The sequence below is a fragment of the Flavobacterium sp. K5-23 genome (assembly GCF_023278045.1).
GTDB lineage: Bacteria > Bacteroidota > Bacteroidia > Flavobacteriales > Flavobacteriaceae > Flavobacterium.
On sequence record NZ_CP056783.1, the window covers coordinates 403,700 to 865,072 of the forward strand.

Genomic DNA, 461,373 nt, shown 5'->3' on the forward strand with positions numbered 1-461,373 from the left:
CAGATCAACATAAATTGTGAAAACCATAAATAAGTCCAAAAAATACTTATTCCAAACATGAATTTAGCCAAATCATGAATATGACTTGTATTAACATGTTCTAAATACCCTCTTGATTTTAAGTATAAAGTAACCATAGCAATCATAGTAATACCACTTACAAAGAAACTTGCAAATACATACCATCCAAATAATGTACTGAACCAGTGTGGGTCAATAGACATAATCCAGTCCCAAGACATAATAGACTCAGAAACGATAAAGAATACTAAAAATATAGCTGAAATATTGAAATTCTTTTTGTAAAAAGAATCGTCATTAGCTTCATCTTGAGCTAAACAATTTTTAGCAGAGAAATATCTGTAGATATTCCATCCTATTAAAAAGATAGCTGCTCTAACAATCCAAAAAGGAAAGTTTAAATATCCAGACTTACCTGCAATTAACGCATCATAGTTAGGACTATTAGGATCAGTAACCCCTTCACCTAACCATACAAATAGATGATTAAAATGTAATCCACAAAGAATTAAGAAGATAAAGAAAACTACAGAACCATAAGGTAAATAAGCTGTTATTCCTTGCATAACTCTAAATAGAACTGGAGACCAACCTGCTTGAGCTACTTGTTGAATAGCATAAAATGCTAAAACCCCCATTGAAAGCAACATAAAAAAGATACAAGCAACATAAAAAGCAGCCCAAGGCTTGTTTTGCAATTGGTGTAAAACGTGCTCTAAATGTTCAGTGTGTTCTTTGTGTTCTGCTACTGCGTCAACAGAGTGTTCGGCTGTTTCGCCATGTACTTCGTGTGAAGCTTTTGGAGCTTCTGCATGACTACCGTGACTTTCGGCAGCAAGCATTAATTCCACCTCTTTAATATCTTTTGGTGCAGTGTAAAAACCATATCCAATTCCTAATATACCAATGGCCATTAAGATGAATGAAAAAGTTTTTAATTTACTTGAAAATGTATACATATCTATTACGATCAGTTTGTTCAACAATTATAATTGGCTCTTAAGTTTTAGAACATAGTCAGCAACTAACCAACGTTCATGTACACTTAATTGATTTGCATGAGAACCCATAGCGTTTAAACCATAAGTTTCAACATGAAAAACACTTCCCTCAGTAATTACCCTGTCACTATAACTAGGTACTCCTAAGAATTTTTCTCTTTCCACTAATTTACCTTTACCGTTTCCAGATGCACCATGGCAAGTCATACAATAAATATCAAAAAGCTCTTTCCCTTTATCAGTATTTCTATCTGCTTCAGCTAAAGGAGATTTAAGATTCGCTTTCGCTAATTCATAACCTGCTGTTGAGTTTTCATATTCATAAGGTTCAAACCCTCTGTTGATCGTTCCATCAACAGGAAGCTGAGCTTCTTTACCATTTTTAAAAGCATTAGATTCTGAATAAGTTTCATAACCTGCAGACTCATACATATTAGGCATGTATTGATAATTTGGCGCTTTATTATTATGACAAGAAGCCACTAAGACAGTGATGCCTAATAATAGTGTTGTTTTATATATCTTTTTCATATCTAATTAATGCTTTTCAATTACGTTAACTTCTACAGCTCCGGTCGTTTTGAAAAAAGAAACTAATTCTTCTTCATTATTGTTTACGGCAACTTCCATTAAAAAATGGTCATCTGTAGTTCTTACATCAGGATTTTCAGCTTCTTTAAAAGGCCATAATCTACTTCTCATATAAAAAGTAATAACCATTAAATGCGCTGCAAAAAACACAGTCATCTCAAACATAATAGGCACGAAAGCCGGCATGTTTTCAATATAACTGAAACTTGGTTTTCCTCCAATATCTTGAGGCCAATCCTGAATCATTATATAGTTCATCATTGTTGTTGCAACCGTAATTCCAACGCAACCATATAAGAAAGCACAAATTGCTAATCTTGTAGGTGCAATACCCATAGCTTTATCTAATCCGTGTACCGGAAATGGAGAAAAAACTTCTTCGATATGATGATGAGCTGCTCTGGTTTTTTTAACCGCATCCATCAATATATCATCGTCATTATAAATGGCGTGTATAACTTTATTACTCATGATGTGAATCTTTATTTGCTTCTCTTTCTCTTTTGTAATTATCTCCTGATCCTTTTAAGATTGTTTTTACCTCTGCCTGAGCAATTACAGGGAAAGTTCTTGAATATAATAAAAACAACACAAAGAAGAAACCAATTGTTCCGATGAAAATTCCAATATCAACAAATGTTGGAGAGAACATCGTCCATGAAGATGGTAAATAATCTCTGTGTAATGAAGTTACGATAATAACGAATCTTTCAAACCACATTCCAATGTTTACTACAATTGATATAATAAAAGAGAACATTATACTTGTTCTTAATTTTTTGAACCACATAAACTGTGGAGAGAACACATTACATGTCATCATTGACCAATAAGCCCACCAGTAAGGTCCTGTAGCTCTATTCAAGAAAGCATATTGCTCATATTCCACTCCAGAATACCATGCAACAAACAACTCAGTAATATAAGCAACACCTACGATAGAACCTGTAATCATGATTACAATATTCATTAATTCGATATGTTGAACAGTAATGTATGCTTCAAGATTTGAAACTTTTCTCATAATAATAAGCAAGGTGTTCACCATTGCAAATCCTGAGAATACAGCTCCAGCAACAAAGTAAGGAGGGAAAATTGTTGTATGCCATCCTGGTATTACTGAAGTAGCAAAGTCCATAGATACAATCGTATGTACAGAAAGTACCAGTGGTGTAGCTAAACCTGCAAGTACCAAAGATACTTCTTCAAAACGTTGCCAGTCTTTTGCTCTACCGCTCCATCCGAAACTTAGTATAGAATAAATTCTTTTATTAAATGGAGTGATTGCTCTATCTCTTAACATCGCAAAATCAGGTAACAAACCAGTCCACCAGAATACTAATGAAACAGAAAGATAAGTTGATATTGCAAATACATCCCAAAGTAATGGCGAGTTAAAGTTTACCCATAATGAACCAAATTGATTTGGTATAGGTAATACCCAGTATGCTAACCATGGACGACCCATGTGGATAATTGGAAAAAGACCTGCTTGTATTACAGAGAAAATGGTCATTGCTTCCGCAGAACGGTTAATTGCCATTCTCCATCGTTGACGGAAAAGTAATAATACTGCCGAAATAAGTGTTCCAGCGTGACCAATACCAACCCACCAAACGAAGTTAGTAATATCCCAAGCCCATCCAACAGTTTTGTTTAATCCCCATGTACCGATTCCTGTAGACACGGTGTAAAATATACAGCCTAATCCCCAAAGGAAAGCTGTTAATGCGATTGTAAATACAATCCACCAATGCTTGTTTGCTTTACCTTCAACAGGTGCAGCTACATCAATAGTTACATCATGATAAGTTTTATCACCTATAACTAAAGGTTTTCTAATGGGTGCTTCGTAGTGAGACGACATAATCCTTTATATGTTTCTTAATTAATAATTTTTTGTACTAGGTATTTCTAACTTTAACGTGGTATATCACATTTGGTTTTGTTCCAACATGCTCTAATAAATGATACATTCTATCATCAGCTACTAATTCAGCAACTTCAGATTCCGCATCGTTTATATCTCCAAATTTCATTGCTCCGTTAGAACATGCATTTGAACAAGCTGTTTGGAATTCACCATCAACAATAGCTCTTCCTTCACGTTTCGCTTTTAAGATTGTCGCTTGTGTCATTTGAATACACATTGAACATTTCTCCATAACTCCTCTTGAACGAACGTTAACGTCTGGGTTTAATACCATACGTCCTAAATCGTCATTCATGTGGTAATCGAATTCGCTGTTTCCGTTATATAAGAACCAGTTAAAACGACGCACTTTATAAGGACAGTTATTAGCACAGTAACGAGTACCAACACATCTGTTGTAAGCCATCTGGTTTTGACCTTGACGACCGTGAGATGTAGCAGCAACTGGACAAACCGTTTCACATGGTGCGTGATTACAGTGTTGACACATTACCGGTTGAAAAGAAACTTGAGGATTATCTCCAGCTTTTTCCATTTCATTAAATGTAGATAACGAGCTAGATAAACCAGCTATGTTTTCTTTTCTTTCATTATCCCCTTCGAAAGTACTTTCAGAAGAATAATATCTATCAATACGCAACCAGTGCATATCACGACTTCTTCTTATTTCTGATTTACCAACAACAGGTACGTTATTTTCAGAATGACAAGCAATTACACAGGCACCACAACCAGTACATGCATTTAAGTCAATCGAAAGGTTAAAGTGATGTCCTACTGAACGATCAAATGAACTCCATAAATCAACTGTAGTTGCTTCTACTTCTTTATGATCTAAAGACACCATTGGCGCTTCATTCCATATTTTAGCATCTTTAGTATTGAAAATTTCCAAAGAAGTTTCTTTGATAATATCTCCTCTACCCATTAATGTTTTTTGACCTTGAACACAAGCAAACTCATGCTCTCCGTCAGCTTTTGCAAATGTAACAGATTGTACATCATTAAAACCTTTATATAGAGAATAGGCATTCAAACCTACCATCATTTCTTCTTTAAGAGCTGCTTTACGACCGTAACCTAAAGCTAAACCTATTGTTCCTACAGCTTGACCTGGTTGAACAATTACAGGTACATTCTCTAATTTTAAACCATCAGCAGTAGTAATAGTAGCATAACTTCCGTTTAAACCTCCGTTAGCAACAATTTCATTAGACATTTCTAATTTCTTTGCATCAGCGTTAGAAACAGTTACGTAGTTATCCCAAGATACTCTAGTGATAGGGTCTGGAAATTCTTGTAACCAAGGGTTATTAGCTTGTTGACCATCACCCATTCCTGTTTTAGTATACAATACTAATTCAAAACCATCAGCAGCTTTTGATTTCGACAAAGCACTTGCAGCAGAACTATAATCAGCTGAAGAAGCAGACACAGAAGGAACAGCTCCAACATGTACACCATCATGCAACACTTTGTTCCAAGACGAACCTGAAATCATAGATGAAGCACTTGCTTTAACATAATCATAATAAGTACCACCAATACCATTTAATGACATCAATACTTCTTGAAATTGTTTCGTATCAAACAAAGGACGAATAGTAGGTTGAGTCAAACTATAAGTTCCTTTAGTAAGACTTAAATCACCCCATGATTCTAAATAATGAGGAACCGCAGCAGCAACAGTACTAACTAAAGCCGTTTCATCTTCTTTCAAAGAAAAAGAAACTGAAGTGTTTACTTTTTTAAGACCTTCAACAAATGAAGCAGAATCTTCCAAAGTATAAACTGGATTAACTCCACTCATAATTAAAGTATGAACGCTACCCGCTTTCATATCCTTAATCAACTGAACTACTTTTTCGTTAGATCCTTTACGTATTTGTCTTGTTCCAGATGTACTGAAAGCTTCACTACCCAAAACTTGATTAATAGCTAAAACTAGTAATTGAGCGTTTTTGTCCTGAATACCAGAAACCAAAACACCTTTTGAACCAGCTGCTTTTAATTGTTGTCCTGCCTTAGTAACTTCTGCTTTAAATTTATCTTCTAAACTTACAGCAACAGAAGAACCTGTTACAATATTATATAAATGAACTAATGCTTGTTTTTGATTAGCAACCGACATCGGTACACGCTTATCAGCAGCAGCACCAGATAAAGTCATATTTGCTTCTAATTGGAAATGACGAGACATTTTTCCGTTTTTCGGAATTCTACCTTGAGCATATCCAGAGTCATATCCTCCACCTTGCCAATCACCTAGAATATCAGCACCTACAGAAACTATAAGTGATGCTTTTAAGAAATCGTAATCTACTAAAGCTCTTTCACCGTAAACAGTTTCAAAAGCATCTAAAGCTTCTGATGAAGAAACCGCGTCATAAACAACATGCTTAGCAGTTGGGTTTTTCGCAATAAATTCTGCAATTAACTTTTCAGTAGATGGACTAGCTAAAGTATTTGTCAATAATACTACTTGACCCGCTTTTGCTTTAGCATCAACAAGACTTGCTTTTAATTTTGAATCAACAGCTGACCAAGTTGAAGTTTTACCTTCAATTTTAGGTTCTTTCAAACGCATATTATCATATAACGACAATATTGACGCATGAACTCTTGCATTTGCAGAGAATTTAGCTCCATCAATAGAATTATTATCTATTTTAATAGGACGCCCTTCACGTGTTTTTACAAGAAGATTAGCAAAATCGAAACCATCGAAAACAGTAGTTGCATAATAATCTGCAACTCCAGGGATGATTTGTTCCGGTTGAAGTACATAAGGAATTGACTTATGAACAGGACCTTCGCAAGCTGCAAGCGTAGCTGCCGCAGTACTAAACCCAACGTACTTTAAAAAATCACGACGAGAAGTTGAAGAGGAAGCCAAAGCATCACCATTTCCTAAAAATTCATCAGTAGGAATTTCTTCAACGAATTCGTTATTTTTAAGCGCCTCAACAATAGAACTATTTTCTAGTTCTTCAACACTTTTCCAGTATTTTTTGTTTGATGACATTGTATATAAATATTAGAATCTTAATTATTATTTTTTTGTTTCAAGTTTGTTTTGTTTCAAGTTTCAAGTTTACAGAAAACCTGAAACTTGAAACTTAAACCTTAAACTTTTTAGTAATGGCATTTACCACATTCTAAACCTCCCATTTGCGCTGCAGTCAATTTGTCTACACCGTATTTTTTAGAAAGCTCTGCGTGAATTTTAGTGTAATACTCATTCCCTTCCATTTTAACATCGGTTTTTCTATGGCATTCAATACACCATCCCATTGTTAAAGGAGCAAATTGTTTTTGAATTTCGTAAGTTTCAACAGGACCGTGACAAGTTTGACATTCAATTCCCGCTACAGTAACGTGTTGTGAGTGATTGAAATATACAAAGTCAGGTAAGTTATGAATTCTAACCCATTTAACTGGCTCAGATTTCCCTGTATAAGTTTGGGTAGTATTATCCCAACCTACAGCAGTATATAATTTTTGAATTTGTTCGTCGTAGAAAGCTTTGCTGTACTCAGGAGTAGCAGTAGTTTCAGCAACTTCTCCAATGTTCTTATGACAGTTCATACAAACGTTCAAAGAAGGAATTCCTGAATTTTTACTTACTCTAGCAGCAGAGTGACAGTATTTACAGTTAATCTCATTATCACCAGCGTGAATTTTATGAGAAAAATGTATCGGTTGAATTGGCTCATAATTTTGATCCACACCTACCTGCATTAAAAACCCGTAAACGAAGTACCCACTCGCTAACAATAAGAATATAGAAGTCACTAAAACCAAAAATTGGTTTTTAGCAAACGCTTTCCATATTGGCATTGTAGCAACTTTAGGAGTAACCTCAATGTTATTTGCTTTAGCAACCTTAGTCAAGACTTTGTTCACTAAAAACAACATCACAACAAGCATCAACATCACTAGAGCAAGAGCACCTAATATAACGCTATTAGATATCCCGCTATCATCTCCAGAAACAGCACCACCAGGTACCGCACCAGCAGCAGCCGGAGCTTCTGCTTTTACTTCAGATGTATATGCAATAATATTATCGATATCTCCATCAGATAACTGAGGAAAACCGGTCATTACCGCTTTATTATTTTCTTCAAACACTTTTACAGCAGCAGCATCACCAGATTTGATTAATGCAGAACTATTTTTAACCCATTTGTACATCCAAGCCATATCGTGCTTATCAGCAATACCCCTAAGAGCAGGGCCCGTTGATTTAGCATCAAGCTTATGACATGCAGCACAATTTGCATTAAAAAGTTCTTTACCCTTTACCGGGTCACCACCTTGTGTAGCAGCAGCATCTGCAACTTCAGTTTCAGCAGCAGGAGCCGCATCTTGTGCAAATGAATTTAAGGAAAAAGCCAGCGTTAAAGCTAAGCCGAAAAATAATTTCCTTGAGATCGAATTATGGTTACCCACCTTTTTCATACAGTATAATGATTATCTACTAAAAATTGGCATGCTTTTTTCTATGTAAAATAGAATAAACACCCCGTTATTTTAAAACTCCGACAAAAATACGACTTAAGAACTATTCTCAAAACCTTAAAATAGTCTTAATTTCAATTTATATTAATTCTAAATAATATTTCTAATTTAGAATTGTCCATTAAGTAGTATTTTTGTCCAAAAACAATCACATTATGAGAATTTTAACACTGAGAAAAGTTGGCCTGTATGTTTTCACATTATTTTCAACCTGCTATATATACGCTCAGGATAATAACACAACAGTAAGTCAGGATCCAAAATTTGAACAGCTTTTAAATGAAAAGAGAAAGATAAACGCTTCAATTACTGTAAATGAACGTTATAAAATACAAACTTTTAGCGGAGACAGTGAAAACGCAAAAAGGACTTTTAACGATTGCAAACAAGAATTCAGAGACCTCGATGGTACAATTGTGTTCTTCGCACCTAACTATAAAGTTTGGATAGGTAATTTCAGAACAAGGATTGAAGCAGAACGAAACCTGAAAGAAATCAAGAAGAAATACAATAACGCACTCTTGATTAAACCAAAGAAATAAGATATTAAAAGAATCGAAAAAGGCAACCTATAACGGGTTGCTTTTTTTGTTTGATTACGTTTGTAGTAAATCTTGCGAGAGCGTAGTCAGAAACAATTATGCAGCCCACAAGAAAAATTTTACTCTATAGAAGAATATTTTTCATAGCTGGCTTTAATCCTAATCTATAATTGTTTCAGGACTTACTAGCGATTACAAGCTAAACAGGTTACATATATATATGATATGACACTGTTATTCAGGTTCATATAAGCGATAAAAAGAAGAAGAAAAACAATCAGCAATGAAGTGGCTTTCTTTGTCTTACATGACTTTGTTTGCGGGCACAGATTGCAAATCTACGCTATCATTACGGATGCATATCTGAACTATCCTCCACCTAACAATTACCAAATAACTAACCAATAAATAACCGAATTATCTTCAAAATTGATTGCATAACCTCTACTAAATCCATCTTTCCAATCATCAGGCATATGCCAAGAACCTTGATGATATTTTTCAGAACAACATTGTTTAGAATCCGATTCAATCAAATATATTGTATAAGTTTTATTTAACAAATTATAACTATTCTCATCAAAATCAATTACACCATAGAAATTCGGTATTGGAACTGCTCCTTGGCGCACTACTTGTGTTTTAAATTGCGCATAATTTTTAGTGATGCTCAATATATTTGAATCTCGGAGGTATTTATTTACGATATAATATGACGTATCTGAATATGTTAACTTCCTAGCAACTGAAATCAAAGAGTCAATTTTTACTTTGGATTCTTTCTGTTTAACAATGAATTGCGAAGGTGAATATTTAGACAAATAAGTATAATGAATCACATAATCAGATTTTACTTTATTTTCTTTTGGGAAATGTATTGTCAACCCTTTTGGGTATTCTTGTAATAATTGTAAATAGTCTCCTTTCCATTTAGGAGCTTGAGCAGATTTGTCTTGGCAGGATAAAACAAAAATGAGAGCAAAAAACATTAAATGTAAATTCAATTTACTCATAAATTATTTTTTAAAAGCTTGTATAATATCATACGTAAGTTGTAGAACAAAACCCGATAGTCCGGATTTGCAATCCGTGCCCACAAACAAAATAAAGTCCAAAACAAATCTAAGTCAAAATTATCAAAACCCTCAAATTACTTACAGACTGAAAACAAAAAAATCCCGATTGCTCGGGATTTTTAAATAAATATATTGAAAATTCTATTTCAATTTCTTTTTGATAGCTACCTCATGGTAAGCTTCAATAACATCTCTTTCTTCAATGTCGTTGTATCCTTTAATTTGGATACCACAATCATACCCTTTAGCTACTTCTTTCACATCGTCTTTGAAACGTTTCAGTGCAATAAGCTCACCTGTATGAACCACAACTCCCTCACGGATAATTCTGATTTTAGAGCTTCTTGCGATTTTACCGTCCATAACCATACAACCTGCAATAGATCCCACTTTAGAGATTTTGAATATCTCTCTAATCTCAGCAGTACCCAGAATTTCTTCTTTCATCTCTGGAGCAAGCATTCCTTCCATTGCATCTTTCAAGTCATCGATAGCTGCATAGATAATAGAATAGTAACGGATATCAATTTCTTCTTTATCAGCAAGCTGTCTCGCATTTCCAGCAGGACGAACATTAAATCCGATAATGATTGCATCAGAAGCAGAAGCTAACATAACGTCAGTTTCAGTAATTGCTCCAACACCTTTATGAATGATATTAATTTGAATTTCTTCAGTAGATAATTTAGAGAACGAATCAGATAATGCTTCAACCGAACCATCAACATCTCCTTTAAGGATCACGTTCAATTCTTTAAACTGACCTAAAGCAATACGACGTCCAATTTCATCTAAAGTAATGTGACGTTGTGTACGTACAGATTGTTCACGCATTAATTGAGAACGTTTAGATGCAATTTGTTTTGCTTCTTTTTCGTCTTCAAAAATATTGAACTTATCACCGGCAGTAGCTGCACCATCAAGACCTAAAACGGATACTGGAGTCGAAGGACCTGCTTCTTCTACAATATTCCCTCTTTCATCATGCATCGCTTTGATTTTACCATGATGCTTTCCAGCTAACATATAATCACCCACTTTTAACGTACCGTGTTGTACTAATATAGTAGAAACATATCCTTTACCTTTATCTAAAAAGGCTTCAACAACTGTTCCTTGAGCTGCTTTATTCGGATTAGATTTTAAATCTAAAACTTCAGCTTCCAATAATACTTTTTCTAATAATTCTTTTACTCCTGTACCTACTTTTGCAGAGATATCATGAGATTGGAATTTTCCACCCCAGTCTTCAACAAGTAAATTCATACCTGCTAATTTCTCTTTAATTTTCTCTGGGTTAGAGTTAGGCTTATCTACTTTGTTTATAGCAAAGATGATAGGAACTCCAGCAGCTTGTGCGTGAGAAATCGCCTCTTTTGTTTGCGGCATGATGTCATCATCAGCTGCAATTACAATAATAGCTATATCAGTAACCTGAGCTCCACGTGCACGCATCGCGGTAAACGCCTCGTGACCTGGTGTATCAAGGAACGCAATTTTTTGCCCATTATCTAAAGTTACTCCGTATGCACCAATGTGCTGTGTAATTCCTCCAGACTCTCCTGCAATAACATTTTCCTTACGGATGTAATCCAGTAAAGATGTTTTACCGTGATCGACGTGACCCATTACCGTAACAATAGGTGCTCTGAATACTAAATCTTCTTCTTTATCTTCAACAACTTCAATCGCATCTTCGATATCAACAGTAATGAATTCAACTTCATAACCAAATTCATCTGCAACAATTGTCAAAGTTTCTGCGTCAAGACGTTGGTTCATGGTTACCATGATTCCAAGAGACATACATGTTCCAATAACCTTAGTAATTGGCACATCCATCATGATTGCAATTTCACCTACAGTAACAAACTCAGTAACTTTTATAGTTTTACTTCCTTCGTCAATAGCTCTTTGCTCTTCATCAGATTTCTGACGGTGCGTATCTCTTTTATCTCTTCTGTATTTCGCCGCTTTAGATTTACCACCTTTTTTACCTTGTAGTTTTTCTAAAGTTTCACGGATTTGGTTTTTTACTTCCTCTTCAGTAGGCTCTACTTTTGCAACAATAGCAGGTCTGTTCCCTTTTACAAAACCAGGTCTAGAACTTCTATTGGCATTAAATCCACCACCACCAGTGTTTGGAGTGATTTTATTAGGATTAGGCGCTCCAGGAACACCAGTCGCAGGTCTCGGTGCTCCTGGCTTAGGAGCAATTCTCTTGCGTTTGTTTTTATTTGCAGCCCCAGCAGCTCCAGGTTTATTTGGAGTAATTTTAGGGTCTTCTTTTTTCTTTTTAGGTTTGTTGAACTGAGACAAATCAATTGTTTGACCCGTTAACTTAGTACCTGATAATTTTTGATACTGAGTAGCAATTGCTTCCTCAACCGGAGTTCCGTCAGCTGAAACTTCTTTAGCCGCAGCTTCTTTAGCTGGAGCATCCTTTGAAGGAACTTCTTTAGCAACTGGAGCTTCTGCTGCTTTTGGAGCTTCTTTCACTTCAGCAACAACCTCTTTTTTAGGTTCTTTCTTTGGTTCTTTTGGCTCTACAACAGCTTTTACTTCTTTTTTGTCTGAAACAGGTTTTTCAAGGGTTGGCTCTTTTTGCACTGGCTTCTCTACAGGAGCTTTAACTTCAGGAGTTTCTTTTTTCTCAACAACTGGCGTTACTGGAGTAACTTTCTTTGGATTAAGATCAATTTTCCCAACTTGAACAGGTCCAGTCACAACAGCTCTCGCTTTTATAACTTCTTGCTGTTTTAGTCGTTCCTCATCTTGCCTGCGTTTGTCTTCGATTTCTTTTTCTCTCTCAACACGCAAAGCCTCTTTCTCTTTTCTTTTCTCTTCCCCTACTTCTTTAGAAGCCTCTTTTTTCCCTTTGTCACCTGCAAATTGACCGCACAACACATTGTATACATCATCAGAAATTTTTGTGTTTGGATTTGCTTCAATAGCAATCCCTTTATCTTTTAGATAATCCACAGCTCTTTCCAAAGAAATATTCAATTCCCTTAAAACTTTGTTTATTCTAATAATTCTCTCTTCAGACATAAAACCTTTTTATTATTACCTTTTTTGTTTTTCCTTTCCCTAACCCACTCTGTGAAGAGAAGGAGCTGAAATTGGAACATTTTATTATTCAAGAAGCATAGAATTAACTATCAAATTCTTCTTTCAATATTTTCATTACATCTAGAATCGTTTCCTCTTCTAGGTCAGTTCTTCTTACTAAATCCTCTACATCTTGTTTCAAGATACTTTTTGCAGTATCCAAACCAATTTTCGCGAATTCTTCTATAACCCATCCTTCTATTTCGTCAGAAAACTCAGTCAACTCAACATCGTCTTCATCAGCAGTAACACCCGCAACATCACCTTCACGGATAACATCTAGTTCATAACCAGTCAAAAGACCCGCTAATCTAATGTTATGCCCTCCTCTACCAATGGCTTTAGAGACTTCTTCTAATTTCAAAAACACTTCAGCTCTTTTAGTTTCTTCATTGATTTTAATCGAAGAAATTTTCGCTGGACTTAATGCTCTTGTTATATATAATTGAATGTTACTGGTATAATTAATAACATCGATATTTTCATTACCTAATTCACGAACAATTCCATGAATACGAGAACCTTTCATTCCCACACAAGCTCCTACTGGATCAATTCTATCATCATAAGAATCAACAGCCACTTTTGCTTTTTCACCCGGAATTCTCACAACGTTTTTAACCATTATCAAACCGTCAAAAACTTCAGGAATTTCTTGTTCGAATAATTTTTCCAAGAACTTTTCAGAAGTTCTAGACATAATTATCTGAGGTTTGTTTCCTTTTAACTCAACACTTTCAATTATTCCACGTACGTTATCCCCTTTACGGAAAAAGTCAGAAGGAATTTGTTTCTCTTTTGGCAAAACGATTTCATTTCCTTCATCATCAACTAGTATAACAACTCTTGGACGTACATGATGTACTTCGGCAGTATAAATATCACCTACTAAATCCTTAAATTGCTTATATAAGTTCGTATTGTCATGTTCATGAATTTTAGAAATAAGATTTTGACGTAAAGCCAAAATAGCTCTTCTTCCAAGATCCACTAACTTCACTTCTTCAGAAACTTCTTCGCCAATTTCAAAATCAGGTTCGATTTTTCTTGCTTCAGTCAAAGTTATCTCAAGGTGATCTAAATCTAAATCATCATCAGCAACTATCACTCTTCTCTGCCAGATTTCCATATCACCTTTATCAGGATTGATAATGATATCAAAATTATCGTCTGAACCGTATTTCTTTTTCAATGCATTTCTAAATACATCTTCTAAAATTGCCATAAGCGTTACACGATCAATGAGTTTATTGTCCTTAAACTCCGAGAATGAATCGATTAATGCTAAATTTTCCATGCGAATTCTTTAATTAAAATGTTACTGTAACGATTGCTTCTTTTATATCTGCATAAGTAATTTCCTGTTTTTTCTGAACAGTCTCTTTACCTTTTCCTATCTTTTTAGGCTCTCTGGCTTCCCAAGACAAAATTACGAAATCATCATTAGCATCTACTAATTTTGCTTCAATAACTTCTGTAGCAGTTTTCACAATCAGTGTTCTACCTATATTTTTTTTATATTGCCTGATGTGGGATAATGGATAAGAAACCCCTGCCGAGGCAACTTCTAGAGAAAAATCTTGCTCTTCTCTATCAATATTATTCTCAATTGAACGACTGATATCAATACAGTCTTGCAAAGCCACTCCATTATCGCCGTCTAAAGTTACAATAACTTTAAAAGCATCCGTAATAGTCAAATCAATCAAAAAAAGCGATGGCTTCTCTGAAAGACTTTCTATCAACAACTTATTTACTTTTTCTTTAAATGTCATATTTTTATAAAAAGAGGGGACCGTTAGTCCCCTCATTATTTAGTTTTTAATAAATAACGATGCAAATATAGTGTTTTTTTACAAATCAAAAATAATTGATTGCAGTTAAAATATTTCTTATCTTTATAGTATTAAAAAAAACAAAGGTTTTTCCCATAATTTAATCACCCTAATTATGAAACGAATTCTAGTTCCCACAGACTTCTCAGAGCATGCCGAAAACGCCTTAAAAGTAGCCGCCCAAGTAGCTAAAAAAAACAAATGCGAAATATATTTGCTCCACATGTTGGAAATTCCAAGCCAATTGAACGACGCGATAACAGGAGCAAGTGGTATTCCAGAAGTGATGTTATTTATAAAAAAAGCACAACAAACCTTTGAAAAATTAAAACAACAAGACTACCTAGAGGGAGTCACAGTACACGAATCCATACAATTCGAAAGAGTATTCGAAGGAATTCTTTCTTTCAGCAAAAAGAACGAAATAGATTTAATCGTTATGGGATCTCATGGCGTTTCTGGAATAGAAGAAATTCTTGTAGGTTCAAATACTGAAAAAATAGTACGCCTTTCAGATTGCCCCGTTTTAGTCATTAAAAAAGACACTAAAGAATTCAAACCTAACCATTTTATTTTCGCTTCAGACTTCACTCAAGAAATAAAAAAACCATTTGAAAAAATGATTGAATTCGTTGAAATATTTGACGCAAAACTACTTTTAGTGATGATTTGCACACCAAATAGTTTCAAAACAACTGTTTTTTCAGAAAAAATAATGAAAGATTTTATAAGTGAATTTAAAATCAAAAATTATTCTATGCATATATATAACGATACAAATATTGAAAAAGGCATCCTCAACTTTGCAAATAAAACAAATGCCGACTTAATAGGATTGTGCACACATGGAAGAACAGGGTTAGCACACTTTTTTACTGGAAGTATAAGCGAAGATCTTGTAAACCACACCGCGAGACCTGTAATAACTTTCAAGATTTAAAAACAAGTGACACAAAAATTTTGCATCACAATAATAAGAAACAACGCAAACAATAAAAATTTGCATTCTTACTTAAACAAAAAAAAGCCTCTCAAATAAACGAGAGGCTTTTTGTTGGTCTACAAGGACTCGAACCTTGAACGACTGCACCAAAAACAGTTGTGTTACCATTACACCATAGACCAGTATGCTTTGCTTTACTTTCGTTTAGCGAGTGCAAATTTAATACAAATTTTAAGTTGCACAAGCTTTTAATCGCTTTTTCTTGAAAAAAAATTCACTTTTAACAAAAAAAATAAAACCTAATTAAAAAACACTCTCACAACCAATAGTTTAGCAAAAAACAATAGTTTCAAAGAAAATAATGTTAATGCATGTAACGTTAAGTAAAAAAACATTTTCTTTGTGACTCTTTAAAAATAAATAAATTAGTACATAAATATGGCGACATTCAATTTCAATAAATGGAATACGATATTAGGATGGTTTACATTTGGAGTAGCATTAATTACATACACCCTTACTGTAGAACCTACAATGAGTTTTTGGGATTGTGGTGAATATATAGCTACAGCGGCAAAACTAGAAGTTGGACATCCTCCTGGAGCTCCATTATACCAGATGATTGGTGCCTTCTTTGCAATGTTTGCCACAGATGATAAATACATTGCCTTAATGGTAAATATGATGTCTGTTTTTTCGAGCGCCTTTACTATATTGTTTATGTATTGGTCCTCTACTCTGATATTAAAAAAACTAATCACTCAATTTATTGTTCCAAACACAATAGACGAACAGCCAAAAGAATTAAATAAAAACAATGCAATAGCAATTCTAGGAAGCGCCTTAGTAGGTTCATTAGCTTATACTTTTTCGGACAGTTTCTGGTATAATGCCGTAGAAGCCGAAGTTTACGCTATGGCCTCTTTATTTATAGCTTTATTGTTTTGGCTAGGATTACGCTGGGAACAGGAAATGGATACTCCAAGAGGAAATAGATGGTTATTAGTCATTTCACTTGTTATTGGACTTTCGTTTGGAGTTCACTTTATGGCAGTACTGACCATCCCTTCTATAGGACTTATGTACTTTTTTAAATATTACAAAACCGTAACAGTTAAAAATTTCATCATCGCAAATGTTGTTGTAATTTCAATTTTATTATTTATTTTCAAATTACTGCTTCCTTTAACGATGTCATTCTTTAGCAAAACAGAAATTTTTACGGTAAACAGTTTAGGAATGCCATTTAACTCTGGAACAATTATAGTTAGCATATTAGCAATTGCTTTCTTTTATTTCGGATTAAAATACACTCAGAAAAAAGGGCATATTCACGCCAATACTCTTATACTTTGTACTTTATTTATCTTAATAGGATTCTCAACTTGGATGATGCTTCCTATAAGAGCAAATGCAAATACTGTAATTAACGAAAATAAACCATCAGATGCTGCTGAAGTTCTGGCGTATTACAATAGAGAACAATATGGAGTAAATCCACTTTTTTATGGTCCTCAATATACGGAGTCTTTTGTAGGTCTTGACGAGAACAACCCTTATATAGACAAGGCTCCTAACTACGAAAGAAATGATAAAACCGGGAAATATGAAATTGTAAATAATTTCAAAAATGCAGTACAGAATAGTGACGACAGCCAAAAAACTATTCTTCCAAGAATGTGGAGCACTGATCATGCAGAAAACTATATGAATTTTACTAATCCTCCGGCATTTAGAATAAACCCTAATTATCCTTACGAAGAGGATTTAGCTAAATACGGCATTGATGTAAATAAAATATCTGAGGAAGATTACAATAAAGCTATTGCTCAGCTGAAAAATGAAATCGAACAAACCGTATCTGAATTCAGACAAGCCTATGCCCAAAAACAAATCGACAATGATGGCTACGGTAAATTCTTAAAAAGCTATGGTGATTATTTAATTATAGAAAAACCAACCACTGCGGATAATTTGAGTTTTATGTTCGAATACCAATTTGGCTATATGTACTTTAGGTATTTGATGTGGAACTTTGTTGGAAGACAAAGTGACGTACAAGGAAAATACGACTATTTAGACGGAAATTGGATGAGTGGAATAACTTTCATTGATGAACTTCATTTAGGCTCCCAAGACAATTTACCCTCAGATGTATTAAACAATAAAGGACGTAATTTTTATTTCTTCTTGCCTTTCCTTTTAGGATTAATTGGATTGATGTATCATGCCGGTAAGGACAGAAAAAGTTTTTATGTTCTATTAACTTTATTCTTATTTACAGGTATCGCACTAAAAATTTACCTCAACGAAAGACCATTCGAACCTAGAGAAAGAGATTATGCCTTAGTGGGCTCTTTTTATGTTTTTGCTATCTGGATAGGCCTTGGTGTTTATTCCTTATACGAAAGTGCCCAGAAATACCTAGCTCCAAAAATTGCTGGTCCAGTAATCATTTGCGCCAGTTTATTAGCAGCGCCTATTCTTATGGCTTCCCAAAACTGGGATGATCACGATCGCTCTGGGAAATATACCGCATTTGCAATGGCTAAAGCATATCTTAATTCATGCGACCCAAATGCAATTTTATTCACGATAGGAGATAACGACACTTTCCCTCTTTGGTATGCACAAGAAATCGAAGGAGTGAGAACGGATATTAAAATCGTAAACACCAGTCTATTTATGACGGACTGGTATATTGACCAGATGAAGAGAAAATCATACGAGTCAGACCCATTACCTATTTCATTCACTCACGATCAATATGTGGGAGACAAACTGGATTATGTAGTACACATTCCAAAAATAGAAAGCCGATGGGACATAAAAGATTTTTTGACTTTTATCAAAAACCCTAAAGCGACTGTGTCTATGCAAAATGGACAAACATTGCGTTTTTACCCAACAAACAAAATCAGAATTCCTATTGACAAAGACGTCATTATAAAGAACAAGGTGGTGTCATCTAAATATAACGACTCAATTGTTCCATATATAGATATAGACATCAAAGGAAATGCATTGTACAAAAACAGATTGATGATGCTGGACATTGTAGCTAACAACAACTGGAAACGACCTATTTATTTCAGCGGAGGTGCATTTGACAACGAAGATTACCTATGGATGAAAGACCATCTTCAATTAGAGGGTATGGTTTATAAATTAGTTCCAATAAAAACTGCGATACCAAAAGACGGTAGCCCTCTTGATATGGGACAAATTGATTCTGATAAAATGTACGCTAATATTATGAAATGGGACTGGGGAAATAGCGAAAGTAACGCTATCTACCACGATCCAGAAACGAGAAGAAATAGTATTACATATAGAACTAATCTTGCCCGTTTAATGACCGTATTAATTGCTGAAGGAAAAAACGAAAAGGCAAAACAAATTATAGAGTTGGCAATGACAAAAATGCCTTTAGACAAATTTGGCTACTACTCTCTTGTGGAACCATTTGCAAAAGGGTATTATAAAATTGGTGAAAAAGAAAAAGCACATCAACTGCTTGAAAAGCTAATCAATAAATACAAGGAAAACTTAAACTATTACAGTAAGCTAAACCCTTCTGACCAAACGAGTATCGCCATCGATATCATATCTGACATTGAACGATACCGCAGTTTATTACAAGTGATGAAAGAAAGCGGAGATATGGATTATTACAATAAAAACAGAGTCCCTTTTAATACTTATGTTCAAATACTTGAACGTTTTGGGAGAGATAAAGAATAATTATTAAATAAATATTTCCTACAATATTAAAATGCAACACTAGTCAAATTAGTGTTGCATTTTTTTTGTTTCAACTTTTATTCTTTGTAATATTGAGTATGGGCTTCTATTGGATAAAAACAAACTTCCTAATTAAAAAAATCTTCTCAAATTACATTTGGGACAAGCCAAATAGTGAAAATAAAATCTACCTTACTTTTGATGATGGACCTACACCTGAAATTACTGAATGGGTTTTAAATCAATTAGAAAAATACCAAGCAAAAGCCACTTTTTTTTGCATTGGAAAAAACATAGAAGCAAATCCTTCCATTTTCGAGAAAATAATCAAAAAAGGACATTCAATAGGCAACCACACTTTTAATCATTTAAATGGATGGAAAACAACAACTAAAGTGTACCTAGAAAACATAAATAGATGTGAAGAAATTATCTCTGAAAATACATTTGGAATAGCTCCTTTAGTATCAAAAATATTCAGACCGCCTTACGGCAAAATAAAGCCTTTACAAACAGCCAAATTAAAAAAGGCAGGGTATGAAATAATAATGTGGGATGTGCTTAGTGCCGATTTTGACACCAGTATTACTCCTGAAAAATGTTTGGATAATGTAATTTCGAATATAAAACCAGGTAGTATAGTCGTTTTTCACGACAGCGTGAAAGCATTCAAAAATCTTGAATATGCTTTACCTAAAACACTTGAATTTATAAATAAAAATGGGTTTGTTTACGAGATACTATAAGAAAGTTAATTCACAACCTCACTAAAGAATTGTGCAGGCTAAATTTGTTCCTGAACTAACCCGATGATCGTGTTAGCATCTAGCTCCCCTGATTGTCTCCAAATCATTTGACCTTCTTTATAAATCATCAAAGTAGGAAGTCCTTTTATACGCAAGGCTTCAGCTAACTCTTGATTTTTATCAACGTCAATTTTTATCACCTTAGCTTTATCACCAAGAGCCGCAGCCACATCTCTTATTACAGGATGCATTGATACAGAAGATTCATTCCAATCTGTGTAAAAGTCAATTAACACAGGTACTTGTGCGCTTATAAGTTCTCCGAATTTTGACATAAAATCAACGAATTTAATTTTTAAATCTACAAAAAAATAGACACTAATTTACAAATGTAGTATTTTTAACCAATCAAGCCACATTCTTACCTTTTTTTAGTTCGATAACCGTGATTTCTGGCATAATTCCCACTCTTCCAGGATAAGCATGAAAGCCAAATCCTCTATTTACATAAATATACCTTCCCATATTCTCATACAAACCTGCCCACTGGGTATAAACATACTGTGCTAAACTCCATTTAAAATAACCTGGAATTTCTATACCAAATTGCATTCCATGCGTATGTCCTGATAAAGTTAAATGAAAGTGTTTATTATGATGTTGCACTTCATGCTCCCAATGACTCGGGTCGTGACTCATTAAAATTTTAAAATCTTCTTTTACAACATGCTGAGAAGCTTTATTGATATCTCCCGCTTTTTTAAAATTATGACCCCAGTTTTCCACTCCAATTAATGCAATTTTATCTTCTCCTTTTTGAATATAAGTATGTTCATTCAGCATTAATTTAAAACCTATCTGACCATACAAACCTTTTATTGCTTGAAAATTATCTTCCTTATCTTTTTCTGTAGGCCAAGTCACATACTCCCCATAATCATGATTCCCTAAAACAGAATATTTTCCATACTCATGTTTCTGGATTCTATTAAAGGTGTCGAGCCAAGGATGCATTTCTTTGGCATCTGTATTTACAATATCTCCCGTAAACAAAATCATATCTGAATTTTGTTCATTAACTAAATCGATCGCATAATTGATCTTTTCGGGATTATCAAAACTACCGCTATGCACATCCGAAATATGTGTAATTTTAAAACCATCAAAAGCATCCGGTAAATCCGGAAAAAAAATACGCTGTTTTATTACTTTGTAATTGTACTTCCCTACTGTTATCCCGTATATCAAAGACATAAATGGGATGGCGGCAATTCCTAGTCCTATCTGGCTGACAAATTTGCGCCTTGAAGAAAGAAATTCTGTATTGTTTTTTTCTAACAAATAACTTAATGAACCAGCTCCAATCCTGAAAATATCTTCCCCAAGAAGCAACAAAGTCAGTATCATTTTAGGAATATAGACAATCAGAAGCAAACCAGTTGTAAACATTGTCTGCTGTGTCTGACCTACAGAACGGTCAAAATTCGCAAAAGAAATAACAATAAAAAGCAATACTAAAACACTTAAAATTTGATACGAAACCAACACCCATCTTAGCTTCAATAATGTTTTCAAAGCCTGAAACGCATAAAGTTCTATAATAAGTAATATAAGGCTCAGAAAAAGCAATCGAAAAACCATTGTGTTTTATTTTTAGACAAAATAACAAATTAACAACAGACTATGTGCTTTTATTATCCAATATTTAACAAATTCAATTCCGTTTTTTTCTCATTAAACAATAAAGCTGACAAATTTCTTTGTCAGCTAAATCACAAAACATAGTAGGTACGTATATTTTTCTATTTTATTTACATATTCATTGAAAGGAAAGCTAGAATTACATTAACCGATCCATTTTAATTAACTACTAAATTTAAAGAAACAGTTAACATATTTCCACTTCCAGTAAAACGTTCAGCAAACACTTCTATATAATCGTTTGTAGTTAATTCCACAGTTGTTACTATAGGTATTGCAATTATATCAGAAGATGAATTTGAGTTGACATATACTTTAGATTGATTAATAACAGTACCGTTTTTTGCGATATAAACAATATAAGTTGTACTTGCCGCAGATGATTGAAACGAAAGTGCTCCGCTAACTGCAAAATAACGTTTCCTACTTCCTGTGTATTTTAACCTATTATTTAGAGCATCCGTTGAAAATCTAAATAAATTGTTTGAAGTAGTATTCCCAACTAATTTAATTTTAGTACTTCCAGAAAAAGTAGTAGTTACTCCTGAACCTACTGCATAATCAAAATTCACATCTCCAGTCGCTACAGCATCGTCCTCTCTTGGAATTCCAGCACAATTCACTCTCCATTTGTTATTAAAATTATACCCTGTAAACCCGCCAACTGTGTATGGTACAACAAAGGTTCCCGTAGTCCCAGTTCCATAAAAAACGATATCAGACATCTGGGCATTATTAGTTATTGTAGGGTTAGCTGAAACATCAACTCCTGTTTTACCAGAAGTAACATCCATAAAACCACCCACTTTTTGGATCATTCCAAAAGTACCAACATATTTTTCGTAAATACCCGCATTATTTCCAAACCAAGCCAGATTACTTAATAATAAAGTTGTTGCATTTTCAAAAATAATACCATTAGTATTACCTGAAAAATTAACAATACTAAAAAACACCATATTAAAATTTTTCAGTATACCAACATTTACACTATTAGCAATAATACAATCTCTTACCACCATAGTCTGTAAGTTAGAAGGGCTTAAACAATCAACATTAAACACTCTAGAACCTGCACCAGTAACCGCAATTGTAACAATTTTCACCGTACCCCCTTTTGCACCAACAAAAAGATCCCCTGATGTTTTAACTAATTTATCGACATTAGCATCTAATCCTGACACATAAGCATTATTTAAATCTATGGGTAAATTAAACGTGACGGTACCATTGATTTCATAATAAGTATTAGTGTCAAAAAGATATTTTGTACTTCCACCTGCCGCTAATTCAGTCGCTAGTACAGTTGCCAAAACATCAGTAGATTTGATACGTTTAAAAGCCAATCTCCCATCAGCACTAGAACTTATTTTTACCCACGAAGTCGTAGATGTATCATAATGATGAAACGCTTTTAAATCAGTATCATAAACCATTAAACCATTTGCAGGAGAAGCTATTGCAATTCTTTGCGCAGTAGTCATACGAGGTGTTAACATCCCTTGAGTTGTCGAAGACACATCTAATACTGAACTCGCATTAGGGGTAATTGTTCCAATACCTACTTGAGAATAAACATTCACAGATAGCATCATGAAAAACACAAAGCACACATGAAATACTATATTAAATAAGGTAATTTTTTTCATGATATTTAATTTAAAATTTATACTATTCCTTTTATTCTACATCTTCAATTCTATAATTCAAAATTACAATTAAAAATCGTTTATATGCATTTATCATCGATAAACTACACAAATTAGGCGTTATTTTAAGATAATTATTTTTTTACAATAGTTTTTTCCTACTTTTTGTGAATACTAAAAAACAAGGTCATAAAACTTATCTTATAAAATATTTCAATCCTAAGCCTTTTACAACCGTTTTCAATAGCATTCTCATTAAGGAACAGGCATTTAGAAATATTTTCGGGAGTTTCTTTAATATCTTTCTAAGTTTTGTACTTTTGAATTCTTAAGAAAATTAAAATATGTCACAACAAAAAAGACTTTTCCTCCTAGATGCTTATGCCTTAATTTTTAGAGGATATTATGCATTTATAAAAAACCCCCGAATCAATTCAAAAGGAATGGATACATCAGCAATCATGGGATTTATGAATTCCCTGATGGATGTAATAAAAAGAGAGAAACCGGATCATTTAGCAGTAGCTTTTGATAATGGCGGAAGTCAATTAAGAAACGAGATATTTCCTGAATACAAAGCGCATCGTGACGCCACTCCTGAAGCAATAAAAATTGCCCTACCTTATATACAAGAATTATTGCGTGCTATGCACATCCCTATTATAGAAGTCAAAGGATATGAAGCAGATGATTTAATAGGTACCATTGCTAAACAAGCAGAGAAACAAGACTATAAAGTATTTATGGTTACCCCAGATAAGGATTTTGCACAATTAGTATCCGAAAACATATTTATGTACAAACCAGCCCGAATGGGAAATGGAATTGAAATATGGGGTGTTCCTGAAGTTTTGGCAAAATTTGAAATAGAAAGACCGGATCAGGTAATTGATTTTCTAGGAATGATGGGTGATGCAGCTGATAACATTCCTGGACTTCCGGGCGTGGGAGAAGTCACGGCCAAGAAATTCCTGAAAGAATTTGGAACTATGGAAAACCTTTTGGCAAATACTGATAAGCTAAAAGGAAAAATGAAAGAGAATATTGAAGCTAATAAGGAAAAAGGGATTTTATCAAAAACCTTGGCTACAATACTTCTTGATTGTCCAGTAGTTTTTGACGAGAAAGATTATGAATTGTCAACACCTGATGTAGAAAAAACAGATGCTCTTTTTAATGAGCTTGAATTTCGAAGAATGGCAGAACAGTTTGACGCCATATTCAAAAAAGGAGGAACAGCATCAACTCCAGTAGTTGACGAAGCCAAATTATATAAAAAACCACAACCTAAAACCGAAGAGCAATTTGACCTCTTTGCAAGTGCCATTCCAAATGATGATTCAGAAATAACACACCATAATTATTTCAACACATTAGAGAACACAGAGCATTCTTACCAAATCATTCAGGGAAATTTAGGTGTAAAACTACTGTTGCAAAATTTAATGAATCAATCCTCTGTTTGTTTCGACACTGAAACTACAGGCCTTGATACCTTGCACGCTGAATTAGTAGGTATTGCTTTCTCTTTCGAAAAAGGGAAAGGATTCTATGTTCCTTTTCCGGAAAATCAAGAAGAAGCCAAAAGTTTGATTGCTAATTTTATTCCTTTTTTCGAAAATGAAAATATTGAGAAAATTGGACAAAATTTAAAATACGATTTAAAGATTCTTTCGAATTATGGCATAGTTGTAAAAGGAAAGTTATTCGATACTATGATTGCCCATTATCTGATTAATCCAGATATGCGACATAATATGGACATCCTTTCGGAGACCTATTTGAAATACTCCCCAAAATCCATTGAAACGCTTATTGGTAAAAAAGGAAAGAACCAAAAATCGATGCGGGAAGTCGAATTGGAAGAGATAAAAGAATATGCAGTTGAAGATGCCGATGTGACTTTTCAGCTAAAAGAACTATTCTCGGTTGAATTAGACAAAACAGAAACCAAAAAGCTATTTGAAGAAATTGAAATTCCGTTGGTAACCGTACTGGCAGATATGGAGAAAGAAGGAATCCGCCTGGATACAGATTTTTTAAAATCCTTGTCACAGGAATTAGGAAATGACATCAAAACATTGGAAGCGGGTATATACGAAATTGCGGGCGAAAAATTCAATCTGGCTTCCCCAAAACAACTTGGAGACGTTTTATTCGACAAATTAAAAATTGGAGGAACAAAACAAAAGAAAACCAAAACCGGACAATACGCAACGGGAGAGGAAGTCTTGAGTTATTTAGTAAACGAGCACCAAATTGTAAAAGACATTCTGGACTGGAGACAGCTGGTTAAACTGCAAAACACCTATGTTGATGCGTTACCAAACCAGGTGGACAAAGTCACTTTGCGCGTACATACTGATTATATGCAAGCCGTTGCGGCAACAGGTCGTTTGAGCTCAAACAACCCCAATCTTCAAAATATTCCTATTCGAACAGAAAGAGGACGACAAATAAGAAAAGCTTTTATTCCAAGAGATGAAAATTATTCTTTACTCTCTGCCGATTATTCTCAAATCGAATTACGCATTATTGCCGCATTAAGTGGCGAGGAAAACATGATTAAAGCATTCCTGAATAACGAGGACATCCATAAATCGACAGCTTCAAAAGTATTTGACGTACCGCTTGAAGAAGTGACACGCGAACAAAGGAGCCATGCAAAAACGGTGAATTTTGGGATCATCTATGGTGTTTCGGCTTTTGGATTAAGCAATCAAACTTCGCTTTCCCGTTCTGAAAGTGCCGCTTTGATTGAAGCCTATTACAAAACCTATCCGAGATTAAAGTCATATATCCAAGAACAAATTGAATTTGCCCGTGAAACCGGTTATGTGCAAACCGTGCTGGGAAGACGTCGTTATTTAAAAGACATCAACTCTCAAAACACAATGGTTCGCGGTGGAGCAGAACGTAATGCCGTAAACGCACCAATACAAGGTAGCGCCGCTGATATCATTAAAATCGCGATGATCAACATTCATAGAAGATTAATTGATGAAAACTGGAAAAGTAAAATGCTGCTTCAGGTTCATGATGAATTGGTCTTCGACGTTCATAACTCGGAATTGGATAAAATCCAACCAATGATAAAAAACGAAATGGAAAATGCATTTAAACTCGATGTCCCTTTAGTGGTAGAAATGGGAATAGGTAAAGACTGGCTAGAAGCACATTAATATTTTAAACCCAATATATTTAATAAACAGAAAACCCATTCTCACAAGAATGGGTTTTCTGTTTTAATTTAATTTTCTGGAAGACTCTCTTTCTTTCAACACTGTCTTAATCACAACCGTTTTATAAGGAATATCCTCTTCTTTGGACTCTAGTCTATCTATAAGAAGTTTTACAGCTACTTCACCAATTTCCACTCCGTGCTGACTTACGGTAGTTAAACTCGGAGACAATCTTCTGGAGGCAAGAATTCCATCGGCAAAACCAATAATGGAAAGATTGTCAGGTATAGAATACCCTTTTTTAAGACCTATTTTTAATGCTGCAACTGAATCATTCTCATCTAATGTAAAGACACCGTCAATTTTATTGTTATCAAATATGTTCTCAATCTTGTCATTAAGTCCTTCCTCAGTATCCGTTCTAAGGATTATGTTTTCATTAACGGGAATGTTATTGTTTTCTAGTGCTTTCAAATAGCCCTCTGCTCGTAGTTTACCAACGCTTAAATTATCTATAGAAGAAAACAAGGCAATATTCTTGCATCCTATATCAATTAAATGTTGCGTGGCATCCAAAGCCGAATCGAAATCGTCAACAACTACCTTATCACAATTCACTTCTTCGGCAATTCTGTCAAACATAACTATAGGCGTACCGTCATTTATTATATCTGCGATATGCTTATACTCTTGTTTTTTTTGGGCTTCTTCAGAAACTGACATTATAAATCCATCTATAGTTCCATTACTGAGCATATCTAAAGTGTGAATTTCCTTTTCTAAAGATTCATTCGAAATGCAGGTAATCACGTTATATCCGTTTTCATCAGCCACTTTTTCAATTCCGCTAAACACTTTTGCAAAAAAAGAGTTTAAAATATTAGGTATAATAACACCAATGGTTTTTGTTTTCCTGTTTTTAAGGTTCAAACCAATAACATTTGGTTTATAATTTTTTAATTTAGCATACTCTTTAATTTTTATTTTAGTTTGCTCACTTATTTCAGGACTGTCGTTTAGCGCTTTAGAAACTGTTGAAACAGATACATTCAGTTCTTTTGCAATTTGTTTAAGAGTCGCTTTAACTTTCATAAAATAATAGTATAGTTAGTAAATAAAAAATAATAGAAGCAAAAAGATGAAATTTTACCCTAAATAATTGAATGTTTCAAAATTAGGGAATAATTTAGAAAAACATCATTTCAAATGAATATAATATTTTATTTTAAGACTAAAAGGGATCTAAATGAATAAGAATATAATAAAGTAACAAATAGAAAATAAGGGTAATGAATCTATTTATAAATACCCATTTGATTATCAGTACAAAAGAAGCTTTAAAATAATCATTTAAGGTATTTGTATTTAAAATAATTAATTGTACTTTTGCAACCCCTTTATTGGGGATGGAATGTTTAATTAAAATAATATTATGGACGCATTAAGCTACAAGACACAATCAGCAAGCAAAGCCACTGTTACAAAAGAGTGGATCGTTGTAGATGCTGAAGGTCATAACTTAGGTCGTCTTGCTTCAAAAGTCGCTATGATTTTGAGAGGTAAGTACAAGCCAAGTTACACACCACACGTTGACTGTGGAGATAACGTAATCGTTATCAACTCAGAAAAAATTAACCTTACAGGTAACAAAATGGATGAAAAAACATACATCCGTCACACTGGTTACCCTGGAGGACAAAGAACTTTAACTGCTAGAGTATTGCAATCGAAAAACCCTGCATTACTAGTAGAAAAAGCGGTAAAAGGAATGTTACCAAAAAACAAAATTGGTGCTGAACTTTTCAGAAATTTAAATGTTGTTGTAGGATCTGAGCACAAACAAGGAGCTCAAAAACCTAGAACAGTTAACCTTAACGATCTTAAGTAATGGGAGTTATTCACAAAATCGGTAGAAGAAAAACCGCTGTTGCACGTGTTTATGTTTCGGAAGGAACAGGAGTAATCACTGTAAACAAAAAAGAATTCGCAACTTACTTCCCAACAGCTACTTTACAGTACAAAGTTATGCAACCAATGTCTATGACAGAAAATGCAACTAACTTTGACGTAAAAGTAAACGTTCACGGAGGTGGTTCAACTGGTCAAGCAGAAGCTGTAAGAATGGCATTAGCACGTGTTATGTGTGAAGTAAATGCTGAAAACAGACTTATCTTGAAACCAGAAGGTTTATTGACAAGAGATCCAAGAATGGTTGAACGTAAGAAATTCGGTCAAAAGAAAGCTCGTAAGAAATTTCAATTCTCGAAACGTTAATATTGCCTGTCTTGTTCAGATCTGGACGAGACTTATTGAATTTATTATTGAATTTAAAACAATGTTGTTGTTGCCTACCGAGGTAGGAATTAGTTTAGCATCTAAATGTATTTAGCCGAGCAATCGCCATTTATACATTGCTAATCAACAGAACGTAAACTAGTACAAAAAATGTCAAACAAAGTAGAAGTAAAAGAATTACTAGAAGCAGGTGTTCACTTCGGACACATGACTAGAAAATGGGATCCAAATATGGCTCCTTACATTTATATGGAGCGTAATGGTATTCACATTATCAATCTATATAAAACTGCAGCAAAAATTGAAGAAGCTAATGAAGCTTTGAAAAAAATCGCTGCATCAGGTAGAAAAATATTATTTGTTGCTACCAAAAAACAAGCAAAAGACATCGTTGCTGAAAAAGCAAAAGCTGCAAACATGCCTTACATCACTGAAAGATGGCCTGGTGGAATGCTAACTAACTTCGTAACTATCCGTAAAGCTGTTAAAAAAATGGCTACTATTGATAAAATGAAGAAAGATGGTACTTTCATGACACTTTCTAAGAAAGAGCGTTTACAAGTTGATCGTCTTCGTGCTAAATTAGAGAAAAATTTAGGTTCAATTTCTGATATGTCAAGATTACCAGCTGCATTATTTGTAGTGGATATCAAAGCTGAACACATCGCAATAAAAGAAGCTCAAAAATTAAACATTCCAGTTTTTGCAATGGTTGATACTAACTCTGATCCACGTGAAGTAGAGTTTGTAATTCCATCAAATGATGATGCTTCTAAATCAATCGATAAAATTTTATCTTTAGTTACAGCTGCAATTGTTGAAGGACTTTCTGATAGAGGTTCTGACAAAGAAGCTGACGCAACTGAAACAGTAGCTCCAGCAGCAACTGAGAAAGTAGCTCCAGTAGCAACTGAAACTGCAGCTCCGGCTGCTGAGACAGTAGCTCCAGCAACTGAAGAATAAATTAACATTTAAATTCCGATTTTAAGACTCCAAATTCCAAATAAAATTATAAACTAAGGTTGATGATTTAATAAACTTGGAATTTGGAATTTTAGAATTGGAATTTTTTTTATTATTACAAACACTAAAATTTAAATATTATGGCAACTATAACTGCTGCAGACGTAAATAAATTAAGAACAGCTACTGGTGCAGGAATGATGGACTGCAAGAAAGCATTAGTTGAAGCTGATGGAGATTTTGAATTAGCGATCGAAAACCTTCGTAAAAAAGGACAAAAAGTAGCTGCAAACCGTTCAGATAGAGAATCTACTGAAGGTGCTGCAATTGCTGTTGTTAACGCTGACAAAACTGCTGGTGTTGTTATCACTTTAAACTGTGAAACTGACTTCGTAGGAATGAATGAAAGCTTCGTGAAAATGGCTACTGAAATGGCTAATCAAGCGTTAAACTTTGATTCTAAAGAAGCATTTTTAGCTTCTGATTTTAACGGTATTACTGTTGCTGATAAATTAATCGAGCAAACAGGAGTTATTGGTGAAAAATTAGAAATCAGAACTTTCGAAAAATTAGAAGGTGAATTCGTAGGATCATACATCCACTCTGGAAACAAAATCGCTACTTTAGTTTCTTTATCTGCAAATGTTGCTGGAGCTGAAGAAGCTTCAAGAAACATCGCTATGCAAGCTGCTGCAATGTCACCTATCGCTTTAAACGAAGCTGGTGTTGATGCTGTAACAATTGAAAAAGAAATCGAAATTGCAAAAGATTTACTTCGTCAAGAAGGAAAACCAGAAGCAATGTTAGACAATATCGCTAAAGGTAAATTAGCTCGTTTCTTTAAAGACAATACTTTAGTAAACCAAGATTACATCAAAGACAACAAACTAAGCGTTGCTGCTTATGCTAAATCTGTTGATGCTAACTTAATCGTTACTGGTTTCAAAAGAGCTGCTTTAGGATAATTTATTCTAAAACCCATACAAAATCCCATTTCGAAGCAATTTGAAATGGGATTTTTTTGTCTAAACTACAATGAATAATTAAGTCCAAGCATAATATAACCCGGCATAATCGATACGATTGATTCCGTGAAAAAGCTTTGATCATAAGACGTTGATATAAGCTGGCTATTGTTTAGATTTAGCATATTACTCCCATTAAAGATTAATTTTAAATCTTTAACTACTACGTACTGAATATTCGAATTAAGAAAAAACACATTATTAGTATTAAAATTGGAATCTTGATTATCAATAACAAAACCTAGATCCCATTTCAATTTATTCTTGTTTTTACCTCGCAAAGAAAAAGCAAGTTGATGATTTATAGTTGCGTTACTAAAATTATACCAAACGAAAATATAATATATACCAATTTTGATAATTGGTTTTTTTATGTTATATTTGGACTATATTATAAAAGTAATCATGGCGCATGCAAAAATTTTGGTAATTAAGGAAACCGAAAAAGAAATAAAAAATCTGCTCAAACAATCTATTCCGTTTATTGGTCAACGTTTGAGAGTTCTGCTGATTTTGAAGCAAAACGAAAAAGTAGGGATTTCTAAACGTGAGGTTGCTAAATTAGCTGTGGTTGACCCTAATAGCGTTCAGAATTGGAGGACATTATACCTTAATTCTGGAATTGAGGGTTTGATGAAGCATCAAAAAACAGGTTTTAAGCCGTCGGCTTTTAATGCTATTGAACACAATATGTTGGAAACAAAACTCAACGACCCTCAAAATGGACTTCAAGGCTATGTTGAGCTTAAAGATTGGATTGAAAAAGAATCAGGGAAGACTTTCAATTACAATACGTTGCTTTATTATTGCATCAGGAATTTTAAATCAAGTGTAAAAGTAGCCCGCAAAAGTCATGTCAAAAAAGACGAAGATCAGGGAATCTCTTTTAAAAAGACTTCGGACGAATCTGTCAAGAAATAGCACTAAATACGGTGGGTGATTTTGACTCTGTAAACTTGTATTTTCAAGATGAATCGCGTTTTGGTTTGTTCACTCGAAACGGAAAATCAGTTACTGCTATTAGTGTTATACCAAACGAAAATATAATATATACCAATTTTGATAATTGGTTTTTTTATGTTATATTTGGACTATATTATAAAAGTAATCATGGCGCATGCAAAAATTTTGGTAATTAAGGAAACCGAAAAAGAAATAAAAAATCTGCTCAAACAATCTATTCCGTTTATTGGTCAACGTTTGAGAGTTCTGCTGATTTTGAAGCAAAACGAAAAAGTAGGGATTTCTAAACGTGAGGTTGCTAAATTAGCTGTGGTTGACCCTAATAGCGTTCAGAATTGGAGGACATTATACCTTAATTCTGGAATTGAGGGTTTGATGAAGCATCAAAAAACAGGTTTTAAGCCGTCGGCTTTTAATGCTATTGAACACAATATGTTGGAAACAAAACTCAACGACCCTCAAAATGGACTTCAAGGCTATGTTGAGCTTAAAGATTGGATTGAAAAAGAATCAGGAAGACTTTCAATTACAATACGTTGCTTTATTATTGCATCAGGAATTTTAAATCAAGTGTAAAAGTAGCCCGCAAAAGTCATCAAAAAGACGAAGATCAGGGAATCTCTTTTAAAAGACTTCGGACGAATCTGTCAAGAAATAGCACTAAATACGGTGGGTGATTTTGACTCTGTAAACTTGTATTTTCAAGATGAATCGCGTTTTGGTTTGTTCACTCGAAACGGAAAATCAGTTACTGCTATTAGTGTTAAGCCGATTTGTGCTTTCCAACAAGTTTTTAAATCAACTTGGCTTTCTGGAGCTTTTTCGCCCATAACTGGAGACCATTTTCAATTAATACTCCCACATTGCAACGCTGATAATTTTCAAGTTTTTTTAGATAATTTCTCAAAGGAAAATCCGAAAGAACTCAAAATAATGGTGCTGGATAATGGAAGGTTTCATAAGGCAAAAAAATTAATCATTCCTGAAAATATTGTTTTGGTTTTTCTACCACCATATAGTCCAGAACTTAATCCCGCTGAAAAAATGTGGGCAAAATACAAACGAGAATTTTCTAATAAATTTTATAATTCATTGGAAGATGTAGAAGATTTCATTACTAATGTCGTAAAAGCTACAAGCAAAAAAGAGGTAATGAGTATCTGTGGATATAGCTATGTATTTTTAGATAAAATTTGGGCCATATAATACATGTGTTTGGTATTAAGCCGATTTGTGCTTTCCAACAAGTTTTTAAATCAACTTGGCTTTCTGGAGCTTTTTCGCCCATAACTGGAGACCATTTTCAATTAATACTCCCACATTGCAACGCTGATAATTTTCAAGTTTTTTTAGATAATTTCTCAAAGGAAAATCCGAAAGAACTCAAAATAATGGTGCTGGATAATGGAAGGTTTCATAAGGCAAAAAAATTAATCATTCCTGAAAATATTGTTTTGGTTTTTCTACCACCATATAGTCCAGAACTTAATCCCGCTGAAAAAATGTGGGCAAAATACAAACGAGAATTTTCTAATAAATTTTATAATTCATTGGAAGATGTAGAAGATTTCATTACTAATGTCGTAAAAGCTACAAGCAAAAAAGAGGTAATGAGTATCTGTGGATATAGCTATGTATTTTTAGATAAAATTTGGGCCATATAATACATGTGTTTGGTATTATTCCCTTTTTGTTCTATGCTTCTTTGAATATAATTATAATCTACGCCAAATTGCACATCTGATTTTTTAAAATTAGAAATCACCTTCGTTTTACTGGTAAAATTACTTGATGAAAAAACATTATCAATACCATTGAATTGAGAATTACCAGTTGCATTTAAGTAAAACAAAGTGGTTTTAACGGAAAAAGGCAGGCGTTTAAATTTCATATCATAGGCTACCAATGCTCTTAAAGACGTAGTCCCTTGGGAATTGATCATCTGGCTTTCAATATAGTCAGACGCGTAACTAGTATTATTCGAAATTGAATTTAGTTCCTTAGTATACACAAGCGATGAGAAAAGAACGTTATTGTTTTTAGGATTAACGCTAAAGTATTGAAGTGAATAACTATTCTTAGGCACTATTCTAGAAAAATCCACTAAACTAGGCCTGAAAATAGTTTGAAAATCAAAGATCATACTAAAATCCTGGATTTGCGATAGGGTTAGTAATTGATGATCTAAAACGTAATTAAAAGTCAATTTATTAAAACCCGAAAAACTATATATCAAACTCATATTTGGTTCGTATCGAGTAAACCTATTTTCTGATTCCTGAAAGGTATTGTTTGAATTCGTAATATTTAATCCAAAAAGCGATTGTAACTTAGGACTCCAGTTTTTTAACCAAGAAAGCTTAGATTCCAAGGATTGATTCTTTAATTCGAAGTTTGCATTATAAGCAGGATTCTGAAAGATATTATTGTTTATTGAAGTATTATGAGTCAATAAATTTAATTTTAAAGTAAAAATGTTTGATTTTTTTGACAGCGAAAAAAAGTTGCAAAAACCAAAACTTCTGTCCTGATTTTTACTTTGTTGAAATAGCATATCATAACCGGAATCAAACAGTATATTTTGTGAAAACAAATCTAAAGACTGCTCATTTAAATCTGAACTTTGCTTTACTAAAATCTTATAATTAATCGTTTTTAACAACAAGGTTTGCAACCGGAAAACTTGTGCGAAACTTAAATTAGTATTGCTTTTTACATAATTAATTTCATTTACATCCCGCAATAACTCTTGATTGTCGTCATCTGAATTTGGCGTAAGGCCAGCCACATAGGATAAAAAAGTGGTTTTGGATTTATTAAATTCCCATTTAATAGAAGAATTGTTTAAGACATAAGAACCGTTTTTGTTTTCCAAAAATGAAATTCGCTTATCACTATCGCCTATATTAGTTTGCGTTTTATTGTTCTCTTCCATTAAATTCGTTTTATTGAAGATATGAGAAAACGTGATTTTGGCACGTGGAGAAATTAAACTAGTATAAGTGACACCTATGAAGGCATTTTTCTTTTCTTTAATGAAACTATTTGGATTCAGGAAAGAAGGAATTTCAACTTCTTTAGACTGATTATCCTCACTATCAATATTTGAAGCAACTCTCATTTCCCTGTAATCCTCTCGCGATATTGGTGTCTTGGCAATTGTATTGTAATCCGTTAAAATAGCTAAATTTCCTTTTTTAAAAAATTTAAAAGAATTGGAATGAAAACGAAGAGCATTATTGACTCCATAACCAAGTTCAACATCAGAAACCCACTTGTTTTTATACGCATCTTTCGTTTTAAGATTCAAAGCAACGCCATTATTCCCTCCAGCTGCTAGTGAAAAACCAGAATAGTTAGTTAGTAAATCTACGCCTTCTATCATTTCGGCACTGATGTTTTGAGTTGCCATTTGGTGTTTATTACCAAAAAACTCATTCCCATCGATAAGCACATTATTAATTTGTTGGCCTTTGTATAGCACTTTGCCGTCTTGGTCAACGTCAAGACCCGGAAGCTTTTTTATAACATCCTCAATTTTGTTTTCGGTACCATCAACAATCGCTTTTAAATTATACGAAATAGTATCTCCCTTAATTCGCATTGTTTTGGGTCTACTGGTGATCACTACATTCTGGAGCTGATTCGTTTCAGGAAGCAACACAAAACTTAGCGACACCTTTTCTTGAACTAATACAACTTCCATAACAGGAGTAAAACCAAGCTTCTTAATATTGAAAACATAGGATCCAGAAGGCAATACTTTATCAAAAACACCTTCGCTATTAGTTGTCCCAAAAGCAATTTGATTGTCCTCTTGACTTACAATTACAATCGCTCTGGAAACAGCTAGTTTGTTTTCATCGACAATTTTTATACTTACCGTATTTTGAGAAAAGAGTAAAACTGGGAAGAAAAGAAAAAATAAATATTTAAAACTCAAAATGGATATTTTATAAGAAATTAGAAATCAAAGTCTGATTCGTTTCCACTTTTACTGCTGTTGCAATGTTATTCCCATAAGTATAAGCCAGCACAACACCATTTATAAAAGGCAAATAACTAGGGCTACCCACAACTTTCAAGTCTTCTGTAAAATAAACGGTCAACTGCTGCTTATTAAATAGAGCTACCGCTTCATAACAAGAATAACCTAGTATTACCTTTTTCTTGTTAGTGAATTTCCATTGTACTACCTGAAGTTTCTCTGTCACTAAGTCATTGTTAATTTTCTTTACATAGGTATTTGTTTCGTAATCCTTAATCAATTTTACAGCTGAATAGGATTTTGACACAGACAAGTCCTTTGCAAATAAAACATCCCCTGCTGTTCCATTAGTATTGATCATTCCCTTATTTGTCTTCTCTTTAACTTGGAGCTTTATTTCAAAATAAACTTTATTATCCTGAATGGACATATAGGATTCCTCTTTAATACTTTCGCTTTGTTTTATTGCATTTGCTCTAATATAAGCGGGAAGACTTTTCAATGACTCTTCTTTAATAGTGTATTGTGTTTCGAATAAAATGGTAATGCCTGTTTGAGCATCGCTTTCAAAACAGAAAAAACTAAATAACACAAATAATAATACCTTTTTCATCTCTCTTAATGTTTTAATTATCCGCTTTAATGTGTACTGAATAGGTCTCGTGTTTCGCTCCAGATTCATCCGTATAGGATTTAGGTTTTAGCGCTTCAATTTTCATCTTATTCAACTTTTCTTTCGTTATAAAAGAAGCTTTTGCCGGAACTGATTCTAACTGTATCTTTTTATCAAAAAACTCGATTTTAGTTACATAGATCACTTTCTTTTTAGATTCGACACTCAAAACTAAACCCGGAATAGAGTTCATAGAAAAAGGACCATCGATAACAGGAATCTCCTGCGTGTACCAATATTGTATGGTGTCATTTGCAGCAGTCATAGCATAGGCTGATTTACAAGTATACCCATCAATCGCTTTGGTCTTTTTATCATAGTGCAATTCATCTTTTGCAAATGGTACTTCAATATAGTATTCATTATCGTCTACTTCAGCGCTTTCAACACTCAATTGCTTTGTAAAATCTTTCAAAACCCATACTTTAAAAGGCTTAAAGAAAGTCCCCGCATTTGTATATGTTGGAGTATTCTTCTCTTTTGAAACAATTACTTCTTCTTTTAAATTTACACTTTTAAACAAGGAAAAATCTCCATTATTTATGAGTTCAAATTTATTAGGTTTACTTAAAACCGTCCTAAAACCTTCACGATCTTCCTCCGGAAGCTGATTAAAAAAAGAATCTGAATACACTATTTTTTGTTCGTAAGTGATTTTGATGCTTTTTTGAGCGAATACTGAAATAGAAAATAAAGTCAAAATAACCAATACATACTGCTTCATAAAAGAGCTTTAAATTAGGATACCAAGTTATAAAAAAAACAATATAACCTAATATTTTTACTACAATAATTAAAAATATATTCAAGATTAATCTTACAATGCCTAAAACACTGGGTTGCTTAACTTTTATGATTCATAATTAGCAATTATGAAAAAAGCTAAAAAAATATTATTGGATCAGGTTTTGAGTGACAAGAAACATCGCTTATCAAAGTAGAGTAATCCTAACTTAAACTTTACTGGTTTCAAAAGAGCTGCTTTAGGATAAAGTCATTGCGAGGAACGAAGCAATCACACTAGTGAATTTCACAACCCACATTCATAAAAAATCCCATTTTGAAGCAATTCAAAATGGGATTTTTCTTTTATATTTGGAATTCAAAACAAGAATTATGGAAACTAAAACAAGATGTGGCTGGTGTTTATCAAGTGACTTATACAAAGAATACCACGATCAAGAGTGGGGTGTTCCTGTTTATGACGACACCACCTTATTTGAATTCCTTATTCTAGAAACATTCCAAGCCGGTCTGAGCTGGATAACCATCTTAAACAAAAGAGAAAATTTCCGCAAAGCATTTGACAATTTCGATTACAAAAAAATAGCACAATACCCCGAAGATAAAATCGAAGAGCTCTTACTGGATGCGGGTATCATTCGAAACAAACTAAAAGTCCGTTCAGCCGTTTCTAACGCGCAAGCCTTTATAAAAATTCAGGAAGAATTTGGCAGTTTTTCTACATACATCTGGAAATTCACCGACGGGAAACCCATAATCAACCATCGAAAAACATTGAAAGACGTCCCTGCCACTACTCCACTTTCGGATGAAATCAGCAAAGATTTAAAAAAACGCGGATTCAAATTTGTCGGTTCTACCGTTATTTACGCCCACATGCAAGCCACCGGAATGGTCAATGACCACGTTGCAGATTGCTGGAAACGAAATTCATAATTTATAACTCATAATTCATAATTTTCATTACATTTGCTTCACACTTTAGGGGTGTCTACAATAAAGTAGGCTGAGAATTACCCTCTGAACCTGATCTAGTTCATACTAGCGTAGGGAAAAGTAAGATGACTTCCATGTACATTTATGTACCGTTGTAGCCATTCCTAAAGTATAACTATATACTAAATCTATTAAGGAATGGAGCTAAAAATCAACCAACAAATCAAACAATTTCCTGCAGATGCGCTAAGCATTCAAGCCATGCTGGATATTGAAATTCCCCAAAAACAAAACGGCATCGCCGTAGCCATTAATAATACCGTAATTCCAAAACCTTCTTGGAAAACACATCTACTCAACAAGACTGACGACATTCTCATTATTTCCGCCACACAAGGAGGATAATTAGGCTGCTCGAGCGGGCTATCCGTTGCAAGTCCGCAGTCGAAAAACCAGAAAAACACAGTCGCAGCAATAGCTTCCTTTGGTCGCTTTCCTGTTCCTTGTTTTCTAGGTTATCGCCTTTACGGGCTTTCCACTACTATCCCTAGCAGAAAAAAAGAACATAGAAAATAGAGGAAAGAGAAAAGACTAAACTCGAAAAAACAAAACATAACACTATACCCTCAATCCTTCCCCCTCCTTCGGAGGGGGTTAGGGGGAGGAAAAACTTTAAGACTCCTAAAAATGACAAACGAAGAAAAAATATCAAGAACACCATTCCCCAATTCCAGAAAAATCTACGTCAACGGCGAAATCCACCCCATAAAAGTGGCGATGCGCGAAGTGATTTTAAGCGACACCAAACTGTCAAACGGCGGAATTGAAAAAAATCCACCTATTACTATTTACGACACATCGGGTCCTTTTACTGATCCAGACATTGATATCGATATCCGTAAAGGATTGCCGCGCATCCGTGAACAATGGATCTTAGACCGCAACGATGTGGAGGAACTAACCGAAATATCATCTGATTTCGGGAAAGAACGACTGAATGACGAAAAACTAAACCATTTGCGTTTTGAATATTTACACAAACCAATGCGCGCCAAAAAAGGGGCCAATGTTTCCCAATTGTATTACGCAAAACAGGGAATCATCACGCCCGAAATGGAATACATCGCCATTCGGGAAAACCAACGCATTGAGTTGTTAAAAGAGCAAACCAAAGCCATGCAATGCCAACATGCAGGTCACAGCTTTGGAGCCAACACACCAAAAAGCAAAATCACCCCCGAATTTGTTCGTTCTGAAGTTGCAATAGGACGTGCCATAATCCCAAACAACATCAACCATCCCGAAAGCGAACCGATGATTCTGGGACGTAATTTCTTGGTAAAAATCAATGCTAACATTGGGAACAGTGCCGTAACCTCAACCATAGAGGAAGAAGTGGAAAAAGCAGTTTGGGCTTGCCGCTGGGGTGCTGATACGATTATGGATTTGTCCACCGGAAAAAACATTCATGAAACCCGAGAATGGATTATTAGAAATTCTCCCGTTCCTATCGGAACCGTGCCAATTTACCAAGCCTTGGAAAAAGTAAAAGGGATTGCCGAAGACCTGACTTGGGAAGTGTTCCGCGATACTTTAATCGAACAGGCTGAACAGGGAGTTTCCTATTTCACCATTCACGCAGGAGTGTTATTGCGCTACATACATTTAACGGCTGATCGTGTTACTGGAATTGTTTCCCGTGGTGGTTCCATTATGGCCAAATGGTGCTTGTTTCACCACAAGGAAAATTTCCTTTACACCCATTTTGAAGAAATTTGCGAAATCATGAAACAATATGACGTCGCTTTTTCATTGGGAGACGGATTGCGTCCAGGTTCCATAGCAGATGCAAATGACGCAGCACAATTTGCCGAACTGGAAACTTTGGGTGAACTGGCTAAAATAGCTTGGAAACACGACGTACAAGTTTTCATTGAAGGCCCTGGTCACGTCCCGATGCACATGATTAAGGAAAATATGGACAAGCAACTGGAACATTGCAACGAAGCCCCATTTTACACTCTTGGACCGTTAACAACTGATATTGCACCGGGTTATGACCACATCACTTCCGCAATTGGAGCAGCGATGATTGGCTGGTACGGATGCGCCATGTTGTGTTATGTGACGCCAAAAGAACATTTGGGTTTACCCAATAAAAAAGACGTGAAAGACGGGGTGATTACTTATAAAATCTCAGCCCATGCTGCCGACTTAGCCAAAGGGCATCCTGGAGCACAATACCGTGATAACGCTTTGAGCAAGGCCCGCTTTGAATTCCGCTGGGAAGATCAGTTTAACTTGTCATTAGATCCAGATACCGCAAGAGAATTCCATGACGAAACTTTACCTGCTGAAGGCGCTAAAGTGGCACACTTTTGTTCGATGTGTGGTCCTAAATTTTGCTCTATGAAAATATCGCAAGAAATACGTGATGTCGCAGCTGCCGAAAAAGGGATGCAAGAAAAATCAGAAGAGTTTATCGAGCAAGGAAAAGAAATTTATAGCTAACAAAGAGACAAGAACAAAGAATATAGAGGATAGGCTTGAATTTCAGTCTATTTTCTATGCTCTATTTTCTTTCTTCTAACGCACATTACTAGAAAATGAAAGTAATTTCAAATCCAACTCCAGTCGAAAACGAAATCAAACTAATCCATTCTCTATTCGAGGAAGGCTTGGAGTTGTTTCACATTCGGAAACCTGATTTTAAGGAATTGGATATGAGACAATATGTTATGGCAATCGGGTTAGAGTTTTGTGATAGATTGGTATTGCACAGCCATCATCAACTAGCAGCTGAATTAGGGATTAACCGAATTCATTTTACAGAAAGCAAGCGCAAAGAAATGTCCTTAAGTGTTTTAAAACAATTCAAAGCCAATGGGTTTCATTTAACCACATCAACACATTGTATCGAAGATTTCAATGCTTTAGACAAAGTTTTTGAATCCGCTTTCTTGAGTCCTGTTTATAAGAGTATTTCGAAAGAAAATTACATCTCAAAAATAGATCTATTCGAAGCTGTTAAAAAAAGAACAAACCATTCCACCCAGCTCATCGCTTTGGGCGGAATAGAATCCATAAATGTCGAAAAAACATTAAGCAATGGTTTTGATAACATAGCACTATTAGGAACCATTTGGAATTCAGAAAACCCAATAAAAAATTATATACGATGTCAGAAAATCGTCCTTTCGTTTTAAGCATAGCCGGTTTTGATCCCTTGGCTGGCGCAGGAGTATTAGCCGATGTGAAAACATTTGAGCAGCATTGTGTTTATGGTTTTGCCATCAACACAGCTAACACCTTACAGACGGAAAATGATTTCCATAAAATACAGTGGACTGATTTGGATTTTGTTTTACGGTCTATAGAAACACTTTTTACAAAATATAAAATCAAAGCTGTTAAAATCGGGATTGTCCCATCATTGGATTACTTAAAAGCGGTTGTATTCGAAATAAAAAAACATTCTCCAAAAACCCTAATTGTCTGGGATACTGTTTTAAAATCAACAACCGAGTTTAATTTTTTGGAAGTTAAAAATCAGACTGATTTAATTGAAATTTTGAAACAAATTGATTTAATCACGCCCAATTATGAAGAAATAGTAAAATTGGACACGTCCCAAACAAATATAGAATTTATTGTAAAAAAACTTTCTGATCACTGTGCTGTACTATTGAAGGGAGGGCATCATCCAACAGAAATTGGGGTCGATTATTTATATACTAAAGACCGCTTTTTTAGGCTTTCGCCAAATAACACATTAGTAAATGAAAAACATGGCTCAGGCTGTGTACTGTCTTCCGCTATTGTGGCTAATCTAGCATCAGGACAAGAACTCCTTCTTGCCTGTGCAAATGCAAAAAAATATACCGAAAACTATTTATTGTCTAACTCAACCAAATTAGGATATCATTATGTATAATAAATTACAATACATCTCTCAAGGAAATACCGTCGAAGAACAATTATTAAACATCCACAAGGCACTAGACAATGGATGTGACTGGATTCAGCTACGATATAAAAACGGCTCACAACAAGAGCTACATACATTAGCCGAAAGGGTCAAGATAATTTGCGATGTATACCTGGCAAGTTATATCATCAATGACAATGTGCATTTAGCAGAAGAATTGGATGCTGATGGTGTTCATTTGGGTCTTAATGATATGGATACAAAAGAAGCACGTGCAATTTTAGGAAAAACAAAAATCATCGGAGGAACTGCGAATACTTTTGAGGACGTTGTACTACAAGTGAAAAACGGGTGTGATTACATTGGTCTAGGCCCTTTTCAATTTACGAAAACAAAAGAAAACTTAAGCCCCGTTTTAGGGCTGGCGGGCTACCATTCGATTATCGAAAGAATGAAAGCTCAAAATAACGAAATCCCAATCTTTGCTATTGGGGGAATTGAATTAGAAAACATAGACAGTCTTATGGAGACTGGAATTTATGGAATTGCAGTATCGGGTTTAATTACTCAAAGTAAAAGCCCGTCCCAACTCATAACACAACTAAACAACAAATTATATGACGGCATCAATGTTTAAAATAGGGGATAAAACGCTAGAATCTCGTTTGTTTTTAGGAACGGGGAAATTTGGTTCCAATCAACAAATGGAAGAGGCCATTCTGGCGTCTGGAAGCGAACTGGTAACGGTCGCGCTAAAACGAGTGGATCTGGAAACTGAAACTGATGCCATTTTATCTCATCTAAAACATCCACACCTCCATTTATTGCCCAATACTTCGGGCGCTAGAAATGCTAAAGAAGCCGTATTTGCGGCACAACTGGCAAGAGAGGCACTGGAAACAAATTGGCTCAAACTCGAAATCCATCCGGATCCAAAATACTTAATGCCGGACGCAATTGAAACCTTAAAGGCAACTGAAGAATTAGTAAAACTTGGTTTCATTGTACTCCCATATATCCATGCTGACCCCGTACTTTGCAAACGACTGGAAGATGTAGGAACCGCTGCAGTAATGCCCTTGGGTTCTCCAATAGGCAGTAATAAAGGGCTGAAAACAATCGATTTTCTTGAAATCATAATCGAACAAAGTAAAGTTCCAGTGATTATTGATGCCGGAATTGGCGCTCCATCTGATGCCGCCAAAGCAATGGAACTGGGTGCTGATGCCGTATTAGTAAACACTGCTATTGCCGTAGCTGGAAATCCAAAATTAATGGCAGAAGCGTTTAGGGAAGCGGTAATTGCTGGAAGAAAAGCCTATGAAGCTAAATTAGGACAACAATATAGACACGCAATAGCTTCGAGCCCATTAACAGCGTTTTTATACGAATAAAAATTAACCACAAAGTTCACAAAGAGAAGCGCAAAGCCCGCAAAGCTTTGTGAACCTTGTGAAAATACCTTGCGCACTTTGCGTTTAAGCTTATGAAGACATTTAAATCCGTTTTTGAACAATACGATTGGGATACTATTCAATCCAAGATATACCAAACCACCACAAAGGAAGTAGAGCAGGCTTTGGCTAATAGCAAAAGGAGTCTTGATGATTTTCTAGCTTTAATTTCTCCTGCTGCTCAACCTTACTTAGAACAAATGGCACAGGAATGTCATGAACTAACTAAAAAACGTTTTGGAAAAACCATCCAAATGTATGCACCTATGTATTTGAGTAATGAATGCCAAAACATATGTACCTACTGTGGTTTTAGTTTGGATAATAAAATCAAGCGAAAAACGCTTACGGATGCCGAAATAAAACTGGAAGTCGCGGTTTTGAAAAGCGCTGGATTTGACCACGTGCTTTTGGTTACCGGCGAAGCTAATTATACGGTAAACATTAATTATTTTCTAAATGCTATTGAACAGATAAAACAGCATTTTTCTATTATTTCAGTAGAAGTCCAACCGCTTTCAAAAGAGGAATACGAACGATTACACGAGGCAGGCGTTTTTTCGGTTTTGGTGTACCAAGAAACTTATCATCAGGAAGTGTATAAAAAATACCATACCAAGGGCAAGAAATCCAATTTTGATTATCGGCTAGACACTCCAGACCGAATAGGAAAAGCAGGGATCCATAAAATAGGATTAGGTGTGTTGCTGGGTCTTGAAGATTGGCGCACCGATAGTTTTTTCAACGCCTTGCATTTGGACTATCTGCAAAAAACGTATTGGCAAACGAAATATTCCGTTTCTTTTCCTCGATTGCGCCCGGCTGAAGGGACAGTTGAGCCTAATTTCATTATGGATGACAAGGATTTAACCCAACTCATTTGCGCGTATCGTTTGTGGAACGAAGATTTGGAGATTTCCATATCGACCCGGGAAAACGAGAAGTTTAGAAACAACATTATCCCTATTGGCACTACAAGTATGAGTGCAGGTTCCAAAACAAATCCTGGAGGTTATGCCGTTGATCCGCAATCACTGGAGCAGTTTGAAATTAGCGACGAACGATCTGTTGATGAAATTACTAAAATCATTACTGAATCAGGGTACGAACCCGTTTGGAAAGATTGGGACAGGACTTTTAGTCAAATGTCTTAAAGTCGAAGGTAGAAAGCCTAAAAGCTATAAAACTGCAACTTTTGACATTTGACTTTCGACTTTTAAACTTTATGACTTAAAAAAATGAGTGTTATTCAAGAATATTTACGTTATAACCGCCAAATAATGTTGCCTGAAATAGGCGATGCAGGGCAGGAAAAAATTAAAAAAGCTAAAGTATTGGTAATTGGCGCAGGTGGATTGGGCTGTCCTGTTTTACAATATTTAGCCCCAGCAGGTGTTGGTACAATAGGTATTGTGGATTTTGACCATATTGAAATGCATAATTTGCACCGACAAATTCTCTATACTGAAAACCAAGTAGGCCAAGCAAAAGCTTCAACTGCAAAAGAAGCGGTTCAAAAATTAAACCCGTTAATTAGTGTTCTTTCATTCGAAGAAAAATTGACTGCAGAAAATGCCATTTCCATTATATCCGAATTTGATATTGTTGTCGATGGATCTGATAATTTCAGCACCCGTTATTTAGTAAACGACACATGTGTCGCTTTAGGAAAACCATTAGTTTATGGAAGTATTCTAGGCTTTCAAGGCCAACTTGCGGTATTAAATCACCAAGGAAGCAAGAATTTAAGAGATCTATTTCCTGAAGCTCCGGATCCTAAAGATGTGCCTAACTGCAATATGAACGGAGTGCTGGGCACGCTTCCAGGAATTATTGGCACTATGATGGCTCAGGAAACGCTAAAAATGATTGTGGATTTGTCAATACTAAAAAACGAATTAGTGCTTTTCAACACCTTGAACTGGGATTTCACAAAGTTGAAGTTTTAGGAGAAGTATTCAGTTCCCAGTCGCAGTGTACAGTTACGATATGTGGTACAAAGAAGTAATTACACCAATTATGAGTATAAATAAGTCTAAACATTTAGACATTTTCTTTAAACATATAAGGAATGTAAGTTCATTTAAGTTGGACTATTTTGATTTCATAAATGGTATTCTTTTATCAATAAAAGAATATCTCACGCGAATCCTATCTTCTGCTATCTGAGAACTGCGACTGAAAACTGAACACTATTTACTCAGTATTTTCACAAACTCTTCTCTATCGATTTCCCTGCAACCCAAACTTTCCAAATGTGGATTATGCACTTGACAATCCAAAAGTTTATAATGATTGTCTTTTAAATGATTTACTAATGCTATAAAAGCCACTTTTGAAGCATTAGAAACTGTTGAAAACATACTTTCACCACAAAAAACGTGACCCATGTCGATGCCGTATAATCCTCCAACCAATTCCTCGTTTTGCCACACTTCGACTGATTTTGCAATTCCCATTTCATGTAGTTTACAGTAGGCTTCAGTCATAGCATTGGTAATCCAAGTTCCGTTTTGACCATCGCGCTTTATTTTTTGGCAATTAGATATTACGTCCCTAAAATTTTGATTGAAAGTAACGGTGAAAGTGTTTCTATTTAGAATGTTTCTCATACTCTTGGAAACGATTAATTCATCCAGAAACAGCACCATTCTAGGATTAGGTGACCACCAAATTATGGGGTCATCCTCTTCAAACCAAGGAAAGATTCCACTTTTATAAGCTAACTGTAAACGCTCAGGGGATAAGTCTCCACCTACTGCAAGTATACCATCATAATCAGCTTTATAAACTGGAGGAAAAATTAAGTCGTCGGATAAATAATACATGATTTTAAACTAAAATTTAAATCTTTACTTGTAAATTTGGAGTTACAAAATTACGTCTTATAAAACATTTGAAAAAAATATTCCAATGAAAAGAACATCTCTATTACTCTTCTTCACCTTTATTTTTTTTCAAATGTATGGACAAGGCCCTGATTCATTAGCAAAACCCCGTAAACTAAGTTACAAATCTTTTATTTTTCCAGCCCTTCTTACCACAAGTGGGATTGTAATGATAAATTCGGATTTCAGCAATAGACTTCAGGATCAATCCAATATTTTTTTTGGAGAAAATTTCAAAACAGGAACTGATAATTTCCTGCCCTTTGTTCCAATTGCCCAAATATATATGGGACCCGTTTTTGGTTTTAAACCAAAAGATAACATCTATAATCGAACTGTAGATTTGGCTGTCGCAAACACATTAACACTGGCTGTAGTTCAAGTGACTAAAAATCTAGTGCGTTATGAAAGACCGGATCAATCTAATAATTTAAGTTTCCCTTCTGGACATTCGGCTATTGCTTTTACTACGGCAGCACTATTATATCATCAATATAGAGATTCTAATATGTGGTACGCCACAAGTGGTTTCCTTTTTGCAACCGCTACTGGCGTACTCCGAATTGCAAACAATAAACATTTTGCTCCAGATGTGATAACCGGTGCCGGAATAGGTTTAGCATCAGGACTTTTAGTCTCTTATTACAATCCCATTCGAAACATCCGTTTTGGAAAAAACAAAAAAGCAACAGCATTACTGTATCCTCAAATTGGTAATCAAATTGGCCTGGGATTACTTGTCAGATATCAATAATCACAATTCAAAACGTTATAAACAAAAAAAGCCTTGAGAATATCAAGGCTTTTTTTTAAACTTACTTTTTTAATTAAAAAGGTAAATCGTCTGGCTCGTTTTCATTTAAACTAGTCGCTGGTTGAAAAGTCGCAGCAGCAGGCATTGGAGCAGATTGAGTAGGAGCATCAGCTGCCATTTTCTCAATTCTCCATCCTTGAATACTGTTGAAATATTTAGTTTCCCCTTGTGGGCTAACCCATTCTCTTCCTCTTAAATTGATTGAAACTTTTACAACATCACCTTCGCTATAACTGTTCAATAAATCACATTTATCTTGAGTAAACTCAATCATAATATGCTGAGGATATTGTTCTTCTGTAGTAACAACTAATTCTCTCTTTTTAAATGATGCACTAACTTGTTGTTCAGCGTTAACAACTTTTACTTTTCCTGTAACTTCCATCTTCGTTATTTTAATTGTTATTTAAGATTATTTTTTGGCAAGAAGCACTTTCCATGCGGAAAGAACGTCATTATCATTCAGATACTTTTTAGCTTCCTTATACACATTTTCCTGATCATCAGAGCTTAAAACGGCCTTAATGGAAAAATTCTGTTTTACAAATATACTAACTTCTTCTGTAGTGGGCAAGGCTTCTATATTTCCTAATTTACCCAAGTCATTTCCGTTAAAAACACTGCTTTTTTTAATTGCATCGGGAATGGCGTCAACACCTATCCCTAGTGTCACTAAAGGCTTAGGGACTTCAAAAAGCCCTTGATTTGATCTGGAATACCAGTTACCACCCAGTCTGGAAACTAAATCAATTTTATATTGATCAATCACTCCATTTTCGTCTAAAATAGCTTCGTCGATATGAATTCTTACGACTTCACAAAGAATTAAATTTCCCGCACCACCCTCAGTTCCCAGTGGAATAATTTGGCTTACTTTACACTCAAACTGCACTGGTGATTCTTTTACTCTAAACGGCTTCACAACATCAGAAGCAACAGGCGTTAAACCTGATTTGATAAACTCATCTACCCCATCAGCATATTCCGTACTTGCAAGCGATGTTTGTTGAACTATATCAAAATTAACCACATTGATCACCACTTCTTTCGTCGCTTCGCAATTGATTAAAGTGTGTTTTATCGAATTGTCACGAACCCTTCTCGCAGGAGAAAAAACAAGAATGGGAGGATTAGCACTGAATACGTTAAAGAAGCTAAACGGAGACAAATTTGGCGTTCCATTTTCATCTACTGTACTTGCAAAAGCAATAGGTCTAGGCCCTACAGAACCTTGTAAATATCCTTGTAATTTAGCCGTTTCAATACTTTTTGGATCAATACTAATCATGCTTTTTTTGTTTATCCTTAATTAGGTTCGTTATTTTACAAAAGTAAGGAATCCGATTAAGGATTAAAAGGATGATTCCTGATTTAATCATAAAAATATAAATTGAAACAGTAAATCAATTCTTTATACTAAAATTGAAATATTCCCATATATATTTCGTTATATTTATACCTCAAAATCTCATTTATGCAGTTTTCTGAAAGAAGGAATACAAGTCGTTGGATTATCATATTCGCATCTTTTTTAATCATTTCGTTAATCCTTTGGAATACATATACTTTTTTTCAAATATTCAAAAACGAAGAACGATTAAAAATGAATCTTTGGGCAAAAGCTCAAAAGACGCTTATTAATGCTGGGGAGAATACTGATGTTGAACTTCCGCTACAAATATTCAGTGACAATACTTCAATTCCAATTATATTGACGGAGAATGACAGTATTATAAATACGGTAAACATCGATGAAGAAATCGTTAATAACCCTCAAAGAGCAACTACCTTTTTATTAAATTTAAAAGGCGAAAACAAACCAATCGTAATAGAATATGTCCCAGGAAAATTTCAAAATTTATATTATGGGAATTCGGCTTTACTCAATAAACTAAAATATTATCCCGTCGCTTTATTACTCATCATTGTACTATTTGCCGCCTTAGTCTATAATTTTTACAGAAGCACTAAAATTGCTACTCAAAACAAACTTTGGGCAGGTATGGCAAAAGAAACGGCACATCAAATAGGCACGCCACTTTCCTCATTAATAGGCTGGGTCGAAATATTGAAGGCCGATAATGTGGAGGAATCGACTACCTTAGAAATAGAAAGAGACATTGCCCGATTGCAAACTATTACTGATCGTTTTTCAAAAATAGGTTCGGAGCCCATTTTAGAAAAAAAAGACATTGTACAAGAGACTTTTGATTCTTATAATTACTTGCTTTCCCGTTTTTCGAAACAAATTGAATTCAGCTTTGAAGGTCCAAAATCACCTATTTACATTATGCTGAATCCTGTTTTACATAGCTGGACGATTGAGAATTTAGTGAAAAACGCCATCGATGCCATGAAAGGAAGAGGCAAGCTGACTTTGAAAATAGAAAACGATAAAGACTCCGTTAAAATCAACGTAGAAGACTCCGGAAGCGGAATACACAAAAACCAGCATTCAGCTATCTTTGAACCTGGTTTTACCACTAAAAAAAGAGGCTGGGGACTTGGACTTTCGTTAACCAAAAGAATTGTAGAGGAATACCACAAAGGAAAAATAAAAGTATTGCATTCAGAAATGGGTAAAGGAACAACAATCCAAATCAGTTTTAAGAAAAGTGATTTAGTTTAATGGAACTCCTGACAAAGACACTTTTGAGAACATTGTCTTTCTAACTAATTTAGATTTACTCAAATAGTTTTTTACAAACAAAGCGTGCTCTTCGGCTTGCGCCAAAGTAGTTTCAATCGTCTTTTTAACCGATGCTAAATTTGATGCGTTTTCTTTCCCTATCGAACCCACACTGTAAATTTCTTTTTGACATTTAGCTAGTTTCGCTCTTGGCACTTGAATCATCGTATTAATGTCATCATCCGGAAAAGTAGGTTTAAACATTTTGTTTCTATAATGAATAAAATCATTCAGTAAAACAACGGCTTCATTCATTTCATTCACAATGGAATTCAATTTATCGATATTTGTGTTTTGTCTTAAATAAGTCAAACGCTCCTTTTTATTTTCGTGACGCTCTAGAATCATTGCGTTTTTTAGACCGTTTTTAGCTATTCGTTCTGCTGATTCAAACAATTGGTCGCTCTCTGACAAGGCGTTGTACTTCATAATTTCTTTCTCGAAGTCAAAATATTTCTTGGCTTTATTGATTTGGGTTTTACCCTCATAAAATTCCCCATTAGTAATGGGATAATTTAAAAATTGCCATAAATAATCAAATGGAATGTGAGAAGCAATTATTTTAGCAGGCTCAGACTTGAAATAAGCATTGTTCAGTTTTTTATAAAATGCATTATTATAAACATATCCAGAACCCCAAGTTGGGTCAAATAGAAACCAAGAGCCATCGACTTTTGCAGCGGTCCAAGCGTGAGCCAAGTTCCCCACTTTTCCGTCCTTTTTTGTGTATCCTTCAATTATATAGGATTCTATTCCAACTTCCTTAGAAAGCGCATTGAAAACGACGGCATAATGGATACAAACCCCTTTTTTGGTTTGTAATGTTTCCGATATTTTTTCCTGTATTGAATTGTCAAAATTGACTGTAGCTAAATTTGCTAAATCGTATCTTATAGTAGAGGCAGTCCAATAAAAAGCGGCCCGGATTTTATCCGTTTCTGTTTTAAAATTTGCATTAATGTATTTAGCAATTGACGCTATAGATGTTGTGGATTTATCAGGAATAGCACTCATTTTAGCATCAACCAAAGCATAATTGGCATTGGCCTGACCAAAACTTAGTAGCGAAAAAAAGAAAAAATATAGTATGCAGATGTTTTTCATATTATAGGAATGTAGGCTAATCCATAAAATTAAAAAGGGAATAGATTTTCACCTATTCCCTTTTTAACGAAAACCATACCAATTTATTTTATTTCTAAAATATTACAGGTTAGCTTTAATACTTTCAGCTATAGTTTCAAATTCTTCTTTTGACAAAGACACTTTATTTTGAAAACGCATTTCATCCATTTCATTCAATGGAATAAGATGAACGTGCGCGTGTGGAACTTCAAGCCCTACAACAGCCATCCCAACACGTTTACAAGGAACCGCTTTCTCCAGAGCAATAGCTACTTTTCTGGAAAAATGCATCAATCCCAAATAATGCGCTTCATCCATATCAAAAATCTTGTTTACCTCAAATTTAGGGATACAAAGCGTATGCCCTTTTGCATTTGGATTTACATCCAAAAAAGCCAGGTAATTATCATCTTCCGTAATCTTATAACAAGGGATTTCTCCGTTTACGATTTTGGTAAAAATAGTACTCATCTTTTTATTTTAAGGTTTTAGGTTTAGGATTTTAAAAATACAGACTGCAAACTGCGGCTGAATACTGATCACTGGACTTAGTCGCGTGAAATTTCTAAAATCTCGAATTTAAGCACTCCGTTAGGAACCGTAATTTCGGCTACATCCCCTACTGATTTACCTAGCAATCCTCTACCTATAGGCGAAGTCACTGATATTTTTCCGGTTTTCAAGTCGGCTTCACTTTCAGCAACAAGAGTATATTTCATTTCCATTCCATTGGACTGGTTCTTGATTTTAACATTCGACAAAACCAATACTTTAGAAAGATCAAGATGCGTTTCATCAATAAGCCTTGCGTTAGAATGAACTTCTTCCAGCTTAGCGATTCTCATCTCTAACATTCCTTGCGCTTCTTTGGCCGCATCGTATTCTGCATTTTCAGATAAATCACCTTTATCTCTTGCTTCAGCAATATCTGCAGAAGCCTTTGGACGCATCACACTTTTTAAATAATCTAATTCTTCTCTTAATTTTTTTAATCCTTCTGCGGTATAATAAGATATTGCGCTCATAATTTGGGTCGTTTATATAAATAGAAAAAATCCCATCAGGACGGGATTTCTTTCCACAAAGATACTATTAATTATTTTTAGTCTATAATTATATGTTAATCATATCTAAGTCAAAGTTAAATAATTTAAATTTGTTTCACTAATACTTTTTATTTATTTTGAATTATGAAAAAACGTCTCCTTTTACTTCTTATGCTCCCTTTATTATGGGCTTGTAGTAATAACAGTCCGAATACTAATAATCCGTATTTACCTAATTATACCTTCACGATAGACATCAACACTAACTTGCCTGCGTATTCCAGTCTTAAATTCCCTAGTAACGCTATTTATTATCCTGGCGAGGGCGTAAAGGGGATAATTGTTTTCAATACCGGTAGCGGATACAATGCATTTGATGCCGCCTGCCCTAATCAAACACTCAGTAGCTGCTCGACAATGACCATAAAAGGGATTAATGTAATATGCGCCTGCGACTCGGCTGAATACAGTTTATTTACCGGACAGGGTGGCTTACAATATCCTTTGAAGCAATACCGTGTGGAGGTAAACGGAGCTGTTATTCGGGTTTATAATTAATTAATTACAACTTATAACTCACTGAGAATAAAAACACTCTAGGCAACACATACGTTGTACGTTCGCTTATCATATAATCCGAAAAGGAATAATCATTTTTCAGTTTGTTATCCAATAAATTATTGACCGACAATTCAAAACCGAAAGGGCTGTTCTTTTTTTGATAGCGAAGCGCTGTATTGGCTATATCATAAAAATTACTCTGATTGTTATTGTTCGTGTTTTTCAAGTTTTCATACGACAATTTAAGCGTCCAAAACTTAAAGAAAGTAGCTTCGAAGTCAGAATTAAAAGCATCTGTCTCGAAATTTGATTTGGTTAAACCTGAAAACTGACTGTAGCCTTTATTGTATCCAACACTGAAATCTGGCCATTTCCTGTAGGCTGTTTTAAAAGTAATCCCAACATTTTGACTTGTTCTATCATTTGCAGTTGTGATTGCATTAACTGTTTGCAGGTAATTAAACCAACTTAAACGTGTATTTAGCTTAACACTAAAACGGTAGATTTTTTTAGTAAAAGATCCGTTAGCACTGTAATTCGTTTCAGGATTATCACTTAAAATGGGGATGTTAAACTGGTTTATTCCATCCAGCTCAATTTCGTTTCTAAAGGCTTTTATTTTCTTGGTGTAATTCAGCATTCCGTTCCAAGTAACTCCTCGATACATATTCATTTTTGAATACCTTAAACTGGCAGTATGGAATTTTTCATTTTGCAAAAGCGCATTCCCTTTGTAAACCAAATTATAATTTTGGAGCGTGAATTGATTCGCCAGTTGGCTTACTTCCGGAAAATCGTTATTAATTTTATAATTGAAATGCAAAGACTCCGATTTATTAAACTCATATTCACTGTCCCATTGCGGTTGAAAAAGGGTTTTGGACAATGTATAATCCGTTGCAACTTGATTTGTCGTCAAATGATACCAATGTAAATACAATCCAGGCTTATTCGTCCATTTTCCTATTCTAAACTTGTACTCCAGACCTACATAAGCGTCGTTTAATTGATACTTTACTTGATTCCCAAAACCGGCAAACGCAAAATCATTTACGGCATCATTTGTCAACAACTGTTTCTCAGCAGTATTAAAACGAGCCGTTGCAAAATTATTACCCACATTAGTATACAAATGATTGAAATTATTAAGAATCCAATAATGCTTGAACAAAGCATCCACACTATTCGTTTTTACCTTCTTGACCTGAGTAACGGTGTAGGTCAAATCATCCTGTAGCGGAATTAACCCTCCCAAGAACGGCTGATTCGTAAACCAGTTATTTTGCGGCCTGTTGTCATCATAAGCCTGATTGACCACAAAAGTGGTGGTGTGATGCAAGTTGTAGCTTTTATGCCACTCCATGTATTGTTTTATCGAAGTATTATCGGCTTTGGAAATACTTTCAAAGAGACTGGAATTGATGTTTGTAATAGAATTTATTGTTCGAGACAAGTCATTTGTGCTCGATTGGTATTGTGCGTTGTAATACCATTTTTCTTTTTTATTGGGCGAATAATCCAGTTTCACATTCCCTAATCCTAATACGGATTGATTGCTGCCGTTTTGTAATTTATTTTCGAAAGCAATACTGCTGTTATTCAAATACTCGTTATTGCTTTCCGTTTTTGATGCGGTAAACACTTTAGAAAATATACCAAAACCTGAAATAGATAACTTAGGCGAGGTATCGTGACTGAAATTTACGGCTCCAAATTGTGATTTATTCTCCACCACGTCCTTATTGTCATTAGCAAAAGAATACAAGTTAGTCAATGCTTTCCTGCCCGAAAGAAAAGAGCTCATTCCCCCGCCAAAACGCATTAAATCATCAAACGTAAAGGTTCTCTTCCCGATGTTGTTCCTATCACCTATGAAACTCAAATTGGTTTTGGGCGCATAATAAAACAAGGCGGTATGCCCCAGATAAAAACCGTTATCAGCGTTACCTACCTCAGCACCGGCCTCAACATCCCCAAAAACAAATTTCTTTTTCTCTTTTTTAAGTTTTACGTTTATTGCCAAGTCATCACTATCAGAAACCTGCTTCATAAAACCCACTTCGTTAAAGTTGTCAATAACTTCAATTTTATCCAGTGCATTCGCCGGAATGTTCTCGACCGCTAACTTCGTGCCTCCTCCAAAGAATGATTTACCCTCGACAAGCATTTTGGTCACTTTCTTTCCTTGTACCGTTACCCCACCGTTTTTATCGACCTCAACACCAGGCAGTTTTTCCAGGATTTCTTTCATCTTGCGTTCGTTTCCGTTGGCAAAACTTTTCACATCAAAAATCAGGGTGTCTTTTTTTATGATAATGGGTTTGAACTCGTGCTTAATGACAATTTCCTTGAGCTGCTCGCCTGAGGGTTTAAGTTTAAAATCGTGAGTTGCCACAGTAGTATTAGCCTCTAACATTACCATTTCCTCCACAAAACCAATATAGGAAACCGTGATTTCGTATTTTACCTCTTTGTCGAGTTCTAGTCTATAACGGCCCCTATTATCAGCAATGGCAAATTTCAGGCTTGCTTTTTCCTGCAATGGTTTGGCAATTACGTTGGCGGATTCCAGCGGCTTATTGACATCATCAGAAACCACACCGGTTATGGTATGGGTTTGGGAGTAAGAAATATTGGCAAAAAATAAAAATAGTAGGATTCTGAACATAAGGGTTAAGAGATGAATTTATTTGGAATTTGGTTGACAAGACTACATTGATGGTTTACATTCCCATTTGTACTTTCATCTTTTTATCATACTCTTCTTTTGGTATGGTTTTACCTTTTGGAAAATCTATAAAAACCTCCTTGCTGCATAGAACTATATTAGTGGCTAAATAATTATAATTGTCTTAGAGGGATACATTGAACTAATAAATATTTTGAAATTCATTCCGGTTAATTACTGTTTTTCTTTTCTATTAAATCATTCAATTCCTCTTCTTCAATTACTCTATATTTTTTTAATTCTTCAATGACAGTATCGTTTACATTCAATTGTATAGTTTTGGCTCCATAAACGGCATCTTTAGTTTGTAGTTCTAGAATCAATCCTGGCAAGTTTCCATAATTAAGCGGTCCATAAGGAAATGGAATTTGAGGACAATACCAAGCCGTAATAGGGTGTCTAAATGTTTTTTCTTTATGTACTACAATATTTTCCGTGGTGGCTTTGTAGCAAAGATAATTGTCAATTAATTTGGTTTCATTTAATAAAATCCAGTTATCAACTACTCCTTTTTTTTCTATATAATCACCAATTCCTATAGAACTTCCTTCTCTATATATCGAGTCTTTTTTAGTTAAAACTCTCCCTGAATAATTAATCTTTACATCCCCTAATTCTGCAGCTTTATCATCTGAATACATTTTCTTTTCTTTGACAAATAATGATTTTTCTTTATTGAATTTTAGTTTGAAATCAAATTCTTTAATTACAGAATAAAAATTTACATTCATTGACAGCATCATTTTTTCTAATTGGCTATCTTTATTTTCGGTAACGGTAACACTATAATTAACAACACCTCCTTTTAGCTGTGCATTACTGCTAACCACAACCATAAACAACAGTAATAATGTATATATTTTCATATTTTAAAGATTAAAATAAGCAAGTGGATATTAATAATAAATGACATCAAAAATTTAAATTTATTAGCAACAAACTATTTGAAATTTTCAAAACTTTTTATTGTAAAATCAGCGTATTCTTTCTCAGTAACAAACTTTCCTTGAACTGGTTTGTTCAAATTAATATTAGCCTTTTTAATATCAAATGTTACGCTTGTTGCATAAAAATAGCTGATTCCATTTAAACTTCCCTCAAGAACAAGTCCGGGCAAGCCATCTAAACCCAAAGGCCCAAAAGGGGCTGCAATCTCAGGAGCAAACCAAACGGTTGAGTTAAAAACCAGCTTTTTATTACGAATAACATCAAATTCTTCCCATTGACAATTTGCTTTATAACATTTGTAACCACTTATAGTTTTAGTTTCAGTTGAAATTTGCCACTTATACTGCTCAAAGGGCATAATGATATTTAGTATTTCACCAAACTCCTCAGTATGTTTAATCTTAGTACCCGCAATGATATCTTTATAATATTGGCCTTCTGCAAAAACTGCCGCTAATTGATAAGAAATATCATTATTCAGCTCTAATTTATCAATCATTTTAAAAACACTTTTACTTTTAGTGTAATACAATCCACATTCAATTTTATCAAATGCACTAATCATTTCTTCATATTGTAAATTTTTTGGAGAATTATTTACATTAACTTGTTGCATTTCTGCCATTTTATAAACAACATAATTTACAACATCGCTTACACCTTTATTATCATTCTTATCTTGACTACATACAACACTAATGTTAAAGACCAAGAGTATAAATACCAATGCTTTTAATTTCATAATAAATTTATAAAAAATAAACAAATTTGACAAAAATCAAATTTGTTTATATATTAATAATATAGAACTAGACTTTCATCTATGCTTCAGTGATTTTATTCTCTTGCATACATTTATCATAATTTATCTTATAAATCATTTGCCATTGAGCTGGGCTATAGCATCTGCCACTAGATGCTTCCGTTTCACTTGTTTTCTGCGCAGCAGTTGTAACGCAATCAGTAAACAAAATCTTTTTCTCACTAACTTCTTTAGTTCCCGCAAAACTTGTTGCACTAAACGCCACCACTGCAAGAGCGGTAAATACTAATTTTTTCATTTTTAATTCTGGTTTAAATTTATACTATTTTTCTTGGTTAACCATCACAAATATGAAAAAAAAAAAAAACTAAATTAAAGAATACGCTTACTATTTTAACGTTTATTTAACAAGTGAATATTTATACCTAAATTAAGGGAATTGCCGCAATTAACATAAACCACAACTGAGTCGTACATTTTCTTGAAGTGGCTTAGCAATTACGTTGGCGGATTCCAGCGGTTTATTAATATCGTCAGAAACCACAGCGGTTAGGGTATGGGTTTGGGAAAAAGAAATGTTGGCAAAAAATAAAAATAGTAGGATTCTGAACATAAGGGTAAAGAGATGATTTTATTTGGAATTTGGTTGACAAGACTACATTGATGGTTTACATTCCCATTTGTACTTTCATCTTTTTATCATACTCTTCTTTTGGTATGGTTTTACCTTTTGGAAAATCAATTTGGAGTTCTTTATCTTGCGAGATATGTATAGATGTCGCATAAAAAGTGGTCTCTAAATCTTGCACTTCTAATATAAGACCTGGCAAGCCATTAAAATATTTTGGGCCGTAGCTGTAAGGCAAACTTGGAGCAAACCAGGTTGTAATAGGTCTGTTCCTGTTTTCACCAGCTCTATTGACAAATTTGAATAGATAGATCGCTTTGTAACATAGATAATCCCCAATCATCTTACTCTCTGTTGTGATTTCCCATTCTAACTTTTTATGTGGTTTGTTAATTAATTGTCCGTTCTCTATACGCTCTATGGCCGTATTGGTGCTTTTATCATAAAAATAATCACTCCCGTTAGTCACTATAAAGGCCATCGATCTGGCAAATTTTCTTAAACTTCTATCTCCATCCTCAGTAATTAAATAACTGTCCAAAACAGAACTTGATTTTTCATTATTAAAACTCAACGTAACAGTTTGTTTGTTGGCAATTTCAATTGTAGCTGCATTTAATTCGTTGAATTCTGATTTTTTGTTATCTTCCCCATATCCTACTAATTGAATTTTATAAATCACTTTACCGGAAAGAGCTTGGCTGTAACAGCCCAACATTGTTGTTAAGGCGATATAAAAGAATAATATTTTTAATTTTTTCAATGTTATAAATTTTAATAAGTATTAATTAATTTTTGGAAAGATTTGATGTTTAAAGATAAACTGTATATCCGCTTTGCTTAATATTTGAATTTTTAAGCAATCTAAAACTCATTGAATTTGTCAAGAGCTTCGTCTATTTCTCTATCATTTAATATTTTTATTTTCTCTAACGATTTAATGTCAAAATCTAATTCGCTGTCAAGCTTTATACTTTTTGCGCCAAATACAACATTTCTTACTTGGAGTTCTAAAACTAAACCGGGTAAATTCCCATAGCCATTCGGACCATAGGGATAAGGTAATTCAGGGCAATACCAAGCTGTCACTGGATGGTTAAAAGTTTTTACGTCATTAATAACTTTTTTTACATTAGTAGCTTTATAGCACAAATAATTATCTATTAATTTTGTCTCATTACTTAAAACCCAATTGTTTTTTAAATTACCCTCTGTATAAATATTTTTACCCAATAAAACATTTTGAGATACTATTTTATCTTTTAAAGTGTAAACAATCCCCGAATAACTTGATGTTGCCAAAATAAAATTAGCAGAACCAGCATTACTATCAATTTCTAAATTTTCTTTAATTAAAAATTTAGAACCGTTTTTTGTTATAATTAATTGAAATGATACTTTTCCACAATCAACAATAGCGTTTTCAAAATAGCTCCTCAGCGTTGAATTATTTTTAAATAAATCTGGCTCGTTTTGAATTATCAACCCATATTCTACATAAATATTTTTCTCTTGTCCATAGCCAAGAGTTGATAATAAAATTGTTAAAAATAGAATTTTTATTTTCATATTCCGTATATTAAAACACACCTAAATCAATGAAATTGACGTGTTTATAAATTGCATTAATTTTAGTTATTATTATTCTTTTGTCAACCCCATACACATAAAATATACTGAATATGACATCCTAGACGCATCTTCTTTGCTGAATCCAGCAGCTCTAGCATCAACATATGCAACAAACTTTGCCGCATTACAATCTGTTATAACAAAAACTTTTTTCATAATTATTTTTTTTGCATTATCTGTGGCTCGCACACTCGCCATTGTAACTCCACTAAACGCTACCACTGCAACAGCGGTAAATACTAATTTTTTCATTTTTAATTCTGGTTTAAATTTATACTATTTTTCTTGGTTAACCATCACAAACATAAAAAAAAATAAAAACTAAATTAAAGAATAAGCTTACTATTTTAACGTTTATTTAACGAGTATATTCTATTTGCTTGTGTTTAGACAAAAAAAAATCCTGACAGCATAACCGTCAGGATTTTTACAATAAAAAAAGTTTCAACTTTAGAACTTTAACGTCAAGCCCAGAAGGAAATTAATTCCAGCCTGAGGATAATATCCTGCTCCTTCAATAGTTGTAATTTGGTTTGCATTGCTCCAGTTGTCATCATAGGTGTAGAAAAAACCATTAGACTCATATTTGTAATCAAAAACATTGTTTACCAATCCTGATAATAGTATTGATTTAAAAACAGACTTAGGTATAAACTCATAAGAAACATTCAAGTCGTTTACAAAGTAAGACTTTAGTTTAGAACCCTCTGAGTCGATATTCCCCATGTATTGCTCTCCAACAATTTTCGACAAAAATGACATTTGTAAATTAGCCATAGGCATATACGTAATGATGTTTCCAGCAATAAAATTAGGCGAGTACGCTATATTTGTGTTACCTAACGCTGTTAACATACCATCACGTTCAAAATGGAAATCTTTATTCTTATTAGTACTAATAGTAACATTAGGGCGAATGATTAAATTATCCAAAACCGCAACGGTAGCGTCAATCTCTAATCCTAAACGGTAACTGTCTCCACTGTTTTTGCGTATAGGTGCACCTACATCATCCAGTTCTCCAGTAAGAATCAGTTGGTCTTTGTATGCCATATAATACACGTTAGCATTCAATTTCACTTTTGAAGTGCTATGACGCAATCCCAGTTCAAAATCATTTAGTTTTTCCGGTTTTGGTGTTCCGTTTTTGTAATCAGTTCTATTAGGTTCGCGATTCGCTCTTGCATAAGAAGCATACAGTTGGTTTTTTGAATCAATATCAAAATTCACTCCTGCTTTTGGGTTAAAGAAATTAAAATTATCGTTTACCCTACCCGTTTCAACAGCATTAGCTTTGTAATGCACGTTTCTAACTTGTAAATCCCCAAAAAGACTCCATTGACCTGTCACTTGGTAATTTGCTTTCGCAAAAATGTTTCCGTCCGTTTTAGTTGCGAAATCATCATAATAACGATCTCCTAATTCGCTTTTTGAAGCATTACGAGCCCAAATCACTTTTCCAAAATGACTTCCTTCATATTTATTATATCCTCCTCCAAAAATCACATCCAGCTTTTCATCCTTGTAATTAGCCGAAAAAGTAGTTCCGTAGAAATCATTGTCCAACCATTTTTGACGAATTAAATCGGTTTTATTGATTGTTGTTCCGCCTATAACTATTGGAGTTAATCCATAAGCCGAGAATTTGGCGTTCTCTTTGTAGTTTTCATAATATCCTTTCCCTTTAGTGTAAAAAACCGCTAGGTTAGTACTCCAATTATTCGAAAATTTCTCATTCCAATGCAATTGCGAATGATCTTGTTGGTAATTATCGGTTTCATTATCGTAGAATCTGATTTTCCCAAACTCATCTGTAAACATTCCCGCAGTATTGAAGGTACGGTCATTTTCCAGTTTATCTAAATCCTCTAAACCATTCCATGACTGGTAGGTTTTTTCTTTTCCACCAAAAACCAATGCTTTGATTAAAGTGGTATTTCCTATGTAAGTCCCTTGCAAGAAATACGATTTTAAATCAGAACTGGCGCGATCAATAAATCCATCAGACTTTAAAGCTGACAAACGTCCAGCCAATTCAAAATGATTGTTTATTAAACCGGTACTGAATTTTACGGTATGTTTTCGAGTATTGAAACTCCCTATAGAATTAGAAATCTCCCCATTACTTTCTTTAGCATAACTATCCGTAAGCATGTTCAGGCTTGCGCCAAATGCTCCCGACCCATTTGTAGATGTTCCTACACCGCGTTGCAACTGTAAACTTTCAACAGAAGAAGCGAAATCAGGCATATTTACCCAATAAGTACCATGACTTTCGGAGTCATTGTATGGAATTCCGTTTATGGTAACGTTAACCCTTGTTGCATCGCTACCACGAACACGAATGCCAGTGTATCCCACACCATTTCCAGCATCAGAGGTAGTAACTACTGATGGAAGGTAATTCATTAAAATAGGGATGTCTTGGCCTAGATTTCTAAACTTGATGTCCTTTTTGTTTAGATTACTGAAACTTACAGGCGTTTTCTCAGTAACACGAACAGCCGAAACCAAAACCTCATCGAGTTTATTGATTTTAGTGGTGTCTTTTACTTGAGAAAAAGAAGATAGAGAACAGAAAATAGAAAATAGAAATAAGAAAAATGTCCTGTGATTTACACTTTTTTGCAACTTTGAGACTTTGCTCCCGAAATTTCGAGATTGAGACTTTGCAACTTTGAGACTAATAATAGTATTCATCCGTAAAAGATAATTACGAATAAAAGGGGCAATTATTCTTTTTGTTAATTGAATATTGATTGTTTCCTAGGACAAACAAATCGCATGAATGCAATAAATTTATCATTTTTTCCCTTGACAACATTACTCGTCCAGGTTCGTTGGGTATAATCTCAGCTCGTTATTTAGAGCACCCCTTTGAGACGGGGCAAATTTATAAAAGATTTTAAATAAAACACCTAATATAAAATTTAATATTAAACTTATTTAAAAGCTCGTTTTCTATTGAAATAAAACTAGGCTTTTGAAAGAATCGTTTTTAAATCTAAACCTTTAATGGGTTTATTCATATAGCCCTGAACAAATGGATAAACCATAGCCTTTTCCCTGTCACCATCAGAAATTGAACTTGTAACAATAACGACTTTTAAATTATGTGAAAATGAATTTAACCTTTCCAGCAGTTGGAAACCATCCATAACTGGCATATTTAAATCTAATAAAATTACAGTGTTCTCTAGTCTGCCACAATTCTCATTAATAAAATTTAAAGCAACATCCGATTTAACATAACTTGCTATTGAACTACTGTTGAAATGTTTTTTAATTTCGAATTCAATTAAAAACAACATTATTTTATCGTCATCTATCAATATAAAATTTGGATTTCCCATACTTAAAATTCTATTTTCACTGTGGTACCTTTACCTATATTACTTTCGATTTTAATTGTGCCATTGTGATTTTCAACAATCAATTTAGTCAAGTACAGTCCAATTCCTGTACCTGCATTCTCATGATGGTAGCGTTTAAACGGTTTGAAAAGGTTCTCTTTTTGAAAACCAGAGTCAAACCCAATACCATTATCCTTTATTAAGATAGACCTAATTCCTTTATCTAAATGAGTACTAATTTCAATATGCTTTATTATGTCAGGATTATCCGAAGCATATTTAACAGCGTTGCTTAAAATATTTTGCAAAATACTTTTTAAATGTATGACTGAAATTAAAAAAGTAGGACATTCAGAGAAATCAGCTTTAACCTCTATGTCCTTTTTATCAATAAGATAGTTAAGTTGTAAAATTACATCGTTAAAAACAGGCTCGATATTTTGTTCAATTTTGGCCTCTTTTGTTAAACTTTCTTTTTGTTTAATAACTGTAGTCAAACTATCTATCGTTGTTTTCATCAAATCTACACTGGCACAAGCGTAACCAATCATCTCAGAATTTAAATCCGGGTCAATATTCTCCTCTTTCATATGACACAGTAATCCTTCAAGATTTGTCAAAGGGCTTCTAAGATCATGGGAAGCTATTAAAGTCAATTGTGTTAATTCATTATTGTTTTCAACCAATTTTTTATCAACTATGATTCTTTTTTTTAATTCTAAAACTAATTTTTGGTTTTTATCAAATAAATTCTTCCCAACCTTGTTTAAAATGTTATTAAAAATAAAAGACAGAATCGATATCATCAAAACGGAAATTAATATTAAATAGAATATAGTTCTCTTCAAGTCATCCAAATGAATTGAATTATCATGTAACACGAAAACACGACCATATTCTTTTTTATCAAAATTAAGCAAAGACAATGATTTTGAAAAATAGTCAATGCCATTCAGTTTTAAAGTAGTTATTGAGTCTAATTTTATTTTTTCTTCAATTAAACCTTTATCAAATTTAGTTTTACTAGGAAGAGTTGACCAATCTAAAAGTAGGGTGTCTTTCCCTTTTATAAACAAACCAAACTTTTCAGTCTTATCTTTATCAAAATTTATATTAAAACCATTTTTCTTAGAAAAAAAAAGAAAATCCATATGGGTTTGCTTTGAAGTTTCTTCTAATATTTTATTAAAATTCTTCCCAACAACTACGTATCCCACAACTTTTTGAGCAGCATCCCGCACTGGTATAACTACTTTTAAAGTTACATTAGAATATGTTCCTGAACCAATATGAAAAAAGCTTGTTCCAGAATTAGAAGCTTTTTTAAATACATCTAGTTGAGATATGTTTTCGCCAAATTGATTTGGGAGGTGGTTTCTATATATTAGAATCCCTTTATCTGAAATAAAATTTAACAAATCGGGTTTTAAATCTAAATGCGTTTTTTTATAGGATTCTGAAATTTCCTGTAATTGCAATCGATTATTTGATTTTAAGGCCTCAATGACAGATTCGTTTCTACTCAATCTATCAAGATATAACTTTAGATTTAAAGCTTCTGATTGAATTTTATCTTCGAGCATCTTGTCAATATTTTGATACTCAAACGAAACCTCTTTTTCAATTGCAGTCTTTTGTAAAAAATAAATACTAATCAGCGATACCGATATAAAAGTAATCGCAAACAAAAAAAAGGGAATAAAAATAGACTTTTTAAGACCTCTAATGGCGACTAATTTTTTTAATATTTGCTTCAGGCTTCTCTCCATTTCTTTTTTTAACTCAAAAAGTATATTATTAATTGAACTACAAAAAACATTAATTATGATGCTTTTGATATTGATAAATAAATTACGTTTTTCAAATGTAAAACATATTTGAAACATATTATCCAAGAGAGCAATTTAACATATTTAGCGTTGAATATTCAAAAAAAAAAAAATACAGCGTAACTCTTATTTCACAATTAACAAACCAAATTAAGTAAAATAATCACATACTCCTAATTTTAATTGTTGTAATATCAATAAATTCATGTCATTATAGGCAATAAACATACGGGATTTTAAATAATAATTACAATCAAAAACACCTTAAATAATAAATTTATAATTCAACACTTTATATAAATTTCAAGTTACAGTTAATCCAAATCAGGTTTTTTTCTGTTTTGCTTAACCTGAGACACGTTTTTTTTATTTTTAATTCGCTTTCTAATGGCGGATTTTGGTATTTTAGTAGCCTTTCTTTCCTTGGGAATTATCAGTCCTTTTTTGATAAGTTCCAAAAACCGTTTGGTAACTATTTCTTTATTTTTAAGTTGGCTTCTGTCTTCATCACAATTTAAAATCAGGACTAAATCAGTGGTTAATCTAGTGGAAAGATTTATTTCAAGTAATGCCTTTTGATCTTCAGACAGTGTTTGCGAATTTTTCAAATCAAATGTCAAAACGACTTTCGACGAAACCTTATTTACGTTTTGCCCTCCGGCACCACTGCTACGAACGGCTTTATACTGTAATTCGGATATGAGTTTATGAATTTCCATTAGACTAACAAGTGCAATTAATTATTTTGGCTGATGTGTTGACTTTAATAAGTCATTGACATTTTTAACAGGATTAAAAGTTATCAAAGGCACTTGAACAAAAACTGTCAACCAGTTTGCCATAGCACCATTCCATAAACCCGGTAATTCGTACCCTTTTATTTTTTTTCCATTCATCTCTTTATAAACCACAAAGCCACTGTTATGATCTATATATTTATCTAAATCAAAAACTTCATTCTTATAATTCTTAATTCCGCAGACCAAATCCACCGGATTAAAATGTGTCGCGCTTGAAAGAATTTTTGCTTGATCTTCATTAGTCAAATCAACTTGGGTAGCCTCAACAATTTGGAGGGAAATTTTATCATTTTCATTTCGAACCCAAAACGGTCCGCCCCCAGGTTCTCCTTCATTTTTAACCATACCGCAAATTCGAATAGGTCGATTTAATACCGATTTAATCTTTGCAATTCTATTTTCAAAAGGCAAAGAATCAAATTCATCAGGCAAATCGATATTCAATTTGCCTTTTATAAAAAAAACAAGTTCGATACTGTTTTCGTGGTCAAACTCATTTGCATCTATTGCATCTAAATAAGCAAATATTTGTTGTTGTAATTCTATCAAAATTCCTGCTAATGCTTTTTTATAAAGTGCAATTTCTTCAATATTACTTTGTATAACATTATCAATGTTTTTAATAAAAACAACATCAGCATCTAACTTATTTAAATTTGCTATTAAAGCCCCGTGTCCTCCTGGTCTAAAAACCAATTTACCATTTTCGCCCCTAAAAGGCTCATTGTCTATACCCACAGCTATAGTATCAGTAGACCTACTTTGATACGAAAAATCAACTTCAATGGCATTACCAGATTGAATTTCAATCCCTTCTTTTACATCATTTATAATTGCTTCAAACTGATTTTGATGTTCTTCGCTAACTGTAAAATGCAAATGGGATTGATTATTTACACTAGAATAAAATGCTGTTTCATACAGCTGTTCTTCAACTGCTGTTGCAATATGTGAGCTGTATTTATGAAACGGGAGTACTCCTTTTGGTTTATTAGCATAATCAAAATAATCAGGAGCCAATAATAATTTTATAAAATAGTAGTTTTTATAATCCCTTTCAATGGAATCAAAATCAGGAAACTCTTCTTTTAATTTTTCATAAACGAAATCAAAAAAAGGCAATTTATCCATACCCACAATAAAAACAGGTAATTCACTGTCTTTTTTTCTATTTATATACGCATTGATGCTTTCGTTTAAAAAATCGAACTCATTTAAAAATGTTGTCAAAAAACTAAACATTCTACTGGCAGCTCCTGAAGCAGGAACAAATTTCATTAGTTTTAATTTTGAATTATTGGCATCAAAAAAAGCGGCTTTATTTTCAATCTCTAAAGTTGAAAACTTTTGTATTCCATCAAATAAAGTAGCAGGGTTAACTAATTCCGTTTTTGGGATTCCATTTTTAAAAATATCGAGTTGTTTTTGAATGTTTTCAACAGCAATTTCTTGATCGTATATTTGAACATACTCATTTGAAGAAAACCCCATTTCTTTGGCTTTGGCCAAGGAATCTATAATTGTAATTGCTTGTTGCAATCGAAATTCTTTATCTCCTGAAAGTGTGATAAATGGCTTTTTGCCGTCAATTAATGATTGTTTGAATACTGAAAACACAGAAGCTCTTCCTTCAGGTTTATCTCTTAAATCATCTTTTTCCCAGGGCACATCTATGTCCGTAAGAAAAAATAAATCGTATTGATGCTCTTTAGCTGCTTTTTCTAATACTGGATCACAATAGTTATAGTACAACTCTGAGAACACTTTGGTTACCATTAAATTAGTATCACAAAAAAGATACTTATTAGCCTGCGTTACTTTCTTGTTTTCTAGTTGGGTTTGACCATACGCAATAGGTAGCATATCATTAACATCACATATTTGCTGTTTATCATCCCATTTATTTTGTAGATATTCGCGCGCAAATTCAGGAACCCAGTCCGTTTTATAATATTCGGCGAGTTGAATAGCCAAGGTTGTTTTTCCTGTACTCTCAGGACCAAACATAGCTATTTTTATTATTTCAGACTGTTGCTGTTTAAGATTCTCTTCCATTCTATATAAGCTGAAATAGCTAAAATTGTAAATATTAAATACTGTAACGCTAACATCCCAAGTCCTCTATAGGCATATAATGGCGTCACAATTACATCTCCGATTATCCAAAGGATCCAGTTCTCGATTTTCTTGTTGGCCATATACCACATTCCTGTAAAAAAGATACCTGATGCCAGAATGTCAAAATAATTATCGATATGAATTTCATAATCGAAAATTCTATAAATCGCGAAAACTACAACAATTGTAATTAAAAACAAGACCACGCCTATTATTTTTTCTTTAGCATTTGTTCTTGTAATGGGCAATTCTTCAGTGTCATTTTCTTTTTTGTTCCATTTATACCAACCGTAAATGCTCATAATCGAAAAATAACCATTGATCATCATATCTCCTAGATAACCCGCTGTAAAAAGCAAATACACCGAAATAATTGTGGCAATTAACCCCGTAGGATAAACTAATATATTTTCTTTTTTAGCAAACAAAACGCTCAGGATTCCAAATACAAAAACTATAAATTCCAACACAATTTGGGTTGTACTGGCTTCTTTATATGCATTTAAAAAAAATTCAATCATTATTTATTCATTAAAAAAATTGATATTGTTTTCAAATGCCGTTCCTATGACAACTAAATCAGCTCCCGCAACATAAGCATTTTGAATTCCCTGCAAATCTACAATTCCCCCGCCAACAATTAATGGAATTCTGATGTTTTGAGCTACTAATTCAATCATTTCTAATGGAACCGCTTGTTTTGCCCCGGAACCCGCTTCTAGATACACTAATTTATTTCCCATCATTTCACCAGCCATCGCTGTCGCGAGCGCTAGATCAAGACTCGTTCTATCCATAGGTTTTGTTCCACTCACTCGCGCCACGGCCGTTTCGCTTCCGCTTTCAATAAGTAAGTAGGCTGTTGGGATTATTTCGAGTTGAGTTTGTCTTAAAACAGGCGCCGCTTTCACTTGATGTTCTATTAGATATTCCGGATTTCTTCCTGATAGCAACGAAAGGAACAATATCGCATCAGCTTCATTTGAAATCTGGGATGGGTTCCCAGGAAAAAGAACCATTGGCAAATTGATTTTTCGTTTTAATCGAATAATTAACTCGTCAATTCTATGGGATTCTACCAAGCTTCCGCCAATAAAAATATGAGTGGCGGGAGACTGGTTGATTTTAAGAATCAGATTGTCTAAATTCTCCCAAGCAATTTTATCCGGATCAAGAAGAATGGCAAGAAGCTTTTTGGACTCGGTTTTTGACTGGACTATTTCGTTATAAATGTTTGTCATTATTTGGTTCGTGGACAACACGGTTTTTTTACTGAATACTGTTTTTATTATTAATACTAGCTTGTAATGGAACGGTGCTTTTTACTGCTTTTTTTACTTAAAACTGAACACTGATTACTGTTTTCATTATAAATACAAGCTTATTATTTCACGCAGATAACATGGATTTAAGCGGATTAACACTAAAAACTGACCACCGATTACTGACAACTGATTACTGATCACTGAATATCGATCACTTTTCCTCAAAAGCATAAACAAGACCAAATCCTTCTATTTCTTCGTGAAATATATTAAAACCCTTGATTAAATCATCAAAATGAAGTTCTGCTTTAGTTTCTATATCTTCTAGTTCGAATGCTTTTACATTTATATGATCTTTGAAGCTGATGCCTTTCTCATTCCGAATTTTAAAAATGGCTTCTTTGGCTCCCCAAATTACCGTGAGTTTCTTTATGTATTCTTCACTATTATTTAGGTCCAAATAATCGAATTCTTGATCTACAAATTTATCAGCTATCTTGATGATTTTCTCCCTTTGCAATTCGATATCGATTCCTGCGGTTTCATCGCTTATAATAATAGCCGAAAAATGATGGGAGTGCGTAATCGAAATGTACTTGTCATCTGCGAGATGCGGCTTACCGAATTCGTCATAATACAAATCCAAATCAGTGTAGCCAGCTTCTTGCAAGAGTTTGCGAACGCTAAGGAAACCTCTTTGATGCATTTCGGATTTCATACCGTCAAGCCTGATTTGGTTTTTGTCGTTTAACTTCACTGTTTTAAATAAATCATCATAAGACTCGGTGATTTTCCAAATAAAAATTTGTGTAGAGGAATTAAAATGTATGGTTTTATGTAAAGGCATTTATTTATATTGAGTTATAAATTATGAATTATAAGTTCATAAAAGCGCTGATTTTGTTTTAGCCCCGATGGAAACGGCATCCCACGCTTTTTTTTGGCGTGGATATAGTGTACAGCGGGAAATTGCTCCTAACTATTACAAAGTCGTGGGTAAAAATAAAATTATTACGCTAATATTCAAAAGATTAAGACCTTAAACATTTCATAAATATTATAGAAATTGGTGTTTTTCTAAAGATATTGCGTAATTTTGCAAAAAATTTATAATTACAAATATACTATAAATGAGTACTACAACTATGCCTTTTGTGGCTTTCAAAGTAAAAGACATCTCTCTAGCGGCCTGGGGAAGAAAAGAAATTGAACTAGCTGAAGCAGAAATGCCAGGTTTAATGGCACTTCGTGCTGAATATAAAGACGAACAACCACTTGCTGGTTCTCGTATTGCTGGATGTTTACACATGACAATCCAAACTGCAGTTTTAATCGAGACTTTAATCGCTCTTGGTGCTGAAGTTACTTGGTCTTCTTGTAACATTTTCTCTACTCAAGATCAAGCTGCTGCTGCCATGGCTGCTGCAGGAATCCAAGTTTACGCTTGGAAAGGTTTGAACGAAGTGGATTTTGACTGGTGTATCGAGCAAACACTTTTCTTTGGTGAAGATAGAAAACCATTAAATATGATTCTTGATGACGGTGGAGATTTGACTAATATGGTTATTGACCGTTACCCAGAATTAGTTGCTGGAATTAAAGGTTTATCTGAAGAGACTACAACTGGAGTTCACAGATTATACGAAAGAGTAAAAGCTGGAACCTTACCAATGCCTGCTATCAATGTTAACGACTCGGTTACTAAATCAAAATTTGACAACAAATACGGTTGTAAAGAATCAGCAGTTGATGCTGTTCGTCGTGCAACTGATATTATGCTTGCTGGTAAAAGAGTGGTTGTATGTGGATACGGTGACGTAGGAAAAGGAACTGCTGCTTCTTTTAGAGGTGCTGGATCTATTGTTACAGTTACTGAAATCGACCCAATTTGTGCTTTACAAGCTGCAATGGACGGTTTTGAAGTTAAGAAATTAAACACTGTTGTTGGAAATGCTGATATCATCATCACAACTACTGGAAATAAAGATATCGTTCTTGGTTCTCACTTTGAGCAAATGAAAGATAAAACTATCGTTTGTAACATCGGACATTTTGATAACGAAATCGCTGTTGCTTGGTTAAACACTAATCACGGAGCTTCTAAAGTAGAAATCAAACCTCAGGTTGACAAATATACCATTAACGGTAAAGATATCATCCTATTGGCTGAAGGTCGCTTAGTGAACCTTGGTTGTGCTACAGGTCACCCAAGTTTTGTAATGAGTAACTCATTTACAAACCAAACTTTGGCTCAAATCGAATTATGGAAAAACAGTGCATCTTACGAAAATGACGTATACATGTTGCCAAAACACCTTGACGAGAAAGTAGCAATGCTTCACTTGGCTAAACTAGGAGTTGAATTGGAAACTTTACGTGACGATCAAGCTGCTTACATTGGTGTTCCAGTTGACGGTCCATTCAAACCAGAATACTACAGATACTAGGGAGTCATTGCGAGGAACGAAGCAATCTCACTATAATTTTCAAAACCCTTGCAGCGATGCGAGGGTTTTTTGTTTTAGTAATCCCGATAGCTATCGGGACAAAATAAAAGTGTTTTCACGGCTATCCCTCGCACAAACGACTACACTTTAAACACACAATCCACTTCTATACAGCTTGTCCAATAAAGAAGTACTTCTCTTTTTAATTACATAAAACAGATTCTAAATTATAGTATATTTGATAGGATTTCAATCGTAAAAACCAGTTTCGCATCTAATGAAAAACTACACACTCCTTTTATTCTTATTATTAACCACGGCACTTTTTGCCCAAGATAATCTTCGAAACGAATATCAGAAAAACCTGTTTGACGAGGCACAAAAACAACTTGAAGTTCGCGATTACGTAGCATCAGCAAGATTATTCACATTTGTTTATAATATGGATCAAAAATCTGAAATCTCTCAAATCGCCATACAAAAAGCAGATTCTTTAAAATCTATTTTTAGAAATAGCAAGGTTAATAGTTTAAAAGGGAATTGGAAATGGATTTATAAAGACGCGAATTGGGCTATCCGAGAAGATGGCTTAGTTGGAAAAATGATTACTATTAATACAGATGAGATCCTGTTTTACGAATTGTATCGTAAATCAAAAAAATGGCAGCTAGTAAAAACCGAAAAGATTGTTTTTTCCGAAAATCCAGAGTCACATTCTTTTACAGATTTTTTATATTCAAACAGCCAAGTTTGGGATTACAACATTAATGAAAATTCTGGGGAGTTAACAGCTTTTTATATTGGAGACAAAACAAAAGAAGGCTTTTCTGAAATGGTTTGCGGAAATCCAGTAATTTATTATTTTAAATTGCAATAAGCATTTAGTTAAACAATATAGAAGACAAGATCTACAATCATTTGTCATTTCAATATATACACTACAACAAAGAAGAATCAACCCAATCCATTTCCCGTCCAATCACCCTCTCATTTAGATAGAACTGAGGAAAGCGCACAAAAAAACCCGCTTCTTTCGAAACGGGTTTTATATTAAATTGAGAAATCAATTATGCTTCAACTTCGAATGGAAGTATAGAAACGTATGATTTGTTATCTCTTTTCTTTTGGAAGTGTACAACTCCATCTACTCTTGCGTGTAGTGTGTGATCTTTACTGATGTAAACATTTGCACCTGGATTGTGTTTTGAACCTCTTTGTCTTACGATGATGTTCCCTGCGATGGCAGCTTGTCCTCCAAAAATCTTAACACCTAAACGTTTTGATTCTGATTCTCTACCATTCTTGGAACTACCGACACCTTTCTTGTGAGCCATGACGTATTAGTTTTATATTGTTATTATTCTTTAGTATCTTCTTTCTTAGCTTTAGGAGCTTTTTTCACTTTTGGAGCTACTTCTTCAGTTACTTCAACTGCTGCTTTTTTAGGAGCTGCTTTTTTAGCTGATGTAGAAGATATACCTTCAATTACGATTTGAGTAAGAAACTGTCTGTGACCGTTTCTCTTTTTGTATCCTTTTCTTCTTTTCTTTTTGAAAATGATAACTTTATCTCCTTTTAAGTGTTGTAACACTTTAGCTTCTACAGAAGCACCTTCTATAGCTGGGGCGCCTAAAGTAATGTTTCCATTGTCATCCAATAAAAGAACTTTGTCAAAAGAAACTTTTGAACCTTCTTCATTAGATAAACGGTTAACATAAACCTTTAAGTCTTTGCTTACTTTGAATTGTTGCCCTGCTATCTCTACGATTGCGTACATAACAAATTGTTTTATTAATTTTTAAGGTTGCAAATATACAATTAAATATTTACTATCCAATCAGTTGTTGCAAAAAATATCAAAACTCTTTATTCCTTGATTTTAATGGGGTAAAATAATTAGATATCTAACATCCTATTCCTTTTTCATTTAACTACAATATTAGCAAATCCCGTCTTAATCCATTTAAAAATAACTATTTTTGACGTAACAATAGCGTTCATTTCACTACCTATTGACAATATAATTTTATTAATCCTCATGAAAAAATCGATAATGATATTAAGTTCTGCTCTTATGCTTGGCGGAGTATCTTCGGCTCAAAAAGTAGTTTTCGAAGAATACAATTTAGACAACGGACTGCATGTTATTCTACATAATGACAACAGCGCTCCTGTAGTTTCAACTTCAGTGATGTACCACGTAGGCTCCAAAGACGAAAACCCGGAACGAACAGGTTTTGCTCATTTTTTCGAACATTTATTATTCGAAGGAACAGAAAACATCAAACGTGGAGAATGGTTTAAAATCGTTTCTGCTAACGGAGGGACAAACAACGCCAACACCTCAGACGACAGAACGTATTACTATGAAGTTTTCCCTTCCAATAATCTAGAATTGGGTCTATGGATGGAATCAGAAAGGTTAATGCATCCCGTGATCAACCAGATTGGAGTAGACACTCAAAACGAAGTGATAAAAGAGGAAAAAAGATCCCGTTACGACAATCAGCCTTACGGAAACATTTTGTCAGTAGTTAAAGAAAATATGTTTAAAACTCATCCGTACCGTTGGACGACTATTGGCTCAATGGAACATTTGGACGCGGCTACTTTAGAAGAATTTAAAACTTTCAACAACAAATTCTACACGCCAAATAACGCTGTTTTAGTTGTTGCAGGTGATTTTGACAAAGCGAAAGCGAAAGAATGGATTCAAAAATATTTTGGCTCAATAAAAAAAGGGGAACCTTTAAAGAAACAAACTTTTATCGAGAAACCAATTACACAAACCATAAAAGCAACATACGAGGATCCAAACATCCAAATCCCAATGATTGTGGCCTCATACAGAACGCCCTCAATGAAAACTAGAGACTCCAGAGTGCTAGACTATATTTCAGCTTATTTAAGTGACGGAAAAAGCTCTAAACTATACAAGAAAATTGTAGACGAGAAAAAAATCGCATTACAAATAGGCGCTGTGGGCTTCAGCCAAGAAGATTATGGTATGTACATTTTATATGGCTTACCAATGGGAGGAAATACATCAGAAGATGTTTTAAAAGAAATCGATGAGGAGATTGTAAAAATACAAACGGAATTAATCACTGAAAAAGATTATCAAAAACTACAAAATAAATTTGACAATCAGTATGTGAATAACAATACAAGCATAGAAGGAATTGCTGAAAATTTAGCAAAATACCATATGCTTTACGGAGACATCAATTTAATAAATACTGAAATTGACCTTTACCACTCCATTACACGCGAAGAGATCAGAGAAGTTGCAAAAAAATACCTGAATCCAAATCAAAGATTACTATTAGACTACATTCCGTCAAAAGATCAGGCTCACAACTAATACATCTCTAAATCATGCAAAAAACAAGTATATTTATATTCATATTGTTCTTAACAGGAATTATGCAAGCACAAGACAGAACACAACCGAAACCAGGAAAATCTCCAATTGTAAACCTCAAAAAACCTCAAACTTTTTTCCTTGCAAACGGGCTTAAAGTTATGGTTGTTGAAAACCACAAATTACCTACAGCTACTTTCAACCTAACCCTAGACAACGATCCTTTTACTGAGGGAAGCAAAAAAGGGGTAGACGAGTTAACAAGTAGCATGATAGGAAACGGAAACCTGAAAATATCAAAAGACGACTTTAACGAAGAAGTAGATTTCCTAGGGGCAAATGTCAGCTTTAGTTCGCATGGCGCATACGCAAATTCACTTTCTAAATACTCTGGAAGAATCTTAGAACTTCTTTCTTACGGCGCATTAGAGCCCAAGTTCACTCAAGAAGAATTCGAAAAAGAGAAAGAAAAATTAATTGAAGGTATTAAATCCCAAGAAAAAAGTGTACCCGCAATTGCAAACCGCGTTATTGACGTATTAGCTTTTGGGAAAGACCATCCATCTGGAGAATTTACCACCGTAGAAAGTTTAAAAAACATCACCCTTGCAGATGTAGAAGTAAATTACGCAACTTATTTTGTTCCTGAAAATGCGTATCTCGTTATCATAGGAGATGTGAAATTAAAAGAATTGAAACCTGCGGTTGAAAAACTTTTTGGTTCTTGGAAAAAAAGAAGCACTCCGAAACAAATTTATTCTGCCCAGGAAAATGTAGCTTTCACACAAATCAATTTTGTTGATGTTCCAAATGCAGTACAGTCAGAAATCTCGTTGGTAAACACCTTGAATTTAAAAATGGGTGACAAGGATTTTTTTCCGGCTGTAATCGCTACCGCCATCCTTGGAGGCGGATACAACAGTTACCTAAACATGAACCTTAGAGAAACTAACGGCTGGACTTATGGTGCCAATTCGCTTATAGGAGCTGGAAAACACACTTCGAAAATGAAATCAAATTCCGCAGTACGTAATGCAGTTACAGATAGCGCCGTAGTCGAATTTGTAAAAGAAATAAAAAGAATCAGAACAGAAAAGGTATCTGAAGATATGCTGCAAACGGTAAAAGCGGGATACATTGGCCGTTTTGTAATGCAGGTACAAAAACCACAGTCGGTTGCCAGATATGCCCTAAACATAGAAACCGAAAACTTGCCTAAAGATTTTTATGAAAATTACATCAAAACCATCAATGCAGTTACCGCTGATGATGTGATGAAAGCAGCCAACAAGTATTTTCTAATTGAAAACACCCGAATCATAATTGCCGGAAAAGGACAGGAAGTGATTTCTGGATTGGAAAAACTTGAAATTCCCATGTTTTATTTTGATAAATATGGTACTTCAGTAGAAAAACCGGTTTACAATTAAATTGCTTTTTCATTATAACAAACAAGAGGCTGTCCGATAAAGACAGCCTCTTGTTTTATATAAACATCTTTTTAGACAGCTATTTCCTGGCCGACAAATAAACACCTATCAAGATGATAAACGCTCCTAAAAACTGAATTGGCGTAAGCATCTCATTATCCAATAATCCCCAGAAAAAAGCCACTACAGGAATCAAATAAGTCACCGAAGTTGCAAAAACAGGTGATGATATTTGGATTAGTTTAAAGAAAAGAATATTGGCGATTCCAGTCCCAACGACTCCTAAAATCATAATAAACCAAATAGAATGCTGCACTTTTTCAATATGTATTATCGAGGCAATATCCGAAAAATATAGAATGATTGAAGTGGGAAAAAGCAAAAACAAAAAGTTCCCTGTTGTTATACTTAACGGACTTAAATCAGACAAAAACCGTTTAATTAAATTTACATTGATCGCATAACATATCGACGCTATGATAACCAAAATTGCATAATAATAGTTTTGATCCGGATGGTTTATTGCTCCATTAAAAACAAGAAGTAAACTCCCCACAAGACCAATAATAACACCCCAGACTTGCCTTCTTTGGAAACTTACACCAAATACCAAGGCACCCAAAATCAATGTGTTTAATGGCGTCAGGGAATTCAGAATCGAACTCACGGAACTATCGATTTCTGTTTGCGCTATTGCAAAAAGAAATGCAGGCACAAAAGTCCCAAACATAGATGTCAATGCAATAAACTTCCATTTTTCTTTTAGAATCTTGGACAAACTTTTAAAACCTATCAGTAATAAAAAGAGAGCTGCAAACACGATTCTTAACGAACCTACCTGCAAAGCCGTCAAACCCACAAGTCCTTTCTTGATTAAAATAAAAGAGCTTCCCCATACTAAAGAGAGCACTAGTAGATATCCCCATTTTAATTGTTTCGATTCCATAAAAATAATTTTGCCAAAATTCTAATAATTTTATGGAATAGACCTCCTTTTTTCATTAATTTTGTATTCAAATTTAAAAAAGGATAAAACACTTAAAATCAAATCATAATGAATTTAATTAAATCTATTGCAACGATTACTATTGCTTGCCTTTTATTCGTAAGCTGTAAAAAAAATACTGAAGAAGCAACAAAAGAAACTGCTACTACAGAAACGGAAGCGCCAAAAGCAAAAAAAGAAATTGCTACCGAAAACTTACAAACTGCCAGTTTCTCTGTAGAAGGAATGACTTGCGCCGTGGGATGTGCTAAAACAATCCAAGAAGAATTGACTGAACTTGAAGGAGTGCAAACTGCAACAGTGGATTTTGACACAAAACTAGCCACAGTAACGTTTGACAAAACAACACAAACTCCTGAGACTTTAACTAAAGTAGTTCAAGCAACAGGAGACGGGAAAACATACACAGTTTCGAATGTAAAATCGTAAACTTCCCGATTAACTTTATAAAAAAAGCATCCGTCATTTTCATTTGACGGATGCTTTTTTTATATTTCTTGCTTATGTTTAAAAATCTTTCAAGCCAAAGCTTACAGATCAATTTAAACTTGAGAGTAGAAACTTATATGACCTTAAATTTCTTATATGTTTCAAATAAAATTTAATCAATTATTGCATTAAATCCTTTGCTGAATTTACATTACTTCCACTTCAGGGTTTCCATCAGTCTTTGCATATCGTTTTTAATGTAGCTAGCTGCCGGCATAATGGAATCAAAGTTGGGTTTTGCATAAAAATAAACCGAACCCGTAACAAAGTGTTTTGTGCTATCGGTTACATAAAATTGAGAATTTGTTGCCGCATTCCCTTCCACCTGATAAAACATACCGTACACTTTTTTGTTTGGATTCAAAAAAGGCTGTTCGAGAATATCATCTGCTTTTATGACATGCTCGTAAGTCAGCTTTTGGGCATCTCGCAATAATGTGTTGATGTCCTGATTTACGGGTTTGTAAGTCAAGTAAATTGTCGCTTTCATCTTTGGGTATGTGATAGTAAAACCGCAATCCTTCTCCCCTTTTATCACGGCATCAGCATTCATTTCGAATGTAAACGGACATTGATTTTCAAAAGCCATATATTTCGCCTCATGATAATCCAGACGTAAATAACCTGAAGGCTTAGGCAACACATCCTCTTTGCATCCAAAAGTCATAAACACAATGGACAATACTGCAGCAAAAGCGATAGTTTTTTTTAACATTTCTATTCTAAATTTATTTAATCTTTTATTTTTCAAAAGAAACATATTCCGCAATGATTCCCCTTCCTTCGGAGGGGGCTAGGGGGAGGAATTAATCTATGGTAACTTTTATTTGTTTTATACGTTTATTATCTACCGTCTCAATGACAAACATACAGTTTCCGAAAGTTATTTTTTGTCCCTTTTTCGGGAAGTTCCCTACTATTTCAAGGAGAAATCCGGCTAAGGTTTCAGCCTCTCCTTTTTTCATTTCGAATAAATTCTCATCAACATCTATAATCCTGTAGAAATCTTTAAGGTTTATTTTCCCTTCGAAAAGATAATTTTTGTCATCAATTTGAGAAAAATTGATGTGCTCGTCATCAAACTCATCGCTGATGTCCCCCACAATTTCTTCGATAACATCCTCTAAAGAAACTAATCCGGAAGTTCCACCATATTCATCAACAACAATTGCAAGGTGACTTTTCATATTTTGAAAATCCTTTAGCAAATTGTCTAGTTTTTTATTTTCAGGAACAAAAAAGGGCTTTCTAATTAAGGTTTCCCATTTGAAATCGGCTTTATTTATGTATGGAAGTAAATCCTTAACAAACAAAACACCTTCTATCTGGTCAATATTATCACGGTATACTGGAATTCTTGAATATCCCTTTTCTACAATTTTATCATAAATATCCGCAAAAGCTTCTCCTATTTCAATGGCAAAAATATCTATCCTCGGGCTCATTACCTGCTTTGTATCAGTGTTACCAAAAGACACAATTCCTTCTAATATTTTCTGCTCTTCAGATGACGTTTCATCAGCCGAAGTAAGCTCTAATGCCTGCGACAACTGATCTATTGAAAAACTGGTTTTTTGTTTCCCTAATTTGTTATGCAAATAAACAGTCGCTCCACGCATAGGAACACTTATTGGGGAAAGCAATCTTTCGAGCGTTGCAATAGGAAAAGCTATCATCTTGGCGAATTTGATATTGTTTCTACTCGCGTAAACTTTTGGTAAAACCTCTCCAAAAAGTAAAAGCAAAAACGAAACCACAATCACTTCCAGAACAAACTTCAAAACAGCTGAGTTTATTGCCGAAAACAAATTCTTGCCAACAAATGAAAATAAGATAACAACTCCAATATTGATAAAATTGTTTGCTACAAGAAGCGTAGCTAAAAGTTTTTTAGGTCTTTGCAAAAGATCTGCTAAGACTCTACCTTTTGAAACATCTTCAATTAAAGTTTCATCTAAGTCTTTTTGAGAAAGGGAAAACAAGGCCACTTCGGCACCGGAAACAAGTGCTGAACAAAGAAGTAAAGCAAATATTCCAATAAAACCATACACAAGATTTGTATCAATGGTTTGTAAAAAAATCAAACTGGGGTCTGGGTCCAAATTACATAAGATTAGTTAAACAATCAAAACGGCAAGTCGTTAATAGGCAAGTCGTTATTTTGTGGGTCAAAGTTAGTGTTTTTTGGCGATTCTAATTCGCGATTTTGTTTACTGTTTTCGCTATCCTTTTTAGTGGATAAAAAAGTAAATTCAGTTACTTGGATTTCTGAGGTATGTTTTGTCGTTCCGTCTTCTGCCTGCCATTGTCTTGACTTAATACGTCCCTCAACATAAATCTTATCTCCCTTGGACAAGTATTTTTCGCAAATTTCAGCTGCTTTATTACGTACAACTAGGTTGTGCCACTCCGTAGAAACGATCTTTTCATTGGTTGTTTTATTGATATACACTTCATTTGTTGCCAATTGAAATCTACCAATACAATTTCCTCCTTCAAAATAATGCATTTTTACCGCATCCCCTAAATGACCTATCAGCATTACTTTATTTAATGTCCCGCCCATAAAAAAATTATAATATTCATACCAAAGGTACATTTTTTTGGAATCCGATATATTCCTTTTCAATAAAATTATGAATCACAATTGGGAATGGAAATGTTTTTAAAACCGTACTATTTATCCCGTTGTCAATAACTCCTTTCAAGGTCACCTTCCAGAATTTAATATACAAATGCTGGTGCGACAATTTATGAATGATGCTTTTATCATTGTATTCCATCATACTAATGATTTCACATTCCTTAAAAAACTCATTTTGAATTTTATCAGAAATAAAATCAAAATCCTCTTCCTTCTCCGTTTCAATCAGTGGAAACTCATATAGATTGTGCCAAATCCCTTTAGCCGTTCGTTTTTGAATCACGGTATTATCAAAATCATCTTCAACAACAAGGTAATTAAAATAGCGATTCCTGACTTTTATCTTCTTGGACTTTACAGGCAAGCTGGCTACTTTGTTCTTTTGCAGTGCGGCACAACTATCATTAAAAACACAAACGCCGCAATCAGGACTTTTAGGAACACATTGCAGGGCTCCAAATTCCATTATGGCCTGGTTGAAAATGGCTGGATTGTCTTTTGGCATTAATTGGAAAGCTAGGGCAGCAAATTCTTTTTTGGCAGAAGCCGCAGCAATATCAGTTTCCACATCAAAATAACGCGACAAAACACGGAAAACATTACCATCAACCACAGGAACAACTTCATTGTAAGAAAAAGAAGCAATTGCTGCTGCGGTATATTCGCCAACACCTTTAAGTTTTAACAACTCATTATAGGAATTAGGGAAATTTCCTTGCAAATCAGTAGCGACATATTGTGCGGTTTTATGTAAATTGCGGGCTCTGGAATAATACCCTAGTCCTTGCCATAATTTTAACACCTGTTCTTCATCGGCTTTAGCCAAATCAAAAACAGTAGGAAAAGCATCTACGAAAGATAAAAAATACGGCGTTCCTTGAGCAACTCGAGTCTGCTGAAGCATAATTTCCGAGAGCCAAATTAAGTATGGATTTGTTGTGTTTCGCCAGGGCAAATCACGTTTATTTTGTAAATACCATTGTATTAGCGAATTAGAAAATTTCATTGTAAAATATTTGTTGACAAAAGTAAAAGTTTATGTGATTAAAATTTAATGAATTAGCTTGAATAATTGTTTTTTAAATTCATATATTTGCAAACTCAAAAAAATTATTACAAAATAATAAACAAGGAAAGAAAATGACGAAAGCAGATATCGTAGCGAAAATTTCAGAAAAATTAGGTCTTGAAAAAGGTGATGTACAAGCAACAGTAGAGACTTTTATGAATGAAGTTAAAAATTCATTAGAAACTGGAGATAATGTTTATTTAAGAGGTTTTGGAAGTTTCATAGTGAAAACTAGAGCTGAAAAAACAGGTAGAAATATTTCTAAGAATACAACAATTAAAATTCCTGCACACAACATTCCTGCTTTCAAACCAGCAAAAGTTTTTGTTGAAGGAGTAAAAATAAATAACGAAGCAAAATAATAATATTAATTAATCATAAAATCTACAAGATATGCCAAGTGGTAAAAAAAGAAAGAGACATAAGGTAGCGACTCACAAACGTAAGAAAAGAGCGAGAGCTAACCGTCACAAGAAGAAAAAGTAGTTTTAAACTACTTTTTTCTTTTTAAAAGTTCATTGAAATTTGGAAAATTCCAACTATTCCAAAAAGAGAAATTAAAATTCCAATATAAGCTACAAAATGTAAGTTGTATTGGAATTTGATTTTTTAAAATTGGAATTCGAGTTTTCCTCCCGGGTACAATACCTGTTAAAATTATTGTTTAATCCATCCTTACAATTCAGTTATGAGTTATAAGTCAAGAGTTATAAGTTTTTAAACTTTAAACCTGAAACTTTAAACCTGAAACTAAAAGTTCGGATAAAAATTTACAAATGAATAAAGAATTAATCATTAGATCAAGTTCTGATTTCGTAGATTTTGCCTTATTAAAAGATGGAAAACTAATTGAATTACACAAGGAAGAAGAAAAAAGCAACTTTCAAGTAGGTGACATTTTTGTCGCTAAAATAAGAAAACCTGTTGCTGGACTTAATGCTGCTTTTGTGAATGTAGGCTTCGAAAAAGACGCCTTTTTACATTATCACGATTTAGGACCAAATTTAGTTTCCCAACTGAAATTCATAAAACTTGTAAGCGCAGGTAAAATAAAAGATTTCTCCCTAAAAAACTTTCAGTTTGAAAAAGAGATAGATAAAGATGGTACTATTACTGATGTAATAAGCGCAAATCAATCTATACTAGTACAAGTTGTAAAAGAACCAATATCTACAAAAGGACCAAGAATTAGCGCTGAGCTTTCTCTTGCCGGACGTTTTATTGTTTTAGTTCCTTTTTCTGACCGTGTTTCGATTTCTCAAAAAATTGAAGACAAAAAAGAAAAAGACAGACTTAAAAAACTTGTTCAATCTATCAAACCAAAAGGATTTGGTGTTATTGTTCGCACAGTAGCCGAAGGCAAAAATACAGCCGAATTAGAAAAAGATTTGCAGAACCTGCTAAGCAGATGGACTGCAATGTGTAAAAAATTACCAACTGCTCATCATCCGTCAAAAATATTAGGTGAACTCAATAGAGCATCATCGATATTAAGAGACGTATTTAACGATACCTTTAGTGGTATTCAAATAGATGATGAAGAGTTGTACAACCAAACCAAGGATTATTTGCAAGAAATTGCACCGTCCAAACAATCAATTGTTAAGTTTTATCAGTCAAATGATACGCCTATTTTTGAGAAATACAACATAGAGAGACAAATCAAGACTTCATTTGGGAAAACAGTTTCCATGAGTAAAGGGGCTTATCTTATTATCGAACATACTGAAGCGTTACACGTCATTGACGTAAACAGCGGAAACCGTTCTAATAAAGCTACCAACCAGGAAGACACCGCTATGGAAGTCAATATGATTGCCGCTGCTGAAATCGCTAGACAATTGCGTCTTCGAGATATGGGTGGTATTATTGTAATTGATTTTATCGATATGTCTAATCCTGAAAATCGTAAAGTTTTGTTCGACTTCTTGAGAGAAGAAATGAACGATGATAAAGCGAAACATAAAATCTTACCTCCTAGTAAATTTGGATTAGTCCAAATTACAAGACAAAGAGTAAGACCAGAAGTTAACATAAAAACTAGAGAAGAAGATCCAAACGATGTTAAAGGCGAAATTGAAGCGCCAATATTAATTATCGACAGAATCAATTCTGATTTAGAAAGTATATTAAAAACCCACAAAGACGTTGTACTTAATGTACACCCATTTGTGGCAGCATACCTTACCAAAGGTTTTCCATCATTACGTTCAAAATGGTTTTTTGAACATAAGAAATGGGTGAAAATCATACCTCGTGACGCTTACACGTACCTTGAATATCATTTTAATGATAAACAAGGAAAAGAAATTAAAGAATAGATTCTGAAATAAATTCAGAATAAAAAACCGCCTTTCGTGAGATTGGCGGTTTTTTTGTGTCTTTTTTTCAGGAGCTATTTCCTGCTATTCGTTGCAACCTTTATTGTTTTAAAGAAAAACAATAAAGGGTTTCCACTACTATCAGGGCTAGGGAATTGGGCAAACAAAAACAACTATATTACTATTTGATCAAAACACACAATCATCTTTATCGAGAGAACTAACATTAATATTTATAATAAATGTTTATTGCTTACATTAGTAGCCTGACTGCGTAACAATACTAAATATGGTTTATTGTAACCGATTAAAATCAATACTATGAACTATTATTTGTTTTTTCTAGGACTCATCCTTCTACTAATTACTGCCTCCGATTTAATAAACACTTCTTTATCTGGGCGTGGGGCAGGTTTTATTTCAAAAAGATTATCCAAATCTATCTGGAGTACATTATTAATTATCAATAAAAAAACAGGACGGAAAAAAATTTTAGAACTTGGCGGAGCTGTCATTTTAGTTTCCATTCTTATTAATTGGTTGTTACTAATATGGATTTCTGCAAGCTTATTGTTTATTAGTAATCCTGACTCACTTATGAATGTCGAGACTAATACACCTACAACAGTGGTAAACAAGATATTTTACACCGGCTATACCTTATCAACATTGGGATTAGGCGATATGGAACCTGAAGGAAATTTTTGGGAATTACTTACTGCAATACTTTCATTTACTGGACTTATACTTATTTCAATTGCCATTACTTACTTAATTCCGGTCGTATCTGCTGAAATAACGAAAAGAAAAATAAGTGTTTATATAAATACTCTTGGTAGTACAGTGGAAGAAATCCTATTGAATTATTGGAATGGAAAAGATTTTAAAGACTTAGAACAACCTTTCATCAGCCTTGTTGATTCCATCATTTTACACGCCCAAAATCATAAAGCGTATTCTGTCTTGCATTTTTTTCATTCATCGGACAGAAAAGAAGCCTTTGTCCTCAATCTCACGAACTTAGATGAGACGCTTACAGTACTACTTTATAACATTTCTGAAGAACAACGACCTGCAAAAAACATCATAATTAGACTAAGAAAAGCCATTTCAAGCTATCTCATAACCTTACCGGCAACTTTCATTACTCCGGGTAAAGACACTCCTCCTATATTAATTCTTACAGCACTTGAAAATAAAGGAATAAAAATAATAACTGGTGAAACGGTAGATTTGAAATATGAAAAACTAAGAACCAGACGCAGATTACTATTGTCCCTCATTAAAGATGATGGATGGAAATGGAGCGACCTTAATTCTGGTGGCTACAATCATGAAATAAATATGAGCGATACTTATTAATCGGTTTTTTCAAGTATAAAAAAGAGAATGATTTTGAGTTTGTTAAAAGATTACTTCCTTTTATTTACAAAAAACCGCTTCATCAAGTCAGAAGCTTCTTCAGCTAAAACACCTCGAACTACAGTAGTTTTTGGGTGCAACTGCGTTCCCATTTTCTCGTAACCTCGATGTGTATCACTTGCACCAAAAACTATTTTCGAAATCTGACTCCAGTACAAAGCGCCCGCGCACATTTGGCAAGGCTCCAGCGTGACATAAAGCGTACAATCCTTAAGGTATTTACCCCCAAGATAATTAGCGGCAGCAGTAATGGTTTGCATTTCGGCATGGGCAGTCACATCGTTTAGTAATTCAGTTAAATTATGGCTACGAGCAATTACTTTATTATCAATAACAATTACTGCACCCACGGGAATTTCTCCTTTTTCAAAAGCCATTTCGGCTTCGTTCAAAGCTTTTTTCATGAAGTATTCGTCGGTGAAAGGATTTATCATAGTATAGACCGCGAATTCGCAAATTTTAATTCTTTGTGATTCTTCGCTTTTTTTGTAATTCTTTGTGAAACAACTTTTTTTATCGACTGTAAAAATACAATTTCAAATCGTACATTTGCTTTATGCCAAACAATTTACTTTTAAACATAAACAACCCAACTGATTTACGCCTACTTGATGAAGCTCAGCTTCCACAAGTAGCACAGGAATTACGCAACTTCATAATCGATATTGTATCTGTAAAAGAAGGTCATTTGGGTGCCAGTTTAGGAGTGATCGAATTGACAATCGCCTTGCACTATGTCTTTAACACCCCAGAAGATTTATTGGTTTGGGATGTGGGACATCAGGCATACGGACATAAAATCCTAACAGAAAGAAGAGAAAACTTTCACACTAATCGGCAACTTAACGGTATTTCTGGTTTCCCAAAAAGAAGTGAAAGCATTTACGATACTTTTGGCGTAGGCCACTCCTCCACTTCGATCTCTGCCGCATTGGGAATGGCAATCGCCTCCAATCTAAAAGGAGATTTCGAAAAACAACACATCGCGGTGATTGGAGACGCCTCCATAGCCTCAGGAATGGCTTTTGAAGGACTAAACCACGCTGGGGTCACTGATGCCAACTTACTGGTAATACTTAACGATAACGCTATCGGGATTGATCCAAGTGTGGGTGCTTTGAAAAAATACCTTACCGCAGTAAAAAACGGCAAGAACCCAAGACAGAACAATATGATGAAATCATTGAATTTTGACTATTCGGGTCCTATCGACGGGAATGATATTTTTGCAGTTATCAAAGAATTGAAACGGTTACAAAAAATAAAAGGGCCTAAATTCCTCCATGTCATAACCACTAAAGGTAAAGGATTAAAACAAGCCGAAGAAGACCAGGTGAAATACCATGCTCCCGGAAAATTTGACGCTAGCACGGGAGAAATTCATTTGAAATCAGAAGAAAATTTACCTCCAAAATACCAGGATGTTTTTGGCTTGACCATTTTAGATTTGGCTCTAAAGAATGAAAAGATAATAGGCATCACTCCTGCTATGCCTTCAGGAAGTTCGTTGAAATTTATGATGGACGCACTCCCTAAACGTGCTTTTGACGTAGGAATTGCTGAGCAGCACGCAGTTACTTTATCTGCAGGAATGGCGACTCAAGGAATGGTGGTTTTTTGCAATATCTATTCTACTTTTTTACAAAGAGCCTACGACCAAGTCATTCACGATGTGGCGTTACAAAACTTACCAGTTATTTTTTGTTTAGACAGAGCGGGCTTAGTGGGAGAAGACGGGGCAACCCATCATGGTGTATTTGACATCGCTTATTTGAGATGCATTCCTAATATGATTGTTTATTCTCCATTGAATGAAATTGCCTTGAGAAATATATTATACACCGCACAGTTAGGTTTAAATCATCCAATAGCTATACGTTATCCTCGAGGCCGTGGCCTAACAACCGACTGGCAAAAAGAATATAAAACAATAGAAATAGGAAAAGCGGAATGCCTTAAAGAAGGAACTAAAATTGCAGTATTATCTAATGGTGCAATCGGGAAAAATGTTTCTTTGGCTTTAGCCAATATGAATAACCCGGAAACCATTGCGCATTTTGATTTTGCATTCGTAAAACCACTGGACGAAAAGGAATTACATCTTATAATGAAAAATTTCAATTCCATAATAACACTTGAAGACGGTGCAATTACCGGAGGTTTTGGAAGTGCCATTCTTGAATTTGCTTCACAAAACAGTTACACAATCGAAATAAAAACATTAGGAATACCAGATGAATTTATAGAACATGGAACTGTAGCCGAATTACAACAATATTGTAAAATTGACGTTAAAAGTCTTGAAAACATTTTTTCGAAATATAAATAACAATATATTAGCACCCTTTTTAACAGCCTTGCAATGAAATTACTGTCCTTTACAATACTTCTTACATTAATCTTAATTTCAACAAATAGTTTCTCCCAGAAAATAATCACGACAATTGCAGTTCCTTCTACAAAGGACACTATCTCACATTGGACTAAAAAGAATCAATTAGGATTTGACATTTCTGAAATAGCTTTTCTAAACTGGAATGCAGGAGGAACAAGTTCTATATCCGGTTTATTCAAAGGAAAATTCACCCGTGTATATACTGAGGACAAATACAATTGGAAAAACGAACTTATAATTCGTTACGGCTTGAACAAACAAGATGGAATCGAAGTTAGAAAAACTGAAGATGCTTTTCAATTTAATTCTGCTTTTGGTTTTCGTAATGATACAGTTACTAATTGGTATCACACAGCCAAATTTAATTTCAATACTCAATTCACAAATGGATATTCGTATCCTAATACTGAAATAGCCGTTTCTAAACCTTTTGCACCAGCCTATATCTTCCTGGGAATTGGGGCTGAGTATGCAAACAAAGAGAAAAACAAATTGTTATACATTTCGCCTTTTACATTAAAAACCACATTAGTTCTTGACCAACGATTAGCTGATTTAGGCGCATTTGGAGTTAAGAAAGCCAGTTATGACGTTAATGGCAATTTAATTGTTATGGGAGAAAGATCAAGAAAAGAGCTTGGTTTTTTAGTGACGAGTTACTACAAAAAAGAAATCGCCAAAAATATCACTATTGAAAATCGCTTGAGTTTATATTCTGATTATATCAACAAATTCGGGAACATTGATGTTGATTACGACTTGTTATTAGAACTAGTTGTAAATGCTCACGTTAAAACTAATATTGGCGCTCATATTATATATGATGACGACATAAAAGCCAAAGAGAATATTGAGGGCAAACAGGTAACTGTTGGCCCAAAATTACAACTTAAACAAGTATTAGGAGTTGGATTAGTCTATGCCTTTTAGAAATTAATCCTTTTTTCGGCCATTAATTGTTTCAAACAATTTCAAAGCATTCCCATCAGTAAGCAACGAAATAAAATGACAAATATGTAGTAACCTCTTGTATAAATTTTCTTTTTCTTCGTGGTGCTTTTCAGGCAGCATTTTCAAAATTAACTTATCGTAATTAGAAGCGTTCCCATTGTATTTATTATTGTAAGCAGTAATAAATTTGTCTAGTAAGGTTTGAATTATCTGATAACCCACAATCTCTTTTTCAATTACCTCCCTACTTTGATAGATGTTATTCACACTAATATTGATAATATCATCCATTTGCGCTTTGTACTTACTTTTATCAGTTAAAGCATAAGGGAATTTTCCATTTAATATGGCTTCTTCATTTTCGACAAAAACTTTTACAGCATCATTTATCAAACTCCCTATTGCCAAAGCGCGTAAATAACTGATGCGATCTTCCTTAGTGGTCAAGGTTTTGTATTTTGAAGTATCAATACTGTCTTTTACTAATTTAATCAGGTATTCCAATGCAAAATCCTCCGAAACGAGTCCTAGATTTATCCCGTCTTCAAAATCAATAATTGTATAGCAAATATCATCGGCAGCCTCAACTAAATAAGCCAAGGGATGTCTTTCAAATCCAATATCTTTCCCTGATTTATTTGGGATCATCCCCATATCAGCAGCCACTTCCTGAAAAAACGTTTTGTCTGTCTGAAAAAAACCATACTTTTTATCAGCAATATTTGATGTTGGTTTTTTGGGCAAGCTCTCTTTTGGGTATTTCATAAATGCACCTAAGGTTGCATACGAAATACGAAGTCCGCCTTCAATCCCAGGACGACTCGCTGTAAGCACAGAAAAACCATTGGCATTTCCTTCAAAATCAATTAAATCTTGCCATTCTTTTTCGGTCATTTCATCTTCATACTTTCTCCCTTTACCAATAGAAAAATATTCTCCTATCGCCTTTTCACCGGAATGTCCAAAAGGAGGATTCCCAATATCATGAGCCAATGACGCTGCGGCAACTATAGCCCCAAAATCATTCATGTGAAAACCGTGAATTTCTTTTAAGTGTGGGTATTTTTCTATGATTATTTTTCCAACCAAACGTCCCAAAGAACGCCCAACAACCGAAACCTCCAAACTGTGTGTCAAACGTGTATGCACGAAATCAGTTTTTGACAAAGGAATTACTTGGGTTTTATCTTGTAAACTTCTAAAAGCAGCCGAGAAAATAATACGATCATAATCGACTTCAAAGCCTAATCGGGTGTCGTCTTGTTCAATACGTAATCGCTTGCTTGTGTCTCCTTGTCGTTTTAATGATAAAAGTTGTTCCCAGTTCATACTGTGTTTTTCGAAAGTGAATAATTGGATTATTTTTCAAAGATAGAGAAATAGCGATTACTAAAAATAGCTTTATTCTGATTTATAAAAGTATCATTAAAACAAAACAATTTATACTTAAAGCATAGTTTTATATCGAGTCGCTTTTGTAATAATGATTTAAACCAATATAATACTATTTGATAAATTGATACTCTACAAGTCCGTTTTTATCAAACACATTGTATTTTTACAAACGATAACTAGTAATAAAATGAATAAAAAAATAACCATATTAGGAGCAGGATTAAGTGGATTACTAACCGCCTACCGTTTGCAAAACAAAGGTTTTGATATCGAAATTATCGAAGCAAGAAATCGCATTGGCGGACGAATTCACACAATACATTCTGATACGGCCCAGGTAGAAATGGGCGCAACTTGGTTTAATGACATTCATATTAACTTCAGAAATATTTTAACGGAATTAGGAATCGAGTACTTTGAACAATTTATGCAAGGCACTTCGTATTATGAATCGTTATCAGATACAGCAGCACAAGAAATCCAGATTCCACAAAACAGTCCAAGTTACAGAGTTGCAGGTGGCACTAGCCTACTTATCGAAACTTTGAAAAACAAATTAAAAGCTGTTCCTATCCACTTAAACGAAACAGTTACCAGTCTAAACTTTGAGAACGAAAAAATCCAAATCACGACACAAAATCAATCTTTCGTGGCTGATTATGTGATATCGACATTGCCCCAAGCATTGTTTATAAATGACATTATAGTTTCTCCTACACTCCCAGAAAAACTGACTGACATAGCCCAAAACACCCATACTTGGATGCAAGATTCAATTAAAGTCGCATTTGTTTATGCAGCACCTTTCTGGAGAAACAAGAATTATTCAGGCACTTTATTTAGCAATGTGGGGCCTATTACGGAGTTTTACGACCAGTCTAATAATGTCTTAGATAAATTTGCGCTATGCGGTTTCATCAGCGCTGGAATGGAAATGTATTCCCAAACAGATCGTTTAGAAAAATTAAAAACACAATTAGTCAAGGTTTTTGGTCAGGAAGCTCTCAGTTATACGTCTTATCACGAAACGATTTGGGCGAAAGAAAAACAAACTAAAAGCACCAACCAAATTGGGTTTATGTATCCGCATCAAAACAATGGACACCCTTTATTCAGGGAATCCTACTGTGACAACCGCTTGTTTTTTGCAGGAACAGAAACCGCAAATCAATATCCCGGCTATATGGAAGGCGCTGTAATTGCAGCCGAAAATACCGTTAAAGCCATTTTGAAATTATAAATTCGTTATAAACAATGTCACTTATGCTTTACACTGGTCAACTTAATGAATTCATCCGATTAGCCGAAATTGACGCTACCAATTGTGATTTACTGAAAGAAAAAATCACTGAAGGATTAAGCGTGATTTGGACCACAGATGAATTAAAGATTAATGTTGACGGAAGCGAGCATTTGTTTCCGGCAAATTCGGTTTTATTTTTAACCGAATACCATAAAGTCGAAGTTTTAAAAGTCAACAAAGCCAGATTGATTCGGTTTAACAGGGCTTTTTATTGCATCGCTGATCACGATAGCGAAGTGGGCTGCAAAGGAATTTTGTTTTTTGGTGCGTCCCAGTTTCCAAAGATTTCAATTCCAGATGAAGAACTGGAGAAATTTGAGATTCTTTGGAAAATGTTTGCTATCGAAATGGAATCCAAAGACGACCTGCAAAACGATATGTTACAAATGATGTTGAAGCGCTTGCTTATTCTATGCACTCGCGTTTATAAAGAGCAAACAGAATTGACCACATTTGACAAAAAGCAATTGGACCTTGTGAGAGAATACAATTACTTAGTCGAGAGCAATTTTAAGACCAAACACCAAGTCGCTGATTACGCCGAAATGCTGAACAAAAGTCCCAAGACACTTTCTAATTTATTCAAGAAATACAACGAAAAATCCCCTTTACAGATTATTCAAAACCGAACCATCCTTGAAGCCCGCCGACTCTTGCGCTATTCTGACAAGAGCATCAAAGAGATTGCTTACGAAATAGGTTATGAAGACATTCAGTCTTTCAGCAGGTTTTTTAAAAAAGCGGAAGGAATCTCCCCTTCCGATTTCAAAAAGGCATTATAAAGAAGATCTTTTTTTAGGAGCTAATACGGCTATCCGCTTTATCTTTTATACTGAAATCCAGTATAAAAGGATGCCGCTTCTATCCGGGCTAGTACGATTGTGGGGCTAATTAAATTCTTTTTTAATCATTCTTCTAAAAAGATAATAAGGTAGAACTGGACCAAAACAATTACTTAGTGTTTTATTCACTTAGCGTTCTATTCTTTTCACTTCTATTGAATCTTTCTTCTCAAACTCTTTCCTTATATATACTAAACGTCATCCCGTAGCCCCGATTGAAGTGGAAATCCTTTTTATTTTTCCTTTATAAATAAAAAGATTAAAACGGAAAGTGGGAACAATGTAAATGAAACCACACCTGCTCTTGCTCCCAATTTAAAAAAAAGCACGCTTTTTTGACTAAAAAAAGACGTCAAGGGAATAATGAACAACTCTACGGGAAATGCGACCTAACTTCAAGCTTGGCTTTCATCACACCTTTGTACCATCAAATTGAAACAACAGGAATTATGAAAACAATACACACCATTATCGAAGGCTTTAAAACTGTTTTAGGCTTGAATGTTCCAAAAAAAACACCGCAATTAATTGCAATAACACAGGATAGTTTTTGTCAAAATTTGGCAATCACGGATTACTACTGTGACGAAAACAACTTATTCATATAATTATTAATTCAAAAAAAATGATACAACATTTAGACAAAACTAATTTTGACGCGACCATAAATACAAATGATGTAGTGCTAGTGGATTTCTTCGCTGACTGGTGTGGGCCTTGTAAAGCGTTACATCCTGCACTGGAAGAATTAGCTAAAGACTTTGATGGCAGAGCGGTAATTTCAAAAATAAACGTGGATACTAATCCAGAGTTAGCAGCGCAATTTAAAGTGAGAAGCATACCTGCTTTATTCTATTTTAAGAACGGAGAAATTGTGGGAACTCAAAACGGAGTACAAAGCAAATCAGTGATGACAAGTCATTTAACAAGTTTGATAAAAAGTTAATACTATGGGAAAGAAAATAAACATTAAAAATCTACCTACGGGATACCAATCCTTGATTTCAAACGGTAGACATGCAATTGTGGGCGACGAACCTATATCAAGCACAGGAACCGACTTAGGGTTCTCGCCAGAGGATTTAATTCTCTCTAGTATTGCAATGTGTAAAGTAGCTACTGTACGCTACATTGCCAGAAAAAACAACTGGAAAATAGGTCATGTTGATGGTGAATTTGAATTAAACGTTAAACGCGGAGAAGGTGGGAAACTATCCTCTCATGTTACTGCCAAAATTCAAATTGAAGGCGACTTAACCGCAGAACAAAAAACAGAACTACTTAAACAAGCTGATGCCTGTTACGTTCACCGTATGATTGAAGGGGAATGGAATATAGAAAGTGCCCAGGAATTAACAACCGAAGTGCTTACAGCATAATAAAGGCGGTTTTATAGTAAAACTGACTGATTTACAATTATTCAAATATAAAAAACAAACAAAATGAAAAATTTAAAATTAACATTAGTAGTAGCATTTATTGCTTTATTTTCAAACGGAATTTTTGCACAAGTAGATGCAATTGATAAAACAGGTTTAGCCATTGGAGGATACGACGTAGTGTCTTATCATAAAAACAATAAAGCCGTAAAAGGGAATGCTGCCGACTCAGTAAAAGTGGAAAAAACCACTTATTATTTTGCTTCTAAAGCTAATGCAAATGCTTTTAAAGCAAATCCTAAAAAATACTTACCACAAGTTAACGGATACTGCGCATGGGGTGTAGCCGAAAAAGATTCGAAATTCTCCATCAACCCTGAAACTTTTAAAATTGTAGATAATAAATTGTACTTATTCTTCAATGGTGATTTTAACGGGACTCAAGTAAATACATTAGAAATCTGGAATAAAGATGAGGCTAAATATGTAAAAATCATTGACAAAAAATGGGCAATGATTAAATAATAAATACCACCTCTATATACCACCACAGATTTGGACTCAAAGGGTTTTTCTTTTTAAAAGTGAAACCCTTTGTTGTGTATTAACAAATTAAGAAACATCCCGTACAAAAGGGCTTATTTCATTACATTTGAGCAGTTTTTCAAAACAATACAATTTTAAAACAATGAAAAAAATTCTCAAAATATCAGCTTCTATTATTCTTATCCTTATTCTCACAGTCTTAGCATTCTCGTATTTCACAAGCAAACCATTGCCTGTAGGACAACAAGGAATAAAAGCCGAAGAACTTACTAATAAAATTCAAGAAGCAATTAATCAAAAAGCTTGGGACACTACCGCTGCTGTTTCTTTTACTTTTAGAGGAAGTCATCATTATCTCTGGGATAAAAAACGCAATCTAGTGCAAGTGAAATGGGATAATAAAAAAGCACTTTACCATACTCAAACCCTAGAAGGTGTAGCTTATGAAAACGATAATAAACTGACCGACACACAAAAAACAGAAGCTATAAAAAAAGCGAATGACTACTTTAACAATGATTCTTTCTGGCTTATTGCTCCTTTCAAATTACGAGATGCTGGTACTACCAGAAGCATCGTGATACAGGATAATCAAGAAGCCCTTATGATTACTTATGACTCTGGCGGTAGTACGCCAGGAGATTCCTATGTATGGCTCGTAGATCAAAATTATATGCCAAAAGCATGGCGTATGTGGGTTAGCATTATTCCTGTGGGCGGATTAGAAACCAGTTGGGAAGATTGGAAAACATTCCCAAATAATCTAAAAATTGCTACAAGTCACAAAGGATTGATCAATTTAAAACTAGAAAATGTTAAAACCGGCATGTCTGTTCAAGAAATCAACAACGGGGTAGATCCGTTTACTGAATTATAATTTCTATAGAATACTGCAACTAAAATAAAAAAGGAAACAAGTATGTTTCCTTTTTTTATGCATTATCTAAACTGGTTTAGAATTGATATCTATATTTTGGCCACCTCATCAAAGGAATAAAACAATTTCATTTTTTGATTGAGTCTCTGTTTTTTAACTACATAGGTTTTCGAAAAGGAATCGTGCCAACCTCTTGGTACCGAACCTAAAAAGGAAACGAATTCAAAAGGAATAAATCTACATAAGGTACGTGTTAAAATCATTTGGTTGGTAGGCTTGTTCCCGTCAATCTGGACAACAATTGTTTTTGTAAAATATTTTGCCAGAGTTCTGGAAAAATAGATTTCAGTCAATCCATAATAAAGAATCATAATCAGTATGCTGTACACTGTGATTTCTTCCAGAGACAATGATTCCACCCATTCAGAGAGGGAATGTTTACCACTAACTTCAGCTATCAAGTTAAGTGTCGTTGCTATGCTCAGAATGACAATATATATAATTATTAAATCAATACTGAAATTTAGAAAACGTCTTCCTTGTGAAGCCAACAAATCATCTGTGATTGTAAATTCTTTACTTTTCATATTTTATATTTTTATAATTACAAAAGTCTTCCAATGGCAACTATCTCAAATATAGTGAATTATTCTTATAATATTAGTCGGTGTATTGAATAATTCTCAAGCCTTATTTTTAAGTAAAGACACTTAAAATAATTTTATTTTCGAATTTAGAAAAGAGAAATAGCGTGGAATTCAATCAAGACTAACTTCTGGATTCGCATTTAGATTTGAAGTGCTTAATGGCAAATAGATTTCGATTATAGAGTTTGGATCATTCCACTTAAAACGAAAATCATATCGTTCAAAATGGATAAAACCCGTTTTGGAATGAGGCTCAATTTTTAGCTCGGAATTTGGCAACACCTTTTTATAGATGTCATAAAGGGTGTTTTTAATTTCGTTCATATTTCCTTTATGAATAAAAGACACGAATTCCCCCTTTGGAATTTCTTTACAGATAAAATCATCTGGCAAGTTTTGTCCAGAAAAAGGAATCGCGGCCATATAGAAATAGTCCTCCATTATTTTATAGGTAATTCCAAATTTCTCCCAATCCCCCTTTTGCTGTCCTAAGTTCAACTTTTTTATTTCGGCATTAAATTTTATCCAATGGTTTTGGATAATACTGAAATTTTGAATTTGCGATGTTGTTAGTTTCACCGAAAGCCCACATGTGGATGTGGCTTCTAGTTGGGTTATAAGCGTCATTTGTTAGTGTTTAGTCCATTAAAATACATATATCTTAGTCGTGATTGCAATGGAAATCCTTTTTATTTTTCTTTATAAATAAAAAGATTACTTCACATTACTTTTAAATTTATAGGAGTTCAGTGAACTTCATTTGAAATGAAAACGGGGATTAGCTCCTAAAAAAAACAGCTACCAAAAAATTGATAGCTGTTTCTCTTTATTAATAATTCTTTTTTAATCGAATTTTAAAACAACTTCCGTCTGTTTTGCAAATTCTTCTTCCGTTTCTAGTTGTGATGCATTTTCTAAATATGTAATAGAAATCATCATTGTTTAAATTTTCCATTTTATGTGAATTGTTAATAACTACTTTAACGCCTTATAGCGTAAGAGTTATAAATTAATAATATCAACATTGACATTATATTTTCAAAAAAAACTTGGCAGAAAGATTTCGATTTTATACTTTTGAAGTATTAAAAAAGTAGGTGAGGTAACCTCATCATCTTTATATGACTTAATTAATAAAGCTTGCCGGCCGATTTTTATTAAGTTCACCAAGTTAGGGATATCATTGATGTCCCTTTTTTTATGCGCATTAGTTTTTTTCTCTACCTCAGCAATTGATTTAAAGTTATTATTATCTTATAAAAGGCCTCAATTAAGAGGCCTTTATATTCTATTTTCTAATTAAGACCCACACATTTCGCAATCATCAGGACCAGCATTTTTAGACAATTCAAGCATCGCTCTGTATTCGTCGGCGCTCATTGCTGCAGGCTCTACTGCTTCCACTACCATTGCAACAGGCTGTTCTTTAATTTCTATTGGTTCTGCTTTTTTATCGTTGTTCAATGTAAATTTAATGGCATCCACCGCGGCTTTTGTTCTTAAATAATACATTCCCGTTTTCAATCCTGACTGCCAAGCATAGAAATGCATTGATGTCAATTTAGAATAATTGGCATTTTGCATAAACAAGTTCAACGACTGTGATTGATCCACAAAATAACCACGATGGCGTGACATATCGATAATATCTTTCATCGACATTTCCCAAACTGTTTTGTACAATTCTTTTAAATCTTGAGGAATATCCAAGTCTTGAACTGATCCATTATTACGCATCAATTCTTGTTTCAACGTTTCGTTCCACAAACCACGCTCCACTAAATCGTGTAGTAAATGCTTGTTCACAACAATAAACTCTCCTGAAAGTACTCTTCTTGTATAAATATTAGAAGTGTACGGTTCGAATGCTTCGTTATTACCCAAAATTTGAGAAGTCGAAGCTGTTGGCATAGGCGCAACTAATAATGAGTTACGAACTCCGTGTTCTACCACTTCTTTTCTTAATGAAGCCCAATCCCAACGACCAGACAAATCCTCATCTTTCATTCCCCATAAATTGTACTGGAATTCCCCTTGAGAAATTGGTGACCCTTTGAAAGTAGAATACGGACCTTCTTCTTTTGCCATTTCCATTGAAGCGGTTACGGCAGCAAAGTATAAAGTTTCAAAAATTTCTTGATTCAGTTTTTTTGCCTCATCAGATGTAAAAGGCAAACGCAACATAATAAAAGCATCTGCTAATCCTTGTACTCCAAGACCAATTGGTCTGTGACGCATATTTGAGTTTTCGGCTTCTTTTACTGGGTAGTAATTTCTGTCGATAACTTTATTTAAATTTCTTGTAACACGTTTTGTTACTTTATATAAGGCATCGTGGTCAAATTTTCCGTTCTCTACAAACATTGGTAAAGAAAGAGAAGCTAAGTTACAAACCGCTACCTCATCAGCAGAAGTGTACTCCATAATTTCAGTACACAAGTTAGACGAACGAATCGTTCCTAAATTCTTCTGGTTTGATTTACGGTTAGCCGCATCTTTATATAACATATAAGGAGTTCCAGTCTCGATTTGAGATTCTAGAATTTTCTCCCACAATTCATGTGCTTTAATCGTTTTTCTACCTTTACCCGCTTTCTCGTAATCAGTGTACATTTTTTCAAATTCCTCACCGTAAACATCATACAATCCAGGACATTCGTTAGGACACATTAAAGTCCACATACCATCTTCCTGAACACGTTTCATAAATAAATCCGATGTCCACATCGCAAAGAATAAATCTCTAGCACGCATTTCTTCTTTTCCTGTATTCTTTTTCAAGTCCAAGAAATCAAAAATATCCGCATGCCAAGTTTCGATATAAATAGCAAAACTTCCTTTACGTTTTCCTCCTCCTTGATCTACATAACGTGCCGTATCGTTGAAAACACGCAACATAGGAACAATTCCGTTTGAAGTTCCATTAGTTCCACGAATGTAAGAACCTGTAGCACGTACATTATGAATAGAAAGCCCTACTCCTCCTGCTGATTGAGAGATTTTTGCCGTTTGTTTCAACGTGTCATAAATCCCATCAATACTATCGTCTTGCATAGCCAAAAGGAAGCAAGAAGACATTTGTGGTTTTGGAGTTCCTGAGTTGAATAATGTAGGCGTAGCGTGTGTAAAGAACTTTTTAGACATAAGGTCATAGGTCTCTAAAACCGACTCTAAATCATCCAAGTGAATCCCCACAGAAACACGCATTAACATATGTTGTGGTCGCTCTACAATTTTCCCGTTGATCTTAAGCAAATAAGAACGTTCTAAAGTTTTGAAACCAAAATAATCGTAATTAAAATCTCTATTGTAAATGATATGAGAGTTAAGAAATTCAGCGTTTTCCTGAATTACTTGATGCACTTCATCCGAAAGTAATGGCGCTTCCTGTCCATTTCTTGGATTTACATAATGATACATTTCGTTCATCGTTTCAGAGAACGATTTGGTAGTATTAGAATGTAAATTTGATATTGCAATACGGGCAGCAAGTTGTGCATAATCAGGATGTGCGATAGTCATTGAGGCAGCAGTTTCGGCTGCAAGATTATCAAGCTCAGATGTAGCAACACCATCATACAAACCTTCGATAACACGCATCGCCACTTTTACTGGATCAACTAGTTCGTTTAAACCGTAACACAGTTTTTTGATTCTATCCGTAATCTTATCAAACATTACTGGCTCCTTATGGCCATCTCTCTTTACTACATACATAAGTTTACTTTTTTTATTTATTGAAAAATTTAAAGATTGAAAAATGAATTTCAATATTCAAACACTGTGTTTCTTTTGTTTATGCTGAATTAACTTCAGTCTTAAGGAGCTATTCCCGCTATTCGTTGCAATCTTTTATTTTGAAAAATAAAATAAAAGGATTTTCACTGCTATCGGGGCTAAGCTAATTTACAAATTGGGCATTTAGGTAAACAATAGTTCCCAAAGCGCAAATTGATTTGCATTATTTTGTCGTCGATTTAAAAATCAGCGTCAAATGATATTTTTTGGGCATCACCATCTGTGTTCATCACACCAGATTTTTGGTATTCAGCCACTTTCTTTTCAAAGAAATTTGTTTTTCCTTGCAATGAAATCATATCCATGAAGTCAAAAGGATTGGCAGTATTGTATTCTCTTTCGCAACCTAATTCCACTAATAATCTATCAGCAACAAATTCTAAATACTGCGTCATCAATACCGCATTCATTCCTATTAAACTTACCGGAAGTGATTCAGTGATAAATTCTCTTTCAATATTCAAGGCATCAACAATAATGCTTCTAATTCTTTCTTTAGGCACTTTATTAACTAAGTGGTGGTTGTGTAAATGCACTGCAAAATCACAATGAACTCCTTCGTCGCGAGAAATCAATTCATTAGAAAAAGTAAGTCCCGGCATTAATCCACGTTTTTTCAACCAGTAAATAGAACAAAATGCTCCCGAGAAGAAAATCCCCTCCACGGCTGCGAATGCAATCAGTCTTTCAGCAAATGAATCCGATTCGATCCACTGTAAAGCCCAATCCGCTTTTTTCTTGATTGCAGGAAAAACTTCAAGTGCATTAAACAAATCATCTTTTTCCGCTTCGTCCTTTACATACGTATCAATCAACAAAGAATAGGTTTCACTATGGATGTTCTCCATCATGATTTGGAAACCATAAAAGAATTTAGCCTCGGCATATTGCACTTCATTCACAAAATTCTCAGCAAGATTTTCATTCACAATCCCATCAGATGCAGCAAAAAACGCAAGAATATGTTTCACGAAATAGCGTTCGTCATCACTCAGTTTATTGTTCCAGTCATTTAAATCTTGAGATAAATCAATTTCCTCGGCAGTCCAGAAACTAGCCTCCATTGATTTATAAAACTCCCATATATCATGATGCTTTATAGGAAAAATTACGAAACGATTTTTATTCTCTTGTAAAATTGGTTCAATTTGCGACATTGTTGTTGTTTGTTTTGTTGAATTTTTAATCATTCTGCGGATTACAAAGATTGTAAAATATTGCGGTTTTTGAAAGTCAAACTTATTCACAATCAGCCCTAGTTTTTAACAAATAGAAAAAAACGCATTGGTTTTTACTAAATGTCAATATGTTGATTATCAATATTTTGAAATATGCAAATAAGCGTGACAGACCGTAAACCTTAGGGTTTTACAATCTTTTAAAAAAGATGTTTTTGTATTATTTTAGAAATATTTTTTTTTGTTTTCATCAAATCAGTATTTGAGGAATCCATGAAAATATTTTTATTTATTATAGTTTAAGACTTATTGTTTTTTAATTCCTGAGCCACTTTATCAAGTTCAGCATACCAGTCTTCGCCAAATTTTCTAATCAAAGCTTCCTTGACAAATTTATATACAGGCACTTCTAACTCTTGACCTAAAGAACAGGCCGCGTCACAGATATCCCATTTGTCATAATTAACAGCGGCAAATTCTGTAAAATCTTTTACTCGAATAGGGTATAAATGACATGAAACAGGTTTTTTCCAGTCAATTAATCCTTGATTGTATGCTTGCTCGATACCACAAAGAGCGGTTTTTCCATCAAAAATCACATAAGCGCAATCTTTATCGTCAATTAGCGGCGTTTCAAGATCTCCATCAGTTCCTTTTACCCATGTACCTTGAGCTTCGATAGCCTCAATACCTTTTTTACGTAGAAAAGGCTTCACTATTGGATAAATCTCTTCCAGAATCTTAGTCTCCTCAAGACTAAGAGGTGCTCCAGCGTCACCATCAACACAACAAGCCCCTTTACAAGCAGACAAGTTGCATACAAATTCTTTTTCGAGTATATCTTCTGATACGATGGTTTTTCCTAATTGAAACATGCTTTTTTTATAATAACTATTGAAGCTACAAAGGTAGTATTTAAGTTGGGAAGTTGCAAAATAAAGAGCAGAGAGAAAAATGAAATACAAGACAAATAGCCCCTACCATCTCTCTTTGTGCGACTAATAGTACTAGCTTTCCTTTCTATCTAAGAAGACATTCGCTTTTTAACATAAACACTTCTTATTTAATGGATTCATTTCAAATAAAAACAATAATTCGTCCTCAATAAAACACTATTCTAAATAAAAAATAATTGTACTTTTGCCCAATAAAAATAAAAGAAAATGTTTGAATTAAGTTTTAATGAAATTGCAACTGTAGGAATGGTTTTATTTGCCGTAATCGACATCTTAGGAAGCATTCCCATTATTGTTGATTTGCGTACTAAAGTTGGACACATTCAGTCTGAAAAAGCTACAATTGCAGCCTTAGTCATTATGATTATGTTTCTTTTTATAGGGGAAGAAATGTTGAATATAATAGGAATTGACGTAAACTCTTTTGCAGTTGCGGGTTCTTTTGTTCTTTTTTTCTTGGCTTTAGAAATGATTTTAGGAATTCGTTTATACAAAGAAGAAGACGACTCTAAAACAGCTTCAATAGTACCCATAGCTTTCCCATTAATTGCAGGTGCCGGAACAATGACGACTTTATTATCTTTAAAATCTCAATACCACACTATTAATATAATCATCGCTATTCTACTGAATATGATTGTGGTTTACGTGGTTTTAAAATCGTCTTCAAAAATAGAACAAATGCTCGGTAAGTCAGGTTTAGGCGTGATTAGAAAGGTTTTTGGCGTTGTATTGCTTGCCATAGCTGTTAAATTATTCGGCGCTAATGTTAAAGGTTTGTTTGTCTAACTATTTTTTTTATAAATTTACCGCCAAATGCTCACTATCAAAGAACAATACCACTTTAGGAGATAATTAGTAGCAATACTATTTCCTGAAATATTTTTAAATAGTTGAACAAAAAAAACATCTTATGAAAATCTTTACCAACGTTTTAGTTTTACTTGCTTTATCGCTTATCGTTTTTAACATCACTCTATTGGATTTTAAAAACCCTTTTCAAGGTGATAGCGTTGTTGCATTTATTGGAATCGCAGCTTCTTTTTGTGCTGTATTGATTCTTTTAATTTTTAGAATGTCAAAAAAGATCGAAGAAAAAATGAACGACAAACTATAGTATGTTTGACGTTTTAATTATTGGCGGAGGCGTTTCAGGAATGTCCTGTGCTCTTGTTTTGGGTTCTGCTAAAAACAAACCTTTTACAACTGATAAAAAAATCGGGGTTTTCACCCACCAGAAAGCATCCTCACTTCAAGATGCTGTTTTCAACAATGCCTATGGAATTCCTGCAGGTAAATTAGGCTCAGAATTACTGCTGGAAAGCAAAAAACAATTGTCAGACAGTTACCCACATATCGTCCAAATTCCTGATGAAAAAGTGATTGCAATAGAAGGTCATTTTCCAGAATTTACAATTACTACAAATAAAAACACCTATAAAACTAAATCGATTGTTGTCGCTATTGGTGCCGCAAACACTTTTGCCATTGAAGGACTGATGCACTATGTAGAAGCGCATAAAAAGGCAAAACCGGAGAAACAAAGAATTCAATTGCAAAATACAGATCACGAGGTTACTCAAGGCGTTTACGTTATCGGAACTTTAGCCGGACATAGAAGCCAGTTGGCAATTGCCGCAGGAAGCGGTGCTGCTGTAGCAACGGATATTCTTACTTTATGGAATAATGGCACGCAAACTCACGTTCACGACAGCAATAGGTAGCCCAAAATTAGCTTATTAGGAAATTAATAGTAGATTTACCGTTTTTATAAATCAACACTATGTTTTCATTACTATTAAGCCTTACTAGATTAATCATTTTCATCACATACGTTTCCTTATTTTCTGTTATTTTTTATGTAGCAAGCTTTTTTTGGAGCGAGAAAACCACATCTCGAAACGGACTAATATTACGTGACTGTATAATAAAAACAACCACTTGGATTTTAGGAATCCGAACAACTGTTTATGGCGAAATACCCTTAATTCAGGGATTAATCGTAGCTAATCATCGTTCCTATTTTGATCCAATTGTAATTGTAGGCCATTTAAATGCTTTCCCTGTAGGCAAGAAAGAAGTTGCTTCTTGGCCATTAATTGGTTATCTCTGTAAAATATCAGGGGTTGTTTTTGTAGACAGAAAATGTCAAGATAGCCGCCAAGAAACTTGTGATAATATAAAAGAGATTATCAATAATGGCCATTCTGTGCTTAATTTTCCAGAAGGAACGACGCATATTTTACCTACAACAGTAGATTTTAATTATGGGTCATTCAAGACGGCTACAGAAATAAAAGCCGCAATTATTCCTATTGCAATAGATTACAAAGTAATATCAGATGCTTTTGTTGATGATGATACTTTTATTCCTCATTTCTTAAAATGTTTTGGAAAACTGACTACCGAAATAAAAATCACTTATTTCCCCCCGCTATATTCTGACGATGCTGAATATTTATTGAAGACTTCTAAAGAGATGATTGATAAGGAACTTATTCGATATAGAGAAGATTGGAATTCGAATACATAAAATAAAGTGTGATTATTTCAACACTGCTTTAATCATCACATCGTCCTTTAAGATAATTTCATAATAATTACTTTCACCATATAACTGTCGGGCGAATTCAGCCGAGAGATAGCGTTTTACTATTGCCTTACTTTTTGTTAATCTTAAATCCAGTCCGTTTTGTTGCAAGTATTTTTGAAAAGCATTAAAATACAAATCGGATGTTTTCATTTTAGCAACAAATCCTTCAAAAGACAAGCCATTAAAAGCTTTTCTGTCCTTATCTAATTGTTCGAATACAAACCTGCCTACAATTCCAGATTGCAATAGATATACAATGTGTTCACTGCCATGTTCCACTTCAAGAGGAACAAAAACATCAGGAACTATTCCGCCACCGCCATAAACAACTTTCCCTTTCGGGGTTTTAAATTTAAGGGTGTCGGCCACTTTTATGCTGTCTTTTTTATACAATTCCCCATTTTTAAAACGAGAATCCGATTCTTTAAAATAATCCTCATTCCCTTTGGCATACGGTTTTTGAATCGAACGGCCCGTAGGGGTATAATACCTCGCAATAGTCAGTCGAACGGCCGAACCGTCATCAAAATCCATTTCGCGTTGCACTAATCCTTTCCCAAAAGAGCGGCGGCCTACAATTGTCCCTCTGTCATTATCCTGAACTGCTCCTGCGAGTATCTCACTTGCCGATGCGCTATTTTCATTGATCAAAATCGAAACATTTCCGTTTTCAAAGCTTCCTTTTTTGGTTGCAAAAGTTTTTTGAACACTTCCTTTTTTGTTTTTGGTAAAAACAATCAATTGCTTGTCTTTCAGTAATTCATCAGCAATAGAAATGGCTTCTTCCATATATCCTCCGCCATTATCTCTAAGATCGATAACTAGTGATGTTGCGCCTTTTTGTTTTAATTTGGTTAAACCTGCCATAAATTCTTCATAGGTGGTTTCGGCAAATCGGTTTATTTTTATATATCCCGTGGTTGTATTTAAAAGAACCGCCACATCTACACTCTTTATTGGAATGACATCACGTCTAATTTTTACTTTTAATTTCTTGCCTTCTGATTTTCTGAAAATCGTAAGTTCAACTAAAGAACCTTCTTTTCCTTTTAGCTTCGAAAACAAACTGTCACTTGGCAATTTACGACCAAATAACTTGGTTTTATCGGCATATAAAATACGGTCGCCCGCTTTTATTCCTGCTTTTGCCGAAGGGCCATTTTCAACAGGTTTTATAATCGCCACTGAATCATTATACATATAGAAATTAACCCCTATTCCCACAAAGTCCCCTTTCATACTTTCCGCAACTTGCGATTGCATACTAGGTGGAACATATACAGAATGCGGATCTAAATGTCCCATAATATTGTCTACCGTAAGATTTACAATAGAATCTGTACTTACGTCATCAACATATTCCTTGTCGATAAAATCAATTAGTTTGTTGAGCTTTGTTCTGGAACTGTTTTTAACCAACAAATGATTTTGGTTTGAAAAATTTAATAATCCCCCAAGAAGCACCCCTATTGCGAGAGTTGCAAAGAGTACGATAGGCAGGTATTTATTTTTCATTTTCATTATTCTTCTAATACTGGAATATGTTCTACAACTATCCCCGCTTTAATCAAAAACTGAATCCCGGAATCATCACGGTAACCATTGTGATAAACCACTCTTTTTATCCCGGATTGATGTATCAATTTACTACACTCTTTACAAGGTGAAAGTGTAATATAAAGCGTTGCACCTTCACAAGATTGAGTAGATCGAGCTACTTTTAAAATAGCATTTGCTTCGGCATGCAAAACATCCCAACGCGTCAACCCTTCATCATCCTCACAACAATTTTCAAAACCAGAAGGGGTTCCGTTATAACCATCAGAAATTATCATTCGATCACGAACAATTATTGCTCCTACTTGTTTGCGTTTACAATAAGACAAAAGGCCCCATTCCGTTGCAATTCTCAGATATGCTTTATCGTATTTATTTAATTTTAACACTTCCATATTTCTATCTTAACCAAATTTTATTATCAATTATCATTGGTAAAACCACACCTATTATAAATGCTGACATTACTAAAGTCCAATCTCTTTTAGAGAATCTAAATACCGTTTGAACAATATAAGACAAAATCAAAACCACAAAAACCACGGCTATTTGAGCCACTTCTATACCTAAAGCAAATTCCCCTAATGGCAATAATTTAGATGTTGAAGATCCTCCAATAATCGATTTAAAATAACTCGAGAAACCCAATCCGTGAATTATCCCGAAGAAAAGGGTTATAAAAAACACTAGATTGATGCTTTCTTTTTTATTCGACTTACCAGCGGTAAACAAATTAAATAAAGCGGTTATCAAAATAGTAATTGGTATCAGTAATTCAACCACATTTACCTTAACAGCAATTATGCCAAAAACAGATAATATCAAGGCCAAAGTATGCCCAATTGTAAAAAGGGAAACTAATAGCACAATCCGTTTCCAGTCCTTAAAAGTAAACGGTACAGCCAAGGCTATTAAAAACAAAACATGGTCGTATGAATAGATATCCAGAACGTGTTTTAATCCTATTTGAAAATAAATCCAAAATTGTGACATAGGTATTTTATTAAATTGATAAAGGGGTTGTAAACTTACGATTTATTTTGAAAAAGACTGAATTGAACTTGTTAATCCTTAATTAAATTTCAATAAAAGCTACTGTTGTTAAAGAAAAATTAAAAAGAAAATTAATATTTTAAAAATTGAATTATCTTTGTCCAATATAAATAAAAAATTAACTATGTCATTTTCAGATTTATTTGATAGCGAATTCAAACAAAGAAATAAAGGTCACTTTTCTTCCATTGTAAGACTAGCATTAGCCGATGGGGTTTTTGCCCCTGAAGAAAAAGAATTTTTAGAGAAATTAGCTATTCGCCTGGAAATTTCTTCAGCAGAATATGAAGAAATTCTAGAGAATCCTTCAAAATACCCAATCAACCCTCCTTATTTATACGCGAAAAGATTAGAGCGTTTATATGACTTGGCAAGAATGGTGCGTATTGACCACATACTTGGTGACAAGCAAGAAGTTATGCTTAAGAAGCTTTGTTTAGGAATTGGTTTTACATCAGAAAATGTAGATTCTATAGTTGCTTCTGCTCTATCACTAGTAGACGAGAATGTAGATCTAGACGACTTCCTTTTGAAAATGCAAAAAGATGAATAAATAATAAAAAAGCTCCTGAAATTTTCAGGAGCTTTTTTTATGGTGTTTTAATATTTACTTAATTTAGCTTTAAGCATAAACTCCTCCGCTTTCTCAACCATATTGTGGCTACCACAGAAAAACGGGACACGTTCATGTAATTCAGTTGGTTGAATTTCCATAATTCTTCCAAAACCATCAGAAGCTTTTCCTCCAGCCTGTTCAGCTATAAAAGCCATAGGGTTACATTCATATAGTAAACGTAATTTCCCCTTAGGTGCTTTAGAACTTGTAGGGTAAATATAAATACCTCCCTTAATCATATTTCTATGAATGTCAGAAACTAAACTTCCTATATAACGAGATGTATACGGCCTGTCCTCTTCTTCAGACTGACAATATTTAAGATAATCTTTCACCCCTTGTGGAAAATGAACATAATTCCCTTCATTGATAGAATATATATTCCCATCTTTAGAAAACTGCATATCTGGATGCGATAAATAAAATGTTCCAATAGCTGGATTTAAAGTAAACCCATTCACACCGTGACCCGTTGTATAAACGATCATAGTTGACGTACCGTAAATCACATACCCTGCTGCAACCTGACTTGTACCTGGTTGCAAGAAATCCTCAAGTGTAACCGGAGTTCCTATAGGCGTTATTCTTCTAAAAACAGAAAAAATAGTCCCTACCGAAACGTTTACGTCGATATTTGAAGATCCATCAAGTGGATCCATCAAAACAACATATTTGTTATTATGACTATTGTCACTACCTTCAACTGTAATAAACTCATCGTTTTCCTCGGATGCGATTCCACATACAATCTCACGATTAATTAATGTCTGAATAAAAACTTCATTTGCGTAAACGTCCAATTTTTGTTGATCTTCACCCTGAATATTTTGTTCTCCAGCAGCTCCAATAATATCAACTAATCCAGCTTTATTTACTTTATAATTAACGACTTTAGCAGCTAGCCGAATAGAATTGATAATTCTGGATAATTCTCCTGATGAATATTGAAAAGCATTTTGGTTTTCAATGATAAATTCCCCTAGTGTTTTGTTGCGTTCTTTCATTAAGAAATCGTTGTAGTTAATTTGAAGTCACAAATATCGCTTTTTTTGTGAAAATGATTTGAATAATATTTACTTAGTTTATCACTATTGTATATTTGCTGATAAAAAAGCTTTAAAAATAGTTAATTTCAATCTTTCGAAACATATAAATCACAAATCCATGAATATAAGAAGAGGAAATCCTGAAGACATGAATGCAGTTCTAGGTTTAATACAAGAACTGGCTGATTATGAAAAAGAACCCGATGCCGTGTTAATAACTGCGAAAGATTTAATTCGAGATGGTTTTGGGGACATTCCTTTATTTCAAGTTTTTGTTGCCGAAGTTGACTCTGAAATTGTAGGTATTGCTTTGTACTATTACCGTTATTCAACTTGGAAAGGAAAAATAATTCATCTAGAAGACTTAGTTGTTAAAGAAAAAATGCGAGGAACTGGATTAGGACTTGCGTTGTACACTGAGATTATTAAGCAAGGTAAGAAAGACCAAGTGAAAAGAATCGACTGGCATGTTCTCGACTGGAACTCTCCTGCTATAGACTTTTATGAAAAATCAGGAGCAAAAGTATTAAGAGATTGGGATGTAGTACAAATGGATGAAATAGGTATTGATAATTTTTTACAAAATATCTAAAAAATTAAAAAGATGAGAGTATTTAAATTTGGTGGAGCTTCAGTAAAAGATGCCGAGGGTATAAAAAATGTATATGATGTTTTACAAAAAGTAGGATATGAAGATGTCTTGTTAGTTGTTTCTGCAATGGGAAAAACAACAAATGCTCTTGAGGTCGTTATAAAAAATTATTTTGACAAATCAGCTGAGCTACAATCTTCTGTCCAAGAGGTGAAAAAATACCACAATCAAATTCTTTTGGATCTGTTTGAAGACGATAAAAACGATGTTTTTCAAGCTGTCAAACTACATTTCTCTGATTTAGACTACTTTTTAGGCCATAACAAATCTCCAAATTATAATTTTGTTTACGATCAGATTGTAAGCTATGGTGAATTGATTTCTACAACTATCCTTAGTCATTTCATGAATTTTATGGGTATCAAAACACAATGGATTGATGTGCGTAATTTCATAAAAACTGATGCTAATTACAGAGATGCTGAAGTGAACTGGGAATTGACACAAAAGAATATTTCCAAAAATGTGAAAAGAAAAATTCTAAATATCACTCAGGGATTTTTGGGGTCTGATGAAAATAATTTCACCACAACTCTAGGTCGTGAAGGATCGGATTACACCGCTGCCATTTTCGCCTATTGTTTAAATGCTGAAAGTGTAACAATCTGGAAAGATGTCCCAGGGGTAATGAATGCCGATCCAAGATATTTTGAAAATGCCAGTTTATTAAACCAGATATCGTATCGTGAAGCAATTGAACTTGCTTTTTATGGAGCAACTGTTATTCATCCGAAAACATTACAGCCTTTACAAAAAAAGGAAATTCCTTTGTATGTTAAGTCATTTATAAATCCGTTATTAAAAGGAACAAGTGTTTCTAAAGGCGCAACTTTAGAACCCTTTTTACCTTGTTTTATAGTTAAAAAAAATCAGCTGTTAATCTCGCTGTCTTCTATAGATTTCTCTTTTATTATGGAAGACAACATCAGCGAAATTTTCTCTTTGTTCTCCGAATATAAATTAAAAGTGAATTTAATTCAGAATTCGGCTATTAGTTTCTCTGTATGTGTCGAAGACAAATTTGATAACTTCAAGGAATTGAATACTGTATTGTCAAAGAAATTTAAAGTTGATTTTACTGAAAACGTTACTTTATTTACCATTAGACATTTTAATGATAAAGCGGCAGAAATGGTTGAAAAAGGGAAGACAGTGCTGTTGAAACAAGTCAGTACTGAAACAATGCAGATTGTAACCCGTGATAACTAACCATCGCCAATAAGTACAAATTAAGCACAAACACTTATAGTTATTAAGAATATACTACTTTTGACATATAGACGTTTATCTCTTTATGTTTAAAAAAATAGTGCTTTTAATATTGACAATTTATTTTTCTGGGCTTCAGGCCCAGGAAAATAAATCGTTATACAAAGCCAAAAAAATCCGCTATTCTTTAGACAGTATCCAGATAGAAAAGGAGAGCCTCAACTCTGATTTTTTTAAATTACTTGACGCTGAAAACAATGTTATTGACAGTGTTTTCTACCAAATAAATTTTCAAAAAGCCACCCTGTTTTTCAAAAAAACATTCACAACAAAATCCGATTCACTTACGGTTCAATATCTTAAATTCCCCGATATTTTAACCAAAGAATACCGCATCTATGACGAGAGTCAAGTGGTAAGTAATGACATTAGCTCAGAAAAACTATATCAAGTTCAACCCAAAACAGTTAATACAAACGTCCCATTTGATGGATTAACCACTTCGGGAAGTATTACAAGGGGAATTACCATTGGAAACAATCAAAATGGTGTTTTAAACTCAAACTTAGATTTACAAATCACAGGAAAACTATCCGATAAAGTGAGCTTAAGAGCTTCCCTACAAGACAGCAATATTCCGCTGCAAGACGGTGGATATTCGCAAAAACTAGATCAGTTTGATAATATCTTTATGGAACTCTTTAGCGACAAATGGAATATTCGGGCAGGCGATGTGTTTCTGGAAAATCGAAAGACACAATTCCTCAATTTCAATAAAAAAGTACAGGGACTGGCCACCAGTTTTGATTTCGAAAATGAAAACAGCAAGTCTAATGTATTTGCTTCAGTGGCACTGGTCAAAGGACAATATTCAAAGAGCAATTTTGTGGGTTTGGAAGGCAATCAAGGACCTTATAAATTAAAGGGGCAAAATGGGGAGTTATATGTTCTGGTAATTTCTGGATCAGAACGTGTTTATGTAAATGGTCTTTTGTTGAAAAGAGGAGAAAACAATGATTACACCATTGATTATAATGCTGGGGAAATAAATTTCACCTCATTATTCCCCATTACTTCTGAGATGCGAATAGCAATAGAATATCAATATTCAGACAGGAATTACACTCGGTTTGTTACTTATGCTGGGGGAACAGTGGAAAGTAAAAAATGGAGTTTTGGCAGTTTTTTATATTCCGAAAATGATTTAAAGAATCAACCACTACAGCAAAATCTCTCTCAAGAGCAAGCTCAAATTTTAGTGAATTCTGGTGACAACCAAGATTTAATGGTAGCTCCATCCGCTTATGTTGACAGCTATTCGAATAATAAAGTATTGTATGCAAAACGAATTATAAACAACGTTGAAATATTCGAATATTCTAATAATTCTCTGGATGAGTTATACAATGTCAGGTTTAGTTTAACAGCACCACAAAAAGGGAATTACATACTCAAAAATGCAGCTGCCATAAGCAGAATTTATGAATACATAGCGCCCATAAACGGTGCTCCACAGGGAAATTACGAACCCGTAATTCAATTAGTAGCCCCTACTAAAATCCAAGTCGCTACCTTTTTAGGAAAATTTGCCCCAACTGAAAAAACAGCTGTGGATTTTGAAATTGGAATCAGTAATAACGATAGAAATTTATTTTCGAAAATTGACGATTTAAACAACCAGGGAATAAGCGGGAAAATAAACGCCAAACAAAGGTTGTTTTCCAATAAATGGAATGTTGACGCTTTTGCAAATTATCAGTTTACCCAAAAAGAATTTAGATCCGTGGAACGTCTTTATACCATTGAATTTGATAGAGACTGGAATTTAGGAACAGCCGCGATAGGGAATCAAAGCCTACTTATATCCGGATTGAATTTTAATTTAGTTCCGAAATCATCATCTACAAACAGAGGTTTTGTAAATTACCAATTTGAAAAACTAGATTTCTCTGAAAGTTTTTCAGGCAATAGACAAGTACTAAACGGACTTGTACAGCTAAAAAACTGGACCATTCAAAACCAAGGAAGTTACTTAAAAAGTGAAGGCGTTGTTGCGACATCAAAATTTATTCGAAACCAATCAAAAGTAAAATATCATTTTGATAAAAATTGGATCGGGACAAGCCAGCGATTGGAAGACAATCAGGAAAAATCGAATATGACAAGTCAATTTACTTCATTAAGTCAACGGTTTTCTGAATATGGTTTGTTTGCCGGACGAGGAGACAGTACTCAAGTATATGTTGAATTAGGTTTGTTGAAAAGAGTAAATGATAGTATAAAAAACGATCAGCTACAAAGAGTAAACAACTCTCAAACTTACTACCTTAAATCCAAATTAATACAAACGGAAAAAAGTGACCTTTCTATTTTTACAAATTACAGAGTATTAGATTTTGTAGATGCTACAAAGAAAAGTGAGCCTTCCTTAAATTCCAGAATGGTTTACAACGATCGTTTTTTTAATCAATTAATTCTAAACACAATTGCGTATGAGACCAATGCCGGAACGCTTCCTCAACAGGAGTTTACTTATCTTGAAGTCCCTGCTGGACAAGGTGTTTACACTTGGAACGATTACAACAACAATGCTATTCAGGAATTACAAGAATTTGAAGTTGCCCCGTTTATTGATCAGGCAAAATACATTAGGGTATTTTTACCTAATCGGATTTATGTAAAAACGCACCAAACAAAATTCTCTCAATCCGTAATTCTAAACCCTAATCAATGGCAAAATGAAAGCGGCTCTAAAAGAATACTGTCGCTTTTTTATAACCAAACCTCGTTTTTGATAGACCGAAAAACTATACGTGACGGCACTAATTTTGAGCTAAACCCTTTTAGTACTTCAAATGAAAATACACTTGGCTTGACTTCTAGTTTTAGAAACAGTTTGTTTTATAATAGGGGGAAACAAGCGCATTCCATAACTTATTCCTATATAAAGAATCAGACTAAAAACTTACTGTCAATTGGGTCTCAAGAATCTAAAAACAGTTCACATCAATTACAATATTCACACTTATACAAGAAGAGCTGGTTGTTTACCGCTTTTGCAAAAACCATCAAAACTTCGATTGCTTCTGAAAATTTTACTGAAAAAAATTATGATGTTAGCGGATATCAACTGGCTCCAAAAATTAGTTATTTATTTTCAAAAAGCACAAGTTGGGATTTCTTTTATGAACTACAAAACAAAGAAAACCAGATGGGCAATTTCGAAACCTTAACTCAAAATAGAATTGGAACTTCTTTTTCTTATGCTTCAAATAAAAACTTAACCCTTAATGGTGAATTTTCTTTTTATCAAAACAATTTCGAGGGCAATGAGTTCAATGCCGTAGGCTTTCAAATGCTTGAAGGACTTCAAACGGGACAAAATATGGTTTGGCGCTTTTTAATGCAAAAAAATCTAACTCAATTTCTGGATATCAACCTGAATTACCAAGGAAGAAAAAGCGAAACAAGTCAAACCATCCATACCGGAAATATTCAATTGAGGGCTTATTTTTAAACTAAAAAAGAGAGTTAAAAATCTATTGTTTTTAATAGCCTTTTAACTCTCTCTTCAAGCATTATCATATCCTTTAAGTAATACTGGCAAATAAATTATTCCATTGATATAATAACAAATTCACTTCTTCTATTCGCTTGATGTTCCGCTTCTGAACAATCAACACCGTCTGCACATTTATTAATTAATTGTGATTCACCATATCCTTTAGCTGTTAATCGACTAGCTTCAATGCCGTTTTTAATTAACCAATCTCTAGTTGATTTTGCTCTTCTATCTGATAAAACTTCGTTATATTGAGTAGTTTGGCGGCTGTCAGTATGTGAACGCACATCGATTTTTAATTTTGGATATTGTTTCATTACTGCTACTATTTTAGCTAACTCAAATGAAGCATCATTTCTAATGAAAGATTTATCTAAATCAAAATAGATAACAGGAATATTTAGTGTTTTCGCTAAGTCTGTTCCCTGACCTATTGGTTTTATACGCTTCTCTAGTTCCAAAGATAAAATTGATTTACCGTTAGATTTTGGAATTGTAAAAGTGCCCTCATTAGATTCAAAATCAATTTTCTCAGCCCTTACATAATATTTTTTACCGCATTCTACTTCAAAACTATAATTCCCCTTATTATCTGAAATATTTGCTTTTAAAAATTGGAAATTCTCGTCAAACAAACTTATTTTAGAGTCCGAAATTATTTTATCCGTTTCTTTATCCGTTATTGTTCCAATTAAATTCTGTTCACATAATAATTTTCTAGTTTCTGTAAACTTGTAAATATCATCATAGCCTTTTCCTCCAACTCTATTGGATGAGAAAAATCCGTTTCTACTTTCGCTATCGATCATAAAAGAAAAATCATCGTGTGTTCCGTTTATTGGAGCACCTATATTTTGAACTTTTTTGAAACTTAAATCATTTTCTATTTTGGAAACGTAAATATCCAATCCTCCTAAACCTGGTCGACCATCAGAAGAAAAATATAATTCGTTATCATCTGATATAAAAGGAAAAGTTTCCCTTCCTTCTGTATTTATAATGTCCCCTAAATTTTCAGGAGATGAGTAAGTCCCGTCTTCTTTAATGGTAACTTTAAAAATATCCGATTGTCCTTTTGTCCCTGGCATATTTGATGCAAAATATAACGTTTTATCATCTTTACTTAAAGCAGGATGAGCAACACTATATTGATCACTATTAAAAGGCAGCTCCGTAACATTCTTCCACTGTCCATCTATTAAAGAGGCCTTATATAATTTTAACAATGTGATTCTTTGATCGTCTTTCCCTTTTTTTCCATCTAGATAATTATTTCGTGTAAAATACATCGTTAATCCATCTCTAGTAAAAATGGGGGTAGATTCATGAAATTTTGAATTAATACTGTTTCCAAATCGTTCAGGTTTACTCATTGACCCGTCTGACTTCACTTCAGAAGAATATAAATTTGTAAAAGATTGATTAGTCCATTTAAATATTTTTTTGGAAACCCCACCAGTATCTCTTGCAGATGCAAAAACTAAATTATTGCCTATAAATGAACTACCATAATCTGAGAATTCAGAATTAATCCCAGCATCTGTCACATTAAAACGCCCTGAATTTTCTTTAATCTCTTCTAAGTAATTTTTATTGGAAACAAATAATTTTGCTCTTAGATCATTACCTGATTTTTTATTGAATTGTTCTAGCATTTTATCCGCCTCTTTATATTCACCAAGTGTCTTTAAGCATTGTGAATATCTATAAAAATACTCAGGCTCTTGTTCTTTGTTCATAGAAAAAAGTTCGGCATACCATTTTGCCGCTTTTTCTAAATCAGCATTAAAATAGTAGGCATTGCCTAATTTTTGGAACATTTTTTCATCCTTGTAACCACTCTCAGCAACACTTTCATATGTTGCTATGGCATCTATATACGCATATCGTTCGTATTTTTTATCTGCCGATGCTATACTCGCTTTTTGTCCAAATCCTTGGATTGAAAAAAGACAAATAAATACACTAAAAATAAAGAGGTTTCGTTTCATAATGTTAAGTTTAGAAAAATCTTGGTGATACAATTCTATCATATTTATTAAACAATTCATATCTCAAAAAGATTTCATGAGAACCTGAATTGAAATGTGACAAACGAGTAGTTTCTAAGTCATATCCATACCCTATAAACCATGAGTTTGACGCTTGAAATCCAACCATTGCACTTACTGCGGCGCTCCAACGATATGCTAAACCAGCAACAAATTTTTCATTGAATAAAAAATTAGCCGATAAGTCAACTTGTAAAGGAGCTCCTTGAACCCATTTAGTTATAACAGCTGGTTTAAATTTCAATTCACTACTCAAATCATACACCTTTCCGGCTGTTAGATAATAATGAAGTCTTTCTTTTGCTAAATAACTTTGAGCTCCATTCCCAGCATATTTATCAAAATGTTGCGTTTCTAATAAATTAGGTACTGATAATCCAATATACCCATTTGATGAGTACAAATAAAACCCAACACCTATATTAGGTGAAAATTTATTATCAATATTTGTATTTAAACTATTATCAGTTGTTAAATAGGTAAGCTTTTGAAAATCTACATTTAATAAATTAGCCGAAGCTTTTAGTCCAAAAGCTAATTTATAACTATCGGAAGTTTTAATATGATATGCAAAATCAACTGCAATATTGGTTTCGTCAGACGGTCCAATTTTATCATTAATTATAGAAATTCCTAATCCTACATTACTCCCTTTTATAGGAGTATTAATCGAAACGTTGTTTGTAACTGGAGCTCCGTCTAGTCCAACCCACTGAGTTCGATGTAAGGCAAACACACTCATTGATTCCCTAGAACCCGCATATGCAGGATTAATACTTATACTATTATACATATACTGAGTAAACTGAGCGTCTTGCTGGCCATACCCTAGACTTGTTATCAGTATGAATATTACTATAGCTATTTTTGTTTTCATGTTTTTCATTTTAAATACTTTCGAATATAAATACCTAAAGAATTTGATTATCTGTTAATATAGAAGTAACCTGCTTTTTGATGTGCATTTGCGCCACTATCCTTATAATTTAAGATATAGTAGTACGTTCCTTCTGGTAGTCCTTCTGATTGATTCACAGTTGTACGTCCTTCAGATATTCCTCTAAAAGCTATGTCGCTATTATTATAATGATCCCTTTCGAATACTTTTACCCCCCAACGATTAAAAATCTGTACGTTATTATCGGGATAACATTCTATTCCTCGAATATAAAACACATCGTTTTCCCCATCACCATTTGGAGACATCCCTGTTAAAGGATCTATTACACAACCAATAACACCTAATACAGTTTCTCCGTCATCAATATTATTAACATTATCAGATAAGTCATAAACAATTAATCCAGAATACGTTGTTCCTGTCACCTTTGCTTGATTAGATACACTTCCTTTGATTATATCAGATTGTTTAAGTGCATAAATAGCTGTGAAAGTAGTTGTATTAACTTCATCTACTCCTAATACTTGAATAGGATTTCCTTTCATTATTAGTCCTGGTAATAAGTCTGTAATAAAAACATTCGTTAAAGGAACATTACCTGTATTAGTAATAGTGAAACTGTACGTAATTGTTTCTCCCGCTTGAGCAAAACCATCCTTATTATTATCATTAAACACTCCCTTTTTAACCAAAGCAATACTAGGTTTCTCTAACAACGGAATAGTTATAATTGCAGGTATTAAACTCTCTAATCCTCCATTGTCTTTTGCAACAATGGTAAAACTCGTTTTAGAACCAATGAAATTAATATTAGGTGTAAACTTCAATATAGCTGCTTCCGCAGGAGTTAGTTCTTGACCAACGATTACAGGTATCCCATTTAAAGTTAACATCCCGGCTGCAGCATCAGGTAGCGATTTAATAACATAAGCTACTACTACTCCATCAATATCATTCCCTGTTAAAGGCGAAATAGATTGAATTTTCCCGTTTTTTTCTAAAACAGCGTTTGTGAAACTATTAGCTGTTGGTGGTTCATTACTCACTGTAAATTTTACTGTTGACGGAATACTAACATCGCCTTCATTATCAATTGCTGAATAACCAAAGCTTACAACACCTTTAAATCCTTTTGCTGGTAAAAACGTTAGTTGAGCAGCTTCAGCTAAAGTCAATACTTGATTTAATGTAACTGGAACACCGTTTAATAATAAAACTCCTTGAGTTGGATCAGGTAAAACAGTTATTTTAAAGTTGACTATTGTACCATCTACATCTGAACCTGTTAAAGTAGCGATCGCTTTTGGCGTACCGTTGTTTACTACACTTGGAGAAGATATTAATGTAGCAATAGGAATACTATTAGTTACATTAATAGTTACAGTTGCTTCATCACAGTTTGCAGGGTTCAACTTCTCACAGATTTGGTATACTATCGTGTAAGTTCCAACTGGAGTGTTTGCCGGTACGCTTACTATTCCTGTAGTAACATCAATACTTGGTACTGGTGCTCCAACAGTTTTTGGTGTAGCTCCGGCAGTAACCGTTAAGTTTACTTTTCCTATAACTACAGCCGTTCCATTCAATAGATCGGCATCGGTTGGATTTGCTCCCAATACGTTTCCGGCATTGGTGTTTCCTGTGGTTCCGTTTCCTGCTGCTATTGTATCTGAATTGGCCTTGATTGCCGCTGCATCTACTGTTATCGTAGCTGTAGCCGAACTGCAATTGCTTGGGTTCAACTTCTCACAAATTTGGTATACTATCGTGTAAGTTCCAGCTGGAGTGTTTGCCGGTACGCTTACTATTCCGGTAGTGACATCAATACTTGGTACTGGTGCTCCCACTGTTTTTGGTGTAGCTCCTGTTGTTACCGTTAGGTTTACGTCTCCAATCATTACTGCCGTTCCGTTCAATTGATCGGCATCGGTTGGATTTGCTCCCAATACGTTTCCGGCATTGGTGTTTCCTGTGGTTCCGTTTCCAGCAGCTATTGTATCTGCATTGGCTTGGATTGTCGTTGCACCTACTGTTACTGTCGCTGTAGCCGAACTGCAATTGCTTGGGTTCAACTTCTCACAGATTTGGTATACTATCGTGTAAGTTCCAAATGGGGTGTTTGCCGGTACGCTTACTGTTCCTGTAGTGACATCAATACTTGGTACTGGTGCTCCCACTGTTTTTGGTGTAGCTCCTGTCGTTACCGTTAGGTTTACGTCTCCAATAACTACTGCCGTTCCGTTCAATTGATCGGCATCGGTTGGATTTGCTCCCAATACGTTTCCGGCATTGGTGTTTCCTGTGGTTCCGTTTCCAGCAGCTATTGTATCTGCATTGGCTTGGATTGTCGTTGCACCTACTGTTACTGTCGCCGTAGCCGAACTGCAATTGCTTGGGTTCAACTTCTCACAGATTTGGTATACTATCGTGTAAGTTCCAACTGGAGTGTTTGCCGGTACGCTTACTATTCCTGTAGTAACATCAATACTTGGTACTGGTGCTCCAACAGTTTTTGGTGTAGCTCCGGCAGTAACCGTTAAGTTTACTTTTCCTATAACTACAGCCGTTCCATTCAATAGATCGGCATCGGTTGGATTTGCTCCCAATACGTTTCCGGCATTGGTGTTTCCTGTGGTTCCGTTTCCTGCTGCTATTGTATCTGAATTGGCCTTGATTGCCGCTGCATCTACTGTTATCGTAGCTGTAGCCGAACTGCAATTGCTTGGGTTCAACTTCTCACAGATTTGGTAAACTATCGTGTAAGTTCCAGCTGGAGTGTTTGCCGGTACGCTTACTATTCCGGTAGTGACATCAATACTTGGTACTGGTGCTCCCACTGTTTTTGGTGTAGCTCCTGTTGTTACCGTTAGGTTTACGTCTCCAATCATTACTGCCGTTCCGTTCAATTGATCGGCATCGGTTGGATTTGCTCCCAATACGTTTCCGGCATTGGTGTTTCCTGTGGTTCCGTTTCCAGCAGCTATTGTATCTGAATTGGCTTGGATTGTCGTTGCACCTACTGTTACTGTCGCCGTAGCCGAACTGCAATTGCTTGGGTTCAACTTCTCACAGATTTGGTATACTATCGTGTAAGTTCCAACTGGAGTGTTTGCCGGTACGCTTACTATTCCTGTAGTAACATCAATACTTGGTACTGGTGCTCCAACAGTTTTTGGTGTAGCTCCGGCAGTAACCGTTAAGTTTACTTTTCCTATAACTACAGCCGTTCCATTCAATAGATCGGCATCGGTTGGATTTGCTCCCAATACGTTTCCGGCATTGGTGTTTCCTGTGGTTCCGTTTCCTGCTGCTATTGTATCTGAATTGGCCTTGATTGCCGCTGCATCTACTGTTATCGTAGCTGTAGCCGAACTGCAATTGCTTGGGTTCAACTTCTCACAAATTTGGTATACTATCGTGTAAGTTCCAGCTGGAGTGTTTGCCGGTACGCTTACTATTCCGGTAGTGACATCAATACTTGGTACTGGTGCTCCCACTGTTTTTGGTGTAGCTCCTGTTGTTACCGTTAGGTTTACGTCTCCAATCATTACTGCCGTTCCGTTCAATTGATCGGCATCGGTTGGATTTGCTCCCAATACGTTTCCGGCATTGGTGTTTCCTGTGGTTCCGTTTCCAGCAGCTATTGTATCTGCATTGGCTTGGATTGTCGTTGCACCTACTGTTACTGTCGCTGTAGCCGAACTGCAATTGCTTGGGTTCAACTTCTCACAGATTTGGTATACTATCGTGTAAGTTCCAACTGGGGTGTTTGCCGGTACGCTTACTGTTCCTGTAGTGACATCAATACTTGGTACTGGTGCTCCCACTGTTTTTGGTGTAGCTCCTGTCGTTACCGTTAGGTTTACGTCTCCAATAACTACTGCCGTTCCGTTCAATTGATCGGCATCGGTTGGATTTGCTCCCAATACGTTTCCGGCATTGGTGTTTCCTGTGGTTCCGTTTCCAGCAGCTATTGTATCTGCATTGGCTTGGATTGTCGTTGCACCTACTGTTACTGTCGCCGTAGCCGAACTGCAATTGCTTGGGTTCAACTTCTCACAGATTTGGTATACTATCGTGTAAGTTCCAACTGGAGTGTTTGCCGGTACGCTTACTATTCCTGTAGTAACATCAATACTTGGTACTGGTGCTCCAACAGTTTTTGGTGTAGCTCCGGCAGTAACCGTTAAGTTTACTTTTCCTATAACTACAGCCGTTCCATTCAATAGATCGGCATCGGTTGGATTTGCTCCCAATACGTTTCCGGCATTGGTGTTTCCTGTGGTTCCGTTTCCTGCTGCTATTGTATCTGAATTGGCCTTGATTGCCGCTGCATCTACTGTTATCGTAGCTGTAGCCGAACTGCAATTGCTTGGGTTCAACTTCTCACAGATTTGGTAAACTATCGTGTAAGTTCCAGCTGGAGTGTTTGCCGGTACGCTTACTATTCCGGTAGTGACATCAATACTTGGTACTGGTGCTCCCACTGTTTTTGGTGTAGCTCCTGTTGTTACCGTTAGGTTTACGTCTCCAATCATTACTGCCGTTCCGTTCAATTGATCGGCATCGGTTGGATTTGCTCCCAATACGTTTCCGGCATTGGTGTTTCCTGTGGTTCCGTTTCCTGCTGCTATTGTATCTGCATTGGCTTGGATTGTCGTTGCACCTACTGTTACTGTCGCCGTAGCCGAACTGCAATTGCTTGGGTTCAACTTCTCACAGATTTGGTATACTATCGTGTAAGTTCCAACTGGGGTGTTTGCCGGTACGCTTACTATTCCGGTAGTGACATCAATACTTGGTACTGGTGCTCCTACTGTTTTTGGTGTAGCTCCTGTCGTCACCGTTAGGTTTACGTCTCCAATCACTACTGCCGTTCCGTTCAATTGATCGGCATCGGTTGGATTTGCTCCCAATACGTTTCCGGCATTGGTGTTTCCTGTGGTTCCGTTTCCTGCTGCAATAATGTCTGTTTTAGCACATATGGCTGGAATTAATTTAACCCCAATTGATTCAACTGACTCACACCCATTATCATCCCTTACTGTATATTTTAATGTTATTCCTGCTGCCAATCCTGAAATTGTAGTTGAAGTTGTATTTCCTGAAATATTTCCTGGATTAATAGTCCAGTTACCGGTCGGTAAGTCATTCAACACAATGCTTCCTGTTGCTAAAGCACAAGTAGGATGTGTTATAGTCCCTACTGTTGGCGCTGATGGCAAAGCATTTACAGTAACTGTCGTTGCTGCCGAAGCTGCACTTGGACAAGTTCCGTTAGTGCTGATAACCGTGTAGTCTCCACTTGCTGTGGCACTGTAGGTTGTACTTGTTGCTCCCGATATTAAAACAGCATCTTTATACCACTGGTTGCCTGTGGCTGCCGATGATGTTAAAACAACACTCCCGCCTGAACAGAATGTCGTTGTAGTTGTAGTTGATATTGTCGGGGTTGCAGGGCTTGCATTTACGGTAACTGTCGTTGCTGCCGAAGCTGAACTTGGACAAGTTCCGTTAGTGCTGATAACCGTGTAGTCTCCACTTGCTGTGGCACTGTACGTTGTGTTTGTTGCTCCCGATATTAAAACAGCATCTTTATACCACTGGTTGCCTGTGGCTGCCGATGATGTTAAAACAACACTTCCGCCTGAACAGAATGTCGTTGAAGTAGTAGTTGAAATTGTTGGGGTTGCAGGGGGTGTATTTACCGTTACCAATACAGAGGCTGAATTCACAGCGGAACAACTCCCGCTTTGGACAACGGCTCTGAAATAAGTATCCGCCGTAAGAGACCCAATGGTTGCTCCAGTTAAAGTAGTTGTTGTTCCTGCAATATCCACAGGTGAAGTAAAAGCTGCATCTGAAGCTTTTTGCCATTTTACTACTGAACCAGTATTTCCACTTAAGGTTATATTAGAAGGTGAACTACCTGCACAAATCGTTTGAGGCGCCGATAATGTCCCACCAACTGAACCCGAAATAACACTCAAAGTAACTTCTATATTAAAAGTTTTAGAACAGTTTGGGGTAACACTTGTTGTCGTAACTCCTGTTATTAATAATTTCTGATTGTTATTAGCAGTTGTTAAGTTTGAAGTAACAAAACTTGCAGATCCTGATCCATTAGCTACGACATTTGTTGCTGGGATTTGTGAAGCCCCATTGATAGAATAAGCTATCGTAGAAGTACTTCCATTCAACAACCCAGATAAATTGATGGTCGCTGGTGAATTAGAACAAACCGTAGAAGCTTGTGCTACTCCAGTTAAAGTAGGCAAAGCATTAACGGTAACTATTACAGTCTCATCAAGAGTTTCTGTACAAGAACCAAATGGGGATTTAATCGCTTTCACCGACAACGTAGTGTTAGCGGTAAGTACCGAAGAAGTTAAAGTAATATCAAATCCAGTTCCTAATACTGAAGATCCAGAATTAGCTCCTAATACATTATTATACAATTGGTATATTACACCATCTTGAGATTCTTCAACCTGAACATTGGCCACAACACTTCCTGAACAAACAGTAGTGTTGTCAGGATTTACAGTTTTATCTTTTAAAGGTTTTAAACAAACGATAGAGGTTGCATCAGACAATACACCTTCACAATTGGTTCCACTTGTAGCAGTTGCTGTTAATGTTCCCCCAGCATATAATGCCTGGCTATATATGTTATTTATTGTCCAAGTTCCGCCAACTACATTTACAGTAGCCAAAGTTGTTTCAGCTAAATCTTGAAAAACAGGATAGCCATCAATATATAATTTAATCGTGTTCCCAGAAGTACCCGTTCCAGAAACTGACGTAGTGTTTTCAACAATAGATTTTTCTGGTATAGAACTTGGAGTTATAGTTACTGCATTTGTTGTTAGAGTACCGACTACAACAGAGTTAGAAGCATCACTTAATGAAAGACAAGTTCCAATAGCCTTCGCGGTAATAGTACTACCTATAGCTATATTTATCCCTGATGATGCAGTCCAAGTGCTATTAGATGCAACAGTAGTTGTTCCCTCTAAAACTCCATTTTCAAACACTTGAATAGTAGTTCCAGCAGCTTCATTTGATTTTCCTGAAACACTAGTAATAGCAGCTGTAGAACATATTGGCCCATTGATTATTGGAGCATTCGCTTTTCTTGTTATTGTAGATGTAACTAGTCCAGTTGACACACATTTCCCAGGAGCAATTGCTATTAACGAAAGTGTTTGGCATTGGCGCCCTGATAGCATTAAACCATTTATTGTCCATCCACCTCCAGCAACTGTTGTGGCTGTGCCTACTTGAGCTCCATTCGAAGTAATGTATACTGCAACCCCAGCAACGTTATCAGGAAAAGCAACTGTACCAGAAATTGAAGTTGTATTTATGGTTATCGAACTAGTTGTAAAACTTGGATTCCCGGTTGTCCCTCCTGTAGAATAAAGACAGGATGGAAGATAATTGGAAACACACTTATTTGGCTCTTTAAATGTAAAATAATACATCCCGCTATTAAAACATTGTCCTGTTTTACATTCAAAAGAAACCATTTGATCTGCAGCGATAGTTGTAACAGGATTGGGAATATCCCACCCATATCCACTTGGAATTTGAGCAAGAGTAAAATCTGAGTTATACCATGTGAAAACTGTTCCAGTTGGAAAAGTATTTACAATATCAAATCCCTTATTCCCTGAAACTTTAGAAATAGTCACTAATGTACTAGTTTGTGAAGTACAGCTTGGAGCAACAGTAACAGGATTACAATTTGCAATAGAAACACCTTTTCCGGGAGCAGTAGCCGTTGCAGAAATAACTTGAGCAGAAGCAAGAGCAGGCGATATTCCAGATAAAGTCCAGACTCCTGAACTTACAGAAGTTGAACCAATGGAAACACCGTCTTTGTAAACTATAATCAAAGTTCCGTTAGCCTCTGTTGAAGTACCTGATACTGTAGTAGCGCCAATGTTAACACTTGATATACCTGGGCATTTACTACGATCAGGACAAACTACTCCGGGCGCACATGGAGTATAATTATCTACTATCACTCCAAAACAACTCTCTAAATTATATCCGCAAGTTGAATCATCTAAACCAGCTAAATCAGAAGCTGAATTAGGGCTACATAAAGTAGATTTATTGGCAGCCATATTATCAATAATGGCCATACGAACTGGGGTAGCAGTTGTTATTCCGAACTTAGTTGTTAAATCGTTGAAATTCACGAAAAAATCATAAAAATAGTCTGGATCCCCACAATTTGTTGTTAAAGCAATCGACTTCTGGTAATGTGAATTTAATGGATCTATATATGAAATAACTGGACTGCAATTCATATTATTCACATCGTAAACAAAAACACCAAACTTTGTGGCCAATACGATTTCGATTTCAAAACCAGGATTAGAACTTGAGTATTCTGGATCTTTATTAGGTCCCGTACCTCCAAATTTCCCGTCGGTATCAATTAAAATACTATAACTTTTTGCATTGGGAGCTGCTTTTCCCATCCTCATTCTAAAAAGCCAATTAGTTCCATCTAAATATGCCTGAACAGGATCTTCATCCCCTTCATCAACAAAATCAGTAAAACCACAATCAGGACCTGGACCAAGATCGCTTGTAGGTTCAACCATTGGAAAAATTAAGGAAACAAAGGGTATCTCACTTTGAGCCTGGTCATCAGTTGTAAAACCAGCAGAAGTAGCTGATGTATAACCATCACCATTAGGGTCTAACACTGTTTTACCACTCCCTGTTGCTGGATGAAAGATCATACCAGGAGTTTGGGCAATTAAATTATTAAAACTTAGAATGAAAAATAGGATGAAAAAATAATATTTTTTTATTTCAAGTAATTTTGTAATCATTTATCGTATCTTTTTAATAAAATTATTCAAGGCAAAAATGAATTATAGTCAAGAAAAATGGGCTTACCCGACTTCTAAACATAAATTTTAATCTAATATTAACATTTATTTTGCGAAAATATACATAATCTCTTAAAGATGAAACACAAAACGTTTTTTATTTAAGAATTTTCCGTGAAATTTAAAAAAATATAAATGCTTATTTTTGAAAAACAGGGCTATAATTATTTTCATAAAAAATGTAAATTTCAGCAGCAAAACAAAATCCTAATTAATGAATTTGAATACCACAAAAAAAACAATCTTAATCGCTCCTTTAAACTGGGGATTAGGACATGCTACGCGATGTATTCCAATCATCAAAGAATTAGAAAAAAATAATTTTATTCCAATTTTAGCCTCTGACGGTGCTGCTCTTGAATTATTACAACAAGAATTTCCACATTTAAAAACCTTGGAATTACCCTCCTATCGTATTGAATATGCTAAAAATGGGCGAAATTTTAAATGGAAAATGCTACAGAACATACCCAAAATAGCTATTGCAATTTGGAAAGAAAGAAAGTTAATTGAAGAATGGGTAAACCAATATAAAATAGATGGAATTATCTCTGATAATCGACTAGGGGTTTTTAATAAAAGTGTTCCAACTGTTTATATTACCCATCAATTGAATGTTCTATCAGGTGCAAGTAGTATTTTTTCAAGTCAAATACATCAACATTTCATCAAAAAACATAAAGTTTGCTGGGTTCCAGATATGGAAGGATTCAACAATTTAGCGGGAATTCTTAGTCGTCCAAAAAAGAAGTCTTTTGAAGTAAACTACATTGGTCCTTTAAGTCGAATGCAAAAAAAGCAACTCCCAATAGTCTTCGATCTGATGATAATTTTATCAGGCCCTGAACCGCAACGTGAAATTCTACAAGAAAAATTAATTATTGAACTTCAAAAATATAAAGGAAAAGTTGTTTTTGTAAAGGGACTAATGGAGAAGTTTCAAAAAAAGGAAGAATTAAATAACATTACTTTTTACAACTTTATGAATAGCGAACTTTTGGAAAAAACCATTAATGAAAGCGCTATTATTCTATGTCGTTCCGGTTACACTTCCATTATGGACTTGGCGAAATTAGAAAAGAAAGCTTTTTTCATACCTACACCTGGTCAAAACGAACAAGAATATCTAGCCGAAAAACTACAAAAAGAAGGATTTGTCCCCTATTCAACACAAGAGAGTTTTAATATTGAAAACCTTTCAGAAGTCAGCTTCTTTAAAGGGCTACCTAATTTCGATAAAACTATTGATTGGCCAAGTCTTTTTGAAGTATTTGATAAAAAATAAAGGCATAAAAAAACCGACTTTCTTATTTCAAAACGAATCGAAAGTCGGTTTTATATTAAGAAATAAATATTACTTTTTTTCGTTGTATTTTTCGTGTTTAATAGTCTTTGCATTGATCATGAAATAGACAGACTCTGCAATATTAGAACAGTGATCAGAGATTCTTTCCATATGTTTCAATGACATAATTAGATTAGTTCCTGAAACTACTGTTTTAGAACTGCTCTTCATCTCAGTAATGATGCCGTCAATTGAAACAGCCGTTTTTTCTTTAACATCAAAGTTCATAGCCAAAATTTCTTGGATCAATTTTTCATCCATTGTTTGAAAACAAACATTGGTTTTTATAGAAATTGATTCCACTTCCCTAGCGATTTCGGTAATATTAAACTTTTCTATTAATTCATGTTTTTTATTGATGTTCTTAGCCAATTTAATGATGCTCATCGACAAATCACCAATTCTTTCCACCTCATTACCCATGTGCATTGCTGACATAATAAAACGTAAATCGGATGCGACTGGTTGTTGTAAGGCAAAAACACTTTGACAAATGTCTTCGATTTTCAAATCTAATTTATCAATTTTGCTTTCTGCTTTTTTCACATCTTTCCTCTCGGAAATGGGTTCGAACAACAATACACCCATTGCTTCAAACACTTGACTTTCAGCAAGATTATTAATTTTTATTATTGTACTTCTAAGCTTTCCAAGCTCTATTTCTAAGTTTGATGCCATTTGAATTTTGATATTAAATTATAGATCTCAGATTTTTGTTAAACCTTTACCTATCTAAAATTGATATAGAATATTTATATTGTCGTTGATATTACTATCCAAATCTACCAGTTATATAATCTTCTGTTTGTTTTTTCTCTGGTTTAGTAAATATTGATTTCGTTTTATCGTGCTCAATCAATTCCCCCATATAGAAAAAAGCTGTCGTATCACTTACACGGGCTGCCTGTTGCATATTATGAGTAACAATTACAATAGTATATTGTTTTTTCAGTTCATAAATAAGCTCTTCCACTTTTGAAGTGGAAATAGGATCTAATGCTGAAGTAGGCTCATCCATCAACAAAACCGATGGTTGAATTGCTAACGCACGAGCAATACAAAGTCTTTGCTGCTGACCTCCTGATAATTCAAAAGCAGATTTTTTAAGCTTGTCTTTTACCTCATCCCAAAGCGCCACTTGTTGAATCGATGTTACAACTCGTTCCTCAATTGTGTTTTTATCTGTAATCCCGTTTACTTTCAATCCGTAAGCAACGTTTTCATAAATAGATTTAGGGAAAGGATTTGGTTTTTGAAATACCATCCCAACGTTCTTACGTAAGTTATCCACGTTCGTATTCTTATCGTAAATATCTTTACCATCCACAAGAATACTACCTGTCATTTGGGTATTATCGATAAGATCATTCATTCGATTAAGCAAACGCAAATAAGTTGATTTTCCACAACCTGAAGGTCCAATTAAAGCAGTGACTGTATTTTCTTTCATTGCCAAAGAAACATCGTGTAAAGCTTGAGTTTCTCCGTAGTAAAAGTTTATGTTGGTTGATTCTATTTTATGCATGTTAATTCATTTTTACTTTTTTTCCATAATATTTACGAAGGGCATTCGCCAATAAATTAGAAATTAATACAATTATTATTAATACAAGCGCTGTACCGTAAGCCATTGCTCTAGAAGCTTCAATATTAGTCCCTGAAGTTGAAATTACATATAAGTGATATGGTAATGCCATTGCTTGATCAAAAATAGATGTTGGCAATTTAGGTAAAAAATAAGCAGCAACGGTAAATAAAATTGGTGCCGTTTCTCCAGAAACTCTACCTATAGATAATATCAAACCCGTAATGATATTAGGAAAAGCTATAGGAAAAACAACCTTACTTGTAGTCTCCCATTTACTGGCTCCTAATCCTAAACTTGCTTGTCTAAAAGTGTCCTCTACAGCTTTTAATGATTCCTCAGTGGTTCTAATTACAACTGGTAAAACTAACAATCCTAAAGTTAAACCACCCGCTAATATAGAATCTCCAAACTGTAATTTATTTACAAATAACGACATTCCAAAAAGTCCAAAAACAATTGAAGGCACACCCGCAAGGTTGTTTGTCATTTGTTTGATGATTTTTTTAACCCAACCATCTTTTACATATTCATTCATATATATTGCGGCCAAAACCCCAACTGGAAAAGCGAATACCATACTTACCAATACCAAACAAAGAGTACCTATGATGGCGGGGAAAATCCCCCCTTCGGTCATTCCGTTTTTAGGCATTTCACTAATGAATTCCCAACTAATAACTCCAATACCTTTTACGACTATAAAAGCTAAAATCACGAATAAAAGCGCAACAACGGCATAGCTAGTAAAGCTAAAAATACCAAAAGCTATTTGTTGACTTAATCTTTTTTTTCTTGCTAAACGACTTTCTATACTCATCTTAATGTTTTTTATGTGATTTACCGTTAGTAACCATTTCCACTAACATATTAATCCCAAAAGTGATAATAAACAAGATACAACCTAGAGCAAATAAAGCTTCATAGTGTAATCCTCCATTTGGCGCTTCACCTAACTCCGCAGCAATTGTTGCCGGAATAGTTCTTACGGGTTCTAAAAAGGAATTAGGTATAACTGCTGCATTTCCCGTAACCATTAACACGGCCATTGTTTCACCTATCGCACGACCTATTCCTAAGATAGCTCCAGCTGTAATTCCTGATGCTGAATAAGGTATAACTACTTTATAGATTGTTTGCCATTGACTTGCTCCTAAAGCTAAACTAGCTTCTTTCATAGCGCGAGGCGTATTGCGCATCGCATCCTCAGAAATGGTGATAATTGTAGGCAAAGCCATAATCGCTAAAACAACACTTCCCGCCAAGGCCGTTTCTCCAACGGGTAAATTAAAAACACTTTGAATTAATGGCACAATAATTACCAATCCAAAAAAACCATACACTACCGATGGAATTCCGGCTAACAATTCGATTAATGGTTTTAATAAATTTCTTGTTCTCTTCTTAGCAATTTCACTAAGATAGACCGCTGCAGCTAATCCAATAGGCAAAGCCAAAAGAATCGCTCCAAAACTAACCCACAAAGTTCCATAAATTAAAGGTTTCACACCCATTTGGGCAATAGGTTGCGCAGTAGGAAACCACTCCTCACCTGATAAAAATTCGAACACTTTTATTCTATCGATATCAATCTCTTTCCCTACAAAACTTTTAGACTTATATTTATCCGAGAAAAAAGCGATAATCCCTGGAGTCTTAGCTATCAATTCATCTATTTTGGCTGGAAAGTATTCAAAATTCTCCCCTAGCTCCTCATCAGTGTAATAATCCGTTATATCAGATGTCCTGAATAAAACAATAGTCAGATCTTTACCTCCTACTTCTTTCCAGTTGGTGATTTTTTGATCAAAAATATCTTTTATTTGAGCAGGACTTAACTTTTCAACCGTATTGGATTTTTCAACCGCTAGTAAAAACCCTTCTTCTATTGGCTTTTTACTAAAAACTCCAGCACCTTCGATAAATAGAAAAAGGACAATTAAAATAACCGTAATACTAGTAGCGGCACTACTTAGCATCAATATGGATTCAATAACCTTCTCTTTAATCTGTTTAAAATTTGTTTTCAAATCAGTGTTTTTTATTTTTAGCAAAATTACGCTAGCTAAGGTAGGATAATGTTTTTACAGTATTAACCTTAGGTTAACTTAATGTTAAGGATTGAAATTATAAAAAAGTGATTAAAGATAACACAATATATAAAAATAAAAAAAAGCACCACGAAACTAAAGGCATCTGAATATTCAATTCAAACCATAAAAAAAGGCTGCCTTAAATAAGACAGCCTTTATTCATTATAAAAATTAACCTTTATTAATTCAACGGTACATAACCAATTTCAGAAACATTTTTTTGTCCTTCAGCAGACAATGCATAATCAATTAACGTTTTTACTTTTGCAGCATTAGTTTTGTTATACATATAGAACAATGGTCTAGAAATAGGATACGTTTTGTCTTTAGCGCTAGCCACAGAAGGTGCAACGAAAGTTTTCCCTTGATCATAAGATACTGAAAGTTGTTTCACTTCTTTAGTTTCATAAGCTAATCCAACATATCCTATTGCTCCTTTAGTTTGTCCAACTGCTTGAACAATTGCTCCAGTTGCAGGTAAACTCAATACATTTGTAGCATAGTTTTTCTTGTCCATTACCTCGTCTTTAAAGAACTCGTATGTTCCAGAAGAAGACTCTCTTGAATAAGCTACTATTTTCTCATCTGCTCCACCTACTTCTTTCCAGTTTTTGATTTCACCAATAAAAATTTTCTCTAATTGCTCACGTGTTAATTGACCTACTTTGTTAGCTGGATTTACAATAACAGCCAATGCGTCATAAGCAATAATCACTTGTTCGATTTCAGTTTTAGATTCCGAGAATTTTAATTTTTCCTCCGTTTTCAAATCTCTTGAAGCCATTGCGATATCAGTAGTTCCGTCAATCAATGCTGTTAACCCAACACCAGTTCCACCTCCAACAACAGTTACCGAAACCTCTTTATTAGCTTTCATCAACTCTTCTGCTTCTTTTTGCGCTAATGGTAATACTGTATCACTTCCTTTGATTGTTACTGATACAGCAGTTGCATTTGATTCAGTTCCTTTGTCTTCCGTTTTTGCTTTACCACAACTTAACATTCCTATTAAAGGCAACATTAAAAATAATTTTGTTTTATTCATGATCTTTGTTTGTTTATTTTTTTTACAAAAGTAAAGACTATATGTTAAGTTAATATTAAGTCAACATTATACAATCTTTATTCTTTAAACGATTTATATTTAAGTTTGAAAACAAAAAACCGCCTTGCAGCGGTTTTTAAAATCTTTATATTCCTATTTCTACTTGAAAACGTACAAACCAATTGTTGTCTACATTTCCACTATAGTTTTTTACATTATCATAAGAGAATTCAGTTTGAACTTTTAGTTTGTGACCAAATATATATTTTGACAAACCAATTGTGTATTCATCCACATCAGGACTAATAGTTTGAATTTCATCATCTACTTTTTGAGTAGAGAACCTTCCTATTACTTGAAAATTAGATGGAAAAAGGTAACTAAGTTGTGCGTCAACTCCGTGCCCAACAAAAACCGCTTGTCTCTTTGAGATGTCTAATGGATTCACGGTAATAGGATTATCAGCCATTCGAGACATATATGCTGCAGTAGCTGACCAACCATTGTATTTAAACATTGCATCAAAAAACAATGATTGCAGTGTTCTTGCATCAAATAAACTATTTCCTAGTTGTCCTTGTGCTCTTAATGCATTATTATTTTGACTAAAAGCTCCTGATATCATCAGTTTTGGAGTTTTCTCTCTCATCAAATCGGCTTCAAAGTTAGAACCGTTTTTAGTAAAAGCTCCTAAAGGAAATAACTCTACTTTACCAGTTAAAGCGATACCATCATCTTTTGTCTTAACCCAGTTTCTCCCTTCTCCTTTAGTAATAGCTCCTTTTAAAGAGTAAGAAAAATGATTTGGGCTTTCTTTCGAATAATCCAAAAATAAACCAAAATCACGATCGATATTAAACTTTGAGTTATTAATACTACGATCTGTAAGCTCTAATGAGTTTGAAGAAATCACACGTTGGTTATTTCCTGGTAATTTAGTTTGGCCAAATCCAATTGTCAAATCAGATGTGGGCTTGTAAAAGAAAACCCCGTCTAAAATTACATTTCCACTGTTCCCAACAACTACCGTTCCTATATCTCTTGCTGAAAAACCCAATTCCACTTTATACCCAAACTTAGGATTATAAACAAAACCGTCTAACTTTAGCCTCATTCTTCTAATTTCTCCTTCTACAACTCCGGACTCACCCTCTTCCTTTCCATAACCCACTCTACTTTGAACACGGAAACCAATATTCATTTGGAATAAACTATCAACTGCAGTAAATCCAAGTTTCTTACTTGAGTTAAGATATTGTGTTAAATCTGATTTTTTAACAACTGGCTTTTTTTCTACTGTACCTTCTTGAGCAGATGCAATCATTGCGAACATTAGCAGGGCACTTAATAAAAACTTTTTCATTTTAATAATTTGTTATTTTATTATTATTACGGTGCAAACCTACCGTTAATTTTATGCAACAATATTAACTAAAGGTTACCTTTCTGAAAAATAAACGTTACCAACCCACAACAAGATTTCCCTTAAAAAAACCTCAACGCCTCTATTTATGGGTAGTTACAAAGACAAAAACACTCCAACAATATAATAAAACTGATTCCACTAAAATTAACATTGACATTTATTTGTAGTTCATAAAATATGTATATTCTTACGCGATAAAAGTAACTAGTTTTAGAGAACGGTTTTTTTTTAGAATTTCAAAAAAAAAACTTCTTAAACAAAATGCTTAAGAAGTTTCAAAATATATTATATGAAAAAGATTAGAAATTAAACTGTGCTTGTAATCTCAATAAATTTCCTTGTTGTCTGTTATTTTTAAGAACACTATCTTCAAAAGTCCTGTCTGCAATAACCCAAGTAGCCACTAATTCAAACGCTTTGATTGGTTGCCATTCTATTCCCAATTCATAATCCCTAACGATATAGCTTCTGGCGTCTTTTTCGAATTTTTTCCCACCGTCATAGTATTGAAATTTAGCAAAAGGATAAATCAATTGATGATTTGGCATATCTAACTTATAATTTAAAGTTACATAACCCCCTTCTAAACTAGATACATCAACGGTATTCGTTTCCTTATTGTAACGAGGTCCTTTTCCAATATTATATTCTGCCTGAACTCCAAATGGTTTTGGATAAAGCACCATAGTAGCCGCAACCCTTTGATCTAAAGTATTTAGTTTATTAAGAGTTGTCACTCCTGTAGAAAGTTCGCTTCCAAAAGCCCATTTCCCTGTATACCCTTGAATACCTGGTTCAATAATTTGATTTCCTACAAGGAAAGGATAACTAACTCTCGATACTACATATAGGTTTCTATTAGCCTCAGTCTTGTTTGCCGTTTGACCGTTATACGCACCAAATGCAAATACTCCATAATCCCCAGATCCTTTATAACCATCCTTCACAAGCATAGCAAAACGATCTCTGATTTTACTTGGAGCCCAATAGAAGAAAGCCCCTAAATCTCTTTCATTGACAACCGCACTATTTAAGGCATCATTGCGATCCAGAGTTAATCTATTTTGACTTGATTGCAAGTTTTCAAATCCAAAAGGAACTTTACTCTGACCTATCCTTACACGATATTCTTTTTTAGCATCAAATGACAAATCAAAATACGCATCTCTTATTTGAAGAAAATTATTTACACCCGTTGCAGGTGAACTTGCAAAATCAGGTTGAATATAGAAATACACATTAGGATGAACTTGTCCCGAAAATATGATACGTCCCCTTCTAAGAAAAAGTCCGTTATTCGATTTTGCATCAGCCGCAGTCGAAGTAGTTCCCCAAGACTTGTCACATTGATCACAAGAAACTTTATCATTCGAAGAAAGTAAACCATTGTATCTTACCTGTGCATACCCTCTTATTGATATTTTATCATACCATAACTCTTTCTTTGGTTTGGCTTTCTCTTGTGTTTCTTTTACCTTATTTATAGAATCTAGAATACGAACCACCTCTTTTGTGATTTCATCTTTTTTTACTTCTTGTGCATTAGCTAATGAAACAAGTAATAATAAAGTAATAGTTGAAAAAATAATCTTTTTCATAATTATTAATAGTGTGTTAATTTTTTGCAAACTTAGGATAGCAATTCAATCCGTATGTTAAATTAACATTAAGAATTTGTTATTTGATATGCCGCAAGAACAAGCTAATCTGCTGTTCTTATATGTCTTACAAAAACAAGTGCTGTTTTTAAATTTTAACAATAAAAAAAAGACTTAAAACTAAGCTTCTATATTAAAAACGCATATTACAATACCCTTACTTGTCATTAATTTTTTTGAAAACAAGCAATGGAACTTTGGCATAAAATGAGTAGTTTACGGATTTACTTCCAACAAATATTTTATCAAGAAAACTTCTGTTCTGTTGCGTGAACATAATCAGCATTGAAGGTTTTAATCGTTTAATTACTGACTGAATATTAGATTGCAAACTCTCCACCATATTTAATGTTCCTATATGTAGTTTAACAGCAAATTCTGGGTATTTGTTTATATTATCTGTAATGTTTTGTAAATTAGGAACTACTGCTTTATGAGGTTTGAAATGTAGAATATCAACGCCTACCATTAATGGCGTGGCAAATTCCATTACTTTATTAAATTCAAAGTCAAAATTAAAAAAATCTGATGCGTAAAGGATGTTGGTTACTTCACTTCTTCTATAATTATAGGGAATTGATATAACTGGTACTGCGGAATGTCTAATTAAATTAGACGTATTTGACCCAAATATTTTTTTCATTTTCCCAGACCCTCTAGTGCTAATGCAAATAAAGCTGAATTTATTTTTAACAGCATATTCTCTAATATTACTATCTGTCAATACCGCACTTTTTATCACGCATTTATTACTTTTCGAATCAACCCCAATGCCTATGTATACCTTTTCCACGAATTGATTCAGTTTCTTTTGAATTTTTTCGGCTTCTTTTTTTTCATAAGCGGTAAATTCAGCATCACTCATCGAACTGAGATTTGAAACACTATAGGAATGAAAAAAAGTCAGTTCATATTCCTTTTGCGATGCCAGTTGAATGGCAAAACGCATAGCAGCTTTTGAGTTCGCAGAAAAATCGGTGGTAACAAGAATTTTTTCCATTGTGTTATTCTTTTACAATTTTAACAACCTTTCATTTATCTTTTACAATTCGTTTCTTTTATTAGCCATTAATGATGCGACAATACTTAGAAACAAAATAATTATAATTACTAAAAGAGCAATTTGTATTGGTAATTTGTAGAAATCAACCACTACCATTTTTAAACCTACAAAAATTAAAATCAAAGCCAAACCCTTTGACAAATATTGAAATTTATCCATCATTCCTGCCAATGCAAAATACAAAGATCGCAAGCCTAGAATGGCAAATACATTTGAAGTATAAACAATAAAATGGTCTTGTGTAATTGCCAGTATTGCAGGAATGCTATCTGCTGCAAAAATCAAATCAGTGGTTTCGATTAAAAGCAAGACTAAAAACAGAGGTGTCGCAAACCATTTCCCGTTTTGTTTTACAAAAAACTTTCCGCTATGCAGATCATTAGTAACGGGCATTATTCTTCTGATTATTTTTATTAATGGGTCTTTTTCAGGATCAATTAACTTCTCCTTTTGCACAAACATCTTGTACCCTGTATAAATTAGAATTGCCCCGAAAACATAAATAGTCCAATGAAATTTTTCGAGTAATGCTACCCCAGCAAAAATAAAAATAGCCCGCATTATCAAGGCTCCAATAATTCCCCAAAACAAAATTTTATGCTGATGTATAGTCGGGGTTTTGAAATAGGAGAAAATTAAAACGAAAACAAAAATATTATCTACACTCAATGATTTTTCAATCACATAACCGGTAAAAAATTCTAATGCTTTTACTTCCCCTTGCCAATAATAAATAAGCACATTAAAACACATGGCTAGTGTTATCCAAACCCCAGTCCAAATCAAGGCTTCTTTAATACTTACTTCGTGGGCTTTGCGGTTAAAAACACCTAAATCCAAAGCAAGCATCAACAATACAAATACATTAAAACCAATCCAAAAACTCAAATCCGTTTCCATATTCACCGTTTCTTTTGTCTAGTATTTAGACTATTAAAGATACGCTATTTTTCATTTGTCTTGTCGTATTATTTTTATTAAAATTCAATGTACCAAACAGTTACAACTAATCCAAATAAAAAAAACTTCCTAATCACAAAGACCAAGAAGCTTTTTTATATAGAATCCATTTTATACTAACCCAAAATAAATTCGTTTATTCGAATCAACCCATAAAACAATTGGATTGACTTTATTGTTTAAACTCTAATCTATGTCCAGGGACAAAATCTGAGAAACCACCGTTTTCATAAACCAAATTCCCATTTACAAAGGTATGAGTCACTTTAGAATGAAAAGTTTCGCCTTCTAATGGAGACCAACCGCACTTGTATAAAACATTCTCTTTACCAACGGTCCATGGCGAATTCAGGTCGACTAAAATTAGATCCGCAAAGTATCCTTTACGAATGAATCCTCTTTTTTGAATACCGTAGAGAATCGCCACATTATGGCTCATCTTTTCAGTTATCTTTTCTAAAGAGATAAGCCCTCTTCTATATAGTTCTAGCATCACATACAAGGAATGTTGCACCATAGGCGCTCCCGACATGGATTGAAAATAAGGTTTTTGTTTTTCTTCTAAAGTGTGTGGCGCATGATCAGTAGTAATAATATCAATTCGATCATCCAGCAACGCTTTCAAAAGTCCGTCTCTATCCTTCTCTGTTTTTATAGCTGGGTTCCATTTTATTAATGTTCCCAATCGCGCATAGTCTTTATCTGAAAACCATAGGTTTTGTACCGATACTTCAGTTGTAATATTCTTTTCTTTAAGAGGGATGTCATTTCTAAACAAATGTGTCTCGGCCTCGGTTGTTAAATGAAGAATATGCAATCTTGCTTTGTGCTTTTCGGCAATTTCAATGGCTCTTTTGGTTGATTGATAACATCCATCCCCGCTTCGAATTAAGGGATGACATTCTATTGGCACGTCCTCACCATAATTCGCCATATAAATTTCCTCATTTTCTTCTATAATTTTTTCCAATTCAGAATGAATAGCAATTATAGATTTGCATTTAGAAAAAAGTTTTTCCATCGTATTGGGACTATCTGCAAGCAAATTTCCTTTTTTGGTAAAATAAAGCCCGTCATCAGAAACTCCTATAAATTGAGTCGTATCCATTTCAAGCACCTCATCTAAATTGTCGTTGTTAACCCCTAAAAAAAAAGAGAAATTAGCCCAAGATTTCTCGGAGGCAATACTGAACTTTTCATCAAGAATCTCCGTGGTCAAGACATTTGGCACCGTATTAGGCATGCCAATAAAAGAAGTGGTACCTCCAGAGACGGCCGCCCTACTTTCAGAATAAAGATCTCCTTTATGTGTCAAACCGGGCTCTCTAAAATGAACTTGCCCGTCGATAATACCCGGAAAAAGATATTTACCGGTTCCATCGATAATTTTAGTTTCATCAGATACTGCTTCTGATAGATCTCCGATACTTTCTATAATACCATTTTGAATGAAAACGTCAGCAGTTTTAATTTGCCCTTCGTTTACAATATTGACATTTTTAATTAATGTAGAATTCCCCATGTTTTTAATTTTTTGAAATTTAGAATCTTAAAAACTCCCCTAGATTATTTCATTGCATCAAATGATAAATGTGTTGTAAACATAAATCCGTTATTATATTGGAATACTGGTTTTCCGTTTACCAATTTGCCTTGTTGCAAAATTTGCCCAAGATATCCCGCTTCCAATTTGATGTTTTTGTTCACTTTATACCCTAATAAGGCCGCCATTCTGTTTTGGTCGAAAACATTCGCTCCCACATTTTTACCAAAACCAACAAACACCTCGTCTAGTAAAATTATACTTACACTATTATTCTCAGAACTGCTTTTATAAACAGGAATTTCTGTTCTTAATCTGTAACGCATTCTGTTCATAAATACCCACTCCGTATTGGTAACGCCATTCAGGGTTGTGAATTTTTCGAGAAACCGTTGCTCTAATGTAAATCGATGGGAAACATCAACCTTGCCTATAGGGTTTTTTATAACCACCTGCTCGTAAATACGGTTTTCAGCAAATCTATTTGCATTAGGATAATCCCCATAAGGATGGGTATCCGCAAAAGCATAGCCCGCAATCAAATTCACCTCTTTTCTAAGAGAATAACTTATCCCCATTCTCAACAATCCTTGTTGTGGATTTTGCAAACCATCTAATCTACGCCATTGATATTCCCCTTGGAATGCAATTTTCTTATTTAACTTTAAAGTATTGGTAACTGCAATCCAACCTATACTATTATTATCAATAATTCTTTGATCTTGTGAATACAAATTGTTACTACAAACAACAGCAAACATTATAACAACCCAATTTTTTAACATTCTCATAAACGCTTTTATATAAAACGTGCAGCCTATTAAGAGCTGCACGTTTTGAAAATAATTTTTGTAATTTTATTTAGTACCTGATACAATCATAGTGTCATCATAAAAAGTCACTAATCCTGTAGTGATATCATGAGTCCCTCCTACAATTCCAATCTCCCCTTTTTCGATCATTTCTTTTAAAATTGGGCTGCGTTCCATAATAGCATTTACCGTTCTTTTTACATTGATGGTAGCCACTTTTTCCACAAACTCATTATTACTGGAACTACGATTTTCTGTTTCTGTTTTTTCGTCATAAACCGCAGGTTGGATTTTACTTAACAAAGCCGTTAAATTACCCATTTCTACGTGATCACATGCTCCTTTTACAGCTCCACATTTTGTATGTCCTAAAACAACAATTATTTTTGAACCTGCAACTTTACAACCAAATTCCATGCTACCCAGAATATCTTCGTTTATGATATTCCCTGCAATACGAACGCTAAAAACATCCCCTAATCCTTGGTCAAAAATCAACTCAGCAGATGTTCTGGAATCAATACAACTTAGAATTACTGCAAAAGGGTGTTGCCCATCTGAAGTTTCATTTGCTTGTTGTAATAAATTACGATTTGCTTTTAAATTGTTTGTAAATCTTTTATTCCCTTCTTTTAAAATTTCAACAGCCATTATTGGAGTAATTGCTTGTTGCATTTCTTTATTTAATGTTTTCATCTTAATTATTTTTAAGTTTTAATATATGTAATAACAAATTTTAATTTGCAATTTTATTGTTCGAAAATTTCTACAAAAACGATGCTTATTATAATGAAGGTGAAAATTTAATTTTTTCAACAGTAATATTTTTCGTTTTCGCATGGATTTCAAAATCTTTAATGATTTCTAAAACATCATAAGCTATAGATTTAGATTTAGAAAAATCAATAACCACTTTAGAATCTTCAGTGATCAAATCCAGCGTTTCTATAATACTTGCTTTATTGAAAAAGGAAACCTCTTGAGCTAGAACAATATGATGTACTACTTGACCGTCCTCATTTTTAACCCTATCCTTCAAATGATGTGAGTTCCTGTAACTATGACGTAACGTATAAAATATTCCAAAAAGAATTCCAACAGTAATTCCCTTAAGTAAATCAGTAGCTAATATAGCAACAACAGTCATTGTAAAAGGAATGAATTGTTCCCACCCTAATTTGTACATCTCTGTAAAAAGTGCTGGCTTAGCTAATTTGTATCCTACCATTAATAATATAGCAGCCAAACTCGCTAATGGGATCATATTCATCAAACTAGCGATAGTTACTGCGCTTATCAACAAGAAGAAACCATGAAGAATAGCAGACATTTTAGTTTTGGCTCCAAAATTAATATTCGCTGAACTTCGAACAATAACTTGTGTAATAGGCAAGCCTCCTATTAATCCTGAAACAATATTCCCTAAACCTTGTGCTTTTAATTCTCTATTTGTTGGCGTAATTCTTCTGTCTGGATCTAATTTATCAGTTGCCTCAACACAAAGTAAAGTTTCTAAACTACCAACAATAGCTATTACTATCGCAACTTTATAAACTTCAATATTAGTCAATGCTGAAAAATCAGGAAATGTAAATTGAGTTAAAAAATCACTAAACGAACTTGGAACTGGCAGTGAAACAACCTGTTTAGCAGATAAAGAATAATCTAATATTCCGTTTTGAAAGCAATAATTCATTAAAATACCAAATGCAACCACAACAATAGGACCTTGTATAATTTGGAAAATCTTATGTTTTTTCATTAAAACTTTATCCCAAAAAATCAAAATCGCTAAAGATATTGCACCAATAAGAACAGCGCCTGGCGTGATGAAATTTAATGCCTGCCCTATCTCTGACAAAGTATTCTGACCATCAGCTTGCATAAAAGCATCGTCCCCCATAGCGTCTTTATCCCAACCTAACGCATGCGGAATTTGTTTAAGAATTATTAACAGACCAATACCTGTAAGCATTCCTTTAATTACTGAATTTGGAAAAAAGTAAGCAACAAACCCTGCTTTAGCATATCCCAAAGCCAATTGAATCATTCCTGAAATAACAACAGCCATTAAAAACATTTCCCAAGACCCCAAAGTTGCGATTGATGTTAAAACTATAACGGCCAATCCAGCCGCAGGTCCACTAACTCCAAGTGGTGATCCACTCGCTGAACCCACAATAATTCCTCCAACGATTCCAGCAATAATTCCTGAAAACAATGGTGCTCCTGAGGCCAAAGCAATACCTAGACATAATGGCAAGGCTACAAAAAACACAATGATACTCGCTGGAAAATCATTTTTTAATTCTTTAAACATATTTTTTAATTCCATATGATCAATTAATTTTAAGGTTAACTTCTCAAAGATAGATAAATATCTATAATGATAGTAATACTATCTTAAATAATTGTAAAATGTTTTTTACTACATTTGTATAAACTAAACTTCCTTTAGTCATTGCTTAACACATACCTTTGGCAAACCCCAATAAACAGTACCCAAATGGAATTACAATTACAAATAAAAATGAATGAGGCCTTATACCTGCGTAATCCTGAGCAATCAGAGTTAGGTAAAAAGATAATCAAGCATAGTATTGTAATGATCCATGAAAATGGGTTTGAAGCACTTACCTTTAAAAAACTAGCAGAAGACATAGGAACCACGGAAGCGGGTATTTACAGGTATTTTGAAAACAAACACCTCTTATTAACCTACATTATTTCTTGGTACTGGAGTTGGGTAGAATACCAGATTCTTTTTCAAACAAACAATGTCAAGAACCCTACTGTAAAGCTTAAGAAAGTAATAAAAATATTAGCATCGGCTGTAGAAGACGATGACACTACAAGTTATGTAAACGAGAGTTTACTACACCAAATTGTAATTGCTGAAGGATCAAAAGTGTATTTAACGAAGCAAGTGGGAGAAGATAACAAGCACCATTTATTCAAACCTTACAAAGATTTATGTGCAGCAATTGGCGACTTAATATTAGAATGTAATCCAAAATACAAATACCCTAGATCATTAGCCACAACCATAATTGAAATGGCGCATTTTCAAAATTTCTTTATGAAAAACCTGCCTTCTTTAACTGATTTTGGAAAAAGTAAAGAAGACTCTAAAATCATAGCTTTCTTAAGCGATTTAGTATTCTCAAGCATCAAATAAGGAGTTGTTGTTTTTTCGAAAAATAGCTTTCTTAATATCTAAAAATGGAAATTATTTTTTCTCGGCCTTTTGTCTGTACGCCTTTTCTAATGTAAAAGAAAATTCAGATCCCTCTCCGTATTCGCTTTCAACATATATTTTTTCTTTATGGGCTTCGATAATATGTTTCACGATGGCTAATCCTAGACCAGATCCACCTTCAGAACGGGAACCACTTTTATTTACACGATAAAAACGCTCGAACACTCTTGGAATATTTTGTTTCTCAATTCCCTCTCCGTTATCGCTTATTCTTATTAATATTTTTTTCTTGGTTAAACTCACAACTGCTATTTCAGTAGTTCCATTTTCTTTTCCGTATTTAATTGAATTCACAATCAAATTCTCAACGATTTGCTGAATCCTGTCTTTATCTCCTTTTACAAAATGTGGTTTGATGTCACTACTTTCAAACTTTAAAGTAATATTCTTTTTATCGGCTTTCATTTCTAATAAATCAAAACCGTTTTGGATTAATTCCACAATATCAAATTCAGACATTTCCAGATTTAAATCCCCCACCTCAAGCTTGGCAATCATATCTAAATCTTCCACGATATAGATTAATCGCTCCACCCCTTTTTCGGCACGTTTTAAATATTTTTTTCGAATGGTTTTATCCTCCATCGCACCATCTAACAAGGTCGAAATATAACCTTGTACAGTAAATAAAGGTGTTTTCAATTCGTGAGAAACATTTCCAAGAAACTCTCTTCTATATTGCTCCCTAATTTCAAGCATTTCGATTTCCAGTTTTTTATCAGTCGCAAATTTCCTTACTTCTCTGGTTAAAGTCTCCATATCAGTAGTAATGGGCTGGTTGATGAGACTGCTGGATTCTAATAAGGATACGTCGTCATAAATTCTTTTTACTCTTCTATATATAAATCGTTCTACTCTATATTGTAATACTAAAAATGAAAAAACACCCATCCCTATAAAGAAGATTCCGGCAAACAACACTAATTTATCTCCTGAATTACGGAACAGCCCTGCAGCCAACATCGTCACAAACCCTGTTGAAAATAGACTGATATATAACGCTGATTTTATAGCGAACTTATAGGTTTTTTTAAAATTTAATTTCATTTACGCATTGCTTTTAATAGAAGATTTTAGAATTGATATGAATTTTAAACTTCAAACTTATAACCAACTCCTTTTATCGTTTTAAAAAAGTCCTCTCCTATTTTTTCTCGTAGTTTCCTGATATGAACGTCGATAGTCCTTCCGCCAACAACGACTTCATTTCCCCAAACTTTATCAAGAATTTCATCACGTTTAAAAACTTTTCCCGGTTTTGAAGCTAATAAATAGAATAATTCAAACTCTTTTCTAGGCAAAGCTATCTCGACATTGTCTTTAACTATTTTATACTCTTCCCTGTTAATTTCGATTCCGCCTACGTTTAGAGTTTCACTATCAATTTCCTTTTCCTTCAATCGTCTTAACAACGCCTTTACCTTACTAACTAATAATTTAGGCTTAATAGGCTTTGTGATATAATCATCCGCACCGGCATCAAAACCAGCCACTTGTGAATAATCTTCGCTTCTTGCCGTCAAAAAAGTTATGATCACGTGACTTAGCTCGGGAATTTTTCTAATGTTTTCACAGGCTTCCATCCCATCCATTTCTGGCATCATTACATCCATAATAATAAGGTCCGGCAATTCTTTTTTGGCTTTGGCTATAGCCTCTTTACCATTTTCAGCAGTAACAATTTGGTAGCCTTCTTGAGCGAGATTGTAACCTACGATTTCTAAAATATCCGGCTCGTCATCTACCAGTAAAATCTTTGTGTTTTTCTTTTTCATATACTGCAAATTATATTTTAACCATTGGATTACATCCTTTATAGTATCCAATGATTAGCTATTGCGAATGTAAATATAACAATTTATCTATCGTTAAAAAGCGGAGTTTACGCTAATTTAATATGGTAACCATTTGTTAATATTCGAGAAACAAAAGCATAACAAACCCCTTACCTCAACTTAACAAGCCGCTCTTTACTTTGCATAAAAATAAAAACAGAAATCAAAATGAAACTCAGAATACTAATTATTGCACTACTAATTTCAACACTTGCTTTTGCAAAAGGTCAAGGAACAATTACAGGTATACTAACTGAAAAAAACTTGAACAATGAAGGATTGCCATCCGCTAATGTATTGATTAAAGGCACTACTATAAGCACCAATACTGATGTAAACGGAAAATACTCCCTTACCGTTGCACCTGGAAATTACATTGTGCAATTTAGCTTGCTAGGTTACGAAACGGTAGAAGTAATGGTAACCGTAAAAGAAGATGAAGTTACTGTCATCAATGAAACATTAGTTTCGGCTAGTTACAACCTGGAAGCCGTAGTAATTAAATCCTACCGAAAAAAAGACACTGAAACCGCTTTGTTATTAGACCAAAAAAAGGCCGTGGAAATAAAACAGACGATTGGCGCTCAGGAATTATCTCGAAAAGGAGTAAGTGATGTGGCCACCGCGGTTACAAAAACAACCGGAATCACTAAACAAGAAGGTTCGGGAAATATCTTTGTGAGAGGTTTAGGAGACCGATACAACTCAACTACAATGAATGGCTTGCCTGTTCCGTCTAACAATCCAGAGAAGAAAAACATCAATTTAGAAATTTTCTCTACGGATATTGTTGAACACATCTCCATAGACAAGGTTTACAACGGTAAAATCTATGGTGATTTTGCAGGAGGAAATGTTGACATTGTTTCTAAAGATTATACTGGAAAGGGATTTTTAAAATTAGAAGTAGGGTCGAAAGTAAATACGAATGCCATTGCCGAAGATCACTTTACTCTTCAGGGCGGGATAAGCAAACTTGGATTCACTAACAAGAATATCCCAAGCTCCCCATTAACACAATACAATTACAACACACTTCAACTGAAGAGCTTTAGTCCAATTGCTAATTCATTTGGAATTTCAGGCGGAAAATCGTTTCAAGTAGGTACTGAAGGAAAACTGAGTTTCTTTGCAACTGCTGCATACGGAAACGATTACAGTTCAAAAAGTAACGGAACTGCAAAAGCGAGTGTTAACGGAAATGGCGTGGCCAACAAAAACTTTAGCAAATACAGCGCTTTAAATTTCGACACAAATACTACTGCAATGGCTAATATTGGTTACAAAATAAACAGTAACAATAAGCTTAACTATAACTCCGTATTTATAAACACATCCTCTCAATCTAAAGAGGAATACACCGGATACATTGTTGATATTGCAAACAATGGAAACGGATTAATCAGACGTTTTAATTATGAGAAAAATAGTTTGTGGATAAATCAGCTATTAGGGGATCACACGGTAGGTGAACGTTCAAAATTGAACTGGGGGATTTCATACAACAGCATTAATGGCGATATGCCCGACAGAAGTCAGAACATTTTCAGAAAAGAAGCAAACGGTTATGTTCTTTCCAGTGTTTCAGCCCCCGACAATCACAGGTATTTTCAAAAACTAAAAGAAGATGAATTAGCAGCAAATGCTTCTTATGATTATAAATTCAACAAGACAGAGCAGGGAGATTTCAATGGAAAAATAACCATTGGTTATAACGGTAGATTTAAAAACAGAGATTTTCAGGCAACTCAATTTAATTTTAAAGTGAACCAAGGTTTTACCAATACTGTTGTAGACCCTACTAATTTAGATCTTTTTTATAATGCTCAAAATTTAAACAACGGGGTTTTCTCAATCGCCACTTTTAGAGGAAACTCTCAGGTTTCAAATGCCTTAGACCCGCAAACTTATACTGGAGAACAAATCATCAATGGAGGTTTTATAAATACCGAATATAAATTCGAAAAACTTACAGCCGTATTAGGATTAAGAGCCGAATCTATTTCACAAAAAGTAGATTGGAACACACAACTTGGTGGAACAGGAAATGACAAATTAGAAAAAAATGCCTTCCTTCCAAGTGTTATAATGAAATATGAATTGAACGAAAAGCAAAATCTGCGTTTAGGATTTAGTAAAACCTATACATTGCCCCAATTTAAGGAGAGAGCCGCATTTGTTTATGAAGAAGTTTTACAAACAAAAATCGGTAATGAAAACCTATACGAATCGGATGATTATAACTTGGACCTTAAATGGGAAATGTTCCCGAAAAGTGATGAACTGATTTCGTTTACCGCTTTTGGAAAATACATCTTAAACCCAATGAATGAAGTTACTATTTCTTCTTCTTCAAATGACATTTCGTATGTTAACACAGGAGATTACGGATATGTTACGGGAGCGGAAGTAGAATACAGAAAACAACTTTTTGATTTTGACACAGAAAATTCCAAAAGCCTGTCTGCTGGTATCAATGCTTCCTATCTATACAGCAATCAGGAACTAAATGCCGAAAAAGTAAATCGTGAAACAAACTACCAAGTGGCTTTCACTAACTCAAAAAGCAAGTTTACTGGAGCTTCTGATTTATTATTAAATGCTGACCTTACTTTATTCAATGAATGGAATGAGAAAAACAGCAACCTGACAACGACAGTAGCCTACTCTTATTTTTCAGACAGACTAAATGCCATTGGAACAGACGGAAAAGGAGACTTGGTAGACAAAGCATTTGGTTCATTAGATTTCATCGCTAAATCTAAACTCAACAAGAAATTTGGATTAGGACTTGTTGTAAAAAACATCCTAGACCCATCAATAAACAGAGTACAGGAAAACGCAAATAATGAGGTAAACGTACTATCCTATAAAAAAGGAATCACATTGAGTTTAAACCTTAACTATCAATTTTAAATAATTAAAACCCATTATATATTAAAAGAGAGATTGTCAATAATGGCAGTCTCTCTTTTTTTTAAAACAATGTACCCAGCCAGTTTAACATTCTAAACTTAAGTTAACATAGCAACATTAAGCTAATATAGAATTAGCCTTTTATTAAACTAACAATCATATTTAGATAACACCTGAAAAGAACACTTACTACATCTTTGTACCAAGAAATTAAACAAAAAAATTTAACAAACAATCATGAAAAAATCAACCGTAAAATTATTTGGATTCCTTGCTTTAACTGCAAGTTTAATCACCAGTTGTTCCTCAAATGACAACCCTTCCGCTTCAGCATCTTTTGTTGCAGATGCAAACAATTTTAAAGGAACAATCACAAGTGGAGAAGTAGTTCTTCAGGCTGGAACAACGTACAAACTATCGGGTAAAATACAAGTTAACGACGGAGCAACTTTAACAATTCCTGCAGGAACTAGAATTGAAGGTACTGGAGGTACATCAGCTTACATCGCAATTGCACAGGGAGGTAAATTGAATGTAAACGGTACTGCTGCTAATCCTGTTGTAATGACAAGTGGATTAGCTGTAAAAAATGCTGGAGACTGGGGTGGATTAGTAATTTGCGGAAAAGCGCCTATCAACCGAGTAACAGGCGGGACTGGCACAGCACAATCTGAAGTTGCTGATTTAAGCTATGGAGGAACAATATCTAATGACAATTCAGGTTCTATCAAATATTTAAGAATCGAATATGCGGGAGCTGCATTCAATAGTGAAAAAGAATTCAACGGGGTGTCATTATTTGGAGTTGGATCAGGAACTACATTTGAATATGTAGAAGCAATTCACGGTGCAGATGACGGTTTTGAATTCTTCGGAGGAACTGTAAACACTTCTAACTTGGTTTCTATAGGAAATGAAGATGATCAATTTGACTGGACTGAAGGTTGGTCAGGAACAAACACAAACTGGTACGGAAAATTAGATTTCGGAAAGGGAAACAGAGGAATTGAAGCTGATAATTTTGAATTAGGGTTTTTAAACACTCCTATCGCTAATCCATCTATCACAAATCTTACACTTGTCGGACCTGGAAGTAGTGCTGATGCAACTATCTACACTGAAAATGATGCCTTAAAACTTAGAAGAGGAACTAAAGGTGTTTTTACAAATGTATATTTAAGCAACTGGAAAACAGGTTTCAACGTAGAACACGACGAAACAATTAGCTACATAGGAACTGCCTTAAAAGCGACAAATGTTAAATGTGATGCTGTCACAACGCATACAAAAGGAAAGAAAACAGACGCTAGTTCAGTTGATGTTTCAGCAATTGCAACGATGACAACAACTGCCACAGGAGCAGGAAATGGAATTGCTTCTCCAGTATGGGCTACTGGATGGGCTACTGGGTTCTAAAATCATAAAATTGACACAATTAAAGCACCTTTCTTGCGAGAGGTGCTTTTTGGCATACAATTTGAACTATTTTTTCATATCTTTACTATTCAAAACCAAGCTAATGAAAAAAAACTACTTTTATATTATCACTTTATTGGTTTTCCTTTTTTCCATAAATCTAACAGCGCAGGAAACTAAGCAACAACCAAGAACCCAAGAAACTTCAGTAATTGAAGGCTTGAACTTGTACCCGAATCCCGCGACTAATGGGAGAGTGTACATTTTAACAAAAAACGATTTGGAAAAAGAAGTCGTTATATTTGATGTTTTGGGCAAGAAAGTTTTACAAACAATGATAAGCTCAAAAGAACTAAACATATCAAATCTTATTCCTGGTGTTTATATTATTAAAATAACTGAAAACAATAGCACAGCTACCAGAAAGCTAATTGTAAGATAAAATAAAACCATAAAATTTAACAAAGCTCCAACTTCGATTGGAGCTTTTTGATTTAAGTACTTAAGTCTCGGGGTAAATATTCCAAAGGCTTCCCTAAATATTTATACCTTTGCCAAAAAAACACAATTCTTGATTACAGCCAGCGATATATTCACGATTTCGAGTCAAAAGCAATTTGAAAAAATAGCTTTGAAAGTTTTTCGTTTTCAACACGAGAACAACATAGTATATAGAGAATTTTGCGACTTATTGAAAGTGGAACCTCAAAAGGTAAAATCGGTACAACAAATTCCTTTTTTACCTATTCAGTTTTTTAAAAGCCACGCTGTGGTTTCGAATACAAACCAAGTTGAAGCAACTTTTACCAGTAGCGGCACAACCGGAATGATTACCAGCAAGCATCTCGTAACTGATGTTTCGATTTACGAGGAAAGTTACCGCCAAGGATTCTCCCAGTTTTATGGAAATATTGAAGACTATGTCGTTCTGGCGTTACTACCCTCTTACTTAGAGAGAGGAGGCTCTTCATTGATTTATATGGTCGAAGATTTGATTCAACTGTCTAACCGTCCCGAAAGCGGTTTTTACCTTCACAATCACGACGAACTAATCAAGCAACTTGTTGAATTAGACCAATCTGGACAAAATGTCATTCTTATTGGAGTTACTTATGCCTTACTCGATTTAATTGAAAAGCACAAATTTCAGTTGCAGAACACCATTATTATGGAAACCGGCGGTATGAAAGGCAAGCGAAAAGAAATGATTCGGGAAGAACTACACGCCCAACTCTGCGAAGGTTTTGGAGTGAAAGCCATTCACTCTGAATACGGAATGACTGAATTGCTTTCTCAAGCTTATTCTTTAGGGGAAGGTGTGTTTGAATGCCCTTCTTGGATTCAAATCTTGATTAGAGACACCGAAGACGCTTTGACTTATATTCCACAGGGAAAAACAGGCGGAATCAATGTAATCGATTTAGCTAACATCAATTCCTGTTCATTTATCGCCACGCAAGATTTGGGCAAAAAAAATCCCAACAACTCTTTCGAGGTATTGGGACGTTTTGATAATTCAGATATTCGTGGTTGCAACCTGATGGTTATTTAAACCACTCTCACTACGAAATAGTTTTTCTTTCCACTTTGCAACAACACGAACTGGTTGTTGATTAAATCTTTGTTCGAAAGAATAAAATCTTCCTTCACTTTTTCTTTATTTACTGAAATCGAGTTGGCAGTCAAAGCGCGTCTTGCTTCTCCATTTGATTTCAAAAACCCTGTTTTTTCGTTTAAAACAGCTACGATATCAATTCCGGCTTCAATTTCTGTTCTTGAAATTTCTGCTTGTGGAACTCCGTCAAAAACTTCCAGAAAAGTAGTTTCGTCTAATTCTTTTAAATCTTCTGCCGTAGCATTTCCAAAAAGAATATTTGACGCTTTAATCGCTTTATCTAATTCTTCTGCAGAGTGTACAAAAACAGTCAGCTCTTCGGCTAATTTGCGTTGTAAAACTCTTAAATGAGGTGCCACTTTATGCTCTTCAATCAAAGCATCAATGATCTCTTTGTCTAAAAAAGTAAAAATCTTGATATACTTCTCAGCATCTACATCAGTAGTATTCAACCAAAACTGGTAAAACTTATAAACCGATGTTTTATCAGTAGTCAGCCATACATTCCCACCTTCGGATTTACCGAATTTAGAACCATCCGCTTTAGTGATTAAAGGACAAGTCATAGCATACGCTTTTGCTCCTTCGGTGTTCATTCTACGAACTAACTCTGTACCAGTAGTGATATTTCCCCATTGGTCAGAACCACCCATTTGCAGCAGGCAGTTGTATTCTTTATGTAAATGATAAAAGTCGTATCCTTGAATTAATTGGTAGGTGAACTCGGTAAAAGACATTCCTTCTCCATCACCAGTCAATCTTTTTTTGACAGAATCCTTAGCCATCATATAATTCACCGTGATGCGTTTTCCCACGTCACGAGCAAAATTAATAAAAGACAAGTTTTTCATCCAGTCGTAATTATTCACTAAAACCGGAGCGTTTGCTTCTTTTGAATTAAAGTCCAAAAAACGAGACAGCACACCTTGTATTCCCGCTACATTGTGATTAAGAGTAGCTTCATCTAATAAATTCCTTTCATCCGATTTCCCTGAAGGATCCCCAATCATACCTGTAGCACCACCCACTAAGGCGATGGGTTTATGTCCAAAATTTTTCAAATGAACCAAAAGAATAATTGGCACTAAACTCCCAATATGCAAAGAATCAGATGTAGGGTCAAATCCTATATAAGTCGTTGTCATTTCTTTTAAGAGTTGCTCTTCGGTTCCTGGCATGATGTCGTGAACCAATCCACGCCATTGTAATTCGGAAATAATATTTTTCATTTTCTAAAAATCAATTTCCACAAAGATAGTTTTAATTGGATAATTTGAAAATCAATCGGTCTAAAAATCAAGTGTCAAACAATTTTAAAGAAACCGCACCAAAAATGCTATCGACCAAAATCCTTAGAATAAGTTAAATTAATTGATTATGACCAAATTCAATATTTAACACGAAATATTATCTTGTTAATTTAGTGTTAATTACAGGAAAACATCCTACTATAATTAATTACATTCGTGATGAATAACATTGGAGGCTAATTCGAATTTAAAAAATTTATAAATGAAAAATGTTTTTATTGCCCTATTATTTTCTAATTTTTTAGCCGCCCAACAAAGTATTAAGGTTACTTACGAACAAGTGACCATTTACCATGATAATTTTTTCAATAACTTTCAAGAACATGAACGTGAAACGATAAAAAAAATATTTACAACACCTCAACAGTTTGAATTAATCAATAACGGCGATTATTCGACATACGAAAGCTTGAAAGTAAAGGACAAAACTATACTCTCTAACATTCCTACCACAGATGAAGACATCAATCAAGGGACTATTGTCAAAATACCAAAAACCTATATTCTAAAAAATTACAGCAACAACAAAAGCTACACCAAAACCGAGATTGATGAGAAAGAATATTATACAGAAAGGCCATTCCCTGAGGATGAATTTATTTTTACATCTGACGAAAAGGTCATCGACAACTACAAATGCAAATTAGCCTACCAATTACCAAAGTTAAAACCAACAGATACCATAAAATATTGGTACACCCAAGAAATACCAGTTTTTGACGGCCCATATTATACGGCAAAAATTCCAGGATTGGTTATTAGATACGAAAGGAAACAAAGAGTGATTTATGCTACAAAAATCGAGTTTTTTGATAAAAAAATCATTCTTGATAAATTAGATAGAAAAATACCGTTAATTTCAGATATTGAATACGAAAAAATCAAGGAAGAAGATCTTAAACCAAAAAACTATACTGATGAGAATGGAGCGGTTCATACTAGAGAAGCCAGAGTTTATAAAGGAAATTAAATATGAAAACAATTAGAACAATCGTACTGCTAAGCTTAATATACACAAACAGTTTTGCGCAAAACACCATAAAGTTAACCTATCAGAACACTAATACCATTTCAAAAGAAAATCTAAGCTCTTTACCAAAAGAAATACAAGAAGTAGCTTTAATACAAATGCAAAATTCATACACAGCTTCTTATTTATTTCTACAGGGTGATGATGTGTTTTTTCTTAAAAAAAAGGAAGAATCTGAAAATAATCAGAAAGGAAAAATAGCAAGTAACGGAAATACAATTTTTAAGGACTTATCATTAACGGTTAATTCCCCAGAAATAAGAATTCAAAAAAATTCTAAAACCAACACCTATACCCATAATGAAAACAACAAACTAAATTCCGGTAATTTATCCAAAGTAATATGGAATATCACTACGAATAAAAAGAAAATTCTAGGATTTAATTGTACGGAAGCTATTGGTAAATACAGCACCAAAACAGTAACCGTATATTTCACAAAAGAAATAAAAGCAAAAGGAAGTCCTAACACTATTCCATTTATAGATGGGGTTGTACTCGAATATAGTACGGACAAACAATCAGGAATTGCGACAAAAATAGAGTACAAGCAACCAGCGATTAAAAATTTCTTTAAACAATAATTTTGTGAATCTAAAACAGCTCTTTTTTATACTTTTTCCGGTTTTTACATTTTCACAAAACCAGATTAAATTTAAGGTTTTTGATTCTAATCTAAACCCGCTGGTAAGAGCCATTGTAGTTGTTAACCAAAACGACAAACAAATTGGTTTTGGAACAACAAACAATGAAGGGTGGTTTGAAAAAGAATTATCAAACGGGAATTATCAAATTAAAGTAAGCAAGTTGGGATTTACGGCAACTGAGCTTTCTTTGGTTGTAGATAAACCAAATACTGTTGAATGTATCTTAGACGAGCTAGCCAACAAGCTCGAAACAGTAATCATAACAAGCCGCCCGAAGATAATGAAAATTAAGGGCGATACCATTTCTTATAATTTAAAAACTATTGTTGACGGTACCGAAAATAAAATAGAGGATGTTATTAAAAAGTTACCTGGTTTGAATGTCGATCAAGCCGGAAAGGTTTCCTATAAAGGACAGGAAATTGACAACATCTTGATAGATGGAAACGAGTTTTTTAATAACAAACACCAAATGGCCACTCAAAACATAGACGCCAATATGGTCGAAGGAATTGACCTGCTACTGAATCATTCCGGTTTTGCAGGAGAACGTTCCGGTGCTGATAAAGGCATTGCCTTAAATCTAAAAATGAAAGAAGGCTTTAAAAACAAATGGATTGGTGATTTTGAAATTGGTTCTGGAATAAATAATTCCTTAAAAATCCACAACAATTTATTTAAGTTCTTCAAAAAGGGAAATCTTGCCCTAATTACAGATTATAATAACATTGCTAAAACTCCTATTTCCATTGAAGATTACAATGAGATGCGAACCGTTTCGGATATTAATTCTAATAACGAATCAGTAGCCCAATTAGAAATGCCATCGTTCTTGAATCCAAACGGCTATTTTACAAAAAAGGAAAATACCTTTATAGGAATTAATTATACCTCAAGAATAGCTGAAAAATCAAAAATTACCATAACCAATATTTTTAATGTTGCAAATAGTATTGAATCCCAATTTAAGAATCAAACTAACCTTGGCGAAAGCAAAAACCAATTGTCGTTCTCCGATGCAAAAAATGCAACTTATGTTTTAAACAACACTAATCTTAAATGGGAATTTAACAAAAGTAAAAAAACGTATTACTCCTATGGGGCAGGTTTCACTCCTAATGTAGACGACGAAAACAACAATATATTTACTTCAAATGAAGTTGTTGATACTGACAAGACTAATTCCAATTTTAGCTTTTACCAACAATTTCAGGTCTTGTCCAAATTATATGAGAAAATAAATTACAAATTAAGTGTCAAACACAAATATGTATCTAACGATCAAGAACTACATTTGAATTCTAATATGTCTTTATTTGGCACTGATTTAGAACAAATCAATCAAAATTTCAAGTCCAAAAACAATTTCATAAATATAATTAATGAATTTTCTTTGGCCAGAAAAAGCAACTTGTTTAGCCTAAAAGTAAGCCTACTAAATACAGATAGTTCCTTAAAATCGTCTATAACTCAAAACAATGATTTCGACTCCAACTTAGATTTGGATAAAAAATCTATTCAAATTAATCCGTCGTGGATAAAAAGCTGGAGTTCAAAATTTCAGTCGACTATTGCGTCTAGAATTTCATATACAGATTTACAATTTTCAATTGATCGAAATTCATTTTGGAGATTTGAACCGAGTGTGAATTTGGGATACAATTTCAACATCCTAAACAAACTATCCTTTAATTATTCATTAAACCACGAATTACCATCGATTAACCAATTGCAGAACAATACGTTTATATCAGATTTTCAAACTTTGCATAATAATAGTTTAGTCTCCTTTAAACAGCTAATCCCTAGAAACGAATTCTCATTAGATTATCTAAATATAAACACTAAAACTCAAAGCGTATTTTTTTCTAAATTGACGTATAGCATTACTGAAAAATTTATTTCGAATAATGGAAACTATCAAAACAACTGGGCCGAGAATCAATTCATTATAACAAATAATCAAAAACTTCTAAATGGTATGGCTTATTATGATTTGAAATTTAAAAAAATGCCGTTTTCCATAAAAAACACATTTGCTTTTTTAAGTACTGATGGGTTTTCACAATTTAACGGCGTAAACAACAATGTGAAATCGCAAGTCCTCTCGAGTAAACAACAACTAATTTCTAACATAAAAAATGCTTGGATACAATTTGATCTTGGTTTCAATTTCAGGCAAACCCAATTCAATCAATCCATTAATTCTTTTTCAAACAAAACCGAAGCATATCAACTGTCCTTTAATTTACGCGGTAAAATCAAAGACAAGTTAAAATGGGATATAGGGATTAATAGAGATTATCAAAACTCAAGTTACACCTCAAACAGGATTGACTTCCTTAATTCCAATATTCAATACATCATATCCAAAAAGCTTAAATTAAGCTGTAATGGGTTTAATCTTTTGAATTTAGACAATAGCAAGATTGTAAAAACTAGTTTCAACGAAATTTATTTTACAGAAACAATCACTAAAATAATGCCTGGATATATATTATTTGGTTTGAATTATTCATACTAAAAAATCCAACAAACTAATTATCTTTACGAAATGGTATTAGTCACAGGAGGAACAGGTTTAGTAGGCGCTCATTTATTACTTCATTTGATTGAAAATGGGGAAAACGTACGTGCCATTTATCGAAAAACAGAAAGCATTGATAAAACGAAATCCTTATTCGATTTATACAAAAAATCAAGTTTGTTTGAGGCTATTCAATGGATGCAAGCGGATATCACGGACACCCCTTCTTTAGAAAATGTTTTTAGAGATGTTGACTTTGTCTATCATTGTGCCGCCTTAATTTCTTTTGATCCTAAAGAAGAAGATTTAGTTAGGAAAACTAATATCGAAGGAACGGCAAATATGGTGAATTTTTGTCTTGCCAAGGGAATCCAAAAACTATGTTATTTGAGTTCTATAGCTGCCCTTGGGGATTTGGCTCCCCACGAAAAAATAATCACTGAGGAAACCGAATGGAATCCCGAAAAACCACATAGCGATTATGCCATTTCTAAATATGGCGCCGAAATGGAAATATGGCGTGGTCAGCAAGAAGGTTTGGATGTTGTGGTTTTAAACCCGGGAATTATCATTGGCCCTGGTTTTAGAGAACAGGGAAGTGGAAAGCTTTTCTCGAAAGTAGCTAGCGGCATGTCTTATTATACTTTAGGCAAAACTGGATTTGTGGCTGTTACGGATGTCGTTCAAATCGCTTTCCAATTAATGAAAAGTGAAATGCAAAACGAGCGTTTTACCCTCATTGCACAAAATATTGTATTCAGAGAAGTGATCAATAGCATTGCTGACTCCTTAAAGGTCAAGAAACCCAGTGTTCATGCAAAACCGTTTCTCATTGAAATAGGATGGAGAATAGATTGGCTATTGGCAGTTGTTTTTAATCGAAATAGAGAGTTGACTCGCGCCACTGCAAAAGCATCTTATAGTGTTCAAGAATATTCTAATGAAAAAATCAAGACCGCAATAAAAAAAGATTTCATTGATGTACATCAGTACATTAATGAAATCTCTCGTTTATAATCTCGCTATTTATTCTTTTTTTAAACGTTCCCTTCTTTGTTTTATTTTTTCAGGAATCAGCTTTTTTAATGTTAAAGAATCTTTTAGTTTCAAATCAGCATTTTTCTTTTTCAACAATACTGCATTCTTCTTTTCCTCAATCTTGACCAATGAATCCGTCACAGCTTTTTCATTCTCAATTCGCTTCGTGATTTTTTCAAACATAATCTTATATTCTCCATAATTTGAAGCATAATAAACATTATTTTGAGCAAATTGAAGACTATCTATCTTGTACTTTTTATAAATATATTTTGAAGGGTTTATATTATTGGTCTCTAAAGAAGCAGGGTTTTGATATTTTATCGCGTCCAAAATAGTCAAATCATAAATAACTTCTTCCATCATCTCTTTTTCAATAAGACGTTCTGGCTTTATGATTCCTTCCTCTTTACAGCTTATAAACACTGCCAAAATCGTTAAAAGTGATAGTATTTTTTTCATTTTTTATCGGTCAAATAACAAACGTTTTCCTGCGCGTATTTCTTTTACTTTAAAAGCGGAATAAACTAATTGTCCGTTTACAAGAGTATGCGTAATTCTTGATTTGAATGTAAACCCTTCAAAAGGCGACCATCCACATTTAGCAAGAATATTTTCTTTCTTAACGCTCCATGGCAAACCTGAATTCACAATAACTAAATCGGCATAATAACCCACTCTGATAAAACCTCTTTTTTCAATTTTGAAAATTTTGGCTGGGTTATGACACATTTTCTCCACAATTTTCTCAATGCTTATTTTACCCTTGTGATACCCTTCAAACATAGCCACTACGGCATGTTGTACTAATGGCCCTCCAGAAGGCGCTTTTAGATACGGCTGTTTCTTTTCTTCTAAAGTATGAGGCGCGTGATCAGTAGCGATAACATCAATTCTATCATCAAGTAAAGCTTCCCAAAGCGCATCACGGTCTTTAGCCGTTTTAACCGCAGGGTTCCATTTTATTAGATTCCCTTTAGTGGCATAATCATCATTTGTAAACCAAAGATGATGCACACAAACTTCGGCAGTGATTTTCTTGTCTTCCAATGGGATTTTATTGGTAAACAAATCCATTTCTTTGGCAGTGGAAAGATGAAAAACGTGCAAGCGAGCACCTGTTTTCTTAGCAAGCGCTACTGCTTTAGAAGACGATATATAACAAGCTTCTTCTGAACGAATAAGGTGATGTGCCGTTACAGGTACATCCTCACCATATTCAGCAATATATTTTTCGGTGTTGTTTTTAATTGTCGTTTCATCTTCACAATGAACAGCGATTAACAACGGAGTACTGGAAAATATTTTCTCTAACGTAGCCTCATTATCAACTAACATATTTCCTGTTGAAGATCCTAAAAATATTTTTATTCCGGCAACATTTTTAGGATTTGTTTTTAGAACTTCTTCTAAATTATCATTGGTTGCTCCCATCATAAACGAATAATTCGCATAAGATTTTTGTGCCGCCAGTTGGTATTTTTCTTCTAATATTTCTTGGGTAACCGCATTAGGAACCGTATTCGGTTGCTCGATAAAAGAAGTAATCCCACCAGCTACTGCTGCTCTGGATTCCGACTCAATATCTCCCTTATGTGTAAGTCCTGGCTCTCTGAAATGCACCTGATCATCGATGGCACCTGGCATCAAATAATTCCCTTCAGCATCAATAATCTTACATTGAGAAGACTTGGCACTTATGCTTTCTGCTATTTCAACAATTAAGTCGTTCTCAATTAAAACATCGCCCTCAAAAATCACCCCTTCATTTACTATTTTGGCATTCTTAATTAAAACACAATTCATTGCAATTATTTATAAAGTATTTATTAATTTTTTTAATCTAAGAGCTATAACTCCCCATACGGCCTCCACTATAATAGAATTACTCATCTTAGAGACCCCTTTTGTTCTATCGGTAAAAATTATAGGAACTTCGGTAATATTGAATTTTTTACAGTAAGTTCTGTATTTCATTTCAATTTGAAAAGCATAACCCACAAATTTTATTTTATCCAAATTCATCTCCTCGAGTACTTTCCTTTTGAAACAAACAAAACCCGCTGTGGCATCATGAATTTTCATTCCCGTTATAATGCGTACATAAACAGAGGCAAAATAAGACATCAAAACTCGGCTCAACGGCCAATTCACCACATTTACACCCGTAACATAACGAGAACCAATTGCTAAATCAGCATTTCCAAAATGACAAGCATTATATAACTTTTCCAGATCATTTGGATTATGGGAAAAATCGGCGTCCATTTCGAAAATATATTCGTATTTTTTAGCCAAAGCCCATTTAAAACCATGCACATAAGCAGTTCCTAATCCGGCTTTTTCCTTTCTTTGTTCCAAAAATAACTGGCCACTAAATTCTTCTTGTAGTTTAATGACTTTATCTGCAGTATGATCTGGAGAATTATCATCAATTATAAGAATATGAAAAGGTTTATGCTGAGAAAGCACCGACCTAATAATGCTCTCGATGTTTTCAATTTCGTTATAGGTAGGAATTATAACAATACAGTCGTTCATATTTCGAGTAATTTCACGGCAAAAGTAACCTTTTTATCGCATTTGATTCATAATAAATTTATAATAAAAAGAATGAAACAAAAAATTAGTAAATTTGCCTCGCTATGACTGAATACGTACTTGATCCAAGAATCACCGAAAACAAAGACTGGGCTACACTTTTATTTGTGTTGTCATTCGCTATTATTGCCATCACTAAATCCGCTTTTGAAAGTCGGTTTAGAGATTTTGTAAACCTTCTTTTCTCAGATAAATACAATAAAGTTTACAGAGACAGCAGCCAAATCAAAAGTGGATTTACCATCTCATTATTTTTTGTACAGATTATTTCACTGGCTTTTTTCATTCAGCTTACACTGAATCTCTTTGGTTATGCCTCAAAAACAGATTGGATACTTTACATCCAACTCTCCACCTTTCTTATCTTCTTTATTTTTGCAAAATATCTAATTGAAAAAATTATTGCTACAGCCTTTAATATTGAGGAATTCATGGAGCAATTCAATCTTCGAAAGGTTACTTATCGAACGTATATCGGATTATTCATACTCCCAATCAACATTATACTGTTCTATTACGATAGTATTCCCAAAATAATTCCAATCAGCATCGTAGCTATAGTACTGATTTCAAACATAATAACCTATGTCGCTTCAATTAAAAACCATCAAAATCTAATATTCGGCAAGTTGTTTTATTTTATTTTATATCTTTGCACTTTGGAAATAGCCCCCTATTTTTTTATGTATTATTGGTTTACAAAAGGTAGCGCTTAGAAAAAGTTAAATATGAAAGTGAAAACAATTTTGGTGTCACAACCCGAGCCTAAAGTGGAAAATTCTCCATACTTTGAGCTCCAACAAAAGCATAAAGTAAAAATTGATTTCAGACCTTTTATTCACATAGAAGGAGTTAATGCTAAAGAGATTCGACTACAAAAAATCGATCTTAATCATTATACTGCAATTATTTTAACCAGTAGAAATGCTGTAGATCATTTTTTCAGAGTAGCTGAGGAAATGCGTTTCAAAGTACCAGAAGGATTAAAATATTTCTGCCAATCTGAAGCTGTTGCATTCTACCTGCAAAAATACGTTGTCTATAGAAAACGTAAAATTTACGTAGGACCTAAAGACTTCGCAGACCTGTCTCCATTGATTAAAAAGTACAAAGACGAAAAATTTCTTTTACCCGCTTCAGATCAATTAAATGCTGATGCTCCAATCACTCTTAATAACTTAAAAGTAGACTGGACTCAAGCTGTTTTTTACAAGACTGTAATGAGTGATCTTTCGGATTTAGCTGATGTTTATTATGATGTTTTGGCTTTCTTTAGCCCTACAGGAATAAAATCATTGTTTAAAAACTTTCCAGACTTTGAACAAAACAATACTAGAATAGCGGTTTTCGGTAGCTCAACTCAAAAAGAAGCATTAGACCACGGTTTAAGAGTAGATATTCTTGCACCAACACCTAATACTCCTTCAATGACAATGGCACTAGAAAAATACATTGTAGAAGCAAACAAAGGAGCTAAATAAATTTAGAACCCCTTTAAAATATAAAAAAAAACCATTCGTCAAAACGAATGGTTTTTTTATGCCTTTACCCCAATTAAAACCTCAACCCGTCAATAATTGTTCTTTTTTAATTAAATTTGGTTTTCAATTAAAACTAAATTTAAGGTTTTAGTTTCAAATAGTAAATTATGAAAATTAATTCCCTGCAAATAGAAATAGACGGTATCGATAAAGAAATTTTAAGATTTCTAATGGAAGATGCCAGAAAACCCATACTTCAAATTGCCAATAAAATTGGAATTTCAGGAGCCGCTATCCACCAGCGATTGCGCAAGCTGGAACAATCTGGAGTGATATCGGGATCTAAATTTGTGGTGAACCAAAAAGTACTAGGATACAACACTATGGCCTTTGTTGGGATTTACCTTGACAAAGCAGCCCGAAATCCAGAAGCCGTAAGAGATTTAAGAAAAATCCCCGAAGTATTGGAATGTCATTACACCACCGGAAATTGGTCCATATTGATAAAAATTATCTGTAGAGACAATGAACATTTAATGCAATTACTCAACACTAAAATCCAGGCAATCGAGGGCGTTTCCAGAACAGAAACCTTTATTTCTCTAGACCAACAAATTGACAGACAGATACAGTTGTAAAATTTAAATATTTCAAAAAAAATCCCAAATCCCAATTTATCAAGATTGGGATTTGGGATTTAATATATTGCTTATTAATTGTTTCTAATCTCTTCGGCTTCCACCCATATATATCGAAATATAATATAGTAAAGTAGCAATAGACCCAAGCGCGGCTACAACATAAGTTCTAGCAGCCCATTTCAAGGCGTCTTTTGCTCCAGCTTGTTCTTGCTGCGTCAGCATTCTTTTACTCTCTAACCAAGCTAAGGCACGGTTACTGGCATCATACTCTACCGGCAAAGTTACTATCGAAAACAAGGTTGTTGCAGCAAAAATTACAATCCCTATCAACAATAACTGTGGAAAACTTTTCATCATAAAAATCCCCGCAAGTAGAATCCATTGCATATAAGTGGACGCGACATTTACAACAGGAACTAATTTAGAACGCATTGTCAACCACTCATACCCTACAGCGTGTTGTACCGCGTGACCACACTCGTGTGCAGCAACTGCAGCAGCCGCAGCATTGCGCTGGTTGTAAACGGCTTCACTAAGATTTACCGTTTTATTTACTGGATTATAATGATCCGTCAACTGACCCGATACCGAAATCACACGAACATCCCGAATTCCGTTATCAGCAAGCATTTTTTCCGCAATTTCAGCGCCTGACATTCCGTTTTGCAAGTGCAATTTAGAATACTGCTCAAACTTACTTTTCAGCCTTGAACTTACCAACCAACTCGCGAGCATAATGGCTCCGGCTAATATTAAATAACTCATTCCCATATTTTCTTTTTTTTACTAGTGAAAGTTACGAAAGAAACATCAAATTTGGAACCAATTTTACAGAATGTCAAATTGGCATTATTGAAAACCAATTTCCAAAAAACAGAAATTCCAAATTCCAATCGAAACATATTTCATTGGAATTTGGAATTTATAAAACTACCCCACCAAGTTGATAATTTTTCCAGGAACAATAATCACTTTATTTGGCGTTTTACCATCTAATTGTTTTATTGTTCTTTCGTCTTTCATGATGATTTCCTCGATTTGGTCTTTGGTTAAATCCAAAGGCAATTCGATTGTGAAACGCATTTTTCCGTTGAAAGAAACAGGATATTCTTTGCTGCTTTCTACCAAATGTTTTGGTTCGAATACAGGAAATGTCACAGTCGCAATTGAACCTGTATTTCCCAATAACGACCATAATTCTTCAGCAATATGAGGTGCGTAAGGCGAAATCACAATTGCCAATGGCTCTAGAATAGCACGAGAATGACAACCTTGAGTCGACAATTCATTCACACAAATCATAAACTGGGAAACCGAGGTATTGAATGAGAAATTCTCAATATCATCTGCCACTTTCTTAATGGTTTTATGTAATGTTTTTAAGTTGTCTTTCGTAGGCACTTCATCATTGACAATCATATTGTGTTCATCAAAATACAAACGACACAGTTTTTTTAAGAAACCAAAAACTCCCGAAATACCTGCAGTATTCCAAGGTTTTGCTTGTTCCAATGGTCCTAAGAACATTTCGTACAAACGTAAAGTATCCGCGCCATATTCGTTACAAATGTCGTCTGGCGTTACCACATTGTATTTCGATTTAGACATTTTTTCAACTTCGCGAGAAACCAAATATTTTCCATTAGTATCAGTTATAAAAATGGCATCTTTATAATCACGATAAAGGGGATGATTTTTAAACTTCTCAATGTCTAATTCATTTGATGCATTAATTAAAGCAACATCAACATGTAAATCTTGGATTTTATATTCTAAATTTTCTTCAAGTTCCTCATTATCGAAATTAATTAAACCCAATTTACTCAATTCTTTTCCTGTAATAACCTGTCCAAGCATTGCCTTTTCAGACGAAATAAAAATTGGTACTTTATTTAAGGTATGAATTCTATGTACAAAAGCACTTGTTCCCAAAATCATCCCCTGATTGATCAGTTTTTTGAATGGTTCTTCCGTTGGAGCAAATCCTTTGTCTTTAAGGAATTTATTCCAAAAACGAGAATACAACAAGTGACCGGTTGCGTGCTCGCTTCCGCCAATATATAAATCTACGCTTTCCCAATAAGCCAATGCTTCTTTGCTTGCAAATTCGTTGTCATTTCCTGCATCCATATAACGCATCCAGTACCATGAACTTCCTGCCCAACCTGGCATCGTGTTTAATTCTAAAGGAAAAACGGTGTTGTTGCCCACTAAATTTGTTTCAACCACTTTATTATTAGCGGTATCCCAAGCCCACACAGTTGCGTTTCCTAAAGGAGGCAAACCGTCTTCTGTTGGTAAATATTTCTCTACCTCTGGCAATACAATAGGTAAATGTTTTGCATCAATCATTTGCGGCAAGCCATTTACATAATATACCGGAAAAGGTTCTCCCCAATAGCGTTGACGGGAGAAAACCGCATCACGCAAGCGGTAATTGATTTTTCCGTAACCTTGGTTTAATTTTTCCAGTTCTTCGATTGCTTTCTTGGTCGATTCTTTATATGTCAATCCGTTTAAGAAATCAGAATTGGCAATAATCACATTATCTTTCGAACCGTAAGCCGCTTCAGAAATATCCACATTAGCAAAAATGTTTTTTATTTCCTGCATTCCGCTTTGTCCTTTAAAGAAATTAGCAAAAGCATAATCTCTTTCGTCGCCACAAGGAACCGCCATTACGGCACCTGTTCCGTATCCTGCCAAAACATAATCCCCAATCCAAACTGGAACTGGTTCTTTGGTAAAAGGATGTTCAGCATAAGCTCCTGTAAAAACCCCTGAAATGGTTTTAACATCAGCCATACGTTCTCTTTCGGAACGCTTAGATGATGCTAGTATATAATCGTTTATTTTATCTAAATATTCTGGCGTAGTGATTTCTTGAACCAAAGGGTGCTCTGGCGCCAAAGTCATAAACGTAACTCCAAAGATTGTGTCAGGTCTTGTCGTAAAAACTTCGATATTAGCTTCGTGTTCTTTTAATCTAAAAGAAACCATCGCCCCAACTGATTTTCCAATCCAGTTACGCTGACTTTCTTTGATGCTTTCGCTCCAATCGATATCGTTTAATCCTTGCAACAAACGCTCTGCATAAGCAGAAATACGCATACTCCATTGGGTCATTTTTTTTCGAACTACAGTGAAACCTCCACGTTCCGAAACTCCATTTACGATTTCGTCATTAGCCAAAACAGTTCCTAATCCAGGACACCAGTTTACTTCGGTCTCTGCTAAATACGTTAATCTGTATTGCAACAAAATCTTCTCTTGGGTATCTTTTGCGAAAGCGCTCCATTCATTTGCTGAAAAGCTTTCAATAGCATCATCGCAAACTGCATTGACAGTTGAATTTCCTTCTTTTTCGAATAAAGCAATCAAGGTCGAAATATCTTCGGCTTTGTCGTTATCTTTATTGTACCAAGAATTGAATAACTGGATAAAAATCCATTGTGTATGTTTGTAGTAATCCGGATTTGAAGTTCGCACTTCACGACTCCAGTCAAATGAAAAACCTATTTTATCTAATTGCTTTCTGTATCCTGCTATTTGGTTTCCCTCTTTGTCAAATCCACCATCAATGTTTACACGAGTAGTATCCTCAGGACGTTGCCCTGTTTGAATGGCATATTGTTCAGCCGGTAATCCAAAACTGTCATACCCCATTGGGTGCAACACGTTATAACCTTGATGTCTTTTATATCTAGAATACACATCCGAAGCAATGTAACCTAGAGGGTGTCCTACGTGCAGTCCTGCTCCAGAAGGATAAGGAAACATATCCAAAACGTAATGTTTTGGTTTTTCGGAAGTATTAGACGCAGCAAATGTTTGATTTTCTGCCCAGTATTTTTGCCATTTGGCTTCTATTTCAATCGGATTGTACTTCATTATATAGTTTCAAAGTTGCAAAGCTGCAAAGTTTCTAAGGTTTTTTATTTTAATATCAAGATGGCAAATTTACGTTTATTGTACGAAAATTGAAACTTTGGACGTTATTAACTTCAAATAAAGAAATTCTTTATTATTTTTACCCCATAATTAAAGTAAACTATGAGTTCTTCATTTGATAAATTTCAAAAACGCAGGTTAATTTCCTCTTATTTTTCAGTAGTACTAAGCATTTTCTTAGTTTTATTTCTATTGGGGGTATTAGGGTTGTTCATTATAAATTCGAAAAAACTAGCTGACGATTTCAAAGAAAAAATTGCCATGACGGTATTTTTCAAGAAAGAAGCAAATGATAGTATCATGAAAGCTTTTGGAGCAGAATTAAAAAAAGCTACTTATGCAAGATCTAATGTATATGTTACCAAAGAAGCAGCTGCAAAACAGCACACTGACATAATAGGTGAAGATTTCATGACTTTTCTAGGTGAAAATCCTTTGCAAAACTCTTATGACATCCATTTAAAAGCGGATTATGTAGAGAAAGACAGCATCGCTAAAATCGAGGCTAATTTGCGTAAAAACGTAATGATTTCAGACATTGTTTACGACAAACAATTGGTGAATTTAGTAAATGACAATATCAAAAAAGTAAGTTTGTGGATTTTAATAATCAGCGGATTCCTTACTTTTATTGCTGTTTTATTAATAAACAGTTCTCTTCGACTTTCGATACACTCTAATCGTTTTATTATAAAAACCATGCAAATGGTAGGCGCAACAAAATCGTTTATTAGAAAACCATTTGTGATGCGTAGTATAAAACTAGGGATGCTTGGAGCAATTCTTGCAATCCTTGCGTTGATTGGAGTTTTAATTTATGTTGAAACAAACTTTCCAGATCTTGGAATCTTGGAAAACAAAATACTTATTGTTTTAGTATTACTTGCAGTTTTAGGAATCGGGATTCTGATTACTTGGATAAGCACTTATTTTGCAACTCAAAAATTCTTGAATTTAAGAACAGACGATCTTTACTAGTTAGCAACTTTAATATTTAACTAAAAAATATTCAGCATTTTATAGATGCTGAAATAAATACAGCATAAATGAAAAACAACGAACACAAACAAGAATTTCTTTTTGAAAAGATCAACTATAAAATCTTGCTTATAGGTATTGCCGTAATTACTCTTGGATTCATATTGATGTCTGGTGGAGGAAGTGATGATCCAAATGTATTTAACGAAGCCGTGTTTAGTTTTAGAAGAATTCGTCTGGCTCCCACTACGGTTTTAATTGGTTTTGGAATCACGGTTTATGCTATTTTAAAAAATCCAAAAAAGGCATAAATGACTCTATTACAAGCTTTTCTTATTGCCGTTATCGAAGGATTAACGGAATACCTTCCTGTGTCTTCCACGGCACACATGATTTTCACAAGTTCTTATTTTGGAATCCAGGAAGATGATTTCGTGAAACTATTTCAGGTTTCAATCCAGTTTGGAGCCATATTAGCCGTTGTCGTTTTATACTGGAAGAAATTTTTTGACTTCTCTACCCCAAAAACCGCCATCAATTTCTATATTAAATTAGCGAGTGCTGTGGTTCCCGCTTTAGTATTGGGAAAATTATTTGATGATAAAATCGAAGCGGTTTTAGGAGACCCCATTCCTATTGCCATTGTTTTGATTCTGGGAGGAATCATATTGTTATTTATCGACAGCCGATTCAGAAACCCAACAGTACACCAAGAACAAGACATCACTGTTAAAAAAGCGGTTACCATAGGTTTCTGGCAATGTTTGGCCATGATGCCTGGAACAAGTCGTTCAGCAGCATCGATTATTGGTGGAATGCAACAAGGACTAACACGTCATGCCGCAGCAGAATTTTCATTTTTCTTGGCAGTCCCTACAATGCTTGCCGTTACTTGCTATTCTCTTTTTCTAAAAACGTACGAAGTCTCTCAATTGAAAGGTTACGAACTTATTTTAAAATCGGATGAGAATATTAAAATGTTCTTATTAGGAAATGTAATTGCATTTATTGTAGCCCTTTTGGCTATTAAGTTCTTTATTGAAATCATTAAAAAATTTGGTTTCAAACCATGGGGATGGTACCGAATTATCGTGGGTACTTTTCTATTAATTTACTTTACGTACTTAAAATAATTTATCTTGCCTACTCCTGAAGAATATTTAAACGGCCAAATTTTATTGATTGACAAACCACTGACATGGAGTTCCTTTCAGGCGGTAAATAAATTAAAATATGCGTTGATTAACAAATTAGGACTTCCTAAGAAGTTTAAAATAGGTCACGCAGGAACTTTGGATCCATTGGCAACAGGGTTACTTTTAGTTTGCACCGGAAAATTCACTAAAAGAATATCAGAATTACAAGGTCAAGCCAAAGAATATACTGGTACCTTTTATATTGGCGCAACCACCCCTTCTTATGATTTAGAAACCGAGATCGACCAGACTTTTCCAACAGAACATATTAACGAAGCCTTAATTCACGAAACTGTGAAACAGTTCATTGGTGAAATTGACCAGAAACCACCCGTTTTTTCAGCAATTAAAAAAGATGGCGTACGTTTATATGAGCATGCACGTGCTGGAGTATCTGTTGAAATAGCAACTAGAAAAACGACGATTCACGAATTTGAAATCACTAGAATTGCTCTTCCTGAAATTGACTTTAGAGTTGTTTGCAGTAAAGGAACTTATATACGCTCCCTAGCTTTTGATTTTGGAAAAGCAATGAATTCAGGTTCTCACTTGATTGCATTACGACGCACGAAAATTGGGGATTACGACGTGAAAAACGCTATAGATGTAACTTTATTCGAAGATAGCTTAACGCCAAAAACGGAATAAAAAAAACACATAATTAATTCAATACGAATTAGTTATGTGTTTTTGATTAAAAATTAAAGTACTTTTACTCCATACTCTTTTGTCTAGATTGTTAGGTGTAGATATTTTAATAATTTGCTATGTTTTCTCCACCAAACAATAATGTAGACAAATAATCATAGATTTTTTCAAATAGCTTTCTCATAAGGATGTTTTATTAATTGTTAAACAATGTTTTGGACACCAATAAAAAAAGTTAGTTAAGTATTATAATAATTGATAGATTCGGTTAGCGTTTACTAATGTACAACTATTTTAGGGAAAAACCAAATCTAATCACTTAATAAAAAGAAACTTAGAACTATATTACGGCTTAATCATTTAAACCTTTAATGTCCAAAATCTAACCTTGACTTGCATTCCCTCAATTTTAATAAATAAATATTTACTTCATTTTAAAATTGTATTTTTTACAGAAAAGTAGCTATATTCGTTCTTTTAAATCCAAGTTTTAATTTGCTCTAAAACATCTTTAGTTCAATACAACAAACAGGTACGTACAAATTAAAAAATGACATAGCTTTTATTCGAATAAAATTATAGATTAACATCCCCAACTATTTTGAAGGCATTAAAAACAATATTATTACTATTATTCAGTGTGATCACTTTCGCACAAAACAACAAAAACACATACGTCCAGTTTGATGTTACAATTCCAATAACAGGAAATCCAAACAGAGATGAAGTTGACCCCTATACCAATAAATCAGGAAGCTGGTTTATCCCTGATGGAATAGGCAGCAAACTAGGATATGGATTGCATTTTAAAAAATGGGTGGCACTAGGAATTCACAGTGGCTTAGAATGGAAATTTACTGACCAATTAGTTGTCGCTCCTGTCTTTGCTAATTTTAGACTTAGTCCAAAAATTAATAAAGAAATTCTAATTTCACTTCAACTTGGATTGGGGAAAACATTCGCTTTAGGTCGGGGAGACTTAATGGGGGAATACAAGAAAATCAGCTTAGGCATTCAAACCTCCGATGGACTTTTATTATTTATAGAAGCGAGTAGCTATGGCATACCCATAAACAATCAAAAAGAAACCGGAAGCCTCAGCCTTGGAATTTCATTAATTAGTTTTTAAAACTTATTCGTCAAAACTTTGTAACAACTCTATAATTTCCTCCTGGGTAGACAAGCCTTTGTCGTGTAAATACCAAAGTTGCAAGTTGGCTTTTGCAGTTTCATCAACCACACCGTGTTCTTTTTTATAATCCACAATAAGATCCGTTGCCCCTTTTGGTCTTGGGCCCCATTGACCAAGATAGCCACCAGTTTCTTTATTGATTATAATTAGTTTAGGGATAGCCTTTGCTTTATTGGTCAAGAACAAATTCATCAGGTCTTCGTTTTCATCACGTAAAACAATTTTTAAATCAATCTTACCTTCGGATTCTGCAGCCATTTTTTCGAATATTGGAACAATTTGCGCAGCATCACCACACCATCCTTCTGAAAGAACAAGCCATATATAATCTTTTTCAAGAGACTTTATTTTGATAATGTTTTCCTCAGAAACTTTCATCGTTTTTTCCAAACGATTTAAACGCGTTTCATTCAAACTACTATAATGGGTTAAGGCTTCTGATTGTTCGTTACCAGTAGATTTCCCGTCTTTTAATAAATCAGAAACTATTTTTCTATATTCTGAATAAGAATAACTATTAAACAATGCTTTAGCTATCGTGGGTTTCATAATTATATTTTTGTTTCTAACAAAAATAACACAATTTCACCACTTAAAGTATGACTAAAGTCACATTCAGAAACAAAAAAATGTACTTTTATATCAAATTATAGAAAATGACTTTGAACACAAATTCAATTGGACTTGTACTCTCTGGTGGCGGATCAAAATGTTTAGCACATGCAGGAGCAATTAAATTTCTGGAAGAAAAAAACATTCGCCCTAATCTAATCGCTGGAACCAGTGCAGGGTCAATAGTGGGTACATTGTATTCCTGGGGAAAATCCCCCGAAGAAATTTTAGAGTTTTTTAAATCCATCTATTTGTTTCACTGGAGGCACCTTACTTTTAAAAAAGCAGGGTTTATTGATTCTGAATCATTTAAAGCTAATTTTCATTCTATTTTTAAGAATTCTGTTTTAGGAGAATTAAAAATCCCTACAATGGTTACAGCAACTGATATGGTAAGAGGTAATCTGAAAGTTTTTGGACCGGAAACAAAAATAGTCGATGCGATTTTAGCTTCTTCGGCATATCCGGGTGTTATGTCCCCGTATGAAATAAAAGGAAAACCGTATAGTGATGGCGGAATATTAAATCATTTCCCTACTGACATACTTCAGGGACAATGCGAAACAATTATTGGAATTTATGTCAGTCCGATACAAATAATCGAAGCCAAAGATTTAAATTCGATAAAAGCGGTAACTACAAGAGCATTTGATATCCTTTCAGCAAATTCAAATGTTCAAAAATTCAATATTTGTGATTGGGTAATTGAGCCCAAGGAACTAACGCTTTACAGCACTTTTGAAACCAATAGACTAAAAATGGATGCTATTTTCAAAATTGGATATGAAGCCGCTAAGGAATCTTATGAGAAACTAAATTTATAAAATTTAAGAGACACTATTTCAAAAAAAAAGAATATCCCTATATTTGCACAAAATAACACAACAAACACATGAAATATAAAAGAATTCTTCTAAAATTAAGCGGCGAAGCATTGATGGGCGAAAGACAATACGGTATTGATCCCGTTAGATTAGCTGAATATGCTGAAGAAATCAAAAAAATTCACGATAAAGGTGTTGAAATTGCCATCGTAATAGGCGGAGGAAATATTTTTAGAGGTGTAGCGGGAGCCAGTAATGGAATGGATCGCGTACAAGGAGATTATATGGGAATGCTTGCTACTGTCATCAACGGAATGGCCTTACAAGGCGCTCTTGAAGACAAAGGGATGCTTACCCGTTTACAGACAGCCTTAAAAATCGAAGCTATTGCTGAACCTTATATTAAAAGAAGAGCAGTACGTCACCTTGAGAAAGGAAGAATTGTGATTTTTGGTGCAGGAACAGGAAATCCTTATTTCACAACTGATACCGCAGCTGTACTTAGAGGAGTTGAAATTCATGCTGATGTAATCTTAAAAGGAACACGTGTAGATGGAGTTTATGATTCAGATCCAGAGAAAAATGCTAATGCATTAAAATTTGACACTATCTCATTTGAAGATGTATTGAAAAAGGGATTGAACGTAATGGACACAACCGCTTTTACTTTAAGCCAAGAAAATAAATTACCAATCGTGATTTTTGACATGAATAAAGTTGGTAACCTGGAAAAAATCTGTGAAGGAGAAAACATAGGAACAGTAGTAAATATATAGTTAGCAGCGTTCATTGTTCCGTTTATAGAGGAACTGATTCACTAACCACTAAATAAAAAGTTATGACAGAAGAAATTGAATTTATATTAGATAGTACTAAAGAATCAATGACAGGTTCTATAGCTCACTTAGAAAAAGAGTTTTTGAACATTCGTGCGGGAAAAGCTTCTCCAGCGATGTTAGGAAGTGTATTTGTTGACTATTATGGTTCAGCAACACCTCTTTCTCAAGTGGCAAAAATTAGTGTACCAGATGCAAGAACCATTACACTACAGCCGTTTGAAAGAACCATGCTACACACTATAGAGAAAGCTATTATGGTGGCAAATATTGGATTTAATCCAATGAACAACGGTGACTTAATCATAATTAGCGTTCCACCATTGACTGAAGACAGAAGACGTGATTTAGCAAAACAAGCAAAAGTGGAAGCTGAAGACGCTAAAATAGGAGTTAGAAATGTTCGTAAAGACGCTAATTCAGATATTAAAAAGTTAGAAAAAGACGGAACATCAGAAGACATTTGTAAAAGTGCCGAAGAAGAAGTTCAAAACTTAACCAATAGTTTCATCAAGAAAATTGACGAGCTTCTTGTTCATAAAGAAGCTGAGATTATGAAAGTGTAACTTTTCGTAATAAACATTTTTATCGAATTTTTTACAAAAGCCGAAATTATCCAAAGATAATCTTCGGCTTTTGTTTGTTAAGCTGGATTCAATTAAGATTTTAAAAAATACTTTTGTAAGTATTTTTACTCAATATAATTTGTTTACTTCAGAATAATACTGTTAATTTGCCAAAATTAAAAAATTAAAACCGTATGAGAAAAATTAAAACCTTGTTTCCTTCTTGTTTCCTTCTTGTTTCCTTCTTGTTTCCTTCTTGTTTCCTTCTTGTTCATTCAATGTGATTCTACAGAAAACATAATTAGCACCGCTGATAACCCCTATGTGACTTCAGAAAAAATAACTATTGACAAATTACTTTTGGAAATTCAAACCCAAACAATACTGAGCCATACCGAAACATTTAAATCCAATACTCAAGAAAGTATCTTAGAGAAAAATGGAAATAAAAGTAATTTGAATTTCACTAAAATAGTAAAAGGAAACGAATACACCACTTATCTACTTCTAGTTAACAGCTATTCTATAAAAAACCCTTATTTTATGTATTATGTGATTACAAAAAAGGATAGTACAGAAAAAGCAGGCTACTTAAAATTCATACCTGACACGCCCATTGATTCTATTAATGAAAAAACTTTTACGGGAAAAATCCAGATGCTTGACCTCAAGCATAAAATAAGGTCCGAAAGTATATTCATCAACGGACAAAATCAAAAACAAACTACTTCAACAACCGCTAGAACTGCAAGCGATTGTACAACAAAAGCATCGATAATATCACATAACTGTGAAAACGGTAAAAATCATAGTCCAGGTGAGCGTTGCGGTGATAAAATGTATTATGCATACTATGAAATCCTATTAGTTACCACTTGCCCTTTTGTAAGCGGGTACGATAACAGCGGCCCCGTACCTAATGAATTAATGATTGGTAATAATGTTGGGAGTGGTGGTAGTACACCTAATTATGATTATGAAATAAATATCTTTGAACAGCTTTTAAATGATGGACAAAAAGCGTGGTGGGATAACCCCGAAAACAATTTAGACAAGCAAAAAATCAGCATTTATTTAAATCAAAATCCTACTGATGAAGCAAAAGAAATTGCTTCTCATATGATTTCCCAAATGTACGGTAAGTTTGCAAAGAAATTTGATGTAGAGGCTTCATTGAATTCACCAATGAATATTGAGATATCAACCATTACGGATGCAACAACCGAAGGAGCAAAATTTAATTCGATCTACAAGTCATTAACCAAATCACCAGAGTTTAAAAGACTATTTCTTGATGTTTTTAAAGACAGTAAAAGAGATAATGTCAAATTTGAGATTGAGGAACATGTATATGAAGATAACGATCCAACAAAAAAAGAGGTAAATGCGACAACAAGTCAAGACCCAGTTACAAAAAATCTTATTATAAAAATAAGCAAACAAATATTGATAGCGGGAACAACTAAAAGCCAAACCAATATTGAAAATGCCAAAACCATTTTACACGAATGTATTCATGCATATCTTTTTGTTAAAGCCAATTATCCCGCTACTGGAGTTGATTTTGCGAAAATTTTAAACTCGATGTACCCGACTTATGATGAACAACACGATTTTATGTATAACCATATGATCCCCACAATGCAACAGGTACTTTTTGAAATTAGAGATTTGGTGACAACCGCACCAAAAAGAGCTAATTTGGAAATTTATCGTTTCTACGCAAGTTCTACTGCATCAAAGCCACTTCTATTTAATTGGCAGGAATATTACAAATATATAAGCCTTAGTGGATTGAACTTGACAAGTTGTTTCAAACAGGATTTTCCTGATCCATCTGAAGCACTAACTTTACACTTAAATTACATCAAAGCTGGTAAAGACGAATTAGACCGTTAATTAAACTTATAAAAAAATGAAAAACTTAGCACTTATATTTATATTTCTTTGTTACTGCCCCACTTATGGACAAGATATTGAATATATCAAAAAACTTGATACTGTTTATGTAAAGTTTAAAAAATCTACAAATCAAACCAAAGAAGTTGTGGCGGATTATCGTTTTTATACCATTAGGCTAGGTGAGGTTTCGGAGAGAACATCTTTATATTTTATTAAACCTTCTTTTGACGAAAAAGCTACAGACCAGATCAAAAAATATTTACCTAGAACAGAAAACAAATCATTTCTCAAGAAGCATAAAAACGATATTGTTGGAATTGATTTTTTTAAGAAATACGGTATTATAAAAAGTACATATGGAGCCTTTTCAGTAAATTGTGTCATTTATCTTATTGATTGCGACGAGCAAAAAAAAGGCGAAATTACTCTATATAGAGTTTCAATGTCTAGTTCTTATAGTATGGGTGAGTAGGTAAAATAAGTTTTTGAGCATTTCTAAAACCGCATCTATCAGTAAGTTAAAGTAGTCGACGTAAACCCAAACTCTACTGAAGAAGAAGTTCAAAACTTAACCAATAGTTTCATCAAGAAAATTGACGAACTTCTTGTTCATAAAGAAGCTGAGATTATGAAAGTGTAACTTTTCGTAAGTTTATATTTAAATCCGTTCCCTATGGCGAACGGATTTTTTTATTCCTATTTTTGTATAACAAAACTAGCGTATTCCCGTTTAGAAATAAATAGATTTTATGAAGCATTTATATGTATTGCTTTTCCTTTTTACTTGTTCTATTCAGGCCCAATTTCAGCTAAACGGAATTGTAAAAGATGCTGTTACCACAAAGCCATTACCCTTTGCAACAATTAGCATAAACGACGGAAAAAAAACCGTCACGGATGTAGATGGAAAATTCAGTTTTCAAACAATCAGCACTTCTTCTAGTTTTGATGTATCCTATGTTGGTTACAAACAAAATACCATTGCTATTTCAAAAGGCAAAAATTTCTATGTTGTAAACCTAAGCCAGAAAAAAAATGAGTTAGACGAGATTGTCATTAAATCTGACAATCCTGCTTTGTCCATTATAAAAAAAGCAATTGAAAACAAGAACAAGAACAATCCCCAAAAGAAATTAAGCAGTTTTGAATTCAAAACCTACAATAGACTTCTGGTAACAGCCAATCCTGATTCCATTAAGGGCCGAATTGATACTATTATGGTCCAAAAAACTTTTGGAAAAAAATTCGTTAAAATTGATTCCGCCAAATATAAATTTAAAGAAATCATCCGCAAACAACATTTGTTCCAAACGGAAAAAGTATCGCTATACCAATACAATCACAACAATTTAAAAGAAACCGTTTTAGGTACCAAAATGGCGGGTTTCAAACAGCCTGTTTACGAGATCATCGCTTTTAATTTACAATCCTTTTCTATCTACGACAGCAATTACGAACTTTTTGAAACCAAATATAACAGCCCAATAGCTAAGGACGCACTTCGGGATTATAACTACAAACTACTCGATACCGCTTCAATAAATGGACGAAATGCGTATGTGATTTATTTTAAGAACAAAAAGAAAAGAAAATCCTCCGGTTTAGAAGGGGTGCTGTATATCGATCAAAATAATTTTGCGGTTTCCAAAGCCATTATGAGAATTAGAGGAGTTCTTGACATAAGTGGCATCCATGAGTTCAAATACATTCCTGAAGAAGATATTTGGTTTCCTGTTCATAAAACCTTTAAAATTGCTAAAGGAAAAAATGATGACGACATTAAAATTCTAGGTGGCACGATTCAATTTGACGGAGACATAAAAGATAATTTCAAGGTTCGAAAAAAACAATCCACGGATTATACTTATTTACTGTCAGAATCTAATAATTTCGACATTCGTTATAATATTCCAATTGAAATCAATAAATCGGCAGTTGCTATCGAAATCAAAGACGATGCTATCAACAAACCCGATAGTTTCTGGAACACTTATAGAAAAGACAGCCTAGACAGCCGGAGTCTAAATACATATACCGCACTTGATAGCATTTCGATAAAAAAGAGAATCGAAAGCCGCATTCGTTTTGGAAGAAAAGTCATCAATGGCTATTTGCCGCTGGGCTTTATTGACCTCAACCTGCGTAAAGTTTTTAGTTACAATAACTACGAGGGTTTTAGACTCGGTGTTGGAGGTGTTACAAACGAGCAATTTTCCAGAAAATATAAAATCGAAGGCTATTCTGCTTACGGTACTAAAGATGGGGCTTTCAAATACAACATAGGTTTTTCCAGCAGACTTGAAAAATTCTCCAATACATGGATTGGCGCTTCCTATACTGATGATTTACGGGAAATAGGTAGTACCATCTTTCCTGTTGTGAAAAAACCTTTTAAAATTTATGATCCAAGACCCATAAACATAAGCACTTTTTATAATTATGTGAGTTGGAAAGCATTTGTGGAAACTAAAATACTCCCAAAATCAGAGAGTGTTTGGGAATTCAACCATGCTGTTGTTGACCCGAAATTTGATTACACTTATAATTTGAACGGTAAATTGTTCCATCAATACACTTTGACTACCGCTATGGTTTCGATACAATGGAATCCGTTTAGCGATTATATGCAAACCCCGACAGGAAGAATCGAAGTCGAAAAAAGATTTCCAAAATTCACTTTTCAGTTCACACAATCTTTGCCAAAAGTATGGGATAATGATTTTGAATACACTAAAATAGACTTCCGAACAGAATATGAGAAAAAATATTTAAACGGACAGAAAACAAGTTTGCTTTTTGAGGCCGGATATGCTCTTGGCGATATTCCTCTAACGCATCTGTATAACAATTCTCCAAATAACATTACCAAAGAAACCATTATTAAAAGAATGACTTTCGCAGGAAAAAATAGTTTTGAAACTATGTATTTCAATGAATTTTTCTCCAGTGAATTTGCGTTTTTCCAATTCAAACACGGTTTTAAAAGAGTGAAAATTTTCGAAAAAGTAAAACCATCTTTGGTACTGGTTTCAAGAATGGCTTGGGGAAATATGACCAAACCAGAACAACATTTGGGGTTAGAATTCAAAACATTAAACGACGGTTTTTTTGAATCCGGTATAGAACTAAATCAAATATTTAACGGACTTGGACTAACTGCATTTTATCGCTATGGCCCGAATCAGCTAAGTAAATTTGAAGATAACATCGCTATCAAACTGAGTTTTGTTCTTAATCTAGGATTGTAACTTAAGGTTTAATAATTAAAACAGATGGAACTCCTCTCAACCATTCGCTTCTTGAATCTACAAGTAATTTCCAGCTTTCAAAACTAACTAACATAAGATCTTGATGGTCTAAAAAGTTTGAATTCTCTTTATTGTTGTTAACAACATCTATGTTATTAGGATGATTTTGTTCAAGAGAATCGATAACACTTCTAATAACAAAATTAGTATTCACATAGCCATTCACATCCATAATGCGAATATGAGAATTATTATTAAAAATAAATTTCTGGGCATAATCAATTAAAAAAGCGTCTTCAGATCTAAGAATTGGAACAAAAACTTGTTTAACTTCTTGCAAGTCTTTGTCAATTAAAATCCCTAAAGGCATCTTGGTTTTAGAAACTATCTGTCTTGTTCTTTCATCGAAAGGAGAATTTTCAAACAATCCTTCTTTCCCCGTGAATTTATCAAGCAAGCGATCCGGATTGATAATTCTACTTGTAAAACCAATTACTTTCCCTAATAGTGTACCGTCAAAAATAGATTTACCAAGACCAATGAGCAGTAAATCAAAATCTCCCTGATTAGCCACCTCAGCAATTTCATTTTCAATGTCATAAGTCACCCTATAAATGGTGTCAATTTCCTGATTTAAAAGCTCTGATTCTTCGAAAATAGGCAGGAAACTGCTCTTTTCTTCATCTTCTAAACTAAAAGTATGTAACTCATCGCTTAAGGACAAATGCATCGCTGTTATAGTGGTTGCGCTTTTTTGTTTTTTAGTTAAACAATTAGCCAGTCTCAATAATGACTTCCCTTTTTCCTGACTTCCAAAAGAAATAAGGATTCGGAATTTACTCGAAATCGTATCGTCTTCTATAGATGCTTCTTCTTTATTTTTAAAAATATAATTGATCAAGTCTAGAGCGGGTCCAGTCATAAAAGTTGTCACTAACGCCATAATTACCATCATAGTAAACACCTCAGGAGTTAAAACTTTAAGTTCTAATCCAATGTTTAAAACAATCAACTCCATTAAGCCTCTAGTATTCATCAAAGCACCGATAGTCATACTGTCTTTCCAACTTTGCCCAACAAACCGAGCAGCCAAAGCGCTTCCTAAAAACTTCCCTACAACCGCAACAAGAATGATTGCTCCAGTCACTTTTAACAAATAAATATCGTTAATCAAGCCTATTTCAGTTTTCAATCCGGTATACACAAAAAACAGTGGCAGTAAAAGAATAACAGACACATCTTCTACTTTTTCAATAAATATCAACCTGAATTTAGATATATCAGGCATAATGGAACCCATCATAAAAGCGCCAAACAAGGCGTGAATTCCTATTACTTCAGTAGCATAAGAAGATAGAATTAAAAACAAAAAGAAAATAGCCAAAACTGGTTTACTTAAGCTTTCTTTAGAATTATACAAATCCCCAATTCTTTTAAGAAATGGTTTGACTATGAAAATCATGGTAATCACATAAATTAATGCTAGTGAAATCACATATAACGAACTTACGAAATCCCCTGCTTTTACAATGGCAATAACAACAGCCAGAAGACACCATGCCGTTATATCGTCAGCAGCGGCACAAGTGATAACAATCGCTCCAAGTCTGGTTTTATGAATTCCGCGTTCCTGGACAATCCTTGCCAAAACAGGAAAAGCAGTGATACTCATCGCAATCCCCATAAATAAACTAAAAGAAAGAAATTCAACTCCTTCAGGAGCAAATCTATTGTAAACAAAATAAGATAGACCTATCCCTAGTGCAAATGGTATTACAATACTGGCGTGACTAATAACAATAGCCTCGTTAGCTTTGTTTTTTAACACTTTTATATCGAGTTCCATACCTATAACAAACATAAAAAGTATAAGTCCTATTTGGCTTAAAAACTTCAGGTTTCCTAAAGACTCCACAGGAAATAAAGCGGCCGAAAACTCGGGGAAATACATACCCAATAATGAGGGTCCAAGTACAATTCCTGCAATAATTTCACCAATAACTGTGGGCTGACTAATTTTCTTGAAAATCCACCCAAAAAGACGTGCAACGAGAATAATCATTACGATTTGAGCTAAAAGAATGGCCAAAGGATCCTGAAAATTATGCTCCATAGAAGAAATAAAATCTCCCCACGAGCCCTTTCCTGACTCTGAAACGGAAATCGTTTCTTTTGCCTGTAATTCTTTTCCCCTTAGAATTATCAAATAAATTAAGGCTGTGAAGCCACCAGTTACACCTAAGTAAAAAATAGTGTTTTTATAGTTTTTCATATTTAATAAAATACAATTGATCTGCTTTACAAAACGCAAAGATGAGAAATTCTATAATACGTTCTACATGACTAAAATATACTTTTATTTGAAATATTGTAAAACCACAAAAAAGTACAATTTAGAGTCAAACATTTTTAAACAATTCATCTGTTTCCCCCGTGGTTTTCACTACATTTGCATCCATTTTTAGAGCATTTATGAAAAAGAAATTAAGAGTAGGTTTTTGGGAATTAATAGCCCGAATTGTACTTAAAAACAAAATTGTCATCCTAGGCGTTATTCTTTTAATAACCCTATTTTTAGCACTTCAGTGGAAAAACATACGATTTTCATTTACTGAAGCTAATTTACTTCCCGATAATCACATCATAAACAAAGAATACAATGCCTTTCTGGAGAAATTTGGAGAGGAAGGAAACCTGATTGTAGTAGGCGTTCAGGACGATGCTTTTTTTACTCCAAAAGCATTTGCCGCTTGGAATAAATTAATGACCGAAATAAAAGGCCAAAAAGAAATCGATCTGGTAGTTTCAATTAACGACCTGAAGAAATTACAAAAAAACGACAGCATTCAATCTTTCGAATTAATTCCTTTTGTTGACCAAAGTAAAATAGTAGACAGCAATTACCTGGCTTTTATCAAGAATGATTTATTTGAAAAAATGCCTTTTTACGAAGGCTTGCTTTTTAACAAAAAAAACGGAACAATTCGTTCAGCGATTTATTTGGATAAAGAAATCGTAAACACACCACAACGTAAAGATTTCATCATTAACTATTTTATTCCAAAAATAGAAGCTTTTGAAAAAGAGACGGGAATTGACTTACGTGTTTCCGGAATGCCATACATAAGAACACTGAATGCAAAAAGTATTACTGATGAGATAAGTTTATTCATTGGCGCATCCCTACTAATAACTTCTTTGATATTCTTTTTCTTCTTTCGTTCGTTTAGAGCAACATTAATATCAATTGTCATCGTTATTATTGGCGTGATGTGGACTTTTGGATTTCTTGGGTTATTCAATTTTGAAATTACAGTGCTTACCGCATTAGTGCCTTCGCTTGTTATTGTGATAGGAATTCCGAATTGTATTTTTCTGACCAATAAATATCAGCAAGAATATATTGCCCACGGAAACAAAGCCCGTGCACTTCAAAGAGTGATTACCAAAGTGGGAACTGCAACACTAATGACCAACTTGACGACTGCAGCCGGTTTCGCCACATTCATTATTACAAATAGTGAATTGTTAAAGGAATTTGGTATTATTTCCTCGATAAGCATCGTGGCGCTGTTCTTTTTGTGCCTTATTATTATTCCTATTTACTATAGCTACCAACCGGTTCCTAAAGAAAAACACCTGAAACACTTGAGCCGTAATTACACCAAAACCTTTATGGCTTGGATAGAAAAAATGGTGAAACACAACAGACGTCATGTTTATATCGTTGCTGTTATTTTATTTATCGTGAGCTCTTTTGGTGCTCTTCAAATAAAAACCTCAGGAAGTTTGATTGAGGATATGCCAAAAAACACTGGGTTTTATAAAGATATTTTATTTTTCGAAAAAGAATTTGAAGGGATAATGCCTCTTGAAATTACGATTGACACCAAAAGAAAAAAAGGTGTTATGAAGCTTTCTACTTTGAGAAAAATGGATGAACTTCAAAAGACTATCGAAGAAATTCCTGAACTTTCTAAACCCATTTCAATACTGAACTTGGTGAAATATTCAAAACAAGCTTACTATAATGGTAATCCAGAATATTATGAGCTACCAAGCTCACAAGAACAAAATTTCATTTTGAGTTATGCCAAGAACGCAACCAAAAACACTCAGGATAACATTATGAAAAGCTATGTGGATAGCACAGGACAGGTAGCCCGAATCACAACCTTTATGAGGGATATTGGGACAGGGAATATGGCTAATATAGAACAGAAACTTCTAGACAAAACCAATAAAATTTTTCCCGCTGATCGCTATAATGTGGTGATGACAGGTAAAGCTTTAGTCTTTGAGAAAGGCACAAAATACCTACTGGACAATCTAATCACATCACTGCTTTTTGCTGTTTTATTAATATCGTTATTAATGGTATTTATGTTCCGTTCCTTTAAAATGGTGGTGGTTTCATTAATCCCTAATTTATTGCCTTTAATGATTACTGCTGGATTGATGGGGTATTTTGGCATACCGCTTAAACCTTCAACTATATTAGTTTTTAGTATTGCTTTTGGATTATCTGTTGATGATACAATTCACTTTTTGGCACAATACCGTCAGGAATTAACACACAACAAATGGAAGATAAAAAAGTCGGTTTTTGCGACCATTAGGGAGTCCGGAATCAGTATGTTTTATACTTCGGTAGTTCTTTTTGCAGGATTCTCTGTGTTTATGCTATCGGATTTTGGTGGTACTATTGCTCTAGGTGGATTAATTGCGGTAACCTTAATTTTCGGGATGTTATCTAATTTAATGTTATTGCCTTGTTTGGTTTTAACTTTAAACAAATCATTAGCTAACAAACAGGAATTTATCGAGCCCAAAATTGATGTTTTAAGCAATATGGAAGATGACACAGACCTTTAATATTCTTTTATAAAATATCCCCAATTAGTGACTAACTTTTTGGGGCTGTTAAATATTTAGGCTATGATCTGGGTTTATTAAGACCGCGGTCATAAAGCACAATACTTCCCGCAACAGAAACGTTTAAGCTTTTTTCGGATTTGAATTTGACTAAATAATGACATTTTTCGATGGCTTTTTTAGAGAGACCATTGTCTTCGGCACCTAATAGGTAGACGCAACGCCTTGGATGTTCAAAAGTTTCTAAATCTACTGCATTATCATCAAGCTCCACTCCTACTAATCGGGCCCCTTTGGGCAGGTTTTTATAGAAATCTTCAAAGGTTTCATAATGAAAATACGGAATCGATTTTACAGCATTATGGGTGTCGCTGGATTGTTTTGCATAGCGATTCCCTATTGTGAAAATATAACTAGCGCCCAAGTTTTGAGCCGTGCGCCATAAAACGCCCAAGTTTTCAGGAGTTTTTCCGTTTTGTATTCCTATCCCGAAATACTCGGTTATAAAATTATCATTCATCCTGCAAAAATACAAACTGTTATGGCGTTTGTCAAATTTTTAATTTAATTAAAATGAAGTTGGAATTTGAGATTCCACTACGTCCTAGCCCAGATAGTAGCGGCATCCTTTTACTTTTTTTCTTTAAAAAAGTAAAAGATATAGCGGATAGCTGGAAATAGCTCCCGATTGCTTTGATTGACTTAATGACAATTAAAACAAATGATTTATATTTGCAGTTAGAATACGAGACAATTTTTAAATTCAACTATACACATAAAATGAGACACACAAAAGTTAAAGACTTACTAAACAGTACAACGACGCTACATGAAGTAAATGCAAAAGGATGGGTAAGAACTTTTAGAAACAATCAATTTATCGCTTTGAATGATGGTTCAACCATTAATAACATTCAATGTGTAGTCGATTTTGAGAATACTCCTGACGAGACTTTAAAAAGAATCACTACTGGAGCTGCAATTTCTGTAACAGGAACTTTGATCGAAAGTAAAGGTGCTGGTCAGAAATTTGAAATTCAAGTTAACAAACTGGAAATTCTTGGAGACTCAGATGCCGAGAAATTCCCGATACAACCAAAGAATAAACCAAGTCTTGATTTCTTACGTGAAAATGCACATTTACGTGTGCGTACCAATATGTTTGGTGCGATTATGAGAGTACGTTCCGTATTATCATTTGCAGTTCATAATTATTTTCAAGAAAAAGGGTTTGTATACGTTAATACGCCAATTATCACAGGATCTGACGCTGAAGGTGCTGGTGAAATGTTTAAAGTAACTGCTTTGCCATTTGACGGAACGCCAAGAACCGAAGACGGGAAAGTAAATTACAAGGAAGATTTCTTTGGGAAAGAAACAAATCTAACGGTTTCAGGACAGTTAGAAGGAGAGACTTTTGCTATGGCATTGGGACAGATTTACACTTTTGGACCTACGTTTAGAGCGGAGAATTCAAATACTTCTCGTCACCTTGCAGAGTTTTGGATGATTGAGCCAGAAGTGGCTTTCAATGATTTGAATGACAATATGGATCTTGCTGAAGATTTTATTCAGTATGTTATCAAATACGTATTAGACAAATGTCCAGAGGATTTAAAATTCCTTGAAGGAAGATTGCTTGACGAAGAAAAATCAAAACCACAAGCGGAAAGAAGCGAGATGGCTTTGCTTGACAAATTGAATTTTGTTTTGGAAAACAACTTTAAACGCGTATCTTATACGGAAGCAATTGACATTTTAAGAGAGTGCACACCAAATAAAAAGAAAAAATTTAACTATATCATTAACGAATGGGGAGCTGATTTACAATCAGAGCACGAGCGTTATTTAGTGGAGAAACACTTTAAATGCCCAGTAATCTTGTTTGATTACCCAGCAAACATCAAAGCGTTTTATATGCGTTTGAACGAAGACGGAAAAACGGTACGTGCGATGGATATTCTTTTTCCAGGAATTGGAGAAATCGTAGGAGGATCTCAAAGAGAAGAGCGTTTTGATGTTTTGGTCGAAAAGATGAAAGCATTAGGAATCGACGAAGAAGAATTATGGTGGTATCTTGACACAAGAAGATTTGGATCAGCAGTTCACTCAGGTTTCGGACTTGGTTTCGAAAGACTGGTTCTTTTTGTAACAGGAATGACAAACATACGTGACGTAATTCCTTTCCCAAGAACACCAATGAACGCGGAATTTTAGAACAAAGAATCTAAGTTGCAAAGTCGCTAAGATTCTAAGTTTTTTTTAGATAGTAAATAAAATAATTATAATTCGTCAACAAAAGTTACTTTGCAACTTTGTAACTTAGTAACTCAGTCACTTTTTTTATGCTAAAGCAATTCTTAAATTTAAAATTATCCCAGAAATTATCTCCACAGCAAATTCAGCTGATGAAGTTAATTCAGTTGCCTACGCAAGCTTTTGAACAACGTCTATTAGAAGAAATGAATGAGAATCCGGCTTTGGAAGCTGGAAGTGAAGAGGACGATTACGAAAAAGACGAATTCGAGAATGAAGACTATGATGATTACGATGAGTCGGAATCAGAAAGAATAGATGCCGAAGACATCAACATAGACGAATATTTAAGCGATGATGATTCGCCAGATTACAAAACCCAGGCTAACAATTACAGTGACGATGACGAAAGTCGCGAATCACCGCTTGCGGCCTCAGTTAGTTTTCATCAGGATTTAATCAATCAATTGAATACTTTTATATTGAATGATGAAGAACGTGATATTGCTGAATTTCTAGTGGGAAGTATTGACGATATGGGTTACATCCGTAGAAGTATTCCCGATATAGTTGATGATATGGCGTTTACTCAAGGTATTTATACTGATGAGAAAATAGTAGAACGAATGTTACATGTAATTCATGAATTGGAACCTTCAGGTGTTGGTGCACGCGATTTACAGGAATGTTTATTGTTGCAGTTAAAGCACAAAACACCTACGGAATCAGTGGATTTAGCAGTCGATATTATCGAAAATCAGTTTGACGCTTTTACAAAAAAACACTACGATAAATTATTACAAAAATACAATGTGTCGAATGAATTGCTAAAAAAAGCAATACATGAAATTGAGAAATTGAATCCAAAACCGGGTGGAGCTTACACTGGAAGTAACAAAGTCACTGAAAATGTAGTTCCGGATTTTGCCATTAGAATTGTTGAAGGCGAACTGGAATTGACCTTAAACGGAAGAAACGCACCTTCCCTGCATGTTTCCAAAGATTATCAGGAGATGATGCAAACCTATAAGGATTCTCGTGACAAATCAGGTGCTCAAAAGGACGCTGTTCAATTTATCAAGCAAAAACTTGATTCTGCCAAATGGTTTATCGATGCGATACGTCAACGTCAAGAAACCCTATTCGTGACTATGAATGCTATTATGCATTATCAGGAAGAGTATTTTCTTGAAGGGGACGAAACCAAATTGAAACCGATGATCCTAAAAGACATCGCTGATTTAGTTGGGCTTGACATATCAACTGTTTCTCGTGTGGCCAACAGTAAATATGTGGAAACACCTTATGGAACTAAGTTGATTAAAGAGTTCTTCTCGGAAGCCATGAAAAACGATCAAGGTGAAGATGTTTCTACACTTGAAATCAAAAAAATACTGCAAAATATTATCGAGGAAGAGGACAAGAAAAAACCTCATCCAGATGATCAACTTGCCGAATTACTAAAAGAAAAAGGCTATCCTATTGCAAGAAGAACCATTGCAAAATACAGAGAGCAACTTGACATTCCTGTTGCCAGGATGAGGAAGAAGATATAAATTATGATTTTCTAAAACCATTAAGAAATTGAGTTAATTAAGCTTTGCCTTGATTTATCTTAATTCCTTAATGGTTTTTTTACAGCGAATAAAAAAATGGCTAAACTGAATTACAGTTTAGCCATTTTTATTATACTACAGATTTAATTATTTCTCTTCTTGATCTTTTTTCATCGCGTGGTAATAGGCAGCACGACTTAACGGCTCATATTCTTCCGTTTCTCCCAGCATAACAAGTTTATCACTGTCGGATTTACGAAAACTGTAATTGGCAAGATTCCCGGTACGAGTGCAAACTGCATGTACTTTAGTCACATATTCGGCTGTAGCCATCAATGCAGGCATTGGTCCAAAAGGATTTCCCTTAAAATCCATATCTAATCCGGCAACAATTACACGAATCCCTTGGTTCGCAAGGTCGTTGCAAATAGTCACAATCTCATCATCAAAAAACTGAGCCTCATCTATTCCCACCACATCACAGCCTTGAGCCAAAATAGCAATATTTGCGGCAGCTGGAACTGGAGTCGAGCGAATTTCATTTGAATCATGCGAGACAACCATCTCGTCATGGTATCGAGTATCGATGGCGGGTTTAAATATTTCGACTTTTTGCTTGGCAAATTGCGCTCTTTTCAGGCGACGAATTAGTTCTTCGGTTTTACCCGAAAACATCGAACCGCAAATAACTTCGATCCAACCAAATTGTTCTTTATGATTTACTGTATTTTCGAGAAACATTTTGTCTTTTTCTTCCTTTTAAAATGAATAGTTTTTATTACTTTGTACCGTAATAAACCAACTTAAAAATTTTACACTTTTAGTTCGATTCAAAAGTAGAGAATTTTTATCAAATCGATGATTTACGAACGTTTATTTAATTAATAAAAAATCAAACAAAGGACACTTCTTTCTGAAATTTGACGCAAAAAAATAAAACATTTTAAAAAATACGCCTTACTCATTATAATTTCAAAAGTTATGAAAAAAAGATTGGAAGCCGATTTAATCAGCATTGCCCACAGAATATTAAAAATAAGAAATAAATCTGACATCAATCAATTGCATTTGGAAACCCAAAAATTATATGAAAAACTGTCGGTTTTACGATTTGTGGAGGAGCATTATGGAGAAATTAAACCTACCATAGGGTTAGAAAATATCGAAAATGAAATAGAAGAATTTTTTGATAACACTACTGAATTACCTGTTGAGACCGTTATTGAAATGACCGAAAGCAACATGGCACAAGAAATTGATGCGGAAGAGGAAGTTATTGTTGATGTTGTGGAAGAAACAATTGAAAATGAAGTTGAAGAAGAAACAATAGAAAACGAAAGTCCTATTACAGGTTTTGAAGCAGACTTAATGGAACTACAAATTGATCCAGAAGAAGCTTTGGAAGACGACATCACCTCTGAAAATCTAGAGGAAGAAAATGAAACTGAAACTGATGAAGAAATTGATGCCGTAGAATTATCAAATGAGGAGAGTTTGATTTTTGAGGAAGAAGTTGAAGAAACAGAAGACATAGAAGACATAGAAGAGAGTCTTGAAGAAGATAATGATAAATTTGAAACTGCAATTGACTTCTCAAAAGAAATAGAAACTACCACTAAACCGGAAGCTGTTCAAATTTCGTTTGAAGATTTATTAGGCGGAAATTACAACGACACTTTTTTCGTGAAAGTCGACGACGTAGAACCAGCCTTAGCTCCCATTGTGTTTGATGCTGTAGAAGAGGAAAAATCAGTTGCTGCTGAAACAAAAAAAGAAGAAAAAGATGCCAAAATCGTCTCTTTAAATGACAAACTTTCTAAAGGAATTGATATTGATCTTAACGATCGAATAGCCTTTGTAAAGCATCTTTTTGGCAACAATAGCGAAGATTACAACCGCGTATTGAATCAGTTAATTACGTTTGACAATTTCCATGAAACACGTAATTTCATAGAAGAAATGGTAAAACCGGATTATAATAACTGGGAAGGAAAAGAAGATTATGAAGATCGTTTTATGGAAATTATTGAAAAGAAATTCCTTTAAAATAAAATTTGGTCCTAGCTTTTGTAAAAATAATACAAATCGTGTTTAAACAATTATGTCAAAATTATATATCGTACCCACGCCAATAGGCAATCTCGAGGACATGACGTTCAGAGCCATCAGAATCCTCAAAGAAGTAGATTTGATATTGGCCGAAGACACGCGTACCAGCGGGAAACTCTTAAAGCATTTTGAGATTGGCACCCACATGCACAGTCATCATATGCATAACGAGCACAAGACTGTTGAGAATTTGATTTCGAGATTAAAAGCAGGCGAGAACATTGCTTTGATTTCTGATGCAGGAACTCCTGCGATTTCTGACCCAGGTTTTTTACTAACACGTGCCTGTATAGAAAACGGTGTCGATGTGGAATGTTTGCCTGGTGCTACCGCATTTGTCCCTGCTTTAGTAAACAGCGGACTGCCAAATGACAAATTTGTTTTTGAAGGTTTTTTACCTGAGAAAAAAGGAAGACAAACCAGATACCTCGAGCTTGCAGAAGAAACCAGAACAATGATTCTTTATGTTTCACCACATAAATTGGTAAAAACATTAGCTGAGTTCATCACTTATTTTGGTGAAGATCGACCAATTTGTGTTTCTAGAGAATTATCAAAATTACACGAAGAAAACGTGAGAGGAACCACTCGTGAAGTGTTGACCCATTTTGAAAAAACAGCTCCACGTGGAGAAATCGTTGTGGTTGTTGGCGGTAAACCGATCGTTAAAGAAGTTAAAAAAAGAAAATTCGAAAAAGACGAGCCAGAAGAAACAGAAGAAGTATAATTTATAACATATGACTTTAGAAACTTATATTACCCAATTAAAACAGTCTCCAAAAACTATTGCGTTTACTGAAACTATCGCAATAATAGAAGGAAATTATACTTTTACCCCAACAGCATTCCAAAACGGAAACCAACATAATGCGGCGGGTGAGAATTCAGGATCTTGCAAATTGTTTGCTTTCGCCAAATTGCAAAACCTAACACCCGAAGAAACATTAGCTTGTTTTGGCGGGTATTATTTTGAAGATGTTTTGAAAAACCCAGAAGGAAATGACCATCAAAATATTCGGAATTTTATGAAAACCGGATGGAACGGAATTCGTTTTGAAGGAGAAGCTTTAGAGAAGAAATAAAAAGTGAGGAGTGAATGGTGAAAAGTTATTTTAAATTTCATAATTTATTTCAATCATACAAATAAGGTCAATTACAACGTGCAAACAAAATCCTAATTCCTAAATATTATAATCCCAAATTAATATGCGTTGGACCCTTAAACCAAAACCTTCAGAGGAAAAGATTAAAAACTTAGCGCAAGCTTTGAACGTAGAAGATTTTGTAGCCACTTTATTAGTACAACGTGGGATTGAATCTTTTGAAGAAGCCAAAGATTTTTTTCGCCCTTCCCTATCCCATTTACACGATCCGTTTCTAATGAAGGATATGGAAAAAGCGGTAAAAAGGATTGAAGAAGCGATTGAAAACCAAGAAAACATTCTTGTTTTTGGCGATTATGATGTCGATGGCACCACTGCCGTTTCACTCGTTTCCTCGTATTTAAAATCCTATTACCCTAATATTGCCACTTACATTCCAGATCGTTATGCCGAAGGTTATGGTATTTCATTCAAAGGAATTGACTTTGCTGATGACAATGGATTCACATTAATTATTGCATTGGATTGCGGTATAAAATCTATTGAACATGTCGCTTACGCAAAAGAACGAAACATTGATTTCATCATTTGCGACCACCACAGACCCGGAAACACCTTACCAGAAGCAGTTGCTGTTCTCGACCCAAAACGGGAAGATTGTACTTATCCATATGATGAACTTTGCGGTTGTGGTGTTGGGTTCAAATTAATACAGGCTTTAGGAAGTAATAGAGGTCAAACTATTGCCGATTTTGTTCCTTACTTGGATTTAGTCGCTACCGCCATTGCAGCCGATATTGTTCCTATGACTGGAGAAAACAGAGTCTTGGCTTATTTTGGATTACAAGTAATCAATAGCGATCCTAGACCTGGAATCAAAGCTTTGATTCATCAAATAAAAAAACAAACCTTAGATATTACTGATGTTGTTTTCATCATTGCTCCCAGAATAAATGCGGCAGGAAGAATCAAACACGGAAACCACGCAGTAGAATTACTAACCGAATTTAATTTTGAACAAGCCCAACAGTTCGCCTCAGAAATTGAACAATACAATTCGGATCGAAAAGAATTAGACAAGCAAATAACCAAAGAAGCATTTTTGCAAATTGAAGAAAATCAAGAACAAGAACGATTCTCAACAGTTGTTTATCAGGAAGACTGGCACAAAGGAGTAATTGGTATTGTGGCTTCTCGATTAATCGAAACCTATTATCGTCCTACCTTAGTATTTACCAAAAGTGGAGATAAATACGCCGCTTCGGCACGTTCTGTAAAAGGTTTTGATGTTTATAATGCGTTGGAAGCTTGTTCACAACATTTGGAGCAATTTGGCGGACATATGTATGCTGCGGGAATGACATTAAAAGAAGAAAACTATGCTGTTTTTAAAGAAGCATTTGAGAAACAAGTTCAAGAAACCATTCATCCTGATTTGTTGACTCCAGAAATTGAGATTGATGCCGAGATAGATTTTTCAGACATTACACCTAAACTTTCTAGGATATTAAAGCAGTTTGAACCTTTTGGTCCTCAAAATATGACTCCGATATTTTTGACTAAAAATGTAAAAGACACAGGTTACCCTAAAAAATTAGGAGCCGATGATGAACATTTAAAACTGTATGTAAAACAAGGCAATTCGGAAGGAATGTCTGCCATCGGTTTTGGACTGGGAGAAAAATTTGAATTGACAACCCAACAAAAACCATTTCAGGCTGTTTATTGTATTGATGAAAACGAATGGAACGGAAAAGTCACTACCCAATTAAGATTAAAAAATATTAAACCATGAGTTTTGATAAAATAAAAAAGAAAGATCCCTACGCTGCTTTACGCTATAAAGAATTCAACACCTTTTTATTATTACGATTCGCTATGGTTTTTGCCTGGTCGATGCAATTTATCGTAATCGAATGGCAAGTTTACAGCATCACCAAAGATCCTCTTTCACTAGGAATTATAGGTTTAATGGAAGTAATTCCAGCAATTTCATTGGCATTGTTTGCAGGACACATTGTGGATCAAAAGGAAAAGAAAGGGCTGTTATTGAAATGTATTCTGGCTTTTTCGGTAATCAGTTTTGGTTTGTTTTTACTGACATGGCCAGCGGTTGTAAAAGATTATGCAACCCAAACAATATTGTATTCTATCTATTTCTTGGTTTTTCTAGGAGGATTAGTCCGAGCATTTCTTGGACCCACAATCTTTTCGCTATTGTCATTATTGGTTCCTAAAAAGGTGTATCCAAATGCAGCTACTTGGAGTAGCTCCGTTTGGCAAATTGCCTCAGTAGTAGGACCTGCTTTTGCTGGGTTTTCCATTACATTAATTGGAGTTCACTGGTCTATGTGTTCCGTTTTTATATGTTCCGTTTTTGCTTTACTTGCTTTATCTCAAATCGAAAAAAAGCCTATTTTAAATCCAAAAATTGGCGAACCTATAATGCAAAGTTTGAACGAAGGTATAAAATTTGTCTTCAATAACAAAACGGTACTTGGCGCCATAACACTCGATATGGTGGCCGTTCTTTTTGGGGGAGCGATTGCACTTCTACCTATTTTTGCCCAAGACATTTTAAAAGTTGGACCTGAAGGTTTTGGTTTTTTAAGAGCCGCTCCAGCAATTGGTGCCTTTATCACAATGTTGATTACGGCTTATGTCCCTTTGAGTAAAAATGCGGGAATGAAACTATTGACGGCTATTTTTGCATTCGGAATTTGTATAATTGTTTTTGGGCTTTCCACTATTTTTTGGGTATCGCTTTTGGCTTTGTTCTTCAGTGGCGTTTTCGATGGGATTTCGGTAGTGATACGCCAGACTATTTTGCAGCTAAAAACTCCGGATCACATGCGCGGAAGAGTGTCCGCAGTGAACTCGATGTTTGTGGGTTCTTCCAATGAATTGGGTGCTTTTGAAAGTGGGGTAACCGCTAAATTAATGGGCACTGTAACCGCAGTGGTTTTTGGGGGAAGTATGACGCTGTTAATCGTTTTAATCACTGGTATTAGTTCTAAATCATTCCGTAACCTGGACCTGACAAAAGATCTGGAAGAACACGAAAATCAAGAATAATCAGCACTTTTTTTAGTATTTGTTCATTAAAAAACACGCTCCTATATCCCGTCGATAAAATAATCTTTGGATTACTTAGCTACCGTGTGGACACAAATATATTTATACAGTAGAATAGAACGCAGATTTAACAGATTGTCACAGATTTTTTTAATTCTAACATGAAAAAGCCAACATAATTATCACACTTCAGTACACGACTTTTTCAATTAGCGGAAAAGAACAAATTTAAATCTGTGTTAATTTGTTCGATCCGTGCAATCCGTGTTCTATTTTCAGATGTATCCAGACGGCAGGATTACTTACCGACTATTTTTAGTCCTTTTTCATGTTTTTAATTTAGAATAAATCTAAATAATGTTTATATTTGTTTCATACACTCAAGTCATGGAAGAAATCGAACAGCTATATCACAATGATTTTGGAATTGCATTCTACTGGAAAAAAGAAAGCGAAACCATTATAGATAAAATACAACTGGTCTTTAGGGAAACGGGATTCTACTTTACCGTTTCAGAGCTAACTACTTTTGGCTCTTTAATTGACGACAGCCTGATAAAGAATAATTGCTGTGATGTTTGTGCATTGAAAAATAACTGCGCCAAATTTTTACTAAAAACACCCTGTTCCCAAATTGATCTGGCGGTTTCTGTCAGCGAATTAAAATCGATAAAGGATTTAGTGGAAGGAACACTTTTTAAAGTAAATTTGGGCGAATACCTATACGGTGCTGGACTAAACTAGCGTTCAAACTTTTTAATTTCGAAAGTCTCCCCATCAAAAACGCCATAGGTAAAATAGCCAATCCAGTCTCCTAGATTAACGTACTCAGAATTTTCACCTACAGATAATTTCATAGGCAGATGACGGTGTCCAAAAACAAAATAATTGTAATGTTTCGTTTCCAGTTTTCTTTTGGCATACAAAATTAACCATTCGTTATCTTCACCCAAGAAAGTAACATCTTCGTCTCCAGAAATCAGTTTGTTTTTCACCGAAAGGTATTGTGCTAAACGCACTCCAATATCTGGATGCATCCATCTAAAAAACCATTTTGAGATTGGGTTTGTAAAGACTTTTTTCATTCGTTTGTATCCCATATCGCCGGGACCTTTTCCGTCACCATGACCGATAAGAAAAGTTTTACCGTTAAAAGTAAATTCTTTATTGTCGTGGTAAACAGGAATATTAAGCTCTTTCTGGAAATAGTCTTCCATCCATAAATCGTGGTTTCCCACAAAAAAATAAATAGGAATTCCACTATCTCGAATTTCCGCCAATTTTCCTAAAACCCTCACGAATCCTTTAGGGACAACCGTTTTATATTCGAACCAAAAGTCGAACAAATCACCTAATAGAAAAATAGCTTCGGCATCTTTTTTTACTTCGTCTAGCCAAGCAACAAATTTTTGTTCTCTTGGGAAACTGAGTTCAGCCGTAGGCGCACCAAAATGCTGATCAGAAGCGAAATATATTTTTTTATTGTTGGATAATTGCATGAAACTATAGTAACTCGTTTATATTATCACTCGCGTACCATTCAGCAAAAGAAGATTCGGTTTCCTGAAGTTTTAAAGAAAAAAGTTTAATTCCTAAAGGCAAACGGCTTATTATTCTTTTTGAAAAATCAATAACCATATTCTCACTTGTAGGCTGATAATCTACTAAAATCACATGATGCCCACGTGTTTTTAATTCCATTGCCAACTCAACGTGAGGTGTTGTTTCATTAAAAACTGTTGCGTGATCAAACTGATCTACAATTTCTTCTTTTACAATTTTCTTTAAGTCGGAGAAATCGATAACCATTCCAAATTTAACGTTAGAACGATCCGTAATAGGAGAACCAATTACGGTTACTGACAATTTATAACTATGCCCGTGGACATTTTTACATTTTCCGTCATAACCATATAAGGCGTGACCGGTTTCGAAATTAAATTGTTTTGTAATTCTGATATTGCTCATCGAGGTATAATTTTGAATGCAAATTTAGTGAATTGAGACGACAAATAAGTCTCAAATGTTGGGTTTCCTATTCTCCACTGCCTAGCCCTGATGGAAGCGGCATCCCACGCTTTTCGGCGTGGATACAGCGGACAGCAGGAAAAAGCTCCTAAAATAAATTAGAGATACGTCCTAACTCTTATTTCTTGAACTGATTTAATGCGTTTTTAGTAAAGTCGGAAAGTACTAACTGACCCGAAACGGCGGCTCTTTCCAGTAAAAGAGTATCCCAATGAGAAGTTCCTTCCCAGATTACTCTTTTCATTTCGATCAAGGCTTCCGGATTATAAGAGGCTAACTTTGAAGTGAATTTTTCTAGCTCAATGTCCATTTCCTCTTGGTCTTTTAACACTCTTGCATACAATCCTTTTTCATTAGCCCAAGCAGCTGATTTCCATTCGTGCGCGGCTAAAGACATTTCGCTCATAGCCGTTTTCCCAATTTTACGAGAAACTGCGGGTTCAATAACAAACGGGCCAATCCCTATGGCAAGCTCCGAAAGTTTTATGGCGCTATCGACAGTCGCAAAAGCATAGTCACAAGCGGACGCAATGCCCACGCCACCGCCAACGGTTTTCCCGTGAATACGACCAATGATAATCTTAGAACAGCTGCGCATCGCATTAATTAAATGTGCAAATCCCGAGAAAAAAGCAGTTCCTTCCACTTGATTAGAAACAGCCAGAAGCTCATCAAAAGAAGCACCAGCACAAAAAGCTCCACTCCCAACACTTCGCAAAACAATTACGGAAACATCTTGGTCATTGTTTAGTTTTTGAAATTCAGCAGTTAACAAATCGAGTTGGCGACGGGGGAAAGAATTACTTGCCGGATGCCCGAATTCAACCGTTGCAATATTATTGTTTATCGTTGTTGTAAGTGTGCCATTTATATCTTGAACATTCATTTTAGTAGTTTTTATGTAAAGTTATAAATATTCAGATTAATCAATCCTTTTTTCGAAAAATTGAGAGGTGTTTTGTTTTAAATTTGTTTTTTGAGTACTATAATATATTATATTTGCGCCATAATTCTGGGGGATTAGCTCATTTGGCTAGAGCGCTTGCCTGGCAGGCAAGAGGTGATCGGTTCGAATCCGATATTCTCCACAATAAACAAAGGGGTTAAGACGTATTTTGTCTAACCCCTTTTTTTATGTGCAGAAAATTTGCAGAAAAAAGCAACCATTTAGTTCTTCCTATTGGCTAGATAATTAGGAATTATATTTTTTGCCAAGTAACATCGGCTTTAATTCCGATCTTTCAGAGTAAAATTCTTTTCGAAATTTATTTCTCCTCTTTTCATTTATTATTTTAAACAAATTGCATTTACTGCTAAATTTTGAAATTCATTTTAAACGTCTAATAAACTTAGCATACAACTCAAGAATTACAACTATTTCATGAAGCTTTTATATAATGACTTTCAAATTCACAACATCATAATGCCTTATTTCAATTTATCATTTTCATTTTACAATCAATATTATATATATATATTACAATCTTAACTATTACTGATTTTGTAAACATATTATTCTAACGATTCCCATTGCTTTAAATTATTGTTTAGCTTATAGATTCCTTTATCTTGTATGGAAATAAAGACAGAACCTGATTTATTTATTGTGATTTTATTAAGTTTAATTAAATCATATTTGGATAAGTTATAGTTGTAATTACTCCATATCAACCCCTTACTAGTGCTTCCGTACACACCCAAAAGTTCAGCTTGACTCGTAACAATAGTATAATAGTTTGAACCTTTAGCCACTACTTCTGAGGTTCCTGAAACGGGTAGGCCATTGTTTAGCGGCAAACAATCTATATTGGAAAGCCAATAGATTCCATCCCACCATCTATTCATTAACAAAACGTTATCGTCTGTGACATACATGTTTCCTGTTGTACTCCATCCTTGCCCAGCCTTTGTATAATCATTGGACACCCAGTCAACTCCCTTGTTATTACTCCTATGAATGGTGAATAAATAAGTCGAATAATAAACATTTCCAGTTTTATCAACAGCAATGCATTGGGACTGGTTATTTGTTTCAGTAGTTTTAATTCTTGACCAGTTTTCTCCATTAAATCTAAATAAAGCAAAAGCTGTTGCTGCATATATGTCATTCGAGACTCTATCAACGGCATAAGCTAAATAGGAAGAAGATTCATCAATTCTTTTTAAAGTCACCCAGTTTTTACCCCCATCAGTACTTTTGTAAATATTAGAATGGTCGCCAGCATACATAATATTATCAAATATCTCTAATTGAAATGCGTTCCTAAAAGTCATAGTAGAAACAAATTCCCAAGTTTTAGAATTGTCAGAACTTTTAAATAAATTATTCCCAGAATCTGTTAGATAAATATCTTCTGTATCATAATTAGACCAAATCTTACTATTCTTGTAATCTATTTTTGGAAAATAAACAATAACAGCATTTCCATATGATGTTCCTGCACTATTTGTAGCGTAAGCTCTAACAAAGTATCTCGAACCAGCTGTTAAATTATTAATAGTACTAGTAAATTTGCCAAGCCCAGTCCCTTCACTTGTGAAATTGTTAAATGTTGTCGGATCTGGGCTAGTGCTCCAACATAATCCACGAGATGTAACTTCAAAACCATTTCCATTAGTTACATTGCCTTCAATAATTGCTGAATTTGAAAAAATCCTAATAATATTTAATGTTTCAACAACTGGAATTGGCTCTTTAGCGAAATTAAGAAACTCTAAAACATATTTTTCAAAATCAGGAATTGAAACTGCAGATCCAATTTCATTATAACGATTCAATAAGTTAGTTCTTGTTTTTGAAAGGCTAATTTGGGCCGTAGATTTCACTAAGCTTTTAATAATCTCTTTATCATCTAATTTTCCATCTAATCTTATATCATTTGAAATATTAGCTAAGAGTTCCGTTAATTGACCTACACTTCTATTTCCTTGAAGTATGATTGAAATTGCTAATAACATAGCGTTTTCTTTATTATCAATAGATATATTAAGAGATTCCGAATCTTGCATCTGAGTATTTATAAAACCAAAAACAGATAATATCTCCACTTGTGCTTGGCTTTTTGACTCTTTGAAGCTCTTGCCCTGACTTATTAAATATTCAGTGCGTTTTTTTTCTAAATGAGTTAATACATTTACATTCACACTAGATTTATCCTTTAAATCTGATATCGCATATAGATTTAATTGTCCATCCGAAATACCACCGCTGACTTCATTGAAATAATAGCCATTAGCAGATATCTCTACATAGTCAGATGTAAGTGTTACATTTTTTAATTCAAAAGATCCTGAAATAGTTTCTATTTGAGAATTAAAAACCGTACCAGTTTGTTGATAAGAAGAATTCAGTGCAAATAACGAAATTGATGTTCCATTCACAAATGGTCCTTTCTGTACAAAACCTTTGATGTTTTTAACCACAGAATTAACAGAAGAATTATCGTCTGAACAACTTAACATCAAAAATCCCCCTAAAATAAATAAGCATAAAAATTTTTTCATAAAATGTGTGATTTATTTAAACCCTATCTAAACTAAATAAAACTACTTGGAACATGTTTTTCCGCATGAGTTAATTTATATTTTGGCTGTAATAGTTGCTGTAAATAGAGACTTTTTTTATCTATTCCACAATACCCACTTTTAGTGATATTTTAATTATTTCATAATTCCTTATAAATTAAATTCACTTCATAACCTTACTGTACATTAAAAATAATTTATTTTAAAAAAGGGTTGCCTTTTTAGGAAACAAAGAGCCTTTTAAGTGATAAATAAGATTTTCGAGTTACTTACTTAAAAACGAATATTAAGTCTAATAAACACAATCTTTATTATAGCTTTTAATGACTGTGAATACTTTAGAATAGCATTAACAAGATGAAATATTTGCATTTTAAACAATAACACACCCCTAACCCCTCTCAAGAGGGGAATTCGCCCCCGTTAATATTTAACCTTTAGTTGTTTATTAAGTAAATAAGTCGATAAGATTTAAACAACAAAAACCCCCGACGATGTCGGGGGTTTTTAAACTTAGTTAGCTTCTAATTAAAAGAAACCCATAGGTTTTTTGTCGTAAGAGATCAACATGTTTTTTACAACACGGTAATGATCTAAAGCCATTTTATGGTTTTCGCGACCAAATCCTGATTCTTTAACACCACCAAAAGGAGCGTGAGCAGGATAAGTATGGTATTGGTTTACCCAAACTCTACCAGCTTGAATAGCACGTGGAACTTGGAATAATTCGTGAGCGTCACGAGACCAAACACCTGCACCTAAACCGTAAGGAGTATCGTTTGCGATTGCAATAGCTTCTTCAGTAGAACTGAATGTTGTTAAGGCTACAACTGGTCCAAAAATTTCTTCTTGAAAAACACGCATATCGTTTGTTCCTTTCAATACTGTTGGTTGGATGTAATATCCTTCAGAAAGCTCACCTTCGTAGTTACCAGCGTCTCCACCAGCTAATACTAATGCACCTTCTTCTTTACCAATATTGATATAGTTAAGAATTTTTTCATATTGAGGCTTAGAAACTTGAGATCCAATCATTGTTTCTGGATCTAATGGATTACCCGTTTTGATAGCTCCCAAACGTTCTTGCATTCTTGCGATAAAATCCTCAGCTATATCTTCGTGTACTAAAATACGAGATGGAGCTGTACAAATTTCACCTTGGTTAAGTGCGAACATTAACGCTCCTTCAATAGCTTTGCTATAGAATTCATCGTCTTGATCTGCTACTGATGGGAAGAAAATATTTGGAGATTTCCCACCTAATTCCATAGTTACTGGAATAATGTTTTCGGCTGCATTGTGTAATACTTTACGTCCTGTTTCAGTAGAACCAGTAAATGAAAGTTTAGCAATACGCTTAGATGTAGCTAAAGCTGCACCAGCTTCTGCACCAAAACCAGTTACTATGTTCAATACACCTGGAGGTAAAATGTCACCTATAAGTTCCATTAAAGCGATAACACTAGTAGGAGTTTGTTCTGCTGGCTTAACAACTGCAGTACAACCTGCTGCTAAAGCTGGAGCTATTTTCCAAGCTAGCATTAACATTGGGAAGTTCCAAGGAATGATTTCACCAACTACTCCAATAGGTTCGTGCAATACGATACTTACTGTGTTTTTATCATGCTCCGAAATACTTCCTTCATCTGCACGGATAACACCTGCGAAATAACGGAAGTGATCAATACAGTAAGGAATATCTGCTGCACGAGACTCACGGATTGGTTTACCGTTGTCAATGGTTTCTAAAGTTGCTAGGTATTCGAAGTTGTCTTCCATTACTTGAGCAATTTTCAATAAAGCATTACTACGTTCTGTAGCTGAAGAAGTACTCCATGATGGGAACGCTTCGTGTGCTGCATCAAGTGCAAGATCAATATCTTCTTGTGTTGAACGAGCTGCTTGAGTAAATACTTTTCCGTCTACTGGAGATACATTGTCAAAATATTGTCCTTTTACGGGAGCTACGAATTTACCGCCAATAAAGTTCCCGTATCTTTCTTTGAATACAGGTTTTGTTACATTTGCCATAATTATTTATTTAATTTTAATTCTTAGTTAATGCTTGCGAAAACAAGCGTTGTGTAATTACAGTGCAAATGTACGCCAGCAACAAGCCTTCCTATTTATTGATTCGGCTCAATAACTTATGAAATCAGGTCAATGTGATTGTTTAGTCTAAAAATAAGCAAGTCAACATATTCAACTATTTGATTTTCATTGTTTTAATTAATTTGTTTTTTAATTCGAAATGAATACTGGACTAATTATAGCCGTTACTCAATCAATCATATTGAAGAGAGACTTAGTTTGGGTTACTCTTAGTTGATAAAACATAAAGACTCACCTATCAAACCAAAAAAATATTGCCAAAACCTATTTACTAAGAGAATAAAAAAACAAAAGATTCTAATTACAGAGAGATTAAAATATGTTGAATCGCGTTAAATAGATTTTACACAAAACACATTATAGAAATAGCCCTCGTATTATGGAAAGTATGCTTATCGCATCCATAGTACAAGGGCTACTTTATTTTACCAAAAACATCTCTGAATGTCACATATAAAATTTCAAAATATCTATTGGTTAAGAGATCAGTTTTTTTTGACTTTACAATTATAAGAAATTATGAATTCTTCAAATATCCATTTGGATTTATCACAAACTTCTTAGAAGAACCATCACTAAATGATTTGTAAGCATCTACACCTCCTTGAATTGGCACAACCGCAATATTCATTACAGATTGCACATCGATTCGATTCCAAAGAATTGCTTGCATCAAATCATAACTATAATTCATTACTGGAGCCATTCCAGTTGTCAAAGTCAAGGATTTAACCCATGCCTGCCCAAGAATTAGATCAAGCGTCCCATTTTTTGCACGCACTAGATCACTTCCTGGATCACTACCCACGTAAATTCCTGGGATTCCAATACTTCCTCCAGCTCGAGTAACATCCATAACATCATTTAAGGCTGTCTCAGGCATTTCTTTATTCGCGTTTTCACCATGTCCGTGGGCTTCATAACCTACTGCATCAACACCACAATCAACATGAGGAACACCTAGAATCGCTTCAATTTTATCTTTTAACGAACCTGATGTCGAAAGATCGATTGTTTCATAACCCGCTTTTTTAAGAACATCTAAACGTTCTTTATTTTGATCACCTACTATAACACAAGCTGCTCCTAGTAAACGAGCTGACATAGCCGCAGCTCGACCAACAGGTCCAGCGCCAGCAATATAAACAGTTGATCCTGGTTTTACCTTCGCTGAAACACAACCATGATAACCAGTCGGTAAGATATCTGAAAGAAATGCCAGATCGAGCATGCGCTCTAGCGCCTGATCTCTGTCTGGGAATTTTAATAAAGCAAAATCAGCATAGGGAACTAAACAGTATTGAGACTGTCCGCCTTGCCATCCACCTAAATCAAAACCATAGGCGCCAACTGGCGCTTGATCGTTTACGGTTTCACAAACTTCAGGATGCTGTGTCTTACAGCTTCTACAGCGTCCACAAGAAACGTTAAACGGGACAGATACAATATCGCCCACCGCTAAATGCAGCACATCACGACCAATTTCAATAATCTCTCCTGTAATCTCATGCCCGAGAACCGTTCCTGCAGGAACATCAAAACGCCCGCGGTAAATGTGCTGATCACTACCACAAATATTTGTAGCAATAACTTTTACAATAACTGCATGTTCAAGGATTTTTCCTTTAAATTCTCTTTTCGGAATAGGCATATCAACCATTTCTAGATCCCACGGACCTGCATACGTAATACTAAGATTTGTACTCATAACTTTAAAATTTAAATTTGTATAATTTTATTCTGTATAGGGTCAAATACCCTGAGGCTTGCCTCTTTCGAAAAAAATACTGATCCTTGGCCGCTAGCCTAAGTATCCAAATCCATAAGAGCCATAACGTTTCGTTGTTGCTGTCTAATATTGTTTGTTCAACAAGCATCAAAAAAACATTCGTTCAATCTTCCAAGTAAAGAATAGTGCAAAAATCCTTGTGTAATATGCAGGTATAGAACAAGGAGGTGAATAAGCGATTACCTGAAATCAACTACGTTTATTCTGATTCAATATTAATTCTTCGAGGTGTAGAGAATTATTTACTTTTGTTTGAATAATAGCCTTTTCGAAATAAAAACCAACATCTAAAAATCCAAATCATAGGCTGTCGAATTATTAAAAACTATCATAAAAACAGTTTCACAAATTAGAAACAAATCTCTAAATCAATATCTTATGTAGCTAATTTACAATGTATTATGTGTAAAAAAAAACAGTGTTAAATTATTCTTTAAACTGATATTTAACACCTCTATTTAGATTTATAAGAGGTATTAAGTCCTCTTTGCAAATAGTAACCATGACACTACTGTTGAAAGTTTAGATTTTGAATAATAAAAAACCTCAGGAGAGGTTTTTTGAATTTCATTTTTAACAAGCAGAATGAGACCGGTAAAAGCACCTAAATGTGGTAATTGCTAAACATAGATGGAGACCTCGTCCAGTGCTCAACGTTAGGTAATAGTCGAAAAACAAAAAAGAAAGTAGCTAAATTAACTGACTGCCGATAAACATATTCTTATCTCTAAAGTCAAAGTGAGATAGCATTAATCTTGGGTCGATAGTTAAAATAATTCATTAGAGTAGAGAACCTGTGATTACTCCTGCTCATAGGCGATTTCCATAATTTCAAAAATCCTATCTTCCTTCGCAAGCTTTAATATAGCCTTGTCACCAACTTTTTTGTTGATCAATAGTTTAGCAATCGGAGAAATAAATGAGATTTTCCCTTTCGAAATATCAGCTTCATCTACACCTACAATTTGATAGTTCTGAAGTTTTGTGTTATTGCCAATTTTTAAACTCACTAAGGCACCAAAGCGAATTTCATTTTTCGGTTGTGTTTTTAAATCTACTATTTTAGCAGTAGCTATTCGATTGTTTAACAATTGTAATTTTGCACTAATATGGTTTACTGCAATTCGCCTTTCATTTTCATTTGAATTTTCCAGGTTTTCTCTATCATTAATCAATTCTTGTTTTTCATTCAAAAGCTGATCCATACCAGATTGAGTAACATAATTTGTCACTCCTTCTGGCAAATCTGCTCTTGGCGGCACGATAGGAATTTCTTCCTGATCGTCCTCTTTTACAAATCCTCTACTCATGATTTACTTTATTTTAATAACAACTTTTCCTTTGGTTCGCCCATTTTTAACATAAAGCAAAGCACCAAGCGTGTCATTTAAAGGAAACACTTTGTCAATTTTTGTTTTGATTTTTCCTGATTCTACAAGTTTGGTAATTTCATTGAGTTGTTTTGCGTTAGCTCGCATAAATACCAAACTGTAATAAGCTGATTTTTGCTTAATCTGTTTTGTTATTTTTCGCCTTTTCCAAGCTAAAAATAACTGAGCAATTTTATTGAGCTTCATTCGGTTTGCAGTCTCTTTATCTACAGTACCAACAAGTGTTATCACTTTTCCACCATCTTTTATCACAGTGAAGGCCTCCTCAGTATATTGATTTCCAAGTGTATCCAAAACCATATCTACATCTTGAACAATCGCCGCATAATCAACCGTTTTATAGTCAATAACAACATCTGCTCCAAGCTCTTTTACCCATCCAATATTTTCTGTACTTGTGGTTGTGTACACGTAAGCACCAATAGATTTTGCATATTGAATGGCAAATGAACCCACGCCACCAGATCCTGCGTGAATCAAAACCTTATCACCAGCTTTAAGCTTACCTCGTTTCAAGGCTTGTATGGCTGTAAGTCCAACTAATGGTAAACTGGCAGCTTCCTCAAAAGTAATATTCTTAGGTTTTAGACTTATGATATTCTGATTTACAGCCACAAATTCTGTAAATGTCCCCTGCTTATTAACCTTTGAAAACACTTCATCTCCGATATTGAAATTAGTTACATTCTCACCTTTTTCCACAATAATTCCACTAACATCATATCCTAATGTTGCGGGCAATTGAAAAGTACTTACGCTTTTTAACTTTCCTTCAATTACTTTAATATCTAAAGGGTTCACGCCAGCAGCATAAATTTCAATTAGTACTTCATCTTTTTCAATGATAGGTTTTTCAATTTCAGAAGTTATTATGTTTTTTGAAATATCTCCGTAACCAACGAATTGAATTGCTTTCATATTCTGTTATTTTTTAATGTTTGTGCTTTCTTCTTTATTCAGTTTTAGAAATTTTAAACCAAGAGCCAAAAGAACAATTGAAATAGGAAGTATTACAATTTCCCATTTAAGGTTATCGATATTCACAAAGACTACCTCAAGAAATTTCACAAAAAGAATAATGACAATTACTTCGGCGAGCACATTTTTTAGATGACCAATATTTGGTGTTTTTATCCATTTTAGCACGTTTTTTTCGTCGTCATATTTTTTGTTTGAAATAAATAAGGTGTAAACACCATGTGCGAAAATGAAAAGTACCAAGGCTATTAAAAACGTATCTAAAGATTTTATAAGATAAGTAGTTGCTATATCTGCTGGATGTAGATGTGCCTTATCTTCTGGAATATAATTGAAGATGACCACTCTAAATGCATTCATGGTTTTTAAAGCACCTACTACAAAAAGTAGTAAAGAACCAAGTAGTGAGCCTATGATTGCTGTCCAGCTTACATAACGAAATAAAAAGAATATTTTTTTCATAATTATAAAGTTAATTAAAATCTTTTATTTAGACTATGATTAAAAGAATAAAACCCCGGAATTTCCGGGGTTTTTATTATAAACTTATGTTATAAAGTTTTAATTAAAAGAAACCCATAGGTTTTTTGTCGTAAGAGATCAACATGTTTTTTACAACACGGTAATGATCTAAAGCCATTTTATGGTTTTCACGACCAAATCCTGATTCTTTAACACCACCAAAAGGCGCGTGAGCAGGATAAGTATGGTATTGGTTTACCCAAACTCTACCAGCTTGAATAGCACGTGGAACTTGGAATAATTCGTGAGCGTCACGAGACCAAACACCTGCGCCTAAACCGTAAGGAGTATCGTTTGCGATTGCAATAGCTTCTTCAGTAGAACTGAATGTTGTTAAGGCTACAACTGGTCCAAAAATTTCTTCTTGAAAAACACGCATATCGTTTGTTCCTTTCAATACTGTTGGTTGGATGTAATATCCTTCAGAAAGCTCACCTTCGTAGTTACCAGCGTCTCCACCAGCTAATACTAATGCACCTTCTTCTTTACCAATATTGATATAGTTAAGAATTTTTTCATATTGAGGCTTAGAAACTTGAGATCCAATCATTGTTTCTGGATCTAATGGGTTACCCGTTTTGATAGCCCCCAAACGTTCTTGCATTCTTCCGATAAAATCGTCAGCAATATCTTCGTGAACTAAAATACGAGATGGAGCTGTACAAATTTCTCCTTGGTTAAGTGCGAACATTAACGCTCCTTCGATAGCTTTGCTATAGAAATCATCGTCTTGGTCTGCTACTGATGGGAAGAAAATGTTTGGAGATTTTCCACCTAATTCCATAGTTACTGGAATAATGTTTTCTGCTGCATTGTGTAATACTTTACGCCCTGTTTCTGTTGAACCAGTAAATGAAAGTTTTGCAATACGCTTAGATGTAGCTAAAGCTGCACCAGCTTCTGCACCAAAACCAGTTACTATGTTCAATACACCTGGAGGTAAAATGTCACCTATAAGTTCCATTAATGCGATTACACTTGTTGGGGTTTGTTCAGCCGGTTTAACGACCGCAGTACAACCTGCTGCTAAAGCTGGAGCTATTTTCCAAGCTAGCATTAACATTGGGAAGTTCCAAGGAATGATTTCACCAACTACTCCAATAGGTTCGTGCAATACGATACTTACTGTGTTTTTATCATGCTCCGAAATACTTCCTTCATCTGCACGAATTACACCTGCAAAATAACGGAAGTGATCAATACAATAAGGAATATCTGCTGCACGAGACTCACGGATTGGTTTACCGTTGTCGATTGTTTCTAATGTTGCTAAGTATTCGAAGTTGTCTTCCATTACTTGAGCAATTTTCAATAAAGCATTACTACGTTCTGTAGCTGAAGAAGTACTCCAAGATGGGAACGCTTCGTGAGCTGCATCAAGTGCAAGATCAACATCTTCTTGTGTTGAACGAGCTGCTTGAGTAAATACTTTTCCGTCTACTGGAGATACATTGTCAAAATATTGTCCTTTTACAGGAGCTACGAACTTACCGCCAATAAAGTTCCCGTATCTTTCTTTGAATACAGGTTTTGTTACATTTGCCATAATTATTTATTTAAAATTATAAAAGTGTAATTATTATTAAAATCCTTTGTTTTAATTACACTGCAAATGTATGGCGAGAGCCGAGTTCCGAAGTTATTGATTTAGTTCAAAAACTTATGAAAACAGTTCAACGTTGTTTTTGGTAGATTTTTTAATTTAAATACTACGCATAACTATCTCGTAATCAATAATATGCATTAATTAGAAATATCTGTTGGACTTGTTCCGAACTTATTTTTAAAGGCTATACTAAAGTTGGACAAGTTGTTATAACCAATATCGAGATAGATATCTGAAGCTTTCAGTTCTCCCTTTTGTAATAATTCTTTTGCTCTTTGTAGTCTTTTGTCTTGCAGCCACTTTCCAGGAGGCTCACTATATTCATGAGCGAAGTAACGTTTGAATGTTGACAGACTCATATTACATAGAAAGGCTATTTCTTCCAATTTTAGATTAGAGTACACATTGCTTTCTACTATATTTTTAAAAGGAGAAACCTCTTTAGATATAAGCGAGTGTAAATAAAACTCGAATTTATCGCCATATTTATTTAAGAGATAAAGCATGATCTCTTCAAATTTCAAAGATAACAAGGCATCGCTATAACTATGATTTGTATAAGTATTAGAAGATAAGGAGTCGATAAAAGCGGCAATATATTGGTCATTTTCAATAACAAAATAAGGAACTTCCTCTTTATGAGGCTTGATATTGTTAGTGTATTTACTTAAAAAATCGATTAGCTTTTTTTCTGAAAAAAAGAATAGTTTACAATAATAAATAGCTTCTGTATCTAATAACTCAGTCCACAGCCAATTTCCTTTTTTTAATAACAAGGATTGTTTGCTATTTACGGCCATGGAAGTATCAGCGAAATGAACTTGCTTTTTTCCCACTTGAAGAAAGCTAAACATATTCATACTTAGATTGACTTTGCTTTTTACAACATCGCTAGTCATCTTAAAATCATAAACAAATATGTCTTGAGGTGTATTCTTGTTCTGAAAATAAATTTCAGGAATGTTTTCTATTGGCATATTTTTTTTTCGTAAAAAGATAAATTATAATTACTAAAACTGATACACTAAAGCTTTTGGTTTGTTTACTAAGTTACGATATAGTTTCACAATTTTGTTTCAAGATGTAATCTAACAAAACGAGCTTTTTTATAAAAGCCTAATATTCAATTTTACCTACAGTTCGCATCACACGAACAATTTTGGATTTTCGATTGTTGATATAAGATGAAGAACCGGTTGCTTTATATTTTCGGGGGCTAGGTAGTATTGCAGCAATTCCGGCAGCCTGGATAGGTGTCAAATTAGCGGCATCTTTTCTATACCAATGTTCAGCTGCTGCCTGTGCGCCATAAACACCGTCGCCCATCTCTATACTATTAAGGTACACTTCCATAATGCGTTCTTTACCCCAAACAAGTTCAATTAGCACAGTGAAATACGCTTCGAGTCCTTTTCTAACATAACTTCTACCCTGCCAAAGAAATACATTTTTGGCGGTTTGCTGTGAAATGGTACTACCTCCTTTTATTTTACGTCCTCTTGAATTTCCTTTAAATGCCTTTTGCATAGCCGTAAAGTCAAAACCGTTGTGTCTTAAAAAAGTTCCATCTTCACTAGCAATGACGGCCTTTTGTAAATTCACGGAAATATTTTCCAAAGGTTCCCAATCGTGATTAAAATAAACTTCTTTCCCTGCAGATTTATTCTCTATCGCTCTAATCACCATTAATGGGGTGAATGGAACGGGTACAAATTTGAAAAGGACCACAAAAAACAAAGAGATTCCGAAGAACCACAATAACATTTTTAATAAAAAACGGCTTATTCTATTCATAGATGATGTTGTTTCTTTTTTGGGTGTTTTTTTATTTTTCTTAGGTACTACTTTGGTTGCCATTATATTAAATCTGCTAATTCTGTTCCAATTAAACTTCCTATTGCCACTCCCATTCCACCTAATCTGACACCGCAATATACGTTTTCAGATAATTGAGAAACAATAGGGCTCTTACTTTCTCCAATTCCCATAATTCCGCTCCAACGATGCTCTATTTTGAAATCATTGTTTGGCAAAATTACTTCTTTTAATAGTTGTTCCAATTTATTTTGAATCAATTCTGTTTGAGCAAAGGCGGTTGTGGTCTCCGCATCAAAATCTAGATTTCTACCACCTCCTAATAATATCCTGTCTCCAATGTTTCTAAAATAATAATACCCTCGATCCAGATGAAATGTGCCTTTGATATTGAGATCTTTAATAGGTTCGGTTATTAACACCTGCGCTCTGGCAGGTTTTACAGCACCGTTTGTCAATGTATTTGCAAATCCATTTGTTGCAAAGAAAACTTTTTTAGTTTTAAAACTGAAATCATCCAGTACAATCTCAACATTTTCACCTTTATCTAAAAAAGAAGTTACCGTTTGTTGATTTAAAATCAGAATATTTTCGGATACAGCCTGTTTCAAGAGTGCCTGCATCATATTACCGGTGTCGATTTGTGCTTCAAAAGGATTAAAAACCATATGTTCCTTAATCCCGTTAAACCCAAAACGGTCCGTTTCTTTGGCAAACACATCCGCTTTAAAAAGAGGTTTTAACAATTCATTTATATAAGGTAATTTATTAACGCAGTCATTAAAACAACTCTCGTCTTCCTTTAAAAACAATTCGTAACCTCCATAAGATTTAAAATCTATTGTCGCGTCTCCTAATCTTTTCCTTAATAACTGCAATCCCTTCCATCGTTTTTGAACGAGATTAAAAACCTCATCTTCAGAATGGGAATTTAAATCGTCTATAATTTCAGAAATACTTCCAAAACAGGCAAAACCGGCATTTTTTGTACTGGCTCCATGAGGCAACATCCCTTTCTCAAGAACTAAAATTTTACTGGCAGGGAATTTTTCGCGTAAGCGCAATGCTGCGTGCAAGCCAACTATTCCACTACCTACAATTGTATAATCGATATTTGTAAACCAATTCTTTAATTCCCAATAACTTAATTGCATTTGATATTTTTTTATAAAAATAATAAATAACTCCTATGAATAAAAGCAAAACATAACAGAAAACCAGAAACGACATTATTGACAAATAAATTATGTAAAAACTAATGTTTTATGAACTTAATAAATACTTTTTAATTTTTTTATGCGAATAATCTAAGAATTCTTCATTCCTATATATATTTTTTTATATTTGCTTTTATAACCCAAATCTCATAAAATGATAAAAAAATTACTCTCGATTGCATTAATTGCAGTCACCAGTACCTCCTTTGCCCAGGGAGGAGATTTCTGGAAGTCATCTACTCAAAAAAGCGGGTCCACCGTTTTTGAAAACAAAAAACAACTAAAACAAACCAGCTTATTCGACCTTGACATCAACGGTTTAAAGAAAGCATTGGCTAATTCTCCAAAAAGAAATGCGCTTTCTGGAAAATCAAGTGTAGTTGTATCTTTTCCAAACGGGGAAGGGAAATTAGAAAATTTCAGGATTGTTGAATCTTCTAATATGGATCCTGTATTAGCAGCTAAATACCCTGAAATCAAATCTTACGTTGGTCAAGGAATTGAGAACCCAACGGCAACGATTCATTTCAGTTTGTCTCCTCTTGGTTTACAAACGATGTCAATTAACGCTGACCAATCGGCTGTTTTTATCGAACCTTACTCAACTGATTTAAGCACTTATACTGTTTATAAAAAATCAGATAAAGCGGCCTCACTTTCAAAATTTGATTGTACTGTAATTGACAATGCAAAAAAAGACTTAAACACAGCTACTTTAAGACCAAATGCTGATGACGGAAACTTAAGAACTTTCAAATTAGCTATGTCGGTTACAGGTGAATACACCGCTTATTTTGGAGGTACAAAAGCATTAGCCCTTGCAGGTATCAACAATACTATGACACGTGTAAATGCTATTTTCGAAAAAGATTTTGGGGTTCATATGAATCTTATTGCTAATAATGATTTAGTTATTTACACTAGTGCTTCAACAGATCCATACTCAGCTTCTTCTTCAAAAGCAAACTGGAACCAACAATTACAAACTACTTTAACAAATGTTATTGGAAATGCAAATTATGATGTTGGTCACCTTTTTGGTGGTGATGGTGGAGGTGGTAATGCTGGATGCATCGGATGTGTATGTAAAAACCCAACAACGAGTGTTCCTTTAGGAAAAGGAAGTGGATACACTTCTCCCGGTGATGGTATTCCACAAGGAGACAACTTTGATGTTGATTATGTAGCACATGAATTAGGGCACCAATTTGGGGCTAATCATACGTTTACACATTCTAATCAAGTAGTGGTAGCTCAGGTTGAACCTGGAAGCGGATCAACTATTATGGGGTATGCTGGAATTACGGGTGCTACAGATGTTCAAGCGCATAGCGATGCTTTCTTTCATGCTATAAGCATTGAGCAAGTAACAAATTATGTAAAAAGCACAACTTGCCAAACTACTACCTTAACAGGAAACGCAGTTCCAACAGTAAATGCGGGACTTGACTACACTATACCAAAAGGAACTCCTTTTATGTTAACAGGAGTAGCTACAGATGCCAATGGTAATGTACTAACTTATGACTGGGAACAAATGAATACGGGAACATCGTCAACCACTTACCCAAGTGTTACAGCGACTTCAGGACCTGCGTTTAGATCATTTGTACCATCAGCTTCACCAACACGTTATTTCCCTCAGTTATCCACTGTTCAAACAGGAGCTACTTCATGGAAATGGGAAGCAGTGCCAAATGTGGCAAGAACAATGAACTTTAGACTGACTGTTCGTGACAATCACGCTGGCGGACCTGCAAATAATAGTGATGACGCAATAGTAACAGTAAATACTACGGCAGGACCTTTCACTGTCGATTCTCCTAATACAGCCGTTTCTTATGTTGGTGGTTCGACTCAGACAATAGCATGGAATGTTGCAGGAACAACTGCAAATGGTGTAAACGCTGCCAATGTAGATATCCTACTATCTACTGACGGAGGAAACACCTATCCGATTATCATAGCTGCTGCAACTCCAAATGATGGAACACAAGCCGTAACCATTCCTAATATTGCTGGAACACAAAACAGAATCATGGTAAAAGGAACTAATCATATTTTCTTTGATATTTCTAATACTGATTTTACGATTACTGGAGGAATAATTGATAATACTGCCCCTACAACACCTACTGCTTTATCAGCATCAGGAACAACAGAGACTACAACAAATTTATCATGGAACGCTTCTACTGATGATGTAGCCGTAACAGGATACGATGTATATCGAGGGACTACTTTAATGGCTACAGTAACAACTACTACTTATAATGTAACTGGTTTGACTGCCTCTACAGCTTATACTTTTTCAGTTAAGGCTAAAGATGCTGCAGGAAACATTTCTGCTTCCAGTAATGTAATAAACGTTACAACTGCTGCTCCTTTTGTAGATACAATTGCTCCTACAGCTCCATCTTCATTGGCCGCTTCAGGAACTACTACTACAACAACTAATTTAACCTGGACAGCATCTACAGATAATGTAGGAGTAACAGATTATGATGTATATCAAGGAACAACTTTAATAGCTACAGTAAACACTACTACTTACAATGTAAGCGGATTGACTGCTGCTACAGCATATTCTTTCTCTGTTAAAGCAAAAGATGCTGCTGGAAATATTTCTGCGTCTAGTAATGTTGCAAACGTTACAACTCCAGCGGTAGTTTTATCTTATTGTGATTCGAAAGGAAATAGCGTAAATGATGAATATATTGGAAAAGTACAATTTGGCACAATAAACAATCCTTCTGCCGGCGGAACAGGTTATAGCGATTTTACCGCTATTGGAACTGATGTGACAATTGGTACTTCTAACACTATTACGATCACACCTACTTGGACAGGGTCAGTTTATAGCGAAGGATATGCCGTTTGGATTGATTACAATCAAGATGGAGATTTTGATGATGCAGGAGAACTAGTTTGGTCAAAAGCGGCATCAACCACTAACCCGGTTTCTGGAACTATTACGATCCCAGCTTCGGCTACGACCGGAGCAACAAGGATGAGAGTTTCAATGAAATACAACGGAATCCCTTCTTCTTGTGAAACATTTTCTTATGGTCAGGTGGAAGATTATACGGTAACAATTGTTGCAGAAATAGTTGACACAACTGCCCCGACAGCACCATCAGCTTTAGCAGCTTCTGGTACTACTGAAACTACTACTAATTTATCTTGGACAGCTTCTACAGATAATATTGCTGTAGTTGCATACGATGTTTACATAGGAACAACTATACTAGGCACTGTAACGACTACATCCGCTAATGTCACTGGATTAAATCCTGGTACAGCATACTCATTCTCAGTAAAAGCAAAAGATGAGGCAGGGAATGTTTCTGCTTCAAGTAATGTAGTTAATGTTACAACTTTAACTCCTTTCGTTGATACAATTGCTCCAACAGCACCAACAACATTGACAGCTTCAGGAACTACAACGACAACGACAAACCTATCTTGGAATGCATCAACAGATAATGTTGGCGTAACAGCTTACGATGTGTATCAAGGAAGCACATTAAAAGCAACCGTAACAACTACATCTTATAATGTTACTGGATTATCTTCTGCTACCGCTTATACTTTTTCTGTAAAAGCAAAAGATGAGGCAGGAAATATCTCTGCTTCAAGTAATGTGGTAAATGTTACAACTTTATCTGCAACGCTTACATATTGTGCTTCACAAGGAAACAGTGTAGCAGATGAGAAAATTGGCAAAGTAGTTTTTGGGTCAATAAACAATACTTCAACTGGAGGAACAGGTTATACTGATTTCACTAGTAAGTCTACTAATGTAACTATTGGAACGTCTAATACAATTACCATTACACCGGATTGGACAGGTACTAAATACAAAGAAGGATATGCTGTTTGGATTGATTACAATCAGGACGGAGATTTTAATGACGCTGGCGAATTAGTTTGGTCTAAAGCAGCATCTACAACAACTCCGGTTTCAGGTTCGTTCACCATTCCTGCAAATGCTAAGTTAGGTACAACAAGAATGAGAGTCTCAATGAAATACAATGGGATTCCTACCGCTTGCGAAACGTTCTCTTATGGTCAAGTAGAAGATTATACTGTAAACATTACTTCTGTTTCTAAAGAAACTGAAACTTCAAGAAGTAGTATTTCAGATATTAAAGTATACCCTAACCCTACATCTTCTCTATTGAACGTAACTTCAGTTTCTGAAAATGCAACATACAGAGTTTACAATATGCTTGGACAAACGGTTATGAACGGTAAATTATCAAATGGATCAGTTGACGTTTCTATCATTAATGAAGGAAACTACATTTTAGAAGTAACCGACAAGGGTACATCTACAGTAAAACGTTTTATCAAAAAATAATTAAAACCAAGACTTAGTTTTCCTTCTTATGTAAAGAAGAATTTTCTAAGAATCATTAATACTAAAAGCTACCTCAATTGAGGTAGCTTTTTTTTTGGAATAAAATCAGTACTTTTAAGGTCTTGAAAAAATAATTTTATTTATGAAAAAACTACTTTTTACAACCCTAACTATGATGAGTTTAAGCGCTATTGGCCAAAATGTAATGTCGCCAGAAACCCTTTGGGAACTAGGCCGAGTTGCTCCATTAGGCATTTCTAAAGACGGAAAGAACATTGTTTACAAAGTAACCATCCCTTCGATTGAAGAAAACAAATCTAATTCTAAAACGTATACCATACCGGTTAACGGAGGAAATCCTACAGAAGTTGCCGAAACTAAAGATTTACTTAAAGACAAAAACATTTCCCCAGACGGGAAATACATAGTCTATAATGAAGAGGTAAAAATAAACAAGGTACACGGAAAAGATTTCTATCCTGAATTGGAAAAATCGGATGTACAAATCTATGACGGACTGGACTATCGCCACTGGGACACTTGGAACGAAGGTAAATTCAATCACGTTTTATACAAGGAAAACGTAGATGGTTCTGTAGGCACTGACATTATGGGTAATGAACCTTTTGACAGCCCACAAAAACCTTTCGGTGGTGACGAAGACTACATTTGGTCGCCGGGAAGCAAAAGTATTTTTTATGTTTCGAAGAAAAAAGCAGGAACACAATATGCTATTTCCACAAATACCAACATCTACGAATACAGCTTAGAAACTGGAAAAACAATTAATAGAACCGAAGATAATCTAGGCTACGATATGGCGCCACAATTTTCTCCTTCAGGAAATTTATCTTGGCTGCAAATGAAAAGAGATGGATATGAAGCAGATAAAAATGACATTATTGTTGATTTCAAAGGAATAAAAATGAACCTGACTGCTAATTGGGACGGTACAGCGGATAGTTTCTTATGGAGTAAAGACAGTGATAAAATTTATTTCATTGCTCCAGTTGACGGTACAAAACAGTTATTTGAAGTTAATTTTCCGGGACTTACAAGAATTGCAATAAATGTACACCAAATTACCAACGGGGATTTTGACGTGAATGATATAGTTGGGTTTTCAGGCAACAAAATTATAGTTACTCGTGCGGATATGAACCACGCATCAGAAATATTTTCATTCGACTTGAAGAAAAAAAGCTGGAAACAAATATCAAACGTAAATACAACAACCTACGATTCTTTGGCGTTAAGCAAAACCGTAAGAAGATATGTAACTACAACTGACGGAAAAAAAATGTTAGTTTGGGTTATTCTTCCTCCAAATTTTGATGCTACAAAAAAATACCCAACCCTTTTATATTGTCAAGGCGGACCACAAAGTGCTTTGACACAATTTTATTCTTTCCGTTGGAATTTCCAATTAATGGCTGCCAATGGCTATATTGTTGTTGCGCCTAATCGTCGTGGAATGCCAGGACATGGTGTAGAATGGAATGAACAAATAAGCAAAGATTGGGGCGGACAGGTAATGGACGATTACCTTTCGGCAATTGATGACGTTTCTAAAGAAAGTTACGTAGACAAATCCAGACTTGGATGTGTTGGGGCTAGTTATGGAGGATATTCTGTGTTTTATTTAGCGGGAATCCACAACAACCGATTCAAAACTTTTATTGCTCATGATGGTGTTTTCAACACACAAAGCATGTTTGGAACTACTGAGGAAGTGTTCTTTAACAACTGGGACTTTGGAGGTGCTTATTGGGAAAAAGACAATGCTGTAGCACAAAAAACGTATACTACATTCAACCCCGTAAATTTAGTGGAGAAATGGAGCAAACCCATTTTAATCATTCAAGGAGGAAAAGATTTCCGTGTTCCAATAGGTCAAGGTCAAGAAGCTTTTCAGGCTGCTCAATTACGTGGGCTTAAAAGCAAATTTATTTATTTTCCAGAAGAGAATCATTGGGTTTTAAAACCTCAAAACGCTCAGGTATGGCAAAGAGAATTTTTTAATTGGTTGAAAGAAACCCTATAATAAAGCGCTATACTGTTAAAGTTAGTTTCTACTGTAACAATACCGGCTTTTTACCAACAAATAATAAACATCTAATATTAAAATATGTATAATTTTCCAATCAAAAGTATATTTATTGCTACTTCGTTTCTGCTAGGAATGAATAGCATTTCAGCACAAGACGGTCTTGTGAATTCTCTAAAAGTAAATGCAAGCGAAAAAAGCAAAGAAAGCTTTAAATTTACTGATGTTATCAATCTTGCCAATACATCTATAAAAAACCAAGGTTCATCGGGAACTTGCTGGAGTTACTCGGCTAATTCTTATTTAGAATCAGAGATGATCCGTTTAGGAAAACAACCTGTAGAATTATCTCAAGTATTCTCGGCTCGTAATGCTTATGTTGAAAAAGGTAAAAACTATGTTCGTATGCATGGCGCTGTAACTCTTGGTGACGGTGGAGAATTACACGATGTAACCAATATGTACAGAAAGTACGGAGCTGTACCTCAAGAAGTATATACTGGATTAAATTACGGAACAGATAAAAACAAATTTGCTGAAATGGCAGGTATCACAGAAGCATTATTAGCTGCAGTTGTTAAAAATCCAAATGGTCAACTTACCCCAAACTGGGAAAAAGCCTATGCAGCAGTTATAGACTCTTACCTTGGCGAAGTGCCGAAAAACTTCAACTATAAAGGAAAAAATTACACTCCTCAATCTTTTGCAAAAGAAGTAGTAGGTATTAATCCTGATGAATATGTTGAGTTTGCTTCTTATTCTACTGAGCCTTATTACACAAAAACAATGATGATGGTTCCTGACAACTGGTCATTTGATTTAGTTTACAATGTGAAAATGAATGATATGACAACCATTATTGATAACGCAATTAAAAATGGATACACAGTGGCTTGGGCTTCTGACGTTAGTGAAAAAAGTTTTAGCTGGAAAAACGGTGTTGCATATATTCCAACAAAAAAGATTGATGATATGTCAACTGAGGAAAAAGAAAATATGTTCAATGGCCCTAAACCAGAGTTAGAAATAACAGAAGAGATGCGTCAAAAAGCATTTGACAATTACGAAACTACTGATGATCACGCAATGCATATTGTAGGAATAGCAAAAGATCAAACTGGCAAAGAATACTACATCGTTAAAAACTCTTGGGGAGCTACAAATGATTACAAAGGATATTTATACGTAAGCAAGAATTTTGTAAAATACAAAACGACATCGTTTATGGTAAACAAAGGAGGAATCCCAAGTGAAATTGCTAAAAAACTAGGAGTATAATTGAGCTTAAATGACAATTCTCGAAATAAAATTTTAGAAATAAAATTTTAGAATAGGCACAAAAAAACCTCGCTTTATAAGCGAGGTTTTTTTTATCTCTTCGACTACTTAGTCTAGATCATTCATTTTAAATGTATCCATAAAAGCAGTTGTGTAATCTCCTGAAATATAACGAGGATCATCCATTAACTGTCTATGGAAAGGAATTGTTGTTTTGATACCTTCAATAACAAATTCGTCCAAAGCTCTTCTCATCTTACTAATTGCTTCTTCACGTGTTTGTGCAGTAGTAATTAATTTAGCGATCATAGAGTCATAGTTAGGCGGAATTGTATATCCTGAATAAACATGCGTATCTAAACGGATACCATGTCCTCCTGGCAAATGAAGAGTAGTGATTTTTCCTGGTGAAGGGCGGAAATCATTATAAGGATCTTCGGCATTGATACGACATTCAATAGCATGCAATTGAGGTAAATAATTTTTACCTGAAATTGGCACACCAGCCGCAACAAGGATTTGCTCTCTAATCAAGTCATAATCTATTACTTGTTCGGTAATAGGATGCTCAACTTGAATACGAGTATTCATTTCCATAAAGTAGAAATTACGGTGTTTATCAACCAAAAATTCTACCGTACCTGCACCTTCATATTTAATAAACTCAGCTGCTTTTACAGCGGCATCACCCATTTTTTGACGTAATTCATCAGTCATGAATGGAGAAGGAGTTTCTTCAGTCAGTTTTTGATGACGTCTTTGTACAGAACAATCTCTTTCAGAAAGGTGACAAGCTTTACCGTATGAATCACCAACTACCTGGATTTCAATATGACGTGGCTCTTCAATTAATTTTTCAAGATACATCCCGTCATTACCAAAGGCAGCAGCAGATTCTTGACGAGCGCTTTCCCATGATTTCAACAAGTCTTCTTCTTTCATTACAGCACGCATTCCTTTACCTCCACCACCAGCAGTGGCTTTTAGCATTACAGGATATCCAAATTCTTTTGCAATTTGCTGAGCCTGTTCGAATGATTCCAAAATACCTTCAGAACCTGGTACACATGGCACACCTGCTTCTTTCATAGTGGCTTTAGCCGAAGCTTTATCCCCCATTCTGTCAATCATTTCTGGAGAAGCACCAATAAATTTAATTCCGTGTTCTTGACATATTTTTGAAAATTTAGAATTTTCAGAAAGAAATCCGTAACCTGGATGAATTGCATCTGCATTAGTAATTTCTGCAGCAGCAATTATATTTGACATTTTCAAATAGGACAAATTACTGGGAGGTGGTCCAATACAAACCGCTTCGTCAGCAAACCTAACATGTAAACTCTCTGCATCCGCAGTAGAATAAACAGCTACCGTTTTTATGCCCATTTCTTTGCAAGTTCTGATTACGCGAAGCGCAATTTCTCCCCTATTTGCAATTAATATTTTTTTAAACATCTTTTTTTAAATTTTAAATTATGAATTTTAAATTTTAAATTATTTCAAATGAAAAAAAGGAATTGTCATTCGAAACTTATAATTTAAAATTAATTAAGATGGATCAACTAAGAATAATGGTTGGTCGAATTCTACTGGCGACATATCGTCAACCAATATTTTTACGATTTTTCCAGAAATCTCTGATTCAATTTCGTTAAATAACTTCATTGCTTCAATTACACAAAGAACATCACCTTTAGAAATAGTATTCCCTACTTCAACAAACATAGGCTTGTCTGGTGCTGATTTTCTATAAAATGTTCCGATAATTGGAGATTTTACAATAATAAATTTAGACTCTTCTTCAACTGGAGCTGGAGCAGCAGCAACTGGAGCAACCGGCTGAGGAGCCACTGCGTGTTGAAGCATATTTTGTGCTGGCATTTGTTGAACATAAGTAGTTTCGGCTACATTACCTTCTAAAGTAGTTCGAATGGTGATTTTCACATCGTCCATTTCTAATTTAACTTCTGCAACACCTGAGTTTGCTACAAATTTGATTAGGTTCTGAATTTCTTTTAAATCCATAGTAATTTATTTTTAGTTTATTTTTATTTTTTATCGTACGCCCATTTTAGGTATATAGACCCCCATGTGAATCCACCTCCAAAAGCGGCAAAAATAATGGTATCCCCTTTTTTTAATAAATGTTCAAAATCGTTTAACACTAATGGCAAAGTTGCTGAAGTTGTATTACCATATTTTTCAATATTCACTAATACTTTTGATTCTTCCAGGTTCATTCTGCTTGCAGTTGCGTCAATAATACGTCTGTTTGCCTGATGTGGAACCAACCAATCAACATCTTCATTCGTCAGGTTATTTCTTTTCAAAATAAGCTCACTGGCATCCGCCATATTAGTTACGGCATATTTAAATACTGTTTTTCCGTCTTGGACAATGTTGTGTTTATTGTCTTTAACTGTTTCAAGGGAAGCGGGAAGAAGGGATCCTCCAGCATCAATCTTTAAGAAATCACGACCTACACCGTCACTTCTTAAATATTCGTCCTGTAAACCTAAACCTTCATAATTAGGCTCAAATAACACCGCACCGGCACCATCTCCAAAAATTATGCAAGTAGCTCGGTCAGTATAGTCAATAATAGAAGACATTTTATCAGCACCTATTAAAAGTACTTTTTTATATCTTCCTGATTGAATATAGGCTGAAGCTGTTGACATTCCGTATAAAAAACTAGAACAGGCAGCTTGCAAGTCATAAGCAAATGCATTAGTCGCACCAATTTCTGTAGCAACAAAAACACCCGTTGAAGCAACTGGCATATCGGCTGTTGCTGTAGCCATTATCAGTAAATCTATTTCTAAAGGATCAATATTTGCTTTAGCAAGTAAATCTTGAGCAGCTTTAATAGCCATAAAAGATGTTCCTTTGTCTTTATCCTTTAAGATTCTTCTTTCTTTTATTCCTGTACGAGAAGTAATCCACTCGTCATTTGTGTCAACCATTGTTTCAAGAACTTTGTTTGAAAGCACAAAGTCCGGAACATATGCTCCGACAGCGGTAATCGCGGCTGTGATTGTATTCATTTTATTCGATTATTTTTATCAAATGCAGGCACTTGAAAAATTTTTAAAGAGTTGAAAATTACGAAAAAATCTTCAATCTTATTTTTTTAAACCTTCTTATTTAACGAAAACGACAAACAACAAAAAAACTCTCACAAAAGTGAGAGTTCAAATATCATTTACAAAAATGTATTAAGCAACAGCTACAGACTTATCTATAACAACTTGCCCTCTGTAGTACATTTTCCCTTCATGCCAGTAAGCTCTGTGGTATAAATGTGCTTCTCCAGTGATAGGACAAGTAGCAATCTGTGCAACAGTTGCTTTGTAATGTGTTCTTCTTTTATCTCTTCTTGTTTTGGAGATTTTTCTCTTAGGATGCGCCATTTTACTATATTATTTATCCGTTAATAGTTTTTTTAATTTGTCCCAACGCGGGTCAATATTTTCTTCTTCTGTATTCTCTTTTTTATGTTCTTCTTCGTGTTCTTGTTGTTCTTCTAATACTAATTCCTTGAGTTTCGTTAGAGCTTCGGTTTTCAAAGTTCCATCTTCAATCCCAGGATGAACCCGTCTTAAAGGTATCGAAAGCACAATTGCTTCAAATATATATTGTGTAAAATCAACTTCAAATTCACCAAATGGCAGAATAAGTAATTCTTCATTTTCATCATTATATTCATCACCAAACCGGACAATCAACTTCATTTCCCCTTTTACAGGTAAATTAAAATCTTCTGCTGTTAAATCACAAGGAACATTGACAGTTCCTTCGTGTTTAAAAAACAACTCCAGCATATTGCTTTTTTTCTCCAAGACCACATTTACTTTGATGTCTGAATCCTGAAATTCGTTATAATCAAAGATTTCAAAGAACGAATTGTTTATTTGAAAATCAAAATGATGTTTTCCTAGCTTTAACCCTACAAAAGGTATTAAAAATTCTTTTCTCATATCCATTTCAACAACATTATGCCCTATCCCGAGGCTTCAGGATGGGAGTGCAAAGATATAAAATTATTGCAAATCCAATAACGTTATTCGTCTTTTTTTATTTACTGCTATTTTTCCCTTGTTTTTAAGGGCTTTTGACTGATTTCCATATACTGAGCTCTTGAACGATAAACATCCAAAGCAAGATATACAGCCTCTTTGAACGAGTTATAATCCGCCACACCCTTTCCAGCAATGTCGTATGCAGTACCGTGATCAGGAGACGTTCTTATTTTATCTAAACCCGCTGTGTAATTTACACCCTTACCAAACGATAAAGTTTTAAACGGAATCAATCCTTGATCATGATAAGTTGCAATAACAGCATCATATTTCTCATACTGATTACTACCAAAAAAACCATCTGCTGCAAAAGGCCCAAACACCAAAGTCCCCTTTTCGAATATTTTTTTCAAAACAGGTTTCAATATAACATCTTCCTCTTTACCTATAACACCACCATCACCACAATGAGGATTCAACCCCAAAACAGCAATTTTAGGCTTACTGATGCTAAAATCCTGAACTAAAGTACGTCTTACCGTTTCTATTTTTCGAATAATTAAATCCTCCGTAAGATGTGAAGCCACTTCGTTTAACGGAATATGATCTGTCAATAATCCAACACGTAAATTATCTTGCACCATTAACATTAACGCATCGCCTTCCAGTTCCTGATCTAAATAATCTGTATGCCCAGGGAATTTGAATTCTTCCGACTGGATATTATACTTATTTATAGGCGCAGTCACTAACAAGTCAACCAAGCCTTCTTTCAAAGCCTTAGTTGCCGCAACAAAAGATTTTATAGCAAACTCCCCTATCTTTTCATCGTTCTCGCCGGGATTTAAATCCACCCCTTCTTTCCACACATTTAAAACATTGATCTTACCCGGTAAAACCTGGTCTAATTTGTCTATCCCATGCAATACAACCTCAGAACCCAAGCCTTTTTTGATAAAAGACATTATTTTTACATTGGCAAAAATAACAGGTGTGCAAAGTTCAAACATACGCGAATCTTCGAATGTTTTTAAAACAACCTCGCTTCCAATACCGTTCAAATCTCCTATTGAAATTCCAACAATTATATTTTCTGCATTTTTCATAATGTCTTCAAGTTATTTATTGCTAATTTTGAAGTGCAAATTTAGTAAAATAAAACAAGAAATGTTTACAGGTATCATAGAAACCCTTGGTGTAATCAAGGAAATAAAAAAAGAGAAAGACAATATCCACATTACAGTAGAATCTGACTTTACTTCTGAATTAAAAATTGACCAAAGCGTAGCACACAACGGCATATGCCTAACCGTTATAGCCATAAAAGATAATTGCTATACAGTAACCGCTATTGACGAGACAATAAAAAAAACAAATCTTTCCAATTGGACAGCAGGAGACAGCGTTAACCTAGAGAGAGCAATGAAATTAGGCGACCGCCTTGACGGACATATTGTACAAGGACACGTTGACCAAATAGGTACTTGTATCGACATTCAAGAAGCAAACGGAAGTCATTATTACACGTTTGAATACGACGAAACATTAAACAACATCACAATTGAAAAGGGATCAATCACGGTAAATGGGGTAAGTCTGACTGTGGTAAATTCAGGAAAAAATATCTTTAGTGTCGCTATAATCCCCTACACACTTGAACACACCAACTTCAAAGACTTTCAAATTGGTTCAAAAATAAATCTTGAATTTGACGTGATTGGTAAATATGTATCCAGACTGTACTCCAACAAATAAATGTCGAATACTCATAGAAACAAAAAAACTCCAGCTTTAGACTGGAGTTTTTGTTTTTATTTGACGGGTGTAAATAAAATAAAACCCTAAAATTAACGCTACAATAAGAAAAAATACGATTCCATCATCAATTGGCAACCCAGGAGGCGGAGGTAAGTGCCTTCCGGTCGGACTTGGAGGATGCGGAGTAGTACCCCCAATAGCAAAGAACGTCCCAAACAGGAAAAAAATTAAGAAATAAAATTTGCCTGAAATCGTCTTCATATATTCAAAAATAAGCAATCAATAGCTTTAAAAAAAATTAATCTTTCAGCATTTCTCATAAAAACTCTTCTTTATAAGAAACCAAACGCAAAACACGTATTTAAATTTCATTAAAGCAAGGGAATTCATTAAAGATTATCAAATGCTAAACTTTGTTTTTTTTAAATAAAAAAACCCTTCCATTTTTCAATGTAAGGGTTTTCGTGGTCCCACCTGGGCTCGAACCAGGGACCACCTGATTATGAGTCAGGTGCTCTAACCAGCTGAGCTATAGGACCGGTTATGAGGTGCAATATTACTACATATTTTCAATTATTCCAAATGTTTTTTACTTAGTTTTTATGTTCGCATTAATAATTAATCAAACAAAATTGAAAACTACTGATTATTAGATTCCTACTAAATGAAAAAAATATTTTATTTTATCTCTTGACACAATTCAATCAATACACCATTAGTGCTTTTGGGGTGCAAGAAGGCGACCAACTTGTTGTCGGCGCCTTTTTTTGGTGTTTCATTCAAAACAACAAAGCCTTCGTTTTTCAATCGCTCTATTTCCGATACGATATCTTCAACATCAAAAGCAATATGATGAATTCCCTCTCCTTTTTTTGCAATAAATTTAGCGATTGGACTATCAGGATTAGTAGCCGCCAATAATTCGATTTTATTGGGACCGCTTTGAAAAAAAGAAGTTGATACTCCTTCGCTTTCCACTTCTTCGGATTTATAAGCTGGCGCGCCAAATAATTTTTCGAAAACTAAATTCGAAACTTCTAAATCCTTTACCGCAATTCCTATGTGTTCTATTTTTCTCATTATACTATTATGTTATTTATGGAATTTTTTGAAAAGCAAACTATACATTCGATTCAATGTCCTTTTATTCGAATACAAATTTAAACATTAATAATTCAAAATAAACACAGACTATTGCTAACGCTTATCAAATAACCCCAAAAACAATAAGAAGCCTCCCTAATTACAAGAACCGGTTCTCCTTCATAATATTTATACAAAAGTTTCAATTACAGTAAATATAATTGTTATTTTGTAGCTACAAATTCTGATTTAATATGTTGAAAAATATCCCTACCTATATATTCATACTTTTTACTCTTTTATTGACTAGTTGCGCAAAAAGGGGCTCTATTACTGGAGGAGCAAAAGATACAATCGCACCTGTTTTAAAAATAAGCTTCCCGAAAAATTACAGTGTCAACTTTAAAGGAGACGAAATCAAATTAGTTTTTGACGAAAACATCAAACTTAAAAACTTAAACAAGCAATTGATTATTTCGCCACCGATGGCGCACGAACCTATAATATCACCAACATCAGCAAGCAAGTTCATTACGATTAAACTGAAAGACACTTTACAAGCTAACACAACTTACAGTTTCAACTTTGGTCAAAGTATAGCCGATAATAATGAGGGCAATCCATACAATCAGTTCAAATACGTGTTTTCTACAGGAGACCATATTGACTCTTTGGCTCTTGGAGGCCGAATAAAAGATGCCCTTAATAAAGAAGTGGATTCTTTTGTATCGATACTGCTCTATGAAGTCAATTCTACTTTTAAAGATTCAGCTATATATTCAGCAAACCCAAGATACATTACGAATACCCTAGACAGTTTAAAAACGTTTAAATTAGACAATCTAAAAGCTGGGAAATACTTATTAGTTGCATTAAAAGATCGCAACAACAACAATAAATTCAATCCAAAAGAAGAAAAAATTGGGTTTATTAAACATTACATCAACATTCCGAATGATACTATATTCGAATTAGAGTTATTCAAGGAAACGCTTCCTTTTAAATCTTTCAAACCAAGTCAAGCATCCGGAAACCGAATGATTATGGGTTATGAAGGAAAAAAAATCACCTCTGACAGCAAACCAAAAATCACATTAAAAAACGGCAAAACGATTATTCCAACTCTCATTACTCAGTTACCAAAAAAAGATTCGATTCAAATATGGTTTAAACCAATGAAAGCCGATTCTTTAAATATCAATGTAACCAAAGACAAGTTTACAACTGATTATCCTTTTAAAATAAAAGAACTAAAAGCCGATACGCTAAGCATTTCTTCAATGCAGAATAACACTCTAAATTTCAGGGACAGATATACCCTGGAGACTACTACTCCACTCACAAAGGTTGACAATTCTAAAATTAAACTTACTAATAAGCTAGGTGTTTCTGTGGATTTCACCACTCAAAAAGATGAATTCAACCAGCGATTATACCTGGATTTCAAGAAAGAGGTGGATGAAAAATATACTTTTTCGTTTTTACCAGGTGCTTTTACTGACTTTTTCGAACAATCAAACGACAGCCTAACATATAAAATAACCACAAAAAACACAACTGATTATGGAAACCTTAGAGTAACGCTTCAAAACGTAAAACATTTTCCAGTCATTGTTGAATTGACAAACGATAAAGGAGAAGTTATCGCTTCAGAATATTCTGAAGAAAACACTACTATCGATTTCAATCTACTGGAGCCTGCTCTTTTTACTCTTCGACTCATTTATGACGAGAATAAGAACAAAGAATACGATCCTGGAAATTATTTAGAAAAACGCTATTCAGAAGAGGTAATTTACTTTTCAAAAGAAATAGATATACGAGCTAATTGGGATGTGACACAAGCTTTTGACCTAAGCATTCCTTACACACCTGAACCAAAAAAGAAAACGGATAAAAAATAAAACTATTTCAGTTCAAATGGGTCTTGATCATTTAAAAAACCCAGCTTTTCACGAACTTCAGTTAATTTAGATTTATCCAAGGTTGTTATATAAACACCCTCTTGTTCGTTTGGAGCTATTATATATTCACCCAAGTAATCCACGACTTGTGAGTGTCCTATATATTCATATCCATTCCCATCCGTTCCTATTCTATTGACACCAATGGTATAACTCATATTTTCAATCGCCCTTGCGGCTAGCAAAGTATCCCAAGCTTTTATTCTTATTTTTGGCCAACTTGCCACATAAATCAACAAGTCGTAATTCTCAACATTACGAGAAAAAACAGGGAATCTCAAATCATAACACACAAAAGGACAGATTTTCCAACCTAGATATTCCACAATCAATTTTTGGTTGCCACGAGAATAGACCTTGTCTTCACCAGCCAGTGTAAACAAATGCCTTTTGTCGTAATGTTGGATTTCTCCAGACGGGAATACGAACAACATTCTATTATAAAAATTAGCATTTTCTTCAATCACAACACTTCCCGTAATTGCCGCATTTTTGGCTTTCGCCAAAGATTGCATCCATATTACCGTTTTCCCATTCATAGTTTCCGCTACTTTGACTGGATGCATTGTAAAACCCGTAGTAAACATTTCTGGAAGCACGATTAGATTGACATCATCAGCAATCGCATTGATTTTATCTTCGAAATAGGCTTTGTTTGCGTCTGGATTTTCCCAGATTAACGATGATTGAATTAAGGCTACTTTCATTGTGTTTCTTTTTGAGATTTAAAATTAGTTCTAACAATAATTATTTCACTGTGATCTCATCTACAAATATAAATGCATCCCCGCCATAACCTTGATGCCATAAAGGAAGTTTGCCATAATTATATGCAATTACTTTGATGTATTTAGCAGCTGTTGGTTTTATTGTGCCTTTAAAATCCAATATTTTTATATCATATTCTTTAGGGTCTAATTCATTTTCGATGGTTTTCACCAAAGTAAAATTAACATTATCCTTTGAACTGTAAAACTCCACCTTTTTTGGCATTAAAATCCACGAACGGCTATCTTGGAGAAAATTAGCCGATAATTCAGTTATTTTTTGTTCTTTTTGTAAATCAATAACACACTCAAAGTCTTGGCTTTGATATCCTTGCCAGTCCCCTTTTTTCCAGTTTTCCGTGCCTAGTATTCCATCAATTATACCTTCATCTCCCCCTGCCGTGTATTGGGAGTTGAATTTAGACTGAATTGCTATGGTCCAATTGTTAGGTTTTTTGAAAAAAGTAGAAGAAACAATAGTACTCTTCACATTTGATTCATTGACACTATAGCAATAAACGGTTACTGATTTATCGATTTCAAAAGGAGCAACATATTCTTTAAAATCATTAGTATTTGTAAACGAATAAAATAATTTGCTTTTATTTAAATCATCGATAGCAATAGTCGTTTTGTTCTTAAACGATTTACTACTAGCATGAATTACAGGAACCGGATTGATCTTTTGATACTGAGAAGCGGCAATTTCACTTCTTTGGTTCAAACCAAAATATTTTGAAAACCCTTGATAATTTTCCGTTTTACTGGAAGTACCGTCTTCAAAGTTCACTTTGATGGAATCAAAATAAGGCTTAGTCAAACTCCATTCTGGGTTCCCTGGTGTAACGGCATAAATTCCCATTGCACTCAATACATACCAAGCGCTCATTTGCCCACAGTCTTCATTCCCTATTAATCCATCAGGCTCGTTTTTATAAAAATCATTTAATATGAAATGAACTTTTTCGGTGGTTTTTTCTGGTTTGCCTACATAATTATACAAATAGGCCATATGATGACTTGGCTCATTACCGTGAGCATATTGCCCTATCAACCCGGTAACATCAACTTGTTTCCTACCTGTAGTTTTAGCTTCGCTACTAAACATTTCATCCAGTTTTGCTTCAAATTTTTGTTTCCCTCCATATGCAGCTATCATTCCGGGTATGTCTTGAGGAACAAAAAAAGAATACTGCCATGAATTCCCTTCAGTATAATTGTTATTGACTTCTTTTGGGTCAAATGGCTTTAACCAACCCCCATTATTCTTTGGTCTCATAAATCCTGTTTTCCAATCAAAAACATTTTTCCAGCCTTGGGAGCGTTTCATAAAATACTGATAATCCTTTTCATTATTTAATAAAGTTGCCATTTGAGCAATACACCAATCATCATAAGCGTATTCAAGAGTTTTAGAAACACTTTCGTGTTCGTCATCCATAGCAATAAAACCGTTTTTCTTGTACGATTCCAATCCCAAATGATCTAGCATTGCACTGTGTTTTGACGCTTCATACGCTTTTTCGTAATCAAAACCTTTTATCCCTTTGACCATAGCATCCGCAATAACCGAAACAGAGTGATACCCAATCATGCAATCCGTTTCATTAGAGGCTAATTCCCAAACCGGCAATCTCCCACCTTGTTCGTATTGTTTAATAAAAGTATTTATAAAATCAGAGGTTCGTTTTCTATCAATTAAAGTGTACAATGGATGCGCTGCTCGAAAAGTATCCCAAAGGGAAAACACCGAATAATAATCAAAACCCTCCGTTTGATGTATTTGATTATCCCTTCCTCTATATTTTCCGTCTAAATCCTGAGCGATATTAGGTTGTGTCATCGTATGGTACAAAGCAGTATAAAAAACACTAAGCTTGTCTTTGTCATTTGAAGTAACCTCGATTTTTGACAATTCTTTATCCCAGAGTTGTTCTGTTTGTATTCTTACTTTATCAAAATCCCAATGTTCAATTTCGGACATATTAAGCTTTGCTCCTTCATGTCCAGTTGGCGAAAGTGACACTTTAATTTCTATTTTTTCTCCTTTAGTAACTTGTTTCGTGAAGCTCAAAGCTATCTCAGTGCCTGAAAAGAATTTTGAGTTTTGATTTCCATTCCCTTTTGTTTTAGAAACTGTCATAGGTTGATTGAACTCTATACGTGCATATACATATTGATCTCGCGCCCAGGCTTCACTCCTTCTAAGAATCTCGATGGTTTTGTTATCTATGATTCTAACCTCGCCATACAACAACTTGTCACGGTGATTGAGGTCTAAAATCACATTGGCTTGACCACTGTTATTAAAAGTATATTGATGAAACCCAACTCTTGTTGATGCAGTCAAAGCAACGTCAATATTGTGTTTATCGAGCTTTACACCATAATATCCCGCTGCAGCCTTTTCATTTAAATGAGAAAATTTAGAACCATATTCTTTATTATCGAAATTAGGCTCACCCATTGTTGGCATCAACATAATATCTCCAAAATCAGAAACGCCAGTTCCATTAAGATGGGTATGCGAAAAACCAAAAATAAAATTATCGCTGTAATGGTAGCCTCCACATCCATCCCAACTACCATCTACTCTAGAATCAGGGGATAATTGAACCATCCCAAAAGGAGCCGTTACACCAGGAAAAGTATGACCGTGTCCGCCCGTCCCTATCAATGGGTTTACATAGCTATGCAGGTTAGTTTGGGCTATTGAAGAAATTGAAACCAATAATAATGACAGACAAAATAATTTTCTCATTGTAAGAAGTTTGATATTCCAAATATAGAAAATATAAATAGCTATTCCTTGCTAATCTATCAATACCATTTATGGATGAGGAAGAAGAAATATAATTTACACTTTACTTAATGACACTCTAAGAATACTCTACAAAGGCTTAAATAATGTGATAGATTTCATTAACTTAATGATATTAAGCTTGAGCTAACCGGAATTATGACTCTTCATTTATAGCAAGTAAATTATTAAAATTAAATCTGAATTTTAATGAATTTCTTGCAGAATGCACTTGAAATTCACCTAACGAAAAACTGCTTTTTCCGTATTTAATCGTGACGCTACTTTTCTTAGTAAAGTCATTAGAATAATCGATTAAATTTGGATTAAATAAAATGTTCTCCAAATCAGATTTTACAACAAGTTTAGAACTTACATTGTTTTCATTTAAATACAATGACCATAAAAGGTAATCACATTCATTTAAATATTTTACGTATTCGCTTAAAAGCAACGATAGTTTTTCTTTGTCTTTTACTAAAAGCCTGAATTTTTCTTCATTCATTTTTCCTTCGTACCATCCTTTTTTTGAAAAATGCAAGTCAAATGTTTTTGGTGATGGTTGCCCAACTTCTGGTGGACAAACTTTAAACGCTTTTGACTTATTGGTTTTTACTGATAAAGTCGCATTGTTTTCAAGAAAAAAATCAACACCGCTTTTACTATGACCGCCACGTTCTCTTTTCTCAGTTCCTGAATATTTTACTGGCTTCAAAGGAAATAAATTCGGTTTATTAATTGTGTAATGCTCTTCAAAGGCTTTTAAAATTATCTTGTCAGAGTTGTTTAGCAATCTGTCATTGTTTATTCCTGAATCAAGTTCAAAAACATTACAAATGGCTAGTTCAACTGTGTCTCCAAGCAATGAATTATTTATTTTTTTTTCAACTTTTAATAATGACGGGAAATTTTCTCGATGTAATCTAATTTTATATCCTGCACGATTTGTATGTAATTGTAATTCAACAACCGTTTTTCCTTTATATTTTATTGTATTTGACTCAACCCATTCAGCTGCTGTTGGTTTAGTGAAAGTGAAATTTTTATAGTCGAATGTCAATTCAGGTAAATCATCTCTTTTTAGAATTTCGTAATGAAATGTTTTGTCTTTAAAATAAAGCCAACAATTATAGTCGCTAACTAAAGCGTAATCAACTATAATAGGCAACATTTCATCAATATGTTTTAGGCAAAATTCTTTAAAGTTTTTTCTTGAAATATCTTCTGTTGTTAAATGCCCAAAGAAATGATTAAAAGTCTCATCGCCTGCTTGCCCAACAACTTTAGGAGCAAACATTTTTCCGCTTGCTTGAAATGTTCTTACCGAAAAAGTTTCGTCATTTGCCAGTAAAAAATTGTGAGGACATCTTTTAATGAAAGAAGAAGTGAATTCTTTTGAATCCGATAAATATTGAATTGGTTCCCTTCCTGTGAAAATTTCAGAAATTATATTTGAACTGATAAATAAATCCAGTAAATCATCGTCAACTCTTTCTATAGATATATAGTTTTCAAGTTTATATTTTAAGCAAATTGCATATTGAAATGTGATGCCAAAAGTTTCATTGTTCATTTAGTTGTTTTTTTATAATAAAAATACGGATTTTCCATACTAACAGGGCTCTAAGGAAAGCTGAAGTTCTATTTTATATCGTAATCTTCAATTATAGTTCTAATTCCTTCTTGATAAGAAGTTACTTTAAAATCAGGAAATCTTTTCTTGAATTTTGATGAATCAAAAATATTATCAATAGCATAACGAGGAAGTAGTTCTTGCGTTTCTCTAATATTTGCATTAAATAATGAACCCACTTTTAATAGATAAGCATTCAAAACATCATACTTTATTATTCTGCCTAATTGCGCTGATATTTCATCTAGTATTCCTTTATAAGTTAGTCTGTTATCATCACAAGGAAGATGCCAAGTCTGTCCATAGGTTTCTAGAGTGTTTCCTATCAACGCCATTGCCTTACTTGCATCAGGCGTGTAGATTAAAGTTCGTAACACATCGTCTTTTAGGAATACTTTGGGTTTTTTACCTGCTTTAAGTTTTTCAAAAATGAGGGTATTCGTAATTCCTTTTGTTTTTCCAGGACCATAAAATTCCGGTGCTCTACATATCACAGCATTGATATCTTTTTCTTTTATGGCATTCAACAAAATTTCAGCAGCAATTTTTTTGGCGTTTCCTTTCTTACCAATAGAATTTAAAGGTGTGTTTTCATTTTGAATTTCGCTGTCTTGAGGATAAGCATAGGTATTGTCAAAGTAAACCAGTTTACAGTTATTAGCTTTGCATCCTACGATAACATTTTGCATAATTATAGGCCAATCTCTTATCCACACATCCGATTTATAAGGAAGACCAACAGTTAAATAGGCGATTTCAGCGTTTTCTAAAGCTTTAATAACATCTTCAATATTAAGCAAATCCCCTTTGAATAAGATATCATCCACATTAACTTTTTGAGGATTTCGTCCCACTAATTTTACTTCATTCGTGTAATTAGCCCGCAATTCTTTTGCTAATTCCTCACCAATTATTCCGTTTGCACCTAAAATTACTTGCATTATCAATTTTTTCATAAAAATAAGAAATATCACAATAGACTAAGTTCATTATATTAGCAAAAAAAAGGTTTTATGAAAAAGACACTATTCTTATGCACGATGTTATTCTCAATTATGATTTTTGGACAAGATAAGTCGGGAGCGAAACTTTTTTGGGGAAATTTACAAAAACAGTGTGGTAAATCTTTTGAAGGAGAGGTGACCGAAGGAGCTGCAAACGATACTTTTCGAGGCAAAAAACTACTAATGCACGTTCGTAATTGCAATGAAAATACCATTAGGATTCCGTTTTTTGTGGGAGACGACAAGTCAAGAACTTGGGTGTTAACCTATAAAAATGATCGCATCCAATTGAAACACGACCACCGTCACGAAGATGGATCAGAAGATGCAGTTACTCAATATGGTGGGACAACCACTAATTCTGGTTCGGCAACGCTTCAATTTTTTCCGGCTGACCAACAAACTTATGATTTAATTCCAAATGCTGCTGCCAATGTTTGGTGGATTACGCTGGATGAAACTTCGTTTACCTATAATTTAAGACGAATAGGTTCAGACCGACTGTTTACCGTGAAATTTGATTTGACAAAAATGGCTCCAACTCCATCGGCTCCTTGGGGATGGAAAGACTAAAATGTTTTAAAATTAAATTATTCCATAAAAAAACGCATCCAAATCAATGGATGCGTTTTTTGATATAATATGTTTTTTAATTACAGTGCTGGCACGGATTGCAAATCCTCGCTTCGGGTATTATCAGCTTTGCAATCATAGCTTACAGCTTATTGCGAACGAGTATAACCTAAAGCGATTGCGATAGCTTCAATACCACTTGGTTCATTATCATTTGAACTTACAACTAAGCCATTTTCTAAAATCTCATTTCTTTCAATCTGAATGGCTAAAGTTAAAATTTCATATTCCGTTAATTTAGGATAATTTACTTTTAATTCTCTTGCGATTTCTGCATATTTCCTAATTGATGTTTTCATTTAAATATTGATTTATATGTTATTATATTACTTTATGTGTAAAAATAAAATAAAATTTCTTTGCGGGCACGGATTAAAAATCCGCGCTATCGGGTACAAGAAAAATTATTATACCTTTTTAATTATTTCAGTTTTTAATTTAGATTTCAATATAAACCAAATCGGAATACTGAAAATTACTAGTAAACCAAAATTGAAATTTGTTTCTGTTTTAATGCGATGAGCAGTTAAAGCTCCAATTAAAATTCCAGTATAAAAAAGACCAAATATAATTGTTTGAATTGCTTTTTTTGAGAAAGTTAAATTCCCAATTTTAATTTGTTTAATAATTTTTAAGTTAGAAGTAATAAGTTATTATGTTTTCTCTTTTTTTTAAGTCATACTCTACAACGTTTTGCCACTTTGAGATGGCTGGAAGTTCGTAACCGCTCAATTTTAGGCTTTATGAAAACTTGATGCGAAACGTTAATTCCACTAAATTCCTACTAGCTAAAAATGGCTGTTACAGGCTGGTTATTTATTTATCGCAAATTCATCTTTCCCACGTAATATTATTTCTTTTGATTTTTTAATATTCTCCTCTGATTTAGTAATCAAATTCACGAAATTCACATTCAATTTTTCGTTTTTATTTTCAAACGGCTCAACAATAATTTTTAAAATATAATTTTCGTCAACTATAAAATTATTATAATCTGCATTCACTATAGCATTGTCAATTTTAAAGATTGTTGTCTTTGCTTTTAGGTTTGTATATTTAGCTTTTAAATTATTTAATGAAATTAATTTAGGTTTATATATTGATTTAGTTACTAAATAAAGTTGTTCGTGGTATTTTACATTTTCGATTTCAATATTTTTTTTTTCAACATTATAGGTTGCAATTTCATTTGGATTTATAGTTCTTAAAATACCTTCATTAATTAGCTTTCCATTTATAAAATAAGCCGGCTTTTTTTTATTCTCAATTTCGTTTTTGTATACAACGTTAATAATTGTGTCATTTTCAGAAATAATCTCTTGTTTTGTAATTCTCAATCCTTGAGCTTTTCCTGTCAGTTTTTGTCCGAAGCTATTAATTGATAAAAGTATTATTGCACTAAAAAGTATCTTTTTCATAATTTTCTTTTTTTACATTTGGTGTTAACTAGCCACTAACGTTTCGACACTTTGAGATGGCTGGAAATTCGTAAACGCTCAGTTTTCGGCTTAACGTAAACTTGATGCGAAACGATAATCCCACTAAATTCCAGCTAGCTCAAAATGGTGGTTATGCAACGTTTTCATTAGTTTTCGTATGAGTAATATTCATCTTTTAAGTTGTTTCTCTGTAAGATGATATATTCTTTTCGTAGCTGAATATTGTCATAAATTGGTTTTTTAGTTACAGTTCCATTGACATTTATCAATCCAATTTTGTTGTTCTGCTTGATTATAAAATATCTCCAATTTTCTGACGATTTAATTTCATCATAAATGTTTGGAATTATTGTTTCATTTTTCGAGTTTATAAGACCAAATTTATTTTCCTTTTTTATAATTTGAAATAAATTTTCACCCATTGCATGGTGTCTTAGAGTTTCAATTAATTCAATTTTTTCATCTAAGTCAATATTATTTTTTGAATTTTGGAGATCAATAATTTGCGCTTTATTATGTTTAGTAGCAAATATTTTATACTCGTCAACTGTGAAAAATTTATATTCTTCTAGAATTATATTTTTCCCATTATAATCATAAACGCCATTCAGATTATTTTCATTTTCGGTTATATAAAAGTCATCGTTTTCTGTTGAAGAAACGTTTTTATATTCTACTGGTATAATAATTTTTCCATTCGTATCACATAATCCGTCTGTTGAATTATTTTTACAGAGAATAAATCTATCATTTTTCCGTGCTAAGATAAATTTAAATTCTATAGGTACTAGTTCTTTATTTTCAAGAGAAAAAAGTCCATTCAAGTTATTTTTACGTACAATCAATCGTTGATTTTCATATTCTATGAAATCATATTTAAATGGAATTATAACGTTTTGTAAACTGTCCGTTATACCGAATTTGTTATTCCTTCTTTCAATAAATCTATTTTCTTCAATCTTCATTTTAGAATCTTGAGAATAAATTAATATTGATAAAAAAAGAAACAATATTGTTGGAATAGTTCTTTTCACTGTTGTCGTTTTAAAATGTTGCATAACTTGTATATACTCGCTACAAAGTAGCGCCTACACACCCCAAATCGGGTAGATTGGCGAATATTTGTTGCGATTATTGTTGTGCATTCTATGCCAAATATAATAAATAAATTACTACAAATAAGCAACTCTATTTTCTATAATATTTATTCTTAGCTCAAAATCTCTCGGATGAAGAAAGCAGTCAATGTTATTAAATTAAGATTTTTTTGTCATTTCGACCATCGGGAGAAATCACATAAAGAGAGCAACTAATGTGATTTCTCCTTCGTCGAAAGGACAAATTTATGTGCATTAATTACTTTTTCGGGTGAGGGATAACAGTGAAAATCCTTTTATGAAATGCAATGGAATAAAAGATTGTAACGCATAGCCCGACCGTAAGGCACCCCAAAAACAAAAAACGCATTCAAATAAATGAATGCGTTTTTTAAAACTATTGGCTTAAAGCTTTCGACTTTAAGACATTTGACTTTATGACTTAAATTACCCTTTCAAGCTTGCTGACATATACTCTCTATTCATACGAGCGATGTTTTCTAAAGAAATTCCTTTAGGACATTCTATCTCACATGCTCCAGTGTTAGTACAGTTACCAAAACCTTCGGCATCCATTTGGCTTACCATGTTTAATACACGATCAACAGCTTCAACTTTACCTTGTGGCAATAATGCATATTGAGAAACTTTGGCTGCTACGAATAACATTGCCGATGAGTTTTTACAAGAGGCAACACAAGCTCCACAACCAATACATGAAGCTGCATCAAAAGATGCATCAGCATCGTCCTTGTTGACTGGAATTGTATTAGCATCAATTGTGTTTCCTGATGTATTCACTGATATAAATCCTCCTGCATGTTGGATTCTATCAAATGAACTACGGTCAACAACTAAATCTTTTACTACTGGGAAAGCAGCTGCACGGAAAGGCTCGATTGTAATAGTATCACCGTCCTTGAACATACGCATGTGCAATTGACAAGTAGTTACTCCTCTATCTGGCCCGTGAGCTTCACCGTTGATGTACAAAGAACACATTCCGCAAATTCCTTCGCGACAATCGTGATCAAATGCAACTGGCTCGCCACCTTTGTTAATTAAATCTTCATTAAATACGTCAAGCATTTCAAGGAATGACATATCTGGCTCAATTCCGTCGATTTGATAATCAACCATTGCTCCTTTATCTTGGGCGTTTTTTTGACGCCATATTTTTAATGTAAGTTTCATTGTATTTTAGTTTATTAGCCAAAAGGCAAAAGGCAAAAGTTATACTACTTGCTTAATGACTTTATAAAGGCGTTTAACATTTTACTTTCTTCAGTAATAATTTGTGTTATCTCGTTAAATTTTAATTCATTTATAAAATTCAACTCTTTTGCAATAATAAATTGTGTTTCTAATTCAAATAAAGAACCTCTAGCAATTTTCAAAAAATGAACATAGCTTAAAGTCGAACTTCTACCCCATCCTTCAGCAATATTTGAAGGAATTGAAACAGCTGCTCTTTTTATTTGACTAGTTAAACCAAAAACTTCGTCTTTGGGAAAACCCTCTAAATTATTGTAAACAACTTTTACAAGTAAGATGCCTTTTTGCCAAATTAATAAATCCTTATATGTTTTAATATCACTCATTATCTTTTACTATTGGCTTTTGGCTCTTAACTTTCTACTTGTAATTTCTTTGAACAAGTTTAACGGCATCAAATACCAAAGCTTCTTTATGTAAAACAGCGTCACTTGGTTTTCCTTTGTATTCCCAAGCGGCAACGTATGCGAAGTTTTCGTCATCACGTTTTGCTTCTCCTTCTTCAGTTTGATATTCCTCACGGAAGTGACCTCCACAAGATTCGTTACGGTGCAAAGCATCTTTGGCAAACAATTCACCTAGCTCCAAGAAATCAGCAACACGAGTCGCTTTTTCTAATTCCTGGTTGAATCCTTTGTCAGTTCCTGGCACTTTAACGTCTTTGTAAAACTCTTCACGTAAAGCGGCGATTTCTACAATAGCTTCGTTAAGACCTTTAGCATTACGAGCCATACCTACTTTGTCCCACATAATTTTTCCTAATTTCTTGTGGAAATAGTCAACAGAATGTGTTCCGTTATTGTTCATAAATTTCTCAATTTGGTCTTTAACTGCTTTTTCAGCAGCTTCAAACTCAGGCAAATCAGTAGAGATAGTTCCCATTTTAATATCTGGTGACAAATAATCCCCGATAGTATATGGCAATACAAAATATCCATCAGCTAAACCTTGCATCAAAGCCGAAGCTCCTAAACGGTTTGCTCCGTGATCTGAGAAGTTTGATTCTCCAATAGAGAAACATCCTGGAATAGTAGTTTGTAAGTTATAATCAACCCAAGTTCCACCCATTGTGTAATGTACCGCTGGGTAAATCATCATAGGTGAAGTATATGGATCTTCATCTACAATTTTATAATACATCTGGAATAAATTCCCGTATTTACTTTTTACAATCTCAGTACCTAATTTAGTAACAAGTGCATTATCGTTAGAATCAAGTCCTTTTACAAAAGTTTGCTCTTTTCCGTAACGTTGAATCGCTGCAGCAAAATCCAAATAAACTGCTTCACCTGTTTTGTTTACTCCAAAACCAGCGTCACATCTTTCTTTAGCCGCACGAGAAGCAACATCTCTAGGTACTAAGTTACCAAAAGCTGGGTATCTTCTTTCTAAGAAATAATCTCTTTCCGCCTCAGTTAAATCAATTGCTTTTTTCTTTCCTTCACGGATCGCTTTTGAATCTTCGATATTTGCAGGAACCCAAATACGTCCGTCATTACGAAGAGATTCCGACATCAAAGTTAATTTTGATTGGTGATCTCCAGAAACTGGAATACAAGTAGGGTGAATTTGTGTGTAACAAGGATTAGCAAAGAATGCTCCTTTTTTGTGGATTTTCCAAGCTGCAGTAGCATTAGAACCCATTGCATTTGTTGACAAGAAGAAAACGTTTCCGTATCCTCCAGAAGCAATAACCACTGCATGAGCAGAATGTCTTTCGATTTCACCTGTAACCAAGTTACGAGCGATAATTCCTCTTGCTTTTCCGTCAACAATTACTAAATCTAGCATTTCGTGACGGTTGTGCATTTTTACTTTTCCACGACCGATTTGACGGTTCATTGCAGAATAAGCTCCTAATAACAATTGTTGTCCTGTTTGTCCTTGTGCATAAAAAGTACGAGAAACCAAGGCACCACCAAAAGAACGGTTGTCAAGCAATCCACCATATTCACGTGCCAATGGAACCCCTTGAGCCACACATTGATCAATAATATTGTTAGAAACTTCAGCAAGACGATGTACGTTTGCTTCACGAGCACGGTAATCTCCTCCTTTTACAGTGTCATAAAATAATCTATGAACTGAATCTCCGTCTCCTTTATAATTTTTTGCCGCATTGATTCCCCCTTGTGCCGCAATAGAGTGCGCACGACGTGGTGAATCTTGAAAACAAAATGCTTTTACGTTATATCCTAATTCTGCCAATGTTGCAGCAGCAGAACCTCCAGCTAGTCCAGTACCAACAATGATAACATCTAAATTACGTTTGTTAGCTGGATTTACTAAATTAATATGATCTTTATAATCTGTCCATTTGTCCGCAATTGGGCCATTTGGGATTTTTGAGTCTAATGCCATTATAATTGAATATTAATGATTGAAATGATGAAATAAAGCAATAAAAATAAATCCGAAAGGAACTACAAATGCAAATCCTAATCCGAAATTTTTCATTCCTTTAGTGTATTTATTATTTTGTCCTACTGATTGAAAAGAAGAACTGAAACCATGTTTCAAGTGTAATGATAACAATACAAATGATAAACAGTACAATGCAGTACGCACTGGGCTTTCAAATTTTTCAGCAAGTTCGTGGAAATATCTAGTCTCGTCTAACGGACCAAATTCCACATATTTGTATGCCATTTCCGGAACCCAGAAATCATAAAAATGTAGCCCTAAGAAAGCTAAGACAACTGAACCAGTAATAATCATATTTCTTGATACCCAAGAAGAATTAGCAGCACCATTGTTTTTCGCATATGCGATTGGCCTTGCTTTTCTGTTTTGAAAATCCAATACGAAACCCATAATAAAGTGAAAAATAACTCCAACGATCAAAATCGGCTGGATTACAAATTGCACTAATGGATTATTACCCATAAAATGCGAAATCGAATTGAAAGTAGAAGAACTAAAAACCGAAGTCATATTAATAAAAAAATGCTGTGCTAAGAACAGCATTAAAAAAATTCCTGAAAGCGCCATAGCAACTTTTTTAGCTATCGACGACTTCAATAATGCAGATTTTGCCATAAGATTTGAATAATTTGTTTTGAAAAATATCACAAAAATAGAGAAAACACGGCTGAACTACAACCTTATCGTTGTTATTTATAATGATTTTAAAGTGTTTTAATTCAACTAATAGCAGACTCAAAAACCGTGTCTTTATTGATTGATTGGCGATTAATATAAATTCCGCTCTTCTTTCTTCAAGTAATTAAGAAAATCAAGATGCGAAAATGTAACAAAATCAATGAGTTTCTAGTATAAATCCGACACATTTTTTATGAAAAGTCGTATCGGCATACAGACTCTTGTTCTCTTTACGGATCAAGCGTTCGAAGTTTGTGTTTTGTACCGTTAGGCTCTAAATGTTGGTAGTAATTAGGTTCAAAATTCATTAGCGTGCCGTAGGTACGCAACAAAACGATAGTATTGCGTACCTACGGCACGCTAAATTGGCTCCAATTCATGTAGTCTACCACTATTTAGTGCCTATAGGCACATTCGAACCCTCGATTCACACTCACAATTATAAAACGCGCAACAATGATAAAAAGTTTAACTGTATTTTTCCATGTATTTTTGAACTACTGAATCCGTGTTTTCGTTTCTGATTTTTTGTTGCAAATGAATAGGCTCCGAAGCTCTTACTTCGCAATTTTTTACTGCACAAGTTTCACATGTAACACCTACAGTTTGCCTCTGTAATGAAGGATTATCAATAAACTTAAACTTTTTCTTCATACTTGGGGTGATCATAATCCCCACTGAAATACTCCTTAAATAATCCTTTTTAAAAGGGTCTTCGGTTGCTGATGAAAAAACCAAATACTCATTATTACTGTTTTCATAATGCGAAATTTGCGCGTCTAAATAGTGTATTCTATTTTGCTCTAATGAAGCTTTTATTGTTTTCACAGATACCCATCGCCTACAATAATGCTCATTCATTTCATTAGCATGTGGTTCGTGCTGGTTCGTGATATGCAACTCTTTTTTTATTTGGTACTTATCTGATCCTATTTTATGAGACATTCGCAGGAAAAAAATATTTTTTAACTGAAAATCTTTGGGTAAAATATTCGTTAACCTTTGGTAAAAGGATTCTGGAGACACATTAAATCGCTCCATCAATTGAATCATTTCTTGTGGCTTTGGATCAGTCTTCAATAAAAACAAATTCAATTCTTCCACAAGTTGCTTCCTTGGCATTAACAATGCTCCAGCAAAATAAGAAGCATAAAAATTATTTAAAACCTGATCGAAATTTTCGAATTTAATCCAGCTAAATGTATATAACCTATTAGTTATCTCAAGGTAATTATAAGCTATTTCTTTAGCCAATATAAAGGCTTTTTGTTGTGAGTCTATACCTAAAGAGAGTAATAAGGTTTTACTTTTTGGCACATAAATAGAACGCAAATCCCCAAGCTCCTCTTGTTCCGAAAAAACGATCTCTTTTATAGTGTAACCATACTCATCAGTCAACACAGACATCAACTCTTCTAAAGAAATTTTAGTGTTAATATCGATATGAAACGCTTTAGAAAAATCTAGAACTTTCTGCTCCAAGTCTTCAAAATAATTATTGTGCGCTTCCTGATACGATCGCAAAGCAGCCAAGAAAAAACTTTCACGAGTTAAGTTATAATGTTGGGCAATCTCAATAATTGTACTGATAAACGCATTGACTTTTGCAGGTGCATTAGCAATAATATCTATCAAATCATTTTCTTGAATCCCAAAAATATCCAAAGGAATTTCTTTTAAAATACCCGATTTCAAAATCTCACCAATAGGCGCCAGATTACTATCTAACTTTAAAGAAACCATATGATCGTATGAAACTTCGAGCTTTTCAGCCAAAAGAATAATCTTATCCGTCTTTGGATATTTTTTACCTTTTTCTATTTCGTTCAAATACGACTTTGAAAGCTCTGTAATTTTGGCCAAACCAAACAATGACAAATCCTTATTAGTACGTGCTTGCTTGAGCTTAAGCCCAAAAATCAATTTGATATAATCCTTTTCTACGTTCATATTTCAAATATACGCCAAAAAATAAAAACAGCGATAAAAAGTTTTTTACATTTTTAGCGTACGTTCGCTTGTTTTATAAATAACTTTTCGTAACATTGTCATGTAAAACATTTTAACCATGAAACAAACAACCGAAACTTTCGAAAAAACATTAAGAATTAACGCTGGAAAAAATCAGCAATTCCCAGATGTACTAACCGAAGATGCGATGGAGTATTTAACTAATTTACACCATCGTTTTAACAGCAGCCGAATTGAACTATTAGAAGATCGCAAAAAACAACAACTGTTATTTGATGCAGGTGCTTTGCCAAGTTTCCCAATCGAAACAAAAAATATTCGTGATAACGAATGGCAAGCAGCTACAACTCCAAAAGATCTATTAGATCGAAGAGTGGAAATAACAGGGCCTGTCGATAGAAAAATGGTCATCAACGCATTGAATTCGGGGGCTAAAACTTTCATGGCTGATTTTGAAGACAGCACTTCTCCTACTTGGAGTAATTTAATGCAAGGACAACAAAATCTTAGAGATGCAGTGAACAAAACAATAAGTCTTGAGGATGTTGCAAAAAATAAAAAATACCAATTGAATGACGATACTGCTGTTTTACTAGTTCGTCCAAGAGGTTTGCATTTGCAAGAGAAACACCTATTGATCGACAACCAAGAAGCATCAGGTTCGCTTGTTGACTTTGGATTGTATGCCTTTCATAACTTCAAACAATTACTAAAAGACGGAACAGCTCCTTATTATTATATCCCAAAACTAGAACACTATCTGGAAGCGAGATGGTGGAACGAGGTAATTGATTTTACCGAAGATTATCTGGGAATGCAAAGAGGTACTATAAAAACAACGGTATTAGTAGAAACAATAACTGCCAGTTTTCAACTGGACGAAATTATTTTCGAATTAAAGGAACACATCGTAGGACTTAACTGTGGGCGTTGGGATTATATCTTTTCCTATATCAAAAAACTAAGAAACAACCCCGCTTTCATAGTACCAAACAGAGACCAAGTAACTATGACATCGCCTTTTATGAGTGCGTATTCTCAACTGGTAATTCAACGTTGCCACAAAAGAAATATTCACGCTATAGGTGGAATGGCAGCACAAATACCAATTAAGAATAATCCGGAAGCTAATACCATCGCTTTCAATAAAGTAATTGCCGATAAAGAAAGAGAAGTTAGAAACGGACACGATGGAACTTGGGTAGCACATCCTGACTTGATTCCTCTTGCAATGAAAGTATTCGATAGAGAAATGCCAACAAAAAATCAGATTCACATAAAAAGAGCTGATTTAGACATTACAGAAAGTGATTTATTAGAAGTGCCAATAGGAACAATTACTGAAGAAGGTGTTCGAAAAAACATCAATGTTTCCATTCTATACATCGCCTCTTGGCTTCACGGACAAGGAGCGGCAGCAATTCACCATTTGATGGAAGATGCGGCTACAGCGGAAATTTCGAGATCACAACTATGGCAGTGGTTACAAAACGGAGTCACTTTGGACAATAATAAAAAATTGACCAACAATTATTACCACCGTTTAGCAATGGAAGAATATGAAAAAATTAAAAAACTAGTTGGAGAGGATAGCCACGAAAATGGAGAATACAAATTAGCCGAACAACTATTAGACGTTCTGGTTGTCAACCCTAATTTCATTGACTTTTTAACCATTCCTGGTTATAAATACATTTAATAAACTATAACGACACCTAAAAACAATATTAAGAAAAATAGAAAACAGCATTGCGAGAATGGGAGCCGAAAAATTATGGTCGAAATTAAATTCTCAGGATTTTGTTGCTGGACTTGGAGCATTAACCGGAAATCAAGAGATTCAAGAAGTTGAAACTGGACTTGAAGCCATTTATTTGAGCGGATGGCAAGTAGCCGCTGATGCAAATGTTGCTGGAGAAATGTATCCTGACCAATCATTATACCCTGCTAATAGTGTTCCTTTAGTAGTAAAAAGAATCAACAACACATTATTGCGTGCAGACCAAATACAAGTTGTAAACGGGGAACAAAATAAAAAAGAATATTTAGTTCCAATCGTTGCTGATGCCGAAGCTGGTTTTGGTGGAAACCATAACGCTTTCGAACTAATGAAATCCATGATCGAATCTGGAGCAGCTGGAGTTCACTTTGAAGACCAACTGAGTTCTGCTAAAAAATGTGGGCACCTTGGAGGGAAAGTATTGGTACCAACACAAGAAGCAATTAACAAATTAGTTGCTGCACGTTTAGCAACTGATGTAATGGGAACACCTACATTAATTGTTGCTCGTACAGATGCTGATGCAGCAAATTTATTAACAAGTGATATCGACCCTAGAGACGCTAAATTCATCACAGGTGAAAAAACATCCGAAGGATTCTTCCATGTAAATTGTGGAATCGAACAAGGAATTGACAGAGGATTGAGCTACGCGCCTTATGCTGATTTAATTTGGATGGAAACGAGCAATCCTGATTTGGCTTTCGCCAAACAATTTGCTGATGCAATTCACAAAGTATTTCCAGGGTAAAATGTTAGCCTACAACTGTTCGCCTTCATTCAACTGGACTGCAAAATTATCGGTTGCTGAAATGGAAACTTTTAGAGAAGACCTAGCCGATATGGGATACAAATTCCAATTCATCACTTTGGCAGGATTCCACGCATTAAACACGAGTATGTTTGAATTGTCAAAAGCCTATAAAGAAAGAGGAATGGCAGGATATTCAGAATTGCAAGAAAGAGAATTCGCTTTACAAAAACACGGATTTAAAGCCGTTAAGCATCAAGGATTTGTAGGGACAACCTATTTTGATGCCGTACAAAATACAGTTACGGCAGGAAAATCATCTACAACAGCGATGAAAGACTCTACTGAAACTGCACAGTTTTAAGTGAAAAAAACCCGATTTCAATTGAAATCGGGTTTTACTATTTTAAATTATTTCACAACTACCAAGTCCACCGTTATTTTTTCCTTGCCTTTCGACAAACCAACTTTATACTGACCAATAGGCAAATAATATTTATCGTTTTTGGCAGCTTTTAACTTCAGCTCTTTGTTTTTCGCAGCCCATTTCTCAGCAATAGCTTTATCAAGGGACAAATCGTATTTCACATTATTCAATCCTTTAATCGCTTCAACTGTTTTAGTATAAACAATTACTTTATCCTCATTTTCAACAGTAATTGTAACCACACCATTATCCGAAGCATAAAACCAAAAATCAGTTTCTGGCTCATAGGCTTTGTCCCATTTGCTCCAGCTTGCACCCCAGCGCTCTGATTTTTTAATTTTTTCAGTTTCAAATAAATGAAGGCTTTTATTTGTGATTTTAGCATCTAACTGCTGAACCTGAGCTATACTAGTTTTATACAAAGAACGTCCGTGAGTCCCTACAACTAGGTCTTTGGCTTTCTTCTGAATTACTAAATCATGCACCGCAACATTAGGAATTCCTGTAGAAAAATCTTGCCATGAAGCTCCTTTATCCATAGAAATATACAAGCCATTATCCGTTCCCACATACAATATTGACTCATTTACATTGTCTTCAATTATTACGTTCACAGGACTTGATGGTAAATTACCTGAAATGTTTTTCCACGTGTTCCCGTAATCTTCTGAAACGAATACATAAGGAGTAAAATCATCATTTCTATATCCATTCAAAGAAACATAAACTCTTTCTTTCTTATGTAACGAAGCCTTAACTCTTGAAACCCATAAATCTTTTGGTAAATCATCTGATATTTTCGACCAAGAAACCCCTCCGTCCTTAGAAACATTTACAAGTCCGTCATCACTACCGGTGTAAAGCAAACCAAATTGAAATTCACTTTCGCTTATGGTTGTTAAAGTTCCAAAAGGAACATTTCCTTCTTTTTTTCCTTGAGTCAAATCAGCCGAAATAATTGTCCAATTATCCCCTTGATCCATAGAACGGTGTAAAAAATTCGACCCAAAATACAATATATCTTGATTATGAGAAGACAACAAGACAGGAGTCTGCCAGTTAAATCTAAAAGGGTCTTCTCCTTTTTTACTCATAGGTGTAATTCGGGACACCTTGTTTTTAGACCTATCTAACCTAGAATAATTCCCGTGCTGAGATCCCGCTATCACTATATTGGAATTTCTATTGTCAATTTGAATTTGCATTCCGTCACCCCCAAGAATTCCCTTATAAGGATATTCTCCATTTGCTTGCCAAGATGTGCTTTCTTTAAAATCATTTGGACCTACCCAAACACCATTGTCTTGAAGTCCACCATAAATATTATAAGGCTCTTCATTATCGACATTAATGGCATAGAACTGCCCTACAGCATTACTGTTGCATTTTACCCAATGCTTCCCATTATCATAGGATATATTTACTCCTCCATCATTTCCATTAATGATATGATTGGAGTTTTTTGGATTTATCCAAACCACATGATGGTCAGAGTGAACATTATCCCCGTCTATTGCTTCTATTGATTTACCACCGTCTTCAGAAAAAAGCAAAGGTACACCTGTTAAATAAATTCGGTTTTCATTTTTCATATCCACAGTGATATCCCCAAAATAATAACCATAACTATAATATAATCCGTCTATATAATCTGTATTGGTTTTATTCCATGAAGTCCCACCGTCTATTGACTTATAAACTTCGGCTCCTATCACTTCCGTTTCAAAAAGTGCCGCATTAGCATCTTTTGGCTTTTCCCCTTTAGCAGATGGTTTTTTATTTTGATTGTCTAAAATCGCATAAATTATCGAAGAGTTATATATCGCAATCCCTATTCTACCTACATTGTCATTATTAGGAAAACCACTTCCTGAAGTAGAAATCAATTGCCAGTTCTCCCCTGCGTCACTACTTTTATAGATACCTGAATTTTTTCCATTACCCGTAAAATGATGTGCTTTCCTCCCTTTTTGCCATGCCGTTGCATACATTATTTTAGGGTTATCGGTTGCGACATCCAAGTCAATCATTCCTGTTTCTTCATCAACAAACAACTTTTGATTCCAGGTTTTCCCGCCATCAATCGTTTTATAAATCCCTCTTTCTTTGTTTTTAGAATACAAATGTCCAGTAACTCCTACTGTTACTTCATTTGGGTTATTAGAACTAATTATTATTTTACTAATATGATGACTTTCTGGCAATCCCATATTTTCCCATGACTTCCCTTTATCAGTGGATTTTAAAATTCCAATTCCAGCATAGGAAGATCGAGAAGCATTTACTTCTCCGGTTCCAACCCATATCGTTCCCGTTTTCCAATCTACTGCAACTGAACCGCAATTTAGAGTTGGTGCCGTATCCATAACGGGCTCAAAACTGGTTCCGTTATTGTTCGTGTACCACAATCCCCCAGATGCATAAGCGACATAAAATTCAATAGGATTATCCGGATTTACAGCTAAGTCAACCACCCTTCCACTCATGATCGACGGCCCTACATTTTTAAAAGCAACATTCTGAAATAAGGATTGTTTCTGTATCTCATTTTGATTTAAATTCGTTTTGGACTCAGTATGAGCTTGGGATTGTGCCCATGCCCAACTCTGTGACATAGCAACCAATAGCAGAAGCGATTTTTTCATTTAATTCAATATTTTGGATGAAATTAATTATAAATTTAATAATTCGAAAACTTTATAGGGTAATTAACAACTATTCTTCTCAAAGTTATTATTTTTGAGTCATTAAAAGTAAAATCAAAAACGTTTTGAAACAGTCTTGATTCCAGAATAAATGAATAATTCAGAATCCACTCATCTTGTTTCATTTAACTAAAAAATATCTAAATATGAAATACCATCAAATTGACCGTGACTTATTTATAAAAAATCGCGCCAAATTCATGGCTCAAATGAAGCCTAAAAGTGTTGCCGTTTTCAACTCTAATGATATTTACCCAGTAAGTGCTGATAGCACCTTGCCTTTTGCACAACACCGTGATATTTTTTATCTGTCTGGCGTTGATCAGGAAGAAAGCATCTTATTGCTTTTTCCTGATGCTCCTTACGAACACCAAAGAGAAATTCTTTTCCTAAAAGAAACAAACGACCATATTGCTGTTTGGGAAGGTGAAAAACTGACTAAAGAGCGTGCCTTGGCAGTTACTGGAATCAAAAACGTAATTTGGTTACAGGATTTTGAGAAAACATTATTCGAATTAATGACACATTCGGATACGCTTTATATAAATACAAACGAGCATTATCGTGCCACTGTGGAAACAGAAACTCGCGAAGCCCGTTTTGTAAAATGGTGGAAAGAGAAATATCCAGCTCACGCAGTTGCCAAAAGTAATCCAATTTTACAACGCATTCGTTCCGTAAAAGAAAGTGAAGAAATCGATTTGATTCAGGAAGCCTGTAACATTACCGAAAAAGGGTTCAGAAGATTATTGTCTTTTGTGAAACCAAACGTAATGGAATATGAAATTGAAGCCGAATTAATCCACGAATTTGTCCGCAATCGTTCCAAAGGTTTTGCTTACACGCCCATCATTGCATCGGGTAACAATGCTAATGTGTTGCACTACATAGAAAACAACCAACAATGCAACCCAGGCGATTTGATTTTACTGGATGTAGGGGCTGAATACGCTAATTATTCTAGTGATATGACCCGTACGATTCCCGTTTCAGGAAAATTCTCCGACAGACAAAAGGCGGTTTACAATGCCGTTTTGAATGTTAAAAAAGAAGCTACTAAAATGCTTGTTCCGGGGACACTTTGGAAACAATACCATATCGAAGTTGGGAAATTAATGACTTCAGAATTACTGGGTCTTGGATTAATCGACAAAGCCGATGTGCAAAACGAAAACCCGGAATGGCCAGCTTATAAAAAATATTTTATGCATGGAACTTCCCACCATATGGGTCTAGACACCCATGATTACGGAATCTTAACGGAGCCTATGCAAGCCAATATGGTTTTCACCGTAGAGCCAGGAATTTACATTCCAGCCGAAGGTTTCGGAATCCGTCTTGAAGACGATGTCGTGATTCAAGAAACGGGTGAACCGTTCAACTTGATGCGCAACATCCCTATCGAAGTGGATGAAATAGAAAGCTTGATGCACACTTAAGAAAATAGAATAAAGAGAAAAGAATAAAGACGGTTCGCAGTAATGTGAGCCGTTTTTTTATGCACTGCCTTTTTTGGGCACATCCCGCCTCCGTAAACTCCGGCTGGGTCGGGCTGTTCGCTAGTAGTCCTCGTCCCTGAAAAACGGGACTGTGGGCTAGCCGCTGCCATCCCTTGCGCGCGCAAAACAGCGTTAATTATTCCAAAACCACAATTTCAAAAACAATCTAAAACTGTAACTTTATCGTAGCATTTACGTCTTATAGTAGATCAAAACCTTAAAGAGCCTTAAATTCTTAATGGTTCAAAAAAACAAATCATCTTTTAAAAATCAACATTATGAGAGCACACGAAATAGATTACGCCATTTTTGGCGAAGAAATGCAATACGTGGAAATAGAACTGGATCCTCAAGAAATCGTCATTGCCGAGGCAGGCAGTTTTATGATGATGGACAATCATATCCAGATGGAAACCATTTTCGGAGACGGGTCAGAGCAGCAATCTGGATTGTTTGGTAAACTTTTAAACGCGGGAAAAAGAGTTCTAACAGGGGAAAGTTTATTTATGACTGCTTTTATCAATCAAAACAATACCAAAGGGAAAGTGTCTTTTGCCTCACCCTATCCAGGTAAAATTCTGCCTATCGATTTAACCGAATTTCAAGGAAAATTCATCTGCCAGAAAAGCTCTTTCTTATGCGCTGCCAAAGGTGTTTCCGTTGGAATAGAATTCTCTAAAAAAATAGGTCGCGGTCTTTTTGGTGGTGAAGGTTTCATCATGCAAAAGATTGAAGGGGACGGAATGGCATTTGTACATTCAGGTGGAACATTAGCCAAACGAGAATTAAGAGCAGGCGAAGTGTTGAAAGTAGACACCGGTTGTATTGTAGGATTCACCAAAGATGTAGATTATGACATCGAGTTCATTGGCGGAATCAAGAATTCCGTTTTTGGAGGAGAAGGTTTGTTTTACGCCACACTTCGTGGACCTGGAACTGTTTATATACAATCATTACCATTCAGCCGTTTAGCCGACAGAATCATTGCTTCAGCACCAAAATCCGGTGGAAACAGCCGTGAAGAAGGTAGTTTACTAGGCGGATTAGGGAATTTATTGGATGGTGATAATCGTTTTTAAAATATAACAATTAATATAGAAACGGCTTTCAGAGATGGAAGCCTTTTTTTTGAAAACTAAAAACTTAAATGAACTTCTATGCCTTATATGGTTTGAAATTTATTCACCACTACTACCTAAAAAACTTATATCAACTTATATGACTTATATGGTTTAAAAAAAATTAAAACCCTAGTTTTGCAATCGCTCAAAAACGAAACAAAAAAGTGAATCAGATACAATTTAAAAACACAAGCATATCCTACTCGGATACTGGAAAAGGCACCGCAATAGTTTTACTTCACGGTTTTCTGGAAACCCAGAAAATGTGGGACAACTACATTGCGCCATTTGCCAATAAAAACCGAGTAATAACCGTTGACTTACTAGGCCATGGCAAAACAGAATGTTTGGGTTATGTACACAGTATGGAAGATAACGCCGATGCTGTTCATGCCGTCTTGGCTGAATTGCGCATCCGAAAAGCTATTTTCGTAGGGCATTCCATGGGCGGTTATGTGGCTTTGGCTTTCGCCGAATTGTATCCTGATACTGTAAAAGGAATGGTTTTATTGAATTCAACCGCAAAAGCGGATAGTGACGAACGAAAATTAAACCGAGATCGCGCCATCAAAGCCGTAAAACAAAGTTATAAGGGTTTTGTTAGTTTGGCTATAGCCAATTTATTCAGTGAAAAAAATCGTGAAAAATTGGTTGAAGAAATTGAAAACACAAAAAAAGAAGCCTTAAAAACTCCGCTTCAAGCCATTGTTGCCTCTTTAGAAGGAATGAAAACACGAGCTGACCGCGAAGCTTTATTACATCTTACTCCGTATCCAAAAATGTTGATTCTAGGCGAAAAAGACTCCGTTTTAGGCTATAAAGAAACCAAGGAACAAATAGAAAATACAGATGTAAAACTGGTCACTTTCCCTGACGGACACATGTCACATATTGAAAACCAAGAAGAACTGACTAAGGTATTATTGCAATTTTTCAAAAAAATATAATCCAATAACTTTGTATGCTATTGGCGAAACTCCCTTTACGAACTTTCCAGTTAAAAAACTTAAACTTTCTCTTCAAACGGAATCGTTTCGTCCAATATTTCTTTTAAAAGCAAAACAATTTGTTCTAGATAATTTGCCATTACAACATTATTAATAACAAATTCACTGTCTTTTTCTTCTTTAAAATTAAAAGGCAAAAATCCTGATTTTAAATTTTTGAAAGAAATAATTCCAGCTTCAATTGGTTTGCCGTTTGCTTTTTCTTCATACATAAACGCGTATGCAAGAACCTGAATTATTTTATCGTTTTTAATTTCTTCCGTTAATCCTTTCCACGTTTTCAAAGTCACACTGGACTTCTCTACTTTACCCGTTTTATAATCGATAATTCGGATAGTTCCGTTACGTTCTTCTATTCGATCCACATTCCCTTTTATCAATACAGGAAATGGCAAACTTGGGTGCGTTAAAGTCCTTTCAAAGGTTTCTTCCAAAGCAAGTATCTTAATGGCATCCCCAGATTTAATACTTTCTAATTCTACTTTCAAGAAATTAGAAACATTGCGTTTAGCCACTTCAAAAGCGAGTAAATTTCGACCTTTCTTAATCTCTCCTTCTTTGTAAACTTCCTTGAATTGTTTAAGAACCTCATCGTCTATTTGCTTAAAACAATTTTGAATATCGCTTTCTGAAATAAACTTTCCAATAAAAGGTTCATACAACACTTTTAAAGTTTCGTGAATGATGGTTCCAAGAGTATTTAAGGCGATATTTTCTTCCACTTCTTCAACTTCACTAATGCGTAAAATCTTTTGGAAATAAAACTGAATCGGATTCCTAATATAACTCGTCAATGCTGAAGGGGAAAAACCTTTTTCTGCAATTTCTTTCAATCGAGACATCACTGCCTCCGACTTTTCAATCACCATAGGCGTATAAGCCGTTTCTGGAAGAACCGCGTTATAAATCTCGTGCGTTAGGTTATGATTGTGTTGTTTTTCCACTTCTAACTGAGTGATAAACCTGCTTTTTTCCCCTGCATCCAGTCCTTCGCTTTCGGTGTTATACAGTAAATAAATGTTCTTGGCACGTTGTAACAAGTGGTAGAAATGATATGTATAAATAGCATCTTTTTCTTTGAAAGTAGGCAATCCTAATTCACGTTTAACATCATAGGGAATAAAAGAATTTTGTGATTTACCCGCCGGGAATTTCCCTTCATTCATAGAAGTGACAATAACAGTATCAAAATCTAGCACCCTGCTTTCTAACACTCCCATAATTTGTAAACCATTGAGCGGTTCTCCTTCAAAAGAGACCTCTGCCAAATCAATTACTTGTTTATAAATAGCATACAAAGTGTCAATCTTGTCAATATGATCGTGTATTGAGTAATAATTTATAAGCTTATTGATGACTTTAAAAATAGCAAATACAAAGGCTTTTGTAATTTTTTCTTCTTCATTATCATTACTCAAATTATTCTTTATAGTCAACAATAAAGTTGAAATGGTTTCTAAAACAGCTATCGATCCACTATCCCATTTTTTGAATAACAAAAGAAATAAATCCGTAGGTTCAGGATTCAATTCCATTACCTTTTGATGCGTAATAAACGTATAATTATTTTTATTTATAATATTGACTAGGCCTGAAGTATTGGCATATGGTTCCACTAATGGATGCGTTAAGATATCCAACACATCTTTGTAATACAACACATAACTTTTTGCGTTTCGAGACAAGGCATTGGTATGCATCTTGAATAATTTAGCAATCAGGATTTGAGCCGGATTATTTTTACTGGAATATCCCATAGTTATATTCAAAGCGCCAACGGTAGAAGGAAGTGAATATAAAAGAGGTACCAATACATTTTCTTCTCCAAGAACAACAGCCACTTTATCAAGTGAGGCCGTTGGATTCTCATTGATAATGTTTTCAATTATACTTCCTGCGATTTTAGCTTGACCAATAGTTTTAGGGGTTCCAATGACTTGGATGTTTTTTGATTGTGAAAAATCATCTACAATCCATTCAAAAGGATTGGACTTATAGTACTTCCAGTTGGCTTTAAATCGTCTTAAAAAAAGTCCCGCATCGTGATAAGGATCATTTAAAAAGGTTTGATCTGCATCCCAATATATTTTAGCTTGATCAGAAGCGATAAGGTGTTGTATAATTTTTTCTTCGGAAGCGTTTAAGGCATTGAATCCTGCAAAAACATATTGCTTATCAGCAACAGAATTAGAAAATGGAATTAAGTTCTCAACTGCTTGACGGTAAATTAATCCTTGATATCCGATTCCTTTTTTTAGTAAATGCGTGTATAACGATTGATAGTAATTAGGAAGTAATTTCCAAAAATCGATATAATTTTCGAGTAATTGGGTTTTATTCTCTACTTCAATTCCCCATTTTTTTATGTCCTCAATGTCTTTTAAGTAAGACAAAACATAAGTAGGGTCTAATAAGTAGCGGTCAATTTCATTAAAATCTTGTAAAAGCATTTTTGCCCAATTGGCAAATAACTCAAAAGATTGCTGGTTTGATTTCTCGGTAACGGATAAATAAACTTCATAGAATTCAAACAATAATTCTATAGGATCAACTGTACGAATAGCGGCAATATCTTGAATAAAATCCTCAATACTAATAATCTCTGGAGAAAGTATATTTGAACTTACTTGTTTTTTCAATGCTTCGATTAGGAAAATCTTAGCTCGTTTATTCGGTAATACTACAATTGTATTTGAAAGTTTATCCGAATAATTTTCGATTATAACTTGTGCGATTTTATCTAAAAAAGAAGTATTTATCATTTCATAAAAATAAAAAAAACGCCTCGATAAATCGAGGCGTTTTCCATAAATATTTTAGAAAAAATTATTCTTTAATTAAAGAAACTTCAACTCTTCTGTTGTTAGCTTTTCCTTTTGCAGTTTTGTTAGTGTCAATTGGTTTAGTTTCACCATATCCTGTAGAGTTTAATCTATCAGGTTTAATACCATTTTCAATTAAGTTATTTGTAACCGCAGCAGCTCTGTTTTCAGATAAAGTTTGGTTTAATTCATTACTTCCATCACTATCAGTATGTCCTTCAATCATGAATTTTGAAGTAGGATATTCTTTTAAGATTTCTTTAATTGCTACTAAAACCGGCAAAGTTTCAGGCTTAAATGTTGATTTTCCTGAATCAAACAATACAGTTCTACCATATGCATTTAATTTATCAATAGCTTCTTTAGTAACTTCAGGACAACCTTTATTTGCTACAGTTCCTTTTACAGTAGGACATTTGTCATCTTTATCAACAACACCATCTCCGTCAGTATCTGGCCAAGGACAACCTGCGTTTTCTTTTGGACCTGCAACAGTAGGACATTTGTCATCTTTATCAGCAATTCCATCTTTATCAGCATCCGGACAACCTTTTAAAGCTTTTAAACCAGCAACTTCTGGACAAGCGTCATCTTTATCAGCAACACCATCTCCATCAGTATCAGGACATCCGTTAAAAGCAGCTAAACCAGCAACTTCTGGACATTCGTCACTTGCATCAACGATTCCATCTCCATCAGTATCAGGACATCCGTTGAATTGTTTTAAACCAGCAACTTCTGGACAAGCATCATCTTTGTCATATATTCCATCTCCGTCAGTATCTTTTCCTCCAAATTTGAAGATAATACCCGCAGAATGTTGGAAGTGAGATGGTGCGTCAGGTGCTCCTGAAACATCTTCTCTATCTCCAAATGATTTCTTGTATGCAGTGTTTAGAGATAAACCAACAGTTTCAGTAAACCATAAAGTTAAACCTGCACCTGGATTTAAAGTTCCAAAACTACTATCTCCGAAGAAAGTATAACCTCCACCAACAGATAACGAAGGATCAATAACTTTAGATTTGATCAAGTTCATAAAGCTATAACTTACTCTACCGTCAATTCCGTAGTACATTAAATCTCCAGGATTGTTTACTACATAACCACGTGAATCATGTCCTACAGCTGTTGGAGCAAATCTCACATATTTATCAATTTTGTTTACAGAACCAGAAACTCCAAAAGAGAAGTTGTCTCCAACATATTTAGATACACTAAGATAAGATACAGAAGGAAGAATGTTCCAATTCTCTTTAACAGCAAAAGGTTGAGAAAAATGACGGTCTAACCACCCATTCCCACCACCAGCACTTGTTTTTGTATCTACGGCATTCGCTCCAAAAGAGATAGCCCATGGGTTGTTACTGTCTTGTGCGTGAGTACTTAAACCCATCACCATCATTACAGCAACTAAAAGTTTGTTAAGATGTTTCATACTTAATTTATTTAATTACAATTTAGTTAATTATAAACAAAAGTAACGCGTAATTTTTTAACTACAAAATCTATTGTTAAAAAAAACTTATAAAAAACACAAAAAGTGAGAATTATATAACGTTTAATGCCTTTCCTACCTCAATAAATGCATTTACAGCCTTATCTAAATGTGCTTTAGTATGTGCCGCTGACAATTGGACCCTTATTCTAGCCTTGTCTTTTGGGACAACCGGGAAAAAGAAACCAATTACATAGATTCCTTTTTTTAACAATTCATCCGCCATCGTTTGAGATAATTTAGCATCATACAACATTACAGGCACAATTGCAGAATCCCCTTCGACAATATCGAAACCTGCTTTTATCATTCCTTCTTTAAAGTAATTTGTATTCCACTCTAATTTATCCCTTAGTGTTGTGTCTTTTTCTAAAAGCTCAAAAACTTTAATGGAAGCCCCAACAATGGCAGGCGCTAATGAATTTGAAAATAAATACGGTCTAGAACGTTGACGTAACAATTCTATGATTTCTTTTTTAGCCGTAGTATAACCTCCCATAGCACCCCCTAGAGCTTTTCCAAGAGTTCCCGTGATGATATCTACTCTGCCCATTACTCCTTTTGCTTCTAGTGTACCTTTTCCCGTTGCACCAATAAATCCAGCAGCATGACATTCATCCACCATAACCATTGCATCATATTTATCCGCTAAGTCACAAATTTTATCTAATGGAGCTACAACACCATCCATTGAGAAAACACCATCAGTAACAATGATTTTAAAACGACTTCCAGCCTCGTTTGCCTTAATTAGTTGTTTTTCCAAGTCTTCCATATTACTATTTTCATAACGGAAACGTGCTGCTTTACACAAACGCACTCCATCTATAATAGAAGCATGGTTCAAACTATCAGAGATTATTGCGTCACCTTCACCAAATAAAGGTTCAAAAACACCACCGTTTGCATCAAAAGCAGCCGCATAAAGAATCGTGTCTTCTGTTCCGTGAAATTCAGAAATCTTTCTTTCTAATGTTTTGTGAATATCCTGCGTCCCACAAATGAAACGCACAGATGACATTCCGAAACCATGTGTGTCCATAGCATCTTTCGCTGCCTGTATCACTTCAGGATGAGATGATAATCCTAAATAATTATTGGCACAAAAATTCAAAACAGTTTCCCCAGTAGAAATTGTAATTTCGGCATCTTGCGGCGAAGTGATAATTCTTTCTTTTTTAAAAATTCCGTTATCTTCAATTGTTTTTATTTCGTTTTGAAGATGTTCTTTAATTTTTCCGTACATTTTTTATCTTTTTATAAATTTATTTATTTTGCGAATAATTCATTTTTACACTACAAATTTACTACATCGATTTGTTTTCCTATATAAATCAATGTTTTTTTTATGACTTTATACCCCATTAACTCAATTGCATATTGATAATTTTCTAGTTGCTTTTGATATTTAGCATTATGAACACCTGTTTTATAATCTAATAAATACACTTCGCTATTCTTTGTCAACACCATTCGATCTGGCTTTATCGTACCACCCTCTTTTTGAATAATGGTTTGCTCATTCAACACTATATTCCCCTTAGCAAAAAAGAATTCCAATTCCTTATGATTGACAATATCCTGAATCGTTTGAAAAACCAACTCTTTCTGACCATAATTTATCAATCCGTTTTCGATAGCTTTATCTACTGCCAATACTACGTCGTCTTTTGTTTTTACAAACGACAGTATTTCGTGTACCACATTCCCGTACTCGATTGATTCCTGTTGATGCGTTCCCCACATTAAAGCTTCCCGTTGGGCAATTTTTATGTTTTTTGGATCTAATGTTTCCCCTACTACTACAATCTTTTTTGAAGTGTCAATATGTTTAGAATTTGAAGATAGTTTTTTAGAATTTCCAAATTCGTATTCCAACTTATTTTCTTCGAAGTCTCCGTAATTCATTAAATAATTAATAAAGAAAGCCGACATATTATTAGTCTTCACTTCACCTTTACTTGTTAAATTCATATTCGAAATGACATACAACTGCTCTTCGGCACGGGTTAAAGCCACGTATAAAACATTGATATTATCCAGCAATTCTTCTTGCTTTTTTTGATCGTAAACTAATTTTGCTTCTTCCCCAAAACCTTCCACAGCACTACTGTTGTCTATCAAAACTTTAGGAAGGCCAAAATCCATTTCGGCAGCGTCTAGCCACAGTTTGTCTTTTGGTTTCCGACTGTAATCTTCTTCAGCAAAAGGGATAATTACAACTGGAAACTCCAATCCTTTTGATTTATGAATCGTCATAATACGCACCGCGTTATTCCCTTCCGGTGATGGAATACTGAATTTCTCCGCGTTCTTATCCCAAAAATTCAAGAAATCAGCTATTCCTGCTTGGTTCCTAACATCTCTCTCGAGAACTATGTCGAGAAAATACTGAACGTAGGCATTCCCCTCCCCAGCCCTCCCCGAAGGGGAGGGTGACTGAGTGGTTACTTTGTCTCTAGAAGAATTAGCCGAACCAAATAATTCATCATTATTTGGTTCTAACATCTGTGCTTGAACCTTAACAACTTCCGATAAAAAAAGATCTCGCTCCTTTAATTCTTGCCTTATTGTGTCTAAAACTTTGGAAATACTACCTATTACTTCTTCGTTTCGAAAACGAATAACTTTATAACCTAATTCATTTAAAACATTTGTTCTTTCTTGATCAAATAAAATTTGTTCCTCCGTAAAATGATAATCTCCATCAACCTCGACAATCAGTCTTTTTGACAAACAAACAAAATCAACAATATAATTATCTATCAAATGTTGTTGCCTGAATTTACTATTTAAAGCTTGCGTTTTAAGTTCAGCCCATAATATTTTTTCAGCCACAGTAGGTTCTTCTCTATGTGCAATTGCTTTTTCTATTAAAAGATGAGAATAATTCCCACCAGTCATATACCCTTTTTTACCTAATCCAGAATCACCATCAAAAACAGCTGTGTTTTTTACATTCAGTTTATCGACACTGTCTCCCCTTCCTTCGGAGGGGGCTGAGGGGAGGATAAATTTGGATATTATAATTTCTACTGCTTCATACAATGATTTTTTACGGATGTTCTGGAATGACAAGGAAATATCGAAACTAGTTAGCCAATTTTCGAAATCGACTTCTTGTTTTTGCTCCATCCCTTTGGCTATGAAATCATGAACAGGCAATTGATCCTGAATATTCTCGGCGATATAATGCAGGAAATAGGCTTTTGCTTCTAAGTCGGCATTGTTTTTCAGGTATTTTAATAAGTGAATAATCAATCGCACTTCGGTTGCGTTTTGAATCATCAATGTTTCTGATGATAACAGCGGAATGTTTTGCTCTGTCAAATAATTGGCAATGGCAATTCCCTGGTCGCGTTTACGCGTAAGAATCACAATGTCTTTGTATTCAAAACCTTCTCGAAATACTTTCTGGATTGTATTCAAAGTGGCTAAAACAAATAGTTCTGTTTTATCCAGCGCTTCTTCATCGTCTTCGGTTGTTTCTACTTTTGGAATAAAAGAAATATTAACATAACCACCGGTTTTGCTATTCGTTTTTTGATGGCTGTGATTTTCATACAAATCTTTATAATCAGGATGCTCAAATTCCCCCGAAACCAATTTAAAGAATTCATTATTAAAATCAATTACTTGTGAATAGCTTCGGTAATTTTTATCTAAATGTTCCAGTTTTTTATCTGGATTATTAAACGGATTGTTGTCTTTACTTAATTCAATAAATTGCTCCGCCTTTCCACCACGCCAGCGATAAATAGATTGTTTGGGATCTCCCACAATCATCAAAGTTCCCTTTTCGCCAAAATCATCTTGACCCGAAAGCGCATTGTCAATCAACGGAATCAGGTTTTGCCATTGCATCTCTGAAGTGTCCTGAAATTCATCAATAAAAAAATGGCGGTAACGCTCCCCTAATCGTTCATATATAAAAGGGGCAGGCTGGTTTTGAATTTCGCGGTGAATAATTGCGTTAAATTCGGTTATGGAAAGCACGTTTTGCTCTTCTTGAATTTTGGCCAATTCATTACTCACTGTATTCAATAAAGAAAGCGGTGTTATGTTTTTAAGAAAGGCTTTGTAGAAATCTCTTTTTTCGAAATTTTTATAGATCGTTACCAGGTTTTGGATTAACTCCGGAATCAGGTTTTCTATTAAAGCGCGGTCTTTGGCTGTTTTATTGATGGCAATATCATCAAATTCGTGAAAGGTCTTGTTTTTTGGGTTGAATTTCCCGTCTCGGATACTGATTAAATGATTTGGAAAAGTTCCTCTTGAGAATGATTTTAAATCAATTCCGTTATTATCTATTAAAGTCATTAAGCCTTCAGCTAACGAGCTATTTTCTTTATCTAAAACTTTACAGGTTTCTACTAGTTTCTTTTTTATTTCAACGAAATCGGAAATGGATTTATCGTGAAAATGGGTAATTTCATTGCGGTGGTTTTCATTCAGTACTAGACGACCTGTGTCTAGAATTTCACGCGAAATATCCCAAGACTTATCGTCATCGGTTTTTTCCATAGTGAAATCGATGAGCAACTTGGTCAAGGTTTCATCTTCTCCCGCTTGCGCAATGATGGCGTCTACGGCTTCGGTCAATAAATTCTCCGTGTCCAAAGTCACCTCGAAAGTCATGGGTAAATTTAAGTCGTGCGCAAAAGCACGAATCACTTTATGGGTGAATTTATCAATTGTCGAAATATCAAAAGCAGCATAATTATGAATAATGTGCTTGATGATTTGCTGGGATTTAGTTTTTATTTGGATAATTGAAAGCTCCGTGTCAATCGCTAAATCCTGCATTAAATCCTGTGCTTTTTGGGAAGGTTCGTCTTTGGCAAATTCAGACAGACTTCCTACGATACGGCTTTTCATTTCGTGTACCGCTTTATTGGTAAACGTAATGGCGAGAATATTTCTATAGGCATCGTTTTTATGGGCTACTAGAATAATTTTCAGGTATTCTTTGACAAGCGCATAGGTTTTACCAGATCCTGCTGAAGCGTCATATATGGAGAAAGAAGGTCTTTGCATCAAGATTTTTGATTAATGATATTAGATTTCTGATTTAAACATAATTCTTTAATACCCTAAAATACCTAGCCCTGATGGAAACGGCATCCCACGCTTTTTTGCGTGGATATAGTGTACAGCAGGAAAAAGCTTCTAAAAAACAGCTTAAATATTAGGTTGCTTTTAAAAATTGTTTGTTTAATGTTTAAAAGTAGTATTTTTGCACCATGGAAACAAATAGACAGAAAAAAATAGGTGGGGTTATCCAAAAAGATTTGGTGGACATCCTGCAAGGTGAAGTGAGAAAAAACGGAGTAGCTAATTTAATTATTTCGGTATCCAAGGTTACTGTAACTACAGATTTATCTGTGGCTACGGTTTATTTAAGCGTTTTCCCCCAAGACAAAGCAAAAGAAATTTTAGAGGCGGTTAAGTCAAATGCTAAAACAATAAAACACGATTTATCACAAAGAGTTCGTTTGCAATTGAGAAAAGTACCTAATTTGGTTTTCTTTATTGATGACTCTCTAGATTACATTGAAAAAATTGACAATGCTTTATCGAACAGAGATAATCCTATTGAAAACAGGGATCTTTTAGAGAAACGCAAGCTGATATAATTTGAATTTTCCCCTTTACATAGCCAAACGTTACATCCTAAGTAACAGTAAAAACAATGCCATAAATATCATCAATCGCATTGCGAGTATGGGAATCATTGTTGGCGCAATGGCTTTGTTTGTGGTGCTCTCCGTTTTTAGCGGACTGAAAGTTTTTAGTCTTTCGTTTACTAATGATATCGATCCAGATCTAAAAATAAGCAGCACTTTAGGGAAGTCATTTTTTATTACTCCAGAACAAGAGGCCGAAATCAAGAAAATCGACGGCCTTGCTTCGTATTCCAAAATTATTGAAGAGCGCGTCTTGTTTGTTTTTAATGACAAGCAAGAAGTTACTTATCTTAAAGGTGTCGACCAAAACTTCAATAAGGTCAACGACGTTAAAAAAACGCTATATAACGGACAATGGTTTGAACCCAATACCTACCAAGTGGTTGTAGGTTATGGAATTGCACAGAAGTTCTCGATGGGTTTATTGGATTTTAATAATCAACTGGAAGTTCTTGTACCAAGACCCGGAAAAGGCACTATCGAAAGCGCAGAACAAGCTTTTAACAAAAGTGATGTTTTCCCTATTGGAATTTACGCCATCAGTGAAGATCTGGACTCCAAATATGTTTTTGCTGATTTAGGTTTGGCCCAAGAATTACTGGAATACAAAACCAATCAGATTTCAGGAATTGAGATTAAAGAAAAAACCGGAGCTGATGAAAACGCCATAATCGACCAACTGAATACTATCTTCAAAAATAAAATTACCGTAAAAAACAGGGCGCAACTCAACGAATCATTGTATAAAATGTTGAACACAGAGAATATTGCCGTGTATTTAATTTTTACTTTGGTGATTGTAGTGGCGCTTTTTAACTTAATCGGGGCTTTGATTATGATGATACTAGACAAAAAAGGAAACTTAAAAACACTTTTTAATCTAGGAACTGAAATCAAGGATTTAAGAAAGATCTTTTTGCTTCAAGGTACTTTATTGAGTGTTTTTGGAGGGATAATCGGCTTGACTTTGGGAATTATTATTGTGTTGCTACAGCAACATTTTCAGTTGGTTATGATCACCCCTACGCTGGCTTATCCGGTAGTTTTTTCTATCGAAAACGTATTGATTGTTATGGGAACGATTGTTACACTTGGATTTATTGCTTCATTGATTGCAAGTAGCCGAGTGAGCAAGAAGTTATTGGATTAAATATAAAAACATTTTATGAACCATTAAGAAATTAAGGTCCATTGAGAATAAAAACAAGAATTCCACTAAATCACATAAGAGATTTAGTGGAATTCTTGTTTTGAGTTATTTTTATTTCTTTTGGTTAAACCACTTCATAACCAGCATAAGCCAGTTCGATCTCATTCAAAACCGCAAACAATTCCTCGGGGCGATCTAAGGTTACCAGTTGCTGCTTGAACGGTTTAAAAGAATGGATTCCTTTGAAATAATTTGTGTAATGTGGTCTGGTTTCAACAATCCCTAATCGTTCTCCTTTCCATTCCATAGCCCAAGTCAAGTGATTTCGCACAGCTTCCACTCTGTCAGCAACAGTAGGTTTAGCCAAGTGCTCTCCTGTTTTGAAGTAATGCTTGATTTCGTTGAAAATCCAAGGATATCCAATAGCAGCACGACCAATCATAATTCCGTCGATACCGTATTCGTTTTTATATTGTAATGCTTTTTCTGGGCTGTCAATATCTCCGTTACCGAAAATAGGCATGGTGATACGAGGGTTGTTTTTCACCCTGGCGATGTGCGACCAGTCGGAATGGCCTTTGTACATTTGGGCGCGTGTTCTAGCGTGTATGCTCAAAGCGGCTACACCTACATCTTGCAAACGCTCAGCCACTTCGTCAATATTGATAGAATTTTCATCCCAACCCAATCTTGTTTTTACCGTTACAGGCAAATCAGTACTGTCAATTACCGCTTTTGTCAAACGGATCATCAAATCCACATCTTTCAATACTCCCGCACCAGCGCCTTTACAAACCACTTTCTTAACAGGACATCCAAAGTTAATATCAATGATATCAGGATTAACAGTGGAAACAATTTTAGAAGACAAAGCCATCGCTTCCTCATCTCCTCCAAAAATCTGGATTCCAACAGGGCGTTCATAATCGAAGATGTCTAACTTCATTCGGCTTTTGATGGCGTCCCGAATAAGTCCTTCTGAAGAAATAAATTCCGAGTACATCATATCAGCACCATGCATTTTACACAACCTACGGTAAGGAGGGTCGCTCACGTCCTCCATAGGAGCAAGTAGTAAAGGGAAATCTGGTAATTCTATGTTGCCAATCTTGATCATCTGCTTAAATTTTTTGCAAAATTACAACATTTAAGCGAATGGTTGAAAGTAGAATTACAAAAGACTTATTAGTTAAGTGATTAGTTTGCTGTTTTGGGACTTTGAAACTGTTGAATTTAGACTATCTTTGCAGATTAATTGTCGATGTTTGACGATTGCGCGTGAGGGGTAGCAGTGAAAATCCTTTTCCTTTTTTCTTTAAAAAGGAAAAGATTGTAACGAATAACCCGACCCTTGTGGTCACGCCCAAAAAAAATTGATACCAAAACAAAATGAAGAAAATACGTAATTTTTGCATTATTGCACATATTGATCACGGTAAAAGCACATTAGCTGACCGTTTACTTGGTGCTACACAAACGGTTACGGCTCGTGAGGAAAAAGCGCAATTGCTTGACAACATGGACCTAGAACGTGAACGTGGAATCACGATAAAAAGTCATGCCATCCAGATGGAATATACTTATAAGGGAGAAGAATATATCCTGAATTTGATTGATACTCCTGGACACGTAGATTTTTCTTATGAAGTTTCGAGATCAATTGCGGCTTGTGAAGGGGCCCTTTTAATTGTTGATGCTGCTCAAAGTATACAAGCACAAACGATTTCGAATTTATATTTGGCTTTAGAGAATGACTTGGAAATTATTCCGGTTCTGAATAAAGTGGATTTACCGAGTGCTAATCCAGAAGAGGTTAGTGATGATATTATTGACTTGTTAGGTTGTAAACTGGAAGACATTATTCACGCTTCGGGTAAAACAGGTTTTGGTGTTGAAAATATTTTGGCAGCCATAATTGAAAAAATCCCACCTCCATCAGGAAATGTTGACGAGCCTTTACAAGCATTGATTTTTGATTCACACTATAATCCGTTTCGTGGAATTGAAGTTATTTTCCGTGTAAAAAACGGTCAGATCAAGAAAGGGCAAAAAATCAAATTCATGGCCACTGGAAATGAATATTTTGCGGATGAAATTGGGACATTAAAATTGAACCAAGTTCCGAAGCAAGTGATTTCGGCTGGTGATGTTGGGTATTTAATTTCGGGAATTAAAGAAGCCAAAGAAGTAAAAGTAGGAGATACGTTGACGGATGCAAAAACGCCAACTACCAATATAATTAAAGGTTTTGAAGATGTGAAGCCTATGGTTTTCGCAGGAATTTACCCTGTTGATACAGAAGATTACGAGGAATTGAGAAACTCAATGGAAAAACTACAACTGAACGATGCTTCACTTGTGTTTTTACCGGAAAGCTCAGCGGCATTAGGATTTGGTTTCCGTTGTGGATTCTTAGGAATGTTACATATGGAGATTATCCAAGAGCGTCTAGAGCGTGAGTTTAACATGACGGTAATCACTACGGTTCCTAACGTTTCGTACAATGCGTTTACCAAAAAAGATCCAGAAACTGCTTTGATAGTCAACAACCCATCTGACCTACCTGAGCCTTCTCGTTTAGACCATGTAGAAGAACCTTTTATAAAAGCTACTATAATCACTAAATCTGATTATGTAGGGAATGTAATGAGTTTGTGTATCGAAAAACGTGGATTGATTACCAATCAAACGTATTTGACTACAGAAAGAGTTGAGTTGACTTTTGACATGCCTTTAGCAGAGATTGTATTTGATTTTTACGACCGTTTGAAAACAGTTTCTAAAGGATATGCTTCTTTTGACTATACGCCTATTGGAATGCGTACTTCAAACCTAGTTAAAGTGGACATCTTACTGAACGCTACCATTGTAGATGCTTTATCTTCTTTAATGCACGTAGACAACGCCTATTCTATTGGTAAAAAAATGTGTGAAAAATTGAAAGAATTGATTCCGCGTCAACAATTTGATATTCCTGTTCAAGCGGCTATTGGTGTGAAAGTAATTTCACGTGAAACCATTAAGGCGTTACGTAAGGATGTTACCGCTAAATGTTACGGTGGAGATATTTCTAGAAAACGTAAATTACTTGAAAAACAGAAAAAAGGTAAAAAACGTATGAGACTTGTAGGTAATGTTGAAATTCCACAAGAAGCGTTTATGGCTGTATTGAAATTGAATGATTAAAAATTATTTTAAATTTTGAATTATAAATGAAACCTGGCGATGTAAAAATTGTCAGGTTTTTTTATTGGCCATAACCATTCTAATCTTTGTACCTTTGCACCTCAAAATATTATAATAAAAAATGATTGAAGATAAAAACCCACAACGTACCAGTATAGCACAATTAGGAGAATTTGGACTTATAGACCATTTAACGAAAAATTTCAAAATCAATCAACCTTCTACTTTAAAAGGCATTGGTGATGATGCTGCAGTTCTTGACTTCAAGGATAAAAAAGTAGTGGTTTCTACTGATTTATTGATAGAAGGAGTACATTTTGATTTGGCTTATATGCCATTGAAGCATTTAGGATATAAAGCTGTAGTTGTCAATGTTTCGGATATATGTGCGATGAATGCCAAAGCGACTCAAATCACCGTTTCCGTTGCGGTATCTAATCGTTTCCCATTGGAAGCTTTAGAAGAATTATTTGCTGGAATTACTCATGCGGCCACTGAATATAATGTTGACGTCATAGGTGGAGACACTACTTCATCACAAAAAGGTTTGATTATAAGCATTACTGCCATAGGAGAAGCTGATGAAGAAGAGATTGTATATAGAAACGGCGCAAAACAAACTGATTTATTAGTTGTTTCTGGTGATATAGGTGCTGCTTATATGGGGTTACAAGTATTAGAAAGAGAGAAACAAGTATTTCAAGTAAATCCTAACTCTCAACCTGACTTAGACGCTTATACCTATTTAATTGAACGACAATTAAAACCCGAAGCTCGCAAAGACATACGTACTTTATTACATGCATTAGAAATAAAACCAACCTCTATGATTGATATTTCGGATGGACTATCATCTGAAATTATGCATTTGTGTAAGCAATCTAATGTTGGATGTAATTTATACGAAGATAAATTGCCTCTTGACCCACAATTAATAAGCGTTTGTGAAGAATTCAATATTGACAGTACAACCGTAGCAATAAATGGTGGTGAAGATTACGAATTACTTTTCACTATCGCTATGGAAGATTTTGAGAAAATAAAGGCTAACCCTAATTTCTCTATCATTGGTCATATGACCCAAGAAAGTGAAGGAATCCATTTAGTTACCAGAGCGAATACAAAAATTCCTTTAAAAGCAAGAGGCTGGGACGCTTTGAGTGAATAAATAGAATAAAAAAAAGGTATTGATCAAATACCTTTTTTTTATTAAAACAACAATCCTTTATCTCTTGCCTTACGGACTAAATCTATATCGCTACCGTCAGGAATTTCTAATAATTCTTTTAAATTATGTTTTCTTACTTCAATAGCTTTGAGAGAAATAGGAATGTACTGGGGAATATCCATTGCCTTTGTTCCTTTAGACAAATGAAATAAAATCTGCTTGTCAAAGAGGTCAATCTCAATATTATTATCATGTGACTCTAACATCTTTATAACTGATTGACTATAATATTGACCATTTCTAACTACTTTATCAAAAGCAAACAACAATTCATCAAAAGTTAAATCATTCTTTATTACTAATCCACAAGGGTTTATATTTTGAATTATAGTTTTTATTTTAAAGAATTCAGTGAACATTGTAAGCAAAATAATTTTACAGTCCGGCATTACCTCTAAAATTAATTTTGCCAAATCCTCGCCTGAATAAATACCTTTCTCTTCATAAGAAGGCATACTAATATCCAAAAAAGCGATATCAAAAGGGACCGTATGCGGATCCATTATAATATGATAAGCTGACTCACAATCTTTTGCTTCTGCAAATGAATATTCATTGCGTTCTGGCTTGTATCTCGTAATCGCATTCTTATACCCTTGTATAATAAACGGGTGGTCGTCAACGATTAGAATATTATTCTTTTTGATTGCGTTTGCAGTCGATTCAGTTGTCATTTTAAGCAGGTATTTGTTTTTGTTCAATAGGGACTTTAACAGTTATAGCAGTTCCTTCTCCTATTTTGGCCATTAGTTTAAATTCACCATTGCATTCATTTGTTCTTGACTGCATATTCTCTAAGCCTATACCTTTTTTCTTTGTCAAAGTGTTAAAGCCAATTCCGTTATCAGATATTACGAGCACCAAATTATGATCTATCTTCTTTATTACAATTTTAATGGAACTAGCCTTAGCATATTTGTTAATATTCTGAAGGGATTCCTGAATGATGCGATACAAATTAATTTTAATGGAGTTTTTAATCAATTCCCATTTTATTTTAGAATCAATAGAAGAGATTAATTTAGAGGAAGAATACGTTTTTCTTTGTTCTTCAAATAAATTATCTACTATGGCTACGAAGTTATTAATTAATTCTGATTTTTCTCTACTCAAATCATGTGAAATTTCACGGATATCCTGCTCTATGTTTTTTAATTCTGACAAATAACTAATTCTCTGACTAATTGCAAAATCATCATTAAACCTGTTCAGACCATCTAGATTCATCCTAACGCCAAACATTCTTCCTAAAACACCATCGTGTAGCTCCTGAGCTACGCGCTTTTTCTCTTTTACCCTGTTGATTTCAATAGTGTTTTGTTGAGAAATCATTAGATTATAAATCTCCTCATTGGCTTGTTGCTGCTGTTGCTTGTAGAGAAGAACACGATTTTTGTTTTTTTGGGTTTTTATTATATAAAAAAACATCCCCAAAATGATTAAACCACTAAATACATAAACCAAATTCCGGTTCTGAACTTCTAAATTTGTGTTTTCGTTTTTAATTTGGTCTGTTTCATATTCAATACGGGCGAATTTCTCTCCCATACTTCGCTCCGTTTTTTGGATTTGATCATTTACTCGAATATAATTTTTAGTGTAATTCGAGGCATTATTAGGATCAACGACTGCTAATTGCTTTAAAGCAATTAATATATTATGAGGCACTTTATTATCTTTAGCTAACTGCAATGCTTCTTGAGAATATTTTAATGCATTAATAGAGTCATTAATTGAAGTAAAATATTCAGATAAATGAATCTTATTTATAAATATCTCGTTAGTTAACTGAAGATTTTCTCGTAAACTTAGTGCTTCTAAAAAGAGCTTTAACACCCCATCATTTTCATTCAATTGAAGTTTAGAATAGGCCAGATTGTCCAACAACATTGCATAAACATAGGGTTTATGCAGTAAAAGATTAGGTTGCTCCAAGCCTTTTATAAAATAAGCTTTAGCTATTTTATTTTTTTTAGCATTGAGAAATAGAAATCCTAAATTATTATAAGTAGATGCTTTTGCTTGAAACACCTCTGGTATTGCAGGATCATCACTTAAAGCAAGAGCCTTGTTATGGAAAAAAAGTGCATTGTCATACTCCTCCATTTCCCCATAATTAACCCCAAGTAAATTATAGGCGTCGTGAAAAATGTTATTAGCTTTCTTTTCGTCTTTAACTAGACGCAATACTTTAAAAACGGTTTGTTCGGAACCAAAAAAATCACCTGCTTTGTATTGTAAATTCGCTTTACTAATTAAAATCGTACTTCTATTTATAATATTACCTAATTTTTCTTGCATTTTATCAGCTTTGTTGTAAAACTGAAAAGAACTGTCAAATATGGATTGAGACTCATAATAATCCCCAAGGTAAGTATAACTTTTTATTAGATGAAGGGTGTCATTAGCACTTTCGGCTCTATTCAAAACCAAATGCACTGTTTTATTATAATTATCCAAATCGTTTATATTATAATAGCGATTGGCAATTTTAAACAAATTCACTCGATGCAAGGAATCATTATCTTGACTCAATACAATATCAAGTGCCTTTTGAGTATATTGTTTTCTAACTACTACATCTTCATTAAAATCATTTGCCCTAGAAAAATAGGCATCGAGACTATCGCCAGCTTTATAGTTGCTGTTATTTTCCACTTTATTCTTAGAACAAGAATAAAAAAGCAGGATCAGGAATAATGTTAAAAATATGTAGTAGTTTTTAATCAAAAGTAATTGGTTTATTTTACCAAAAATAGTAAAATAAACCAATTAAAATAAAAAAAGCCATCAATTAATTGATGGCTTTTTTTATTTAATATTATGATATTAGATTATTAATCTATTTTTACATTTCCTGAATTTGTAGCTTTTCCACCTACAATATCAATTTTTACATTTCCTGAATTTGTAGCTTTTCCACCTACAATATCAATTTTTACATTTCCTGAATTTGTAGCTTTACCTCCTACGATATCAATTTTTACATTTCCTGAATTTGTGGCTTTACCACCTACTATATTAATTTCTTCAGAAGTTGAGAAAGAAGTCATTACCATTACTAAAGAGAATAAACCGATTGTTGAGATTACTTTTTTCATAATATGGGGATTTTTATGTTTTTAAAATTTAGCTTTTACTTTATTTTTACTTTTTGATATTTGCGCTTATCGTTTAGTAAAAGTAGACAGAAGCTCTATATTTATCTTACAAAAACTTGTGTTTATGGTAGAATATAGCCGTTTGATAGTGAATGGATACCAAATTCGGGTAGATGAACTTTTTTAGATTTCTAAATAATCTCCTTGTGCAAAACCAGTAATAATAAGATCAATATTGGCTTTGTAAGATTTAGAAAAAGGGAGTTTTGAAGTAGTGTTTTTAATATAACAAGCCGCATTTCCAGTATGGATTCTAGAAATGTAATTCCTATTAACAATGTAGCTGTTATGAATCCTTATAAAAGGGAAGGACAATATATTTTCAAAATGCTTCAATGTTTTAAAGGCAGTAATCATTTCACCATTATTAAGGTGAATATCAGTAGAATTATTATCCGCCTGGAAATAACAAATGTCTTTAGCTTGAATGTATCTGTAATCACCGTATGATTTTATACAAAGTACTAATGGTATCTCTTCCTCTAACTTTTCAGACCGTTGTTGTGGCTGAAACTCCTCAACTAAACTCTGTTCAGGATTTGAAAAAGAATTCGGTTCAGGATCAGGATCCTGAGAAGACTGTTGCACCAGAACAATTTCCCCTTCATTAGTCGTTTTTTTAATCTTTAGGATTGATTTGACTAAATCGATTCGTTTCAATGGTTTTAAATGATAATCTTCCACTCCATATTGTATCGCTTCAAAAGCCAAATCTTTCTTTGAAGTAGTAATGATTATTTTAGGAATTACTTTTAGATATCTGTGCAGTTCATTGATAAGAGATAATGACAAATTGCTTTTTTTGTTAGCAGGGTCAATTTCTAGAAAAACTAATTTTGGAGTGTGTTCTAATATAAGATTCAACCCCTCCTCGTACGTATAGGCAGCAGCTACAAAAGTAAGCTCCGAAAAACTATCAGCAATGGCTTTTGTTTTCAAAACACTTTCTTGATCGTCGTCAATAATAATGTACGAATAGTTCATTTATGTCTTTTCCTAAATTTGATAGGCATATTAACATTACATTCTGAACAAATACACTTCAGAACATTAGGTGTTTATGGTAGTTTTGGGAAACTCATTAAATAAAATCATCGTTTTTAAAACATAAACAATCGATATTTCTTTTATTTAACATTTTAAAAATACAGCTTTAAGTGTTTTTTAAAACGCTGTTGTTCATATATATTAAACAAATGTTAATACATTATGACGAAGTGCTAATAAGTCCGACAAAATGCAAGAATCGTTGTTTAAATTATAGACTCTGAATTAAAAACATTTAAGAAATAATAAATTAAAAAAAATGTTGAGAAAAAATAAACCCACTTATATAAAAATCTTTAAATCATTTATTAAACTCAATGCTAAACTACCTTATTACCAGAATTAAAGAGCTTTAAAATTAAACCAAAAGTATTCTATTTTTTACTTATTTATCTTACTTTTACCCAAAAACAATAACTCTATGAAAAAACTATTTATTCTATTGTGTCTAACTTCTTTTTTATCTGGTTTTAGCCAAGAAGAAAAAACAATAGCTGCTAAAAAAAATGAATTGAAAGGGAATGCCCTTTTCTTAGTATTGGGCGCTGGTGAAATTACTTATGAAAGAATATTCAATGAAGACTCAGGATTTGGAGTTTCTTTGTTTTTTGTTAAAGAAGAAGATTTTGATACTCAATTTAGCTTAACCCCTTTTTATCGTGCTTACTTTGGAAAAAAGCAAGCAGCTGGTTTTTTTGTAGAAGGTTTTGGAATGTTAAACTCCGGAAATACAGGAAGCTATTCACAATACAACTCTGTGAGCCAAAATTACGATACTGTGAAAGGAAAACAATTTACAGATTTTGCATTAGGTTTCGGCCTAGGATCGAAATGGGTTCACAAAAAAGGGTTCGTTTTCGAAATAAATGGGGGTATTGGACGAAATTTATTTAACAGTAATAGCACTGAAGTTGTAGGACGCGGCGGCATAACATTTGGTTATAGATTTTAATCCATTATTATAATTAAAAATCCCAAACTCCATATTAAATGGAATTTGGGATTTTATAGTTAGATACTAAATCAAATTACATTTTCATTAACCAGTTTTTCATAGAAACTTCATTTTCTATAATCTCTTTCAACTCCGTAATTTTCACTCTATCCTGCTTCATAGTGTCTCTATGACGTATTGTTACTGTTTGATCTTCTATTGTTTGATGATCTACAGTAATACAAAATGGAGTCCCTAGAGCATCTTGTCTTCTATAACGTCTTCCCACAGCATCTTTCTCATCATAAGCAACACTGAAATCCCATCTTAGCTCATCAATAATTTTATGTGCTATTTCTGGCAAGCCGTCTTTTTTAACTAATGGAAGTACAGCTGCTTTTGTAGGCGCTAAAACTGAAGGCAGTTTAAGAACCGTTCTTGACGAACCGTCATCTAAAATTTCTTCTTTTAATGAAGTAGCAAATACAGCCAAGAACATCCTGTCCAATCCTACTGAAGTTTCCACTACATAAGGAACATAGTTTTTATTCAATTCAGCATCAAAATATTGCAATTTCCTTCCAGAAAATTGCTCATGTGCTTTTAAGTCAAAGTCAGTACGGGAATGAATTCCTTCTAATTCCTTGAATCCAAATGGGAAATTAAACTCAATGTCTGCTGCAGCATTAGCATAATGAGCTAATTTTTCATGGTCATGAAAACGGTAGTTTTCTCTACCCAATCCAAGTGATAAATGCCACTTTAAACGAGTTTCTTTCCAGAACTCATAATGTTTCATTTCGTCTCCAGGACGAACAAAAAATTGCATTTCCATTTGTTCAAACTCACGCATACGGAAAATAAACTGTCTTGCAACAATTTCATTTCTAAATGCCTTACCTGTTTGAGCAATACCAAAAGGCACTTTCATTCTTCCTGATTTTTGAACATTCAAGAAATTTACAAAAATTCCCTGAGCTGTTTCTGGACGTAAATACAAGTCCATTGCCGTATCAGCAGATGCACCTAACTTAGTACCAAACATAAGGTTAAATTGCCTAACCTCAGTCCAGTTTCTTGAACCTGATTCCGGACAAGCAATCTCCAGCTCTTCTATTAAAGCTTTAACATCCTCTAGATCTTCATTTCCAAGAGAACGACCAAGTCTTTCCAGAATCTCACGCTCTTTTGCTTTATATTCAACAACTCTGGCATTTGTAGTTACAAATTCCTGCTCGTTGAATGCATCACCAAAACGAGTTTTTGCTTTTTCAATTTCTTTGATTGCTTTTACATTAAGCTTTTCAGCATAATCTTCAATCAAAACATCCGCTCTGTATCTTCTTTTTGAATCTTTATTATCAATTAAGGGATCATTAAAAGCATCAACGTGACCAGATGCTTTCCATGTAGTAGGATGCATCAAAATAGATGCGTCAAGACCTACGATATTATCGTTCATCTGAACCATTGATTTCCACCAATATTCACGAATATTCTTTTTTAATTCTACCCCGTTTTGTGCATAATCATATACAGCACTTAAACCATCGTATATTTCGCTTGACGGAAAAATAAATCCGTACTCTTTTGCATGCGAAATTACATTCTTAAATATATCTTCTTGTTTTGCCATATTGCAAAAATATAAAAAGTGAACTTAAAAAAAAGGAATTAATTGAAGTTTGAAGCATTGATTTTCATATTTTTATAAATATATTATTCTTTTCTATGTTTAAAAACATTATAAATCTGTTTTTTCCAACTGTTTGCACAGGTTGTAATTCTTTTTTGTTATCCAATGAAAATGTAATTTGTACCATTTGCAGACATAATATTCCTTTGACAAACCACCATTTGAATTCTGAAAATGAAGCTTTCAAAAAATTTTATGGACGGGTACCTGTCGAATACGCTTCCGCTCTATTGTATTTTCATAAAAAAGGGATCGTACAAGAATTAATTCACAATTTAAAATACAAGGGTCAAGAAGAAATAGGCGCTGTTTTAGGAAATTGGTATGCCGAAGATTTAAAAAAAATGGAAATTTTAAAAACAGTCAACCAAATTATTCCCGTTCCATTACATAAAAAAAAATTAAGAAAAAGAGGCTACAACCAAGTCACAACTTTTGGGTATGCATTATCAAAGGAGTTAAATTTGAACTACAATGAGACCTTGTTATTTAGAAAAATATATTCTAAAACTCAATCCCAAAAAAACTTATTAGGCAGGACAGAAGGTATTGAAGCTGTATTTGATGTGTTATTCACGCCCGAAGATCATAACAAACACTTCCTATTAATTGACGATGTAATTACCACAGGAGCAACCCTTGAAGCATGTTCACGAGCATTGCTAAAAATCCCTGGAGCGAAAATCAGTATTGTTTGTATGGCAATGGCTCAATCTTGATTTTTTTTAAATAAATTATCAGTAAAACACATTAGAAACAAGCTTATTAATAACTTCAAAACAGCTTAATACTCTTTAAAATTCTTAATAGCTATTGTGAAATTTAGAGAATTTCAGCCTAAATTAATTACCCAATAGACATCAACTAATTATGTCATCAATTTAATTAATAGAATTATAACTAAATAGAATTTCCAATTCCAAAGTTAAATGTTTAAATTTGGATAAATTTTTATAAATCATTAAACAAACATATCATGGCTTTTGAATTACCTCAATTACCTTATGCGCATGACGCATTAGAACCTAATATTGACGCACGTACGATGGAAATTCATCATACAAAGCATCATAATGCATATACTACCAATCTAAATGCTGCTGTAACAGGAACAGATATGGAAGGTAAAACAATAGAAAATATCCTAATCAATCTGGATATGAAAAATGCTGCTGTACGTAATAACGGTGGTGGATTTTACAACCATAATTTATTCTGGACGGTAATGTCACCTCAAGGTGGAGGTCTGCCTAATGGTGATTTGATGGATGCAATTGAAAGTAATTTTGGATCTTTTGAGGAGTTTAAAGGCAAATTCAGCAAAGCGGGTGCTACACAATTTGGTTCTGGATGGGCTTGGCTATGCGTTCATAAAGGTGGAAAACTTGAAGTATGCGGGACTCCAAATCAAGACAATCCTTTAATGCCTGGAATAGGATGTGGCGGAACTCCAATTCTTGGAATGGATGTTTGGGAACATGCTTATTACTTGCATTATCAAAACAGAAGACCTGATTATATTGAAGCTTTTTTCAATGTTATTAACTGGACAGAAGTTTCAAGAAGGTTTGCTTCTGAAAAATAGTTAAAAAAAAAAATAGAGTTAAGAACATAGAGAATAGACGGATGAACTTTGAGTTTGTTCGTCTATTTTTTTTCTTAATGATCTAATCCTAAATGAAAAAGACTTTTAGATAATTGACAAATAGACTGAAAATTAATTCGCCTATTTAATGTCTTTATCTAAAAGTCTATTCTCCTTTTTCTTGACTTTATTCCAATAAAAAAGGTGGAATTCCTTCCACCTTTTTTGCCCCAAATCTACCATAAACTTAACCTACTAATGTTATATGGTGGAGTAAAATTATAATACTTCTATATTATTAACAAATATTTCAGTTGAATAACCTATAAAACCGTTGAGTAACTTTACTTGTCAGTCAATTAGTATGCTCTCGCATCCTTTCCCTCATAAAAGTTCATAAACGCACGGCTCACGACTCTATTCCCTCCAGGGGTAGGATAGTCACCAGTAAAATACCAGTCACCTAAGTTTTTTGGACATGCGATATGTAAATTCTCTACTGTTTGAAAAATGATTTTAACTTCAGCTTTAATTTCAGGAGAACTTAACATCTCAGCAATTTTATCAGAAACCTCTTGTGGCTGAAAAGGCGCATAAATTGCCGTTACATAATTTACAAGTTCAGTGTCTTTTAAATGCTCTTGAGCTTTACATTTTGCATACACTTCATCAACAATATGATAAAGATTTCTCTCTTTCAATAATTCCAACGCAGCTTTAAAAGCAATCAAGCCTTCCATTTTTGCCATATCAATTCCGTAACAATCTGGGTAACGAATTTGAGGAGCTGATGAAACAACTACAATCCTTTTTGGATTCAATCGATCCATCATTTTGATAATACTCATTTTCAGAGTAGTTCCTCTTACGATACTATCATCTATGATTACCAAATTATCTGTTGGTTTAATAACACCATAAGTCACATCATAAACGTGAGCCACTAAATCATCACGACTACTATCCTCAGTAATAAAGGTTCTTAGTTTGGCATCTTTGATAGCAACTTTCTCCGTACGTATTTTTACAGAAAGTAGTTCCTTTAAGCTTTCGGCAGTTAAAGTGTCTTTGTTTTGAAGAATGAAATTATTTTTTCTTTGATTCAAGAAATCTTGAGCTTCTTCAACCATTCCGTAAAATGATGTTTCAGCAGTATTTGGAATATAAGAGAATACCGTATTATCAGTATCTTGATCAATAGATTCCAGTACGGCAGGAAGAATCAGTTTTCCTAATTTTTTTCTTTCTTGATAGATTTCAGCGTCACTACCTCTAGAGAAATAAATTCTTTCAAACGAACAGGCTTTCTTAACTGTTGGAGTAAGAATCTCCTTCATGGAAACAGTTCCGTTTTTCTTTATAATTAACGCATTCCCAGGTTCAATTTCCTGTACTTTTTCGAAAGGAACATTAAAAACAGTTTGTATAACCGGTCTTTCAGAAGCTACTACTACAATTTCGTCATCTTGATAAAAATATGCTGGACGAATACCTGCTGGATCTCTAAACACAAATGCATCACCGTGACCTAAAAGTCCTGCCATAGCATAACCTCCGTCTAAATTTTTAGAAGCTCTAGCCAATATTTTAGCTACATCTAGTTTTTCAGCAATAATTGGAGAAGCTTCCCTTTTTGTTAATCCATTATTTTTACATTCCTGATACAAGTCAGTTACTTCATCATCTAAGAAGTGCCCGATTTTTTCCATTACGGTTACTGTATCAGCCATTTCTTTTGGGTGTTGCCCTAATTCAACTAAACTCTGGAAAAGTTCTTTTACATTAGTCATATTGAAATTTCCAGCCAAAATCAAATTTCGGTGCATCCAGTTATTTTGACGCAAAAACGGGTGAACACTCTCAATACTGTTTTTACCAAAAGTTCCGTAACGTACGTGACCTAAAAACAATTCTCCTAAATAAGGGATATTTGCTTTTTGCAAGGCTACATCATCTGAATATTCAGGATGCGAGGCCATTTCTTCATTAATTCTGTCATTAATTTGAGCAAAAACGTCCTGAATAGGTTGCGCTTGATTAGATCTCACTCGGCTAATGTATCGTTCTCCAGGTTCAACATCCAATTTTATGCTTGCAAACCCTGCTCCATCTTGTCCTCGATTGTGTTGTTTCTCCATAAGAAGATACATCTTCTGTATTCCGTAGAAAGCCGTACCGTACTTCTCTTTGTAAAATTCAAGCGGTTTTAGTAATCTAACTAAGGCTATCCCACATTCATGTTTTAAAGCATCGCTCATTGTATTGTAGTTGTTTGTTGTGTTGTTGTCTATTGCATTACCCTTTAACTATAATTGTATGTAGCAAAATTCGCCTTAGGGTTTCCTTATTTTTATTAAATCAAAAAGCCCCGTTACCGAGGCTTTAAAGCATTATAATTCTATATCAAACTGAGTCAATGATTTAAACTGCATCAATCTATTCAGCACATCGTTTTTCTCTAAACCAATCATTCTTTCGGTTCCAAATTTCTCCACACAAAATGAAGCCAAATTAGATCCATAAATAATTGCGTTTTTCATGTTTTCGAAAGATACATTTTCACTTTGTGTGATGAATCCCGCAAATCCTCCCGCAAAGGTATCTCCTGCACCTGTTGGGTCAAAAACTTCTTCTAGGGGCAAAGCTGGAGCAAAGAAAACCTCTTTGTCCTGAAAAAGTAACGCGCCATGTTCCCCTTTTTTAATCACTACGTATTTAGGCCCCATAGTATGAATTTTAGCTGCTGCTTTAACTAGTGAATACTCACCGGAAAGCTGTCTTGCTTCTTCATCATTTATTGTAATAACGTCTACACGTTTAATTACTTCCATTAATTCTGGCAATGCACAATCCATCCAAAAATTCATAGTATCTAAAACTACTAATTTAGGCTGAACCTCCATTTGATCCAAAACACTGCTTTGAACAATAGGATGTAAGTTTCCTAACATCACCACATCAGCATTTTTAAAATTCTCAGGAACTTTTGGCTGAAAATCTGCCAAAACATTCAGTTCAGTAACCAATGTGTCTCTTGAATTCAAATCATTATGGTAAAGACCACTCCAAAAGAAAGTTTTTCCTCCTTTTACAATCTCAAGACCGGAAATATCAATATTCCTTGTCTTCAATAAATCTAAATATTCTTGTGGAAAATCATCACCAACGACAGAAACTATAGCAGACTGTAGGTTAAAATGTGAAGCTGACAGACCTATATAAGTAGCAGCTCCTCCTAGAATTTTATCAGTTTTACCAAAAGGAGTTTCAATGGCGTCGAAAGCAACTGTTCCGACAATCAATAATTTGTTCATTTTTTGTATTTCGAATTAAAGTGCAAAGATACTTTATAAGTTTGAAAGTTGCAAAGGGTATGATTCGTAAAATTTTCTTAATTTATTAATCTGTATTCCATAGCATTACAACAACTTACGCTCTTCCATTTCATAAAAAGAATCGACAGAAAGTGTTGCGCTTTGCGAACCCATTACAGCTAATACATCACACCTTTCATTTTGAGGGTGATTGTTATGCCCTTTTATCCATTTAAAATCGACCTTGTGTTTTCTATAAACCACCAGAAGACGCTTCCATAAATCAGAATTTTTCCTGTCAACAAATCCTTTTTTTTCCCAACCAAAAACCCAGCCTTTCACAACTGAATCTACAACATATTTTGAATCAGAAACCACCAAGACTTTTGTATTTGGACTTTTAAGTTTCTCAAGTCCTACAATTACAGCAAGTAGCTCCATCCTGTTATTTGTAGTCAACCTAAAGCCTTCATAAAATTCTTTCTTATAAATCTTCCCCATCACTACAGTTTCCATCACTACACCGTAGCCACCTTTTCCAGGGTTTCCTTTTGCAGCCCCATCAGTATATATATGTACGTCGTGTAAATTCAAAGTTTATAAATTAGATGTTAAAAGCTTTTCAATCACTAAAGGAAAATGTTCCTGTTCTAATTCATGTATTTTCGCGGCCACTTCATCTGCTGATTCAGACCCTGATAAAAGAACAGTTGCCTGAAAAATAACATTTCCTTCATCATAATGATCGTTCACATAATGAATTGTTATACCAGTCTCTACATCTTTATTATCTACAACAGCCTGATGAACTCGTATTCCATACATCCCTTTTCCTCCATATTTTGGAAGTAAAGCGGGGTGAATGTTAATTATTTTATCCGGATATGCCGCGACAATATCTTCAGGGAATTTAAGTAAAAATCCTGCAAGAACTATTAAATCAGGCTTTATTTGATTTATTTTATGTAATACTTTACTTTCATTTAAGTCCTCTTTTGAGAATATCTCAACAGATACGCCATTCTTTTTTGATCTTTCTATTACCTTGGCATTTGCGTTATTTGTAAAAACCGAAACAACAACTCCCGTTTTGCCTTTTGCAAAATATTTGATGATATTTTCGGCATTAGAGCCCGAACCTGAAGCAAAAACAACTATTTTTTTCATGATAACATCTGTTAGAATAGTGCAAAAAAAAGAATAAAAAACGAAAATAAATAACATTAAGAAGTCTTTGTTGAAATAAAATTTTTAATTTAGTTGACACATTTATTAACTTATTGGTTGTTTTAAAATAAAGTTTTTTATTTTTGCCAACAAATTAAATTCTAAAATTAAAGATTATGTCAGACATTGCATCAAGAGTAAAAGCGATTATCGTAGACAAATTAGGTGTTGACGAAAACGAAGTTGTAACAGAAGCAAGCTTCACTAATGATTTAGGAGCTGACTCATTAGACACTGTTGAGCTTATCATGGAATTCGAAAAAGAATTTGACATTCAGATTCCAGACGATCAAGCAGAAAACATTGCTACTGTAGGTCAAGCTATTTCTTACATCGAAGAAGCTAAAAAATAATAAATTACACACCCGCCTACATTTTATGTAAGCGGGTGTTATTATTATTTTTAAAAAAATGAAAATTGAGATTGAAATTCAATCAAAAGATATTTATAATTTAAGACCCACTACTCTTTTGTAATATTAATACAGTAAAGAATACGTGGGTTTTATTTGTTTAAAATAACAAAATACATACGTTATGGTATTAAAACGAGTTGTTGTAACAGGTCTGGGTGCTCTTACTCCTATTGGGAATAGTATAGAAGAGTATTGGAATTCTCTTATCAATGGCGTTAGTGGAGCTGCTCCAATAACGTATTACGATACAGAGAAACACAAAACCAAATTTGCCTGTGAAATTAAAAACTTCAACATAGAAGACTACATGGATCGCAAAGAATCCCGTAGATTAGACAAATTTGCCCAATATGCAATTGCTTCTAGCGACGAAGCCATTAAAGATGCTGGACTTACAGATGACAACATTGACAAAGAAAGAGTCGGTGTTATTTGGGGTGCAGGAATTGGTGGATTGGAAACTTTTCAAGAAGAAGTTCTAAACTACGCTAAAGGTGACGGTACTCCACGTTTCAACCCGTTTTTCATACCAAAAATGATTGCTGATATCGCACCTGCACATATTTCTATGCGTAATGGCTATATGGGCCCTAACTACACAACTGTTTCGGCTTGTGCTTCTTCTGCAAATGCTTTAATTGATGCATTCAACTACATTCGTTTAGGAATGTGTGATGTGATAATTTCAGGTGGTTCAGAAGCCGCTGTTACTATCGCAGGGATGGGTGGTTTTAACTCAATGCAAGCATTGTCTACAAGAAATGACAGTCCGGAAACTGCTTCAAGACCATTTGACGCAACTCGCGACGGTTTTGTTTTAGGTGAAGGATCTGGTGCTCTAGTTCTTGAGGAATACGAACATGCTAAAGCACGTGGAGCGAAAATCTATTGTGAAGTAGGAGGTGGCGGAATGTCATCGGATGCTTATCATTTAACGGCTCCTCATCCGGAAGGAATTGGGGTAATTGCAGTAATGAAAAACACATTAAGAGATGCTGGATTAAACCCTGAGGATGTTGATCATATCAATACTCACGGAACTTCAACACCACTTGGTGATGTTGCTGAATTAAAAGCAATTAGTGCTGTATTTGGTGGACATGCAAAAAACATTAACATCAATTCAACTAAATCAATGACAGGTCATTTGTTAGGTGCTGCTGGAGCTATTGAAGCAATTGCTTCTATATTAGCTATGAAATATGGCATTGTTCCCCCTACAATTAACCATACTGTTGTTGACGAACGAATTGACCCTTCTTTAAACTTAACATTAAACATTCCTCAAAAAAGAGAAATAAATGTAGCCATGAGTAATACTTTTGGTTTTGGAGGTCATAATGCATGTGTATTGTTTAAAAAATTAGTTGATTAATACCTATGAGTATTTTCAGAAATATATTTTCAAAATCCCGTACTAAACAAGACGGGATTTTTTTTGATTCTATTCAAGAAATATTGGGATTCGCACCAAAAAATTTAAGCTACTACACAAAAGCATTTACCCATCGCTCTACAAATCGCATTGATTCTGAAGGGAAACCTATAAATTACGAACGCCTGGAATTTTTGGGTGACGCAATGTTAAGCTCTGTTATAGCCGCACATTTATTTAATGAAGTACCGCATGGAGATGAAGGGTATCTAACTAAAATGCGTTCAAAAATTGTTAGTAGAGAACACCTTAACGAATTAGGAAAAGATTTAAATCTTATTCGATTCATCGAGAGTAAAGTTCCTATCCAGCATTTTGGAGAAAACATCCATGGAAATATATTTGAGTCTTTAATAGGGGCCATATACCTCGATAAAGGATACACGTATTGTGAAAAATTTATTCAAAAAAGTGTTATAATTCCTTACGTTGACATTCCAAGACTGGAAGGAAAAGTAATCAGCTATAAAAGTCTGGTTATAGAATGGTGTCAGAAAGAAAAAAAACCATTTCATTATGACATTTTTGAAGATAACGCAATCGATGGTCAGCGCCTTTTTGGTGTAAAACTTAGTATTGACGACAAAGTAATTGCAAAAGCAAGAGCTACTTCTAAAAAGAAAGCGGAAGAAAAAGCATCACAGCGCGCCTATTTTGCGTTTCAAGAAAAAATGGATAAGAAATAACCTCTACTTCCTTAAGACTACAACGTTTTCGTTAGTAAGTTAACCTAAACATCACGTTTTGAAGCATAAATACTTCATTAGAAACACTATATTTACATCTTATTTTTTCACGAAATGGCAATTCACAAATTGGATCTTGGTGATTTTGATGAAATAGATTATCTTCTAGTTGCAATTCACACTACATTAGAAGATTATCGATTAGCCTATTTAATCAATCAAAAACTGGACATAAATCTCAGTAAAAACAAGGATGATATTCAGGTAAATAGTAAAGAAGGAGAAGCGAAATTTTCCAGATTTCATCATTACAACTCCGACAAGACTATTTCTTGGAACTTGATTCAAAACAGAAACGAGGTATTCCAAGAGAAAAAAGATTCCATTCAAAATTTATTTTCGGATACAACATTAGAAGTATCTACGAAAGTATATTTACTTCCCGAATTTAAAAAAGCAGATTATTTTTTAAAAATCGAAAATAATATTGAAATGATAGATCTGTCTATAATGAAAAAACTTTTAAATACAATTGATTCGATATCTACTGTTTATACCGTAGATATAAATAAAATAAAATCAAAAAACAATTTAATTTTTTAATACCAATGCTTACAAACAAAAAAACCAAAATTGTAGCCACACTTGGGCCTGCATGTAGTACCAAAGAGATCATAAAAGACATGATTGACGCAGGAGTAAATGTGTTTAGAGTAAATTTCTCACATGCAGATTATTCTGATGTTAAAGAAAAAATCAATATTATTAGATCCCTTAATGCAGAATTTGGATATACCACTGCTATTCTTGGTGATTTACAGGGACCCAAACTACGTGTAGGAGTTATGAATGACGGAGTAGTTGTTAATGATGGTGATTTAATCACTTTTACAACAGCCGAAGACATTGTGGGAACTGCCAAAAAAGTATTCATGAAATACAAAAATTTCCCAAATGATGTAAATCCAGGTGAACGTATTTTATTAGACGATGGAAAACTTATTTTTGAAATTGTTGAAACCGACAAGAATACAGAAGTAATCGCAAGAGTTATACAAGGTGGGGAACTAAAATCTAAAAAAGGTGTAAATCTTCCCAATACTAAAATATCACTTCCTGCAATGACAGAAAAGGATATTGCTGATGCAATTTTTGCCATTGGTCAAGAAGTAGACTGGATTGCACTTTCATTTGTAAAAACACCTAAAGATTTACAAGAACTTCAGGAATTAATATCAGAGCACTCTGATCATAAAATTCCTATTGTTGCTAAAATCGAAATGCCAGAAGCATTAGAGAACATAGATAAAATCCTGGCTTATTGCGATGCCTTGATGGTAGCCCGTGGTGACTTAGGAGTAGAACTTCCTGCTCATGAAGTTCCACTTGTACAGAAAGAATTGATTCGCAAGGCTAAAACTGCCCGAATTCCTGTAATTGTGGCAACACAAATGATGGAAACGATGATTTCAAGTCTTACTCCTACTCGTGCAGAAGTAAATGATGTGGCAAACTCAGTTATGGATGGAGCAGATGCAGTAATGCTTTCTGGAGAAACTGCAACTGGTAATTATCCCGTTCAGGTTATTCAAAAAATGACACAAATTATTGAAGCAGTAGAGGATTCTCCGCTAATTCAAGTGCCACAAAACACACCCCACATTAGAACTAAACGTTTTATCACAAAAAACATTTGTTACCATGCTGCCCTTATGGCAAATGACATTAAGGCCAAAGCAATTTGTACTTTGACCAATAGTGGATATACCGCATTCCAAATTTCAGCCTGGAGACCTTCGGCGCATGTACTGGTTTTTACTTCGAATAAAAGAATCCTAACCCAGTTGAATTTATTGTGGGGAGTAAAATCGTATTATTATGACAAAAGAGTAAGCACGGACGACACAGTGACTGATATAAACGAAATTGTAAAAGAAAAAGGATATGTAACTACTGGTGACTTTGTCATCAATTTAGCTGCAATGCCCATCAAAGAAAAAGGAATGGTGAACACCTTGAGAATTTCGGAGATAGAATAACACCAATTTATACAAGTTAAAATCCGCTTCGTTTTATTTTTAACGAAGCGGATTTTTTGTGCTTAAAAGAAAATTGAATTACATTTGATAAAAATAAACTTATTACCCATGAATTTCAGTTCGAAAAATCCTTTTTTAAATAATAAATCTTTTTCAGCTACAACGGCTACCAGAAAAGAAGAAGTGCACCAAGCCACCATTATTGACTACAATCAAGAAATGACAATGGCAGGAACAATCAACAAAACTTTACTTTTATTTTTACTGCTTACCGCATCAGCAATGGTGATCTGGTGGATGGCTTTTAATGGCCTAAACCCAATAGTACCGGCAATAGGAGGCGCAATAATTGGATTAATATTAGTAATGATTTCCGCTTTCAAACCTCATTTATCACCATATTTAGCTCCTGGTTATGCTTTATTTGAAGGTTTGTTTATTGGTGGAATTTCAGCAATTTTTGAAGCTCGCTACCCTGGAATTGTTATTCAGGCCGTAGGCGCCACTTTTGTGACATTTGCAGTTTGTCTGGGATTGTATAAATTTAAAATTGTAAAAGTTACGGAGCAATTCAAATCGGTTGTGATAGCGGCAACACTTGCCATCGCTACTTATTATCTTATCTCTTGGGTTGTTTCTATGTTTACCAGCTTCCAGCCGGTTCATCACGGTAATTCTATGATGAGCATTGGAATCAGTGTGTTTGTGATTATAATCGCGGCTTTGAATCTATTTTTGGATTTTGACAGAATCGAAAAAGGAGTTCAGGAAAAAATGCCAAAATATATGGAATGGTTTGGCGCTATGGGATTGATGATTACACTTGTGTGGTTATATATCGAATTCTTAAGATTGCTTTCTAAACTTTCAAGTAAAGATTAATTTCAGAAATATTTATAAAATCAAACCTTCTTTAATCGAGAAGGTTTTTTTTATACAACTGATTTTGTAATTAGTTAAGATCTAAAATTTAAAATCAAATTTGAGTTGCACTACAACAGACTTTTTAATCTCAGTGTTTAAGTTATTCAGGGATATTCCGAGCAATCGAACAGAATCTTTCATTCGCTCTTGATATAATAATTCTTTAACTGTTTCGACAATCAAGCCTTTATCAGAAATGAAATAAGGCAAGGTCTTACTTCTGGTTTGCTGGCTAAAATCGCTGTATTTGATTTTCAAGGTCACGGTTTTACCTGCAATTTTGTGCTTTTTTAATCTTCTTTCTAATGTCGAAGCAATCTTATCGAGTTGTTCAACCATAAATATTTCAGAAGAAAGATTAACATCAAAAGTATGCTCGGCCGCAACTGACTTAGTTATTCGGTCTGACTTGACTTCACTATTGTGTATCCCACGAACCACATTGTAATAAAACTTACCGGATTTCCCAAAATGCTTCTCTAGGAATTCTTCAGATTTTGTTTTCAAAATAGCCCCATTAAAAATCCCTAATTGGTACATTTTCTCGGTGGTGACTTTTCCAACTCCGTAAAACTTCTTTATGGGCAGTTCCTCCAGAAACGAAAGAACTTCATCAGGATTGACGGTTTTTTGCCCATTTGGTTTATTATAATCACTTGCGATTTTGGCCACAAATTTATTTACTGAAATTCCGGCCGAAGCGGTCAAACCTACTTCATTAAAAATTCGGAGTCTAATTTCTTCTGCCAATAAGCTTGCGCTAGGATTTCCTTTTTTGTTTTGGGTAACGTCCAGATATGCTTCATCAAGCGATAAAGGCTCGACTAAATCAGTATAATCATGGAAAATCTTATGGATCTTTTTTGATATTTCTTTATACCGCTCAAATCTGGGAGGCACAAAAATAAGATCAGGACAATTGCGCTTGGCCAAAACGCCACTTATGGCACTTCGAACACCAAACTTCCTTGCCTCATAACTCGCTGCCGAAACAACTCCTCGATTTTCAGACCCGCCAACAGCAATGGGTTTTCCTCTAAGAGCAGGATTGTCGAGTTGCTCTACAGAGGCGTAAAAAGCATCCATATCGATGTGTATAATTTTTCTATTTTGAGCAATCTCGGACATACTGCAAATTTATACAAAAACAACCACTTAGATACCTTCTAAAAAAATCTCAATGGAACAAAGATTTTTTATACATTTGGATTTCTTAGCCCAGATGGTAGTGGAAATCTTCGATTGATTAAAACTATTTTTTCTTTTAAAACAAGAGCGACCCAAGAAGCTCCTTTTTTTAAAATAGAAAAAAAGTTTTACGAATGAGAAATTGAAACGGATAGCTGGATTATGCTCCTTATTAAAACAAGCATACTCTTAAAAAAATGATAGAAATAGAACGAAAATTTTTGGTCACTTCTGACGCTTATAAAAAGGAGGCTTTTTCTCAAAAACGAATTGCGCAGGGTTATTTAAGCTCGATTCCAGAACGCACAGTTCGCGTGCGTATAAAAGGAAATAAGGGCTTCTTGACCATAAAAGGGGCCTCAAACAAAACAGGGATGTCGCGTTTTGAATGGGAAAATGAAATTCCAGTTGAAGATGCAAAAGAATTGTTGCTTTTATGCGAAAAAGGAATTATCGACAAAACTAGATATGAAATAAAAATAGGCAATCACATCTATGAAGTTGATGAATTTTACAGCGACAATGAAGGCTTAATTGTAGCAGAAATTGAATTAGACTCAGAATCCGAAAATTTTGAAAAACCGGAATGGTTAGGTGAAGAAGTAACTAAAGACAAGCGGTATTATAATGCGAGTTTGAGTACTAATCCATTTAAAAACTGGTGATTTAACATTATTGCTGTACGGCAATTGTAACTTTTAAAACTCCTTTACCCTTGTGGGCTGCAATATCAAAAAAAGCTCTTCTAGTTAAGTCAAGTTCTCTTCCTTTAGTAAAGGGACCTCTATCGATAACTTCCACGATAACTGACTTACCATTGACTTCATTTGTAACTTTTAATTTTGTGCCAAATGGAAATTTTCTATGAGCCGCAGTGTATTTATTATTGTCAAATCGAATCCCGCTAGATGTTTTTCTACCGTTGAATTTATCATGATAATAAGAGGCGCTTACATTTTTTTTATGCAGTTTGTATTTAGCATTGTCAACAACTAATGTATCTACTCCAGTTTCAAGTTGCACAGCGATAAGTTTTCCTTTCTTTACAGTGTCCTTAACTGCTAGATTTTTTTGGGTAACTGCCTTTTGTTTATCTGAACTTTGACTCTTTGCTATGGTTATAATAACAAGTAAAAATAACAGTGTTATTAATTTTTTCATATGTGTTTTGTTTTGTTAATGTAATATGAGATTGTAAATCTTCATTCGAATTAGTGACCTATAACATCCAGACCATTTCATTTTTCTTTCTTTCCAGGAACCTATTAAACAAAAACTATGCCTTGAAAAAAAAAGTCCTGAAAACAGGACTTTTTTACTTAGTTTCTAGAACCACATAGACCATGGAATTCTACTTAAAATAAGCACTAACCCTAAAGTGTAAAAAATAGAGAAAGTTTTAAATTTTGATTCAGATGTAGTTAGTTTTTTATGTTTCATCCAGCCAATAGTAATTAAAGTAATGGCTATGATATTGATTAATGGATGCTCTAATGATGTTAACCGTAAAGCTTTGTCAGACATTTGGCCTAATGAAGCAATCCCTAAAGGAGATACAACATACAATATCAAACCAATCAATAACTGGGTGTGTGTTCCTATTAATCCCAAGATTGCTATTTTCCTGTCTTTGGCAGTAAACTCTTTTTTGGAAGCCATACCTATAAATGAATTAATAACGGCAACAACTAAAAGAAGTAGTGCTATATAAGCCCAGCCGGAATGGAACATTTTAATAAATTCGTACATAAATTATTTTTTAGATTTTAACAAATATAAACAAAAAAGGCAAAAAAAAGCCCTCATTTCTAAATGAAATGAGGGCTGTGTTTTTTTAAACTAAAATTAGTTAAAAGTATATCTAACTCCAGTTTGAATTTGCCATCTTGATGAATTTAAACCTGAATCATCAATTTGATTAACATTATTTCCTGCAGCAGGGTTGTATCTAAATGTTGGAGTAGTTCCATCAGCTAAGAATCCAACTTGTTGCAACAACTGAACTTGGTCAAATCCAGTAAAGTATCTTTTACCCCAATCTTTATTTAAAAGATTTGTGAAGTTAAATACATCTGCTGAAAATTCTAAAGTATGTTTCTTATTACCAACTTTAATAATGAATTCTTGAGCGAATTTTAAATCAATAATATGACTTGTCTTTAAACGATCTCCATTACGTTCAGCATAAGTTCCTCTTCTACCTCTTAGGTAATCATTCCCTTCAATAAAAGCATTTAACTCATCCCATTGTTGTTGAGCGGTTAATCCACCAGTCGTATTAACTAAGTTAATTTGACTTTGAGTCGCAGGAACAAAAATTAATGCAGAGTTAGAGAATGAATCTTGTAATAAACGACCATTGTCATTATAAACATAACTAATAGGAGTTCCTTGAGCACCTTCATAAAACATACCAATTCTTGTTTTAGTGAATTTGTTCCATTTTAATGTAGCATTACCATTAGAAATAATTCTTCTACCTTGATCAAAATCAGATCTAGATAAAGCTAAAGCATTAGATCCATTTACAGACTCCGTATTATTCCATTGTGAACTATTTTGAGATGATGTAGCATCAAGTAAAACTGTAGACTTACCATAAGAATAAGTTCCAGAAATACTTCCATCAATAAAATCAGATCTGAAGTTTTTAGCTAAAGTAATAGCAGCATTGTATGCTTTACCTTCACTAGTGTTTGAAGCTAAATAAATCCCTAAATACTTGTCATCAACTCTACTAGCTCCATTATAACGTGGTCTTGTATCAGCACCTGTTAATGTAGTAGTTGAAGCTTTAATGTTTAAGTTTTCATATTGAATTGCACTGATATTATCATTGTAAGTTATCTCTGAAGTCAAAACAAACCCTAAAGGTAATTTTTGATCTACTGCAACACTTGCTTTAAATACTTGTGGTAATTTGAAATCTTTTGCAAACAAATCAACGTTACCACCTCTACCTCCAGAACCTGGACGAGGAATTGTTGCTGCAAGTGGAGCAATTTGACTTGCAACACTTGGATTAGGATTGAAAACTGGCATCTGAGAAGCAGTTGTGATTTGGATCGAACCTTGTGTAACACCATTGTTGTTATACGTTCCACCTGGCCATACTAAAGGTAATCTTGATGTAAAGATCCCTAATCCCCCTCTAATTTGAGTAGATTTTTTACCATTAACATCATAATTGAATCCCATACGTGGAGCAAAATGAGCTGAAGTAGCAATACCTTCACCTACAACTGCACCCTTTAAACTTTTACCAGCTGCACTTAATAAACCTGCAGTTCTAGTGTTGAAATCAACATTTGTTAATCCATCTTCCCAAACTGGTACATCAACTCTTACTCCGTATGAAACTTTTAAATTATCATTAAGTTTCATAGTGTTTTGAACATAAAAACCAAATTGTTTCGTTGAGAAATCAGCTGCTCCTAAAGAAGCATCCCCTTCACCACCAATTAATGAGTAGTTCATTAAAAATCTATTTGGTTTAGCGTTATTTAAGAAATCATTAAGGTTAGAAAATCTGTATGCACCATAATTATTTCCGAAGAAAACATTTTTAGCAGAAGAAAATTCATTGTGAGTTCCTAAAGTAATCGTATTCATTCCAGCACTAATTTCGAAATTATCCGAAATTGTAAGCACTTTTTGATTAAGTAAATTAGCTGTAGAAAAAGCTTCAGATCCAAAGAAAATATTTCCTGGTCCATCAACAATTTGAACTGTTGGGAATGGACTTCCTGACGCGTTTCTATCATCATCAACACTTGTATAAGCAACAACTAAGTTATTTGAAAATTTCTCTCCAAATTTAGAACTTAATTCTAAAGATGTTGAATTAGTAGTTGAATTAAACAATTGACTTCCGTTGATAAAGTTTATTGCAGTAGAACTAGATCTGTTTGGAGAAAAGTTCTCCGCTTTAACATAACTATGCTTTAACGATAGTTTGTGATTATCACTAATGTTCCAATCAAGTTTACCAATTAATTTATCACTTTTTAGAGTTCTTACATTGTTATTAAATGATCCTGGATCATAACCGTAACTTGCAAGTTTAGTTAATAACTCACCTATTCTATTTCCTGATGTACCTACATAAGTAGCAATGTCATAAGGTTGTGGTGTTTCATTATCTTGTTTTTCGTAATTGATAAAATAAAACAATTTATTTTTTACAATTGATCCACCTGCTCTAACACCATAAGTTTGTGCAGAGAAATCAGCTAGTTTTTGTCTACCGGCAGCTCCTACTAAAGAAGGAGGTGTTTTTCCAGCTAAAGTTTCATCTCTATTTAAAAAATAAGCTGAACCTTCGAAGTTATTTGTACCTGAACGAGTAATTGCACTAATAGCACCTCCAGCAAAACCAGAAAGTTTCACGTCAAAAGGAGCAACACTTACTTGAAATTGTTCAATTGCATCAATTGAAATTGGACTTACTCCAGTTTGACCTCCATTAGTACCATTAGATGATAATCCAAAAACATCATTACTTACAGCACCATCAATATAGATAGCATTGTATCTGTTGTTTTGACCCCCAATAGATAAAACATCATCACCTCTTAATTGAGCTTGTGGTGTTAATCTTGCGAAATCTGCAATGTTTCTAGATAAAGACGGCAATGCTTTAATTTTGTCAGAGTCAATTACTGTTTGAGCACCTGTTTTTTTAGAATTAAATACATTGTCTTTTATACCCTTCACTACAACTTCTTGTAATTCATTTGTCTTATCAGACAAAGCTACTTTAAAGCTCTTAGAATCACCTAACTGAAGATACACATTATTATCTTCAAATGTACTAAACCCAATAAACGATACTACAACAGTATAAGGACCTCCAACTCTCATATTTGAGATTCTGAAACTTCCATTAACATCTGTAGAAGCCGTATAACGAGTTCCAGATGGTGTGTGTGTAGCTAATACAGACGCACCCGGCAATGTTTGCCCTTCATTGTCATAAACACTTCCGTTTATTGATGACGTAGTGTTACCTTGAGCATTAATATTAGTATTTGCAAAAAGCATTGTTACTAATACCAAAAACAACTTAAATAAGTTTTTCATATTCTTTAATTTGAAATATTTCGGCAAAAATCTAACATTTTTCCCAAATATTTGTTAATTAATTGTTAACAAAAATAGACGCTGCTATAGCTGATTTAACATAAAAAACAATATTCACAGTAATATTGTTAAAAAAGTAATTAATTACTATTCACGCATAGTGTTTTTGAAATAAAACATGCGTTATGTTTAGTTTTTACAGACTATATTTGTTAATAAAAAAACCCAAGTGTTTATAACACAAAACCTTGACTTATGAAAAATCAAGGTTTTATATATTATAATCCAATAAAAAAAACAGGAATTAATTATTTTTCAAAAAATAATTCAATAAAAACTCAGTTGAACAATCGTGGTTATCCACCTTTTTAGTGTTTATTTCCTCTAAAATAGTGTTAGCCAATTGTTTTCCAAGCTCCACTCCCCACTGATCATAACTAAAAATATTCCAGATGATTCCTTGAACAAAAATTTTATGCTCATACAATGCAATCAACGACCCAAGTGACTTTGCGGATAATTTATCAATTAGTATAGTATTCGTAGGCTTATTCCCGTTGAAAACTTTAAAAGGCAAAAGAAATTTTGCTTTTTCAGCATCAAGCCCCTGTTTGTCAAACTCGGACTGAACCTGATCTTTTGTTTTTCCGTGAAGCAAAGCCTCAGTTTGAGCAAAAAAGTTTGACATCAGTTTATTATGATGATCAAGATTACCGTGTAATGGTTTTATGTATCCTATAAAATCAGAAGGAATCAGTTTTGTTCCTTGATGAATCAATTGGAAAAACGCATGTTGCGAATTAGTTCCCGGCTCACCCCAAATAATCGTTCCGGTTTGGTAATTCACGATTTTCCCGTCGCGGCCCACACTTTTACCATTACTTTCCATGATTCCTTGCTGAAGGTATGGCGCTAATTTTTGTAAATATTGGGTGTAAGGAATCAGCGCTTCACTTTCGGCACCAAAGAAATTATTATACCAGATGCTCAATAAGGCTAAAACAACAGGCATATTTTTATCGAAATCCGCCGTTTTAAAATGCGTATCCATTTCACTAGCTCCTTCCAACAATTCTTCGAAATTATCAAAACCAACAGCTAAACTTATAGTAAGTCCTACGGCACTCCATAAAGAAAAACGTCCGCCAACCCAATCCCACATAGGAAATACGTTTTCTGGATTAATTCCAAATTCCGTCACCTTTTGAATATTAGTCGAAACCGCCACGAAATGTTTGGCTACATCCTCTTGAGTTGCCGATTTTAAAAACCACTCCTTAATTGTTTCCGAGTTGGTTAATGTCTCCTGTGTTGTAAATGTTTTCGAAACAACAACGAAAAGAGTAGTTTCCGGATTTATTTTTTTAATGATTTCGTTTACATGATCACCATCAACATTAGAAACAAAATGAACATTCAAATGATTTTTATAATATTGTAAAGCTTCCACCGCCATCGCCGGACCTAAATCAGAACCTCCAATACCAATATTGACAATATCAGTAAAATATTTTCCTGTAAAACCCGTTCTTTTACCAGAAGTAATTTCCTCTGTAAATTTTCGAATATTATTCTTTACTTCATAAACTTCAGGAATAACATTCTGACCGTTTACATTGACAACCGAAGATTCTTTTGCTCTTAAGGCTGTATGTAGCACCGCTCTGTTTTCCGTCTGATTAATGATTCCACCATCAAAATACTCTGCAATTGCAGCTTTTAATCCCATTTCATTTGCCAAATCCAGCAAAAGAGACATTGTCTCGGGATTGATTATGTTTTTGGAATAATCTATCAAAAAGTCATTCCATTTAATATTGAATTTATCTATTCTTGAAGTATCAGTTTGAAACATTTCAGGCATTGAAGCATTTTGCATATCCTGATAATGCGCCTGAAGTTTTTTCCAGGCTACTGTTTCTGTTGGGTTTAATGTATTTAAAGCCATATTGTGATTAGAATTATAGTAGTAGTAACATTGATTGGCAAAAATACTGATTTTAGGTCGAACAGATAAATCCATTTCAATTATAACCAAATTAGGAACGAAAGTGGCTATATTTTAAAATTATGGACAAAAAAAGAACGGAATAGTATCAATTCATTACAAATTAATACTATTCCGTTCTATGTGATTTATTTATAAAGGCATTAGCAAATATAACAGCCCCATTATAAACTTATCCTTTTACAAATTAGCCACACTGTCTAATTCAAATTTAAGAGGAGTAATATATTTCATATAACGTGATTTATTACTTCCATTCATAGGTTCTCCGCTAGGTAATTTTAATTTTAAAGCATCTACCTGAACATTATTTTTCCAAAAACGATAACATACATGTGGGCCTGTTGCCAGACCTGTACTTCCAACTTTTCCAATTACATCCCCCTGATTAACATGTTGACCACGTCTAACCAAAATTTTTGACATATGTAAATATTGAGTAGAGTACGTCCCGTTGTGTTTTACTTTTACATAATTTCCGTTTCCGGCAGTATATCCTGTTTGCACAACGGTTCCTGCAGCAGTAGTGGTAATTGGCGTTCCTCTTGGCGCAGCATAATCAGTTCCTTTATGCGCTTTCCATCTTTGTTGCACAGGGTGAAACCTGTTAGTTGAAAATCGAGAAGAAATTCTACTGAATTTTATGGGTGTCTTCAGGAAAAAATTCTTCAACGTTTTACCTTCTTCATCATAATACTCCGTTTTTCCAGAAGAAGAATTTTGAGAATAAGGAAAGGCATAAACGATTTTCCCTTTATATTCGAAAAAAGAAGCTTCCATATTTTCCACTCCGTCATAAATAGAATCGTTAATATATCTTTCCGTAAAAGTAATTGCAAATCGATCCCCTCTTTTTAATTTAAAAAAGTCAATAGACCAGGAATAAATTTTAGTGATTTTATTGGCTAAGGCCGCTTCAACATGTGCATTCCCTAAAGTTTCAGACAATGAGCCTTTCAAAACTCCACCAATCGTTCTTCTCTTGATGGTAATGGGTTTGACTTTTTTATAAGCAACAACTGCGGAATCTCTAAAATCAAAAACAAAATAATTTAAAGCGTCAGGTTGATAGATAAGAACCTGAAGTTTATTTTTTCTGTCTTTAGACCTTAAGACAGTGTAAGGCTTATTGTACCTGATTGTCCTTACATTAAAAGTGTCTTTAACGCTTTGAACTATATCATAAACTTTTCTGTCCCCTATATTCTGCCTTTCTAAAATAGACCCAAAAGCATCTCCTTTTCTTACCGTATCCTGAACCACATTAAAATTGGCGTAATTAAACCCAAAATCGGATTTTTTATCGACCTTTATTACAATCTTAGAATCTAACTCTTCATTAAATTCATCATTAGACTTATTACATGATAATATAGATGCTAATACTATAATTATTATTAATACTTGTTTCAAACTAACTTTGTTTTTTTTGATTTTAACCTAAATTTCCACTCCCCAATTTGCTAATTCATCAGCGCTCCATAATTCAGGAAAAAATATTCGTCGTTGGTATTTCGGGTGCATGTATTTTTTCCAATCACTTCCACCAGTTGCTTCACCTGTTCCCTGACCACTATCAATATACTTTCTTGCTGCATTTAAATGCCCCATAACCCAAGTAATATTTACCGTATGGTCATAATGACGCATTGCTTTTATTAATTCAGGATTCTTCTGATCTGAATCAGGAAGTTGTTTGAACTTTTGCCAAATATTAATGGTGTTGTATTCCTCCATATGTCTAAGGAAAGCGTCCTTGTATTTTTTTTCAAACTCATCAAGTAAAAAAGATTTTTTTCCTGTATGGTAATCTTTTCCAGCGGCTTGCCAATATAAGTGTTCGAAAGCAAATTCATAAGGAGTGTTCCTGTCAATTGTCTCTCTATATCTATGATCTATAAGATTGATTAAATCCGTAGAAGAAAATTCTATTAAACGGTATTGTGCACTTTGAAAACCACTTGCTGGTGTAAGTGTGTTTCTAAATTTCATATACTGTTCCACTTCCATTCCGTCACCCATTATATCAAATGAAGTAGTCAACATATCAAAATAACGGCTGATACGCATTAACCTTTCGGTAAAAAATTCTGTTTTAATATCTTGAGCATACGAGATTTGATTCATTTCCCAAAGAATCATCTTAAATATCAGTTCATTAACCTGATGATACATGATGAAAACCATTTCATCTGGAAGTACAGTTCTTTGAATCTGAAGATTCAATAAAGCATCTGTCTGGATATAATCCCAATATGTAATTGGCTTAGACCATAATAACCCCTCAAGATGTGTTTCTGTTTTTTGATTTATGGCTTTATATTTAAGCTCAATATCATTTAAAATCGCTGCTGAATTATCAGTAATACTCATTATATTTTTATTTTGAACGGATTTTTTAATCCTTTAAATGCATCTAAATCTGCTTTTATGGACCCTATTGCAAGATCTGCTTTTATCCGTACGGGAAGCCTGTTTTCATCATCTGAAATCCAGACTGTTAAACTCTCCTGTTCTTTAAAAACACGCCCTGACTGTACCAGTGGTCTAAAGACCATAGAAGACACAACGCCAAATTTAGTCGTAATATCTTCACGACCTATGAATTTTAACTTAAATTTTGTGGTTTCTTCATCAAAAAACATATCAATAGCGATTGACTCTCCGGGTTTAATTTTATCAATATTGGGATAATTTCTTAAATAATAGAAAGTAGATAATATGTCTTGGGTGTTTTTAGGAATTACAAAAGTCTTTTCGTTTTTATTTTTGTAATCTTTTACCAGAATTTTATTGGCTGATTGATTAAAAAAACCTTCCTGGTTTTTAGTATACCCTCCTTCATTTATTTTTCTGACAAACTGATAAGGACTTTCGGTTTCTTTATCGATATAGCTTTCATACAAGTCGTCTACTTTGAAAAAGAAGCGAGACATTCCTGTTGTATACCCTTTACCTATTACGTGATAAGCTTTTTTTCCCTGAAACATTGCGTCTTTTACTTCAAGCGTAGCGTATCCCGCATTTACAAAGCCATAATGGATTCTAAATTTAAACCATTCCCCTGTATCATAAGCGTCAACATTACGGGAATCAAAACTTACGGTTAATATCAATATTAAGAATAGTACTATTTTTTTCATAATTTACTTTGTCTGTTTATTGACAGTAGTTGCAAATTTTATTCCAAATATATTAAAACAAAAAAACTCAGTCAAATAATGACTGAGTTTTTATGCTATTAACTAACCAAAAAACTATAAATTATGAAATTTATATCAAATTGAAAGGAAACCACCCCTTTCATTTTGCGAGTGCAAAGGTAGTCAACAAATCCAGTAATTGAAACGAAAAACAAAGTTTAACACAACATGTGCAAAACAATGCGTTGTTCATCGGTTATTTTTTCACATAATGTAAAAATAATCTACTTTTATAGCGTTCCTCGCAATTCTTGTTCTCTCTCGATTGACTCAAACAAAGCCTTAAAATTACCCGCACCAAAACCTTTAGCACCCATTCTTTGAATAATTTCAAAGAACAAGGTAGGTCTATCTTGAACTGGCTTAGTAAATATTTGCAATAAATATCCGTCTTCGTCTGCATCAACCATAATAGCTAACTTTTCTATTTCAGCCAAGTCTTCTTTCATCATATCCATATGCACACCTAATCTTTCAGGAATTGCTTGGTAATAAGTATGAGGTGGTGCTGATAAAAATTCAACTCCTCTTGCTTTTAATTGCGATACTGTATTGATAATGTCATCGGTTGCAATTGCGATATGCTGAATTCCAGGTCCGCCGTAAAAATCTAAATATTCTTCAATTTGAGATTTTTTCTTTCCTTCGGCAGGTTCATTGATAGGAAATTTAATTCTTCCGTTACCATTTGACATTACTTTACTCATCAAAGCAGAATATTCTGTATTAATTTGTTTGTCATCGAATGAAAGGAAGTTTACAAATCCCATAACGTCCTCGTAAAACTTAACCCAAGTGTTCATTTCATTCCAACCTACATTCCCAACCATATGATCTATGTATTTTAGACCTGTTGGTTCCGGATTGTAATCCGATTTCCATTCTTTATATCCTGGCAAGAAAACTCCTTTGTAGTTTTTACGCTCCACAAAAATATGAACCGTTTCTCCATAAGTATAAATTCCAGATCGTACTACTTCACCAAACTCGTCTTTTTCAACCGTAGGCTCCATAAAAGAACGAGCACCACGCTTCATTGTTTCTTCGTAAGCGCTAGTAGCATCTTCTACCCAAAGAGCGGCAACTTTTACTCCGTCACCATGCTTTTTCAAATGGTCGTGTAAAGGAGAATCCTGCGTTAAAGGTGTCGTTAATACGATACGTATCTTATCCTGTTTTAAAACATAAGAAGTTCTATCTCTCACTCCTGTTTCTAATCCTGCATAAGCCAATGATTGATATCCAAAAGCCGTTTTATAATAATGTGCTGATTGTTTTGCGTTTCCTACGTAGAATTCCACATAATCAGTTCCTAATAAAGGAAGAAAATCTTGTGCTCCCTCAAATATTTTTTCTAATCCGTATTCTACTGATTTTACTTCTTTTGCCATTGTGTTTATTTTTTATGTTTCGGATTTCTTTTATGATTACCGAAAATGTTGTTGATTATTCTAAAGCCCTAGCCCTGATGGAAGCGGCATCCCACGTTTTTTACGTGGATACAGCGGACAGCAGGATATAGCTCCTAATTATTGTTATAATCTAATTTTCTTAGTGAGACTACTCTACCCAAGATTTATAGTACTGTCCATCATCTAGTCCCATTGCTTCTTCAGTCACCATTAAGGGTCTGAAGGTATCCACCATTACAGCTAATTCCTCGGTTCCTATATGACCAATGCTACGCTCCATAGCTCCTGGTGCTGGGCCGTGTGGAATTCCTTTTGGGTGTAAGGTGATGTGTCCTTGCTCAATATTGTTGCGGCTCATAAAATCCCCAGCTACATAATACAACACCTCATCACTATCTATATTACTATGATTGTATGGTGCGGGAATTGCTTTTGGATGGTAATCGTATAATCTAGGTACGAATGAACAAATTACGAAAGTTGATGTTTCGAATGTTTGATGTATTGGCGGGGGTAAATGCACACGTCCAGTTATAGGTTCGAAGTTATGAATACTAAAACCATAAGGGAAATTATAACCATCCCAACCTACTACATCAAAAGGATGAGTTGCATAAACTACTTCATGCATCATTCCTTCTTTTTTTATTTTAATTAAAAAATCACCTTTTTCATCATGTGTTTCTAACTCGCTTGGTAATTTAAAATCACGCTCACAAAATGGTGAGTGCTCTAAATGCTGCCCTGACTCGTTTTTATAACGCTTAGGGGTATAAAAAGGCGCGTAAGACTCTACATATAACAGTCTGTTTTCTGATGTTTCAAAATCAATTTGATAAATCATTCCGCGAGGGATAATAAGGTAATCTCCATATTCGAATGGAATATTCCCCATCATGGTACGCAATTTACCTTTTCCTTTGTGGATGAAAATCATCTCATCAGCATCGGCATTTTTATAGAAATAATCTCTTAAGGATTTTTTTGGCGCAGCGAGCCCTACAATACAATCTTTATTTACAAGCATTGCTTTGCGGCTGTCAAGGAAATCGTCTTCGGGTTTTAATTCAAATCCTTTAAACAATAAAGACTTAATGTTTTTACCAATGGCGATTTTAGGCTCTACTGAATAGGATTTTGTGATTTCCTTTACTTGAGTAGGTCTATGAACATGATATAATAAGGCGGAATTTCCATGAAACCCTTCTGTTCCAAAAAGTTGTTCGTAATACAAACCTCCTTCAGGCTTTTCAAATTGTGTGTGTCTTTTTTGAGGGAAAGTCCCCAATTTATGATATAACGGCATAATTTTTTTGTTTATAAGTTGTACGTTGTAATACTTTGTTACACGCTAAATAAAACCAAAAAAAGTTATTCAGGATTTCTCTTGATTAGGAATTGAAGATATTCTAATAAACCGGTCCAATTAGTTTTCATTGTAACAAATATCGTGATTATTTTTAAATAATTAAAGATTAAAACCAAAATCCAGTACTTATTGTCGTAAACCCTTTACTTAATTCCGGAGACCATGAATATTTTATTTCTACAGGCCCTATCACTGTTTCGAGACCGTAACCTACTGCAAATCCAGAATATTTAGGAATAGAAATCCAATCTACAGTTGTAAAGATATCGTCACCGAGATTAGCGAAATTAGCAGAGAAATTCAAATGATTTTTTTTGTAAATCTCATAATCGACAGTAATAGTTGACTTTATATAACTATTACCCGCTAAACTCAAATAATCATAGCCATAAAAATGTCTGAAATTATTTATTTGATTATAGCCATATCCTCCTAAAACAAAGTTGAAAAAAGAAACACTGTCAGGACCAATTGAAAAACCAGCTTCGGTTTGTACCAATAAAGTGGTTTTGTTAAATATTTTTGTAGCAAATCCAGCATCTGCTTTTGCGATAGAAAACGGATTAAATTTATTAGTATAATCAGAAGAAAATAAATACGATTGAATATCCCCTGAGAAATACCAACCCTTTTTAGGAAAATATTTATCATCCATTGAATCAAATTTCAAATAGCTAAAAATACTGAGATAACTACTTCTGTCAATTACTGGAATATTACTTTCCAGTGTTTCTGATTTGATTTTCAAAAACTTTAACTCCGCCCCCACTCCGATTAAAAATCGTTGTATGAAAAAAGACTGAAAATACACCTGATTTGACAAGTCGTAAAAATCAATATTTATAGTATTCAGATTTAAATCATCTAGACTTGACGCACTTATTTCTTTAGTTACATTTTTATTAAACCGATTGTATCGCGATTTAAAACCTAAACTCAAATTAGAACCATTGTCTAGGCTGTAATCTAAATTATATCTAAAATTATCCCCTAAAATAACATCTAAAGAAGTGACATCGTTTTTAAAGAAGGTTTTCTTACGGGTCAAATTGATTAAGACAGCGCTTTTATACAATCCGTCAAAATGTAGCCCAAATTTCAAAAATGTTTTTGTTCTGTTTTCTTTTAAATTGATCTTCAAATCATCTCCATTTCCGTTTGCCTCAAGTGAATAATTAATGACCCTGAAATTTTGCGTGGCACTTATGTTGTCCATTCCTTTTTGCAAATCGTCATAGCTGATTTTTGACCCAGGTTTAAATCTTAATTTCCCAACAACATATTCTTTTGTATAATTATCCAGTTCATTACAGTATATGTTTTGAATTTGTAAACTATCCGCAACTAATTTCAACTTAGGCTTTCTGTACTTATTCCCTTCTGGAACCAGCTCTTTTATTTTTTCATAAACAGAAAAAGCCGCGTCTTCCCCTTTCCTAATAATTTCTTGCCCTTTATCGAATGATATCACTCCGTAATTTTTGATGTCTGGTTTTACATAAACATCCGTATCTAGGATTTTTTTACTCATTTCATCCATCGATTGAAGATTTGTAATCTGCACTAAAATTTTAGTAGCATCATTCAATTGATCCCTTAGATATAAATCATTTTGCACATCGACACCAATGACAATATCAGCGCCTAATTTTCTTATTTCTTCAATTGGATAATTATTAGAAACTCCACCATCCACCAGAAGCTTCCCATCAACTTCAACAGGGGTAAACAAGGACGGGAAAGCTGAACTAGCGGCCAATGCATGGACCAGATTGCCTTTGTTCAGCAAAACTTCCTCTCCTGTTTCAATGTTTGTCCCTATACACAAAAAAGGAATCGGTAATTCATTAAAATCCCTTACATGCCTTACATTTCGTGTAATTTTACTTAATAGATTAAAATTATACATCCCTTTTGAAAGCGCCTCTGGAATTCCAATTTTGAAATTATTAAAAGGCAGGACTAATGCGTAGAGCTCATCGTTTCTTTTTTCAGAGAAATTTTTGGTTGACCTCGGTATAAAATCATTCAGCAGTTCGTCAAAATTTGTAGTTTGAAAAATGGAGTCTATCTGAGTGGCATTGTATCCTGTGGCATAAAGTCCACCTACAACTGCTCCCATGCTGGTTCCTCCTATATAATCGATTTTCACCCCTGCTTCTTCAAGGACTTTTAAAACCCCGATATGCGCAAAACCCTTCGCTCCTCCACCACTTAAAACCAAGCCAATTTTAGGCCGATTTTGTTCTTGGGAAAACAAAGTCAAACAACTGAAAAACAAAATTATTAATAAACTATTTTTTTTCATACACCGTTAATAATCACATTATAATGATTGTCTTACTATTCAGAGTCATTGATAAAGGCATTCTAAAATATTTTTAAATTTGCAGTAAAAGAACCCAATTCCATGAGTTTCAATCACTCTTTATTTAGTGTTTTGTAAAAGTCGGTAATTTTTTTGGCTTTAGACACACCTATAACGCCGGAAATTTCCTTTTCGGATGCTAATTTCAATCTTTTAACACTTTTAAAGTGCTGGATTAAAGCCAGCATTGTTTTTTCTCCTATTCCGGGAATCGATTCAATCGAGGAATTCAAAGCCGCTTTACTCCTTTTGTCCCTGTGATGTGTTATTCCAAAACGGTGTGCTTCATTCCGTAACTGCTGAATTATTTTTAAGGTTTCTGATTTTTTATCCAGGTACAAAGGAACTGAGTCTCCAGGATAAAACAACTCTTCCAGTCTTTTAGCAATTCCTATTACAGCAATTTTTCCTCTCAAGCCTAATTCATCAATACTCTTTAGTGCCGATGACAATTGTCCTTTTCCACCGTCAATGATTATCAATTGTGGCAAGGGCTGGTTTTCCTCTAACAATCTTTTATACCTACGAAAAACCACTTCTTGCATAGATGCAAAGTCATCAGGTCCCTCTACTGTTTTTATATTAAAATGTCGGTAATCCTTTTTACTTGGCTTTCCGTCTTTAAAAACCACGCAAGCTGCCACGGGATTTGTACCTTGAATGTTGGAGTTGTCAAAACATTCAATGTGTCTTGGCTCAACTGGTAAGCGCAAATCTTTTTGCATTTGTGCCATAATTCGCTTCGTATGTCTGTCAGGATCCACAATCTGCAATTGTTTCAGTTGCTCAATCCTATAGAACTTAGCATTTCGAATCGACAAATCGAGAATTTGTTTTTTATCCCCAAGCTGTGGCACCGTGACTTTTATATTCTCTCCAAGATCTACTGTAAACGGCACTACTATTTCTTTAGACAACAATTGAAAACGTTCTCTTAATTCTATAATTGCCAGTTCTAATAATTCTTCATCGGTTTCATCTAATTTCTTTTTAATTTCCATAGTATGGGAACGTATAATCGCCCCATAGGAGATTTGAAGGAAGTTGACATAAGCGGCACTTTCATCAGATACGATGGAGAAAACATCGATATTAGTGATTTTTGGATTTACAATAGTGGAACGAGATTGATAATTTTCTAGGACTTCTATTTTTTCTTTTATTTTTTGGGCTTCCTCAAAACGCATCTCCTGAGCCAATTCAGTCATCAGTTTTTTAAAATCCTTCATACTGTCCTTGAAATTTCCTTTTAAAATTTCTCGAATGGCATCCACTTTTTTTTGATATTCTTCTAATGCTTCTAGTCCCTCGCAAGGCCCTTTACAATTCCCAATATGATATTCTAAACAAACTTTAAATTTTCCACTGTCGATATTCGATTTGTTCAAATCATAATTACAGTTTCGAAGCGGATACAGTTCTTTTATTAGCCCCATTATTGTATGTACTGTCTTGAAACTGGTGTATGGCCCAAAATATTCCGATCCGTCCTTAACCATTCTACGGGTAGCAAAAATGCGCGAAAAAGGTTCTTTCTTAATACAAATCCAAGGATAACTCTTATCATCTCGCAACAACACATTATACCGTGGTTGCAATGTTTTTATAAGGTTGTTTTCCAATAAAAGAGCATCCGTTTCTGTAGGGACAACTATATGTTTTATACTTACAATCTTCTTGACCAGCACATTCGTTTTTGCCGTGTCATGAATTTTATTAAAATAGGAGGAAACTCTCTTTTTTAAATTTTTTGCCTTTCCTACATACAAAATTTTCCCTTCCTTATCATAATATTGATACACGCCGGGACTGTCTGGTAAAGTTTGTATTTGAAGTTCTAAAGAAGGAGTTGTCATTATAGAATGCTGCTTTTTGATTTTTTTTCGTTCCTCAAAATTACAAATAAGAAATTCTAATTTAGGAAAACTACTCATAACTTATAATTCCTATCCTATAATTGTATAATTTTATCGTTTTTACTTACTATGAACAGTCCCGAACAAAAAATTATTACCATTTTAGGAGAAACTATTTTACCCGGAGAAAGCAAAACCATTAATATGGAAATTGCAAAACTCCATACGATGACCCCTCTTAAAATCCCCATTATTGTTGAGCGTTCTAAACTTGACGGTCCTACCGTTTTACTTTCGGCGGGATTGCATGGTGATGAAATTAATGGGGTTGAAATTGTTCGTCAGCTCATTACCCAAAAAATAAACAAACCAAAAACCGGAACAATAATATGTATACCGGTTATAAATGTTTTTGGTTTTATCAATCAAAAACGAGAATTTCCTGACGGTCGTGATTTAAACAGAATATTCCCTGGAAACAAATCAGGTTCCCTAGCCAGCAGGTTTGCCTATCATTTATTGAATGAAGTATTGCCTCATGTCGATTATGCAATTGATTTTCACGCAGGAGGTGCCAGTAGATTCAATGTATCACAAGTTAGAATTGCTCCTAACAACTCGGAATTGAAATCCTTGGCTGATGTTTTTCACGCCCCTTTTGCATTGTATTCAAAAAACATTGCTGGTTCTTATAGAAATGCCTGCGAAAAAATTGGGGTGAAAATGCTTTTATTCGAAGGGGGGAAGTCCATTGATTTGAATGAAGAAGTAACAAGACAAGGGGTAGAAGGCAGCAAGAGAGTATTAAGTCACCTTGGAATGTTAAGTGATCTTCAAAAAATTATAATTCCTGATGATGAAACCATCTATATTAAAAAATCGAGCTGGATTAGAGCCAAATATTCCGGAATGTTTCACAGTATCACTAAGGTAGGAAGTTACATTGAAAAAGGACAATTATTAGCGACGATTTCTGATCCTTACGGTAAAATTGAGCACAAGGTAAAATCACCAAATTCGGGGTATATTATCAACGTTAATGAAGCTCCCATTGTTTATCAAGGAGACGCTATTTACCATATTTCGAATAAATTAGAAGAATAATAAGCTAACATTTATCATGTTTTTTATCGTTTTATCTCAATAATTTTGAATAAAAAATTACTGAGCATGCAATTCTGGAAAAAACTATCTCAAACTGAAAGACAAGAACGCATTCAAAAAGCGTTAGATGAAAATGTAAATTTTGCAAAGGACACTTCCCTAGGATATCCCGCATCCAAATTAGACGGAAAAGTATTTAATAGTGACGCCCCTTTTTTGAAAGACGCACCAACTCTACAAACCTATGTAGCTAATCCCAATCACATTGGTTGCCATACCTTAGGCACTTCGGAAAAAGCATTCAAGGGAACCCAAGAAATGGAACGCGAGGTTTTGAATGTCCTTGCAGTTGATATTTTCAAAGCAGAACCTGATTCCTTTGATGGATATATCGCCCCTGGAGGAACCGAAGCTAATATTCAAGCTATTTGGATGTATCGCAATTACTTTATTTATAAACAAAATGCTAGGCCTTCTGAAATAGCCATTATTGCCTCCGAAGACACCCATTATTCCATACCGAAAGCGGCTAATCTACTAATGCTCGATTGGCTTAAAATCCCTATAGATTTCGAAACCCGTGTAATTGATATATTTGCTCTTGAAAATATCATTATAAACGCCAAAGAACGAGGGGAAAAATATTTTATCGTTGTTTCAAATATGGGAACTACCATGTTTGGTGCCGTTGACAATCCAGATGATTATATTCAAGTTCTGGAAAAACACAATTTAAAATACAAATTGCATATTGATGGTGCCTATGGCGGATTCGTTTATCCATTTAGCAACAAAAATTGTGACATCAATTTTGAAAACCCTAAAATCAGTTCTATAACCATTGATGCCCATAAAATGCTTCAGGCGCCATATGGTACCGGGATTTTCATATGCAGAAAAGGACTGATTGAAAATGTCCTGACCAAGGAAGCCGAATATGTGGAAGGCATGGACTTGACGCTTTGCGGAAGTCGCTCAGGGGCAAATGCCATAGCGGTTTGGATGATCTTATTTACTTACGGCCCTTTTGGATGGTGTGAAAAAATACGTGTTTTACAAATGAGGACGGAATGGTTGTGCGAACAATTGAAACAATTGAACATATCCTTTTTCAGAGAACCTTTTATGAATATTGTAACCATCCCAGCTCAATACATCACAAAAGAACTGGAAGAAAAATATGATTTAGTCCCTCAAAAACACGACAATGGGAATCAATGGTATAAAATTGTGATTATGGATCACGTTGAAGTAGATCATTTGAGTACTTTTATAACCGATTTAAAAGTTACCCTACATGATAAAAAAAGAATTACGATCGAAGTATAAATCATTAAGAAGCCAACTTTCAGAAACTGAAATAGAAAACAAGAGTTTAGAAATCGCAAACAAACTGATTTCACTTCCTATTTGGGAGAAAACTTATTTCCATATTTTTTTGCCTATTACAGAACATAAGGAAGTAAACACTGAATATGTTTTGCATTTACTTTCAGGTAAGGACAAGGAGATTATCATCTCCAAAAGTGATTTTGAAACGAGAGAAATGACTCATTTTCTATTAACGGACAATACAAAAATAAAGAAAAACGAATACAATATCCCTGAACCTGTTGACGGATTAGAAGTGCCTTGCAAAAAAATAGAAGTCGTTTTCATTCCACTTTTGGCATTTGACACAACCGGACATCGGGTGGGTTATGGCAAGGGGTTTTATGATAAATTTTTAAACGAATGTAAACCCGAAACTATTAAAATAGGTCTTTCTTTCTTTGAAGCTGAGGAATTAATTGAAGATATTTTTGAAAGTGATATAAAACTAGATTATTGCGTGACGCCAAATTCTATTCAATCTTTTTAATTTTGAATACGTACTTTCGCATCAGATAAAATCTAATATAAGTTATGAGAACATTTAAAAATTCAAGATTTGCTTTAACCGTTATGGCAATGCTATTTGCATTTTCAATATCAAACTGCAGTATTCACACTAGAACCAGCAGATCAACATATAAAGCCAAAAAACTTCCTCCTGGACAGGCTAAAAAAATATATGGTGGAAAAAGCGCTAAACGTTATGCTCCGGGGCATAACAAATAAAAAAAAGGACCTATTTGAAATATCAAATAGGTCCTTTTTTAATAATCTAAATAGAGAAAATTTACTGTTTATGAAATGCTTTTTTATTGAAAACAATTAAGATTCCCACACCCGTAGAAATTGCCATATCGGCAACGTTGAAAATAGCGTTGAAAAAAGTAAAATCCCTTCCTCCCCAAACAGGCAACCAAGAAGGTAAGATTCCGTGCCAAAACGGAAAATAAAACATATCAACTACCTTACCGTGAAAATATTTTCCATAAGGCTCCTCGGCAAATAAAGTAGCTAATTGTGAGTGACTATCATCGAATATCACACCGTAAAAGACAGAGTCTATTATATTCCCGAAAGCTCCCGCCAGAATTAAAGAAATGGCAACAACTAAATAGTTAGAACTGTGTTTTCTCTCCACAGAATCCCACAACCAATATCCAATTCCAGTAACGGCAACCAGTCTAAATAAGGTTAAAAACAATTTACCGTATGTCCCAGGTATTTCAGTTCCCCAAGCCATCCCTTCGTTTTCAATAAAAAGTATTTTAAACCATTTAAAAACTTCTACTTCTTCGCCTAAAATAAAATTAGTTTTAATAAATATTTTTGAAGCTTGATCAACGATTAAAATCAGGAAGATCAATAGATACGCTTTTCGTAATGACATTTTGTATTTTTTTTTAAGTGGCGTAAAAGTAATTATTTTATCAAAAAAAACGCTCCATTAGGAGCGTTAAATATTATATAATTGCAGTTAATTAACGTTGCAGGTTTTTAGCTTCGATACTCATAGTTGCATGAGGTACAATTCTAAGTCTTTCCTTAGCTATTAACTTACCTGTGACTTTACAAACGCCATAAGTTTTATTCTCTACACGGAAAAGCGCATTTTTCAAATCACGAATGAATTTCTCCTGACGGATCGCTAGCTGTGAATTTGCTTCTTTAGACATACTTTCGCTTCCTTCTTCGAATGCTTTGAATGTAGGCGATGTATCATCGGTACCATTATTCATGTCATTTAAATAGGCGCTTTTTATTAAATCTAAATCAGATTGAGCTTTATGTATTTTATTCAAAATTATCTCTTTGAACTCTGCTAAATCGGCGTCAGAGTATCTTTGTGCTTCATCTACCATATCCTAGTTATTTAGTAATTATTATTTTTGTTTTTACTTCGTCAAACTCAATTTCAGCACCATCAATTATATTGTCTTCAAAAACCAACTCTTCAGTTAGTGTTTCGGATTTAATGTATGCTTCATTGGCTTTTACCGCTTCCTCTAAAATGTCATTTTTTTGCAAATGCACTTTAATTTTATCAGTCACTTCAAATCCAGATTCTTTTCTAATATTCTGAATTCTGTTTACCAACTCTCTCGCTACCCCTTCTTTTCTTAATTCTGGTGATATGACAACATCAAGGGCAACTGTTATTCCATTAGAATTTGCCACTAACCACCCTTCAATATCTTGTGAGGTAATCTCAACATCTTCCAATGTTAAAGTTAAGCTATTTCCTGCAATTACAAGCTCTAAGCTCCCTTCCTTGTCCAATTGATTGATTTGATCAGCCGAAAAACCTTGTATTTCCTTGGAAATCAGCCCCATATCTTTACCAAAACGAGGTCCTAATGTTTTAAAATTAGGCTTGATTTGCTTCACTAATATCCCAGATGCATCATCCAAAAGTTGAATTTCCTTGACGTTTACCTCCGCTTTTATAAGGTCGGAAACGGCCTCAATTTCAAGCCTTTGACTCTCGTCAAGTACCGGTATCATTACCTTTTGCAGGGGTTGGCGTACTTTAATCATTTCCTTTTTACGGAGTGATAAAACCAACGATGAGATGGTTTGCGCTTTCTGCATTCTACTCTCTAACGATTTATTAACAAAGTTTTCAACTTGTTTTGGGAACTCTGCCAAATGTACACTTTCGTACTTTTCTGATTGTGTTGCCTGCGTTAAGTCTCTGTAAAGTTTATCCATAAAGAAAGGGGCAATAGGAGCACTTAGCTTGCTAATAGTCAGCAAACAGGTATATAATGTTTGATAAGCCGCGATTTTATCCTGCCCATAATCCCCTCTCCAGAAGCGACGACGACACAAACGTACGTACCAGTTGCTCAAGTTTTCCTGTACAAAATCAGAGATTGCACGGGCCGCTTTCGTTGGTTCGTAATCCGCATAATAACTATCTACGTCTTTTATTAAGGTATTCAGTTCCGAAATAATCCACTGATCGATTTCAGGTCTTTCATTTAATGGGATCTCAGCCTCTTCATATTTGAATCCGTCGATATTGGCATACAAGCTAAAAAACGAATACGTATTGTATAAAGTACCAAAGAATTTCCTGCGAACCTCAGCAATTCCTTCCAGGTCAAATTTCAAATTGTCCCAAGGATTTGCATTCGAAATCATATACCAGCGTGTGGCATCTGGACCATATTCTAACAATGTTTCAAATGGATCTGCAGCATTCCCTAAACGTTTGGACATTTTTTGTCCGTTTTTATCTAGAACTAAACCATTCGAAACAACATTTTTATAAGCTACTTTATCAAAAACTAAAGTTCCTATAGCGTGAAGTGTATAAAACCATCCACGTGTTTGATCCACTCCCTCAGCTATAAAATCAGCTGGAAAATCTTTATTATTGTCAATTTTGTCTTTGTTTTCAAAAGGATAATGCCATTGCGCATAAGGCATAGACCCTGAATCAAACCAAACATCAATTAAATCAGCCTCTCTTTTCATAGGTTTCCCAGATGGAGAAAGCAAAGTGATTTCGTCAACTACATTTTTATGCAAATCGATTAAATCATAATTCGACTCCGCCATATTCCCTATTTCAAACCCTTTAAAAGGATTTTCTTTTTGGAAACCTGCAGCTATAGATTTTTCTATTTCGTTATATAATTCTTCAACGGAACCTATTAAGATCTCTTCTTGTTTGTCCTCGGTTCTCCAGATAGGTAAAGGGATTCCCCAATATCTTGAACGGGAAAGATTCCAATCGTTTGCGTTTTTCAACCAATTCCCAAAACGTCCTTCTCCAGTAGCTTTTGGTTTCCAGTTGATCGTTTCGTTCAAGTCGAACATTCTGTCTCTAACTTCTGTGATTTTTATAAACCATGAATCTAAAGGATAGTATAAAATAGGCTTATCGGTTCTCCAGCAATGTGGATAACTGTGTACGTATTTCTCTACTTTGAATGCTTTATTTTCTTCTTTTAATCGAATGGCAAGCTCCACGTCAATAGAACGTTCCGGTGCTTCACCATCGTTATAATATTCGTTCTTAACATATTTTCCAGCATATTCACCCATATGAGACGTGAATCTACCTTGTAAATCCACTAAAGGAACCGGAATTTCGTTTTCATCTAATACTAATAATGGTGGAACTTCAGGAATGGCTTCTTTAGCCACTTTTGCATCATCAGCACCAAATGTTGGTGCAGTATGTACAATTCCCGTTCCGTCTTCAGTAGTTACAAAATCACCTGTAATTACTCTAAAAGCATTTTCAGGATTTTGGTATGGTAGAGCGAATGGCAATAATTGCTCGTATCGAATACCTACTAAACCATTCCCTTTTACCTCAGCGAGGATTTGAAATGGAATCTTTTTATCTCCAGCAGCAAAGTTTTCAAAATCTGAAACTTCAGTACTTTCAAAAAATCCTTTTCCAAATTGTTTCCCAACTAAGTTTTTAGCTAAAAGAACATTTGTAGGCAAAAAAGTATATTGATTGAAGGTTTTTACTAAAACGTAATCGATTTTAGGGCCTACAGTTAAAGCTGTATTTGAAGGCAAAGTCCAAGGTGTTGTCGTCCAAGCCAATATATGCACATCCCCAAAGTTTTGTAAAACTTCTGGCAATGTATTGTTAATAGCTTTGAATTGTGCCACAACAGTAGTATCCGTTACATCACGGTAACTTCCGGGTTGGTTCACCTCATGCGAACTTAATCCAGTACCCGCTTTTGGCGAATAAGGTTGAATGGTGTATCCTTTGTACATCAAATCCTTATTATAGATTTGCTTCAAAATCCACCAAACCGTTTCCATGTATTTGGATTTATAAGTCACATATGGATCTTCCATATCAACCCAATACCCCATTTTTTCAGTTAAATCGTTCCACACATCCGTGTAACGCATAACCGTTTTTTTACAGGCTTCGTTATATTCTTCAATGGAAATTTTCTTTCCAATATCTTCTTTGGTAATTCCTAATTCTTTCTCGGTACCTAATTCAACAGGTAAACCGTGCGTATCCCAGCCTGCTTTACGCTTCACTTGGAATCCTTTTTGTGTTTTATATCTACAAAAAATATCTTTAATAGCACGCGCCATTACGTGGTGAATTCCTGGCAAACCATTTGCCGAAGGAGGTCCTTCGAAAAATACGAATGGCTGGTTCCCTTCACGAGTGGTTACACTTTTCTCAAATATGTTTTCTTTCTTCCAAAAATCCAGTACTTCTGATGCTACAGTTGGTAAGTCAAGTCCTTTGTATTCAGTAAATTTTGTGCTCATTTTATCCTTTTCTTTAATCGAAGTGCGAAAGTAAGGAATTTTCAATAATTAAACACGAAATTCACGAATTGACACGAATTTTGTTTATAGTCATAAAACCGAAACCTCTTTTTCGATTAAGAAAAAACTTCCTTTAAAACGTCAAGGGATTTTGGTTTTCTAAAACCGTCCAAGTGAAGGCTGTAGTAATCAATTAGAATTTTTAAAACGATTTGCCTTTCAATCACGTGAAATATTTTTTGATCGTTATCGAATTTTAATCCTATGAGTTTTTTAAACAAATTCGTTTCGTGCTCCGTTAAGGAATTAATAGCGTGAAGCGGTGTAAAAACACCTTCAGTCATTTCGAAAAAAGGCATATCCATATCGGAAATATCGGGGTAAAAACCGAGGTGTTTTGTGGTTCCCAACATTAAAATTAAGTGGAAATTGGCAATTTCGTCATGATTGTCGAGCCAAAGCAAGGCTGCTTCTAAAAAATCAAAAAGCGACTCGTTTTTTTCTTCTTCATGTATCGAATGATGCAGGATTTCAGAAATGAACATCACAATCGTACTCTTGTAAATATCAGAATGAATAGACTGAAACGGAACGCTTAATTTAATTTCTTTGAAGTTTTCCAATGTTCCTTTATTCTTATGCACCGCCTCAATTTCAAGAATTGAAAGTGGCTGAAAATAAGCGATTTTTTGGTTTGATTTTCTACCGGAAAAAGCGTCCCTGACAAAATAAGATTTCAAACCATGAGATTGGGTAAAACACTTCACTATCAGCCCTTTTTCCTGAAATTTTATTGATGAAATGACTATGGCTTTGGTTTTGACTTGCATTATTATAATTAAAAAAATTAGAAAATTTAAAGATTGAAAAATCTATTCATCTCTAAACTATCTTACAATCATTACTTTTTTCACTTTGGTCTCCACACCGTCTTGCGCCGATATAAAAATCATATAAACCCCTGACGCTACTTTATATTTACCAAAGGCTGTAGTATCCCATTCTATTGTACCTCCTTCTGAAGTAGTTTCATGAACTAGATTCCCTTCGATATCCGTAATTTTAATATTGGCTTTATTTATCAAGCCAGATATTTTAACCGTTCCCTCATATTCAGGACGCACCGGATTAGGATAAACATAAACTTCATTCAAATCATCACTGGCACTCGTTGCGATTCCTTTAAAAGAAATCAACCCTTTAGCAGTTGCTATAAAAACCTCTCCAGTAAGGCTGTTGATATCAATGTCGTTTATAATGTTGCTGGGTAATGGCGAGTTGTTTATCGTAAAATGATATTTCGTTTCTTGCCCGTTTGCCGATACTAAAAACAATCCTGAATCAGCTGTTCCTATCCATTTATTATTAGATCCATCCACTACAATATCCGTAATAAACTGCTCATACAATAATTCTTGGGCTAAGTTGTCATCCAAAATAATAATGGGATTAGTAGTCATCTGACTCTCCGTTTGAAAATTACCAACATTCGGAAGAATTCTCAATCCTTTTGCCGTCCCTATCCAAAGCTGATTCCGATTATCTACAGCAACAGCTCTAACATCTCTTATAGGCAAGTTTCCGGAATCAGGACCAGCGGTGATTTTCTTGAACTTATTAGTGCTTTCATTAAATCCTATCAAACCATCTCTATACGTAGTCATCCATTTTGTGCCAAATTTATCAATTACCATTCGACCAAAACTATTGTCTTCACTCACATCAAGAATAGTACTCATACTGTAACTTTGCCATTGCCCATTGGTACGTAAAACTTTTAAACCGTTTTTTATTCGGCTATTAGTCACCCACAGATTTCCTGATTGATCAAATGCTGTTCCATTTATTCGAATATCGATATAAGAAGGCCCTGCAAAACTTAACGATTCTAATCCGCTATTGGTTTGATTGTATAAAATGGAAGGCACATCATTTACAATTTTTAATAAACCTGAAAAAAAAGAACTCACAAATACCTCATTCTCTTTATTAGGATTCACCGTAATTCGACTCAATGATTTCGCTCCTAAAACCTTCTCGTATGGAATATTTAACCACCCAGAAGCAGTATACTTACTCAGCCCATAGCTGTCTAAATCATAAGGATTATACGAAATGTCATAATCCCCATACGCCGCCCAAAGCGCATCGGAAGTCGTTTGAAGTGCAAAAACATTGTTTTTTAATGGGCCACTAGGTGTACTATTTTTAAAAGCAGAAGATGCTGTTATTGTTGTGGTTAACATACCGTTTTCTTTGGTACCAATGTAAAGTGTCCTTGCAATTCCAGTGGCGCAGCTAAAAGCAGAAACATTTCCTGGAAGTTGGTTTTTACTTATCTGGCGAACTAAAATCATTTGTTTATTATAAACATAAATATCCGCGGCAGTAGTTACAAACAAATACTCTTCTTTTGCTCTCATGTCTACAGACGGCAATGAAAGAGAGACAAAACCAACAAACGAATTCAACCCGTACCTATGTATATATCCAGAAGAGTTTATGGCTATTAACTCCGTGTCGAAAGTTTCAATACTCGACCAACTCCCTATTGCAATTTGTTGCCATTGTTGATAATCATTCAGGTTTTTTCCTTTTATGTCCGCTCTTCTAATTCCGAAGTTAGTTGCCGCATAAATAAATCCATTATAAACCGCAGTTTGCCTTACAATTATCTCCGCACCACCATCACCAATAAAATAAGTGTCTCCAAAAAGCAATGTAGCTAAATTGAATTGTACTATTCCAAAATCACATGACACGTAAACAATGCCCTCAAACTCCATAAAATGATTTATTTTTTTAAGGTTTGCCGGAAGTTGTTTATTGATAATATCAACCACTTTCAACATACTTCCATCGACTTCATTCACAACAATCATCAATCCGTTTTCATAACCCACAACAGTCTTATTGTACTGAGGACTGTAATGCAAGGAAGAAATAGTCTGGCCGGAAAGTCCGTCTATTGTATTTGTCGTTTTGATTTGGCCAGAAACAGTGCTTTTAGAAAATAGGGCGTTTTCTGAAGCCGCATATATTGTAGTGGATGAGGCAGAGACATCCTTAATGTCATTATATGAAAAATAACCCTTCCAAGATAAATTGCTTTGCGCAAAAATAAATTGTAAGGATAACAGCAGTAGAAAAGATAAAAAGCGTTTTTTCATTATTAGAAAACTTTGTATTGGCAAATATAACACAAACAGAAGAAATCACTTTTTGTTGTAATCAAAAAAAAGCCTTCTAACCAAAAGTAGGTTAGAAGGCTTCTTAAAATATTTAAAAAAGATTTATACTACCCCTTGAGCTAGCATAGCATCAGCTACTTTTACAAATCCAGCGATGTTAGCACCTTTTACATAGTCAACATAACCTGTAGAATCAGCACCGTACTCAACACATGAAGAGTGAATAGCAAGCATAATTCCTTTTAATTTTTCATCAACTTCTTCAGCAGTCCAGTTTAGTCTTAAAGAGTTTTGAGACATTTCTAAACCTGAAGTAGCAACTCCACCTGCATTAGACGCTTTTCCTGGAGCAAATAATATTTTTGCTTCTTGGAAAACTGTAACTGCTTCTGGTGTAGTTGGCATATTAGCTCCTTCAGCCACACAAATACAACCGTTAGCAACTAAAGCTTTCGCTTCGTCATCATTCAATTCGTTTTGAGTTGCACAAGGCAATGCGATATCTCCTTTCACTTCCCATGGACGTGCTCCGGCAACATATTTAGCATTAGGGTATTTAGTAACGTAGTCACTAATTCTTCCTCTTAATTCATTTTTGATAACCATTACGTGAGCTAATTTCTCAGCATCGATTCCATCTGCATCGTAGATATAACCAGCAGAATCAGAAAGAGTAACAACTTTACCACCTAATTGAGTCGCTTTTTCAGTAGCATATTGAGCTACGTTTCCAGAACCTGAAACAACAACTGTTTTTCCTGTAAAGCTATCTCCTTTAGTAGCTAGCATACTTTGTGCAAAATAAACTGCACCGTATCCTGTAGCTTCTGGTCTGATTAACGAACCTCCAAAAGAAATTCCTTTTCCAGTTAAAACACCAGTAAATTCGTTTCTTAATCTTTTGTATTGACCGAATAAAAATCCAACTTCTCTTCCTCCAACACCGATATCTCCAGCAGGAACGTCAGTATTAGCGCCAATATGTTTAGACAATTCTGTCATGAAGCTTTGACAAAAACGCATTACTTCATTATCTGATTTTCCTTTAGGATCAAAATCTGCTCCACCTTTTCCACCACCCATTGGCAATGTAGTCAAGCTATTTTTGAAAGTTTGTTCGAAAGCCAAAAATTTCAAGATGCTTAAGTTTACAGAAGGGTGAAAACGAAGACCACCTTTGTAAGGTCCGATAGCAGAATTCATCTGAATACGGTATCCTCTGTTCACTTGAGTTTCTCCTTTATCGTCAATCCAAGCTACTCTAAACATAATGATTCGATCTGACTCGACCATTCTTTCCAAAAGCATTTTGTTCTGGTATTTTTTATTTTTTTCGATAAATGGAATTACAGTTTCAGCAACTTCAACAACAGCTTGCATGAATTCTGGTTCATTTGGGTTTCTTTTAGCAACCGCTTCTATAAAAGTAGTAATACTTTGTGACATGACTATTAGATTATTAACGTTTAAGAAAACGTTTTCGTTAGTGAGTACAAATATACATTTTATAAAAATATTTTTGTTTTTTATTTCAATTTATTGATAGAATTATCTTTTTATTACCCAATCAATAATAATTCAGCTTTTGATACCGTTTAATAAAGACAAACGTTGTAGTTTTCTTAAGCAAATAAGAATATGTCTGCTTATTTTTAATTTTAATTGCAATGCGGGATTGATGTTTTTTATATATTTGTCGGGACCTGAAATTATAATCAAAAATGCTCAAACCTATAATCCTTGTTTTATTTGTTTTATTTGGCTTTACACAAAGTTCAAATGCACAATATGGCTTTTCCCATGAAATAGGAGTTATAGCTGGACCTGTAGCCTTTCAATCCGACTATGGCCAACGTTATCATTTTAAAACTAATGCTGGAAATACAGGTTATGGTATTGGAATAATTCATTATTTAAATTTTTCTTACGAAGCAGAGTGTAACTGTTATACTCCTGAAACCTATTTTAATGACCACTTTAAACTTAGAAGCGAACTTTCATACAATAAAACCGAATTAGAGCATTTTGGAGAATGGGTAAAGCCAGAGAGAACTTCTCTTGGAGCAGACCAGTTACGAGCAATGAAAGGAAGTACAGCTGTTACTAATATAGGTATGCAACTGGAATATTTCCCCTTAAGCATTAGACGTTTTACGGCAACCATAGGTAGTTTCGGGCCATTTATAAGCCTTGGAGGTCAATTTAGTTATTACAATCCAGAAGCACGCTCTTCCCTTGGACCTTTAGGAACTCCATTGACTACTTTCCCAAAATACTTAACTCCTACTGACAATCAACCATACGGTTTTACAAACGAAAGTGGCACAACCTGGTCTATAGTCTCAAGTGTGGGAACACGATTTAAATTAAGTCCGTTACGTGATTTAATGGTTGATTTAAGATTTCAATATTATTTTTCCAACTGGGTGGAAGGTTTAAATCCTAATCCTGCTATTTACAAAGAAAACAAAGCCAATGACTGGCTGGTATGGTTTAATGTAGGATATATCTATTACTTACAATAGCCCTCAAAATAAAAACTCAAAAGCCCCAAATCTACATTGTAGATTTGGGGCTTTTATTATTTAAGCCAAACTACCCTAGTGAAAAGGATAAGCCAGCATTTCAATTTTATATTATGCTAATGCTTGTTTTAGGTCTTCAATTAAATCATCGGCATCTTCAATTCCTACGCTCAATCGAACCAAGTCATCCGTAATTCCAATTTCTCTTCTTATGTCCTCTGGAATAGAGGCGTGCGTCATCAAAGCCGGGTGATTTGCCAAAGATTCCACACCTCCCAATGATTCCGCCAAGGTAAATATTTTTAATTTTTCAAGAAATTCAATTGAATCTTGTTTTTCTCCTGAAACGAAATTAAACGAAACCATTCCTCCAAAACCTCTCATCTGCTTTTTGGCAATAGTATGAAAAGGATGACCTGACAATCCTGGAAAATAAACCGTTTTTATTTTTGGATGGTTCCTTAGAAATTCCACCACTTTCAATCCGTTTTCACAATGCCTTTGCATTCTTAAATGAAGTGTTTTAATGCCTCTCAACACAAGAAAACTGTCCATTGGTCCAAGGGTTGCTCCAGTTGCAAATTGCTGAAAATACAATTGCTCTGCTAATACCTTGTCCTTTATAATTAAAGCTCCCGCAATAACATCCGAGTGTCCTGCTAGGTATTTAGTTGCTGAATGCATCACTACGTCTGCCCCTAAATCTAATGGGTTTTGTAAATAAGGCGTTGCAAAAGTATTATCTACAGCAAGAAGAATTTTCTTTGGAATAGTGATTAAAGCAATTGCTTCAATATCGGCTAATTTCATCAAAGGGTTTGTTGGCGTTTCTAACCAAACCAGCTTCGTGTTTTCGTTTATCAGTGACTGGAATTTCTCCATATCGTTCATATCTACATAATGGAATTTAATCCCTGAATCTTTATATATTTTAGTAAACATTCTATAGGTTCCACCATACAAATCGTCCATTGCAATGATTTCATCACCTGCTTTAAAAGAGCGCAACAAACAGTCTGTAGCCGCTAATCCTGATGAAAAAGCTAATCCTTTCACTCCGTTCTCTAAACTTGCCAATGCATTTTCTAATGCTGTTCTGGTAGGATTTGCTGAACGGCTATATACGTAATCACCTATAGGCTTCCCAGGACTTGTTTGGGCAAAAGTAGAAGTTTGAAAAACGGGAGGCATAACTGCTCCAGTACTTGGATCGTGATGCTGCCCGCCGTGTATTGCTTTAGTATTGAATTTCATAAATTACATAGATTAATTAGTCATATGGAGTTTACATTTTTCAACGGTGTTGCATTGCAATTCCGTTATGTTTCATTCACATAAACTATTGTTTTGTTTTAGTTTTATAAATTTACTTATTAATTCAGTCTTGACAAGGCACAAGTAGGTACCTTTGTGTTTAATTAACACTTTTTTTGAAATGAAAAATTATATTTTTTTAGTATGCTTACTTTTTTTAATGGCAGGATGCAAGAAAGAACTAGTTTTTGAAAATCAGTCATTTGATAAAAAAACAAGTTTGCCATGTCAGGAAAACTGTCCTCAAATAACATTAGAAATTCCCGTTGCTAAAGGCATCCAAATTGTAGCTGACAGCATCAACAACACGATATTTTCGGTAGTGAAAAATATCGTTTATTTTGGCGAAAAACCATATACCGTAACTGATTATGACGGACTGACTTCCTCATTCATTCATTCCTATGAAAAAATGAAGAAAGACTTTCCGGAAGACTCTTTTGGTTGGGAGGCCAAAATTAATGGCTCCATAAAATACCAGTCTGAAATGATTTTAAATATCGAAATCAATTATTACTCATTCACTGGAGGCGCTCACGGATACCAAGGTTTGAAATCTTTGCTCTTTGATCCCAATACAGGTAAATCCATTTCGAACAATCTTATTTTTAAAGAACCACTTGCTTTTAAGGCTTTCGCCGAAAAGAAATTCAGAGCAAAATACAACATTCCTGAAAACCAAAACATCAATGCAACAGGAATGCAGTTTGAAGATGATACCTTTCAAATTGCACAAAATATTTTCTATACAGACAAAGGTCTGCTTTTACTTTACAATCCGTACGAAGCCGCATCTTATGCAGATGGACCCCTAGAGTTATTTTTTCCTTATAATGAAGTGAATACTTATTTGCTTTTAAAATAATCTTGATACAACTGCTCCCCTAGCCCTGGTAGCAGTGAAAACCCTGACACTCGAAAAGCTATTTATTTCAGGCAGAAAAGAGCGACCAAAGGAAGCTCCTTTTAAGCCTTTGAAATAAAAGCTTTGAGAAGGAAGGTTGTAACGAATGACAGGATTAGCTTCTAAATAAATTTCCTGATACCCATCATTATCCCTAAATGTACTGCTTCGTGGTAATTGTTGAAATGTAAAGCATCGGTTGCGTTTTTAATGGTATAACCAGTCATAACAGTGAATTCAATGTAATTATTGAATGCCTGATTTTCAAAATCCATTTCAGATTTATTTATCGTTTCATGAAGAAATGAGCGTATTTCATCTACTTCTTCCTGACTGAAATCTTGCTCAGGTTTACTTCCTTTTTTATATTTACTGACCATTTCGTCAGGGATCATCATAGGTAATCCTGATAATTTATAAACCAGCATTTGCTGAACTACCACGGTATGACCTATGTTCCAGATTAAATTATTGCTGTATCCTTCAGGAATTTTATTGAGTTGTTCTAATGAATAACCATTTAAAAATTGAGTTAAAGTATCTCTATTGCTTCTTGTAATCTCAAAAATTCGCTTCATTTTTCTAAGTTTTTGATAAAAATAATCATTTTCAGTGTCAAATGAATTTTCTTTGTACCAATAAAATGCAACTTATTATGAACAAAATATATTATCTCGCTTCTTGCGATACGTGTCGAAAAATCATCAAAACTTTACCAAAAGACAATGATTTGGTTTTTCACGACATCAAACAAAATCCAATTACGGAAGAAGAATTAGAAGAAATGCACCAACTTTCAGGGAGCTACGAAGCGCTTTTCAGCAAAAAAGCACAGTTGTATAAATCTATGGATTTAAAGAACAAATCCCTGACTGAAGCCGATTATAAAAAATACATATTGGAACATTATACATTCCTAAGCAGACCTGTTTTCATCATTGACAATGCCGTTTACATTGGCAATACACAACAAAATATGCTTCAGGTAATGAAAGCTCTTGGGAATGTATAAAAGGAGTATTGCACTTTTTGGGGCCACTCTGGTTTCTATAATTTACGGAGTCACTTTTACTATTGCAAAAGATGTAATGCCTAAGTATATTGATGCTTATGGCTTTATTTTATTGCGTGTAAGTGGGTCAATGCTTTTGTTTTGGATCTCTTGGTTATTTATGCCAAAGGAAAAAATAGAAACAAAAGATTTTCCTAGAATTATTGCCGCCGCTTTCTTTGGAGTCGCTTTTAATATGCTTACGTTTTTCAAAGGATTAAGTCTTACTTCACCTATTTCAGCATCAGTGATTATGGTGACGACACCTATGATTGTACTGGTGCTATCAGCAATAATAATCAAGGAACGAATGCGGAAACGCATGGTTTCGGGCATTATTCTGGGATTAATAGGAACGGCATTTCTTATTCTTTATGGTAAATCAATAGGCAGTGCCACTAACGCAGCATTAGGGAATTCCCTGGTATTAGTCAACGCTTTGTCTTATGGTTTTTACTTGATTATCGTTAAGAAATTGATGGATAAATACAATGCTTTTACGTTTGTGAAATGGATTTACTTGATAGGATTCTTGATGGTATTGCCTTTTGGCTGGAGCCAATTTGAAATGGTAGACTGGACTATAGTTCCTACGGTAATTTACTGGAAAATAGGTTTTGTGGTGATTTTTTCAACTTTCATTACCTATTTATTAAACTTGCTTACCATGAGAGAATTGAGTCCTACAACTGTCGCTGTTTTCATTTATTTACAACCTGTATTCGCGACTGTTTTTGCCATTGGTTTAGGAAAAGACGACCTGAGTATAGTGAAAGTTGTTTCGGCAATTTTGATTTTCGCAGGGGTTTATCTTGTTACCCAGAAAACCTCCCCTAACCCTTCCGAAGGTGGGAAATAAACCTAAAAACGTGAACTTCTAGGATTAGTTGGCTTTTTATAAAAATGAAAATTCTATACTTGGAAATTAGTGACTAAACCAAATCACTGCATACTAAATACGGACCACTGACCACTTTTTTATTATCTTTGAACTCTTTTAGAAAAATATATGATACAATCAATGACTGGTTTTGGTAAAGCAACTTTGCAACTTCCAACCAAAAAAATAACAGTAGAGGTAAAATCCCTAAACAGTAAAGGTTTAGATTTAAACGTGAGAATGCCTTCACTTTACCGCGAAATGGAATTGGGTTTACGCAATCGCATTGCATTAGCACTGGAAAGAGGTAAGGTAGATTTTTCTATTTTTATCGAAAGTACCGCTGACCAAACCACAACGAAAGTCAATGTCCCTATCGTGAAAGCCTACATCAATCAATTGAGGGAAGTGTATTCTAATGCTGATGAAACGGAATTAATGAAGATGGCAGTAAGAATGCCTGACGCTTTAAAAACGGAGCGTGAAGAAATTGATGTTGATGAATGGTTGAAAATTCAAACAGTTATCGACGAAAGCATCATTAATATTTTAAATTTTCGAAAAGACGAAGGAATGTCTTTAGAGAGAGAATTTCAACTGCGTATAGGAAACATTCGTCAATATATGACGGAAGCTTTGGCTCTAGATCCAGAACGTGTTCAAGCCATAAAAGACCGTTTACAAACTGCCATTTCAGAACTGAAAGTGAATGTGGACGAAAATCGTTTTGAACAAGAATTGATTTACTACCTAGAAAAATTAGACATCACCGAAGAAAAAGTACGTCTAACCAATCATTTGGATTATTTCCTTGAAACTATAGAAGGAACAGAGGCCAATGGTAGAAAATTAGGTTTCATTACTCAAGAAATGGGACGTGAAATCAACACTATGGGTTCAAAATCGAATCACGCACAAATGCAGAAATTAGTCGTTCAAATGAAAGACGAATTGGAAAAAATCAAAGAGCAGGTTTTAAACGTGTTGTAATTATCACCCATTATTATGCGTAGAGACGCGATTAATAGCGTCTCTACCAAAATCAAAATCAATGAACAAAGGAAAATTAATCGTATTCTCGGCGCCATCAGGGTCGGGGAAAACAACTATAGTTAGACATTTATTAAGTAAAGAAGATTTAAATCTGGAATTTTCCATTTCGGCTGCTTCTCGAGAACCAAGAGGAGAAGAAATCAACGGAACAGATTATTATTTCATCTCTACTGAAGAATTCAAGAAACACATCAAAAACGAGGACTTTCTGGAATGGGAGGAAGTGTACAGAGATAATTTCTATGGAACTTTAAAAAGCGAAATAGAACGCATCTGGGCATTAGGAAAAAACGTTATTTTTGATATTGATGTGGCCGGAGGTTTGAGAATCAAGCATAAATTTCCTGAGGAAACATTAGCTGTTTTTGTAAAGCCGCCAAGCATCGACGAATTAAAAATTCGATTGAAAAAAAGATCTACTGAAAGCGATGACAAAATCAATATGCGTATCGCAAAAGCATCTGTAGAACTGGCAACAGCACCACAATTTGACACTATTATCAAAAACTATGATTTAGATACTGCTAAAGAAGAGGCGTATCAATTGGTAAAGAATTTTGTAAAATAAGGTATTCGGTTTTAGGAGTTGGGCATTAGTAAATTCTAAAGCTTAAAACCTAAAACCTAAAACCCAAAACCCAAATTATGAAAATAGGATTGTATTTCGGAACGTTTAACCCTATCCATATTGGGCATCTCATTATTGCCAATCATATGGCGGAAAATTCTGATTTGGACCAAATATGGATGGTCGTTACACCACACAATCCTCATAAAAAGAAGAGCAGCCTTTTAGACGACCATCACCGTTTGCAGATGGTGCATCTGGCCACAGAGGAATTTCCAAAAATCAAACCTTCGGATATTGAATTCAAGTTGTCACAGCCTAATTATACGGTAAACACCTTAGTTCATCTGGAAGAAAAATTTCCTGAAAACGAATTTTCATTGATTATGGGTGAGGACAATTTAAAGTCTTTGCACAAATGGAAAAACTATGAAATCATTCTTCAAAATCACAACCTATATGTCTACCCTAGACTAGAAATAAAAAACCAATCTGGTGAAAAAAACCAAGCAGAATCAGACAATTTCGATTTGAAAAAACATCCGAAAGTACATTTAATAGATGCTCCGGTTGTTGAAATTTCATCCACTTTTATTCGAAATAACATCAAAGAAGGGAAAAATATCCAACCCCTTTTATCCGATAAAGTTTGGAAATATATCGACCATAATAATTTCTACAAGAAATAATCAGCTCAACACCTTTTTCAATTCCTCTTCAATCTCCTGAAAAGCGGTGTTTAGATTATCGTTTTTCGCCGACAACAAATACACTTCCGTGCTAGGCATTTGTTTGCTATTCCATAATAGTTTCAGTTTTTTGCTTTCAATAAACTCTTTTGCATTGCAATTCCAAGTCACGACAACTCCCGTATTTTTCGAAAGCACTTCTAACATCTCATACTCTGACGGAATTATGAAATTTGGAATCATCGACGGTCTTTTTTTATTAAAAACGTGCAGCCAGAATAATTTGATATGCGGAATTCCGGCATCGTGACTGTACCATTTTTGTTCGTTTAACCAATGCTCGGTTGCGCTAAAATCCTTTGATTTGATTGTGGCTTTTAATTCGGTTGTATCGATATTGACTGAACCAACAATGACTTGTTTGATCTCCCCAATTTTTTTTTGGATAGTATCAAAGGTGTCATATTTCTGGGTTACAATTGCAAAATTGAGTTTTTTAGAGTCAACCAATTCAAAAAGCATTTGGTTCTCCTGAAAACTAAAATCGATATAATCAAATTTGGATATCAATGCACTTCCAATACTGCTAAACAAATGCTTGGAAATCCCAACCGAAATCAATCGATTTGCATTGAACGCCTTGGCACGAAAACCGTTCTCTACATTTTCAAGTCGGTCTAGAGCCTCAATGATTAAATTATTGAGTAACTTAGCGTACTCCGTTGGTTCCACCCCCTTGGACTTCCTATTGAATAATTTATAGCCTACGTGCGCCTCAAGCATAGATATTTGCTGACTTACAGCGGGTTGACTTATAAAAAGCTCCTTTGCTGCAACGGAAAAATTACCGTTTTTATAAACAGATTTAAACGTTCTGTACCATTCGAGATTAACCATGATATAAATATATTTATCACAAACATAATTTAAATTATTTTTACTAATAACATATTCGCCGTAAATTTGTGTAAACAAAATTAGAAATGAAAAAAGTAGCATTATTAGCATTAATCGTATTAACAGTAGGTTGTTTTACAGCAACTGCACAAAAAATAAACAAAAACAAGATGAAAAAAGTATTATTCGTTCTTACTAGTCATGATAAACTAGGAGACACAGGAGAAAAAACAGGATTTTGGACAGAAGAATTTGCAGCACCTTATTATGAGTTAGCAGACAAAGGAATTCTAATTGATATTGCAACACCACTAGGAGGACAACCACCTATTGACCCAAAAAGTGAAGATCCATCATCAGCAACAGAAGACACCAAACGTTTTGACAAAGACACTGAATTATTGGCAAAATTAAAAAACACACACAAACTAGCCGATGTAAAAGAGGCTGATTATGATGCGGTTTTTTACCCTGGAGGTCACGGTCCATTATGGGATTTAGCAACCGATAAAAATTCATCCGAATTAATAGCTTCTTTTTATTCGAATAATAAACCCGTAGCTTTTGTATGTCATTCGCCAGCAGTATTGAAGAATGTAAAAGTAAATGGAGAATATTTAGTTAAAGGTAAAAAAGTAACTGGTTTTTCAAATACCGAGGAAGAAGCAGTAGGATTAACTAAAGTCGTTCCGTTTTTATTAGAAGATGCATTAAAAGCAAATGGTGCAACTTATTCTAAAGGTGCAGACTGGAATCCATACGCTGTTGAAGATGGTTTATTGATTACAGGTCAAAATCCAGCATCATCAAAACTTGTTGCAGAAAAGTTATTACAACAATTAAACGCAAAAAAATAAACATGTTAAACTTCGAAATATACAATCCTACGAATCTAGTATTCGGGAAAGGACAAATAGAGAAATTAGGAAGCCTTGTGCCGAAAGGAGCTAAAATATTATTGGCTTACGGTGGTGGAAGCATCTTTAAAAACGGAATCCACGAGCAAGTAATCAACAATCTTAAAGGTCACGAAATTGTGGAATTTAGCGGTATTGAAGCTAACCCACATTTTGAAACTTTAATGAAAGCAGTTGCAATTGTTAAAGAACAAAATATCGATTTTATCCTTGCCGTTGGTGGTGGATCTGTAATTGATGGTGTTAAATTTATTTCGGCTGCGGTTCATTTTGAAGGTAACCCAATCGATATTTTACAAAAACGCATATTGATTAAGGAAAACGCAGTGCCTTTTGGAACTGTATTAACCTTGCCAGCTACTGGAAGTGAGATGAATTCAGGTGCAGTTGTAACTATTGAATCAACCAAAGAAAAGTTGGCTTTTGGTGGTTCAGCTATGTTTCCAAAATTCTCGATATGCGATCCAACAGTAATCGAGTCTTTACCAAAAAGACAATTACAAAACGGTGTTGTTGATGCCTATACACACGTAATGGAGCAATACTTGACTTACCCTCACGAAGGATATTTGCAAGACCGCATTGCCGAAGGTATTCTTCAAACATTAATCGAAATAGGCCCTAAAGTAGTTGAAAACCCAAAAGATTATGCCTTAGCTTCAAACTTTATGTGGAGCTGCACAATGGCCTTAAACGGATTAATCCAAAAAGGAGTTCCTAGTGACTGGGCAACCCATATGATTGGACATGAATTAACGGCTATGTACGGAATAGATCATGCACGAACTCTTGCAGTAATCGCACCTAGTTTATACAAAGTGATGTTTGAAACCAAGAAAGGAAAACTAGCGCAATACGGAAAACGCATCTTCAACTTAGAAGGAACGGAAGACGAAATAGCAAATGAAGCCATTAATAAAACAGTTGAATTCTTCCACACTATGGGAATGGATACTAAACTGTCTGAATATACTTCAGACTACAGTAAAACAGCTGATTTTATTGTGAATCGTTTTGACGAAAGAGGATGGAAAGGATTAGGTGAAAAACAAAATATCACTTTAGAGAAAGTTAAAGCTATTGTAGAGATGAGCTACTAATTTCTTTGGAAATAATAAAAAATGAAAAAGGCGTTCTAATAAAATAATTGGAACGCCTTTTCAAAACACCAAAACAAAATTAACTAATTCAATTCTCATTTTTCATCTAAAAACTTAATTTATAATCACTTATAACGCATTAATAATTTATATATTGTATAAATAATATGTTTTTAAACAAAAAAATTTATTCTAATCCTCTAAAGGGTAGCTTTCAATCTTATTTTTTTGTGTGATTAATTCATTTTTAAGTACTTTTGGTTAAATTTAATAACATAATGACCGAGAATATAAAATTTGCAGTAATTGGTGGTGGAAGTTGGGCGACAGCTATAGCAAAAATGCTATGTGTAAATTTACCTGAAATCTCATGGTACATGCGTAATGAGACTGCAATAGAACATCTTAAAACACACAAACACAATCCAAATTACCTGAGTTCAGTAGAATTTGATATTTCTAAATTAAAACTAACCTCAGATATAAATGAAGCAGTGGCTTATGCTGATTATATCATATTTGCCATTCCATCAGCCTTTCTAAATGGTGAATTAGAAAAACTAACCGAGTCATTGAAAGACAAGGTGATTTTTTCGGCTATAAAAGGAATCGTACCGGAAACGAGTTTGATTGTTGGAGAGCATTTTCACTTTAAATATGATATCCCTTATTACAATATTGGTGTAGTAACAGGCCCTTGTCATGCTGAAGAAGTGGCATTGGAACGCTTATCCTATTTGACAATCGCCTGTGGTGATGCACAAAAAGCTGAAATTGTTGCCAAAAACTTATCAGGCAACTATATCAAAACTAAAATTACAGATGACATTATTGGAACTGAATATGCGGCTATGCTTAAAAACATATATGCTATCGCAGCCGGTATTGCACATGGTTTAGGATATGGAGACAACTTTCAATCCGTGTTAATGAGTAATGCGATTCGAGAGATGAAGAAATTCATCAAGAAAGTCCATAAAATGAAGCGAAACATCAATGACTCGGCTTATTTAGGTGATTTATTGGTAACCGGTTATTCTGTGTTTTCAAGAAACAGAATGTTCGGGAATATGATAGGTAAAGGATACACCGTAAAAAGCGCGATGATGGAAATGAGCATGGTTTCTGAAGGGTATTATGCCACAAAAAGTGCTTATAAATTAAATCAAGGTTATGGAGCAAAAACCCCAATCATAGATGCTGTATACAGTATTTTATACGAAGGAAAAGAAGCTAAAGCAGTGTTTAAAGAATTGACCGATAAACTGGATTAATACTTAGAATTATTCTAACTTAAAAATTCGAAATATGGTATTTTCATTTACTGGCACAGCAAACCTATTCCCAAAACAAATCCTCTTGGGATTTTGTTTTATGGTGGCTTTTCAAACATCGGGGCAAGAGCTTTCTGGGCAAGATTTACTTAAGAAAACAATTGAATATCATGATGCCAATAACAACTGGGACACCTTTAATGGGAAGTTGTTTATTGAAATGAAAGCTCCTAATGGAAGCGACCGTTTGAGTGAGGTAGTTATTGATTTACCTAACCAATATTTTAAACTTAGCGCCCTTAAAAACAACACGAAAGTTGAGCATATCGTTGATAAAAACATTAGTTCTTTTACCTTAAACGGCAATTCTACATTTACAGAGGAAGAGGCTAAAACGTATAACTTGACCGAAACAAGAGCGAAATTCATGAAAAACTACTACACCTTTTTGTATGGTTTGCCAATGAAGCTCAAGGATTCAGGTACAATCATAAACCCTGCAGTTGAAAGAAAAGAGTTTATGGGTAAAGAATACTTAGTGCTAAAAGTTAAATATGAAGAAGGAGTAGGAAAGTTCTTGGTACTTTTATTTTGATCCAAAAACCTATGCAATGGAAATTTATCAATTCTATCATGACGAAGCTAAAAATGATGGGGAATATATAATCCTTAACGGAGAAGAAGTTTTTTCTGGGATTAAATTTCCTAAATCTAGAGCTTGGTATTTGAATAATGACAAAGCTTACCTAGCTACAGACAAACTTACAAAAGTGACTCCTTTATAAAAATTCAAAGTGAATTATTATAGGTTATGGAACATATTGGCAAAACCCTTTTTATTGGTGAATATGAACGACGAAATAGTTAATACGTGTACTAATACCTAGTTGTTTCTTCATTAATTGTTATTTATATAAGCTTTGTGGCATTCATACCAATTTCCAAACTCCTGAGCCCAAAATATTTTATAGTTTTGAATTTAAAAATTCAAAACTATAAATCAAGATTTTTTTGTCAATTACTTGAATTCTCTATTACATTTATAATAAAATATCCTAAAAAAAAGACCTTACATTGCTGTAAAGTCTTTTAATTTCCATTTCGTATTTCACTCTTAACTAAATTAAAAAGTTAATTTATAACTTAATTACTTTTGTGGTGGTAATACCTCCTGAAGTAAATATTTTCAAGAAATAATTCCCACTAGTCAGGTTTTGGAGTGAAATAGTGTTTTTAGTATACTCGCTAATAAATTGACCCAAACTATTATACATTTCTATTTTCTCCAAAACATATTCCTTTGGTATTATGATTGTCACAACATCAGTTGTAGGATTTGGATAGGCTTTTACCAAAATCTCTTTATTAAATGACTCGGTTGATAAGCCATTTGCAGTTATTTCAAACTGGTTAGGTACGGAAAATTCAGAACCGGAATAAGAGGCGTCAATTGCTTGTACCGACCAATAGTATGATCCGACAGGCAGACTTAAACGCCATTTTTTATTGTGTTCCACATTTCCTTTTCCAGAAACTTTACGTTTCCCAGATGTATTTGCATCTGCACCCATAATATTTTCACCTCCAGGTGTTGTTCCTATTTTAATGGCATAAGTTAGACCAGCGCTAGGTGTATGATCATCCGTTGACGCGAGCCAAGAAAGCTCTACTGGATATGTTCCCGCTTTGCTGCTCACGTTATTTAAAAATTTCACAGGAGCACTAGTTATCAATGGGATTGAGGGCTTATCATTTTTAGTAAAAGTGGCTGATTTTGGGCTAAATGTTTTTTTAGTAGCAGATTGTTTACCCGAAGATGCCAAGACTTTAGCGGATTCATTTCGGACATTAATGTAGGTTCTGAAAATAAATGGTTTGCTTATTCCATTAATGTTATTAGGGTCATTTGGATTGTAATTTTTATTTTTTCCTACAATCACAAAATCCAAATCGTTATCCCCATCGATGTCCCCAAACACCACTTCGGCATTCTGGATATCACTTACATCAAATGCACTGTCTGTATATTTTGAAGTACTGGGGTTATATTCACTCAATTTGGTCACTTTTCCAGCTCCACCACCTGTTATACCGGAATACAATAAATCACTGTATCCATCTCCATTAAAATCACCTAAACTAATTTTACTTTGCCTCATTGGTTCTAAACCACTTGAAAATCTCGGCCAGGTTGTAATACCTTCATCCAGCTTATTGATATAAATTTCGAAAATATCATTAGTAACGCTTGTTCCGGTAAATACAGCATCTAAATCTCCATCTCCATCAAAATCAATAAAATCAGTTGTTCCGTCCTTGATAGCGACCAAATTATTATCTGTTGCTTTCAAGGTGAAGCTACCGGCCAGTTCCGTGACATTTTCATAAATAATACACTTCAAGCCGTCTGAAGCACTGAACCCCGTGATTATTAAATCAATATCCTGATCTTTGTCAATGTCCCCTAAATCGAAAGAGGCATTTGCAAGGGGAGCTATTTGGGCAGAAGCATCTGTCTTTTTGAAGCTTGGCGGATTGGTAGATTTATCATATTCGTAAATCCACAATTTTGGCAGACCTGATATGGTATTTGTAGACATTCCCAATACTACAATGTCGGGTTGGCCATCATTGTTCATATCTACAATTTTGATTTTGGATTTGAATAAGCCGCCACCTAAAGCAGTGGAAGTATAATCAGTGCCGTTACTTAAATTTAAAACTAAATTATTTGTCGAATTTAAATCATTTCTAACCACGTCAGCAATACCATCCCCATTAATATCGCCAACTGCTAAACTATTAATATTATTTATATAGTTAATGGTATAGAGAAAGCTGTTTATATTAGAAACATTAGTATCGGCAAGTAATCGTTTACCGTCAAATCGTAAAATTTGAGATCCAGATCCATTAGCATTGGCATAAATTAGATCTAAATCGTTGTCATTATCCAAGTCGGCTAATTTAATGACCGGAGCCTCTATTCCGGAGATAGATCGATCAATAATTCCACCTTGGTTTAAAATTTTCCAATCATAGGTTAAGGTAAAAGAATCCTCTGCTGAAAAGGCCCCTCCTTTTAATCCCGTATCCACGGCCTGTACTGACCAATAATATTTTCCGGGATTAAGCTGCATTTCGTAAAACCCAGTATAGATAGCAGCCGGTTTTGTAATCAATCTTGTACCTGTTGTCAGGTTACTTTCCGTATTGGAAAGTTCTGTCCCTCCGGGAGTCGTTCCAAGCTTAATGACATAGCCCAGATTAGTGCTGTAATCATCTTTTGGGGCGCTCCATTTGAATTTTATTTTACCGTTGCCTAAATCTTCTGCAATTAATCCCGAAACGGCTGGTGGCGCCACATTTTTCTTGTTGGCGATATTTGACACGTACAGTAAAGATTTAGCACCGCCTGTAGCGCTAGTCCCTGTTAAAAACAAATCCAAATCCCCATCCATATCATAATCGACCCAGTTTGCGGTTGAATTTCGTAATCCTTCCAAAACAATTGGAGATTCTTTATAATTTCCATCGGTGTTTTGAAAATACAATTTTGTTGTTGGAATGCCTGCGGAATCTTCCCCAGTGAACAAGATGTCATTTGTGCCGTCATTGTTATAATCCGCAACGGCGATATCTCCATTTTTTAATTTTGGATATTGAGAAACACCCAAAAGCATATTTCCAGATAATGGAACACTTGAATAAAACTGATTAGCTCCATTGGAATCGACTCCGCTTGATATAATGGTTAAAGTACTTTGGGAAGCATTCATTTTGGCGACTTCAATCACCGAATTTTTTAAACTTAGAGATTGATTGTAATTATAATTATTTGGAACGGTAGTTTTTATATAAGAGTTATAAATAATGTTGCTAATAGGTTGACTGGATGAATTTTCACCATTATAAATAATATCATTATCTCCATCTAAGTCAATATCGACAATTTTTAAATCTCCTTTGATAAAACCTTGTTGAATATTACCGACTAAATTACCATTAGTGTTTAAAGTTTTCGGCTCAATAACAAACATATTTTGATTGTCTTCTTTGTATAAAATATTAAATACATATTTTTCATCTTTGTCAATTCCGGAAATCACTAAATCAATGTCTCCGTCATTATCCAAATCTCCCCAAGCCATTTTAGTGGAATACAATTGTGGCAGTCCATACTCGGTAGAAGGATTAAAACTAGTTCCTTTGTCATTGATATACACCTTTGTTTGCGGAGTTCCGTTAAATCCGGATACCACTAAATCTATCCAGCCGTCTTTATTTAAGTCTACCCAAGAGATATCCCCTCCGTATAGCTTTGCGAAATTTTGATTGGTATCAATAAAAACACCGTTTCTGTTTTCATAAAGTTTGGTTACGGCCCCGCTGTTACCTGTTCCCATTACGGCTACATCCTGATCTCCATCACGGTCATAATCCCCCCAGGCTACAGCACCGTTTTCCAATCCTATAAAAGGACTACCAACTTGAAGTGTTAATGTCCTAGTGTTATCCAACAAATTAATTTTTATTTCTTCAGGAGAGTTCAGGGTGGCTTTCTGAACGGTTATTTTTAAGACGATTAGTTCTGTTCCTTCATTTTCCAGCTCGTCCTCTATTCCGCTAACGATAAGTTGCGCGCTCGTTTGTCCGGCTGGAATGACGATTTGAGGGGCTAATTGGTATTTTATAACTCGACTAGAATTCTGGTCGCTTATATAAACATTCCCCGAGGTATCAACCAAAAAAAAAGTTTGCCCACCCAGCTGATCAATGTTCGACCCCATACCATTACCTCCCGCTACTTTCGTTCCTGTAATTGCTCCAGGAGCCCATTTCTGAATCCGGTAATTAGAACTATCATGAATATAAATGTTTTCCGCAATGTCAAAATAAAACTCATAAGGATAGTTTAACTGATTAGCATTTGATCCTTGTCCAATTCCGCCTGCTACTGTCGTTCCTGTAATTGCTCCTGGTGCCCATTTTTGAATTCGATGATTATTTGAATCCGCGATATAAATATTATTCGTAGCATCAAAATATAAATCACTTGGTCGATTTAATTGATTAGCATTTGATCCTTGTCCATTTCCGCCTGCTACTGTCGTTCCTGTAATTGCTCCCGGTGCCCATTTTTGAATTCGGTGATTGTTAAAATCTGCAATATAAATATTACCGGAAGTATCAATATAAAATTTTTGTGGGCTACTCAATTGGTTGGCATTTGAACCTTGTCCGTTTCCTCCCGCTACTGTCGTTCCTATAATTGCTCCCGGTGTCCATTTCTGTATCCGGTCATTACTAATGTCATTTATATAAATATTACCTATGGCATCAATATAAAATTTTTGTGGATTACTCAATTGGTTGGCATTTGAACCTTGTCCGTTTCCTCCCGCTAATGTCGTTCCTGTAACTGCTCCCGGTGCCCATTTTTGAATTCGGTTATTATACTGATCGGCAACATATACGTTCCCTTCTTTATCAACAAAAAAATAAGATGGTGCAGATAGTTGGTTGGCACTGGATCCTTGTCCATTTCCACCTGCTACTGTAATTCCTGAAATTGCTCCCGGCGCCCATTTTTGAATTCGGTGATTTAGTCTGTCATTAATATATATATTGCCAGCATCATCAAGGGAAATAGTATTGGGATAATAAAATTGATTAGTGTTATTTCCCTCACCGTTTCCTCCAGCTACAATAGAAATTACCGTATTAAAATTAGTTTTAAAATCCTGATCGTAAATTGCTGTTCCTTTAGACTCAAGACTTATTGTAACATCCTTGTCGGTTGGTGCATCAAGCGTGGCTGTTATAGTTGTGCTCTCGTGTTCCGCAATTGTCGTTTTTGAAGTTGTTAGTGTTACTTTCTGCGCAAATAGATTGGATTGAATTGCTGCAAGAAGAAACAAGAATAAGAGTAAAGTTTTTTTCATATTTAAATTATTTAAAAGTAAAAACAGCATATTGGAGCTATAGCGGTTAGAATAAATTATTACGACAATGTTTACAAAATCAAACAAACATAATCCTATTTAATGACATTACTTTACGGGTTTCCGTAAACGGTAGTTTTAAAATGAAAATTATTGTTTTTTAGAATCTAATGCGTTAAGAAGGAATCCCTTAACATACAAATAAACAGGAATTATTTTCATATCACAATACCCACTTTTAGTGATATTTTGATTTATACCAAACACATGTATTATATGGCCCAAATTTTATCTAAAAATACATAGCTATATCCACAGATACTCATTACCTCTTTTTTGCTTGTAGCTTTTACGACATTAGTAATGAAATCTTCTACATCTTCCAATGAATTATAAAATTTATTAGAAAATTCTCGTTTGTATTTTGCCCACATTTTTTCAGCGGGATTAAGTTCTGGACTATATGGTGGTAGAAAAACCAAAACAATATTTTCAGGAATGATTAATTTTTTTGCCTTATGAAACCTTCCATTATCCAGCACCATTATTTTGAGTTCTTTCGGATTTTCCTTTGAGAAATTATCTAAAAAAACTTGAAAATTATCAGCGTTGCAATGTGGGAGTATTAATTGAAAATGGTCTCCAGTTATGGGCGAAAAAGCTCCAGAAAGCCAAGTTGATTTAAAAACTTGTTGGAAAGCACAAATCGGCTTAACACTAATAGCAGTAACTGATTTTCCGTTTCGAGTGAACAAACCAAAACGCGATTCATCTTGAAAATACAAGTTTACAGAGTCAAAATCACCCACCGTATTTAGTGCTATTTCTTGACAGATTCGTCCGAAGTCTTTTTAAAAGAGATTCCCTGATCTTCGTCTTTTTGTGACTTTTGCGGGCTACTTTTACACTTGATTTAAAATTCCTGATGCAATAATAAAGCAACGTATTGTAATTGAAAGTCTTCCTGATTCTTTTTCAATCCAATCTTTAAGCTCAACATAGCCTTGAAGTCCATTTTGAGGGTCGTTGAGTTTTGTTTCCAACATATTGTGTTCAATAGCATTAAAAGCCGACGGCTTAAAACCTGTTTTTTGATGCTTCATCAAACCCTCAATTCCAGAATTAAGGTATAATGTCCTCCAATTCTGAACGCTATTAGGGTCAACCACAGCTAATTTAGCAACCTCACGTTTAGAAATCCCTACTTTTTCGTTTTGCTTCAAAATCAGCAGAACTCTCAAACGTTGACCAATAAACGGAATAGATTGTTTGAGCAGATTTTTTATTTCTTTTTCGGTTTCCTTAATTACCAAAATTTTTGCATGCGCCATGATTACTTTTATAATATAGTCCAAATATAACATAAAAAAACCAATTATCAAAATTGGTATATATTATATTTTCGTTTGGTATTACTTATAATTAGCATTTTGGGTTCTTAATTTCAACTATTTAAATCGAAAAAATTGGGCTAAGGAAGGATTAAAATTTCTCTTTTTACGATGGTTAATCAACAACTAAGTCGGTAAAATCTCTTATGATTTGTATTGTTTACGGGGGATTGTAAACAGAATCGTAATTTTTTCTTGGCGAATGTTTCCAATTGATTTTGAGTTAAACAATTGGCATTTCAATTAGGATTTATAAAAAGGGAACCTCTAGGTTTTTATAAGTCAACACTTTTTTGGTTTAAAAATCTACCTCACTATTACTCCATCAACGAATAAAATAGGCACTTCTTCTATCTCCGATTCAGAGTTGAAATTGGCTTTGAAAATAAACTTCTTATCGTATAATTTATTTCCAATAAAATATGAAACTGAAAATTCATTGTTTAGTGTCAAAACACTTTTCTCAATCATCTCAATTTTAACTACAGAAACAGCAGGAACTTCAACAAATGCATGGCGCAAAAGCGACGTCTTTTTCATTTCTCCGTCAATCGTTCCAAAAGCTTTAGAAACAACCATTACACTTTCTATAAGAAAGTCACTGTCATTTACTAAATAAGCATACCATACTTTCTCCATGAAATCGTCGCTCCATTCTTGAACGGCAGCAACAAATACATTTTCTACTTCGGGGATTTGAATGTCTTTTTTCATAAGTTAGTCTAAAAGTCTAAGGTCCTAAAGTCTAAAAGTCGGATTCATCTTCAATAGATGATCTTTCGACTTTTGACGTTATGCCTTTTGACTAAATTGAGGATTTGAATTGCTCTAAGAAACGCACGTCGTTTTCATAAAACATTCGGATATCACCTATTTGATAAAGTAACATAGCAATACGCTCTATTCCCATTCCAAAAGCAAATCCGTTGTATTCATCAGGATTGATTCCGCAGTTTTTAAGGACATTAGGATCTACCATTCCGCAACCCATAATTTCTAACCAACCAGTTCCTTTAGTGATTCTATAATCGGTTTCTGTTTTCAACCCCCAGTAAATATCCACTTCAGCACTTGGTTCCGTAAACGGGAAATAAGACGGACGCAAACGGATTTTAGATTTACCGAACATCTCTTTGGTGAAATACAACAATGTTTGTTTTAAGTCAGCAAAAGAAACGTCTTTATCGATATACAATCCTTCTACCTGATGAAAAATACAGTGAGAACGTGACGAAACGGCTTCATTACGGAAAACTCTTCCCGGAGAAATCGTACGAATGGGCGGTTTATTGTTTTCCATATAACGCACTTGAACAGATGATGTGTGGGTACGCAACAAAATATCAGGGTTTGTTTGAATGAAAAAAGTGTCTTGCATATCACGTGCCGGATGGTATTCCGGTAAGTTTAATGCGGTAAAATTATGCCAGTCATCTTCGATTTCCGGACCTTCAGACACATTGAAACCTATGTTTGAAAAGATATCTATGATTTGGTTTTTCACCAATGATATAGGATGACGTGAACCAATGGAAATAGGTTCAGACGAACGTGTCAGATCACCATAGAATCCTTTGGTTTCTTCCTTGCTTTCCAGGGCTTCTTGTATTGATTTTACTTTGTCTTCGGCAGTGGTTTTTAATAAATTAATCACCTGTCCGAATTCCTTTTTTTGATCGTTTGGAACGTTTTTGAATTCAGCAAAAAAGTCTTTTAAAAGTCCTTTACTTCCCAGAAATTTAATTCGGAATGCTTCTAATTCTGATGCGTTTTGTGTCGAGAAAGCTTGAGCTTCACCAATATATTCTTTTATCTTGTCTATCATTTTCATCCAATAATTGAGAGTGCAAATTTACAAAATTTGTTTCAGGTTTAAAGTTTAAAGTTCAAAGTTTACACGCTAAAATCAAAAATCCTAAATATGCTCCCGAAGCTTCGGGACTAAATCCTTACTTTATAAGTTCTCTTTCGATAAAATAGCTAACAATCGCTTCTTTCATCAATACTGATTGTTCCCCTGCCCTCAGTGGTGGCAACTCTTCTTTTACACTGTAATGCGGCCAACCTTCTTCGTCAAAATAGTCGAATTCATAAAACCCATAAGGCTCTAATAAACGGCAAATGGCAATATGCATCAAGTTAAGTTTTTCGTCTTTTTTATATTCACGATGTACTTTTCCTAGTTCCTGAACGCCTATTAAATAAATAATGGCGTCTAAATCTAAATCTTCTCCCTGTGAGAATTGATCCGAAAGTATATTTACAAGCTGTTCCCAGCGTTCTTTAAGTTGTGTGTCTCTTGACATATTATTAATTATGAGTTGTGAATTATGAGTTATAAATTCATAATTTATAAAATTATTTCGGCAAAGATAGTAACTTGAAAATTGACATCGGATAACGGACAATTCTTTTATCTTTGCTTTTTTAATTTTAAGAACTGGAATATGAGTTTTTTAGATATTATACTGGGTGGATTACTGGCATTTTCTTTGTTTAAAGGTCTTAAAAACGGCCTTTTTGTGGAATTGGCTTCACTCGTTTCCCTTATCGTAGGAATATATGTTGCTTTAAAATTCTCGTCGGCAATTCAAGAAATTTTGTCAGGCTTTGTGTCTTGGAATCCACGTACTATTCAAGTAACCGCATTTATCTTTCTCTTTATTGCTGTTGTTGCGGCAATCTACTTTCTCGGTAAGATCTTAACAGGTATTGCTAATTTTGCTCAAATCGGTTTGGTAAACAATCTAGGAGGAGGTTTTTTTCGGGTATTAAAAACGGTTATGATTATCAGTATCTTCCTTTCTGTTTTCGAAAAAATAAATTTCAACAACACTTTTGCCGAAAAAGAAACATTAGACAATTCTCTTTTCTATAACCCGATCCAAAAAACGGCTGGTTTCTTATTCCCAACCATTGAAAACTGGTATGATAGTGTTAAGAAGAAAGCTACCGATAAGAAAAAATAGCTTACTTCACTTCTCTAATTGCTGCCGACTCAATCCAGCCTTCGGTTCCATCTGTTAATTGGATTTTTTTCCAGTTACCAACAGAATCTTCCACAAAAACTTTGGTTCCTTCGTGAAGCATTATTATATCCGAGCTTAACTTTTTAGGTTCGCTTTTAACTTTTGTCATTTCGGCAAAAACTATAGCAGGTTTTTCATTTTCGTAATAGCTCTTTTCGAATAAGGCGGCCATCATACTTATAGCCAACAACACCAATAGTGCAAACATCCCGAAGAAAAAAAGTCTTTTTACCAATGTCATTTGTGAAAAGTAATAACCCAAAAACGAAAATAAAAACAAAAACGAAAAAGAGATAGCAATCCATCCCCAAGTATTGTAATGGTATATTCCCGTGAAATCTCTTAGCAATTTGGCAAAACCCACCTTTGGAACCACTTTTATCTCATCAATAGTTCTTTTTTGTGCAAATCTAAGGTTGTTTAATACGTCCTTGTTTTCTGGACTTAACACTAATGCTTTTTCATAATTATAAATTGCAGGCGCTACTTTATTGAGCTTATAATAACTATTCGCCAAGTTAAAATACAATTCGGCTGAATGCTGTTTATTAATTTCCAACACGCCTTCATAGGCTTTAACGGCCTGATCGTAATTCCCTTTTTTATACAAATCATTCCCTATTTCGAAGCCATTTTGGGCAAAAAAGATTTGGCTGGTTAATAAGAGGATATATAGTATGTTTTTCATTTTATTGTAAATTAACAATTGTTAAATCTGTTTTTCCAAAACAGAAATTATCGACACCGCCTTATCAAAATCCTGCTGGATACTCGCACTAGACGAAGGAGCATAACGCGCCACTTCACAATTTTCAGTAAGTGCTATAAAATCAGCTACCGCATCTGGATCGGAATTTTTATTCAACAATAACTCTTTAATATTGTCCTTACTCATTTCTGATGTTTCAATATGAAGTTTGGCTTTCAAGAAATTATGCATTGCTTTTTCAAGCGCTACATAAAACAGTTCTTTATTATTGATTTGTTTTTTGGCTTCCGATAAATATTTCTTAGCAAGCTTATTGTTTCTTCTTATTCTATTCCCCACTACATCACCGTCAATAGCTTCTTTTTTCTTTTTAAGTAAAATGACAATTGGCAGAATTAAAAAAGGCAAAAACAACAAACTGTAAAACATTGTAGACCCAAAAAAATCAGTTCTTTTTACTGGTGTTAGATTAGTCGCAAGTTTAACGTATTTGAATTGTTCCGCAATAACGCTTTTAGATTTGGTATTATTTGGGTTTGATGTCGTTCTAGTGTCTGTAGGACCATCAAGGACATTAATCATAATTTCAGGTGAATTTATAGTTTTATAAGTTCCCGTTGATAAATCAAAATAAGAAAAACGCATTGGTTTCACAGGGTAATTCCCTTTATACTGTGGAACGATGGTATAACTATCTGAAATTTTTCCGGTCATTCCGGCTAGAGAAGTATTTACCTGATCTGTATGAACTGCATCATACATTTCAAGGGCGTTAGGCACTACTGGTTTTGGTAAATTGAATAATTTCATATTTCCCTTACCGCTAACACTAACAACTAAATCAAGGCTTTCCCCATTTTTAAGGTTCGTTTTGGAAGGCGTAACCTTAAAATCAAAATTCCCTACCGCTCCTGTAAAATCTTCAGGTTTACCGGCTTCAGGAAGTTGTCTAACTGTTATTGTTTTGGCTCCAGCCGAAACTCTTTTATTCCCTTCAGTGATAACTACACGACCAAACATATCTCTTCGATTTGTTGGCAATTGTACATCAATATCCATTGACAACGGCTCAATATTAAGCTTTCCTGTTTTTTGAGGATACAATACCGTTTTTCTTAATACTATATAACGGTATTTCTCGCCCTTAAACATTCCTTCTTCGGCAACGAGTTGTTTTATATCAATGTTCTGACTCCAGAAATCATTGTATTTTGGCTTGTTAAGTTCTCTCCAATTTGTTATTCCAATGTTATGACTGAAATACAATTTATAGACTACCGTAATGGGTTCGTTGATGTAGGGATTTGTTTTAGAAATATCAGCGATTAGATACAAATTATCATCCGCAGAAATGCTGGTATCATTTGGATCCTTTGGTTCTTCAATAGCAGCAGTTACTGTTATTTTAACTGGTGACGTTTTATAAACTTGCCCATTATATTCAATTGCAGCTTGCTTGATAACCAGATTCCCTTTTTGATTAGGCAATAGATAGTATGAATATATTTTTTCGAATGAGCTCCTTCCGTTTACCCAAGACTGACTCACTTGCTGACTTGGGCCAGCAATGATTCTAAAACCATCAAATGACGGCTGAATGAAATTATCGCCATCGATATTCATAATGAAATCGATGCGCAATCTCTCATTAAGTCCAAGGGTAGTTTTGCTTACTCTGGCTTCAAATTGTACCTGAGCCAGAAGTCCTTGAAAACTTAGCAGTATTAAAAATAAATATTTTCTCATTTTTTTCCTCTCCCCAACCTGCTCCAAAAAAGAGCGAGTCAAAACGGAGTATATTATATTGTTATTATAAAAAGCTCAAACTGTTTAGCATTTATTTTTACCAGTCTTTTTCAGTTTTTACAGGTTTACCTTTAACTTTATTGGCATTAACCTTATCTTGAATTTTCTTTTCTTCATTATTCACAGCGTCCAAAAGATTCTCTAGACGTTGTTTAGAAATTCCTCCAGGCTTCGGTTTTGGCTGATCTCCTTTATCGTCTTTTTTATCCTGATCTTTCTTGTCTTGATCGCCTTTGTCGTCTTTTTTATCCTTGCCCTTATCGTCTTTTTTATCCTGATCTTTCTTGTCTTGGTCCTTCTTGTCCTGGTCCTTTTTATCCTTATCCTTGTCTTTTTTATCCTTGTCCTTATCGTCTTTAGGCGGATTCTCTTTTAGCATTTTTTTAGCTAAAGCAAAATTATACCTCGTTTCCTCATCCGAAGGTTTATTACGAAGTGCGTTTTTATAGGCTTCAACTGCTTGTGAATAATCCTTCTCTTTCATAAAAACATTTCCAAGATTATGGTATGCTTTATGTTTTTGAGGTCTGGATTTTATGTTTTCTAAGGCTCTTAAATAAGATAATTTTGCCTCAGACACTTGATTTTGTTTATAAATTGCATTTCCTAAATTGTATGGAGCTACTGTTCTTTTAGAAAATTTAGATTGCGAAATCCTATAATTTGCTTCAGCATCAACAAATTTATTTTGGGCATATTCCTCATTTGCAATTGGCAATGCTTTATCTTTTTCTTGAGCATACAAACCTCCCGCTCCCCATATAGGGAACAAAAGCAAGACCTGTAAGTATTTTTTTTCTATTTTCATTTTCATTAAATTATGTTTGCCCTTTCTATTAAAAAGGAATAAACATCTATTTATCTTCATTAAATAAATTCAACTTGTTTACCCAGTTTGTTTTTCTTTCGAGAAAGAAAACATCCATAAACAACAGTACAAAAGCAAATCCTAAAAACCATTGAAATTGAGATTGAAAATCGGCCATTTGTGTGGCTTCAAATTCGGTTTTCTGAATGTTATCCAATGTGTTTTTTATATATTCCAAAACTTCCTTGGTATTATTCCCATTTACATAACCACCTTTTGTGGTTTTGGCAATAAGTTCTAAACTCGGTTTATTTAGTTTCGTTATAACCACCTCATCGTTATTGTCTCTTTGATAGCTTTCCACTACCCCGTTTCTTTTCAATGGAATTGTCGCTCCTTTTTCAGTCCCCACGCCAATAGTGATGATTTTCATTCCCAGTTTATTGGCTTCTTCAGCTGCAGCTTCCGCTCCTTCTGAATGATCCTCTCCATCAGAAATCAAGATCAATAACTTACTGGTTTTGCTTTTATCGTCAAAATAAGTAGAGGATAATGTAATGGCTTCATCAAGCGAAGTTCCTTGAGAAGAAACCATTTCAGTATTCATACTTTGCAAGAACATTTTGGCAACACTATAATCAGTTGTAATAGGTAATACTGGAAAAGCACTTCCTGCATAAGCCACAATTCCTATTCTGTCATTCCCCAGTTGTTTTAATATCTGGGAAACTAATTGTTTGCTTTTCTCTAAACGGTTTGGCGCAACATCTTCCGCCAGCATACTTTTGGAGACATCCATAGCAAAAACGATATCGATTCCCTCGCGTTTTACCGTTTCCATCTTAGTCCCTATTTTTGGATTTACCAATCCTAAAATCAAACCAGCGAAAGCCAAAAGCATCACTACCAATTTCAAAACAGGCTTGAAAACTGAACTCTCAGGACTTAGTCTTTTCACTAAATCTAAATCACCAAATTCCTTTTGTTTCTTTCTTTTCCAATACATATTGAATAGAAATAACAATACTATCAATGGTAGTATAAAAAGGAGGTATAAATATTTTTTTTCGTCTAATTCCATATATTTTTTAAATTCCAAATTCCAAATAGCAAAACACCAATTCCAAAAACAGTTTGCAGTTCCGGCTCCCTCCCCTTTGGGGAGGGTTGGGGTGGGGATTCTAAATAAAGCTTCTGTAAACCGTCTTTCTCAATACTATTTCCACTAAAAGCAACAACCCTGCAAACCAAACAAAAGGCCTGAATTTTTCATCATAATCATAGAATTTCAATTCTTCGATTTCTGTGGTTTCTAATTTATTGATTTCACCATAAATCTCAGCCAGCTTGCTATTACTTGTCGCACGGAAATACTTCCCGTCTGTTTTTCTAGCAATGCTTTGCATCAATTTTTCGTCAATTTCGACTTTCATCATCTGGAATAAAAATCCTCCATTAGGAGCAATTGCGTATGGGAATTCGGCCATTCCGTTTGTTCCTATCCCGATGGTATATACTTTGATTCCGTATTGTTTGGCAATATCTGATGCTGTTTCAGGCTCAATAAATCCGGCGTTATTTACTCCGTCAGTCAAAAGTATAATCACTTTACTCTTGGCTTTACTGTCTTTCAATCGGTTTACGGCTGTCGCCAATCCCATTCCGATTCCTGTTCCATCCTGTAAAACATTATCGTATTTTATACTTTTTATTGCTTCCAGAATAATTGCTTTATCACTGGTCACAGGCGTTTTAGTATATGCTTCCGAAGCATAAACGACTAATCCTATTCGGTCATTAGGCCTTTCGCCAGCAAAGTCAGCCGCCACTCTTTTAAGTGCTTCCATACGGTTTGGCTTTAAATCTTTGGCTAACATACTCCCGGAAACATCGACAGCCATAACGATATCGATTCCTTTTGTCGTTTTGGTTTTATTACTAATATCAACTGTTCTAGGTCTAGCCATAGCAACGATCAATGAACTAAGCGCTACTAATCGCATCACTCCCAGTAAAGGTTTTAATCTTGCCAACAATGATTTGGAAGATTTAAAACCCTGAATCGAACTTATTTTCAAAGTTGCTGATTGCGTATTTCTCCTCCAATACAACCACGCTATTGCAACTGGTATTAAAAGAAACAACCAAAAAAACTCTGGATTTAAAAACGTTATACTCGCCATTATTTACTTGCTATTTTAAGTTCTACAGAACTCAATATCCTGTCTGATATATCATTCGCATAAGTATCTCCTTCTTCGTGAAAAATTATGATTTGTTGCAATCCGCCATTTTGCTTAAACAACAACACTTCATAATACAGCTTCATACTACTTTTACTGTCTTTGTCTAATTTAGAAAAAGAACCATAACTTTTAAGACCTGTAATTCCTTCATTGGTTTCAAAATCTTCATCTTTGACAATCATATTTTGAGCACCTTGAGATTCTAAGGTCAATAAAGTAACCTCCATTGATTTTTTTAAATCAATTTCAGCCTCTTGTTTGTATTTAATTGTGGAAACCATAACATAGAAATTGTCTAACATACTTCCATAAGCGAAAGACTGCATTTCCTTAATTAAAGCCAATCCATCTTTAGGCAATGATTTAGTAAGATCAATTCTCTTAAGTACTTTTGGCGTTTCTATTATAACACCCGGGTTTCCGTAATTACTTTTTATCCATTCCCCTTCCAGCAATTCTTTTGTAGGATGGCCTAGCACATTGTCTTTCACATAATCAAAACCTTTAGTGACTATGAAAAAACCTGTAATAGTTACCAACAATAAAAGAACCGAAGAAACTGCTACAAGAATGCGCTTGCTTCTTTTTTTCTTAAGCTGAATTTCAACTTGTTTTTGTCTTTGTGCTTCATTAAGCAAAGTATCTTCTTCTATTTCTACAACTACCGGTATAGAGTTGTCTAGCGTTAAGATTGCTTTTTGAATTTTATTTCGGTCTTCGGTTATCTCATAATCTAGTGGTTTTGATTTGGCAAACTTCACTAAATCGGCTTGCTTCAAAACTCTTTCCAGGTTTTCGATTGTTTCTTGGGAAACCGTCATTTTCTTTTTAAGTGAAGCGGCTCTTAGACCAACAATCAATTCAGAAGTCGTGCTTTCCATAGCTGGAATTTCTATAGCTTCCTCGATATAATTTCGAGCAATATCAGTCAATTCACTATAATACGCTTTTACTTCTCCTTTTTGCCAAAGTTCTTTTTGTTCTAAAGTGTTCAATAAACTCGTCGCTCTTTCGATTGGCGTTTTATACACTTCTTCTTCAATCTTTTTCTTTTGGTGTTTTTTTATGTACCAATAAACCAAAGCTCCAATTCCAACAAGCAATATAATCGCTAAAAGATATTTCCACCAATTCCCAATAGGATTGTTTACGGGAACTATGTCTTTAATATCATACATCTTTTGCTTCAAAGTATCCACCTGCACATTAGCCACTTCCACTAAAAGAGAATCCGACAGATAGGCTTTGCCGTTGATTAGAATTTTAACACTTGGAATAACATATTTACCCGAATCAAATTGAGTCAGTCCGTATTTTTTGATTAATTCATACCGGTCATTGTTTTTAACGGTATCAATAGGATACGACTGAATCACCTCTAAAGCCCCAAAATTTTTCAATTTAGGAAAAACGACCTTAGACAAAGTATCTACAGATGTCTTAAATGTCAGTTTGAATTCGGCTCCAATTTTGTTTTTTGTAGTATCTATACTCGTCACTACGCGCTTTTGTTGTGCAAAAACGGCAGTAGATAAAAGAAGTAATAGTAGGTATATGTTTTTTTTCATTCTTTATTTTTGAAAATCACTATCTCGATTTAAAATAGCCTAATAATTTGGTTACATAGCTTTCATCAACCCTAGTGTTCACCACTCCTGAACCTGATTTTCTAAAGGTTTCCTTGAAATAGTTCACTTTGTCATGATAGTATTTTTCATATTCAAATCGAACAGATTTAGAGGTAGTGTCAATCAATTGCGTTTCTCCAGTTTCAGCATCAAGCATTGAAACAACACCTATGTTTGGCATTTTTTCTTCTCGAACATCATACACTCTAATGCCTGTAATGTCGTGCTTTTTAGAAGCAATTTTCAAGGTATGCTCATAATCATCCGCCATAAAATCAGAAATCATAAAAACGATTGCTTTCTTCTTTTGGGTTCCTGATAAAAATTTCAAAGCCTGGGCTACATCCGTTTTTTGACTTTTTGGGTGGAATTCTATTAATTCTCGAATGATACGCAACACATGTGAACGTCCTTTCTTTGGTGGGATATACAGTTCTATTTGGTCTGAAAATAATATCAAGCCAATTTTATCATTGTTTTGAGTGGCAGAAAAAGCCATAGTTGCTGCAATTTCAGTAACGATTTCTTTTTTGAATTGGTTTTTAGAACCAAAACTTTCTGATCCCGAAATATCGACCATTAACATCATAGTCAATTCACGTTCTTCTTCAAAAACTTTCACATGCGCTTCATTGTAACGCGCAGTTACATTCCAGTCAATGGCACGAATATCGTCTCCATACTGGTATTGACGCACTTCACTGAAAGTCATTCCACGTCCTTTGAAAGAAGTATGGTATTCCCCCGAAAAGATATGATCGCTCAGCCTTCGGGTTTTGATTTCAATTTTCCGTACCTTTTTTAAAAGTTCTTTTGTATCCATTTTTTAATTTGTTTAAAGTTTAAAAAGTTTAAGGTTTCAAGTTCGCATTCTAATAACTTGAAACATTAAACATTAAACAAATCTTAAGGTACTTCTACTTCGTTAATAATTTTGTTGATGATATCTACAGAAGTAACATTTTCCGCTTCTGCTTCGTATGTAACACCTATTCTATGACGCAATACATCATGAACTACGGCGCGTACATCCTCAGGAATTACATAGCCACGACGTTTAATAAAAGCGTAACATTTAGCCGCAACAGCTAGATTGATACTTCCACGTGGAGATGCTCCAAAACTGATTAATGGTTTCAAATCAGCTAATTTATATTTCTCTGGAAAACGAGTTGCAAAAATGATATCCAGAATGTATTTCTCGATTTTTTCATCCATATAAACCTCACGAACTGCTTCTTGTGCACGTAAAATTTGCTCTACAGAAACCACTTGGTTTACTTTCTCATAACTCCCTTTAAGGTTTTGACGAATTACCAAACGTTCTTCATCCATTTTTGGGTAGTCAATAACCGTTTTCAACATAAAACGATCGACTTGCGCTTCTGGAAGTTGGTATGTTCCTTCTTGCTCAATTGGATTTTGAGTTGCCAATACTAAGAATGGTCTGTCTAACTTGAATGTCGTGTCTCCAATGGTTACTTGTTTCTCTTGCATCGCCTCAAGCAATGCCGATTGTACTTTGGCTGGTGCACGGTTAATCTCATCCGCTAAAACGAAATTGGCAAAAATAGGCCCCTTTTTAATTGAGAACTCATTTTGCTTAATATTGTAAATCATGGTTCCCACTACATCGGCAGGTAATAAATCAGGAGTAAACTGAATTCTGCTGAATGAACCGTGAATGGCTTGTGATAATGTATTTATAGCAAGAGTTTTTGCTAATCCCGGAACTCCTTCAAGTAAAATATGTCCTTGACCTAAAAGTCCAATTAACAATCGTTCGACCATGTGTTTCTGACCTACGATAACTTTATTCATTTCCATACTAAGGAGATCGATAAAAGCGCTCTCTCTTTCAATTTTTTCATTGATTGACCTAATGTCTATTGTCGCAGTATTTTCTTCCATTTTTTATTTTTTAAAGCCTTGATTTTAATGTCTTTCTTTTGAGACTGCAAATTGAATTTTTTTTTAGAGGTAAGATGTTAAAAAATGGTTAAAACTTCCACTAATCCGTTAATTTTAAGGTCGAATTGTGATACAATTTTCATAATTTTAAGAACTTGTAGAATACATTCGATTTTTAAATACAATTTCCTGATTTGTGTCAGGAAAATAAAATAATAATATCATGAGTAAAACAAAACTATCTCCGGTAATAGCCGGAACTATGAATTGGGGAGTTTGGGATAAAAACCTTACAATAAAAGAAATGGAGAGCATGATTCACATTTGCATAGAAAACAAAATCACAACCTTTGATCATGCTGATATTTACGGTGATTACACTACCGAATTTGAATTTGGAAAAGCTTTTAACAACAGTAAAATTGATCGTAAGAAACTCCAATTAATTTCGAAGTGTGGCATTCAATTACAGTCAGAAGAACGAAACAATTTAGTTAAACATTACGACTGTTCAAAAGAGTATATTATTTGGTCCGTGGAGCAATCCTTAAAAAAATTACAAACTGATTATCTAGATGTCCTTTTATTGCACAGACCTAGCCCTTTAATGCAAGCTGACGAAATTGCAGAAGCTGTAGAAAAACTTAAAAGTGAGGGTAAAATCATCGATTTTGGAGTTTCAAACTTCAGCTCTTCTCAAACAGAATTGATCCGTCAAAAAACGGAAATAAGCTTCAATCAATTACAATTTTCTGCAACTAATTTTGAGCCCATGAATGATGGTAGTCTTGATTATATGCAAATGCACAACATACGCCCTATGTCATGGAATCCATTGGGATGTGTTTTCAGGGAAGATATTCCACAAACACATCGTTTGAAAAAATTATTAGCAAATTTAGTTTCAAAATACCATCTAGGTTCTGACACTCTTTTATTAGCCTGGATATTAAAACATCCCGCGAAAATCATTCCTATTGCTGGAACAGTAAACGTGATTCGAATACAATCCTTAATGAAAGCTGTCGAATTAGAATTGGATATTGAAGACTGGTTTGCAATCTGGACAGAAAGTATTGGGGAAAATGTACCATAAAGACTGAATACACTAATTTACATAATTCTTTAAACTTAAAAAGAATAAGAGACTCAAATCATGAATAAAACAGCCCTGATTACTGGTGCTACCAGCGGAATTGGAAAAGCAACAGCAGAACTATTAGCCCAAAAAAACTATAAACTTATTCTTTGTGGAAGACGGAAAGACCGATTAATAGAATTAGTTACTTCACTATCAAAACTAACGGAAGTACATACTTTAAACTTTGATGTTCGGGATAAAAAAGCCGTTATGGAAAGTATAAATTCCCTACCAGAAGCCTTTTCTAAAATTGATATTCTAATCAACAATGCAGGAAATGCGCATGGATTAGACCCTATTCAAAGCGGAGATTTAGACGATTGGGACGCTATGATTGACATCAATGTAAAAGGGTTGTTGTATGTTTCTAAAGCCATTATACCCCAAATGATCGAAAGAAAAGCAGGTCATATAATCAACATTGGTTCAACCGCAGGAAAAGAAGTGTATGCGAATGGAAATGTGTACTGCGCCTCAAAACATGCTGTTGACGCCTTAAACAAAGGAATGAGAATGGATCTTAATCCATACGGAATTAGAGTTGGTGCCATCCATCCAGGAATGGTGGAGACGGAGTTTAGCGAAGTTCGTTTTAAAGGTGATACTGATAAGGCAGCAAATGTGTATAAAGGACTCCAACCTTTGCGTGCCGAAGATATTGCCGATATCATCCATTTTGTGGTTTCAAGACCGTATCATGTCAATATTGCCGATTTGATTGTGATGCCTACCGCCCAAGCTTCATCAACGATTGTGAAAAGAGACTAGTGTAATTATAGTTTTTGAATAAAAAAAAACAGCTAGCTAGCTGTTTTTTTTATTCAAATTAATATCTCTATTATGGTTTTAAAACAAACGATTGATCGCCTACATCAGTAATTGCTCCGTTGATCACAACAACATTCTCAATAGTTTTCGTTGCATAAATCGAGGTTGCACCTGGATCTAAAGTTACAGTATACACACCTGTAGGTACTCCGTTTAGCTGGAACATCCCATTTTCTATTTTCATAAATGTTGTAATCGTTCCTCCTTCAATAGGAATTGACACCAAGACCACAAAATCAGTTGGAAAAGGCGAAGGACTAATTATAACTCCTTTTATTCCACCAGTATTTTCTTTAGTTGAAACTCTAATAACTGGATGTAGGTTATAGTTCCCTGAATTCCCTGCTTTAACTACAGAATTTTTTACATCAAAATCCAATAAAAACTCATAACTTTTCCCCGCTTCTAAAGTTTGATTTACTTTTAATTTCAATCCAGATTGTTGAGCACTTGGTGTTTTCAATGGAATAGCATTAGTGCTTCCTTTAAGCACAATAGTATTCTCATCACCAAGTAACAATCGAACTTGACCCAAATATCCTGACGGCACATCATTGTCCGCTAATAATACATTTACACCGCCAGTTAAATCCAGCAAATTATAAATCTTGCCTTCTCCTACTTGGGTTTTATCCCCAATGCTTATCCATCCTTGATCGTCCGTATTTGAATTGTCTTTTATCAAAACATCCAGTACCTCCACATTCACTTCGTCATAATCTCCTGGAGCATCTACCATTCTAATGGTCACTTTCGATGTTTGTGAAGAATCATTATTAGAACAGTTTGTAAACAACAAACTTATCATTGCTACCATAAAAAAACTCGAAACGTAAAATTTTATCTTTTTCATAATTCCTAACTATTTAATTTTGTTCGTTTTATATACTCAAATTTACTAAATTTAAAACGCGTAACATTTCACTTTAGTACGTTTTAAATTCAAACCAGCGACTTTAACAATGATTAACAAACGATTACTTATAAAAAACTTACTTGCTCACAATGATGAGAGCAGTTTTTATGATAAAAAGCGTCAGTTGAATTTACATACCCGTGAGGGAAAGTCAAAATTCCTGAAACACATCTGTGCATTATCAAATTCTAATCCTTCGAATAATTCCTATATTGTTGTTGGGGTTGAAGATCAAGACAATCAAATTGTGGGTGATGATTTTTTTGATGACAGTAGAATTCAAAATTTGGTGAATGCATACCTGGATAACCCTCCAATAATTCAATATGAAAACATCCCCTTTCCTAATTTGCCAAAGGATAAGGTAATAGGGCTAGTGACCATAAAACCAAAAACAGAAATTTCATCTTTCAAAAAAGGAATACATACCATTTCAGCAAATAGTGTTTTCATTAGACGGGGCAGTAATACAACACCCGTGGGTAGGGATTTTGAAAAAAATTTCCAAAACACCGAAACCGTTACCGGTATTGAAAATATCTCCCGAAACAACATCAAACACACCCTCGACGGCGTGATTGATTTTATGAATTTCAGACATAAGGATATGGCGCCAAAATACAAGGTCTTTAAAGAGCTATTTGTGATTTGCTGGGCAGGAATTCCAAAAAGAGTACGAGATAAAACCTATCTGTCCCGTGTAGATATTGAACTGATAAACGAACAGATTAAACTTTTCTATTCAGCTCAAGATGTAGTAACCATCAATTGTGACGAGGATAGTTTCACCATTATTGAATACATTCCGTTAGGATTGAATGACAAAACAAGTTTCTACCCTTTAGAACAACAGACGATTCATTTTCAGGAAAATGGGTATTACAAAATAGAAACTGAAATGCTGTTTCAGCCACCTGAATACAACAAAAAAATGCTGTTCCATATTTACAATACCAACATTGCTTTGCTGAGTAAATTAAAAAAAGGACATTCGTTAAGTGGACGAGAACAAAAGGATTTAGAAAACCTTCCCTCGACTTTTATGATTTGCTACCTCAACGGATTTGAGGATGCAAAAGATAAATTGATTGATGCTAAAACGCAACTAAAAGAATTCCCCCAAATCTACTTGTCTTTTAAAGAAGCTATGCGGATTTTAAGGAAAATGAAATATAATGCTAAATATGAAGACTGAAAATTGATAAAATATCATTTAATAAACTACAGATCATTCGAACAATAAGAAGGGACAAGGCGATAAGTGTATTCATCTTAAAAAAATTTATTTATTTGTAAAAATTTAAATTATGACACAAAACAATCACTTTAATGGGTGACATTCTTGAATTACAAATTAATAACATAAAATGTTAATTCGGAAGTATTTAACATAAATTTAAAGATAGTTTAATAGAACTATTCTTAAAGACACAAACTGAACTGTCCTTTTTAATACAGTTTAATCAAAGGCTAAATATTCTTTTTAGTTAGAAAAAACCTTCCTAATCTAGTTTAAACGCGATTATCAGTGAGGATTTATATTAACTGGAAGTTGTAGTTTTCAATTTAGATTATTCTAACAATGATAACAGCTGACTTTTTCTTGTGTATAAATAGATCCAACTAATAATTAACCCTAATGGTTGTAAAACTATAAGTAATAGTATTAAAAACAATTTTGTAATTGGTTCCATTTGTTGAAATTTTATCAATTTATATAATGAGAAAATCCAAAAAAGAAAATAGAAAACAATTAGACTAATATATGCGAATTCTAACATAGTGTGTTTATTTAATTAGAGAGTAGAATTTTTTATGAATGTTTTATTTTTCACAAAACACAATTCCACTCGATTACCTTGTAATCACGTATTATTTCACTAAAAAAATACTGAGACACTTATTCATATTGTTTTTAACTAAAGAAGGTCTCTTTTAAAATATTACACAATACCCGAACCATCAATAATGTAAAAGCGATAATTGCATTCATTTGAATAAAATTTTATTTTTTGTAAAACTAATCTTAATTTCAACATCAAACAATCACCAAAAGTGGGTATATTTAAAAGAGCCATTCCAGATAAGTTATACAAGTATATTTTACATCAATTAAAAGGGACAAAAAGGCAAGATGGGACAAAAAAACACAGAATAATTGAAGTCTTTACTTTCTTTCAAACGGAGAATTAAAATACACTACCCTAAACTTAAATAATTATTTATAACAATTGCATTGGATTTCCTTATGAAAAATTCAGTAAAATATTCTTGGGTACTAACTCTTTTTCCTATTTTTATAATGTAAAACAAAAGCACCTCAGCCATTTTACAAAACACATTGAGAACATTACAAATGAGAACATTAGTTATAGGCGACATACATGGTGGTTTGCGAGCCCTTCACCAAATCATGGAAAGAGCCAAAGTGACTCCAAAAGACACTTTGATATTCCTCGGGGATTATGTAGATGGCTGGAGTCAGTCACCACAGGTTATTGATTTTTTAATCGAATTGAAATCTACTAACGAATGTTTTTTCATTCGGGGAAATCACGACGATTTATTATTGCATTGGCTAAAAGACAGTAAAGAAAATTTAATGTGGTACAAACACGGCGGGGAATCAACAGTTTCGGCTTATGAAATAGTTCCTGCGGAGACCAAACAAAAACACATTGAATTTTTACAATCTTTATTAGATTACTATCTGGACAACAAAAACCGCTTGTTTATTCACGCTGGTTTTACCAATATGAATGGAGTTAAAGCGGAATATTTCCCTAAATTATTTTATTGGGACAGAACCCTGTGGGAAACTGCATTGGCTTTAGACCCAAGCATCAAACCCAATGATTCCTTGTATCCAAAAAGACTGACTTTATACAACGAAGTTTACATTGGGCACACACCCGTAACCCGAATAGATAAAACCATTCCAGTACAAAGAGCCTGTGTTTGGAACGTAGATACCGGAGCCGCATTTAAAGGGCCATTGACCATTATGGACATTGACACTAAAGAATTTTGGCAAAGCGAACCCCTGAATCACTTATATTTTGAAGAGAAAGGGAGAAATTAGAATTTAATGAACTAATTTTGTACGAATATTATCATTTATATAAAAAGTATGAAAAAGATTGCTACGTTGTTATTATTGCTGTCTGTTTGTCTGTTAAACGCACAAGCATTCAAAGGAAATGGAGATGTTAAAGGGCAGATAGGTACTACTATTCAAAACGGAGGTACAGGTATTTTCGTGTCTACAGATTTTGGAATTGGAGAAAACATGTCACTAGGATTAACTACTAATTACTTATTGTCTGCTTCTAAAGATGCATTAGGCAACCTTCCTGAATTTGGAGATAGAATTGACTTAAAAGCTAGATTTAATGCTAACTTAGGTAGTGTATTGCAACTTGAATCTAATATGGATATCTATCCTGGACTTGATTTAGGTCTGAAAAATTTTGGGGCTCACTTAGGTTTCCGTTATTTCTTTACGGATGGTTTTGGATTATTTGGTGAAGCTGGAGTGCCAATTGCTAAATACGACACTAACAAGACCTCTTTTGGTCATAATTTAAACAACCAGTTTACGTTCAATATCGGAGCTTCGTTTAATTTGTAATTTTCGTTTAGCGCAAAAATTTATTAAGCATAAAAAAAGGCAATTTGAAAAACTCAAATTGCCTTTTTTGTTGGTATGCTTTTTTTACCAAAAAATAGCATACACCACAACTAAAACAAGCATAATGGCAAATGAACAAATGTTGAAAAGGGGACTCGTTTTGAATAATCCTTTAGTCAATGGAATCCCTTTAGCATCATCTACTCCTTTGTTTTGAAATAAACTAATCACCACAATAAGCAACATCGTTAAAATAGCGGTATATCCCATTTGATCCATCCATGGCAATGTTGGAAAAACAGCTTCTAAACCACTTCCTGCAACCCATCCTTTTGGTCCCACTTTAAAAAACATAGCAATTGGAATAGAAAGTAATGCACCCCAAATGGCGGCTTTATTAGTGGTTTTTTTCCAAAACAAGCCTAATATGAATACCGCCAAAATACCAGGGCTCACTATCCCGGTATATTCTTGTATAAATTGGAATGCCTGATCTATTCCTCCCAAAAGCGGCGCCATTATTACTGCAATTACTAATGCAATTCCTGCCGAAAGACGACCCACATTTACAGTTGTCTTGTCATCCGCATTTTTATTGATGTATTGCTTGTAGATGTCCATGGTAAAAATAGTCGAGGTCGAATTTAACATCGAGGCCAACGAGGATACAATCGCTGCCGCCAAAGCAGCAAACGCCAATCCTTTCAATCCTGCCGGCAAGAAATGCAGCAACCAAGGATAGGCTCTGTCTGCAGTTCCTAATCCCGGTAAATTTTCCATTGCAGAGATACCTAATCTAGCCATAATGGCAGGATCGTTTACCATTACATAAGCTGCAATCCCAGGCACGACAACGATGAAAGGAATAAGTAACTTTAAAAACCCAGCTAGAAGTATTCCTTTTTGAGCTTCGCGCAATGATTTTGCTGCCAAAGTTCTTTGTATAATGTATTGATTGAAACCCCAGTAATAAATATTAGCAACCCAAAGACCACCAACCAACACCCCTATTCCGGGAAGGTTCATATATTCCGGATTTGATTTATCCAAAATCATCACAAACCGTTCTGGTGCCGCTTCATAAATCGTTTTTAATCCTTGCCACATTCCAGCTCCTTCTGAGACTGTATTCAAGGCTAAATAGGTCGTAACAAGTCCTCCCAAAACCAGGAAAATAACTTGAATCACATCTGTCCAAGCAACGGCAGAAAGCCCGCCGTATAAAGAATAAGCTGCTGCAAAAAGTGCTAATCCAATAATGGCATACATCATATCGACACCCAATATTGTTTCAATAGCCAATCCTCCTAAATATAAAACAGTCGTTAGATTGACGAAGACATACAAAGCAATCCAAAAAACCGCCAAAATTGTTTTAAGATTTGTCGAAAAACGTTTTTCGACAAATTCAGGAATCGTGTAAATCCCTTTTTCGATAAAAATAGGTAAGAAATATTTCCCTACTATAATTAACGTAAAGGCCGCCATCCACTCATAAGAGGCAATTGCTAAACCCAAAGCAAAACCCGAACCAGACATTCCGATAAATTGTTCAGCCGAAATATTAGCGGCAATCAAAGAAGACCCAATGGCCCACCAAGGCAAAGACTTACTAGCAAGAAAATAGTCTTCTGCATTTTTTTGATGTCCCTCTTTATCTCTAGACACCCACAATCCTACCCCTAAAATAAGTACTGCATAAGCAGTAAACACCATATAATCCATAAATCCAAAATGTGTTGTCATCCTATTGTTGTTTATAATGTTTAATAGATAAATTTTTCAATACAGTGGCACTTTTCTCGGCCGTAATGTCTCTTTGTGATTCACCCAACATCTCATACCCTACCATGAATTTTTTTACGGTAGCCGAGCGCAATAAAGGCGGGTAAAAATGCATGTGAAATTGCCATTCGGGATGTTCTTCTCCATCTGTTGGTGTTTGATGAATTCCCGAAGAATAAGGGAATGACGTCTCAAAAAGATTATCGTATTTTGAAGTTAACTGTTTTAAAACAGTCGCAAAAGAGGTCTTCTCATCCGAAGTAAAATCAGTAATTTTCCCAAAATGACGTTTACTGATAATCATTGTCTCATAAGGCCATATCGCCCAAAAAGGGACCAATGCAACAAAATGATCATTCTCGATTACAATCCTTTCGTTCAACCTTAATTCTTCCAGCAAATAATCCTGTAACAAATTCGTGCCCTTTTTGTCAAAATAGGTTTTAAGGTTGTTTTGGGTTTTCTCTACTTCCGTTGGCAAGGAAGATTGTGCCCAGATTTGCCCATGCGGATGTGGATTGCTACATCCCATCACACTTCCTTTATTTTCGAAAATTTGAACATAATTTATGTAATCCATTTTACCTAAATCACAATATTCTTTTTGCCAAGTGCAAATGACATTTTCAATGGCATCAATTGACATTTCCGGTAAAGTAAGATTGTGTTTTGGCGAAAAACAGACTACTCTAGAGATTCCTCTTTCGGGTTGTATTTTAAAAAAAGTGTCCTTTATATCCTTTTCAAAAACAATTTCTTCCTGCTTTAAAGCGGCGAAATCATTCTCAAAAACATACGAATTCTGATAGTCTGGATTGGTCATTCCGTTGGCACGAATGTTTTCCGGGCATAAATAACAACTAGCATCATATTCCGACAAAGAATCAGAGGGAACAGTTTCTTTTTGTCCTTGCCAAGGCCTTTTTGATCGGTGCGGAGAAACCAAAACCCATTCGTTAATTAATGGATTATAGCGTCTGTGGGGGTCTTCGTTAATATCAAAATTTTTCATTGCAATTATTGTATATAAAGTGATGTTCCGTTTCCTATTTTGACATCATAACTTTTTAATTCGATTCCAAAAGCATCAAAATAAAGAGCTCTAAATTTTGATTTCATCTCTTCTTCATGACCTTTCTTGACCAAGTTAATTGTACAACCGCCAAAACCGCCACCCATTAATCGAGAACCAATAATGTATTGCTCCTTTTTAGCCAAATCAACTAATAAGTCCAACTCAGCGCAACTCACTTCATAATCTTTCGATAACCCTTCGTGCGTTTCAAACATTAATTGCCCCAGCAATTCAATATCCCCGTTGTCCAATGCTTCACATGCTTGGATTACCCTACTCATTTCGTTAACTACAAAACGGCATCTTTTAAAAACGGCTTCAGGCATCAAATTTTGCAAACCCAACACTTGCTGTACATTGCAATCTCTAAAGCTATTTGTTTCAGGAAAATGCTTTTTTATAATAGCTAAACCTTCTTCACATTCTTCTCTTCGCTTATTGTAGGCTGAAGTAAACAAAGAGTGTTTTACATTACTATCAAAAAGAATTAAGGAATAGTCATTAAAATTAGCGTCATGATATTCAAAATCTAATGTCCTGCAATCGATTTTCATCACTTTGTTTTCTAATCCCATTACACTGGAAAACTGATCCATAATCCCACAATTTATACCTACCCAATGTTCTGCTTTTTGTCCCAGTAAGCCAATGTCTACAGGTTTAATATCCAAATTAAAAAGCTCATTCAATCCAAATAAAAACCCGCATTCTAATGCCGCAGATGATGACAATCCTGAACCTAAAGGGATGTTACTGCTGAAAACACAATTAACCCCTTGGAATTTAAAACCATTACTTTTTAATTGATGAATAACGCCTCTAATATAATTAGTCCAAACCCTATCATTCAACTGAACGGCATCGTCAAGATCTATTTCGAACTCCTCATCAAGATCTATTGCTATTATTCTGGATTTATTAGAGTTGCTTTTTTCGAAAGCAAAGCAAATAATCTTGTCGATTGCCGCTGGCAAAACATAACCATCATTATAATCGATATGCTCCCCTATTATATTTATTCTTCCCGGAGAAAGGACAATTTTCTCTGGAACAGCATGGAACGCCTTTTGAAAAAAGGCATTCGTTTTATTAATTAAAATATCATTCATTATTTAGAATTGTATAAGTCAAAATGTGCCCTTTTAAAAATTGAAACTATTTCATTTCAAAAAAACAAAGTTTACATTCTCTATTAAGATAATTCGAATTTATAGGTTGTTAAATGCTGGTATATCTCCTCTTTTTTCAAAATTGAACTGGGGAAATGTGGATGATTAGTTGCATTGGGGAAATTTTGCGTTTCAAAACAAATACCACTCAATGAATGATATTGTGCTCCATCCTTTCCGCCTATATCTGCAGTATCGCCACCAACATATACATGTACTGTAGGCTGATTCGTAATAACAACCATTTTGAGATTGTTTTTAACACTAAAAAGTGAAGCCGCAACCCTTTTCTCCTTATTTAAAACAAATGTCCTGTCAATGTTAGACGGGCATTTATCCGGAAATGAAAAGTCAGAAGTAGAGTTTAGCACATTTAGAAACCTTCCTGTAAAGATATTTTCATCATTTATTTCCAAAAACTGTTGAGCATTAACAACTATTTCTTGATCAGAAATAACTGCTTTATGACCCTCTAGATTAAAATAACTATGATGTGTTAAATTCACGATGGTATCCTCTGACGCTGTGGCTTTGTACTCTAATATCAGTTCATTTTCATCCGATAAAGTATATTTTAGTTCAACTGACAAATCCCCTGGGTAATTTTCTTCCTGATTAGGACTGAAATAGGCTAGTGTAATTGATGGGTTTTCACCCTTAGTCACTGTTTTAACTTCCCAAACCTTTTGGCTAAAACCGATATTCCCTCCGTGCAAGGAATGGGAATTGTTGTTTGTATTTAAATGATACGATTTTCCATTTAAATTAAATCTCCCTTTATTAATTCTCCCTGCAAACCTGCCAACAGTCGCTCCTAGGTAGGGAGCATTTTCTAAATCGAAGGATTTTACATAATCCTCTAAATTGTCAAACCCTAAAACCACATCAATGGTATCGCTTTTATTTAAAGGCAATTTCAAAGAAGTAACCGTTGCGCCGTAATTGATTATGGTAAGTCTTAGTCCGTTTTTATTCGTTAATTCATAAGAATAAATTGCCGTACCATTTGGTAATATTCCAAACAAATCTCCTTTAGAATCTTCAATAAATTTTGACATAGGTATTCTTTTTTAATAATGTAATGCTCAAAAATGAAAATCAAAAATATATTAATTCTAAAAAAAAACATACCAGTACCTACCAGTATTTTTTTTAACTTGCAAAAAAATTACTTTTCTATGAAAATCATTTCAATCCAAAATAATAAGGGAGTCCCTAAATATAAGCAAATCATTTCATCAGTTGAAAAAGCAATTGAAGAAGGAAGGTTATTAAAAGGGGAAAAACTCCCATCGATAAATAAAATTTGTCTTGAATATTCTTTATCTAGAGATACCGTAATGCAAGGCTATGAAGAATTAAAAAAAAGAGGGATTATATATGCGATTCTAGGCAAAGGATATTATATAAAAAGCACCGAAATCACTATAAAACAAAGGATATTCCTTCTTTTTGATGAGCTAAATATTTTTAAAGAAGATATCTATAATTCGTTTTTAGAAAATATAGGCCCAAATGCCCAAGTTGACATTTTCTTTCATCATTTTAATGCTAAAGTTTTTCAAAAATTAATAGATGACAGCAATGGGAATTACACTAAATACATTATAATGCCCACAAATTTAGCTGAAGCGTCATCAATTATAAAAACCCTACCAGTCAACGACGTATTCATTCTGGATCAAACGAATCCAGAACTAAAAAAATATCCGGCAGTTTATCAAAATCACAATAAAGACATCTACCAAGCCTTAGTGAAAGGAGAATCTCATTTAAAAAAATATCGAAAAATGATTTTGATCTTTCCTGGATTTAGAGAACCCCTTGGAATGAAAATGGGATTTGAAAACTTTTGCAAGAATTACAATTATCAATATGAAATCATAACTGAATTTGACGATCGAAAAATCAATGTTGGGGAAGTTTTCATTATTCCAAATGATCGAGATCTGGTACGCGTAATAGAGAAATCTAAACTTCAAGGATTAAAACTGAATCAAGAATTTGGAATTATTTCCTATAATGAAACACCACTAAAAAAAATAGTGGAAAACGGCATTACAACTATTTCAACTGATTTTCAAGCAATGGGAGAAATAATGGCCAAAATGATATTAAAAGGAAAAAACGAACAGATAGAGAACAACTGTTCCTTGTTAATCAGAAATTCATTGTAGATTGAATTCCATTAATAAAAAAAGGCAATTTGAAAAATTCAAATTGCCTTTTTTGTTTGATATCAATTAGGTATTACAAATCGAATTTAATTCCTTGTGCCAATGGCAAAGAAGTTCCATAATTGATTGTATTAGTTTGTCTTCTCATATACACTTTCCATGCATCTGAACCAGACTCACGTCCACCACCTGTTTCTTTTTCTCCACCAAAAGCACCACCGATTTCAGCACCAGAAGTTCCGATGTTTACATTGGCAATACCACAATCTGAACCTGCAACAGATAAGAAATGCTCTGCTTCTCTTAAATTGTTAGTCATAATAGCAGAAGATAATCCTTGAGCTACTCCATTTTGAACGTCAAGCGCATTTTCTACAGTTCCAGAGTATTTCAATAAATACAATACTGGTGCAAAAGTTTCGTGTTGTACTATTTCAAATGAATTGTCAGCTTCTGCAATTGCAGGTTTCACGTAACATCCACTTTCGTACCCTTCTCCTGAAAGAACACCGCCTTCAACGAGGATTTTACCACCTTGTTCTACTACTTTAGTCAACGCTCTATTGTACATTTCAACAGCATGTGTATCGATTAGCGGTCCAACGTGATTGTTTTCGTCTAATGGATTCCCAATACTTAGTTGCTTGTAAGCAGCAACAACAGCATCTTTTACCGTATCGTAAATACTTTCGTGAATAATTAAACGACGAGTTGAAGTACATCTTTGTCCTGCAGTTCCTACAGCTCCAAAAACAGCTCCAATAACAGTCATTTTAATATCTGCATCTGGTGTAACGATTATTGCATTGTTTCCACCTAATTCTAATAAAGACCTTCCTAAACGACCTGCGACAGTTTGCGCAACGATTTTCCCCATACGAGTTGAACCAGTTGCAGAAATTAATGGTACACGTTTGTCGTTAGTCATTAATTCTCCTATTTTATAATCACCGTTGATTAAACAAGAAATTCCTTCTGGAAGGTTGTTTTCTTTGATTACCTCAGCAATGATATTTTGACAAGCAATTCCACAAAGTGGAGTTTTCTCTGATGGTTTCCAAACGCAAACGTCACCACAAATCCAAGCCAAAGCTGTATTCCAAGCCCAAACTGCTACCGGAAAGTTAAACGCTGAGATAATCCCAACAACTCCTAATGGATGGTATTGCTCATACATTCTATGTTGTGGACGCTCAGAGTGCATTGTTAATCCGTGTAATTGACGAGAAAGACCTACTGCGAAATCACAGATATCGATCATTTCTTGAACTTCACCGTAACCTTCTTGCAATGATTTCCCCATTTCATAAGAAACCAATTTCCCTAACGCATCTTTTTTCTCACGCAATTTTTCTCCAAATTGACGCACGATTTCTCCACGTAATGGAGCAGGCATCAATCTAAATGTTTTGAAAGCTGCTGTAGCTGATTGCATTACTGCTTCATAATCTGCTTCAGTTGACATTTTTACTTTTCCAATCAATTTTCCATCTACTGGAGAATAACTTTCTAAGATTTCTCCATTTGAAAAATGATTTAATCCTGTTGATGTTCCTTCATTTATATCTTTGATCCCCAATTGTGCCAAAGCTTCTTTCATTCCGAATTGATCTGCTATTGTTATCATTGTAACTTTTTTGTTATATTTTGTTATATTTTTTTGTAAAGATATTATTTAAAGATGTATTATACAATTCTCAGGCTGAAAAAAAACCTAGGAGTTACTTCAAGAAACTCTTCAAACCTATTTTCCCACAAATTCCAATTCAAAACCCACTTAAAAGACTAATGTTTAAATCAATAAGTGTTTTTTGTCCTTATTGAAACGGCTTTTTTATCTAATAATAAAGATCACTTCGGGTTTTGTGCAATTCGAAAAAACAGTTTCTAGAGCTCTATAAATTATTCTAATTAGAATCGAATGTAACATTACTTACCCAAATCTTGGATCGGTTTCCATAACAGTTCCACATTTTTCACAAGTACGCAGTATCTCTGAATTGTAAAAATCTTGAAAATGCGGCATAAAATCTTTTTCGATATCATGCAGTTCAAAATAAACTTCATGCAATTTATGATTGCAGTTTTCACAATACCAAAGTAATCCATCAGTAAATCCTTTCCCGACACGTTTGCGTTCAATCACTAATCCGATAGAACCCTCTGAACGTATAGGTGAATGTGGAATTCCTGCTGGATGAAGATACATATCACCCGCGTGTAGTTCCATTTCTTTTCGCTCCCCTTCCTCCTGAATGATTACTTTTATAGATCCCTCGAGTTGATAAAACAATTCTTCAGTTTCATTATAATGAAAATCCTTTCGAGCATTAGGTCCCGCAACAATCATCACAATATAATCCCCAGACTCTCTGTACAAATTTTTATTCCCAACTGGTGGTTTTAATAAATGCCGATTATCATCGATCCATTTATTAAGATTAAACGGTTTTGCTATTGCCATCGTCGATACATTATTAAATTACGAATTGCTAAGGTACTAAAAAGTCACAAGCAGTAAAGTTACAGATTCAAAAACTGGTGGGGGAAGCTTTCATAGCGGTTGGGTCTCTGGAAATGAAATCATTACTTTAAATTTTACGGCTAAATTTCACTTTACTTCTTTTATCAAATACAGATAAACAGGAAAATGGTCGCTGAAGCCCACTTCATTTTCTGAATGCCTCTTTGGATATCCTTTATACTGTCCATTTGTTTGGATCAAAAAGGGTTTGTTATATATTCCAGCTTTCCAATACCTATAGGACAAATAATCCTTTTGTATCAAAGTTTGCGAAACCATAATCTGATCAAAAATATCCCAAGAGTCCCGATATGCAATAGTGCCTAACCCTTTTTTGGCCATTTCTTCAAATGGATTGTAAACCCCAAAAGGGAGTACTCCCTCTTTACGAGTTTTGGCACCAATTCCTATTTTAACGCTTTTATTATAGGGACCGTCATTTAAATCACCCATTGTTATTATTTTTGCGTTAGCATTTATACGTTGTAATGAATCGATAATCCTTCTGTTTAATGCTCCTGCAGCTTCCCTAAAAAGGCTGGTTTTTTTCTCTCCTCCTGATCGGGAAGGCCAGTGATTGACAATAATATGAATTTCTTCCTCTTCGAGAAAACCTGTAACCAGCAATTGATCACGTGTAAACACCCGACGATTTATAGTGTTTTCGATCTGATCATCATCCGTTTTCTCATAGACTTCTGCCTTGATGATTTCTTTTGCTTTTATTTCTTCCTTATATATATGTAAAGGAATATTAGTGAATGAAGTGGGGCGGAAATATTTTTTTTGAAACAACAAGGCCACATCAATTCCGCGTTTATCTGGTGAGTCAAAGTGAATGATACCGTATTCTTTTTCAATCAACTTTGGTTGTTTTATGAGATCTTCAAGAACCCCTCTATTTTCTATTTCGCAACCACCAATAAATGTGGGTGAATTTGAGTTTTCTGTAGAACCTATTTCTGATAAAACTCTAGAAAGGTTTTGAAGTTTTTCACTGTATTTTTTGAAAGTCCAATGTTGAGCGCCTTTTGGGGTCCATTCATCATCGTTAGTATTGGGATCGTTTATGGTATCAAATAAATTTTCGAAATTATAAAACGCTACTGTATGTATGTTATATTTTTTTTGTTGTGCTGAAATTTTAAAACAAAATAAACATATAACAAAAAAGGCATTCGATCTTATTAATCTCATAGTTACATTATGAATTTGAAACACAGTAATTTAAAAATACTTTTAGTAAAAATACTACAATTAAAGTTGAGAGTTAAAACTATTTTCAAAAAACCTATCTTTGTTTTTTACTACATTTCAATACTAGCTTTCTGGAAAATTAAAAACATGTATTCTACTTCTTATTCAATTAAAAAAAAATCTTCTTATTTATATAAATTCCTATTTATTATTTTTGTTTTACAAACATTCAATAGCCAAGCCAATACACTTATGACAAGACCACCCAATTTACAAAAAGGAGATACAATTGCAATTTTGGCTACAGCCAGAAAAAACATCTATGATAATCTAAAACCTTCAATAGACTTATTACACAGCTGGGGATTAGAAGTTGTAATAGGAAACACAATTGGATTAGATGATAATCAACTGGCCGGCACCGATGAACAACGCGCCCGTGATTTTCAAAAACAAATGGATGATCCAAAAATAAAAGGAATTTGGTGTGTTCGTGGAGGTTATGGCACTGTTCGAATGTTAGACTTACTGGATTTTACAAAATTCGAACAAAATCCAAAATGGATTATTGGGTTTAGTGACGTTACTGTTTTACATAACCATTTAAACACATTAGGCTACAAAACAATTCATGGAATTATGCCTATAAGCATTCCTAAAGCTTCTTCCGAAGCTATAGAAAGTTTAAGGATTGCCTTGTTTGGAGAACAGCTAATTTACGAAATTCCTTCAGACAAAATGAATCGTTTGGGCAGTGCCAAAGGGGAATTAGTTGGAGGAAATTTATCTATTCTATACAGCTTACTGGGTTCAAAATCATCTATTGATTGTCATGACAAAATCTTGTTTTTAGAAGATTTAGACGAATACCTATATCATATAGACCGAATGATGATGAATTTAAAACGTAACGGATGTCTTGAATCCATCAAAGGTATTATTGTGGGATCGATGACAAAAATGAAAGACAATGATATCCCTTGGGGTAAAAATGCAGTTGAAATAATTGAAGATGTTACCAAAAAATATGACATTCCCATATTATATAGTTTCCCAGCAGGACACATTAATGACAATAGGGCTTTGATTCTAGGTAGTATAGTTTCTCTAAATGTGGGTGAAAAAAGCTCAAATGTTATATTTGAATAAAAAAAATTAAACATACTGTTACTGAATACTGAACGTTAATTTTATGGCTGAACATAACGAATTAGGTAAATTAGGGGAAGAAATGGCTTTGGAATTTCTACGGAAAAATGGCTACGAAATAGTGGAAACAAATTGGACTTTTCAAAAAGCCGAAATTGATATCATAGCCAAAAACGGAAACGTTCTAGCAATAATTGAAGTAAAAACCCGCTCGTCTATTGAATTTGGACTGCCTCAGGATTTTGTTAAACCAAAAAAAATTCAGCTATTAGTAAAAGCGGTTGACGCATACGTAACCGAGAAAAATCTCGACATTGAAGTTCGTTTTGACATAATAGCCATACACAAAGAAGGTAAATCTTTTGTAATTGAACACCTTACAGATGCTTTTTATCACTTTTAGTTGTAATTTTTCATTGTTATATTCTTAACAAAATGTTTTTTTATTTATATTTGCAAAGATTTTTCAACATTTTAGCTTGAGAAATTTACTTTTTAAGTATAAAAACAAACTCTAAATATGAAAACTGTTTCATCAATTGTAGAAAATTACATAAAAACAAAGCCTTTTTTGCTAAACGCTTTGTCTCTTGGAATTATTAATTTGACTTCCCTATCAAGAAACATTATGTCCGAACTGGAAAGTGATTTCAGTAAAGATGTGAAACAAGGTGCTGTAGTAATGGCGCTGAAAAGACTAACCGAAGAACTGGATTTCAGATTAAATCATAAGATCAACAAGGTTATAAAAAATATTGGAGAGATAACCGTTCGATCTGCATTAACGGATTATACTTACGGTGTTTCTGAAACTGTATTGTACAAGCAAGGAGGTTTAATTACAGATATCAATACAATGTCAGATATATTCTATACCTCATCCAGAGGGGTAAATGAAATCAATATTGTGGTAAGCAGCAGTGTAAATCACCTTGTTGACAAGCATTTTGTTAATGAGAAACTAATTCAAAAACTGGACAATCTAGCTTCAATAACAGTTAAATTACCAAAAGAAAATGTAGCTGTACCAGGGATATACTATTTCATTTTCCAGCGTCTTGCATGGGAAGGAGTTATTATCAATGAAGTAATTTCTACCTCTAATGAGTTTACAATTTTAGTAAGCGAAGAACAAGTAGATGTTGCTTTTAAAGTAATTAAAGATTTAAAGAATTAATTGAACTTTTAGTTCTTTTTTCATGAAATCAGCTTTCTTTTTTAAATTTCATTTTGCAATTTTGATTGCAACACAATAAACACCTTATAATAACTCTTTAATCTTCTAAGTGTTATTATAAGGTGTTCTTTTATAGTTTAAAACAACTTTAAGATAGTCTCATTAAAGTAACTTCATAATAGACTGGTAGGTTTTTTTTTTAAAATCTTGTCCTAAATAAATTTATTTCGGTGTGTTTTCCATAAGCCCGTTCTTTTTACACTTTATAAAAAACACCAATCACATATAAAACATTAATTATGATGTTTTTATACAAAAAATATTCTTGCTTAAATCTCATTAAAAAGAAATTAAAAAACAGCCTGTATCCTACAGATTTCTTATCATCTATACTCATTAGACATAGGGTAAAAGATCAAACTCATTCAGAGATTTTTTAAAAAGTTCAGAATGAAAATTAATCCGCAAAGACAATATTAGTTGCAAACAATTCCTTTTTTGGTGGCTATATATTTATCTAATTACTCCTTCAAAAAATAAAAAATCAGTAGTTCAATTTATGAATACAATCAATAATTTTTAATTCAAATGAATTAATTATTGATCTATTTTTTCTGATGAGTCATTATAACTGGTGGGTACTGGTATGTAATTTTAATATTTTATTTTATTTTTGGAATTCAATTTTTCATGAAAAAAAAATTAATAATAATAATAATAATAATAATAATAACATATCGCATTTTATTAGTCAGTTTTCAAAGGATTAACTAAAATAAATTGCTTTAGGTCAAAAAAAAAAGATGGAGGTAAAAACATAAACAAAGATGAATAACTGGGAACTAATCCGCCGAATATTATAATTAACCAAAAACTATTATCAGATGAAACAACTAATCTTATTAATTAGGAGACTAAATTTTATCCCCTTACTCCTATGCTTGTGGATACCAAATATCAGTCTCGCACAAGAAAATCAAGCACAAAAAACAATTTCAGGTAAAATAACAGACCATACAGGAAGCAGTGTTCCTGGAGTCAACTTAAACGTAAAAGGCACACAAACTGCAACAATTACAGATGTTGACGGCGACTATTCTATAGTAGTTCTAAACAACAAATCAATATTAATTTTTTCAGCCATTGGATACATTACACAAGAAATTACGGTAGCAAATAAAACCAAAATCAATGTCTCTCTTCAAACTGATATCAAAACGCTTGAAGAAGTAATCGTTGTGGGCTATGGAACTCAAAAGAAAAGCGATGTAACAGCTGCAATAGCAACTGTTAATATGAAAAATTTAGAGAAACAACCAGCAGGAAATCTTGGCACACTACTGCAGGGACAAGTAGCCGGTGTTACTGTTTCAGCTGGTTCAGGTAATCCGGGAGGTAATCCTGTTATTCTAATACGTGGAGTTAATTCATTCAACAAACAAAGTCCACTCTATGTAATTGATGGAATTCCATTAGAATATTCTTTTGACCTTAATCCAAGTGATATCGAAACTATCAGTGTATTAAAAGATGCCTCTGCATCAACAATTTACGGAGCTAGAGCAAGTGCAGGTGTAATTATTATCACCACAAAAAAAGGAAAAAGTGGAGAGCCTCGTATCAATTACAATATGTATACTTCGAGCAATACCCTTAATCAAAACATAGATTTGATGGATAAGTTTCAAATGAACAAAACCCTCAAACAAGCAGAAGCAAATGACTCAAATGACCCAAACCCTTCAACAGCGCCAAGTTATGCTTTTGATGACACCAAATATGCTAATACCGATTGGCGAAAAGCGTATTTTAAAACTGCCGTAGAACAAAAACATGATATAGACATATCTGCTGGAGGAGACAAAGTAAATTATCGTATTTCATATAGTCATTGGGAAAACAATGGAAACATTATTAACTCTGGGGCAAAAAGGGATAATATTCGTTTGAATTCTGGTTTAAACTTTTTTGACAAGAAATTAACTATTTCTCCAATACTAGCTTATACCAGTTTCAAGAATAAAGATTTTGGAGATGTGACTGGAGATGGCAATGCCGGGTTTTCAGACATTATGAATATTTATGGACAATTGCCACATAAAGAAATTTATGACGCTAATTCACCAAATGGTTTTGCCAAATCACCTTCAGAATTAGGAAGTGCTGGAAATGGAAACCCTATTGGGGAGCGAATGCTGAGTCAGAACAGGACTGAAGACGATTATTTTCAGGTAAATTTATCAGCCGATTTGAAATTATGGAAAGGTTTGTCCTATAATTATACTCTTGGAAATACCTATAAAAACAGTTTCAGTTTTTCACAAACAAACCCTTATGATTTTGGCCCGCAATCTTTTGTAGAAAACCCAAGCAGATTTGAATCCAGAGGTAGAGAGGAACGTCATGTTTCAACACATACCCTTAATTACCAAACAACATTTGGCGATCACAGCCTGAAACTATTAGGTGGCCTATCAAGAGAAGAAAAAATATTTAAAGGAACAACTGCTGGAGGAAATCATTTATACTCTCAATTATTAGAAGTGCTTTCTAGATTAGTTGTAACTAATGGTTCTGATTATATTAGAGCTGGCGGCTGGAATTGGACAGAAAGATTACAATCTGCTTTTGGAAGATTAAACTATACCTTCAAGGATAAATACATTGTTCAAGGAAGTATAAGAAGAGATGGCTCTTCTAAATTTGGGCCTTTGAATAAATACGGTACTTTTTGGTCCGTTTCTGGAGGTTGGGCTGTCCACAAAGAAGACTTCTTTAAAAGTAGTGTAATAAGCGAATTAAAGCCAAGGCTTAGTTATGGGGTTTTAGGAAATGAGGACATCCCACCATTTCGTTACCTTTCTGGCATAACCGTTGGTGGTAATCAGTTAAATTATGCCTTGGGAAATCTGGCTAGTCAGGCAGTTTCTGTTGGAGCGATAGCTACAACATTAGGAAATAACAACATTAAATGGGAACAAACAGCCACTTTTAATGCAGGTGTTAATGTTGGCCTTTTTGATAATATCTTGACCGCCAATTTTGATTATTTCAACTCAACAACAACAGATATGTTGGCACCAACGCCAATACCATCTACTTCAGGAGTTGTTGAAAACATCTATACCAACATCGCGACAATGAAAAATATGGGATGGGAATTTTCGACCACTTATCGCCATACTGGTGAAAACGGATTTGATTTTGACGTGACAGGAAACATTTCCCATACCGAAAATAAAATTGTTAAACTTGGTTCTGAAGACGCAGCGATTGAAGACGGTTTTCTTGATTTCAATAACAATGGAACAACAATTACAAAGAAAGGGCTTCCTGTAGGTTCCTTTAATTTGTTTCAAACCGCAGGAATTTTTCAAACTACTACTGAAATTAATGCATATACTAATTCAAATGGAGATAAATTGCAACCAGATGCAAAACCTGGTGATTTAAAATTTGTTGATGCTGATGGTAACGGTACAATTGATGACGGTGATAAAGTTATAATGGGTAGTGGATTGGCCAAATTAGACCTAGGTCTTAACTTTAATGCTTCTTATAAGAATTTTGATTTCTCAATGTTCCTAAACGGGAAACTGGGGCAAAAAATGTATAATGCTACCAAATCCTTTTTATACAAAGGGTTTCGATCTACAGATGTTTTGGACGCATGGACACCTACAAACACCAATACAAGTGTATACCGAGTGTCTAATAACGATTTGAACTTTAACTCACGTGTCTCTGACTATTTCTTAGAAGACGCTTCCTTCGTTAGATTAAGAAACCTTCAAATTGGTTACACAATCCCTAATGAATTTGTGAGTAAATATAAAATAAACCGTTTGCGTGTTTACGCTGGTGCTTATAATCTATTAACAATCACAAAATACTCGGGATTTGACCCAGATCTTTCAAACACATCAACATTTAGTCGCGGTGTAGATAGAGGATATTACCCTATAAGTAAATCTTTTGTGGTAGGAATTAATGTGGGACTTTAATTAATAAGACTAAAAACTACTAGAATATGAAATCAATTATAAAATTACAAGTTGTTGCAATTCTGATTGCAATTCTATTTTTTTCTTGTTCAGATAATTATCTCGACTTGAAAGACAAACAAAACATAACCGAATCCTCTTTTTGGTCAACAAGGGACCATGCATTACAGGGGATAATAGCAACCTATGGTGCTTTACAAGGACATGACGGAGATAAATGGACTTTTTTTGAAGAAACTTACACTTCAATCGCTTATAAAGGGGATGATATTGACAACAACAAATCCGAAGGGTATTCAAAAACTATTGCCAACTTCACCAATGGGACTGAGGTAAGTGGTCCTTTTAATATTTGGGCAAGCTGTTATGCAGGTATTGGCAGAGCCAATCAGGTAATCGAAAAGGTTCCAGGAATAGCTACAATGTCTGACCAAGAAAGGAAAGAGATTATAGCTGAAGCAAAATTTCTTAGAAGTTATTTTTATTTTATGCTAGTGAATGCATTTGAAAATGTACCATTGGTGCTGACATTTGAAAAAGACTTAACAAAATTACAGGTTCCTCAAGCTACTCCTGACAAAGTTTGGGAACAAATAGAAAAAGACCTACTTGATGCCGAAATAGCATTACCATTCGCCTATAATAATGATAATCTTGGTCGTGCTACAAAAGGTGCAGCAAAGGCACTTTTAGGAAAGGTGTATCTTTTTAGAGAAAAATGGCTTCCAGCAGAAACAAAATTCAAAGAAATATATGGACAATACTCTTTAAATGCCAATTACGAGGACAACTTCAACGGAAAGTCAGAGAATGGCCCTGAATCAGTTTTTGAAATTCAGTTTAGTGGTGACAGAACTCTTTCTGATGAGCGTCACCCATTTAACTATGAAGTAAAACCATACGCAGTGGATGGATGGGAATTGTTTTACCCTTCAGATTGGTTAGTATCCGAATTAAAAAAAGACAAAAAAGCAGATGGCAGTTTCTCAGATCGTGTTTATGGAACCATTTTCTTTAATGATCCGAAATCAGAAATATGGGATTTAAACCAACCCGCAAGCTTGGTTTCCTATGCGAGTATTTCCTCTAGTTTATCTAAACCTAATTATTTCAAAAAATACGCTTATCCTACTGACAGGTCGGGATCATATGTAGGAATCAATATAAATGTAATTCGTTATGCGGATGTATTATTAATGCTAGCAGAATCTTTAAATGAGAACGGAAAAACAAATGAAGCCATTGCTCGTATTAATGAAGTGAGAACAAGAAGTGGAGCTGTTGCCTTGGCTTCCGGATCTAAAACAAAAGAAGAATTACGTGATTGGATACGCAACCATGAACGCCCAATCGAATTGTCTATGGAATGGACTAACCGTTGGTTTGACCTAGTGCGATGGGGACGTGGCGCAACAGCAAAACAGTCTATTAAATCGATATTAACTGCTCATGACAAACCATTTTCTAGCAACTATATTGAAAACAAACACATCCGTTTTGCCATCCCAAGCAGAGAAATTAAAGTAAATTCTCAGTTGAAGCAAAATAATGGCTATTAATACCACGAAAAAAATACTGAAAAGAATAACCCTAAGTTTTAGGGTTATTCTTTTTATATATTCCATAAATTAGTACCTCATTCAACATTATATTTAACCAATGATTTAAAAGTTTAATAAACCAAAAAAACTGTAGTTTTCTAAGTATACCATTTTGTATAATTAAGATATACTAAATCAGAAAACGACAACCTCTTTTTTTTAAAAAAATAGACCCTATTTAATTTATAGCATAACTAATTCTGTAGATTACAATTTTATAAAACATTCCATAAAACGAAATAACATGTACAAAAAAGAACCCTTTTATATTCTTATTTTCTTTTTTATAATACAAGGTAGTTTTGCACAAACGACATTTACAAACTTAGAATTAAGCAAAAACAGCTTAAATTATAAAGGAAACCCAAAGAATGCAACCGATAGAAAATCTTTAGCATTTTCTGACAAAGGGGCTTGGTTTGGATTTGGATTTCTTGAACCATCGGAAATTCAAGGCGGTTTTTCAGGTCCTTTTTTAATGACCGAACAAAATGGAGTCTGGTTAAGTTCTTCCTTGATTTCATTACATCTTATTGATGACAATCAACAAGAACTTATCAATTGGAAAACTGCTTTGGTAAATCAAAATAGCTACAACAGCCATTTAAAACAAGAATTTCGAAATGAAAAATTAGAGATGAAACAACAACTTGTTTTTTCATCGGGTCATTCAGCAATTCAAAAAACGAGCATCACAAATCGAACTTCAAAAACAATAACAATAAACCCCGTTTTTGATTCAAAAATATACCTAGATAACATTCAACTTTTTAAAGAAGGGCAAATTTTAAAATTAATTTCCACAAAAAGTAATGCGGTTGGCTATGTTCAGTTTTTTAATGAAAATATCGAAATTGAAATTACAAAACAAGGCTTTACAGCAAAAGCAAAAAAACTAACGTTAAAACCAAATGAAACCAAAGAAATAGTGGTATCACAAACCTATATTTTCCCGCAATACGATTGGAAAAAGGAAAAGGGAAATTTGGCAAAAATAAAATTCAACACTATTTTAAAGGACACAAAAAAAGAAAAAGAAAATCAGCTAACCCAGTTAATCGCAAAAAAGAAAACTAGATACAAAGGAGCGGAGTATTCCGTTTTCTTAGCGAAATTAATTCTTACTTTACAAAATAACACTAGAATTCCTGCCGAAGGATTGAAACACGAAGGCCTTTTTCCTAGTTATCATTATGAATGGTTTCACGGTTTCTGGGCTTGGGACAGCTGGAAACATGCCGCAGCAGTAGCCCATTTCAATCCAAAATTAGCTAAAGACCAAATGCGTGCTTTGTTTGACTATCAAGAACCAAATGGCTTTATTCCGGATTGTATTTATAGAGACACTTTAATTGAACCCAATAATTACAGAAACACAAAATCTCCCCTTGCAGCTTGGGCCGTTTGGGAAATTTATAAACAAACCAAAGACCTCAACTTTATAAAAGAATTTTATCCAAAACTAAAAAAATACCATTTTTGGTGGTACAAAGAAAGAGATCACGACCAAGATGGGCTGTGTGAATTTGGTTCAACCGATGGTACATTAGTCGCTGGTAAATGGGAAAGCGGAATGGATAATGCCGTACGATTTGACAACAGTAAAACATTGAAAAATGGGGAACACGCCTATTCATTAGACCAAGAAAGCGTGGATTTAAATTCCTTTTTATATGCCGAAAAAAACTATTTAGCCAAGATGGCGAAAGTCTTGAAATTAGAAAGCGAAGAAAAAAACTGGACTGAAGAAAGTGCCAAATTAAAAAATCAAATTCAAACTCAATTTTGGGATGCCAATACTGGCTGGTTTTATGATACTTCAATCGATGGGAAAAATATCATAACCGATATGGGTTGTGAAGGTTTTTTACCGCTTTGGGCAGAAGTTGCTACTAGGGAACAAGCAAAATCCATAAAAGACAACTTACTCAATCCGGACATTTTCAATACTTTTGTTCCTTTACCAACCTTGGCAGCAAACCAAGCAAAATTCAATCCTGCTAACGGCTACTGGAGAGGACCAATCTGGTTGGACCAAAGTTATTTTGGGATCAATGGACTGGAAAAATACGGGTATCAAAACGAAGCAAATCAACTGGCTCATAAACTCATTCACAATGCCGAAGGAGCATTGGAAAAAGGAAAATCCATTCGGGAAAACTACCATCCTACTACTGGAAAAGGATTAGAAGCCGAAAATTTTAGTTGGTCAGCAGCCCATTACTTAATGTTACTTTTAAAAAACTAGAAAATGAATAATCAGAATACGTTAGTAGCCAAATTTATACTCTCTCTTCTATTTATAGCTGGTTGTCATTCGACTTCCTTATTTGCGCAAGAAAAAAAGGCAACAGCGACAACCAAAAAAGACCCAAAATCCTTTTTCGCTAAACCTGATTTAATGCAAATTGGGGTGTATTATTATCCCGAACAGTGGCCAAGAGAACAATGGGAACGGGATTTGAAAAACATTAAAAAACTAGGATTTGAATTCACCCATTTTGCTGAATTTGCTTGGACTTACATGGAACCCGAAGAAGGGAAATATGATTTTAAATGGCTTGATGAGGCGCTGGCTATAGCCGAAAAAGAAGGTTTAAAGGTAATTCTTTGCACCCCAACGCCAACCCCTCCGGCATGGATGGGCGATAAACACCCCGAAATCTATTTGGTGGATGCTAATGGTCGTCGAAGGGAACATGGCAATAGAGCTAATGTATCTGTGACTAATGAAAAATACCGCGAATATACGGATCAGATTGTGTCTGAATTAGGGAAACGATACGGCAAAAATAAAAACATTATGGGCTGGCAAATCGATAATGAACCTTTGGCTACTGCCGATTTCAGTCCTTCGGCACGCAAAGCATTTCAAATTTGGCTTAAAGCCAAATACGGAACTATTGAAAAATTAAATACAGAATGGGTTGGGAATTTTTGGAGCACCCGTTATAATAACTTTGAACAAATAATTCTGCCCAATGCTGAAATTTATTTTGAAGATAAACTAAGTCCGCATGCTATTTTAGATTTCAAAAGATTCACTTCTGATGCCCAAGCAGATTACCTAAACAGACAGGCGGAAATCCTTCGAAAACACATCGATTCAAAACAATGGATAACCACCAATTTTACCAATGTCATTTATGATGCAGACCCACGAAGTGCCGATAAAATGGATTTCATTACTTATACCATGTATCCTGTAAGCGGACAAAACCATCTTGGAGGCGACAATTTTAGAATGGGATCCCCAAATAAAATCTATGAAGCCAACGATTATTACCGTTCCATAAATGGCGTTACTGGAGTGATGGAATTACAGCCGGGACAAGTAAACTGGGCGGGAATCAATCCTCAATTATTGCCGGGAACGGTGCATATGTGGATTTCACAAGCCTTTGGTGGCGGATGTTCTTTTACCTGTACGTACAGATACAGACACCCACTGGGAAGTAGCGAAATGTACCATGACGGAATAGTAGGAACTGATGGAGTTACCCTTACAACAGGCGGGAAAGAATTTGTGGAGGCGATACAAGACATGAAATTATTGCGAAAAGAATACGATCCGAAAGCGCTTCTTCCTCAAAATACCGCCAAAAGAAAAACGGGATTTTTATGGAGCCATGAAAATCTTTGGGATTTGGAAAACCAAAAACAAACTAAATTTTGGAACACTTGGAAACACAGAAACACCTATACTGCTGCCATAAAATCTACTGGAGCCCCAATGGATTTTATCACTGAAGAAGATAATTTTGCTGACTATCCGTTTATTGTGGCACCCGCTTACCAGCTTATCGATCAAAAAATAGTCGCAAAATGGCAAAAATATGTAGAAAATGGCGGGAACTTAATCTTATCTTGTCGTACGGGACAAAAAGATAAAAACGGACACTTTTTTGAAGCCAATTGGAGTGCTCCTATTGTACCGCTAATTGGTGCTGATGTTGACTTTTTTGATATGTTAATCACAGATGTAAACGGAATTGTGAAAGCGGGAGAAAACAACTACCAATGGAATACTTGGGCAGATGTATTAACCCCTAAAAAAGGAACGGAGATTTTAGCGACCTACGAAGATCAATTTTACAAAGGAAAAGCAGCAGCTGTTACACGAAAATTAGGCAAAGGAACCGTTACTTATATCGGGGTGGAAAGTAACGATGGAAACTTAGAAAGACAAATTGTACGCACCGTTTACTCTCGAGCCAATGTGGCAATTGAAGATTTACCAAAAGGCGTTTTCATAGAATGGCGAGATGGTTTTTATGTGGGTGTGAATTACACTAACGAGCCAATAAATCTGCCTATTCCCAAGGGAAACAAAATACTGATTGGTCAAAACCCTTTACTGCCCGCACAAGCTGTAATTTGGAAATAAAAAGGAATGTTTAAAAACAAATAAAAAGTAACGATGACTTTTTCAGAAGCAACAATTCAACACTTAGTAAAAGAACATTACGGATTAACAGTAACCGTGAAATCATTAAGTGGGTATGATGAATTAAATTTTCTTTTATCGAATGAAAAAAAAGAAAAATACATTCTAAAAATATCCAATGAGAGTCATCCGTTTCCTTTTTTAGAGGCACAGGTTAAAATCATTCAGCATCTAACAAACAGTGCAATTTCAGATCGTTTTCAACACTTTTCAATCAATAAACAAGGCCAAGAATTAACCAAAATAGTGGTGGATTCAAAAACCTATTATCTACGAATTCTAAACTTCTTGGAAGGAGTTTTTTGGGTTGAAAAAGAAGCTAAATCAACTGAATTATTTTACAATTTAGGCTGCTTTATGGGGAATATGGATCATGTTCTTCAGGATTTTTCCCATCCGGCAATGCATCGCAATTATACATGGGACATCAGTAGAGCCAGTGAAGCCAATGACAGTCTAAAACACATTCCAGATCACGAAAAAAGACGCATTGCAGGCTATTTCCTGCTACAGTTTGACACAGAAGTACTGCCGCAAATACATCATTTACGACACGCTTACATTCATAACGATGCCAATGATTACAACCTATTAGTTCAAGATAACCGAGTGAGCGGTTTAATTGATTTTGGTGACATGGTTTACACTGCACTTATCAACAACTTGGCGATAACTTGTGCCTATGCGATGCTTGGCGAAGAGGACCCATTAGCCGTTGCTGCTTTGATTGTAGAGGGATACCATAAATCCTATGCGCTTACCAAACAGGAATTGGATTTATTGTATTATTTGATAGCGGGAAGACTTTGTATCAGCGTAACACAATCTGCTTATAATGCTTCGTTAGACAGCAACAATGAGCATCATTTTATCACTGATAAACCAGCCTGGGCTTTATTGTTCGAACTTATAAAAATCAACCCAATCAAGGCACAAGATGCGTTTCGAAGAGCCTGTGGTTTTGAAGGTGTAATCAATGATGATGATTATGCCGATTTATTGGAAATTCGTCAAAAAAAGGTAGGTCGAAATTTGAGCATTGGCTACAAAGACAAATTGAAAATTGTTAAAGGAGCCTTGCAATATATTTACGATGATAAAGGAAGAACCTTTGTTGATTGTGTAAACAATCCTTCACATGTAGGGCATTGCCATCCTGTTGTGGTTCGAAGAATGCAAAAACAAATTGCCACTTTAAACACGAACACTCGATATTTAAACGACACGATAATAGAATATGCCGAAAAACTTACTGCAACATTACCACCCGCTTTAAGTGTGTGCTATTTTGTGAATTCGGGTAGTGAGGCTAATGATCTGGCGATAAGAATGAGCCGTCATTACACCAAACAAAAAGATCTTATCGTACTGGATCATGCGTATCACGGAACCTCAACAGTTGCTATGGAAATGAGTCCGTATAAATTTGATGGCAAGGGCGGTTTTGGTAAAATGCCTTGGATTCATAAAGCCATTAATCCCGATTTATACAGAGGTCCTTATAAATATGGTGACGCAAATGCAGGCGAAAAATATGCCGCCGATGTGCAACGAATCATCGAAGATTTAAAAAAAGAAGGAAAAGCACCAGCTGTTTTTATCTGCGAAACCCTATTGGGTGTTGGTGGACAAATTCCGCTTCCGGAAAATTATTTAAAAACGACTTATGAATATGTGCGAGCCGCAGGCGGTGTGTGTATTGCTGATGAAGTTCAAGTTGGTTTTGGAAGAATAGGCGATTATTTCTGGGGATTCGAATTGCAAAATGTAGTGCCAGATATTGTGGTTTTAGGGAAACCAATAGGAAATGGTCATCCGTTAGCCGCTGTTATTGTCACTAATGAAATTGCTGATGCTTTCAATAACGGAATGGAATATTTCAACACCTTTGGCGGAAATCCTGTTTCTATGACTGCCGGTTTAGCGGTCCTGGATGTGATTCAGGAGGAGGAAATGCAACAACACGCACTTGAAGTGGGGAATCACCTAATGGATGGATTGCGGAATTTAATGGAAAAATATCCGATTATTAGCGACGTTCGAGGACGTGGATTATTTATTGGTGCGGAGATGGTGAAAGACCGACACACAATGGAACCAGCAGTCTCTGAAATTGACATCGTAGTAGAAAAAATGAAAGAGAAAGGATATTTATTGAGCACTGATGGACCTTTACACAACGTTTTAAAAATAAAACCGCCGATGCCTTTCAACAAACAAAATGCCGATGAAATGGTACAGTTTTTAGATATCGCTCTTAGTGAGTTGTAGAAAAAATTACCTGAAATAATAAAAAGCTTCCAATTGTAATTGATTGGAAGCTTTTTTATTTATTTACCTCCCAACATTTCCATCAATTCCAAGGCTCTTCTGGTAGATTTTACATTGTCAAAAGTCAAAAGTAATCGCAATCCGTTTGGAGTTTGTTTTTCTTTTATTTTGCAAATGGCACTTTGGGTTTGAACAAACTGCATAACGGCCAAGAAACGGTTTGATTGGTAATAATCGGACTGTTGATCTGATACAAAATAACCAATCATCTTTCCTTGTTTCATTACCAGTTTCTCAATTCCTATGCTGCTGGCAATCCACTTAATTCGGATGCTGTTCATTAAAGCAATCGCACGTGGTGGCATAGGCCCAAAACGGTCAATTAATTTTTTCTGGAAAAGCTGTAAATCTTCTTCGTTTTTAATAGCGCCCAATTCGTTATACAAATTCAAACGTTCGCTAATATTATTGATGTATTCGTCTGAAAACAGCAACTCAAAGTCGGTGTCGATTTGCAGGTCTTTTACGTATTCCTTAGTCTCAATATTATTCTCCGTAGGGTACAATTCTTTGAATTCGTTTTCTTTCAATTCTTCGATCGCCTCGTTCATTATCTTTTGATAAGTGTCAAAACCTATTTCGTTGATAAAACCAGATTGTTCTCCTCCTAATAAATCTCCAGCTCCACGAATCTCCAAATCTTTCATCGCAATATTAAATCCACTTCCCAGTTCACTGAACTGTTCCAAAGCTTGAATTCTTTTTCTGGCATCATCTGTCATTGCTGAATAGGGAGGACAAATAAAATAACAAAATGCTTTCTTATTGCTACGTCCCACACGACCCCGCATTTGATGCAAATCTGACAGTCCGAAATTATTGGCGTTATTGATGAAAATGGTATTTGCATTTGGAACATCTAACCCGCTTTCGATTATGGTAGTCGCGACTAATACATCAAACTCTCCATTCATAAAAGCCAGCATAAGTTCTTCGAGTTTTCTTCCCTCCATCTGTCCGTGACCAATTCCTACTTTTGCATTAGGCACTAATCGCTGAATCATTCCGGCCACTTCCTTAATATTCTCAATTCGGTTATTAATAAAGAAAACCTGACCGTTACGCTGAATTTCATACGAAATCGCATCTCGAATCAGCTCTTCGCTAAAACCAACTACATTCGTTTCGATAGGATAACGATTTGGCGGAGGTGTCGTAATTACGGATAAATCCCGGGCCGCCATTAACGAAAACTGCAAGGTTCTTGGGATAGGTGTTGCAGTCAACGTCAATGTGTCGACATTGGCAGCTATTGTCTTTAATTTGTCTTTTACGTTTACACCAAACTTTTGTTCCTCATCCACAATCAGTAATCCCAAATCTTTAAAGACTACATTTTTATTGACCAATTGATGGGTTCCTATGACGATATCGAGTTTCCCTTCGGCCAATGCTTTTAAGGTTTCTGCTTTTTGCTTGGCTGTTCTAAAGCGGTTTAAATAACCAATAGAAACCGGCATATCTTTCAACCTTTCCGTAAAAGTGCGGTAATGCTGGTAGGCCAAAATAGTTGTTGGGACCAATATCGCCACTTGTTTACTATTATCAACGGCTTTAAAAGCGGCACGAATCGCTACTTCTGTTTTTCCAAAACCTACATCACCACATACCAAGCGATCCATTGGTCTATCGCTTTCCATATCCGCTTTTACTTCGGCTGTCGATTTCGTTTGATCCGGCGTATCTTCATATATAAACGAACTTTCCAGTTCGTTTTGCAAATAGCTATCGGGCGCAAACTGAAAACCTTTGTCCAATCTTCTTTTGGCGTAAAGCTGAATCAAATTGAAGGCAATATGTTTAACACGTGCTTTGGTTTTTTGTTTTAAAACTTTCCAAGCATTCGAACCTAATTTGTAAATCTTGGGCGGAGTTCCGTCTTTACCGGTATATTTTGAGATTTTGTGAAGCGAATGAATACTCACATATACAATATCATTATCTGCATAAACCAGCTTAATAGTTTCCTGCGTTTTACCCTCAACTTGTATTTTTTGCAATCCACCAAAACGCCCTATTCCGTGGTCGATATGCGTTACATAATCCCCAACGGACAAAGTAGTCAATTCTTTTAAAGTGATGTTTTGCTTTTTCGAATAACCACTTTTGATGTTGAATTTATGATAGCGTTCAAAAATCTGGTGATCCGTATAGCAGGCAATTTGGTTTTCCTCATCAATAAAACCTTGGTACAAAGGCAAAACGATGGTGTTGTATTGTTTTCGAATGTTCTCCGAGTTGGCTTCATCTAAGGTTTTTTCCCTCGTTTTTATTGTTTTTGATTGGTGGTCAAGAACCGTCTCATCAGCTTTACTTTTCTGAATGAAATTTTCATCTAAGACGGTTTCAAAAATATCGTGAAAGCGTTTCGCCTGATTTTCATTCGAACAAAACAAATAATTCTTGTAACCGTTAAAATGGTTGTCGTTCAGATTATTCAGCAACAAATCAAACTGTTTATTGAAGGACGGCTGCGGCTGAATGTGAAATTCAAATTTCTTTGCAATTTTATAAACAGGCTTAGCACTCAGTTCCACAATCGAGAAATCCAACGCTCTTTTAACAAAAGCAGCTTGATTCAGGAACAATTGATCTGGTGTGGCGTGTTTAATATCCTTAGACAATTTTTCGAAAGCTTCTTCGGCTTTGGCAAAATGGGTGTCTAATTGTGCTAATAAATCTTCGGTATTTTGAATGAAAATTACGGTTTTCTCCGAAATGTAATCCAAGAAACTCTCTCTGTTTTCCTGAAATATTTTGTTTTCCACATTGGGAATAATGGTAATCTTTTTTTGGATTTCCAATGACAATTGAGTCGCTACATCAAAGCTTCGAATGCTCTCCACTTCATCACCAAAAAACTCGATACGGTACGGATTATCATTCGAAAAAGAAAAAACATCGACGATTCCTCCACGAACAGAAAATTCACCCGGTTCTGTAATGAAATCGACTCTTTTAAATTCATATTCGAATAAAACTTCATTGATAAAATCAATAGAAATCTTGTCTCCTACAGATACTTTTAGCGTGTTTTTGTCGAGCTCCTTCCGAGTCACCACTTTCTCAAAAAGGGCCTCAGGATAACTGACGATAATTGCCGGTTTTTTACGGGAATTGATTCTGTTGAGCACTTCGGCTCGAAGCAAAACATTCGCGTTATCCGTTTCTTCAATTTGGTACGGACGACGATAGGAACCAGGGTAAAACAAAACATCTTGGTCACCAACCATTTGCTCCAAATCATTCAAGTAGTAAGCGGCTTCCTCTTTATTGTTTAAAACAACTAAAAATGGGGCTTCGGCTTTTTTAAAAATGGCCTGAATAACAAATGAAACTGCAGATCCCAACAAACCATCAAGATGCATTTTTATCGAATTATTCTCTTGTAATCCCTTAACAATCTGTTGGATTTTAGGCGATTTATCGTAGATAGTATATAAGACAGATTTACTCAACTCGAGGTAGATTTGGGTCAACTTTCACATTTGGAATCGCTCTGGCGGTATCCATCATTTTCATTAATTCAGACTCGCCTTCTTCCAGCGGAATTTTGCTTTTTTCCACAATTTTGTCCATTTGTCTCTGTAAAGAGGCTAGTTCAACATTGATTTCTCCAACTAACAAAACCACCTTTTTATCAGGAATGTTATCCAAGTGGATGAATAAATCCAACAAGCTTACTTTGGTAATCAAGGTAGCGATGCGGCTTCTTATTTGGGGCTTGTTAAATTCAGGTGGGATATTGTTATTAAGCAAAATAGCTTTTTTAGTAATTGCCGTTGCTTTATTTTGAAAGGCACCAATGGTTTTCTTCGGTTTCTGAGCTAATTCCTCTAAGAATTGGCGAAATTCATTCCAACTAGCCACAGTGGCTTCTGAAGCGGTATTGATGGGAGTATCATAAAATACCCATCCCTTATTTATATTTGAAAAAATGACTTCCTTCTTTTTGATGTCTTTTTCATTTTCAGCTAGTCGTTTCCCGTTTTCATCCTTGCAGGAATGCAGAACAAAAACTAGAAAAAGAAGGCTTGCTATTTTATATTTCATATTTGTTTTTTATTATTTTTAATGGTCATCTACTCTTTCCTTGGAATAAGTTCCGTCTTAAATAAGGTTCCATTATCCCTTTTCAACTGCATTTGCATTAAAGCACAAAGTTACAAAGTAAATTTACAAATACGAATTACAAAAGGCGAATTACAGATTGATGCTTTACATTGCGTTTTTTACACATAAAATGCCAAAAACATAAATTCTAAATAGCCAATTCAGTATATTTTATATCGAAATTACAAAGTCAATTTAGCAGTCATTAATTATTTACGAAAACGTTATATTTGTGCTACAAAAACTATCAAGATGAATCCGAAAATATTAATTATAGGTGCTTGCGGGCAAATTGGGACGGAACTAACCCAGAAATTAAGGAAGATGTACGGGACGGATAACGTCATTGCTTCAGATATCCGAAAATTAAACATTGATGTAGTAAACTCAGGCCCTTTTGAAGTGGTGAATGCCTTAGATTTCAATCAGATTGAAAATCTAGTGGAAACACACCAAATTACTGATGTCTATCTAATGGCTGCCTTATTATCTGCAACAGCAGAGAAAAATCCCGCTTTTGCTTGGGATTTGAATATGAATTCACTTTTCCACGTTCTTAATTTGGCGAAAGCCGGAAAAATAAAGAAAATATTTTGGCCTTCCAGCATTGCTGTTTTTGGGCCAACCACTCCAAAAGAAAACACACCACAATACACCATAATGGAACCTTCAACCGTTTACGGAATAAGCAAGCAATCCGGAGAAAGATGGTGTGAGTATTACCACAATATCTTTGGGGTTGACGTGAGAAGCATCCGTTATCCTGGTTTAATCAGCTGGTCATCGCCTCCAGGTGGTGGAACTACTGATTATGCAGTTGATATTTATTACAAAGCACTTGCCGACAAGCAATACGAATGCTTTTTATCATCGGAAACTAAAATGCCAATGATGTATATGGACGATGCTATAAACGCAACCATAAATATTATGAAAGCGCCTGCGGAACAAATCAAAATTCGTTCTTCTTATAACTTAGCGGCAATGAGTTTTACGCCAACAGAAGTTGCTGCCGAGATTAAAAAACACATTCCAGAGTTCACCATCTCCTACGAACCAGACTTTCGTCAAAAAATAGCCGATAGCTGGCCAGCGAGTATTGATGACCATCAAGCTAGAGAAGATTGGGGCTGGAATCACGAATTTAATCTAGAAACCATGACGGTTGATATGCTAGAGCATTTGAAATAATAAATAGGGTTAAAAACAAAAAAATAGGCTATCCAAAAATAATTTTGAGATAGCCTATTTTTTTTAAGTGGAATAGTTATGCTTATTTTGAATCAATTATATTCTCGAAATCAATTTTTTCAAACTCGAACTCCTTTGTTTTACCATTAATGCATTTATTAATAATTAATGGAAATAATCGTGCGTTTTCAGCGACCACCATAAGTCTATAGTCTACCTCATTATTCTTTCTTGTATATTTAAAAACAGTTACTCCCTTTTTCTTGTCAAGAATGAAAATTTCAAGTTTCGTCTTTTCGTTTTCAAGACCTTTATAATAAATGATGCATTTGTTATTTGACTCTTTACTAGAATTTATTTGATAGTTATACAATTCAAAATCATTGAAAAAAATCGCTTTATCATAAATACCTACTTGTTGGTTTGTGCTAAAATCACAAGGAGAATATACATAATAGTCCATTTTATAGGAATACAAAGGAATCCATTTTGAAGGTATCTCTTTATATCTGTTTTTGTTCTTATTAGAAATTTCAGGAAACGAACTGAAATCAATAATATCTTTATAGTTATCAGAATTCTTATTAGGTTCAATAAATATTTCATGTCGTTCAAAGCCATTATTTTCTTTTAATAAAAAAATGGTGTCACTTAAATGCTGTGCAAATAAATTACTCGCAAATAAGTTCACTGCGGATATGAGTAACATTAGAGCTGGTTTTTTCATGTTTTTAAATTCTCAGATTTAATCCTTGTTGATGACATGTTTGCGTTTTTCAAGCAATCTCTTTAGTTTATAATATTTTTACAATTTAGGAGTTTTTATTAAAATTATAGCTTATTACTTATAAAAAAAATACTTTTTGATGTTGTTTTAAAACCACTGTATACAACAAGAGGCTGCCTTATATTAAGACAGCCTCTTGTTGTTTATCCATATGAACTATTACTTCACTTCATAAACATTATTTGCTTGCTTCACATCGGCCATTAAACCGCTTGGATCAATGGTAATTTTCTTGATCGTGTTTTTTGCTTTAGCAATAACAAACTCATAATTAGATGCTGCCCAAGTCCAGTCATTTAAAACGGTTCTTTTCACAGATGGATTTGGATTTTCTTTTTCGAAATTCATCATACGCAAGGGAACGTAAAAACTTTCTTTACTTCCATCAACATATTCCACTAATAGGTCAATAGGCATTGGCATTCTACCAATTCTTTCTAAACTTACAGTGGTTGCGTCACCATTTTCAACGACACTTTTAATTCCGTAATCAATAGTGTTTGTGGTTTTAGTCCAATCAGTCAAATACCAATCTAAGTTAGCGCCTGAAACACGTTCCGCTGTTCTCTTGATATCGTTTGGCGTAGGGTGTTTGAACTTAAAATCTTGGTAGTATCTTTTAATAGTTTTAGATAAATTGTCTTCCCCAATAACATAGTTCAATTGCGATAAAAAGATGCTTCCTTTTACATAGGAAGAAACGCTATAAGGTCTGTTTTCATCATAACGATCACCGTGCGTAGCCTGTGTTTGCTCCTTACCGGATTCTATTAATTTATAATAAGAATTATAATTCCCCTTAAACGGGTTTTCAACTTTTTTATCTGACAAGTCATTTATCACTAAGTCTTCTACATAAGTTGTAAAACCTTCGTCCATCCAAGGATGTTTGGATTCATTAGAAGCTAAAATATGTTGAAACCATGAGTGTCCTAATTCATGTGTTGCCGTTCCATAAATACCTTCAATAGTACCGTTTCCTAACATCAAAGTACACATTGCATATTCCATACCGCCATCACCACCTTGTATGAATGAATACTGCTTGTATGGATAATCCCCTATTTTCTTGTTGTAAGAATCCATTACTTTTACCATCATAGGTTGTAATTTCTTCCATTTTTCAGTAGTTTCTGGATTGTTTTTATACAAGAAATGAATCGCTACATCATTAGGTCCGTTTACCACATCGTGTGAATAATTTTTGTCAGCAGCCCAAGTGAAATCATGTACCATTGGTGCCACAAAATGCCACGTTAAAGTTTTGGTTCTCCTAGGATAATTAACTGTAACTCCTTCGTCTTGGTATCCCTTTCCTATTTCGTTAGGATTTTGCAAATAACCAGAACCTCCTATTACATAGTCTTTATCGATTGTAATATTTACATCAAAATCTCCCCATACACCGTGAAATTCTCTAGCGATATAAGGATCAGCATGCCAACCTTCAAAATCAAATTCGGCCATTTTAGGGTACCATTGTGACATTGACAATTCCACTCCTTCGGAATTGTTTCTACCAGAACGACGGATTTGTACCGGAACTTGACCTTCAAAATCCAGCGTTAAAGTAGTTTTCGAATTAGGCAAAATAGGATGTGCCAAAGTAACTTCAAGAATAGTTCCTGCCGTTTTTGTAACAGCAGCAACACCGTCTTGTTTAAAATTGGTTACATTTAAATACCCAATTTCATTTGGCTTCAAATATTGAATACGGCTTTCTTTAATTTCTTTTCCGTCCACTTTCGTTTTAGTGACCATTCTTGCATCAGGATCTTTGATAGTATACAATCTTGCATCCATTTCGCTTCCTGGTTGGAATGCATTATTAAACAAATGGTAATACACTTTTTTAAGAGTATCAGAAGAATTATTGGTGTAAACCAATTCTTGCTTCCCTTTATACAGATAGGTTTTCACATCCATCTTCACATCCATTTTATAATCGACATGTTGTTGCCAATATCCTGAACTTTGAGCACTTAATGACCCAAAACTAAGTGAGATAATTGAAATTAAAAAAAATCTTTTCATGGTATTTAAATAAAAAATGGAAGGACGTGAGTCCTTCCATTAGATTAACAATTATTTGGTTTATTTCTTAGACATTTTTTCAGCCATTAATAAAGCATTGTAAGCATTTACTATTTTTCCAGATTTAGACAAAGTTGTAAAAGAACGAACGTCTTTTGGGTTACCCCCAACAACTACATCAGCAGTAATTGCAACACCTGAATCCATTAAAATATGTTTTACTTGAGAAGCTGATAATTTTGGATAATAAGAACGAATCACCGCAGCAACTCCAGCTACATTAGGCGAAGCCATAGAAGTTCCTTGTAAATATTTATAGCTGTCTTTTGGAGTAGTTGCGTAAATTTTTACTCCCGGTGCAAAAACGTCAACATTTACTTTTCCAATGTTTGAGAATCGAGCCACTACTTTATTCCCGTATTCAAAATTCAAAGCTCCAATTGTGATTAAATTATCTGCAAATTCAGTTACTTTATCAGCTGAATCATTAGGGTAATTATGTTCCGTATCGATATCTTTTGAATCATTTCCGGCAGCATGAACAATTAGAACATCATGCTTTTCAGCATATATAATTGCATCATAAACCCATTGCTTATGTGGAGAAAAGCTTTTTCCAAAACTTCCGTTGATTACTTTCGCTCCATTATCAACTGCATAACGAATTCCTAAAGCAATATCCTTGTCATATTCATCACCGTCAGGCACAGCACGAACAGTAAGAATCTCAACATTTCCTGCTATACCATCTCCTCCAATAGCGTTGTTTCTACTTTGAGCAACAATTCCAGCAACGTGAGTTCCGTGAAGAGCACCATCTTTGTCTGGTCCTATAACATTATTGTTCCCGTATTTAGTATCCGTTAAATCATCTGGATTATCACCTACTACTTTTCTGTAATCTTGCTTTAAATTATCACCACTAAGAACGCCAGTTGCTTTTTCTATTTCGTCTTGCAAACCCGCTTTTAAATCTTCAATTGGCATCCCAAAAGAAAACATCTTTTGAATCATCTCTTTAGCCTTTAAAACAGTTTCTTCTTTCGAGTTAATTGCTTTAACTTCTTCTAGAGTGTAGCTTCCTTTTTTTAATTCTTTTGCGATAATTTCATCCGAAGATTTTAAACCAGACAGCATTTCCTCGTATCTTGATTTCCCTACTTTTGCTTCAGCTATTTTTTCGTCATTGATTGCTTTAGCTTCTTGATAAGTTTCCTCATCAACCAGGTTTTTATTTTTAATGATTCTTTCATATTCAAGATTTTCTTTGGTGGTATCTCCTAGAAAATTCCAACCGTGAATATCATCGATATAACCGTTATTATCATCATCAATTCCGTTACCTGGAATTTCTTTTGTGTTTGTCCAAACAACTGATTTCAAATCTTCGTGTTCGATATCAACACCAGAATCTACAATCCCAACAATTACTTTTACTCCAACTTTGTTTTTTAACAATTCAGAGTAAGCTCTATCTACACTCATTCCTGGAATCGTATCATTAACGATATCTAAGTGACTCCAACGTTTTAATTCATTTTCTTTTAAAGTTAATTTTTTAGTAACATTTAAAGGAGCGCTTATCACTGCTAAAGAACTGAAACTTGAAACTTGTTTTTGGGCTCCACATCCTGCTAATACCAATACGGAAAAAGCAGAAAGGAAAATGGGTTTAATACTATTCATTATATAATTTTATTGAGTTTGATTATGCAATATTAGTCTAATCTTTGTTTTTTTGTTACACACTTCACTGGGATTAACACTATCTTAAGATTTCCTCACAGCTATAAACGTCCTTCAACCTCACCCCTTTTTCGGTATGCTGCACAGTTATGATTTCGTTATGAGCATCATGTTCCAGGAACAAATAGTAATTGTTATCGACTGCGGCATTCAGGAATTTGGTTTTCTCCGGCATTGTCAATAAAGGTCTTGTATCATAGCCCATAACATAAGGAATAGGAATGTGTCCGGCTGTTGCCAATAAATCCGCCATAAATACAATTGTTTTACCCTGATATTGAATGTGAGGAATCATTTGCTTCTCGGTATGACCATCGGCAAAGAAAATCCCAAAACCTAACTCTGATTTTTCCAAGAAATCTCCTTCGGGTCTTTTGATAAAATTCAGTTGGCCGCTTTCTTGCATTGGTAAAATATTCTCTGACAAAAAAGACGCTTTCTCTCTAGGATTTGGTTTTGTTGCCCATTCCCAATGATTGTCATTAGACCAGAACTTAGCATTCTTGAAAGCGGGTTCATATCCAGTCTTGTCTTTGTTCCACTGAATGCTTCCGCCACAATGATCAAAATGCAAATGCGTCATAAAAACATCCGTAATATCATCACGATGAAAACCATATTTAGCCAAAGACTTATCCATAGAATGGGTTCCCCAAAGGGAATAATGACCATAAAACTTCTCGGATTGTTTGTTCCCCATTCCGGTATCAATCAGGATGAGTTGGTTTCCGTCTTCAATTAGCAAACATCTTGCTGCAATATCTATTAGGTTATTCGCATCGGCAGGATTTGTTCTGTTCCAAATTGTTTTTGGAACCACACCAAACATACCGCCACCATCGAGCTTAAAATTACCAGTTTCTATAGGATAGAGTTTCATTTTAAATAAATTTAAAGATTGAAAATTTAAAGATTACTTCCTCTTTAAATTAAAAAACAGTTGCAATTTACTAAAATCAGTTGGTGTAGAAAGGAATTCAATAGACATTTTCTATTTCTCCATTAGTTATAAAAATGTTATCGATTATGGAAAAAGGTTTTTATACACTACCTTTGTCGTTAATTTAGACAAAATCAATATAACGAAGAAATAAGCATCCTGAAACTACTGATTCTCAAATCACTGTTTCAGTGCAAATTCTAAGTTTACAATAATAATAAACAATAAAACCCATGATAAAAGTTTCTGATACTGCCAAAAAGAAAATCATCGATTTGATGAATGACGATGGCTTTGACGCTACTACAGACTACGTTAGAGTAGGTGTGAAAAGTGGTGGATGCTCTGGTTTGTCTTATGATTTGAAATTTGACAAAACCAAAAGCGAAGACGATAAAATTTTCATTGACAACGATATCACAATTGCTGTAGAAAAAAAATCTTTCTTGTATCTAGCTGGAACAATATTAGAATTTTCAGGCGGAATAAACGGAAAAGGATTTGTTTTCAACAATCCAAACGCGAATAGAACTTGTGGATGTGGAGAATCGTTTTCTCTTTAAACAAATAAAAAAGATTTAAACTATTAATAAGCTAAGTTAATTAAGCCTTAACGAACCTTAATTTCTTAATGGTTTTAAAAAACAAAAATATGTCAAAATACACAGAAGACGATTTAAAAATCGAACTCGAAAATAAAGAATACGAATACGGATTTTACACCGAATTAGAATCGGAAACGTTTCCTGTTGGTTTAAATGAAGATATTGTTCGTGCCATATCACTTAAAAAAGAAGAGCCACAATGGATGACCGACTGGCGCATTGAAGCTTTTCGTGCTTGGCAAGAAATGATTGAGCCGGAATGGGCAAATGTAAATTATACAAAGCCAGACTTTCAGGCCATCTCTTATTATTCAGCTCCAAAAGCGATTGACCCTAATAAAACATTAGACGATGTAGATCCGGAACTTTTAGAAATGTATAAAAAGTTAGGTATCTCAGTCGATGAGCAAAAAATGATGAATAATGTGGCAATGGATATTGTAGTAGACTCTGTTTCAGTTGCTACAACATTCAAGAAAACATTAGGAGAGAAAGGAATTATCTTTATGAGTATTTCTGAAGCCATTAAAGAGCATCCAGAATTAGTTCGCAAATATTTAGGAACAGTTGTTCCGCAAAAAGATAACTTTTATGCAGCATTAAACTCTGCTGTATTCTCTGATGGATCTTTTTGTTATATTCCAAAAGGCGTTCGTTGTCCAATGGAACTTTCGACTTATTTCAGAATCAATCAAGCAGGAACAGGACAGTTCGAAAGAACATTACTTGTTGCTGACGAAGGTAGTTACGTAAGTTACCTTGAGGGTTGTACTGCGCCAAGTCGTGATGAAAACCAATTGCACGCAGCAGTAGTGGAATTGATTGCCCTTGACGATGCCGAAATTAAATATTCTACCGTTCAAAACTGGTATCCCGGAAACAAAGAAGGTAAAGGAGGAGTTTTCAATTTTGTAACCAAAAGAGGGATCTGCGAGAAAAACGCTAAAATTTCTTGGACACAAGTAGAAACAGGATCTGCAATAACTTGGAAATATCCATCTGTTATTTTAAAAGGAGAAAATTCAACAGGAGAATTTTATTCGATAGCTGTAACTAATAATTTCCAACAAGCAGATACAGGAACTAAAATGATCCATTTAGGTAAAAACACTAAATCGACCATTATTTCTAAAGGTATCTCAGCAGGAAAATCACAAAACAGTTATAGAGGATTGGTACAAATTAGTGCTAATGCTGATAACGCCAGAAACTTTTCGCAATGTGATTCTTTGCTAATGGGTAATAATTGTGGTGCACATACTTTCCCTTATATCGAAAGCAAAAACCCATCTGCCAAAGTGGAACATGAGGCTACAACAAGTAAAATTGGTGAAGACCAAGTTTTCTATTGTAACCAACGTGGAATTCCAACAGAGAAAGCAATTGCTTTAATTGTAAACGGTTTCAGTAAAGATGTATTGAATAAGTTGCCAATGGAATTCGCAGTAGAAGCACAAAAATTATTAGAAATTTCATTAGAAGGATCTGTAGGATAACCTTTTTAAGACAATATAAAAAAAACAACATGTTAAGTATAAAAAATTTACACGCCTCAATTGGGGATAAAGAAATTCTAAAAGGAATTAACCTTGAAGTAAAAGCAGGAGAAATTCACGCAATAATGGGACCTAACGGTGCTGGGAAAAGTACACTAGCTTCTATCATTGCAGGAAATGAAAACTACGAAGTAACCGAAGGTGAAATATCTTTAGAGGGCGAAGATCTTAGTGAACTAGCTCCTGAAGAAAGAGCGCACAAAGGAGTTTTTCTTTCATTTCAATATCCAGTGGAAATTCCGGGTGTATCAGTTACAAACTTCATGAGAACGGCTATCAATGAAACACGCAAAGCAAACGGACAGGAAGAAATGCCTGCTAAAGAAATGCTGAAAGTGATTCGTGAGAAATCAGAATTATTAGAAATTGACCGTAAGTTTTTGTCACGTTCTCTTAACGAAGGTTTCTCTGGTGGAGAGAAAAAACGTAATGAGATTTTCCAAATGGCGATGCTAGAACCAAAACTGGCTATCCTTGACGAAACTGATTCTGGATTGGATATCGATGCATTGCGTATCGTTGCTAACGGAGTGAACAAACTGAAAAGCGATAAAAACGCAATTGTAGTTATCACCCATTACCAAAGATTATTAGACTATATCGTTCCTGATTTCGTTCACGTATTATACAATGGAAAAATTGTAAAATCAGGCGGAAAAGAACTAGCTCACGAGCTGGAAGAAAAAGGATACGACTGGATTAAACAAGAACAAGAAGCGTAAAAATAGTTTGCAGTATACGGTTTGCAGTTTGCAAAACTCATAACTTATAACTCATAACTTATAAATACCAAAAATGGATTTAAAAGAAAAATTAGTATCGTCTTTTATGGCTTTTGAAGAGCGCATCGATGTTCACTCTGAACTTCATGATGTACGCACAGAAGCGATAAAAAACTTTGAAAATAAAGGTTTCCCAACTAAAAAAGAGGAAGCTTGGAAATACACTTCGCTTAATGCCATCCTAAAAAATGACTTTTCGGTATTTCCAAAAGTAGAAAACAACATCCAGTATTCTGATGTTAAAAAATATTTTTTACATGAAATAGACACGTACAAAGTAGTGTTTATCGATGGTGTTTTTAGCTCGCATTTATCATCAACAACACATGAAGGAATTGATGTTTGCTTGATGGCATCGGCATTGAACAAGCCAAAATACAAAATGATTATTGACACCTTCTTTAATCAAATTGCCAATAAAGAGGACAGTTTAACTTCGTTGAATACGGCTTTCGCCAATGAAGGAGCGTATATCAACATCCCAAAAAGCAAAGTAGCGGATAAACCTATTGAGATAATGTATTTCTCAACAGGAAACGAAGCTGCCCTTATGGTACAGCCAAGAAACTTAGTGATTGTAGGCGAGAATTCTCATGTGCAAATCATCGAGCGTCATCAAAGTTTAAGCGGAAATCCTGTTTTAACCAATTCGGTTACCGAGATTTTTGCTCAAAAACGTGCTATTGTAGATTACTACAAAATTCAAAATGATGATCTTGCAGCGAACCTAATAGACAACACTTACGTTTCTCAAAAACAAGAAAGTCACGTTTCAGTTCACACCTTCTCTTTTGGAGGAAACCTAACTAGAAACAACCTGAATTTCTATCACTTTGGTGAAAGATTGACAAGTACTTTGAACGGAATCACGATTATTGGTGAAAAGCAACACGTAGATCATTATACTTTAGTGAAGCATTCCACTCCAAACTGTGAAAGTTTCCAGGATTACAAAGGAATCTATTCTGATCGTTCAACGGGTGTTTTCAACGGAAAAGTATATGTTGAGAGAGAAGCTCAAAAAACAAACGCTTTCCAAAAAAGCAATAACATTTTATTGAGCGACAAAGCGACAATCAACGCAAAACCACAATTGGAAATTTTTGCCGATGACGTAAAATGTTCTCACGGATGTACAATTGGACAACTGGATGAAACTGCTATGTTCTACATGCAACAACGTGGAATTCCTAAAAAAGAAGCCAAAGCTTTATTGATGTACGCATTCTCAAATGCCGTAATCGAAAGCATCAAAATACCAGAATTGAAACAAAGAATCACAAAAATCATCGCTACTAAATTAGGAGTGAAAATTGGGTTTGATTTGTAAAATATAACCACAAGGTTCACGCAAAGGGCGCAGAGTTTTACTAAACTTTGCGCCCTTTGTAATTTTAATTATTTGAGGAGCTATTTATTTCGTCAGTTCGCTTCGCTCGTGCCCTGCTATACATTTCATTCACATCAAACTTACCGTCACTTTAATACCCATCCATACGATTACTAAATATAGAATCGAACAATATTAGCTGTCAAATTATTAATTTTATATATAATCAGTAAAGTTGGTTTCTAAATTTTTCCATATATTCATTAATATATTCGTGTTCTCCGAGGCGTTACTATATTCCAATTTACCAATAATAGTCAATTCATAATTTTTGCCTTGTTTAACGATAAGTCCTTTACGTATTAACCATGAAATAGAGGTTTGTAATTCCTTTTGAGAAGGTACTGCATGATTAATTCCATCAGCAACCGAAATAATTCCGTTAATATCAGTTGGCTGGGTATTTGTAGCAAGTGCAATAGCAAAGAATATCCAAGATGTAGTTTGTTCCTCTTTCATAAAATCGAACATAATTTATATTAGTCATGTAAAACGTGAAATCACTTCTTCAAACTCCCAATTATTCCTTTTAAAAAACCATTAAAATCAAAAGCGGGATCTTCTTTCAGTCCCATTCGAACAATAACTAAATCAAGGGAGGGAATAATAGCTACCATTTGTCCTTGATAGCCACTGCAGTAATACATATCCCGTGGAACATCCGGAAATCTTCCGCCAGCGTTAAGCCAGAATTGGGCGCCATAAGCACCATCCGAAGTATTAGTAGGCGTAGCTGAATAATGTACCCAAGAAGGATCTAAAATTTGCTCTCCTTTCCAATTCCCGTTGCGCAAATACAATAATCCAAATTTAGCCCAATCCCTAGGAGTTGCCCATCCATAAGACGAACCCACATAATTCCCTATCATATCCGTTTCAATAACCATAGAATTCATCCCTATTTTATCAATCAAAGACGAGTACCAAAAATCTAAATATTCCTGATGTGTTTTAAATTGACTTCTAATTATTTTAGACAATAAATTTGTCGTCCCCGAGGAATAATTCCAATGACTGTCAGGCATAAAAACGGCCGGTTTTTCCATTTGTATTTTACCCATATCTTCGGCTAGAAAAAGCATTTGGGTTGCATCACAAATGGTGTTGTAATTCTCCTCCCACTCTAATCCGGAGTTCATATGAAGTAAATCGTTAGTGGTAATTATCTTTCGGGTATCCTTTTGCCAAGATGGAATAGGAGCGGGTGTGTATATATTAAATTTCCCTTGTTTCTGCAGTACGCCAAATAAAGCGCCCGTAATACTTTTGGTCATCGACCAACCCAATATTTTACTGTTTTTATTAAATCCAGTAGCGTATTTTTCCGCAATGAGTTTGTCTTTGTAAAGAACCACTACCGCTCTTGTTCTTTTATCTTTCTTTTCAGAAACATCAAAAGCATTGGCTACAGCCGCATTCAATTTAGTATAATCGATAGTTTTAAAAACGGAAACTTCTGGGTTTTCATTACCATAAGGATACGGCAAATTATTGTTTAACAATGTTCTTTTGGGAGTTTCATACGGCAAAGTCTCATCAAAATCTGAATTTACCAACGTAGCACCTAAGCCTTCTCTATAAATAGCTTTTCGTTTTTTTAATCCATAAACTGATGCGGTGGCAAACTTCCCATTTTCATCAATCTTATTACTGGCCAAATCAATCATTTTAATATCATTGTCTCCATTCTCAATCATTTCCTGGGAACGGTGATCTATAAAATGGCCTGAAGCCATACTTTTAGCCGAAAAGCCAGAAATCAAATCCAATTTGGGATAGTTAACAAACCCAAAATAGAGAATAACAATTGTAAATAGTAAACAGAGCGTTTTAAAGATGTTTTTCATATGTAGATAATATTAAAATATGGAAATATGGTATACGCTATGAGGAGATATCCATATTAGTGATTGCGTTTCTAGATTCATCGCTATTTCATAGAAGTTTGAATTGTACGAAATGCAATTTAATTCTTTTTTGGCTTGGAATTGAAAATTTGTTATTTATAAAAAGAATAAGTAAGGATTAAAAAGGAATTCCTGCCTAAAACAATTTAGAATTAGTACTTTTGTATTTAGAATTTTTCTAAATAATTATGCTAGACATTCAAAAAATAAGAGCCGCTTTTCCAATTCTTTCTCAAAAAGTAAATGGAAAACAATTAGTTTATTTCGATAACGGTGCCACTTCACAAAAGCCACAAATTGTAATAGATGCAATTTCCAAATATTATCAGGAAATCAATGCTAATATTCATCGTGGCGTACACACTTTAAGCCAGTTAGCCACTGATGCTTATGAAGAATCTCGTGGTAAAATACAGAGCCATATTAATGCAAAACATTGTCACGAAGTGCTTTTTACTTCGGGAACAACTTTTGGAATCAATTTAATCGCCAATGGTTTTGCCTCTATATTAAAAGCGGGAGATGAAGTACTAGTTTCTGCATTAGAACACCATAGCAATATCGTTCCTTGGCAAATGCTTTGCGAAAAAACAGGAGCCATTCTTAAAGTCATTCCAATGAATGAAAATGGCGAATTGATTATGGCGGAATTCGATAAATTAGTATCGGACAAAACCAAAATCGTAGCTGTAAATCACATTTCGAATGCGCTGGGAACCATCAATCCCATTAAATACATTATTGATAAAGCACATACTTTTGGGGCTGCCGTTCTAATTGATGGAGCTCAAGCGGTACCGCATCTTAAACCAGATGTACAAGCTTTGGACTGTGATTTTTATGTTTTTTCAGGACATAAAATGTGCGGACCTACAGGTGTGGGAGTTCTTTATGGAAAAGAAGATTGGCTTAATAAATTACCTCCGTATCAAGGTGGTGGTGAGATGATCAAAGAAGTTACTTTCGAAAAAACCACTTATGCTGAATTACCCCATAAATTTGAAGCAGGAACGCCTGATATTGCTGGCGGAATTGTAATGGGGACAGCAATTGACTATATGAATTCAATTGGTTTTGAGAACATTCAAAAACAGGAATTAGAATTATTAGAATACGGAACGAAGCGATTATTGGAAATCAAAGGATTGAAGATATTTGGTACTGCTGCAGCAAAAACATCTGTGATTTCGTTTAATATTGAGGGAATCCACCCGTATGATATTGGTACGATAATTGACAAATTAGGAATAGCAGTGCGAACAGGACATCATTGTACCCAACCGATTATGAATTTCTTTTGTGTTCCAGGAACGATAAGAGCGTCATTTTCATTCTATAATACCAAAGAGGAAATCGATATATTTGTAGAAGCCGTGAAAAGAGCACAAAAAATGCTATCCTAAACCAACAAAAAAAAATATGAAAACAGTATCCCTTTTAGCATCGATTTTATTTATTTTTATGAGCTGTAATTGTCAGAAAAAGATAGCTGAACAAGCGAATATTACTGAAGTACAAAATGACACTATGGCTATAGCTCAAGAAGATATGAGAATAGAATATGAGGCGAACACAAGAGGGTTTTACCAAAAAATAATTGTCCAAAACCAAACGATATCAGTGTCAAAAGACCGAAAAGGGTTGGACAAACCCGTTGAGACAAAAATTTCGAATGCCGATTGGAAACAACTTATGAGTTCTTTTAATGCCATTCAACTGGAAGAATTACCCAACTTAAAAGCGCCAACAGAAAAAAGATTTTATGACGGTGCTGCTATAGCGGGTTTAAAAATCACATCTAAAGACAAAACTTATGAAACAAGTAGTTTTGATCATGGTTTCCCACCTGCTGAAATCAAAAAATTAGTAGACAAAATAGTTTCATTTACAGAAAAAGAATAATGACGATAAAAGAAATACAAGAAGAAATAATAGACGAGTTTTCAATGTTCGACGATTGGATGGAGCGTTATGAATACATCATCGAATTAGGGAAAAATCTTCCACTTATCAAAGAGGAATTCAAAACCGAAAACAATTTGATTAAAGGTTGCCAGTCGAAAGTATGGTTGCAAGGAGAACAAACAGATGACAAAGTAGTATTCACTGCTGACAGTGATGCCATACTTACCAAAGGAATCATCGCGATATTAATTCGTGTTTTTTCTAATCAATCGGCCACTGACATCATCAATTCCGAGATGGCATTTATTGACGAAATTGGGTTGAAAGAACATTTATCACCCACTAGAGCCAATGGCTTGGTTTCGATGATAAAAAATATTAAAATGTATGCTTTGGCATTCAGTGCTAGAAAATAATGATTCCAAACATATAAGTAAATTAATAACTTATAGAGTTTAAAAAATAAAAAATTATGACAGAAGAAATAGACACTAACTTACTAGGGGAAGCAATTGTAAAAAAATTAAAAACCATTTACGATCCAGAAATACCAGTTGACATATACGAACTAGGATTGATTTATGACGTTATGGTAAATACGGATTACGAAGTAAAAATCTTGATGACACTAACTTCTCCAAACTGTCCAGTAGCTGAAAGTTTACCTAGAGAAGTGGAAGAAAAAGTAAAGTCAATTGAACACGTAAAAGATGCTGAAGTAGAAATTACTTTTGACCCGCCATGGAGTAAAGATTTAATGAGCGAGGAAGCAAAATTAGAATTAGGGATGCTTTAATTAGTCGTAATGTCAAAAGTCATAAAGTCGAATGAAAGACCTTGTGATTATTGTAAAATCAGTAAGACTAAATTAATTTTCGTATTAATCATAACAAAGTCTTTAAATCTAAAACGAAAACTTTCGACATTAGACTTTAAGACTTTAAGACTTCAATAATGGAAGAAATAGTAAACAAAGTAGCCAATAGCGTTTTGGAAGTATTCGATCTTGAGGATTATTTTCCAAAGGGAACCCGGGTGCAACTCGATATTTCGCAATGGCTGTTAGAAGGTTTTTTATTGAAAGAAAAAGACTTTAGAGAGCATTTGAAAAATCACGATTGGACGCAATACCAAGATCAGTTTGTGGCCATCAATTGTAGTACTGATGCTATTGTTCCGGCTTGGGCTTCTATACTCGTAACGATCCAATTAGCTCCTTTTGCCAAGAAAATCGTAGATGGAAACATTGATGATTTAAATTCGGCTCTATACGAAGAGTTGCTTGCCAAAATAGATTATTCGGTTTATGAAAATAAACCTATCATTATAAAAGGCTGTTCCAGAAAACCAGTGCCTATGCGTGCCTATATATTGGCCGCACACTATTTGCAACCATTTGCAAGAAGCATTATGTACGGCGAAGCCTGTTCAGCGGTTCCTTTATACAAGGCGTCAAAAAAAGAATAACTTTACTCATATGTAAAATAAAAGTCCGAATAGATCTACAATCTATTCGGCTTTAATGCTTTATGTATTTATATTCTTTTTATCTTTACTATATAAAATAGTATCAGATGAAAAAAATACTACTCCCCTTAGCATTTATTTTAGGTCTGTTTTTGGCAAACGCTCAAGAAACTCCACAAGACACTACAAAACTCTGGACCAAAATAGGAAACATCACATTGCTTTTTAACCAATCTGAATATAACGCCGAATGGTTAGGTGGTGGTACTTCTAACATTGCAGGAAACTTTGGCCTCAATTATGATTTTAATTATATGAAAGGTGATGTAGTATGGGATAATAAATTCATTCTCGCTTATGGTCAAACCAAAATAAAGAATGCCGGCAAATGGGCAAAAACAGATGACCGCCTGGAACTAAATTCCCTTTGGGGGAAAAAGGCAAAAGGACAATGGTACTACTCCATATTCTTTAATTTCAAAACACAAATGGATGTGGGTTACAGCAAAGATGGAGAACGTCTTTCTCATTTTTTTTCTCCTTCATATACTCAATTTGGTCCCGGAATGCTTTGGAAAAAAAACAGCCGCCTGAGTTTAAATGTTTCCCCTGCTACGGCAAAATTAATATTGGTTCATGAACACTTTACTGATTTAAAATCTTCTTTTGGAGTGCTTCAAGGCGATAGTTCTAGATTTGAATTTGGCGCCAGTCTTTCAGCTTATTATAAATTCAGTATTATGGCAAATGTGTCCATTGAAAATCGCTTGAATTTATATTCCAATTATCTGGACAAACCAGAAAATGTAGATGTGGATTACCAAATGAATGTCCTTATGAAAATCAACAATTACCTCTCAGCGACATTAGCTTTACAGGTAATTTATGATGACAATTCCATTAAACATCATCAGGTTAGGGAAGTGTTTGGGCTGGGAGTGAATTATGGGTTTTAGAGAATGTCTTTAAGCAACTTTCTTAGTATTTACATTCAATACGATTTAAAGAAGTTTGTTATGAACATTCAATGTTTAATTGTCTATTTTCTTCTAAGGCTTTTTTGTCCATTTTTGAACCCACTGCGATTCCGATTAACATACCAAATGGCAACCCTAATGCCAATAAACCTAGATTACCAACCATTAATCCAAATGCAACTCCTAATGGCAAGCCAAAAACAGACATCCCTAAAGCTAGCCAAAGATTACGATAGTGGTTTTTAGTTACAATTTTAAGTTCCTTCTCAATTACCCTTAATATATTCGTTTGTTTCTTTTTAACTAATTTGGAAAGATCATTATGTGCTAGAGAAGAAGAATTTAATTCTTCAATATCCTGATTAATGTTTTCAATAATATTAAGAGGCAAACCCTTTTTATCTAATTCTTTTAGAATATTTCCAAAATGAATATAAATTTTATTTAATTTAATATTGTTAGAAATGTTTTGTCTTTCTTTTAGTTCAATTAGGTTCATGTTATTCTGTTTTTTTAATTGGATGACGCTCGTAAGTCATTTTTTATTTAATGGCTTTATACATTATTACAAACACTTCAAATAAGTTTCTCAATGTTGCAAGCTATGAAAACCAATATCCATTTATACGAAAAACGAATAAAACGTCTTTTCCACTGAATTTGCAAATGCCAAGGGAAGTGTGTTTCTAGCTGCCTTTCGGTTTATTTCAAATGTGGTCATTTTATTTTTAATTCGCTAAAAATAAATACTTTTTTTCTTGTTGCTGTTAGAAATTTGTCCGTAAATTTGTCCGTATCCGTAAAAACGTCCGTAAAATGATAAATGTCAAATTCTATTTAGATAAAGCTGATAAAAGTAAAAGATTCCCAATTCATCTTGTTTTGCGTCAAAAAGATTTGCAAATCAAAGTTGCAACTGGAGAAAAAATAATGAAGAAAGATTGGGACAGTTCCAATCAAATGGTTTTGGATTCCGAAAGCTCATTTAAATCAATAAATAAATTTTTAAATTTTTTAAAACAAGAGGTTGAGAAATATTTTGAAAATGAACCACATACAAACTTTACAGACAAAAAAATTAAAGAAAAAATAGCGTCATTGGTATATAATAGAAAAGAAAATACCGAAATTAATATTCTTTCGGAACCTCCAACAGAATATGAAACAAAGTCTAAAGTAACTTTTGTTGATTTATTTGCTGGAGCGGGAGGTTTTAGTGAAGGTTTTCTTCAAGCAGAATATGGAAACAAGTTTTACGATTTTAGATTAGCAAGTGATATAAATGAAAATTGTGAACTTACACATTTGGCAAGATATAATTATCAACTTGGGTTAGATGCCGAATTTCTTCGTCAAGACATAACAGAGCCAGATTTTTTGGATAATTTTTTAAAGAAAATTAGTAATAAAGAAATTGATATTGTTTGTGGCGGACCACCTTGTCAAAGTTTTAGTTTGGCTGGCAAAAGAAAAAAGTTTGATAAAAAAGATGATTTATTTGCTCATTATTTAAAAGTGATTAGACAATTGCGTCCAAAATATTTTGTTATGGAAAATGTCAAAGGAATTTTGACAAAAGAACAAGGCAAAATTAAAGATATGATTTTGCAAGAAATTAGGTCAATTGTAGATTTAAAAGAATTCAATCAACTTATATTTTTCGTTGCACAACTTAAGAAAATAGAAACGGAACAATCTTTTATTTTAGAATGTTACAATTTGCGTTTACAATTTGAAAAGGCTACTGATAAAGAGTTAGATAATTTAAAGAATAGTTATATTAATAGCTTAGAAAACAAATTTAGAATATTAACCCCGAAAATTGTTAATTACAAAACAAGTAAAACAGACAAAAACATCAGTACAATTCGCCACGGTTTTAATCTTTTAAAACGTGTTAAAGAGCTTCAATATATTAGAAAAAAAGTAATTAATGAAAAAGCATTTTCAAATGTAGATAATGATTTTTTTGCAGATGATTTTGATTCTTTTTTAACTTCAATTGAACCAGAAACAATTATTGAAAAAATACATACTTCTTTTAACAATTTAAAACCAAACGAAAATTTTTCTGATGAAGTAAAACAAATTATTACAGCACTTGAAATATTTGATTACTCTTTTGATGAATGTGTTAAAGGTTTAAATTCATTTGTTATAAAAGCTAATAAAGTAAACCAATTTGAAACTATTTTATCTAAAATCAGACTGTACAATATTGAGCAACCATTTGTAGCATTAGCATCAGATTATGGTGTTCCTCAAAATCGAGAAAGAGTTTTGTTCATTGGATGTAGAAAAGACCAGAAATTAATAAATGATGTTCCTGCAACGGTAAAACATAACGAAAAAGTTAATGTATTTGAAGCTATTTATGATTTGGATTTTGTTGGGAATGATGATGAAAGATTTGATTATGAAAAAATTAATTTAAAAGCACAATTCAATGGTTCTACTGAAAAAATGAAATCGTTAATTCAGAAAAGAAATATAGATGGTAAACCAAATGAAAGTGATGGGTTAAGCTATTCTGAATGGTCAAAAAAAGGGCGTTTAAATGAACGCTTTGCAAATGCAAAGAACCCGTTTTATGTTAGAAGTTTCGAGGAACTCGAAAACACTTTATCGCATTTAGTTGCACCATTACAAAATCATAAAACCAGTAAACAAAATAATGATGTTATAAAAAGGCTCTCTGTTATTTTAAAGTCAGGAAATTACGAATCTGCAAAGGCAAATCTTAAAGCAATTGGTTTAGAATCTGATAAAAGAAGTTATACTGTTTTAAAACCGGAAGGTCAAAGTTCTACAATTATGACTATTGCAGACGATTATATTCATTATTCAAATCCAAGATCATTGACTGTTAGAGAAATGGCAAGACTTCAATCTTTTGATGATTCTTTTGTTTTCCAAGGAAAACGTTCTACAGGAGGAAATAAACGTAAATTCGAAGTTCCACAATATACATTAGTTGGTAACGCAGTTCCACCACTAATGGCTAGAGCGGTCGCTTTAGAAATATTGAAGAATATCAAATAAATAGTTTATGAGAGATTTAACCACAATTGAGATTGATAGGATAAAGATTTTTGCCGAGAATACGATTTCCACAACATTAATAGAAATTACTAAAACAGGTTTGGAAAAAGGAATAATGGATGCAACTGGTTCTGTTAGAAGTTATTTAAAAGAAAATGATTTACACGACTATGAATTTCAAAAGCAAGGAGCAAAAGAAAATGGTGTTATAATAGATTCCATTATAGTCACAAGTGATGCGTTTGTTGATTCAAAAGCTTCTCTTTACAGGCCTAAAGCAAAAAAAAATGGCGGTGATCCAAGAATTTGGTTTTATGGAATTTCAAAATATTGTAGTCCAAATGATATTTTAGCATTAATAAGCTTTGAAAAGCAAATTTGGGTTGTAAATTTAACAAAGACTCCTATTGAATCACTAATAAATTCATCACTTGTAAATCCAATTAAAGAATTAATCAATGATATTAACAGAATATCAAACGTAATTAGTGATGAACTTTTAATAAAGTTACGAAATATAGCTTCTGCTGGATTTATTCCTGCACTTTTACAAGCAGATACTTCAATTGGAAGAACTTTAGAACATTTATTAGGAATTCAAATGAACTCTTCTAAAAGTCCTGATTATAAGGGAATTGAATTGAAGTCTGCAAGAGAAAATAAAGGAACAAGAAAAGGATTATTCGCCCAAAAACCAAATTGGGAATTAAGTAAATTTAAGAATAGAAATCAAATACTCGATGAATTTGGATATTGGGAAAAAGGAATTTATAGATTATATAATACCATAAGAGCTACTGGACGAAATGCACAAGGTTTAATTTTAAAAACAGATTATGAATTAGACCATCTTTTAGAAAATTCAGATAATCCAAGTATCGGTGATTTTTTGACTTGGAAATTAGAAGACTTAAAAAGTACATTAATAGCAAAGCATAAAGAAACATTCTGGATAGAAGCTGAAAGTAAAATGATTAGGAATGAAGAGTATTTTTTATTTAAAAAAGTTGTTCATACAAAAAATCCATTAGTAAATCAATTTGGATTATTAATTGATATTGGAGCAATTACAGTTGATTATAATATGAAAAGAAAAGCAGATGGAAAAGTTGAAGATAAAGGATGTAATTTTAAATTAAGAGCTTCTGCTATGAGTTTATTATTCCCACCAAGTAAATCTTATTCTTTGATAACAAAATAGAGGAAAATAAACGTCTGTTTACATAGACTTGTGAGGCAGATTTACTTGTAACAAGTATATACTCTGACGTTATCAGACTTATTTCCTCTCAAATATATCGTTTTTTTCGTATAAAACGTTTGTAAAACACAATCGTGATTAATCCCAAAAACCCGCATAAAGGATGGCAGTGTAAATCCTTTTATGTAGTGCAACGAAATAAAAGATTGCAGCGAACAGCCTGACGCTGCTGTAACGGAGTGGAAGCTGGGGGATGCCCAAAAAAAATCCCTAATGAAAAGATCAAAAGGGATTCGTGTATTTATTTTTTGGGGTAGAAAATAATTATTCCGTTTCTTCCTCTTCTTTCTCGATAGCATCCTTATAATCCGGATATAAAAACTTGTTGTAAGGAAAACGGGTAATGTGAATTTGTCTTACCGTTTCGTAAACACGCTCTCTAAACTCTTCGAAGTTTTCTTTGTTTGTTGCTGAAATAAATAACGCATTTTCCTCTCCTACTCGACTCATCCAAGTGGACTTCCATTCTTCTAATGTGTAGTGTCTTGGCGTTTTTTCGGTCATTAAATCATCTTCGTCGATGGTCAAATGTTTATACGCATCAATTTTATTGAAAACCATAATTATCGGTTTGTCATTAGCTTTGATGTCTAATAAAGTTTGGTTTACTGATTCGATATGATCTTCAAATTCTGGATGCGAAATATCCACAACGTGTAACAATAAATCAGCTTCACGAACCTCATCCAGTGTGCTTTTAAAAGAATCTACCAGCTGTGTTGGTAATTTCCTGATAAAACCTACGGTATCAGAAAGCAAGAACGGGAGATTTTTAATCACTACTTTTCGAACAGTGGTGTCTAAAGTAGCAAAAAGTTTGTTTTCAACAAACACATCGCTTTTCCCTACTGCATTCATCAAAGTGGATTTACCAACATTAGTGTATCCCACTAATGCCACACGTACCATAGAACCACGGTTGCTGCGTTGCGTACCCATTTGCTTGTCGATCGCCTTGATTTTATCTTTCAATAATGCAATTCTATCGCGTACAATACGTCTGTCCGTTTCAATCTCAGTCTCTCCAGGTCCGCGCATTCCAATTCCCCCTTTTTGGCGCTCAAGGTGAGTCCACATTCCGGAAAGTCTTGGTAATAAATATTGGCATTGTGCCAGTTCTACTTGCGTTCTCGCATAAGAAGTTTCGGCTCTTTGGGCAAAAATATCCAGGATAAGGTGAGTCCTATCTAGAATTTTACATTCCACTATTATTTTTGAAATATTCTTTTGTTGCGAAGGAGATAATTCATCATCAAAAATCAATGTTGAAATTCCGTTCTCTTTTACATACAAATGAATTTCCTCTATTTTTCCTGTTCCCACGAAAGTTTTAGGATTAGGGCGTTCCATTTTTTGTGAAAAACGCTTTACCACTTCACCGCCCGCTGTAAATGTTAAAAACTCCAATTCGTCAAGATATTCTTTTAATTTCTCTTCGCTTTGATTTTGAGTTACAATACCTACAATGGCTGTTTTTTCGAAATTTAATACTTCTTTTTCTAACATAACTTTGAATAAGCTACAAATTTAATGATTTGCTAGGTAGAAATCGAGTATATCACATCTTAAAAAATTAAAACTGTGATTTATGATACTTTTTTTATGTCTTGACAGGAAACATTTCGTTCCTCTTACCAAAAAAAATTATCCGACAACAAAAAGAAGGATTCGTTAAGAGAAAACTATTGAAAAAACTTGACTTAAACAGTCCAAAACATCATCTTACATTAATTCCCAATCCTATGAAAAAACAGATTTTTAGTATCTTTAGATTTTGAGAAGTGTAACAATTGGTGCAAGTGAATTTTACACCCATATGAAATGGATAAAGAACAAAACATTATGACTGAAAAAATAGGGCTTGGAGGCGGTTGTCATTGGTGTACCGAAGCTGTTTTTCAATCTTTAATTGGAGTTGAAAAAGTAGAACAAGGTTGGATAGCCTCAAATGGAAATAATGAATCTTTTTCGGAAGCGGTTATTATTCATTTTGATGCGTCAAAAATTTCATTAGAAGTGCTTATTGAAATCCATCTTCACACACATAAAAGCACAGTCAAACATTCTATGAGAGAAAAATACCGTTCGGCTATTTACTTTTTCAATTTAGAACAACAGGCCAAAGCAAAAACTATACTTTCAAAATTACAACCGCATTTTAAAAATGAGATTATTACAACTGTAATGCCGTTCCTTAATTTTAAAGCGTCCAGGGAAGAGATTCTAAATTATTATTATAAAAATCCAGAGAAACCCTTTTGCAAAAATTACATTGATCCAAAACTAAAAATCCTTTTAGAGAAGTTTTCTAAGTATACAGCAATGGATAAAATAAATTCAAGCCTTAAGAAAACCACTTCTTGATTACAAATTCAAACCCTTGATTTGCAAGTGCCGTTAGGTACAAAATATTGGTAGAAAATATGAATTGTTAGAAATTAACAACTACCAATATATAGTGCATAAATGCACAAAAAAAGACTTTACACCACCAATATTTATAAATTAGTCCGATTGTCAGTTCGAGCGCAGTCGAGAACCATTGCAGCATCTCGACTGCGCTCGATGTGACAAAAAAAACATTGGACTAAAGTATATTGACAAATGGTATAATACTCAATTCTTATTGCCTTTTTTATATAATTTATAGTGTTAATCCCTTAATTCACAGAGATTAGTTTAATATCAAAAATAAGAACTGAACCACCTGGAATTCCATTATAATCATAATTTCCATAACCAAGGTGTGCCGGAACTAAAAGGATTCCGCTACCACCCTCTCTAAAATAAGTAATTCCTTCTTTCCATCCATTAATTACTTGATACAAGGTAAACGATATTCCAGTAGTAGTACTTTGATCAAAAATAACACCATTTGTATAATACCCTTTATATGCTACTCTTACGGTTGAAGCCGGCGCAGGGTGAATACCTTTACCTGTTTCATTGATTACATAATACAACCCTGTACTAGATTTAGTAGCTTTTAATTTATTTTTAGCAACATAAGCAATAATATCTTGGTCGTTTTTAGCAGCGTAACTGATTTCTTTTACTTTTTTAACAGCAAAATCAGTTTCTTTATCTTTTCCACAAGAGATAAAAAGTGATAATGCCAGAACAAATAGAATTTTTTTCATGATTGATTTTTATTAGGAAAGTCGCAAATATAGTGAAATTGCCTAAAGAACATTCTTAAAAAAAATTCAAAATTGTTGCCTACAACAACAACTTATTTATCCCCATAAACCTGAACATCATCAACTTGAAAAGCGCCATCCAAAGCCAAGTTCTTACCTGATCCAGTATACTTAAATGCAATGTTGATTTTTCCTTTAAAAGAAGACAGGTCCACTCCTCCACTTCCTATAAATTGATACCACGGAGTTCCCTGCTTAGGCAAAATAACACTAAGAGGAATCCAAGTGGCTTTGGTCACATTCAGTCCGTCAAAATTATTTGAGGCATAGACTTCAAGCGAATTCAAGGGAGAGTCGACATCCAGATGATGCTGGGCTGACCTAAAAGTCAATATTTCATTGGTATGTATATCCATATCTATTTTGGGAGATATGAGCCAGGCAATGTTAGAAACAACTTTGGCTCCCGTGGTATTAAATTCAGCACAACCATTGCCGGAATACACCGTTCCTTTCCAGAATATTGTTCCTGCTTGGGCAATATTGGCCCATCCCGGAAGACTCAGATTCGTTTTGTCAACTGCCGTTTGGAAATCTTCCGAAAAGAAAGGGACTCCTTTTGCGCCAGTCATGTCAACATCTTTCTCAGATCGGGCAACAAGCTGATAATCGGGACCGTATCTAGTTAAAATTCCTTTTACTTTTCCGCTTCCATTAGGCACTAATTTAGTGGCAAAATCCGAATAACTGCTGGTTCTAAAAATGATTTGGTTTCCTCTTTTATCAATCAAATTCCAGTTCGTCGCCCCTCCCACATCCTTTGTGCTTTCATAATAACGGCGGCCAGATGCCGCAGCAGTAAACTGAACGTCTGACAACTCAACTAATGTGTTTAAATTAGAATCATTCAACAGTTCTGGAATTGTAATCGACCTGACCAGTTTTTCTTCTGTCAGAGTTGTACAAGAGGCGTGAAGTACGTCTTTATACTCGTTTTGAGACAATCTCCCTATAGCCGCTTCGTTGAAGGAGTTTACATAAATCCCCCCAATTCTAATTCCGCCATGAAAAACATCTGAATATTGCCCTTTGAGTTTTATATACACCTTATTCCCAAATCTATAATCGATATAGGTATTAGTGGCATCAACAGCGACACTAAAACCTACTGCAGGAGCTGTGGCTGTTGCCAAAGTTTGAAAAGAGATGGATTTGAAAAAATTACCAGACTCATCGCTGGAAACCACATAGGCCTCAATAATATCATCAAATCCATATTGCGTCACCACCGAATTAGCATTGGCACGAATCTCTTCAACCCTTTTGTTTGTAACTAAATCTTTTTGGGTGCAATTCAGTTTAGGAATGGTTACTTTATCGCTTTCACAACCCGAAATAACAAAAAGAAAAAATACCAAAAGAAATGATTTACCAGAATACGTTTGCATAAAGAGGCGTTTTAAGTTTATAAATTGATATAAAGATTTATGAAATAAGTACGGCCATAGCCATAAAAATATTTGTTCCCAAAAGAAGGTGTACCGCTGGAAACGTCTTGATTTAACTTTCGGAAATTCGCGTTTCGTGCTTGCTCGTAACCTCCCGTTTTATAACTAACATCGAGTACATTATTAATACTCGCAAAAAACCCAATGTTTTTCCCTTTGATACGCCAGGATTTTCCGCCTATAATATTTAAAAGTGCGACAGGATCAAATTTTTCTTGTTTTAATAATTCTGCTGCTCTTTCCTCTGTAGCTTCGGGGAAAAGGAAGCCACTGTTGGGATTCGTATAAAAACGATCGGTTCTTGAAATAGGTGACACGTCGATATAGGTATCTTTCAGGTAATTCATATTGGCAGCTATCCACCAGTACTTAGGGTCTCTGTATTCCAGTCCTACACTATAGGCTTGTTGAGGCATTCCGGCCTGCTTGTAATTTTTTAATGCCGCCGTTCCAAAATCAAACGTCGGTTTGCTGTTCTCCGGCGTAGCGAGGGCATCATTATTTATACTTACTTTGGGATTATTGCTATAGGTGAATTTTCCATAAGCTGCAGATAAGGTTGATTTTAAAGTGGTGTTTATTTGGTATTCCATACTTAATTCTGCTCCCATGTTTTTCTTATCAAGCTTTGATAAAGTCTGGCTCACAAAAGCATTTGTATTGGTATAACCCGCGCCATTATCAAAAATACCTTCGGCATAAAAAAAGGAAGTTTTGACCGCATTTTTCATTGAAGTATAATAAGCGGTGAGTCGGGTTTTTAGTTTCGGAGAACGAAAAATATAACTCGCATCCAGACTGCTGATATTTTCACTATCGAGTCCGTTGGCAATAGAATTATTCAAGCGTGCATTTGGAAATGTGTTTCTTACCGTTGGAGCTTTGGTCGAATGAGCGCCATTAAAAGTCAACAACTGCTTTCCTGATAATTTATAAATTAAGCCTGCTTTGAAACCAAAATTTTCGAACACCACTTTCTCGCTTTTGCCAAAGGAGTTCTTTTCATATATCCCGTTTTGGAACAAGCCTTCCCTTTGATAAGTGGAGCTACTGAAATTTTGAGCCAAATAGAAATCAATCTTATTGTACGAAAACCTAAACTGTGTGAAGGCATCAAAAGTAGTCGCTACATAATTATAATTGTATCCATAGGCGTCCCCAACAACCACTTGGCGATTAGGATTATTCAAATCAGATTGTGCCTGATTACCAGAATAAAAACCATCAATATCCTCGAAGTATCCACCTCCTAATAAATCCAATACATTTTGATAATTATGGGATTTCAAATTCCGAAAAAGACCTCCGGCATTCAAAATTATATTATCAGTCAATTGTGTATTGAAAGTGGTATTTACTGCTATCGTTTTATCATCAGTACGGTCTTCGTATAAAACATATTTACTTTTTGCGGCTTCATAACCCGTTGGATTTCCATTGGAATCTAATATTACATTTTGATTGGCTTGATACATTGCGTTCCAATCGATTTGAGGATTAGCCAAAAACAACAGCCTGCTTTTCTCGGCATTTTCATAATCAGGAATGAAGTTTCCGGGATATTCCCCTTTGTCTTTTTCGTAAAGCGAACTGAAATAGCTTGGTAACTTCCTGTAATTAGTTGGGTCGGGACTGTTGGCGTTTTGGAAATCAATGTTGGTGTTACCAATTTTCCCAAACTGATACATCACACTAGAATTAAGATTAGTGTGATCGTTAATTTTATAATAATGGTTCAACATAAAAATGGGTTCTTCGATGGTTTTCGTTCGGGCGTTCCGTTTTTTCCCGTTCTGCCATCCCCAGTACGAGTTGTACTTTTCACTTGTAAGTTCAGTTACTTCTGTGGTGTTTGGGGAGTTTTTGGCGCGGGTATTCGGAGTGTAAAATGCCGTGATATTCAACGAATGTTGCTCACTCAGCTTTTTTTCGATACTTATAAAAAAAGAATTCGCGTCATAACTAGTCCCTTCGAAATATCCTTCTTGAGCCATTCTTTTACCTGCTGAAACTACATAAGCCCAGCCCCGACTATTCATTCCGGATGCATGCGTTCCCATCATGCGCCAACTATAATTAGTGTTTGTTCCGGAAAAGGTGATTCGGGAGCCCGTTCTATAATTAGAAGCTCGGGTATTGATTTGTTGGGTTCCCAGAATCCCTCCAAAAGTATAATCAGAGGCAGAGGTTCCTATTGTGAATTCCTGATTCCGAATGGCATCATTCAATCCGCCCCAATTGCCCCATTGCGGTCTGCCGTCATATAGTTTATTCATAGTCAAACCGTTTATCATCAACGTGGAATACTCACTGTCTAACCCCCGAATTCTAAATCGTGCCTGTCCCCAGTTGAATGCTGCCGCTTGCTGAAATGCATCTCTAGAAGATTGCAAAAGCCCAGAAGTACTCTCGGAACCGCTATTGTCATCACTTAAATCAGTTTCGAAAAGTCGGACCATTCCTAATTGCAGTTCAGTGGTTTGATCCTCCTCAAGAACCACCGTTCCTAAATCCAGCATTTGTCCCTCAATAATAAATATTGGAAACAATTCGTCCTTATAGCCTTGACTCCTTATAAGAACAAGCTGATCACCTACATCAATGTTCTCAATAGAAAAGACACCTTCTTTTGAAGTTAGTTGCATCAAACTGGTATTTTGAATACTTACAACAACGTTTGTTAAGGGGTTTTGGGTTTTAGCTTCAATCACTTTTCCTGTAATACCAGTTGTGTTTTGGGCGCTTAAAAATCCTATAGGCAGTAATAGAAAAAGAATCAGACCAATATTTTTCATAGTTGTATTTATAGTTATAATAATAGAAGGCATCTTTGTAAATAGCCGCTAAAGTCATTTAAATTGCTTTTTTGGGCATAGAAAATGCTTCCTTATGGAATATTGAATCCGGAATAATAGGTTGCTGTTTTTGAAAATTTGGTGTAAAACCAAATAATAGAAAGTCCTGGATAGTTATAAAGTGGTATTTAGGACACTTGTTGAGATCATAACAACTGATTGTTAAGACCTCACGGTTTAAATGTAGTAAAAAAACTACTGCAGTTGCGTTATAATTTGAAAATAAAACTAAAAAAAGAAATTTAAAAAGGGAATCCTCCAAATGGAGATAAAAGGCAATACAGAAAGCTAGAGTGAAAATGGTGATTATTAACAAACATTTATTACATCGTAAAAACTAAACCTTTATATATAAAATAGAAAACCTTACTTTTGTGCGTCATATTAAGAATCAAAATTAAAAAATGGATATATTTATCAAGCTTTCTCAATTTTTATTGAGCTTATCATTACTGATTATACTTCACGAATTAGGGCATTTCATTCCTGCCAAGTTATTTAAAACCAGAGTCGAAAAATTCTATTTGTTTTTTGACGTTAAATATTCCCTTCTAAAAAAGAAAATTGGTGATACTGAATATGGTATTGGATGGTTGCCTCTAGGTGGTTATGTAAAAATATCAGGAATGATCGATGAGAGTATGGACAAAGAGCAAATGGCTTTGCCACCACAACCTTGGGAGTTTCGTTCAAAGCCAGCTTATCAACGTTTGATTATTATGCTTGGTGGAGTTACGGTAAACTTCATTTTAGCGTTTATCATATATATTGGGATGGCATTTGCTTATGGCGATACGTATATTGCCATGGAGGATTTTAAGGATGGTTTTTTAATTGAAAACCCCGTGATGCAAAAAGCTGGTTTTAAAACAGCCGATAAAATCATTGCTGTTGACGGAGAAAAAATTACCAAATTTGATAATGAAATCACTATTAAAATTATTATGGCAAAACAGGTTCTTATCGAAAGAAACGGAGCTGAACAAACCATAAAAATGCCTGCTGATTTTATTGATCAACTGTCAAAAATTGAAAAAGAACCTTTGCTTTCCAGGAGAATGCCATTTATTATTAGTGAAGTATCTGAAGGTTCTGTCAATACGGTTTTTGAACCAAAAGATTTAGTAATAGGTCTAAACGGTCAAAAAATTAAATATTTTGATGAAGTACAATCGATATTAGATAATAGCAAAGGAAAAACTATTTCTGCGACTATTTTACGCGATCAAAAAGAACAAGAAATTCAAATTGCTGTAAACAACAAAGGAAAATTGGGAGTTATTCAAGGAGGTTTAAGCAATTCCGCTATGGAAAAACTGGGATACTATAAAGTAAGCAAGCAAGAATTTGGATTCATGGAATCAATTCCTGTAGGGATAACAAAAGGAAAAGACCAGTTAGTGGGTTACGGAAAACAACTGAAGATGATTTTCAGCCCAAGTACGGGTGCATATAAACAAGTAGGTGGTTTTAAAGCCATATTTGATATTTTCCCAAGTTCATGGAGCTGGGAAGTATTCTGGAACATCACGGCATTATTATCAATTATGTTGGGAGTAATGAACTTATTGCCTATTCCAGCACTTGATGGAGGTCATGTAATGTTTTTATTATACGAAATTGTTAGTGGTAAAAAGCCAAGTGACAAATTCCTTGAAAACGCTCAAATGGTTGGTTTTGTTTTACTTATAACGCTATTATTATTTGCAAATGGAAACGACATATACAAGTCAATTGTAGGGAAATAAAAAAAACAAAAAAAAGTTTAATTTTTGCTTGCAGAAATCAAATTAACCCCTATCTTTGCACCGCTTTACAACTGAAACAAACATCATAATAAAGCACCAAAACAAGATTAAAAAGTTCTTATATATAAAAATATACAGTTTCCTTCTTAGCTCAGTTGGTTAGAGCATCTGACTGTTAATCAGAGGGTCCTTGGTTCGAGCCCAAGAGAGGGAGCTTTTTAAAAGCCTGACAGCAATGTCGGGCTTTTTTTTGCTTTAAACTGAACGAAAAAACAAGAGTTGCTCGCGGTTTTATATTTTTGTTATTAAAAAATTGACAAATTGAACTTAGTATCTATTCAATATAAATAACCATCAAACTACTACTTTACAATATCTAAAATAGTTGTTGACAAGAAACTTTTTAAAAGCGTAACTTTACGTTTAAACAGTGTCCAATGCAAACGGATCGAATGGAAGTTTCTTGAGTTTTTCTTTAGGTTCGATTTCTACTTTGAAATAGGGTATAGAGCATCAATATTGACGGTCACTTTTTAACTGGAAACTCAAGTCCTACCAGTATTTATAAAACCATTCTTTAAAGTTGGTTTACTTTTTTAATATCTTTATTATCAATTAAAAAAGAGTACGGCCATGAAAAAAATTGCACCACTACTATTTCTATGCTTTTTTATAAGCTGTAACTCACAAGTAAAGCAAAACGATGTCGCGCTCAAGGACGAAGTACAAAACTATACTTTTAAAACCATAGCATCTGGAATTTCTATCCCTTGGGGAATGACTTGGCTTCCGGATGGCTCTATGCTAATCACTGAAAAAAGCGGGGTATTGTACCATTCTAAAAACGGTATAAAAACCGAAATTAAAAACGTCCCCGAAGTTTACAACCGTGGTCAGGGAGGATTACTTGATATCGCAACACATCCACAATACGTTAAAAATGGCTGGATATACATCAGCTATTCCTCCGCAGAAGAAGGGGGAAAAGGAGGCAACACCAAACTGATAAGAGCAAAACTCCAAAACGAAAGCCTAATCCAGATTGAATCCATATACAAATGCTCCCCAAACACCACTGCAGGACAGCATTTTGGCTCCCGAATCGTTTTTGACAATGAAGGCTATTTGTATTTTTCAGTGGGAGAACGCGGAGAGGAATTCGTAAACCCGCAAGACATCAATCGTGATAACGGCAAAATATACCGTTTACATGACGACGGTCGTATCCCAAAAGACAATCCGTTTGTGGGTAAAAAGGGGGCGAAAGAGGCAATATATACTTATGGAAACCGTAATCCACAAGGACTGGCGAAACATCCTGTTACCGGCGAAATTTGGGAACACGAACATGGACCTAAAGGCGGTGATGAAATCAATGTTTTAAAAAAAGCCGCAAATTATGGGTGGCCAGTGGTAACCTACGGCATCGACTATGACAACACTACCATAAGTAAAGTGCAGGAAAAACCGGGAATTGAAAATCCTATTTATTATTGGACTCCATCCATCGCCCCTTGCGGAATGACATTCGTTACCAGCGATAAATATCCTGATTGGAAAGGCCATTTACTGGTAGGTTCCCTAAAATTCCAATATCTGGAATTACTGAAATTGCAAGGTAAAAAAGTGATAGGCCGACAAAAAATAGCCGCCGACATAGGTCGTTTGCGGAACGTGGCACAAGGACCTGACGGTTATATCTATATGGCTGTGGAAGGAAAAGGCATCATTAAAATAATACCGAATTAACAAATTTAACTGCTTCAATTTTAATTTGAAGAGTGCTAATGCTGCAAGTGTTCTTCCTTATTTCTTATCGAAGTTTATATCAATTCGACAAAAAAATAATTATCTAAATCCTCTTTGTTTCCGGATACCTTTGTGTATTTATTTAAGATTGATATGTCGTTAAAAGGTTGCTCTTGAAGTAAGACGAAATAGTTATAAGATGCTTTTGAAAAATATTTTCTAAAATCTTAATCGCCGGATCCATTCATTTGCTGAATATAAATTTATGAGCAAATTCCGGGTTTATTTATCACTTGAAAATTTTCATTTAAAGAAAGGGCTTAATATTTTGAAAATTCAAATTTAGTCCTATCTTTGCACCTCTTTACCGCTGAAACAGGCTTCGTTTCTAAAGTAATAAAAAACAAGATCAAAAAGTTCTTACATATAAAAATATACAGTTTCCTTCTTAGCTCAGTTGGTTAGAGCATCTGACTGTTAATCAGAGGGTCCTTGGTTCGAGCCCAAGAGAGGGAGCTTTTTAAAAAGACTTTACAGCAATGTAAGGTCTTTTTTTTGCTTAAAAGTGAAGAGTAAGATTGCTTACAAAAGCTTTAGAGGCGAAATAAGATCTTGTCTACTAACAAGTTATTATAGAATAATGAGAACTAAGGCAATCCCCTTTTTAAAAGAAAGGTATAATTAAAATCAATTGAATACGCACACCAAGCGAGTTTAAAGATTAACCAGTACTTGATGGTTTTTTTAAGCAGTCTTTTTTTGTTCTTTGGTGTTAATGTATAATGGCAATGTAAACTTAAATTCGCTTCCAACATTGACAATACTCTGAACCCAAATTTTACCTCCTTGTTTTTCAATAAAATCTTTACACAAAACTAATCCCAGTCCCGATCCGTTTTCATTTGCAGTTCCTTCTTTAGAAACATTATAATCAACCCTAAATAAACCTTCGACTTCTACCATCGTCATACCTACTCCATTATCCTTGATAGTTATCTCCACAAAATTATCTGCTATTTTAGAAGTTACCAAAATTTCACCTTTTGAATGAGTGAATTTTATAGCATTCGAAATCAAATTTCGTAGAACAGTACCCAGCATATCTTCATCAGCCTTAACATAAATGTTATTTTCAACGTTAATTAGTACAGATACTTTTTTATACAATGCCTGAATTTCCAATAGCTTTACTTCATCCTTTAGGAGACTAAAAAGGTTGATTTTTTTAGTCTTAAGAATTTTTTCTTGATTTATTGCCCAAATAAATAACCCATTCAAAATGGAAGACGCTTTATTAGCTGAGTTTTTTATTGTTGTTAAAAACAACATTCTTTCCTCCTCATCACTCCCGGCACCGTCTTCAATCATAAGATCTGTAAATCCTTCAATTGAACTTAACGGGTTTTTTAAATCGTGTGCCAAAATTTTAAAAAGTTTGTCTTTTGTACTGTTTAAATCTTTTAAGCGATCGTGTTGAGTTTGAATTTCATCTTTCATTTTTACAACTTGCTCGCTTTTATAGGCTAATAATTTATACGTTTTTCTTTTAGCTCTTTGTTGGAATATTAAAAAAACAATAAAAATTATAGAAAGAATAGATGTTACTATAAAAAAGGAACTTAATCTGTTTTTGTATTCTAATTTTAAGCGATTGTTTTCGTTTTTTATAGTCAATTCATTTATGGTAGATTGATTTGATTCCAAGTCATTTAATGCTTGGAAAAAATGAGCTTTTTCAGTGTTGTCTTGCAATAACATACTGTCCTTAATTGCTATATATTGATTTTTAAACTTCAAAGCCATTTGAAAATCGTTGCTATCTTCATAAACCTTAGATAAGGTCAACAAACTTTCTGACTGAATTCCCAAATCGTTAATTTCAACAGCAATTTTCAAACTTTTGTTTGCATAATCCACTGTTTCTTTGAAATTATTTTGTGCTTTTTTGATATTAGCAATATTCGAATAAATTATAGAAGTTAAACCCAAATCATTAATATCTTGGGAAAGAGCCAATGCTTTTTCAAAATAATCCAGTGCGTAGTTGTATTTTTTTAAAACAATATAACAGTCTCCAATATTATTGTAATTTGTGGCAATGCCATACTTGTCCTTTAATCTTATTAAAATCACATTAGACTTATTGTAATATTCTAATCCTTTATCAAAATCGCCATTATCAGAAACCGCGTTAGCTAGATTCGTATAACTGTCAGCAATTCCTAATTCATTATTATTTTTTTTATATAATGAAAAAGATTTAGTGAAATATTTAATTGAAATGTCATATTGTTTCTTTAGATAATATATGTTTCCAATTCCCGAATAAACTTTTGCCGAACCAATTTCGTCGCCTATTTGCTGGTAGTGTTTTAAAGCCTTTAAAAAATGTTTAAAAGCTTTGTCATAAGAATATAAATAACTGTAATTCTTACCGATGTAATCATTGATTAACCCAGTTTTTTTATGGTTTTTTAATTCTTCGAATAGCAAATCCGCTTCATTAAAAAATTTAATAGCTTTAACATATTTGTAATTATTATGAAAAAAAAGTCCTTGACTATATAAAACTTCGGCGACATCCTTAGTGGAATTTAAAGAATGAGCAATTTCAATTGCCTTGTTAAATTGATATGAAGCAGAATCAACGTTTTGAATAGAATATGAATTTGCTTTTTTTAAATGAAAAGATATTCTACTACTGTCACTGGAATTAATTTGAGTCTTGGTTGTTACAACATCCTTTTTTAAAGCACTTTGTCCAAGAGCTAAAGAAAAGTTTATAAAAATCAATATGCCTAAAAACCAATTTTTCATATAGGTTGTTTTTATACTTGTGGGGACAAACATAATTACTTCAATAATTTGTAAATATAATGCTAATTATCAAGTTTTTACTACTATATCATTATTAAATAAATTTCAAAATTTAAAGTAAAAAAAATCTCTTTTGCTTTTTTACTGGAAAAGGCAAAACATTAACAAAATCAAAACATTTCTCCACTATCTTTCTGTTTATAAATACTTTACCTTTACTATTGAGATAAACAGCATGGGTTATGAAAAAATATTTTACTCTGACTATACTTCCTCTACTTCTCTTTTCGATTTTACTTTTTTTAAATTGCTGCAATCGTGGTAATGCTGCTGATATTAAAATTGAAGCAATAAAAGCAAAAACGGAATCAGTTAAAAACACGACTGTACCGGAAACATCCTCCTTTATCATCGATACCGCTGACTACAACAGAAGAATTCTGATTTTAAGCAACAATGATGATTCTGGCAGATGGCCTGTTAAAGGCGCATATCCGTTACCCGGTGCTGTTTTACCATACAAAAGGATTATTGCATACTATGGGAATTTATACTCGACGAGAATGGGGATATTAGGCGAACTACCCAAAAAAGCCATGTTGAAGAAACTTGAAGGTGAAGTGAACAAATGGAATCAGGCTGATGTTGCCTTTCCAGCAATTCCTGCCTTACATTATGTCGCCATTACGGCACAGGTTGCTCCTGGCAAAGAAAACAAATACCGAATGAGAATGCCTTTCCATCAAATTGACACTATAATAAGTTGGGCAAAAGAAATAGACGCGTTGGTTTTTCTAGATATTCAAGTAGGACATAGTACTGTAACAGTTGAAGCTTCTTCACTAGAAAAATACTTTGTTTTACCGCAGGTTCATCTAGGAATTGACCCTGAATTCTCGATGAAAAACGGAGAGCGTCCCGGAACAAAAATAGGAACTTTTACTGCTGATGACATCAACAGCGTGGTTGCCTATTTAGCGGACATTGTCCGTAAAAACAACCTTCCTCCAAAAGTATTAGTAATCCATCGATTTACACAACGCATGTTAACCGATTACAAAAGAATAAAAATAGTTCCGGAAGTTCAGATTGTTATAGATATGGATGGTTTTGGTAGTAAAGTATTAAAAAAATCCACTTATGTGGCTTATATATACAGGGAACCAATACAGTTTGCGGGTTTTAAATTGTTTTATAAAAACGACACCAAAAACAATCCAAACGGCCTCTACACTCCTGAGGAGATTTTGAAACTCAAACCCAATCCTATCTATATCCAATATCAATAAGACAAAGATGAAAACTGCAGAAAAGATATAAAAAAACCTAAATAAAAAAGAGTTATAACGCAATTCTTTTGTTGTCTTAACACAATACAAGGGCGCTTTTAGCAACTAAACAGGTAATTTTTGAAATATGAAAAAGACACTTATCTCAATCCTTAGCACTTTGCTTCTGCTCATTGGTTGCCAAACCAAACCAGATAAAACAAAAAAAAATCTTATTAATGCGGGCCTCTTTATTGAAAGAGATATCTCGAAAAAAATATTAGAAGAGCCATTAATACAAGTCACAAAAAAAGAAGTCCCTGTTTTGTGTTACCATCGCATCAGAAACATTCTCCCGAGAGACGGAGCAAATATGAAAACCTATTCTGTAAGTCCCGCTGTCTTTGCTGAACAAATAAAAGCTTTGTCAGATAATGGATATCAAACTATTTTACCTGAACAACTTTTCGAGTATTTAACTAATGGCAAGCCTTTACCTGCTAAGCCCGTCATAATCACATTTGACGATACACGTGAGGAACAATATCGATTAGGAGCTGTAGAAATGAATAAATATGGATTCAAAGGCGTTTTTTTTATAATGACAGTGGCTATTAACAAACCAGGGTATATGTCAGAGTCCCAAATAAAAAAATTATCAGATAGCGGTCATACAATAGGGGCACATACTTGGGACCATCATATGGTGACAAAATACACCGCCGAGGATTGGAATACGCAACTGGTAAAGCCTAAAAAACAACTCGAGAACATTACAGGCAAGAAAGTGGACTACTTTGCCTATCCCTTTGGTTTATGGAATACGAATGCCATTACAGAGATTAAAAATCAGGGATATAAACTTGCCTTTTCTCTTTCGGATAAAAGTGATCTTAAAGAGCCAAACTATACCGTCAGACGGATTATTGTACCCGGAAGCTGGAGTGCTCCCCGAATGATAAAAGCAATGGAAACGTCATTTAATAAACAGCATTGACGATTTATAAAAAAACCGTTTTACTCTCAAGGAATAAAACGGCTTTTTCTATTTATTATTAAAACGGGTTTTTACTATTTAGGTGACAACCATCCTTTGGGATCTGAATAAGATGTGTTTTGAGCAATTGTGAATTTCAAAACGGTTTTCCCGGTTTCTCCACTGGTTCTAATTCTACCTAAAACCTGTTTTATACTGACCTTATCACCTTTGCTAACATTTACAGAACTCAAATTCTGATATACTGTAAAATAATCTCCGTGTTGAATCATTACAGCTTTATTGATAGGTGATAAAAGCATTACACTTGCTACTTCTCCTCCAAAAACAGCTCTGGCATCAGCACCATCGTTAGTCGTGATTTCGATTCCACTATTGTGTATCACTAATGAAGAATAAATAGGGTGTGCTTGATTACCATAACCCAATGAAACAAATCCTTTTTCTACCGGCCAAGGCAAACTTCCTCTGTTAGACCTAAAACTATCGGCTATTAATTTAGATTCCGGTGTTAATTCAATTCTAGATGAAGAAACAGGATCTTTGGCAGCTTCTTTTTCAGCTTCTCTTACAGCCTCTTTTGTTTCACTTTTTGATGTCGACTTAGTGCTATTTGCTAATGCTAGCGCTTTGGCTTTGGCTTTCTCTATAGCAGCTTTTCTGTTAGCTTCAGCAATAGCCTCACGAATAAGACGGTCAATTTGTCTGTCAATGGTTTTTGATTCTCTTTGTTTTTTTCGAATATCAGAAACGATTTTGTTCTTGTCTTTTTTAATAGCGTTTACTAATTTCTCCTGTTCTTGTTTTTCTTTCTCAAGAACTGAACGTTCTTTTACGTTTTCTACAAGTAGTTTTTGTTTGGCTACTTTTTGAACCTGTAACTTATTGTTGAACGTAATAAGATCCTTCGATTTAGAGTTGATCTCCTCCCCTTGCGCCTTCCTGAAATTAGTGTATTGTTTCAAGTATTGTGCTCTTTTATACGCTTGTAAAAAAGTCTCTGATGATAATATAAACATCGCGCGGCTTTGCTCGGAACGGCTTTTATATGATTTCACAATCATCTTTCCATAATCTTCTTTGAGAATCAACAGCTCTTTATTCAGCTTATTGATTTTCATTTGATTAATATACATATCATTCCCCAAAAGTTTGGTTTGCTTTTCGGTCGTGTTAATCAGAATTTCTTTAAGTCTAATCTTGTTTTTTTGAATGGAATAAATCCCCATCGCTGATTTTTCCTTTGACTTAACTGATTGCAATAATTTTTCGTTATCTCTAATTTCCTGTTGGATTTGAAGTTTTCGTTGTTCTAATTTTTCTTGTTGAGAAGACTGACTCCATAGAACAGAAGTCATGCATATGAAAATTAGGCTTAGGAGAAATTTTGGCATCTTAAAAATATATTTTTGGCAAATTTAATTAATTAAAATTCTTTTATATCCATTTGGCACACTATATGGAAAAGAAAGTTCTTCATTGAAAGAAATAGTGTTGTATTCTAAATTAATTTCTGTTTTCCCTTTGGGTTGATAGGTTTCTATTGCAACATTTGTTGGCATAACAATCTCATTGTATAGCTTGTTATTATCATAAGCAACTTGAATCATTCTGTTCTCTTGCTTTTGAGTGATTTCCTGTTTTTTGACCCTGAAATTTTCGGCTTCAAAATAGAACGTCTTTTTTGTGTTTTTATTAGAAACATCATCTAGGCGATACAATTGATCAATTAATGATTCTGTATATTTTCCTTTTTTCAAATCGTCCATTGCTTCCCCTAATAACATATTTTGAATTTTACTGTAATCCAAATCTGTTCCTAGCCATTGACTCAATGCACTGAAATCACCTTCAAAATAGGTTCCTTTAATTTTCTCATAATAGCTCACAGAGTTTGGAGTGATGGAAGCTTTTGCCATTGTTATCCCCAGAAAACGAATGCTAACTAAAATTTGTTCGTCCTTTTTAATCTTAATTTCCGCAGTTACATTTTGAGTTTGTTTTTCATCAGCATATCTTGCATTAGCTTTGATATATAATGTCGAAAATTCATTTTTATTGTTGTAATGATTGTCAATTATTTTAGAGGCACTCATTTTAGTTACTGGACTGGAAACTGTAGTAACAACCGATTTAGATTTACAAGAAACAAGTGTCAGCGAACCAAAAACGCAAACCATAAAAACGGGCAATACAAATGCTTTATATCTATTCATTAGAGTTTTATTTTTTTAATAATTGATTGGCTTTAGAAAAATAGAAATCCTTTTTAGTGAAATCCCCTAAGCCATTGTATGCTTCGCCAAGTTGTATGTAGAAATTTATTTCAAGGCTAATGTCATTTACCAAATAATCTAAACCTATTTCAAGTATTTCTTTGGCCTTCTTATACTCTTTAAGTTGATTTTTGGCTAAACCATAATAATAATAAAATTGTGGCTGATTAGGAAAAATCTCCATCTGTGTCATTGCGTTTTTAGCAACAACATCAAACTGTTTCATTTGGGTATACGCTTGAAGCAAAAGCAAATTAGTTTCTATGTCTTCATTACCGCTTCTTTTAATTACTTTTTCATAATAACCAATGGCTTTTTCCCATTGCTTTTTACTGTGATAATACTTCCCTATTTCCTTAGCCACATTGACTTCGGGGTCATTGTCAAAATAACGGATCGCTTTATCTAAATCTGGACTGAATTGAGGATTTGTATTTACAAAAAGTAAAAATTCATTCAGTATTCTGTGTTTTATTTTGGAATCAATTTTGGGACTGGCTAAAGCAATATTCATCGCATTTACGGCCTTTGCCCCTTCATTATTTTCCAAATACTTCTTGAATAAACTCACCTGTGCCCATTCGGAATTAGGGATAGCGGATTCTAGTTTTTCTGCAATTTCAATAACTTTGTTATCCTCGTTATTCTTCGAGTATAAATAGATTAGTGAAATATAATTCGATTCCTCTTTTGGGTATTTATTTATCTGCTCGAGTAAATTTGTTATTTCGGCATTTTGATATTTCCCCTGAGATAAAATCTGAATTTTATACGATTCTCTTCTGTCTGATTTTCCAAAGGTGTCGTTCAGTTCATTGATCAACTCCAATGCTTTGTCGAATTGATTTGTACTCATATAAAGTGAAGTCAAATCTTCTTTGAATTTTGAATCGAAAGTAATCAGTTTATTGATGGCAATAATCGCGCTATTGTAATCTCTGGTTTCGTAACTCACATCATACATCCCAACCCAAAACCACTTATTTGTAGGATCAATCTGGGTTGCTTTCTCAAAAGAAACATACGCCTTTTTATAGTCTTTTAAAGCCAAGTGATTTTTACCAAGTTCGAAATAAACAACGGCACTTTCTGGACTCAACATTAGACATTGATCTAAATAAATCAAAGCCCTGTCATAATTTTCGATTCCTTTTTGCTTTAAAGCCTCAAAGAAATAATCCTGGAATTTTTCCTCTTTTGACTTTACCTCTACCGGTTCAGCTTGAGCCAATAACGTGGCCGAATTGCCAAGCAAAACTAAGATAAGAAGTAATAAAAGCGGTTTTTTCATTTCCCTATGATTCCATTTATAAATATAAACCTCATTGTTAAAAGCACACTACAGTGTATTGAAAATTATTCTAAAATCGAATAATCTCCAATGCTAATGTTTTTAAAATTACCATCAAAAGTAACATGATTCCCTATCATGGCATTGTCTAGATTGGCGTTTTTTATCGTCGAATTATTTTGAATCAAGCTGTTTTTTATAGTGGAGTTTTCAACAACACAACCATTTCCCAGTGAAACATTAGGCCCTACAGTAGCGTTTTTCAAAACTACGTTTTCACCAATGTAACAAGGAGGAATAATCGTAGCGTTTTCAGACTGTACTCCAAAGTCAACCAAATGTTTCCCGTCATTATACAAAAAACCAAGCATCCTAGAATTGGTTTCCACGGTAACGTTCTTGTTACCGCAATCCATCCATTCGTCTACACTACCCGTTTTGAATATTTTACCGTTAGCCATCATCGCTTTGATACCATCATTAATTTGGTATTCGCCACCATTCTTAATATTGTTGTCCAAAACATTTTGAAGTTCTTTTTTCAAATCACCAACTTCTTTGAAATAATAAATTCCGATAACCGCTAAATCGCTTACAAAGTCCATTGGTTTTTCAACCAATTCAACAATTTCGTTTCTTTCATTTAACTTCACAACACCAAAGGCTTCCGGTTCATCCACTTGTTTCACCCAAATAACCGCATCGGCAGCAGGATCTAATTCAAAATCGGCCCTAATAAGCGTATCCGCATAAGCAATTACAGCTGGTCCTGACAAGGAGTCTTTGGCACACATAATTGCGTGACCAGTTCCTAGAGGTAAATCTTGACGGTAAATAGAAGCTTTTGCCCCTAAACTTTGAGCTAGTTCTTCTAGACTCTTAACCAAATCCTCTCCAAAAAATGCTTCGTCACCAAGGATAAAAGCAATCTCTTCGATAGGTTCTTTTAATATTTTGGCGATATCTTCCACTAATCTATGAACGATGGGTTTTCCTGCTACTGGAATTAATGGTTTAGGAACAGTCAATGTATGAGGGCGAAGACGTGAACCACGTCCAGCCATAGGAACTATTATTTTCATTTTTTATCTTTTTAACCGCAAAGTTCACAATCCCGATAACTATCGGGATTCGCAAAGTTCGCTGCTTTTATTATTGTATTTTATATTTTAAATATTGCCTCGGTTGCGCTCAGCCTAAATATCATTAAGTTAAAGGTTCGTCAGTTCGAGTTGAGTAATAATTTACGATAGAAAATTATAACGAAGTATCGAGAACCTTTTGTTTTAGAAGCTTCTCGATACAATTTCAAACATTAAAGCTATCGCATTATTGTTTGAAATCACTCGAAGTGACGGGTGAATCAGTTTAACATAACGTCATTGCGCTCAGACTGACAACTGAACACTGAGACTGAATACTATTTTACTCCAGTACTCCCAAAACCGCCTTCACCTCTTGAAGTTTCAGATAATTCTTCTACTTCAGTCCAGTCAGCGCGTTCGTGTTTTGCAATGATAAGTTGAGCGATACGTTCCCCGTTTTGAATTACGAAAGCTTGATTTGATAAATTTACTAAAATTACTCCTATTTCGCCTCTATAATCAGCATCAACCGTGCCAGGACTATTTAAAACTGTAATTCCGTTTTTAAATGCCAATCCGCTTCTAGGTCTTACCTGTGCTTCGTACCCTATAGGTAACTCAATAAAAAGGCCGGTTTTAACTAAAGCTCGCTCTAAAGGCTGTAATGTTATTGATTCCGTTAAATTAGCTCTTAAATCCATTCCTGCTGATGCTATGGTTTCATAGTTAGGCAATACATGCTGAGATTTATTGATAATGTTTATGTTCATTTTTTATGTATTAGATATCGGATTTTTAGCCGTGATGGAAGCGAAAAGCCATTTGAATTAAAACTGCTTTTTTTCTTGGACAGAAAGAGCGACCGCAGGAAGCTCCTTTATGGCCTTAGAAAAAACAGTTTTAATTCAAATGCTTGTAGTGTACAGCGAGAATAGCTCCTGATCATCGAGGCGAAATCCTAATTAATTTAATTTTTTGGGCGCTTTATAATTTTGATTAATGTTTCTTTTTCGTTGTGATATATAAAATAAAGGAAGGCAAGCAAAAGCGTGATTCCCACAAAATAATTTTCTCTAAAACCGTAAAATGAAATGGCCGAAAAGACAATTGACACTGACATATAGCCACCTATTTTCTCCAGATCATACGGTATAGGATAGTATTTATTCCCTAGATAATAGGAGATGACCATCATACTCCCATAAGCGGCAATTGTCGCAATGGCGGAACCGTAATAACTCATCGAAGGTATTAGCAAATAATTCAGCACTAAGGTAATAATGGCCCCAACAATTGAAATGTAGGCACCCACATAGGTCTTGTCTATTAATTTATACCAAACAGAAAGGTTAGTGTAAATACCAAGGAAAAAGTTGGCCAAAATAATCAAAGGCACCACTTTCATAGCAACCCAATAGGATTCATCCCTTATCATAATGTACTTAAAGAGATCAGCAAAAACAATGACAGACAATAATATGAAAGACCCAAAGATGACAAAATACTTGGTGATCATAGCGTAAGTTTGAGGCGCATTTTTATCAGCAGAATGACTGAAAAAGAATGGTTCTATCCCGAGCGTATATGCCGTTCTATACAAAACCATAAACAACCCCAATTTGTAACATGCGGAATAAACACCAACTTCGGCAGCTGCAATGTTAGCAGGTAATAATTTACCCAATAAAACTTTATCGAATTGTTCATTAATGGCAAATGCAATACCCGCAATCATAATGGGCATTCCATATTTCATCATGCGTTTCCACAATTCAAAATTAAAATTCCATTTTAAGAAAACATAATCAGGTGAAAGCGCAACAAATGTTAGTAAACTCGCAATGATATTAGCCATGAAAATATATCCTACTTCAAAATTGTCAATGTATAACGAACTCCAAAAGCCCGCTGGATTGTCTTGCACAATTTCAGGTAAAAAATACAAAAACAAAACGTTTAAGCCTAGATTTAAAACAACGTTACCAATTTTAATGGCGGCATACACCATAGGTTTTTGAAAGGCCCTTAATTTAGAAAAAGGAATGATTACCAAAGCGTCTAATGCCAAAATCCAAATCGTATAAGTAATATACTGATCATCAATACCAGACCATCCCGCTAAAGTATTACGAAATAATAAAGCAATAAATAGAAAGGAAATTGTAGTCCAAAATATTGAAACCATAGAGGTTTCAATTACATTGTTTTTATTAGTTTCTTTATTGAAAAACCTGAAAAAAGAGGTTTCCATACCATACGCTAAAATAACATTGAAAAATATCATCAATGCAAAAATGATGGAAACTTTTCCATACTCGGCTTTAGGCAACAAACCGGTATATAGCGGAACTAAAATGAAGCTAAACATTCTTGGAACGACTGTTGCGATTCCGTAGATAGCCGTTTGTTTAAAAAGATTTTTATATAATCCCAAAATGGTTTGTCAATTAAAATTTAGAAAAACAAAAATAACGAATTCTTTGGTTTAATAGGTCCCGTAAGACATTTGTTTTCAAATTGAAGTGTAAAAAACAATAGGAAAAAACATCATGTTTTAAAGTAAAAAAACTAGATTATTTGATGTTAGGAAGTGATTTCAATGGTTTTTCAACAACATTAGTTAATTTGTACAAACGTATGACATTGTTTTCGCTATATTCTAACATCGCTTCATTAGCCTTCAAATTAAATTTTGGCTTCTCCAGAATTGGTGCTTTATTACCATATTCTTTAAGAGTGTCACTATCTAAAATCAAATCAGTTTTTGGATCTATGTAACTAGCAAAATAAGTAGTTGATGTTTCTTTATTCAACTCAGAGACTTGATTGTGAAAATAGAGTTTCGTTAACTTAATTTCCGGCGGCAATGGTTTTTTAAATTCGATATAAAATTGTGTTTGTACAATAGCGTTTTCTTGATCAGAAACTGATTGATGAAAATAAACCGAATCTATTTCTTGAGGAAAGCTCATACTTCCGTTTTGATTAGAACCGCAATTAGTAAAACTGAACACAACCAACAATAAGAAAAAAGAAAAAAATAAATTCTTCATAAAACTCAATTTAAGATAAACTGTCTTCATTTAATATTTTTAAAAAATGAAATCCTTTAGGGACATAGCCCTGATTATAATAAAAACGATGAGCCGTAAAATTACTTGTGAAAGCGTCTAAAACAATCATTGTACAACCTTCCGCTTTAGCTTTAATATCTATGTAATCAGTCATTATTTTACCTAAACCCTTTGAACGATGACCTGGATGAACTACAAAGTTATCTATCTCAATGTATTTCCCCGACCATAGTTTTGTTCCTGTCCAAAACCCCGTAATGGCTACGCATATTTCATTTTCAAAAACCGCCAGTTGTTTGTAATTATGAGGAATCATTTCACTTAGATACGATTCGTATTTATCTAATGTGAAATTAGGATATAAATGACGTATCATTTCTATTTGGGCTAACATGTCTTCTATTGTGGTAAGTTCTTTAATATTCAAAGCAATGTTTATTTGATAAATTATTGTGAGTTAAATTTAATCAAAATTAAAGAAAAAATAAGTGCGTTCCCGTTAAAAATATCGGAAATATGAAACAACTTATAAGTAAGTGAAATTAAAAACTGATGAAAATAAAAAATTACATGAAACCCAAAACTATGTCATTACATACAAATATAACTAGGTGTTTTTACGTGATTTTAAGTCAAAAAAAAGAGCCTACATATGTAGACTCTCTCTGTTAATATGAAATATAAAATATTTCTATCCTTTCAAAGCTTCGCATTTTGAAGATCTGAAAAAACCTGCGTTTTTTCTATCCTTTCAAAGCTTCCGCTCCACCAACGATCTCAAGGATTTCGTTTGTGATGGCAGCTTGACGCGCTTTGTTGTATGTTAATTTCAATTGATTTCTCAATTCAGTAGCGTTATCCGTTGCTTTGTGCATAGCAGTCATACGAGCACCATGTTCTGAAGCAAATGAATCTCTAATACCTTTGTACAATTGTGTTTTTAATGATTTTGGAATCAAAGTCAACACAATTTCTTCTTTTGAAGGTTCGAAAATATAATCTCCTGTTGAAACTGTCAAATCCGATTTAATAGGTGCTAAAGGCAAGAACTGTTCGATTTGAACGATCTGAGTTGCAGCATTTTTAAATTGATTGTAAATCAATTCGATTTTATCGTATTCTCCAGAAACAAATTTCTGAGTTAAAGCGTCTGCTATTACAGCAACATTATCAAAAGTAAGCGCATCAAAAACAGCACTTTGATTGTCAATAACGGTAGCGGTCTTTTCTAGAACATCATTTCCTTTTTTACCAATAGCAAAAATATCAACTTGTTTTCCAGAATAAAAACCAATACGGCTTTTCGCTCCCTTTATTACATTAGTATTAAAAGCACCACATAAACCTCTGTTTGAAGTAATGACTACCACTAACACTTTATTTACTTCACGTTGTGTAGTAAATTCTTCTCCAGCAGCACCTTCAAGTGTAGCAGAAAGATTTTGTAATAACTCCGTTAATTTTTCGGCATAAGGGCGCATCGCTGTGATTGCATCTTGTGCTTTCTTTAGCTTTGCTGCAGAAACCATTTTCATTGCCGATGTAATTTGCATCGTAGATGAAACGGAAGTAATTCTATTACGGATTTCCTTTAAATTTGCCATTTTTATTTTGGTTATTGGGTTTTTGGTTTTAGGTGTTTGGTTCAGAAAAATCTAAAACCTAACACCCATAACCTTAAAACCTAATTAGTTATATTTTGCTGAAACTTCTTTTGCTACAGATTGAATTACATCAATAACTTCGTCTGTTAACTTTCCTGCTTTCAAAGCATCAAGAGTAGCTCTGTGTTTGTTGTTCAAGAATTCCAAGAAATCTTTCTCGAATTCTTTTACTTTATTCACAGGAACGTTTCTCAAAAGATTTTTTGAACCAGCGTAGATAATTGCTACTTGGTCTTCAACAGTGTAAGGATCGTTCAAACCTTGTTTCAAGATTTCAACGTTTCTTCTACCTTTTTCAATTACGTTCAATGTAACTGCATCTAAGTCAGAACCAAATTTAGCAAACGCTTCCAATTCACGGAATTGTGCTTGATCTAGTTTTAAAGTACCTGCAACTTTTTTCATTGATTTAATTTGTGCATTTCCTCCAACACGAGATACCGAGATACCTACGTTAATAGCTGGACGAACCCCTGAGTTAAACAAATCTCCATCAAGGAAAATTTGACCATCAGTAATCGAAATTACGTTTGTTGGGATATATGCAGAAACGTCACCAGCTTGAGTTTCGATAATAGGCAAAGCAGTTAATGAACCACCTCCTTTAACGATACCTTTCAATGAATCTGGTAAGTCGTTCATGTTTTTTGCAATTCCATCATCGGCAATTACTTTACAAGCACGCTCTAATAAACGACTGTGTAAGTAAAAAACGTCTCCAGGATATGCCTCACGTCCCGGTGGTCTTCTCAATAAAAGAGAAACCTCACGGTAAGCAACAGCTTGTTTAGATAAATCATCATAAACAATTAATGCTGGACGACCTGAATCTCTAAAGTACTCCCCAATTGCAGCACCTGCCATAGGAGCATATACTTGCATTGGAGCTGGGTCAGAAGCGTTTGCAGCAACAATAACCGTATAAGCCATTGCACCTTTTTCTTCTAACATTTTAGCGATTCCTGCTACTGTCGAAGCTTTTTGCCCGATAGCAACATATATACAGAATACAGGTTTTCCTGCTTCGTAAAATTCTTTTTGATTTAAGATAGTGTCAATACAAACAGTTGATTTACCTGTTTGACGGTCACCAATAACCAACTCACGTTGTCCTCTACCAACTGGGATCATAGCATCAACTGCTTTTATTCCTGTTTGTAATGGTTCAGTAACTGGTTGACGGAAGATAACTCCAGGAGCTTTTCTTTCCAAAGGCATTTCGTATAAGTCTCCACCAATTGGTCCTTTTCCATCAATAGGAAAACCAAGAGTGTTTACTACACGACCTACCATTTGCTCTCCTACTTTAAGAGAAGCAATACGTTGTGTTCTTTTTGCTGTTGAACCTTCTTTGATTCCTGTAGATGGTCCTAAAAGTACCACACCTACATTGTCTTCTTCAAGATTCAATACAATAGCCTCAAGACCATTGTCAAATTCTACTAATTCTCCGTATTGAACATTTGAAAGCCCGTAAATACGAGCAATACCATCTCCAACTTGAAGTACTGTTCCTACTTCCTCTAGTGTAGCACCAGATTCAAAACCTTCTACTTGCTTTCTTAATATTGCTGAAATTTCAGCAGGTTTGATTTCCGCCATCTTAATTTATAATTTAGACACTTAAATGTGTAATAAAAATTAGTTACTTAATTCTCTTTTTAATACTTGTAATCTATTAGCGATTGAAGCATTGTACTGCTGATCACCAATTCTTAAAATAAACCCTCCAATAATTGAAGCATCTACTATATTTTCTATCGTGATTTTTTTATCTGAAAGGGTAGCGATTTTAGCTATTACTTTAGCTTCTAAAGCTGAATCCATAGGGAAAGCTGTAGTTACTTTGGCTATTTCTATACCGTTTAACACATCAAACAATTTATTGTATTCTAAAGCGATAGCCTCAAGAATTTCAAATCTTTTGTTTTCGAATAATAAATGAAACAACCCTTTAGTCACTCCGTTTATATCTGCAAAAACTTCCAATAGTGCATTTTCTTTTACATCAACACCAATAGTAGGATTTTGAATAAAAGTATCCAATTCCAGGTTTCCTTTGATCGTTGACGCAATTAAAGTCATATCATTATTAACTTCATTGGCAACACCAATAGAGTCTGACATATCTAGAATTGCTTTTGCATAACGAATTGCTGCTCTTGTACTTGCCATAATATTAGTTTAGCTTTACGTCACCTAACATTTTCTCAACTAATTTAGTTTGAGCTTCTTTATTAGATAATTCGTCTTTCAATAATTTCTCTGCAATAGTAAGTGATAAAGTAGAAACATGAAGTTTCAATTCAGCCATAGCTGCATTTTTTTCACCTTCAATAGCTGATTTAGCTTGCTCGATCATTTTTAGACCTTGAGCTTGCGCTTCATTTTTTGCATCAGCAACCATTTTCTCTTTCATTTCACGAGCATCTTTAAGCATGTTGTCACGCTCTAATCTCGCTTCTTGTAAAATACGTTGGTTGTCAGCTTGTAAATTTTGCATTTCTTGTCTTGCATTTTCAGCAGACAATAAAGCATTTTTTATTCCTTCTTCTCTTTCATTAACCGCATCAAGAATTGGTTTCCAAGCGAATTTTTTTAATAAGAATATTAATCCAACAAATATTAAAACTTGCCAGAAAAACAAACCTAATTCAAACTGATTTATTAACTTTTCCATATCAATGTATCTCTAAAAATATTTAATTTTTTTAATAAAACAATAGTCGCAACCAACCGTTGCAACTATTGTTTTTAAGTTTTAATTAAGCTGCGAATAACGCTGCGAAACCAATACCTTCAATAAGTGCAGCTGCGATAAGCATAGCTGTTTGGATTTTTCCAGATGCTTCTGGTTGACGAGCGATAGCGTCCATTGCTGAACCACCAATTCTACCAATTCCTACAGCTGCTCCGATAACGATTAATCCTGCACCAATGTAATTTAAACCTTCCATAATATATTTATTAAAAATTAAACATTCTTTTTTAAAATGTCTTAAGTATGTTTTTGATTCGAATACTTAAAACGGGTTGCATTTTGCCAAAGGCTTAATGCGCTTCTTCGTGGTGGTGCTCTTCAACAGCCGATCCGAAATATAAAGCAGATAACATTGTAAAAATATAAGCTTGTAAAAATGCAACTAATATTTCCAATAGTGAAAGTGCAAATGACAATCCAAATGACAATGTACTTCCTATCCAGCTTTTAAAGATAAACATCAAACCAATAATACTCATCAAAACGATATGTCCTGCAAAAATATTTGCGTACAAACGTATCATTAAAGAGAATGGTTTAATTACAACTCCTAACAATTCAATAGGCGCTAATACAATACGCATTAGTTTTGGCACACCTGGCATCCAGAAAATGTGAGCCCAATAGTTTTTATTCGCTGATAAATTTGTAATTAAAAATGTCATTATAGCTAATGCCGCAGTAACAGTTAAATTTCCAGTAACATTTATTCCTAGAGGAGTTAATCCAAAAAGGTTTAAGAACAATACAAAGAAAAATATAGTTAACAAATAACTCATGTATCTCTTGTGGTGCTTTTCTCCAATATTAGGAATAGCTATCTCATCACGAACATAAAGAACAACTGGTTCGAAAATTCTTCCAACTCCAGATGCAATTCCGTTATTTTTCTTATAAGACCTAGCTAGGCTAGAGAATATAATGAACATTAATAAAGCGGCTACCATAATTGACAATACCGATTTAGTAATAGAGAAATCTAAAGGACGTTCATTAGATACAAAACCTGTTTTTTCATCTTCAGTAAAAGTTCCTGAAGCGTCTGTTTTGTATATTTTACCGTCGTGGTGATTAATTGCGTAGAAATTTCCGTTTGATTCAGCTACTGCTTCACCATGTTCGAATTTAGAAGAAGAGAAAAACTGAACTCCGTTATCCCAAATAATTACAGGTAATGAAAAACCATAATGTATTCCTTCAGCTTCATCTGAGAAAAAAGTGAAGTCATGAGAATCCAAAACGTGATGACCAATAAATGCTTTGATTTTAGTTTTCACATCTGTTGGTTCGGCATGTGTTCCTTCATGACTCTGAGCAGCTACCTCGTGAGCAGCTTCAGTGTTTACTTTTACAGAATCAATTTCTGTATTAGCAAAACTTACTAAAGGAAGACACGCTACTAATGTCGCTATTATTAATCTAAGTGGTTTGTTTGAAATCACCATAACTGTTAAATATCTTATTTTTACGTTTCTAAAATTTGGTGCAAATGTACCTTTTTTATTTCTGTTCGAAAGAATATATAAAATTATTTTTCTTTCTTTTATTTAGTTTTCCTCTTTTTGAGGCTTTTCGTTTAATATTCTTATAGTTAAAACAGTCTCTATTGATAAAAATATAAAGAATATCATAAAAAAATTGATTTTCTCTATTTTGTTAGCGTGCCCAGGCACTTGTAGTAAAGGTCTTAATATAATATAACAGAAAACCATTTTCACAGATGTGGCTGCTAAGAAAGACATACCCACATTGTCAAAACTCTTTTCTTTAACTTTTAATAAAACTATAAACACTAAAATAGACAATCCTAAAAACTGGATATATAAAAATTCAAGAGAATATTGAAAAGAAGTAGTGTCTAAATTAAAGAGAAAAAACACTAATTTATGGAGTGAATATACTATTGCTGCGATAGTTATTAAATGCAATAATGACTTGTTTATTTTTAATTTCATTTGTATTTTATTGACGCCTTATCTACTCTTTTAGAGGCTAAATTATTCTGTTTTGTTAATTTCATTAACTTGTCTGATGACATTGTATAGGGCTAATACTACCCCTATCATAACTAATATTTTATTATAATAAACTTTGGGATTGGGATAATTTTCATCAAGCCATCCCCCAAAATAGGAGAACAAAAAAATGATTGCTCCCATTTGTATTGGAATGTTGATAAGAGACAACCATTTACTAGCTTGTTTTTTGTTGGGCTTCTTTTCCGTCATTTAGCAAAAGTTTTTTTACAATGTTATTCATGGCACAACTAGCACTAAAGTTTGCTCCCGGTTCAACAGATAATTTCCCTACGGTAACCTCTCCGTGAATGGTAGCTTTGGACTTTACATTTAGGATTTCTTCAACTTGGATTTTACCATTGAATTTCCCTTCTATATCCGCATTTTTACAAATAATATCACCCGTGATACTTCCTTGTGGACCTATAACAATTTTCCCGCTGGTCTGGAAGTTCCCAATTAATTCCCCATCTAATCTAAAATCAGCTTGGGAGACTATATCTCCTTTTATAATGGTTCCTTCTACAATTCTATTGGTTTTTCCTAAAAGATCAGTGTAGGGTTTTGTTTTTTTATCAAACATACTTATTTTATTTTTGGTGTCAGATAGTCACCAAGATTTTTCTTGATTTGGATTACTTTATAATTTTCATTAGAAATTACCACAGCAGTTGCTTCGTTTTTATATTTCTTTTCTTCTTTCATTCGCTTAATAATCTTATTCGCGTAGGGTTCGGTTTTTATACCGTGAATGGTAATGAAACTTTCTTTATCCGTGTAAACATCATAGGAATAGGACAATTCTTTAAACTCATCATCAGCAACATATTTCTTGATTATTTCCTCTACTGTTTTTGTGGTTTTATCTCCTCTAGCCGAAACCTTGTAAAGAATTTTCCAGTTTTGAGTATCGGTAGTACTGAAATCCATTTGTTCCAGAAACGGAATTTGAGTAGCTATAATAACTACTGCGTTTTTCCCTTCGTCAGAGTTTGGATAATTATCCGCAACAAGCTGTAAGGCATTTTTATAGGCATACAAACCTTTAAGTTTTCCTATTGCATTTGCTTTAAGCAATTCAAATTTTGACACAATCGCATCTCCTGAATATTGAAGAATCAATTCATCCAGTTTATTTAAAACGGTTACATATTCTCCTGCTTTATATAAATTATACCATTTATTGTACTCTGTTTCTGGGGTGTCAGTTATCGAAATTTCCTCTGGATTCGTATTGTTTATAAGGTGCGCATAACGAGAATTTGGGAACTGTTCCGTAATTCTGTTTTTCATGGCAATTGCCTTAGATTCATTCGTAATTTGGTATATTTTATACAAATTATACAACGTAGGAAGAATCATTTTTCCTTCTGGATTGTTCAATAACAATTGCTCCAGTTTGTTACTGGCCAAGTCGTATTCCTTAAATTTTTCTTTATAGATAAAACCAAGTTGGTAGTAGGCATAATTACGTTCTTTAGCGATACTGTCAATTGCCGTTTTCTCCGTAGGAAGTTGCGCTAGATAGAAATCAGCCGTGTATTGTTCCACTATTTCTGCAATAGCCTCTTTGTCCTCAGTAATCGCTTTAGTGTCACTTATAGTATCCGTAGCCGTTAAAATGGATGTGCTATTTGCCAATCTCCAGTTTCCAGTCATAGGGCGGTTACCCCAATTTTTTTTGAATTCCACTTTTCCATACGCAATCGTGGAAGGATTATAAAAATAAAAAGTAGAAACGCCTTGACTTCCCGGGCTATCCGAAATTGTAGGAGGTGCCAAAGCTGATTTTCTCATAGGACTCACAGATGCTGGACCGATTGCAGGGTTTGAAGCAGTTGCGATACTGTTTCTTTCTATATTCTCTTGTATTGTTTTTTGTTTATCCTCAGCAATCTTTTTTATTTCATCGGATTTTTTTAACTTTTCAATATAATTTTCGAAATAAACAATTCTATCTGCATTTGATAAAGCCACTACATTAATAATACTATCATTTCTTGTTGCAATAGCTTCATATAAAATCACTTCGTCAAGATCTTTTCTTCTTTTTTGAAAATGAATAAACTCTCTGGATTTAAGATCTAACTTTACTAAAGTACTGTCGTAATATTTAGCCGCAGTGGGATAATCCGCATTTTTAAAATACATGTTTCCCATATTTCTATAATCTGACGCAATTAAATATTGGTCTGATGTTGCTTTTTTAAGAGAAGAATTGTAAAATTCCAAGGCTTGTTTTTGTTTATTGTTGTTGTCGTAAAACACCCCCATTTGATAAAACAAGATGTCCAAGAACGGTCTGTTTTCTCTATCGGCAATAAGTTTGTTGTATGTTTTTAAAAAGGCTGTAGTATCTCCTTTTTGATAATTAAACAATTGTGCTTTTCTCGCATGTGCCTGCATTACATATTTCCTTTCGGATTTTCTGTTCATTGCAATAACGGATTCATAGCTGTATACCGCGCTGTCTTTCTTTCCTAATTCTTCATACAACTGACCCAGTATAAAACGGTATCTTGCTCTTTCGGTATTTGAAGTAGTGAATTTTTCGGCAATTTTTAATTTGGCCACCGCGCTGTCTTTTTCTTCGAGATTTAAAAAAGCTTCCGATAATAAAGCATTCGCATCCGCAAAAACCTGGTGTTTCACTTTTTTGCTTTTCAACATCAAAGTCATATTTTTCACAACCACAGCATCGTTCCCTAAACGCATATTGGTTTTTTCACGCCATATTTTAGCTTCGTAAATTTTACTGCTATTAGGGTATTTGTAAAGGATGTAGTTGAAGGCTTCCAGGGCAGGAAGAAACCGTTGGTCGTAATAACGGGATTTTCCAAGTAATAAATAAGCCTCGTCAATCTGGCTGTTTCTTTCTCTTCCATCAATGTTCATGGAATGTTTCTGGATTGCTTTTGTTGCTTTGGCTTCAGCCAATTCAAAATCAGCGTTTTTAGATTTTTCTCCAGTAGTAATTTCTTCCTTAATTTGCATTCTTTCGATAGGCAAACGCTTCCAAAAATCATCATGGGATTGTGACTTAATACCGTCAACACCTTTGACTAATCCAAGCTGTCCGTTGTATAAGATATTATATTTAGTGCTTAAAGCATGTGAATTTCTGGACAAGAAACTGTCCTTCCTGGTAGAACAAGCTACCAGGAATATTAAAAACAGTACAGAAATTGAATATTTAAATGGGTTGGTTTTCAATGGGAAACGGTTTAATCATTAAACTTTCAAAAATGTTTTTTAGTATAATGACTTGTAAAAATACGTTTCTTTTTGAAATATTGAAATTTAAACGGCGAAAAACATTTCCAGCTCCTGTAGCGTTTCTTCAGATGTTTGAATGTCTTTTTCTATTTCCCCTTTATTAAGCGCTACAATTCGATCGCAAACTTCAACAGTATGTTGTAAATCATGGCTTGAAACCAAAACGGTTACTTCAGGATTTTCAGCCAGTTTTTTGATTATTTTTTTAAGACGGTTTACGGTCGTAGGATCTAAATTAGCAAACGGTTCGTCAAGAATTACAACTTCCGGATTCCCAATAAGAGTGGCAATAATCCCCACTTTCTTTTGGTTTCCTTTGGATAAATCTCTTAAATACTTTTTGTTTTTCAAGATTTCCCCGTTAAAAAATTCTTCGTGTTCAGCAAGCAAGGCATCAATGTCAGCTTTGTTTTGACCACGTAAATCTCCAATGAAATAAAAATATTCCTCAGCAGTAAGGTATCCTATTAAAAAGCTTTCGTCTATAAATGCCGCAGTAAATGGTTTCCAAGCTTCACTGGTGTTTACCTGAATATCATTGTTAGTAATGTTTCCGGTTGTGGGACGGATTAAATCCAGTAAAATACTGAAAAAAGTGGTTTTCCCGGCACCGTTATTCCCTACTAATCCAAAACTTTGTCCTTTAGGGATTTCAAGATTATTAATATTTAATACTGTGGTTCCGTTATATTTTTTTGAAAGTTGGTTTACTTGTATCATAATGTATGTTTTTATATGTTGTGACTACTCGATAGCGGTCAATACTAATTTTCTTGTTGTTTGAATCCGTTTATAGTTGCATATTTTCTTTGGCTATAGCCAATGGCGATTTTATCCAGAATTAGGTTTCTAAATACTAATCCCACAATTCCAAGGCTTGCAATCACAACTATAGCAGTTTCAGCATTTACCAATTTATAAATCCCGTAAAAGATAAGCGCTGGCAATACCATTATAGGCAAACCTACAATCCACTGAGTTGCACCGGTTCCTTGGTAATTCATAAACGGACTTTTCTCCAGATCAATTCTTTTTTTATTGTAGGAACCCGCAAACAACAACACCGGAACGTTAACGCCTAAATTATACAACGCACACGCAAAATTTATTGCCACTATATTCCAACCAAAATAAGCATAAGGACTGGTCAATATAGCCAGTACAATTACTGAAACCGACATCAAGCCTGCTTTTGAAGCTAGATATTGTTTTATGGGAATGTTTTGCGACATCATCATTCCATAATAATTACTGTCCCAAGAAGGAACAAACTGTCCGTAATTCAACATAAATACTCCCGTCATTAAAATCCCAACAACAACAAAAAATGCTGGCATCTCTTTATAGTGTGGATTGGTGTAAATCATTAGTCCATACGCCAGGAAAATAAAAGAAATCCAAATCGTTGTTTTTGGTCTTTTATTTCTCCAAATCATTTTTATATCCAATGCCAAAAATGGAGCGATGTCCCCAAAACGTTTGGTCCAAGATAAATCAGAAGTTGATGCTTCCTGAACCTTAGATTGTAAAGTGTCGTCTAAATAGAAATTGCTTTTTAAATAATTAAAATTTAATACATACAAACTAACTAAAAGCACAATTAGAACTAAAGCCAATATTGGTTGAAGTACCAAGGTGTCCATAATACTTCCTGAAAGATCACTGATTTTAAAAACCTCAAAATAATCCAAACCAAAGAATGCAATTCCTAAAACCACGAAAGGAAGAAAGGCTTTGATATTCTCGGCAAATTTCTTTTTGATTAAGAAATTGGCATAATTCACTGTTAACGCCAAAACGTACATGGAAACCATCCAAACAATCATATTAAGCGGATTGTGATTCCCCTTAACGATATTAAAAATTCCAAAAGGAACAATGACTAACAATGGAAAGATGTTATATACCGAAGTCAAACTTTTTAATAATACAAAGTGTATTACCGCCTTCTTTTTTACGGGGATAATCAGTAATGGTTTTATATTCATTACAGGTAAACTTTGCATAAAAAAGCGCAGCACCAGTTCGAAAAACAACCAATAAATCACAAAAGTATTAACTATGGCCAGTGGTTTTTGGTCTGGAAAATTTTCATCCAGTAAAGGATAAAGCGCAACTCCTACGGCTAGAAAAGCAACCAAAAAATAAACAACCAGAAATCCCAAAAGTAATTTTAGACCTATGCTTTTCCCTACACTTGCCGAGCGAAAAAAGGCTTTCAATTCTAAATTTATAAAATGCTTGAACATATAGTTTTGATATTTAGTTTTACAGTAAGTACGGAAAAGTAAGAAAACGTTACGGTTTTTCTAATTTATATTCTGGGTAGGTTTCCAATAGGTACTCAGTAGCTTTAGATGGAATGACGCGAAATATGATGTAATTAATTATACTAATAATCACTAAAAAGAAACACATAACAAATAGCCAATACTCATTAGTTAAAAAATACTCGGATTGATTAAACAATCTTAAAAATATATGTAACGGTAAAATAATAGCACCTGAAAGACTTCCGTATTGATTAATAATATCTTCTAAAAGCCAGATTTTTTGATTCACTTTCTTTTTCCTTGCCCTTCTATTTTTGATCATTTCATAAAAGCTATATACAATTATACTAAAATAGAGACTTATAAGTATGTAGGCATTATATTGACTCGCTTTCAAAATAAAGTACAATGATAAAGTCATTACAATCGTCAATACAATTTTAGGGACACCAAAAAATGTTTTGAAATGCTTCAAGATAATTCTATTGTATTTTTTGCCTAAAACGCGTTGCCTACTCTCTACCACATCCATAAAACCAAAAACACCAAACTTCTTGAATTCCCTACTCAAGGCTTCGTCAAAACTAAGCTTAGGGTTTTCCTGCCATTGGGTTTCAATAGCATTGGCAAGGTGATCCACGAGTTCAGTTTGTAAGTCATACCATTCCACATAATGCTGGCGCGTGAAAAGATAAAGACGGTCTATTTGTTCTACGGTTAGTTTCATTTTAAAAATGGATTATACTAATTTATATTTTTTAACTGTTTCAAAGTGTTTCAATACCATCGTGATATGATAAAAGGAATAGAAAAACTCAAACCCATATAAAAACCAACTTATAAAATTATGGCCCCAAGAATCATTTACATCAAAACGATGCGTCGATTCACTGAGAAAATTGGACTGGTAAAAAAACAAAAACACTAGCCAGCTTCTCAACAAAAACAATTTTCCATAAGTAGTTTTTATGGTTGATCTCCTAATTAAAAATACCCCTAAAATTGTGGCCAAAGCAATTAAAAAAAACATCCCTTTTAGCCCTAAATCCAAAGCGTAAAAAAACTTTTCCTGCTTGTTAACAGTAACTATTGAACCAATTAAAATTCCAAAAATAAGAGCGGAAATAAATATAAACACAACTTGCCTTTTAGTATAAGAAACCATTTTGTTTACAACAGCTTTTGGAGCTTCAAATAACATTCCTAACCAAGCAGAACTAGATGTTGATTCTAATAATCCTTCCCATTTATTAAAAACGGTTTGAAATATTTCATTAAAGTCAACTTTATTAATTTCTATTTGATTTTCAATATCCGAAGCGATATGATCAATCAATTCAAGTTTTACATCCTCATAAAAAACCCCATTGTCTATTAAGTTTTTATCAATGAATCGTATTTGTTCAGCGGTTAGTTTCATCTTAAAAAATTAATATTCTAAATTTGGTTTTGGGTTCACTAAGCTTTGCATGTTTCGAATAAAATCTTCCAGTTCAGCCAAACGATTTACCGTTTCCTTCTCCCCTGTTTCAGTCAGCTTGTAATATTTGCGCAAGCGATTATCCACTTTTTCAATCTCTACATCGAGCAAACCTTCGGCTTCGAGTTTATGTAAAGCAGGATAAAGCGCCCCTTCGGTAATATTGAGTTCCCCTTGGGTAATCCCTTTTACTTTTTGGGTAATTTCATAGCCATACATCTTTCCGTTTTCCTCCAGTAACTTCATGATGATGGTGTTCAAACTTCCTTTATATAATTGTGAATTTTTCATTGTTTTGTCATTGCGAGGCACGAAGCAATCTCATTTTGAAAAACAAATATACATAAGTTTCTTATACATAACTATCCTATGTATGTAAACTTTCAAACGTTTTGATTTCAAGAAACCTATTCTGTTTAGTATATTTGCATAAAAAATATAGCTCATGTCATCCTTTTTAAAACTAATCATAAAAGAAGTACGCCGCGAGACTGCTGCTGCAGTATCCATACTTTTTAACGTACCGGCTGAATTAAAAGCTGATTATCGTTTTGTTGCTGGTCAATACATCAACATAAAACTAACATTAGACGGAAACGAAATCCGTCGCGCTTATTCTATTTGTTCTTCTCCTGATAGCGATGAATTACGAATTGCGGTTAAAGTCGTTAAAAACGGAGCTTTTTCGCAATTTGCCAATACAAAACTAAAAGCTGGTGATGTCCTTGAAGTAGGAAAACCGGAAGGTGGCTTTACATTCGAACCTGAAAATGGCCGACAAAAAAATTATGTTGCATTTGTAGCCGGAAGCGGAATTACACCTGTGATTTCTATTATTAAATCGGTTTTAAAAAGCGAACCTAAAAGTTCATTTGTACTTGTTTATGGGAACCGTACTCCTGATGAAACGATCTTTCATCAAGAATTGCATGACTTACAGTTGAAATATGTAAGTCGCTTTTTTGTTCATTTTGTCTACAGCCAGGCTACAGTAGAAAACGAATTGTTTGGCCGTATTGATAAATCTACTGTCAACTTTATAATGAACAACAAACACAAAGAATTAGAATTTGATAAATTCTATTTGTGTGGACCTGAAACTATGATTGATCTGGTTAGTGCTGCTTTAAAAGAAAAAAACGTAAAAGAATCGGCTATTAAATTCGAACTTTTTACTGCTTCTTGTCATGAAAACGTTATATCAGAATCACTAGAAGGGCATTCGAAAATAACAGTTATGGTAGATGATGATGAAACAACTTTCGAGATGTCTCAAAAACAAACCATACTGGAAGCGGCCTTAAAACAAGGACTTGACGCTCCCTATTCTTGCCAAGGCGGAATATGCAGTAGCTGTTTAGCTCGTGTAACTTCAGGAACTGCTGAGATGACTAAAAATTCTATTTTAACAGATAAAGAGATTGCCAGCGGATTGATTTTAACTTGTCAAGCGCACCCAACATCAGAGAGTATTTACGTAGATTATGACGACGTATAGGAAAGTATTCCGGTGGCAGTGTTCAGTTTGACTTGTACTATTGATGAACTTATATTTTGTTAAAAAACAGTACTGTCTCAATGGCAGCGTTCAATTATAAAAAAGAGTTTGCAATGTGCAAACTCTTTTTATTTATAACGAAATGTTTTTGATACTTCTTGGGATTTATAAAACCATTAAGAAATTTAGAGAAATTAAGGTAAAGCCTAAATGAAACTTAATTTCTTAATGGTTTATTTTTTCTTTGATTTTTTCAACGACTGCTTCTGGAGAAATTGTTCGCATCGCCTCTTCATAACCCGGAATTAATTTATTCCCATAGACAGAAGTTGGCAACATAGGATAAAGCGTCCTGTCAGAAACTAATGAATTAGATAATGGTTGATTAAAAGGCCTAAATCCTGCATAAGGATGTGTAGCTCCCCAAAGGGAAATTACGTCAACCCCTAGCATCGCTGCTATATGTGCATTCCCGGAATCCATAGAAAGCATAACATCAAGATTACTCATCAATTCCAGTTCTTGCTGAAACTTGATTTTTCCAGCCATATTAATGACATTCTCTTTGTTATTTGAAAGTGAATCTAAAATTTCAATTTCTTTTTTTCCTCCACCAAAAAGTAAGATTGTGTAAGAGGAATTATTCGCCAGTTGATCAATTACTTTTTTTATCAAATCCAAAGGATAAACTTTAGAATCATATTGTGCAAAAGGAGCGATTCCTATAATTTTATGGTGATTTGATCCAATTAATTCAAGAATATCTCCACTTAACAATGCTTTTTCAGGAAATGCTGGGTTCGATAAATCCAATTGAAAACCAAGCTGTTCAAACACTTTCTGGTGTCTTTCGAACATACTGGGAAGTGATTTGAATATTTTATTTTCTAAAAGAGTTAGCGCCTTTTTACCTTCACGTCCTTTATCTACAGCAGCATTTTTTTTTCCGCTTAAAGCAAATAATGTTCGCACAACTTTAGAACGCAATACATTATGCAAGTCGGCGAAAGCATCGATTTTCAGCTTTTGTAAATCTTTGAATAATTGAATAAGCCCTAAAAAGCCTTTATGACGCTCCTTTTCATCGAATGCAAAAAAAGAAACGTTAGCTATTCCTTCGAAAAAAGGTTTAAAAAAAGGTCTGGATACCACCGTTATTTTAACCGCTGGATACTGATTTACAAAAGCGCGTAAAACAGGAACCGTCATGGCGACATCCCCCATTGCGGATAGTCTCATGACGGCTATATGTTGAATAGTATTTGGCAATTTTTTTAAAGCCAATTATTTTTTGTTTTGGTACAAAACAGGATTCAAATCATCATCGTTGTACATTTTCATTTGTTTGTACACTTTCATGAATTTATCCCCGTTTTCAATATCAGTCAATAAATCATCAATTGCTGTTGACAAGTCAGATCTTTGCTCTAACAAGATGTTAAGTTTCAATTGACATTTGTCTCTATGGTCTTGAGAAGCTTCTGCACGAGTTGCTTCTTCATTCATGTGATAGATTTTTAAAGCTAAAATTGACAATCTGTCAAATGCCCAAGCCGGACTTTCAGAATTTATTTTAGCATTGTCTTTTACTTTCACTTCAGTGTATTGTTGTAAAAAGTAACTGTCAATATATTCCACCATATCCGTTCGTTCTTGATTTGAAGCGTCAATTCTTCTCTTCAAAGTTAAAGCGGCAACTGGGTCGATATTAGGATCACGAATGATATCTTCAAAATGCCATTGAACCGTATCAATCCAGTTTTTTAAATATAATAAATGTTCGAATTTATCTTTTGGGAAAGGATTGTTTATCGGTTGATCAACATTATCAAATTTATGATAATCTTTAATACTTTGCTCGAATACAGAATAAGCTAATTTTGAAAACATATTTTTAATATTTTATGGATACAAAGATACTTTTTATACTTTTATATTCTAAAAAAGTTTAAAATATTAATACTTAACCATAAGAAATGCAAATTCACCACCTATCTAAAGACAATAGTGTTCTCAATCATTTTCTAGGACAAATTAGAAATGTAGATGTTCAAAATGACAGTATGCGATTCAGAAGAAATATTGAGCGTATAGGAGAAATAATGGCTTATGAAATGAGCAAAACATTGAAATATAAGGAGGTCGAAATTAAAACTCCATTAGGAATTAAAAAAACCACTGAAATAGCCACGCCTTTAGTCTTGTGTTCCATATTGCGAGCTGGTTTGCAATTGCATCTGGGGTTTTTAAACTATTTTGATGATGCTCATAATGGTTTTATATCGGCTTATAGACACCATCCAAACAATGATGATTATTTTGATATTCTTGTCGAATACCAAGCTATCGCTGACATAAACAATAAATGTGTATTGCTTATTGACCCTATGCTTGCCACGGGACAATCTATCGTTGCCGTTTTTAATAAATTAATGGAGCGAGGTCTTCCAAAAGAAATCCACATTGCAGTTGTTATTGCAGCACCAGAAGGAATTGCACATCTTGAAAAACATCTTCCTGACCATTGTCATCTTTGGATTGCTGATTTAGATGAAAAACTGGATGAACACAGTTACATAGTTCCAGGTCTTGGTGACGCAGGTGATTTAGCCTATGGAAACAAATTATGATTGAGAGATAAACGCAAATAAACTACAGCAAATAAGCACAAATAAAACGATTTCCTGTCTCAATTTATGTTGGGGAATTTCTATATGACTGTTAGCCATTATTGCTAAAGGGGCAATGGTAAAAATCAGCAAATCATTACTTTTATTAGAGGAAACCAGAAAAATCAAAACACCTATAAAGAAGGATGCAATAACCTTTTTGAAAGAGTCGTGCAAAACTAACGGCCTGTTTGATATAGAAGCAATCATTGAAATAACAAAGAACAAAGCGATAGTAGCATAAATTGACAAGGCCCCGTTTTGATAATTATTAGTGAAATAATTGATTTCAAAGTTCGTGTTTACGCTTCTATAAATATATTCGTTGATGTCAACTTGGGATAAGATTCCAAAAAGAATGAAAATAATTCCAACAGCAATAAAGGCTATAAAAGGTAAAATCCAGTTTCTATAATCTCTGGCAACATGGAAAATGATCGAAATAAAAACCAGTCCGATGTACAGTATGCTCCAGAAATGAAATAAAGAAGCTACAAAAATCCACAATGAGGCGTCAAATATTTTTTCTTTTGTCGTCTTTAAGGATTGTAAAGCAATCAGTTTTCTAAGAGCCAGCAAGATGAAAAAGCTAGAGAATACCAAGTTTATGTTATCTAAAACTGGAGGGAAGAAAAGCAGGAATAAAAAATAGAATACTATCGTGTAACTACTGTCTTTACTCAATCCATTTCGTTTTGAAATGAAATTTGTAATTAAAACAGAAGCTAATAAAACGATAAAAATTCCGGCTTTTTGAATAATCAACAAAACGGAATTTGTCCATTCCAGATCTTGCGTTTGATATATTGAAAAGAAAACCAGCATTAAAATTACGACCAATGAAAAATTTAATGGTGTAGATTTTTTAAAAACACTTGTTATCATAAGGATATTTTATACTTTTGTGACTGTAAATATAATACTTGTTTAAAAAGGATACCCTCAAGTTGCAAAAAGATTCATTATTTAATTTTTTAAGCTTCCTGAGAATCTCAAAATAATCAATAACAAAATAATTTTATACAATATGAAAGCATTCTTTGAAGGAATTCAATACTTATTTGTGAATATTTTATTTGCTCCTATGGACTTTTTAAGTTCTTTAGAGCTTAAAAGTTGGTTTGGTGCCAATACAATTAACTGGATATTCATGATTATCTGTGCGTCTGCAATGGTTTATTGGATCAAACAATTAAAATTGCACCAAGACAATAACGAAGAAAACCAAGATACTACGGCTCACTCTTTTTTCTCAAAATAATCCCCCTAACTCCCTACTGGGAATTAGAGGATTAATTTAGGATTAAATTAAATCGAATCCGATATCTTTTCTAAAATACATCTTATCAAAATTTAGTTTATCTATGTTTTGGTAAGATTTTTTTATGGCCTCTTGAAAATCATCTCCGTATGATGTAATGGCCAAAACGCGTCCGCCATTAGAAACCACAGCGCCGTTATCTAATTTTGTTCCGGCATGGAATACAATAGAATCTGTAATGTTCTCTAATCCGGAAATTACTTTTCCTTTTTCGAAATCTTCAGGATAACCACCAGACACAACCATAATAGTAGTCGCGCTTCTTTCATCAATTTCCAGTGTAATCTCGTCCAGTTTTTCATTGGCCACAGCCAAAAACAACTCCACTAAATCAGATTTCATTCTTGGGATAACCACTTCGGTTTCCGGATCCCCCATTCTCACGTTATATTCAATAACTATAGGTTCGTTTTTTACATTGATCAATCCTATAAACACAAATCCTTTATATGGAATTCCGTCCTTTTGCAATCCTGCAATTGTAGGTTTCACAATACGTGTTTCTATTTTTTCCATTAATACGGCGTCTACATAAGGAACCGGAGAAACCGCTCCCATTCCACCTGTATTCAAACCTGTATCGCCTTCACCAATGCGTTTGTAATCTTTGGCTGTAGGTAAGATTTTATAACTTTTCCCGTCAGTAAGAACAAAACAACTTAATTCTATACCGTCAAGGAATTCTTCGATAACCACTTTAGAACTTGCAGCTCCAAATTTTTCATTCACAAGCATGTTGCGAAGTTCTTCTTGAGCTTCGGCTAAATCTTGAATAATCAAAACGCCTTTTCCAGCCGCTAATCCATCTGCTTTCAATACATAAGGAGGTTGTAAAGTAGCCAGGAAATCACATCCTTTTTCTACAGTATCAACTGTAAAACTATCGTAAGCTGCTGTGGGGATATTGTGTTTTACCAAAAATTCTTTGGCAAACTCCTTACTTCCTTCCAGTTGCGCTCCCATTTTAGAAGGTCCAATAACTGGGATATGTTTTAGTTTTTCGTCATTTAGGAAAAAATCGAAAATTCCTTTTACTAAAGGATCTTCCGGGCCCACGACAACCATATTTACATTTTCTTGGATTACAAATGCTTTTATGGCATCAAAATCAGTAGGACTCATATCAACATTTTGCGCTATTGATGCTGTTCCTGCGTTCCCAGGAGCTACAAAAAGTTTATCGCAAAGCGGGCTTTGAATCATTTTCCAAGCGAAAGCGTGTTCTCTTCCTCCTGAACCAAGTAGTAAAATTGTCATTTTGTTTTAGTTTAGTTGTCGTGCAAAAATAATTGCTTTTAGACTTAAAAAATAATTAAATGCCAAAAAATTGACGCTTCTTTCCTTTTAGTTGTAAGTAAGTATTATTTTTGATAAAACAATTGCTTAAAATGCTTCCAATTTTCGATTTAACGCTTCAAATAAATGGCTACCCAATTAAGGAAGCTAAAGCCGAATTGAATAAAATAAGTTCCTTTTCTGAAAAGGAGTACAATACTTTTATAGAAACCCAAAAAACCGCTATTGTTAATTATCATTTGCAAAACAATCCTTTTTATCAATCATTAGTTGGTAAAAAAACTTTTGAGAAATGGGATGATTTGCCGGTTCTAAATAAAACAAACCTACAAATACCTATATCTGAAAGACTTTCGGAAGGTTATACTTCGAAATCAGTGTATATTAATAAAACGTCAGGGTCCAGCGGGACACCTTTTATTTTTGCTAAGGACAAATACTGCCACGCTCTTACCTGGGCTTCGTATGTATATCGTTTTGGATGGTTTGGAATTGATTTCAACACCTCTTATCAGGCTCGTTTTTATGGAATCCCATTAGATTTTATTGGTAACAAAATAGAACGACTTAAGGATTTTTTGAGCAATAGGTTTCGGTTTCCCATTTTTGATTTATCAGATGCTGTTCTAGAAAAATTTTTAAGGAAATTCAAAACCAGAAAGTTTGATTACATCAATGGATACACGAGTTCTATCGTTTTGTTTGCCAAATTTCTACAAAAGAAAAACATTGTGTTAAAAGACATTTGTCCCACATTGAAAGTGTGTATGGCAACATCTGAAATGCTTTTTGAGGACGATAAAATTCTTTTAGAAAAACAGCTGGGCATTCCTATAGTCAACGAATATGGAGCTTCTGAACTGGATTTAATTGCTTTTCAAAATCCTGATGGAGAATGGCAAGTGAATGCCGAAACCTTATATATAGAAATTCTTGATGAAAATGACTTGGTTCTAGAGTATGGAAAAGAAGGTCGCATCGTGATAACTTCCCTTTTCAATAAGGCGCATCCATTTATCCGTTATGATATAGGAGACATTGGGATATTAGATGAAAAAAGCACCCTGCAAAAACCCATTTTGAAACAGTTAGTAGGCCGTACTAATGATATTGTCCATTTGCCAAGCGGTAAAAAATCCCCGGGATTGACTTTTTATTATGTAACCAAAAGCATCATAGAAGATGATGGCAACGTAAAGGAATTCATCATCAAGCAAACGAAAATTAACACTTTTGAAATTGAATATGTAAGCGATTCAGAATTAAATTCAGACCAAATTCAAAAAATAGAATATGCAATTGCGCAATATCTAGAACCCAATTTGATCTTTAGTTATAATAGAAAAAACACTTTAGAAAGAGCAAACAGAGGAAAGCTGAAGCAGTTTAAATCGATGCTTTAATTTTCTTGATGTACTTGGGTTTTATTAACAATTGCGTGAATAAAAACAGCTTCATACAGGCTACAGCGACAGGAAAACTAAAACCGTGAAACTTGCTATAAACAGCAAAGTTATATTGTATCAAATCAATTTTAGAAGTCGAAATAGAATTGTCACGGATTCTATAAAAAGCCAGGCTTTCAGGAACGGGTTTTGCGGTTTTTATTTTTTTAAGAATCGTAAGCCAAAGCATCCAGTCTTGGCGTTTTCGAATAGGAGAAATAGGGATTTTACCAAAATATTCAACATCATAGATTCCGGTTAAATTTCCAACGTAGTTGCATAAAAACAATTGCCTATAACTTAAATTTATTGGAGCTTCTACCCTTTTATTCAACGACTCCCCTTTTTCATTAATACAATCATAAAAAGAAAAAGTAAATGGTAAATTATTGACTTGCATAAACTCGATTTGCATTTCAAGTTTATTATTTTTCCAAAGATCATCCGCATCCAAAAAAGAAATATACTTCCCATTGCATTTAGAAAGAGCCGTATTCCTGGCGATACCAGTACCTGAATTTATAGCAAGTTGACAATACTGAATCCTTTTATCCAGCAGTGCCATTTGAGTAACTATAGCCATCGTATTGTCCTGAGAACAGTCGTCAACTAGAATTATTTCCCAGTTTTCATACGTTTGCTCTTGGACAGACCGTAACGTCTCTTCAATAAACACTTCGGAATTATACGTTGGGATTATAACAGATACTAATGGTTTTTCCATATTAATAAGCCTTTGATTCTCCTTTGAAAATATTGACAACCGTTTGAAAAATAATTTTTAAATCCAGGATTAAAGACCAGTTTTCGATATAAAAAACATCCAGTTTTATTCTATTGATCATATCCCTGTCATTTTCTATTTCACCCCTAAAACCACTTACTTGTGCCAGCCCGGTAATTCCAGGCTTAACACTATGCCTTACCATGTATTTTTTTATTTTGTTTCCGTAGGCTTTATTTTGAGACCATAAATGCGGACGAGGTCCCACAATAGACATCTCACCTAATAAAACATTGATAAATTGCGGCATTTCGTCCATACTGGTTTTTCTCATAAACCGTCCTATTTTAGTCACCCGTGGGTCGTTTTTGGAAGCCTCCGTTTCTGTCGATTTGTTGATTCTCATGGAGCGGAATTTATAACAATGAAATTCGTTTTCATCAATTCCTGGCCGACCTTGTTTAAAAAAAACAGGACCTCTAGATTCCAGTTTTATTAAAAGTGCTAAAAGCGGTGCAAGCCAAGACAACAAACCAATAATTACTATTAAAGAAAAAATGATGTCAAACGTTCTTTTAAAAATTCTTGTCTCAGGTTCATTTAACAACGTTTTTTTAAGAGATAGAACTGGGAAAAAATCGTAATAATCAATCTTTAATTTTTTTGAAAAAATGTCTTTAGTGTCAGGAATAAATTTTATGGTTTTATTATTCTCATCGGCAAAATCTATCAAATCTTTCAGTTTTCCATTTGGGATTTCATTCAGGGAGCAATATATTTCATGCACTTCATTTTCTAAAACGAATGACTTCAAATCTTCAATATTTCCTTTAATTTCAGGATTAGTTTTCTTTTCTGAAAAATATCCCAAAAACTGATAACCATAATCTTCCCTAATTTCAAAAAGTTCTTTTAACCGAATTGCTTCTGCTGTATATCCTATAATTACGGTGTTTCTATAATTGTTTCCCGTTGAAATCCTGTATTTTTTCAAATAATAAAACAAGCAAAATTTCGAAAAGGAAATTAGAAAAAAACTTGAAATTACAAATACAGTGATAGTCTTTCCGCTAAAAACCACATCAGTCGAAAATGGAAAAAAAGCAATGATTACCAAAAGAAACAAAATTCCTTGTTTCACTATTTTAGAAATGATTTCTACCGTGGTTGTAAAACGATATATACCGTAAAATTTAATAAAAAAAGCAATCGTAAGCCAAGCCGTTGTTTGATATAAAATATAATAAACAAAATTTAGATTTAGCCCCTTAAACAGCAAAATACTAAACACAGAAATGACCATTAGGTCAATAAAGATGCTAATGGGCCTGATGTATTTTGAATATCTTCCTATGCTGTGATTCACTAATTTATAAACTTAGAAAAGTCTTTATGCTCTTCTTTTAGAAGCTCTTCGCTTGATAATGATTTAAAATAGTCATAGGTGATTTTCATCCCCTCAGCACGATTTACTTTTGCTTCCCAACCCAATAATTCTTTTGCCTTTGTAGTATCTGGCTGTCTTTGTAAAGGGTCGTTAACAGGCAATGGGAAATAAACAACTTTTTGTTTAGTTCCTGTTAATTTAATAATCTCTTCGGCAAAGTCTTTTATCGTAATTTCATCGGGATTACCAATGTTTACTGGATAAACATAATCAGAATGCAGTAATCTATAAATACCCTCAACCTGATCATCAACATAACAAAAAGAACGGGTTTGCATCCCATCACCAAAAATTGTTAGGTCTTCACCACGTAGCGCCTGACCTATAAACGCAGGAATAACCCTTCCGTCGTTAAGTCGCATTCTTGGTCCATAAGTATTAAAAATTCGTACTATTCTAGTTTCAACACCATGAAAAGTATGGTATGCCATTGTAATCGATTCCTGAAAACGTTTGGCTTCATCGTAAACTCCTCTTGGCCCTATGGTATTTACATTACCATAGTACTCTTCCGTTTGTGGATGAACTAATGGATCTCCATATACTTCTGAAGTGGAAGCGATAAGAATTCTGGCATTTTTCACTCTAGCTAATCCTAAAAGATTATGAGTTCCCAGAGAACCTACTTTTAATGTTTGTATCGGGATTTTTAAATAATCAATTGGACTTGCGGGTGATGCAAAATGTAAAATGTAATCCAGCTGACCTGGAACATGGACGAATTTTGTAATATCATGATGGTAAAACTCAAAATTTTCAAGTTTAAACAAATGTTCTATATTTTTTAAATCTCCAGTAATGAGATTATCCATTCCAATTACAAAATAACCTTCTTTAATAAAACGATCACATAAATGTGACCCTAAAAACCCCGCAGCACCTGTGATAAGTATCCTTTTCATAACTAATTTTTACTGATGCAAGGTATAAAAAAAACATTTAACAATATAGCACCTGACAAAACCGGTTCATTAAAAGAAAAAAATAGAATCGTATTAATTCAAAATATTCCTTTTCCTATTGAAAGCATTCCTACATCAATTTTATCTATTTTTGTGTATCTAAAAAACATCCATTTTGAAAGTTGTTCATGTTGTAGAAGCACTTGCTGGTGGAGTTACCACCTATTGCAAAGATTTATCGTTTTTTTTTGGAAATCCTGAAAAAAATGAAGGCATTAACACCACTATTATTTATAGTGCAAATCGTATGGAGGTCGATCCTGTCAACATTGCAAAGGAATTTTCAAAAGGAATTTCGCTTATTGAATTGAATATGGTTCGGGAATTTTCTCCGCTTCAGGATATAAAATCAGTCCTGAAGTTAATAAAAGAACTTAAAAAAATCAAACCTGATGTTATCCACCTACATTCTTCAAAAGCAGGAGTTTTAGGCCGAGTTGCAAGTTTCTTTCTATTCAAAAAAGTTAAACTATTTTACAGCCCTCATGGCTATTCTTTCCTTAGAACTGATATATCTAAAACCAGTAAAAAAGTCTATTGGATGATTGAAAAAAGTTTTCAAAAAATATTTGGAGGTAAAACCGTTGCTTGTGGTGATACCGAATATGAAATTGCAAAGAAAATAGGGGATTCTTCTCTAGTGAGAAACGGTATCAATATAGAAGAGGTAACTAAAAATTGTACCGAGAATAAGAACGACATTTTAACGGTGGGAATTGTAGGCAGGATTACATATGCCAGAAACCCTAAATTGTTTAATGAAATAGCTTTAAAACACCCTAATCTCAATTTTGTATGGATAGGTGATGGGGAATTAAACCACCTAATAACTGCCCCGAATATTAGAATCACGGGCTGGTTTTTACAACGAGAAAATGCTTTAAAGGAATTGGATAAAATTGATATTTATCTTCAAACTTCGCTTTGGGAGGGACTGCCAATAGCTTTATTAGAAGCTATGGCAATGAAAAAGCCAGTTTTGGCCACAAATGTAATTGGAAATAAAGATGTTGTAATTCCAAATGAAACAGGATTCCTGTTTGATGATATAAATGAGCTAGATAGTTATTTCGAAATTTTAAAAGAGGAAAAAACAAGGGTGCGTTTTGGTGAAAAAGGACTAATAAGATGTGAAGAATTATTTGACCAAAATAAAAATTTTAAAGAACTGATTTCTCTTTACAAACAATAGCTTTCTCTTGCAACCAATAACTCCCAAAGATTGAAAACCACAATCCGCTGAAAGCAATTCCGTCAAAACGAAGCAGAAAATCGTCCGTGAGATTTGAAGTAAAAAAAAGGAAAAAGAACGAAAAGATAATTCCGTTTTTTAAATCAAAACCTAAGTAACCAATTGTGAAAATGTATAAACTCACAACTACAGGTCCTAAAACGCCAAACTTCAATAAAAAATCAAGAAACTGATTGTGAGTAGGAAATTCATATTTGGCCAGAAAATGTTGGTTCGTTTCTTTATAATATTTAAATAATTCCGGCTTACCATCTGAAGCTCCCACTCCAAAAGGAAGGTGTTTTATGGACAATTCCCAAGCTGATTTCCAAATTGATAAACGAGTTACAAAGGAATTGAAAACTTTATTTTCTGGATTTTCAATTTCATCAAGTTTCCCCACTTTATCCATATAAGCAAATGTAATTGAAGAATATTTTTCTTTCATATAAGTATTTTTTTGAACAAATAAATAAACTATCCCTCCTAATAAAAGTGTTGTAAATGCAACTATAACAATGACTTTTTTGAAATTTTGATTTCTTGTAATTTCGAAGAAAAAGACAATTCCAATGCCTACAAGAACATTAAATAATGCCATCCTGGTATTTACAAAAAGTACGAAGAAAAAAGAAGCCATAAAAACCAAGAGCCTAAAGATCTTATTGATTAAGCTTTTTCTTTTTCGAAAAGAATAAAACACAAAATATAAGTTGATTATGGTAACAAATGCGAGATGCATATTAAGTGCTGGAGCGTGTATACCTATGCTGTTTGAGAATTCATATCCCATTTCCCATAAATCGATTCCGCTTAAATATTTATGCATTAACTCCGGATAAACAACATTAAAACGAACGAAGAAAATTAAAATAATTAGCGTGGTTATAACACCATAATACTGGATTAATTTATAAAATTGCACTCTTTTATAGTTCCCTAAAATAATAAGCGGAAAAAGGAATAGAGAAACACTTTTTTCTAAAGATTTTAAACCTCCACTATAAGAATCGTTGTTCCAGAAAAAGAGCAATTCGAGAACAAATGGTGATGCTATAACAAGCCCTAATACTAGTGCTTTTTTATTTAATTCTGTTTTTTTAAAAAACAGCAAACTAAAAACAGCAAATAGTAAAATTAACCAAGTACAAGGTTTCCTAAAAATCATCATACTTGCAATTGAAATCAAAAAAACAGTGAAAATTTTATTGAAGTTCTTTTCGGAAATATTCATAATACAAAGCATAATAGATTAATGGAAAAACTCCTATTTTATGTCGAATGGCGGTTCCTAAATCGGGTTCAAATACACCTTGAACTATAAAATAAGAAAAGAGGATAAGCAATATCCAAAGTTCATTTTTATACTTCTCCCTTTCTTTTAAACATTTAGAAAAACGAACAAACAAGATATAAAATAGTAATAATTCCCAAATAACAAAAGCAATAATTTGAGGTGACAAAAGATGTTTTAAACCGTTTACAGGAATATTAACAGAGAAAAAACCATAAAAAATGCCAATCGTTTCTCCATACCAAGTGTCAGGTTTAATGGGAGATGCTATCATAGAATTAGCATCGGCTGAATTCATTCGATCCATATTCACCACTTCCCTACTGCGTTCCGATAAATATTCCCCTTTCATCATCCCATAACTTAGGGACAATAATACTGCCGTTATAAGTCCATAAAAAACAGTTGTAAGTGTTTTATTTTTAAATTTAATAAAACTAACGAAATACATTGCAAAGGCAATTATGGGTATTAACACAAAATATGGGCGATATAAAACTCCAAATAAAACAATCAGAAACATAGAAAGGAAAAGTGCTTTTTTAAATCTTATCTTACTATTATTAAACAGGAATACGATTAGTGACAAGTATAAAAAGGTAATGAACTCTTTTGATGGCATCGACATAAAAATCGCAATCATAAAAAAACCCAAATAAACCAAGAGGTTTTTTACGTAAATTTTTTCAAATTTTTCTGGAATCCCTATTTTATAAAGTACATAAATGAGTATTGGATATTGTATTAAAGCGATCAAAGGAAAAGGTAAATAACGTAAACCTGATACTTTATAAAACAGTATTGTAAGCGGGTAACTGCCAAAAAAACCTATTTCATTTCCTTTGTCGAATGCAATTAAGGCTGCGTCATAAAAAAAACGTTTTGGCAATATATAAAACGCAAAAAAAGCCACAAATAAATTGGTTACAAATAACATTAAAAAAACCGTTGTGCTTTTTTTTATAGTAATTCTCATTGTTATTAATTCTATTTATTTAATAGTTTTTTATATAATTCTAAATGTTTTTCTTCCATAAACTGAATGTCATATTGTTTAGATTTTGTTTTACACGCATTTGCTATTTCGTTATAATAACTTTGATTGTTAATTAACTTTTCAATGAAAAACACCAATTCTTTTATGTTCCCTTTTTCAAACAAAATCCCACCGCCTTTTACTATATCTGACATTCCGGGAACATTAGACGCAACAAAAGGTTTTCCTGCAGCCATACTTTCCACTGCCACTAAACCAAATCCTTCCCAGTTAGAACTTAAAATAGATATGTCAGCAGTTTTTAAAAGTTGTGGAATATCCATTCTCAATCCCATAAATATCACTCTACCATTTAAATCAAGTTTTTGAACTAAATTTTCGCAGCTTTTACGTAAAACCCCGTCTCCTACTAATAGTAATTTCACCTCTTTTGGTAAAAATTTCAAGGCATTAATTACAGTTTTTTGATCTTTCTGTTTACTAAATCGGGAAACTTGAATTAACAATATATCCTGATCTTTCCATAAACTAGATATTTCGCTTTTTAGATATGGCGTGGCTTTATAAATTTCATTTAAATTAATCCCGTTTTCGATTTTAATAAACTTAGTTTTTTCTAATCGAGTATACTTCTGAAATGTATTTAAAATTTCTTCAGAAACACAAACTACTTTGTCATAAAAACGATAAAAAAAACGGTCAATATTCCTTAAAAAATAATTCTCTTTTCTGGGGTTTGTCGTATTGTGTTCCGTTAATACAAGTTTAATTTTCGAAAACGAAAATAGCTTTGCCAAAACTACCCAATATTGAGTTGGGAATAAATGTACATGAGCAATGTCATATTTTTTTAAAAAAGGGATGATTTTAAAAATAGTAATCGGATTATAAACTGAATGTTTCCCTAGTGAATAGATAGAACAACATTCAGCCGCTTTTAAAGCAGTCATAAACGGACAATCAACATCTTTTAAAACCAGTAAATCAGCTTGAATTCCACTATTATTATAATACGGCAAGGTCTCTAAAAGCAGCTTCTCAGCTCCTCCGGATTCTAAACTATTTATAATATGTATAATTTTCATATGATGTCTTCTAGTGCAAAAATACCTTTACTTTATCTTTACGCACTATTATTAGTGCCGAAACTAAATTCCAAAATATCGAACTCGCCACAAAAGCAATTGCAGCTCCATTCAAGCCAAATTCAGGTATTAGAAACCTATTTAAGACGAAATTAATGCATACTGCAATTAACAGTATAACTTGAAAATTCTTTTGCCTACCGGTCATGTTTAAATAAACCGGTGCTGATCCAAAAGCAGAGCAAATAACTTGGCCTATCATTAATATAATTAATGCTTGTTGAGCAGCTATATATTCTTTACCAAAGAAACCCAAAATCTCTTCCGAAAAAAAACATACAATTAACGCTGCTGGAAAAGTCAACAAAAAAATCAAACGGGAACTATTTCTAACTGTTGATGCTAATTTAATTGCATCATTTGACGAAAAATATTCAGCAATTTTAGTAGAAACAGTAATGTTTACCGTAATAATAACCATCGAAATAATAGTCATTAATTTTACTGATAAAGCATAAAATGCGACAGCTTCATCATTTAAATATTTTTTCAAAAAAAGTATATCAAGGCTCATTAATAAGAACAAAGCCATGCCGCTAATGGCTATAGGATAGGATTTAGTTACTATTTCTTTATACGTAAAGGAATTAACCTCGTTTTTGCCTGGAAGTTTTTTTAAATAATAATAGAGCAAACCACTGGTTACAAAAGCAAGAATTAAAAAACCAATCAAAAAAACGTCTATCAAAAAATGTTCGTCATAATAATAGAATACTATAATGGCACCTATACTCATTGGAATATACTTAATAGTATTTCTAAAAATCTCAGCAACGTATAAACGGTCTAAAGCCCGAAAAACTTCTGTATTTAAAGTGGTGATACTATAAAAAAACAAAACTCCCGAAGATTTTAATAACATAGGGTGAACCGCTGGATCCGAAAAAAAATGATCAATATATTGTTTATCAATACACAGTATCACTAAAAATATAAGGATTGACATTGAAAAAACAATGCCAACCATCTTTTTATAAGTATTTTTAATATCTGAAACTCCATTTACACCCTTTATTCTTCCGCTAAAATATAATATAGACTGGTCACAACCTAAAAGACAAATACTCCCAATTACCAAAAGAAATGAACGTACAAAATCATATTGACCAACGGTTTTTGGCGTGAAATTTTTAGTGAGAAATAAAGTAAATCCAAATAAAATAACAACCCCAAAAACTCTAAATAATAAAGTTGTTACGCTTTGAAAAATAAAAGGATTCTCCCTTATTTTTTGAAGATTAGAGCTAATTATATTCAAGCTTACACTATTTAATTTGAGATATGAATTGAATTTTATGGATAAAATATAGCGTTTATCAAGCCCTTTCTTCAATTAATATCACTTGTTTTCTATAAAAGGAAATGAATAATTTGATGGAAATAAAAAACAACAATAAAGCCAATGGCAAAATAAATTTTAATTTACCATTGATGGATTTAGTATTTGTAATGTTTAAAGCAACTGCATTATCATTAATGATTTTAGTAGCATTGTACTGCTCTATTTTCAACGAACCAACTTGACTAACTAATGAATCTTTTGTATTAACAAGACTGTTTAATTGTGTGTTCTCGTTATAATAAATGAGCTTATCGCTGGTTATGGAATTCAAATTTTTATTCGAAAATTCCGAAATTATTTGATCAATTTGAACAACAATTTCTTCTTTTGCTTTTATTTTATCTTGAATGTTAGTTGCTGAAATTTTTTGAATTTCCTCAAAATAAGTACTTCTGTTTAAGAAGTTTAATACAGGTTCCACAAAATCATTATTAGTTGATTTCTTAGTAGTTGAAATTATAATGGTATGGAAATTATAATTTTTACTAGTGGTACTTTCTTTCACTATTGTTTTTAAATCACCGTTTTGAGCCATTAATTCTAAAAGCTCAATATTATGTTCGTTATTGTTTATAAACTTATAAACGTCTACAATAGGTTCAATTGAAACTTTGGTTATTTCTAAGGGTTTTTGAATGCCTAAAGACTTTAAAAACAAAGTATCCTTTTCATTAATTTTTGAAGCTATCAAATCAATTTTTGAGTACAAATAGTCCGTGGATTTAAAGTTAGGAGCTACAATTATTTGATGATCGTAAACTTTTCTGTTTTTATCAATGTAAAAACCTATCCCGAAACCAATAATTAATAGTATCGAAATTAATATGGCGTTTTTCACAAAAAAGCGAATACATTTGAATAATAATGTATTAATCCACTGGAAAAATTCTCCAATTTTATTAAACAGTGAAAATAAATCAATCTCTTGATTTTCCTGATTATTAGGTACGTTTGTACTCATTAAATTCAATTATTTTACGTTAAAAATTTGTTCCAATATCTTAATGGTGATCAAATAAGTAGGTTTTACACCCGTGGTTCCTAGACCTCCAGAAGCTAAAGTACTACCTGTTTCTAACGGATTATCCGAGGCATAATAAGCATATCTTACTTTTACGTCTTGCGGCACACTTTTTCTGATTTTTGAAGCGGATTGAATGGCTTTTTGATAATAAGAACCTTCCATCTCTAGTCCAATAACTCCCCAAGTTGATTCGTGGAAGAATTTTAATAAATCCCTGTTTTGCAATGAAGTTCCAAGAACGGTAACCATAGGTCCGGCAAAAACAGCGATGTCATTGCCTTCAAACATATCTGCTGTTAATTCATTTTCAAAAAAGTAATTGTCAGCAGTTCCTTCATTAATATGTGCATTTGGAATCATAATATCCCCTTTTCCGCCTTCAAGAATTCCTGCTTTTCCCATAATGGAAACCGACTCCACATTAAGCAGGGTGTCTTTTTTAAATGGTTTCAGCAACTCGTCAATTGTCTCGTAAGCCTGTTCTCCAAAAGCGTAATCCATAACGATTAACACCGGTTTTTTATCTCCTAAATTAGCTGTAGGAAAAGATGAGTTGGCCCAATTAATCTTAGCCGTATCAAAAATTTGAACATCTATATTAGTCCCTGAACTATCCAGTACTGAAATCATTCCTTGTTTTAGCGCTACATCAGTTACTTTATTACGCACTTCATTCGCCCCTGATTTACTCAACTCCTCGTATATAAAGAAATCAGATTTTTCCTTGAACTGATTTTTTAAAGTTTTTGTGGCAAAAATAGAATTCATTACTGAATGCATGTTCGCGCTAATGACATGAATGGGACGATCAATAAGATTGTTTTCTTTTAAAACCTCCTTAATGTTAGTAGCCCATATTTCACCGTGAATGTGGTGTCCTAAACGCTCCCTTAATATGGGACTGAAAGTGATTGTTCTTTTATTGTTTTCGACAATTTCTTCAATGGCTAATTTTCCCAACCAATAAATCACATCTAAAAAACGGTCAGGTGAACTGTCAGACCCAAAAGAATCATATATGTCTAATACTTCTTCAAAAGTTCTTCCCAGAATATTCGCGGTATGAGAGATTGCTTTCTCCTTCTCAATAAGGGTTAGTTTTTTTGTTTGTGAAACCGCTTGTTCCAGTTTCATCCAATCACGGGAAACTTCTCCTGCATCGTCCAATAAAACTCTGTTGCGAATTTTATGCGATTCAATGAAAATAAAGGTTAGATGCGTCAAAATATCATAGATATCCGAGCGTCCACGAGTGATTTCCACATTCATTTGCTCCTCATCGATACGGTAACAATTTCTTCTTCTTTTTGGAGGAACAATCGCTTGAAAATGAGATTTTGAATAACCTTCGTCAGAAGTAAGGTTGATAAAACGGCATTCTTCAATTCCCTTTGGAAGTCTTTCTATAACGTATAAAAGTCCGTTAAGTTCCACTTTTTCCTCAGCAATATTTCCATAAATTTCAGGACGTAAGGCCAATAATGCTTCACGCAATGTATCACCCGAAACACCCATTGGTTTGTAAAAACCCCTGTTGAATAAATGGCGCATAGTGATGTACATTTTCTCTATGGCTGCCGATGATTCCTGCGCTCTTGATCTTGATATATTTTTAGTCTCTTTCATTTTTATTCAATTTTCTTACAAGCAAATGTAATTCTTTTTATTTCTTGTTTAATAGATCCACTATAGCTCTATCATTAGATAGTCTCGGGATTTTATTTTGTCCGCCCAATTTTCCTATGGATTTCATGTAATCCTGAAAACCATTTTTAGCCACTTTTGTAATTACCACTTTTCTCAAGATGTTCCCAACGATCAAATCGTCGTAATACATGTTTTGTTTTCGCATCGCGTTGTCTATCGCTTCCGCAAATGCGGCACTGTCGTCCGGTTCGTTTTCAAATTCAATGAACCATTCGTGATAGGGCAATCCGCTGGCAGGTGAAATTTGTGGCGCAACAGTAAACTCATTCACTCGAGCATTTGTACCTATCATCGCTTCCTGTAAAGCGCTTTCCACTTCTTTACCAATTACATGTTCCCCAAAAGCAGAAATAAAATGTTTGATTCTACCGGAAACTATCAC

387 protein-coding genes, 5 tRNA genes, 2 pseudogenes and 1 riboswitch (2 of these 395 only partly in view) are annotated in these 461,373 nt (G+C 34.3%); of the genes and pseudogenes, 166 read left to right on the plus strand and 228 right to left on the minus strand.

All coding sequences use genetic code 11. The features are described from left to right. The 6 genes from FLAK523_RS01890 to FLAK523_RS01915 all read right to left on the minus strand — a co-directional run. A protein-coding gene (locus FLAK523_RS01890; RefSeq protein ID WP_248905959.1) for a quinol:cytochrome C oxidoreductase crosses the window boundary here: on the minus strand, positions 1-980 show its 5' portion. The gene continues 373 nt to the left of window position 1, outside the view; the window shows 980 of its 1,353 coding nt (coding positions 1-980); the start codon lies at positions 978-980; its stop codon lies beyond the left edge, outside the window. Positions 981-1,007: 27 nt separating this feature from the next. Next, the gene (locus FLAK523_RS01895) at positions 1,008-1,553 is read right to left on the minus strand and encodes a cytochrome c (RefSeq protein ID WP_248905963.1); all 546 of its coding nucleotides are present in this window, start codon (positions 1,551-1,553) and stop codon (positions 1,008-1,010) included. A gap of 6 nt (positions 1,554-1,559) precedes the next feature. Next, a complete protein-coding gene (locus FLAK523_RS01900) occupies positions 1,560-2,084 on the minus strand; it encodes a DUF3341 domain-containing protein (protein WP_248905966.1) in 525 nt (174 codons plus the stop codon). Next, complete coding sequence (gene nrfD, locus FLAK523_RS01905) at positions 2,077-3,480, minus strand: NrfD/PsrC family molybdoenzyme membrane anchor subunit (protein ID WP_248905968.1); 1,404 nt, start codon at positions 3,478-3,480, stop codon at positions 2,077-2,079. Before nrfD ends, FLAK523_RS01900 begins: the two co-directional genes overlap by 8 nt. A gap of 37 nt (positions 3,481-3,517) precedes the next feature. Continuing rightward, positions 3,518-6,571, minus strand: a complete 3,054-nt coding sequence (locus FLAK523_RS01910) for a TAT-variant-translocated molybdopterin oxidoreductase (protein WP_248905977.1) — start codon at positions 6,569-6,571, stop codon at positions 3,518-3,520. 110 nt (positions 6,572-6,681) lie between these two features. Further along, positions 6,682-8,010: a c-type cytochrome gene (locus FLAK523_RS01915; protein WP_248905979.1), complete on the minus strand. Its 1,329-nt coding sequence runs from the start codon at positions 8,008-8,010 to the stop codon at positions 6,682-6,684. 215 nt (positions 8,011-8,225) lie between these two features. On the opposite strand from FLAK523_RS01915, the gene FLAK523_RS01920 reads away from it, so the two are divergent. Then, entirely contained in the window at positions 8,226-8,612 is a 387-nt protein-coding gene (locus FLAK523_RS01920) for an SPOR domain-containing protein (protein WP_248905982.1), read from the plus strand. Positions 8,613-8,998: 386 nt separating this feature from the next. On the opposite strand, the gene FLAK523_RS01925 is transcribed toward FLAK523_RS01920, so the two are convergent. From FLAK523_RS01925 to rimP, 4 genes are all read right to left on the minus strand, one after another. Further along, positions 8,999-9,625: a hypothetical protein gene (locus tag FLAK523_RS01925; protein WP_248905991.1), complete on the minus strand. Its 627-nt coding sequence runs from the start codon at positions 9,623-9,625 to the stop codon at positions 8,999-9,001. Between the two features lie 204 nt (positions 9,626-9,829). After that, on the minus strand, positions 9,830-12,739 hold the full coding sequence (infB, locus tag FLAK523_RS01930) for a translation initiation factor IF-2 (RefSeq protein ID WP_248905993.1): 2,910 nt from the start codon (positions 12,737-12,739) through the stop codon (positions 9,830-9,832). A gap of 103 nt (positions 12,740-12,842) precedes the next feature. Further along, positions 12,843-14,096, minus strand: coding sequence for a transcription termination factor NusA (gene nusA, locus FLAK523_RS01935; RefSeq protein WP_248905996.1), 1,254 nt, complete (start codon positions 14,094-14,096; stop codon positions 12,843-12,845). Positions 14,097-14,109: 13 nt separating this feature from the next. Continuing rightward, positions 14,110-14,574 (minus strand): ribosome assembly cofactor RimP, encoded by a 465-nt coding sequence (gene rimP, locus FLAK523_RS01940; RefSeq protein ID WP_248905998.1) that lies wholly within the window; start codon positions 14,572-14,574, stop codon positions 14,110-14,112. Positions 14,575-14,749: 175 nt separating this feature from the next. Here rimP and FLAK523_RS01945 point away from each other — a divergent pair, with 175 nt between their 5' ends. Beyond that, on the plus strand, positions 14,750-15,574 hold the full coding sequence (locus FLAK523_RS01945; protein ID WP_248906000.1) for a universal stress protein: 825 nt from the start codon (positions 14,750-14,752) through the stop codon (positions 15,572-15,574). Between the two features lie 114 nt (positions 15,575-15,688). Here the strand turns inward: FLAK523_RS01945 and FLAK523_RS01950 are convergent. Continuing rightward, positions 15,689-15,759: transfer RNA gene (locus tag FLAK523_RS01950), tRNA-Gln, on the minus strand. A 256-nt stretch (positions 15,760-16,015) separates the two neighbouring features. On the opposite strand from FLAK523_RS01950, the gene FLAK523_RS01955 reads away from it, so the two are divergent. After that, positions 16,016-19,321 carry a DUF2723 domain-containing protein gene (locus tag FLAK523_RS01955; RefSeq protein ID WP_248906002.1) on the plus strand — a complete coding sequence of 1,102 codons (3,306 nt, stop codon included), beginning with the start codon at positions 16,016-16,018 and terminating at the stop codon, positions 19,319-19,321. A 98-nt stretch (positions 19,322-19,419) separates the two neighbouring features. Continuing rightward, positions 19,420-20,067 carry a polysaccharide deacetylase family protein gene (locus tag FLAK523_RS01960; RefSeq protein ID WP_248906004.1) on the plus strand — a complete coding sequence of 216 codons (648 nt, stop codon included), beginning with the start codon at positions 19,420-19,422 and terminating at the stop codon, positions 20,065-20,067. 38 nt (positions 20,068-20,105) lie between these two features. On the opposite strand, the gene FLAK523_RS01965 is transcribed toward FLAK523_RS01960, so the two are convergent. The 3 genes from FLAK523_RS01965 to FLAK523_RS01975 form a co-directional block, all read right to left on the minus strand. Further along, positions 20,106-20,402 carry a co-chaperone YbbN gene (locus FLAK523_RS01965; protein WP_248906006.1) on the minus strand — a complete coding sequence of 99 codons (297 nt, stop codon included), beginning with the start codon at positions 20,400-20,402 and terminating at the stop codon, positions 20,106-20,108. A gap of 73 nt (positions 20,403-20,475) precedes the next feature. Next, positions 20,476-21,708 carry a metallophosphoesterase gene (locus tag FLAK523_RS01970; protein ID WP_248906008.1) on the minus strand — a complete coding sequence of 411 codons (1,233 nt, stop codon included), beginning with the start codon at positions 21,706-21,708 and terminating at the stop codon, positions 20,476-20,478. Positions 21,709-21,926: 218 nt separating this feature from the next. Next, positions 21,927-23,417 (minus strand): hypothetical protein, encoded by a 1,491-nt coding sequence (locus FLAK523_RS01975; protein WP_248906009.1) that lies wholly within the window; start codon positions 23,415-23,417, stop codon positions 21,927-21,929. A 344-nt stretch (positions 23,418-23,761) separates the two neighbouring features. Here FLAK523_RS01975 and polA point away from each other — a divergent pair, with 344 nt between their 5' ends. After that, positions 23,762-26,599: a DNA polymerase I gene (gene polA / locus FLAK523_RS01980; RefSeq protein ID WP_248906011.1), complete on the plus strand. Its 2,838-nt coding sequence runs from the start codon at positions 23,762-23,764 to the stop codon at positions 26,597-26,599. Positions 26,600-26,662: 63 nt separating this feature from the next. On the opposite strand, the gene FLAK523_RS01985 is transcribed toward polA, so the two are convergent. After that, complete coding sequence (locus FLAK523_RS01985; protein WP_248906013.1) at positions 26,663-27,691, minus strand: LacI family DNA-binding transcriptional regulator; 1,029 nt, start codon at positions 27,689-27,691, stop codon at positions 26,663-26,665. Between the two features lie 340 nt (positions 27,692-28,031). Here FLAK523_RS01985 and rplM point away from each other — a divergent pair, with 340 nt between their 5' ends. The 8 genes from rplM to FLAK523_RS02025 all read left to right on the plus strand — a co-directional run bounded on the left by rplM (position 28,032) and on the right by FLAK523_RS02025 (position 33,509). Then, positions 28,032-28,487, plus strand: a complete 456-nt coding sequence (rplM, locus tag FLAK523_RS01990) for a 50S ribosomal protein L13 (protein ID WP_248906015.1) — start codon at positions 28,032-28,034, stop codon at positions 28,485-28,487. Next, complete coding sequence (rpsI, locus tag FLAK523_RS01995; protein WP_007137450.1) at positions 28,487-28,873, plus strand: 30S ribosomal protein S9; 387 nt, start codon at positions 28,487-28,489, stop codon at positions 28,871-28,873. The genes rplM and rpsI overlap by 1 nt, the downstream gene beginning before the upstream one ends. 171 nt (positions 28,874-29,044) lie before the next feature. Further along, complete coding sequence (gene rpsB, locus FLAK523_RS02000) at positions 29,045-29,857, plus strand: 30S ribosomal protein S2 (RefSeq protein ID WP_248906017.1); 813 nt, start codon at positions 29,045-29,047, stop codon at positions 29,855-29,857. 140 nt (positions 29,858-29,997) lie between these two features. Next, positions 29,998-30,822 (plus strand): translation elongation factor Ts, encoded by an 825-nt coding sequence (gene tsf, locus FLAK523_RS02005; protein WP_248906019.1) that lies wholly within the window; start codon positions 29,998-30,000, stop codon positions 30,820-30,822. Positions 30,823-31,254: 432 nt separating this feature from the next. After that, positions 31,255-31,803, plus strand: coding sequence for a hypothetical protein (locus tag FLAK523_RS02010; protein ID WP_248906021.1), 549 nt, complete (start codon positions 31,255-31,257; stop codon positions 31,801-31,803). A 156-nt stretch (positions 31,804-31,959) separates the two neighbouring features. Beyond that, entirely contained in the window at positions 31,960-32,421 is a 462-nt protein-coding gene (locus tag FLAK523_RS02015) for a hypothetical protein (protein WP_248904568.1), read from the plus strand. Between the two features lie 93 nt (positions 32,422-32,514). Next, on the plus strand, positions 32,515-33,051 hold the full coding sequence (locus FLAK523_RS02020; protein WP_248902447.1) for an IS630 family transposase: 537 nt from the start codon (positions 32,515-32,517) through the stop codon (positions 33,049-33,051). Next, positions 33,039-33,509, plus strand: coding sequence for an IS630 family transposase (locus tag FLAK523_RS02025; protein WP_248906023.1), 471 nt, complete (start codon positions 33,039-33,041; stop codon positions 33,507-33,509). The genes FLAK523_RS02020 and FLAK523_RS02025 overlap by 13 nt, the downstream gene beginning before the upstream one ends. Here the strand turns inward: FLAK523_RS02025 and FLAK523_RS02030 are convergent. The 3 genes from FLAK523_RS02030 to FLAK523_RS02040 are packed head-to-tail and all read right to left on the minus strand — an operon-like array spanning position 33,476 to position 37,230. Beyond that, a complete protein-coding gene (locus tag FLAK523_RS02030; protein WP_248906025.1) occupies positions 33,476-35,788 on the minus strand; it encodes a carboxypeptidase-like regulatory domain-containing protein in 2,313 nt (770 codons plus the stop codon). The genes FLAK523_RS02025 and FLAK523_RS02030 overlap by 34 nt on opposite strands. Before the next feature lie 10 nt (positions 35,789-35,798). Further along, positions 35,799-36,446 (minus strand): GLPGLI family protein, encoded by a 648-nt coding sequence (locus tag FLAK523_RS02035; RefSeq protein ID WP_248906027.1) that lies wholly within the window; start codon positions 36,444-36,446, stop codon positions 35,799-35,801. A 13-nt stretch (positions 36,447-36,459) separates the two neighbouring features. Continuing rightward, positions 36,460-37,230: a GLPGLI family protein gene (locus FLAK523_RS02040; RefSeq protein ID WP_248906029.1), complete on the minus strand. Its 771-nt coding sequence runs from the start codon at positions 37,228-37,230 to the stop codon at positions 36,460-36,462. A gap of 392 nt (positions 37,231-37,622) precedes the next feature. Here FLAK523_RS02040 and FLAK523_RS02045 point away from each other — a divergent pair, with 392 nt between their 5' ends. The 9 genes from FLAK523_RS02045 (at position 37,623) to FLAK523_RS02085 (ending at position 45,517) form a co-directional block, all read left to right on the plus strand. Further along, positions 37,623-38,186 carry a DNA-3-methyladenine glycosylase I gene (locus FLAK523_RS02045; RefSeq protein ID WP_248906030.1) on the plus strand — a complete coding sequence of 188 codons (564 nt, stop codon included), beginning with the start codon at positions 37,623-37,625 and terminating at the stop codon, positions 38,184-38,186. A 37-nt stretch (positions 38,187-38,223) separates the two neighbouring features. Further along, positions 38,224-38,320: riboswitch (TPP riboswitch) on the plus strand. Between the two features lie 64 nt (positions 38,321-38,384). Beyond that, positions 38,385-38,591, plus strand: coding sequence for a sulfur carrier protein ThiS (gene thiS, locus FLAK523_RS02050; RefSeq protein ID WP_248906032.1), 207 nt, complete (start codon positions 38,385-38,387; stop codon positions 38,589-38,591). A gap of 282 nt (positions 38,592-38,873) precedes the next feature. Then, positions 38,874-40,697, plus strand: a complete 1,824-nt coding sequence (gene thiC / locus FLAK523_RS02055; protein ID WP_248906034.1) for a phosphomethylpyrimidine synthase ThiC — start codon at positions 38,874-38,876, stop codon at positions 40,695-40,697. 95 nt (positions 40,698-40,792) lie between these two features. Continuing rightward, complete coding sequence (locus tag FLAK523_RS02060; RefSeq protein WP_248906035.1) at positions 40,793-41,392, plus strand: thiamine phosphate synthase; 600 nt, start codon at positions 40,793-40,795, stop codon at positions 41,390-41,392. Continuing rightward, a complete protein-coding gene (locus FLAK523_RS02065) occupies positions 41,365-42,120 on the plus strand; it encodes a hydroxymethylpyrimidine/phosphomethylpyrimidine kinase (RefSeq protein ID WP_248906037.1) in 756 nt (251 codons plus the stop codon). The genes FLAK523_RS02060 and FLAK523_RS02065 overlap by 28 nt, the downstream gene beginning before the upstream one ends. After that, positions 42,113-42,751, plus strand: a complete 639-nt coding sequence (locus FLAK523_RS02070) for a thiamine phosphate synthase (RefSeq protein WP_248906039.1) — start codon at positions 42,113-42,115, stop codon at positions 42,749-42,751. Before FLAK523_RS02065 ends, FLAK523_RS02070 begins: the two co-directional genes overlap by 8 nt. After that, positions 42,732-43,508 carry a thiazole synthase gene (locus tag FLAK523_RS02075; RefSeq protein ID WP_305881771.1) on the plus strand — a complete coding sequence of 259 codons (777 nt, stop codon included), beginning with the start codon at positions 42,732-42,734 and terminating at the stop codon, positions 43,506-43,508. Before FLAK523_RS02070 ends, FLAK523_RS02075 begins: the two co-directional genes overlap by 20 nt. A 92-nt stretch (positions 43,509-43,600) precedes the next feature. After that, positions 43,601-44,722, plus strand: coding sequence for a 2-iminoacetate synthase ThiH (thiH, locus tag FLAK523_RS02080; RefSeq protein WP_248906041.1), 1,122 nt, complete (start codon positions 43,601-43,603; stop codon positions 44,720-44,722). A gap of 84 nt (positions 44,723-44,806) precedes the next feature. After that, a complete protein-coding gene (locus FLAK523_RS02085) occupies positions 44,807-45,517 on the plus strand; it encodes a HesA/MoeB/ThiF family protein (protein WP_248906059.1) in 711 nt (236 codons plus the stop codon). 243 nt (positions 45,518-45,760) lie between these two features. Here the strand turns inward: FLAK523_RS02085 and aat are convergent, their stop codons facing one another. Further along, positions 45,761-46,396: a leucyl/phenylalanyl-tRNA--protein transferase gene (gene aat / locus FLAK523_RS02090; protein ID WP_248906061.1), complete on the minus strand. Its 636-nt coding sequence runs from the start codon at positions 46,394-46,396 to the stop codon at positions 45,761-45,763. A gap of 85 nt (positions 46,397-46,481) precedes the next feature. On the opposite strand from aat, the gene FLAK523_RS02095 reads away from it, so the two are divergent. Beyond that, on the plus strand, positions 46,482-47,210 hold the full coding sequence (locus FLAK523_RS02095) for a phosphatase PAP2 family protein (RefSeq protein ID WP_248906063.1): 729 nt from the start codon (positions 46,482-46,484) through the stop codon (positions 47,208-47,210). 73 nt (positions 47,211-47,283) lie between these two features. On the opposite strand, the gene FLAK523_RS02100 is transcribed toward FLAK523_RS02095, so the two are convergent. Together FLAK523_RS02100 and FLAK523_RS02105 are read right to left on the minus strand one after the other, a co-directional pair. Further along, a complete protein-coding gene (locus FLAK523_RS02100) occupies positions 47,284-47,655 on the minus strand; it encodes a DUF3127 domain-containing protein (protein ID WP_248906065.1) in 372 nt (123 codons plus the stop codon). A gap of 27 nt (positions 47,656-47,682) precedes the next feature. Further along, positions 47,683-48,558 (minus strand): flavin reductase family protein, encoded by an 876-nt coding sequence (locus tag FLAK523_RS02105; RefSeq protein ID WP_248906067.1) that lies wholly within the window; start codon positions 48,556-48,558, stop codon positions 47,683-47,685. 186 nt (positions 48,559-48,744) lie between these two features. Here FLAK523_RS02105 and FLAK523_RS02110 point away from each other — a divergent pair, with 186 nt between their 5' ends. After that, positions 48,745-49,899 carry a HAMP domain-containing sensor histidine kinase gene (locus tag FLAK523_RS02110; RefSeq protein ID WP_248906069.1) on the plus strand — a complete coding sequence of 385 codons (1,155 nt, stop codon included), beginning with the start codon at positions 48,745-48,747 and terminating at the stop codon, positions 49,897-49,899. Here the strand turns inward: FLAK523_RS02110 and FLAK523_RS02115 are convergent. The 3 genes from FLAK523_RS02115 to greA form a co-directional block, all read right to left on the minus strand. Next, positions 49,891-51,063: a transglutaminase domain-containing protein gene (locus tag FLAK523_RS02115; protein WP_248906072.1), complete on the minus strand. Its 1,173-nt coding sequence runs from the start codon at positions 51,061-51,063 to the stop codon at positions 49,891-49,893. The two genes, FLAK523_RS02110 and FLAK523_RS02115, sit on opposite strands and share 9 nt — an antisense overlap. A 102-nt stretch (positions 51,064-51,165) precedes the next feature. Then, complete coding sequence (locus FLAK523_RS02120; protein WP_248906074.1) at positions 51,166-51,555, minus strand: HIT family protein; 390 nt, start codon at positions 51,553-51,555, stop codon at positions 51,166-51,168. Positions 51,556-51,632: 77 nt separating this feature from the next. Then, positions 51,633-52,109 (minus strand): transcription elongation factor GreA, encoded by a 477-nt coding sequence (gene greA, locus FLAK523_RS02125; RefSeq protein ID WP_248906076.1) that lies wholly within the window; start codon positions 52,107-52,109, stop codon positions 51,633-51,635. Positions 52,110-52,274: 165 nt separating this feature from the next. Between greA and FLAK523_RS02130 the strand changes: the two genes are divergently transcribed. Further along, on the plus strand, positions 52,275-52,688 hold the full coding sequence (locus FLAK523_RS02130) for a hypothetical protein (protein ID WP_248906079.1): 414 nt from the start codon (positions 52,275-52,277) through the stop codon (positions 52,686-52,688). A gap of 4 nt (positions 52,689-52,692) precedes the next feature. Here the strand turns inward: FLAK523_RS02130 and FLAK523_RS02135 are convergent, their stop codons facing one another. The 15 genes from FLAK523_RS02135 to FLAK523_RS02205 all read right to left on the minus strand — a co-directional run bounded on the left by FLAK523_RS02135 (position 52,693) and on the right by FLAK523_RS02205 (position 69,602). After that, positions 52,693-55,359 (minus strand): carboxypeptidase-like regulatory domain-containing protein, encoded by a 2,667-nt coding sequence (locus tag FLAK523_RS02135; RefSeq protein WP_248906081.1) that lies wholly within the window; start codon positions 55,357-55,359, stop codon positions 52,693-52,695. Between the two features lie 230 nt (positions 55,360-55,589). Continuing rightward, positions 55,590-56,285 carry a GLPGLI family protein gene (locus FLAK523_RS02140; RefSeq protein WP_248906083.1) on the minus strand — a complete coding sequence of 232 codons (696 nt, stop codon included), beginning with the start codon at positions 56,283-56,285 and terminating at the stop codon, positions 55,590-55,592. 74 nt (positions 56,286-56,359) lie between these two features. Next, on the minus strand, positions 56,360-57,109 hold the full coding sequence (locus tag FLAK523_RS02145; RefSeq protein WP_248906085.1) for a GLPGLI family protein: 750 nt from the start codon (positions 57,107-57,109) through the stop codon (positions 56,360-56,362). Between the two features lie 79 nt (positions 57,110-57,188). Further along, entirely contained in the window at positions 57,189-57,428 is a 240-nt protein-coding gene (locus tag FLAK523_RS02150; RefSeq protein WP_248906087.1) for a hypothetical protein, read from the minus strand. Positions 57,429-57,798: 370 nt separating this feature from the next. Then, the gene (locus FLAK523_RS02155) at positions 57,799-58,521 is read right to left on the minus strand and encodes a GLPGLI family protein (RefSeq protein ID WP_248906089.1); all 723 of its coding nucleotides are present in this window, start codon (positions 58,519-58,521) and stop codon (positions 57,799-57,801) included. A 101-nt stretch (positions 58,522-58,622) separates the two neighbouring features. Beyond that, complete coding sequence (locus FLAK523_RS02160) at positions 58,623-59,327, minus strand: GLPGLI family protein (protein ID WP_248906091.1); 705 nt, start codon at positions 59,325-59,327, stop codon at positions 58,623-58,625. 72 nt (positions 59,328-59,399) lie between these two features. Further along, positions 59,400-59,642, minus strand: a complete 243-nt coding sequence (locus FLAK523_RS02165; RefSeq protein ID WP_248906093.1) for a hypothetical protein — start codon at positions 59,640-59,642, stop codon at positions 59,400-59,402. A 198-nt stretch (positions 59,643-59,840) separates the two neighbouring features. Continuing rightward, entirely contained in the window at positions 59,841-62,090 is a 2,250-nt protein-coding gene (locus FLAK523_RS02170; protein ID WP_248906095.1) for a TonB-dependent receptor, read from the minus strand. 275 nt (positions 62,091-62,365) lie between these two features. After that, on the minus strand, positions 62,366-62,743 hold the full coding sequence (locus tag FLAK523_RS02175) for a response regulator (protein WP_248906097.1): 378 nt from the start codon (positions 62,741-62,743) through the stop codon (positions 62,366-62,368). A 2-nt stretch (positions 62,744-62,745) separates the two neighbouring features. After that, the gene (locus FLAK523_RS02180; RefSeq protein WP_248906099.1) at positions 62,746-64,326 is read right to left on the minus strand and encodes an ATP-binding protein; all 1,581 of its coding nucleotides are present in this window, start codon (positions 64,324-64,326) and stop codon (positions 62,746-62,748) included. Between the two features lie 560 nt (positions 64,327-64,886). Beyond that, the gene (gene arfB / locus FLAK523_RS02185) at positions 64,887-65,291 is read right to left on the minus strand and encodes an alternative ribosome rescue aminoacyl-tRNA hydrolase ArfB (protein ID WP_248906101.1); all 405 of its coding nucleotides are present in this window, start codon (positions 65,289-65,291) and stop codon (positions 64,887-64,889) included. 21 nt (positions 65,292-65,312) lie between these two features. Beyond that, entirely contained in the window at positions 65,313-67,427 is a 2,115-nt protein-coding gene (locus tag FLAK523_RS02190) for a DUF4301 family protein (protein ID WP_248906103.1), read from the minus strand. Beyond that, positions 67,391-68,011 (minus strand): nicotinamide riboside transporter PnuC, encoded by a 621-nt coding sequence (pnuC, locus tag FLAK523_RS02195; RefSeq protein WP_248906106.1) that lies wholly within the window; start codon positions 68,009-68,011, stop codon positions 67,391-67,393. Before pnuC ends, FLAK523_RS02190 begins: the two co-directional genes overlap by 37 nt. Positions 68,012-68,014: 3 nt before the next feature. After that, positions 68,015-68,731: a geranylgeranylglyceryl/heptaprenylglyceryl phosphate synthase gene (locus FLAK523_RS02200; protein WP_248906108.1), complete on the minus strand. Its 717-nt coding sequence runs from the start codon at positions 68,729-68,731 to the stop codon at positions 68,015-68,017. Positions 68,732-68,966: 235 nt separating this feature from the next. Next, positions 68,967-69,602, minus strand: a complete 636-nt coding sequence (locus FLAK523_RS02205; RefSeq protein ID WP_248906110.1) for a 4'-phosphopantetheinyl transferase superfamily protein — start codon at positions 69,600-69,602, stop codon at positions 68,967-68,969. A gap of 283 nt (positions 69,603-69,885) precedes the next feature. Here FLAK523_RS02205 and ahcY point away from each other — a divergent pair, with 283 nt between their 5' ends. Both ahcY and FLAK523_RS02215 read left to right on the plus strand, forming a co-directional pair. Beyond that, positions 69,886-71,202, plus strand: a complete 1,317-nt coding sequence (gene ahcY, locus FLAK523_RS02210) for an adenosylhomocysteinase (protein ID WP_248906112.1) — start codon at positions 69,886-69,888, stop codon at positions 71,200-71,202. A 277-nt stretch (positions 71,203-71,479) separates the two neighbouring features. Next, entirely contained in the window at positions 71,480-72,079 is a 600-nt protein-coding gene (locus FLAK523_RS02215; RefSeq protein ID WP_248906115.1) for a hypothetical protein, read from the plus strand. 190 nt (positions 72,080-72,269) lie between these two features. On the opposite strand, the gene rpmA is transcribed toward FLAK523_RS02215, so the two are convergent. Together rpmA and rplU are read right to left on the minus strand one after the other, a co-directional pair. Continuing rightward, positions 72,270-72,536, minus strand: a complete 267-nt coding sequence (gene rpmA / locus FLAK523_RS02220) for a 50S ribosomal protein L27 (RefSeq protein WP_091082981.1) — start codon at positions 72,534-72,536, stop codon at positions 72,270-72,272. Between the two features lie 23 nt (positions 72,537-72,559). Further along, a complete protein-coding gene (rplU, locus tag FLAK523_RS02225; RefSeq protein ID WP_248906118.1) occupies positions 72,560-72,979 on the minus strand; it encodes a 50S ribosomal protein L21 in 420 nt (139 codons plus the stop codon). 261 nt (positions 72,980-73,240) lie between these two features. On the opposite strand from rplU, the gene FLAK523_RS02230 reads away from it, so the two are divergent. Continuing rightward, positions 73,241-74,566 carry a pitrilysin family protein gene (locus FLAK523_RS02230; protein WP_248906120.1) on the plus strand — a complete coding sequence of 442 codons (1,326 nt, stop codon included), beginning with the start codon at positions 73,241-73,243 and terminating at the stop codon, positions 74,564-74,566. 14 nt (positions 74,567-74,580) lie between these two features. Further along, complete coding sequence (locus FLAK523_RS02235) at positions 74,581-75,996, plus strand: pitrilysin family protein (protein WP_248906122.1); 1,416 nt, start codon at positions 74,581-74,583, stop codon at positions 75,994-75,996. Between the two features lie 79 nt (positions 75,997-76,075). Here the strand turns inward: FLAK523_RS02235 and FLAK523_RS02240 are convergent, their stop codons facing one another. Further along, on the minus strand, positions 76,076-76,942 hold the full coding sequence (locus FLAK523_RS02240) for a DMT family transporter (protein ID WP_248906124.1): 867 nt from the start codon (positions 76,940-76,942) through the stop codon (positions 76,076-76,078). A 108-nt stretch (positions 76,943-77,050) separates the two neighbouring features. On the opposite strand from FLAK523_RS02240, the gene FLAK523_RS02245 reads away from it, so the two are divergent. Continuing rightward, complete coding sequence (locus FLAK523_RS02245; RefSeq protein ID WP_248906126.1) at positions 77,051-77,431, plus strand: heavy-metal-associated domain-containing protein; 381 nt, start codon at positions 77,051-77,053, stop codon at positions 77,429-77,431. 211 nt (positions 77,432-77,642) lie between these two features. Here the strand turns inward: FLAK523_RS02245 and gldD are convergent, their stop codons facing one another. From gldD to mutY, 4 genes are all read right to left on the minus strand, one after another. Then, positions 77,643-78,206: a gliding motility lipoprotein GldD gene (gene gldD / locus FLAK523_RS02250; RefSeq protein WP_248906128.1), complete on the minus strand. Its 564-nt coding sequence runs from the start codon at positions 78,204-78,206 to the stop codon at positions 77,643-77,645. A gap of 91 nt (positions 78,207-78,297) precedes the next feature. Next, complete coding sequence (locus tag FLAK523_RS02255; protein WP_248906130.1) at positions 78,298-79,593, minus strand: gliding motility-associated protein GldE; 1,296 nt, start codon at positions 79,591-79,593, stop codon at positions 78,298-78,300. A gap of 23 nt (positions 79,594-79,616) precedes the next feature. After that, complete coding sequence (locus FLAK523_RS02260; RefSeq protein ID WP_248906132.1) at positions 79,617-80,057, minus strand: single-stranded DNA-binding protein; 441 nt, start codon at positions 80,055-80,057, stop codon at positions 79,617-79,619. A gap of 16 nt (positions 80,058-80,073) precedes the next feature. Continuing rightward, positions 80,074-81,141, minus strand: a complete 1,068-nt coding sequence (mutY, locus tag FLAK523_RS02265; protein ID WP_248906134.1) for an A/G-specific adenine glycosylase — start codon at positions 81,139-81,141, stop codon at positions 80,074-80,076. A gap of 134 nt (positions 81,142-81,275) precedes the next feature. Between mutY and FLAK523_RS02270 the strand changes: the two genes are divergently transcribed. The 3 genes from FLAK523_RS02270 to FLAK523_RS02280 all read left to right on the plus strand — a co-directional run bounded on the left by FLAK523_RS02270 (position 81,276) and on the right by FLAK523_RS02280 (position 84,887). Further along, complete coding sequence (locus FLAK523_RS02270; protein WP_016989051.1) at positions 81,276-81,566, plus strand: HU family DNA-binding protein; 291 nt, start codon at positions 81,276-81,278, stop codon at positions 81,564-81,566. A 414-nt stretch (positions 81,567-81,980) separates the two neighbouring features. Beyond that, positions 81,981-83,525 carry a ribonuclease E/G gene (locus FLAK523_RS02275; RefSeq protein WP_248906136.1) on the plus strand — a complete coding sequence of 515 codons (1,545 nt, stop codon included), beginning with the start codon at positions 81,981-81,983 and terminating at the stop codon, positions 83,523-83,525. A gap of 321 nt (positions 83,526-83,846) precedes the next feature. Further along, positions 83,847-84,887: a potassium channel family protein gene (locus FLAK523_RS02280; protein ID WP_248906138.1), complete on the plus strand. Its 1,041-nt coding sequence runs from the start codon at positions 83,847-83,849 to the stop codon at positions 84,885-84,887. 50 nt (positions 84,888-84,937) lie between these two features. Here FLAK523_RS02280 and FLAK523_RS02285 read toward each other — a convergent pair whose 3' ends face one another. Beyond that, entirely contained in the window at positions 84,938-85,381 is a 444-nt protein-coding gene (locus FLAK523_RS02285; protein WP_248906140.1) for a nucleoside deaminase, read from the minus strand. 122 nt (positions 85,382-85,503) lie between these two features. Between FLAK523_RS02285 and FLAK523_RS02290 the strand changes: the two genes are divergently transcribed. Both FLAK523_RS02290 and FLAK523_RS02295 read left to right on the plus strand, forming a co-directional pair. Beyond that, positions 85,504-87,276, plus strand: a complete 1,773-nt coding sequence (locus tag FLAK523_RS02290; RefSeq protein WP_248906142.1) for a 1-deoxy-D-xylulose-5-phosphate synthase — start codon at positions 85,504-85,506, stop codon at positions 87,274-87,276. Positions 87,277-87,309: 33 nt separating this feature from the next. Then, entirely contained in the window at positions 87,310-88,272 is a 963-nt protein-coding gene (locus FLAK523_RS02295; RefSeq protein ID WP_248906144.1) for a DUF3078 domain-containing protein, read from the plus strand. Between the two features lie 3 nt (positions 88,273-88,275). Here FLAK523_RS02295 and FLAK523_RS02300 read toward each other — a convergent pair whose 3' ends face one another. Then, positions 88,276-89,622, minus strand: coding sequence for a deoxyguanosinetriphosphate triphosphohydrolase (locus FLAK523_RS02300; protein ID WP_248906146.1), 1,347 nt, complete (start codon positions 89,620-89,622; stop codon positions 88,276-88,278). A gap of 253 nt (positions 89,623-89,875) precedes the next feature. Between FLAK523_RS02300 and FLAK523_RS02305 the strand changes: the two genes are divergently transcribed. The 7 genes from FLAK523_RS02305 (at position 89,876) to FLAK523_RS02335 (ending at position 94,635) form a co-directional block, all read left to right on the plus strand. Beyond that, positions 89,876-90,928, plus strand: coding sequence for an NAD(P)/FAD-dependent oxidoreductase (locus FLAK523_RS02305; RefSeq protein ID WP_248906148.1), 1,053 nt, complete (start codon positions 89,876-89,878; stop codon positions 90,926-90,928). A 23-nt stretch (positions 90,929-90,951) separates the two neighbouring features. Then, a complete protein-coding gene (locus tag FLAK523_RS02310; RefSeq protein ID WP_248906150.1) occupies positions 90,952-91,773 on the plus strand; it encodes an AraC family transcriptional regulator in 822 nt (273 codons plus the stop codon). 395 nt (positions 91,774-92,168) lie between these two features. Next, a complete protein-coding gene (locus FLAK523_RS02315) occupies positions 92,169-92,441 on the plus strand; it encodes a hypothetical protein (RefSeq protein ID WP_248906152.1) in 273 nt (90 codons plus the stop codon). Between the two features lie 17 nt (positions 92,442-92,458). Beyond that, positions 92,459-92,779 carry a thioredoxin gene (gene trxA / locus FLAK523_RS02320; RefSeq protein ID WP_248906155.1) on the plus strand — a complete coding sequence of 107 codons (321 nt, stop codon included), beginning with the start codon at positions 92,459-92,461 and terminating at the stop codon, positions 92,777-92,779. A gap of 4 nt (positions 92,780-92,783) precedes the next feature. Beyond that, positions 92,784-93,212 (plus strand): OsmC family protein, encoded by a 429-nt coding sequence (locus FLAK523_RS02325; RefSeq protein ID WP_248906158.1) that lies wholly within the window; start codon positions 92,784-92,786, stop codon positions 93,210-93,212. 63 nt (positions 93,213-93,275) lie between these two features. Beyond that, positions 93,276-93,737, plus strand: coding sequence for a YHS domain-containing (seleno)protein (locus FLAK523_RS02330; protein ID WP_248906159.1), 462 nt, complete (start codon positions 93,276-93,278; stop codon positions 93,735-93,737). A 163-nt stretch (positions 93,738-93,900) separates the two neighbouring features. Continuing rightward, positions 93,901-94,635: a hypothetical protein gene (locus tag FLAK523_RS02335; protein WP_248906161.1), complete on the plus strand. Its 735-nt coding sequence runs from the start codon at positions 93,901-93,903 to the stop codon at positions 94,633-94,635. An 89-nt stretch (positions 94,636-94,724) separates the two neighbouring features. Here the strand turns inward: FLAK523_RS02335 and FLAK523_RS02340 are convergent, their stop codons facing one another. From FLAK523_RS02340 to FLAK523_RS02360, 6 genes are all read right to left on the minus strand, one after another. Then, positions 94,725-95,222 (minus strand): RDD family protein, encoded by a 498-nt coding sequence (locus tag FLAK523_RS02340; RefSeq protein ID WP_248906163.1) that lies wholly within the window; start codon positions 95,220-95,222, stop codon positions 94,725-94,727. Between the two features lie 171 nt (positions 95,223-95,393). After that, on the minus strand, positions 95,394-95,909 hold the full coding sequence (locus FLAK523_RS02345; protein WP_248906165.1) for a GyrI-like domain-containing protein: 516 nt from the start codon (positions 95,907-95,909) through the stop codon (positions 95,394-95,396). Positions 95,910-96,111: 202 nt separating this feature from the next. Continuing rightward, positions 96,112-96,237 carry a hypothetical protein gene (locus tag FLAK523_RS15215; RefSeq protein ID WP_256469082.1) on the minus strand — a complete coding sequence of 42 codons (126 nt, stop codon included), beginning with the start codon at positions 96,235-96,237 and terminating at the stop codon, positions 96,112-96,114. 344 nt (positions 96,238-96,581) lie between these two features. After that, entirely contained in the window at positions 96,582-98,999 is a 2,418-nt protein-coding gene (locus FLAK523_RS02350; protein ID WP_248906167.1) for a ribonucleoside-diphosphate reductase subunit alpha, read from the minus strand. Positions 99,000-99,259: 260 nt separating this feature from the next. Beyond that, positions 99,260-100,237 (minus strand): ribonucleotide-diphosphate reductase subunit beta, encoded by a 978-nt coding sequence (locus tag FLAK523_RS02355; protein WP_248906169.1) that lies wholly within the window; start codon positions 100,235-100,237, stop codon positions 99,260-99,262. Positions 100,238-100,557: 320 nt separating this feature from the next. Continuing rightward, the gene (locus FLAK523_RS02360) at positions 100,558-101,133 is read right to left on the minus strand and encodes a DUF3109 family protein (RefSeq protein ID WP_248906171.1); all 576 of its coding nucleotides are present in this window, start codon (positions 101,131-101,133) and stop codon (positions 100,558-100,560) included. 288 nt (positions 101,134-101,421) lie between these two features. Between FLAK523_RS02360 and FLAK523_RS02365 the strand changes: the two genes are divergently transcribed. The 4 genes from FLAK523_RS02365 (at position 101,422) to FLAK523_RS02380 (ending at position 103,747) form a co-directional block, all read left to right on the plus strand. Next, on the plus strand, positions 101,422-102,003 hold the full coding sequence (locus FLAK523_RS02365; protein ID WP_248906173.1) for a MarC family protein: 582 nt from the start codon (positions 101,422-101,424) through the stop codon (positions 102,001-102,003). A 124-nt stretch (positions 102,004-102,127) separates the two neighbouring features. After that, positions 102,128-102,331: a hypothetical protein gene (locus FLAK523_RS02370; protein ID WP_248906175.1), complete on the plus strand. Its 204-nt coding sequence runs from the start codon at positions 102,128-102,130 to the stop codon at positions 102,329-102,331. A gap of 1 nt (position 102,332) precedes the next feature. Then, positions 102,333-102,938 carry an FAD-dependent oxidoreductase gene (locus tag FLAK523_RS02375; RefSeq protein ID WP_248906177.1) on the plus strand — a complete coding sequence of 202 codons (606 nt, stop codon included), beginning with the start codon at positions 102,333-102,335 and terminating at the stop codon, positions 102,936-102,938. 59 nt (positions 102,939-102,997) lie between these two features. Continuing rightward, complete coding sequence (locus FLAK523_RS02380; RefSeq protein ID WP_248906179.1) at positions 102,998-103,747, plus strand: lysophospholipid acyltransferase family protein; 750 nt, start codon at positions 102,998-103,000, stop codon at positions 103,745-103,747. Positions 103,748-103,759: 12 nt separating this feature from the next. Here FLAK523_RS02380 and FLAK523_RS02385 read toward each other — a convergent pair whose 3' ends face one another. The 3 genes from FLAK523_RS02385 to FLAK523_RS02395 are packed head-to-tail and all read right to left on the minus strand — an operon-like array spanning position 103,760 to position 106,357. Beyond that, positions 103,760-105,328, minus strand: coding sequence for a S41 family peptidase (locus FLAK523_RS02385; RefSeq protein WP_248906181.1), 1,569 nt, complete (start codon positions 105,326-105,328; stop codon positions 103,760-103,762). After that, positions 105,328-105,759, minus strand: a complete 432-nt coding sequence (locus FLAK523_RS02390) for a dCMP deaminase family protein (protein WP_248906183.1) — start codon at positions 105,757-105,759, stop codon at positions 105,328-105,330. Before FLAK523_RS02390 ends, FLAK523_RS02385 begins: the two co-directional genes overlap by 1 nt. Before the next feature lie 4 nt (positions 105,760-105,763). Beyond that, positions 105,764-106,357: a HupE/UreJ family protein gene (locus FLAK523_RS02395; protein ID WP_248906185.1), complete on the minus strand. Its 594-nt coding sequence runs from the start codon at positions 106,355-106,357 to the stop codon at positions 105,764-105,766. Positions 106,358-106,541: 184 nt separating this feature from the next. Here FLAK523_RS02395 and FLAK523_RS02400 point away from each other — a divergent pair, with 184 nt between their 5' ends. Next, positions 106,542-106,970 (plus strand): TerB family tellurite resistance protein, encoded by a 429-nt coding sequence (locus tag FLAK523_RS02400; RefSeq protein ID WP_248906187.1) that lies wholly within the window; start codon positions 106,542-106,544, stop codon positions 106,968-106,970. 47 nt (positions 106,971-107,017) lie between these two features. On the opposite strand, the gene fbp is transcribed toward FLAK523_RS02400, so the two are convergent. Next, positions 107,018-108,037, minus strand: coding sequence for a class 1 fructose-bisphosphatase (gene fbp, locus FLAK523_RS02405; protein ID WP_248906188.1), 1,020 nt, complete (start codon positions 108,035-108,037; stop codon positions 107,018-107,020). A gap of 160 nt (positions 108,038-108,197) precedes the next feature. On the opposite strand from fbp, the gene FLAK523_RS02410 reads away from it, so the two are divergent. The 3 genes from FLAK523_RS02410 (at position 108,198) to FLAK523_RS02420 (ending at position 113,457) form a co-directional block, all read left to right on the plus strand. Beyond that, a complete protein-coding gene (locus FLAK523_RS02410; RefSeq protein ID WP_248906190.1) occupies positions 108,198-108,671 on the plus strand; it encodes a GNAT family N-acetyltransferase in 474 nt (157 codons plus the stop codon). A gap of 12 nt (positions 108,672-108,683) precedes the next feature. Next, entirely contained in the window at positions 108,684-109,940 is a 1,257-nt protein-coding gene (locus tag FLAK523_RS02415) for an aspartate kinase (RefSeq protein ID WP_248906192.1), read from the plus strand. A gap of 85 nt (positions 109,941-110,025) precedes the next feature. Continuing rightward, positions 110,026-113,457: a hypothetical protein gene (locus tag FLAK523_RS02420; RefSeq protein ID WP_248906194.1), complete on the plus strand. Its 3,432-nt coding sequence runs from the start codon at positions 110,026-110,028 to the stop codon at positions 113,455-113,457. 95 nt (positions 113,458-113,552) lie between these two features. On the opposite strand, the gene FLAK523_RS02425 is transcribed toward FLAK523_RS02420, so the two are convergent. The 3 genes from FLAK523_RS02425 to FLAK523_RS02435 are packed head-to-tail and all read right to left on the minus strand — an operon-like array spanning position 113,553 to position 125,309. Beyond that, positions 113,553-115,493, minus strand: coding sequence for an OmpA family protein (locus tag FLAK523_RS02425; protein ID WP_248906197.1), 1,941 nt, complete (start codon positions 115,491-115,493; stop codon positions 113,553-113,555). A 10-nt stretch (positions 115,494-115,503) separates the two neighbouring features. After that, positions 115,504-116,430 (minus strand): type IX secretion system membrane protein PorP/SprF, encoded by a 927-nt coding sequence (locus FLAK523_RS02430; protein WP_248906199.1) that lies wholly within the window; start codon positions 116,428-116,430, stop codon positions 115,504-115,506. A 47-nt stretch (positions 116,431-116,477) separates the two neighbouring features. Further along, positions 116,478-125,309 carry a gliding motility-associated C-terminal domain-containing protein gene (locus FLAK523_RS02435; protein ID WP_248906201.1) on the minus strand — a complete coding sequence of 2,944 codons (8,832 nt, stop codon included), beginning with the start codon at positions 125,307-125,309 and terminating at the stop codon, positions 116,478-116,480. Positions 125,310-125,583: 274 nt separating this feature from the next. Between FLAK523_RS02435 and FLAK523_RS02440 the strand changes: the two genes are divergently transcribed. Continuing rightward, positions 125,584-126,654: a glycosyltransferase gene (locus tag FLAK523_RS02440; RefSeq protein ID WP_248906204.1), complete on the plus strand. Its 1,071-nt coding sequence runs from the start codon at positions 125,584-125,586 to the stop codon at positions 126,652-126,654. A gap of 69 nt (positions 126,655-126,723) precedes the next feature. Here the strand turns inward: FLAK523_RS02440 and phoU are convergent, their stop codons facing one another. The 13 genes from phoU to FLAK523_RS02505 all read right to left on the minus strand — a co-directional run bounded on the left by phoU (position 126,724) and on the right by FLAK523_RS02505 (position 141,234). Next, the gene (gene phoU / locus FLAK523_RS02445; RefSeq protein ID WP_248906206.1) at positions 126,724-127,392 is read right to left on the minus strand and encodes a phosphate signaling complex protein PhoU; all 669 of its coding nucleotides are present in this window, start codon (positions 127,390-127,392) and stop codon (positions 126,724-126,726) included. Between the two features lie 94 nt (positions 127,393-127,486). Then, positions 127,487-128,239, minus strand: a complete 753-nt coding sequence (pstB, locus tag FLAK523_RS02450; RefSeq protein WP_248906208.1) for a phosphate ABC transporter ATP-binding protein PstB — start codon at positions 128,237-128,239, stop codon at positions 127,487-127,489. A gap of 1 nt (position 128,240) precedes the next feature. Continuing rightward, positions 128,241-129,119 (minus strand): phosphate ABC transporter permease PstA, encoded by an 879-nt coding sequence (pstA, locus tag FLAK523_RS02455; protein ID WP_248906210.1) that lies wholly within the window; start codon positions 129,117-129,119, stop codon positions 128,241-128,243. 1 nt (position 129,120) lies between these two features. Further along, positions 129,121-130,329, minus strand: coding sequence for a phosphate ABC transporter permease subunit PstC (gene pstC, locus FLAK523_RS02460; RefSeq protein ID WP_248906212.1), 1,209 nt, complete (start codon positions 130,327-130,329; stop codon positions 129,121-129,123). Positions 130,330-130,573: 244 nt separating this feature from the next. Next, positions 130,574-131,437: a phosphate ABC transporter substrate-binding protein gene (locus FLAK523_RS02465; RefSeq protein WP_248906214.1), complete on the minus strand. Its 864-nt coding sequence runs from the start codon at positions 131,435-131,437 to the stop codon at positions 130,574-130,576. Between the two features lie 145 nt (positions 131,438-131,582). Next, entirely contained in the window at positions 131,583-132,800 is a 1,218-nt protein-coding gene (locus tag FLAK523_RS02470; RefSeq protein WP_248906215.1) for an OprO/OprP family phosphate-selective porin, read from the minus strand. A gap of 362 nt (positions 132,801-133,162) precedes the next feature. Beyond that, positions 133,163-134,461: a porin gene (locus FLAK523_RS02475; RefSeq protein WP_248906217.1), complete on the minus strand. Its 1,299-nt coding sequence runs from the start codon at positions 134,459-134,461 to the stop codon at positions 133,163-133,165. Between the two features lie 217 nt (positions 134,462-134,678). After that, positions 134,679-135,521: a universal stress protein gene (locus FLAK523_RS02480; RefSeq protein ID WP_248906219.1), complete on the minus strand. Its 843-nt coding sequence runs from the start codon at positions 135,519-135,521 to the stop codon at positions 134,679-134,681. Between the two features lie 42 nt (positions 135,522-135,563). Then, positions 135,564-136,484, minus strand: a complete 921-nt coding sequence (locus FLAK523_RS02485) for a TerC family protein (protein ID WP_248906221.1) — start codon at positions 136,482-136,484, stop codon at positions 135,564-135,566. Between the two features lie 232 nt (positions 136,485-136,716). After that, complete coding sequence (locus FLAK523_RS02490) at positions 136,717-138,066, minus strand: dihydroorotase (RefSeq protein ID WP_248906223.1); 1,350 nt, start codon at positions 138,064-138,066, stop codon at positions 136,717-136,719. A gap of 44 nt (positions 138,067-138,110) precedes the next feature. Next, a complete protein-coding gene (locus FLAK523_RS02495; RefSeq protein WP_248906225.1) occupies positions 138,111-138,878 on the minus strand; it encodes a DUF2490 domain-containing protein in 768 nt (255 codons plus the stop codon). Between the two features lie 66 nt (positions 138,879-138,944). Next, entirely contained in the window at positions 138,945-139,595 is a 651-nt protein-coding gene (locus FLAK523_RS02500; protein WP_248906227.1) for a carbonic anhydrase family protein, read from the minus strand. A gap of 88 nt (positions 139,596-139,683) precedes the next feature. Beyond that, positions 139,684-141,234, minus strand: a complete 1,551-nt coding sequence (locus FLAK523_RS02505) for a SulP family inorganic anion transporter (RefSeq protein WP_368670294.1) — start codon at positions 141,232-141,234, stop codon at positions 139,684-139,686. A 171-nt stretch (positions 141,235-141,405) separates the two neighbouring features. Here FLAK523_RS02505 and FLAK523_RS02510 point away from each other — a divergent pair, with 171 nt between their 5' ends. After that, positions 141,406-142,077 (plus strand): TetR/AcrR family transcriptional regulator, encoded by a 672-nt coding sequence (locus tag FLAK523_RS02510; RefSeq protein WP_248906229.1) that lies wholly within the window; start codon positions 141,406-141,408, stop codon positions 142,075-142,077. Between the two features lie 51 nt (positions 142,078-142,128). Here FLAK523_RS02510 and FLAK523_RS02515 read toward each other — a convergent pair whose 3' ends face one another. Beyond that, positions 142,129-143,205, minus strand: a complete 1,077-nt coding sequence (locus FLAK523_RS02515; RefSeq protein ID WP_248906230.1) for a cell wall metabolism sensor histidine kinase WalK — start codon at positions 143,203-143,205, stop codon at positions 142,129-142,131. Positions 143,206-143,249: 44 nt separating this feature from the next. Then, positions 143,250-143,933, minus strand: coding sequence for a response regulator transcription factor (locus tag FLAK523_RS02520; RefSeq protein ID WP_248906233.1), 684 nt, complete (start codon positions 143,931-143,933; stop codon positions 143,250-143,252). A 228-nt stretch (positions 143,934-144,161) separates the two neighbouring features. On the opposite strand from FLAK523_RS02520, the gene FLAK523_RS02525 reads away from it, so the two are divergent. From FLAK523_RS02525 to FLAK523_RS02540, 4 genes are all read left to right on the plus strand, one after another. Next, a complete protein-coding gene (locus FLAK523_RS02525) occupies positions 144,162-146,909 on the plus strand; it encodes a TonB-dependent receptor (protein ID WP_248906235.1) in 2,748 nt (915 codons plus the stop codon). A gap of 237 nt (positions 146,910-147,146) precedes the next feature. Then, the gene (locus FLAK523_RS02530; protein ID WP_248906237.1) at positions 147,147-148,325 is read left to right on the plus strand and encodes a hypothetical protein; all 1,179 of its coding nucleotides are present in this window, start codon (positions 147,147-147,149) and stop codon (positions 148,323-148,325) included. Between the two features lie 103 nt (positions 148,326-148,428). Next, entirely contained in the window at positions 148,429-148,767 is a 339-nt protein-coding gene (locus tag FLAK523_RS02535; RefSeq protein ID WP_248906238.1) for a T9SS type A sorting domain-containing protein, read from the plus strand. A gap of 129 nt (positions 148,768-148,896) precedes the next feature. Then, on the plus strand, positions 148,897-149,877 hold the full coding sequence (locus tag FLAK523_RS02540; RefSeq protein WP_248906240.1) for an acyl transferase: 981 nt from the start codon (positions 148,897-148,899) through the stop codon (positions 149,875-149,877). Here the strand turns inward: FLAK523_RS02540 and tyrS are convergent. Continuing rightward, positions 149,874-151,169, minus strand: a complete 1,296-nt coding sequence (tyrS, locus tag FLAK523_RS02545; RefSeq protein ID WP_248906242.1) for a tyrosine--tRNA ligase — start codon at positions 151,167-151,169, stop codon at positions 149,874-149,876. The two genes, FLAK523_RS02540 and tyrS, sit on opposite strands and share 4 nt — an antisense overlap. A 283-nt stretch (positions 151,170-151,452) precedes the next feature. On the opposite strand from tyrS, the gene FLAK523_RS02550 reads away from it, so the two are divergent. The 4 genes from FLAK523_RS02550 to FLAK523_RS02565 are packed head-to-tail and all read left to right on the plus strand — an operon-like array spanning position 151,453 to position 156,471. Further along, a complete protein-coding gene (locus FLAK523_RS02550) occupies positions 151,453-152,220 on the plus strand; it encodes a GLPGLI family protein (RefSeq protein WP_248906244.1) in 768 nt (255 codons plus the stop codon). A 2-nt stretch (positions 152,221-152,222) separates the two neighbouring features. Next, positions 152,223-152,864, plus strand: coding sequence for a GLPGLI family protein (locus FLAK523_RS02555; RefSeq protein WP_248906246.1), 642 nt, complete (start codon positions 152,223-152,225; stop codon positions 152,862-152,864). A 4-nt stretch (positions 152,865-152,868) separates the two neighbouring features. Then, positions 152,869-155,451, plus strand: a complete 2,583-nt coding sequence (locus FLAK523_RS02560) for a TonB-dependent receptor (RefSeq protein WP_248906248.1) — start codon at positions 152,869-152,871, stop codon at positions 155,449-155,451. Positions 155,452-155,481: 30 nt separating this feature from the next. Further along, a complete protein-coding gene (locus tag FLAK523_RS02565; protein ID WP_248906250.1) occupies positions 155,482-156,471 on the plus strand; it encodes an NAD-dependent epimerase/dehydratase family protein in 990 nt (329 codons plus the stop codon). A gap of 9 nt (positions 156,472-156,480) precedes the next feature. On the opposite strand, the gene FLAK523_RS02570 is transcribed toward FLAK523_RS02565, so the two are convergent. The 3 genes from FLAK523_RS02570 to FLAK523_RS02580 are packed head-to-tail and all read right to left on the minus strand — an operon-like array spanning position 156,481 to position 159,033. After that, entirely contained in the window at positions 156,481-156,954 is a 474-nt protein-coding gene (locus FLAK523_RS02570) for a DUF4296 domain-containing protein (RefSeq protein WP_248906252.1), read from the minus strand. 3 nt (positions 156,955-156,957) lie between these two features. Further along, positions 156,958-158,298 carry a dihydroorotase gene (locus FLAK523_RS02575; protein ID WP_248906254.1) on the minus strand — a complete coding sequence of 447 codons (1,341 nt, stop codon included), beginning with the start codon at positions 158,296-158,298 and terminating at the stop codon, positions 156,958-156,960. A 9-nt stretch (positions 158,299-158,307) separates the two neighbouring features. Beyond that, positions 158,308-159,033 carry a polyprenol monophosphomannose synthase gene (locus FLAK523_RS02580; RefSeq protein ID WP_248906255.1) on the minus strand — a complete coding sequence of 242 codons (726 nt, stop codon included), beginning with the start codon at positions 159,031-159,033 and terminating at the stop codon, positions 158,308-158,310. Positions 159,034-159,137: 104 nt separating this feature from the next. Between FLAK523_RS02580 and FLAK523_RS02585 the strand changes: the two genes are divergently transcribed. The 3 genes from FLAK523_RS02585 to FLAK523_RS02595 all read left to right on the plus strand — a co-directional run bounded on the left by FLAK523_RS02585 (position 159,138) and on the right by FLAK523_RS02595 (position 161,212). Then, positions 159,138-159,809, plus strand: a complete 672-nt coding sequence (locus FLAK523_RS02585) for a DUF4271 domain-containing protein (protein ID WP_248906257.1) — start codon at positions 159,138-159,140, stop codon at positions 159,807-159,809. A 12-nt stretch (positions 159,810-159,821) separates the two neighbouring features. Then, positions 159,822-160,574 carry a uroporphyrinogen-III synthase gene (locus FLAK523_RS02590; protein ID WP_248906259.1) on the plus strand — a complete coding sequence of 251 codons (753 nt, stop codon included), beginning with the start codon at positions 159,822-159,824 and terminating at the stop codon, positions 160,572-160,574. A 167-nt stretch (positions 160,575-160,741) separates the two neighbouring features. After that, positions 160,742-161,212, plus strand: a complete 471-nt coding sequence (locus FLAK523_RS02595; protein WP_248906261.1) for an Lrp/AsnC family transcriptional regulator — start codon at positions 160,742-160,744, stop codon at positions 161,210-161,212. Between the two features lie 84 nt (positions 161,213-161,296). Here FLAK523_RS02595 and FLAK523_RS02600 read toward each other — a convergent pair whose 3' ends face one another. Beyond that, on the minus strand, positions 161,297-161,986 hold the full coding sequence (locus FLAK523_RS02600) for a zinc metallopeptidase (RefSeq protein ID WP_248906262.1): 690 nt from the start codon (positions 161,984-161,986) through the stop codon (positions 161,297-161,299). A gap of 159 nt (positions 161,987-162,145) precedes the next feature. Then, a complete protein-coding gene (locus tag FLAK523_RS02605) occupies positions 162,146-165,106 on the minus strand; it encodes a leucine--tRNA ligase (RefSeq protein WP_248906264.1) in 2,961 nt (986 codons plus the stop codon). 162 nt (positions 165,107-165,268) lie between these two features. On the opposite strand from FLAK523_RS02605, the gene FLAK523_RS02610 reads away from it, so the two are divergent. The 5 genes from FLAK523_RS02610 (at position 165,269) to FLAK523_RS02630 (ending at position 169,117) form a co-directional block, all read left to right on the plus strand. Then, positions 165,269-166,144: an ABC transporter permease gene (locus tag FLAK523_RS02610; protein WP_248906265.1), complete on the plus strand. Its 876-nt coding sequence runs from the start codon at positions 165,269-165,271 to the stop codon at positions 166,142-166,144. A gap of 68 nt (positions 166,145-166,212) precedes the next feature. Next, positions 166,213-166,455: a DUF3098 domain-containing protein gene (locus tag FLAK523_RS02615; RefSeq protein ID WP_248906269.1), complete on the plus strand. Its 243-nt coding sequence runs from the start codon at positions 166,213-166,215 to the stop codon at positions 166,453-166,455. Continuing rightward, a complete protein-coding gene (locus tag FLAK523_RS02620) occupies positions 166,456-167,277 on the plus strand; it encodes an undecaprenyl-diphosphate phosphatase (protein ID WP_248906271.1) in 822 nt (273 codons plus the stop codon). Positions 167,278-167,283: 6 nt separating this feature from the next. After that, on the plus strand, positions 167,284-167,988 hold the full coding sequence (gene truB, locus FLAK523_RS02625) for a tRNA pseudouridine(55) synthase TruB (RefSeq protein WP_248906273.1): 705 nt from the start codon (positions 167,284-167,286) through the stop codon (positions 167,986-167,988). Between the two features lie 601 nt (positions 167,989-168,589). Further along, positions 168,590-169,117: a hypothetical protein gene (locus tag FLAK523_RS02630; protein WP_248906275.1), complete on the plus strand. Its 528-nt coding sequence runs from the start codon at positions 168,590-168,592 to the stop codon at positions 169,115-169,117. A gap of 3 nt (positions 169,118-169,120) precedes the next feature. On the opposite strand, the gene FLAK523_RS02635 is transcribed toward FLAK523_RS02630, so the two are convergent. Further along, the gene (locus tag FLAK523_RS02635) at positions 169,121-169,729 is read right to left on the minus strand and encodes a thioredoxin family protein (RefSeq protein ID WP_248906277.1); all 609 of its coding nucleotides are present in this window, start codon (positions 169,727-169,729) and stop codon (positions 169,121-169,123) included. Between the two features lie 107 nt (positions 169,730-169,836). On the opposite strand from FLAK523_RS02635, the gene FLAK523_RS02640 reads away from it, so the two are divergent. The 7 genes and pseudogenes from FLAK523_RS02640 to FLAK523_RS02665 all read left to right on the plus strand — a co-directional run bounded on the left by FLAK523_RS02640 (position 169,837) and on the right by FLAK523_RS02665 (position 177,168). Next, positions 169,837-170,616, plus strand: coding sequence for a patatin-like phospholipase family protein (locus tag FLAK523_RS02640; protein ID WP_248906280.1), 780 nt, complete (start codon positions 169,837-169,839; stop codon positions 170,614-170,616). A 68-nt stretch (positions 170,617-170,684) separates the two neighbouring features. Next, positions 170,685-171,392 (plus strand): UMP kinase, encoded by a 708-nt coding sequence (gene pyrH / locus FLAK523_RS02645; RefSeq protein WP_248906282.1) that lies wholly within the window; start codon positions 170,685-170,687, stop codon positions 171,390-171,392. Positions 171,393-171,454: 62 nt separating this feature from the next. Further along, positions 171,455-172,018: a ribosome recycling factor gene (gene frr / locus FLAK523_RS02650; protein WP_248906284.1), complete on the plus strand. Its 564-nt coding sequence runs from the start codon at positions 171,455-171,457 to the stop codon at positions 172,016-172,018. Between the two features lie 324 nt (positions 172,019-172,342). Next, the gene (locus FLAK523_RS02655; RefSeq protein WP_248906286.1) at positions 172,343-173,917 is read left to right on the plus strand and encodes a hypothetical protein; all 1,575 of its coding nucleotides are present in this window, start codon (positions 172,343-172,345) and stop codon (positions 173,915-173,917) included. Positions 173,918-173,933: 16 nt separating this feature from the next. After that, positions 173,934-174,392, plus strand: coding sequence for a hypothetical protein (locus FLAK523_RS02660; RefSeq protein ID WP_248906287.1), 459 nt, complete (start codon positions 173,934-173,936; stop codon positions 174,390-174,392). A gap of 72 nt (positions 174,393-174,464) precedes the next feature. After that, positions 174,465-174,560 (plus strand): annotated as a pseudogene (locus FLAK523_RS15255) (ribosome recycling factor); the annotation flags it as partial. A 109-nt stretch (positions 174,561-174,669) separates the two neighbouring features. After that, the gene (locus tag FLAK523_RS02665) at positions 174,670-177,168 is read left to right on the plus strand and encodes a DUF5686 family protein (RefSeq protein ID WP_248906289.1); all 2,499 of its coding nucleotides are present in this window, start codon (positions 174,670-174,672) and stop codon (positions 177,166-177,168) included. Position 177,169: 1 nt separating this feature from the next. Here the strand turns inward: FLAK523_RS02665 and FLAK523_RS02670 are convergent, their stop codons facing one another. Further along, positions 177,170-179,440, minus strand: a complete 2,271-nt coding sequence (locus FLAK523_RS02670; RefSeq protein WP_248906291.1) for a cation:proton antiporter — start codon at positions 179,438-179,440, stop codon at positions 177,170-177,172. Positions 179,441-179,640: 200 nt separating this feature from the next. On the opposite strand from FLAK523_RS02670, the gene FLAK523_RS02675 reads away from it, so the two are divergent. Next, the gene (locus tag FLAK523_RS02675; RefSeq protein ID WP_248906293.1) at positions 179,641-182,043 is read left to right on the plus strand and encodes an RND family transporter; all 2,403 of its coding nucleotides are present in this window, start codon (positions 179,641-179,643) and stop codon (positions 182,041-182,043) included. A 61-nt stretch (positions 182,044-182,104) separates the two neighbouring features. Here FLAK523_RS02675 and FLAK523_RS02680 read toward each other — a convergent pair whose 3' ends face one another. Next, positions 182,105-182,563: an RNA methyltransferase gene (locus FLAK523_RS02680; protein ID WP_248906296.1), complete on the minus strand. Its 459-nt coding sequence runs from the start codon at positions 182,561-182,563 to the stop codon at positions 182,105-182,107. A gap of 260 nt (positions 182,564-182,823) precedes the next feature. Here FLAK523_RS02680 and asnS point away from each other — a divergent pair, with 260 nt between their 5' ends. Both asnS and rpoN read left to right on the plus strand, forming a co-directional pair. Next, positions 182,824-184,260: an asparagine--tRNA ligase gene (asnS, locus tag FLAK523_RS02685; RefSeq protein WP_248906298.1), complete on the plus strand. Its 1,437-nt coding sequence runs from the start codon at positions 182,824-182,826 to the stop codon at positions 184,258-184,260. A 128-nt stretch (positions 184,261-184,388) separates the two neighbouring features. Then, complete coding sequence (gene rpoN / locus FLAK523_RS02690; protein WP_248906300.1) at positions 184,389-185,855, plus strand: RNA polymerase factor sigma-54; 1,467 nt, start codon at positions 184,389-184,391, stop codon at positions 185,853-185,855. A gap of 147 nt (positions 185,856-186,002) precedes the next feature. Here the strand turns inward: rpoN and FLAK523_RS02695 are convergent, their stop codons facing one another. After that, positions 186,003-186,596 (minus strand): thymidine kinase, encoded by a 594-nt coding sequence (locus FLAK523_RS02695; RefSeq protein ID WP_248906301.1) that lies wholly within the window; start codon positions 186,594-186,596, stop codon positions 186,003-186,005. Positions 186,597-186,836: 240 nt separating this feature from the next. Here FLAK523_RS02695 and FLAK523_RS02700 point away from each other — a divergent pair, with 240 nt between their 5' ends. The 6 genes from FLAK523_RS02700 (at position 186,837) to FLAK523_RS02725 (ending at position 192,886) form a co-directional block, all read left to right on the plus strand. Then, complete coding sequence (locus FLAK523_RS02700; protein ID WP_248906303.1) at positions 186,837-187,901, plus strand: hypothetical protein; 1,065 nt, start codon at positions 186,837-186,839, stop codon at positions 187,899-187,901. Positions 187,902-187,956: 55 nt separating this feature from the next. Continuing rightward, positions 187,957-188,691 carry a 16S rRNA (cytidine(1402)-2'-O)-methyltransferase gene (gene rsmI / locus FLAK523_RS02705; RefSeq protein WP_248906306.1) on the plus strand — a complete coding sequence of 245 codons (735 nt, stop codon included), beginning with the start codon at positions 187,957-187,959 and terminating at the stop codon, positions 188,689-188,691. Between the two features lie 10 nt (positions 188,692-188,701). Next, on the plus strand, positions 188,702-189,046 hold the full coding sequence (locus FLAK523_RS02710) for a HopJ type III effector protein (protein ID WP_248906308.1): 345 nt from the start codon (positions 188,702-188,704) through the stop codon (positions 189,044-189,046). A gap of 124 nt (positions 189,047-189,170) precedes the next feature. Then, positions 189,171-190,862 carry a single-stranded-DNA-specific exonuclease RecJ gene (gene recJ / locus FLAK523_RS02715; protein WP_248906310.1) on the plus strand — a complete coding sequence of 564 codons (1,692 nt, stop codon included), beginning with the start codon at positions 189,171-189,173 and terminating at the stop codon, positions 190,860-190,862. Next, the gene (locus tag FLAK523_RS02720) at positions 190,859-192,142 is read left to right on the plus strand and encodes an MFS transporter (protein WP_248906312.1); all 1,284 of its coding nucleotides are present in this window, start codon (positions 190,859-190,861) and stop codon (positions 192,140-192,142) included. Before recJ ends, FLAK523_RS02720 begins: the two co-directional genes overlap by 4 nt. A 387-nt stretch (positions 192,143-192,529) precedes the next feature. Then, complete coding sequence (locus tag FLAK523_RS02725) at positions 192,530-192,886, plus strand: hypothetical protein (RefSeq protein ID WP_248906314.1); 357 nt, start codon at positions 192,530-192,532, stop codon at positions 192,884-192,886. Here FLAK523_RS02725 and FLAK523_RS02730 read toward each other — a convergent pair. The 3 genes from FLAK523_RS02730 to FLAK523_RS02740 all read right to left on the minus strand — a co-directional run bounded on the left by FLAK523_RS02730 (position 192,883) and on the right by FLAK523_RS02740 (position 195,056). After that, positions 192,883-193,641 (minus strand): UDP-2,3-diacylglucosamine diphosphatase, encoded by a 759-nt coding sequence (locus tag FLAK523_RS02730; protein WP_248906316.1) that lies wholly within the window; start codon positions 193,639-193,641, stop codon positions 192,883-192,885. The genes FLAK523_RS02725 and FLAK523_RS02730 overlap by 4 nt on opposite strands. 4 nt (positions 193,642-193,645) lie before the next feature. After that, positions 193,646-194,110, minus strand: a complete 465-nt coding sequence (locus FLAK523_RS02735) for a 6-carboxytetrahydropterin synthase (RefSeq protein ID WP_248906317.1) — start codon at positions 194,108-194,110, stop codon at positions 193,646-193,648. 178 nt (positions 194,111-194,288) lie between these two features. After that, complete coding sequence (locus FLAK523_RS02740) at positions 194,289-195,056, minus strand: enoyl-CoA hydratase/isomerase family protein (protein ID WP_248906320.1); 768 nt, start codon at positions 195,054-195,056, stop codon at positions 194,289-194,291. 128 nt (positions 195,057-195,184) lie between these two features. Between FLAK523_RS02740 and FLAK523_RS02745 the strand changes: the two genes are divergently transcribed. Further along, a tRNA-Ala gene (locus FLAK523_RS02745) sits at positions 195,185-195,258 on the plus strand. 424 nt (positions 195,259-195,682) lie between these two features. On the opposite strand, the gene FLAK523_RS02750 is transcribed toward FLAK523_RS02745, so the two are convergent. The 10 genes from FLAK523_RS02750 to FLAK523_RS02795 form a co-directional block, all read right to left on the minus strand. Continuing rightward, positions 195,683-197,674: a hypothetical protein gene (locus FLAK523_RS02750; protein ID WP_248906322.1), complete on the minus strand. Its 1,992-nt coding sequence runs from the start codon at positions 197,672-197,674 to the stop codon at positions 195,683-195,685. Positions 197,675-198,223: 549 nt separating this feature from the next. Continuing rightward, positions 198,224-199,726 carry an aldehyde dehydrogenase family protein gene (locus FLAK523_RS02755; protein ID WP_248906324.1) on the minus strand — a complete coding sequence of 501 codons (1,503 nt, stop codon included), beginning with the start codon at positions 199,724-199,726 and terminating at the stop codon, positions 198,224-198,226. Positions 199,727-200,324: 598 nt separating this feature from the next. Beyond that, positions 200,325-201,515, minus strand: coding sequence for an alcohol dehydrogenase catalytic domain-containing protein (locus tag FLAK523_RS02760; RefSeq protein ID WP_248906326.1), 1,191 nt, complete (start codon positions 201,513-201,515; stop codon positions 200,325-200,327). An 881-nt stretch (positions 201,516-202,396) separates the two neighbouring features. Beyond that, positions 202,397-202,906 carry a GreA/GreB family elongation factor gene (locus FLAK523_RS02765; protein ID WP_248906328.1) on the minus strand — a complete coding sequence of 170 codons (510 nt, stop codon included), beginning with the start codon at positions 202,904-202,906 and terminating at the stop codon, positions 202,397-202,399. Between the two features lie 3 nt (positions 202,907-202,909). Beyond that, on the minus strand, positions 202,910-203,905 hold the full coding sequence (locus tag FLAK523_RS02770; protein WP_248906330.1) for an NADP-dependent oxidoreductase: 996 nt from the start codon (positions 203,903-203,905) through the stop codon (positions 202,910-202,912). A 6-nt stretch (positions 203,906-203,911) separates the two neighbouring features. Continuing rightward, on the minus strand, positions 203,912-204,427 hold the full coding sequence (locus FLAK523_RS02775; RefSeq protein ID WP_248906332.1) for a YqhA family protein: 516 nt from the start codon (positions 204,425-204,427) through the stop codon (positions 203,912-203,914). Positions 204,428-204,530: 103 nt separating this feature from the next. After that, a complete protein-coding gene (locus FLAK523_RS02780; RefSeq protein WP_248906334.1) occupies positions 204,531-206,033 on the minus strand; it encodes an aldehyde dehydrogenase family protein in 1,503 nt (500 codons plus the stop codon). Positions 206,034-206,230: 197 nt separating this feature from the next. Then, positions 206,231-207,070: an AraC family transcriptional regulator gene (locus FLAK523_RS02785; protein ID WP_248906336.1), complete on the minus strand. Its 840-nt coding sequence runs from the start codon at positions 207,068-207,070 to the stop codon at positions 206,231-206,233. 139 nt (positions 207,071-207,209) lie between these two features. Continuing rightward, entirely contained in the window at positions 207,210-207,950 is a 741-nt protein-coding gene (gene mtgA / locus FLAK523_RS02790) for a monofunctional biosynthetic peptidoglycan transglycosylase (RefSeq protein WP_248906338.1), read from the minus strand. Next, positions 207,950-209,062 carry an FAD-binding oxidoreductase gene (locus FLAK523_RS02795; RefSeq protein ID WP_248906340.1) on the minus strand — a complete coding sequence of 371 codons (1,113 nt, stop codon included), beginning with the start codon at positions 209,060-209,062 and terminating at the stop codon, positions 207,950-207,952. The genes mtgA and FLAK523_RS02795 overlap by 1 nt, the downstream gene beginning before the upstream one ends. Positions 209,063-209,279: 217 nt before the next feature. Between FLAK523_RS02795 and FLAK523_RS02800 the strand changes: the two genes are divergently transcribed. The 3 genes from FLAK523_RS02800 (at position 209,280) to FLAK523_RS02810 (ending at position 216,813) form a co-directional block, all read left to right on the plus strand. Next, the gene (locus FLAK523_RS02800) at positions 209,280-213,488 is read left to right on the plus strand and encodes a GEVED domain-containing protein (RefSeq protein ID WP_248906342.1); all 4,209 of its coding nucleotides are present in this window, start codon (positions 209,280-209,282) and stop codon (positions 213,486-213,488) included. 142 nt (positions 213,489-213,630) lie between these two features. Beyond that, on the plus strand, positions 213,631-215,532 hold the full coding sequence (locus FLAK523_RS02805; RefSeq protein WP_248906343.1) for a S9 family peptidase: 1,902 nt from the start codon (positions 213,631-213,633) through the stop codon (positions 215,530-215,532). A gap of 84 nt (positions 215,533-215,616) precedes the next feature. Continuing rightward, positions 215,617-216,813: an aminopeptidase C gene (locus FLAK523_RS02810; RefSeq protein WP_248906345.1), complete on the plus strand. Its 1,197-nt coding sequence runs from the start codon at positions 215,617-215,619 to the stop codon at positions 216,811-216,813. A gap of 108 nt (positions 216,814-216,921) precedes the next feature. Here FLAK523_RS02810 and accC read toward each other — a convergent pair whose 3' ends face one another. The 6 genes from accC to pdxA form a co-directional block, all read right to left on the minus strand. After that, positions 216,922-218,268 (minus strand): acetyl-CoA carboxylase biotin carboxylase subunit, encoded by a 1,347-nt coding sequence (accC, locus tag FLAK523_RS02815; protein ID WP_248906347.1) that lies wholly within the window; start codon positions 218,266-218,268, stop codon positions 216,922-216,924. 93 nt (positions 218,269-218,361) lie between these two features. Further along, entirely contained in the window at positions 218,362-218,838 is a 477-nt protein-coding gene (gene accB / locus FLAK523_RS02820) for an acetyl-CoA carboxylase biotin carboxyl carrier protein (protein WP_248906349.1), read from the minus strand. 23 nt (positions 218,839-218,861) lie between these two features. Further along, positions 218,862-219,860: a beta-ketoacyl-ACP synthase III gene (locus FLAK523_RS02825; RefSeq protein WP_248906351.1), complete on the minus strand. Its 999-nt coding sequence runs from the start codon at positions 219,858-219,860 to the stop codon at positions 218,862-218,864. A gap of 171 nt (positions 219,861-220,031) precedes the next feature. Next, positions 220,032-220,226, minus strand: coding sequence for a 50S ribosomal protein L32 (gene rpmF / locus FLAK523_RS02830; RefSeq protein WP_007137315.1), 195 nt, complete (start codon positions 220,224-220,226; stop codon positions 220,032-220,034). 9 nt (positions 220,227-220,235) lie between these two features. Continuing rightward, positions 220,236-220,799, minus strand: a complete 564-nt coding sequence (locus FLAK523_RS02835; RefSeq protein WP_248906353.1) for a DUF177 domain-containing protein — start codon at positions 220,797-220,799, stop codon at positions 220,236-220,238. Between the two features lie 101 nt (positions 220,800-220,900). Continuing rightward, positions 220,901-221,944, minus strand: coding sequence for a 4-hydroxythreonine-4-phosphate dehydrogenase PdxA (gene pdxA, locus FLAK523_RS02840; RefSeq protein WP_248908039.1), 1,044 nt, complete (start codon positions 221,942-221,944; stop codon positions 220,901-220,903). 58 nt (positions 221,945-222,002) lie between these two features. Between pdxA and FLAK523_RS02845 the strand changes: the two genes are divergently transcribed. After that, positions 222,003-222,590 (plus strand): riboflavin synthase, encoded by a 588-nt coding sequence (locus tag FLAK523_RS02845; protein WP_248906355.1) that lies wholly within the window; start codon positions 222,003-222,005, stop codon positions 222,588-222,590. A gap of 468 nt (positions 222,591-223,058) precedes the next feature. Here the strand turns inward: FLAK523_RS02845 and FLAK523_RS02850 are convergent. Together FLAK523_RS02850 and mce are read right to left on the minus strand one after the other, a co-directional pair. Next, positions 223,059-223,132, minus strand: a tRNA-Ile gene (locus FLAK523_RS02850). A gap of 139 nt (positions 223,133-223,271) precedes the next feature. After that, entirely contained in the window at positions 223,272-223,673 is a 402-nt protein-coding gene (gene mce, locus FLAK523_RS02855) for a methylmalonyl-CoA epimerase (protein WP_248906357.1), read from the minus strand. A gap of 257 nt (positions 223,674-223,930) precedes the next feature. Here mce and FLAK523_RS02860 point away from each other — a divergent pair, with 257 nt between their 5' ends. Beyond that, positions 223,931-225,580: an Ig-like domain-containing protein gene (locus FLAK523_RS02860; protein ID WP_248906359.1), complete on the plus strand. Its 1,650-nt coding sequence runs from the start codon at positions 223,931-223,933 to the stop codon at positions 225,578-225,580. A gap of 2 nt (positions 225,581-225,582) precedes the next feature. Here the strand turns inward: FLAK523_RS02860 and FLAK523_RS02865 are convergent, their stop codons facing one another. The 4 genes from FLAK523_RS02865 to FLAK523_RS02880 all read right to left on the minus strand — a co-directional run bounded on the left by FLAK523_RS02865 (position 225,583) and on the right by FLAK523_RS02880 (position 231,781). After that, positions 225,583-226,347: an amidohydrolase gene (locus tag FLAK523_RS02865; RefSeq protein WP_248906361.1), complete on the minus strand. Its 765-nt coding sequence runs from the start codon at positions 226,345-226,347 to the stop codon at positions 225,583-225,585. 40 nt (positions 226,348-226,387) lie between these two features. Next, the gene (locus FLAK523_RS02870) at positions 226,388-229,168 is read right to left on the minus strand and encodes a GH92 family glycosyl hydrolase (RefSeq protein ID WP_248906363.1); all 2,781 of its coding nucleotides are present in this window, start codon (positions 229,166-229,168) and stop codon (positions 226,388-226,390) included. Between the two features lie 196 nt (positions 229,169-229,364). Continuing rightward, on the minus strand, positions 229,365-230,780 hold the full coding sequence (locus FLAK523_RS02875; RefSeq protein WP_248906364.1) for a hypothetical protein: 1,416 nt from the start codon (positions 230,778-230,780) through the stop codon (positions 229,365-229,367). A gap of 68 nt (positions 230,781-230,848) precedes the next feature. Beyond that, positions 230,849-231,781, minus strand: a complete 933-nt coding sequence (locus tag FLAK523_RS02880) for an NAD-dependent epimerase/dehydratase family protein (protein ID WP_248906366.1) — start codon at positions 231,779-231,781, stop codon at positions 230,849-230,851. A 72-nt stretch (positions 231,782-231,853) separates the two neighbouring features. Between FLAK523_RS02880 and FLAK523_RS02885 the strand changes: the two genes are divergently transcribed. After that, on the plus strand, positions 231,854-232,417 hold the full coding sequence (locus FLAK523_RS02885; protein ID WP_248906367.1) for a hypothetical protein: 564 nt from the start codon (positions 231,854-231,856) through the stop codon (positions 232,415-232,417). A gap of 149 nt (positions 232,418-232,566) precedes the next feature. On the opposite strand, the gene FLAK523_RS02890 is transcribed toward FLAK523_RS02885, so the two are convergent. The 8 genes from FLAK523_RS02890 to FLAK523_RS02925 all read right to left on the minus strand — a co-directional run bounded on the left by FLAK523_RS02890 (position 232,567) and on the right by FLAK523_RS02925 (position 241,340). Beyond that, positions 232,567-232,776, minus strand: coding sequence for a histidine kinase (locus tag FLAK523_RS02890; protein ID WP_248906369.1), 210 nt, complete (start codon positions 232,774-232,776; stop codon positions 232,567-232,569). A gap of 513 nt (positions 232,777-233,289) precedes the next feature. Then, complete coding sequence (locus FLAK523_RS02895) at positions 233,290-233,895, minus strand: hypothetical protein (protein ID WP_248906371.1); 606 nt, start codon at positions 233,893-233,895, stop codon at positions 233,290-233,292. Between the two features lie 167 nt (positions 233,896-234,062). After that, entirely contained in the window at positions 234,063-234,950 is an 888-nt protein-coding gene (locus FLAK523_RS02900) for a WG repeat-containing protein (protein ID WP_248906373.1), read from the minus strand. A 510-nt stretch (positions 234,951-235,460) separates the two neighbouring features. Further along, positions 235,461-236,207: a succinate dehydrogenase/fumarate reductase iron-sulfur subunit gene (locus FLAK523_RS02905; RefSeq protein WP_248906376.1), complete on the minus strand. Its 747-nt coding sequence runs from the start codon at positions 236,205-236,207 to the stop codon at positions 235,461-235,463. A gap of 44 nt (positions 236,208-236,251) precedes the next feature. After that, positions 236,252-236,614, minus strand: coding sequence for a four helix bundle protein (locus tag FLAK523_RS02910; RefSeq protein WP_248906377.1), 363 nt, complete (start codon positions 236,612-236,614; stop codon positions 236,252-236,254). A gap of 34 nt (positions 236,615-236,648) precedes the next feature. Beyond that, on the minus strand, positions 236,649-238,649 hold the full coding sequence (locus tag FLAK523_RS02915; protein ID WP_248906379.1) for a fumarate reductase/succinate dehydrogenase flavoprotein subunit: 2,001 nt from the start codon (positions 238,647-238,649) through the stop codon (positions 236,649-236,651). Positions 238,650-238,661: 12 nt separating this feature from the next. Then, a complete protein-coding gene (locus tag FLAK523_RS02920) occupies positions 238,662-239,327 on the minus strand; it encodes a succinate dehydrogenase cytochrome b subunit (protein ID WP_248906381.1) in 666 nt (221 codons plus the stop codon). Between the two features lie 531 nt (positions 239,328-239,858). Next, the gene (locus tag FLAK523_RS02925) at positions 239,859-241,340 is read right to left on the minus strand and encodes a helix-turn-helix domain-containing protein (protein WP_248906383.1); all 1,482 of its coding nucleotides are present in this window, start codon (positions 241,338-241,340) and stop codon (positions 239,859-239,861) included. Positions 241,341-241,458: 118 nt separating this feature from the next. On the opposite strand from FLAK523_RS02925, the gene aceB reads away from it, so the two are divergent. Next, on the plus strand, positions 241,459-243,060 hold the full coding sequence (aceB, locus tag FLAK523_RS02930) for a malate synthase A (RefSeq protein WP_248906385.1): 1,602 nt from the start codon (positions 241,459-241,461) through the stop codon (positions 243,058-243,060). 34 nt (positions 243,061-243,094) lie between these two features. Next, positions 243,095-244,256 (plus strand): annotated as a pseudogene (aceA, locus tag FLAK523_RS02935) (isocitrate lyase); the annotation flags it as partial. A gap of 47 nt (positions 244,257-244,303) precedes the next feature. Here the strand turns inward: aceA and FLAK523_RS02940 are convergent. Further along, positions 244,304-246,964 carry a glycosyl hydrolase gene (locus FLAK523_RS02940; RefSeq protein WP_248906387.1) on the minus strand — a complete coding sequence of 887 codons (2,661 nt, stop codon included), beginning with the start codon at positions 246,962-246,964 and terminating at the stop codon, positions 244,304-244,306. A 206-nt stretch (positions 246,965-247,170) separates the two neighbouring features. Between FLAK523_RS02940 and FLAK523_RS02945 the strand changes: the two genes are divergently transcribed. The 3 genes from FLAK523_RS02945 to FLAK523_RS02955 all read left to right on the plus strand — a co-directional run bounded on the left by FLAK523_RS02945 (position 247,171) and on the right by FLAK523_RS02955 (position 250,591). Next, on the plus strand, positions 247,171-248,463 hold the full coding sequence (locus FLAK523_RS02945) for an aminopeptidase P family protein (RefSeq protein ID WP_248906390.1): 1,293 nt from the start codon (positions 247,171-247,173) through the stop codon (positions 248,461-248,463). A gap of 338 nt (positions 248,464-248,801) precedes the next feature. Next, positions 248,802-249,602, plus strand: a complete 801-nt coding sequence (locus tag FLAK523_RS02950) for a TIGR00266 family protein (protein WP_248906392.1) — start codon at positions 248,802-248,804, stop codon at positions 249,600-249,602. 206 nt (positions 249,603-249,808) lie between these two features. Then, positions 249,809-250,591, plus strand: coding sequence for an alpha/beta fold hydrolase (locus FLAK523_RS02955; RefSeq protein WP_248906394.1), 783 nt, complete (start codon positions 249,809-249,811; stop codon positions 250,589-250,591). Between the two features lie 59 nt (positions 250,592-250,650). Here FLAK523_RS02955 and FLAK523_RS02960 read toward each other — a convergent pair whose 3' ends face one another. The 4 genes from FLAK523_RS02960 to FLAK523_RS02975 all read right to left on the minus strand — a co-directional run bounded on the left by FLAK523_RS02960 (position 250,651) and on the right by FLAK523_RS02975 (position 260,008). Then, positions 250,651-253,413 carry a PD-(D/E)XK nuclease family protein gene (locus FLAK523_RS02960; protein WP_248906396.1) on the minus strand — a complete coding sequence of 921 codons (2,763 nt, stop codon included), beginning with the start codon at positions 253,411-253,413 and terminating at the stop codon, positions 250,651-250,653. Positions 253,414-253,477: 64 nt separating this feature from the next. Continuing rightward, positions 253,478-254,911, minus strand: coding sequence for an OmpA family protein (locus FLAK523_RS02965; RefSeq protein WP_248906398.1), 1,434 nt, complete (start codon positions 254,909-254,911; stop codon positions 253,478-253,480). A gap of 112 nt (positions 254,912-255,023) precedes the next feature. Further along, positions 255,024-256,217 carry a glycine C-acetyltransferase gene (gene kbl / locus FLAK523_RS02970; protein ID WP_248906400.1) on the minus strand — a complete coding sequence of 398 codons (1,194 nt, stop codon included), beginning with the start codon at positions 256,215-256,217 and terminating at the stop codon, positions 255,024-255,026. Positions 256,218-256,267: 50 nt separating this feature from the next. Further along, positions 256,268-260,008 carry a UvrD-helicase domain-containing protein gene (locus FLAK523_RS02975; protein WP_248906402.1) on the minus strand — a complete coding sequence of 1,247 codons (3,741 nt, stop codon included), beginning with the start codon at positions 260,006-260,008 and terminating at the stop codon, positions 256,268-256,270. A 206-nt stretch (positions 260,009-260,214) separates the two neighbouring features. Here FLAK523_RS02975 and rbfA point away from each other — a divergent pair, with 206 nt between their 5' ends. Further along, positions 260,215-260,607: a 30S ribosome-binding factor RbfA gene (rbfA, locus tag FLAK523_RS02980; protein WP_248906404.1), complete on the plus strand. Its 393-nt coding sequence runs from the start codon at positions 260,215-260,217 to the stop codon at positions 260,605-260,607. Between the two features lies 1 nt (position 260,608). Next, positions 260,609-261,808: an FtsX-like permease family protein gene (locus tag FLAK523_RS02985; protein ID WP_248906406.1), complete on the plus strand. Its 1,200-nt coding sequence runs from the start codon at positions 260,609-260,611 to the stop codon at positions 261,806-261,808. 124 nt (positions 261,809-261,932) lie between these two features. Here the strand turns inward: FLAK523_RS02985 and dusB are convergent, their stop codons facing one another. After that, positions 261,933-262,925 carry a tRNA dihydrouridine synthase DusB gene (gene dusB / locus FLAK523_RS02990; RefSeq protein ID WP_248906409.1) on the minus strand — a complete coding sequence of 331 codons (993 nt, stop codon included), beginning with the start codon at positions 262,923-262,925 and terminating at the stop codon, positions 261,933-261,935. Positions 262,926-263,197: 272 nt separating this feature from the next. Here dusB and lepA point away from each other — a divergent pair, with 272 nt between their 5' ends. After that, positions 263,198-264,994 carry a translation elongation factor 4 gene (gene lepA / locus FLAK523_RS02995; protein ID WP_248906411.1) on the plus strand — a complete coding sequence of 599 codons (1,797 nt, stop codon included), beginning with the start codon at positions 263,198-263,200 and terminating at the stop codon, positions 264,992-264,994. 121 nt (positions 264,995-265,115) lie between these two features. Beyond that, positions 265,116-266,162, plus strand: coding sequence for a thiamine-phosphate kinase (gene thiL / locus FLAK523_RS03000; RefSeq protein WP_248906413.1), 1,047 nt, complete (start codon positions 265,116-265,118; stop codon positions 266,160-266,162). A 41-nt stretch (positions 266,163-266,203) separates the two neighbouring features. On the opposite strand, the gene FLAK523_RS03005 is transcribed toward thiL, so the two are convergent. From FLAK523_RS03005 to FLAK523_RS03020, 4 genes are all read right to left on the minus strand, one after another. Beyond that, positions 266,204-266,896 carry a response regulator gene (locus FLAK523_RS03005; protein WP_248906415.1) on the minus strand — a complete coding sequence of 231 codons (693 nt, stop codon included), beginning with the start codon at positions 266,894-266,896 and terminating at the stop codon, positions 266,204-266,206. 1 nt (position 266,897) lies between these two features. Continuing rightward, complete coding sequence (locus FLAK523_RS03010; RefSeq protein ID WP_248906417.1) at positions 266,898-268,880, minus strand: ATP-binding protein; 1,983 nt, start codon at positions 268,878-268,880, stop codon at positions 266,898-266,900. A gap of 179 nt (positions 268,881-269,059) precedes the next feature. Further along, positions 269,060-269,323 carry a 3-oxoacyl-ACP reductase gene (locus FLAK523_RS03015; protein WP_248906420.1) on the minus strand — a complete coding sequence of 88 codons (264 nt, stop codon included), beginning with the start codon at positions 269,321-269,323 and terminating at the stop codon, positions 269,060-269,062. Between the two features lie 183 nt (positions 269,324-269,506). After that, the gene (locus tag FLAK523_RS03020; RefSeq protein WP_248906421.1) at positions 269,507-270,367 is read right to left on the minus strand and encodes a LytTR family DNA-binding domain-containing protein; all 861 of its coding nucleotides are present in this window, start codon (positions 270,365-270,367) and stop codon (positions 269,507-269,509) included. A 484-nt stretch (positions 270,368-270,851) separates the two neighbouring features. On the opposite strand from FLAK523_RS03020, the gene FLAK523_RS03025 reads away from it, so the two are divergent. Next, positions 270,852-271,382 (plus strand): DUF3575 domain-containing protein, encoded by a 531-nt coding sequence (locus FLAK523_RS03025; protein WP_248906423.1) that lies wholly within the window; start codon positions 270,852-270,854, stop codon positions 271,380-271,382. A gap of 76 nt (positions 271,383-271,458) precedes the next feature. On the opposite strand, the gene FLAK523_RS03030 is transcribed toward FLAK523_RS03025, so the two are convergent. Further along, entirely contained in the window at positions 271,459-273,000 is a 1,542-nt protein-coding gene (locus FLAK523_RS03030) for a glycine--tRNA ligase (protein ID WP_248906425.1), read from the minus strand. A gap of 95 nt (positions 273,001-273,095) precedes the next feature. Here FLAK523_RS03030 and FLAK523_RS03035 point away from each other — a divergent pair, with 95 nt between their 5' ends. Together FLAK523_RS03035 and FLAK523_RS03040 are read left to right on the plus strand one after the other, a co-directional pair. After that, positions 273,096-273,779, plus strand: a complete 684-nt coding sequence (locus FLAK523_RS03035) for a ComF family protein (protein WP_248906427.1) — start codon at positions 273,096-273,098, stop codon at positions 273,777-273,779. A 257-nt stretch (positions 273,780-274,036) separates the two neighbouring features. Next, positions 274,037-274,645, plus strand: coding sequence for a superoxide dismutase (locus FLAK523_RS03040; RefSeq protein WP_248906429.1), 609 nt, complete (start codon positions 274,037-274,039; stop codon positions 274,643-274,645). Positions 274,646-275,004: 359 nt separating this feature from the next. On the opposite strand, the gene FLAK523_RS03045 is transcribed toward FLAK523_RS03040, so the two are convergent. The 4 genes from FLAK523_RS03045 to FLAK523_RS03060 form a co-directional block, all read right to left on the minus strand. Next, positions 275,005-276,903 (minus strand): amidophosphoribosyltransferase, encoded by a 1,899-nt coding sequence (locus FLAK523_RS03045; RefSeq protein WP_248906431.1) that lies wholly within the window; start codon positions 276,901-276,903, stop codon positions 275,005-275,007. Positions 276,904-277,035: 132 nt separating this feature from the next. Then, positions 277,036-277,959, minus strand: coding sequence for a PfkB family carbohydrate kinase (locus FLAK523_RS03050; RefSeq protein ID WP_248906434.1), 924 nt, complete (start codon positions 277,957-277,959; stop codon positions 277,036-277,038). 105 nt (positions 277,960-278,064) lie between these two features. Continuing rightward, a complete protein-coding gene (gene rnhA, locus FLAK523_RS03055; RefSeq protein WP_248906436.1) occupies positions 278,065-278,553 on the minus strand; it encodes a ribonuclease HI in 489 nt (162 codons plus the stop codon). Between the two features lie 3 nt (positions 278,554-278,556). Beyond that, positions 278,557-279,126: a phosphoribosylglycinamide formyltransferase gene (locus FLAK523_RS03060; RefSeq protein ID WP_248906438.1), complete on the minus strand. Its 570-nt coding sequence runs from the start codon at positions 279,124-279,126 to the stop codon at positions 278,557-278,559. A 176-nt stretch (positions 279,127-279,302) separates the two neighbouring features. On the opposite strand from FLAK523_RS03060, the gene FLAK523_RS03065 reads away from it, so the two are divergent. The 6 genes from FLAK523_RS03065 (at position 279,303) to FLAK523_RS03090 (ending at position 284,644) form a co-directional block, all read left to right on the plus strand. Next, the gene (locus FLAK523_RS03065; RefSeq protein ID WP_007137004.1) at positions 279,303-279,539 is read left to right on the plus strand and encodes an acyl carrier protein; all 237 of its coding nucleotides are present in this window, start codon (positions 279,303-279,305) and stop codon (positions 279,537-279,539) included. A 184-nt stretch (positions 279,540-279,723) separates the two neighbouring features. Continuing rightward, the gene (gene fabF / locus FLAK523_RS03070; protein ID WP_248906440.1) at positions 279,724-280,977 is read left to right on the plus strand and encodes a beta-ketoacyl-ACP synthase II; all 1,254 of its coding nucleotides are present in this window, start codon (positions 279,724-279,726) and stop codon (positions 280,975-280,977) included. Between the two features lie 5 nt (positions 280,978-280,982). Next, a complete protein-coding gene (rnc, locus tag FLAK523_RS03075; RefSeq protein WP_248906441.1) occupies positions 280,983-281,723 on the plus strand; it encodes a ribonuclease III in 741 nt (246 codons plus the stop codon). A gap of 114 nt (positions 281,724-281,837) precedes the next feature. Beyond that, positions 281,838-282,326, plus strand: a complete 489-nt coding sequence (locus FLAK523_RS03080; RefSeq protein WP_248906443.1) for an IPExxxVDY family protein — start codon at positions 281,838-281,840, stop codon at positions 282,324-282,326. A 5-nt stretch (positions 282,327-282,331) separates the two neighbouring features. Continuing rightward, positions 282,332-283,762, plus strand: coding sequence for a pyruvate kinase (gene pyk, locus FLAK523_RS03085; RefSeq protein WP_248906445.1), 1,431 nt, complete (start codon positions 282,332-282,334; stop codon positions 283,760-283,762). 108 nt (positions 283,763-283,870) lie between these two features. Beyond that, positions 283,871-284,644: a Bax inhibitor-1/YccA family protein gene (locus FLAK523_RS03090; protein WP_248906447.1), complete on the plus strand. Its 774-nt coding sequence runs from the start codon at positions 283,871-283,873 to the stop codon at positions 284,642-284,644. Between the two features lie 81 nt (positions 284,645-284,725). Here FLAK523_RS03090 and dinB read toward each other — a convergent pair whose 3' ends face one another. After that, positions 284,726-285,814: a DNA polymerase IV gene (dinB, locus tag FLAK523_RS03095; RefSeq protein ID WP_248906449.1), complete on the minus strand. Its 1,089-nt coding sequence runs from the start codon at positions 285,812-285,814 to the stop codon at positions 284,726-284,728. Between the two features lie 257 nt (positions 285,815-286,071). Between dinB and FLAK523_RS03100 the strand changes: the two genes are divergently transcribed. After that, positions 286,072-286,539 (plus strand): CYTH domain-containing protein, encoded by a 468-nt coding sequence (locus FLAK523_RS03100; RefSeq protein ID WP_248906451.1) that lies wholly within the window; start codon positions 286,072-286,074, stop codon positions 286,537-286,539. A 7-nt stretch (positions 286,540-286,546) separates the two neighbouring features. On the opposite strand, the gene FLAK523_RS03105 is transcribed toward FLAK523_RS03100, so the two are convergent. The 11 genes from FLAK523_RS03105 to uvrC form a co-directional block, all read right to left on the minus strand. Then, a complete protein-coding gene (locus FLAK523_RS03105; protein ID WP_248906453.1) occupies positions 286,547-287,035 on the minus strand; it encodes a septal ring lytic transglycosylase RlpA family protein in 489 nt (162 codons plus the stop codon). 165 nt (positions 287,036-287,200) lie between these two features. Next, positions 287,201-287,623 carry a hypothetical protein gene (locus tag FLAK523_RS03110; protein ID WP_248906455.1) on the minus strand — a complete coding sequence of 141 codons (423 nt, stop codon included), beginning with the start codon at positions 287,621-287,623 and terminating at the stop codon, positions 287,201-287,203. Between the two features lie 96 nt (positions 287,624-287,719). Further along, entirely contained in the window at positions 287,720-290,956 is a 3,237-nt protein-coding gene (locus FLAK523_RS03115) for a TonB-dependent receptor (RefSeq protein ID WP_248906457.1), read from the minus strand. 304 nt (positions 290,957-291,260) lie between these two features. After that, positions 291,261-292,904: a glucose-6-phosphate isomerase gene (gene pgi, locus FLAK523_RS03120; RefSeq protein WP_248908040.1), complete on the minus strand. Its 1,644-nt coding sequence runs from the start codon at positions 292,902-292,904 to the stop codon at positions 291,261-291,263. A gap of 240 nt (positions 292,905-293,144) precedes the next feature. Further along, a complete protein-coding gene (locus FLAK523_RS03125; RefSeq protein ID WP_248906459.1) occupies positions 293,145-294,377 on the minus strand; it encodes a peptidoglycan DD-metalloendopeptidase family protein in 1,233 nt (410 codons plus the stop codon). A gap of 27 nt (positions 294,378-294,404) precedes the next feature. Then, a complete protein-coding gene (locus FLAK523_RS03130; protein WP_248906461.1) occupies positions 294,405-295,337 on the minus strand; it encodes a tryptophan 2,3-dioxygenase family protein in 933 nt (310 codons plus the stop codon). Next, a complete protein-coding gene (locus FLAK523_RS03135) occupies positions 295,337-296,107 on the minus strand; it encodes a DUF3108 domain-containing protein (protein ID WP_248906463.1) in 771 nt (256 codons plus the stop codon). Before FLAK523_RS03135 ends, FLAK523_RS03130 begins: the two co-directional genes overlap by 1 nt. Before the next feature lie 290 nt (positions 296,108-296,397). Beyond that, complete coding sequence (gene hppD / locus FLAK523_RS03140) at positions 296,398-297,558, minus strand: 4-hydroxyphenylpyruvate dioxygenase (protein WP_248906465.1); 1,161 nt, start codon at positions 297,556-297,558, stop codon at positions 296,398-296,400. Between the two features lie 169 nt (positions 297,559-297,727). Next, positions 297,728-298,885: a homogentisate 1,2-dioxygenase gene (locus tag FLAK523_RS03145; RefSeq protein WP_248906467.1), complete on the minus strand. Its 1,158-nt coding sequence runs from the start codon at positions 298,883-298,885 to the stop codon at positions 297,728-297,730. Between the two features lie 169 nt (positions 298,886-299,054). Then, on the minus strand, positions 299,055-301,256 hold the full coding sequence (locus FLAK523_RS03150) for a patatin-like phospholipase family protein (RefSeq protein WP_248906469.1): 2,202 nt from the start codon (positions 301,254-301,256) through the stop codon (positions 299,055-299,057). A gap of 113 nt (positions 301,257-301,369) precedes the next feature. Then, complete coding sequence (uvrC, locus tag FLAK523_RS03155; protein ID WP_248908041.1) at positions 301,370-303,172, minus strand: excinuclease ABC subunit UvrC; 1,803 nt, start codon at positions 303,170-303,172, stop codon at positions 301,370-301,372. Between the two features lie 129 nt (positions 303,173-303,301). Between uvrC and FLAK523_RS03160 the strand changes: the two genes are divergently transcribed. From FLAK523_RS03160 to FLAK523_RS03175, 4 genes are all read left to right on the plus strand, one after another. After that, a complete protein-coding gene (locus tag FLAK523_RS03160) occupies positions 303,302-304,276 on the plus strand; it encodes a succinylglutamate desuccinylase/aspartoacylase family protein (protein WP_248906471.1) in 975 nt (324 codons plus the stop codon). 66 nt (positions 304,277-304,342) lie between these two features. Continuing rightward, positions 304,343-305,605: a pyridoxal-dependent decarboxylase gene (locus FLAK523_RS03165; protein WP_248906473.1), complete on the plus strand. Its 1,263-nt coding sequence runs from the start codon at positions 304,343-304,345 to the stop codon at positions 305,603-305,605. Then, the gene (locus FLAK523_RS03170; RefSeq protein ID WP_248906475.1) at positions 305,574-306,137 is read left to right on the plus strand and encodes a 5-formyltetrahydrofolate cyclo-ligase; all 564 of its coding nucleotides are present in this window, start codon (positions 305,574-305,576) and stop codon (positions 306,135-306,137) included. The genes FLAK523_RS03165 and FLAK523_RS03170 overlap by 32 nt, the downstream gene beginning before the upstream one ends. A 44-nt stretch (positions 306,138-306,181) precedes the next feature. After that, on the plus strand, positions 306,182-306,376 hold the full coding sequence (locus tag FLAK523_RS03175; protein WP_248906477.1) for a hypothetical protein: 195 nt from the start codon (positions 306,182-306,184) through the stop codon (positions 306,374-306,376). Positions 306,377-306,437: 61 nt separating this feature from the next. Here FLAK523_RS03175 and FLAK523_RS03180 read toward each other — a convergent pair whose 3' ends face one another. The 6 genes from FLAK523_RS03180 to gdhA all read right to left on the minus strand — a co-directional run bounded on the left by FLAK523_RS03180 (position 306,438) and on the right by gdhA (position 315,555). Next, complete coding sequence (locus FLAK523_RS03180; RefSeq protein WP_248906479.1) at positions 306,438-307,037, minus strand: lipoprotein signal peptidase; 600 nt, start codon at positions 307,035-307,037, stop codon at positions 306,438-306,440. Between the two features lie 91 nt (positions 307,038-307,128). Further along, positions 307,129-307,509 carry a TraR/DksA C4-type zinc finger protein gene (locus FLAK523_RS03185; RefSeq protein WP_248906481.1) on the minus strand — a complete coding sequence of 127 codons (381 nt, stop codon included), beginning with the start codon at positions 307,507-307,509 and terminating at the stop codon, positions 307,129-307,131. 7 nt (positions 307,510-307,516) lie between these two features. Then, positions 307,517-310,918 (minus strand): isoleucine--tRNA ligase, encoded by a 3,402-nt coding sequence (gene ileS, locus FLAK523_RS03190; RefSeq protein WP_248906484.1) that lies wholly within the window; start codon positions 310,916-310,918, stop codon positions 307,517-307,519. A 116-nt stretch (positions 310,919-311,034) separates the two neighbouring features. Beyond that, on the minus strand, positions 311,035-311,748 hold the full coding sequence (gene recO / locus FLAK523_RS03195; protein ID WP_248906486.1) for a DNA repair protein RecO: 714 nt from the start codon (positions 311,746-311,748) through the stop codon (positions 311,035-311,037). Between the two features lie 57 nt (positions 311,749-311,805). Further along, entirely contained in the window at positions 311,806-314,088 is a 2,283-nt protein-coding gene (locus FLAK523_RS03200) for a T9SS type A sorting domain-containing protein (protein WP_248906487.1), read from the minus strand. A 123-nt stretch (positions 314,089-314,211) separates the two neighbouring features. Then, complete coding sequence (gene gdhA / locus FLAK523_RS03205; RefSeq protein ID WP_248906489.1) at positions 314,212-315,555, minus strand: NADP-specific glutamate dehydrogenase; 1,344 nt, start codon at positions 315,553-315,555, stop codon at positions 314,212-314,214. Positions 315,556-315,830: 275 nt separating this feature from the next. Between gdhA and FLAK523_RS03210 the strand changes: the two genes are divergently transcribed. Next, positions 315,831-316,634 carry a glutamate dehydrogenase gene (locus tag FLAK523_RS03210; protein WP_248906492.1) on the plus strand — a complete coding sequence of 268 codons (804 nt, stop codon included), beginning with the start codon at positions 315,831-315,833 and terminating at the stop codon, positions 316,632-316,634. A 111-nt stretch (positions 316,635-316,745) separates the two neighbouring features. Here FLAK523_RS03210 and FLAK523_RS03215 read toward each other — a convergent pair whose 3' ends face one another. After that, positions 316,746-317,888: a cystathionine gamma-synthase gene (locus FLAK523_RS03215; RefSeq protein ID WP_248906494.1), complete on the minus strand. Its 1,143-nt coding sequence runs from the start codon at positions 317,886-317,888 to the stop codon at positions 316,746-316,748. A gap of 181 nt (positions 317,889-318,069) precedes the next feature. Between FLAK523_RS03215 and FLAK523_RS03220 the strand changes: the two genes are divergently transcribed. Beyond that, positions 318,070-318,813 (plus strand): DUF3298 and DUF4163 domain-containing protein, encoded by a 744-nt coding sequence (locus FLAK523_RS03220; protein ID WP_248906496.1) that lies wholly within the window; start codon positions 318,070-318,072, stop codon positions 318,811-318,813. A gap of 161 nt (positions 318,814-318,974) precedes the next feature. Here the strand turns inward: FLAK523_RS03220 and FLAK523_RS03225 are convergent, their stop codons facing one another. After that, a complete protein-coding gene (locus FLAK523_RS03225; RefSeq protein WP_248906498.1) occupies positions 318,975-319,430 on the minus strand; it encodes a DinB family protein in 456 nt (151 codons plus the stop codon). 77 nt (positions 319,431-319,507) lie between these two features. On the opposite strand from FLAK523_RS03225, the gene FLAK523_RS03230 reads away from it, so the two are divergent. The 5 genes from FLAK523_RS03230 to nadD all read left to right on the plus strand — a co-directional run bounded on the left by FLAK523_RS03230 (position 319,508) and on the right by nadD (position 323,093). Next, positions 319,508-319,864 (plus strand): arsenate reductase family protein, encoded by a 357-nt coding sequence (locus FLAK523_RS03230; RefSeq protein ID WP_248906500.1) that lies wholly within the window; start codon positions 319,508-319,510, stop codon positions 319,862-319,864. After that, positions 319,857-320,762: a DMT family transporter gene (locus tag FLAK523_RS03235; protein ID WP_248906503.1), complete on the plus strand. Its 906-nt coding sequence runs from the start codon at positions 319,857-319,859 to the stop codon at positions 320,760-320,762. Before FLAK523_RS03230 ends, FLAK523_RS03235 begins: the two co-directional genes overlap by 8 nt. A gap of 150 nt (positions 320,763-320,912) precedes the next feature. Beyond that, positions 320,913-321,773, plus strand: a complete 861-nt coding sequence (locus tag FLAK523_RS03240; RefSeq protein ID WP_248906505.1) for a YicC/YloC family endoribonuclease — start codon at positions 320,913-320,915, stop codon at positions 321,771-321,773. Positions 321,774-321,834: 61 nt separating this feature from the next. Continuing rightward, positions 321,835-322,404 (plus strand): guanylate kinase, encoded by a 570-nt coding sequence (gene gmk, locus FLAK523_RS03245; protein WP_248906506.1) that lies wholly within the window; start codon positions 321,835-321,837, stop codon positions 322,402-322,404. A 77-nt stretch (positions 322,405-322,481) separates the two neighbouring features. After that, complete coding sequence (gene nadD, locus FLAK523_RS03250; protein ID WP_248906508.1) at positions 322,482-323,093, plus strand: nicotinate (nicotinamide) nucleotide adenylyltransferase; 612 nt, start codon at positions 322,482-322,484, stop codon at positions 323,091-323,093. Here nadD and FLAK523_RS03255 read toward each other — a convergent pair whose 3' ends face one another. Next, a complete protein-coding gene (locus FLAK523_RS03255; RefSeq protein ID WP_248906510.1) occupies positions 323,094-323,990 on the minus strand; it encodes a LysR family transcriptional regulator in 897 nt (298 codons plus the stop codon). 86 nt (positions 323,991-324,076) lie between these two features. On the opposite strand from FLAK523_RS03255, the gene FLAK523_RS03260 reads away from it, so the two are divergent. From FLAK523_RS03260 to FLAK523_RS15260, 5 genes are all read left to right on the plus strand, one after another. Next, positions 324,077-324,847 carry a type 1 glutamine amidotransferase domain-containing protein gene (locus FLAK523_RS03260; RefSeq protein ID WP_248906512.1) on the plus strand — a complete coding sequence of 257 codons (771 nt, stop codon included), beginning with the start codon at positions 324,077-324,079 and terminating at the stop codon, positions 324,845-324,847. A 2-nt stretch (positions 324,848-324,849) separates the two neighbouring features. Continuing rightward, complete coding sequence (locus FLAK523_RS03265) at positions 324,850-326,007, plus strand: iron-containing alcohol dehydrogenase (protein WP_248906514.1); 1,158 nt, start codon at positions 324,850-324,852, stop codon at positions 326,005-326,007. 278 nt (positions 326,008-326,285) lie between these two features. After that, positions 326,286-327,281, plus strand: a complete 996-nt coding sequence (locus FLAK523_RS03270; protein ID WP_248906516.1) for an NAD(P)H-dependent glycerol-3-phosphate dehydrogenase — start codon at positions 326,286-326,288, stop codon at positions 327,279-327,281. Between the two features lie 34 nt (positions 327,282-327,315). Continuing rightward, positions 327,316-327,876 carry a DUF6503 family protein gene (locus FLAK523_RS03275; RefSeq protein WP_368670295.1) on the plus strand — a complete coding sequence of 187 codons (561 nt, stop codon included), beginning with the start codon at positions 327,316-327,318 and terminating at the stop codon, positions 327,874-327,876. A gap of 16 nt (positions 327,877-327,892) precedes the next feature. Continuing rightward, positions 327,893-328,066, plus strand: a complete 174-nt coding sequence (locus tag FLAK523_RS15260; protein WP_368670296.1) for a DUF6503 family protein — start codon at positions 327,893-327,895, stop codon at positions 328,064-328,066. Positions 328,067-328,417: 351 nt separating this feature from the next. Here FLAK523_RS15260 and FLAK523_RS03280 read toward each other — a convergent pair whose 3' ends face one another. From FLAK523_RS03280 to FLAK523_RS03305, 6 genes are all read right to left on the minus strand, one after another. Next, entirely contained in the window at positions 328,418-333,226 is a 4,809-nt protein-coding gene (locus FLAK523_RS03280; RefSeq protein WP_248906518.1) for an FG-GAP-like repeat-containing protein, read from the minus strand. A gap of 272 nt (positions 333,227-333,498) precedes the next feature. Beyond that, positions 333,499-334,035 carry an IS630 family transposase gene (locus FLAK523_RS03285; RefSeq protein ID WP_248902447.1) on the minus strand — a complete coding sequence of 179 codons (537 nt, stop codon included), beginning with the start codon at positions 334,033-334,035 and terminating at the stop codon, positions 333,499-333,501. A 93-nt stretch (positions 334,036-334,128) separates the two neighbouring features. Beyond that, positions 334,129-334,590 (minus strand): hypothetical protein, encoded by a 462-nt coding sequence (locus FLAK523_RS03290; protein ID WP_248904568.1) that lies wholly within the window; start codon positions 334,588-334,590, stop codon positions 334,129-334,131. 333 nt (positions 334,591-334,923) lie between these two features. Next, the gene (locus FLAK523_RS03295) at positions 334,924-335,331 is read right to left on the minus strand and encodes a hypothetical protein (RefSeq protein ID WP_248906520.1); all 408 of its coding nucleotides are present in this window, start codon (positions 335,329-335,331) and stop codon (positions 334,924-334,926) included. Between the two features lie 91 nt (positions 335,332-335,422). Beyond that, positions 335,423-336,442, minus strand: a complete 1,020-nt coding sequence (locus FLAK523_RS03300; RefSeq protein ID WP_248906521.1) for a phenylalanine--tRNA ligase subunit alpha — start codon at positions 336,440-336,442, stop codon at positions 335,423-335,425. A gap of 124 nt (positions 336,443-336,566) precedes the next feature. Then, positions 336,567-336,923, minus strand: a complete 357-nt coding sequence (locus FLAK523_RS03305; RefSeq protein ID WP_248906523.1) for a hypothetical protein — start codon at positions 336,921-336,923, stop codon at positions 336,567-336,569. Positions 336,924-337,064: 141 nt separating this feature from the next. Here FLAK523_RS03305 and FLAK523_RS03310 point away from each other — a divergent pair, with 141 nt between their 5' ends. Further along, entirely contained in the window at positions 337,065-337,586 is a 522-nt protein-coding gene (locus FLAK523_RS03310) for a CvpA family protein (RefSeq protein ID WP_248906525.1), read from the plus strand. Position 337,587: 1 nt separating this feature from the next. Here the strand turns inward: FLAK523_RS03310 and FLAK523_RS03315 are convergent, their stop codons facing one another. The 8 genes from FLAK523_RS03315 to FLAK523_RS03350 form a co-directional block, all read right to left on the minus strand. Further along, a complete protein-coding gene (locus tag FLAK523_RS03315) occupies positions 337,588-338,334 on the minus strand; it encodes a tetratricopeptide repeat protein (RefSeq protein ID WP_248906527.1) in 747 nt (248 codons plus the stop codon). Positions 338,335-338,355: 21 nt separating this feature from the next. Then, the gene (locus tag FLAK523_RS03320) at positions 338,356-340,101 is read right to left on the minus strand and encodes a BatD family protein (RefSeq protein ID WP_248906529.1); all 1,746 of its coding nucleotides are present in this window, start codon (positions 340,099-340,101) and stop codon (positions 338,356-338,358) included. Positions 340,102-340,198: 97 nt separating this feature from the next. Further along, positions 340,199-340,969, minus strand: a complete 771-nt coding sequence (locus FLAK523_RS03325) for a tetratricopeptide repeat protein (protein WP_248906531.1) — start codon at positions 340,967-340,969, stop codon at positions 340,199-340,201. Between the two features lie 46 nt (positions 340,970-341,015). Next, on the minus strand, positions 341,016-342,050 hold the full coding sequence (locus FLAK523_RS03330; RefSeq protein WP_248906532.1) for a VWA domain-containing protein: 1,035 nt from the start codon (positions 342,048-342,050) through the stop codon (positions 341,016-341,018). A gap of 100 nt (positions 342,051-342,150) precedes the next feature. After that, on the minus strand, positions 342,151-343,152 hold the full coding sequence (locus FLAK523_RS03335; protein ID WP_248906535.1) for a VWA domain-containing protein: 1,002 nt from the start codon (positions 343,150-343,152) through the stop codon (positions 342,151-342,153). After that, positions 343,152-344,783 carry a BatD family protein gene (locus FLAK523_RS03340; protein WP_248906537.1) on the minus strand — a complete coding sequence of 544 codons (1,632 nt, stop codon included), beginning with the start codon at positions 344,781-344,783 and terminating at the stop codon, positions 343,152-343,154. Before FLAK523_RS03340 ends, FLAK523_RS03335 begins: the two co-directional genes overlap by 1 nt. A gap of 19 nt (positions 344,784-344,802) precedes the next feature. Continuing rightward, positions 344,803-345,666 (minus strand): DUF58 domain-containing protein, encoded by an 864-nt coding sequence (locus tag FLAK523_RS03345; RefSeq protein ID WP_248906539.1) that lies wholly within the window; start codon positions 345,664-345,666, stop codon positions 344,803-344,805. 83 nt (positions 345,667-345,749) lie between these two features. Continuing rightward, positions 345,750-346,754 (minus strand): MoxR family ATPase, encoded by a 1,005-nt coding sequence (locus tag FLAK523_RS03350; RefSeq protein ID WP_248906541.1) that lies wholly within the window; start codon positions 346,752-346,754, stop codon positions 345,750-345,752. 223 nt (positions 346,755-346,977) lie between these two features. Here FLAK523_RS03350 and FLAK523_RS03355 point away from each other — a divergent pair, with 223 nt between their 5' ends. Next, complete coding sequence (locus FLAK523_RS03355; protein WP_248906543.1) at positions 346,978-347,850, plus strand: aldo/keto reductase family oxidoreductase; 873 nt, start codon at positions 346,978-346,980, stop codon at positions 347,848-347,850. Between the two features lie 60 nt (positions 347,851-347,910). Further along, positions 347,911-348,663 carry an SDR family NAD(P)-dependent oxidoreductase gene (locus FLAK523_RS03360; protein WP_248906545.1) on the plus strand — a complete coding sequence of 251 codons (753 nt, stop codon included), beginning with the start codon at positions 347,911-347,913 and terminating at the stop codon, positions 348,661-348,663. A gap of 70 nt (positions 348,664-348,733) precedes the next feature. Here the strand turns inward: FLAK523_RS03360 and FLAK523_RS03365 are convergent, their stop codons facing one another. Further along, the gene (locus tag FLAK523_RS03365; protein ID WP_248906547.1) at positions 348,734-349,576 is read right to left on the minus strand and encodes a DUF4382 domain-containing protein; all 843 of its coding nucleotides are present in this window, start codon (positions 349,574-349,576) and stop codon (positions 348,734-348,736) included. A 109-nt stretch (positions 349,577-349,685) separates the two neighbouring features. On the opposite strand from FLAK523_RS03365, the gene FLAK523_RS03370 reads away from it, so the two are divergent. From FLAK523_RS03370 to FLAK523_RS03380, 3 genes are all read left to right on the plus strand, one after another. After that, on the plus strand, positions 349,686-350,834 hold the full coding sequence (locus FLAK523_RS03370) for an ATP-binding protein (RefSeq protein ID WP_248906548.1): 1,149 nt from the start codon (positions 349,686-349,688) through the stop codon (positions 350,832-350,834). Between the two features lie 1,161 nt (positions 350,835-351,995). Next, positions 351,996-352,721, plus strand: a complete 726-nt coding sequence (locus tag FLAK523_RS03375) for a metallophosphoesterase family protein (RefSeq protein ID WP_248906550.1) — start codon at positions 351,996-351,998, stop codon at positions 352,719-352,721. Positions 352,722-352,769: 48 nt separating this feature from the next. Next, entirely contained in the window at positions 352,770-353,270 is a 501-nt protein-coding gene (locus tag FLAK523_RS03380) for a DUF6646 family protein (protein ID WP_248906552.1), read from the plus strand. Between the two features lie 84 nt (positions 353,271-353,354). On the opposite strand, the gene FLAK523_RS03385 is transcribed toward FLAK523_RS03380, so the two are convergent. The 4 genes from FLAK523_RS03385 to FLAK523_RS03400 all read right to left on the minus strand — a co-directional run bounded on the left by FLAK523_RS03385 (position 353,355) and on the right by FLAK523_RS03400 (position 358,357). After that, on the minus strand, positions 353,355-355,016 hold the full coding sequence (locus FLAK523_RS03385; protein WP_248906554.1) for a sodium/sugar symporter: 1,662 nt from the start codon (positions 355,014-355,016) through the stop codon (positions 353,355-353,357). A 1-nt stretch (position 355,017) separates the two neighbouring features. Then, a complete protein-coding gene (locus FLAK523_RS03390) occupies positions 355,018-356,067 on the minus strand; it encodes a UDP-glucose--hexose-1-phosphate uridylyltransferase (protein ID WP_248906555.1) in 1,050 nt (349 codons plus the stop codon). 5 nt (positions 356,068-356,072) lie between these two features. Beyond that, positions 356,073-357,239, minus strand: coding sequence for a galactokinase (gene galK, locus FLAK523_RS03395; RefSeq protein ID WP_248906557.1), 1,167 nt, complete (start codon positions 357,237-357,239; stop codon positions 356,073-356,075). Positions 357,240-357,322: 83 nt separating this feature from the next. Continuing rightward, positions 357,323-358,357 (minus strand): aldose epimerase family protein, encoded by a 1,035-nt coding sequence (locus tag FLAK523_RS03400; protein WP_248906560.1) that lies wholly within the window; start codon positions 358,355-358,357, stop codon positions 357,323-357,325. Positions 358,358-358,477: 120 nt separating this feature from the next. Between FLAK523_RS03400 and FLAK523_RS03405 the strand changes: the two genes are divergently transcribed. After that, positions 358,478-359,476, plus strand: coding sequence for a GntR family transcriptional regulator (locus tag FLAK523_RS03405; RefSeq protein WP_248906562.1), 999 nt, complete (start codon positions 358,478-358,480; stop codon positions 359,474-359,476). A gap of 73 nt (positions 359,477-359,549) precedes the next feature. Here the strand turns inward: FLAK523_RS03405 and FLAK523_RS03410 are convergent, their stop codons facing one another. The 3 genes from FLAK523_RS03410 to FLAK523_RS03420 form a co-directional block, all read right to left on the minus strand. Further along, a complete protein-coding gene (locus tag FLAK523_RS03410; RefSeq protein WP_248906564.1) occupies positions 359,550-361,103 on the minus strand; it encodes an aldehyde dehydrogenase family protein in 1,554 nt (517 codons plus the stop codon). A 306-nt stretch (positions 361,104-361,409) separates the two neighbouring features. Further along, positions 361,410-361,940, minus strand: coding sequence for a 3-hydroxyanthranilate 3,4-dioxygenase (locus FLAK523_RS03415; RefSeq protein ID WP_248906566.1), 531 nt, complete (start codon positions 361,938-361,940; stop codon positions 361,410-361,412). Between the two features lie 147 nt (positions 361,941-362,087). Beyond that, positions 362,088-363,197: an endonuclease/exonuclease/phosphatase family protein gene (locus FLAK523_RS03420; RefSeq protein ID WP_248906568.1), complete on the minus strand. Its 1,110-nt coding sequence runs from the start codon at positions 363,195-363,197 to the stop codon at positions 362,088-362,090. 252 nt (positions 363,198-363,449) lie between these two features. On the opposite strand from FLAK523_RS03420, the gene FLAK523_RS03425 reads away from it, so the two are divergent. From FLAK523_RS03425 to FLAK523_RS03460, 8 genes are all read left to right on the plus strand, one after another. After that, positions 363,450-364,346, plus strand: coding sequence for an LD-carboxypeptidase (locus FLAK523_RS03425; protein ID WP_248908043.1), 897 nt, complete (start codon positions 363,450-363,452; stop codon positions 364,344-364,346). A gap of 43 nt (positions 364,347-364,389) precedes the next feature. After that, complete coding sequence (locus FLAK523_RS03430) at positions 364,390-364,749, plus strand: YraN family protein (protein WP_248906570.1); 360 nt, start codon at positions 364,390-364,392, stop codon at positions 364,747-364,749. Positions 364,750-364,866: 117 nt separating this feature from the next. Beyond that, positions 364,867-365,523 (plus strand): aspartate kinase, encoded by a 657-nt coding sequence (locus FLAK523_RS03435; protein WP_248906572.1) that lies wholly within the window; start codon positions 364,867-364,869, stop codon positions 365,521-365,523. An 884-nt stretch (positions 365,524-366,407) separates the two neighbouring features. After that, on the plus strand, positions 366,408-369,527 hold the full coding sequence (locus tag FLAK523_RS03440; protein WP_248906574.1) for a TonB-dependent receptor: 3,120 nt from the start codon (positions 366,408-366,410) through the stop codon (positions 369,525-369,527). 26 nt (positions 369,528-369,553) lie between these two features. Then, positions 369,554-371,086 (plus strand): RagB/SusD family nutrient uptake outer membrane protein, encoded by a 1,533-nt coding sequence (locus FLAK523_RS03445; protein ID WP_248906576.1) that lies wholly within the window; start codon positions 369,554-369,556, stop codon positions 371,084-371,086. A 286-nt stretch (positions 371,087-371,372) separates the two neighbouring features. Next, positions 371,373-373,376: a trehalase family glycosidase gene (locus tag FLAK523_RS03450; RefSeq protein WP_248906578.1), complete on the plus strand. Its 2,004-nt coding sequence runs from the start codon at positions 371,373-371,375 to the stop codon at positions 373,374-373,376. A gap of 3 nt (positions 373,377-373,379) precedes the next feature. Next, positions 373,380-375,515, plus strand: coding sequence for a beta-galactosidase (locus FLAK523_RS03455; protein ID WP_248906580.1), 2,136 nt, complete (start codon positions 373,380-373,382; stop codon positions 375,513-375,515). A 33-nt stretch (positions 375,516-375,548) separates the two neighbouring features. After that, the gene (locus FLAK523_RS03460; protein ID WP_248906582.1) at positions 375,549-377,846 is read left to right on the plus strand and encodes an aminotransferase class III-fold pyridoxal phosphate-dependent enzyme; all 2,298 of its coding nucleotides are present in this window, start codon (positions 375,549-375,551) and stop codon (positions 377,844-377,846) included. Positions 377,847-377,905: 59 nt separating this feature from the next. On the opposite strand, the gene mfd is transcribed toward FLAK523_RS03460, so the two are convergent. Then, positions 377,906-381,364, minus strand: a complete 3,459-nt coding sequence (gene mfd, locus FLAK523_RS03465; protein ID WP_248906584.1) for a transcription-repair coupling factor — start codon at positions 381,362-381,364, stop codon at positions 377,906-377,908. Next, entirely contained in the window at positions 381,357-381,959 is a 603-nt protein-coding gene (locus FLAK523_RS03470; protein ID WP_248906586.1) for a hypothetical protein, read from the minus strand. Before FLAK523_RS03470 ends, mfd begins: the two co-directional genes overlap by 8 nt. Positions 381,960-382,271: 312 nt before the next feature. On the opposite strand from FLAK523_RS03470, the gene FLAK523_RS03475 reads away from it, so the two are divergent. Next, the gene (locus FLAK523_RS03475) at positions 382,272-383,210 is read left to right on the plus strand and encodes an L-threonine 3-dehydrogenase (RefSeq protein WP_248906588.1); all 939 of its coding nucleotides are present in this window, start codon (positions 382,272-382,274) and stop codon (positions 383,208-383,210) included. A gap of 82 nt (positions 383,211-383,292) precedes the next feature. On the opposite strand, the gene FLAK523_RS03480 is transcribed toward FLAK523_RS03475, so the two are convergent. The 4 genes from FLAK523_RS03480 to FLAK523_RS03495 form a co-directional block, all read right to left on the minus strand. Beyond that, positions 383,293-383,919: a hypothetical protein gene (locus FLAK523_RS03480; RefSeq protein ID WP_248906590.1), complete on the minus strand. Its 627-nt coding sequence runs from the start codon at positions 383,917-383,919 to the stop codon at positions 383,293-383,295. Positions 383,920-384,156: 237 nt separating this feature from the next. Then, positions 384,157-386,031: a M1 family metallopeptidase gene (locus FLAK523_RS03485; RefSeq protein WP_248906592.1), complete on the minus strand. Its 1,875-nt coding sequence runs from the start codon at positions 386,029-386,031 to the stop codon at positions 384,157-384,159. Between the two features lie 60 nt (positions 386,032-386,091). Beyond that, the gene (locus tag FLAK523_RS03490) at positions 386,092-387,717 is read right to left on the minus strand and encodes a S8 family peptidase (protein ID WP_248906594.1); all 1,626 of its coding nucleotides are present in this window, start codon (positions 387,715-387,717) and stop codon (positions 386,092-386,094) included. A gap of 79 nt (positions 387,718-387,796) precedes the next feature. Beyond that, positions 387,797-388,657: an MBL fold metallo-hydrolase gene (locus tag FLAK523_RS03495; protein WP_248906595.1), complete on the minus strand. Its 861-nt coding sequence runs from the start codon at positions 388,655-388,657 to the stop codon at positions 387,797-387,799. Between the two features lie 293 nt (positions 388,658-388,950). Between FLAK523_RS03495 and FLAK523_RS03500 the strand changes: the two genes are divergently transcribed. The 4 genes from FLAK523_RS03500 (at position 388,951) to sufD (ending at position 392,990) form a co-directional block, all read left to right on the plus strand. Beyond that, on the plus strand, positions 388,951-389,280 hold the full coding sequence (locus FLAK523_RS03500) for an iron-sulfur cluster assembly accessory protein (RefSeq protein ID WP_248906597.1): 330 nt from the start codon (positions 388,951-388,953) through the stop codon (positions 389,278-389,280). Between the two features lie 89 nt (positions 389,281-389,369). Next, a complete protein-coding gene (gene sufB, locus FLAK523_RS03505; RefSeq protein ID WP_248906599.1) occupies positions 389,370-390,818 on the plus strand; it encodes a Fe-S cluster assembly protein SufB in 1,449 nt (482 codons plus the stop codon). 29 nt (positions 390,819-390,847) lie between these two features. Continuing rightward, positions 390,848-391,600: a Fe-S cluster assembly ATPase SufC gene (gene sufC, locus FLAK523_RS03510; RefSeq protein ID WP_248906602.1), complete on the plus strand. Its 753-nt coding sequence runs from the start codon at positions 390,848-390,850 to the stop codon at positions 391,598-391,600. A 73-nt stretch (positions 391,601-391,673) separates the two neighbouring features. Beyond that, complete coding sequence (sufD, locus tag FLAK523_RS03515; RefSeq protein ID WP_248906604.1) at positions 391,674-392,990, plus strand: Fe-S cluster assembly protein SufD; 1,317 nt, start codon at positions 391,674-391,676, stop codon at positions 392,988-392,990. Between the two features lie 216 nt (positions 392,991-393,206). Here sufD and FLAK523_RS03520 read toward each other — a convergent pair whose 3' ends face one another. Both FLAK523_RS03520 and FLAK523_RS03525 read right to left on the minus strand, forming a co-directional pair. Further along, a complete protein-coding gene (locus FLAK523_RS03520; RefSeq protein ID WP_248906606.1) occupies positions 393,207-393,521 on the minus strand; it encodes a hypothetical protein in 315 nt (104 codons plus the stop codon). A gap of 29 nt (positions 393,522-393,550) precedes the next feature. Continuing rightward, a complete protein-coding gene (locus tag FLAK523_RS03525) occupies positions 393,551-394,897 on the minus strand; it encodes a serine hydrolase (RefSeq protein WP_248906608.1) in 1,347 nt (448 codons plus the stop codon). 248 nt (positions 394,898-395,145) lie between these two features. Here FLAK523_RS03525 and FLAK523_RS03530 point away from each other — a divergent pair, with 248 nt between their 5' ends. The 6 genes from FLAK523_RS03530 (at position 395,146) to FLAK523_RS03555 (ending at position 399,285) form a co-directional block, all read left to right on the plus strand. After that, positions 395,146-396,360, plus strand: coding sequence for an aminotransferase class V-fold PLP-dependent enzyme (locus FLAK523_RS03530; protein WP_248906610.1), 1,215 nt, complete (start codon positions 395,146-395,148; stop codon positions 396,358-396,360). A 16-nt stretch (positions 396,361-396,376) separates the two neighbouring features. Next, complete coding sequence (locus tag FLAK523_RS03535) at positions 396,377-396,859, plus strand: hypothetical protein (protein ID WP_248906612.1); 483 nt, start codon at positions 396,377-396,379, stop codon at positions 396,857-396,859. Continuing rightward, on the plus strand, positions 396,859-397,278 hold the full coding sequence (locus tag FLAK523_RS03540; protein ID WP_248906614.1) for a SufE family protein: 420 nt from the start codon (positions 396,859-396,861) through the stop codon (positions 397,276-397,278). Before FLAK523_RS03535 ends, FLAK523_RS03540 begins: the two co-directional genes overlap by 1 nt. 56 nt (positions 397,279-397,334) lie before the next feature. After that, entirely contained in the window at positions 397,335-397,658 is a 324-nt protein-coding gene (locus FLAK523_RS03545) for an SUF system Fe-S cluster assembly protein (protein ID WP_248906616.1), read from the plus strand. 158 nt (positions 397,659-397,816) lie between these two features. Then, positions 397,817-398,329, plus strand: a complete 513-nt coding sequence (locus FLAK523_RS03550) for a DUF2480 family protein (protein WP_248906618.1) — start codon at positions 397,817-397,819, stop codon at positions 398,327-398,329. Positions 398,330-398,436: 107 nt separating this feature from the next. Next, a complete protein-coding gene (locus FLAK523_RS03555) occupies positions 398,437-399,285 on the plus strand; it encodes a DUF3078 domain-containing protein (protein WP_248906620.1) in 849 nt (282 codons plus the stop codon). 58 nt (positions 399,286-399,343) lie between these two features. On the opposite strand, the gene FLAK523_RS03560 is transcribed toward FLAK523_RS03555, so the two are convergent. Beyond that, positions 399,344-399,805 carry a hypothetical protein gene (locus FLAK523_RS03560; RefSeq protein ID WP_248906621.1) on the minus strand — a complete coding sequence of 154 codons (462 nt, stop codon included), beginning with the start codon at positions 399,803-399,805 and terminating at the stop codon, positions 399,344-399,346. A gap of 317 nt (positions 399,806-400,122) precedes the next feature. Here FLAK523_RS03560 and FLAK523_RS03565 point away from each other — a divergent pair, with 317 nt between their 5' ends. Next, positions 400,123-402,348: a DNA cytosine methyltransferase gene (locus FLAK523_RS03565; protein WP_248906623.1), complete on the plus strand. Its 2,226-nt coding sequence runs from the start codon at positions 400,123-400,125 to the stop codon at positions 402,346-402,348. A 7-nt stretch (positions 402,349-402,355) separates the two neighbouring features. After that, entirely contained in the window at positions 402,356-403,549 is a 1,194-nt protein-coding gene (locus tag FLAK523_RS03570; RefSeq protein WP_248906624.1) for an MvaI/BcnI family restriction endonuclease, read from the plus strand. A 324-nt stretch (positions 403,550-403,873) separates the two neighbouring features. Here FLAK523_RS03570 and hflX read toward each other — a convergent pair whose 3' ends face one another. Beyond that, positions 403,874-405,115 (minus strand): GTPase HflX, encoded by a 1,242-nt coding sequence (hflX, locus tag FLAK523_RS03575; RefSeq protein ID WP_248906626.1) that lies wholly within the window; start codon positions 405,113-405,115, stop codon positions 403,874-403,876. Positions 405,116-405,430: 315 nt separating this feature from the next. On the opposite strand from hflX, the gene FLAK523_RS03580 reads away from it, so the two are divergent. Beyond that, the gene (locus FLAK523_RS03580) at positions 405,431-405,973 is read left to right on the plus strand and encodes a peptide-methionine (S)-S-oxide reductase (RefSeq protein ID WP_248906628.1); all 543 of its coding nucleotides are present in this window, start codon (positions 405,431-405,433) and stop codon (positions 405,971-405,973) included. Between the two features lie 296 nt (positions 405,974-406,269). Here FLAK523_RS03580 and FLAK523_RS03585 read toward each other — a convergent pair whose 3' ends face one another. From FLAK523_RS03585 to FLAK523_RS03595, 3 genes are all read right to left on the minus strand, one after another. Next, a complete protein-coding gene (locus FLAK523_RS03585; protein ID WP_248906629.1) occupies positions 406,270-406,749 on the minus strand; it encodes an FKBP-type peptidyl-prolyl cis-trans isomerase in 480 nt (159 codons plus the stop codon). A 92-nt stretch (positions 406,750-406,841) separates the two neighbouring features. Then, the gene (locus tag FLAK523_RS03590; RefSeq protein ID WP_248906631.1) at positions 406,842-408,197 is read right to left on the minus strand and encodes a DUF5689 domain-containing protein; all 1,356 of its coding nucleotides are present in this window, start codon (positions 408,195-408,197) and stop codon (positions 406,842-406,844) included. A gap of 17 nt (positions 408,198-408,214) precedes the next feature. Beyond that, positions 408,215-411,052: a carboxypeptidase-like regulatory domain-containing protein gene (locus FLAK523_RS03595; protein ID WP_248906633.1), complete on the minus strand. Its 2,838-nt coding sequence runs from the start codon at positions 411,050-411,052 to the stop codon at positions 408,215-408,217. A 464-nt stretch (positions 411,053-411,516) separates the two neighbouring features. Between FLAK523_RS03595 and rseP the strand changes: the two genes are divergently transcribed. The 4 genes from rseP (at position 411,517) to FLAK523_RS03615 (ending at position 415,125) form a co-directional block, all read left to right on the plus strand. Next, complete coding sequence (rseP, locus tag FLAK523_RS03600) at positions 411,517-412,860, plus strand: RIP metalloprotease RseP (protein WP_248906634.1); 1,344 nt, start codon at positions 411,517-411,519, stop codon at positions 412,858-412,860. A 140-nt stretch (positions 412,861-413,000) separates the two neighbouring features. Beyond that, a tRNA-Asn gene (locus FLAK523_RS03605) sits at positions 413,001-413,074 on the plus strand. Between the two features lie 419 nt (positions 413,075-413,493). Further along, positions 413,494-414,609: a PQQ-dependent sugar dehydrogenase gene (locus FLAK523_RS03610; RefSeq protein WP_248906635.1), complete on the plus strand. Its 1,116-nt coding sequence runs from the start codon at positions 413,494-413,496 to the stop codon at positions 414,607-414,609. 442 nt (positions 414,610-415,051) lie between these two features. After that, positions 415,052-415,125, plus strand: a tRNA-Asn gene (locus FLAK523_RS03615). Positions 415,126-415,353: 228 nt separating this feature from the next. On the opposite strand, the gene FLAK523_RS03620 is transcribed toward FLAK523_RS03615, so the two are convergent. Continuing rightward, positions 415,354-417,426, minus strand: coding sequence for a tetratricopeptide repeat protein (locus tag FLAK523_RS03620; RefSeq protein ID WP_248906636.1), 2,073 nt, complete (start codon positions 417,424-417,426; stop codon positions 415,354-415,356). Between the two features lie 242 nt (positions 417,427-417,668). On the opposite strand from FLAK523_RS03620, the gene FLAK523_RS03625 reads away from it, so the two are divergent. Next, entirely contained in the window at positions 417,669-418,715 is a 1,047-nt protein-coding gene (locus FLAK523_RS03625) for a hypothetical protein (protein ID WP_248906637.1), read from the plus strand. Positions 418,716-418,842: 127 nt separating this feature from the next. Continuing rightward, the gene (locus FLAK523_RS03630) at positions 418,843-419,691 is read left to right on the plus strand and encodes a polysaccharide deacetylase family protein (protein WP_248906638.1); all 849 of its coding nucleotides are present in this window, start codon (positions 418,843-418,845) and stop codon (positions 419,689-419,691) included. A 74-nt stretch (positions 419,692-419,765) separates the two neighbouring features. On the opposite strand, the gene FLAK523_RS03635 is transcribed toward FLAK523_RS03630, so the two are convergent. From FLAK523_RS03635 to FLAK523_RS03745, 23 genes are all read right to left on the minus strand, one after another. After that, positions 419,766-421,049, minus strand: a complete 1,284-nt coding sequence (locus FLAK523_RS03635) for a murein hydrolase activator EnvC (RefSeq protein ID WP_248906639.1) — start codon at positions 421,047-421,049, stop codon at positions 419,766-419,768. Positions 421,050-421,109: 60 nt separating this feature from the next. After that, positions 421,110-421,907, minus strand: a complete 798-nt coding sequence (locus tag FLAK523_RS03640; protein ID WP_248906640.1) for a DUF4292 domain-containing protein — start codon at positions 421,905-421,907, stop codon at positions 421,110-421,112. A gap of 7 nt (positions 421,908-421,914) precedes the next feature. Further along, positions 421,915-423,258: a lipopolysaccharide assembly protein LapB gene (locus tag FLAK523_RS03645; protein WP_248906641.1), complete on the minus strand. Its 1,344-nt coding sequence runs from the start codon at positions 423,256-423,258 to the stop codon at positions 421,915-421,917. A 65-nt stretch (positions 423,259-423,323) separates the two neighbouring features. After that, a complete protein-coding gene (locus tag FLAK523_RS03650) occupies positions 423,324-424,340 on the minus strand; it encodes a sugar phosphate nucleotidyltransferase (RefSeq protein WP_248906642.1) in 1,017 nt (338 codons plus the stop codon). A 338-nt stretch (positions 424,341-424,678) separates the two neighbouring features. Further along, entirely contained in the window at positions 424,679-425,113 is a 435-nt protein-coding gene (dut, locus tag FLAK523_RS03655; protein ID WP_248906643.1) for a dUTP diphosphatase, read from the minus strand. Between the two features lie 197 nt (positions 425,114-425,310). Then, the gene (locus FLAK523_RS03660; RefSeq protein ID WP_248906644.1) at positions 425,311-426,777 is read right to left on the minus strand and encodes a lipopolysaccharide biosynthesis protein; all 1,467 of its coding nucleotides are present in this window, start codon (positions 426,775-426,777) and stop codon (positions 425,311-425,313) included. Between the two features lie 139 nt (positions 426,778-426,916). Next, on the minus strand, positions 426,917-427,396 hold the full coding sequence (locus FLAK523_RS03665; protein ID WP_248906645.1) for a hypothetical protein: 480 nt from the start codon (positions 427,394-427,396) through the stop codon (positions 426,917-426,919). Positions 427,397-427,406: 10 nt separating this feature from the next. Further along, the gene (locus FLAK523_RS03670) at positions 427,407-427,850 is read right to left on the minus strand and encodes an N-acetyltransferase (RefSeq protein ID WP_248908045.1); all 444 of its coding nucleotides are present in this window, start codon (positions 427,848-427,850) and stop codon (positions 427,407-427,409) included. Between the two features lie 310 nt (positions 427,851-428,160). Next, entirely contained in the window at positions 428,161-429,021 is an 861-nt protein-coding gene (gene atpG, locus FLAK523_RS03675) for an ATP synthase F1 subunit gamma (RefSeq protein WP_248906646.1), read from the minus strand. 84 nt (positions 429,022-429,105) lie between these two features. Continuing rightward, positions 429,106-430,683 carry a F0F1 ATP synthase subunit alpha gene (atpA, locus tag FLAK523_RS03680; RefSeq protein ID WP_248906647.1) on the minus strand — a complete coding sequence of 526 codons (1,578 nt, stop codon included), beginning with the start codon at positions 430,681-430,683 and terminating at the stop codon, positions 429,106-429,108. A gap of 39 nt (positions 430,684-430,722) precedes the next feature. Beyond that, on the minus strand, positions 430,723-431,256 hold the full coding sequence (gene atpH / locus FLAK523_RS03685) for an ATP synthase F1 subunit delta (RefSeq protein WP_248906648.1): 534 nt from the start codon (positions 431,254-431,256) through the stop codon (positions 430,723-430,725). Between the two features lie 4 nt (positions 431,257-431,260). Beyond that, on the minus strand, positions 431,261-431,761 hold the full coding sequence (locus FLAK523_RS03690; protein WP_248906649.1) for a F0F1 ATP synthase subunit B: 501 nt from the start codon (positions 431,759-431,761) through the stop codon (positions 431,261-431,263). A gap of 85 nt (positions 431,762-431,846) precedes the next feature. Beyond that, complete coding sequence (gene atpE / locus FLAK523_RS03695; protein ID WP_139957468.1) at positions 431,847-432,038, minus strand: ATP synthase F0 subunit C; 192 nt, start codon at positions 432,036-432,038, stop codon at positions 431,847-431,849. 94 nt (positions 432,039-432,132) lie between these two features. After that, entirely contained in the window at positions 432,133-433,287 is a 1,155-nt protein-coding gene (gene atpB, locus FLAK523_RS03700) for a F0F1 ATP synthase subunit A (protein ID WP_248906650.1), read from the minus strand. Positions 433,288-433,389: 102 nt separating this feature from the next. After that, positions 433,390-433,797: a hypothetical protein gene (locus FLAK523_RS03705; protein ID WP_248906651.1), complete on the minus strand. Its 408-nt coding sequence runs from the start codon at positions 433,795-433,797 to the stop codon at positions 433,390-433,392. A 42-nt stretch (positions 433,798-433,839) separates the two neighbouring features. Further along, complete coding sequence (locus tag FLAK523_RS03710; protein ID WP_248906654.1) at positions 433,840-434,070, minus strand: AtpZ/AtpI family protein; 231 nt, start codon at positions 434,068-434,070, stop codon at positions 433,840-433,842. Next, positions 434,036-434,443 (minus strand): polymer-forming cytoskeletal protein, encoded by a 408-nt coding sequence (locus FLAK523_RS03715; protein WP_248906656.1) that lies wholly within the window; start codon positions 434,441-434,443, stop codon positions 434,036-434,038. The genes FLAK523_RS03710 and FLAK523_RS03715 overlap by 35 nt, the downstream gene beginning before the upstream one ends. Before the next feature lie 2 nt (positions 434,444-434,445). Next, positions 434,446-437,073, minus strand: coding sequence for a tetratricopeptide repeat protein (locus FLAK523_RS03720; protein WP_248906659.1), 2,628 nt, complete (start codon positions 437,071-437,073; stop codon positions 434,446-434,448). 87 nt (positions 437,074-437,160) lie between these two features. After that, positions 437,161-437,856, minus strand: a complete 696-nt coding sequence (locus FLAK523_RS03725) for an ABC transporter ATP-binding protein (RefSeq protein ID WP_248906662.1) — start codon at positions 437,854-437,856, stop codon at positions 437,161-437,163. A 44-nt stretch (positions 437,857-437,900) separates the two neighbouring features. Then, entirely contained in the window at positions 437,901-439,385 is a 1,485-nt protein-coding gene (locus FLAK523_RS03730; protein WP_248906664.1) for a DUF5687 family protein, read from the minus strand. 49 nt (positions 439,386-439,434) lie between these two features. Beyond that, positions 439,435-440,136, minus strand: a complete 702-nt coding sequence (locus FLAK523_RS03735; RefSeq protein WP_248906666.1) for a hypothetical protein — start codon at positions 440,134-440,136, stop codon at positions 439,435-439,437. A gap of 12 nt (positions 440,137-440,148) precedes the next feature. Then, positions 440,149-440,829: a hypothetical protein gene (locus tag FLAK523_RS03740; protein WP_248906668.1), complete on the minus strand. Its 681-nt coding sequence runs from the start codon at positions 440,827-440,829 to the stop codon at positions 440,149-440,151. A 9-nt stretch (positions 440,830-440,838) separates the two neighbouring features. Next, complete coding sequence (locus tag FLAK523_RS03745) at positions 440,839-441,180, minus strand: PadR family transcriptional regulator (RefSeq protein WP_248906669.1); 342 nt, start codon at positions 441,178-441,180, stop codon at positions 440,839-440,841. A 154-nt stretch (positions 441,181-441,334) separates the two neighbouring features. Between FLAK523_RS03745 and FLAK523_RS03750 the strand changes: the two genes are divergently transcribed. Beyond that, the gene (locus tag FLAK523_RS03750; RefSeq protein WP_248906671.1) at positions 441,335-442,387 is read left to right on the plus strand and encodes a ferredoxin--NADP reductase; all 1,053 of its coding nucleotides are present in this window, start codon (positions 441,335-441,337) and stop codon (positions 442,385-442,387) included. A gap of 225 nt (positions 442,388-442,612) precedes the next feature. Here FLAK523_RS03750 and FLAK523_RS03755 read toward each other — a convergent pair whose 3' ends face one another. Continuing rightward, positions 442,613-443,626, minus strand: a complete 1,014-nt coding sequence (locus FLAK523_RS03755; RefSeq protein WP_248906673.1) for a glycosyltransferase family 9 protein — start codon at positions 443,624-443,626, stop codon at positions 442,613-442,615. A gap of 45 nt (positions 443,627-443,671) precedes the next feature. Next, a complete protein-coding gene (locus FLAK523_RS03760; RefSeq protein WP_248906675.1) occupies positions 443,672-444,277 on the minus strand; it encodes a DUF4254 domain-containing protein in 606 nt (201 codons plus the stop codon). 86 nt (positions 444,278-444,363) lie between these two features. Between FLAK523_RS03760 and upp the strand changes: the two genes are divergently transcribed. Continuing rightward, on the plus strand, positions 444,364-445,017 hold the full coding sequence (upp, locus tag FLAK523_RS03765) for a uracil phosphoribosyltransferase (RefSeq protein ID WP_248906677.1): 654 nt from the start codon (positions 444,364-444,366) through the stop codon (positions 445,015-445,017). On the opposite strand, the gene FLAK523_RS03770 is transcribed toward upp, so the two are convergent. Further along, complete coding sequence (locus FLAK523_RS03770; RefSeq protein ID WP_248906679.1) at positions 445,012-445,941, minus strand: DUF6427 family protein; 930 nt, start codon at positions 445,939-445,941, stop codon at positions 445,012-445,014. The genes upp and FLAK523_RS03770 overlap by 6 nt on opposite strands. A gap of 142 nt (positions 445,942-446,083) precedes the next feature. On the opposite strand from FLAK523_RS03770, the gene FLAK523_RS03775 reads away from it, so the two are divergent. After that, entirely contained in the window at positions 446,084-446,317 is a 234-nt protein-coding gene (locus tag FLAK523_RS03775) for a uracil phosphoribosyltransferase (RefSeq protein WP_248906681.1), read from the plus strand. A gap of 42 nt (positions 446,318-446,359) precedes the next feature. On the opposite strand, the gene purD is transcribed toward FLAK523_RS03775, so the two are convergent. Then, positions 446,360-447,634, minus strand: coding sequence for a phosphoribosylamine--glycine ligase (purD, locus tag FLAK523_RS03780; RefSeq protein ID WP_248906683.1), 1,275 nt, complete (start codon positions 447,632-447,634; stop codon positions 446,360-446,362). Between the two features lie 131 nt (positions 447,635-447,765). Between purD and FLAK523_RS03785 the strand changes: the two genes are divergently transcribed. Further along, on the plus strand, positions 447,766-449,076 hold the full coding sequence (locus tag FLAK523_RS03785; RefSeq protein ID WP_248906685.1) for a phenylacetate--CoA ligase family protein: 1,311 nt from the start codon (positions 447,766-447,768) through the stop codon (positions 449,074-449,076). On the opposite strand, the gene FLAK523_RS03790 is transcribed toward FLAK523_RS03785, so the two are convergent. The 3 genes from FLAK523_RS03790 to FLAK523_RS03800 form a co-directional block, all read right to left on the minus strand. After that, positions 449,060-449,842 carry a glycosyltransferase family 2 protein gene (locus FLAK523_RS03790; RefSeq protein ID WP_248906687.1) on the minus strand — a complete coding sequence of 261 codons (783 nt, stop codon included), beginning with the start codon at positions 449,840-449,842 and terminating at the stop codon, positions 449,060-449,062. The genes FLAK523_RS03785 and FLAK523_RS03790 overlap by 17 nt on opposite strands. 1 nt (position 449,843) lies before the next feature. Continuing rightward, entirely contained in the window at positions 449,844-451,145 is a 1,302-nt protein-coding gene (locus FLAK523_RS03795) for an undecaprenyl-phosphate glucose phosphotransferase (RefSeq protein ID WP_248908046.1), read from the minus strand. A 62-nt stretch (positions 451,146-451,207) separates the two neighbouring features. After that, positions 451,208-452,191, minus strand: coding sequence for a UDP-glucuronic acid decarboxylase family protein (locus tag FLAK523_RS03800; protein ID WP_248906689.1), 984 nt, complete (start codon positions 452,189-452,191; stop codon positions 451,208-451,210). A gap of 175 nt (positions 452,192-452,366) precedes the next feature. Here FLAK523_RS03800 and FLAK523_RS03805 point away from each other — a divergent pair, with 175 nt between their 5' ends. Beyond that, the gene (locus FLAK523_RS03805; RefSeq protein ID WP_248906692.1) at positions 452,367-453,443 is read left to right on the plus strand and encodes a glycosyltransferase; all 1,077 of its coding nucleotides are present in this window, start codon (positions 452,367-452,369) and stop codon (positions 453,441-453,443) included. Here the strand turns inward: FLAK523_RS03805 and FLAK523_RS03810 are convergent. The 7 genes in view from FLAK523_RS03810 to FLAK523_RS03840 are tightly spaced (at most 58 nt apart) and all read right to left on the minus strand, a layout consistent with a single transcriptional unit that may run on beyond the window. Next, the gene (locus FLAK523_RS03810; protein WP_248906695.1) at positions 453,412-454,716 is read right to left on the minus strand and encodes an O-antigen ligase; all 1,305 of its coding nucleotides are present in this window, start codon (positions 454,714-454,716) and stop codon (positions 453,412-453,414) included. The genes FLAK523_RS03805 and FLAK523_RS03810 overlap by 32 nt on opposite strands. After that, positions 454,688-455,752 (minus strand): hypothetical protein, encoded by a 1,065-nt coding sequence (locus FLAK523_RS03815; RefSeq protein ID WP_248906696.1) that lies wholly within the window; start codon positions 455,750-455,752, stop codon positions 454,688-454,690. The genes FLAK523_RS03810 and FLAK523_RS03815 overlap by 29 nt, the downstream gene beginning before the upstream one ends. An 11-nt stretch (positions 455,753-455,763) precedes the next feature. Further along, positions 455,764-456,858 carry a glycosyltransferase gene (locus tag FLAK523_RS03820; protein ID WP_248906698.1) on the minus strand — a complete coding sequence of 365 codons (1,095 nt, stop codon included), beginning with the start codon at positions 456,856-456,858 and terminating at the stop codon, positions 455,764-455,766. A gap of 10 nt (positions 456,859-456,868) precedes the next feature. Continuing rightward, positions 456,869-458,176: an MATE family efflux transporter gene (locus FLAK523_RS03825; RefSeq protein WP_248906701.1), complete on the minus strand. Its 1,308-nt coding sequence runs from the start codon at positions 458,174-458,176 to the stop codon at positions 456,869-456,871. A gap of 58 nt (positions 458,177-458,234) precedes the next feature. Beyond that, positions 458,235-459,221 carry a hypothetical protein gene (locus FLAK523_RS03830; protein WP_248906702.1) on the minus strand — a complete coding sequence of 329 codons (987 nt, stop codon included), beginning with the start codon at positions 459,219-459,221 and terminating at the stop codon, positions 458,235-458,237. Between the two features lie 9 nt (positions 459,222-459,230). Continuing rightward, positions 459,231-460,910 (minus strand): hypothetical protein, encoded by a 1,680-nt coding sequence (locus tag FLAK523_RS03835; protein ID WP_248906704.1) that lies wholly within the window; start codon positions 460,908-460,910, stop codon positions 459,231-459,233. Between the two features lie 37 nt (positions 460,911-460,947). Next, a protein-coding gene (locus FLAK523_RS03840; protein WP_248906706.1) for a GH3 auxin-responsive promoter family protein crosses the window boundary here: on the minus strand, positions 460,948-461,373 show its 3' portion. It continues 1,062 nt past the right edge of the window; the window shows 426 of its 1,488 coding nt (coding positions 1,063-1,488); the start codon falls outside the window, past its right edge — the gene reads right to left on this strand; the stop codon is at positions 460,948-460,950.

Excerpts from the sequence above, each read along its gene's own strand:
- upp (WP_248906677.1), top strand. The coding sequence starts at position 444,364 with ATGCAAATTCACCACCTATCTAAAGACAATAGTGTTCTCAATCATTTT.
- FLAK523_RS02905 (WP_248906376.1), bottom strand. The coding sequence starts at position 236,207 with ATGAAACTTACATTAAAAATATGGCGTCAAAAAAACGCCCAAGATAAA.
- atpB (WP_248906650.1), bottom strand. The coding sequence starts at position 433,287 with ATGGTGATTTCAAACAAACCACTTAGATTAATAATAGCGACATTAGTA.
- FLAK523_RS02475 (WP_248906217.1), bottom strand. The coding sequence starts at position 134,461 with ATGAAAAAGATTATTTTTTCAACTATTACTTTATTATTACTTGTTTCA.
- FLAK523_RS03595 (WP_248906633.1), bottom strand. The coding sequence starts at position 411,052 with ATGAAAAATATTGGTCTGATTCTTTTTCTATTACTGCCTATAGGATTT.
- FLAK523_RS02730 (WP_248906316.1), bottom strand. The coding sequence starts at position 193,641 with ATGCAATTATCCAACAATAAAAAAATATATTTCGCTTCTGATCAGCAT.
- FLAK523_RS02555 (WP_248906246.1), top strand. The coding sequence starts at position 152,223 with ATGAAAACAATTAGAACAATCGTACTGCTAAGCTTAATATACACAAAC.
- thiS (WP_248906032.1), top strand. The coding sequence starts at position 38,385 with ATGGAGCTAAAAATCAACCAACAAATCAAACAATTTCCTGCAGATGCG.
- FLAK523_RS02040 (WP_248906029.1), bottom strand. The coding sequence starts at position 37,230 with ATGAAGCAGTATGTATTGGTTATTTTGACTTTATTTTCTATTTCAGTA.
- FLAK523_RS03440 (WP_248906574.1), top strand. The coding sequence starts at position 366,408 with ATGAAACAACTAATCTTATTAATTAGGAGACTAAATTTTATCCCCTTA.
- FLAK523_RS02785 (WP_248906336.1), bottom strand. The coding sequence starts at position 207,070 with ATGCCAATAGAAAACATTCCTGAAATTTATTTTCAGAACAAGAATACA.
- rpsI (WP_007137450.1), top strand. The coding sequence starts at position 28,487 with ATGGGAGTTATTCACAAAATCGGTAGAAGAAAAACCGCTGTTGCACGT.
- FLAK523_RS03050 (WP_248906434.1), bottom strand. The coding sequence starts at position 277,959 with ATGAACAAATTATTGATTGTCGGAACAGTTGCTTTCGACGCCATTGAA.
- FLAK523_RS02865 (WP_248906361.1), bottom strand. The coding sequence starts at position 226,347 with ATGAAAGTAGCCTTAATTCAATCATCGTTAATCTGGGAAAATCCAGAC.
- FLAK523_RS03260 (WP_248906512.1), top strand. The coding sequence starts at position 324,077 with ATGAAAAAAGTAGCATTATTAGCATTAATCGTATTAACAGTAGGTTGT.
- FLAK523_RS02370 (WP_248906175.1), top strand. The coding sequence starts at position 102,128 with ATGAAAATCTTTACCAACGTTTTAGTTTTACTTGCTTTATCGCTTATC.
- FLAK523_RS03385 (WP_248906554.1), bottom strand. The coding sequence starts at position 355,016 with ATGACAACACATTTTGGATTTATGGATTATATGGTGTTTACTGCTTAT.
- FLAK523_RS03745 (WP_248906669.1), bottom strand. The coding sequence starts at position 441,180 with ATGAAAAATTCACAATTATATAAAGGAAGTTTGAACACCATCATCATG.
- pgi (WP_248908040.1), bottom strand. The coding sequence starts at position 292,904 with ATGGCTTTAAATACATTAAACCCAACAGAAACAGTAGCCTGGAAAAAA.
- FLAK523_RS03775 (WP_248906681.1), top strand. The coding sequence starts at position 446,084 with ATGAAAGCATTCTTTGAAGGAATTCAATACTTATTTGTGAATATTTTA.
- FLAK523_RS02635 (WP_248906277.1), bottom strand. The coding sequence starts at position 169,729 with ATGAAACCCACGATAGCTAAAGCATTGTTTAATAGTTATTCTTATTCA.
- FLAK523_RS02960 (WP_248906396.1), bottom strand. The coding sequence starts at position 253,413 with ATGATAAATACTTCTTTTTTAGATAAAATCGCACAAGTTATAATCGAA.
- FLAK523_RS03410 (WP_248906564.1), bottom strand. The coding sequence starts at position 361,103 with ATGATAACAATAGCAGATCAATTCGGAATGAAAGAAGCTTTGGCACAA.
- FLAK523_RS02495 (WP_248906225.1), bottom strand. The coding sequence starts at position 138,878 with ATGAGAATGTTAAAAAATTGGGTTGTTATAATGTTTGCTGTTGTTTGT.
- rbfA (WP_248906404.1), top strand. The coding sequence starts at position 260,215 with ATGGAAACAAATAGACAGAAAAAAATAGGTGGGGTTATCCAAAAAGAT.
- FLAK523_RS03490 (WP_248906594.1), bottom strand. The coding sequence starts at position 387,717 with ATGAATAGTATTAAACCCATTTTCCTTTCTGCTTTTTCCGTATTGGTA.
- FLAK523_RS03725 (WP_248906662.1), bottom strand. The coding sequence starts at position 437,856 with ATGATACAAGTAAACCAACTTTCAAAAAAATATAACGGAACCACAGTA.
- FLAK523_RS02845 (WP_248906355.1), top strand. The coding sequence starts at position 222,003 with ATGTTTACAGGTATCATAGAAACCCTTGGTGTAATCAAGGAAATAAAA.
- FLAK523_RS03105 (WP_248906453.1), bottom strand. The coding sequence starts at position 287,035 with ATGAAAAAATTAATAACACTGTTATTTTTACTTGTTATTATAACCATA.
- FLAK523_RS03755 (WP_248906673.1), bottom strand. The coding sequence starts at position 443,626 with ATGAGACTATCCGCAATGGGGGATGTCGCCATGACGGTTCCTGTTTTA.
- dinB (WP_248906449.1), bottom strand. The coding sequence starts at position 285,814 with ATGTCCGAGATTGCTCAAAATAGAAAAATTATACACATCGATATGGAT.
- FLAK523_RS02760 (WP_248906326.1), bottom strand. The coding sequence starts at position 201,515 with ATGAGTACAAATCTTAGTATTACGTATGCAGGTCCGTGGGATCTAGAA.
- fbp (WP_248906188.1), bottom strand. The coding sequence starts at position 108,037 with ATGAAAGAACGCAACAAAACACTAGGGGAATTTATCATTGAAAACCAA.
- FLAK523_RS02675 (WP_248906293.1), top strand. The coding sequence starts at position 179,641 with ATGAAAAAGAAATTAAGAGTAGGTTTTTGGGAATTAATAGCCCGAATT.
- FLAK523_RS03570 (WP_248906624.1), top strand. The coding sequence starts at position 402,356 with ATGAGAGATTTAACCACAATTGAGATTGATAGGATAAAGATTTTTGCC.
- FLAK523_RS01970 (WP_248906008.1), bottom strand. The coding sequence starts at position 21,708 with ATGGTTTTTCGATTGCTTTTTCTGAGCCTTATATTACTTATTATAGAA.
- FLAK523_RS03265 (WP_248906514.1), top strand. The coding sequence starts at position 324,850 with ATGTTAAACTTCGAAATATACAATCCTACGAATCTAGTATTCGGGAAA.
- FLAK523_RS02885 (WP_248906367.1), top strand. The coding sequence starts at position 231,854 with ATGAAAAAGACACTATTCTTATGCACGATGTTATTCTCAATTATGATT.
- FLAK523_RS02420 (WP_248906194.1), top strand. The coding sequence starts at position 110,026 with ATGTTTAAAAAAATAGTGCTTTTAATATTGACAATTTATTTTTCTGGG.
- rplM (WP_248906015.1), top strand. The coding sequence starts at position 28,032 with ATGGACGCATTAAGCTACAAGACACAATCAGCAAGCAAAGCCACTGTT.
- FLAK523_RS03495 (WP_248906595.1), bottom strand. The coding sequence starts at position 388,657 with ATGAAACTCTATCCTATAGAAACTGGTAATTTTAAGCTCGATGGTGGC.
- sufD (WP_248906604.1), top strand. The coding sequence starts at position 391,674 with ATGGATTTAAAAGAAAAATTAGTATCGTCTTTTATGGCTTTTGAAGAG.
- recJ (WP_248906310.1), top strand. The coding sequence starts at position 189,171 with ATGCGTTGGACCCTTAAACCAAAACCTTCAGAGGAAAAGATTAAAAAC.
- FLAK523_RS02505 (WP_368670294.1), bottom strand. The coding sequence starts at position 141,234 with ATGGAATTAAAAAATATGTTTAAAGAATTAAAAAATGATTTTCCAGCG.
- FLAK523_RS02335 (WP_248906161.1), top strand. The coding sequence starts at position 93,901 with ATGAAAAAAATTCTCAAAATATCAGCTTCTATTATTCTTATCCTTATT.
- FLAK523_RS03450 (WP_248906578.1), top strand. The coding sequence starts at position 371,373 with ATGTACAAAAAAGAACCCTTTTATATTCTTATTTTCTTTTTTATAATA.
- FLAK523_RS03300 (WP_248906521.1), bottom strand. The coding sequence starts at position 336,442 with ATGATAGACAAGATAAAAGAATATATTGGTGAAGCTCAAGCTTTCTCG.
- FLAK523_RS03045 (WP_248906431.1), bottom strand. The coding sequence starts at position 276,903 with ATGAGCGATGCTTTAAAACATGAATGTGGGATAGCCTTAGTTAGATTA.
- FLAK523_RS02385 (WP_248906181.1), bottom strand. The coding sequence starts at position 105,328 with ATGAAAATGAAAAATAAATACCTGCCTATCGTACTCTTTGCAACTCTC.
- FLAK523_RS02230 (WP_248906120.1), top strand. The coding sequence starts at position 73,241 with ATGAAAAAATCGATAATGATATTAAGTTCTGCTCTTATGCTTGGCGGA.
- FLAK523_RS03435 (WP_248906572.1), top strand. The coding sequence starts at position 364,867 with ATGAAAACTGTTTCATCAATTGTAGAAAATTACATAAAAACAAAGCCT.
- rplU (WP_248906118.1), bottom strand. The coding sequence starts at position 72,979 with ATGTACGCAATCGTAGAGATAGCAGGGCAACAATTCAAAGTAAGCAAA.
- FLAK523_RS03770 (WP_248906679.1), bottom strand. The coding sequence starts at position 445,941 with ATGATAACAAGTGTTTTTAAAAAATCTACACCATTAAATTTTTCATTG.
- FLAK523_RS03750 (WP_248906671.1), top strand. The coding sequence starts at position 441,335 with ATGTCATCCTTTTTAAAACTAATCATAAAAGAAGTACGCCGCGAGACT.
- FLAK523_RS03180 (WP_248906479.1), bottom strand. The coding sequence starts at position 307,037 with ATGTCATTACGAAAAGCGTATCTATTGATCTTCCTGATTTTAATCGTT.
- FLAK523_RS02940 (WP_248906387.1), bottom strand. The coding sequence starts at position 246,964 with ATGAAAAAATCGCTTCTGCTATTGGTTGCTATGTCACAGAGTTGGGCA.
- FLAK523_RS03500 (WP_248906597.1), top strand. The coding sequence starts at position 388,951 with ATGATAAAAGTTTCTGATACTGCCAAAAAGAAAATCATCGATTTGATG.
- arfB (WP_248906101.1), bottom strand. The coding sequence starts at position 65,291 with ATGGAAATTCATAAACTCATATCCGAATTACAGTATAAAGCCGTTCGT.
- rnc (WP_248906441.1), top strand. The coding sequence starts at position 280,983 with ATGAGTATTTTCAGAAATATATTTTCAAAATCCCGTACTAAACAAGAC.
- FLAK523_RS02620 (WP_248906271.1), top strand. The coding sequence starts at position 166,456 with ATGACTCTATTACAAGCTTTTCTTATTGCCGTTATCGAAGGATTAACG.
- FLAK523_RS02600 (WP_248906262.1), bottom strand. The coding sequence starts at position 161,986 with ATGGGAATGAGTTATTTAATATTAGCCGGAGCCATTATGCTCGCGAGT.
- FLAK523_RS03080 (WP_248906443.1), top strand. The coding sequence starts at position 281,838 with ATGGCAATTCACAAATTGGATCTTGGTGATTTTGATGAAATAGATTAT.
- fabF (WP_248906440.1), top strand. The coding sequence starts at position 279,724 with ATGGTATTAAAACGAGTTGTTGTAACAGGTCTGGGTGCTCTTACTCCT.
- FLAK523_RS02895 (WP_248906371.1), bottom strand. The coding sequence starts at position 233,895 with ATGAAAAAGATACTTTTTAGTGCAATAATACTTTTATCAATTAATAGC.
- rsmI (WP_248906306.1), top strand. The coding sequence starts at position 187,957 with ATGTCAAAATTATATATCGTACCCACGCCAATAGGCAATCTCGAGGAC.
- hppD (WP_248906465.1), bottom strand. The coding sequence starts at position 297,558 with ATGGCAAAAGAAGTAAAATCAGTAGAATACGGATTAGAAAAAATATTT.
- FLAK523_RS03030 (WP_248906425.1), bottom strand. The coding sequence starts at position 273,000 with ATGGCAAAACAAGAAGATATATTTAAGAATGTAATTTCGCATGCAAAA.
- FLAK523_RS02045 (WP_248906030.1), top strand. The coding sequence starts at position 37,623 with ATGGAAACTAAAACAAGATGTGGCTGGTGTTTATCAAGTGACTTATAC.
- FLAK523_RS03335 (WP_248906535.1), bottom strand. The coding sequence starts at position 343,152 with ATGGCGAGTATAACGTTTTTAAATCCAGAGTTTTTTTGGTTGTTTCTT.
- FLAK523_RS02070 (WP_248906039.1), top strand. The coding sequence starts at position 42,113 with ATGTATAATAAATTACAATACATCTCTCAAGGAAATACCGTCGAAGAA.
- FLAK523_RS03620 (WP_248906636.1), bottom strand. The coding sequence starts at position 417,426 with ATGAAAAATTGGTTTTTAGGCATATTGATTTTTATAAACTTTTCTTTA.
- FLAK523_RS03100 (WP_248906451.1), top strand. The coding sequence starts at position 286,072 with ATGATAGAAATAGAACGAAAATTTTTGGTCACTTCTGACGCTTATAAA.
- accC (WP_248906347.1), bottom strand. The coding sequence starts at position 218,268 with ATGTTTAAAAAAATATTAATTGCAAATAGGGGAGAAATTGCGCTTCGC.
- FLAK523_RS03705 (WP_248906651.1), bottom strand. The coding sequence starts at position 433,797 with ATGAAATTAAAAATAAACAAGTCATTATTGCATTTAATAACTATCGCA.
- FLAK523_RS03415 (WP_248906566.1), bottom strand. The coding sequence starts at position 361,940 with ATGGCAATAGCAAAACCGTTTAATCTTAATAAATGGATCGATGATAAT.
- FLAK523_RS02605 (WP_248906264.1), bottom strand. The coding sequence starts at position 165,106 with ATGAAGTACAATCCGATTGAAATAGAAGCCAAATGGCAAAAATACTGG.
- FLAK523_RS03420 (WP_248906568.1), bottom strand. The coding sequence starts at position 363,197 with ATGAGATTAATAAGATCGAATGCCTTTTTTGTTATATGTTTATTTTGT.
- FLAK523_RS03790 (WP_248906687.1), bottom strand. The coding sequence starts at position 449,842 with ATGGAAAAACCATTAGTATCTGTTATAATCCCAACGTATAATTCCGAA.
- mutY (WP_248906134.1), bottom strand. The coding sequence starts at position 81,141 with ATGAAATTTTCTAATTCGCTAATACAATGGTATTTACAAAATAAACGT.
- thiC (WP_248906034.1), top strand. The coding sequence starts at position 38,874 with ATGACAAACGAAGAAAAAATATCAAGAACACCATTCCCCAATTCCAGA.
- FLAK523_RS03005 (WP_248906415.1), bottom strand. The coding sequence starts at position 266,896 with ATGACAACTGAATCGACTGCAAACGCAATCAAAAAGAATAATATTCTA.
- FLAK523_RS15260 (WP_368670296.1), top strand. The coding sequence starts at position 327,893 with ATGGAAATTTATCAATTCTATCATGACGAAGCTAAAAATGATGGGGAA.
- FLAK523_RS02395 (WP_248906185.1), bottom strand. The coding sequence starts at position 106,357 with ATGTCACAATTTTGGATTTATTTTCAAATAGGATTAAAACACGTTCTG.
- FLAK523_RS02965 (WP_248906398.1), bottom strand. The coding sequence starts at position 254,911 with ATGAAACATCTTAACAAACTTTTAGTTGCTGTAATGATGGTGATGGGT.
- FLAK523_RS03130 (WP_248906461.1), bottom strand. The coding sequence starts at position 295,337 with ATGAGTATTACTGATAATTCAGCAGCGATTTTAAATGATATTGAGCTT.
- FLAK523_RS02270 (WP_016989051.1), top strand. The coding sequence starts at position 81,276 with ATGACGAAAGCAGATATCGTAGCGAAAATTTCAGAAAAATTAGGTCTT.
- FLAK523_RS02100 (WP_248906065.1), bottom strand. The coding sequence starts at position 47,655 with ATGGAAGTTACAGGAAAAGTAAAAGTTGTTAACGCTGAACAACAAGTT.
- pnuC (WP_248906106.1), bottom strand. The coding sequence starts at position 68,011 with ATGATTGAATTTTTTTTAAATGCATATAAAGAAGCCAGTACAACCCAA.
- FLAK523_RS02720 (WP_248906312.1), top strand. The coding sequence starts at position 190,859 with ATGAGTTTTGATAAAATAAAAAAGAAAGATCCCTACGCTGCTTTACGC.
- FLAK523_RS02565 (WP_248906250.1), top strand. The coding sequence starts at position 155,482 with ATGGTATTAGTCACAGGAGGAACAGGTTTAGTAGGCGCTCATTTATTA.
- FLAK523_RS01895 (WP_248905963.1), bottom strand. The coding sequence starts at position 1,553 with ATGAAAAAGATATATAAAACAACACTATTATTAGGCATCACTGTCTTA.
- FLAK523_RS02205 (WP_248906110.1), bottom strand. The coding sequence starts at position 69,602 with ATGCCTTTACATAAAACCATACATTTTAATTCCTCTACACAAATTTTT.
- FLAK523_RS03350 (WP_248906541.1), bottom strand. The coding sequence starts at position 346,754 with ATGGAAGAAAATACTGCGACAATAGACATTAGGTCAATCAATGAAAAA.
- FLAK523_RS03715 (WP_248906656.1), bottom strand. The coding sequence starts at position 434,443 with ATGTTTGATAAAAAAACAAAACCCTACACTGATCTTTTAGGAAAAACC.
- FLAK523_RS03540 (WP_248906614.1), top strand. The coding sequence starts at position 396,859 with ATGACGATAAAAGAAATACAAGAAGAAATAATAGACGAGTTTTCAATG.
- pstA (WP_248906210.1), bottom strand. The coding sequence starts at position 129,119 with ATGAGTATAGAAAGTCGTTTAGCAAGAAAAAAAAGATTAAGTCAACAA.
- FLAK523_RS03135 (WP_248906463.1), bottom strand. The coding sequence starts at position 296,107 with ATGAAAAAAATAGTACTATTCTTAATATTGATATTAACCGTAAGTTTT.
- FLAK523_RS03555 (WP_248906620.1), top strand. The coding sequence starts at position 398,437 with ATGAAAAAAATACTACTCCCCTTAGCATTTATTTTAGGTCTGTTTTTG.
- rpsB (WP_248906017.1), top strand. The coding sequence starts at position 29,045 with ATGTCAAACAAAGTAGAAGTAAAAGAATTACTAGAAGCAGGTGTTCAC.
- FLAK523_RS02410 (WP_248906190.1), top strand. The coding sequence starts at position 108,198 with ATGAATATAAGAAGAGGAAATCCTGAAGACATGAATGCAGTTCTAGGT.
- FLAK523_RS02700 (WP_248906303.1), top strand. The coding sequence starts at position 186,837 with ATGAAAAAAAGATTGGAAGCCGATTTAATCAGCATTGCCCACAGAATA.
- dusB (WP_248906409.1), bottom strand. The coding sequence starts at position 262,925 with ATGATCAAGATTGGCAACATAGAATTACCAGATTTCCCTTTACTACTT.
- atpH (WP_248906648.1), bottom strand. The coding sequence starts at position 431,256 with ATGGCAAGTACAAGAGCAGCAATTCGTTATGCAAAAGCAATTCTAGAT.
- FLAK523_RS03520 (WP_248906606.1), bottom strand. The coding sequence starts at position 393,521 with ATGTTCGATTTTATGAAAGAGGAACAAACTACATCTTGGATATTCTTT.
- FLAK523_RS02430 (WP_248906199.1), bottom strand. The coding sequence starts at position 116,430 with ATGAAAACAAAAATAGCTATAGTAATATTCATACTGATAACAAGTCTA.
- FLAK523_RS02200 (WP_248906108.1), bottom strand. The coding sequence starts at position 68,731 with ATGACAAACATTTATAACGAAATAGTCCAGTCAAAAACCGAGTCCAAA.
- hflX (WP_248906626.1), bottom strand. The coding sequence starts at position 405,115 with ATGTTAGAAAAAGAAGTATTAAATTTCGAAAAAACAGCCATTGTAGGT.
- FLAK523_RS02065 (WP_248906037.1), top strand. The coding sequence starts at position 41,365 with ATGTCAGAAAATCGTCCTTTCGTTTTAAGCATAGCCGGTTTTGATCCC.
- FLAK523_RS02550 (WP_248906244.1), top strand. The coding sequence starts at position 151,453 with ATGAAAAATGTTTTTATTGCCCTATTATTTTCTAATTTTTTAGCCGCC.
- FLAK523_RS02735 (WP_248906317.1), bottom strand. The coding sequence starts at position 194,110 with ATGAGCAATATCAGAATTACAAAACAATTTAATTTCGAAACCGGTCAC.
- FLAK523_RS02300 (WP_248906146.1), bottom strand. The coding sequence starts at position 89,622 with ATGAACTGGGAACAACTTTTATCATTAAAACGACAAGGAGACACAAGC.
- FLAK523_RS02400 (WP_248906187.1), top strand. The coding sequence starts at position 106,542 with ATGTCATTTTCAGATTTATTTGATAGCGAATTCAAACAAAGAAATAAA.
- FLAK523_RS02800 (WP_248906342.1), top strand. The coding sequence starts at position 209,280 with ATGATAAAAAAATTACTCTCGATTGCATTAATTGCAGTCACCAGTACC.
- FLAK523_RS02725 (WP_248906314.1), top strand. The coding sequence starts at position 192,530 with ATGGAAGAAATCGAACAGCTATATCACAATGATTTTGGAATTGCATTC.
- FLAK523_RS03815 (WP_248906696.1), bottom strand. The coding sequence starts at position 455,752 with ATGAGAATTACTATAAAAAAAAGCACAACGGTTTTTTTAATGTTATTT.
- gmk (WP_248906506.1), top strand. The coding sequence starts at position 321,835 with ATGAACAAAGGAAAATTAATCGTATTCTCGGCGCCATCAGGGTCGGGG.
- FLAK523_RS02510 (WP_248906229.1), top strand. The coding sequence starts at position 141,406 with ATGGAATTACAATTACAAATAAAAATGAATGAGGCCTTATACCTGCGT.
- FLAK523_RS03710 (WP_248906654.1), bottom strand. The coding sequence starts at position 434,070 with ATGACGGAAAAGAAGCCCAACAAAAAACAAGCTAGTAAATGGTTGTCT.
- FLAK523_RS03295 (WP_248906520.1), bottom strand. The coding sequence starts at position 335,331 with ATGAAAAAAGACATTCAAATCCCCGAAGTAGAAAATGTATTTGTTGCT.
- FLAK523_RS02425 (WP_248906197.1), bottom strand. The coding sequence starts at position 115,493 with ATGAAACGAAACCTCTTTATTTTTAGTGTATTTATTTGTCTTTTTTCA.
- atpG (WP_248906646.1), bottom strand. The coding sequence starts at position 429,021 with ATGGCAAATTTAAAGGAAATCCGTAATAGAATTACTTCCGTTTCATCT.
- uvrC (WP_248908041.1), bottom strand. The coding sequence starts at position 303,172 with ATGACAACTCCTTCTTTAGAACTTCAAATACAAACTTTACCAGACAGT.
- FLAK523_RS02290 (WP_248906142.1), top strand. The coding sequence starts at position 85,504 with ATGCCAAACAATTTACTTTTAAACATAAACAACCCAACTGATTTACGC.
- FLAK523_RS02470 (WP_248906215.1), bottom strand. The coding sequence starts at position 132,800 with ATGAAAAAGTTTTTATTAAGTGCCCTGCTAATGTTCGCAATGATTGCA.
- FLAK523_RS02215 (WP_248906115.1), top strand. The coding sequence starts at position 71,480 with ATGAAAAACTACACACTCCTTTTATTCTTATTATTAACCACGGCACTT.
- FLAK523_RS02775 (WP_248906332.1), bottom strand. The coding sequence starts at position 204,427 with ATGAAAAAAATATTCTTTTTATTTCGTTATGTAAGCTGGACAGCAATC.
- FLAK523_RS01920 (WP_248905982.1), top strand. The coding sequence starts at position 8,226 with ATGAGAATTTTAACACTGAGAAAAGTTGGCCTGTATGTTTTCACATTA.
- FLAK523_RS03640 (WP_248906640.1), bottom strand. The coding sequence starts at position 421,907 with ATGAATAGATATAAAGCATTTGTATTGCCCGTTTTTATGGTTTGCGTT.
- FLAK523_RS03390 (WP_248906555.1), bottom strand. The coding sequence starts at position 356,067 with ATGAAAAATTTTGATATTAACGAAGACCCCCACAGACGCTATAATCCA.
- FLAK523_RS03690 (WP_248906649.1), bottom strand. The coding sequence starts at position 431,761 with ATGGAAAAGTTAATAAATCAGTTTGAATTAGGTTTGTTTTTCTGGCAA.
- FLAK523_RS03470 (WP_248906586.1), bottom strand. The coding sequence starts at position 381,959 with ATGAAATATAAAATAGCAAGCCTTCTTTTTCTAGTTTTTGTTCTGCAT.
- FLAK523_RS03110 (WP_248906455.1), bottom strand. The coding sequence starts at position 287,623 with ATGTACGAATTTATTAAAATGTTCCATTCCGGCTGGGCTTATATAGCA.
- FLAK523_RS02765 (WP_248906328.1), bottom strand. The coding sequence starts at position 202,906 with ATGAGTAGAGGATTTGTAAAAGAGGACGATCAGGAAGAAATTCCTATC.
- FLAK523_RS03430 (WP_248906570.1), top strand. The coding sequence starts at position 364,390 with ATGGCTGAACATAACGAATTAGGTAAATTAGGGGAAGAAATGGCTTTG.
- FLAK523_RS02780 (WP_248906334.1), bottom strand. The coding sequence starts at position 206,033 with ATGGCAAATGTAACAAAACCTGTATTCAAAGAAAGATACGGGAACTTT.
- FLAK523_RS03360 (WP_248906545.1), top strand. The coding sequence starts at position 347,911 with ATGAATAAAACAGCCCTGATTACTGGTGCTACCAGCGGAATTGGAAAA.
- FLAK523_RS02235 (WP_248906122.1), top strand. The coding sequence starts at position 74,581 with ATGCAAAAAACAAGTATATTTATATTCATATTGTTCTTAACAGGAATT.
- FLAK523_RS02190 (WP_248906103.1), bottom strand. The coding sequence starts at position 67,427 with ATGGAAGAGAATCTTAAACAGCAACAGTCTGAAATAATAAAAATAGCT.
- FLAK523_RS02660 (WP_248906287.1), top strand. The coding sequence starts at position 173,934 with ATGAAAAACTTAGCACTTATATTTATATTTCTTTGTTACTGCCCCACT.
- FLAK523_RS03345 (WP_248906539.1), bottom strand. The coding sequence starts at position 345,666 with ATGGATACAAAAGAACTTTTAAAAAAGGTACGGAAAATTGAAATCAAA.
- FLAK523_RS02695 (WP_248906301.1), bottom strand. The coding sequence starts at position 186,596 with ATGTTTCTCGAAAATACAGTAAATCATAAAGAACAATTTGGTTGGATC.
- FLAK523_RS02435 (WP_248906201.1), bottom strand. The coding sequence starts at position 125,309 with ATGATTACAAAATTACTTGAAATAAAAAAATATTATTTTTTCATCCTA.
- FLAK523_RS02285 (WP_248906140.1), bottom strand. The coding sequence starts at position 85,381 with ATGATAAATCCTTTCACCGACGAATACTTCATGAAAAAAGCTTTGAAC.
- FLAK523_RS02670 (WP_248906291.1), bottom strand. The coding sequence starts at position 179,440 with ATGAAAAACTATAAAAACACTATTTTTTACTTAGGTGTAACTGGTGGC.
- lepA (WP_248906411.1), top strand. The coding sequence starts at position 263,198 with ATGAAGAAAATACGTAATTTTTGCATTATTGCACATATTGATCACGGT.
- FLAK523_RS03530 (WP_248906610.1), top strand. The coding sequence starts at position 395,146 with ATGCTAGACATTCAAAAAATAAGAGCCGCTTTTCCAATTCTTTCTCAA.
- FLAK523_RS03370 (WP_248906548.1), top strand. The coding sequence starts at position 349,686 with ATGATTAACAAACGATTACTTATAAAAAACTTACTTGCTCACAATGAT.
- purD (WP_248906683.1), bottom strand. The coding sequence starts at position 447,634 with ATGACAATTTTACTACTTGGTTCAGGAGGAAGAGAACACGCTTTCGCT.
- FLAK523_RS03800 (WP_248906689.1), bottom strand. The coding sequence starts at position 452,191 with ATGAAAAGGATACTTATCACAGGTGCTGCGGGGTTTTTAGGGTCACAT.
- FLAK523_RS02570 (WP_248906252.1), bottom strand. The coding sequence starts at position 156,954 with ATGAAAAAAATACTATCACTTTTAACGATTTTGGCAGTGTTTATAAGC.
- mtgA (WP_248906338.1), bottom strand. The coding sequence starts at position 207,950 with ATGGCAACCAAAGTAGTACCTAAGAAAAATAAAAAAACACCCAAAAAA.
- FLAK523_RS02305 (WP_248906148.1), top strand. The coding sequence starts at position 89,876 with ATGAATAAAAAAATAACCATATTAGGAGCAGGATTAAGTGGATTACTA.
- FLAK523_RS03550 (WP_248906618.1), top strand. The coding sequence starts at position 397,817 with ATGGAAGAAATAGTAAACAAAGTAGCCAATAGCGTTTTGGAAGTATTC.
- FLAK523_RS02945 (WP_248906390.1), top strand. The coding sequence starts at position 247,171 with ATGAAATACCATCAAATTGACCGTGACTTATTTATAAAAAATCGCGCC.
- FLAK523_RS03630 (WP_248906638.1), top strand. The coding sequence starts at position 418,843 with ATGAAAAAGACACTTATCTCAATCCTTAGCACTTTGCTTCTGCTCATT.
- FLAK523_RS02355 (WP_248906169.1), bottom strand. The coding sequence starts at position 100,237 with ATGTCGCAAATTGAACCAATTTTACAAGAGAATAAAAATCGTTTCGTA.
- FLAK523_RS02525 (WP_248906235.1), top strand. The coding sequence starts at position 144,162 with ATGAAACTCAGAATACTAATTATTGCACTACTAATTTCAACACTTGCT.
- FLAK523_RS02350 (WP_248906167.1), bottom strand. The coding sequence starts at position 98,999 with ATGTATGTAGTAAAGAGAGATGGCCATAAGGAGCCAGTAATGTTTGAT.
- FLAK523_RS03400 (WP_248906560.1), bottom strand. The coding sequence starts at position 358,357 with ATGTCAAAATTTATTGAAGATTCTAAAGGAGATTTGTTTGGAATATTA.
- ahcY (WP_248906112.1), top strand. The coding sequence starts at position 69,886 with ATGAGTACTACAACTATGCCTTTTGTGGCTTTCAAAGTAAAAGACATC.
- FLAK523_RS02035 (WP_248906027.1), bottom strand. The coding sequence starts at position 36,446 with ATGAAAAAGGTATTATTATTTGTGTTATTTAGTTTTTTCTGTTTTGAA.
- FLAK523_RS02135 (WP_248906081.1), bottom strand. The coding sequence starts at position 55,359 with ATGTTCAGAATCCTACTATTTTTATTTTTTGCCAATATTTCTTACTCC.
- FLAK523_RS02925 (WP_248906383.1), bottom strand. The coding sequence starts at position 241,340 with ATGAACGTAGAAAAGGATTATATCAAATTGATTTTTGGGCTTAAGCTC.
- FLAK523_RS02870 (WP_248906363.1), bottom strand. The coding sequence starts at position 229,168 with ATGAGAAAATTATTTTGTCTGTCATTATTATTGGTTTCAATTTCTTCA.
- FLAK523_RS01985 (WP_248906013.1), bottom strand. The coding sequence starts at position 27,691 with ATGAAAGTTAAAGCGACTCTTAAACAAATTGCAAAAGAACTGAATGTA.
- FLAK523_RS02975 (WP_248906402.1), bottom strand. The coding sequence starts at position 260,008 with ATGCAAAGACCTTCTTTCTCCATATATGACGCTTCAGCAGGATCTGGT.
- FLAK523_RS02375 (WP_248906177.1), top strand. The coding sequence starts at position 102,333 with ATGTTTGACGTTTTAATTATTGGCGGAGGCGTTTCAGGAATGTCCTGT.
- FLAK523_RS02580 (WP_248906255.1), bottom strand. The coding sequence starts at position 159,033 with ATGAACGACTGTATTGTTATAATTCCTACCTATAACGAAATTGAAAAC.
- polA (WP_248906011.1), top strand. The coding sequence starts at position 23,762 with ATGTCACAACAAAAAAGACTTTTCCTCCTAGATGCTTATGCCTTAATT.
- FLAK523_RS01975 (WP_248906009.1), bottom strand. The coding sequence starts at position 23,417 with ATGAAAAAAATTACCTTATTTAATATAGTATTTCATGTGTGCTTTGTG.
- pstB (WP_248906208.1), bottom strand. The coding sequence starts at position 128,239 with ATGCATAAAATAGAATCAACCAACATAAACTTTTACTACGGAGAAACT.
- FLAK523_RS02340 (WP_248906163.1), bottom strand. The coding sequence starts at position 95,222 with ATGAAAAGTAAAGAATTTACAATCACAGATGATTTGTTGGCTTCACAA.
- mce (WP_248906357.1), bottom strand. The coding sequence starts at position 223,673 with ATGAGAAAAATAGAACACATAGGAATTGCGGTAAAGGATTTAGAAGTT.
- FLAK523_RS03255 (WP_248906510.1), bottom strand. The coding sequence starts at position 323,990 with ATGGTTAATCTCGAATGGTACAGAACGTTTAAATCTGTTTATAAAAAC.
- nadD (WP_248906508.1), top strand. The coding sequence starts at position 322,482 with ATGAAAATAGGATTGTATTTCGGAACGTTTAACCCTATCCATATTGGG.
- gdhA (WP_248906489.1), bottom strand. The coding sequence starts at position 315,555 with ATGTCACAAAGTATTACTACTTTTATAGAAGCGGTTGCTAAAAGAAAC.
- FLAK523_RS02585 (WP_248906257.1), top strand. The coding sequence starts at position 159,138 with ATGACTGAATACGTACTTGATCCAAGAATCACCGAAAACAAAGACTGG.
- FLAK523_RS02825 (WP_248906351.1), bottom strand. The coding sequence starts at position 219,860 with ATGAATACAATCACAGCCGCGATTACCGCTGTCGGAGCATATGTTCCG.
- kbl (WP_248906400.1), bottom strand. The coding sequence starts at position 256,217 with ATGTACGGAAAAATTAAAGAACATCTTCAAAACGAAATAAAAACAATT.
- FLAK523_RS03020 (WP_248906421.1), bottom strand. The coding sequence starts at position 270,367 with ATGAACTATTCGTACATTATTATTGACGACGATCAAGAAAGTGTTTTG.
- asnS (WP_248906298.1), top strand. The coding sequence starts at position 182,824 with ATGAGACACACAAAAGTTAAAGACTTACTAAACAGTACAACGACGCTA.
- FLAK523_RS02245 (WP_248906126.1), top strand. The coding sequence starts at position 77,051 with ATGAATTTAATTAAATCTATTGCAACGATTACTATTGCTTGCCTTTTA.
- FLAK523_RS03535 (WP_248906612.1), top strand. The coding sequence starts at position 396,377 with ATGAAAACAGTATCCCTTTTAGCATCGATTTTATTTATTTTTATGAGC.
- FLAK523_RS02710 (WP_248906308.1), top strand. The coding sequence starts at position 188,702 with ATGACTTTAGAAACTTATATTACCCAATTAAAACAGTCTCCAAAAACT.
- FLAK523_RS03270 (WP_248906516.1), top strand. The coding sequence starts at position 326,286 with ATGACCGAGAATATAAAATTTGCAGTAATTGGTGGTGGAAGTTGGGCG.
- FLAK523_RS02805 (WP_248906343.1), top strand. The coding sequence starts at position 213,631 with ATGAAAAAACTACTTTTTACAACCCTAACTATGATGAGTTTAAGCGCT.
- greA (WP_248906076.1), bottom strand. The coding sequence starts at position 52,109 with ATGAGCGCAATATCTTATTATACCGCAGAAGGATTAAAAAAATTAAGA.
- FLAK523_RS03485 (WP_248906592.1), bottom strand. The coding sequence starts at position 386,031 with ATGAAAAGATTTTTTTTAATTTCAATTATCTCACTTAGTTTTGGGTCA.
- FLAK523_RS02485 (WP_248906221.1), bottom strand. The coding sequence starts at position 136,484 with ATGGAAACGGATTTGAGTTTTTGGATTGGTTTTAATGTATTTGTATTG.
- FLAK523_RS01960 (WP_248906004.1), top strand. The coding sequence starts at position 19,420 with ATGGGCTTCTATTGGATAAAAACAAACTTCCTAATTAAAAAAATCTTC.
- FLAK523_RS02860 (WP_248906359.1), top strand. The coding sequence starts at position 223,931 with ATGTTGAAAAATATCCCTACCTATATATTCATACTTTTTACTCTTTTA.
- FLAK523_RS02095 (WP_248906063.1), top strand. The coding sequence starts at position 46,482 with ATGAAAAGAACATCTCTATTACTCTTCTTCACCTTTATTTTTTTTCAA.
- FLAK523_RS02295 (WP_248906144.1), top strand. The coding sequence starts at position 87,310 with ATGAAATTACTGTCCTTTACAATACTTCTTACATTAATCTTAATTTCA.
- FLAK523_RS03425 (WP_248908043.1), top strand. The coding sequence starts at position 363,450 with ATGACAAGACCACCCAATTTACAAAAAGGAGATACAATTGCAATTTTG.
- FLAK523_RS03015 (WP_248906420.1), bottom strand. The coding sequence starts at position 269,323 with ATGAAAAAAGTAATCTCAACAATCGGTTTATTCTCTTTAGTAATGGTA.
- FLAK523_RS02640 (WP_248906280.1), top strand. The coding sequence starts at position 169,837 with ATGACTTTGAACACAAATTCAATTGGACTTGTACTCTCTGGTGGCGGA.
- FLAK523_RS03310 (WP_248906525.1), top strand. The coding sequence starts at position 337,065 with ATGAGTTTTTTAGATATTATACTGGGTGGATTACTGGCATTTTCTTTG.
- FLAK523_RS02755 (WP_248906324.1), bottom strand. The coding sequence starts at position 199,726 with ATGGCAAATGTAACAAAACCTGTATTCAAAGAAAGATACGGGAACTTT.
- FLAK523_RS02535 (WP_248906238.1), top strand. The coding sequence starts at position 148,429 with ATGAAAAAAAACTACTTTTATATTATCACTTTATTGGTTTTCCTTTTT.
- FLAK523_RS03475 (WP_248906588.1), top strand. The coding sequence starts at position 382,272 with ATGAATCCGAAAATATTAATTATAGGTGCTTGCGGGCAAATTGGGACG.
- FLAK523_RS03565 (WP_248906623.1), top strand. The coding sequence starts at position 400,123 with ATGATAAATGTCAAATTCTATTTAGATAAAGCTGATAAAAGTAAAAGA.
- FLAK523_RS01910 (WP_248905977.1), bottom strand. The coding sequence starts at position 6,571 with ATGTCATCAAACAAAAAATACTGGAAAAGTGTTGAAGAACTAGAAAAT.
- FLAK523_RS02240 (WP_248906124.1), bottom strand. The coding sequence starts at position 76,942 with ATGGAATCGAAACAATTAAAATGGGGATATCTACTAGTGCTCTCTTTA.
- FLAK523_RS03585 (WP_248906629.1), bottom strand. The coding sequence starts at position 406,749 with ATGAAAAAAATTCTATTTGTTCTGGCATTATCACTTTTTATCTCTTGT.
- FLAK523_RS03185 (WP_248906481.1), bottom strand. The coding sequence starts at position 307,509 with ATGGTAGATGAAGCACAAAGATACTCTGACGCCGATTTAGCAGAGTTC.
- FLAK523_RS02150 (WP_248906087.1), bottom strand. The coding sequence starts at position 57,428 with ATGAAAAAATTAGTATTTACCGCTCTTGCAGTGGTGGCGTTTAGTGCA.
- tsf (WP_248906019.1), top strand. The coding sequence starts at position 29,998 with ATGGCAACTATAACTGCTGCAGACGTAAATAAATTAAGAACAGCTACT.
- FLAK523_RS02160 (WP_248906091.1), bottom strand. The coding sequence starts at position 59,327 with ATGAAAATAAAAATTCTATTTTTAACAATTTTATTATCAACTCTTGGC.
- FLAK523_RS03200 (WP_248906487.1), bottom strand. The coding sequence starts at position 314,088 with ATGAAAAAACGCTTTTTATCTTTTCTACTGCTGTTATCCTTACAATTT.
- FLAK523_RS03590 (WP_248906631.1), bottom strand. The coding sequence starts at position 408,197 with ATGCAAACGTATTCTGGTAAATCATTTCTTTTGGTATTTTTTCTTTTT.
- FLAK523_RS02950 (WP_248906392.1), top strand. The coding sequence starts at position 248,802 with ATGAGAGCACACGAAATAGATTACGCCATTTTTGGCGAAGAAATGCAA.
- FLAK523_RS02130 (WP_248906079.1), top strand. The coding sequence starts at position 52,275 with ATGAAAAAACGTCTCCTTTTACTTCTTATGCTCCCTTTATTATGGGCT.
- FLAK523_RS03330 (WP_248906532.1), bottom strand. The coding sequence starts at position 342,050 with ATGGAATTAGACGAAAAAAAATATTTATACCTCCTTTTTATACTACCA.
- FLAK523_RS03210 (WP_248906492.1), top strand. The coding sequence starts at position 315,831 with ATGCTCAAACCTATAATCCTTGTTTTATTTGTTTTATTTGGCTTTACA.
- FLAK523_RS02440 (WP_248906204.1), top strand. The coding sequence starts at position 125,584 with ATGAATTTGAATACCACAAAAAAAACAATCTTAATCGCTCCTTTAAAC.
- FLAK523_RS03480 (WP_248906590.1), bottom strand. The coding sequence starts at position 383,919 with ATGTTACTCATATCCGCAGTGAACTTATTTGCGAGTAATTTATTTGCA.
- FLAK523_RS02060 (WP_248906035.1), top strand. The coding sequence starts at position 40,793 with ATGAAAGTAATTTCAAATCCAACTCCAGTCGAAAACGAAATCAAACTA.
- thiH (WP_248906041.1), top strand. The coding sequence starts at position 43,601 with ATGAAGACATTTAAATCCGTTTTTGAACAATACGATTGGGATACTATT.
- FLAK523_RS02680 (WP_248906296.1), bottom strand. The coding sequence starts at position 182,563 with ATGAATGATAATTTTATAACCGAGTATTTCGGGATAGGAATACAAAAC.
- FLAK523_RS03090 (WP_248906447.1), top strand. The coding sequence starts at position 283,871 with ATGAATTTCAGTTCGAAAAATCCTTTTTTAAATAATAAATCTTTTTCA.
- FLAK523_RS02275 (WP_248906136.1), top strand. The coding sequence starts at position 81,981 with ATGAATAAAGAATTAATCATTAGATCAAGTTCTGATTTCGTAGATTTT.
- FLAK523_RS02520 (WP_248906233.1), bottom strand. The coding sequence starts at position 143,933 with ATGAAAAAGAAAAACACAAAGATTTTACTGGTAGATGACGAGCCGGAT.
- FLAK523_RS02490 (WP_248906223.1), bottom strand. The coding sequence starts at position 138,066 with ATGGGGAATTCTACATTAATTAAAAATGTCAATATTGTAAACGAAGGG.
- FLAK523_RS03785 (WP_248906685.1), top strand. The coding sequence starts at position 447,766 with ATGCTTCCAATTTTCGATTTAACGCTTCAAATAAATGGCTACCCAATT.
- FLAK523_RS02360 (WP_248906171.1), bottom strand. The coding sequence starts at position 101,133 with ATGTTTCAATTAGGAAAAACCATCGTATCAGAAGATATACTCGAAAAA.
- ileS (WP_248906484.1), bottom strand. The coding sequence starts at position 310,918 with ATGAGCACAAAATTTACTGAATACAAAGGACTTGACTTACCAACTGTA.
- FLAK523_RS02740 (WP_248906320.1), bottom strand. The coding sequence starts at position 195,056 with ATGAATGTTCAAGATATAAATGGCACACTTACAACAACGATAAACAAT.
- aat (WP_248906061.1), bottom strand. The coding sequence starts at position 46,396 with ATGTATTATTTATCCGACGACTTAATTTTTCCTCCAGTTTATAAAGCT.
- FLAK523_RS02345 (WP_248906165.1), bottom strand. The coding sequence starts at position 95,909 with ATGACGCTTATAACCCAACTAGAAGCCACATCCACATGTGGGCTTTCG.
- FLAK523_RS02365 (WP_248906173.1), top strand. The coding sequence starts at position 101,422 with ATGTTTGAATTAAGTTTTAATGAAATTGCAACTGTAGGAATGGTTTTA.
- FLAK523_RS03035 (WP_248906427.1), top strand. The coding sequence starts at position 273,096 with ATGTTTAAAAACATTATAAATCTGTTTTTTCCAACTGTTTGCACAGGT.
- dut (WP_248906643.1), bottom strand. The coding sequence starts at position 425,113 with ATGAACATAAACATTATCAATAAATCTCAGCATGTATTGCCTAACTAT.
- FLAK523_RS02085 (WP_248906059.1), top strand. The coding sequence starts at position 44,807 with ATGAGTGTTATTCAAGAATATTTACGTTATAACCGCCAAATAATGTTG.
- FLAK523_RS02590 (WP_248906259.1), top strand. The coding sequence starts at position 159,822 with ATGAAAGTGAAAACAATTTTGGTGTCACAACCCGAGCCTAAAGTGGAA.
- sufB (WP_248906599.1), top strand. The coding sequence starts at position 389,370 with ATGTCAAAATACACAGAAGACGATTTAAAAATCGAACTCGAAAATAAA.
- FLAK523_RS02465 (WP_248906214.1), bottom strand. The coding sequence starts at position 131,437 with ATGAATAAAACAAAATTATTTTTAATGTTGCCTTTAATAGGAATGTTA.
- FLAK523_RS03380 (WP_248906552.1), top strand. The coding sequence starts at position 352,770 with ATGAAAAAGATTGCTACGTTGTTATTATTGCTGTCTGTTTGTCTGTTA.
- frr (WP_248906284.1), top strand. The coding sequence starts at position 171,455 with ATGACAGAAGAAATTGAATTTATATTAGATAGTACTAAAGAATCAATG.
- FLAK523_RS03740 (WP_248906668.1), bottom strand. The coding sequence starts at position 440,829 with ATGAAACTAACCGCTGAACAAATACGATTCATTGATAAAAACTTAATA.
- FLAK523_RS02575 (WP_248906254.1), bottom strand. The coding sequence starts at position 158,298 with ATGAATTGTGTTTTAATTAAGAATGCCAAAATAGTAAATGAAGGGGTG.
- tyrS (WP_248906242.1), bottom strand. The coding sequence starts at position 151,169 with ATGAAAAATATTATTTCCGAATTACAATGGCGTGGATTGGTTCACGAC.
- FLAK523_RS03290 (WP_248904568.1), bottom strand. The coding sequence starts at position 334,590 with ATGTTATATTTGGACTATATTATAAAAGTAATCATGGCGCATGCAAAA.
- FLAK523_RS02910 (WP_248906377.1), bottom strand. The coding sequence starts at position 236,614 with ATGAGTGATATTAAAACATATAAGGATTTATTAATTTGGCAAAAAGGC.
- FLAK523_RS02770 (WP_248906330.1), bottom strand. The coding sequence starts at position 203,905 with ATGAAAGCAATTCAATTCGTTGGTTACGGAGATATTTCAAAAAACATA.
- FLAK523_RS03115 (WP_248906457.1), bottom strand. The coding sequence starts at position 290,956 with ATGAAAAACTTATTTAAGTTGTTTTTGGTATTAGTAACAATGCTTTTT.
- FLAK523_RS02280 (WP_248906138.1), top strand. The coding sequence starts at position 83,847 with ATGAACTATTATTTGTTTTTTCTAGGACTCATCCTTCTACTAATTACT.
- FLAK523_RS03165 (WP_248906473.1), top strand. The coding sequence starts at position 304,343 with ATGCAATTCTGGAAAAAACTATCTCAAACTGAAAGACAAGAACGCATT.
- FLAK523_RS03325 (WP_248906531.1), bottom strand. The coding sequence starts at position 340,969 with ATGAAAATAGAAAAAAAATACTTACAGGTCTTGCTTTTGTTCCCTATA.
- FLAK523_RS03230 (WP_248906500.1), top strand. The coding sequence starts at position 319,508 with ATGAACAAAATATATTATCTCGCTTCTTGCGATACGTGTCGAAAAATC.
- FLAK523_RS03240 (WP_248906505.1), top strand. The coding sequence starts at position 320,913 with ATGATACAATCAATGACTGGTTTTGGTAAAGCAACTTTGCAACTTCCA.
- FLAK523_RS03235 (WP_248906503.1), top strand. The coding sequence starts at position 319,857 with ATGTATAAAAGGAGTATTGCACTTTTTGGGGCCACTCTGGTTTCTATA.
- FLAK523_RS03375 (WP_248906550.1), top strand. The coding sequence starts at position 351,996 with ATGAGAACATTAGTTATAGGCGACATACATGGTGGTTTGCGAGCCCTT.
- FLAK523_RS02140 (WP_248906083.1), bottom strand. The coding sequence starts at position 56,285 with ATGAAAATATATACATTATTACTGTTGTTTATGGTTGTGGTTAGCAGT.
- FLAK523_RS03810 (WP_248906695.1), bottom strand. The coding sequence starts at position 454,716 with ATGAATATTTCCGAAAAGAACTTCAATAAAATTTTCACTGTTTTTTTG.
- FLAK523_RS03315 (WP_248906527.1), bottom strand. The coding sequence starts at position 338,334 with ATGAAAAACATACTATATATCCTCTTATTAACCAGCCAAATCTTTTTT.
- FLAK523_RS02115 (WP_248906072.1), bottom strand. The coding sequence starts at position 51,063 with ATGAAAAACATCTGCATACTATATTTTTTCTTTTTTTCGCTACTAAGT.
- FLAK523_RS03305 (WP_248906523.1), bottom strand. The coding sequence starts at position 336,923 with ATGTCAAGAGACACACAACTTAAAGAACGCTGGGAACAGCTTGTAAAT.
- FLAK523_RS03445 (WP_248906576.1), top strand. The coding sequence starts at position 369,554 with ATGAAATCAATTATAAAATTACAAGTTGTTGCAATTCTGATTGCAATT.
- FLAK523_RS03150 (WP_248906469.1), bottom strand. The coding sequence starts at position 301,256 with ATGAAAAAAAATAGTTTATTAATAATTTTGTTTTTCAGTTGTTTGACT.
- FLAK523_RS03525 (WP_248906608.1), bottom strand. The coding sequence starts at position 394,897 with ATGAAAAACATCTTTAAAACGCTCTGTTTACTATTTACAATTGTTATT.
- FLAK523_RS02835 (WP_248906353.1), bottom strand. The coding sequence starts at position 220,799 with ATGGATATGAGAAAAGAATTTTTAATACCTTTTGTAGGGTTAAAGCTA.
- recO (WP_248906486.1), bottom strand. The coding sequence starts at position 311,748 with ATGCAAGTCAAAACCAAAGCCATAGTCATTTCATCAATAAAATTTCAG.
- FLAK523_RS03220 (WP_248906496.1), top strand. The coding sequence starts at position 318,070 with ATGAAAAATTATATTTTTTTAGTATGCTTACTTTTTTTAATGGCAGGA.
- pyrH (WP_248906282.1), top strand. The coding sequence starts at position 170,685 with ATGAAATATAAAAGAATTCTTCTAAAATTAAGCGGCGAAGCATTGATG.
- galK (WP_248906557.1), bottom strand. The coding sequence starts at position 357,239 with ATGAATGATATTTTAATTAATAAAACGAATGCCTTTTTTCAAAAGGCG.
- rpoN (WP_248906300.1), top strand. The coding sequence starts at position 184,389 with ATGCTAAAGCAATTCTTAAATTTAAAATTATCCCAGAAATTATCTCCA.
- FLAK523_RS02165 (WP_248906093.1), bottom strand. The coding sequence starts at position 59,642 with ATGAAAAAATTAGTATTTACCGCTGTTGCAGTGGTAGCGTTTAGTGGA.
- sufC (WP_248906602.1), top strand. The coding sequence starts at position 390,848 with ATGTTAAGTATAAAAAATTTACACGCCTCAATTGGGGATAAAGAAATT.
- FLAK523_RS02810 (WP_248906345.1), top strand. The coding sequence starts at position 215,617 with ATGTATAATTTTCCAATCAAAAGTATATTTATTGCTACTTCGTTTCTG.
- FLAK523_RS02750 (WP_248906322.1), bottom strand. The coding sequence starts at position 197,674 with ATGAAAAAATTTTTATGCTTATTTATTTTAGGGGGATTTTTGATGTTA.
- FLAK523_RS02015 (WP_248904568.1), top strand. The coding sequence starts at position 31,960 with ATGTTATATTTGGACTATATTATAAAAGTAATCATGGCGCATGCAAAA.
- FLAK523_RS01955 (WP_248906002.1), top strand. The coding sequence starts at position 16,016 with ATGGCGACATTCAATTTCAATAAATGGAATACGATATTAGGATGGTTT.
- FLAK523_RS03225 (WP_248906498.1), bottom strand. The coding sequence starts at position 319,430 with ATGAAGCGAATTTTTGAGATTACAAGAAGCAATAGAGATACTTTAACT.
- FLAK523_RS02610 (WP_248906265.1), top strand. The coding sequence starts at position 165,269 with ATGAGTTCTTCATTTGATAAATTTCAAAAACGCAGGTTAATTTCCTCT.
- rpmA (WP_091082981.1), bottom strand. The coding sequence starts at position 72,536 with ATGGCTCACAAGAAAGGTGTCGGTAGTTCCAAGAATGGTAGAGAATCA.
- FLAK523_RS03040 (WP_248906429.1), top strand. The coding sequence starts at position 274,037 with ATGGCTTTTGAATTACCTCAATTACCTTATGCGCATGACGCATTAGAA.
- FLAK523_RS02795 (WP_248906340.1), bottom strand. The coding sequence starts at position 209,062 with ATGCAATTAAGTTATTGGGAATTAAAGAATTGGTTTACAAATATCGAT.
- FLAK523_RS01965 (WP_248906006.1), bottom strand. The coding sequence starts at position 20,402 with ATGTCAAAATTCGGAGAACTTATAAGCGCACAAGTACCTGTGTTAATT.
- FLAK523_RS03280 (WP_248906518.1), bottom strand. The coding sequence starts at position 333,226 with ATGAAAAAAACTTTACTCTTATTCTTGTTTCTTCTTGCAGCAATTCAA.
- trxA (WP_248906155.1), top strand. The coding sequence starts at position 92,459 with ATGATACAACATTTAGACAAAACTAATTTTGACGCGACCATAAATACA.
- FLAK523_RS02010 (WP_248906021.1), top strand. The coding sequence starts at position 31,255 with ATGTTATATTTGGACTATATTATAAAAGTAATCATGGCGCATGCAAAA.
- FLAK523_RS02175 (WP_248906097.1), bottom strand. The coding sequence starts at position 62,743 with ATGGGAAATCCAAATTTTATATTGATAGATGACGATAAAATAATGTTG.
- rpmF (WP_007137315.1), bottom strand. The coding sequence starts at position 220,226 with ATGGCGCATCCTAAGAGAAAAATCTCCAAAACAAGAAGAGATAAAAGA.
- FLAK523_RS03405 (WP_248906562.1), top strand. The coding sequence starts at position 358,478 with ATGAAAATCATTTCAATCCAAAATAATAAGGGAGTCCCTAAATATAAG.
- pyk (WP_248906445.1), top strand. The coding sequence starts at position 282,332 with ATGCTTACAAACAAAAAAACCAAAATTGTAGCCACACTTGGGCCTGCA.
- FLAK523_RS01945 (WP_248906000.1), top strand. The coding sequence starts at position 14,750 with ATGAAACGAATTCTAGTTCCCACAGACTTCTCAGAGCATGCCGAAAAC.
- FLAK523_RS03580 (WP_248906628.1), top strand. The coding sequence starts at position 405,431 with ATGGATAAAGAACAAAACATTATGACTGAAAAAATAGGGCTTGGAGGC.
- FLAK523_RS02880 (WP_248906366.1), bottom strand. The coding sequence starts at position 231,781 with ATGCAAGTAATTTTAGGTGCAAACGGAATAATTGGTGAGGAATTAGCA.
- FLAK523_RS02530 (WP_248906237.1), top strand. The coding sequence starts at position 147,147 with ATGAAAAAATCAACCGTAAAATTATTTGGATTCCTTGCTTTAACTGCA.
- FLAK523_RS03320 (WP_248906529.1), bottom strand. The coding sequence starts at position 340,101 with ATGAGAAAATATTTATTTTTAATACTGCTAAGTTTTCAAGGACTTCTG.
- FLAK523_RS03830 (WP_248906702.1), bottom strand. The coding sequence starts at position 459,221 with ATGAGTACAAACGTACCTAATAATCAGGAAAATCAAGAGATTGATTTA.
- aceB (WP_248906385.1), top strand. The coding sequence starts at position 241,459 with ATGAAACAAACAACCGAAACTTTCGAAAAAACATTAAGAATTAACGCT.
- FLAK523_RS03730 (WP_248906664.1), bottom strand. The coding sequence starts at position 439,385 with ATGTTCAAGCATTTTATAAATTTAGAATTGAAAGCCTTTTTTCGCTCG.
- FLAK523_RS02415 (WP_248906192.1), top strand. The coding sequence starts at position 108,684 with ATGAGAGTATTTAAATTTGGTGGAGCTTCAGTAAAAGATGCCGAGGGT.
- FLAK523_RS03760 (WP_248906675.1), bottom strand. The coding sequence starts at position 444,277 with ATGTTTTCAAAATTAGCTTATTCTGTATTCGAGCAAAGTATTAAAGAT.
- FLAK523_RS03645 (WP_248906641.1), bottom strand. The coding sequence starts at position 423,258 with ATGAAAAAACCGCTTTTATTACTTCTTATCTTAGTTTTGCTTGGCAAT.
- FLAK523_RS03735 (WP_248906666.1), bottom strand. The coding sequence starts at position 440,136 with ATGAAACTAACCGTAGAACAAATAGACCGTCTTTATCTTTTCACGCGC.
- FLAK523_RS02665 (WP_248906289.1), top strand. The coding sequence starts at position 174,670 with ATGAAGCATTTATATGTATTGCTTTTCCTTTTTACTTGTTCTATTCAG.
- FLAK523_RS02380 (WP_248906179.1), top strand. The coding sequence starts at position 102,998 with ATGTTTTCATTACTATTAAGCCTTACTAGATTAATCATTTTCATCACA.
- FLAK523_RS02920 (WP_248906381.1), bottom strand. The coding sequence starts at position 239,327 with ATGGCAAAATCTGCATTATTGAAGTCGTCGATAGCTAAAAAAGTTGCT.
- FLAK523_RS02500 (WP_248906227.1), bottom strand. The coding sequence starts at position 139,595 with ATGAAAACATTAAATAAAGAAATGCAACAAGCAATTACTCCAATAATG.
- FLAK523_RS02330 (WP_248906159.1), top strand. The coding sequence starts at position 93,276 with ATGAAAAATTTAAAATTAACATTAGTAGTAGCATTTATTGCTTTATTT.
- FLAK523_RS15215 (WP_256469082.1), bottom strand. The coding sequence starts at position 96,237 with ATGGAAAATTTAAACAATGATGATTTCTATTACATATTTAGAAAATGC.
- FLAK523_RS03355 (WP_248906543.1), top strand. The coding sequence starts at position 346,978 with ATGAGTAAAACAAAACTATCTCCGGTAATAGCCGGAACTATGAATTGG.
- nusA (WP_248905996.1), bottom strand. The coding sequence starts at position 14,096 with ATGGAAAATTTAGCATTAATCGATTCATTCTCGGAGTTTAAGGACAAT.
- atpE (WP_139957468.1), bottom strand. The coding sequence starts at position 432,038 with ATGGAAGGTTTAAATTACATTGGTGCAGGATTAATCGTTATCGGAGCA.
- nrfD (WP_248905968.1), bottom strand. The coding sequence starts at position 3,480 with ATGTCGTCTCACTACGAAGCACCCATTAGAAAACCTTTAGTTATAGGT.
- FLAK523_RS02170 (WP_248906095.1), bottom strand. The coding sequence starts at position 62,090 with ATGAATACTATTATTAGTCTCAAAGTTGCAAAGTCTCAATCTCGAAAT.
- FLAK523_RS03635 (WP_248906639.1), bottom strand. The coding sequence starts at position 421,049 with ATGACTTCTGTTCTATGGAGTCAGTCTTCTCAACAAGAAAAATTAGAA.
- FLAK523_RS03340 (WP_248906537.1), bottom strand. The coding sequence starts at position 344,783 with ATGAAAAAAAACATATACCTACTATTACTTCTTTTATCTACTGCCGTT.
- FLAK523_RS01900 (WP_248905966.1), bottom strand. The coding sequence starts at position 2,084 with ATGAGTAATAAAGTTATACACGCCATTTATAATGACGATGATATATTG.
- FLAK523_RS01915 (WP_248905979.1), bottom strand. The coding sequence starts at position 8,010 with ATGAAAAAGGTGGGTAACCATAATTCGATCTCAAGGAAATTATTTTTC.
- FLAK523_RS03060 (WP_248906438.1), bottom strand. The coding sequence starts at position 279,126 with ATGAAAAAAATAGTTGTTTTTGCTTCAGGTTCGGGCTCTAATGCCGAA.
- FLAK523_RS03560 (WP_248906621.1), bottom strand. The coding sequence starts at position 399,805 with ATGAACCTAATTGAACTAAAAGAAAGACAAAACATTTCTAACAATATT.
- FLAK523_RS02390 (WP_248906183.1), bottom strand. The coding sequence starts at position 105,759 with ATGGAAGTGTTAAAATTAAATAAATACGATAAAGCATATCTGAGAATT.
- FLAK523_RS02145 (WP_248906085.1), bottom strand. The coding sequence starts at position 57,109 with ATGAAATTAAAAGCATTGGTATTTATACTCTTGGTCTTTAACATTAGT.
- FLAK523_RS03460 (WP_248906582.1), top strand. The coding sequence starts at position 375,549 with ATGACTTTTTCAGAAGCAACAATTCAACACTTAGTAAAAGAACATTAC.
- FLAK523_RS02325 (WP_248906158.1), top strand. The coding sequence starts at position 92,784 with ATGGGAAAGAAAATAAACATTAAAAATCTACCTACGGGATACCAATCC.
- FLAK523_RS02890 (WP_248906369.1), bottom strand. The coding sequence starts at position 232,776 with ATGAAAACATCAATTAGGAAATATGCAGAAATCGCAAGAGAATTAAAA.
- FLAK523_RS02515 (WP_248906230.1), bottom strand. The coding sequence starts at position 143,205 with ATGAAATTAAATTTTAAAAAAACCTATAAGTTCGCTATAAAATCAGCG.
- FLAK523_RS02110 (WP_248906069.1), top strand. The coding sequence starts at position 48,745 with ATGCAGTTTTCTGAAAGAAGGAATACAAGTCGTTGGATTATCATATTC.
- accB (WP_248906349.1), bottom strand. The coding sequence starts at position 218,838 with ATGGATTTAAAAGAAATTCAGAACCTAATCAAATTTGTAGCAAACTCA.
- FLAK523_RS02105 (WP_248906067.1), bottom strand. The coding sequence starts at position 48,558 with ATGATTAGTATTGATCCAAAAAGTATTGAAACGGCTAAATTACAAGGA.
- FLAK523_RS01925 (WP_248905991.1), bottom strand. The coding sequence starts at position 9,625 with ATGAGTAAATTGAATTTACATTTAATGTTTTTTGCTCTCATTTTTGTT.
- FLAK523_RS02260 (WP_248906132.1), bottom strand. The coding sequence starts at position 80,057 with ATGGGCGGGACATTAAATAAAGTAATGCTGATAGGTCATTTAGGGGAT.
- FLAK523_RS02615 (WP_248906269.1), top strand. The coding sequence starts at position 166,213 with ATGAAAAACAACGAACACAAACAAGAATTTCTTTTTGAAAAGATCAAC.
- FLAK523_RS03215 (WP_248906494.1), bottom strand. The coding sequence starts at position 317,888 with ATGAAATTCAATACTAAAGCAATACACGGCGGGCAGCATCACGATCCA.
- FLAK523_RS03065 (WP_007137004.1), top strand. The coding sequence starts at position 279,303 with ATGTCAGACATTGCATCAAGAGTAAAAGCGATTATCGTAGACAAATTA.
- rseP (WP_248906634.1), top strand. The coding sequence starts at position 411,517 with ATGGATATATTTATCAAGCTTTCTCAATTTTTATTGAGCTTATCATTA.
- FLAK523_RS03820 (WP_248906698.1), bottom strand. The coding sequence starts at position 456,858 with ATGAAAATTATACATATTATAAATAGTTTAGAATCCGGAGGAGCTGAG.
- FLAK523_RS03455 (WP_248906580.1), top strand. The coding sequence starts at position 373,380 with ATGAATAATCAGAATACGTTAGTAGCCAAATTTATACTCTCTCTTCTA.
- FLAK523_RS02310 (WP_248906150.1), top strand. The coding sequence starts at position 90,952 with ATGCTTTACACTGGTCAACTTAATGAATTCATCCGATTAGCCGAAATT.
- FLAK523_RS02595 (WP_248906261.1), top strand. The coding sequence starts at position 160,742 with ATGAAAATTAATTCCCTGCAAATAGAAATAGACGGTATCGATAAAGAA.
- FLAK523_RS02120 (WP_248906074.1), bottom strand. The coding sequence starts at position 51,555 with ATGAGTACTATTTTTACCAAAATCGTAAACGGAGAAATCCCTTGTTAT.
- FLAK523_RS03795 (WP_248908046.1), bottom strand. The coding sequence starts at position 451,145 with ATGGTCATTTCTGTGTTTAGTATTTTGCTGTTTAAGGGGCTAAATCTA.
- FLAK523_RS02875 (WP_248906364.1), bottom strand. The coding sequence starts at position 230,780 with ATGAACAATGAAACTTTTGGCATCACATTTCAATATGCAATTTGCTTA.
- FLAK523_RS02075 (WP_305881771.1), top strand. The coding sequence starts at position 42,732 with ATGACGGCATCAATGTTTAAAATAGGGGATAAAACGCTAGAATCTCGT.
- FLAK523_RS03545 (WP_248906616.1), top strand. The coding sequence starts at position 397,335 with ATGACAGAAGAAATAGACACTAACTTACTAGGGGAAGCAATTGTAAAA.
- gldD (WP_248906128.1), bottom strand. The coding sequence starts at position 78,206 with ATGTTAAAAAAAACTATCGCTTTTGCTGCAGTATTGTCCATTGTGTTT.
- thiL (WP_248906413.1), top strand. The coding sequence starts at position 265,116 with ATGATTGAAGATAAAAACCCACAACGTACCAGTATAGCACAATTAGGA.
- FLAK523_RS02480 (WP_248906219.1), bottom strand. The coding sequence starts at position 135,521 with ATGGAAAAAATTCTTGTTACCACCGATTTTTCTGCGAACTCAAAAGCT.
- FLAK523_RS03650 (WP_248906642.1), bottom strand. The coding sequence starts at position 424,340 with ATGAAAATAATAGTTCCTATGGCTGGACGTGGTTCACGTCTTCGCCCT.
- FLAK523_RS03665 (WP_248906645.1), bottom strand. The coding sequence starts at position 427,396 with ATGAAGAATTTATTTTTTTCTTTTTTCTTATTGTTGGTTGTGTTCAGT.
- FLAK523_RS02915 (WP_248906379.1), bottom strand. The coding sequence starts at position 238,649 with ATGGCATTAGACTCAAAAATCCCAAATGGCCCAATTGCGGACAAATGG.
- phoU (WP_248906206.1), bottom strand. The coding sequence starts at position 127,392 with ATGGCATCAAACTTAGAAATAGAGCTTGGAAAGCTTAGAAGTACAATA.
- FLAK523_RS03365 (WP_248906547.1), bottom strand. The coding sequence starts at position 349,576 with ATGAAAAAGATAAAATTTTACGTTTCGAGTTTTTTTATGGTAGCAATG.
- atpA (WP_248906647.1), bottom strand. The coding sequence starts at position 430,683 with ATGGCGGAAATCAAACCTGCTGAAATTTCAGCAATATTAAGAAAGCAA.
- infB (WP_248905993.1), bottom strand. The coding sequence starts at position 12,739 with ATGTCTGAAGAGAGAATTATTAGAATAAACAAAGTTTTAAGGGAATTG.
- FLAK523_RS03625 (WP_248906637.1), top strand. The coding sequence starts at position 417,669 with ATGAAAAAATATTTTACTCTGACTATACTTCCTCTACTTCTCTTTTCG.
- FLAK523_RS03160 (WP_248906471.1), top strand. The coding sequence starts at position 303,302 with ATGAACAGTCCCGAACAAAAAATTATTACCATTTTAGGAGAAACTATT.
- FLAK523_RS03610 (WP_248906635.1), top strand. The coding sequence starts at position 413,494 with ATGAAAAAAATTGCACCACTACTATTTCTATGCTTTTTTATAAGCTGT.
- FLAK523_RS02180 (WP_248906099.1), bottom strand. The coding sequence starts at position 64,326 with ATGCTCGAAGATAAAATTCAATCAGAAGCTTTAAATCTAAAGTTATAT.
- FLAK523_RS03835 (WP_248906704.1), bottom strand. The coding sequence starts at position 460,910 with ATGAAAGAGACTAAAAATATATCAAGATCAAGAGCGCAGGAATCATCG.
- FLAK523_RS03145 (WP_248906467.1), bottom strand. The coding sequence starts at position 298,885 with ATGCCGTTATATCATAAATTGGGGACTTTCCCTCAAAAAAGACACACA.
- FLAK523_RS03170 (WP_248906475.1), top strand. The coding sequence starts at position 305,574 with ATGATAAAAAAAGAATTACGATCGAAGTATAAATCATTAAGAAGCCAA.
- rimP (WP_248905998.1), bottom strand. The coding sequence starts at position 14,574 with ATGACATTTAAAGAAAAAGTAAATAAGTTGTTGATAGAAAGTCTTTCA.
- FLAK523_RS03175 (WP_248906477.1), top strand. The coding sequence starts at position 306,182 with ATGAGAACATTTAAAAATTCAAGATTTGCTTTAACCGTTATGGCAATG.
- FLAK523_RS03025 (WP_248906423.1), top strand. The coding sequence starts at position 270,852 with ATGAAAAAACTATTTATTCTATTGTGTCTAACTTCTTTTTTATCTGGT.
- FLAK523_RS03275 (WP_368670295.1), top strand. The coding sequence starts at position 327,316 with ATGGTATTTTCATTTACTGGCACAGCAAACCTATTCCCAAAACAAATC.